Genomic DNA, 461,373 nt, shown 5'->3' with positions numbered 1-461,373 from the left:
GTGCTCGTGTGACCGCCAGTTTAACCCAATCTTGAATCGGCGCATCTTTCACCTGACACATACGGAAAATATCGCCCGCTTCGACCTTTTGAGATAACAAAACATGGCCTTGATCATCGACCACGTTCACCGTGCCATCATCATCAAGGATAAAGGTTTTGTCATGAGAGCCGTATTCTTCCGCTTTTTGTGCCATCAAGCCCACATTCGGTACACTACCCATCGTGGTTGGATCGAAAGCACCATGCTGTTTACAAAAATCCACAACCGTTTGGTAGACGCCGGCATAACAGCGGTCAGGAATCATCGCTTTGGTGTCTTTTTGTCCGCCAGTCTTATCGTACATTTGGCCTGCAGAACGAATCATCGCTGGCATCGACGCATCGACAATGACATCACTCGGCACATGTAAGTTGGTGATACCACGATCCGAATCCACCATCGCTAATTCCGGTTGGGTGGCATAGACCGATTCAATCGCCGCTTCAATCTCGCGACGTTCCTCTTCCGGTAATGTCGCAATTTTTGCGTAGACATCCCCAAGGCCATTGTTCACATCCACGCCCAAACGCTCAAACGTTGTCGCGTATTTTTCAAACACCTCTTTGAAGTAGGCTTTTACTGCGTAGCCAAAAATCACAGGGTCTGAGACTTTCATCATGGTCGCCTTCAAGTGCAAAGACAGCAATACGTCTTGCTCTTTGGCTTGGGCAATCTGTTTATCAAAAAACGCCATCAGCGCTTTCTTATTCATGACGGAAGTATCGATGATCTCTTTTTCAAGTAGCGGGAACGACGGCTTCAACGTGCGCGTCTCCCCCGATTGACTGACAAACTCAATCGACGCATTGGTCGCTTTATCTAACGTCAATGAGGTTTCTGAACCGAAGAAATCATCGGCATCCATGCTGGCAACGTGCGTTTTCGAGTCTGCTGACCATTGCCCCATAGAATGAGGATTTTTACGTGCGTAGTTTTTGACAGAACTTGGCGCTCGGCGATCCGAGTTACCTTCACGTAATACGGGGTTGACCGCGCTCCCTTTGATCTTATCGTAAACCGCTTTCGCCGCTTTTTCTTCCTCGGTTTTCGGCTCTGCTGTGTAGTTTGGAACGGCATAGCCTTTGTCTTGCAATTCTTTAATAGCCGCGCATAACTGAGGAACCGATGCGGAAATGTTGGGCAACTTAATGATGTTCGCTTCCGGTGTTTTCGCTAAATCCCCCAGTTCGGCTAAGGCATCATTCACACGTTGTTCCGGTTTCAAACAGTCTGGGAAATTGGCAAGAATACGGCCTGCTAATGAAATATCACGCGTTTCAATGTCAATGTGAGAAGAAGCAGTAAATGCGCGGATAATCGGTAAAAATGAGTAGGTTGCTAAGGCCGGTGCTTCATCTGTGATCGTATAGATGATGGTTGGATTTTTTGTAGGCATGAACTTTCCCTATATGTTCTAGTTTCCACGATAATAAGATCGTGTGGCTTAAATTCTTATGGCATATCAACCCGCTCATCGGGCTTCTTCACCATGACTTACTCACTATAGTGTCGCACGTTCCGTGACTGACGAGGAGAGTTGAAAATCATGACAACCATGAATATCATCCTTGAGTGAGCTTGGTCACGCGACTTAACGCATTTGTAAGACCTACAAATACGCCGTTCATTGCGCATGTTCAGCGATAAACATCACTAACCATGGTATAATTTAGCCATATTCGTGCGAAAGATCCTCTGAAAAGAAAAGGATACAGCGTACAGCTAATGGATAGTTATGGTGTTATACAACGGCGATATCAATGGTATTGCACATTGTTTTCTTTTCGAAATCATAACGTAAAGCACACTCTCATAAAACGATCGCAGCCATACTTTTACATTTTTGCAAGGTAATTAACATGTCATCTCGCCCTAACGGCCCGCGTTCTGTGCGCGCTTCCCGCGCTGACGCCAAAACCAAAAAACGCCCCTCAGCCAGTCCACGTCGTCCATCACGCTCCATTCAGCGTCAGCGGCGCTCAGTGGCGCCCGAAGAGCGTAAAGTCCTCGTATTTAATAAACCTTACGATGTGCTAAGCCAGTTCACCGATGGACAAGGTCGACAAACCCTCGCCGATTTCATTGACGTTAAAGACGTTTACGCCGCAGGGCGCCTTGATAGAGACAGTGAAGGCTTAATGGTACTGACCAATGATGGCATTCTACAAGCAAAATTGACGCAACCAAAATCGAAAGCGGAAAAGACCTATTGGGTTCAGGTAGACGGTGCACCGAGCGATGAAGAACTTGAGCCACTGCGTCGCGGTGTAACATTGAAAGATGGACCGACATTACCCGCAAAAGTGCGCATCATGGAAGAGCCAAGTCATCTCTGGCCGAGGACTCCCCCGGTACGCTTTCGTGCTAACATCCCGACAACCTGGCTCGCCATTACTATTATGGAGGGACGCAACCGCCAAGTTCGACGGATGACCGCCCATATTGGCTACCCGACTTTACGTCTTATCCGCTACTCGATGGGCGATATTACCCTAGGTGATTTACAGCCAGGGCAATGGCAAGACCTCCAGCGCTAACTTCCTGAAGGTCAGCCTATCGACAAGAGCGTTATTGGTGACGCTCTTTCAACTTATTGATGACATCGCTCATCGATAATCCTTGATCATTGAGTAACACGAGCAAGTGATACATCAGATCGGCAGATTCACAGACTAACTCTGCTTTGTCACCAGAAGTCGCCGCTAAGGCGACTTCCACCCCTTCTTCGCCGACCTTTTGTGAAATACGTTTGGTGCCTCGTGCGTACAAACTTGCTGTGTATGACGTTGAAGGACCGGCATTTTTACGCTCACCTAAGAGCGTTTCAAGATGCTGTAACCACACCATTTGCGACGCTTCTTGCCCGTCACCATCAAAACAGCTGGTTGTTCCTAGGTGGCAGGTCGGTCCAACAGGCTCTACCGTTGCCAGCAGCGTATCTTGGTCACAGTCTAAGGCAAGATTTTTGAGTTGTAACACGTGCCCAGACGTTTCGCCTTTGGTCCATAAACGCTGCTTAGTACGCGAGTAAAACGTCACTTTTTGGGTGCTGAGTGTTGTGTCCAACGCTTCGCGGTTCATATACCCAAGCATCAACACCTCACTGGATGTAAAGTCCTGTACAATAACCGGGATTAACCCATCGACTTTTTCCCAATCGATGCGTTGTGATAACGATTGATCTAACGAATCTTGACTCATAGTCGTACCTCGATTCCTTCCTGTTGGAGATAGTGTTTTAATTCACCAATATTGATAATTTGTTTGTGAAAGACAGAGGCGGCAAGTGCCCCATCCACGTTTGCTTTTTGATAAGCATCGCGAAAATGAACCATTTCCCCCGCGCCCCCTGATGCGATGAGAGGCACGTGACACGCTTCACGAACTAAGTTTAACTGGGTTAAATCATAGCCATTACGTACGCCGTCTTGATTCATCATATTCAACACGATTTCCCCCGCACCACGCTGCTGGACTTCTTTCACCCAACTGATCGTATCCCATTTGGTGGCCGCGGTACGTTTTTCATCGCCAGTAAACTGGTACACTTTATAAGTTCCAGCCTCTTCATCAAAATACGAATCAATGCCTACCACGATACACTGCACGCCAAAACGATCGGCCAATTCCGTAATCAGTTCTGGATTCGCGAGAGCGGGTGAGTTAATTGAGACCTTATCCGCACCAAACTCTAATAACTGAGCACAATCTTGTGCAGAGCGGATTCCACCAGCGACACAAAAAGGAATATCAATCACTTCAGCAACACGTGAGATCCAGCTTTTATCCACAACTCGACCATCGCTCGACGCGGTAATGTCATAAAAGACCAATTCATCGGCCCCTTCTTGCGCATAGCGTTGCGCCAACGGCACAATATCACCAATAATTTCATGATTGCGAAATTGCACGCCTTTCACGACTTGTCCATCGCGAACATCCAAACATGGAATTATGCGTTTTGCCAACATGCGAACGCCTCCTCTGCGGTAAATTTTCCATCCAATAATGCGCGGCCAACGATCACGCCAGCAACGCCTGTACCGTATAACGCCTGAATGTCCTCAAGGCTACCAATGCCTCCTGATGATTGAAATTTCACTTGCGGATAACGTGTACATAAATCTTGATATAACGACACATTCGAGCCAGCTAAGGTGCCATCACGGGAAATGTCCGTACACAATACATGTTTAAGGCCGACAGTGAGGTAGTCATCGAGCAACGCCTCAATCGTGACGCCAGAGTCCTCCTGCCAACCAGAAATGGCAACATGTCGCTTTCCATCGGCAGTAATATTGATATCCAGCGCTAACACAATATGTTCAGCGCCATAACGTTCAATCCAAGATTTCACTCGCTCAGGGTGTTTCACGGCTGTTGAGCCGACAACCACACGTTCCGCCCCTGCGTCGAGTAAATTTTTAACATCGTCTTCACTCCGAACCCCGCCGCCAATTTGCACATGAGCGGGAGTACTGTCAATTAAGCGGCCTATCAGCTCTAATTGACGCGCTTGGGTATCTTTTGCACCAGTCAGGTCAACCAAATGTAACCACTGTGCACCGGCGTGATGATACACCGCGAACTGTTCGGCAGGGTTGACTTTGTACTCGGTGACTTGTCCATAGTCGCCTTGATATAAACGAACGACTTGGCCATCAATAAGATCCAATGCTGGGATAATCATCTCTTCATCCTTAAAGCGTTAAAAAGTTTTTAATTAGCGTGGCGCCCGCTTTTGATGAACGCTCAGGGTGAAACTGCACACCATAATAATTACCACTTTGAATCGCGGCGCTAAACGGCTGACCGTATTGACAGGTCGCAATGGTGTAGTCGCCAACTGGCATGGCGAAGCTATGAACAAAATAAAAATACTCATCGGCTTCAATCCCCGCAAACAGAGGATGACCAGATACCGCCTTCAAGGTATTCCATCCCATGTGAGGCAGTGGGTGCTCTTGAGTATCCATAAGGCGTGCTTCACCCTCACACAGTCCCAAACATTCAATATCTTGGGTCGTGTTGGAGGGTTTCTCTTGCGAACGCAACCCAAGTAACTGCATGCCCAAACAAATCCCGAGTAATGGCTGGGTGACTTGCTTGACCAAGTCAATCAACTGGCGTTCTTGCAAATTCTTCATGGCTTCTATCGCAGTCCCGACACCAGGAAGAAACAGTTTGTCTGCCGCTAAAACGACGGCAGGATCTTTAGAAATGGTGACCTCATAGCCTAAACGCTCAATCGAAAAACGCAGCGATGAAATATTGGCACAACCGGTATCAATAATGACGATGCTTGGCGACATTACAACACTCCTTTACTGCTCGGTAAGTCATTTCCTTCCACTTTAATGGCTTGACGCAAAGTTCGTCCAAAGGCCTTAAAGAGGCTCTCGATAATATGGTGGTCATTGTCACCACTGGAGGATAAATGCAGTGTGCAGGCCAGCGTATCAGTCAATGAACGGAAAAAGTGATAAACCATTTCTGTCGATAGATCCCCGACCTGTTCACGACTGAACTGAGCATCGAACTTCAAATAAGGGCGTCCTGACAAATCCAAAGCACATTGGGCTAAACATTCATCCATAGGCAAACTAAAACCAAAACGCCCCACGCCACGTTTATCTCCCAAGGCTTCCTTCAGCGCTTGTCCAAGAGCCAACGCTGTATCTTCAATGGTGTGGTGATCATCAATGTGCAAATCGCCCTTGACCTGACAGTCTAAGGAGAAACCGCCATGCGTCGCGATTTGATCGAGCATGTGGTCGAAAAACCCTAATCCGGTTGCGATGTGATTCTGCCCCGCCACATCCAAGTTAACACTGACTTGAATATCGGTTTCTTTAGTTTTACGAATCACTTTTGCTTGGCGCGGTTGCTGAGTAAGCAGTGCGACAATCGCTGGCCAATTCATGTTCGCCGGATCGTACTGGATCCCCTTAATCGCCATATTTTCGGCTAACTGCAAATCCGTTGGACGATCGCCAATCACAGCCGATTGGGTAAAGTCCACCAGACCTTGCTGGAGGTAAGATTTGACTAAGCCTAATTTGGGTTTGCGACAGGTACAGTTGTCTTCTGCAAAATGCGGACAAATGAGCACCTCATCAAATACGACCCCTTGTGATGATAATACCTCCATCATCATGTTATGCGGCGCGTCAAAATCGGCTTGCGGGTAGCTTTTGGTGCCCAATCCATCTTGGTTAGTCACCATGACAAGACGGTAGCCCGCATCTTGTAATGCCAATAAACTTGGGATCACTAAAGGCTCAAATTTTAGCTTATCCAAGCGGTCAACTTGAAAGTCTACCGGCGGCTCGACAATGAGCGTCCCGTCGCGGTCAATAAAAAGAATTTTTTGTTGGCTCACAGAAGTTTCCTTTTCTGAGTATGGCACTGATCGAGACCGGTCAGTGCTGAGTAATATTAAGAAATCAGTGACTGATAGAAATTACGAATAAACGTCAGCGTTTTTTCACACTCCGCTCGGCTTCCCGCACTGATGCGCACGGCATTTTCTATCGGGGAATTACGCAAAATAATGCCAGCATCCCACGCAGCCTTAAATAGTGCATCGCCATCAGGAAATCTGACGAGTAAGTAATTTCCCCACCCATCGTAAACCGTTACCCCAGGAATCTGACTGAGTCCCGCCTGTAAATAGGCTCGATTGACGGTGATCTCAAGCACTTGATATTTTTGACGCGCTCGCCCTGCTTCAGACAGCGCTTGAACCGCAATATCAGCAACAGGCACTGGCACGGGATAAGGCGCGATCACTTTGAGCAATACTTGAATCAGTTCTGGGTTTGCCAGTGTGAAACCGCAGCGCAAGCCCGCTAAAGCAAAGGCTTTTGATAACGTACGTAAGATAGCCAAATTAGGGTATTGTGCGAGCAAATCGACACAGCTCTCTTCTAAGCAAAAGTCGATATAAGCCTCATCCATAACAACAATCGCGCGATCTTTGGTCATCTCCAATAACTCAACAATATCACTGCGCTTCATGACATTGCCGGTCGGATTATTCGGGCTACACACAAAGACCAGTTTCACTCGGTCCAAATTCTCGGCAATTGCAGGCAGATCCAATTGCCAATCCGCGGTGAGTGGCACCGTTTTTCTTTCGACACCAAAGGTTTCCGCACTAATGGCATACATTCCATAAGTAGGCGGACAATAGAGGATCGCATCTTCTCCTGCTTCACAAAACGCGCGAATTAAGAGCTCTATCCCCTCATCGGCGCCGCGAGACGTCAACACATGATCCGCATTCACTCCTGCATAATTGGCATAAGCATTGATCAGTGAATCAGGCTGACAATCACTGTAGCGATTTAACTGACTGAGAGTTAATTGGTATTCATTGTCAAAAGGCGATTCATTCGCATTAAGCCAGACATCACCTTCTCCACCAATACGTCGCGCCGACAGATAAGGGGTTAATGCTTGAATTTGTTTGCGAGCCAACTTTTCCATAACGACGATTCCTATTTCTGTAATTTATTCACTCGGATGGTCACGGCGCGGCGGTGGGCATCAAGCCCCTCAGCATTGGCCATTTCAACCACAGTCGGTGCGAGTGCTTGCAGCCCTTGAGGGGATAATTCTTGCACAGTCATGCGCTTACTAAAATCCGCGAGACCTAAACTCGAATAAGTTCGCGTATACCCATAGGTTGGTAACACATGATTGGTACCCGAGGCATAATCGCCCACAGATTCCGGTGACCAGCTTCCAAGAAAAATGGAGCCAGCATTATCAAACAATGGCACCAACTCTCGTGGATTTTTGGTTTGAACAATCAGGTGTTCCGGCCCGTAGAAATTGGAAATGGACACACATTGTGTCAGAGATTCCGCGATAATCACTAAGCTAGAGGCTAACGCCTGACGAGCAATGTCTGCACGGGATAAATCTTGCAGTTGCGCTTGAACCGCATCAATCACTTGATCGGCCAAAATAGGTGACGGTGTCACAAGAACCACTTGTGAATCCGGCCCATGCTCAGCCTGACTCAATAAATCCGCCGCGATAAACTCAGGGTCGGCATGCTCATCAGCAATCACTAGGACTTCTGAAGGACCGGCTGGCATATCAATCGCCGCACCACGGTAGTCATTGCTGACTTGACGTTTCGCTTCAGTGACATACGCATTACCTGGACCAAAAATTTTATCGACCTTAGTCACTGACTCAGAACCGTACGCCATCGCCGCTATCGCTTGAGCTCCGCCCAGGTTGTAGACCTCGTCGATTTGACACAGTTTGGCCACGTACAAAATTTCATCTGCGATCGGAGGTGGCGAGCACAGAATGACTTTACGACATCCAGCAATTTGAGCGGGAACACCAAGCATGAGGACCGTTGACGGTAACGGCGCACTCCCACCGGGAATATATAGACCGACTTGGCTAATCGGACGGGTGATTTGCTCGCAGACAACACCCGGCATAGTTTCAACTCGCAATGGTTGAACTTTTTGCGCTTTATGAAAGCAACTGATATTCGCATGGGCTTGCTCTAACGCCTGTTTCATTGCCGGCGTTAAACGCTCTGAGGCAGCGGCGATCTCTGCCTGACTGACTCGTAATGTTGCAGGTTTTACGCGATCAAACTTTTCGGTCAATTCCCACAACGCGGCGTCACCGCCCTCTCGGACCTGACCGATGACATCACTCACCACCGAACTGATGTTCGCTCCTTCAGAAATGGCGGGACGTTCTAAAATCGAATTATGCTGCTCTTCACTCAAAGATTGCCAAACAACGGTTCTCATCACGTTTACTCCATCATTTTTTCAATCGGTAGAACAAGGATAGAACTCGCCCCTAGGGCTTTAAGTTGTTCCATCGTTTCCCAGAATAAATTCTCTGCACTCACTAAGTGCAAGGCCATACGGGATTTATCTGCAGATAACGGTAATACCGTGGGATCTTCGGCGCCAGGTAACAATGCCGTAATTTCTTCCAGTTTTTCGACCGGTGCATGCAGCATAATGTATTTCGACTCTTTTGCTTGTTGAACGCCTTGCATGCGAGTCAATAAACGGTTGATCAAATTCACTTTATCTGGTGCAAACTCACCTGTGCGTTGAATCAATGTCGCTTTAGACTCAAAGATGACTTCCACTTCCTTAAGACCATTGGCTTCTAATGTTGCACCTGTCGAAACTAAATCGGCAATCGCATCGGCCAATCCAGCGCGCGGCGCCACTTCGACGGAACCAGTGAGCATGCAAGTACTAAAATCGATGCCTTCGCGATCCATATAGGCTTTCAGAAGTTGTGGGTAGGTGGTGGCAATGCGCTTACCTTGTAAATCTTGCGGGCCGTTATAGGTTTGGTCTGCGTCGATCGCAATTGACAGTCGACAACCCCCAAAGTCCATACGACGTAGCGTTTCAAACTCACTCGGCTTCTGTAACGCCACTCGGTCTAAACGCACTTCCTCAAGCTCATTTTCGCCAATAAAGCCAAGGTCAACGACTCCATCCATGATTAAACCAGGGATATCATCATCCCGGACCAGTAGTAGATCGATTGGCATATTTATTGAGTGAACCACTAAACGTTCACCCATAACATTAAATTGTACGCCACACTGTTTGAGTAAACTTTGGCACTCTTTAGCAAGGCGACCTTTTTTTTGAATTGCGATTCTTAGACGTTGCGATTGCATAAACACTTCCCTTTGCAAATTTTTGAAATTAAAAGATTTTTTCAAAACAGAATAAAAAAACCCTCGGGAGCTTGGTTCCCGAGGGTTGATAATCTGTGTCACGACTCAATTAACCACCGGGAGATTTCCTGTCTCCCGGGTATGCGCTCATCTCCCGACAGACTGACTAAGGATGATGATGGTGATGATGAATATTCATATTAGTTGAGCGCATATTTATAACCGTTTTTCGTTGGACTGAATTTACATTATCGAAGCTGCCGCGATATTTCAAGCGCTTTTTTGGTATTTTTTCTCCTTTATGGCTTAAAAGATTTTTCCCATAAAAAAAGGAAGTCCGAAGACTTCCTTTTAACGCTCTTTTTTAACCCAATCGTTACGCCATACTACGCGGCTGGGTTTTTATTTAGGATTCGTCGCTGAGACACCCATTTGAGCGCGGCACAGACCACAACAAACGCTAAGATCGTCGCGGCAAAGGCAATCAACGTCGAATCACTCATGCCTAAGACAATATAGCCAATCAGCGCAACGAAAGCGGTAGATAATGCATAAGGCAATTGGGTCGCCACATGATCAATGTGATTACAGCGCGCTCCGGTCGAGGATAAAATCGTGGTATCGGAAATCGGAGAACAATGGTCTCCAAATACTGAACCCGCCAATACCGCACTGAGCATCGGTAACATAAGCGCTAAATCAGTCGCCGCAGACATGTCTCCTGCGATAGGTAACATGATACCGAACGTCCCCCACGATGTGCCCGTTGCAAATGCCATGATACCCGACAAAATAAATAACAACACGGGTAGCCATTGCGGACTAATGCTGTCTTGCACAAGGGATGACAAGTAAGCCCCGGTTTTCACATCACCGATGACAGAACCAATGGTCCATGCAAACACCAAAATAATCACAGCACCAAACATGGATTTGGCGCCAATCCATAATGTGCGACCAATATCCCCTGCTGGGAGTTTTTGTTTCATCACTGTCACAATGGCCACCAAGAGCCCAACTAGACCTCCGCTAATCAACGAAGTATCCACTGCCGTATTTTCAAAGGCTCCCAACACAGAGAATCCATCACCATTCTCTGCTAATGTTTGAGCGCCAGTAAAAATCATCGTACCAATCGTCGCAATCACTAGCATTACGATCGGCAAAACCAGATCGGACACCTTACCATGTTGACTGGCAGGAATTTCAAGCTCTTCATCATCACTGGCTTGGGCAGAGCTGGTATCACAGCCACGTCCCTGCGATGCTTGCATTTCATGTTTACGCATTGGGCCAATGTCAATACGGAACCAAATCACCGCAAATACCATTAATAAGGCAAAAATGGCATAAAAGTTCATTGGAACCAATCGCATGTATGCCCCAAGAGGTGTGTAATCGGTAATGCCATGGCTCACGAGAATACCACTGACCAGAGTCATGATATAAGCCCCCCAGCTTGATGCGGGCATAACGACACACATCGGTGCTGCGGTCGAATCCAAGACATACGCTAGTTTTGCGCGTGATACATAAAAGCGGTCCGTCACCGGACGAGAAATAGACCCGACGGCAAGACTGTTAAAATAATCATCGACAAAGATAAAGACGCCTAAAAAAGCAGCAAGCAGCTGGGAACCCCGTTTACTTTTCACACGGACTTGTGCCCATTCAGCGAACGCATGAGTTCCGCCAGATAGGGATAATAGCGCGGTCATCATTCCCAATAAAATAAGGAAACCTAAAATACTCATGTTCCAAGTATTAATGCTACCGTCACTGACAAATACCGCGAGCACTTTCTGCCAAATATATACCACGGTGTTGGTGACCGAATAGTCAGCAAGAAGCAACGCGCCTAATACAATACCAACACCAAGGGACACTAACACTCGACGAGTAATAATGGCTAGACTGAGGGCCACTACTGGTGGAAGTAGTGATAACGGTGAGGTAGAAAAATCGATTAAATTCATGATCTTCAAAAACCAATTTTGTTGGTTAGAGATCTACTGCAGACAATTGTTATTCGCAAATAACAATTATGTTGAAGCAAGCGAAAGGGAAGCGAACACTCCACCCAACCCTACAGTAGCGCTCCATAGTTTAAAAACACAATAGACTATGGCAGTGTTGTACTTATTCAATACAACCCCAGCAGGCATATTCGATGGATACACAAGCTTCGGCGATCGTCCCTTTTTTTATGGTTCATTGACATCACTCCAACCATAAATACTGATGACTACCGCGCCTCTACGTCGAGAATCCAACAGTAAACAAACCTACGTTATAATTACTGTTTATCCTCGCTTAGGTGGCGGTTATTGTACGTATTCAAAACCTCAATGCAACCGGAATATTACTCAAGGTGTTGAATGTTCAATTTGTAACCAAATGAAAAATAATTTACTGAAAATTAACTTTGTTATGCACCAATATTCACTTAACCATCAATATTTACATTTATTGACAATTATTTTTCTCTAATTCATCACCATATATGTTTTAAAGCTGAACTTTTTATTGGAAAATACGTCGTATAGGATATATCATCGCCGCGTCATTATTATTATTTCATTTCGGATGTTGTAAGAATAAAAAGCTCGGTTTAAAATTACTTAAATTATTTTGATTTTATTTAATGGGAAACGGTCATGTCTGATTTAACAAAAACTCTACTCAATATTCGTAGCTTACGTGCTTTCGCTCGCGACTTAACTTTAGAACAACTTGAAGACGCGTTGGATAAATTAAACACCGTCGTTGAAGAACGTCGTCAAGCTGAAGAAGAAGAACGCGCAGCACTTGCTGAGCAAGAAGCGAAACTTTCTGCTATTGCTGAAAAGATCGCCGCTGACGGTATCGATGTTAACGCACTAATTACGGCGCTTTCTGGTGAAACAAAAACCAAAAGTAAAGCCAAAGGTAAACGTGCGCCACGTCCAGCGAAATATAAATATGTAGATACTAACGGCCAAGAAAAAACATGGACTGGCCAAGGTCGTACCCCTTCTGCTATCCAAAAAGCATTAGATGAAGGTAAATCTCTAGAAGATTTCGCCATTTAATCGGCGACCTGATTGCATTAAAAAGGCTCCGAATTCGGAGCCTTTTTTATTTTCACCACAGGTAAAAGAGGGATCAGTGAATCTACTGTTCTTATCGCCCTATCGTTCCCAATACGCTTCTTCTAGGCTGTCTTCACGCTCCGGTAAACCTTTCGATAAACGCGGCGAATGTTGAGCTAATACCTCATAACTTGCGCGATTAGAATATTTACAAACTTGTGAGAAAGAAGAGTATGTCAAAAACTCATGTTGATGCTTACTCGAATTAGGCACAATATCTCTATGGTATTTATTCGCAGACATGTCATGTAACAAAGCAGATAATGCCGCATCCCCTGCGCCATTAGTATTTTTAATTTTCTCTGGGCCACCCATATAAGGCGCAATATGTGAATACACTTTCATGGGGTTAACACAGCTTGCTTTCATCGCTGGGCGACTAAACTCGTAACGATTAAATTCTGGAATGGCACCGGGCAATAATGGCAACGTTGTTTCACGTTTACTGTCTTCTTCACAATATCCCGCCATAAATAATCCAACTGGGCCTGCTGTACATAATACAAGATCAACCCACTCCAGCGCTTTATCAGATGCCAATAATGGGTCGTCTTCACCAGTCAGAGCCGCTGCCTCATCTTCATTCATCGCCACCACAGAGATGTGCTCTTTTAAAAATTCACGCCAAAATTGTGGATCATCTTGAATAACAAATTTGGTTCCTAACGTTAGTACAACAGGAACATTATGCTTTTTAGCATATTCAATAGCTTGCATGGTTGCTTTCGGCATCGGATCATCTTCATTGCAACGAATTAAATAGGCGGTTAACACTAATGCAGACGCATTAGGGAAAATAGACTCAGGGATACTTTCTGGTTGCAGTTGGTTCATTAATCCTGTGCTGATAGCAAAGGTTCTTTCGCCATCTTCAGTAATTAATGCAAAACACCGCCCAATGGCCCCATTAACACCTTGTAGATAATTTAAGTCCATACGACTTGAGGTATTGCACAAATAGCGGTAGCCATAACTGCCAATTTTAATGTCACTGCTCATGACACCAAGCAGCGTTGAGCGATCATCGGCAAGTACAGAGTAATTGTGCAGGGTATTGCCTATCGTGCCGCCCGCATGTTCATTGGTGATTAAGTGATTATCTTTTAACTCACGATATAAGGCTTCTGCTTGGGTATCATCAATCAGCAACGAATGTCCTTTACTCAATCCATAGCGTTCAATAAGCTCCGTGCCCACGGTTGCTTCAATATCAACCAATGTTTGGTCAATACCAATAATGTGTGTTTTTGAGAGTTTTTCAGCCTCTTGAGATTGAATAACTAACGGATCACGAGCGTGAACCGGAAAATAGTGTTTAGACTTACGGCGTCCCGGAAATTTCATAATACCCAACAAATTCGAATAGAGATAAACGGGCGAGGATTCTACCTCGTGCAAACACGTTCGACAACGTCTTTAGAAACCGCAAACGCCGACTCAGCAATGTTATAGTTGATATACAGTATAGCAACCGATTGCAATCATCACCACGCGATAAATAAATCATCAACAAGTCATCGCGTTATTTAAAAATAATAAGAAATAAATATCTTCTATCAATTGATCGTTTTTACAATCGCCTTGTTTCGATATGAATTCAGTTGAATTTGATACGCACGATTATAGGATTAACGAATAACAAATAGTGCATCTTTTATCTACTTTACCTTCCCTCTACTACCGCTCACTCTGCTGCGCAGTATTCACTATGATTGGCGAATTTTTCTTCACTAACATTGGCTTTTATAACGATCACGAGTAATGAACTGTCCTAGCAAAAATCTTTCTGTTAGAATCTGACTCCAAGTTAATTGAGTGGTATTAAGTTATGTCAGAAAACCTTAACGCAAACAGTCAGAAGAAAGTGATTGTCGGCATGTCTGGTGGTGTAGATTCATCGGTTTCGGCCTATCTTCTTCAACAACAAGGCTATCATGTTGAAGGCTTGTTCATGAAGAACTGGGAAGAAGATGACGGTGAAGAATACTGTACGGCGGCTGAAGATCTTGCCGACGCTCAAGCAGTGTGTGACAAACTTGGTATCCATTTGCATAAAATTAATTTCGCAGCGGAGTATTGGGACAATGTCTTTGAGTATTTTCTTGAAGAATACAAAGCCGGTCGTACGCCCAACCCAGATATTCTCTGTAATAAAGAAATTAAGTTTAAAGCCTTCCTAGAGTTTGCAGATGAAGTACTGGATGCAGACTATATCGCCATGGGTCATTATGTGCGCCGTACCTTCCCGGAAAATGGCGAGAAAGCCGCCATGCTTCGCGGCCTCGATAGCAATAAAGACCAAAGTTACTTTTTACATGCACTCACTCATCAACAAGTTGCCCGTAGCTTGTTCCCTGTGGGTGAATTAGAAAAACCGGAAGTGCGTCGTATTGCCGAAGAGCAAGGTCTGATTACTGCGAAGAAGAAAGACTCTACTGGTATTTGTTTCATTGGTGAACGTAAATTTACGGAGTTTCTTTCACGTTACCTTCCTGCGCAACCTGGCAACATTGAGACTCCAGAAGGCGAGGTTATTGGACAACATCAAGGCTTGATGTACCATACCTTAGGTCAGCGTAAAGGTTTGCATATCGGTGGATTAAAAAATGGTAGCGAATTGCCATGGTATGTAGCGGAAAAAGATTTAGAACGCAATGTATTGATTGCCGTACAAGGTGGTGACCACCCATTATTGAAATCAAATGGCTTAGTGGCATCGCAACTGAATTGGATCAATCAAGAACCTTTAACAGACACATTGCGTTGCACGGTGAAAACTCGCTATCGTCAGACTGACATCGCTTGTGTTGTGACGTCTCTTGATGATCATCGCGTGAATGTGGTGTTTGATGAGCCGCAAGTAGCGGTCACACCCGGCCAATCGGCCGTCTTCTATCAAGGTGATGTGTGTCTCGGTGGCGGAATCATTGAGTCTCGCGTTTAATTTGTTAATAAAGGAGCTATGACGTGGCTAATACACTATACGACCGTACTATTGCTTTTGCTGGTTTATGCCAAGCCGCCGCACTTGTTCAACAAGTTGCCCGCAATGGTCAATGTGATACAGACGCGTTTGAAACCTCCATCCGTGCGATTTTATGCACGGACCCCAAAGACACCGTGAGTGTCTTTGGGCATGAACGCAATCTTAAGCTCGGGCTAGAAACCATGGTTAATGGTATTGATAATTCGACAACGGGGAGTGAACTTACCCGATATATTATCAGCTTACTCGCCCTACAAAAGAAATTGTCTGCTCGTAATGATGCGATGTCTCAACTTGGCGATCGCATCGACATGCTCGCCCGTCAAACAGAGCACTTCGATTTATTCGAAGATCAAATGATCAGCAACCTTGCCAGTGTTTATCTCGATGTTATCAGTCCAATCGGGCCTCGCATCCAAATCACTGGCACTCCCGCAGTATTACAACAAACTATCAGCCAAAATAAAGTTCGCGCCCTACTACTCAGCGGCATCCGATGTGCCGTATTATGGAATCAGGTTGGTGGTAAACGTCGTCATCTCATCTTCGGCCGTAAAAAAATGGTCGAGCAAGCAAAGCAACTGTTGCAACATACTTAACAGATGATGATTCCTCGTTCCCTTTTTACTTAAACCTTTAAACTCAATATTCAGGAGAAGAATATGGAACTGTCAGCATTGACTGCTGTTTCACCGGTAGATGGTCGCTATGGAAGTAAAACGATTGCGTTGCGTAGTATCTTCAGTGAATTTGGTCTCCTAAAGTATCGTACTATCGTTGAAATACGTTGGTTACAGAAGCTTGCAGCCACATCAGAGATCAAAGAAGTCCCATCACTGAGTCAGGAAGCGACTCAATATCTCGACGACATCGCAACCCAATTCAATGAAACGGATGCGGCTCGAATTAAAGAGATTGAACGTACCACCAACCACGACGTTAAAGCCGTTGAATACTTTCTAAAAGAAAAAGTGGCTGACCTTCCAGAACTGCACGCCATTAACGAATTTATTCACTTCGCTTGTACCTCTGAAGACATCAACAACACCTCTCACGCATTGATGCTGAAAGAAGCACGCGATACCGTTATTCTCCCTGAAATCCGTAATATCATTGATGGCATTCGCAAATTAGCCAACGACTATCGTGATATTCCGCTCTTGTCTCGTACCCACGGTCAACCTGCGTCACCGTCGACAATGGGTAAAGAAATGGCCAATGTCGCTTACCGTATGGAGCGTCAATACAAGCACATTTCCAACACTGAGATTTTAGCCAAAATCAATGGTGCGGTCGGTAACTATAACGCTCACCTTTCAGCTTATCCTGATGTTGATTGGCACCAATTCAGTCAAGAGTTCATTACACAGTCCCTTGGCGTCGATTGGAACCCGTACACCACTCAAATTGAGCCGCACGATTATATTGCTGAGCTCTTTGATGCGGTTGCACGTTTCAATACCATTTTGATCGACTTTGACCGTGATATCTGGGGCTATATTGCACTCGGTCACTTTAAGCAAAAAACCATTGCAGGTGAAATCGGCTCATCAACCATGCCACACAAAGTCAACCCTATCGACTTTGAAAACTCGGAAGGGAATTTAGGTCTAGCGAATGCGATGTTGAATCATCTCGGTCAAAAACTGCCCATTTCTCGTTGGCAACGTGACCTAACCGATTCAACGGTTTTACGTAACTTGGGTGTCGGCGTCGGCTATGCCATCATTGCTTATACATCGACGCTGAAAGGTCTAAGTAAACTAGAAATCAATGCGGATGCATTGGTTAGCGAATTAGATCGCAACTGGGAAGTGCTGGCTGAGCCCATTCAAACGGTGATGCGCCGTTACGGTATTGAAAAACCGTATGAGAAGTTGAAAGAGCTGACGCGCGGTAAACGGGTTAATGAAGCCGCCATGCACGAGTTTATCAATGGGTTAGACATTCCTGCGGATGAAAAAGCACGTTTGCAAACCATGACGCCAGCGAACTACATCGGTCAGGCTATCGAGTTAACTGATAAGCTGTAATTGCGGTAGCTTAACTGTGATTCAAACGAATAAGGGAGCCTAACGCTCCCTTATTTTTCATCATTAGACAGACGATGTGTCTATTGCTTAGCAAAAAATAGAGTCACTTCCCCCACCTGAATCCCCCATTTAGTAATACGAGTCGTATTAAATAAATGACGTTCGTCCTGGCGGTACATCCAATCGTCAAAATGCACATCAATTTCGCGTTCATCGGTTTTCAAACGGAAATCGTACTGCCACTGCAATGCATTTCCAACCACTTGTCCTGTCGCATCACCAATGATATCGCCAGCTTTACCAATGTAGCGGCCATCTCCCTCTCGAGTGATAGTCCAAACACGCGTATCCGTTTCACCATCATGGTAAACAAAGTCCTCGTGCAGGGTCAGCGTATCACCGTCAACATCGCCATGGACCTTCACGTGAAAGCGCCGTGTCTGTTGGTTGGTGTAGTCTTTGACCATGCCCCATGCTTCAATATCCCCTTGAAAATATTCAAATAAATCAAAACTTGGTGAGGTACCTTTATAGTCATTAATGTCCGCACTGCAGCTACTTAACAGGCACGCGGTCGCGAATAATAGACAGAGTTTTTTTAAATACGTCATACACTTAACCATGGTGCTCAACTCCTATAAGCTGCTTTCTTAGATCCGGGTATTGGCTTTGGGGCGACAACCAAATCGACAAAAATGCCGTATTGAATGTCGGACTCTCGATATCGCCAACGACATGAAAATCGGACTGATTGACCGGTTTGAAATAAAACGTTCCCGTTTTACCATTTGATTGATAGACCAATTGATCCCCCTCTTCAACAGAAGGGAAAATCGTTTTAAGCTTGCTCAGCCATTGATCGATGTCGTCTTGCTTGAATGTGAGCTTTTTCCATTGCTTTTCTGTTGCGGTTAACAAATCCTGCGCAGAAATAGTGCGTCGGTATTCAATGTGTAATGCTAAAGGTGAATGCAAATCCACATAACGGCCATTCGGGGTATACAGTGTCGAGTCATAGACATCAAACCACAACCAAGTAAAATGCGCCTGCCCCACGCGTTGCCATTGTGCCAAGCTTGGCTCTTTCGCCAATACACTGGCACTCCATGCCATACTCAGCAACGCTAACAATACATAATGCTTAATCATTCTTTGCCTGCCTTCTCCATAGTAAATACTGAATGAAGAGCGCCCATTCCACCATAAGAATGCCCATGCTCGGCATCGTTCCTAGCGGGAGCACTACCGCATCCCATTGCGCCCCTGCAAGATAACTTAACCCGCCACTCACTCCGCTCAAAAGCCACTGTAAAGGGCGAGGTCAACTAGCCAGAATAGGAATAAGGTACCAACTGTACCAAGCAAATGCTCCCCATAAGAAGGCAAGCCATAAGGGAATCAGCCAGCCATCGATCTGAAAAACACCGACAAGCGTATTCACACTATCCAATAAAAGGCCAGCCGCTGCTACTTGCCACCACCAATGCCAGCGCGCCACTTGACGTTTTTGCGTCAACACCAGCGTAGTGGCGAGCAATCCCGCACTCCACCATTGCCATTGTGTTTGTCCAAGCACGGTGCAAAACCACAACACTTGAAACCACAGGGAGATAATCAGCAGGGTCCACATCGCTTTAGGTTCGCGTCAAGGTCATGTGAATGACCGAAATGCTGCGTGCTTTGAACCCACCTTCACAGTAGCAAAAATAAAATCGCCACAGCCGAATGAAACGCTCATCATAACCGAGCTGTGTGACACGAGGCAGCTCAGTTTCGAATCGCTTACGCCATTCACGGAGTGTTTTTCCATAGTCGTAGCCAAAATCAAAGACATCACGAATGACTAAGTCCGTATTGTGTGTCGCTGCGGTGGCAAGCGCAGTGACTGACGGCAGGAAACCACCAGGGAAAATATATTTCTGAATAAAATCGACGTTACGTCCGTAATATTCATACCGTTGATCGGCGATCGTAATCGCTTGTATCGCCATAATACCATTAGGTTTTAGCCGCTGTTGGCATTGAGTAATGTAGGATGATAAATACTGTTTCCCTACCGCTTCGATCATTTCAATCGAAACCAGCTTATCGTATTGCCCTTCAAGTAATCGATAGTCCTTCTTTAAGAGCGTGATGCGATCGGTCAGCCCTTCAGCTTCGATACGTGATTGCGCATAATGATATTGTTCATCAGAAATGGTGGTGGTGGTCACACGGCACCCATAATGCGAAGCCATATAGATCGCCATGCCTCCCCACCCTGTGCCGATTTCGAGGACATGATCATCGGGGGTGAGCGCCAGCTGTTGACACAAGCGTTCCATCTTGTGACGCTGCGCCTGCTCTAATGTATCATCCTCATTGACGTACACCGCACTTGAGTACAGCATTTCTGTGTCTAAGAACGTCTCATACAACGCATTTCCTAAATCATAATGCGCCAGAATATTACTCTTTGCTTGGTCAATCGTATTACGTTTCAGCCAATGTCCCATTTTCGTCACTTGGCGCGTCAACCACCCCGATTTCGCTTCAATGGTATCAAGCATCGCTTGGTTCTTCGCCATGATCTCCACCAACGTTGTCAGATCAGCGGTATCCCATAATTTATCAATATACGCTTCAGCACCACCAATGCTGCCCCCTTTCAATAACCGTACATAAAAATCCGGATGGTGAATGTCAATCGATACATGAGGTTGACCTAGGTTACCTTGGCCGAATTCCAGTACGGCCGATGCGTTCTCTTGATGGTAGAGCTCCCGGAGAGACAATTGCCCATAATGCATAATCGATAGGGCTTTTAAAATCGTGGCTCGTGCGCCTTTTTGCCAGATCGTCAATTTCTGATTGATACCCATGGTAGACGTGTCTAACATCGAGCTTCTCCTTAATTTCTAATTCTTATTCTAGCGTTCTGGGTGGTCATAAATGGGAACTTTTTTGCGCCATAATTTGAATGCTTCCCAATAAATCCCTGCGACCACTTTAATGGTCATGACGGGGGTTTTCATTAACAGCATAAGTAACTGTCGAGTCGTGAACGGCCGCCCTTTCATTAATAGCGTGGCATCAAATTCCTTATCTTCACGGTGGCATTCTAAATGGACAAACAGCTTCTCAGTCAACGGTTTGATGTTCCACTGGTAACCTTGATCGATGGGATTGAAGGGCGAAACATGGAATGTCTTAGGTTGTTGCCATCCATTGACGGGCTCATGTTCATCCGCCGATACCGCATAATAATGCCGCTCATTCCACGGCGTATTACTGACTTCGGCTAATAGATAACGAAACTGCTCCGCCTCATCGTATAAGTAGTAAAAGTTAACTGGGCTAAAATACAAACCGATATAACGTAAGTGAATGACTGCGATGACCTTGCCTGTCACACGCTGCCCAGTTAGCTCATGCACTTTGTCCTGCACGGCAGATTTTAAGTCGCCTTCGTGACCGACATAATCTGAGCGCTTGAAACGCGCCCAATGCCACCATGACTCACCCAAGCCCCATACTGAGGTTTTAAGCTCGCTCCATTCATCCAAATCAATGCAAGGCATAAACAGTCCATAATTCAAATCATGGCGGCGCGGGATGAAACGTCGATGGCGCACTTCCCCTACCATGAGCCGGCTAACCAACGCCATCACGCGGCCCCTTGCTCTGGCGAGGCATGTTCAACATACGCACTCATCGCCGTGACCACATCGAGCGCACTGCGAACCCCATCTTCATGAAAACCGTTATACCAGTACGCCCCACAAAACCAGACATGGTTATGCCCATTGATGTCACTGCGCCGCTGCTGAGCCTGTAAACCTTCGACCGTAAAGACGGGGTGATGATAAGTAAACTGCCGCAATATTTTTTTCTGATCGATGGCATCGTCTCGGTTTAACGTGACACAGAACGTTTGAGGTGACTCGATTTGTTGCAAGATGTTCATGTTATAGGTTACCGCAGGCAAGCGTTGCTCTTCATGCTGTTCGCCTTGCAGCCAATAATTCCAAGACGCCCATGCCGCTTGCCGCTTGGGTAAAATAGCCGTGTCAGTGTGCAACGTGACTTGGTTGGCTTGATAAGGAATCGCTCCTAATATTTCTTGCTCAAGCTCGGAGGCATCGGATAACAACCGCTTGGCTTGATCGCTGTGGCATGCAAATACCACTTCATCATAGGTGTCTGTGACGCCGTTACTGGTCACCAAAACACCGGAAGCGCTACGCTCAACACGACTCACAGGGGAATTTAAACGAATACGCTCGGCAAAATTTTTCGTCAACGGAGGGATATAACTGCGCGAGCCCCCTTCAATGACATACCACTGCGGTCGATTGGTAACATCGAGTAATCCATGATTCAAAAAGAAACGCAAAAAGAAATCGAGGGGGAACTGGCGCATATCCGCCAAACTTGACGACCAAATTGCCGCGCCCATCGGCAAAATGTAATTTTCGCAAAAATAGGCATTAAAACCATGCTCACTCAAAAAGGCGTCCAGCGTTTGTGAACGCGATACATCATTGATAGCGGCTTTAGCTAACTTATTAAAACGCAGTATGTCGGCGATGAATCGATAGAACTGAGGATTCAACACATTGCGTTTTTGAGCGAACAACGTACTCACCGTGTGACCGTTATACTCCAACCCATTACGATCATTTTTGACGCTAAAGCTCATTTCAGTCGCTTTACCTTTCACGCCAATTTCTTTCATCAAATGCATAAAATTAGGATAGGTACGATCGTTATAGACGATAAATCCAGTATCCACGGCATAGCTTTTTTCGGCGACGGTCACATCCACCGTTGCAGTATGTCCACCAATATAATCATTAGCTTCATACACCGTAATATCATGCTGTGAATGCAAATAGTACGCAGTCGTTAATCCTGAAATTCCGGACCCAATAATGGCCACTTTCATGACTGCTCTCCTTATTATTTAATTAATTTCTCAACGAGTTTTTGCTGCCAAGCATACGGCAACAACGCAATCAATCTCACGATAGCGGTAAATATCCAAGGCACATAAATATGAGAGTGTCGTTTCGCTAATTGCTTGCGAATTTTACGTGACGCTTCTTCCACCGGAATCATCATCGGCATATCAAAGGTATTTTTATCGGTTAGTGGTGTTTTGACAAAGCCCGGATAAATAATCGAAGTGGTGATGCCTTGCTTCGCCCATTCGGCCGCTTGTACGTTCAGTACATAACTCACAGCCGCTTTCGAGGCGCCATAGGCTTGTGACTGCGGTAACACCATCTCTCCGGCGATGGAACTGACAACGGCGACATGATCGCCATGGCGTAATAACGATTGCAACGCTTCAATACAATGCACCATGCCGTAAAAGTTCACATCCATCACACGCTTAACCAGAGCCGTATCCATATTGCCATTTTCGATATACTCACAAGTCCCCGCATTTAAGATCCATAAATCGGGAAATTGTGGCAAATCGCGAAATGCGATTTGGACTTGCTCCAAATCCGTGACGTCAAACGCAACAGGAGTAATGTTGGGATAGGTTTGAGCCAGCTCATTCAGTTGCGTTTGATTGCGTCCACAAGCGAGCACTGACCAATCCTCTTTGGCATAATCTTGCGCGAGCTGTAACCCAATCCCCGAGGTGGCGCCAGTAATCAATACACACGTCATTGTCCGAGCTTCCTTTTAATGGCTTTAATCACATGACCCAGTATCGGCAATTGCTCATACAGCATCTGCCCCAAATCAAAATAATCACGATGAAATATCACTTTATCATCTTGAAAATTAAGATGGGTTGTACCAGGAACCACAACAGGCCTTCCCCCATTTAACTTAGGATGAATCAGCGTCATTTGCCACACCAAAAAACCGACGTTGCCAAATTGATGATGTTGGTCAATGTCAAAGTCACATCGTTCCACGTTTTGATACAGCTCTGAGAAATAGGCACATAAGGAATCGATGCCTTCAATACGATGGGCCGCATCCTCGAACACAATATTATCGTGGTAAATGGTCGGTAATTGGTCGATATTGTCTTTGCTCAACGCTTGATAAAACTGCGCAACCGTTTCTGAATCCATAACTCACCCTAAGGTTATACAAAATAAAAATCCGTATAACATATAAGTTAGCTGAGTTTTGGTTTGTTGACAACTTAAATTAGTGAAGAATGATAAGCCCCCCTTGACGAGAGGGAGCGAGAGGAAAATCTGTTAACAAGAACATAAAACAAATAAAAAGCCAGCACGAATGCTGGCTTGACGACACTATTGCTGTTTTAGCGCATCAATACGCTTATCCAGTGGCGGATGGCTCATGAGAAGCTCAGTCATGGTGCGCTTACCCGTAATCCCAAAGGCCATCATCGACCCTTCAAGCTGGGATTCTTGGCTCATTTTTAAACGTTCGAGTGCGGCAATCATTTTATGCTTGCCCACCAAACGGGCAGACCCCGCATCAGCATGGAATTCACGATGACGGCTGTACCACATCGTAATAAAGCTCGCTAAGAAACCAAACACCAGCTCAAGTACCATAGACACCGCGAAATAGACAAGCACGTTGCTGCCCTCACCTTCATCGGAATCACGACTCGACACCATGTTCGCCACCACGCGAGATAAGAAGATGACAAAGGTATTCACGACCCCTTGCATCAGTGTCATGGTGACCATATCACCATTGGCAATATGGCTGATTTCATGCGCTAACACGGCTTCCGCTTCATCACGTGTCATATGATGTAACAAGCCCGTTGATACCGCGACTAAGGAATCATCGCGCTTTGCACCTGTGGCAAAAGCGTTCATATCTGGTGAGTCATAAATGGCAACACTCGGCATACCGATCCCAGCTTGCTGTGCCTGACGCTGTACCGTCTGTAATACCCAGTGTTCAGTTTCATTACGTGGGTTATCAATCACCGATCCCCCTACCGACATTAGCGCCATTTTCTTCGACATTAACAACGAAATAAATGAACCACCAAAACCAAATACCGCAGCCAATACTAACAATCCAGATAAGCTTCCTGGCTGCATTCCTGTCACTGCATAGACAATGTTCAGAACAATACTGAGCACCATCACGACCGCTAAGTTGGTCGCTAAGAATAACATGACTCGCTTCATCAACAATTCTCCAGACTGAAACGTAATAATCAAAATAGTTCACTGCATCATACGTGACAATGCACTAATTACCTATATATGGTCATAAAATTTAAAACCAACATCAGCAACTAAATTGCAACATTTCTTTACCAGAAATGAGCTTATATCCAACCGCCATAAAAACCAGACTCTACGACTATAGTCGCATTGAGTCTTGTGCTATTTGCCTATACGCTAACAGAGCATATGCAACTAAATCGATTTATCTTAACGTCAAAAGGAATGAACATGGCAGAAGCGAACTATCAGATGGCGATCGACCTTTTATGCTGTCACCTTGGTATTTCTGAAAAGGAAGCCAGAACGGAACTCGGGTTGCAAGAGCCAGTAACACAAGGGCCGTGCGATGATCAGCATTTTGCGATTAATTGGTCCGAGCTATTGCAAGACGATTAGCCCAATGTAGTGACCCGTCAAAGTCCATTACTCATGAGCTTATTCTGTCGATAACGTCGTTGTTTCCATAAAAAATTGACGTAAAAAAGCCCCGATGCGCAGCATCGGGGCTTTTTCGTTTCGCTCTTAGTATTGCGCCTGTAACGTCACGCCTGAATACGTTTTGTATCCTTTGAGTGAAATATAGTAGGTGCCTGCTTGAGGAGCAGAAAATGAGCATTGCTCAGTATTACCGCTTTTATATGGACGACAATCGAAATTATTGGTCGTTGGTTGGCGACCATATTTCACATACAAATCCACATCGCCTTGGCCACCGTACGTACGCACAATGAACTGAGATTTACCCGCTGGGACTTGAATACTAAAATCTTTCTCAGAGCCTGAACGACCTGATAAACCGGATACTGGCTTGCCATTGACTAAAACGGATGACGAAGGTTGATCAGAGCCTGTACCACAAGATGCATCAACATCCACTTTGCTAAACGCAGACGTCACATCTGCAGTACTGTAGCCCAAATCGTTGGCCGCTTTCACCGCCCCACACGCAGCGTCATCGTAATCAGAGTTGGCGTTCCAATACAACTGGTTTGCTTTAACAAAAACGGTAAAGGCTTTCTTGGTATTCCAACCTTGCGTTGTCGCTAATAGATAGTAGGCACGGTTAAACACCCCTGAACTGTAATGCACATCCAGTCCATTATAATAGTCATTCGCGCTATCAATCGACGCACCATCACGACTTGGGCGATCCATATAGCGCAACGCGCCACTGGCTTTGAAGATCTCTGCACCAATCTTCCAATCATTCGTGCCTTTCATGTAGTATTCGACCGCTTCGCCTGCCATATCAGAGAACGCTTCGTTAATACCGCCGCTTTGACCATCATACGTCAGTCCTGAGTTTTGCTCAGTAAAACCGTGTGACACTTCGTGGCCAGACACATCCAAACTCACCAACGGATAAAAACGCGAACCGCCATCACCAAATGTCATTCCCGTTCCGTCCCAGAATGCATTTTGATAATTTTGCCCATAGTGAACACGCATTTGCAGTTTGAATGTCAAAGGTGCGGTGTTAAACCAATCCTGGTACATATCAAAAATGACGTTACCAAAATAGTGCGCGTCATTCGCCGGAGAATACGCACCATTGACATAGTCTTCTGGGCTATTCGGGCAACTAAATTGAACGATCTTACCGCCGGACTCACGCCCCTGCATATCAATCGTTTCAACTTTATCATTGGTCATCGCGCAATTATCACTGACGATGAGGTAGCCATAATCGGTGCCGTAAAAATACTCGCCCGTTTTTTCATTACCACCGGGTCCTGTGGCTTGGCGATCGTGCGCTAATTGTTCCCATTGTTTTAAAATCTGGCCGTTTACGGCATCCACAATCGTAAATGGACGAGACGGTTTCGGAGACATTAATAACACATCGACTAAGTAAACCAAGTGAGCTTTATTGCTGTCATCCAACCAAATATAAAGTTTGGCACTGCTACGTTTTGATGTTTCTAACCCTTTGTCTTGCAACACCGTTTGAATGGCTTGCTTATCATTTAGCTTGGGGGTAACAGAAAATACGTCATCGTTGATACCTTGAACGTATTTACCATTTAAATTGGCGTACAGACCTTGCTGGTTCACATCTGCCACTAAAGAATGACCATACACTTCAACGCCTTTATAATATTGCTTCACTCGGGCTTTGGTTTTATTGCCAACACTGACCGTTTTCGTACTTTTCAGTGTTTGATTCGCTAAACCCAATTGTGCCGCTGGATTTGCGCTAGGTGCCATATTTTTCGCCTGCGCACTATTGGGCGATAAGTTCACGATCGTGGCAGCAGATACCGCCGAAGAGAATAAGCCAGCAGAGATCAATGCTGACGCTAATAACGTCAATTTCATGTATTGGTTCCTTCCAAAAGTTAAACAAACAATTACCCCAAACAATTTAGAGTAATTACGTTAACTATTAGACGTTATTAAAAAATATTCAATCGCTGCACAATTTAAGCATTTCCGTATAAAAGACCATATTTTTGGCAAATAAATCAATTAATACAATAAAATCAAATAATTAATAAAATATAAAAATATAAATAAGATCAAAATTTAATCTCTAAAAATATTATTATAAATAGCTATGTTTTATCGTTGCTCCCAAAAATTAAAATTCAGAGATTTATCCTATAAAAAATCATTGAAATCAAATAAATAAAAAGTTAGCCACGATAAATATCACACTCGGAATTCCACAATAACCAAGCGGGTATCACCGCATCATTCTATCGCACGTTCTAACGTCAGATACTTGCCAAGATCACGCCGCAGTGCACTCGGCACATAAGGTATTTCACCTAATTTAGGGCTATCTAAACACGATTCTAACGTGTGAATAATTTCAGCATAATGTTCCGTCCCCGGATTGATACGATTCGCCACCCAGCCGACCAACTGTAATCCATCAGAGCGAATCGCTTCTGCTGTCAATAAGGCGTGATTAATACAACCGACTTGTATGCCGACCACCAGCACAACCGGAATATTCGCTCGTGCCACCCAGGTCGATAAACACGTGGTTTTCGCGAGAGGAACACGCCACCCACCGATGCCTTCAACGACCACCACGTCAGCATGGTCACGGTGCTTTGCTAGTGCATTATCTAATACATCATAGGTGACATCGACACCTTCATGTTCCGCCGCGATATGCGGTGATGTGCGTAGCGGCAACATATAAGGATTGACATCGTGGTAGTCAGCAGGCTCCGTTGCCGCTTGCATCAAATACGCCGCATCTTGGTTCACATAGCCAAGCTCTGTGTTATCACAGCCGGTCGATACAGGCTTATAGCCAATGGTGGTGAGATGTTGCTCAGCCAATACTTGCAACATCGCTTTTGCGACCACTGTTTTACCTACCCCGGCATCCGTGCCTGCAATAAAAAATACCTGCCCCATAATATCCATCCTTTTCAGTACATGATTATCGTCAGCGAGACTCACGCTATAACCATCAGTGTATGCCACTCAAAACGACTCTCGATTGCGCTAACGCAATTTTTTATATCCTGATATGACAAACTCAAATAACTGTTGATGCATATCAAATATTGTCAGTAAGAATGAAAAAGAGGACAAAAAAAATCCCGCCATAAAGGCGGGAAAAGAACGGGAGCATTTTCTACTATCAATTTATATAAAGCAAACTTCATACCAGCATCACAGCGCCCGTCCATCAAGGTTTATCATCATACTCATCTCGTGAACGCGTCATAGGCGCGCCATCTTGGTGCGCTGTGCTTCACGTTCGAGCACGCCCAGCATCGCACTCAAGATGTTTTGTGGTTAGCGCGTACCATTTCCCTCAGCAAAAAAAACCAGCCGTTAGGCTGGTTTTTATCACAATAACACGCAACGTTACCCAATATGAGTCAATCCATTCATGTATTTTTGCAATACTTGTGGAATCTCGATACGGCCATCCGCTTGCTGGTTATTTTCCAAAATGGCCACCATAGTACGACCAACCGCTAAACCGGAACCATTAAGCGTATGAACAAGCTCAGGCTTCTTCTGACCTTGACGGCGGAAGCGTGCTTGCATGCGACGAGCTTGGAAATCACCGGTATTTGAGCAAGAAGAAATCTCACGATAGGTATTTTGCGCCGGAACCCATACTTCCAGATCGTAAGTTTTCAGTGCACCAAAGCCCATATCACCCGTACATAGGATCACTTTACGATAAGGGAGTTCCAGTAACTGCAACACTTTCTCAGCATGGCCAGTTAATTGCTCTAGCGCTTCCATCGAGTCTTCTGGTTTGGTGATTTGCACTAATTCCACTTTATCGAATTGGTGCATACGAATCAGACCTCGTGTATCTCGGCCGTAAGAGCCTGCTTCCGAACGGAAACACGGCGTATGTGCGGTCATTTTCAGTGGCAATTGATCTTCATCGACAATCTCGTCACGAACAAGGTTCGTCACTGGGACTTCTGCGGTAGGGATCAATGATAAGCGACGCAACTCTTCGTCATCCACTTTTTCTGTGAGTGGCTCAGTATGATAAAGATCAGCACCAAATTTTGGCAACTGACCCGTACCATACAAACTATCGGCATTCACAAGATAAGGTACGTACAATTCAGTGTAACCATGTTGTTCCGTATGCAAGTCCAGCATAAACTGGGCAATGGCACGGTGCAGGCGAGCAAATTGCCCTTTCATGACGACAAAACGCGCCCCAGTGAGTTTCGTTGCGCTCGCAAAATCAAGACCGTCGCCCATTTCACCAAGATCAACATGGTCTTTGACTTCAAAGTCGTAAGTCTTTGGCGTGCCCCAACGCGATACTTCGACATTATCGTCTTCATCTTTACCCTCTGGGACTTCATCCGCAGGGATATTCGGAATGCCCATCGCAATCGCATCCAGTTCGTCTTGAATGCCAGTCAGCTCAACTTTTTTGGCATCGAGATCGTCGCCTAAAGATCCAATCTGCTGTTTGATCGCTTCAGCGCCTTCTTTATCGCCTTTCGACATCAACTGACCAATTTGCTTGGAGATGGAGTTACGCTTGGATTGTAAATTTTCAACTTCGACTTGAATGGACTTGCGTTTTTCTTCAAGTGAACGAATGGTATCTACGTCGAGTTGGTAACCGCGACGCGCGAGTTTTGCTGCTGTTTCATCCAGCTCAGCACGAAGTAATTTAGAATCCAGCATTGCTAATCCTATGCTTTTATTGATTAACGAAAAGAGACACTTGCACATTATTTAATCAGCACAAATGCTTATGATAGTTTACTCTGACAAAGATAACGAAAAGACGCTATTTTTCATAGCGCTTTTGTGGGCTTTTTGTGTCTAAATCGGCCAAATACTCTAACTTCTGACCAATTTTTATTTCTAAACCGCGATTTGTTGGCTCGTAATAGCGAGTGCCTTGCATTTCCGGAGGTAAATAGCGTTCACCCGCGGCGTAGGCACCGGGCTCATTGTGTGCATAACGATATTCCTCGCCATACCCCATCTCTTTCATCAGACGTGTGGGGGCATTACGTAAATGAACCGGAACTTCATATTCTGGTAATTGCTGAGCATCACTGAGCGCTTGTTTCCAAGCCGTGTAAACAGCATTACTCTTCGGTGCACACGCGAGATAGACAATCGCTTGGGCGATGGCACGCTCCCCTTCTGCTGGCCCTACTCGTGTAAAACAATCCCATGCGGCTAACGCCACTTGCATGGCTTTGGGATCGGCATTACCAATATCTTCGGATGCGATAGCGAGTAAACGTCGGGCAATATACAAAGGATCACCACCAGCCGAAATAATCCGCGCCGCCCAATACAAAGCACCGTCAGGATTAGACCCACGGATGGATTTGTGCACAGCCGAAATTAAGTCGTACCAGATATCCCCCTTATTATCAAAACGCGCCACTTTCTCTCCAGCGACCTCGGCGAGTAAAGGCAGGGTCACTTGCTTAACGCCTTGATCCTCCTCCGCCATGTCATACAGTAGCTCAAGATAATTCAGCGACATACGCGCATCACCGTTCACCAGTTCCGCTAACTGCTGCAAAGTATTCTCATGGAAGTGTGCACGTTGATGACCAAGCCCACGTGCGTCATCATTGATGGCTTGCTGTAAGGCTTGTAAGATTTCATCCGTCGTTAATGAGGTAAGTTTGTAAACCCGCGCCCGCGAGAGCAACGCGTTATTTAACTCAAAAGAAGGGTTCTCTGTGGTTGCCCCAATAAAGGTGACCGTGCCGTCCTCGATGTGCGGCAAAAAGGCATCCTGCTGGGACTTATTAAAACGATGCACCTCATCAACAAACAAAATGGTCCGCCGACCAGCGAGCTTGTTCTCGCGCGCTTTTTCAATCGCAATGCGAATGTCTTTCACACCGGAGGTCACCGCAGATACCCTTTCAACTTCCGCATTGGCATAATTGGCCGCCACTTCTGCTAGGGTTGTTTTCCCAGTACCGGGAGGACCCCATAGAATCATCGAGTGTAATTGGCCCGCTTCCAGGGCTCGGCGTAAAGGTTTTCCCGGGCCGAGAATGTGCTGCTGACCAATGTATTGCTCGACCGTTTGCGGGCGCATACGCGCAGCTAGGGGACGAAAATCTTCGTCCCCTGAGAAATCGAGAGTTAAGCTATAGTTGTCCACCTAATGTTCCCTAGATACTGTGGGAGATTAGCTCAGATTACTGGCGCTGATCATCGACTTCAACCCCTTTAGGCAGTTGAAAGATAAATAAGCTTTTGGCAGGTTTACCTGATTTTACATCAGAAAAAGTAAAGAGACTTTTTTGGCCATCTTTTTCGATGACGTTAAATCCTTCAACCACGCCTTTATCATTGATGGTAATTTGGAATTTACCTTGGGTGCTATCCGTTTTATTCGGTACCAACGTAAACACATCCCCTTTTTCCGTGACTTGATAAGCATTCCAGTCACTCTTACGGTTACGAGTCAACAGCACAAAAGGCGTTTGCTCTGAGGCTTGCTCGGGATCGTAAATCGTCACTTGTTCAACAAACGGATTGTAATACCACAATGTTTTTCCATCAGAAACCAGCAAGTTTTGATCGGGTTTTTGTGTTTCCCAACGAAATAAATTAGGGCGCGCGATATTCACAAACCCATTCCCATTGACCACGACTTCTCCGTCTGGGCTAACCACTTTCTGTTCGAATTTAGCGCTAAAGCCATCGGTCATCGCCAAACGTTCACTCAATACATCTTTTGGCGCCGCTAACACAGAAAAACTGCAAAGCGCTAGCGCTGCACACCATAATTTCATTTGATTCTCCAGTTCTGATTGGTCTTATTCACTTATAAAGGTTTTCATAAACACTGTGTCAGCATCAGGTGGGAATTGACCCGTTCCGGCCGCAACATTGTTTGAACTTTTTCTCACTGCCACACGGACATGGATCATTTCGCCCCACGTCTTTATAGGGGTTGATACTTTGTGCTTGCGCGCCCAGTAATTGCTCATCGGCGGCCAACGCCACTTCCTGAACCATGATATCCAATTGAGGTTGCAGGTCTTGCAAACAAGGTGGCGCTTCAATCCCAGCGGCTTTCATGCTGGCTTGTGTCTCTGCTTCATCAATCGCAAGCATCATCGTTGTCAGTAGCGCTTGCAACATGCGCACCGCACCATCACTCATCGTATGTAAATGCCATTTAGGCTCAATGTAGGGCCATACTGACATAAACCCTTCGGCTAATTCCGCTAAAGCATCATCATGTTCATCGCTCAATAAATCAAGTAATGAATAAGCATTTTGCTTCAGTGCTAAATATTGCTGTTGTAAATGCGCTTCAATCACGCGTGTGGCTGTTACGTCCGCTTCAGGAATCACGTGTTGTAACCAAGTCTCAGGTGGTAACGGATCCGTCGTAAAATTTGCGGCTAATACCGCCCCTTCAATAAATAGAGGCGTCTCTTCTATTTCAATAGCGTCCTTCGAAATTAACGCGTAAGTCATATCAGTCTCAACAATTAGGTTTTGGCATAGTATAACGAGATTTATTAAGAATTAATTACTACAAGAACGAAAATACTGTGATCTTACTCGCGCTTGATTAGTGCATGAACAACCCGTGACATTTCCAGTGGACCACACTACAATTCGTCCTCCTCAAATCAATGTGAAGATCTATGCGAGTCATCTTAGGCCCTATGGAAGGTGTGTTAGACCACCTCATGCGCGAACTACTAACAGAAATTAACGATTACGACCTGTGTGTCACTGAGTTTGTGCGTGTGGTCAGCCAACCGATCCCAAACCATGTGTTCTATCGTTTGTGTCCGGAGTTAAAAACCGCATCAAGAACACGCTCGCACGTACCTGTTCGCGTCCAGTTACTCGGGCAAGATCCCGAATGGATGGCATTTAATGCAGTCAGAGCGGCAGAGTTGGGCGCGGATGGTATTGATCTCAATTTTGGTTGCCCCGCAAAAACGGTCAATAAAAGCCGTGGCGGCGCCGCCTTGTTGCAGACACCAGAGCTGATCTATCAAGTCGTAAAGGCATGCCGGCAAGCCGTCTCCAATGAGATTCCGGTTACTGCAAAAATTCGACTCGGCTGGGATGACCCCGAAGATTGCTATGAGATTGTCGATGCCGTAGAGCAAGCCAACGCCGATGAATTAACGATCCACGCACGAACCAAAACCGGGGGGTATAAAGCCAGTGAAATTAAATGGGACTATTTAAAAAAGCTGCGTGAAAAAACACCCATGTCATTGGTGGCCAATGGGGAAATTTGGAATCATGAGGATGCTCAGCGTTGTATGGCACTTTCAGGCATTCACGATCTCATGATCTGCCGTGGAGCCTTAACCACCCCCAATTTGGGCAATGTAGTCAAACATAACCACGCCGCTATGGCATGGTCAGAGGTCGTAGAACTGTTAATCCGTTATTCACAGTATGAAATGAGCGGCGATAAGAACAAATATTACCCTAATCGAGTGAAGCAATGGTTTACCTTTTTACGTCAAGGGTACCCAGAGGCCAAAGACTTATTTCGTGACATTCGTACCTTCAACGCCGCCGATCCTATTGTTGACCACCTGCAGCGCTATCGAGATACTTTGTCTGCCTAAGTCACCACTGTGATAAATCACCCTGTAGTAAAGAAAAGCGCGAGCGTCTCGAGACGCTCGCGCTTTGCTTAGCAGAGTGATGACTCATCGCGCTTTATGACAACCGAACGTTATGACAACAGTAAGGCATCATCCGTTACACTCTCGCCTCGTACTGTTGAGAACATCTCTAATAGCTCGGGTAGCCCCATCGCAGCACGTTGCTCCCCTTGCACATCTAACACAACATTGCCTTGATGTAGCATGACCGTACGGTCACCACAATCAAGCGCATCACGCATTGAGTGAGTCACCATCATCACGGTCAACTTAAATTCAGCCACAATACGCTTCGTTAACTCATTAATAAACGATGCCATGCGGGGATCAAGCGCCGCGGTATGCTCGTCTAGTAACAATAATTGACTCTCTGCAAGGGTTGCCATCACTAAGCTTACTGCTTGGCGCTGTCCGCCGGATAACAAGCCAATACTGTCGCTCAAACGATCTTCCAAGCCCAACCCTAAAATGCTAATACGCTCTTGGAATAACCGTCGGCGTTTCGCTCCTAACGCCAACGTCCATCCTCGTGTTTTACCACGCTGATAAGCCAGAGCCATATTTTCTTCAATCGTGAGCGAACTGCACGTGCCAGCCAATGGATCTTGAAAGACACGCGCGCACAGCTTGGCTCTTTGATGAACGGACTGACGCGTGACATCTGTACCACCAATGATAACTTGACCGTGGTTAATCGCGGTCTCACCTGTCACCGCGCCAAGCAGCGTTGACTTACCGGCGCCATTTGAGCCGATGACTGTGAGAAATTCGCCTTGCTCTACGGTTAAATTCACGCCGCGCAGCGCGGGGTTTTCCAAGACGGTCCCTGGATTAAACGTCACCTGAATATCATTTAATTGAATCATCGTGACTCTCCTGTCGACGGATTAGCGTGGGAAGGTGTCGTCGCCGCTTTCATGGCAGAACGTCGCGTTCGCGCGCGTTTCATTTTGGGTAGTACCAAGGCTAAGGCCACCAGCACCGCGGTCACTAAGTTTAAATCCGACGCTTCCAAACCGAACATGCCCGAACTGAGAGCAAAGGCAACCGCAAGACGATAAACAATCGAGCCAACCACAACGGCGAGAATCGCCACCCAAATTTTCTTACCGGGGATGAGCGTTTGCCCAAGAATCACGGCTGCAAGCCCAACAACAATCGTTCCGACACCTGAGGTAACGTCCGCAAAACTGTTGGTTTGCGCAAATAACGCCCCCGCAAACCCCACAAAACCGTTGGAGATGGCCAAACAAAAATAGGTATAAAACCCCGTATTCGCCCCTTGTGCGGCGACCATACGCGCATTCACTCCGGTCGCACGCATCCCTAAGCCAAAATCGCTATTCAATAACCGCACGACGAACCAAGCCGATAGCAACACCAATAGACCGACCACGAGCGGGCGCACGTACATGGCCTCCCCCCATGATTCAAAGGGTGTCAAAATGGTATCTTGCCCTAGCAGGGCCATATTAGGGCGCCCCATGATACGAATATTGATAGAAAAAGCCGCGATCATGGTAAGAATGGAAGCCAATAAATTGAGTATTCCACAGCGTACCGTCAAGAAGGCCGTTACCCATCCCATTGCCGCACTGACAATGATCGCCATCCCCGTCGCCAGCCACGGATTGATCCCCGCGGTAATCGCCGTCGCCGCAACCGCCACCCCCATCGGGAAGGTGCCATCGACACTGAGGTCGGGAAAATCTAACACTCGAAAGGTTAAGTACACTCCCAATGCAACCAATCCATAGATAAGCCCAATTTCGAGTGCGCCAAAAAATGCAAAAGCAGACATCGTCATTTCCTTATTACTGCTTTAAATTCTCTCCAAAATTTGGAGTGAACTTAGTATTATTCAACTTTCGTCGCACGAGCCAACACCGATTGCGGGATGGTAATGCCTAATTTTTTGGCAGCGGTTTGATTTAAAATAAGATCCGAGCCCTTTGCCACTCGCACAGCCATATCACCGGGTTGTTTACCGTTCAATATATCCACGACATACTCGGCGGTTTGCTGTCCAATTTGATAATAATCGAATCCCAAGCTCGCAATGGCTCCGCGTTTGACATACGACGTCGCCGCGCCAAACACGGGCGTTTTCGCTTGGTTCGCAGCAACGACCATGCCTTCAATTGCGCTGGCTACGGTATTATCAATCAAGGCATAAATAATGTCCGATTTAGCTGCGATTGCTCGTGTAGCCGATTGCACATCAGCACTTTTTAAGGCTGTCGCTTCTACGACTTTGATGCCCGCTTTGGCGGCAGATACTTTCAATAACTGCATCAGACTGACCGAGTTCGCTTCGCCTGGGTTATATACTACACCGATAGACTTCACTGCAGGCATGATTTCTTGAATTAATGCCACGTGTTGAGCAACCGGAGATAAATCAGACAATCCCGTAATATTGGCACCAGGATGTTGCAAGTTTTTCACTAATTTGGCGCCGACTGGGTCAGTCACGGCAGTAAATACGACTGGAATAGTGCGCGTCATTGCGGCTAACGCTTGCGCTGTGGGCGTGGCAATACCGACTAAGACATCCGGTTTTTCTCCAACAAATTGACGCGCAATCTGCACGGCAATCGCAGGGTTGCCTTGCGCGGTTTTATAATCGAAATTGAGATTTTTGCCGGGCTCATAACCGCGGGCTTTTAAACCATCAAGTAAGCCGTTACGCGTTGCATCAAGCGCTGGGTGTTCGACAATTTGTGACACTGCAACAGTCACCGTTTTCGCCAAAGTGGCTGGGGATATAGCTAGGCAGGCACCTGCAACGATAGCAGTGCTGATCCATTGACGTGCTTTCATCATTCTCTCCTTGAATTAAAGCCAATCTAAAACGTCGTCTAATGTGACATCGCATCCTCTGCGATACCTCATTATTAACAGTATCGATTAAGAAAGAAAAGCATCAACAGAGAAAATAGCCAGAAATCCGTGAAGTAAGGAATGAAAACAATAAAAAACCTCTGAACGCCTTCACGCCAGAGGTCATGTATTAACCGAATTGATTGTCCGATATCCTAGAACCAGCGTTCAAACACCGAGTCATCGAGCTGACGGAATGCACGGTTTAACACTTGTGCCAGCTCTTTATACCGTGGTTTGGATTTAGCCGGTTCAAGGGCAAACCCAGAATCCAGAATTTTCTGATGAATTTCTCGATACCAAGAAGCTAAACTGGGGGGAAGTGCCGTATTCGCTCTTTGCCCTAACCACCAAATACCTTGAATCGGCAAGCTCATCGCAAACAACGCTACGATGATAGCTTGTGGCATCGCCGCTTGATTGTGAAACACCATTTGCGTCAATACACTGATCGCCGCCACAGCAGGCATCACTTTGACCGCGAACTTGGTCGCTTTTATAATGCGCTGCTCTGGAAACATGGGATTGAGCTCTTTACGAACCGGCCAAGCGTCCATATATTTCTGGCCATCTTTTAAACAATACATGATGCCGACTTTATTATTCATACGTACTTCTCACTCTTCTGGCCGCTATTTCCTAAAAAATAGTTGAATGATTCAACAAACGACATAAAAAATTGACCAAAGCTAATAACGTTTCAAATAATTTTTTGTTATATTAGCGCACTGTCACTATCCTTTGCGGACTTGTATGCTTCATCGAACTCATCATACAGACAGTATGGCAGTGTAGAAGCAGATTAGCACGGAACTTGGTGACATTTTTTGAGCCTTTGTCACTTATCGAGGACAAGGACTGATTTATTGACCAAGACTAGTACGAATCTAACGAGATTTCTATGGTTTTGGAAAAATTTTGCCCCCTAATTAATGTATAGGTAGTTACTCATGTCTAAGCTGGTTTTAGTTTTAAACTGTGGTAGTTCATCGCTTAAGTTTGCGATCGTTGACGCTACGAATGGCGAAGAACATCTCACAGGTCTTGCCGAGTGCTTGCACCTTTCTGATGCTCGTATCAAGTGGAAACTTGACGGTAAGCACGAAGCTCAACTTGGCAGTGGTGCCGCTCATGATGAAGCATTAAACTTTATCGAAGAAACGATTCTTGCTTCTAAACCAGAATTGGCAGAACAGCTTAAAGCCATTGGTCACCGTATCGTACATGGTGGCGAGAAGTTCACTAAATCAGCATTGATCGATGATAGTGTCATCGCCGGCATTGAAGACAGCGCTACATTTGCACCGCTTCATAACCCAGCCCATATCATTGGGATTAAAGCGGCAATGAAAGCATTCCCTGGACTTAAAAACGTGGCCGTATTTGATACCGCGTTCCACCAAACCATGCCAGAGGAAGCGTACCTATACGCATTGCCATACAGTCTATATAGAGACCATGCCATTCGTCGTTACGGCATGCACGGTACCTCTCACCTGTTTATTACTCGTGTTGCGGCTGAGCGTCTCGGTAAGCCTGCAGACGAGTTGAACATCATCAACTGTCACTTAGGTAACGGCGCCTCTGTATGTGCGATTAAAAACGGTAAATCAGTCGACACATCCATGGGTCTAACTCCGCTAGAAGGCCTAGTGATGGGCACTCGTTGTGGTGATATCGACCCTGCAATCATTTTTCATCTATATAACGCTCTTGGCTATTCAATGGAAGAAATTGGTACCATGCTGACCAAAGAATCCGGTCTACAAGGGTTAACTGAAGTGTCTTCAGATTGTCGTTTCGTTGAAGACAACTACGGTAAAAAAGAAGAAGCAACACGCGCTATGGACGTGTTCTGTCATCGCCTAGCAAAATACGTGGCGGGTTTCACGGCCACTCTAGACGGCCGTCTTGATGCGATCGTGTTCACGGGTGGTATTGGTGAAAACTCAGCGCCAATCCGTGAAATGGTCCTCAACCGTCTGGCTATTTTGGGTGTTGATGTAGACAGTGACGCCAACCTTAAAGCCCGCTTCGGTGGCGAAGGCGTCATCACGACAGAAGCGAGTCGTGTACCAGCGATGGTGATTTCAACTAACGAAGAAATGGTCATTGCAGAAGATACTGCGCGTCTAGCAGGTATCTAAACAACTCCACTGGCTAACATCATGTTAGCCAGTGCTTTATTGGGGCTTAACTCCTATTCCTAAGGAATAAGAAGTTAGGCTTTACTCATTCAGTCTAATCATGGGTTAGATTGTTATCGACAGCTAGAGGTATTGAATCAATGTCCCGCACTATTATGCTAATCCCTATTAGCTCAGGCGTCGGCCTTACCAGCATCAGCATGGGTACTCTCCGTGCCGCTGAACGTAAAGGCGTGAGCGTTTCTTTCTACAAGCCAATTTCTCAACCTCGTCAAGGCGGCGATGGCCCAGATTTGACATCGACTATCGTTGGTCAAGAGATCAAGACCGCCGAGCCTATCGCGATGTCTGTTGCGGAAAACTGGCTAGGTAACGAACAATCCGATGTACTACTAGAAACGATTGTCGAGCGTTACAACCAAGTCAACACAACAGAAGTGACCTTGATTGAAGGTTTGGTACCAACACGTAAGCATCCATTCGCCAACCAAGTCAACGCCGATATCGCCGCGACACTTGGCGCGGAAATTGTGTTTGTTGCAAGCCCTGGGCTGGATAACCCAACACAATTAAAAGAGCGCATTGAAGTAGCATGCTCTCACTTTGGTGGTACAAAAAATAAAAACATCAAAGGCGTCATCATCAATAAACTGAATGCGCCAGTGGATGAAGCGGGCCGTACTCGCCCTGACCTATCTGAAATGTTTGACGGTAGCGATGCTGCTAAGCAAGCCAATTTAGAAGTCATGGAAATTTTCAACACCAGCCCTATCCGCGTATTGGGCTGTGTGCCTTGGAACATCGACTTAATTGCCACCCGCGCAATCGATATGGCGAAGCACTTGAACGCAGACATCATCAACCAAGGTGATATCAACACGCGCCGCATCAAGAGCATCACATTCTGTGCTCGTTCAATCCCCAATATGATTGAACACTTCAAGCCAGGTTCATTGCTCGTCACCTCTGCGGACCGTCCTGATGTCATCGTTGCTGCAGCCCTTGCTGCAATGAACGGCGTGGAAATCGGTGCGATCCTATTAACCGGTGGTTACGACATTCCAACTGAGATTGTCGATCTATGTAAGCCCGCCTTTGATTCCGGTTTACCGGTTTTCAAAGCACAAGGCAACACATGGCAGACTTCTCTGAACTTACAAAGCTTCAGCTTAGAAGTCCCAGCCGATGATAAAGAGCGTGCCGAGCACGTCAGCGATCACGTTGCAGGACACATTGATGGCCCATGGATTGATTCGCTCGCCGAAGGCACTCAAGGTATCCGTCGTCTAAGCCCACCAGCATTCCGTTACCAGTTAACAGAATTCGCTCGTAAAGCAGGTAAGCGTATTGTCTTGCCTGAAGGTGATGAACCTCGTACCGTTAAAGCGGCAGCGCTGTGTGCTGAACGTGGCATCGCCAACTGTGTTCTGTTGGGCAACCCTGAAGAAATCAAACGTGTTGCCGCTCAGCAAGGCGTTCAGTTAGGTGCCGGCGTTGATATCATCGATTCAGACTCTGTCCGTGAAAAATACGTGGCGCGTCTTGTCGAATTACGTGCCAAAAAAGGCATGACGGAAGTGGTTGCACGTGAAAAACTCGAAGACTCGGTTTTCCTTGGTACGATGATGCTAGAAGCTGGCGAAGTCGACGGTTTGGTTTCTGGTGCCGTTCATACCACAGCCAACACGATTGTGCCTCCATTCCAAATCATCAAGACAGCACCGAACGCGTCAATCGTATCCTCTATCTTCTTCATGCTACTGCCTGATCAAGTATTGGTATACGGCGACTGTGCGATCAACCCAGATCCAACCGCTGAACAGCTCGCAGAAATCGCGATTCAATCGGCTGACTCTGCCGCCGCTTTCGGTATTGATCCACGCGTCGCAATGATTTCCTACTCAACCGGGACATCAGGTAAAGGCGCGGATGTCGATAAAGTGCGTGAAGCAACGAAATTGGCACAAGAAAAACGTCCTGATCTCGTTATCGATGGTCCACTTCAATACGACGCAGCTATCATGGAAAACGTGGCGGCCTCAAAAGCACCAAATTCTCCAGTAGCAGGTAAAGCAACTGTCTTTGTATTCCCAGATCTCAACACAGGTAATACAACGTATAAAGCTGTGCAACGTTCAGCCGATCTCGTTTCAATCGGTCCAATGCTGCAAGGTATGCGTAAACCAGTGAACGACCTTTCTCGTGGCGCATTGGTTGACGACATTGTTTACACCATCGCGCTTACCGCGATTCAAGCCACTCAGCAGCAATAATTGCCAGTTGGCCTGACATAATAAAAGCCCTCGTTAAGAGGGCTTTTTTATTGGTCTTCACACACTAACCGTCGCGTTAATTGTGAGCCTTGAGATTGGCAACAGTCGTCGAAACCTTCTCTGCGCCCGCATAAATCTCATCCATTACCTGTGATACCTGCGTGATTTTGTCTCGGCCCTGTTGAGCGATCTCACACACTTGGTTCATGGTGCCGGTCACATCGTTAAGCTGCGTACGGTTACTCGCCACCACACTTTCAATCTGCGAGGTCGAACTTTGTGTGCGTGAGGCCAGTTGCCGCACTTCATCGGCCACCACCGCAAAACCGCGTCCATATTCACCAGCGCGAGCCGCTTCAATCGCGGCATTCAATGCCAATAGATTGGTTTGCTCTGCAATACTTCGGATGGTCAACACCATATTTTCAATATTGCTTGAACTTTCATTCAACACATTCATCTTATCCATCGTTTTTTCAACATGCTGGGAGGTTTCTTCAGAGATATTGACCGCATCAGTCAACAAACGTATGCCCTCTTGGTTCACCTTTGCCGTATCCAACGATGTCTGATAAGCCAAATCCGAGGCACGTGCAATCGCTAAGTTCTCTTCAACACGCTCACTGATGTCGGTCGCGAATTTCACCACCTTGACGACCTCTCCTGTCGCTCCGAAGATCGGGTTGTAACTCGCCTCGATCCATACATCATGTCCAGTTTTACTTTTACGTAAAAATTGCCCTGTCCGAAATTGTCCTTTCGCCAACGACGACCAGAAATCGGGATTGTCGGCATAAAAGGTCTCGTCACAAAAGATACGGTGATTTTTCCCGATCAACTCTCTGGCTTGATAGCCCAGCACTCGCAAGAAATTGTCGTTGGCTGTTAAGATATTGCCCTGTAAATCAAATTCTATACACGCCATAGAACGATCTAGCGCATGCAGCACCGATTCTTTTTGCTGTTGTTCGTTGTACAGTGTGGAGATATCCGTTGCGAGTTTGCCGATGGCCACCACCTCACCTTGATGATTTAAGATTGGAAAGTAAGTGGCATCCAAAATCACTAGATCACCGGATTTGTTGACCCGAGTAAACACATCTTTTTGAGGTTTTCCTGCTCTTAAATTTTCCCAAAAAGTTTGATAACTAGGCGAGCTGGTTTCACTTGCTAAACATAACAGGCGATGGTGTTGACCAATGATTTCATTCCGCTGATAGCCAATAATCCCTAAGAATAGATCGTTCACCTCTCTGACGGTGCCATCGAGATTAAATTCAATCCAAGCGACATAATCTTTTAAAGACGAATAAATATAATCAGGATACAAATCCTTAAGGGAAGCGTGACTATCTTGAGAACGTTTAAAAAACATAAATTACCTATCAGTAGCGGAACTAACCCCAAATCAAGGAGATTAGCGATCGATCATTAAGTCCATACCCCGTTGAGAGACCCCAGTGTTATGGACCGTTAATGTACACTCTAATTGACTCATAGGTAGGACATGGATTCATGTCACCACATGAAAAAGTTAGCTTTGCACTATGCACATGTTTTTATTATCACACAGAGATTATAGATATGCTTTAGAGAATGACAGATTCTTATCGAACTGCCATACCTCTAAAGCATATGAATACTATTATAGTGATGTTTGGACTTGTTGCTCGCGCTGATGAGGTGAGGATAAATCCAATTGTGGTCCTTTAGGAACCACTTGCGTTGGATTAATCATAGTGTGGCTAAAGTAATAGTGACGTTTGATATGATAAAAATCTGTTGTCTGCGCAACCTTGCCATACTGATACAGCTCTTTGGTGTATTCACGTAAGTTTGGATAGTCTTGGATGCGACGAGCATTGCATTTAAAATGCCCAAAATACACGGCGTCAAAACGAATGAGAGTCGTAAATAAACGCCAGTCGGCTTCGGTTATCTGTCCGCCCACTAAGTAGCGATGCGTCGCAAGATGTCGCTCAATTTTATCAAGCGCCGCGAATAAATCGTCATACGCATCTTCATAGGCTTCTTGAGTCGTTGCAAAACCGCAGCGATAAACGCCATTATTCACATTAGGGTAAATAAACGCATTCCATTCATCAATTTGCTCACGCAAATGTTGCGGATAAAAGTCATCGTGATTACCGGTGATCTCATTAAACGCACTATTAAACATACGAATAATATCTGCAGACTCATTGCTGACGATGGTTTCTGTCTGTTTATCCCAAAGCACCGGTACTGTTACCCTGCCAGAATAATCCGGTTTCGCTTTCGTATACAGTTGGTGTAATTTGGTCAAGCCATATAATGGCTCTGGCATACCAAATACCCAACCGTGTTGTAACATGTCTGGACAGACGACCGTGATATCAATGTGATCGGTTAACCCTTTTAATTCTCGAAAAATCAGGGCTCGATGCGCCCAAGGGCACGCCAGAGAGACATACAAATGATAACGACCTGACTCAGCGGGAAATGGGGCGTTTGCATCATCACTAATGTGATCACGGAAACCTGCATCTTCACGTTGAAAGCGTCCCTTACTCTGTTTTGTGTCGTACCATTGGTCGTACCAAACACCTTCAATTAGTTTACCCATATACACCTCATGCTGTGTTTACCGTATTCAATTACCGACAGTATAAAGAAGTGGTGAGTAGGCTTAACCGTTACAAATTGGCTTAGTCATTCAAATATTTCGAACATAAAAAAAGCGTGACCCCGAAGAGCCACGCTTAAAGCCCGTCACAGGCTGAACTTACGCTTCCACATGTAAACAGGAGACACTATGTGCATCGCTGCCTTTGAGAGTGGGTTTTGTTTGGGCACACTCTGGCGTTGCAATTGGGCAACGTGTTCGGAAAACACAGCCAGAGGGAGGATTGATTGGTGAAGGTAAATCGCCTTCAAGCATCTCAATTTTCTTTTCTCGCTCTTTTTGAGGATCCGGAATAGGTACCGCAGACATCAACGCCTTGGTGTAAGGGTGCAATGGGTTTGTGAATAACTGATCCGATGTCCCAACCTCAACCGCGTGGCCAAGATACATCACCATGACGCGATCAGAGATGTGTTTTACTACTGATAAATCATGCGCGATAAACACCAAGCTCAAGCCAAGCTCTTTCTGGATTTCTTTCAGTAAGTTGACAACTTGCGCTTGAATCGACACATCCAGAGCTGAGACTGGCTCATCACAGATGATCATTTTAGGGCGTAAAATTAGGGCTCGCGCAATACCAATACGTTGGCATTGTCCACCTGAAAATTCATGTGGATAACGGTTAATCACGTTAGGCAACAGACCCACACGGTCCATCATTTCTTTAACTTTTTGCTTCACTTCTTGTTTAGACAGTTCTGGATAGAACGTCTTCAGCGGCTCAGCAATGATATCGCCAATCGTCATCCGTGGGTTAAGAGACGCCAACGGATCTTGAAAGATCATTTGAATGTCTTTACGTGTTTCACGGCGCTGAACTTCTTTCATGCGAGTCAAATCTTGCCCAAGCCACACAACTTCACCGTGGGAGGCTTCAACCAGACCAATAATGGCGCGTGCAAACGTAGATTTACCACAACCGGATTCACCAACAACGCCTAAGGTCTCTCCCTCATAAAGACGCGCATTGACACCATCAACCGCTTTCAGCTGTGATGGCTTGCTCCAAGGCCAAGCGGATTTCGCTGCGATACTAAAGTGAACTTTTAAATCTTTAATATCTAGAATGGGGGTTTGATCGCTCATAGGTTCCACGTCTCCATATCAGAAAAACACGCACGCTGACGGCCATCACCAAATGGCGTTAAAATCGGTGCTTCACGCTTACAACGGTCCATTACACGATGACAACGGTCTTGGTAAGGACAACCTTGAGGTAAATTCAGCAAGTTCGGCGGATTACCCGGAATCGTTGGCAAAATCTCCCCTTCGGTGTCAAGGCGTGGAATCGCTTTGAGCAGACCTTCGGTATACGGGTGAGCAGGCTTATAGAAGATCTCATCCACTTTGCCATACTCCATCGTACGGCCAGCATACATCACAAGCACTTTGTCACACGACCCAGCGACAACGCCTAAATCATGGGTAATCATAATGATGGCGGTATTGAATTCACTTTTCAGCTCATTCAATAAGTCCATGATTTGAGCTTGTACCGTTACATCCAGTGCGGTTGTCGGTTCATCGGCGATTAATAGCTTAGGATTGCACAATAATGCCATGGCAATCATTACGCGCTGACGCATACCGCCAGAGAACTCATGCGGATACATATTAATACGCTTGCGCGCTTCTGGGATTTTCACCGCTTCCAACATGCGCACCGATTCTTCAAACGCTGCGCTTTTTCCCATGCCTTTATGCAGCATGAGAACTTCCATCAACTGGGTGCTGACTTTCATATAAGGATTCAATGACGTCATTGGATCTTGGAAAATCATCGAAATTTGCTGTGAACGAATCTTATTAATTTTCGATTCTGGCAAATTTAAAATTTCTTGGCCTTCAAATTGAGCACTGCCCGAGATGATGCCGTTTTTCGCCAATAAGCCCATGAGAGCAAATACAGTCTGAGATTTCCCTGACCCTGATTCGCCTACGATGCCTAAGGTTTCCCCTCTCTCTAGAGAGAAGTTCAAATCATTAACTGCGGTCACCATACCATCTTGAGTGGTAAATTCGACACGCAGATCTTGTACGTTTAATAAACTCATAATCGTTTCCTTAATCGTTGCTTGTGTCGTTAGCGATCTTTTGGATCGAGTGCATCACGCAGACCATCGCCGACATAGTTAAAGCAGAACAGAGTGGCTACCATAAAGATCGCTGGGAAAATCAATTGCCAAATGGCAACTTCCATAGTCCCCGCACCTTCTTGCAGTAGAGCCCCCCAACTGGTCATTGGCTCTTGCACACCTAGACCTAGGAACGATAAAAAGGATTCGGTTAAAATCATGCTTGGAATCAGCAAGGTGGAATACACCGCCACAATACCCAAAACGTTTGGAACGATATGACGAGTAATGATGTTCCAGCGACTGACGCCGCACACATGCGCCGCTTCAATAAACTCTTTGCTTCGTAGGCTTAACGTTTGGCCTCGGACAATTCGTGCCATATCCAACCAAGCAATCGCACCAATCGCAACGAAAATCAGATAGATTTCACGTCCAAAGAAGGTCACCAATACAATGACAAGGAACATGAACGGGATCGAGTTCAAAATTTCTAGGACACGCATCATGACACGGTCAACGCGGCCACCAATAAAGCCGGACGCCGCACCATACAGTGTGCCAATCGTCACCGCTACCGACGCGCCGAGTATCCCGACCATCAGAGAAATACGACCGCCGACTAGGGTACGTACAAATAAATCACGACCCAATGCATCGGTACCAAATAGATGCGCCATAGACGGAGCCGCATGCATTGCATACCAATCCGTATCATCAAATGTATATTGAGATACCATCGGAATAAAAATGACCGATAAGGTGATCAAAGCAAGAATGAATAAGCTGACCATCGCCGCTTTGTTTCGCATGAAACGCGTACGAGCATCTTGCCATAAACTGCGACCTTCGATTTCCAAGTTCTCAGAGAATTTTTCGATCGCGTCCAAGTTTTCTTTTTTAGTTAACATAGCTCTCGACTCTCTTAGTAACGAATTTTCGGATCAATGTAAGCCAACACAATATCTACGATGGCGTTAAACAGAATGAATAGGAAACCAATTAAGATGGTCACACCCATTACTAACGAGTAGTCACGGTTAAATGCCGCATTCACGAACAATTTACCAATACCCGGTAGACCGAAAATGGTTTCAACAACCACAGAGCCAGTGATAATCCCAACAAAGGCAGGACCCATGTAAGAGACAACCGGTAACATTGCTGGGCGTAGAGCATGCTTAACCACAATATAACCGTAGTTCAAACCTTTTGAGCGTGCGGTACGGATAAAGTTACTGTTGAGCGTCTCAATCATTGAGCCACGAGTCACACGCGCAAAAGTCGCAATGTACATCATCGACATGGCTAATACTGGCAACGCCATATATTTTAACTGGCCGCCAAACCAACCACCGGCCGGTGCCCAGTGCAACGTAATTGAGAAAATGTAGATCAAGATAGGAGCAAGGACGAACGACGGTAATACCACACCTATCATTGCCAGTGACATAATCGAATAATCTATCCATGTGTTTTGTCGCAATGCCGCAATCGTGCCGATCCCTACCCCAAAAATGACGGTAAAGATAAACGCAACAAAACCGACTTTAGCAGAAACAGGTAAGGCGCTGCTCATCAGTTCATTCACTGAATAGTTTTTGTATTTAAATGAAGGGCCGAAATCGCCTTTCGTAATAACATTACTTAGGTAGGTAAAATACTGCTCAGATACCGGCTTATCTAGCCCGTACTTGGCGTTGATGTTTGCCATTACCTGCGGCGGTAGTGCACGTTCCGTTGAGAACGGGTTACCTGGCGCGAAGCGCATTAGAAAAAAGGAGATCGTGATCAACACCAACATGGTTGGAATCGCTTCCAAAATCCTTTTGATAATGAATTTAAGCATAAACTCACTCTTACAGTCTGTGACATTAAAAATGGAAAAGACCTGCATGCCAACACGCATGCAGAGTCATATCATTACTTGGCTAACGAAGTATTATTTTGCTTTGATGTACATATCTTTAGAGTACAAGTTATCGCCAGCGTTGTGCATTGGGTAACCACCGACTTGGGTCGATACCAAACGCGTTTTCACGTACTGATAGATAGGCGCAATCGGCATATCGCGAGCCAGAATTTTTTCTGCTTGCGAATATAGCTTGGTACGCTCAGCTTCAGACGTAGACTTCATCGCTTTCGCCATAACACCATCGTACTCTTTGCTGTTGTAGCCTTGGTCGTTTGATGCGTTATTTGATTGCATCAAAGATAGGAAAGTCGACGCTTCGTTATAGTCACCGTTCCAACCCGCGCGAGTCACATCATAGTTGCGATCACGACGTGTATCGAGGAAGGTTTTCCACTCTTGGTTTTCAAGCTCAACATTCACGCCCAACTCTTTTTTCCACATCGATTGAATGGCTGTAGCAATCTTCTTGTGGTTTTCGTTGGTGTTGTATAGCAGAGTGAAATTCAATGGGTGAGATTTATCATAACCCGCTTCTTTCAATAGCTCTTTCGCTTTCGCAACACGCTCTTTTTGCGTCCATTTTGCATAAGCAGGTATAGGCGCATCGAATCCAGCGGTGATTTCAGGCGTCATTGTGTAAGCGGGTTTTTGGCCTTGGCCTAGAATCGCTTTCGCAATAATGTCACGGTTGATTGCATACGATAACGCACGACGGACACGAGCATCATTAAATGGTTTGCGTGTTGTATTGAAACCATAGTAGTAAGTCGCTAAGTTACCGACAGTTCTCAACTCTTTTGGATGCTGTTTTTTCAAACGACGGTACTGTTCTAGTGGCACGTCATCAGTAAAGTCTAATTCACCCGACAAGAAACGGTTCATTTCAGCGTTCTGGTTTTCAATCGGTAGGTACGTCACTTTATTCAGTACCGTATGGGCATTGTCCCAGTACTCTTTGTTACGAACCAATACCATGCGTTCGTTGATAATCCATTTCTCAAGTTTAAACGCACCATTACCCACAAAGTGTTCAGGCTTAGTCCAATCGTTACCCCACTTTTCCACGACTTTTTTGTTGACTGGCATCATAGTAGTATGCGCCATCATTTTCACAAAGTATGGAACTGGCGTGTCAAGCTGAACTTGTAGCGTGTAATCATCCAACGCTTTCACACCCAGTGTCGACTTATCTTTTTTACCATCAATGATTGCCGCTGCGTTCTGCATCGTGGTCATTTCTAGGTACCAAGAATAAGGAGAGGCCGTCGCTGGATCGACCGCACGTTGCCATGAATAGACAAAATCATGCGCCGTTACCGGGTCGCCATTTGACCATTTTGCATCGTGACGGAGGTGGAACGTAAAGGTTTTGTTGTCTTTGGTTTCCCAGGTTTTGGCAACACCAGGGATGATTTTACCGTAGTCATCTTCTGAGACGAGACCTTCGTAAAGATCGCGAGCGACAGCCGAGCCAGGCGTACCTTCAATTTTTGCGGGATCGATAGTGGCAACTTCAGAACCATTACCACGAACAAGCTCTTGTTTTTTCGCAAGTTTAGTTCCATCAGGAACATGGGCTGCGAAAGAAGAGAAAGAAGACGTAGCCATCGCTAGTCCAGCACTCAAGATAAGCGCTTGAGTAATTTTATTTTTATACATGCATAAACTCCAAGTTTTTATTCTGCATCCATGACGTCCCCGTAAAGTTTGTTGAACGGCACATGTAAAAGGTTGATTCTACAGATCATCAACACTTTTACCCTTACGGAGAAGAAGCACACATTACCAATCATTGAAGAAATTTACTATCTAAAAATGGCCTGTCATATCCAAGACATGTCCATCTGATATGTGATTTAAAAGCTAAGCTTTTGAATCACAAATAAGTGTTTAAGTAAACCCACAAAAAACTCACATAATGTGTTTTGTTATTAAACTGACCAAACGCTGGGAGGCAGCTTAAGAAAACGGCAAAGAATCTATCACTTGGTTGCATCAAGGTCTAATGAATTGTCGGAATTATTGCTCTGAACGTCATTTTTTTGTGAATTCTGTATAAGATTCAGGCAAAACGTATAAAAACACGACGCAAAATCTGACCAGACCTTGGTCAAATCTGCTATGAGTCTCTCTTCAATCACCTCATTATTCATAGATGTTGCATAATAAGCAGTAATACTCGCGTTTATACCCTGAATATATGCATATGCAATAACGTTTAAATAACCATCAGCGCCGCGATGGCCGTGCCTAACGGCGAGTTCCCTCTTGAATTTGATGTGAAGCGCTTCAAGGTTTATGGTTAGATTCTGACTTATCGATCCGGTTATCGTTATAATCATCACAAATTGGGAACGTGACCAATTTAGTATTCCCAGTTTATTTTCCCAGTCCATTTTTAGCGTTTCAGACACACGATCATGAGGTATAACATATGAACCGAGTATGGGTAACGGGTGATGCCGTTGTTGACCTAATTCCTGACGATACACAGCGCTACTTAAAATGCCCAGGTGGCGCCCCCGCGAATGTCGCCGTCGGTATTGCTCGATTAGGTGGAGATGCGGCCTTCTTCGGTCGCGTCGGCGACGATCCTTTTGGCCACTTTTTACGCAATACCTTAATTGAAGAAAACGTCAACTGCCAACAATTGAACACGGACCCAGTGCAACGCACCTCAACGGTTGTAGTGGATTTAGACAATGACGGAGAACGCAGTTTCACCTTTATGGTCAAGCCCAGCGCCGATCAGTTTATGACTTCGACAGACGTTCCAGCGTTTCAACCGAAACAATGGTTACATGCCTGCTCAATTGCCCTTGCCAATGAGCCAAGCCGCAGCGCGACATTACAAGCCATGTCGGCCATGAAAGAAGCCCAAGGATACATTAGCTTCGACCCAAATTTACGAGAAGAAGTGTGGGCGGACCGCTCAGAGCTTATCCCTACCGTCATGCAGGCGATTGCCATGGCTGACATGGTGAAATTTTCAGAAGAAGAGCTCACCTACTTAACTCAAACCGACACGCTTGAGCAAGGCTTAGCCCAATTAGAACAATATCGTATTCCACTGGTAGTGGTCACCCAAGGTGCGAAAGGCGCATTGGTCATCTACGATAATCAACAACAATTGATTGAAGGACGCGCAGCCTCTCCTATCGATACGACCGGTGCTGGGGATGCGTTTGTTGGCGGGTTATTAAGCCAACTGTCAGCACAAGGTGACTGGAATCAGCAACACATCATTGAACAAGCAGTCCGTGTGGCAAATGCATGTGGCGCCCTAGCCACAACCGCTAAAGGCGCAATGACCGCCCTTCCAAATCAAACCCAATTACATCAATACCTCGCCTAACGGCTTGCTTCCTACCCCAAGAGATCAGCCCCTCGATCTCTTGGGCAAGTTGTGACTTCACAAAATCTTCAATCCAACGCCATTAAAACGTCAGTTTATGAATCACTTCACAAAGCACGATCGAGAGCGTGATGTACGTAGAACTTTCGCTTAAAAAAGGGAACGTTCCCACCTAATTATCGTTATAGTCTTGCCATACCAAAGCATGGCTTAGAAAGCTATGTGTGCGAACAAATAGAACAACGTGTCCTCTTAAAGTGAAGGACTTCCGACATTGTTGCATAACTAATTGGGAACGTTTGCAGACTATCCAATTACGATTCAACCCTACCGGAGTTTTAATAATGAAAATAAAAGCACTTACATTAGCGATCGCTACCCTACTACCGATGTCCTCAGCTTGGGCTGCCCCTACCATGGCAGAGCTCGAACAAAGGATTGATGAATTACAAGCACGTTTAGAGCAAAATGAAGATGCCCAACGTATGCAAACCAAAGAGCAGCAAGGGATTCAAACCGCTCAGCAACGTGCAACACAAGAACCAACCAATCCTGTCTTTGAATTTAAAGGGTATGCGCGTTCTGGTTTATTAGTGAATGAAGACCATCAAGGGGCGACGGGAACGGGTCCTTATATGACGGCAGCTGGCGCTCTCGGCGCTCCGGTCGGTCGTTTAGGATTAGAAGACGACAATTACCTCGAAGCAAACTTCATCCATAATCGTCAATTAGATAATGGCTCCAATGCGCGCTTTCATCTTATGTTAGCAGATGGCGTAGAAACCAGTAACGATTGGACAGCCGACGAGAGTGACTTGAATGTACGCCAAGTCTATTCAGAGCTCACTGGATTGCCAACATTCACCGGCGCATTTTCCAATGCAACGGTTTGGGCAGGGAAACGTTTTGACCGTGACAACTTTGATATTCACTTTATGGATTCAGACGTTATCTTCCTAGCCGGTACGGGTGCGGGTGTTTACGATGTTCAGTTAGGCGACGATTGGAAAGCGAACTTTTCCATTTATGGCCGTGATTTTGGTTCGGTTGAAAGTGCGGGCACCGACATTGAAAACTACATTGCAACGATGAACAACCGAATTGGCCCATGGCAAGTGATGCTAAGTGCCATGGACTCAAAAGATAATGACCGCGTCACCGCTGATGCGCCGGCATCAAAACGCGCGAACCATGGTTTCCATGCCCTATTTGCTTACCATGCGGACAGTTTCTACGGAATCAATCCTGGTATGTCGAAAACGGGGATGTTAATTGGTTCCGGTTTGGGTGCCCAACTCAAAGCCGTCGGTTCTGATGGAAACCTAAACGATGATGCCAAAGCGGTACGTATTTTCTCATTTGGTACCACCGCCATCAATGACACCTGGAGTGTGGCACCGGCATTTATGGCCGAGTACAGCGAAGACCGCATCCTCGATCACGACAAATACACGTGGGCAACAATGAACGTTCGAGTTTCACAAGCGTTCAATGAAAACTTTGAGATGGTCTATGAAGGTTCATACCAATACATGGACTTAGACAATTCGAACAAGTCAGCACAAGGAGGTTATTACAAAGCGACCATCGCACCAACGTTGAAGTTGGCGACCGCTGCAGGCTTCTTTGACCGTCCAGAATTGCGTTTTGCCGTCAGTTATGTTGATTGGAGCAGCGATTTAGACAATTACGCTGTTAGCATGAAAAGCGATACCCCGACAATGGGCAATGGTGGCGAGACCTTGTTTGCTCTGCAAATGGAAACTTGGTTCTAGTTTTCATCACACCAGTGACTATGTATCAATGTCAAAGCCTGGATATATCCAGGCTTTTTTATTGCACGCATTTCCTCTCGCGTGGTGGCCATGGAGAAGCGGTCTTACTTCCCCCCACACAATCCTTGCTGATTGCACTCTTCCACTGACCTTTTCGACCCTTGTCATATCTATGGCGATAAAAAACGCAGCTCAATGGCTGCGTTTTTTGACTGAAGACTTGCGGTAAAGAGCTAAGCTCTAAATGGGGCCTTCGCGGCCTGTAAAGGATACAAGGTCGCTTGCACCTCACCGCCCAACAACACAATGCCGCTCGCATCAGGCGAGGTAAACACACGCGCGGTCATCACCTTATCCCCATCGTTAATAAAAATCTCGAGTGAGGATTGGTCTGCAAAGAGGGTTAATGCAATGCATCTGCTCGTTAATGGCAACTCACGAATCACATCCCCTTCACGCAGGTCCGTGTGTTGCCTATCTAGGCGTAACACCCCTTTAGCTCGGTCGGCAACGAGACTGACATACTGGTCACCCTTGACCATTAAACGCAGCTCTTGGCCCCATTGCAGGTCTAATGTCAGCTCATACGACTTACACATCGCATCCTGAACGGTCGCATTTAATAACAGTGAACGAGGTGCTTGGCGTAATTGGAGCAGTTCTTGTGCGGGACGCTGCTTCAATCGTCCTTGCTCCCAATGAATTTCTCTCAACATCGTCAATTGATGTAACCATTGGTCATCACAGCTAGGTTGATCCACTTCGTCGGGCAGCCCCATCCATCCAATCATGACCCGACGACCGTCGATTGTCTGGGCGGTTTGCGGCGCATAGAAGTCGAAACCCGCATCTAATTGCCAGCCTTCATGGAGCTGAGGGTGATTATGTTCATCCAAAGACATACGATAAATGCGATTCTGGTGACCAATCGTATGATGAGGGTTCGCATCCTTGATTCCCTGAGGACCGAATACAAAAAACCGTTGTCCGCTCAGTTCAAACGTATCAGGACACTCCCACATATAGCCTTGCGCTATTTCATCACCATATAAACCATCAAACTGCCATTCGGTTAAATTGTGGGACCGATAGACGGCTAAACGACCTTCGAGCTCTGTGGTTTGCGCCCCAAGCAACATTACCCATTCATTGTTGGCATAAAAAACTTTCGGATCGCGAATATGTTCAGTGACGCCCGGCGGTAATTGACGAATGACCGGACCACACTTAGTAAACTGACGGCCATCGCGAGACACGGCTAAACACTGGGTTGTTTGTCTATCTCGATTCTCCCCAAGGCGGATATTTCCTGTATAAAATACGTATAAGCCGTCCTCTTGAGAAACCGCATGCCCGGAAAACGCCCCATGACTATCGAACCAGTCTGAGGGAGTTAAAGCCACAGAACGGTAGTCCCAATTGACTAAATCGGAACTGGTCAAGTGAACCCAGTACTTGTCTTTATGCTCACACGCATACGGATACCACTGATAAAACAAATGATACTCGCCTTGATGATAGACAAAACCATTGGGATCATTAAGCAGACCTTGTGGAGGCGAAATGTGCCACAGTGGACGATATGCTGACGCGGTTGGGGTCAGGTAAGCTTGAGCTCGGCGCACTTGCTGCTCAGCAATAATTTGCCCGACCTGACGAAGCTCTTCATCACAGATTGACCCTCGCGCCATACTCAGTTGCCATTCCCCTAATACCGATGTCATGGTGACATCTTGAGGTAATGTATGGATACGATGCTTATCAAGTACTGCGACAGTAACAAGATTTGAAGGGGTTAAAATCCGGCAGATATTATCCATACCACCAGCTAATTCAATCAGTAAATCAAGAGACATAGTCTTACCTAATATTTTGGGAACGTTCTCAAAATATAAAACACTGAGTTTGATAGCAAGTTTTTATAGTTAATCTTTAAGAATTGATGAACCGTCTGTGAGTCAGTGCGCATAATTATCCCTACACGCCATAACCCTAGTCACACGTTTGACGAGTTACTGATTCAAAAGTTAATACCACCTTGCTCATTTCTTGTCCCTGCCCTTCAATTAAAGACAGTAACATTTTTGCTGAGTTTTCCCCTGCTTTTTCAAAAGGATAGTGAAACGTCGACAAACTTGGGGTGCTCACATAGCCTAATTCGTCGTTTCCCACACCCAGTACTTTCACGGCTTCCCCCACCGCGATGCCCATTTCTTGCAAGCCTTTAATTGCCCCCACTGCCAAACGGTCAGTGGCACAGAACAAACCATCCAAATGAGGATAGGCCTGAGCGACCTTTTTAGCGACGCGATAGCCCGACTCCAGAGAGAAGTCGCCACGTTCATGAAACTCCAACGCTTGGTTGTGCATAGAAAGGGCTTGGCTTAAGCCGTCAGAGCGCAGTGCATCTACCGCCGTATCATCACTTTGTACGCCGATAAAACCAATATGCCGACACCCAGCTTTAATGAAACGATTGCCCGCTTCAAAACCAACACGGACATCATCATGGACCACACTGGGAATATTATACATCGACCCATCCTGCCCAACCAGCACCACAGGAACCGCAGACGCTTGAATGGCTTTCACTAACTGCTGATCTAAGTGAGTGGCATAAAAAATAATGCCCTCAACCCGTTTCTGATTAAAAATCTGGATATACTCAAGCTCTTTGGCATGCAGTTGATGGGTGTTGGCTAAAAGGACGTGCTTGCCTGCCTGTTCAATAATGCGGGTTAATCCGTCCACACCTTGGGCAGTCGCGTGGGATGAGACCCGAGGGACAACCACTCCAATTAGGTTGGTTTTCTGTGACTTCAAGTCTTTCGCGACCTGATTGACCACATAGTCACACGCTTTGACGGCCTCTAAGACTTTGGCTTTGGTGGATGGCTTAACACCATACTCATTATTCATCACACGAGACACCGTAGATTTAGAGACCCCAGCAATACGGGCTACATCATGTAAACTCGTCATTAAAATTCCTTATCCTTGCCTCAAACGCTATGAATACATTGAATCATACATGATTCAAAAAATAGAACGTGATTTTACCCTTGTTTTGCTCATCATAGTGACACTATATATCGATCTCTTTCACATAAATCGGATGATCATTTTGACCCCGATGACAACTTCAACAAGAATACCATCTTGCAAACGTTCCCAAAAAATAACAACAATGATATCCGTACCAATGAATAACATGAACTGGGGTGTGTTATGAACTATCCTGCCATAGCAAAACAACTTCTAGAACAACTTGGAGGACAAGAAAACCTTCAAGCCTTAGCACACTGTGCTACCCGTTTACGCCTAGCGTTGAACGACGATACCATTATTGATGAAGCTGCGATTGAAAATATCGAAGGCGTCAAAGGTCAATTTAAAGTGGCTGGCCAATACCAGATCATTTTTGGTTCCGGTACGGTAAATAAAGTGTATGCCGAGATGGCCAAACTGACCGGTATGTCTGATATGTCAACCAAAGATGTCGCGTCAGCAGGGGCGAAAAAACAAAATATCGCTCAGCGTGCCGTGAAAGGACTGGCGGATATTTTCATGCCGATCATTCCAGCCATCGTCGCTGGTGGTCTGTTGATGGGGATATACAATGTCTTTACTGCCAAGGGATTATTCATCGATAATGCCTCTATTATCGATATTTATCCTGGACTCGCCGATTTAGCGAGTATGCTCAACACCTTCGCGAATGCACCATTTGTTTTCTTGCCAGTGCTGCTCGCCTTTTCTGCTTCCAAAAAGTTTGGAGGTAACCCATTCTTAGGTGCAGCCCTAGGTATGTTGATGGTTCACCCGGATCTATTAAGTGGTTGGGGCTTCGGTAGTGCCGCCGTGCATGGCAACATTCCGACTTGGAACATCATGGGCTTTGAAATTCAAAAAGTCGGCTACCAAGGTTCAGTACTACCGGTTCTTGTCAGTTGCTTCATTCTAGCCAAAGTCGAAAACCTTCTGCGTAGCTTTGTTCCATCCATGCTTGATAACCTAGTGACGCCGTTATTTTCTATTTTATTCACTGGCTTCATTACCTTTACTCTGGTTGGCCCAATCACCCGCGATGCTGGCTTTTTATTAGGTGATGGTCTCACTTGGATGTACGACCATGCAGGCTTTGTCGGTGGCGGTATCATGGGCTTCTTGTATGCGCCCTTTGTTATCACGGGGATGCACAACAGCTTCATTGCCATCGAAACCCAGCTATTGGCGGATGTGGCAAAAACTGGCGGAACCTTTATCTTCCCGATCGCCGCCATGTCAAACGTGGCACAAGGTGCCGCCGCTCTTGCCGTTGCCTTTACAACGAAAGATAAAAAAATGAAAGGGATTGCCTTACCTTCCGGTATCACCGCGCTACTCGGTATTACCGAACCCGCGATGTTTGGTGTCAACTTGAAATTACGTTACCCATTCTTTGCCGCCATTATCGGGGCAGGTATTGCCAGTGCATTTATCACGCTTTACAAAGTCAAAGCCTTGGCGTTAGGTACTGCGGGGATTCCGGGCATCATCTCTATCGTGCCAGATAAAATCAGCTATTACGTGATTGGTATGATTATCTCGATCATCATTTCCTTCGTTATCACCATTTTGCTGGGCATGCGTCAATCCATCGTCTTGTCAAAGAAAGCAGCCGCATAATATAAAATCTCTACTGCTGTCTGTGTTGCCCACCAATTCTATTGGTGGGCTTTTTTGTCCCGCTGGCTAAAATCAATCGTCACCTCACGTCCACTCTCATTATCGTGGACTTCATAATACCAATCATACTGCTGGATGATGCGATTCGTTAATTCCAGTCCCAATCCAAATCCCAATTCTTCCGTCTGTTCCCCAGTAGCAAAATTGTGATTCATGATGGTTACGGTTGTGCCGGATTGAAAGATCGCGACCTTCCCCGCCAGAGTATGCTGATAAGCATTACGAATTAAATTACTGATCACAATACGACACAGCGTAGAAGGCAATGGAAACGTCGCTTCTTGTACCTGAATTTCCACCTCCACCGACTTATCACGCAATAGATAGTTCAAATCACGGCTAATGCTGTCGATCATTAAGGCCAAATTCACAGGCGTCAGTGGCAATTCACGCTGCTCACGACGGTTGAGCCATAATAGCGTGGAACACAAATCCGTCATGGTGACGCCAGCACGCAAAATGCGCTGCATCACCTCGGCCTGCTTATCATACAAGGCGGCATTGTCTGTTTTTTCAATCAATTTATCCATCAGCTCAGCATTACTGCGCACCACCGCAATCGGTGTTCGTAATTCATGGCTGGCACTTGCTAAAAATTGCTGCTCGCGTTCTAACATGTCTTGCGCGGATGAAACACTGTCTTTAATGATGGCCGCCACACGATTGAGTTCATGAAAATGAAAGTCGGGAATCGGTCGGCTGAGTTGCTCCGTAGTTAATGTTTCTGCCCACTGAAACAACTGCTCTTGTGGCCGAGCGGTGCAACGAAATAAAAAGAACAACCCCAATCCAAACACAGATAAGGCCACCAACGCATACACGAGCAAACTGAGTCCATAACGATTGCCCTCTTGATGAAATTCTTTAGCAGTTTGTTGCATAGTAAGATTGCTGAACACCCTAGAAATGTAGACCGTCTGCCCTGAGGGGCGATCATAGCGCATAACAAAGTACGCTTTGACAGGCGGTGTTAGCCATCCATGTTGCAACATGGCTTTCTCAAATTGGAGGTGTTTCGTCAGAGGGGAGAACTGCTGCTGAATGGGCGCTTGCACATCTTGCCAACGCGTCGCAATTTGATAACCCAAGAGTTCTTTGGGCTGACCATCACGGGTATCTATGTGTTTTACAACGCTTAACATGGAATAGCGTAAGCTAACATCCATACCCGAGACAAAATAATTCGCGGCTAACGTCACGAAACTGATCACCGTCACCGTCGCAATCGTCATGATCGCACAAAAGAAATAAAACTTGTAACTGCGGCGAAATTTCATCATCAGTCAGGTATCACTTTATACAAAAACCATACCCAGGTACGGTGTGAATGAGAGGTGTCCAATCTGGTTTGTCGATTTGTTTACGGATGTTAAAAATGTGCACTTTCAAGCTATTGCTATCTGGCTGCTCATCACCCCATACCGCCTGTGCGATTTTTTCTCGCGATACCGCTTGCGGGTATTCTCGCATCAACACTTCTAATATTTGCAGCGCAATGGGAGAGAGCTTAATCAACTGACCATGGCGAGTGACTTCGCGATTGGTCAAATCAAGCACCAAATCCGCCACAACTAACTTCGAGATTTGCCCACTTCTGCGCAGCGACAACGCCTTCAAACGAACGATCAACTCTTCTGTCGCAAAAGGTTTGACCAAGTAATCATCCGCGCCATGACTGAAGCCTTGCAGTTTGTCATCCAGGGTATCACATGCGGTGAGCATCAAGACTGGCGTGGCAATGCCTTGTTCACGAATGCGCTGGCATACGGCAAGTCCTTTAATTTTCGGTAAATTCAAATCTAGAACAATAACATCATAGTGATTTTGCGTGATCAAATTATAGCCAACCTGACCATCGGACGCGTAATCACATTCAATGCCATCTAACGACATATAGTCAATCAGCGCCGTCGCTAAATCTAAATCATCTTCAACTAATAGAGCTTTAAACATGAAGAATTACCAGTGAGATTAAAGGAAGAATAGACAAATTTGCCGATGGTTATCATACCATCACACGAGACAAAACCGCGCTTTCTCGCCAGCGAATGCTCGCATTAGTAAGGTATATTATACTCGGTTAATATTAGGTTAATAATGGAGAAAGGAGGCGTCACGGTGAGCACCGAATTCTTGTACTAGGTCACAAAGATCCACACCCCCGTACCACCAAGCCCAACAACCAGCGTACCGAATAGCATCCACCAGCGGATTGAATGAGGCGGTTTTAACTGACGTTCACGTTCTGACTGTTCTGTTGAAAATACATCATCAAACTCACCAAGAAACTGGCTTTTTTTCTCTTCTAATTGCTCATTGGCGAGATTCGCCTGCTCAGGACTCCCGCAAGGTACTTGCTTCGTCACAACAGAGAGTTGACCACTATAAGAGTGCATCTCATATTTGTATTTGTGTTTGGAGAAAGAGGTAATATGATGCTTCATCTGTAACACCGCATTGGCATTACAGTCATCAGCCAGCATCAGCAAATGCTCTTTCGCATCATATTCTTCTTCAAAGAACCGGGTTTCGATAAAGGCCTTAGCTTCAATACGTCCTAATTTCGGTTGATCTCGCTTGCTCATGAAGAAATCTGTCAACTGACGCTTGAAAAACACCTCGGAGATAGACACTTTCGTCGCATAATCCCCTTTTGGGGTCCGAATAGGATCAAATTCAACGGGAATCCCTTTGACAAGCCGCTTTTCGTCCATCACATCGACAAGGTGACGGCTATTCAAAAAATAGCGGATACCATTATCGCCCATGATGAAACCATAGCGCTTACCAACCCAATACGAAACTACTTGACCTTTCAATCTATTCGCCTGCTTCTATCTCTATAAAGTACATGATGACACATGAGGATGTGATGGGCGTTAATTATGCCTATCTAATGGTCGATAAAAAAGGAAAAAAAGCGACAATGAGGGATTGTGCAGATAAATCGGTGTATTCGACCTCACCCCTTCTTCTGATTCTCTGCAAGCCAGTTCAACGGCCAACCAATGCCCAGTGAACAATTGTTAATTGAAACCGGTTCCATTTTTCAATTTATCCGCTAAAATGACCTTATATCAACGTTTTTATCGACTCAGTAATAAAGAGGTATCGCATGTCACAAGGGTTTCCAAATGATTTTTTATGGGGCGGCGCAGTCGCGGCGCACCAAGTGGAAGGCGGCTGGGATCAAGCGGGTAAAGGTCCGAGTATTGTCGATGTGTTAACCAAAGGTGCACACGGTGTGCCACGCGTTATCACTCAAGGTGTTGACGAACACGCATTCTATCCAAACCATGAGGCGGTCGACTTTTATCATCATTTCCGTGACGATATTGCGATGTTTGCTGAGATGGGATTTAAGTGTTTTCGTACATCGATCGCTTGGACGCGTATTTTCCCTAAAGGAGACGAAAAAACGCCGAACGAAGCCGGCCTGCAATTCTATGATGACTTATTTGACGAGTTACTCAAGCATGATATCGAACCGGTGATCACTCTCTCCCACTTTGAAATGCCTCATCACTTAGTGAGCGAATATGGCGGGTGGTTACATCGCGACGTATTAGACTACTTTGTCCACTTCGCCCAAACCGTATTAGAGCGTTACAAGCATAAAGTAAAATACTGGATCACGTTCAACGAAATTAACAACCAAGCGAATTGGCAAGCGCCATTATTTGGGTATTGCAATTCCGGTGTCATCTATAACGATCATCCGCACCCCGAGCAGGCACTCTTTCAAGTGGCTCATCACCAGTTTGTGGCTCACGCCAAAGTCGTACAACTGGGACATGCGATCAATCCAAACATGCAAATTGGTAGCATGATACATATGATGCCGCTATATCCCGCTTCATGTCGGCCAGAGGATGTTCTCAAGGCACAACACATGATGCATAGCAAATATCTTTTCAGTGATGTGCAAATGCGTGGCTACTACCCTAGCTACCTAATCAAAGAATGGCAACGCAAGGGGATTGAGGTTGAGATGGAACCCGGTGATGATGACATATTACGCCAAGGCTGCTCCGACTACTTGGCGATCAGCTATTATATGAGCAACATTGTCTCTGAGCAGCCACTGGACTCGGCCAGTGAAAACTTGTTTGGAGATAGCTATCTCAATCCACACTTGCCAGCATCGGACTGGGGCTGGCAAGTTGACCCGCAAGGTTTGCGTATCGCACTATCAGAACTCTATGAACGCTATCAAAAGCCACTGTTCATTGTGGAAAACGGTTTGGGCGCTTACGACACGGTAGAAGAAGATGGGCAAATCAATGATGATTACCGCATTGATTATCTCGCTGCCCATATCAAAGAGATGAGAAAGGCCATCGAATTTGATGGCGTTCCTGTCATGGGTTACACACCTTGGGGTTGCATCGATTGCGTCTCCTTTACAACCGGTGAATATCGCAAGCGTTACGGTTTTATTTACGTGGATAAGCATGATGATGGCAGCGGCACAATGGCACGCGCTCGTAAGAAAAGTTTTTATTGGTATCAAAATGTGATTCGTTCAAATGGCGATAAGGTGTAATTACCCAATCAAATGCACATGAAATTTAAGCCGTTTCTGATATGATAAGCCGTCCCTAAGAGGACGGCTTTTCCGTATAAGAGGCAACGCAATGGCAACCATTAACGATGTATGCAAGACCACTGGCTTATCAAAAGCGACAGTGTCACGAGTGATCAACGGCAGTAGTCAAGTCAAACCAGCCACTCGAGAACTGGTCATGTCGGCAATGAAACAGCTCAATTATCATCCCAGTGGAGTGGCACAAGCGTTAGCGACGAAAATATCCAATACCATTGGATTGATATTACCCGAATTTCAAAGTAACTATTTCGGCAATATCCTCTTTCAAGCGGAGCAATGCGTTCAAAAAGCGAATAAAAAGCTCGTGGTGGTGAACAGTAAAAAACAGGCCGCGGGTGAAAAAGAGTCGGTGCGGGCGCTGGCCTTTCAACGTTGTGACGCCATTTTACTCTACAGTCGCCACTTAACCAGTGAACAGTTAGTCGAATTGCAGGCCGAAGTGAATATTCCACTGATTGCGCTGAATCGCCAATTATCGACCGATAAACTGGTCAGTTTTGGGCTTGAACAAACTCAGTTGGCACGAATCGCGATGCAACATCTATTAGAGCTAGGTCATCGTGATATCGCCTGCATCACCTCCCCGCTCGATAGCGAAACTGGTCGCCGCCGTTATGAAGTCTATCAAGAACTGTTAACCCCACTGCACCCTGAGCTGCCCGAAAGTTGGACGGCTGAGGGAGAAAATACCATGCAAACGGGTTATGACTGCACCGTTAAACTCTTACAGTCGCCCTCTCCCTTTACTGCCATTTTCGCCTGTAATGATGACATGGCTTTAGGTGCGTTAAGAGCGCTGCATGATGCAGGATTACACGTCCCAAATGATATTGCCGTCATCGGTATTGATAATGAACCCGCGGCAGGCTTCTCTATTCCTAGCCTATCGACCGTCTCGCTACCTATCTTAGAACTGACCGATGCCGCCATGCAGCTCGCCATTCGTTATAGCAATAAAGAAACCGTCACTATGACCCACCAAATCTATTCGGGTGAACTGATTGTCAGAGAGTCCACACGCTGAGCGAGACAAGATACTTATTTTTAAAAGAAAAATATAATTTTAAACAACAAGTTAATAAGACACTAATTGCTTATTCAACCGTGTTTATTTCGCATTTTTTCATGATACCGATTGATACTCATGACGATACTGCTTAACCTTATAGTACGCCCATGTATTATGGCCTTGCCTCCCCCTAAATGAGACCATTTTATATGGGCGTTGCAAAAAAAAAGCGCCTTTCATAGGCGCTTTTTTATAGATAATTTATGATAAAAATTAACGTAACTCTGGGTACTTACGTAACATCAATACCATCAGTAATAATGCACATCCAGCAAACGCCATTCCAGCAAAACCAATGTTGCTTAATGATGACATCTGTATGACTTGAGAGCCAATTAACGCTCCCGAACCAATACCAAGATTAATGATGCCAGAATACATCGATTGGATCATATCAGACGCGTTAGGGTCAATGCTCAGCACTTTAACTTGAATGGCCAGCGTCGCGACCATCAAGGCCGTTCCCCAGAACATCACCGTAACCATCAATGACCAAGTATGATTAACCGCAAGCAGCAAGCCTCCTGTACACGCTATCATCAGTACTAATTGGCTAATCAGTAATGGCGTATTGTGACTTTCCCCATAACGGCTGAACAGCATACTGCCGGCAATACCAGCCCCACCAAATAGCAAGAGCAATACGGTGGTCACACTCTTACTCACCATACCAATATCTTGTACGAAAGGTTCGATATAACTGTAAGCGGTATAATGCGCGGTAAATAGTAAGAAGATAAAGAGGTACAATCCCATTAACTTGCGATTACGCAATAAACGCGGCAACGTCTTTCCTGAATCTTGCAGTAAACTCGGTAACGCTGGCAACAATCGCCATAACAGCACCATAATGACGAAGGCTAAAAGGCCGATACCCGCAAAGGTGACTCTCCACCCTGCCAACTGACCAATCATCCGTCCAATCGGCACGCCAAGGATCATAGCGAGCGATGTCCCTGTTGCCAATGAACTCAGCGCAAGCGTCTTCTTGCCCGGAGGAGCAACCCGAATCGCAATAGAAGCCGTAATCGACCAAAAGATGGCATGCGCGAACGCCACACCAGCGCGACTCACGATTAAAGCCGTAAATGTAGTGGCAAACGCGGAAGCGATATGACTGAGGATAAAGAGCCCAAAGACACCCAAAAGTAGCGTCTTACGCTCAATACGCCCGGTTGCCATCATTAAAGGCAACGACAGTGTTGCCACAATCCACGCATAAATCGTCAGCATCCAACCGGTATCGGCGGTACTCATACTAAAGTCTCGGGCGATATCCGATAACAGCCCAACAGGAACAAATTCAGTGGTATTAAAAATAAACGCACTAAATCCAATCATAAACACGCGCAAATACTGCGTTTGTCGTGATGTTGGTGATGCGGTTGTCATGGTATCTGTCATTCTGCCTCTTACATCCAAGTCCAATAGTTATTGATAAAAACGTGACAATTGTGGCTTCTTTTCCTTAAAAAAGATAGGTAGATCACAAAAATATTTTTTATCGACTCGATTAATAGAGCATAAAAAATCCCAATGCCAAACGACATTGGGATACTCTGAACAGGCTTATGAATCCATACGCCTACTATTTGGCAAGGGCACTGTCTAATGCTTGTGTCAAGATAGCATGATCCGGTGTCATATCTGGGGCAAAGTGACCAATAACCTGACCCTCTTTACTGACAAGGAATTTTTCAAAGTTCCACAGAATGTCACCTTCCGATGTCGAGATACCTAGGCTTTGCAGTTTTTCAACAAAACCGCTATCTGGCGCCGTTGTGCGTTCAGGCTGCGCTTGAAGCAGAGCTTGGTACAGCGGGTGACGATTTTCACCATTCACTTCAATTTTACTGAACATAGGGAAAGTCACACCAAACCGGCTGGTACAAAATGATTGAATCTCTTTTTCTTCACCCGGTTCTTGTGCACCAAACTGGTTACAAGGGAAACCAAGAATCGTTAGACCATCGTCTTTACGTGCTTGGTACAACGCTTCCAACGCCTCATATTGAGGTGTCAGACCACACTCTGAAGCCACATTAACGATGAGCAATGCCTTTCCCGCGTAATCACCCACTGTTTGTTTTTGACCATCAATGGTGACGATTTCAATATCGTAAATAGAACTCATGCGATTTTCCTTTTTATGCTGGCAGCGCTAAGGCTACCAATATGCTTGAATGATTCTTCATAACCTAGCGTACAATATAATTGCGCACAATTATAGACATTTAGCCGAAGCGTTCAGTGAGTGTAGTCCATGAGTCCTTATGGTGGCTATCGTCTTATACGGCGCAAGCTGAGGCTCGCTGTGTGCGTACAAAAGGCACCCCTTGCGTATCATATGACACTTCCGCGGAAACACCATACACATCACTGATCAACTCAGGCGTCAGGATATGCTCAGGTCTTCCCATTGCCACGATTTGACCGCCTTTGACCACCAATAACTTATCGGCATACTGAGACGCCAAATTGAGATCGTGCAATACCATGACCGAGGTCCACTGGGTTTCACGTGTTTTTCGCACAAGGTGTTCCAGCATGACCTGCTGAAAATGCAAATCCAATGCACTAACTGGTTCATCCAACATCAAAAACTCAGGGCGTCGTAACACAGCTTGCGCGAACAGTACCATTTGACATTGACCACCGCTCAATGTTCTCACATCCCTATTCGCCAAATGTGCCAAGCCTATCTCATCCAATACTTGAATGGCTTCGGCCAACATGTGGTCTTCAATACGCCAACTTAGCGCATCCAAACGCCCCAACAACACAACCTCTACCACCGTGAGACTGACATCTAAGCAGATATCTTGAGGCATATAACCAATCCGTTCACGCCAATCCGCCAAGCTGCCATGATCCAGGCGATGCTGGTTAAACGTGATCTCACCACTTTGGGATTTGATATCCCCAAACAAGGTTTTCAGTAGCGTACTTTTCCCGGTGCCATTTGGACCGATCAGTACGTTGATATCCCCTGGGTTTAAAGAAAAGTTCATATTTTCTGCAAGGGTAAGATCGCCAAGTTTGACGTTTAAGTCCTGTACATGCAGCATTTATCGTCTCCCTGCAATAATCAGCCAGAAAAAGAACGGCACACCAATAATGGCCGTGACGATACCAATTGGGAAAAGCGCTCCCGGTACAATCATTTTTGATAGGACAGACGCACTCGACAGTAAAAAGCTACCAACCAAAAAGGAGAGCGGCAAGAAAAAGCGCTGATCTTCACCGACGATCATGCGCGCAATGTTAGGCGCGACAATCCCAATAAAGCCAATGATTCCCACAAAGCTGGTTACCGTCGCCGTCATCAATGCGACTAAAAATAAGGTTTTCAGACGTAACTTGGTCACATCAACGCCGAGACTCTTCGCTCGCTCCTCACCTAAACGTAACGCGGTTAACTTCCAAGCATCACGCATCAAAAAGGCGAAACACCCTAGCACCACAACAGACACTAAGGCGACATTACTCCAAGAGGCTTTCGACAAACTACCAAATAACCAGAAGAGAATCTGTTGGCTTAATTCCGGAGACGCCACAAACTGGACCAAAGACAACAAAGACTGAAAAAGAAACAGCAGTGAGATGCCTGCGAGGATCAGTTGCCCAGAGCTAATATGGCGCATACGAGCCAGAGTAAAGAGAAAACAAGCCGAGAGCATACAGCAGATAAACGCACCAAGCGGAATCGCATATTGGCTCTCCAAACCGAGCGAACCCACATACAGCATCAACGCGGCACCAAAGCCAGCAGCGGCAGCCATACCAAGTGTATAAGGGCTGGCCATTGGGTTATTCAGTAACGTCTGCATTTCAGCACCACCCACACCCAAGCTTCCTCCAACCACGACCGCCATAATCGCAATGGGCATACGTAGGTTAGAGACTATAATATAAGTGGTGGAATCAACATTGGTGGAAAAGCCTAAAGTGTTAGCGACGGCATAAAGCACTTGGCTCACGTTTAACATAGACGGGCCAGAGGCAATGTCACCAATGAATGAGATGCACAGTAGTGCACCAATCAGGATAATGGCGTGCTGACGTTTCTTCTCGCTCGCACGTTGTGCTTCTATCGCAGCACACATCGCAGATGATTGCATAAGTTACCTTAACGACTCAATGCCAAAAATTTTACACTGTGTATCAAATTAACAGCGAAATCCTAATTAATAAGTTGCGACATTATACACAAATAAATATGATAATCATTACTATTAATACAAACAAAAAGACGGTTCGATGAAAAAACTATTCTTTCTTTTATGTCTCTTTCTATCCTTGCCAAGTATGGCGAAAACGGAAACTATCACCGATGTTTTAGGACGTCAAATCACTCTGGATTTACCGGCCAAGCGTGTTGTGGTTGGGTTTTACGGTGAAGATTACATGGCAATCGGCGGTGAAAAATCGTTCGATCACGTGGTCGGAATGTCGAAAGATATTTGGCAAAAATGGCGCCCTAAAAACTGGGCAATGTATGTCAAACATCGTCCATCGTTAGCCACATTGCCTGAAGTCGGCAACGTGAATACACAGACATTCTCAATGGAAAAAGTCATCAGTTTAAAACCTGATGTCCTGTTACTGGCGACGTGGCAATATCAGACCTTGCAAGGCCAGTTGTATCGCTTAGAAGACGCAGGCATTCATGTTGTCGTGGTGGATTACAATGCTCAAACCATCAAGACCCATGTTAAAAGCACACAAATCATTGGTCAGTTGACAGGCCAAGTTGAACGTGCCAATACCATTGCTGCAGACTACAAAAAAGATGTTGAGCAAGTTCTTAATCGCATCAAGTCGGCTAATCTACCGAAACCCAAAGTGTACATTGAATTCGGCTTCCCAGGCCCACAAGAGTATGGCTTTACCTTCGGCGAAAATATGTGGGGTAAGATTGCTATGATGGTGGGCGGTGAGAATATTTCTGCACCGTTTATCAAAAACTGGGGCCACCTCAACCCTGAGCAGGTTCTCTCTTCCAAACCGGATATCATTATTTTGAGTGGTACTGAGTTTGGTAAAAATGATCAATCCATCTTGATGGGGCAAGGTATCTCTCACAAAGTTGCTCGTGAGCGCCTTGAAGGCTATAAACAACGCATGGGTTGGTCAAGCTTACCGGCAGTGAAAAACGACCGTATCTATGGGATTTACCACTACATTTCTCGTTCAATCATGGATGCGAGCGCCTTCCAATTCTTTGCTAAAGCGATGTATCCATCACTATTTAAAGATCTTAACCCTGAGCAAAATTACCTCAATTTCTATAAGAAATATTTGCCTATTACACCCAAAGGCACCTTTGAGATATCACTCAAAGAGTAATCCTCAGTGAAAAAAGGCCTCATGATGAGTAATGCCAGTCAGTTAAGCTGATTGGCATTTTTCTTTTTATACGGATATTTCCGAGGTTTTGGTTTTACCCACCTTGGGTAAGTTCGGTCTTCTCGCCTTGGTGGAAATTTAAAATAGCCCATTTGTTCCAATAAGGACTCATAATGTTTTGGGATATTTCCCGGACTTGTCAGCGGTAAAGTTGCAAAAAACTGAGTGATAGCCATTGAACAACTGGTAAAACTGAGTTGATTTGGCCAAACACTATCCAGTTTTTTAGCGGCCGCTGTCATCCCTAATCGTATGAGGTTGTAACAGAGCAACACTCCCCATAGCTCTTGCTCTATCATGTCCGGTCTTTTACTTCTCAGTGTATATTGGCTGTTTAACAGAGACTGCTTCATTTCTCTATACCCCAGTTCTATTTCCCACCGGTAACGATATAACTCAACCATTTCGTCGCTCGGGAAACGTAATTCATCGACCATAGAGGTGAGGATTCGATACTCTTTTCCCTTAATGGTTTTACTCACTAAACGAGCCTCGATAAATTCCGGTAACTCATCGAACTTTTTGCGAGACTGAGGCGTCGTTTTCAGGCGAACACGATAGTCATTTTTTCCCGACCGATGCAGCACTTCATAGTTTAAGTCCTTTCGCGCGGGGATTAGCCAATGCCGCTCTGTCCCTGTTTGAGACCATCGGTTAAGTAACCCCAATGAGTAATAGCCTTTATCGAACAAGGTTAATGAATGATCTGGCGTACTATCAATGAGCTGTTCTGCGAGCACCATTTCACTCGTTCGATAACCAGAAAAAGCACTGTTAATGAGCTGATGGCTTGTCAACTCCATATGACAGACCATTCTAATTTGAGGGTAAGTATTTTCACGATGTTGATTACTTTGAGTTTCAAAGACTTGATGATTTTCTAACGTGTCTGCAGTTCGCCATACAACGCCATCAACGGCGAATAAATTCAGCCCTCCCCATTGCTCAAACGAATTCGTTTCATAGCCGTGTTGAGCGACGGCTTTAAATACCTCTTTTACGGCATCAGCCCCCAAACGTTGCCTTGCTTGAACCAAAGCACTTGGGGCAACCAAAGGCTTTTTATCTGGCAGCATAATATCCATCTGAGTTGCAATATCCCAGACAGACTTCTGACGATATAGTGCCATGCCGATGATGGACCATAGAACCGTTTCGAGTGGTAGTCGGCGCTTTCTCAACGTGGCGACTCCAGCTTGTTTAAAGCCTTGCTGAATAAGCTCTGGCGATAGTAACTCAGCATACTTTTCAAAAGTATGGAAGGTATTACAGGACTTAAAGGCTGTGGCTAATTCACTTTCAAAACGCATAAAAAAAATCCGATATTAAATCACTAATATCGGATTTTGAAGCCTTTTAAAGATCGGTCAAATGATCTCAAAAATTTCTTAACTGATCGGCATTACTCATGATGAGGCCTTTTTTACACACCTAACAGAGAAAGAGTGTTCCCAGTCAAACCCAGCCCTGCTTCCATACCTGAGTATCTTTAAGATCTTGCCAATCAATGGCGTATTGCTGTTTTGTCATAATGGCTTCTAATACACAATCGATGACATTGCCTTCATCATCATAGTCAACCTCAGTCACCAAAAAGTGCTTTTCCTTGTTTTTAGGCGTTACCGCTGTCCACTTGCTATGCCGCAGTTTCGATGGATGAATTCGATTCATTTGTTTCTCCCTCTATCTTTAGCACTAAGGTGCGTTACGGCCAGTATGACTTCGCCACAGTGTCGTGAGTTCTTTGGCCGCGGTACTTGGATTCGCAGCAGCGGCCACGGCAGAGACGACAAAAAAACCATCGACCCCAGTTTGCGCTAATGCCGGAATATCGGCACTTTTCACGCCGCCACCAACGACAACCGGAATAGGACTGGATGCTGCCAGAGTGGCAAGGTCGTCAAGGCTATGGGTGACAACTCGCCCACTACTATCTAAGCCACAATCGGGTTTTGTGTCCGTTTCATGCAATGGGCCTGCACCAAAATAATCAATGTCACTGACATCGGTTTCTTGGACATACTCCACCAGCGCTTGAGTGCGTGCCGATAACCCCACAACGGCATCCGGTCCCAGATAATGACGGCACACTTCAACAGGGATATCCGATTGTCCGACATGAATCCCATCCACTTTAATGCCTTGGTGACGAGCTGCGAGCACCACATCGAGACGATCATCAACCAATAAGGCAACCGAGTGAGATTTCTCTGCGATGGCAATCACCTCTGCCACTTGCCTCGTCAATTCGATCAGCTCGCGCGCCGAAGCGGTTTTCGAACGAATTTGCACACACGTAAATCCTTGGTTAATGGCTTGCGAGACAATATCGGCAACAGAGCGACCCACCGTATTTTCAGGACCGATCACCAAATACGCCGAAATATCCAATTTACTTCGCATCTTCTGCCCCTTGCTCATTTAAAATTCGATTAACGCTCGCGACTTTTTTGCTCATGGTATTCGTGCGCCCAGGACGAATATCCGCTTTGAGTACCACTTCCGTACGGATACCTTGCTCAGCCAAGACAAATGTCGCGTCTTTTACCGTTTGCATCACCTCATCCCAAGGCCCTTCAATTTCCGTAAACATAGAATTCATTTGATAAGGCAAGCCAGATTCGCGGATAACTTCGATAACTTGCGCGACATACTCAGCCAGTTCGTCTCCTTGACCAAACGGCGCGATCGCCACTGAGATTAATGTGTTCACTATACTAACTCCTCTATGTCTAATGGCTGCGCAGCAATATCCTGCGCGGTTGCTTGATACAAATGGTCGAGAAAACGCTCTTGAAAGCTTGCCGGACCTGATGCCTCTCTCCCGGCGCGCTCTCCAGCAAGATTATACACCGCCGCTCCAGTTACCGCGGCAACAAACGGTGTCGATGCTGTCGCATACACCGCCATCACGCCGCCTAATGAACATCCGGCACCAGTAATTTTACTCATAAAATGCGATCCGCCCGTCGAACGGACTAGATAGTGGCCATCGGTGATCAGATCCCGCTCCCCCGATACGGCGACCGCGCCCCCCGTCCATCGTGCCAATGAAATCGCAGCCAAACGGGCCTCCTCAACCGTATCCTGAGCATCCACCCCACGTACATTGGCTTTGGCAAGCCCAGCATCTAGCTCCCATAATGCGGCCAACGCAATCATTTCGGAAGCATTACCCCGAATAATACTCGGTTTATATGCCTTAAACTCAGCCAGTATTTGCGTGCGTAAACCACCAATACCAATCCCAACAGGATCGATGACCCAAGGTTTTTGCGCATCACACAACGCTTGCGCCATTTGTGGAAACGTTTGTGCATAAAAAGGCTCGAAGGTACCAAAGTTAAGATAGGAGGCCCCCCCTGCTTGAGCGATCGCGACCGCTTCATCGGCTAAATAGACCATGGCCGCGGATCCTCCTATGGCTAATTGCGCATTCGCGACAAAATTCATCGTAACCGAATTGGTGACAGAGCCAGCCATGGGATTGGTGTGCTTAACCGTTTCGACAGCGTCTATCATGCGCATTTGTAGCGCAACGTTTATGTCCATTGAACTCTCCGTGTAGTCTATTTTCGCCCTAATGCCGCTGGGCTGACCGTTATTCGATACATGGTAGCAATAACGCTCATTTCGTCTGGATGTGGCCCGTATAGCGCGACCTCACTATAGCTTAACCCCGCTTATATGCAACGCGTACAACATTACCACTGTTCGTTATTTTTTTGCAAAAACGTGTGAAAAACAAACGATTAAGCACAGTATTCCTGTGCTTAGCTGATAGACTGAAAACTGGTCCATCTTCTTAAAGGAGACTACAACATGAGCTATCAACACATCCTTGTGGCCGTAGACTTATCCGATGCCAGCAAAAAACTGGTCGATAAAGCCATAGCCCAAGCAAGACCAACGAACAGTCAACTCTCGATCGTTTTCGTCGATGAAAACCACGTTGTTAAGGAAAAAGAAGAAGAAAAACGTTTGACCCAAAAATTGCAAGATTTGGCTGAATCTTGTGATTATCCTATCACTGAGACCTTAGTGGTATTGGGCGATTTACATATGAAAATCGAGGGGTTAGTGGAACATCAAGACTTTGATCTCGTCGTCTGTGGTCACCATCATTCTTTGATGAGCCGTATGTTCAGTTCCGCGCCAAAACTGGTCAATAACGTCAAGGCTGATTTACTGGTGGTTTATCTTGATGATTAAGCACTGCCATTGGAGCACTGCGTGTCTCTAGTGGACATACAACGCCAGCTGATGGCGTTGTATTCCTTCTCATATGACTTACTGAGTACGCTCAGCTAAGAAATCAATAAAGCGGTGCCAAGATTGTTCATCCGCATCTGGATGGTAGTTTTCTGTATCAAAGACAGTAAACGCATGAGGCGCGCCCCCGTAGGTAATGATTTCATGAGGGACGTGGTGAGACTCAAGTTGCTGAGTCAACTGTTCTACATCACTCATTGGCACGATCGTATCTTCACAACCATGGAAAATAAGGATCGGTGCGGTGGTTAGCGAGTAATCTTGGTCGTCCGGTGTCGCAAGCGCACCATGGAAAGAAGCAAAGCCTCGCGCTTGCATCCCTGCTCTTGCTGACTCTAAAACGGCCGCACCACCAAAGCAGTACCCCATCAAGACCATATTATCTAGATGACCGCCAAGTTCTCCGGCGGTCTTTTTACCCGCTTCCATGAGTAAACGAAGCTTATCGCGATTGCGGTATAAAACCTGCATATGCTGACGTTTGTCTTCCAGCTCCGTAGGGCGAACACCTTGCCCGAATAAATCAAGCGCAAACACATTGTAACCCAGTTCACTGAGCATAGACGCTCGTGTCTTTTCATACTCAGTTAAACCGCCCCAAGCATGGACCAGCAAAATAAGCGGAGCATCATCATCCACCTGACTCCAAAAACCTTCATAGAGAATTCCCTCTACTTCGTATACCACATTTTGACTCTTTTGCTGCACGTCATTGTTCATTGGCATGTCGGTTTCCTATTCATCGGTTTATGTATGTAAGATTACCCTACCGTATCTCTTGTGTACTTTTCAAATGCCGAGTCCTCTAAGCAACACGCTAACCACACTCCTGAATAGGATGGCAGCGTCTAATGATCCAGACCGAGGCAAAAATTAACACTGCATATAACGGCCAGCCGGACAGCAAGGTATAAGTCACTAACTGCTGCTGTGATAGCTGTGTATGGGTTAAAAAAAGCACACTCTTTAATAAATAGCCCACTAACCAAACACTATTGACCTGTTGCCATCTATTCAAGCTCGGAGACCCAGTGAGTAATCGTTTTCTCTGAAGCTCGGGACACGATATTTCCGCAATGAGCATCGGAATCGGCTTTCTCGCTAAGGCAAAAAAGAAAAACACGCCTGCCGTACTGACTGCACTGAGTGCCACCTTATATTGGATAGCCTCGACCACCGCATTGGGTGGGAGCAACGCAATAATCATAAGCTCAATGATCCCTGAGAGCGCGAATGCCAAAGAAATCATACCTAACTGACGGTGCACCAGTGTCACGGCAATGCCATAAATTGCACACCCAACGATAGCATAGATAAGCCCAACTTCATGATACACAAGCAAATACAAGATTGAAGGAATGAGGATCGTCAAGATCGATTCTTTGCTCCTCACCAAACGATAGGCAATATCAAACACGCAAATTTCCTCACAAGTCACTATAAACCAATAAGTGGTATATGTAGCGGCCGTGTTTTCAACGTGCCGTTATAGACTCACCATACAGGAAATAGGGCGAAAAAGTGTGCACAAAGGCGGAATCTCTGATTGCTGGGATGAGGGTAAAAAGCTGAGCCGTTTGCACGCTCGTCGCCATCGTATGCTCACGACTATCAATTAAGAACAAAAAAAATCCTCTTGTATGATAACAAGAGGATTCTCGCTGAGCGCCCGTTAAGCTAGGCTTTACTGGGTCGCTTTACGCTGCTGCTCTTTAAACTTCAGTTTATCGAGACGGCGCTGCTCAATGATTTTATCTGCATCACCACCGATATGATCTTCGCCACGCTGACGGGCCAGCTGCACTTGTTTCTCACGCTCGCGAAAACGGCTCTTCTGCTCTTCTGTATGCTTATCGATACATTTCGGACAGCTAACACCTTGCTCAAATGCCTCTGAAGCTCGATCTTGAGCTGTAATTGGCATCCGACATGCGTTACACATATCGTAATCACTTTTTTCTAAAGCGTGATTAACGGCAACACGTCCATCAAAGACATAGCAATCACCTTCCCATAGGCTTTCTTCTTGTGGCACTTCTTCTAAGTATTTTAAGATGCCCCCTTCAAGGTGGTACACCTCATCAAAGCCTTGCTCTTTTAAATACGCCGTTGATTTTTCGCAGCGGATCCCCCCGGTACAGAACATCGCGACTTTTTTATGCTTGGCGGGATCCAAGTTTTGTGCAACGTATTCGGGCAATTCACGGAACGTTTCCGTTTTTGGATTCACGGCGTTTTTAAACGTGCCAATTTCAATTTCGTAATCATTACGCGTATCAATCACCAGCACGTCAGGATCAGAAATCACCTCGTTCCATTCTGTCGGTTTGACGTAAGTCCCGACGACGTGACGAGGATCGATACCCTCAACGCCAAGCGTCACAATTTCTTTTTTCAATTTTACTTTAGTGCGCTGGAAAGGCTGCTCGGTGTCGAACGATTCCTTGTACACAATATCCGCTAAACGCGCATCTTGTTTAAACCAAGCGAGCAGTGCGTCAATGCTCTCGCGAGGCGCAGCAACCGTACCATTAATGCCTTCATTCGCCAGTAGCAAGGTACCACGAATCTCATGCTGCTCCATTACGGCCATTAATGGCTCACGCAACTCGACATAGTCTTCAAGGCGTACAAATTTGTACAAAGCGCATACAACGTATTTTGTCATGTTATTTCCTATTTAGCGGGCTGGAGCGTAAATCCAGAGCTCAATGTTAATTTCGCGGCGCAGCATAGCGCAAGTTAGCGCAATAGAACACAGACAAAAACTAGGGTTAATCGTGTAACGCGCGCTCGCATGCTGAGCAAGCATAAAAAAGGCTCCTAAACAGGAGCCTTTGTCATCGCGATAATTCGTCTCACATGGTGATCGACCACATATTATAAAACGCAATCCGCCCTGCAAGCTCAGCAATGATAAACACGCAACTGGCACCAATAGCAACCGGTAAGCGTTGGGTCTTATAACCAATGACCGCAGTCACCAGTGCAATGCCATAAAGTGCGAATTTCACATCAAAAAACATGACACTTTGCTGCAAGATCTCAGGAACCGTGGTACTGAGGTACACGAGATAGCTAGGGGTACTTAACAGCCCCGCAATCACCGCCACACTTGTAATAATAATGTTCATGCGATTAGGCAACCAAATAAGCGCCAGCGCCCCACCGATGGTCAACGCCGCTAATACCATTTGTAGCGCGGTAAATGAGGTGTCCCATGGAGCGATAGTCTCAAGGGTATACACTTTCGGGATCAAAATGACCAGTGCAATCCCCGCGATCACGGCTGCGATACGTGAGACAGTAATCCACAACGTGAGTTTCGCCCGCCATTGTAGTAATGCTAAATTCAGCGCCAGTAATCCACCATAAATGCCACAGACAAAAATCTCGTTACTCATCGGAGAACGCCCCACACCAAATAACGCATTAATGGCTCGGAACGGTTTGCCTAAGTGGAAAATCGCACAAACACCGGCGAGACAAACCAAGAGCAATGCCACCAAGGTCAATTGTAAGGACACGTTAACTGACTTAACTGGCTTATTCACCCATTGATTGATTGCGCCAATCAATAGCAAACCGACCGACGCTTGCGCGAGTACAGTGAAAAAGACGAGAGGTAATTCATGCATGCTTCACTTCCTTAGGGTTTTGTAAACTCCCAGACTGTTGATCTTGGTTAGAAAGCGAATTGGGATGCGGCTTGATAACCAAATTAGGTTCTGTAAACGCAGCGCTAGGAAGCGGTGCGATGTCGGCACATGTGCCGTATTTGGCACGTAATTCATCAATAGGGCCATACTCAATCGCCCGTTGCGGGCATGAATCGACACAGGCAGGATTCAATCCAGCTTGCAAGCGCGACAAACAAAAATCGCACTTCGACATGACCCCTTTCTCTTCATCGAATTGTGGGGCGCCATACGGGCAGCGCATCTCACAATAGCGACATCCGATGCATAAATCTTGGTCAACCAACACGATGCCATCTTCTTCTCGCTTATGCATCGCCCTCGTTGGACAGCCTTCGACACACGTCGGTTTATCACAATGGTTACAAGCAACAGACGCATAGTAAGAGAACGTATTGTGTTGCCATGCATTGCCGTCTTTTTGCCATGACCCACCACCGAATTCATACACACGGCGGAATTTGCGACCGACATCGAGGTCGTTTCTGTCTTTGCAACTCACCTGACAGGTTTTACAGCCCGAGCAACGTGAGGTGTCGATATAAAATCCTAATTGCTTCATATTCCTACGCCTTCTCAATCTCTACCATATTTGTGTGTTGTGGGTTGCCTTTTGCCAACGGTGACAAACGATGGCTGGTAATCGAATTAATACAGCCGCCAATGTCGATCCCATTTTTGACCACAGACCAAGCACCTTCCGGCATGGCAGCCACGCCAGGCAAGATACGGTGGGTGACTTTGGCTTCTATCATGACGGTTCCTCGATCGTTATAAATTTTGACTAAATCATTATTGCCAATACCGCGCTCCTGAGCATCCAAAGGATTGAGCCACACTTGATTCGGGACCGCCTCTTTGAGTATGGCCACACTGGCATACGTGGAATGGGTATGGCCTTTAGTATGAAATCCAGTCAGTTGTAACGGGTATTTTTTGGCTAAGGATTTATCCCAAGGCGTATCCGGTACCATCAAAAATTCTGGGATGGCGGGAATACGGTCCCCTTTTGGTAGAATCCATGTATCTTGCAGGTTTTGTAACGCGGCTGAATAGATTTCCACTTTTCCTGAAGGCGTGGTAAGAGGGTGTGCCGCGGGATCGCGGTAGAAATCCGCCATCACAGGTTTATCGGCCTCTGGTGAGCGAAATTGATCAATGATGCCCGTCCCACGGACTTCTTTGAATGGCGGTAAATGTGGGCGCTCTTTACGAACGATATTGTAATTATATTCCATCCAATCCGCTTGAGTGCGCCCTTCGGTAAACGCCTGTTTGACGCCCAAGTGCTCAGCGATGTCCGCACAAATATCATAGGTGCTGCGGCATTCCCATAACGGTGTGATGGTGTTCTCCATCGAAATCATGTATTGATTCGACCCAGAAGCGTAGCTATTGCCCACGAGATCGCTGGCCTCTAAATACGTGGTTTCTGGCAGCAAAATATCGGCAAACTTCGCTGTCGCCGTCATATGATTATCAATCACTACGATGGTTTCACACTGGGTATCATCTTCTAGAATACGTCGCGTCCGTATCAAATCACCGTGCTGATTCGCTAAAACATTCCCAGCTTGGTTAATGATCATTTTTATGCCGACATTGAGCTTTTCGGCCCCCTGTAAATCGTGGGTTTTATCAGTGATCGACTCGGGATGAGCAATCGCATCGGTCCACGAATAGAGTGGGATTTTGATATCCACCGCATTGTCACCGGTCGGTAAATAAGGCACGTTATAGGCAACGGCTTCCGGCCAGTTGCCATTATTGGTGCCTAGTCGGCCAAATTGGTTGGCAATAATCGGTAAGATCTGGATCGCACGAGCCGTTTGTTCGCCATTACCATGACGTTGTGGCCCCCAGCCTTGGCAAATAAAGGCCGCTTTCGCGCTGCAAATCTCACGCGCCAATTGTTGAATGCGAACAGTAGGAATGCCAGTAATATCCGAGGCCCAGCTTGCGGTCTTTTCGATACCATCATCACCATTACCCAGCACATAATCTTGATAACTGCCATTCTTAGCCGCAGACGCGGGTAAGGTACGCTGAGTAAACCCAACGGCATACTTATCGACCTCTTCTTCTTTAATGAGGTTCTCAACCAGCATGGTATGTACTAATCCGGCGACAAGAGCGGCGTCAGCAGACGGACGAATTGGAAGCCATTCAGCATGTTCTGCCACAACAGAATCGGTGTAACGAGGGTCAATAATAATGACTCGTGCATGGGATTTTTCGAGCGCTCGGCGCATTTCTTCAACTTGGCCACCACCGGACATACGAGTTTCTGAAACATTGAGTCCAAATAACACGACCAAATCTGAATGGGCGACTTGCCAAAACATTGAACCTTCGTACTTGCCATACGTATACGGGGTTGCTTTAACAATCTGCGCGTTCGAATAAGTATTGAAGTATTGCAGATAGCCACCGGTAAGATTGAGCAATCGCTTCCAAGCCGAGCTGCCTTGCGTGTGATAGTAAGCACCCGTTGCATATTGGTAATAAATGGCTTCATTACCATACTTGGTCCCAATTCTATCCAATTCAGAAGCAATCATTTTGGTCGCTTCATCCCAAGAAATGCGCTTAAATTTACCTTCACCGCGCTTACCAATACGTTTCATGGGATACTTCAAACGGTCCGGATTATAAACCCGATACTTATTGGAACGACCACGCAAACATGGACGTATTTGATGCTCACCAAAGACGTCATCATTAATCGGTTCTTCCGGCTCCACCTGCACAATGCGGCCATTGTCAACTCTGACTCTCAGAGCACAACGGCTGCCGCAGTTCACCAGACAGGCACTGTGTTTATACTCAGAATGATTGAGGGCATTCACTTCTTTGGCTAACGCCTTTTTAGTAAAAGGTAATGCACTCAACGTCGAAAAAAGGGCCGCCCCAATGGCGGACTTACCAGAATACTCTAGCAATTGTCGCCGAGTCGTTTGGGTCGTTAAGAATGACAGTTTGCTCATATAAAGATCCACTTATGCAGGTCGAGCACGGGCTCTTATTCTGTTATTAATGCTCGAGGAGAAGACCGTTTAATCACACTAATAGAAACACGCGGGCGGCCATTAATGGAATAAACTTATAATTAACAAGGTTAATCTGTTAAAGGTGTCTTATGAATGACCCAAATCATTCTATGTGCTGATCGCACATAGAATCTGAAAAAATGAGGGGTACCGCAAATGGCGTGGTCAACGACTCGTTATACGAGATCATTAAGCGCTGAGTGTTATCGCATCAAAATCGCAATGTGTCATACAGAGCCCACAGCCATTGCATAGCGTTCTTTCAATATGTGGCTGCTGGCCAGAAACAATCTCAATGGCATCTTGCGGACAGGATTCCGCACAACTCTGACAATACACCGCTAGCGCGGGCAAACAGCCACTGGTGATCGTGGCTCGCCGCTCACCGACACTGAGTGCCTCCGTCGGACAAGCGAGTACACAAGCAACGCAGCCATCACAGTATTGACTAGAGGTTAAAACGGGGTAACCCTCGGTCAATTCAATCACATTCGCAGGACAGGCCTCTAGGCATTGTTGGCACTGGGTGCACGACTGCAAAAATGCACTCTCCTCAACGCTATAAATCGGACGCTGAGGTGTCTTGGCCAATGAGGCTGTCTGCAATGGCGAAGCAATGCGTTGAAACAATGCTCGACGGTTTGGATTAAAGTCCATAACATGCACCTTAAAGCCATGAGGCTATTGTCATTCTTGATTATTTATATAACGGCGTAACGCGCGCAGTGAGCTGCATGGAGCGTTGTAAATCTAAAAGAAAATACCGATTCAGTCGCGCCACTTCGGCATAAAATGGTGACGTTTGATTGCCTGCCAATAACTCCAGATACCGATAAGCCCAAGGCAGTAGGTGCTGCTCAAGCAACGTCACGACAGCCTCATCTTGTCCATCTTCAAGCAGCGCCGACATCGCCCATAACATGAGGCCATAGTGGTCGTTTGGCTCAGACTTGGTGCTGACTTCAATCGCGTACTGAGATAAAAACTGGTTAAATTCGGCGGTCGACTCCCCCATCACGCTATTGTCTTTTTCTTGATATACAGAGCCCCACGGCGGTGCAACCATCTCCCCTTGCCCTTCACACAACACTGAGTATGTGTATTCAGAAAACGACGATTGATTGGCCTGCAGGGCCGATGCGACCTCGGTCACTGCATCAAGATCTTGCCACGGGAACATCTCTGGTAACAAAGTGAGGTGAGCTAGGATCGCTTGGTTGGTTTCATGGTTTGGTGGCAGATAAACAAGACTGCCCAGTAAGCGCGGTACGATCGCAATATGATTCATAAATACCCTGTCGTCGGTGTGCGTCTATTCATTATTACCAGACTAGCGCGTCATGTAGATTGACAGAATGATATGGATCATCTTGAGCCGAATAAACTGGGCTTAATTACCCAAAGTATCGGGAACGGAGGAACAAGCTTAACAATAAAGGAAGGAATGCAATGAACTGAAAAATCACGAGAGATACAGGGCGGATCATCCAACGGCAAGAGTCGCGCAATAGACAAGGAGGCCACCGATATTCACACTCTAGTGTTTTTCAGTTCATCTTAGGCATTATTGCACAATGTCTTTATGTATTTTCACAATGACTTTTTTGATCGGTCCCGGCATATCATGAGGGGCAACCAATGGACGATGCGGTTGGCCAGGATAGAATATGATGAAATCTCCGCGGCTTAGTGTCACATAGCGCTCGTCTTTCACTTGGCGGCTGAATGCAATGTCTCTTTCTTCAAACTGGTCATCATCAATGTTTTGAAAGGTCTCTAGACCGACACCATAGCTTTCATCACCTTCGAGTAACCATTGAATATCAATATATTGACGGTGGCATTCGGGAATACGCTCATCACCAGGATGGGTATGATCATTGACCACCATAAAAAAGGCGTTGTCGCCTTCTAAGTCATAACGACCTTCTGCCGAAGATTGCTCCAGACAAGCTTGTACGGTTGAAAAAATCTCTCGAATTTTTGGGTGTAACACTTGAGTAAATGACAGTTCATTTACATTGCCAATATACATAAAGGCTCCTTTATTGAATAGATGCCAACATTCTAGCGGTTCCCATGTATACGGTAAACTGATTTTAGACGAGCCATTGCGCTTGTCTCATGGAACGCCGCAATCTTGCCTAAAAAGCAAACAAAAGGCGAGAACACCGTCTCGCCTTGCAACTTACTTCATCCGAGTCAGTCTAATTTAGCTGACCGCTGCGAAGGCGTCTGCGACCTTCTCGATGTTTTTCTCATTTAAGCCGGCCACACACATTCGTCCACTGGCAATCAGGTAAATCGCATGCTCTTCACGCAATAAATCGACCTGCGTTGGTGTAAAGCCCGTGTAGCTAAACATCCCTTTTTGTTTGATGAGATAACTAAAATCTTTTTCTGGGCAGAGTTCTAACAACCGATCATGCAAAGCACGACGCATGTTCGCCATACGGGTTTTCATGCTGTCAACTTCGTCTAACCACTGTTCTTTCAACCCCGTATTCAGAACGCCTGACACCAGTTTTGAGCCATACTTAGCTGGGCTGGAATAGTTGCGACGAACGGTGGCTTTCAATTGACCCAAGACATTCTCTGCTATCTTCGCATTGCCACACACGACCGACAGACCACCGACACGTTCTGCATACAACGACAGTGTTTTTGAGAACGAATTGCCGACCAGGAATGTCATATCAGTGCGTTTGGCCATCGCTCGAATGGCATACGCATCGTCTTCCATGCCATTACTGAACCCTTGGTAAGCCATATCAAAAAAAGGAATCAGTTGACGTGTCTCAAGCACATCAATCACTTGGTCCCATTGACTCGGAGTGAGATCGACACCCGTCGGGTTGTGACAGCACGGATGGAGCAACACAATACTCTGCGCAGGCAATTGTGATAACGTCGACAGCATGCCGTCGAAATTCAGCGATTTGGTCGTTGAATCGAAGTAAGGATAGGTGTCGACTTCAAAGCCAGCGCCTTTAAAAATCGCATGATGATTTTCCCATGTTGGATTACTCACCCAGACTTTTGATTCTGGGTAAAAGCTTTTAAGAAAATCACTACCAATCATCAACGCGCCCGAACCGCCTAAGGTGTGAATAGTGGCAACGCGATTCTCTCGCAGCGCCTGACTGTCATCACCGAAAACCAAAGATTGGACGGCGGTTTTATACTCTGCTGTGCCATCCATCGGCAAATACACACAGGGTTCTTCCGGTTCATGTTGGTAGTTATGCGTCGCTTCTCGCACAGAGTCTAGCGTCGGAATATTGCCTTCATCATCATAGTATAAGCCAATGCTTAAATTCACTTTATCTGCCGTTTCATCGGCAAAGAAAGCTTCCATTAATGATAAAATAGGGTCTCCCGCATAGGGGGGTACATGATTAAACACAGTCTTACTCCTTGTCGACTAGACAGTATATCGGTCTTGGCGATGATTTAACGCAATAATAAGATTGAGTATCAGCGCACATATAATAGATAGTATCAACGCATAAGTATTAATAACAGAAAGCGAAACTAACATAATTACGACGTCGCACGCCATAAGTAACCAGCCGGCTCGTATACCTGTGCGGCTTTGAATAAACAACGCGAGAATGTTGAATCCACCCAAACTGGCTTGGTGGCGAAATAAAACAATAAACCCAGTGCCAAACAAACATCCGCCAAATAAAGCTGCATACACAGGTTGCAAGTGATCAATATGAATGAAGTAAGGTTGTATATTAGAAAGCAGCGACACTAGGGCTATTGCGGCGAAGGTTTTTATCGTGAACTCCCATCCCATGCGACGGATGGCGAGATAATAGAAAGGCAAATTAATCAGAAAGAAAATCGTACCAAACTTCATGCCAAACGTGTAATGAAGGAACAGTGATAGCCCTGCCGTCCCCCCAGTAATCATTCCCGTTTGATTCAAAAATAAAATGCCAAAAGCAACGAGATTCGATCCTATCAGTATCGCTATCACATCCTCAAACCAACGATGATGGATGAGAGAGCGAGCAGCAGCCACCGAGGATTGCTCGGCATTGATAATATCAGACATAGTACTTTCCTTGTGACAGTCTTTAATAATTGATTGCAATCACTATTAAACCGCACTGCCTCGCGAAATCAAGCAAAAACGCATGAATAACGCAAAGAGTAACGCTGACACACGCAAAAAATGCACATGCTATCCATTTAGAGCACTGATTGCCTATCAAATAACAATGCCATTTTCTTTGACGCGGTCTAACACGACAGAGGTTTTAATATGAGCAATGAGTCTCGTCGTAAAAATACGATTAATGAGCTCATTTAAGCTGGGCAGATCGGCGACCACACAACGTAGTGAATAATCGCCATCACCCGTCGTTTTATAGGCATCAAAAATGGCTGGCTCTTGGCAGACATACTCTAAAAATTGATGCGCTTTGTCTTCTTCATGACTGAGCAGTTTCACTTCTATCATAGAGACGACTTCTTGCTTTAGTGCCGCTGGAGATAAGCGAGCTTGATACCCTAAAATAAATTGGTGCTGCTCTAAATGAATACGCCGACGAGAGCATTGCGAAGGGGAAAGGCCGACCAAATCACTCAATTCTTGACTGGTGAGTCGCCCATTTTCCTGAAGTAGCGTAAGAATTTTTATATCGTGATGATCCAATTGGTCATTATTCATAATCTATCCTTGCTTAAAGCCACATAATACGAGTACTGCCGACCACAATGCGTTTTCCCTGCAAAATGGGCCCATTAAAATACAATATTATCGATAATTTGCATGAATAATTGGGAAACGATCTATATATACAGAGCAGCATACTATATTGGGTAGCCATTACTCCAACATAACTCTATAATTATTATAAAATACAGAGCCTTATATAGTTAGACTCTTTCTTTTAACATAACATTGACAATACTGTTCAATTTTTATTTCACACTAGTGCACATGTATCATGAACAGTGTACAATTAATAAAAGCGAATCAGAAGTACACCTGAGGATCCCATGAGCAACAAGCACAGTGATGTTTTCGTACACATGATCGAACAATCCAATACCATTTATTGGCTTAAGCGATGTGGCGAAGACAAGCGCAATGTTATCAATAAAACGATTAATTTTTATCTGAAACGTCAGAAAAATTTGTCGCATTTAACGTTAACGAGCGGATTATCCCCTAAAGAGCGCTTCCAACAAGAAGTGTCCGTTTTGGAATACGCACACCAACACCATCTCCCCACTCCGGAAGTGGTTTTCAAAGGGCGTTCTTTCTTTGTCACAAAAAACGCAGGCGAACCAATTCATCGTGCTAACCCCTCACTGCATGCGGAGTTATTTCACAAAGCCGTGGCGACGTTATGCCAATTTCATCGCAAAAATATCATTCATGGGCGCCCTGCCATGCGTGATATCGTGGCCGATGAACAAGGTGATATCACGTTCTTAGATTTTGAAGAAGCCAGACTGTCTAACAGCCCCACTCTGCGTACTCGCGATTTCTTGTTATTTTTGTTGGACTCTTATCGCTTAAAATCGGTCACCCAAGAGCAACGACTTGCCGCATTGCTCAATTGGTATCATGAGTTTGGTGAAGGAACCGACTCCGCATTCCGTTTTGTTGAATCGACACTCAGTCGCTTTGGCTGGATTGGTAAAGTTATCCTCAAATTTCGTCGCAACCGACTCTCCAAACAATTACTCGCTCTGCAAGTCCTACTCACCGAGTTTGAAGCAGAGAAACACGCGCAACGTCAAACGTTATCGTCCGTCCAGTAATCGTCGCATCGTTCTATAAAACGCAGGCTGTATCTTAGCCCCAGTACGACACCGAACGGTTTGATAACACAATCTATCCCAATGGCATTACTCAACCACATAATCTCATTGGGATAGAACCCTACCGGCCTCTGTGGCTTCACCTCTTAAAGCATAAGCTGCTAAAAGGTAGCCGCCTCGTCCTCACCAATGACATACCTCCCCGCTTATTGTAGCTTCATAAACTGCCCGCTCAGCGCCGAGATCTCCCTCTCTTGACACGCCAATCGACGACCAAAAACGCGTTTTGCAGTGAAGCCGCACATCTCAGAAACGAAGCAGCAAAAAACAGGCAAAAAGAATAAGAATCTTATGTGTCACGATTATGACAAACTGGTGACACAAAATAGCCAAAACCTATCAGTAACAGAAAAATTGCCATTCTCACCTATCAAAACATCTTTTTAAATACACTATAAATATGACATTTATATTTCATTTTTAGAAAATTAGACCTCCATATTTGGAAAGTTATATTGAAAAATGATGCTTTAAATACCCTTGTCATGCTCTTAACATCCTACCTCGAAACAACAAGTCATCTTTTCTTTTAGGGATTCAAAAATGAAAAAACTCGCTGTCTTAGCTGCTGCTTCATTATCTGTGTTATCGGCTAGCGCATTTGCCGATACAACAATCAACGGCGCAGGTGCGACTTTCCCATATCCTGTTTATATGAAATGGGCAAAGAATTACAAATCAGAAACTGGCGTTAAACTCAACTACCAAGCCATCGGCTCAGGTGGTGGTATTAAGCAAATTTCTGCGAAAACAGTCGATTTCGGCGCATCGGATGCACCTCTAAGTGAAAAACAATTAAAGAAAATCGGTCTTACTCAATTTCCAGCTGTGATGGGTTCGATTGTTCCTGTTGTTAACGTAAAAGGCATCAAGCCGGGTGAATTACGTATTTCAGGCAAACTGCTCGGTGATATTTACCTAGGTAAAGTCAAATATTGGGATGATGAAGAAGTCAAAGCGGACAACAGTTCGATTTCTTTACCACACCAACCGATCGTAACCGTTCACCGTTCTGACGCGTCTGGCACCTCTTACAACTACACCGGTTATCTTTCTAAAGTCAATGCAGATTGGAAAACTCAAGTTGGTCAAGGGAAAGAAGTTGTCTGGCCAAAAGCGGCAACCAACCTAGGTGGTAAAGGCAATGCGGGCGTTGCAAACTTAGTCAAACGTACACCAGGCGCGATTGGTTACGTTGAGTATGCCTATGCTGAGCAAAATAACCTGACTTATACGTCAATGAAAAATAAATCAGGTCACTATGTCAAACCAACCTTAAAATCTTTCCAAGCAGCGGCAGCCAATGCTGACTGGAAATCTGCACCTGGTTTTGCCATCGACTTGAATAACCAGCCTGGCGCGGATTCTTGGCCAATGACGGCAGCGACTTTTATCCTTATGTATAAAGATCAAGCCAACGCAGATAATGCCAAAGAAGTCTTGAAATTCTTTAACTGGGGTTATAAACACGGCGACCTAGCGTCATCTCTCGGTTATGTTCCAATGCCAAAATCTGTTGTTTCAATGGTCGAAGACATGTGGTCAAAAGACATCAAAGCAAACGGTAAAGCGGTTTACTAACACACTGTTGCTACGACAAGTTGACCTCTGACAATTGTCAGAGGTCTTATTCCATATTCAACCAATGGTAATATATTGTGATTGCTACTCACGCGACTTATGACCGATGCTTTAAACAAGGAAGCTTTTTTAGCGCTTTCTTGGTTACCATCACAATGGCAGCTATTTTTGCGACCCTTGTTGGGGGCGCTATGCCAGCCATTAAAGAATTCGGTTTTAACTTTATTTTTAGTACCCAATGGGATCCGATCAACTTTGTTTTTGGTGCTGGCAATGCATTGTATGGCACCTTAGTTTCTTCTCTTATTGCTGTCGTACTTGCCACACCAGTCGGTATTGCGATCGCGATTACGCTTTCTGAACTCATGCCAAAATGGATTTCTTATCCGGTTGGTATTGCGATAGAACTACTGTCCGCAGTACCCAGCATTATCTATGGCATGTGGGGATTATTCGTGTTTGCGCCTTGGTTTGCCAACGGCCCACAACTGTGGATGCTTGAGCACCTCAGTGGTATTCCTGTGATTGGTACCTTATTTGGCGGTGCACCGCTAGGCCAAGGCTTGTTAACCGCAGGGATCATTCTTGCGTTCATGATTTTGCCTATCCTAACGGCCCTCATCAAAGACGCACTCAAAACCGTGCCTGACGTTCTGCGTGAATCTTCTTATGGGATTGGCGCCAACACGTTTGAAGTGATCACAAAAATCTTGCTGCCTTCAATTAAAAGCTCCATTTTTGGTGCGTTTATCCTTGCTCTTGGGCGAGCACTTGGTGAAACCATGGCTGTCACCTTTGTCATCGGCAACTCACAAAATGTGAGTGCGTCACTCTTCATGCCAGCAACGTCGATCTCATCAACGATTGCTAACCAATTTAACGAAGCTGACGGGTTAAAAATGTCCTCACTCTTAGCGCTTGGCTTAGTCCTGTTTATTGTCACATTCTTTGTGATGGGTTATGCCCGCATCCAATTACGTAAAGGCGGGGTTTCATAATGAAAAAAAGCCGACAAATAAAAAACTGGCTCTTCAAAACAGCCTGCTATATCGCTACGGGAGTTGGACTCTTTATCTTAGCGGCCATCATGTACAGTTTGATTGAGAAAGGCACCACTGCACTGTCGCTCGATGTGTTTTTTGAATCCGTTCCCGCACCTGGAGACTCAGGCGGCGGTCTGGCTAATGCGATTGTAGGCTCATTAATGATCAGTTTAATGGGGATTTTAATTGCCATCCCTATTGGGGTCTTAGCGGGTACTTGGCTGGCAGAATTTGGTCGCGATTCAAAAGTTGCAGACACTATTCGCTTTATGAATGGCATGTTGATGTCTTCACCATCCATTTTGATTGGCTTATTTGTCTACTTACTGTTTGTGGCCCCCTTCCATCACTTTTCTGGTTGGGCAGGGGCTATCTCTTTGGCGATCATCGCCCTACCTATGATCATTTCGACTACAGAAGAAATGCTCAAACTGGTACCACCAAGCTTACGTGAAGCAGGTGCGGGAATTGGCGCGCCTCTTTGGAAAGTGACAACAGCATTGAGCTATCGCAGTGTTGGAGCCGGCATCATCACGGGTATTTTACTGTCATTTGCTCGTATTGCCGGTGAAACCGCGCCATTGCTGTTCACAGCCTTGAGCAACTCTTTTATGTCTTGGGATATGTCTGGCCCTATGGCCAACCTCCCAGTAACCATTTATAACTTGGCCATGAGCCCTTATGAAACCTGGAACAATCTAGCCTGGACTGGTGCCCTGATCATCACCACAAGTATCCTTGCTTTGAATATCATTTCTCGTTCCATTCCATCTTTACTAAATAGGCGGAAACTATGATGTCCTCGTTTGTTGAACCAAATACTATGATTCCTACGATGGAATCGGAAACTCATCACGTTGACTCTGAAAGGCGCATGAGCGTTGAAGGTCTAAACTTTTTCTATGGAGACAATAAACAGGCATTATTTGACGTTAATATGCCTATTTATAAGAACCGTGTAACAGCCATCATTGGTCCGTCAGGCTGCGGCAAATCCACCCTGCTGCGTACCATGAACCGTATTTACAAGTTGTACCCGAAACAATCGGCCAAAGGTGTTATTAAACTCGATGGCAAGAATATTCTTGACCGTCAAACGGACTTGAATTCACTGCGTGGTGATGTCGGTATGATTTTCCAAAAACCGACCCCGTTCCCAATGAGCATTTATGAAAATATTGCCTTTGGTATACGCTTGAAAGAAACCTTGTCTAAAAAAGAAATGGATGAACGGGTACAACAAGCACTAGAACAGGCTCGTTTGTGGAAGGAAGTGTCAGACAAACTGCATACCGATGCCTCGGGCTTATCCGGTGGTCAGCAGCAACGTCTGTGTATTGCTCGCTCCATCGCGCTGCAACCAGAAGTCTTACTGATGGACGAACCGACGTCGGCACTCGATCCTATCGCCACCCAAGGTATTGAAGAGTTGATCACGAAATTACGTCGTGACTACACGATTGTGATTGTGACTCATAATATGCAGCAAGCAAAACGGATTTCCGACTACACTGCGTTTATGCACTTGGGCAAACTGATTGAATTTAATCCGACACAAAAGGTGTTCGAAAATCCAGATCAAACCATGACTGCCGAATACGTTGGCGGAGAATTTGGTTAACGGACATCTCCACTCTGACTTGTTGAAAAAGCACCAACCACGTTGGTGCTTTTTTATTGGTCTGATATTTCCCTAATCCCTTTCAAAGGAAACTAACGTCGCGAAGAGTGACTTAACCGCACAACATTAGACGTCGATAAACGACTGGCACAGCGGTTGCGTCCTTGGCGTTTCGCCTCATATAAATACGCATCGGCTTCAGCAATAACCTGTTTTAAATCGTCGTGACTGGTAAACATTGCAATACCTAGGCTAACAGTGATACGTCCCACATCAGGAAAATCAAATTGCTCGACTGTCTGACGCACTTTCTCTGCGACATACTCCGCTTCTTTTAGCTGGGTTTCAGGACAAACAATCATGAATTCTTCTCCGCCCCAGCGGCCAACTTCATCGACAGAGCGCGTATTTTCATTCAACATGATGGCAAGCTGATATAACACTTTATCCCCCACCAGATGACCATAGGTGTCATTCACCGACTTGAAATGATCAACATCGAGCATGATGACCGAAAATTTCAACCCATAACGCCGCGCACGCTCTTGCTCTTGCGCTAAACATTTATCAATTTTGGCGCGATTATTGATTTTCGTTAATGAATCCATTTCGGCCATGAGTTCAAGCTGTTTCTTCTCAGTTTTATCCGAAGACACCGACATGTACCCGACTAAGATGTCTTCTTCGTACAAAGGCAATATGGTACTAAACAGCCAAAATTCATGGCCCGATTTGGTCAGATTATGAAACTCGCCTTGCCAAGATAAGCCGGCATCTAAGACTTGCCACATTTCGGTGTTATCACATTCTTCACGATTAAAACACAACACATCCGCAGGCTGGCCAATCAGTTCACGGTCAGAGTAACCACTCAATAAACTGAACGCATTATTCACTTCAGTAATGTTCCCGCTGAGGTCGGTTTTTAATACTGGGACCGATTGGTTCATAATGTTTAGATATTGATCGCGCTCTTTGGAAACCCGCTTTAAATGAGAAATGAGGCGCGAAGGTTTTAGGGCAAGTAAGCAGCCAAATAGAACAGAACAGGTCAGCACCAGCAAAATCATTTTCAATAAATAACTACTATGTTCTGCGGCTTTGGCCCGATTTCAGATAATAAGTGCGACATTCATGGAAATATGTAGAAGAGGAAGCCAACTGCTGAAAGTGGTACGCTCTTCTCGCCAAAGAAACAAGCAGTACTACCATGAATTATCAACAGTTGACCGAAGGCAGAAGATACCAGATTTCTGCTCTTTTGGAACGGGGAATTTCGGTTCCTGAAATAGCTAAAACAGTTCAGTGCCACCGCTCGACGGTATACCGTGAGCTTAAACGCGGTCGGAAGGGAGAGCATTATTGCCCTAACGAAGCCCAGATGTCGTCTACCAAAAAGCGCAAAACAGCACGTAAATACCGAATACCAAAGGAACGTGTCGATTTTATCCGCCTTCTTTTAGAAACAGATTGGAGTCCAGAGCAGATTTCTAATGTATTAACGAAAATTGGTGCATCTGTCAGTCATGAGTGGATCTATCGCTTTGTTGCTCAAGATAAACGCTTGGGCGGTAAGTTATATCGTCACTTGAGACAAGGTCATAAGCGGTATCGCCGAGGTAAACAAGAGAAAGCTCCAGCGATAAAAAATACCGTTTCGATTGATGATAGACCAAGCATCGTTGACAGTAAGGAGCGGTTTGGTGACTGGGAAATCGACACTGTGCTAGGTAAGCATGGTACAGGTGCAATGGTGACTATTTTAGAGCGTAAGACTCGATTTTACGTGGTAAAGAAAGTGCCATCTAAGTCAGCGGATGATGTCACCAAAGCGACAATAGAGCTACTGAAGCCCTATAAGAAACATGTCCATACCATTACGGCAGATAACGGGCGAGAGTTTGCAGGTCATGAAACCATCGCAAAAGAATTAAAGGCTGATGTGTACTTTGCTCATCCGTACAGTTCTTGGGAGCGTGGTGCTAATGAGAATGCGAACGGTCTTTTAAGGCAATATGTGAAGAAAGGAACCGATCTAACGACAGTGACGGACATCGATATAGAGTTCGCTTTATCGCGGATAAATTACCGTCCGAGAAAGTGTTTAGGCTTCAAGCAGGCAGCCATTATATTTGAGGAGATGGCTTTAGCTTCTTGATATTGGAGAGTGTCGCACTTCGCAGTTGAATTCGGGAGCATCTAAAAAATGGCTGCTTGCTCGACTGTATAGGTAAATACTGGCTTGGCCAGGCATATGGTCGAGCTTATAGCGAGTAAGGTGGTGTTCTCGTAGCTCGGATGGCGAATGGATATCCACCATATGAAAGGCCTTTTGCAGCGTATAAGGGTATGACTGATTATCGATGTCAGACGCGGGGGTGTGTGAGGACGCAATGATGTCACCGTTATGAGCAACCAAAAAGAGTTCAAGCTGTGCGTTGGTCGTTAATATTTTAAGCGGGAGTGTCATGTTAACAAACAGCCCCATGTAGCCTGAGATCGGTTTATCAGACGAACGATGAATCGGGACGATCGCTAACAACACCGGAATATCTGGCTGGTCATTAAATCGATAATCGCTCGCGTGTTGGATGCGTGAAAAATGGACTTCGCTTTCTCTGCCCGAGGCATTCGCGCTGACCCACTGACTTGGGACAATACGTTTTATGCCTTGTGCCGCCTTATCAACCACCAATCGGTTATTTTTATCAATGTACATGGCCTCCTGTACACGCCCAGCCGAATCATAATACTCAATCCGATAGTTGGCTTTAGACGCACTGATAATCCCAAACATCCAGCGCTCTATTGTGGGAGTAAGTGGTTGGTTACTGGATGGAACATCGTTCAATAACCATTGGTTGTCGTTGATATTATCAATGGAACGCAGAGCAGACTGAACAAAGTAATCTAACGTTGAGTCGGCTCGTTGCTGTTGAAAATGCGTGCTTTCAATAATCGATTTTTCTTCAAGATCATCAAAAAAATTGTCAAAAATGAACAAGGAAACCGACAGTACAAAAACACCAAACACTATGAAATACGTAATAAACGTCCAATACACCCGTTCCCTGAACACATAACCTCCAATCATCGCTGAAACAGTATCGCGTGATGCTGCCCGTTAACTTTAGCAGAAAAGCAACCATATGCATAAAACTACATAACTGAGAGTCGCTATAACCGTCTTTTATATCATGGAGTTAATGAGCAAACCGCTCAGAACGCGAGGTCCCTAGCCATTGTCCTCTCACTTTTCTTCCCAGCTTAAACTTGCTATCGTCTCATTACACCCATCAACCTAATTCGTGCTCATGAAAATATTCAGCAATTTTGATAGTGGTAACATTCACGTAATCCAAGCAGAATCTCGCGACGACATTCAATTGTCCATTCCAAAAGATAATCAATCCGAGTTTGCACAATGGTTTCACTTTCGCTTAGAAAGCGAGCCTCAACAGCCTCATGCATTTAAGATTAAACACCTGAAAGACTCGGCCTATCCAGAAGGTTGGCAAGGATACGATGTTGTGGCTTCTTACGATCGACAAGAATGGTTTCGTATTCCCTCAGAATTTGACGGGGATACCTTAAGTTTCACGGCCATTCCTGAATGCGATTCCATGTATTTCGCGTACTTTGCCCCTTATTCCTATCAACGCCATCTCGACTTGCTCCACCAAGCACAAACCCATTATCTATGCCGCCTTGAAACGCTAGGGCACACATTAGACGGCAATGATATGAGTTTATTAACGATTGGCGAACCAAGCGACGATAAAAAACGCATTTGGATTACCGCTCGCCAGCATCCTGGTGAGAGCATGGCAGAATGGTTTATGGAAGGCTTCATTGAACGGTTACTGGATGATACCGATACAGTAGCTCGCGCCTTATTAAATAAAGCGACCTTCTATCTAGTCCCCAACATGAACCCCGATGGCAGTATTCGCGGACACCTGCGCACGAATGCGATTGGAGTGAATTTAAATCGAGAATGGCAGACACCGACGCCAGAACGCAGCCCAGAAGTGTTTTACGTTCGTGAACGTATGGAACAAACGGGTTTGGATATGTTTCTTGATATTCATGGAGACGAAGCCTTGCCGTATAATTTTGTCGCCGGCGGAGAAGGTATCCCGAGTTACAATGAGCATATTGCCAAGCTTGAGGACCAGTTTAAGCAAGCCTTAATGACGATCACCCCCGAGTTTCAAGATCAACATGGCTATGATAAAAACGCACTGGGTACTGCCAATCTGACCGTGGGGTCTAAATGGGTGGGCGAACGCTTTAAAACCCTTGCCTATACCATCGAAATGCCATTCAAAGACAACGCACAACACCCTGATGAGCTATATGGATGGAGCCCGGAGCGCAGTGTGGCGTTCGGGGAAGATACTCTGGCCGCCATTTTACACGTTGTGGATCAATTATAATCCCCCAAACGTCCTTGCATCACATCAATAAAAAGGCGGAGCCATCTGGCCCCGCCTTTCTCTCACATTGACTTTCACTCTGCGCAAATACCAAGACGATTAATGGCACTCCGCTTGCCGAATCTCAATCAATATGGCCGTTTCAGGATCGAGCAATGGCATCGCGATTCCCGCTTTCGCAAGCCACTCACCACTTAACGTCAGCGGTTCACGAGTCCAACTTGGTTGGCGATTAACGATCTCATGAAGCTCTGGAGGCGCATCAATCAATTCAATATGATAGTCACGCGCCGGATCCAAACCAGGAATACGCAGCCGCCCAGCCAAGGAATAGGTACTCATCCCCAATTGGGCAACCATCACCAGTGCTTGGCTTTGGTCATCGGATAACACCGCGAGCCCCTGCTGTTGATGATCATCCAGTGTCAGGCGACAGGTTATTCCGTTGTGTAATAACGAACGCCATTGTTTATGCAACGTCACATACTGACGAAACGCGGCTTTCTCTTCACTCGAGGCTTGAACCGGGTCCAACTCCAACCCCATATGGCCAAAAATGGCTGAAATACCACGTAATGACATACTGTGGGTACGTCGTGTCGAGTGGCTGCGCGTGGCCCCAATATGTGACCCCATCACTTCTGGTGGGAAAAAGTAACTAAACCCTTTTTGAATTTGTTGTCGCTCTAGCGCATCATTATTATCCGATGTCCAAAAACGATGCGTTCGTTTTAACACTTCATAATCAATACGACCGCCACCAGCCGCACAAGATTCAATCTCAACCTGTGGATGCGCCAAGACCAGCTTGTCAAGCAAGGCATAATACGCACGTACTTGCTCCACCCCAGATGCCATTCCATCATGCCCTGGTTGCACGATCTCTCGGTTCATATCCCACTTAATATAATCAATGGGATAGGTTGATAAAAAATGGTCAAGACGTTCGTATAAATAATCAAATACTGCAGGGTTTTGTAAATCCAACGTATATTGATGACGACCCGTGGGCGGCTGATAACCGTCCACTCCTAATACCCAATCAGGACAACGGCGGTATAGATCAGAATGAGGATTCACCATTTCTGGCTCAAACCACAACCCAAACTCCATGCCTAACCCATGAACATGGTCGATCACCGGACGCAAGCCTTGCGGATATTTGCCTTCATCGATGAACCAATCCCCAAGCGATGAGGTATCATCATCGCGGCCACGAAACCAACCGTCATCGATAATAAAGCGTTCAACCCCAATGTCTGCGGCTTCGGTAGCCATCGCCATAATATAGTTTGGATCATGGCCAAAGTAGATCCCTTCCCAAGTATTCAAATGCACCGGACGCGGTTTACTGACTCGTTGCTGTAAGATGTCTTGTCTCACATGGCGATGAAATTGCTGACTCATACCATTGAGCCCCGCAGCGCTATAACCCATATAAAGCGTTGGCGTCGTTAGACTGGCATGAGCGGCTAGGTATGTTTCTCCGGGCAAGTATAAGGCTTCCGCTTGCAGAACTCGCCGACCATCGGCTTTGACATCGACTCGCATACGATGGTTACCACTCCAGGCAAGATGGGCCCCCCACACCTCACCCGTCTCTTCAGCAAAGCCGCAAGGCCCGACCATTAAGGCAGGATAATGTTCGTGCGAAGTACGCCCGCGGCGATTCTCTTGAATAAATCCACCCGCCGACAATGTGGTGCGTGTTTGCTGAAACTCTTTGACCCAACGTCCATAATAAGACAGCACTTCACCTGCCCGTTCCGGTAATGTCATGGTATTCGCCAACCGTGTGACGCTATAACCCGACTCCCCTATGTTGGTTAATGTCTGATGCATTTGCAGTACGTCATGCGCGTCGATCTGCACAGTCACCGATAAGCGAAGTTGAGCTCGGTCATCTTGACTTTCAATGCACAATTGTTGTTCCGAATGATGCACGGCTTGAATGATGAATTCCGGCGCCCAATGTCGACCATTTCGATGCCCTTCAACGCCAGGAGAGCCAAAATTACCTCGGGCAAGCTGCGGATTAAGAGACACGGGGATATCATCATCCAAGCGGCCATACGGAATAGGACGCAGCAACGCGGCAAGCGCATCAGCATCTTGCACGTCATTGCTCAGTGCTTGCCCGTAATAGACAATTTCCGCCACGTCACCCACGTGTATCAATAACTGAGAATGCGTGCCTTTCAGTTGGTAAAACTTGGTGTCCATTTACGTGTCCTTGTGTTGGTGAGAGATCGGAGCAAACGTCAATTGATATCGATACTGAGTCTCGCGGAGTAAGTAGGCTTGATGAACACTCGGAGTCCATGAATCATCGCCCCCAATCCCCATATGATGAGCATCAAGGTGCAAGTGTAAATAGTCATCGGCCACCAGCTCATTGGTATGCTTGGCCTGTTCAAGCGTTGCTTGGCTGTAGGGGCTAACGGAAAATTGAAACTGTCCCGTCACCTGTAAATTCCCTAGTCTCAAGGTTTCGGTATCACAACGCAACCCGTTATCCGTTGGAAAAATATAAGGCGTATGCATGTCTGCCATCGGCTGCTGATACCAACCCACCCGAGCCGACGCTTTGCGATCGGGGTAGTTTTCGTGGGGGCCTCGACCTAACCAACCGACCGAATGACAGCTTGGAACCGCGGCATGCATGCCCACTCGAGCCAACGAGGGAAGCGATGCTTGACGTTGCACATCAACGTCAATCGTCATGCGCTCATCCGCTGTAAACGAATAAGTCCAACTCGTCGTCAATACAGTGTTGCCATGCGCTGAGTGAGCAAACTTCACCGAGACACCCACGCGCCCATCACTGTGCTGAGCCTTAATCTGTGTACATGTCGATGATAACGCATCTAACCCGGCCTGCTTCCACTGCGCCATCCAGCTATTAGGATCAGGGCGGTCGACCTCACTGGTGCCAATATCGTTATCTAACGGCGCTCGGTAGAAACAATCTTGCAATGGCGCAAGCCACTGCTCGCGGCCATCTACTCGCCAATGAACCAAATACCCACTGGTACGCTCAAATTGCCACTCACTGTTGCCAGCCACTATGGTAAAATAGAGATCATCTTCACTGAGAGTCACACCATTATCCTGTTTCTCTTCGATAGGCGCGTGATAGGCCGATTTTAAGGGAAACTGTGCCTGTGCCACGCAATGATTTTTGTCAGCCCAAGGTGTCGCCTGAGCGAGCGTAATATCCACATTTAAATCATAACGCGCTTCACTCTGCCAATGTTGCTGATCCAACTCGATAGCTAGACAATGCGTGTCTTGCGGGGCAATGCTGATCGCGCTTTCATTCTGCTCAATGGCAACGCCATCTTTGAGTAACGTCCAGCGACAAAGTAGCGCTTCTTCACTGAAAAGATGTTCACTCGTGATCAGCAATTGTGATTGGCGGTAGTCAATCGCATAAAATTGCTGCGCAAATTTCGCTTCAATGAGCGTTGGGTGTGGGGTTCTATCTGGCCAAATCAATCCATTAATACAAAATTGTCGATCATTAATTTCATCGCCAAAATCGCCACCGTAGGCCCAATAGGAAGTACCATTAGCCGCTATTTTTTCTAAGCCTTGATCCACCCAGTCCCAAATGAATCCACCTTGCAACCTTGGGTACTGACGAAATGCTTGCCAGTATTCATGATAACTGCCTAAGCTGTTCCCCATCGCATGGGCATATTCACATAAGATTAAAGGCCGAGTCTCACCCGGTTGACTGATCCAATCTTTGATCGCGTATTTAGGATTCGCTCCACCCTGATGCTCGTCAACACGTGCATACATCGGGCAAATAATATCGGTGGCAGCGGTGTTGGCGCCTCCGCCTTCGTATTGTACCGGACGTGAGGGATCGCGCTGCTTAGTCCACTGGTACATGGCATGATGGTTCAGTCCTATCCCCGATTCATTACCTAGCGACCAAATAATGACGGATGGATGGTTTTTATCCCGTTCCACCAGACCTATCATGCGCTGCATGTAGGCTAAGTTCCACTGGCTGTCATCCGAAAGTCGACACATCGGAAACTGCCCATGGGTTTCAATATTGGCTTCATCAACCACATACAAACCATATTGATCACAGAGCTCATACCAACGAGGATGATTCGGATAATGAGCCGTACGGACTGCATTGAAGTTATGCTGTTTCATCAACCGAATATCGTCAATCATGCTTTGCTCGTCAATGGCATGTCCAGTTTTGGCATCATGCTCATGGCGGTTGACGCCACGAATCAATAAAGGTTGACCGTTCACTTTTAATAAGCCGTCTTCGATAACGACATTGCGAAAACCGATATTATACGCCTCGCAGTCGACCACTTGCTGGGTGTGATCAAGCAAGCTAATCACGCAACGATACAAATTCGGCGTTTCTGCCGTCCAATGTTTGGGGTGTGTTAACCGCAAACAATGCACCGTACGGTCGCCCCATCCTCCTTTTTCATCGACATCCACCGCTGCGGTACCTTGAACTCGCTCGCCGTGTAATTCAACCTCAGTGCCAGTATCATCAAACACCGTGACTTCGACGGTATACTCCGATGAGACTTGACTCAAGGTCGTGACGACCTCTAAATGACCATGAACAAACGCTTGATCTAAGGTTGGTTTAATGTAGACATCATCAATACCCACGCGCGGTTTACGATACCAATACACATCGCGAAAAATACCACTCAGCCACCACATGTCCTGATCTTCTAGATACGAGCCATCACTCCACCGCATCACCATGACCGTTAATCGGTTGACGCCCACTTGAGCGATATTCGTCAGATCAAATTCTGCAGGTAAGCGACTGTCTTGCGAGTATCCCACCCAAATACCATTGCACCATAGATGAAAGGCAGAATTGACCCCCTCAAATACGATACGTAACGACTCATCCTCTAGATCTTCCAGCCAAAAATCCCGTGCATAGCATCCGGTGGGATTCTCTTCAGGAACATAAGGCGCATTGTCGACAAATGGATACTTTACATTGGTATAAATCGGCTTATCAAAGCCTTGTAACTGCCAGTTACTGGGTACCGTAATCGTCTGCCAATGGGATAGATCAGCTTCTTGCTTGACGAGCGCTTCGGGCACATCTTGTGGCTTAGCAAAAAGTTGGAAAGCCCATTGGCCATTCAAAGAATGTCGATGGCTTGTGCCGTTCAGCGCTTCAGAGACGGTCGTGTAATGATGCAAAGGAGCATGAGCAGGACGAGTCCCCGACTTGACAACCCATTGGTTTTGCCAATCTTGGCTGGTAATAATATCGTGAAATGTGCGCATAAAGACCTCTTTGTAACGCTAAAAGGGGGACTACGCCCCCTTAAAAATTCATTCGTAATTAATGATAAAACGCGTGTTCATTAGGGTGGCAACTAGTCCGTCACTGAGCGTAACGACGATGAAGAAGCCTCCGTATTCTCTGGCGGGGTAAACCCTTCATGAAGGAAATAGTAGCGTTTATAAATGATGGCACTGAGTAACATCAGTAGAATCGGCAGCCCTACCATCATCATGTTTAATCCGAAAATAGTGCTGTCTGTCTGCTGCACATTCGGAACATAGCCAATGGCGGATAAGCCAATACCAACGATAAACGCTCCCGCGGCTCCCGCAAATTTCACTAACATGGTTTGTACAGAAAAAATGACGCTTTCAGTACGTCGACCAATTTTATGCTCACCGTAATCCACCACATCGGCTAACATCACGGTTTGCAACGCATTAGCAATCCCTACGCCAAATTTAATTGCAGCACCAGATAAACCAATCAAGAGGGTATTCCCTGGGGCAAGAACCCCCATGATAACCAGCACAATACAAGAGAAGATCGGTAAGCCACACGCAATCACCCACAGATTTTTACGAGGAAGGATAGAAGCCAGTTTAGGGAATAAAAAGACCCCTGCGACTTCCGCACCACCCGCAATCATCATGTATTTCGGGAATAGGCTTTCATCCCCCATCGCGTACGTAAAATAATAAATGGCAAAACCGCCGACCAATAAGTTGGCAATCTGAAAACACAGCACGGTACCAATCAAGGCCTTTAACTGATCGTTTTTCCCAATAATGGTAAACGTTTCTTTCAACGAGAATTTTTCTTCAAAGACAGAGACTTGCACTTTTTCTTTGACATTTTTGAAGGTAATAAATGCACTTAAAATGAAAAAGATAGTGATAATACAAGCGGCATAGAAAAAGCCTTGTCCTTGGTCGCCATCGCCCAAATCTTTCACGATCGCTAAGCCGTAACTCCCAGTGATAAACCAAGCGAAGCTGGCAAATAAACGCGGCCACACCACCAGTTTTTCGCGCTCAGAACGCGAATCTGAAATCGCAGGGACCATTGACCAAAAGGGAATATCCATAATGGTATAGGTTAATCCCCAAATAATATAAATAGCGGCAGCGTAAACATACGCATTCGTTCCTGAAAAGTGATGAGAACTGAATAAAGCAATGAGAACGACCGCGTTGATCAATGTGCCGATGACGATCCATGGACGAAACTTACCAAAACGTGAACGGGTGTTATCCACGACAACGCCCATCATAGGATCGGTAATCGCATCAAAGATGCGTGCAGCCAAAAAGATACTGCCCACATAAGCGGCAGGTAAACCAACCACATCGGTGAAATAGAACATTAAAAAGATATAGATAGGTGCACACGCTAAATCTTTACCGAATGCGCCCAATCCGTAGGACAGCTTGGTCTTTAGGGGAACTTTAATTGTAGGGTTCATGGCTTTTGGACCTTATGAGATTTGTTATATTTACGCGTATTATAAAAATCTCATAACAGAAATCTGTGATCATGCCATTAACATTGGAAACGTTTACACTCGATATCCATAAATCCGTATTGGCTCACAATTTTTCAATAAAGCCTATTTTTACAGGAGATTAAAGCGGTTTTCCTATACTGAACTAGCGTTCATAATCTCACACATCGACTCAGCATTCAGATATGTGTAATCGTTAACACCTCACCATCAGGCTATTAGGCGGAACAAGTATGCGAGGATAAGGGAAAAAAATAGCCCCCATGGATTGTGGCCAGAGACACAATCCATAGGGGCTTACGTGACTAGCCTTTAACCAATTACAGGCTCAGTGTTTCTTTGGGATTAGGACCGAATTCGTTCGTACCAGGAACGCTATCTTTCACCATAAAATACAACAAAATAAGCGAGCCGATAAACGGAATAAAACTGACTAAAAACCACCAACCCGAACGGCCAGTATCATGCAAGCGACGCACCGTTAACGCCAAAGATGGAATAAATATAAATAACGAATAGATGGAAGTGAACATTTCTGTTCTAGCCATTTGATTTAACGAGTACAGTGCAATCAAAATAATGCAGTTGATCAACATAAACATCCAGTACTGTTTGCGTCGCGCTCGTCCGTCGAAGACAAAGTACTGCCTGATGACTGATAAATACCACTCCATTTAACCCTCTCTTATGTTCGTTTTTGTTCTCGATATCAATCTAACACCTCACCACGCTGCGGCTAGGCAAGTATTCATCATTGTATAATACCTCAATTTCGCGGTGAGCACGTAAGCGATGGAAGCGTGATGCAGATACAAAAAATCAAAAACATCTCCAATCAGACATAAAAAATGCCAGCATTGCATGCGCTGGCATTGTTTCATTCGCTTGTCCGAAGCTGGCTCGTTAACTGAGTGGAAAAACGGCGCAAATTTTATTATTGGCCGGATCACGTAAGTACGCGATGTAGAGTTGACGCGTGCCATTATCACGAATACCTGGAGGCGCTTCACACGCAGTACCGCCACTCTTAAGACCCGCGGCATGCCATGCATCGACTTCGTCTTGAATGCTGGCTTGGAAGCCGATTGTCATACCATTACCATGGGTGGCCGGTTCCCCATTGATAGGCACAGAAAGAGCAAATACGCCAGTATCTGTTTTATAAAAACAACGACCACGTGCATCAATTTGCCCCTGAGCATGACCCAGTTCCGCCATCGTTGCATCGTAGAAAGCTTTTGATTCATTGATGTCATTCGCACCAAGCATTACATGAGTAAACACTCTTTGTCTCATCCTTGTCTGATTGTGATTTCAGTTTGCTACAAAACCTCAAGCCTGTCTAGATACAACTGGCGCGACGATTATATTCATCATTACGCGGTCATTGTTCTGAAGTTTTCTCTAAAAAAGCACACATCGCTTGCACGGTTTCTTCACTGCAATGATGTTCAATGCCCTCGGTATCCGCTTGGGCTATCGCTTCTGGAACGCCAAGCTTGCGCAAAGTTTTCAACACCACTTGATGGCGATAAGCGACCTTTTCGGCAAGCTCTTGACCCGCTTCAGTGAGAAAGATGCCTCGGTATGGCAATGAGGTGACTAAGCCTTGCTCATTCAGCCGCCGCACCATTTTCGAAACCGCAGCGGCACTGACACCAAAGCGCTGTGCAAGATCGGTACTGCGTACTTCCTTATTTTGAGTAAACAGCGCCGCGATCTCTTCTACATAATCTTCAACAAGTTCACTTTGATGATCCATTTTGACTTTATTGAAATACTCACTCTGTCTTGTTTTATTCATCGCTTACTCACACCAGAGAATAGTAGATAACATAAATATTTAAGCCAATAATCAGGCTACAAATCAAGCCACCTACCACGGTGACCCAGCCTCGATTGACCATGGTTCCCATGATGCGCTTATTGGCGGTAAACATGATTAATGGAAATAGAGCAAATGGAATACCAAAACTCAACACCACTTGGCTGGCCACTAACGCTTTTTGCTCCGAGACGCCCCAAACAATCACAGCGAGTGCGGGTATCATCGTAATTAAACGACGTAACCCAATAGGGATAGTAAAACGAACAAAGCCTTGCATGAGAACCTGCCCAGACATCGTCCCCACAACAGAGGAAGAAAGCCCAGCCAATAACAAACCAACGCCAAATATAATGCTGGCCATTTCACTGCCCATCAATGGACTCAGAAGCTTATAGCTTTCCGAGATCGTCGCGACATCATGATGTCCACTGGCATGGAAGGTGGAAGCCGCCAAAGCCAATAATGCAATATTCACCAAGCCAGCCAACGCCATTCCAAATATGACATCCCAGCGGTAGAAAGCGGCGATACGATCCCGCTCTGCATCATTTTTCGCCTTAAGACGATTTTGCGCTAACGCGGAATGGAGGTAAATCACATGTGGCATGATGGTCGCCCCTAAAATACCAGACGCGAGATATACCGCGTAAGTGTCTGGAAAAGTGGGAATTAATAGCCCTTTACTGAACTCAGCCACATCCGGTTGACTCATTAATAACTCAACGCCAAAGCCCCCTGCAATCGCCATAATCATGGCACCAATCAGGATTTCCATAAGGCGAAAACCAAATTGCTGCAGCAACAAAGCGGCGTACGTAATCAGGCCAGTGAGCAATGCGCCGTATATCATTGGGATATCAAACAGTAGATTGAAAGCCAGCGCGGCCCCTAGAAACTCGGCTAAATCCGTGGCAATCGCAACCAGTTCCGCTTGCACCCAGTAAAACCAGACTACGGGTTTAGGGTATCGATCTCGAATCACTTCCGCTAAGTTTTTACCGGTGGCCAACCCTAAACGCGCAGATAGGCCTTGAATGAACATGGCCATGATATTGGCAGCAAATACGACCCATAACAGCGCATACCCATAACGAGCGCCGGCTTCTATATTGGTCGCAAAGTTACCCGGGTCAACATAAGCGACAGCAGCAATCAGCGCAGGACCGAACATCACAATCCAACCTAACCCACGCCCTTTACCATTTATTACATTTTCAGCGTCTTGCTGAACGGATGAATCCGAAATAGAACGAAACATACCACCTCCAATCGATAAGTTAACCTTGGTTAACTTTCTTATAATGGGTTAAGAAGCGGTCGCTGGCTAATCGTTTTCACCAATTAAACTCATAAGTTTTACCTTTGATCAAAAAATGCGACCAAGCGATAGACCATCACCTTGATCTATCGCTCGAGCATTGTCTGCAACAAACGAACAAACGTGTCTTGTTCCTCTACAGATAACTTATCAAGAAACTGTTGATCCACCTTATTCGCCTTTGGATTCTCATCATCAAGTAAGTGCTCACCTCGCTCGGTTAAATACACATAACGACGCCGTTTATCTGAATCACTGGCCTGCCGATACAATAAGCCACGCTTTTCCAGACGGCCCAACATTTCCGCTAATGTCGCCTTGCTAGACACACTGGCCGCCATTAATTCAATTTGTTCAATTCCAGGGTGATCTGAGACGGCACGCATGACCGCAAACTGAGGTTTAGTGAGACTATTCATTTGCTGTTGCCAGCAGGCGGTATGCTGCTGCATCAACTTTCTTACTAGGTGAAAAGCAATATGATCTAACTTCGACTGCATGATAATCCCCATTCATTCAATGAATCATTCATAACGATTTAATCGACAATATTATCATAATAGGTGGGTGACGTTGAGAGTGCACCCATGTCTGTTCTCATGGGTTGCAACCGGCAATCTATGAATATGCATAATTATTTATATAAAGCGTGTATGAAAAAATTCAGTACAGTTTCATAGAACTTATATTAAGAGCACAATTTTATACATTGGAGAGAAAAGGAAGAATAACTAGTTTCCGCTTTTCAGAGAGTTATTTTTTTGCCGCAAAACGCAGGTATCAAAACCTCTCATGCTTATCTACACTGTTATGGCTATCGTCATTCACAATACAAAAGGAAATCGCCATGATATCGACCTGTAAAGAATGTGTGTTAGAAGATAAACATCACCATCATGCACGTATCCAGCTTACGCGATGTGGTACCGTTGCAATCGACATACCCGAAACCAACGAGCACATTGATACTGAACTGGATAGTGTTGAGATACGTTCGCACTCCGGCAAGCTGTGTTTAGTCTGCCAAGCAAAACTTAAAAGCCGGGAAAATATTCAGAGGAAAGCCCTACCGTTGCAACAACAAGATGCCTTGGAGTTGAATCAATTGATTAGAGAAGCCTCCGAAGAATATGAAACATTAATGAATGATTTATTATGAAACTCAAAGAATAGGCAATATATGTATCAATTAAAATAAAAAAGCACAGCCATTTTGCTGTGCTTTTTTTGCAATATCTCATCGAATTAAAAGTCGTAAGTAATGCTTACTGTACTGTATATTTCATCATGATCACTGTCTTCGGCGACATCAGTATTATAAATGTACTGAGTATCAAGAACTAACGCGACATTCTTCACTAACGTATTTTTTAAGTTCGCGTCCAATGTATAGGTCGTGTTTGACTCACCATAATCCATGTTCGCACCGCCGCCAACGGACAAGGTATCCGATAATTGGCTGTTCCCATTGATAAAGGCGTTAGCAATGATATCTTCTTCCACTTGACCTGGGTGTTTGCTATCCGTTTCTTGTCGCTTTGTGTAACGATAACCTGGACCGCCACCCACGGTTAACTGCGTCTTCTTCGTATCAATCAGATCTCGCTGAATACCGATCGTGGAGTCGAAGGAATGACGATACGTTTCATATTGATCATGCTTATACTCATTATCAATAAAGGCACTGTAATTTTCACTCACCGAATAGGCATACTTATAGTTTAATAAATATTTATTAACGCCATCGTCATCATCTTGTGAATTGGTGTAATAGTTACTCGCTTTAAAGGAGTGTTGAGAAGGCTTATCATCGTATTTCAGCCACACCCCAGAGTTAAGAGAAGTCGAAGAAGAGTTTGTTTTTGAATAAATAAAACCTAGCTTTGCACCACCGCTTAGTTTTTTATCTTTCGATGGCTCACTGGCCATAGCTGCAGTCGAAACCAATACTGCACCTAATGCACACAGTGTAATATAACGTTGCATACAATCCGCCCTACAATAATATTTAGAGCAAAATTACCGTAGAGCGTGTTTCACTATGTCATATCACTGTAAATCAGTGGCTTTGATGCCCCATCAGACTTTTTTGCGGACGCTTGCTCGGCCAACAACGCCATCATCGCCTCAAATTCGACGGGTCGACTGCATAAATAGCCTTGATAATAATCAATCTCACTCTCGACCAGTAGATTCAATTGCTCAATGTACTCCACACCCTCGGCAATCACTTGACTATTAATCGCATGACTCATTTTTGTCACAGCCGAGACAATACTTTGATCTTTACTATCGGTCACAATGTGATCAATATAAGATTTATCGATTTTAATAAAATCAACGCTTAAATTTTTGAGCACTGAAATCGACGAAAATCCTGTCCCAAAATCATCAACCGAGATCATCACGCCTAGCGATTTCGCCTCAGTAATCACGTCCGAGATCTTATCGAGGTTCGTTATCATCGCAGTTTCAGTGATCTCTAAATGAATATTGCGCGTCGTAACACCAAACTGCTCAACCAAAAACTGTAGATAACTAATAAAGTTATCATCTTCTAACTGGATAACCGAGACATTAATCGACATCGACACCGTGGGATAATGTTCATTAATGACACTCAACGCCTTAATCGATGTTTTGAGAATAAATCGCCCTAAGTCGATAATCAAACCATGCTCTTCGGCAATACCGACAAACTCTTGCGGAGACACAAATTCGCCATCAAGTTTCCAGCGCACTAAGGCTTCAAAACCATGAATTTTTTTTGTATTAATATCAGTAATAGGTTGATACTGCATGAAAAAATCATTATTTATCAACGCTGTTTTCATAGTTTTCTGTAAAAAATGCTTGCGCCGACTTTGTTGGCTGATGGTGTCATCGTAACGCTTGATACGAATGCTTTTCTTCTTGCCTTCAAGCATGGCCAACTGGCTATGCTTGATTGCACTCTCGACTGGGGTGTGCGAACAGCACAGCGTATAGCCTAAGTGAAACGTCGGATTGAGACGCATATTTTGATATCGGATGGGAACAGATAGTTTTTCAATCAACTGATAAATAAACGCTTCTACCGCTCGTTTCGATTGGCACTGGATAAAGATATTAAATTCATCATTACTCCACCGACCAGACACCGTATCATAATATTTATCAATAGAGGCTAAACGCTGTCCAATTTCAATGAGAACATGATCGCCACATTCATAGCCGTACAGATTATTCACCAGATGAAATTTATCCAAATTAATATGAATAAACGCATGAATTAATTCGTCCGTATGCGAATTACTTTCACGAGCTAACTTTAATTGAGAAATAAAGCTGTACCGGTTAGATAACCCCGTCACCGCGTCTTTTTCCTCTAGCGTACTGATTTTTTCCGTACGCTTTTTCACTTCTCGTTCTAAATTCTCGACCAAAATGTCACGCTGATGCTGGCTATCAATCGACGACAAAATAAACGCCGCAGCACGTCGAGAACTAAAGCATAAGGCGCAACCATAGAGCAGCCCCATCCAGCCAATGTAAGCTAAATGTCCGCCATCTTTGATCATCATCATACTATAAGGGAAAACGGTAATGGCAGAGAAAGCAATGGCTGAACGTAAATCAGAAGACAGTAACGTCGCACTCCCCCCTGACATACCACAAAATACAATCAGCGTAATCATTTCCTGAAACATAGTGAAGGAGCCACGAAATAGATAAGGATAGATTGCCCAGGAAATACCCGCTAACACGACACCAGTAAAATGATAATCGAGTTTTTTAACCTGACTATTAGGGATAAAATAATGAACTGACAACCTGATTGTAGAAACTAAATAAATCAGCGCTAACCAAACGAGTTGGGATTTTTCTAATCCTTGATAAATACCACTCGAGACTATCAAAGTTGAAATAGCAATATTAACGAAGACAAGAAAAGGTAAAGTTGAGGAAAATACCCGCAGTCTTTCAGATTTATACATTGATCAATCCATATTTCCTATAACGTCGACGCGACAGCATTGATGAGTTAATCAACAAAACATCCATCTACGTGTGATAACGCTCATTATTATACATTACAATCCAGGAAACTGTGCCACAGACTCTCATCAATGAGAGTTCATAATGATATTTTCCGCACCAATGTATCATTTTTAAGACGAACGACATGGCAAAGGTTTGACCTTCATAGTGAAGAAATGAGGGTTCCTTCAGTACCGGTCAACAAACCATAAGTAATATTAAAGTTATCAAAAGAGGGTTGGTCTTAGCAGAACAAACCCGTACAATTCACCTCTTTTGAATGTTAAGAATACTATGTCTGTGCTCAGTCCCCTTACCGATAATCCTTTACTAATAAGTACCCTCTTGATTAGCGCTCTACTGGGCTGTTACGGCTTAAAACAAGCCATCATGCAACACGGATATCTCAAAAAAATCGTGTACTCTTGCGTGTTTTTCCTCTCTCTTATGAGCATCGGTATCGCGACAGATGCATGGCACGACAAAACGCTGCCCGTCACACAAAAAAAAATCGTCATGACCAACACCCAAGGCCAACAGGTGGACATTAAAGCACTCAGCCAACATCAACCAGTGACCTTATATTTTTGGGGATCATGGTGTAACAGCTGCCGGTTAGTGACTCCAAGTGTTCGTTGGTTAAGTCATCAATACCCCACCATCGGGATTGCGGTCATGTCAGGTGACAATGAGCACATGCGTCAATACCTTGATTCGCACCGTCCTGACTATTGGATTGTCAACGACCCGAACAAACGAATTAGTCATCAATGGCAAGTGTCAAAAGCCCCCACCATCCTCATTATTTATAAAAACAAAGTCCGCTTTGTGACTCAAGGACTGGTCAGCCCGATCGGACTTTGGCTCAGAGATTGGTTAGCCAAACATTCGTAAGCAACCTGATTTATTCGCTGGTGTGCTGTAATCGTCTCAATACAATATAGAAACACCCTTCTTGGCGGTGAGCGACAGGCGTTACAGTAAATTCACATGCAATGCTGTCACCAGTACACGCTTTGACCGAGGTCTGCTGGCTCAACCCGTTGTCCGCTGCCGTTTGTGTAGGGTAAAGTGTTCGATTCAATTGAAAATCCGGCATCAATTCATTAATTGACAGTGGTAGAGTGTCGGTTTCACCATAAGCAAATAACGTTTTCGCGGCCTCATTCATATGGGAGATGCCCCCTTCTGGGTCGACAATCACCACACCATCAGAAAAGCCATCGATGATATTTTTTTCCTTCTTCCAACGCACATCTTCATCGTCCTCAACGGTTATCGGGGTCACACTACCCACACGATAAAACAATTTATGCCCGACAATTAACGTAGCAAGAATAGATAAAATCAGCAGCGCCATCACTGTCATGGCGTATAGGGGAACATGAGGCATCCCATTGACTTCCTCGCGATGATACACATCGATCGATTGCAATACCGTATAAGGAAAGCTGAAAATCGCGAGACCGAATAAGCTTGAGATAACAACGCGTCTCACTCGGTCGATGCTTTTCGTTCTGTGGTGCAATTTCACTAAAAAGAGCGAAATACCACAGAGCAAGAATGTGGGCACGAATGACCAAAACAATAATTTAGGATAGAACACCACCTGACCCTCGATATCCAAAGCCCAATGAGCCACCAGCATCATCGCCGCTAAGCCACAAGTAAACGAGAAGGCACTTAATACGACTTCCGATAACGTAAAGCTGAGAGACTTAAGAATACCAAACCCTATCCACCCTCCCACTAACGCAGGAACTAAAGAAAGTAAGATATATTCAATATGAAATTCACTATCAATGGGCAGCTGCAGTGCCAGTATGCCTAAATAGAAACACCCCCAACCGCCAATACTAAACAGCGTACTGCTGTAGGCTTGCCAGCGCCTAAGAGAGCGTGATTGTTTGTCATGCCAACTGTTTTCAACCACCGACATGCATAGATAGGTAGTAAGAAGTGCAATAACGAAAGCCAGCACAATCATAGTCTGAGAATAACTTTTCTCTATTAACTCATAATGTGCCACATCAAACGACGAGCTATGCCAAGCGGTCATAACCATTTCTCCATGAAAAGCTCAACCGAATCATCGAGCACTTGTTAATCTTATTTAACTATAACACATTCTTCATTGTTAACTTTGAAGAGGTTACTGAAGCAGATCAGTGACGTAGCGTACGGATGGACGCCCAAGGATACCCGCCTACCCCGTAGACCATTCATACTCACTTTATGTAAACTTTATACTGAGATACAGTATTTTCGTGAGCTAATCGGCGGTTTTATGTAAAAACAAGTCAACAATTGATAAAAACTTGTTACACAAACCAGTGATGGTATATTGAGTTTGTCTTGTTATTTTACGACGTAATTTTAGATAATTCGACGACGTCACTTCATCGACATACGCTGCTACCTGCTATCTACCCTGAAGACGTCACTGCGCGAGTTATGTGCGCCTTAGTGAGGTTTTGCTGTGAGTGTGATGAAGTGCATTGAGAACGAGTTAACTACTCACAAGTTAGGATGTTACTTCTCATGAAAAAAGAATCTGGTCACAACGGAATGAACCAGCGTAACTCTGAGATCCTTGAGCAACCAATTGATGTCGTTCTTATCGGGGGCGGTATAATGAGTGCGACTCTCGGTACCTTTCTGCACCAATTGGAACCCAATTGGAATATACAATTGTTTGAACGCATGAGTGACATTGCTGAAGAAAGTTCAAATGGTTGGAATAACGCTGGAACTGGGCACTCTGCTTTAGCGGAAATGAATTACACGCCAGAGCAAAGTAATGGTGAAATTAATACAGATAAAGCCACCAACATTTACGAGCAATTTCAATTGTCGCGTCAATTTTGGGCGTATTTAGTCAATCAAGGTATTATTCAATCGCCGCAATCCTTCATTAATAGCGTTCCTCATATGAGTTTCGTTTGGGGAGAAGAGAACGTACGCTTCTTACGTAAACGGTATCAAGCACTGCAACGCAATCCATTGTTTGATGGTATGGCGTACTCGGAAGATTATGATCAAATCAAATCTTGGGTACCGATTATCATGAAGGATCGTGATCCCTCTCAACCGATTGCGGCAACACGGATGCGCATCGGTACCGATGTCAACTTTGGTGCCTTAACTCACTCAATGCTCGACTATCTGCAACAGTCTGAGCACTTTCAATGCACGACCAATCACGAAGTCAAAGCGCTCTCACAAAATGCGCAAGGCCATTGGGCGATTACTGTCTATGACCGAGACAAACAGACCACCAAGACGGTGACGGCAAAGTTCGTCTTCATAGGTGCTGGCGGGGCTTCATTAACCTTGTTGCAAAAATCCGGTATTCCGGAAGCGAAGCAATATGGTGGCTTCCCTGTCGGAGGGCAATTCCTCGTCACTGATAACCCAGAACTGGTCAGCCAACACGCCGCCAAGGTGTATGGTAAAGCCTCGGTGGGAGCCCCACCCATGTCCGTCCCGCATTTAGACACACGGGTCATTGATGGTAAACGGTATTTACTCTTCGGGCCTTTTGCGAGTTTTTCCAGTAAGTTCTTGAAAAACAGTTCGCTTTGGGACTTATTTTCATCAGTAAACCCTTCGAATGTCTTACCGATGGCGCAAGTCGGATTCAAGAACTTCGATTTGGTGAAATATTTAATGTCACAACTGCGACAAAGTAATAGCGACAGGTTAAATGCCCTAAAAGATTTCTTCCCGAACGCCAAACCGGAAGATTGGTCATTATGGCAAGCGGGACAACGTGTCCAAATTATTAAAAAAGAAGCCGATTCGGGTGGGCAGCTGCGCCTAGGAACCGAACTTGTCACCTCGCAGGATCGTAGTATTACGGCATTGTTAGGAGCCTCTCCAGGCGCTTCAACCTCTGCTTCGATCATGCTGAACTTATTACAAACGTGTTTTGCAGATAAAATGGCGACGCCTGAGTGGCAAGAGAAGGTGAGACAAATGATCCCATCTCACGGACAAAGCCTGAAAGACAATCCAAGCTTGCATCACGAAATATTACTGAGTACCAGCAAAACTCTGCAACTTGAGCATCACCTACTCGATAAAGAGAGTGAACCGGTTGACATTCTTAATGAAGAATCGCACTTCGCCTAATCTCTTGCTCCAACACAATACAGCCCAGCTTCTGGGCTGTATTTTTGTCTTATCCACTTTGAGCAAGCATTCATCACCCGCACGTTAAACCTCTTGCATTGACCCCACATGCTAGGTGTAAAATGGATGTTACATATTATTTGTGATGTTAATCACATTTTATTTTCAAGGAGACTCTCATGGCAACGTTATTTAGCCCACTCAACGTAGGCTCCATCACGCTCAACAATCGCATCATTATTGCGCCTATGTGCATGTATTCGGCCCAACAAGGCGTTGTGCAACCATGGCATCATCAGCATTATGGTATGCTCGCCCAATCCGGTGCCGGTCTGTTGATTGTCGAGGCAAGTGCCATTTCTTCTGAGGGACGAATTTCCTATGCCGACTCTGGCATTTATAACTCGAAGTGTGAACAAGCATGGCGAGACGTCGTCGATGACGTTCATCGCTATTCTGACATCCCAATGGTGATGCAAATCGGCCATGCTGGACGCAAAGCTTCCACCGATTTACCATGGAATGGTGGCGCGCCAATTGCTCCTGTACAGGAAAACGGTTGGCAAACGATCGCGCCTAGTGCCTTGCCCTATGCAGAGCAAGACCCTCTTCCGCGAGCTATGACAGAACAAGACATTGAACAGCTGATTTCCCAGTTTGTTCAGGCGGCCCAGCGTGCTTATCAAGCCGGTTTTGCTGGCGTAGAAATTCATGCGGCTCACGGCTACTTGCTCCATCAATTTCTGTCACCGCTCAGCAACCAACGTACCGACATCTATGGCGGTTCACTTGATAACCGCATGCGCCTAACGTTAGCGGTTTATGATGCGATTAAAGCTGCCCTACCGGCTGATTTCGTGATTGGGATCCGTATTAGTGCCAGTGATTGGGCCGAAGGTGGCTGGGATATTGAGCAAAGCATCGCTTTATCCAAAGCGTTAGATGCTCGTGGATGTGATTACATGCACGTCTCAAGTGCTGGATTAACCTCACAACAACGCATTGACGTCGGCCCTAACTATCAAGTGGGCTTCGCAGAAGACATCAAACAACATGTCGATATGCCGGTGATTGCTGTTGGCTTGATTACTGAACCGCAACAGGCCGAAGACATCGTATCCGGAGGCCAAGCCGATGCGATTGCCCTCGCGCGTGGCATTCTATATGACCCACGCTGGCCGTGGCATGCTGCTGCTGAACTCGGAGCAACAGTGCAAGCCGCGCCTCAATATTTACGCTGTCAACCACATGGACTGACTTCATTACTCACTCAGTAATGTGGCCCCATCATGCTGGACTCCTGTCCAGCATGATGTTGCGTTTACCCACGCATCATATCAACCACTCATTCAAAAAATCATTGACCGGTATGGGTTTACTAAAGAGATACCCTTGGTAGTAATCCACGCCCGACTCTTGCAGATAGGTAAACTGCTGATGATTTTCCACGCCCACCGCGACACTCGGTATTTTCAAACGCTTCGCTAAATCCAACACATGACGAATCGCCTCCTGGTAGACACTGTGACTCCCAATTAACTCGATAAATTTTTGGTCAAGCTTTATATAATCGACTGCAAACATTTGCATGTAAAATAAGCTAGCATTGCCAACGCCAAAATTATCAATCGCAAACCGTACCCCTAATTGGTAAAGCTCCTGATAGACGGTATACACACTTTCGCTGTTAATCACGGGCTCTCTTTCGGTTAATTCAAGAATAAGATGAATGCGTTTATTATTCATTGCCTGAATAAAACGCTGACAGTCAGTAATAATGTGCCGATTCAAGAGCTGCTGTGCGGATAAATTAAACGATAAATGAAAATCATGCGTTTGTGTTCTCATGTGCGGCGTGAGTTTGGCAATCACTTGAGTAAATAACGTCGAAGACAACAGTGAGGCAAGATTGGCTTTTTCAAGCAACTCGATAAATTCAACGGGAGGAATCACCCCATACTGGCGGTGATGCCAACGAACAAGGACTTCACCGTAAATGACACGATGCTGGCTATCCATTATCGGCTGTACATACGCTTTAAACTCTCCCTGCTCAATCCCGAGTTTTATCTCTTTTGCTAACCAATCAGAGTTTAATAACATGCGATAATAGCAACGAGCAATCAGCCAAGGGAGCGTAATGAGACACAATAAGGCGACCATCAGCTCAACATAGTTATGCTCAAACATGTCCAGGTATTGAAATGTCGCAATGAACACGTAAGGATAACGTGGCGACGCGACCACTAAGCGCTCCAATGACGAACCTGTTTCATTGGCCATATGATTGATGGACTGATTCCGAGTAAAAGACATCTCAAGATGAACATACGTCGGCGCCACGGCCAAACGTTCTAAAAAATACCGTAAATTCAATTCAACGACGGTATCTGCATCAGGACGATAATAGAGCACGTTTGGTAGTGAATAGCCGTTCGAAAAACCCAACACTTGAGAATCCGCTAGCATTAAGACAGGTTGGGAGTCATTGCCATTAAGCGAACTGCAGTAACCAGAGGGCGTTTTCACTTCGATAGCCAGACTGCTAGGGATGTGTAAGGCTTGCGACGCCATCATCTGACGCAGTTGTCGACAAGGTAATGAACGATATCGCTTGAGCTGCACTGCCATATCATCAATGGAAGTAAAGATGCCATCAAAATGATGAATCGTTGTCACTGCTTTCTGGTGTGCTTGAGCTGTTATCTCACTGCGTAACCAAAAAAACAGACCACTCATTGTAATCAATACGCCAATAACAAAGACAACCACTACTCGCCACTGAGCTTGCTTATAACGGATAGCCTGATATGTTTGACCTGCCACTGCTCACTCCCTGATTGCCATAAAGGCCCTGTTATTCCAGTTATCACCTAAAGAGTGTAGAGGTAACTCTGCGCATTCTCCTGAAAATTTGTCTATTTACGTGACTCAGCACTTCAATCGATAGGAGCATGTGACACAACGTTTAAGGGCTGCATTTATTGGCAGCCCTTGAGTCGGTATGAGTTTGGAACAAAGTGGGATCACTTCATCTGATGAGCGATGATTTATTTCGGCTCTATAGAAATTTCAACACGGCGGTTACACTGACGACCTTGCGCGGTGCTGTTATCACAGATAGGTTGTGTTTCACCACGACCTTGTACCGTCATTCGAGATGAAGACACGTTTTGACCTGATAAGTACGCTTTTACAGAGCTGGCACGTTTTAAAGACAAGTTCTGGTTATAAGCGGCACTTCCCGTGCTGTCCGTATGGCCAACAATCGATAAACGCGTTTTAGGGTATTCCACTAGAATTTTAGCGACACCATTGAGCGTATTGTAGATACTTGGTGCCAGATTCGAGGAATCGGAGGCAAAGCCAATGCCGTTTTGCATCACAAGAACCAGTTTATTTTCATTCACCCGTTTCACCTGAACACCCGAGTTCATCAGCTCTTTACGCAGCGCCGATTCTTGACGATCCAAGTAGTATCCAGTACCAGCGCCGACAGCAGCACCACCCGCTAGACCCACAAGAGCATGTTGACGACGTTCTGTCGCATCGCTGCCTGTAGCCAAGCCTGTCAGCGCCCCTGCGAATGCGCCAATTAAAGCGCCTTTTGTGGTGGAGTTAGTTTCTTGCTCTCCCGTTGTCGCGTTCTGGCGTTGTGTCGCTTCACAACCAGAGAGCCCCACGACAATCATCATTAACAACACACATTTTTTCATAACTATTCCTATTCACTGCCTCGGGTTCGAATTCATAATACCATAAGTAAAAATAGCCATTATCATAATGGCCATTCACTTCTATTATGTAAACACCGCTTCTCAATTAAGTGAGTTTTTTGTCAAGCCTGTATCAATATCCGCACACATTAAATAGTAAATCAACAGGTTAGAACGCTAGGTTAAGCCTCAATGGCACTGTCGTATTTACATACAGGTACCGATCTCCATTGTTTACTCTCTCGATATCCCATGCGATTTGCGTCCTATGGCAACTGCATTGTGAGCATGCAAACTTTCTTGGTGTTCGATTTTAAACCAATAGTCACTAAGATCAGCCATCGCCGATAAAGCGTGCTTAACTTTGCGAGCCGCATCTTCACAAAACATGAGATTCTGCCCATTTAAACGTGCAAATTCTTGTTCATCTTCGCGCTTCACCATGGTTTGTACCGGTGTACCAAGCGCTTGCTCAACCTCACCAATAAGGCTCGCAAAATCAGGGCAGCATAACCGGTCCCAGTAGAGGTGAATGTAGGCAAATGAGCGTTGACTGTGCGGCGTCGCAATACTGCCTTGCGGTGAAGTGACCCAAGCAAGCAGCGCCTCTTTATTAATCGCCGCGGTGGCAAATTGATCATCAATTGCCTCAGCAAGTAATTGACGGGATAAAGAGGCGGAGCACGGACACGTGCTCGAATAGGGAATATGCAAGATGGCTTCCGTCTGCCATTGACCATGATGGAAGCTCACATTGAATGCAAGAGAATAGGTTTGATACCCCACTTGTCCGCTCAGTAGTGCTGCCTTTTGCATGGGAAAATCGAATGTCAACTCCAAGCGGGCATCATCACTGACCCCCTCTTGAGAAGACACCATGTGTCGTAGAAACGCCTCAATCCGTTCGACGGTCAGCGTTTGCTGAGTCAGTTGCTGGTGTAACAAACGATACAAACGTGACATATGAATGCCCTTTTCATCCGGTGAATCCAAACTGACATACACGTTAGCACTCGAGGTCACGGGCGTAATGATGGATTCTGAATGCCTTACAAAACAGGGAAGAGATACCGCCGACATCCCGACCCATTGTAGGTTCGCGGGAATCGCGGCTTTTTCGGTGTGAATGACATCGGGAAGAGCGAGATGATGGTTCATAGTGTGTCCACAAGAAAAGATAAAATATTGTTATGTTATAACATAACTAAAAACCAGTTCCAATCACTCCAGACGTCCCCGTTTGTTGATCATAAAAAAAAGCCCAAACCGAGGTTTGAGCTTTTTCGCCTGTTGAGTCACGCACAATAAACGTGCAAATTGGTCATACTAGCCGGCTTGTGACAACGGGAAACCGGAATGCTCTGGTTGACTATTGGCAATCACCTGCTTGATATAGGCATCGACTTCCGCTTGTTGCGAGTCATCCAAATACAAGCCCAGCTTACTGCGGCGCCATAATGCATCTGTCCCGGTTTTTACAAATTCTTTGGCAATCATATAATCAATTTCACTTTGATAAACGCCTTCTGCAAATACACGGCCCATGTCGGCTTCGCTTGATTTTCCATCTAATATCGCCCAGCTATACGTGCCATATTGATTGACATAGCGAAATGCCGTTTCTTCAGAGAGCCATGGATACTGACTGCAAATCGATTGGGTCAACTGATCCCGTGAACAACTAAATTCACCACCAGGCAGAGCTTGAGTGGCTGTCCAAGGTTGTCCCATCTGTGGGAAAAATGTCGCTAGTTTTTTCATAGCCGACTCCGCAAGTTTACGATAAGTCGTCAATTTTCCACCAAAAATGGTTAACGCTGGCGCCTGATTGTGGGTTTGTTCAAGCTCCAAGGTGTAATCGCGCGTAATGGCTTGAGGGGAATCGGATTCATCATCACACAGCGGGCGAACCCCACTGTATGACCACACAATGTCACTCCGCTCTAATCGTTTAACAAAGTGTTGATTCACCACATCCAATAAATAGTCGATCTCTGTTTCCGTAATGGTCACTTCACGCGGGTCGCCTTTATATTCTTGGTCAGTCGTCCCAACGATGGAGAACTTATCCAAGTATGGAATGACAAAAACGATACGGTTATCTTTATTCTGTAAAATATAGGCTTGCGGATCATCATGTAAACGCGGCACCACTAAATGAGAGCCTTGGATCAGACGAACGCCACGCGGAGCCGGTGTGTGAATGGCGGTATCGTAGAATTGTTTTACCCATGGACCCGCGGCATTGACTAACGCGTGCGCTTGGCGAGTAAAGCGCTCGCCCGTATTCTGATCTAATACCGTAACTTCCCATAATTCACCGACTCGCTCGGCTTTTTCGACCAAACAATAGTTACGAGTCTCGGCGCCATTCTCATTGGCTTGCATCACATTTAACAGTGTCATACGAGCATCGTCGACCCAACAGTCTGAGTATTCAAAACCGATTTTCATTTCTGGTTTCATATAGCCGGTTTTACTCAAATCAACCTTATGGCTAGAAGGCAGGGTGGAACGCTTACCGAGATGATCATATAAGAACAGTCCGCAACGAATCATCCATGCAGGACGTAAAAAAGGACGATGAGGCAAACGAAAGCGCATAGGAAATGCAATATGAGGCGCTTTTTTCAATAAGACTTCCCGCTCCGCTAACGCCTCAGACACTAAACGAAACTCATAGTGCTCGAGGTAGCGTAACCCCCCATGGATCAATTTTGAACTGGCTGATGAGGTCGCCGAAGCAAAGTCATTCGCTTCATATAATCCCACGGTTAGCCCACGACCTGAGGCATCAGCAGCGATTCCGGCACCGTTAATTCCACCGCCGACGATGATGATATCGAGCACATTATTTGCTGATTCTGATGTGTAATTCTTCATAACCAAACCTTGAAAATAGGTGAGAAAATATTCATTAACGTGTTAATAAACACCTTAACTCAACTTTCGTTTATGATCATTAATTATTTTCGTTTATGTTCGTTTGTGTGATTTGAGCACAAAAAAAGCACCATTCCAACATTAGGAACCGTGCTTGTTATAAAAATGAAACAGTTTTGTAGTGTTTATAGCGATGACGCAACCTGAAGTGGGATGTCATGTTCTTTCAGAATCGAGACGATGCCTTCTGGCGGGGTTTGGTTGGTAATCAACATATCAATCTGCGCTATATTTCCCAATTTGACCATGGCGTTTCGACCAAATTTGCTATGGTCAACGGCTAAGTAGACACGACGGCTATTTTCAATAATCGCCTGCTTAACGCGCACTTCATGGTAATCAAAATCCAATAGTGAACCATCAAAATCAATGCCGCTGATCCCTAAGATGCCGAAATCTAAACGAAATTGTTGAATAAAATCTAAGGTTGCTTCTCCGACAATGCCACCGTCTCTGTCACGCACTTCACCCCCCGCCAAAATCACCGTCATTTCTGGATTGCTCAGTAAAATGCTTGCCACATTTAAGTTGTTGGTCACAATGCGTAATCTTTTATGTTGTTTATTTAACTCATGGGCAACGGCTTCTGGAGTGGTACCGATGTCAATAAACAATGTCGCCCCATCAGGGATATGCTGAGCAACTTCTGCAGCGATAAGGTCTTTCTCATCGAGATTCTGCGATTTACGCGTTAAATACGAGGTGTTTTCAGAGCTCAGTGGTGTGGTTGCTCCACCGTGATAGCGACGAATCAGATTTTCATTTGCCAGTTCATTCAAATCTCGTCGGATGGTCTGAGGGCTGACGTTAAACCGTTCCACCAATTCTTCAGTACTGATATAACCTTGGTTTTTCACCAGTTCAATAATCTTTTGATGCCGAGGTAGTTGCTTCACTATGACTCCCTACTTGATTGTATCCCGATACCGCCACTGGCGTATTAAGCGGATATTTTGCGTCAATTTTCACCATTATAGAAGTAAAACTGACATTCAATAGCCGAACCAATAAAAAGAGTGCTCATTCGAGCACTCTTAAATCGGTCATGGTGTTAGCGTATCAACTATTCATCGTCTTCTGCATGCAGTTCTGCCCATACCTGTGCACATTTCACTGCTCGCTTCCAACCTTTGTAACGACGGTTACGTTTTTCTTCGTCATGATGTGGCGTAAATTGGCGCTCAATCGTCGCTTTATTACGTACTTCTTCAATGCTATCCCAAAAACCAACCGCCAAGCCAGCTAAGTAAGCGGAGCCCAAGGCCGTCACTTCCGTGACCTCTGGACGTAATACTTCCGTATCTAACACGTCAGATTGGAATTGCATCAAGAAATCGTTCGCCACAGCGCCACCGTCGACTTTCAGCGCTGCCAAACGAATCCCTGAATCGGCTTGCATTGCATCCAGTACATCGCGTGTTTGATACGCAATACTTTCCAATGTTGCACGAACAATGTGCGATGAATTGACACCCCGCGTTAATCCCACAATCGTACCGCGTGCGTAAGCGTCCCAGTAGGGAGCCCCTAATCCAGTAAACGCCGGCACCACATAAACACCATTCGAGGTGTCAACTTTGGTCGCAAAGTATTCTGAGTCCATCGCGTCATCAATCAGTTTCATTTCATCGCGCAGCCACTGAATCGCAGCCCCACCCATGAAGACCGCCCCTTCTAAGGCGTAAACGGGCTCACCTTTAGGGCCACATGCTAACGTAGTAAGCAATCCATGCGATGACGACACCTTCTCTTGCCCTGTGTTCATTAATAAGAAACACCCTGTACCGTAGGTATTTTTAGCTTCCCCAGGTTCCACACACATTTGACCAAATAAGGCCGCTTGCTGGTCACCTGCTATCCCAGCAATTGGAATCCGCGTTCCGCCTTTACCACCAATGTTGGTTTGGCCGTACACTTCTGACGAGGTGCGAACTTCTGGCATCATACAAGCGGGGACACCCAGTTCATCCAACAGTTTTTGATCCCAGCATTTGTCATTAATATTAAATAACATGGTACGTGATGCATTGGTATAGTCAGTAACATGCACACGGCCCTGAGTCATTTTCCAGACAAGCCATGTATCGACAGTACCAAATAGCAGCTTACCTGCTTCCGCGTCTTCACGGGCACCCTCAACATTATCAAGAATCCATTTGATTTTAGTACCTGAGAAATAAGGGTCGATCAACAAACCTGTCGCTTCACGAACATACTCATCTAAGCCTCGCTCTTTGAGCTCTTCACAAATTTCTGCCGTGCGGCGACATTGCCAAACAATGGCGTTATAAACAGGCTTACCCGTTTCTTTATTCCAAACAATGGTGGTTTCACGTTGGTTAGTGATCCCAACCCCAGCAATTTGATCACTGCGAATCCCCGATTGACCCAGTACTTCCACCAATACAGAACTTTGTGTTGCATAGATTTCTAATGCGTCATGCTCAACCCACCCTGCCTGAGGATAAATTTGAGTAAATTCTCGCTGCGCAGTGCTAACGATATTGGAATCATGATCCAGAATAACTGCACGAGAGCTGGTTGTGCCTTGGTCAAGAGCAACAATGTATTTTTGATCAGTCATGTTAAAATCCTTGTTATATTCTTTTATCTCAAGCATGCGCTTGTTCATTTTCTTCTACTGTTTCACATTGGTTTGGAATGGTGCAACCATGGCCTTGTTGTGGCAAATAGGTTGCGATCACTTTCGGGTATAACCAGCCGCCGAAGCATGCCCCAGCAATCGGTCCTAAAATCGGTACAATGAAATAAGGGATATCTTTTGCGCCTGTTAAGGCGTAATCCCAGCCGGCCAAGTAAGCAAACAACTTAGGACCAAAGTCACGCGCAGGGTTCATTGCAAATCCTGTCAATGGACCTAACGAGCCACCGATAACAGCAATAACGATACCAATCAGCAAAGGCGCAACAGGTCCGCGCGGCGCGCCATTGTGCTCATCACCTAACGCCAGTATCGCAAACATCAATACCGCCGTAATCGTAAACTCAACAAAGAATGCCCCACCAAAAGATAAGAGAGGATTAGGGTAGGTAGAAAATATTCCCGCCGTTGCTAAAGCCGCCTCACTACTGCGAGCAATATTATGGGTCACTTCATATTGCGTAAACAGCGGAGAGTAAAGCGCATAAACTAATGCCGCTGAGCAAAATGCACCAGCCAGCTGAGAGAGGATATAGGGAATGACTTTCGCCTTATTGAAACCGTGAAAGGCCGTTAACGCAATGGTCACTGCTGGATTGAGGTGTGCACCAGACACCCCAGCCGTACAATAGATCGCCACAGCCACACCGAAGCCCCAGATAATACTGATCTCCCACTGACCAAACTGCGCGCCGGTCAACACGGCTGCCGCCACGCAACCGACACCGAAAAAGATCAGTAATCCCGTACCAATAAATTCGGCAATGCATTGCCCTATCAAAGTATGTCGTTTGTTCGTATCCATGTTCAGTCCTTATTGTTATCATCGCTATTCACTACAATGTTGTCGCTATTTTGCATGAATAAACGTTTACGAAAACAAACAATCATAATAAATGAGCGTTCGAACATAAAAATATAAACAAAACGTAGCAAAAATGTTAAATACCACACATCTCGCTCATTTCCTAGTCGACGTTTTCCTATTGGTCAAAAGAAACATCACCAAAGAAAGACGTTCATCCAATGATTCCTCATATAAATCTCGCGGATGTCAAAAAAGTTTCAAATAGACTGGTGTATAATCCCCAGCTTGGACTTTGCGAGCAGGCTCAAGGTTCTCTTGGCGGTGTGTTCGTAGATGAAGGTATTGTTTGATTGAAAAGGATGACATTTTGCGTCACATAGCATTGACAAGCGCAGCACTACTCAGTTGTGCTCTAATACATACAGCGGCCCACGCCGATCCAAAAACACCTGGTACACACACAGGCTATTCCACCGTAGAACTGCTTAACGATGGCATTCCGAACGATCTCAACATGGTATCAGTGGCCGATCTGAAAAAAGAGTTGGCCGGTAAGCCGCCGATGGCGGTAGGATTTGATATTGATGACACGACCCTGTTTAGCTCACCGGTGTTCTATCGTGGCCAGCAAGAGTTTTCACCCAATGGGTACAGTTATCTAACCAATCAAAAATTCTGGGACAAAGCGAATTGTGGTTGGGATAAATTCAGTATGCCAAAGCACATTGCCCAACAGCTTATCGCTATGCATCAGAAACGTGGCGATGACATTTACTTTATAACAGGGCGAACTGGCTCAAAATGTCATTTCACAACGACATACATCCAGAAAACTTTCCATATTACGCATATGCATGATGTGATTTTTGCTGGCTCAAGCCACGATGTATACACTAAAACACCATACATCAAAAAACACCATATCAAGATTTACTATGGCGATGCGGATGGCGATATCATCTCTGCGCGCAATGCCGGAGCCGAAGGGATTCGTGTGATGCGTGCGGCCAACTCAAGCTACAAACCCGTCCCCAAAAATGGTATTTACGGTGAACGCGTACTAAAAAATTCTCAGTTCTAAAACGAACAAAACACAGACCTGAGCAATGTGAGCAGGTCTGTGTTTGTTAATGTGTTGGTTATCTCTATTGTGCGATGAAAGCGCGAACAGTTATGCATAACCCGCAACAGTAAATGCAACCATGGCAACCAGTAAGAAAATCAGTTTCATTGTTCCTCTCCTCTTGTTACATCAATGTCATTCATGACGCCCGTATTCATCCGTTGAGCGTAATATAGTCAAAGCAATCACCGATTTTCGTGATCATCGAAACATATCTCATGGCAAACGCAACTATCGAACGTTCTATTGATCTAGGCTAAAAAATCTCGCCCTTTTCTTCCCACAAAAACCTTGTCACCGAACAACTTCGTCCTATGGTGTGGCGTCCACTGCGTCATTGCGTTGCCATACGCTTGTGGCTTCAATCTCCATGACAACCCCCTCTAACGCGTTGAATCGCAATATATGAAAATAATTGTTTATTTATCTGTATATTTATTGACCTCAAAAGAACGATGCCATTAGTATTTTGATACTGGATAACAATCATAAAATGGAACTGAATGGGGTATTACATGAAAGCGAGCATCACCGCACACAAAGACTTTACCGTTGCCAACATTGATCCACGCTTATATGGATCGTTTATCGAACATCTTGGTCGTGCGATTTACACGGGGATCTATGAGCCGGACCACCCCAGCGCAGATGAGCAAGGCTTTCGGCAAGATGTCATTGAATTAATCAAGGAAATCGATGTGCCGGTGACGCGATACCCCGGGGGTAATTTCGTCTCGTCATACAATTGGGAAGACGGCATTGGCCCTAAGGAAAATCGCCCAACACGTTTGGATCTTGCATGGCATACCTCTGAAAATAACGCTGTCGGGATTCATGAGTTTGCCAACTGGGCTGAAAAAGTCGGGACCGAAATGATGCTCGCGGTCAACTTGGGCTCTCGTGGTCTAGATGAAGCTCGATCATTTTTAGAGTACGTCAATCACCCCGGTGGATCGTATTGGTCCGATTTACGCAAACACAATGGCCGAGAAGACCCTTGGAACGTGAAGCTATGGTGCCTAGGTAATGAAATGGATGGGCCATGGCAGATTGGTCAGAAAACGGCGGACGAATACGGTCGCCTCGCCTTTGAAACAGCCAAAGCAATGCGTGCCTTTGATAAGAACATCGAACTGGTGGTATGTGGATCATCCAGTCCAATGATGGACAGCTACCCCGACTGGGAAAGCACCGTGCTCGATTATACTTATGACACCGTCGACTACATTTCTCTGCACATGTATTTTGAGAATAACTCTCTGCACATGTATTTTGAGAATAACGATAGCAACGCGACACACTATTTAGCCAAAGCGGAACAACTTGAGCACTACATTGAAACCGTAGCAGCCGTGATCAAAACCACCAAAGCCAAAAAACGCTCCGATCATGATGTTTTTATTTCCTTTGATGAGTGGAATGTCTGGTATCACTCACGAGAGCAAGACAAAGCGATACTCGAAGGCGCCGATGGCTGGCCGCAGGCACCGGCGCTATTAGAAGACATTTACGATTTTGCCGATACGTTACAAGTCGCGTGTATTTTGAATACCTTTATTCGCCACTCTGACGTCGTCAAAATCGGTTGTATGGCGCAGCTTGTCAATGTCATTGCCCCGATCATGACTGTCGAAGGTGGCCCAGCTTGGCGTCAAACGATTTTCTATCCGTATATGTATGCGTCACGCTACGGCCGAGGTACAGCGCTCAACCTCGCAGTCAACTGTGAACGCTACGATACGGATTTTGCAACTCAAGTACCTTATCTCGATGTGTCATGTGTGCAGTCTGATGATGATGGTTCACTGGCTTTCTTTATCGTCAATCGTCATGCCAGCGAAGAGATAGAGTTTGATATTGCGCTGGAAGGCTTTGAACATCATACCGTGATAGAAGATAAAGTGATCAGCGGCTACGACCTCTCGCAAACCAATAGTCCACAGGCAGAAACTGTCATACCTCAAGAGGGGACACGTATTTCCCTTGTTGATCAGCGACTGAATGCCACAATCGAACCATTAAGTTACCGAATGATACGCCTCTCTCTATAACCCTCATCGATACTGGCCTAGCAACTGGGCCAGTATGACTCTTTGTGCACATCCTTCTCCAGCGGTTAGGTTAGGCTATGCTGCGCTTTGTGCCGTACGGTGAATTTATGACATAAATTGGAATGTCAGCGCTACCAAGGAAGTCGGCTCTCGTCCTCTAAATCAATAAAATCACGTGTGCAAAATGCATTGTCTTCTACCAAGTTCACCAGTTTTTGCGCTGAAGCTTCAGGCGATAGACAAGCATCACTCGCGGCCATTTTCGTCAGTAAGCGCCCAGGATGCACACTGACAACCTTTATACGGGATTCTTCGAGTTCGTCCGCCAAACACAAAGTCAGCATATTTTGCGCAGCTTTACTGATCCTGTAGGCATAAGAACATCCTGAGCCTTTCGCGGCTAGCTGGGACTGCATGGTCAAAGAACCACGCCGAGAGCTGATATTAATAATCATGGCGGATTGATTGCGCAGCAGTGCTGCCAAACTGCCTTTTACCGTTGATAGTACTCCGACGCAATTGGTATCAAACGTGCGGCGTAAATCCCCCGTGGTTGTCGATGTTAACGTCGGCGCTTTGGCGCCTACCCCTGCATTATTGATGACAACATCCAACGTCACCGACCGTAACCAATCATTCAACCGAGCTTCATACCCGTCGCTGACAACATCCTCGACCAAAATACATGCATTAGGAAAGCACAACAGCAAAACCTCTCTGGATGCCTCAGAACGAACCACCAAATACAGTGCATATCCAGAGTGGGAAAACGCGTGTGCTAAAGCAAGACCGTAACCACGATTCGCCCCCGTGATTAAAATCCTTTTCATCGGTGAGTCTCCAAATCAATCCAATATGTCAATGTCACTATGACCGCAAAAGGTCATTGTCTTGGCCAGTATTTCTACCAGCTTGATAGCCAATCGCCGATATTTTTTGCACCCAATAATAGGCTAGTCACGATACTATCTAAATTAACGGTTAAATCAGTAACCACCAATTTCGCCTGAAATAACGAGGTTACCGCAAATATAATCGTGAGCCACATAGTAATGCTAGAGCGTTTTCGTTCCGTCGCATCGCGTTGTAGATTTTCCAGTGTCGTCAGCGCATTCCCTCGGATTCTACACTCAGATTCACTAACTAAATCAATATCTTCTGATTCATCTAATGAGTGCATCACCAAGATCGTTGCCTGCTTTATTCTGGGGTACTGAGGATGCAGTATGGCGTACATTCCATAAATTTGATTTAAAATTCTAGAGACATCGATGGTTTGCGTGTGATTGCTTTCAGAGAGATCCACCACCGCTTTCAATACGCGGCTGCGATCAGGTCGGTCATACTTGGTTCTAAGGTGCAAGAATTTTGGCAGTGCAAACTTACACCGCGAATATTTCGACTGTAGCTTGTAGAAGTGGGTCGCCTCATGGATAAGAAAATCAAACGCGGACTGATAAGTATGCGTCACCAAGCCATGATAATGATGAATAGTAAAGTTCATGCTTTTCAGCTTTGTTAAATCTAATCGCCGGCGGCCTTCATGAATTCTCTTTTCTTCATTCCAGACAAGTACTTTTAACTTTTTGCCATTATCCACCACACTTTCAGCGAGATACGTTCCATCATTATCCGTTACGTACACATGGTAGCAATTAACGTGTTGGCCTTCTTCTCCAGAACGAGGCACGGAATCCGGAGCGGGGAGCGCTAATGCCTTTGCCAGTTCATGAATAAAAATCCTATCTAGCACCATGTTTTCTGCTCCCTATGTGTATGGTTTCATTTCTCTATGTCCTTGAAAATACCTTATTTCACTCATACTGCCAATGGATAATAACCAGTATTCCCCCGTCACAAAATCCATAGCAGAGTCTCTGGCAAGGATAACAGTGCTCAGTGTGAGAACATCATCGCGCGTGCTAAATACGTTGATAGAATAACCAATAATCAGAAGCGCATACGTCAGACACGAGGAGGGCAATCCCCTCCTCGCCGATTAAGGCTTAGCTCGATTGACCTTGCATGCTTGCCGATAAAGACTTTGATAGACCCCTTCGATGAAGCCAAGCCAATAGCTTGAGAGCAATTGCACCCACTTCCCATCATTTATGGATTTTTTGCGTCGGTAGCATGCTACGAAGATACGACCGCCCGGTTAAACGACTCATGCCCCACACAGCAAGAATATGAATGCAAACACAGGTGAAGGTGACATTGACGGTAATAACATGCACCGAGTGAAGCCAGTCCATCTCAGAAAAGTGCGGATTTTCCATCAAATAACCGGAAAGGCCCGTTACCAATAACCCACTCCACATACACCAAATCATGATGGCCCCTGCTGGATTATGCCCTTGATGTTCATCTCGCCGCGTCGTGACGACCTCATTAAGATGAGCGACCGCTTTCGAAAACGAAGGTAAAAATTGGCTCAGTCGTGCTGGAGAGCGAGTCACCCCCCCCCACAGCAATCGCACGACCACCAGCCCAACAATGGTGTAGCCAACCCACTGATGAAGCGAACTGCCCGCTTTGGTAACAAAATAATTAATCAAAAACAGTATCGCGACGCTCCAGTGCGTCAACTTTACGATGCGATCCCATTGCGTAGTGTTCGTCATACTCAGCCTCTCAGGTTAGTCTTGATATACATCATTTATCCTTATCCAGCCCATCCTTCTAATACTGGAAAGGTGAGAAATAGTGATGCTCAAGACCAATCTAATGACCTTAACTTAAGATTAACTTAACGACGTTTGTCTCGCATGCGGGAATGAGTACCCACGCCTATCTCATGCGATAACGTTGCGGGGGCTGCTCAGGCAGCACGGTAAGAGAGGTCGTTGCCTGCGTTACCTCACACGGCATGACGATAAGCTTCATCGTCATCATACGAGACAATGACAACAACAAAAAAACAGCGGTCAAGACACAAGAGTGCTTGACCACTGAATAGAGCGATAGATGAGCGAAATGGGGATTCACTCATCTATCATTGCGTACTCACGGCTTAGGAGTACTTACCACCACGCTTCAAACATAGCCCCGACAGTGACTGTGTCTAAACGGCTGGATTGCATATCCCCTGTGGTCGAGTCAAAACCGATATACTCGTTATCTGCACGACCGACAGTGGTGTAAAAACGTAACATTGGACGAGCCCATGTCTGGGATCCGATGGCGATATTCTGTGAAAACGTGACTTTCCAAGACGAGTTTTTCGCGTCGATATGTCGATAGTCGACCACGTTGTAACCCCCTTCAATCCATGTAGAATTCATCGAATCCCAAGCATAAGTGGAACGAAGAATGACGTTATAGTTGGAACGGTCGTTATCGTCTGCCACGTCTAAATATTGATAGGCGGCTAAATATTGTAAGCCAAGTCTTTCAGAAAAATTCACCACCCCGTTATAACTGACCAACCACGCCTCTTCATCTTCTACAAGATCAAAGACACTGTCTTTGGCATTATTAGAGTAGCGGAATAACAACTGCTGTCCGTTCATGTAGAGATCCGCGGCAAGCTGATAAGCCTTGGTGTCATAAAAAGCTTCATCTTCGACCTTTTTGGACGCAAAACCGTAGTTGGCATAAAAAGAGAGGGCGGCCGAATCAAATAAGCTTATTCCATGAAGTTTAGAGGTAATCCCATATCGACCATTGTCGCCAACCATATCTCCCTGAACTTGCGCAATGCCGCCCATATCGAGCTTAACGCCACCTAAGTCCAAGTTATAGAAACCACCACCTTGGCCATCGTGTGTCATCCAAAAATAGTCATTGAGATCAGTTTGTGGTCGTTGATGGAAATCACGCCCTGCCCATACTCGTAACTCGGGCTGTGATGCGATGAAATTCGTTACACTGGCATACGCCTTTTTCAATTTTACTCCACCGGTCTCAGCCCATGATTCGTCAGAATAATGATCAAACATGACAACCACATCCCAGTTCGCTCCTTGCTCATTGGTAAAGGTTCTCGATAGACTGAATTCGCCACCATTATTTTCATTACCAAGGCGTCCAGTTGCATTTCCGTTGAGAGCCCCTGCCGTGGTGACTAATTTTTCATCATCCCCTTGGAATGCACCGCCGTAACGAGCGTACCCCGTAAAATTAAAACCTTCGACGTTCGCAGCCAGTGTCGCGGTGGATATAAATGGTGTGCTCATAGCAATACAAGCAGTAATTAAATTTAACGTTTTCATCTTTCATACCTATTATTGGGAATTAATTATTCCCGAATTCAACTGCGAAGTGCGACACTCTCCAATATCAAGAAGCTAAAGCCATCTCCTCAAATATAATGGCTGCCTGCTTGAAGCCTAAACACTTTCTCGGACGGTAATTTATCCGCGATAAAGCGAACTCTATATCGATGTCCGTCACTGTCGTTAGATCGGTTCCTTTCTTCACATATTGCCTTAAAAGACCGTTCGCATTCTCATTAGCACCACGCTCCCAAGAACTGTACGGATGAGCAAAGTACACATCAGCCTTTAATTCTTTTGCGATGGTTTCATGACCTGCAAACTCTCGCCCGTTATCTGCCGTAATGGTATGGACATGTTTCTTATAGGGCTTCAGTAGCTCTATTGTCGCTTTGGTGACATCATCCGCTGACTTAGATGGCACTTTCTTTACCATGTAAAATCGAGTCTTACGCTCTAAAATAGTCACCATTGCACCTGTACCATGCTTACCTAGCACAGTGTCGATTTCCCAGTCACCAAACCGCTCCTTACTGTCAACGATGCTTGGTCTATCATCAATCGAAACGGCATTTTTTATCGCTGGAGCTTTCTCTTGTTTACCTCGGCGATACCGCTTATGACCTTGTCTCAAGTGACGATATAACTTACCGCCCAAGCGTTTATCTTGAGCAACAAAGCGATAGATCCACTCATGACTGACAGATGCACCAATTTTCGTTAATACATTAGAAATCTGCTCTGGACTCCAATCTGTTTCTAAAAGAAGGCGGATAAAATCGACACGTTCCTTTGGTATTCGGTATTTACGTGCTGTTTTGCGCTTTTTGGTAGACGACATCTGGGCTTCGTTAGGGCAATAATGCTCTCCCTTCCGACCGCGTTTAAGCTCACGGTATACCGTCGAGCGGTGGCACTGAACTGTTTTAGCTATTTCAGGAACCGAAATTCCCCGTTCCAAAAGAGCAGAAATCTGGTATCTTCTGCCTTCGGTCAACTGTTGATAATTCATGGTAGTACTGCTTGTTTCTTTGGCGAGAAGAGCGTACCACTTTCAGCAGTTGGCTTCCTCTTCTACATATTTCCATGAATGTCGCACTTATTATCTGAAATCGGGAGCATTAATGGAGCTCGTTTCTGGAGGTATTGATTTCACCACTTCTTCTCCGGGAGAAGCAAAAAGTATGGTGGATGCAGGAATGGTCAAAAACCTCGCGACCATGGCGAAAACCAACACAGGACTTTATAAAGACATTCCGGTCTTCCAACAAGCCACTCAATATAAATACACTTTTTCCACGTGGAATGCGTTAGTTGCACCAACAGGGATTTCGCCAGACATACAAAATAAACTGATTAAAGCCATGAAAGCAGTATTTGCAGAATGCAAGCTTCAGCAGTTTGCGACCAAGCAAGGCTTTGAGGTATACCCACTGTATGGCGATAAGCTAGCCGCGTTCATGAAAAATGAAGATGAAAAGTACGGAAAATTGATCAATAAGCTCAAAAAATAAAGTGGTGGGTGGAGCACTTAACTCCGCCCCTTCCCCCAATACTATTGTGATGCCTTGTCACATAGATTCATTCTGTGGAACTTGTAGGTACTTTATGCGTTCATTACCCCTTTCCCAATTCCTGATAGCCGTATTTGCCTTATTAACGCTGGTCACAAGCGTCAGTCAATATGGCGGCATCAGTGAATATGGCGCTGGATTTATGCCCACAATACTGAGTGCATTATTACTTGCATTTACAGTGTTGGATGGCGTGATCCATCTTCGCCAACAACCGCAAAAACACACATTCAGTGCCAAGGAGATACAGGCTTTAATATTAGTCATCGTATCGATCGGACTGTTCACCTATCTCATTTCTTATTTGGGCTTTTTAATCTGTGCATCCGTACTGTTATTTGCATTGATGAGCCTACGTAATCCTAAAAAACTCATCATGAATGCCACATTCGCGCTCGTCGCTTCCGGTATCATTTATTACGTCTTTGGTCATCTGCTCATGGTAGCGTTACCAGATGGCATCTGGGTATAGGAGTTTGCAATATGTCAGTATTAGTCGACGCTTTTCAATATATCAACCTTAGTGCCATTCTTGCCGTTATCGCAGCCGGACTGTTTGGATTAGTGGTCGGGTCTATTCCCGGATTGACTGCTACGATGGCCATCGCACTGATGGTTCCATTCACCTTTTTCATGGATCCTATCCCAGCATTAGCCCTGATGATCTCCATCGGCGCATCGTCAATTTATGCTGGTGATATTCCAGGGGCTTTACTTAGAATTCCTGGCACACCAGCCTCAGCCGCTTATGTGGCAGACTCTCACGAATTGGTCAAACAAGGAAAATTGAACCGAGTATTAGGTATCGGGCTGACCAGCTCTGTGATTGGTGGTCTCTTTGGTGCCATTATCTTAATGCTAGCTGCCCCGATGTTGGCAAAATTTGCTTTAAAATTCAGCTCTTATGAATATACGTGGTTATCTTTACTCGGGTTAACTTGTGCGACACTCGTCGTTGGTAATCAGCCGTTAAAGGGCATAGTGACACTGTGTTTTGGTTTACTTCTCTCTTGTGTCGGCTACGACCAAATGACAGGCGTACCAAGATTTACCTTTGGTGAAGTCAGCATGTTACAAGGCATCAGTTTTATTCCTGCCATGATCGGCTTGTTTGCCATTTCCGGAGCCATCGAATATTACGCTGGGAAAATAAACACACACAAGCAAGACGTGATTCCAACCCAGTCTAGCTTCAACCTGTTTAAAGGTGTTCCTCGTACAATGTGGCGCTACAAATTGAACATCTGCCGTAGCAGTATTCTAGGAACCCTAATCGGTGCGCTACCGGGCGCCGGGGCGGATATCGCCGCATGGATATCTTACGCACTCTCTCGCAAATTTTCCAAAACGCCGGAACGCTATGGTAAGGGATCAGAAGAAGCGATTGTCGACGCCTCATCCAGTAACAATGCAAGCTTGGCTGGCAGTTGGATTCCATCTTTGGTCTTCGGTATACCGGGCGATTCCGCGGCCGCCATTATTATCGGTGTGCTCTACATGAAAGATATGAACCCAGGCCCCACGCTATTCTTATTTCAACCCGATAAGCTCTATGCCGTGTTCATTTTGTTCTTTATCGCCAACTTAGCGCTTATTCCATTGGCATTATTAGTGGTTAACTTTATTAAGCGGGTCATCTTTATCGATAAAGCCATTCTTTATCCGATTATTATTATTTTTAGTAGCGTCGGATCGTTTGCTATAAACAACTCACTCTCATCAATTGTTGTGATGTTAGGCATGGGTGTTATGGGCTACCTGTTACAGCGTGCTCAATATCCTATTTCACCGATCATTCTCGGCATGATTTTGGGGCCGATGCTAGAAAAAAACTTACTGTCATCGATGATAAAATCCAATGGCCACCTCCTCCCATTTGTTGAAAGACCTGTGTCTATGGTGCTCGCGGCCTTTTTTGCGTTGGTTGTCGTATTACAGGTTTTATCAATAATTAAATCACTGTCTCCCCAAAAACAATCCCCCTCTTTAAAATGATATTAAGCGCCCTCTTCAGGGCGCTTAATTGTCTGTGTTAACCGTGTGTATTGCTCTACCAATATCCAAGGGCTTTCCACCATAAGCCCCCGACAATTCCCCAAACTGAGAGATTGACCAAACTCATAATAAAGCCCATGACCCACCAGTTTTCCATGGATACGTACCCAGAGCCAAAAATAATCGGCGAGGTTCCTGTCGCATAGTGAGTGAGAGACATCATCAAAGAAGACGCCCCCGCTAGCAATAAACCAAGATACAAAGGCGGCGCGCCGAGTAATAACCCTGCGGAGTAAAAGGCAGCAAACATCGCGGTAATATGTGCGGTAGTACTGGCAAAAAAGTAATGCACATAAAAATACACCACTACGAGAATCAGCGCTGATACCTCCCAACCAAACCCCAATTGAGCAATACTGCCTTGGACCACGTTCGAGAACCAGCCCACAAGCCCCAGTTTATTCAGAAATGTCGCCATCATCACCAATGCTGAAAACCACACAACCGTATCCCAAGCGGATTTTTCTTTAAGCACGTCGTCCCAATTCAACACGCCAGTCACTAAAAGCACGCTCAATCCTAAGAAGGCCACAGCCGTAGTATTTACCACAAAGTCAGGACCCAATAGCATTGCAGGCACGCCGGCCCACAGTATGAGTAACAGCGCAAAGACAAACACCATGACTTTTTCGCCGTATGATAAGGCGCCCATTTCATTAAGCTTATTTTGAGCAAACACAGTGGCATCTGGCGTACTTTTTACTTCAGGTGGGTATATGGCATACACCACCAATGGCACTAACGCTATACACACTAACCCTGGAAGTAGCGCGGCAAGTGCCCAAGTGCCCCAAGTAATACTAATGTCTGCGCCAGTGGCATCGGCGATCAGTTTCACGATTAACGGGTTAGGCGCCGTCGCGGTAATAAACATCGCGGAAGTGATAGGATTAATATGGTAATTCACCAACGCAAGGTAATGACCTATTTTACGCGAGGTGCCTTCCTCTGGAGATGAGCCAAAACTCGTGGCAATAGATTTCATGATTGGGTGCATAATCCCCCCGCCACGAGCCGTATTACTGGGAGTGACCGGAGCAATAATCAATTCAGAAATGGCCAGCGCATAACCCACGCCAATGGATTTTTTACCGAACAAAGAAATAAAATAATAGCCAATGCGATTACCCAAGCCGGTTTTCGCCAAACCGCGCGAGATCATAATCGCAATACCAATTAACCAAATGAGTGAGTTGGAAAAGCCGCTTAACGCATCTTTAATCGCTCCCGATGGAGAGTCATTCGTGACCCCTGTTAAGGCCACTAATGTGATGGCTAATACCGCGATGGCACCGATTGGCATCACCTTGCCGATGATCGCCACAATGGTACCCACAAACAAAGCGAGTAAATGCCACGCATTACTACTCACACCATCCGGAACCGGAATCACAAACCAAATAGCGAGTGTCACGACGACAGCTACGACCCCAGGGAAAACATTGATCCCCCCCACCTTCATAAGCGCTCCTTGTGTGCTTAATATGAATAATATTAATAATTTATAAAAATATAATAACGAAACATGGTCATAATCGGGGTGACTTGAATCAGAGAAATCAGGATCACTGACAACCGAGTTCGCAATAACCAATGACAAAATACGTCAGGCGGGTGTTTATAGATGCATATTAAGTCTAGCGCTACAAGAAAAGCCTAAACCAACTTCATTTAAATAAAGCGGGGGCTTCAACATTGTCTGTGAGAAAATAACAAGAGGGTGTGGCTGATGGATCTGACACTTGAGTTCAAGCCAATCGGTTGATACCACGACGAGGACTCTATGGCTTTCGAATGTTGAGACTGGATGACTTGGTGATTTTAAAATAGAAAGGGCTAGATGGGTGGAAGCCCCAGCCACATCCCGGCACACACGTCGTTCGCTGTGGCTGCTTCCTTCCGGACCTGACCAGATTCACGAATTAGTGTTGCGGGAGGACCAGGGCCTCCATAGATTACTTCAACAATGTTGCGTCGCTGAAGATTGATGAGGATTATCAAGCATTCCCTTAGCTATTGCAACCCCCTACTCTCATTGATTATCACTTTCGTCGGCTAAGCGCTGAGTATTTAAACAAACCGTTGATTTTATCACCGTCAGCGCGGAATGCGTGCGTATCAGCGCATCTTGCGCTGTTGATTCATGAGCTTTAATACCTCATACAAAGCCATATCACGCTCCCGATGTGTGGAGGTGGTAATATCCAACGAGTAAGTGACATTGACGCCACGCTTTAGGTCGATGTACACCAAGCCTTTCATCTTTTCAAATCGAGCACTCACCGATTCATCAGCGCGCCTTCCAACACAAATAAACGAGGTCGAGTTGAGCCGGTACACTTTGCCACGCCATTGCCTTTTCACGTGTTTCGCCAGTTCTTTTAACGCCTTATCACCAATCTCAATGCCATACTTTTGGTTAATCGCTTTCATGTTACCAATATACACCTTCGCAAAGCATAGCCGAGCGGGTACACCATTCTTAAAGCGGTGAAACAAAGAACGACGGCCGTATAAGCCGGTTAAGGTATCGGTCATTGCAGACCAGCGAATGTACAAGAAAAAGGCAATAAGTATGATAATGATAATGCCAGTCATGATCTTGATACGCTGCTGATAGTGATTACGAATCACAAAGATGGAGCGCCAGCCAGGCTGAATATCGTATTGACGCACGATTTCATTAGTATCAATAATATTAAGGGCATCCGAAAATAAATTCGCGAGAACGGCGCCCTTTGGTGTTTTCGGAAAACCAAACGCGATATCATTTTGATAGATACTACCAATCACTTTATCAATAGTGAGTGGCATCATCTTTGGGGTCTGCCCTAACGCATAACTGTAATTAATCTTATTCATTACGATATAATCGACTTCATGACGTAATAATCCGTTGATCATATCCTTCTGTGAATCAAATTCTATCAATGTTTTATTGGGTAATTTTTCATGGAGTAATTCTTGGAAAAAATCATCCTTAATGACCCCAATTCTCTCCGCCACTAATTGAGAAATATCTTGATACGCCCCATCTTTATAGCCAAAGCGTTTAATCATATACGCATGAGGATGGTAGTAACTCTCGCTAAAATACACCGATTTTTTACGTCGTTCCGACACGACAATAGGGCCGATAATATCAATGTTATCGGACATGACATCGCTAAACATGTTGGACCATGTTTCATCTTTATTGCTGATAATTTCGCAAGGTAATAATAATGCGTCGCACACCTTGCTTAGGATATCGGCACTCATCCCTGACACTTGTCCGGTGGAATGATAGATGACATAACGAGGCTGGCTTTCTAGCTTGACCTTCAACTTATGTTGCGGGTTAAAACCACTACTAATGACACGGCGCCGTAAGGCTTGTCGCCGTAACTGAAACTCATAGCGCTTGACCGCATCACGCAATTGACGTTGCATATCATCGGTCAAGGCAAAGGCTTCGATTTTGTTTAGAATCGCTTGGTTGCGCCCTTTACCTGTAATAATAGAGCCGGGAGCAATCAACAATTGGTGGTTTAAAGACGTGGCATGGAGTCCATCATTTAATAGCGGTTTGAGTTTACTGAAGACATCAATCACCGCGTCCACTTTGCCTTGCGCAAGGAGTTGGCGCGCACCCGATATACCTTCATAACTACGAAGCTCAATATTCGGATAATGATGTTTTATTTTATCGATAAATGCCGCATTTTCTGGAACGCCAACCACTTGTATATCTTCAAGGTGAGCCTGACTGTGCGGACTAAATAAATACGTGGGTTCGACATTGATCGGCACAGAAAAATCGAATTGCTTTGCCCGTTCAGCACTATAACCGAGATTCCGCAGCCAATTTAGGAATAAACTGCTTCATACAGTACACCAAGAAGCTTAAGCAGCCGAGTCTGATGCTCTTGAACACCCGTTATGAAGCTTTGGCCGCCAAATTCGAGTGTGTCGATACCTTCGAATTTTAAGAATACCCAACGTGCCGTCGGTTTAGTTGTCGTCTTGTTCTTTACCATGCTAGGAAAGAATTCCTCGGTCTTAGTGAGACTCTCTCGGATTTTGTGCTCTAAGCTCGCGTAAACGAGTAGGCTCAGCGTCATGATCATCAGTAGTGCCTCGATTCGCTGAGGTTTCTTCAGGAAAATTGATGATGTTAAGAACTCAGGGCTTTTCAAAAAGCGAAAGCCGCGCTCGACCTTTTGCTGAGACTTGTAATGTTCAAGCAATGCAGCCATTGTTAGGTCGGTGTTGTCAGTATCGTTGGTGGCGAGAATAAACATACCTACTTTAAGCTTGGCCAGTTTCACCTTTTCTAGATCGGTATAAGGCGTAGCATCTATCAAATAGTGGTATCCCGTTGGCTTTTCATCTTTCTTCGGCCGACCACGACCTGAATAAATTGGCTCTTTAACGATGGTTGATTGCGCGAAGCCAAGCAAATGACACTGGCTGGCGAAGTCGCTCATTGCTTGCTCGGCATCCACTGCGCAAGCAAACTGCTTTTTCTTTAGTTGTCCCAGCGCTTTCAGCTCTTTGGTGATATTTTTGTCTAAGTTCTTATAAAACGTTACCTGTTCTCGCTTGGTTGCTTGTTCACTATGAATCAACAGCCACTTCTGAGATACCGAGCCATAATCAGCGTCAACCCAACAACCCGAGTAGCCATTGCCGATATGGCTCAGCTGCTCGGGCTCAAGGTTCATTAAGGCCTCTTTGGCTGATTTAATGGTCATTGGAACACGCGTAATAAACTTCTGTTGTTGCTCATCCAGTGAACGAATGCTCTCTTCGGTGTACAAAGCGGCATCGGCGATGAAGTAGCGACTGTTTTGAGCTGCCTTCAGGCAATGAATATGCCGTTTAGTGACCTCTGAGAATGCCTTAGCATCGTTGGTGTTGCCACTAAGCGCTTGCATGTAAACAGGCAGGCCAGCTTGGTTTTCGCAAATCAACTCAAGGACCACTTGATTTAGCTCTGGACGGTGGTCTCGGCTGTAGCCTTTTACCAGCTTGATGGCATTAAGATCTTCGTCCTGGGCGTATTCACCATCGACATGGAAGCTAGTGATATCAAGGTGGACAGAGTCTGTTTTAAGTCCTAGCTTATCAACGACATGCTCTGCTATCGCTTGATAAAGTGCGGAGACATCTGCTTCATATAAAGCATCTAACGTGCGTCCGAGTACATCGTCCGTTAAATGGTGAGCTTCAATATCTTTAGCAAGCAACTTGGCAACAGGCTTCGTCTCGAAGAAGTCAGAAAACATATGCAGCGTTCTGCTGTGAAAGCCAAGACCATTGAGAATCATCGCCAAGACCGCATCGCCATGTGAAACGTTGTGATCCGAGTACTTGGGAATGATGCGATCAATAATACCAGGTAAACCGATTTCATGGCAGAAAGCAGCGATCAGCCCTAAGTGATCTAGGCGTTTAATGACAGGTTGAGCAGCAGACATAATAAAGTGACCGTTAAATAACAGTAATAGATCAAAACTGGGGATCGCGGTCAAGAGGTCTGTCGCACTAACATTTGTAAACGATCACTGGATCACATTGTTTTAATTCTGAAATTGGCTGCGGAATGACGGCTATAAGTAATATTGACGGCAAAATCACTTTCGCCTGTTTTTACCGACTGTAGTATCGCTTTATGACTGGGTAACCGATTAAATCGAACATCAAAATGATATTCATGAGCAAAAGCATCAAATAATACTCTTGCGATAAAATCATCTTCTTCTGTTGCAACAGAGTAGGTTTGGGCGTGTACTTGGGATGTAAACAAAAGCACGATCAACCAATCCCAAAGGATTAGTTTATTATACATTGACGTTGTTAAATATATTTATGTTTTTGTGCCGCCCATTGTATCCGAAATTATTACATATTCCTAAATTTTATATCATTTATAGTCGGGTATCACGTTTCGGTCTTACGGATCCCATTGCTGCTCATCTTCATTGCTTCGCAAAATATAGTCGGTCATCCATGCGGTAACCAGTAAGCAGATCCAGACCACAAACACGGCGTTTGGCATTTCCAGATCCGGCGAAAGAACAAAGGCAATAAAACCAACGGAAGGCAACGTCCAGCACAGTAAGGAATGCCAGCAAAATTCCTCTTCATCCATCGCGACGTGCATCGTTTCTAACGATGCCATAATGCCCACAAAGGTAAGCGATAACAACGCGGCATACTCTAGGCCGGATAAATACATTGGAACAACCCATAGCAATGTCCACCAGTGATGATTTTTTTGAGGCTTCCAGCTTTTTGCCGCCCACCACATCAATATCACAGCGATAACTTGGATGAAAGTTAACCAAGGTGTGCCACCGAGCTTACCTGCCGATTGCGTCACCATCACCCCCGCTTCCAGCGCTAATACGATTAAGCCACAACAGGTGATTACCGCTAAATTACTGCGCGAGGAAAAGGCCACCATTAACATGGGAAATAAAATCCAAACACTGATTGAAATATAGGCGGGCTGCTCAGACAATGTCGCACCATAGGCGGCCATTGATAACAGCAGTATCATGCCAGAGGCTCCTCTACGAGGTAGGATCCACAAAGCAGGAATGATCATCGCAATCAGTGGGATCTCTTGCTGACTGAGCCCCATTGTTCTTGCACACACAATGGCTAAAATGATGGTCATTAAAAATTGTAATATCGAAAATATCATGACTAAAATCCTCTCAACCGTTCCGTGGCAATGACATTTAAGGACATGACTCTATGAATAGTATGGATCAGTTTCGGGCACAGATCTTCCTCGTCATCGCAAGAATCCCCCAAAGTAGTATTGCAACTTATGGCGACATCGCCCGTATGGCAGGCTATCCGGGCTACGCTCGCCATGTCGGAACCGCACTAAAAAAATTACCACAAGGGTCTCAATTGCCTTGGCATCGCGTGATAAATAGTCAAGGGCAGATATCGCTTAAAGGCGCTGATTTGGTTCGGCAACGCGAGCAATTACTCGCAGAAGGCATTGAGGTGACAGAAGCGGGTCGCGTCTCTCTGGCGAGATATCGTTGGGACCCTACCCTAAGCGCAGAGTCATACTCGTTCCCAAACAACAGCGATATCATTGACTAACGCACACAGACTGGTCGCTTTGGCTCTTTATCATTCGTTTAAAATCCCTACCTCTTGCGTCTTTGGCGCAATGTGACGTAATGTTGAAGTATTAAAGGTAACAAGGAACCAATATTCATGAGCCAAGCATTGACGGAATTACTCAACTTACTTCAGTTGGAGCCTCAGGACGATGGGCTGTATTTAGGGCATAGCCAAAATTTAGGGCTGCCACAAGTGTATGGTGGGCAAGTAATAGGACAAGCGTTATCCGCCGCGCGCTATACGGTAGAAGCGGATCGTAATGTCCATTCATTCCACAGCTACTTCTTATACCCAGGTGATCCAGAGCAGCCGATCTATTACGATGTTGAAGTTCTCCGAGATGGCCGCAGTTTTAGTACGCGCCGCGTCAAAGCGATGCAAGGCGGTCGTCCCATCTTCTACCTTACGGCGTCTTATCAAGAAGCCGCTGACGGGTTTGAACATCAATGCACCATGCCAGCAATCCCAGGGCCAGACGAGTTTGTCTCAGAACGCCAGATCGCGGCGCAGGTCGCTCACCTACTTCCAGAACCTTTAAAAACGACCTTTTGTGGTGACCGACCGATCGAAGTGCGCCCTGTGAATGTCGTCAATCCACTGCAACCGGAAAAAACGGATCCAATTCAGTATTTATGGATACGCGCCAATGGGGAGCTACCTGACAATCAGTTGCTGCACCAATACTTGTTAGGTTACGCCTCGGATTGGGGATTTTTGGTCACCGCCTTACATCCGCATGGTGTTTCACTGTTAACGCCAAAACTGCAAGTCGCCACCATCGATCACTCGATTTGGTATCACCGTCCCGTGAAAATGGACGAATGGTTACTGTTTGCCATCGAGAGTCCCATCGCGTCAAGTGGGCGTGGCTTGGTACAAGGAAAAATCTATTCGCGAGATGGTCGCTTAGTCGCAACAGCTGTGCAGGAAGGCGTGATTCGTTATAAACAGTAAAAACAGATTGGCGCCTTCCCTCTCTAGGATATGCTTGTGGAAAAGGAAAGCGCCAGCCAATATTCCTTATCGGAGACGAACCCCAACCCACTAAATCAAAGGCAACTTGGTGGTGTACTTCAATGATTCCATCGCAAACGTTGACGTCACATTATTGATGCCCGCCACACGATTGACGAGCTTTTTATAAAACTCATCAAAATGACGCATGTCGCGCGCAACCACTTTCATCATATAGTCGTACTCACCAGCCATACGATAAAACTCCATCACTTCTGGAAACTCTTGCACTGATTGAACAAATTGCTCATACCACTCATGGGAGTGGTCGTTGGTTTGTACCATGACAAAAGCCACAAAAGACAAACCTAATTTATCAGCATCCAATAAGGCAACACGATGCGCGATCACACCTGATTGTTCCAGCTTCTTTAATCGCTTCCAACAGGGTGTGGTAGTCAGGTTAACCATGTCAGCTAAGGTGGTTAATGAAACATTGCTGTCTTCCTGCAGTTTTTCCAGCAAGATTCGGTCGATATGATCTAATTCCATCAGCGTTCTCTATACAGCGATATCCTATGGTGAGAACAACCTTAGCAAATAATGAACAACTTGGTGAGTCTTGTTTTATTTCTATAACGCTGTGTCTTTCCTGACATTATTGAATATTCCCTGACGAACTAACCACTTATTAACACATCTATTACAAGCTGCGTGCAAAAGATAACGATGCGCTGACTCGCATTGTCAGTCCTTGCTCAATAATAACCTCACTCAATAACGAAGTCCGTTTATCTATAAAACAAAGGATGAATATGATGAAAAAGTCCATTATTGCATTAAGTGTCCTCACTGTTGTCTTAGCGGGTTGTGACGGTAACACTGATCAAGCAAAACAAGCCAATAACGATCAGCAGCAAGCAGTAAGCTCAATTCAACAAAATGCAGAACCTGCGGCTAATGGCGACATGTCATCAGACATCAGCGAACCAACCGGTTCTGCTCCATCAGAATCTGCTCCACTACCAAAAAATGGTGATCAATTAGATTGGCAAGGTACATATCAAGGTGCGTTACCCGGTGCCGACGGCAATCAAGTCAACACTGATATCACCCTAAACAAAGATCAGTCATTTGTCATGAAGCAAACTGTTGATGGCAAAGAAGTCACTACGAAAGGTAACTTTACTTGGAATGACGATTCATCGAAATTGAGCCTCGACAGCGGCAAAGGTAAGCCAATGGAATTCGGTATAGAAAAAGGTGCCATTTTCAAATTGGATGCAGTTGGCAACCGCGTACAAGGTGAAATGGCTGACCAGTATGAGTTAGAGAAAAAGTAACTCATTTTCGATAAAGGTTTCTCATAAGTAAGTGTCCACTGCATTATGAGTGATAAAAACGCCGGCAGGAAGCTTAATGCTTGTAAGTTAAGAGGCATTTAACATCTTTTAGAAGGCCTGGTCGCATAGCGACTGGGCCTTCTTTTTACTGCTCTTGGATAGCTTCGTTCTCTCCTTTCTGGCAGCGTAAAACTCTCAGCCATATCTAAGATGTAATTCATCACCTCCGGGACCCTTCCCGGTGCCACTGACGGCAGTTGCTGTAATTGCCCTATTAAGAACAACGAAGCTTGTTTGAACCCTATCTGGTAAGGCATGACCTTGTTTTGATCGTAAGCCATTTGGCACATCAAGAACCTAAGTAAGTTGTAAGCCAGCAGCATGCCCCATAATTCTTGTTCTACTAGCTCAGGCTTTTTACTTCTTAGGGTTAGGGTGTTTTGCAGCATATATTGCTTCATTTCTCGATAACCAAGTTCGATTTCCCACCGATGGCTATATAGCTCGGCTATGTCTTGCCCTGGGTAACGCAAGGGATCTGTCATTGAGGTTAATAACCGAACTTCCTTCCCCTTTATCGTCTTGGTGATTAATCGAGCCTCGAGTGTTTCTGGTGCATCGTGCCACTTCTTCTTCGCTTGTGGGGATAGCGTTAACTCAACCAGCTCTTGACCACGTCCTAATTGGCGAAGTGTCGTGTATTGCGCCCCTTTACGCATGGGAATTAGCCAATGTCTTTCTGTCCCTGTTGTCTGCCAACGGTGTAAAAGCCCTAGCGCATAAAAACCTCTATCGAAGATAGTCAGGCTATTATCTGGTGATTGCTCTATGAGCTCCGTTGTTAGGTCCACTTCACTTGTTGATGTGGAATCGAACGAAGCGCTATTTAGAAGATGACTAGTCAGTTCCATGTGGCAGACCATGCGCACTTGAGGATATTCGGACGAGCACTTTTGATTCCGAGTCCGACTGAATGTCTCACCGTTTTCTTTCGTATCTGGCGTTCGCCAGACGACGCCGTCGACAGCATGAAGCGTGAGTCCATGCCAGTCTGGATGAGGCGTTTTATCATGCCAAACCTTCTGTGTTTGAGTAAAAACGGATTTCATGACATCGGAGCCCAACCGTTGTCTGGCTTGGATGACGGCACTTGGAGCAACAAATGGCTTCTTACCTGGAAGGAGGATATCCAGTTTCGACACAACTTTCTCCATAGACAAGTGACGATATAAAGACATCCCAACGACACTCCATACCATCATCTCCATAGGCAATCTTCGTCTACGAACTGTGGTAATTCCGGTATCTTCTAAACATTGCGAAATGAGTTCAGGGGAAAGTAGGTCAGATAACCCCGAAAGTTGTTCAGCAGAAAATTTGTGTACTTGGTTAAGTGCTTGTCTTAAAAACATAAAAAAATCCGAGTGCATGAATACACTCGGATTTTGACACGTTAGATGGATCCTTCAACCGATCATTTTAGTCTTAACTGATCGGCATTACGGCAGGAAGCTGGCGTTTTTATCGTCTGGACGTTATCAAAAAAAAACACCATGCTCAGCACGGTGTTTTTTTTATTGAGTCAATCAGGCGTTTTGAATACCAACAATCAGCCATGGCGCATCGGACACCGTCAGATCGCGTTCCAAATGCCAGATGTCTTCGATGTTTTCTTCAATCCCCTCAACCGTATCTCGGTAACGGCCAGAGAATTGCAAACTCAACTGAGCGGTCGTCGCATCGTAGTCGCAACGCACAATTTCCGCATCCACATACATCACATCTGTATGTTGCTCTCCGTCCAGCTTCGCCCGCTCTGCTTTCAAATCGTCAAACAGACTTTGCGACACATATTCACGAATTTTATCTAATTGATTGTAGTTCCATGCTCCTTGGATAATTCGATAATGTTCACGAGCCCCGTTAACAAAAGCCGCTTGATCAAAGCCTGGTGGATAATTGTGCGGCACCTCACTTTGTGCACTTGTGCCAAAACCACCAGTGTGTTGAGGTTGTTCAAAGTGGTGCGTATTGTCCGCAGACGAATCGCGGAAATTGCCCTCGTAGGCGTGCCTATGCTGATTCATACTGGCTTGCTTTGCCGCAAGCGACCCTCGCATTAGACGGAAAATCACAAACGCGATGGCGCCCAGGATCAAAATATCCATAAACTGGATACCGTGGAATCCGCCGCCACCGAGGAGCGCCGCAAACAATCCTCCCGCTAATAAGCCTCCTAATAAGCCCCCCATAAGGCCACGACGATTAGAATTAGTATTCGTGGTCCCTTTTTTATTTAAGGTGCTCGTGTTGCTGTTGTATTTATGCGATGGAGCGGTTTTAAAACTCTTACCGAACGACTTGCCGCCACCAAACTTACGAGCATCCGCGTGTGGTACCACCATCACTGAGACCATAAGTAATGCGACAAATGAAAATAGACGCTTCATAGTAATCCTTTGGTTTATCTACCTGCCTAACAATAGCAAGTAAAGTATGACTCTCCGGATAATAGCCGCTTCATTGCCAGAATCAAACCTTTTCACCAGATACATCTGTATCAGGATATTGCAATCAGAGAAGTCAGTTGACGCTATCGCTGTCGGTCATTATGATAATGAACAATGTACATAATTTTTAGAACGCTATGGCAAGAAGAAACGACCACTCGAGAGAAGAATTGGTTCAAATTACGCTTGAGTCTGTGAAAAACTTCCTTGAGGAGCACTCATATCACGAACTCAGCTTACGAAAAATAGCCGGAATGATAGGTTATGTTCCTAGCACATTAGTCAATGTGTTTGGTAACTATAACCTTCTTTTGTTGCACGTGGTCGCCAATACTTTGGATGAACTTGCCGAGCGCGCTCATGAAGCCGTGGATCATTGCGATGATCCGCAAGAAGCGCTGTACTTACTGGCCTACTGCTATCATGATTTTGCACTCGAAAATCCCTATCGCTGGCAATTGATTTTTGAACATAATATGAATGGCGAGACCTTGCCAGAGTGGCAAAAAGAGCGCATCGATAACATGACGGGCATGCTTGAAGCGCTACTGAACGTTCTTGCACCGCAAAGAACGTCAGACGAAGTGCTGCAAGCCAGTCGGGTATTGTGGTCTGGTGTACATGGCATTACCTTACTGAGCGTCGATGATAAGTTTTTTGCTTCCGCCCCGATTGATGGCAAGGAGCTCATTCAGAATTTGCTCTCCCAATATCTGATGAACTGGTAGTCTTATGCCCAGCTCATCGTTACTCGTAAACCGACGTTTTCTTCCTTACTTCATCACTCAGTTTTGCGGCGCCTTCAACGACAATGTGTTTAAGAACGTTCTTTTACTGCTTGTCGCTTTCACCAGCCAAGATATGCTACCGATATCCAGCAATCTATTTATTAATATCGCTGCGGGCTTATTTATTTTGCCCTACTTTCTCTTTTCAGCCTCGGCGGGCATCCTCGCGGATCATTATGAAAAATCGCAATTTATTCGCTGGGTGAAACTCAGTGAAATTCTCATCATGGCATTAGGTGCGGTGGCTTTTATCACGCACAGCTTTGGAACACTGCTCGGCGTGCTATTTTTGATGGGGACCCAGTCGGCATTTTTCGGACCGGTCAAGTATGCATTATTACCTCAACACTTAACCAAACCGGAAATCGTGCCGGGTAATGCTTTAGTCGAAACGGGCACTTTTCTTGCTATTTTCCTTGGCACTATCGGTGCGGGCATGATTGCGCCCTTGCCTTCAGCGGAATGGATAGCGGCAGGCTGCGTCGTGTTCATCGCGCTTTTGGGATATTTATCGAGCCGTTGGATTCCAGACGCTCCAGCGAACCATTCTCACTATGTGTTTCAATGGCAACCGATCACTCACACCAAACAAACGCTGCAAGTGGTCAAACGCGATCCCTTAATAAAACGCACTATCCTCACAATCAGTTGGTTTTGGTTTTTAGGCGCGGCGTATCTTACACAGTTTCCTAATTTTACTCGTCAATACTTACTCGGGAACGAAACCGCGGTGTCGTTTTTACTCGCGTTATTCTCCGTGGGGATTGCCCTTGGCTCGTTAGCGTATGATAAGTTATCCCACCATCGAGTCGAACTCGGTTCGGTGCCGATTTCAGCGGCCTTGATTTCGCTGTGGGGGTATTTATTTGCGACCCAAATTCCGTCACAGTTACCCGTATTATATGAGTTCAGCGATTTTGTCATCTATCGCCCGTTGTGGCCGACCTTTGCCTATCTATTTTTACTGGGCATCAGCGGAGGTCTCTTCATTGTGCCGCTGTACGCGCTGTTACAACAACGTTCACGTGTCAATGAACGCGCACAAGTCATTGCCGCTTTGAATATTTACAACGCACTATTCATGGTCGGGAGCGCGATACTTGGCATTGTGACACTCAGTGTCATCGGATTAAGCATTCCGCAGCTTTTTGCAATATTGGCCATCATCAACGCTCTCATTACCTTGTGGTTATTGTATCAATATCCCGTCCATGTAGTGCGCCTCGCCATATGGCTCCTATGCCGTCTGCTCTATCGCGTACGCACTCACAATGTCGCCAATATTCCTGAAAGCGGCGGGGCCTTAATTGTGTGCAATCACGTCAGCTATATGGATGCTTTACTGTTAAGCGCCGCCTCTCCGCGACTGATTCGCTTTGTCATGGAGGAAGACTATGCCAACTTCCCGATCATTCGGCACTTCCTACGTCGAGCCGGTGTTATCCCTATCAATGCCACGCGTAGTCAATCGATTCGCCAAGCTTTTCAAGCCGTAGAACAGGCATTGGACGAAGGAGAATTGGTGTGTATTTTTCCGGAAGGACGCTTAACCAGTGACGGAGAAATCCATTCTTTCATGCGAGGCACCGACATTATCTTGCAGCGCAGCACCGCACCGGTCATTCCTGTCGCCATCCGTGGGTTATGGGGGACATACTTTAGTCGTCACCTAGGGCGCGCCTGCAAAGGCATTCCTAAACGATGGTGGTCCAAAGTCGACGTGGTAGTCGGTACGCCCATTGCGGCGGGCCAAGCGAACAATACCATACTGCGTGAGCAGGTACGCCAGCTACGCGGTTCCAAACGCTAACCCTATCTCTTTTCACCATTGATCGGCCAAGCTGAGCGCACGCGCTGGGCTTGGCTTTTTCATCCCTATTCACTAAACGAGCCTGTCCCCGCCTCACGACGGAGCACATATGCGTTCAATAAAACTGAACAGGTGTTAAAGACTTTAAGACTTTAAGACTTTCTGATAGAGCAAGTTAGGCTACAATAACGCTCATTCCAACTCACCAGCACCACGAATGATAAACTTATGATGAAAATAAAAAACCTCTTCTTTTGGTTAGGGCTAATTCTATGCGTCACGCCTGCGATCAACTCCCCCATGGCCTTGATTCTCGGTTTTCTCATCACTTCCTTTGGTCTGGTTCCCCAAGGCATTGCCGTCACAAAAATCACTAAAAAGTTATTAGCCTATTCCATTGTTGGCTTAGGGTTTGGCATCCCATTACAACAAGCGCTCTCAGTGACCGCCCATGGTATCGGGTTAGTAATGACAACCATCATTGGGACATTGCTGATCGGAACAGTCATCGCCTCTTGGATTGGCTTAGATAAGAAAACAGGCCACCTGATTGCCTCCGGCACTGCCATTTGTGGAGGCAGTGCCATTGCTGCGGTCGCGCCCGCTATTGACGCAAAAGATGAGCAAATTGGCGTCGCGCTGGGTACGGTGTTCGTTTTAAACTCTGTCGCGCTGTTTCTCTTTCCGATGATTGGCCATGCTTTGCAGTTAGATCAGCAAACCTTTGGGACATGGGCTGCCATTGCGATTCATGACACCTCGTCAGTCGTCGGCGCTGCCTCTGCCTATGGCGCCGACGCATTGAAAACGGCGACCACTCTCAAATTAGCACGAGCGTTATGGATTGTTCCTGTCGCCTTTGTCAGTGCGTGGCTGTTTCGTAGTCACACAAAGAAAGTCACCATTCCTTACTTCATCCTGTTTTATTGCGTTGCTATCGCGATTACCGCGCTATTCCCGCAAGGACACCGCATCTATCACCTTGTATTTATTCTCTCGAAACAAGCCTTGGTTGTCTGTCTTTACCTCATCGGCTGTGGCATTTCCATTCAGCGCTTAAAGCAGTCGGGTCCAAGACCCTTTCTTTTCGGTGTCACTCTATGGATACTGATTTCCTGTACATCGTTAAGTTGGCTACTTACTCATCCGCTGTAGTACGAGTTGGCTCTGATAACGCTAATGCAATACAAGAGAGAAAGGCACTAAGCTGCGCAGCGTAGCATAACCAACCTTGCTCAGTGAGGGCGATGCCAATTTGCATCAGAATTGAGAGGAGTAAGATGAAACGGATCATCGTTCGCCATCCTTATGCGGTTCATCATAATGGCGTTAGTATGAGAAACTCTCGATGAAAGCGGAAATACGCTTTTCATCTATCTCATAACTTTTCTTTTGGTAAGGGGAGTGAGGATGGAAAGTGACACTGCAACAACCAGTCGTGTAACGCTCGTCTTGGCGGTTTAATGCCGCCATTGGCCAAATGACTGGGCATGGCATAATACGCGATAGGCCATTTAAATTTTTCCAATTTATCTTGGCACCAATGGTGCCAATCTATTGTGTCCAACGCCACATTGGCTTGCACAATCGCGACGGGCCTAGCCCCATAAGTAACATCATTGACTGGTACAACAATCGCACTGCGTACCTCATCATGTTGGTTCAGTACCGCTTCGATTTCTTCACAGTGAATATTTTCACCACCCGAGATAAACTGATTATCCGCTCGTCCCAAAATGATCAACTGTCCGCTCTCTTGCCAGAACCCGAGATCCTGGGTATCAAACCATCCATCGTCGTTCAGCAATGAGGTCAATACGCCTTGATGATAGTAACCACTTGCTAAGGTTGCGCCGCGTAGAAAAATACGCTGCCCGCGGACCATCAGCTCTCGATTGGGGAGTACAGCGCCGACTCCGTCCCCTTGCTGCACTCGGCGCGCGGTCACGGTCGATGCCGCTTCTGTCATTCCATATCCCAACCACGTTTCGATGCCTAAAGCAGCCGCGCGTAGCCCAAGCGCTTGCGGTATATGACTCCCCCCAAGCAACACACGAGATAAACATAGTGACTGCTCACTTTCGAGTAACCTTTGTAATTGCAGCGGAACCAAAGAGGCATGCGTTACTCCGGTCATATCTTCCAGTAAATGTCCGGTCCCCACTTTGAGACTGCCCCCCGCGGCCAGCCAGCGGTAGACAATCGACAAACCAGAGACGTGATATAAAGGCAAGCTTAATAACCAGCACTCATCACATGTGAAACGTAACCACTGCAAAAGCCCGGTGGCCGAAGCAAAATGCTGCTGATGGGTATGCGCCACAGCTTTCGGTGTCCCAGTCGATCCGGAGGTAAAAATTAGGCTCGCAAGGGATTGCGCATCATAATGACAAAGATAAGGGGCAGACTTCGCCCGCGGTTGGGGGCCACGAGCATGCAAAGACGTCATCACGATATGATGTATCTGGCGAGGCATCTGTTGACGATCAAGCGAAAACGCCAAATCAGGAGAAAACCAAACAAAGGCCGTACTGTGAGGCGGATACAGTGTCGTGAGTTTACGCGCCAATAGCGCTTCTGGTTGCGGCATGGTCAGCGCACAAGTCGCACCGATCTGATGTGCTGCCAACATCAGCAGCAGCATATCAGGGTGATTTTTGCCGACCATCGTCACTACATCTTGAGCTCTCACACCTTGTTGATAAAGCTGATCACTCACGCTGTCCACCTCATCACACAGTGCTTGCCATGTATATACCGCATTCTCTGTGTATAACGCGACCGCCATTGGCGCAATCGTGCGCCAATGTTGCCACATCGGTATTGTCGGTAATTCGGTTATTGCCTTGCGGTTTGATCCCATATCAATTCCAATTCCTCAAAACCTTTGACCGGTAACGAACAGCCCGGCCATGGTGTTATCAATTGTTCTTGGAACAAGTCAACCGTATCGAGTCCAGGGATCGAGTTAGGGGCGACTAACGTGGCCCATCGTGCTAATTGGGTTAATCCTAAGCTCGATTCAATGCTAGAGCTCACCACAACCTGCATATTCATCGCATTGGCTTGCTCAATCAAACTTTGACAATACGCTAGCGACCCCAGCACCATAGGTTTGATAATAAGTGCACGCCCACCGGTTAAATCCGCGACGCTAAAACCGGGCTGTTGCGCCCCATCTTGCAGGGTTTCATCCCACGCAATGAACACTCCAGAATCCAAAGAAAACGACAAGCTATCGGACGGTTTATGACAAGGCTCTTCAATAAACACAATTCGGTGGCGTAATGATTGCGGCAAATAGCTAATAAACTTATCGGCTTGCTCACGAGTCCAAGCCCGGTTCGCGTCCAATCGTAATTGCAAGTCAGGCATCGATTCTAAAAGCAGAGACACCATCATGCCATCACGAATTGGTTCGTAGCGCCCCACTTTGACTTTGGCGATTTTATCGCCGGGCATATTACTTAAAGCTGGCCACAAATCTTCCGCGTCACCTTTGCATAATGGCGCGGTATTGTAGTTCCCCTCTAAAGGGAGTTGTTGATTCAATTCCATCTCCGCCATGGATAAACCACAAGCGACCGAAGGAAACGCATCTTGATAATGAAACTGTCTAGACTCCAGCCAAGCACTCATCATTTCTTTGGCGAGGGCCCCCGCTTCTTCAACACTTTCGGGACTAAACCCGGGTAAAGGAGCAATTTCCCCATAACCGGTTTTGTCTTGCTCACTGAGCGCGACAACATAGCCGATGCGATGAGTTAATTTATTGTTTCGAAGTACGACACCACTGTCCATAGGCAAAGTGTAGCGGTAGAGTTTTGCGCTGCGCATAACGCGTCTAACCTTTTTAAAAATAGAGTGATACGTAATGATACTGAGCGAGCCAATACCACTACGTATCAATATAGCTTTCCCTAGGCCGCCAGAAAGCTACGCTCTCTGACGACCTAGATGGAGGCTATGGATTACGTGGGAATTTATCGAAGTCTGGATGACGCTTTTCATTGAAAGCGTTACGACCTTCTTGGCCTTCCTCGGTCATGTAGAACAACATTGTAGCATTCCCTGCAAGTTCTTGCAGTCCTGCTTGTCCATCACAGTCTGCGTTTAAGGCCGCTTTTAAGCAACGCAATGCCATAGGACTATGTTGTAACACTTCCCGACACCAGCGAACCGTTTCTTTTTCAATATGTTCGAGCGGCACAACCGTATTGACTAATCCCATATCTAGCGCTTCTTGGGCATCATAGAAACGACATAAAAACCAAATTTCACGCGCTTTCTTTTGTCCGACAATACGCGCCATATAAGATGCGCCCCATCCTCCGTCGAACGACCCCACTTTGGGTCCGGTTTGACCAAATTGCGCGTTCTCCGCAGCGATGGTTAAATCACACATCATATGCAGCACATGACCTCCGCCGACGGCCCAACCAGACACTTGAGCGATCACCGGTTTTGGACACGTCCGAATCTGACGTTGAAAATCCAACACATTCAAATGGTGGGTGCCTTCATCGTCTTGATAACCGCCGTAATCCCCACGGATTTTCTGATCACCACCAGAGCAAAAGGCTTTTTCGCCAATCCCCGTTAAAATGATCACACCAACGCGTTCGTCATAACGTGCATCGGCCAGAGCATGAATCATTTCTTTCACCGTTTTAGGTCGAAATGCATTATGAACTTGTGGACGAGCAATGGTAATTTTTGCAATACCATCGACCGATTTGTGAAAGTGAATATCTTCATAGTCTGCGCTGCAATCACGCCACTCTACTGGTGCATAAAGTGCTTCTTCTGAAATACCGACCGTTTTTGCCATGGAAAACCCCAATTATTATGCTAATCCACCTAACGCTGTGGTGGTTATGAAATGATGAATAAGAGCCGCGAATGTCTGTGGCTGCTCTTTGTGAACATTATGCCCCGCACCGTGAACAACCTGCGTTGGCAGACCATACCCTTGAGCTAGATGCAGGAATTTTTCGTCTTTATCGCCGCAAATGTACAACTTAGGCAGCGACACCCCTTGCAATGCAGAAACCAAATCACACTGAGTTCCAAGTGAGGTCGCCGCGAGCATATGGGCGATCGCCTCTCCCGAGTTATGCGCTCTCGCCTGAATCAACATGTGTCGTTGTTGGGAGGTTAGAGAGCGAAAAACAGGTTGTTGATACCAAGCGTTTAATACACTTTCTATCGGTTCGTACGCAAAGCGTTGTGCCCATTGCCTATCATGCGCTAAGCGTGTCAATCGCTCCGCCTCGCCCGCCAAGCCGGCATTACCGCTTTCCAAGACCAGCCCACGCAAATTAACACTCTTCAGCATGCCACTCGTCGCAGCCACCATGGCCACTCGTGCTCCTAAAGAGTACCCCATCAATATCACGGGCTGCTGCGCCCCCAACTGCTGAATAATGGTATCGACGACCTGTTGGGCACACGCTTGCAGATCCTCACAGCGCTGCGCTTGGCTCCCTCCATGCCCGGGTAAATCCACCAACAGGTGGTCATAGCTTTTTAGCGCATGCACGGTGTCTAACCAATCGTCACCGCTGCCCAATAAGCCATGTAACCAAACCAAAACCGGTTGCTGAGAAGACGGTGCCGTGGAGACTCTCTGGCTATAAAGCATGGACGTGCTCCACCAGCTGCTGAATATGCTGCGCGGCCTCTTGTGGCGGCGTGGACACTTCCACCAGTAAGGTGCCAGTACCGGTTTCCCAGTGCTGTTGAATAACACGTTGGTAGTCATGGAGCGAACTTGGATTGGCATAGCTTAAACCAAATTGCGCCGCCGCGTGGGCGAAGTCGTAGCCGTGGGGCATACGGTATAACGCGTCTCGTTTAGCGGCATCCACGGGAAGCAAATCAAAAATCGCACCGCCATCATTATTGGTCACCACCACTACCATCGGTTGTGTGACCGAGCGCAACAACGCCAGAGAATTCAGATCATGCAACAAGGCGGTATCACCAATCACCACCAGCAATCCATCTTGTAACCCTCGCTGCACGCCCGCTGCAGTCGCAATTAATCCATCAATCCCAGAGGCCCCGCGATTACTATAAACAGGCACATCGGTGAGCGTGCTCAACATATCAATCATCCGGATCATTAAGCTATTCCCCAAAAAGAGCGGGTGTTGCTCAGCGACCTGATTCAACGTGAGGGCAACCGCAACTTCGGATAAGCGATCTTGATTCAAGTGCAAGGTGGCGAACAACGCACACTCATCAGCCAAAGGCCATAACGCCTCTCCCCAGCCTTGGTATAAGGATCTGAGCGGCTCATCAACACTCTCATCAGAGGTTAAATAGGGCGCGGTCCAGACTTGTGGCATCATCATCCAGCGTTGCTGTGGTAAGTGGCTTTGGTTGTGCTGTGCTTCGTCAGGGGTGACCACCTCATAAAGTGCACCACGCACCTGAACTTGCTCGGCAATCCACTGATTCAATCGCTTAGAGACAATACGCCCACCAAACTGCACAATATGCTCACATTGGGAAAGCAGCTCAACCGCATTAGGATTGGTTAACCACAGGTCATAATGCTCCCACGGGCTGGTGATCCCAGACTGCGGGTCACATAAATAAGGCCACCCCATTTTTTCAGCAAAGGCCGCCGCCGATTGTGCTTGGCGCAAAGCCACTGCCCCAATCACCACTAAGCCTTTGGTTTGATGCAAAGGCATCGCAGGCGCATCTAAATGTTGCATGCTCGAGCGCTGAGAATAAGGATGACGAGAAGCCTGCCAAGTGGCGATTGGCGCGCAATAGTCCGCGTACACTGATTCACATTGCGCCGTGTATAGAGGCTCAGGATACGGGCAGTTAATATGCACACTACCGCCATGCTGGCGCTGTTGATGCATGGCTTCATCCACACAACTGAGTAACCACGTTAATGGCGTCTGTGTCGACGGCGAAGGCAAGTTGACACTGTGCGTGACATGCTCAGAAAAAATACCCGGTTGATAAATGGCTTGATTTGCACCGCAACCAACAAGATCCACCGGCCGATCCGATGAAAGCACGATCAATGATTCCCCAGTCAGTTTCGACTCAACAATCGCCGGCAATAAATTGGCTACCGCGGTGCCTGACGTGACAATAATCACGACCGGTTGCTGAGTCGCTTTCGCTAAGCCTAGCGCCATGAACCCTAAGCCGCGTTCATCAAAATGGGTGTGCAAGTGCAACGTCTCATGGGCATCCGCCTCTAGAATCAAAGGGGTCGAGCGTGAGCCCGGCGCGGCGCACACATGCTCCACGCCCCAACGTGTCAACTCCTCTAGCAGCGTTCGACTCCAAATACGGTTCAATAAAGCTTGATCGTGCGTCATACGAGAATGTCCTCTTGCTGCATATCCGTCACTAGACTCTTTAACGTCGCCATTTTTTTGTCCAGCTCTTGCCATTCCATCGCCGCATCAGATCCGGGCACAATGCCGGCTCCGGCAAACAAACGGACTTCCCGCTCTAACACCAATGCACTGCGAATGGCGACACAAAACTCAGCATGCTCTCGGCTGACATACCCCATTGAGCCGGCATACCAACCTCGAACAAAGGGCTCATTATTGAGAATAAATTCGTAAGCGGATTGCCGAGGTAAGCCAGACACTGCAGCCGTCGGTTGCATTGCCGTCAGCAGCTCGGCGCCATCAATCCCCTCTTGCAAAGTGGCGGTGATCCGGCGACGTAAATGTTGCACCTGACGCAGTTTGACTAAACCGACATGCGGCTCGACAGCCAAGTCATCAGACAGCGGATCCAAACGGCTGACAATATCATCCACAACATACTGATTTTCGTTAACGTTTTTCTTATCGTGTAACAGCCATTCCGCGTTTTGTTGGTCTAAGTCGGGGGTCGCTCCGCGCCCAATCGTTCCGGCTAATGCTTCGGTAAAAACCAAGGCTCCTTGTCGCTGATATAAGCGTTCCGGCGTCGAGCCGACAAAGGCGTAATGCGGAGTGAGCGCCAACATAAAATGAAAGCTGTCTTTGTTGTAACGACGACTTTCTTTAAGCAAACGGGCCGCACTGACATGCTCAGAGAGACCAAGACGAGTTTCGCGTGCCAATACCACTTTTTTAAAGCAATGTTGCTCAATGCCATGCAGCACTTGCCCAACTAACTGTGACCATTGTCTCTGATTCGGAGTATGACTCTGCGTCATAATCGACACGTTCTTATGGTTGGCGGGAGAACTGACCGCCACAAATTGCCGCAAGGTGGAGAGCACGGTATCGCGATCATCGTTAATATTGGCCGCGAGATACCAAGCATTCCCACGACGAATCACTTCAATCTGTGGTAAGAAAAAGTATTCAGGCAAGCAATGCGGATTTTTCGAGGTCTTGCCATCGAATGAGCGGCCGCCCCACACACGCTGATTGTCACCGAGTCCTTGATACACCGCCTGCGATTGTACTGACGTAAACGTCGTCAGCGCGCCTAACGCCATCACTTCCTCATCACCACTACGAGGTTGCCAATAAAACTTGGGATACACGGGTTGTGCATCAAGCCAATCAAGTGTGAAGACTGAGTTCGAGGCAGTGAGCGGCAATTCGACACGCACGGCATCGCTTGGAGCGTGATGAATTCGTTCGGTCAACTGAGTTATGGTCTGCTGGAAGTAAGTCAAAGTGACCTCGGCAATACAGGGCTGCGGGAATGGCTTCCACTGTATGGAGAGCCCTAGGTGAAATCAAGCCTGTAGTACGCCTTTCCTGCGTTTCATTGAGGTAGCTCAATTTTGGTGAGAAAACTACCGCCGAGATTCCACAGTGAAGAGCAAGAATTTCCAGTTTTTTATTCTAAATAAATAGCAATTAGTGTACTTTAATAAAGCAAAGCAACTAAATACAGGAACCAAATAATGCAAAATATCGGGATGTCGTCAAAACTCGATAATGTCTGCTATGACATTAGGGGACCAGTGCTCAAACATGCTAAGAGAATGGAAGAAGAAGGGAATAAAATACTGAAACTTAATATCGGTAATCCCGCCCCTTTTGGTTTTGATGCCCCGGATGAAATCCTCGTGGATGTCATTCGTAACCTACCTACATCGCAAGGTTACGCCGATTCGAAAGGGATTTATTCCGCGCGTAAAGCCGTGGTCCAACACTATCAAAAGAAAGGCATTCGCACGCTAGACGTGGAAGATGTCTACATCGGTAACGGCGTTTCAGAGCTGATCGTAATGGCGATGCAGGCGCTATTAAATAACGGCGACGAAATGCTCGTGCCCGCGCCGGATTATCCACTGTGGACGGCCGCCACCTCATTATCGGGCGGAAATGCGGTCCACTATATTTGTGATGAACAAGCCGATTGGCTGCCCGATCTTGATGATATTAAAAAGAAAATTAACAAGAAAACGCGCGGCATTGTGTTGATCAACCCGAATAACCCAACGGGTGCGGTCTATTCACGCGACTTTTTACTCGAAGTCATCGAGTTAGCTCGTCAGCATAACCTGATTATCTTTGCCGATGAAATCTACGACAAAGTCCTCTACGACGGCGCGACCCACACCTCGATTGCCACGCTGACAGAAGATGTCTTAGTAATGACATTTAACGGTTTATCAAAAGCCTATCGCGTTTGCGGCTTCCGTGGCGGTTGGATGTTTTTGACCGGCCCCAAACACCTTGCGCAAGGTTATATTGCCGGGTTGGATATTTTGTCTTCTATGCGCCTGTGTGCCAATGTACCGATGCAGCATGCCATTCAAACCGCACTGGGTGGATACCAGAGTTTGAACGAACTGTTATTGCCTGGTGGCCGTTTACTAGAGCAACGCGATCGCGCTTATGAATTGCTCAACCAAATTCCGGGTGTATCATGCGTGAAACCCAAAGGTGCCATGTATCTGTTCCCGAAATTGGACAAGAAAAAATTCAACTTGAAAGACGATCAGAAACTGGTGCAAGACTTTTTAATCCAAGAAAAAGTGCTACTAGTGCAAGGCACTGGATTCAATTGGCCTGAGCCGGATCATGTGCGCATTGTGACACTTCCCCATGTGGAAACCTTAGAAATCGCACTGGGCCGTTTTGAACGTTTCCTCAGCACGTATCGCCAATAAATCGCTCAAATCCATTAACTTAGGTTGGTGAAAGCGGCTCTCTTTTGTACACTGGTTTTTCTTGACGATAAAAAGGATTACCCCACCATGAAAGAGAGCCATTTTTTTGCTCATCTCGATCGTATGAAACTCATTCAGCGCTGGCCGCTGATGCGTTCCGTATCGAAAGAGAATGTCTCTGAGCACAGCCTGCAAGTGGCTTTTGTTGCACATGCCCTTGCGGTGATTAAGAACAAAAAATTTGGTGGTCAACTCAACCCTGAGCGTATTGCCCTCAAAGCCATGTACCACGACAGCAGTGAAGTACTGACCGGCGATCTGCCAACGCCCATCAAATATTCCAATCCGCATATTGCGAAAGAATATAAAAAAATTGAATCGGCAGCGGAACACCGTTTACTGTCCATGTTGCCTGACGATTTACAAGACGACTTTGCCCCTTTCATTCTCAGCGAGCACGCCGATCCCATCGATGAAGCCATCGTCAAACAAGCCGATTGTCTCTGCGCGTATTTAAAATGCTTAGAAGAGCTCAGCGCCGGTAACCAAGAGTTTGCTCTGGCTAAAAAACGCTTAGAAGTCACACTCGATGAACGTCAGAGTCCAGAAATGAACTATTTTTTACAAACATTTGCGCCCAGTTTTGAACTGAGCTTAGATGAAATCAGCTAAACGTAATCATAGGTTTTATCGGCCACCTTGGAGGTGACATGTCTTTTTTAATCAGTGACCAATGGAATGAACGCAAAGACGATGAGCATAAAATTCGTCGTCATGATCACCGCAGCCCCTTTCAGCGCGACCGTGCGCGCGTGTTGCACTCGGCCGCCTTCCGACGCTTACAATCCAAAACACAAGTCCATGGCAGCAGTACTAATGACTTTCACCGCACTCGCTTAACCCATTCCTTAGAAGTGGCACAAATTGGCACGGGCATCGTGGCACAAATTAAAAACAAGCAACCCGATTTTCGCCCACTGATGCCCTCGGACAGCCTCATTGATTCATTATGCTTAGCTCATGATATTGGTCATCCACCCTATGGTCATGGCGGCGAGATCGCCCTCAACTATATGATGCGTGAACATGGGGGCTTCGAAGGTAACGCGCAAACCTTTCGCATTGTGACCAGTTTAGAGCCGTACACCGAACACCACGGCATGAATTTATCGCGGCGAACCTTACTTGGGTTATTAAAGTACCCAGCGCTATTAAGCCATACTCGAGCGAGCAAACAGCCTGAGCCAGTGTTGCATCAGCGGCAACTCAAAGCGCGCGACTGGCTCCCAGCCAAAGGCATTTATGATTGTGATGTCAGTTTGCTCAATTGGGTACTCGCGCCACTTTCAGAGAACGACCGTACCTTGCTCAATACATTGCGAGAGCCGCACACCAATGCGTATGAGCATCAGAAAACACGCTTTAAATCCTTAGATTGCTCCATCATGGAACTGGCCGATGACATTGCTTATGGCGTACACGATTTGGAAGATGCCATCGTGATGGGGCTGGTCACCCAACACCAATGGGACGCCCATGCTAAACCCGATTTGCAAGCACAACAAGGTTGGTTTGCAGAGCAAATCGAAACGTTGACCGAGATGTTATTTTCCGACAAGCACTATATTCGTAAAGACGCGATTGGTGGCATCGTCAATTCTCTTTTAACCAGCATTCGAGTCGACAAAGTACCCGCTTCTTTTGACAGCGATCTCTTAGCGTATAACGCGTACTTGGAGCCAAATATGGCACACGCGTTGGAAATTTTAAAAGGGTTTGTGAGCAACGATGTCATTCACGTTCCCCAAGTTCAACGTTTTGAATACAAAGGCCAACAAATCATCATGGATTTATTTGAAGCGCTCAGCGCGGATCCAGAACGTTTGCTGCCCGCCGCCACCAGTGAAAAATGGTGCCATGCCGAAGCCTCTCGCGGCGATGGGATGCGCGTACTGTGCGATTACATTGCCGCCATGACCGATGGTTACGCGCAGAAAATTCATCATGAGATGTTTGGTTGATCGTTGGCCGATACGTTTACAGCATGAAGCTTTTATATGGCTTGGTTTTTAAATGTGAGGCTTGCCATACAAATAACTGCATTACTTGTTTTTGTAGATCATTTTTAATATAACCACGATAAACAACGTCAGTTGAGGTTATAAATGAAAGGCGATTATTGTGGGTTAAATGAATTTAAACCCAATCAAAGAACACTAGATGCGATAAATGACATGAATGACATAACTGATATGTCTCGAGTATTGAGAGGTGTTTTATCTGCTGTTCCTGCATTTCAAATTTTTGTCGGTAAAAAGAGCTATTCTTGGTTTTCAACAGCGAGTTCAGCAAAAGATATTTACTCCTATGATTGGGAACAGTTTCACCAAGCAATGAAATCGGTAGATAAAGTGGAGCGTGAACAATTGAATCGTATTGCTACTACTACCGCTATGTATTCAAAAGGCGACGACTATAGATTTTGGAAGTGTGTACAAAATGCATTATAAAAAATTATTTATTATCAGCATTTGCTTAATTAGCGTAAATGTTAGTGCAAATACATGGAAGCAGGAGTTAAAACATCGAGTTCAAACAACACATCAACAGTTTACGAGTGCAATAGAACGATGTGACAACCAGAGGTTATCTTCACCGAAGAAAATACAATCATCATGGTTTGATAAGCTTTCTAAAGAAAAAAAGTTTGCTGCAATTACTTATCTTTCTTTCATGGCTGATGAACACTGTTATGAGAAAGAACTAAATGCTTACAGTGGCGCATTAGTGAATTACGTTTCTGAAACAGGTGATCGAAAGCAGTTAAATACACTCATAAAAACGAGACGTGTTTATCAGCCAACGGGAACAGAGCAGTATTTTAATTCAATTGATATTTCAAAACTAAAATCTATAGCCGAAAAATCAGAGCTTCAAACACCATTTGATTCACTAGCATTAGCCGATCTATATCGTTAAAATTATAAACAAGATGCCCATATTTTTTATCGTTCTATGGGGTTCTTGTTTTTATGATGGACAAAACTCTGATTAAGGCCATTTATCAAGCATTGTCTACATCATTCTCCCAATCTCATCGACATAATATGCTCACTATTTGCCGATTTTTCGCGGATTTTTCAGGTTTTCGCTTCAATAAAAGTCTTTAATCGTCAAGGTCACAATTTTTCGTTGTACGTGAGGAAAAAAAAGATCGATATTCGCCCCGATCATAATCATTTCCCTGTATCAAAACGAATTCAGAGGTAAGCACACTGGCTTAACTCTCGAGGTCGTTTGACATTATTTTGAGGCCAAGTCGTTGAACAATTCCGATGTCATTACCGCATCACCTCGGATCGCTATCCCAGTGATCGCACTCACTTTATTTGCCGTTGCGTCAGGCTATTTGATGAGCCTAATCCCAATGATTCTGCCTGTTTATGGTTTGAATGAACACATCGCCAATTGGTTAGCCAGCGCCTTTTTTATCGGTAATTTTGTTGGAACGTTCTACACACAAAAAAACGTCAAACGCTATGGATATCGTAATGCATTCATCGCGTGCCTCATCACATTAATGGTCACCACACTCGCGTTACCTGTCTTTATCCATGCGTGGACTTGGATGATGCTGCGCTTTGTTGGTGGTATCGCCGTCGCGGGCATTTTTGTGATTGTCGAATCGTGGTTGTTACACGGTAATGAGTCCGGCCGCGCTAAACGGCTTGGTATCTATATGATCGCGCTTTACCTAGGGACCACCGTGGGTCAATTAGGCATCTCTACCATTGGTATTACCGGCTATGCGCCCTTTGTATTCATCGCTATTGTGCTTTCAATGTCAGCCATGACCTTGGTAAAAGCAAAAGGCGAGCAGCCAGACGCAAGTGAAAGCGCCAAAATGTCATTGAAGCAGATGTCACGTCTCAGCCATTCGGCTTTAATCGGTGGCGTGGTGTCTGGATTAACCACGGCGGCAATATACGGCTTAATGCCATTAGAATTAATGAAGCGCGGACTTAACAGCCAAGAAGCTGGGAGTTTAATGGCCGTTGTGATTGTCGGCGCAATGGTTGTGCAAGTCCTCATTCCCAAGCTGACTCAATATTTAGGCCGCAACCTATTAATGGCACTGCTGTGTTTCATCGGATCGGCCGCGGCAGCCATTGTGATGTTGGATGGTGGCGTGGTAACGCTCGCTATATGCTTATTTTTAATCGGTGCCGCCTCCTTTGCCTTATACCCGATTGCGATCAACCATGCCTGCTTGAATTTAAACGCGAGTTACATCGTGTCGGCCACCCAAGCCATGCTATTTTGTTATAGCATCGGTTCTATTATTGGGCCTTTGGCAGCAGATTGGTTTATGCAAAATCATCAAGGGGTGATGGCCTACCTGTTTGTCACGTTACTGGCAACGTGCTTGTACATGCTGGTTGCTAGCGTAAAAACCAAACATCAATGGGTCGCTGGCAAGTAATCACTGACTCATTCAATACACCACGTCACAAGCCGTATGATTTGTATCATGCGGCTTTTTCCTTTTTCAGAGAACCTCGCCCTCGCCAAGTTACACCACACAAACCGCCCTATTCGCTGCACCTAATCTGAATAGCCACGATGCGCCCCAGTGTATGCGGCCACTCAGCTAGGTAGAACACAGTGTTTTTGTGGTTTTTTTGCATCAACGTCCATGATAGGTTTCTGTGGGTCATCGATGGTCAAACACAGAGGAACCAACTCAATGAAAAAGTCAGACAAAAAAATGGACAATGCCTTGCGTTTAGCGTTGACGGAGGTGTGTGAGCAAGCCAAGGAGAATCACACTGGATTTGAGTGGTTAACCCATCAAGTGAATTACGCCGATTTTCCGCGCTCATTAGCCATTATTTGTGTGTTTGATACCCGTCATCATGTAGAACAGGCCGACAAAGCCTCCATCATCACGCAGATCAAACACGCCCTACGACCTTTGAATGTCTCGCTCAATAACGCAGACAAACAGATACGATTTGATTCGGAAGAAAGCTGCGCGTTAGAACATCAAGGACGCTGGAACAAACGCTTATCGTAACCAGCCGTTTGACGGTTTGACCAAAATCTCTACTGCGCTCTCTTCTGAAAGTGATACACTCTTCGCATCAAAACGACCAAGGAACGCTATGTTTATCCATCATGTTAACGGCATTGACTGGCTGGTGATTACCGCCTTTGAAGAGCTCAAACCACTGTTTATCGACGATGCCGGTGCGATCCCCTCTTACTTCTCTAGCACTAGCGAATTGAGCCTGATAGAGCAAGCCAAGCGCGCTTATGGATATTTGCCGACACTCAGCGGCGTCATCACCGATACGGGCACCTTTCAACGCCCAGGCAATGAGGAAGATTTAGAGCCACAGCTTGCCTGCTTAGTCGAGGGGCGTGGCCGAGTGTTTATCTACCACGGCGGCTTTGTGGCGTTTGTCGATGACGAACAAACCTTTATTACCCGCATGGACTAAACAGCGCTCGGTCAGTGGCAAGAATGAGGCAAAACCGTTGTGACACTTTGCCTCTTTAATAAAGCAAATCTGAATAAAAATATTTCAGGGCTGTTGTGTAAATCTCCCCCTAATTAGTTACACCCGTAATTCGAGCTTTCAGCCTGTTCATACCTCATTAAATATTCCCATGGGGTCAGATCATTCAGTGAGCTATAAGGGCGCTCTTCGTTATATTCTCTGATCCAATTGTCCGTTAATTCTCGAACTTTCTTCAGTGTTTTGAAGACGTACATATCGAGAATTTCAGTGCGGTATGTGCGATTAAATCGTTCAATGTACGAGTTCTGAGCCGGTTTTCTTGGTTGGATAAATTCCAACTCAATATCGTATGCTTCTGCCCACATCGCTAATGTCGTGGGGATAAATTCAGGGCCATTATCCATTCGTAGTTTCTCAGGATAGCCTCGCCATGCAATGACCCGTTCAAACACCTATTTATAAAATATGGGTGTCTTTTTTGTTTTAATTTTTTTGTTTTACTAGGACCATAGCGCTTAATCTAGGCGTAAAGACTGTGTGTGGTAGTACCTAAACCCTGAGCAACGTCAGCAACAGAATGGCCGGCAATAGTGACTTGTTTTACGGCTTTAATTTCTGTAGATCATCTTCAGCTAGAAAATCATGCGTTGCCCTGACCGACGCTTCCCAGATTTCTATCAGCTTAAGGTGATCTGCTTTTTCTACGATCTCAATATTCATCACTAAACCCGATTGAAAATTTAACGCTGCAAACAGTGACGCTTTCACCAATGCCACAGCACATTTAAAACATTAAACCACAAATAACCAAGCGTTAAGCGTCCATTGATTTGCTTTGTTAGTTGCCCTCCGCCCACACCAGTGCTAACATTTGTATACACAACAAATTCAGGAGTTACCCATGGACACTAGAATTCAATTTCGTGTTGATGAAGAAACAAAACGTTTAGCCCAACAAATGGCTGAAAGCCAAGGTCGAACGCTTAGTGATGCTTGCCGTGACCTCACCGAACAACTCGCTGAACAACAACGTAAAGCATTATCCCATGATGCTTGGCTAACTGAACAAGTTAATCTCGCATTTGATAAATTTGACTCTGGGCGAGCTGTATTCGTTGACCATGAATCAGCCAAAAATCGTATGGCTTCTCGCAAAGCAAAAATCCGTAACCGGGGTCAATAATGATTTACTGGGAAGAAGAGTCTTTAAACGACCGAGAAAAAATCTTTGAGTTTCTGTACGATTTTAACCCTGATGTAGCTGAAAGAACCGACGACATTATTGAAGCCAAAGTTGAAAACCTAAATGAACAACCGTTAATGGGAGTTCAACGTGATGGCATTCGAGGTCGATTACTCATTATTCCTGAAGTATCAATGATCGTTTCGTATTTTGTCGATGGTTCTAATATTCGAATTATGCGTGTTCTTCATCAAAAGCAAAAATTCCCAATTGAGTAACAGAAGCTGATTAAGCAACTAACGCCCGCATCTTACGAATCCCCTCATAATTTCTATATAAAACAATGAGTAGACGCGCATCGCTCATTCTGATCTAATGAATTTCGCCAAAAACACACTTGATTCAATGAATTTAATAGGGAGCCCTAATGATGTGCGATGTTCATAATACTAATAGTAAAATACTGTAAGCGCACCACAAACCCCACATTCTAATCACGCATTGCCCACTTCCCCTTTAATGAGACAGTGCTGAACTAGAGTTTTCCAGTTTTGCTCGGTAAGCTGCCGGAGGCAGGTTACCCAAACTTTCATGGGTTCGTTCTTCGTTGTAATCCAGTCGCCAGAGCCAAGCCATGTCTCTCACCTGACTGAGATTTTCAAACAAGTAAGCATCCAGAAACTCTCTACGGAATGAACCATTAAAGCGTTCAACAAAGCCATTTTGCTGTGGCTTTCCTGGCTGGATAAATACCAATTCAATATTATTGCTTTCACACCAATCTGTCAGCGTTGCCGAAATGAGCTCCGGGCCATTATCCATACGCAACTGAGTTGGTAAACCACGCTCAGCCTTAAGCTGCTCTAGCACTCGTACCACGCGGCCAGCGGGCAAAGACGTATCAACTTCAATCGCAAGACACTCCCGCGTGGCTTCATCCACCACATTCAGTGTTCTGAACCGTTTGCCGCAATATAAAGTGTCATGCATAAAGTCCAACGCCCATTGATGGTTTGCCTGATCCCGCACTTCTAAGGGCTTTGCTATTCTCTTCGGCCGTACTCGTTTTGTTCTGCGTCTTAGATTTAACCCCATCTGGCAGTAAACGCGATAGACACGTTTATGGTTAAACGTGAAGCCCTTGAAACGTATTCGACCAAAACACTTCCAGAAGCCTGCTCGTGGCGACTTCTCCAACACCGCATTGATCGCATCAATGACAGCAGCATCCATTTTGCGCCAGTCGCGTTCTGGGCGATAAAAGGTCGCTCGGCCAATACCAACAAACGAACAGGCCCTGACGATACTTAGCCCCGCCTCAACCAAGAGGCTGGCACACTCGCGTTTGTCTGCTGTCACCAACCCTTTTTTGCGACAAGCTCCTTAATGGCATTATTTTCCAGACTGACATCCGCAAACATCTTTTTGAGCTTGGCATTTTCTTCTTCAAGCTCTTTCAATCGTTTTACGTCAGACGCTTCCATACCACCGTACTTGGACTTCCAATTGTAAAACGTCGCACTGCTGATACCGTGCTGGCGGCATACTTCCTCAACCTTCATACCAGTGTAAACCTCCCCTAATTAGTTACACTCATAATTAGAGTTTTCAACCCGTTCATATTTCATTAAATATTCCCATGGGGTCAGATCATTCAGTGCACCATGAGGACGCTCTTCGTTGTATTCTCTGATCCAGTCTTCCGTTAATTCTCGAACTTCCGTTAGTGTTTTGAAGACGTACATATCCAGAATTTCAGTGCGGTATGTGCGATTAAATCGTTCAATGTACGAGTTTTGAGTGGGTTTTCCTGGTTGGATAAATTCCAACTGAACATCGTGCTTTTCTGCCCACGTTGCTAATGTTGTGGAGATAAACTCAGGGCCGTTGTCCATTCGTAGTTTCTCAGGGTAGCCTCGCCAAGCAATGACTCGTTCAAGCACTCGAACTACTCGCTGAGTGGGTAAACTCAGATCAACGTCGATGGCCAACGCTTCTCGATTAAAATCATCCACCACATTGAAGGTTCGGAATCGACGTCCACATTGTAAGCTGTCACTCATAAAATCGATTGACCAGCACCGGTTCTCTGACAACGGTACACTCAGTGGCTCTGGGTGACGATTTGGCAGACGCTTTTTCCCTTTACGGCGTTTATTGAGTTTCAACTCGCAGTAAATCCGATAAATCCTCTTATGATTCCATGTCTTACCCCAGCGACGAAGGATCTTGAGTAATAAACCAAAGCCGTATGCTGGATAGCGCTCAACGGCTTGTTGTAATGCACTTATCACTTCTTGGTCATCGCTCGCTTTAGGCTGATATCGATAAACCGAATCACTGATGCCAACTGCGCGACATGCTAGACGCAAACTGACTTTGTGTACCTGGCGTACATAGTCAACCAGTTCACGTCTTATCGCTGGCTTTACAGCTTTTTTTCGATGATATCTTTGAGAATTCGGTGCTCTAAGCTCAGCTCGGCAAACATCGATTTAAGACGACGATTTTCGTCTTCCAGCTCTTTTAACCGTTTAACGTCCGATGCTTCCATACCACCATATTTAGATTTCCAGTTGTAATAAGTGGCATCAGATATTCCGTATTCTCGGCAGACTTCCTTGATAAGGCGACCACCTTCGACTTCTTTCAAAATTTTCACGATCTGTGTTTCGGTATAGCGTGATTTTTTCATAGCGAGTTCTCCCTGATTCATTCAGTGTATGCTGAAGAACTCCAAAATGGTATGCCACTATTTTAGGGGATGATTACACCAGCATCCACTTCCTTTAAAACCCCGATAATCTGAGATTCTGTATAGCGTGATTTTTTCATTGTCGTCTCCTAAATTAATCATTGTAGAAAACTCTAATTAAGTCTGTCTCAGTTTAGGGGAAGTGGACAACTGGGCGAATACTTCGCGATGATAAACGCGGCCATATTGATGTATCACTTACCCCAATTCTGCAAAGGCTCAATATCCCATCCGATAGCTGGCTCATCATTACAAACGAATTTGAGCAGCACACGCATATCGCGGTAGGCAAAGAAGCGAATCTAACCCGCTACTATCAACACTGTGATTACCAACGCCGACCGAAAATCACTCAAACCAAAAAGCTACTGGCTTAATCACTTTACTCATTCCGATAGACTCCAATAATCACTGTATTGGCACGCCCTCTTTATGCTCAAAAGACGAAAGCGTCGAGTTAAAGCGTGAATTCTACTTACAAACTCTATAATAATCGTCAAACCCAACTATCGCATCGTAAAAATGGGAGGATGACAATCAAGGTAATGCTCATTTATAAACTATGGGTGTCTGGTTTACTTTAACTCTAAATGTTGCTGAGATTGAATCGTCACCCCGTTCATTGAAGTGACGTATTGAGAGGGGCTCGTTATTTGCACATTCCAACCAGCGCCTTTCATTCGATTCAAAATGCCCGCCGCTATAAATGAATCCAGTTCATTAAATCCGTCAAAAGTTAGTACAGCAATGTCCATATTTGCTCCTATTTTCCTAATACTGAGTTAATCAGTGCTGTACTTAACCCTCGAAAACTCATTACCTTATACCATAAACACCGGACATAAATGCACGAATTGTCATGCATTACTTCCCTCTGATAGCACAGAAATTCTTTCTAAATCTCGACTCGGAAAATCAGGATCCACATACACGTACATGCGACTTATTAAGTTTCCGCTAAATTCAAATACACTACAAAAACGGCCAATGGACACATTGTTATCCGGCCAAGAAGTACCGTCACTCATGACGCCGCCTTCCTGTCCTTCAACGATTACTTTGTTTCCAGCCGTTGTTATTTGAAAACCGTCTATATCGTGCCAGATACTGCTCAACGAGCTACCAATTCTATTACCAAACTCTACTAAGGCATCCTTTCCTTTCACCTGTCCAAATTTAGGAAAGAAAAAATCAATATCCTCGGAGAATAGGTCTAAATAGCTAGGGTCACCCGCATCTATTTTTTCGAAATACTTAACTGCTAAATCAACTAAATTGTCTTTTTCCATAACTATTCATCAATCCATATTATTTTTATAAATAACACCGCATTAAGGTGTGAGCGACGCTGGGCTATACTTGAACGAAGCGAAAGCGCCAAGCGTTGCGAATCACTCTTAAATACTTTGTTATATTTCTAGTCCTTACACCATACACTTCGCACACCAACACTACAGAAACCAACTGATTTGCAATTCTTGCTGCTGGTACTGTTTGGCATAACATCAGTTAAAAATACCTGTACACCTAAAGACATTGCATCCGAAATTCGAGCCTGCAGTAAAGCCGTTTGACACCCTTTAGAGCGATAGTCTTCTTGTGTATACGCATTGGCTAATATTGCATATTCATTTTCGATAAAGCTCGTTGCCCAAGCACAGGGTTCACCATTTATTTTTGCGACATAACAGCGAAATGTGTCTGTACAATAAAATGAGCGCTTCTTATCTCAGATTTCATCCGAACACTCTAAACCTGACGTTTTGAGTAAGGCTAGAAACGCATCGACATTATCGTGTGTCCATCGTTCAACTGTAATTTCATCAGGAACGTCTTCGAGCGCTACGTAGTTTATCGCCTTTAGTTCGAGAAACTCATGCTCATAAGCTGGGACAAACTCGCGACTTGATAACCATGCCTTCAACTCATTAGTTATTGCCTGTGGCTCGATAGAAATTTCAGGAGAAAAGCCATGTTTATACACACTCAAATAGCTCTCTAAGTCTCCTGTATTACAAGCACCATGGATGATTATCTGGTTGTCATACTTACGTGTTTTGTCGATAAAAACTGAACACCCTTCAAACTCAGATTTAAAAAGTTCACTTTTTAAATCTGTGGAAAGAGTTCGCTCATTATTAAATTGAAAGTAAGAGCTATATGCGTCTTTGACTCTTTTATCTTGCATCGTTCCCTCGATATTGAATGAAATATAACGCTGAGCACAGTTGCAAAAATACATGGCGCTACATTTTGGGAACCAAAATTCGTGACAGGTATTCTTGTCAATTGATACGATTTGTTAGGTTTTTTCACTGTGGCTGATGAAATTATAAAAATATTCATCCTCTGAACTCACTGAATAACCCAACTTATAATACATTGATAATGCGGGTTTATTGTTTTTAAAACAACTCAACGTGACATTTAAGTTATGGTTATTCGCTTCAAATTCTAGAAGGTTAAGTACTTTGAATGCAATCCCTTTTCGTTGAGCTTCGGTGAAAATGATAAGTAAATGAACATGTAGGCTATTATCAGTAAGGTGACTACAAACCAGCCCTACTTTTTCGTTATTACAATATACCCAACGAAACCATTCTGGATGCAGCCGAGATTCAAAACCATTACGTTGAAATTTTTCATCCCAACCCAATGCTACTGTGATTACAGACTGCATATACTTTTTGAACAATGAGAATAAACATCCTGATTCATTGTTTTTTAATTTGTATAACTCGATTTCCATTTTGAACCTAACATTTTATTATGCCTACCTTTTCGCCATTGGGTGCTCTGGATTCAACTGAAGTAAATCCCAAAGATTGCCATATAAATCTTTGAATACAGCTACTGTGCCGTAATCCTGCTCTTTAGGCGAACGCACAAATTCGATACCTATCGACTTCATACGCTCGTAATCGCGCCAGAAATCATCCGTGTTCAAGAAGAGAAACACTCTACCACCTGCTTGATTACCAATGAAATCCAATTGCTCTGATTTCGAAGCTCTTGCGAGCAACAATGTAACCCCATGTGAATTTGGTGGAGCAACCACAACCCAACGCTTATCTTGTTCAGATTGGTAAGTGTCTTCGATAAGCTCAAATTGAAGTTTATTTACGTAAAAATCTATCGCTTCATCGTAGTCTCTTACGACTAACGCAATATGGACAATATTTTGCTTCATATACCTACCTTCTACTGAACTCACTCGGTTGACATACGCCGCGTTAAGGGGCGACAACGCATTCCATCCAACTTAAGCCATTGTGCCGTAAACACATAAACCAAGCTTTGAACCAAAACCGCCGAGCGTTGTGAATCCCTCTTAAATTGCTTGTTATAAGCGTGTTTCGTTTTACCACGTTCTATCTAAATCTTCTGCGTATAAAGAAATAGCTCGCTGATACTCTTTAATTGCATCACTGTTCGTGGTTGATACTAAAAGATCGAGTAATAATGATGTTGCTTCTTTATGGCGTCCCAAGTTGTAAAGGCACATGGCATAGAAAGGCTGAACTTCAATAGAACTAGGATACTCTATTAGAGTTTGCTCAAAATAGCTTAACGCCTCCGAATACATGCCCAGACTTCGATAGGTACTCGCTAGCCCGAACAAAGCATCAAACCTTTCTACCGATGATAAGAGACCTGAAAGAGATGACTGATAATGAGTAATCGCTTCTTGCTCTTTACCTTCATTGTCGTATGACCAAGCAATTTGCAAGTTAGCTTTAGCAGAATAAACTTCATCGTTTAGCAGCGTTTTTAGCAAAGATCTCGACTCTTGATACTTATCCTGTTTCCGCAATTCAATTGCTTGTTTGATGATGCTTTCCATAATTTTCCTCGAAGCTTATAACGCTTTTGTTCAGCGGCGACCTTTTTGCAGCGAAGCGGAGAAAAGGGAGTCCGGTGGAGGGCCTTTCGGCCCGGAACGAACTGGAACTATTTGTTAGGCTTTGATGGCTCTGGAACTGTGTTGTTGCTTTAGGCTAGGAGCGTCCGTCATGAACCATTCGACCATTTCCCAGCGATCCAAAGCACTCGATTCATTGCCCATACTTTTACGGATCTCAAGCAAAAGATCCCCCATTAAAGCGATCCAATCGCATACTTTTTCTTCAATCGGCCTCGGATCTTTTTCAGTGTGATAGAAATACTGCATCAGTTTATTGTAAGCGCGAACTACTGAGTCATTAGCTACCAGAGATAGCTTGAAGCCGACTTCACGATATTCAACAGACAACATTCTTGCCATAGCGAGGTCATTTTTATTCTTATTTTTGAACTTGGGATCTTTTGCAAATGCTTCTTCGCTGGTGAAAAGCAAAAAGAACGGCTCAAGAATGGCGTTGTATGTTTTGATCCGATCTTCACGCAGCTTATCCTCAAGCTCACGAATTCTTGCGTCTCTTGACTCCACTTTCGCTTGTGATACCTGAATCTTACTTTTAATTAGCCATCCAAGTCCGCCTAGGCCAAGCAGCAAGAACGGCGTAATCAGCGTAGCTATTGCGCTGATCGTATCTAGCAGGTCCTTCTCGACAGGTGATGCCATTTTTTCCTCATTTCTCGATCTGCCTAACGCCGCAAGCAGCGGTTTATCCGCTGCCTTGCTTTGTTAGTTGCGGAACGGGTTGGAATATTGGTTAAGGTATTCATTTGTTAGGCAGTCCTTAATATCATTCCATTTTTCACATGTACTTAACCATTGCTTAGCTCGAAAATCCATGCTGTTGGCAGATCTTTGAAATGTTTCTGAATCGTGTTTATCTGCTAGTTCTTGCATCATGGCTTTGCTTTCTTTCCATCCACTTTGGTCATCTCGTTTACTTATGAAATAGAAAGGTATTGCCTCTCTTAGAAGTAACACCATCCCAACTTCAGTAGCCGGATGAGAAAGAGCCTCATCGATTGGGGCAATAAATTTTTCTGGGATTAAATCAGTTTCAGTAGATATACCTAAATCGCCAAAACCAGGGCAAGACATTCCGATTATCGCCCCAATATCTATTCTATGATCAATTGGTAGAGACAAGTACCAATCTTTAATTTTTTGAAGTGGTGATTTCATGTTTTTCCTTGTCAACTAACGCTTTAATAACTGGCGTGTAGGTTGGTGTTATTTTTGCGATTTTTTCTTTTGCAAAAATGATGACAACCGTAATACGTCCAGTTGATTAACTTGTTATACGTTCAACCAGTTAAAATTGAGTAAATGTTTTTTCGCATAGTTTCTGCTTTACAACGTGGTAGCACAATAGATTTTACCAACGAAACTTGTATAAAAGTTAAAACCGTAGCAGATAGGCCCGATTTCAGATAATAAGTGCGACATTCATGGAAATATGTAGAAGAGGAAGCCAACTGCTGAAAGTGGTACGCTCTTCTCGCCAAAGAAACAAGCAGTACTACCATGAATTATCAACAGTTGACCGAAGGCAGAAGATACCAGATTTCTGCTCTTTTGGAACGGGGAATTTCGGTTCCTGAAATAGCTAAAACAGTTCAGTGCCACCGCTCGACGGTATACCGTGAGCTTAAACGCGGTCGGAAGGGAGAGCATTATTGCCCTAACGAAGCCCAGATGTCGTCTACCAAAAAGCGCAAAACAGCACGTAAATACCGAATACCAAAGGAACGTGTCGATTTTATCCGCCTTCTTTTAGAAACAGATTGGAGTCCAGAGCAGATTTCTAATGTATTAACGAAAATTGGTGCATCTGTCAGTCATGAGTGGATCTATCGCTTTGTTGCTCAAGATAAACGCTTGGGCGGTAAGTTATATCGTCACTTGAGACAAGGTCATAAGCGGTATCGCCGAGGTAAACAAGAGAAAGCTCCAGCGATAAAAAATACCGTTTCGATTGATGATAGACCAAGCATCGTTGACAGTAAGGAGCGGTTTGGTGACTGGGAAATCGACACTGTGCTAGGTAAGCATGGTACAGGTGCAATGGTGACTATTTTAGAGCGTAAGACTCGATTTTACGTGGTAAAGAAAGTGCCATCTAAGTCAGCGGATGATGTCACCAAAGCGACAATAGAGCTACTGAAGCCCTATAAGAAACATGTCCATACCATTACGGCAGATAACGGGCGAGAGTTTGCAGGTCATGAAACCATCGCAAAAGAATTAAAGGCTGATGTGTACTTTGCTCATCCGTACAGTTCTTGGGAGCGTGGTGCTAATGAGAATGCGAACGGTCTTTTAAGGCAATATGTGAAGAAAGGAACCGATCTAACGACAGTGACGGACATCGATATAGAGTTCGCTTTATCGCGGATAAATTACCGTCCGAGAAAGTGTTTAGGCTTCAAGCAGGCAGCCATTATATTTGAGGAGATGGCTTTAGCTTCTTGATATTGGAGAGTGTCGCACTTCGCAGTTGAATTCGGGGGTAAACTAAAACGTATTTAATCAAAAAATTATCTACAGAAAGGAACTTAACAAAAGGAATATGCCATAAATATACCCAAATTGAATTTTTAGCAATAAAATAAACTAAGTAATTTAATTTAAAGTGAGTCACTAACGTGTTAATTTTAGATGCTAGCAAACACAATACTGATGCAACAAAAATCGCATATGAAAAATAGTAGTATGAAGGTGGATACTTGTATTGTTGAGTTGGAATTATTTCACCATTAATAACGTAAAGAGCTATTGCTATAAATGTAAATATTGTTAAATTCACTAGAGCTAAGACCTGAAGGTTCTTAGATTGAAGATTAAGCATTCTCAAACCAAGTGCAAATATTAACGAATAAGGAATTATATAATGTGACACTAAAAAAATTAGCTTAAAAACTATTTGATCTGCATAAGGGATAGTAATATAACGAATTATTTCAAATACAATAAAAAGCAAACCAATGTAAGAAAAGTATGCCGCGTCTGACTTAACCTTTTTATGGATTTGGTAAATAAAAGGAGAAACTAGTGCGACCATAACAAAAACTCTAATTATCCAAACATATCCGATACCACTAACCAAACCATAAGACGTCAATAGTTTACTGGCGCTTAAGTCTGGATGACTAGGATTGTATAAAAAAGTAGCAATAAAATATACAGTAAGAAACAACCACACTGGGGCTACAAGCCGTTTGAATCTTTTAATGCAATAGGAAGTGTAACTTTCCCTAATTTTGTAACTAATTCCAAAAGACATTCCTGCAACCAAAACCATTAATGGAACGTCAAAATTTCTTAATTGAAATAGAATTCCTGGTGGATTGACGTGAGCAAAAATGATCATTGACAATCCAATGAATCTTAATGTGTCTATTCGAATATCTCTCATTGTTAATTCCTTTACTTTCGTACGTATAACGTCTAATTCAATGGTGCATAAACACTTTTATTACAACAAATCAGTAACTCCAAGCAAAGGATGCCTGACGTTATATGCATCCATTGCAATTTCTTGTTAAATTACTTTACGGCAACTACCTCTTTTTTTGACTCATTCCATGCTCTCTGAAGTCCATCAAGAGTTGTATTTTCATAATCCAATACAAAGCCATCGCTCTTTTTGGCCTGTTGATGCTGAGCTAAAAGCTTTTCACCCTCCTTTTTGTCTAGAGGAACTGAGGTGCCGGAACTCTCGAAGCGCATATACTTTTCATGTGTTTCACCAAACTGATCAACGTAAGAAACAAACAAATATCTCTGTATTGCACCACCAATACTCTTACTATCCTCGTTATATTCCTGACTAAATTGACTAAGGATAGGATCTAATTTTTTCGTATCACTTATATACTGCTTTGAGAAAATACCCTTGTTTACATCATTAATATATGAGCTTAAAGGGAAATAATTCACAATAGGAACAATAACACTTTGTAAGAACAGTGGCTTTCTACTATTTTCAGCAGTGACAAGCTTCAACTCATTCAACCTTAAGAAAGCAAAAGGATATGAATGAAAATCGTACATGACATCCCCTGAATTACTAATAACTAAGGTTTCACTTCTTTTTCCATTTTCCGCATCATCAAAACTAAATCCTGCAGAAATTTTAGGCAATAATGGTAACCGACTGATATTCAGGGAGCTTTCAGCAATTTGATTAGCTTTTGATGATATATTCAACGCTACAATTGAGACAATTACAGCCATAATAGCAATCGTACTTGATGCGATAGTTTCGAAATAAATCTTGTACTCTGTTAAAAAATCTTTCATGTTACCTCATGTAATCTAACATTTTAATAGTGCGCATGCGCGTTTGCGCTGTACATAAGAGTTCAAAAAATTACCTATAACAGGCTGTTTTAAAAACACTTTTAAGACTTACCCCAAAGCCAATCAAAATACAAATTCGAGCATGCGCGTTATATCATTTTATCCACAGCGCGTTATTCTGGCTGATAAATTGGTTACTGATTGATCTTAATACACTTTTGCTGACACTACTATGACAAAACAAGCAAAAAAACACTTTTCGAGTCATAAAAACAGGCATCCAACTGGCAAACATAAAAATAAACTGTATATTTATACAGTAAAGGAAATGTATCCACAAGGAGCACTCGATGTCTTCCAGTCCATTTATCAATCATCTCAGAAGAGAGTTGCGTGTACGCGGCTACAGCATGAAAACGGAAAAATCCTACTTGTACTGGATCCGTTATTTCATCAGGTTCAATAACCTAAAGCATCCTAATCAGATGGGAGAAAACGAGGTGAGAGCGTTTCTTTCGTTTCTAGCAACCGAACAACATGTAGCGATCAACACTCAGAAATCGGCTCTGAATGCGCTCGCATTTTTGTATAATAAAGTGCTTGAACAGCCACTTGGAGATCTTGGTTTTCAGCATGCTAAGCAAGGTCGGCGTTTACCGTCGGTACTATCTGCTACTGAGGTTAAATCGATTATTGACCAAATTGAGAGCGAGCGAGATAGGCTTATTTTTGCATTGCTTTATGGTAGCGGCCTTAGAATCAGTGAGTGTCTAAGAATTAGAATTCAAGACTTAAACATGGAACAAGGCAGCCTAGTTGTTCGGTGTGGTAAGGGCAATAAAGATCGGACTACTATTCTTAGCCAAAAGCTGGAGGGCCTTATTGCCAAGCAAATTGAGACCGTTAAATTCATTCAACAGCAAGATAATGATAAAGGCTGCGGCCCATCACTCCCTTTCGCTTTAATCAAAAAATACCCCTATGCATTTCGGCAACTGAGTTGGATGTATTTATTTCCTTCAACCAATTTAAGCTTTCACCCTTTAACAGGTGTACTTTGTCGCCATCATCTACATGACTCAGTGCCTCGAAAAATACTCAAAAAAGCAGTTCAATTAGCTAACATCCCAACCAAACGCGTCAATTGCCATACTTTCAGGCATTCGTTTGCAACCCATCTGCTAATGGCAGGCAGAGATATTCGAACCGTCCAAGAACTATTGGGGCACAGTGATGTTTCAACCACACAGATCTACACACACGTGATTGGACAACATTTTGCAGGAACCAATAGTCCTCTTGATGACATTATTTGAATAGGAACACGTGATATTAAGTGGTATCTCATCGATGCCATGGCAAATCATTTAGTATGCGCATTGTCATATCTTTTGCATGGCAGGCAAACGTAATTGCGCCGCTTGTTCTAGTAAATCAAGGACATAATCAATACTAGCAGAGCACCCATCGTATTCGCGTGAGTGCAATAACTGCATTGCCACGCTCTTATTCTGCTTGAACAACGAAACAGCGAGCAAATTGTGTATTCACCGCAACCTTTGATAGATGACGGCGTTGTGTTTACTGGCGATAATTACGTTCAAAGGTGCCCGGCGGCATATGCTGAATTTGCGTATCAATCATATGATCAAACGCGGTGAGTAAGGGGGTGAAATGTTGCTGAGGGCGTAATAGCCGCAAGACATGAAAGCCGGCTTCGACTGTCGATAAAGCGTTATTATCTGGCGCTTTGCGGATGCGGTAATTACCGGATAAATCTTTGGGTAAATGCAGGCTAGCAAGCTCATGCAATTGCGTATTCACCTGCCACATTTTGAACGCTTTTTTCCACGTACCATCTAATAAAATAATGCGTAGTGTTTGTGTGGTGGGCGGCTCAATCTGTGTAACTTCTATCGAGGCGTCGCTAGGGTATAAAACATAATGGCTGACGTTAGGCTCAGCCAATAACGTATTCAACTCAGGGTGGTCGCGAAAATCTTCGCCCACAAAGCACCGCGTTGTCTCTGGCATGCATAAAGAGAGAATACGCGCGGTGCCCATCGGACGAGAGGCTTCAGTCGGATGTTGAAGAATGATAAGCTCGATGTCCGTATGAAGCGGCTCTATCGCGTCACAAATACAGACTTTGCGCGCTTTACCACATTGAGAACAATAACGGGACATAACGTGAACCTTTATCTAACAGTATTGATTATTACAGGCGTATGTCTCGGGCTGCAATTTGAACCCGCCGCCTCTTGGGCTGCCTGGGATAACACCGCGATTATGCACGGTGAATGGTGGCGCATAGTAACAGGAAACTTTACCCACACCAACTTTTATCACTTGGGGATGAATATCGCCGCACTTTGGCTCATTATTTGGATATTTAAACCGACATCACGACAGTTCGTTGGATTATTAGCACTCAATAGCGTGGTCATCGGCGCTGCGCTTTTCACTTCATCGTTGACTCACTACGTGGGGCTTTCTGGCGTGTTACATGGATTGTTTGCCTTCTGGGCGTTGCAAGAGGCCTTAAATGGCCGCCGCACCAGTTGGATACTGTGTGGCGCTGTCGTGGCCAAAATTGTCTGGGAGCAAACCGTCGGCCCTGCTCATGAAACTCAAGTGCTCATTGGGGCACGCGTTGCCACGCAAGCCCATCTCACCGGCATGTTGACAGGCTTTATTGCCGCCGGCTGGCAACATTGGCGCTCTCTTCTCGCGAAAAAGCACACGACGCACAACTCATTGCTGTAGTCTTGGGGAAGGTTGCTCTTTATTTTGACGGCAGTGGACTGCCAGAAGTGCCGCCTTGCAAAGCCTTCATGAGCGGCAATAAGCTTCCATTAAAGACTTGCGTTGCCTGATCTTGCATGTGCTGCACATTGAGTTCTTCCCCTTGCAGCAAGCGATCACGTAGGCCCGAGGCTTGCTCAGCACATAACTGACTGACGGTGGCATCACTACTCGGTGAGCAAAGCGAGTTCAGTTGGTTCGCGGGTAACTGCTCAAGTAGCTGAGAAATGGCGGCGCCATCCAAATCGGCGGCATGCACGCTTGCACCGCTGAGCAGCACAACGCACGAAAGCATCAATTTCATGATCGAAAGTCCTTACGATAAATGTGACATGATATTTTTGATCCCATCAGGCAACCTATTCATTGCCCGATGGTCACAGAACCAAGCACAATACATGCCACACTCTCGATCTTGACTCATTGCGCCTCAGATAAGGAAGCGACTCCGGCCACTTCCATCACACTCACCGCCTGTGTACGTTCTAAAATTTTCACAATCACCGTTTGAATCGTCTCATCATTGCGTACATCGGTAGAAGACGACAATTTTTGCTCTTGAGGTTCGCCCCCTTCTTCTGCAATGAACTGAACCCTCACTTGCGTCGCAAAATCTGGTTTGAGGCCAAAATACGCAATCGACACCATGGGGTATCCTTTGAACCCTTTTGCGACTTGCTTGGCAATACGTTTTTTCGCTTTATCAATATTCATTCATTGTCCTTGTGAACGGGCGAGAGGCCGACCTCAACGCGATGATGCTCTAAGTTTAGAGACTGTCTCTTTGCGCGTGTACGGCTAATAAGAAATCACGCAATACCTCATCTGGACACGCGCGATAATGCTTATTACTCGGTTTACGGAAAAACGCGCCTAATTCGTGCTTATTAAACTCAACCCCAACGAACTCAAACGTATTTAGCATGTCTTCTGCTTTCAAGTTCAAAGCAATCCGCAGTTTCTGTAAAATCATATTAGTATTTAATTGAGTCTCAGGCTTGGGTTGCTCGCCATCACGTTTGCCGCGTTGGGTGTTAATCAGACCGTTCAAAAAGCGGGCTAGCTGCTCATCGGTGAGTTGATTCGCGGCGCTGTCCGTCTCTTCATTTAACCAAGTTGCTATTTCAACCGTGGTCACGTTCATCTCAGCAGAGGCAAAGGCTTTCGCAATTCCCGTGTCTTTCAAATTCAAAGCCGACGTGATAAGACGAAAAATCTCATTATTATTCAAGGTGAATCCTAATCTTAGTAATTCCAGCTCAATCCACACGATTACTGGAGCGCCGTTATGGTAACAAACTTATGGCTTTCTACCTAAGACTGTCGCTCAGAGCGCGCTCTTGGCAATGACCTTGCCTAAGAGCGTAAACCGATAGTTGGCTCGCAATAAAAAAGCCGCCCAAAAAAGGCGGCTATCACTCTGTAACATCAACGCGCTGGTGACGTTAATGGCACTTCAGGATCTGGCTCGTGAGTTATACGATTACGTAAGTCACGGCGAATAATTTCAATCGACCAAAACCAAATTAAATGACCGACAATTTCAGAGACATGTTCATACCAAGGTAAATCCCATAGTGGTGGGGTTAAGCCCATGAGCGGGAAACTGATCATATGAACAAATAATTGGGCTAAAGCCCCAGCTAATAAACCTTGCCATAATTTAATTTTCGGAAATTGTTCCGCAACCACACAATAACCAACGGCAAAGACAATTGAAAACGTAATATGTGTAACACCCACCCAATTAAATACATGGCCAGCAAAATGATAGACCGCCGCATTAGGATCAACCACACCTAACCAATCACGTAAAAATACATAAGGAGGGTTCAAAAAATTGCGTGAACAATCGATGTGTTCCGCCGCACGAATTAACGATTCGGGGGCACATGCTCCAGTAAAAATATCGGTTGGACTGCGTGGCGGCAGAGGATGTTCACCGCCCCACTTTACGAATGCGGAGACAATACCGGCAATGATACCGATGAAAGCCGCTAGCCCATAACGACGGCGAGACGGGTCAGAGTGCTCAAAAATGTTCATATATTCACCATTAATACTTGTATCAATCAACTGGCGACAAAATACCAAGTTGAAGCACGTCAAATACTAATCCAGATCAATAAAGCAGTAACTCTTAAAAATAAAACGTCGTACCCTATAATATAAGCATTCTTACACGATAAGAACGCCATAAAAATAAAAACGGCCTTATAACAATAAGGCCGAATAATAAACAATCAAAAGATGGCGATTAATTAAACGATAGGGCGTTGTCCACGATTCATTAATTTCATAAATACGTTATCTGCCGCTTCACCCGCCATGCCAGATACTTTTTCCGTCAACTTTTTCTTTTGTACGTAGCGAATATTCAGCACGGTTTTCTCTTTACAAGCATCAATCACTAAATCATCGGATGTTTTAATCGCATCGACCAAACCAAGCTTATGCGCTTGTGTTCCAAACCAGTGCTCGCCAGTGGCGACAGTATCGAGATCCAAACTTGGTCGATGATCACGAATAAAGTCTTTAAATAAGCCGTGCGTTTCTTCTAACTCTTGCTTGAACTTTTCGCGCGCTTTATCGGTGTTTTCACCAAACATCGTGATGGTCCGTTTGTACTCACCGGCCGTCATTTGTTCATAATCGATATCGTGCTTTTTCAATAACTTATTGAAGTTAGGGATTTGTGCAACCACACCAATCGAGCCAACAATCGCAAACGGTGCAGAGACAATTTTATCGCCAATACACGCCATCATGTAGCCACCGCTTGCCGCCACTTTATCAATGGCGATCGTTAAGCCCAGTCCCGCATGTTTCAAGCGATCAAGCTGCGAAGAGGCTAACCCATAACCATGCACCATTCCACCGCCAGACTCGAGGCGAAGAATCACTTCGTCCCCATCTTGAGCGACAGCCAGAACCGCGGTGACTTCTTCTCGTAATGCCGCGACTTCTTTAGCATCAATACTGCCATTAAAATCTAAGACAAACACATGTGGGTCACGTTCCGCCTTGACTTCGCCTGCTTTCGCGGACTTTTTCACGGCTTTCGCTTGCGCTTTATCTTTTTGTTTTTGACTTTTCTTCTCAGATTTATCCCGCGCCTTAAGCACGGATTCATCCAATAAGTGATGTTCCATTTTTTCAATGGTTTCTTTATGCTTTTCAGTCAAGTTAGTCACTTCTAACTCACCTTTAGCACTCGATTGTTTACCGTTACCCGATTTAATCAATGCTAAAAGCACAACAACCGCGACAACGAATGTCACTATCTTGGCTAAAAACAAGCCGTATTCCATCAAAAATTCCAATGGTCATATCCTCTATAATGCGAAGTAGTGTATTGTAACCATGTTGTTACCCAGACTGAAACCCTCATTCTTTAGAAGGAGCCTATTATGGACTATTCTGTCTCTCCAGATACCTTGAAAAACAAAGTCATTCTCGTGACTGGTGCAGGATCAGGCATCGGTGAGCAAGCCGCTAGCAGCTACGCCCAGCATGGTGCGACTGTTATTTTACTGGGCAGAACTGAAAGTAAACTCAAATCCACGTTTACTGACATTGAATCCGCTGGCTATCCAAGACCTGTTATCATGCCAATGGATCTGAAAAATGCAACAGAACACGATTATAAGGCCATGGCCGACACCATTCGTAAGCAATTTGGCCGTTTAGATGGTGTACTACACAATGCGGGTCTACTCGGAGCGCTCTCCCCACTCGAAGACATTGATTTAGCAACGTTTGATGATGTTATGCAAGTCAATGTACGCGCACAATTTATGCTCACTCAAGCGCTATTACCGCTCCTGAAAGCGTCAACAGATGCTCGCGTTGTCTTCACAAGCTCGACGGTTGGCCATATTGGACGCGCGCTATGGGGAACCTATTCCATTTCTAAGTTTGCCACTGAAGGGATGATGCAAGTTTTAGCGGACGAGCTAAAAGACACGCCTATCCGCGTGAATGCGATTAACCCCGGCGGTACTCGTACCGATATGCGTGCGTCAGCGTTCCCAGAAGAAGATCCTGACACACTCAAAACGCCACTCGATATCATGCCTTTGTATCTGTATCTCATGGCCCCAGAAAGCCATGATGTACACGGCCAATGTATAGACGCGCAGCCAAAACGCTAGTACAAAAAACCAACAGGCAAGGACTTGTTTATCGATTCATTAGGCGTAGACTGAAATCACACATTGAGAGCATTCTCTAACGTTAATAGCGAAAGGAAATCCGTGATTATGAAATTATATTTTACTCCAGGGGCCTGTTCTGTTTCGCCACACATTGTTTTAGAAGAACTCGGTTTCGCTCACCAATTAGAGCAAGTCGATCTGAAAACAAAACGCACGGTCAGTGGTGACGACTATTTGGCTGTCACACAAAAAGGGTATGTGCCGGCTTTAGAGCTCGATAACGGCCATATTCTGACGGAAGGTCTTGTCATTGCGCAATTCCTGGCCGATTTAAAACCAGAAGCGAATCTGATTCCAGCCTCTGGCGAAGAGCGTTATCAACTGCAAAGCTTAATGGTGTACATTTCAACAGAATTACACAAAGGTCTGGGGGCGCTATTTAACCCTAATATCACCCCTCAGCAGCGTGAGAACGTGCTTTCTGGTCTTGCCAAGCGTTTTCAATGGATCGAAGCGCAAATTGGCGACAATGGCTTTGTCTTTGGGGAGCACTTCACCATCGCTGACGCGTATTTATTTACCGTGCTTAACTGGACTCGCTTCCTCGAAGTGGATATGAGCGATTATCCTGGTTTGCAAGCGTATCTACAGCGCCATGATGAGCGCCCGTCGGTACAAGCGGCCTTAAAAGCGGAAGGTCTCATTTAACACTTATCCGTTCATCTTATCGAGAAAACCGAGCCGCGCTCGGTTTTTTTCGTTCTGTATGTCTCACAACTAACCTCATCTATCTACTGATCTTTTTCTCTGCTTCACGACGCGAGCAACGTGACAACACCGCTTCGCCCCTGAGTTTTCTCTTGATTGTTGCTTAACGCGCAATATACTGTATATATATACAGGTGGTGAGCGATGAATGAATTAATAACGGAACTCAAAAATAAACACTGGTTATGGCAAGGCACTCTAGCCTCTTGTCATGGCGTCTCTGAGACGACAAAACACACAACCGGATACCCTGTACTCGATCAGAAACTGATGGGCGGGTTTCCACACAGCGGGGTTGTCGAGCTTCAAAGTCCAGTCGGCATTGGTGAGTTGCGCCTTTTGTTGCCGTATTTGGCTCAAAAGCAGCAACGGTTAACCGTATTCATCAATCCGCCGAGTCCTATCCATAGCGAAGCTCTGATATACGCTGGTTTAACCTTGGATAAAGTGCGGGTCCTTACCCCAAAAACACCAAAAGACGCGTTATGGGCGGCTGAGCAGTGCCTCAAAAGCGGGGCCTGTGAACAAGTATTGTTGTGGCAAAACAACTTGGAAGTCCATCACGCTCGCCGTTTACAAGTGGCCAGTACCACGGGTCAATGCGTGCAATTTTTATTACGCCGTCCGCAGCAGCAAATCTTTTCTTTGCCCGTCACATTGAGCCTGCAATTGCAGCCAGCCGCTCATGGCATCACGGTCACCATCAAAAAGTATAAGGGGGCGTGGCCGAGTGAGCCGTTTACGGTTCCCTATCAAGAGCATTGGCCTGATCTTATTCAGCCTGACACAGACTCCGTGGTTGTGCCTTTTCAGCGCCAAAAACAAGGGTAAGCAGATGAAACATTGGCTATATTTGCACTTTCCTCAGTTGCAATTAGACACCTTATTCGCCGAATCAGCCCAACCGACCGCCTTGGTGCACGGCCACCAGCATAAAATCGTACAACTCAACGCGCTGGCGCGCGCTCAAGGCATTCAAGAAGGAATGGGACTCGCCAGCGCCGCAACGCTGTGCCATGAGCTCAATGTGGTCGCTTATGACCCCAAGATGGAAATCAAAGCATTAGAAGGCATTGCCCAGTGGTTGTATCTTGTCACTTCCGACATTGTTCTCTTTCCTCCACAAGGATTACTGCTGTCTATCACGCCGATGCTGACGCTGTATTCTGGGCTTGAGAATTATTGGCAAGCCATTAGTCAGCACCTTCAAAAACACGCGGTGCATTATCACTACTCAACGGGCTTTTCCCCTTTGTGTGCTCAGTTATTGGCTCATCAACATCAGCAACACTGTCTCACGCTGGATAATGCTCAATTGAAGCGCGCTCTTCTGCCCATTGATTTAACGATGACGGACTTACCCGCTCAACACATCGAATCATTACGTCGTGTAGGAACACAGACCATTGAAGCATTGATAGCCATTCCCTTGGCCGACCTTGCTCGGCGGTTTGACATTGATGTGGTCAATTATGTCGGACGTTTACTGGGTCAATTTCATCATCCATTATCCGAGTATCGCCCCTCCGAGCAATTTGCCGCGCACCTGCCATTACTGTATGAGTTAAGCCATACCCAATGGTTGGAAACGCCGTTACAACGCTTACTGATCCAATTAGAAGCGTTCTTACGCTTACGCAATCAAGTGGCGTATGAGTTAACCCTAACGCTGGTGCAACGTGATCGTCAGACCGCTCAAGTGACCTTTACCGCCGCTCAAGGTGAATACCGCCATGAGGCATGGATCATATTATGCCGCTTACACTTAGAATCCATAACGCTTGAGCACCCCGTGATCGAAATGACCCTCTCGGTTGCTCGCAGCGGCGAGATGGATTCTCAATCTGATGACTTATTTCAAGGACGAACGGGCCAACAATCCGAGTCAGAGTTACTCAGTCTATTGCAAGCGAAACTCGGTCATGAGCACGTGCATCAGCCTTACTTCACAGATGACCCTAGACCAGAGTCAGCCACTCACTATGGCCGGCCACACACCTCGGTCAAGCAGGCGGAACGTCGTGCCCAATTGCGCCCAACCTTATTGTATACGCCACCCCGCGCCTTAACCGATAAGGTCACGATCGTGCAGGGGCCAGAGCGCATCGCGACGGGATGGTGGGACAACAACATCTTGATCAGAGATTACTTCATTGCTCGCAGTCGCGAAGGCCGCTGGTTGTGGATCTACCGAACGCCAGAGAAAAAGTGGTGGGTACATGGTGTTTTTAGTTAGGGGGATGAATGGCTTACGCTGAATTATTTTGTCAAAGCAATTACTCGTTTTTAACGGGGGCTTCTCATCCTGAAGAACTGGTGATTCAAGCGGATTTTTTACGCTACCAAGCCTTAGCGATTACCGATGAATGCTCTGTTGCGGGCGTCGTTCGTGCTCACACAGCGGTTCGTGAGCACCAGTTAGCGCTTCGTTTCATTGTTGGCAGCGTGTTTACTTTGTCCAAGACGTGTCGCTTTGTATTACTGTGTCCCAATCGTGCCGCTTATGCTGAGTTATGCCGGGTTATCTCTAATGCTCGGCGGCGCAGCGAAAAAGGCCATTACCAATTATCTGAGTGGGATATTTTATCACTCAAAGAGTGTTTTATTCTCTGGCTGCCCCAGCACACGGAGCATGATGAAACTTGGGCAACATGGCTAAGCCACACACATCGCGCGCGTTTATGGATCGGCATACAACGCCACCTGACTGCAAATGAATCCTGTTATGTAAGTCATTGCCAATCACTCGCGGCACGTCATCAGCTACCGATTACGGCTTGTGGCGGCGTACTCATGCACAACGCCACTCGCTTACCGCTGCATCATGTATTAACCGCCATCAAGCTCGGCCAACCCGTTACCGACATACAGGCGCATTTACTCACCAACACAGAGCGTGCCCTGCGCAGCCAAAGTAAACTTGCCACGCTTTTTGACCCCGAATGGTGTGAGGAAAGTGTGCGTATTGCCAAGCGCTGTCAATTTCAGCTCGACAGCTTACGCTACGAATACCCCAGTGAACTCGTCCCCAAAGGCCTAACCGCCATGACCCATTTGCGCGCGCTGGTCGAGCAAGGTCAGCAATGGCGCTTTCCCGATGGCGTGCCACCGGACATTGCCCATACTATTGACAAAGAACTGAGCTTAATCGAGGAAATGGACTATGCCTTTTATTTTTTAACCATTCACGACATGGTGCAATTTGCCAAGCAGCGCGGCATTTTATATCAAGGCAGAGGCTCTGCAGCAAACTCGGTGGTGTGCTATTGCCTTGCCATCACCTCAGTGGATCCTCGCCAGATTTCGGTTTTATTTGAACGTTTCATTAGTAAAGAGCGCAATGAGCCACCGGATATCGATGTCGATTTTGAACATGAGCGACGCGAAGAAGTCATTCAATACCTCTATAAAAAATACGGTCGCCAACGCGCAGCCCTTGCGGCGACGGTGATCAGTTATCGCTTTAAAAGTGCGGTCCGTGATGTCGGTAAAGCGCTGGGTATTGACCGTGCACAATTGGATTTTTTTATTCAAAACGTCAATCGCCGTGATCGAGAGAAAGACTGGCAAGCACAGATTCTGGAATTAGGATTGGCGCCCAACTCCGCTCAAGGGCAACAGTTTATTCAACTGATACAGGAAGTCTTAGGATTTCCTCGGCACTTATCTCAGCACGTTGGGGGCTTTGTTATCTCTGCTGGCCCTTTGTATGAACTGGTGCCTATAGAAAATGCCGCAATGGCAGATCGCACGATTATTCAATGGGATAAAAATGATATAGAAAGCTTAGGGCTGCTGAAAGTCGATGTATTGGCCTTAGGCATGCTTACCGCCATTCGCAAATGTTTTGATATTATTCAACACCAGACTGGCGCAAGATTAACCCTTGCTGACATCACCGCTCGGCAAGACGACCCCAATGTCTACGCGATGATTCAGCGCGCCGATACCATCGGGGTTTTTCAAATCGAATCACGCGCCCAAATGAGTATGCTGCCGCGCTTAAAACCACGCTGCTATTATGACTTGGTGGTACAAATCGCCATTGTCAGACCCGGCCCGATTCAAGGCGACATGGTACATCCTTACCTCAAACGCCGTGACGGCATTGAAGCCATTAGCTACCCCTCAGAGGAAGTCCGTACCGTATTAGAGCGCACCATGGGCGTCCCTATTTTTCAAGAACAGGTAATTAAACTCGCCATGGTTGCGGCGGGGTTTAGCGGCGGTGAAGCCGATCAATTACGCCGGGCGATGGCGTCTTGGAAAAAAACCGGACAATTAGCCCAATTTAAACACAAGCTCATTCAAGGCATGCAATCGCGTGGTTACCGTACTGAGTTTGCCGAAACTCTCTTTCAACAAATTTGTGGTTTTGGCGAGTACGGTTTCCCAGAAAGTCATTCGGCTTCTTTTGCAGTACTCGCCTATTGCTCTGCATGGCTCAAATACTACTACCCTGAAGCTTTCTACACCGCCCTCTTAAACAGTCTACCCATGGGGTTTTATAGCGCCTCACAGCTGATTCAAGATGCACAGCGTCATCATATCCATATAGATCCGGTCTGCATCAATCATTCGCACTACGACCATACGGTGGTTGCCTACCGCACCACCTCAACCACGTGCTATTCCATTCGCTTAGGCTTACGACAAGTTAAAGGGTTGAGCCAGCAAGGAGCCAAACAATTAGTTGCCAGCCGTCCCACCAACGGTTATCACACCATGAGCGAACTCAAACGCATATCACTTTCCCGCAAAGATATGGAAGCCTTGGCGTCCGCCAATGCCATGTCGATGCTGGCCGAGCATCGCTATGCCACTCGTTGGACAATGATGGACACCCTCAGTGATTTACCATTATTTCAACACGTCATCGAGGAGAGTGCGCCATTACAGCGAGCCCCTAGCGCGGCAGAGGATCTCATTGAAGATTATGCCGCGACGGGGCTTTCGCTTTCGCATCATCCCATTACTCTATTAGAGCAATCGGGGATGTTACCACGCTTTGTACGCCATCAAGATTTACGCCACCAGCCGAATGGGGGCATGGTGACAGTGGTTGGCGTAGTGACAGGCAGACAAGCCCCTGGCACAGCGACCAGCATTACGTTTGTGACGTTAGAAGATGACACGGGCAACACCAATGTCGTGGTCTGGCAAGCGACAGCACGCGCGCAAAAGCAAACTTTTCTCAATGCTAAGCTTATGCTAGTGAAAGGGATTTTAGAAAAAGAAGGCGATGTCACTCATGTCATCGCAGGTAAGCTGATTGATTTAACCGAGCATTTAGCCACATTAACGGCTCCCTCACGAGATTTTCATTAATAGGATAAATCGATAACTGTCATACAAGGTAGTTCCCTTGCAACTGAACCCCCTCACTCAAGGCTAAAAATGGGTGTGCTCGACCAGATAATCGATTAAGGCTCGGCAATGGCGTCGAACACGGTGATCACCGGTAAACACGACGTTGATGTCTTGCTTGGGTAAACGCCAATCTTGGAATACCTCAACAAACTCTCCGCTTTGTAACTGCTCTTTGATAAGCCACTCAGGCAGAATGGCCATTCCTAACCCCGCTTGAACCATGGAGCGGATGGCCGTGGAGGAGTTAGCACGAAACTTAGGCGAAAACTTGAATGGAAAGGTCTGCCCATCACTATGATGTAACGTCCAGTGGTTGGCGTTTTTAAGGTTACTGTTCGCAATCCAAGGCGCGGTTTGTATCTCCTCTAATGAGGATAACGGGTTTTGTGCTAACCACTTGGCAGAGCACACCAGCATAATAGAGAAGCAGCCAAGCTTACGGCTTTTTAGCGTAGAGTCTTCCAGCGTGCCTAACCTTACAGCCAGATCAATGTTCTCATTCACCAATTTATTGAGCGATGAGTCCGCATGAAAGCTGATATTGAGCTCCGGATGAATATGGCAAAACTCCCCAATCAGTGGAATCAGGCAGGCTTCGCCAAACTCGACGGTGGATGACACTCTTAAATGGCCGCTTAAAGAGTGATGTTTGGCAAACACATTACCTAAGGAAGCGTGAATATCAGAAAAGATGCTTTGAAAATCATTATAAAGTAGCTCTCCTGCCTCGGTCATAATAAATCCGCGTGAGTTACGAATCAGCAATGGCACATTGAGTGAGTCTTCTAACGATTTGATATGAATACTGACCATGGCTTTACTCATAAATAACTGGTCCGCAGCTTTAGTAAAGGAGCCACTATTCACTACCGTGATAAACGTATGAATACGTTTAATGTTATTAAACATTATTGTTAACCCTAATTGAACTCAGCGTTTACTTTAAACAGCTCACAGCAGTGAGTCAAATCGGATAAAATCCTGCGTCATTCGACTTTAAACTAGATTTCCTATGGCTTACCGTTATCGTATCGCGCTGATTTTCTTACTCGGCTTTTTCATTGATTGCATTAATATCTTTATGTCGGCCATTGCTCTTCCCGATATCGCGCAAGAGTTGTCCATGTCAGAATCAAGCGTGGCTTGGGTGGCCAATAGTTACATTCTGGGCTTAACGCTGATTATTCCGATCAGTCAATGGTTAGCGAGTAAGTTTGGCGCAAGGCATACCATGACCGCCTCCATGCTTATTTTTTCACTCGGCGCACTGTGTTCTGGTCTGGCCCATGACTTTTACTCGCTCGTCTTGTTTCGCTTCCTTCAAGGCGTCGGTGGCGGGTTACTGATCCCTGTAGGCCAAGCGCTAACGTTTAATTTATTTAAAAACAAAGAAAGAACCCACATATCCACCTTCATCATGAGTGTGGCCTTAATTGCGCCGACGCTTTCACCGAGCATCGGTGGCATTATTGTTGATCATGCCTCGTGGCGCTGGGTCTTTCTCAGTAATATTCCTTTTAGCTTGCTAACCGCAGTACTCGCGGCCTGTTGGATCCACTCCGAAACCAAAAAAGCGATGACACCGGATATCAGAGGGCTTCTTTATATCAGTGCTTCCCTCGCAGCGCTGCTCATTGGTCTTTCTATTTATGCGAATGCCAGTTCAAAACTCCTCCCCCTACTGTTTGTGATTACTGGCTTAGGATTTACCGCTATTTATTTACGTCATTATCGTAAAACGGCGCATGCCATTGTGGATTTGAGCGTACTGAAAAATACCCATATGCGCTTTTCTGTCTTGGTCTATTTAGCGGTGCCGGGCGTGTTCACAGGGGTAAATTTGCTCAATATCTTCTTCTTGCAAGAGGTGTTGGGTTGGTCTGCCCAAAAAACCGGAATGTTGATGGTACTGTATGGCGCCGGCTCTTTTGTTGCGATTATCGTCGGTGGGCGGCTCTATAATCGCATTGGCGCTCGAACCCTATTTTTATTTGGTGTGTTGGTGCATTCGGCTGGTATTGCCGTGTTATTTTGTGTGGGTCAAGGTTCCAATATACCGCTGCTTATTATGGCGTATATCTTGATGGGCCTCGGCGGCGGTGTCAGTGCAAATACGGCACAAACCACCGCAATGATGGACTTTGACGACGCCACCTTAACGAAGGCCAGCGCGGTTTGGAACCTCAACCGTCAGATGTCATTTAGCCTTGGCGCGGCTTTTTTCACGCTTTTGTTCAACGTATTGCAACACTACACCAATGACATGTCGGCATATCAACTGACATTCCTACTTGCGGCCTTTATTGGTCTCACGCCTTTATTGGTCTCACGCCTTTATTGGTCATCAAACAACTTAACCGAATTAACCGAAAATAAAACAAGGATTTATCATCATGTTACCCGAGAAAGAATTAATCGCCATTGCCAAGCAAAGTGTGCTCGATCTGCATGTGTGGATTCAAGACGTCTTTACCGGCAGCGACGCGCAAGATGCCTCGCTAGAGACACTGATTAATAGCTTTTGCCCCTCTTTTACCATGATAACGACCACGGGAAGCATCGTCGGTCAATCTCAAGTAGAAGCCTTGTTTCGCCAAAACACAGGGACACGCCCATCACTTTCTATCATTATTGAACAGTGTGAGCCATTACTCGTGAATGCAGACAGCGTGGTTCTGCGCTATCGTGAAATTCACCAAGAAGCTCAGGCACACTCGTCGCGCTATTCCGTGGTGATCATTGATATCAAAGATGGCAAGCCACTATGGCGCTACCTGCAGGAAACCGCCAGCGCACAGGCATGATTCACCTGTCAGGAGGCTTTCATAGTAGCGGTTCTATCAACCCTGAACTTTGACCATCGGTCAGCTTGCGTGGAATACGAAGCTGACCTTGTTGTCATAGAGAACCAATGCCAAGCAAATTAATCGGTTAGGCAAATCTACTACGGAACATAAAATACACCGCTCCTACAAGGCAGAGTCCGGCCCAAAGATAATCGAGCTTCAGCGGCTCTTTTAAGTACATCACTGAAAACGGAACGAACACAGTCAGCGTAATGACTTCTTGTATGATCTTGAGCTGACCAACCGACAGCACACTGTAACCGATCCGGTTTGCAGGGACTTGAAAGAGATATTCAAGTAACGCAATCCCCCAACTGATCAAAGCAGCGATAACCCAAGGTTTATTCCCGAGTTCTTTAAGATGCGCATACCAAGCAAATGTCATGAAAATATTACTGCAGAGCAGCAATGAGATTGATACGATGATTGGATTCATAAGGGTTATCTTCTTACATAATAGTGAGTAAACAGCAGCGCTCTGCCGTATAACATCTTTTCTTAGTGCTTTATCAGTTACTGAAAGCCCTAAAAGATATATCACATACCTGTATGAGGATAAAAGTGAAAATTAATCCATGACGATGCGTACACTGGCCGGCTACGTTCGATGTAATACACCGACCAAGAGCAACATTCGCGTGACGCTGTCGGGAGCGCCTCACTCGGAAGCCCTCCCTTTAGCCGCTCAACAATATAAGCTTATTGGTTACTCTGTTCCACCGCCCTTTTCTGGTCTGAAAGCAGAGTCTCAGCTAAAGTCAGCGCCTCATCTTTGCTTGCGACCATCAGCATCGGATAGCCCCAAAATTTTTCATAAACCAACGCGAAGGCTTTCGTCGCGACCCGTTTGGCGAGATTCGGTTCGATATAGATAGCCGCTTTAACAAAGGCGGTTAATTCGCTTTTGTGCTGTTTCATCCAACGCGATGTTTGCTTCATATCTTCTGACGAATGTTCGTGATCGCCTTTATCCAACCCCTCATCATTCAGTAACACGAAGACGGTCTTACGGGCTAACAATGCCTCAAAGTCAGCAAATGGCGATGCATTAGCGTCGGCACTCGGTGTATTAAAGCACATCCAGACAAGGGGAAACTGCGACGTATCAATCTGCATAGCAAAACTCCTTCAAAACATCTCAAAACATACAACAAGACCGCAGCGAATAGACGAGGCTCTCTCTAAGACAACCTCTTTTCTCAATCCAGTCACGCTGGCCGACTGCGTTTCTATTAAGATACTGACAGAGTTGCTGGACGTCATTGCATGATTTAGCCATACTATTTTTCAATTCGGCCATTTTTATCGTGCATCATCTTCGCTTTGAGGTTCAAAACTGACTATGTCTCGCATTGCCATCACCGATCTGATCACCACCCAAGATGTGGATAATGTCCCTCGCCCGACGGTGGCGCTGAGTGCGACCTCAGTCACTCAGGACTGGGAACATGCCCAACACCAGCATAATAAGGCACAACTGCTTTACTCGGTTCGCGGCATCCTCAACTGCGAAGTCGAAGACGGAGTCTGGATTGTCCCACCGCAGTGCGCGGTATGGATACCTGGAAACTTACCGCATTCGGCACGGGGATCTGGCGAAACCGAGTGTTACTGCCTATTCGTCGATGCCGATGCTGCCCCAGATCTTCCTAAGACCTGCTGTACCCTTTCCGTATCACCGCTCATGCGTGAGTTACTGGTTAAAGTGGTCAGTTTTCCTGCGTTGTATGAACTAGGCAGTCGAGAAGAACGCCTGATCGCCACTTTATTGGATGAGTTGGCCGTGGCTCCCGTTGAAAACTTGCACCTGCCCATGCCAAGGGATCCAAGATTGCGCCAACTGGCTGAAATGCTATTGGCGGATCCGACAGACAAAGCATTGAAAAAGGAGTGGGCGGCTCGTATTGGCATGAGTGAACGCAATATGAGTCGGCTTCTGCTACACGAAATCGGTATGAACTTTGGACGTTGGCGCCGGCAACTGCATGTGATCCTGGCACTCCAGCGCCTGACCAAAGGTGAAAGCGTGCAGACCGTAGCGTTAGGATTGGGCTACGAAAATGCCAGCGGCTTCGTCACCATGTTCCGCAAGGCCGTCGGCCAGCCCCCCGCTCAATATCTCTCCGATCGTATGGCAGATAACGCGCCGGCCTCGCCACGCGGCATTATTCTCCCCGAGCATATTTAACACCGATTAAAATAGCGGGGCATCGCTGAGCTCGCCTCTTCCCATCCGACTCTCGCCTTCCATGCTTGAGGCACGTGTATTTGGCCGTATTGCATAATAATATGGCCAATTATCGCAATGACTCCTGCCTGTATTCATTGTTAAATAGGGTGTATAAATATAAATGAGTATTATTTATGCCTAAAGCCACCACAAATGAACCACCTCGTTGGTCAGTCAACAAAGGCACGCAACCCACTACTTGCAGCGTCACAAGAGAAATGACGATGGCATTGCACTCTCATCCACGTTACGTCTCGACCCTTTCCCAACAGGATAGAATCGCTCTGTTCTGGCTCACCACTGGGATCGCCGCCGTGATGTTTGTTACGTTCCAGTTGTTCTTCTACATTAACGACTTCGTCAGAGCGCAGGAAGCGACTCCCGTGCTAATGTTTAAACCGAGTGTCCTGTGGGTGTTTCCGGTATTCTATGGCGGCTGGATCGTCACAGTTCTGCTCGCACTGATCGGAACCCGCAGCACTCAGTGGGGGGCGCTGCTGCTCGGTAGCCTGATGGTCGTGATCAATACCGCCGGGGGGATCTCCGACGGATTACGTGATGGCTGGTCCGTGGCTGTTTGCGCCATTTTCTTCATCACTTTACCGGGGGGATTGACCATCATCGCGACTTGGCGCTACCTCAAAGGTCAAGGCGTACAACAAGCCGAGGAAGACCGTGCGCGATGAGGCTGAACGCTTTTCTTCATGCTCATATAAGCTCGCAACGACGTGAGCTTATAGAGAATATAACAGCGCGTTAGCTCTTTTTCTTTTGGCGAGCCTCGAATGCCGCCAGTTGTTCTGGCGTGGCTTGAGGCTGGTGGTTGGCCTTCCACTCTTCATACGTCATACCATAAACGCGTTCGCGTGCATCGTCCAAATCAAGATCGACGCCCAATTGCTCCGCTTCTGCCGCATACCATTTACTAAAACAGTTCCTGCAAAAGCCAGCCAAGGCCATCAAATCGATATTTTGCACGTCTTTATTGTCATCTAAATGTGCCAATAAGCGGCGAAATGCGGCAGCATCAAGCTTATCTTGTTGCTCTTGGGTCAGTTGCTTGTATTTAAATTGTGCCACAATGTGTTCCTTATCCAATTCACAGTTATCTTATAATCGCAAGTCTACACATCGATAGCGCCGAAGCAAGAGGTCGATGCATGGGGTCACCTCCGTTGTACGTGATAGTGCTGCCAGCTTCTTGCCACCACCACAAGAGTATGGGGGCGAAATCGATCTAAGTCTGGAAAAAGTGATGGCGTTCTCTAGTTACTGCCCCCTATTTGGGGTGGGGTGAATAACTCATGCCATATTTATCAATAAGCCTATGGTACACTAGCTTTTTTTGGTTTTGCTGTGTTTATTTAGGGATAATTTATATGCAATCCGTATTACATTTTTGCCTCGCTATTGTGGTGATTTTTGCCCTAGCTCTCTTGGTCAGTTACGACCGTAAACAGATTAAAATTCGTTATATCATTCAGTTAATCGTTATCGAGATACTGCTAGCTTGGTTCTTATTGAATTCAAAGGCGGGCATTGTCGCGGTATCTTCTTTTGCAGGCTTATTCGATGAGTTGATGAAGTTTGCAGGACAAGGCACTGATTTCGTGTTTGGTAACATGAGTAAGCAAGGTCTGGCTTATGTGTTCTTAAACGTCTTATGTCCTATCATTTTTGTTTCCGCTTTGATTGGTATTTTGCAACATTTCCGCATCCTACCTTGGATCATTCGTATTGTTGGTACCGTGCTTTCAAAAGTCAATGGAATGGGAAAACTCGAATCGTTTAACGCGGTCAGTTCCTTGATGCTGGGGCAATCGGAAAACTTCATCGCCTATAAGGGGATTTTGGGTCAGCAATCCCCTCGCCGCATGTACACCATGGCCGCCACCGCGATGTCAACAGTATCCATGTCCATCGTCGGTGCTTACATGTCAATGATTGAAGCGCGTTATGTGGTGGTTGCGCTTATTTTGAATATGTTCAGCACATTCATTTTGTTGTTGATCATCAACCCATACGATGCCAGCGAAGAGCCGGAGCCCGAGCTCCATGAGCTACACGAAAAACAAAGTTTCTTCGAAATGCTGGGGGATTATATTCTGGCCGGTTTCCGTGTCGCGATGATCGTTGCCGCCATGTTAATTGGGTTTATCGCCTTAATTGCTGCCCTCAACGCCCTATTCTCTGCGGTTCTTGGCATCAGTTTCCAAGACTTGATGGGCTATGTCTTCTATCCATTGGCTTGGGTCATCGGCATTGCTAACCAAGATGCCTTGCACGCTGGCAGTATAATGGCGACCAAACTCGTCTCCAACGAATTTGTCGCTATGTTGCAACTGAAAGATATTGCCGATCAATTCACTCCACGCAGTTTGGGGATTTTATCGGTATTTTTGGTCTCATTTGCTAACTTTGCTTCCATTGGCATCGTCGCGGGTGCGATTAAAGGCGTGAATGAAAAACAAGGCAATATCGTGTCTCGTTTTGGTTTCCGCCTTGTCTATGGCTCGACATTAGTCAGCTTACTTTCTGCCGCGGTTGCAGGCCTAGTTCTCTAATAGACAAATACTCTAATAGAACAGTGCTCTAACGGCTCAGCCTCATGCCCAGCAAAAAGCCAACACTCTCGTGTTGGCTTTTTTATTTGGCATATCGCTAAGTATCACCTAACGACACGAGTGCATAGTATGGCCCGTTAGAATGAAACACATTTTATCGCATCAACCCGCATCACAGATTCTTGATCAAACGTCTTTTTATAAAGTGTGCGCAACGTTTCAATGTTCTTCTCACTTTCCGCGGCCTTAATTGGATGAATCAACATCAAGGCATGGCTTCCCTCTTTGGCCACACGGCCATCAGCTCCCAACCACTGACCTTGACCTGTGAACACGGTTAATCCATCACGAAAACGCGGTGTCACTTGTTGATCAATGAAGGCTTGCCACTCTTGGTTCGTAATATCAGGACCCTGTGGACGGCTCATACCAAAATACAGCGTTGTTTCTGCCATTAAGTCCCCCACAGCACATGTCGACGATAAGGTTTCTGCTGGGTTTTGGGTCGATGGGTTACTGCATCCAAAAAGCAGTACACTCGCAGCGAGTACGCTCAGTTTCATCCATTTAGAACGTACAAAATTAGGTGGGGTCATGTATAACTCCATTTATTAGTAGTGAAATGTGTAAAGTCTATCAAAGGCCAATGGTTCGCCGTCTAGCCAAATTCACTATACGACCGCCATCAAAGGCGACTAAGAGTAGCATAATCCTGTATGCGTGGCACCACGAACACCGCTCACTCAAGCGCGGCTATTGATGGCAGGTGATGGCTGCCCCATCATCAAAATGAATGCGCATTCGCATTTATGATGAGCCCTTGCTCGGCACCTTACTGGGTACGATTAAGACTGATGGCCGGTTTTTTGTGCAAGCTTTTGCATCGCCTCAGCAAAAGTGGTGGTTCCCCCCTTAGCTTGAACTTGTACAACCTTATGACCCATCTTTTCTAACTCTCGGCGCTCAACTAACACCGCCTTATCGTTCGGCTCACTGCCGGGTACGGGCTGATGAATATAACATCCCTCAAGCTGACCATCTTCGACGAGCTGGTGGTGTTTTAGTGCGTTAATATCAAAATTCATCGTTCGCCTTTTCGTTTTTTCACTGGGCTAGCCATCGTATGAGCCACAGAGTTCATGATCTTATGCTTTGCACCATAAAACATTTCAAGCCTAAAAAGCTAGTGTTAACCGCCGGATTTATAGGGACACATCTTGACTACTTTGCCTCATCTCAATATTGATGCTTGAGGATTTTTACATTGTTTTGTCGCAGTTAGAGTGGCTTTTGTCGCTTTGCGAATACTTCGTTATAGAAAAGCACATACAGTAAAAACTCCTCTCGACTTCAAGGATGAAGCTACTATGAAACGATATGGACTTTTTGCCCTTTCCGCCATGCTTTGCCATTCTCCAGCCGTCTCTGCTACGACTAAACTGGATTTTTCTAATGAATACAACGCATCCTCTATTCATGCTCAAGGGGATCAGTACTTTATTGATCAAGTTTCTAAGCTCAGTAACGGTGATGTGGATATCACCTTACACACTGGGGGGTCGCTCGGGTTTAAATCGGCCGATAACTTTTATGCGGTCGCGGATGATGCCGTACAAATTGCGGATACATTAGCCGGAAGTATGTCAGGCATTGATCCGCTCTTTCTGGTTTCTTCGTTGCCTTTTTTGGTAGAAAACGACGAGCAGGCGAAGCGTCTTTACGATATCGCCAAACCCTACTATCAAAAAGTCTTTGCCGACAATAATCAGATCTTGTTGTACGCCTCGCCTTGGCCGGCAAGTGGTATTTGGTCCAAACAACCAGTAACAAATCAACAAGAATTAGCGAACTTAAAAATCCGCACCTATGACAAAAATGGCACCCTAACCTTACGCGAAGCAGGAGCAGAACCGGTCAAACTCTCTTGGGCCGATGTAGTGCCACAACTGTCTACCGGTGGTATTAAAGCGGTGTTAACCTCAGCAGATGCAGGAGCAAGTGGTAAGTTTTGGGAGCACCTTCATCACTACAGCGCCATCCAATATGCGATTCCTCTCAATATGGTTCACATGAACAAAGACGAATTTGATGACTTATCCAAAGCCAATCAAAAAGCGATTTTACAAGCCGCCGTCTTGACCGATAAACACAACTGGGAAACCGTTAAAAAGCGTGTCACGCAGAACTACCAAGCGCTGGCCGAACACAACATCACCATTCACAAAGACCTACCTAAACCCTTTATTCACTGGCTACAAACCTCAGCCAAACCCTCGCTCAAAGAGTGGCTGAGCGATACCGGGAAAACTGGGCAAGAGATCATGAACCAATTCGAGAACAGCCAATGATGCTCATTCGATTGATCACCGGCCTTTCCAGACAACTGAATAGGTTGTCTGGCGCACTCGCAATGCTATTAATTGTCTATGTGCTGTGCCATATTTTGCTGGAGATCGGGCTACGTTTGTTTGGCGAATCCACCTATGTATTAGATGAATTCGTCGGTTATACGGTCGCGACACTCACCTTTTTAGGGCTCGGTTACAGCTTGGAGCGTAACAGCCTCATTAAGGTCAATATTCTCAGTGACCAACTGCCTGAACGTTACCACTGGCTACTGGATCTAATCGCCTCTGCCCTATCTTTTGCGGTTTTTACTTGGATAACCTACTACTGGTACATCAATACACTAAGAAGCTTAAAACGTGGTACCACCAGCTCATCGATTGCTGAAACCCCGCTCTGGATACCTGAAACCATGGTGCTCATTGGCCTTGGTTTACTGTGTTTGACGCTGTTTGTACGGATGCTACAGCTACTCTCCACCCGACAAGTCCCACATGTCGAGCCGACTTAATCGCACAAATAGGAATCAATATGGACATTGTATTCACCGCGGCCGCCGTTATTGCACTTATTTTTCTAGTCCTCGGCATGGGAGTTTGGGTCTTTTCTGGGCTAGCTATGGTCGCTCTGCTCTCTTTGGTGATGATTGGTGATGTCAGTTTTCATCGCGCGGGCGCCATTCTCAGCCGGATTGTTTTTCGAGCAGGTAATTCATGGGAGCTATCCGCAATTCCCTTATTCATTTTAATGGGAGAACTCATTTTTCGCTCCGATATTTCAGATCGACTCTTTAAAGGGCTAGAGCCGTGGACGAAAAAACTGCCCGGCGGGATACTGCATACCAACGTATTTGGCTGCGCTCTGTTTGCCGCCGTGAGTGGCTCGAGCGCGGCCACAACCGCAACAGTCGGCAAAATCACCACCACCGAGCTCAAAAAGCGCGGTTACGATCGCCGTTTATCGATTGGCTCATTAGCAGGCGCTGGTAGTTTAGGTCTACTCATTCCCCCTTCCTTGGTAATGATTGTGTATGGCATTCAGTCTGAAGTGTCGATCAGCAAACTCTTCATGGCTGGCATCTTACCGGGGATATTAATTGCGGCGCTGTATTCTGGTTATCTGATTGCACGAGCGTTAATGAACCCATCATTGTGTCCTCCGGAACGTGCTCAGTCGTTCGGCAAGCTCAAAAGTATTGCGCTGCTATTACCGGTGATTTCCTTGATTGTCATTGTAATGGGCGCCATCTACACAGGTATTGCGACCCCATCAGAAGCCGCAGCCGTGGGTGTTTTCGCGACGTTGCTGATCTTATTAAAAGAGCGCCAGCTGACTTTTTTAATGATCAAAGACGCCCTTAGCGCGACATTATTAAGCTCAACCATGGTGTGTAGTATATTGGTGTCAGCGGCATTACTCTCGACCGCAATGGGCTTTTTACATCTGCCATCCGACCTCGCCCAATATATTGCGAGCTTAAACTTATCCCCCGCTTGGCTACTGTTCGCCCTTGCCATTTTCTACGTCATATTAGGCCTCTTTCTGGATGGCATTTCGATTACCGTGATGAGTTTGCCGATTACCCTCCCCATCGTAGTACAAGCGGGCTTTGATCCGATCTGGTTTGGTGTATTCCTCGTCATCTTGATTGAACTCGGACAAATCACCCCACCGGTTGGCTTTAACCTTTTTGTACTGCAAGGGCTCACCGGAGAGAAAATTGGCCAAGTCGCCAAGGCAGCATTTCCGTTCTTTGTCCTGATGTGTACAGCCGCGTTTATTTTATGCCTAATCCCTGATATTGCTTTGTGGTTACCAAGGGTTTTGTCGCCACCAAACTAGCAAGCCCTGAATTATCATTAACAGCGAGTGCACCAGTAATAACATTCATTAGCCGGTTAAGTCCTACCGGTAACGGTCAATAACACTTTACCATTTTGCGATCACGCGTATACTCCCTGCTCCTTTTCGCTGTGCTCCATCACTCAAGAGTCCCTGAATGTCGAAACTATTTTTCAAAGGCCGTATTGAAACCAGAAAGAATCACGTGAAATCTGGTTATAACGTCAACCGTTATATCAAAGCGGGGAGTGCCGACGCCCCGATCACCGTCACCGTGGCTTGTGAAGCACGTAAAACTGAGATCGAGGCCATCACACAAGAACAGGCAATCATCGCCAATATTGTGGTTGATGCCACTCGAGAAGAGAATACCGTAGAACTCGACACGTTATTAAACAGACCGACCACCGCCACGGCTGAAAAGACGCCAAGCCGAAACGAGCCCTGTCTGTGTGGTAGCGGTCAAAAATACAAGAAATGCTGTGCATAAACACCACTGATGCCGCCCTGACCCGGCGGCATACATCACCATCGACACAAACCGTCATCACAACGGTTCTGACAGTGCTAGATTAAAAAGTGACGCTCCTAGAGCGTTTCCAGATGCTTTAAGCACCATTCAGCTCTTTGTAAAATGGCCTGCTTTTGTGTTTCGTCTTGCTTATCCCAACTCCCATAAATCATGCCGATACGATGATTTTTTGCTAGGTACTCTCGATGCTTAACCATAAAGCGCCAGTATAAGCTATTCAAAGGACAGGCTACTTCGCTGGTTTTCTCTTTTACCTTGTAATGGCAATCACCGCAGTAGTCGCTCATCTTCTGTATATAATTTCCACTCGCCGCGTAAGGTTTAGAGGCTATCCAGCCGCCATCTGCGAATTGGCTCATACCACGGGTATTCGGCAGTTCTACCCACTCCAAAGCGTCGATATAAATCCCTAAATACCATTTATCGACTTGCTGCGGCTCAATTTCAGTCAACATACAGAAGTTGCCTGTCACCATTAAGCGTTGAATATGGTGCGCATACGCATAATCGAGCGATTGTCCTATCGCGCTGGCAAGACATTGCATTTTCGTTTGCCCATTCCAGAAGTAGTTCGGCAAATCTCGTTGGGCGTTTAAGGCATTTTGCTGCCCATAATCGGGCATGTTAATCCAGTACATACCACGTACATACTCACGCCAGCCGAGGATTTGCCGTACAAACCCTTCGACTTGGGCAATATCGATATGCTCGCTTTGGCGATAAGCCGAAACCGCAGCGTTGATAACCTGCATTGGACTCATAAATTTCGCATTCAGTGCAAAAGACAAACGCGAATGATACAAACTCCAACGATGAGGCGTTTTGTGCGTCATTGCGTCTTGAAAACGACCAAAGTTTGGCAATAAATGCTGGCAGAAAAAAGTCAATAAATGGCGCGCATCTTGCCGGGTTACTGGCCACAATAAGCTCGATTGGTTTTTCCCAAGAGAGGCAATCCCATGACGCTGAATTCGCTCAAGTATGTGGGTAACATCATGCGCAAAACACAGTGGCTCTGGGATTTCACTTAAATCTTTTGCTTTGAGTTTATTGCGATTCGCGGTGTCGTAGTTCCACTGCCCACCTTCGGGCTGCTTGTCATTCTCCATTAAAATGTGAAAACGCTGACGCATTTTTCGATAGAAGGTTTCCATACGAACCGGCCGTTTGGCTTGAAAAAGATCGGGAATTTCCTCGAAAGGCAGCAAAAAATGTTCGCTATCCACCATAGTAAAACTCGGTGATGAGTGGTTATCCATTAACTGATGATAGTGCTGTAATACTCGATATTCATCGGGCCGCTGTAGTTCGACATGTTCTACACCGTATTGATTGGCGACGCTTAAGATCACCTCTTGTAAACTTTGTTGCTCAGTCTCATCTAGTGTGAGATAACACACATCACGGCCATTGTCTTTTAAGGTATCGGCAAAGCGTTCCATCGCCAGAAAAAACGCGCAGAGCTTTTGAATATGATGTTTGACATAGGTCGCCTCTGGATGGAGCTCCGCAATTAAATACAGCACACCTTGATCTTGCTGTTTAAACCATGAGTGCGCGGCATTAAGCTGATCGCCAAGAATGACACGAAGTGTGTGATAGTGTGGTTGATGATTGCTCATAGTTGATGATTTGATGCTCGTTCAGTGGGTGGCTTTTTAATAGTAAAACATGGCTTGTGGTTCGCAAACAAATCTGGTGCCTTGCCTTTATCGTCTGAGCTGCCACGCATGACAATATCTTGGTGACACGGCATAGGATGACTCTCAATGCACCTTCAAGGCCGCGTCGAATTGCTAAATAAATTGTGCACAATCTAATTGCTTGCAATTTATTTAGCAGCCTGCTAGTTTAATAGTCAGCAGGTGACGAAAAGCACCTTGAGAGATATTCGCATCTTGATCTTGTGTCGCAATACATCATGTTTAGCACATAAGATCGTAAGTTGTCGGTACGAATCGTCAAATTTTTGAAAACAAAGGAGTATTACGATGTCTTTAGATAAAGTTCTCTATACAGCTCAAGCAAAAGTTAACGGTGGTCGTGATGGCCGCGCTACAGCAGATGACGAAGCCATTGATCTTAAACTCACCACTCCGAAAGGACTGGGAGGTCCTGGTGGTGATGGTACTAACCCAGAACAGCTCTTCGCCGCAGGTTATGCAGCATGCTTTACTGGCGCACTGAAATTGGTCGCATCAAAACAAAAAGTGACCATCCCTGAAGCATCAACCATTGAAGGGCTTGTTGGTATCGGTCCTGTTGGACAAGGATTTGGTATTCAAGTGGAGCTGCGCATTGATGTGCCTGAACTTGACAAAGAGCTAGTACAAAAATTGGTTGATCAAGCACATGAAGTTTGCCCATATTCGAATGCAACTCGTGGCAACATCGACGTGACACTAACTGTATTATAATTTGCACAGTGAGGGGCTTTTTGCGCCCCTCTTACTGTCTTGCCAGTCAAGCCGCTTGGTTAATCCACGCGGCTTTTTTAACGCTGCACGAAACCGTCATCCTCGGATTGTCTCCCTTATTAATGACAAAAAAAAGCTAAAGCTGCAGGTATCACAGCTTTAGCTTGCTTTATCGCCTCATCGTTAAACGATGGTCAGGCTTACCACGTCACACAAATCTTACCGAAATGCTGACCGGATTTTTGATAAGAAAATGCCTCACTCAATTGCTCAAACGGCATCGTTTTATCAATCACAGGGCGAATGTTATTGGCTTCAAGCGCCGCCACAAATTCTTGCTGATCACGACGGCTTGCCACAATCAACCCTTGTAAGCGCGCTTGTTTTGCCATCAGCATCGCGGTAGGTACATCACCTTGAACACCAGTCAGCACACCAATCAACGCAATATGCCCGCCAACTTTAATCGATTGAATCGACTGAGCGAGAGTGCCGGGTCCCCCTACTTCAACAACGTGGTCAACCCCCTCACCTTGGGTGAGCGATAACACTTCTTGAGCCCATTCCGGATGGGTTTTGTAGTTAATCACCTCATCGGCACCGAGCGCTTTAAGCTTTTCAAGCTTCTCATCAGACGAAGACGTCGAAATCACACGCGCGCCCATCGCTTTCGCCAATTGCACCGCTGCAATTGATACACCACCAGTTCCCAAGGTTAATACGGTGTCTCCCGCTTTTAACGAGCCATCCACCACCAACGCGCGCCATGCAGTGAGTGCCGCTGTCGTGATGGTCGCGCTTTCTTCATGGCTCCAACCATTCGGCGCTTTAGTAAAGGCCGAAACAGGTCTCACAACGACTTGCGCCGCCATACCTTGTGCGCCATCCCCTGGGGTTTCTTCAAAATGCCCCACACCGGCAAATGGCTGACCCGCAGGCCAGTTTGGGAAAAACGTCGAAACAACAGAATCCCCGACTGCAAATTCGTGGACACCGTCACCCACGGCTTCAACGACACCAGCGCCATCCGACATTAAAATGCGATCAGCTTCTGTCGGCGCATCACCTTGTGCCACGAGGAGATCATGGAAGTTTAGTGAGCTTGCTTTGATAGCAACACGAATTTCACCGGGACCAGGCTGACCGGGATCGGGTAATTCCGTTTGAGTAATTTGGTCAAGACCGCCCGGCTGCTTTAAGATCATGGCTTTCATATAAGCTTCCTCTGTTGATTGAATGTACTCGATGATGTCATATTGAGAAAAACAAAATGCGCAGTTGCGAACATTTAACCTAAAACGATGACACCTTCGCAGCAAATAATGTCTCTCAGCAACAACCACGTTATTGACTGAGTTAATAGTAGATATTGGGCTGATATTCGCAAACACAAGGGCCAGCACCGATTAAAAACGCCGCAAGTTCTACCCAGAGTGAAGCCCCCTGTCTCGGAGACTAAGCGTCACACGCTTTGAGCATTATGACAAATTATCACTAGCAGAATCATACTCAGAGCGTTATGCTAACCGACTGATAAATTGACAATTATCGACAGTAAATACAGATTTCAGAGCCACCTCTGTGTCAAGGTATTCAAACATCGCACCGCTCATACTCAACGCTCCTTATTCTGGTGCTGTGAGTTTTGCTGTTACACACGGTGGCTCGCACTTGGCCGAGCACCGCAAACTTTTTATGGAAGACATAATGGACTATAAACAACGTCTCCTTGCAGGAGCATTCTCGATCGTCGCGCTGGCGACATCCGTGTTATCTCACGTCAGTGTGGCCGCCACACTTCCCGCGGTAGAAGCGAAAAATGGCATGGTGGTATCATCACAGCGTTTTGCTTCACAAGCTGGCGTCGATATTTTAAAAATGGGCGGCAATGCGGTGGACGCAGCCGTTGCCGTCGGCTATGCCCAAGCCGTCGTTAACCCTTGCTGTGGGAACATTGGTGGGGGCGGCTTCATGACCCTACATCTCGCGGATGGGTCTGACCATTTTATTGATTTCCGAGAAATGGCGCCTGCGGCTGCCAGTGCCAAAATGTACCAAGATGACGATGGGAATCTGATTCCGCATGCGAGTTTACTAGGTTGGGGAGCAGTGGGTGTTCCAGGAACTGTACGTGGCATGGAAAAAGCGCTACAACAGTATGGTTCAGGCAAACTCACTCGCGCTCAAATCATGGCTCCAGCGATCAAACTGGCGCGCGATGGATTTATCCTGACACGTGGCGATACGGATGTTATCGACACCAGCTTAAAAAAAATACGCAGCGACAAGCAAGCCGCAAAAATTTTCCTAAGACCTGATGGCAGTCCTCTACAACCGGGTGATCGTTTGGTACAAACCGCGCTAGCCAATACGCTAGAACGTATTGCCAAACAAGGTCCTGATGCCTTTTATAAAGGCGATATTCCTAAAGCCATTGAAAAAGCCTCAAAAGCCAATGGCGGTTATCTGACCGCACAAGACTTTGCAAACTATCAAGCGAAAAATCGCACACCCGTGACCTGTTCTTATCGTGGCTATGAATTTATTTCTGCGCCACCACCCAGTTCCGGTGGCACAACCATGTGTGAGATTCTAAATATCTTAGAAGGCTACGACCTTTCTTCGATGGGCTATGGCTCAGCAGACGCCATTCACTACACCGTAGAAGCGATGCGTCACGCCTATGTTGACCGCAACAGCCTCTTAGGTGACCCCGACTTCGTGGATATCCCGATGAAAAAACTGCTCAGCAAAGACTATGCAGCGCAGATTCGTCAGACTATTGATCCGGTCAAGGCCACCCCATCAAAAGAACTCGCGGCAGGCATCCCACCCCATGAGAAACCACAAACCACTCATTATTCTGTGATCGATAAAGCTGGCAATGCGGTATCAACCACTTACACCATTAATGGCCGCTTTGGCGCTGGTGTCATGGCGCCTGGCTACGGTTTTTGGATGAATGATGAGATGGATGACTTTACATCGAAAGTCGGCGCCACCAACATGTTTGGCTTAGTGCAAGGTAAGGCCAATGCCATTGCACCAGGCAAGCGACCATTGTCGTCTATGTCACCGACGATCGTAACCAAAAATGGCAAAACGTTTATGGTGGTTGGCTCTCCCGGCGGCTCGCTGATTATCACCATTACACTCAATACTGTGATGAACGTGATTGATTACGGTATGACATTGCAAGAAGCGGTGAATGCTCCACGTATCCACCAGCAATGGCTACCTGACGTGGTGCTGTATGAAACGCGAGGTATTTCACCAGACACGCTAAAAATCCTGAAAGATCGCGGTTATAAAATGGTTGAGAAAAAACCTTGGGGAGCAGCAGAAGCCATTATGGTTGGCTTACCAAGCGTGATCAAAGACGAAAAAGCCTCCAATGTCAGTGACTCTGCCGTTTCAGGTAAAGTCCGTGAAGGCTTCCTTTATGGCGCGAATGACGCTCGCCGCCCGCAAGGCGCAGCTGGCGGTTATTAATGTTTGTCATGAGAGACACATCAACAAAAAGCCCAGCTTGCGCTGGGCTTTTTTTCGGCTATCAGAGTGAGAAACGGTTAGCTCACCAACGTTTATCGTCGAGCAATAACCCAAACCGCGTGAATGATCCCAGGGATATACCCTAATAGCGTAAGTAATATATTGAGCCAGAAAGCGCCCCCAATACCAACTTGTAGAAAAACACCTAATGGTGGCAATAGCACAGAACATAAAATTCGAATTAAATCCATATCCTCGCTCCTTATTTATTTTTTTGGTAGCGCCTTGTTTAGACTCTCTAATCTAAACCCTCTTACCGATATTAATAACAGCAATTAAAATGAATATCGCTTAATTTTCATGACTCATTGTATTAATGAATGTTTACTTTGTCTTGTAATAAAACGATTCATGTCTAAAAGTTGACATGTTTGACAAGGAAGTAACATCACCAAGCGCTACGCTAAACAATATGATACACCACACCATCCAATGGAATGCCACATTGGGTATCAAGAGGCTTGCGCATAATAATTTGGCCACCTAATGCTTCTGGAATTTTTCGGCTAGCAATATTGGCACGATCTACTGGATAAATGAGAAATTGATAACACAAGTTTGCTCTTGCCCATTCCACTAATGTGCTGATATTTTCTAATCCGAGTTTTTTTCCATGGGCGGATTTCTTTATCCAAATACCCAATTCTGGCGTATCAGGATTCCCCTTGGCAGAGCAGGTACAAATACCGAGAAACTCTTCACTAAAAGCATCGACGATAACGGATACAAATTCGTTTCCCGCTTGCATTTCTTCAATGGATTGGTCAATAAATGAAGTGACCTCAGATCCCGAATTCAACTGCGAAGTGCGACACTCTCCAATATCAAGAAGCTAAAGCCATCTCCTCAAATATAATGGCTGCCTGCTTGAAGCCTAAACACTTTCTCGGACGGTAATTTATCCGCGATAAAGCGAACTCTATATCGATGTCCGTCACTGTCGTTAGATCGGTTCCTTTCTTCACATATTGCCTTAAAAGACCGTTCGCATTCTCATTAGCACCACGCTCCCAAGAACTGTACGGATGAGCAAAGTACACATCAGCCTTTAATTCTTTTGCGATGGTTTCATGACCTGCAAACTCTCGCCCGTTATCTGCCGTAATGGTATGGACATGTTTCTTATAGGGCTTCAGTAGCTCTATTGTCGCTTTGGTGACATCATCCGCTGACTTAGATGGCACTTTCTTTACCACGTAAAATCGAGTCTTACGCTCTAAAATAGTCACCATTGCACCTGTACCATGCTTACCTAGCACAGTGTCGATTTCCCAGTCACCAAACCGCTCCTTACTGTCAACGATGCTTGGTCTATCATCAATCGAAACGGTATTTTTTATCGCTGGAGCTTTCTCTTGTTTACCTCGGCGATACCGCTTATGACCTTGTCTCAAGTGACGATATAACTTACCGCCCAAGCGTTTATCTTGAGCAACAAAGCGATAGATCCACTCATGACTGACAGATGCACCAATTTTCGTTAATACATTAGAAATCTGCTCTGGACTCCAATCTGTTTCTAAAAGAAGGCGGATAAAATCGACACGTTCCTTTGGTATTCGGTATTTACGTGCTGTTTTGCGCTTTTTGGTAGACGACATCTGGGCTTCGTTAGGGCAATAATGCTCTCCCTTCCGACCGCGTTTAAGCTCACGGTATACCGTCGAGCGGTGGCACTGAACTGTTTTAGCTATTTCAGGAACCGAAATTCCCCGTTCCAAAAGAGCAGAAATCTGGTATCTTCTGCCTTCGGTCAACTGTTGATAATTCATGGTAGTACTGCTTGTTTCTTTGGCGAGAAGAGCGTACCACTTTCAGCAGTTGGCTTCCTCTTCTACATATTTCCATGAATGTCGCACTTATTATCTGAAATCGGGGATAAAGCCTGAGGCGCATTCGGCGTCATATAACGAGTAATATCTGGGTTTAGCTCTCGTAAAATATCATCAGCAAAACGATACGATATTGGAATTAAACGAATGCGCTCCGAATGAATGTCCAAATCCATAAAATGAGGTGTTTCATTGCTCTGTAATTGCAATTGAGTCATGCCATTGTCCTTAATATCTGCGCCCAACAATAGAGCTAACTATTGTTATTTATTATTTAAGTATCATAGGACATCCCATAATACCAGTTCAGCTGTCGATTAAGAGCATGAAGTTGCCAAAAGAATTCAGTCAGGAATAAACCGAGGGGGGGTTAACACATAAAAAAAGCGCGATAATCGCGCTTTTCATGTCTTCAATATTATAACACTTCTCGTAAACGCTCTTGAGCGACTTCCACTAATAAATCAGGCTGGAATTTAGAAATGAAGCGATTACATCCGACTTTTTGAACCATCGCTTCATTGAAGCTGCCGCTCAAAGACGTATTCAGCGTAATATGCAAATCTTTCATACGCTTGTCTTGACGAATTTCACGAGTCAGACGATAACCATCCATTTCCGGCATTTCCGCATCGGTAATCAACATTAACAATTCATCATCGATATTCTTACCCGCATCACACCATGATTGTAACAAGGTTAACGCTTCTAACCCATCTCGACACTCGATAATTTCCAGGCCAAGCTGAGACAGGGTTCCTTTTACTTGATTACGCGCCGTAGAGGAGTCATCAACAATTAAAACCCGACGACCGCTCATGTAATCGAGCAACTCTCGGTCTAATACATCTTCTGAAATGGAGACGTCGTAATCGATGATCTCAGCTAACACTTTTTCGACGTCGATAATCTCAACGATATGGGAGCGATCTTTTTCTTTAAGATGAGTAATAGCGGTTAAATATGTTGAACGCCCCGTCGTTTTTGGCGGTGGTTGGATGTCACTCCACGTCGTATTAATAATATGACGAACTTGCCCCACCAAGAAACCTTGCACAGAACGATTATACTCAGTAATGATCAGATTTTGCTCAACATTCTCTTGTCGACAGGGGGGAAATCCAATCGCACTTCGCAGATCAATAACAGGGACTGATTCTCCTCGCAGAGAAGCAACGCCTGTAATGTGCATATGCGAGCCTGGTAACTTAGTTAACACCGGTACTTTGATCACTTCTTTTACTTTAAAAACGTTAATCGCAAAGTATTGGCTACTGTGTAAACTAAACAACAAGAGCTCTAAGCGGTTTTCACCAACTAAATTGGTGCGCGCATCGACCGTGTTTAAAACGCCTGACATAGGGATTCCTAACTATGGATGACCATCAATAACATTATAGCCAGATATGTAAAATGTAAAACTGACTCATCATTAATTTCATTATAATGACGAATCAACCTTCCACAACTTTCATTAATAAAACGCCATCATAAAGCGCTTGTTTAATCAAAGCGGCGCCTGGCATAGTGGCTTGTCTATAGAAACGGGACTCGGCAAGCTCTAAACCGTCTTGGTATCGAGGATAGGTTTGTTGCTCTATGCATTGCATTAATACAGGATAGAGGACATCTTTTGCCTGATTGATCACACCACCAATCAAAATCCGTTCAGGATTAAAAATATTAATAATGATGGAAAGAGCGGCGCCAAGATAGCGGCCTAAGTGTTCAATGGCATCAACCGCTACGTCATCACCTTGTGCAGCGGCATGGCAGACAGCTTCTATCGTGAGTTCATCTTGTTCGGAAAGAATCGACGTATCGCCTTGATGTAAACGCTTTTCTACATAACTTTGAATGGCTTGAGACGTTGCTACCGTTTCTAAGCAGCCGATATTACCACACTCACAACGTTTTCCATATGGGTCTATCTGAATATGACTCAAATCACCAATATGCCCCTTGCGTCCTTGTACAATGTGTCCATCGACAATGATGCCCGCTTCCACCCCATGATGGATCGACACCAACACCGAGTTATCAACATCTTGAGCGTGACCGAATAAACGCTCCGCTAGCGCCCAAGCCCGTGTATCATTGGCAACAAAAACGGGCAATCCAGTGGCATTATGAATCGCTTCGCCGATTGGCAAATCACAAATATCCGTATGCGGAATTCTGAGGATGATGCCCTCAGCAGAATTGACCAATCCTGGTACGGTAACCGCTACACTGGTCACCCGGCCAAGCAGTCCAGCATACGTATCAAAAAAATACTTAATTTCATACAGCAGGCGAGCCAGTAGATCCTCGTTATCGGTTTCATGAATATCGATTTTATTATCGACTAATACGTCGCCACCGAGCTCATGCAAGGCCAAAACCAGATAATCTTTACCAAGGCGAACCGATAAAAACTGCCATCCTTCATTCAGGGTTTGCAAGCCAATTGCCGGTCGACCTCGAGAAATGGCTTCTTGAACCGTTGTTTCATGGACTAAATGGGCATCAATGAGTTCACGGGTAATTTTAGTGATACTCGCGGGTGCGAGAGCGCTCTCTTTCGATAAGTCGATACGAGAGATGGGACCGTTTTGATCGATCAACTTATACACACGGCCAGCATTCACCTGCTTGATATGGTCAATGTGTCCGGGTTGGGCCATGTACATTATTTACTCCAAGAACGAAAAACTGTGTAATTTTTTTACTTTGCGAAGTAATTGTGAAGTCACTTGATGACTAGCCGTGACTCGTATCACGCAACAATATGGAAGTTTGCGCGCTATGTCATAGTGTAAGTACATCATCATACCCAGTTTTTTCGCCTAATCTTTAGATTCAACCAGCAAATTCTGTAAATGCCACTGGTAAATTCCCGATTCACTTCCAAACTTAAATGGCATTACTTCTCTATTCTTTTGACAACCCGCATCGTCATCCATCATCAGGAGCAGGTTATGACAACGGCACAAAGAAGAACAAAAATTGTGACAACATTAGGCCCATCCACTGACAAAGAGGACATATTAGAAGCCATTATTAACGCTGGAGCCAATGTTGTACGCATGAACTTTTCCCACGGCAGTGCAGATGATCATAAACGCCGTGCAGAGCAAGTACGACGTATTGCGAAAAAGCTCGGCCGAACCGTCGCCATATTAGGTGATCTGCAAGGCCCGAAAATTCGTGTATCGACTTTTGAACACAATCGAATAGAACTGAATGAAGGCGACCACTTTATTCTTGATGCCGATATGGCGCCTGGGCAAGGTAATCAGTCGGCGGTAGGCATCGACTACAAACGCTTACCACAAGATGTACAGCGTGATGATTTATTGATGTTGGATGATGGCCGAGTGCAACTCAAAGTGCTCAAGGTGGAAGGACCTAAAATCTATACAGAAGTCATCATTGGCGGGATACTCTCCAACAATAAAGGCATCAACAAGAAAGGGGGCGGCCTGTCTGCCGATGCACTGACCGAGAAAGATAAACGGGATATCGTGCTAGCCGCTGAAATCGATGTCGATTACCTCGCAATTTCCTTCCCTCGTAATGGTGAAGACATGAAATATGCGCGCCGTTTAGCCAAAGAAGCGGGACTCAACACGCGTATGGTCGCGAAAGTCGAACGTGCAGAGACGGTGTCTAGTGATGAGAATATCGATGACATTGTGATGGAATCGGATGTCATCATGGTGGCTCGTGGGGATTTGGGGGTGGAAATTGGCGATCCTGAGTTGATCGGCGTACAAAAAAAATTAATTACACGTGCGAAGAATTTAAATCGTGTCGTCATCACGGCCACACAAATGATGGAATCAATGATCGCCAACCCAATGCCTACTCGAGCCGAGGTGATGGACGTTGCCAACGCCGTATTAGATGGTACCGATGCAGTCATGCTTTCCGGTGAAACGGCGGCTGGCCTTTACCCTGTTGAGACGGTGGAAGCGATGGCGGCTGTCTGTATTGGCGCTGAAAAAATGATTGAGTCTAACAATCAGAGTTATCGTATATCCGGTTCATTCGCCACCGAACAAGAAGCCATTGCCATGTCGACCATTTACGCCGCCAATCATTTGGATGGCGTTCAAGCGATGGTCACGTTCACAGAATCCGGTCGCACCGCGTTAATGACCTCTCGTCTCAATACGACGTTTCCTATCTTTGCACTCTCACGCAATCACGCCGCGCTCAATCGCTGTGCGTTGTATCGTGGTGTCACACCTTTTCATTTTGACGGGGCAGAACAAGTGGGCCATGAACTGGCACAAAATGCGCTAGAGGCGTTAAAAGAGGCAGGATTACTGGAGTTTGGTGATTTGGTGATCATCACCCAAGGGGACATTACCAATGTCGAAGGCACCACGAACTGCATGCGTATATTACCCGTGTTGTAATAGACACAGCCTTGTTCACGCGTTTACGCGACAATGTCAAAGAGCCTCCATCTCGGCAGGCTCTTTATGTGCTGGACTGTGACTGCCCTGTCACACAATTACAGATTCATCGGATCGACATCGTTGATGTCGAGATGATCCAATATGGTACGAGCTGACCACTTAGATACGGCTGTTTGATATTGAGCGATAAAACGCTTTCCTGCTTCCATCCCCAACTCATAGTCATTAATTAAATCTTCACGGCGACTCAGCAAAGAGCTCGACTTAAGTGGCTCGCTGGGCGCGATTTGAATAATAAACGTATCGTCTGGAGGCGACGTTAAAAATTCTTGCGTTAACCCATACGTTTGATAGTGCACCATCAACATATCTGCTAACCCCGAATCAAACTTGTCTCCTAACAAATAACTCAGACGATAGATATCATCCGCACCAAACATCCAACGTCCACCATTCATCACATTCAGGCCTTGCGCTCTCGCTTTGCCTTTATGTTGCTGCACAAACGACTGCCAGTCTCGCTTCCATTCTTGCAACTTGGTTTGCCACTGGAGTTGAATGCTATTGAGTGAATCTTTAAACCAAGCCACTTTGCGACTTTCTATGTCATTTTCTAACTGTGTTTGCAACGTGTCTTCAACACACTCGGTGCGTACCACCGTAATAAAACGTGCATCACGTCGCCACGCTTCTTGAACGGGAATTGCCGCCGACACCCCACCATCAACGTAATCGTATCCTTTAATGGGTACCACGCCTTGATAAAGTCTGGGGATAGCACACGTTGCTGCCAGCACCGCACGCCAGTCTTCTCCCATCATCGGTAAATAATGATCTTCTAGGTCTGAAGTATTCGTAGCCGCAGCAAACGCCCGTCGATTCTTACTGCGTAACATCTCGCGCCCAGTCGAAATATCCAACCGATAAGGGTCGATTTGAATTTGGTCAAACGCCCAATCCAAATTCATATACTGTTTGCGTCGGATATAACTGAAGAGGTGAAAAAACTCGGGATTGGTCGTCAGTTCTGTAATAAAGGATTTACCTAACCCTTCTTGACGACAAATAAATGGACATAAATTCAATGCACCCGCTGACGTACCAAAATACTCATCAAAGGGATCAAACTTAGCCTGTAAAAATGCATCAAATACGCCGGCGGTAAAGATGCCACGTTGGCCCCCGCCTTGAGCAACCAACGCACTTTTTCCACTGATAAATCTGGATAACTGATCGTTATCAATACTTTCACTAGCGGGACAAATGGTTCCACTATTACGCCCCATCTGCGCACTCCTGATATTGGCTTACATAATCGCTATTAAACCAGCTCCTATGAAGACAATAAAGGAAATGGCGGTAATAACGAGAGACATTTTTAGATTAAAGTTCATTGTACACTCCTATTGATACATTCAAACGATAAAATTGACGCAGTTATCGCTCAATAATAGCGGATACTATGCAACGAAAAGCTTAATCATAGTCACAGTTATAACAGTGCTCATAAACAGATTCCACTCCGTTTGATCTACATCAAAAAATAAACTGTTGTAAAAATCGTCACAAAAGCCGCTTGTCACACCAGAGTTTTACATCACCAATCACTACTATTTAAGTGATGTTCACCAGAATTATCAATTAATGTCCCATTTATTGCTAATAAACACACAAAAGAACGAGATAAAACACCAAAATTAGACTAAGAATGGACGCTATCATTTAGTTGCCAGCCTAAAAATAAAATTGTAGGCTTAGTGGTAATGCACAGCTGAATATTTCAGATTTTGCAAACACACATCATTAATATTGAAATAATATTCTGATTTATCGATTAGCTAAAAACAAATAACTAATAATTTGTAAAATCATAGATGATTTGTATTCGTTACATCAAACCTACCGAATAAATGTCGTCCATGACTTCACATAAAACCATAAAGCAATTGAATGACTCAGAGTAGGAAGGAGTACATTATGAAGCGAGAACAATGGGGCTCACGCACTGGATTTATTCTAGCTGCAGTTGGGTCTGCCGTCGGATTAGGGAATATCTGGCGCTTCCCCTATATGGCGTATGAAAACGGCGGTGGTGCGTTTTTTATTCCTTACCTATTTGCCATGCTAACCGCAGGCATTCCATTTATGATCCTTGAATTTAGTATGGGTCAACGCCATCGTGGCAGCGCTCCGAAGACACTATCCATTATTCATAAAAAATTTGAGTGGCTCGGTTGGTTCCAAGTAGGCGTCGCCGCTGTTATTGCGATCTATTACGTTGCTGTTATTGGCTGGGCCATCTCCTACTTCGGATTATCTTTTACGCAAGGTTGGGGAGCCGATACCAATACGTACTTTTTCTCGGATTATCTCAAGTTAGGAGATAACTCACCAACGAATCTAGGCAGTATTCAGTGGGGTATTGCCCTTGCGATGACCATTGCTTGGGGCATCACTTACGCAGCCGTTGCCGGAGGGGTTAAATCGGGAATTGAGCGTGCATCCAAGATCATGATGCCAATTCTCTTTTTGATGGTCATTGGCTTGATTGCTCGTATGATTACGTTACCTGGCGCTCTAGAAGGTGTGACTTACCTGTTCAAACCTGACTTCAGCAAGATCTGGGATTTACAAGTATGGGCGGCCGCTTATGGTCAGATTTTCTTCACACTGAGTATTGGCTTTGCCATCATGCTGGCTTATTCAAGTTACTTACCAGAGAAATCCGATATCAGTAACAATGCCTTTATTACGGTATTACTGAACTGTGGCTTCTCAATTCTAGCGGGTATCATGATCTTCTCTGTATTGGGCTACATGGCGAGCGCACAGGGCAAAGGCATCACAGATGTGGTCAGCTCGGGTGTCGGTTTGGCCTTTGTCACTATCCCTGAGGCAATCAATTTATTACCTATTCCCTATATCTTGGGTCCATTGTTCTTCTTCGCGTTAGTCATTGCTGGTCTAAGCTCTCACATTTCCTTGGTGGAAGCGGTAACGTCTTCGATCATCGATAAACTGGGTTGTAGTCGTCGTAAAGCGGCCAACTGTGTCGTCGGTATCGGTTTTGTTATCTCAATGGCCTATGCAACAAACGGTGGCTTACTACTGCTCGACTTAGTCGATCACTTTGCCAACAATATCGGTATTCTTGCGAGCTGTTTAGTAGAGCTTGTGCTGATGGCATGGTTAATGAAAATCTCTCATTCTCGTGATTACGCGAATAAACAATCGGATTTCCATATTGCGGTCTGGTTTGATATCTGTCTTAAATTTATCTCTCCAGCAATGCTTATTATCATCTTAACGGACAAAGTCGACACTCTCGTGACTGATGGATACGGTGGCTACAATCTCACATTAGGTTGGGTAATGATCGGCCTACTGCTTGTCGCCGGTATTATCATTAACCTCAACAGCAAGCAATCTGCACAAGGAGTAAACGCATGACAACAGGTGCCATTATCATGATGATCATCGGGCTTGGTATTACTTGGGGTGGTGCAGGATTCTGTATCCGCCAAGCAATGAAAAACTAAGACCGTCGGTCAGTGTTCAATAAAAAAACGCCAGAGCTTACTCTGGCGTTTTTTATGATGGAAGATCCCATGACCAATTAAAAGTGGTATTTCACTCCTAAGGCTCCACCGAGCTGTAAATCAGCATCGTCGTGTAAGTCGAGTTCGGGATGGACTTGTGCGTACATTTCTAAACGCTTTGTCACTGGGTAGCTAACGCCAACGGGTAAACGAGCACCAAATTCATCATGATCCCATTGCGACCATGCACCGGCACCTACGTACCAGCTCAACGGCGCACGTAAGTTTTCAAATTGGCCACGTTTGAAAATGTAATCGACGGCGCCCCCTTGGTTACCAATCGTAAAACGATACGTATTGTCCACGCTCAGCACCGCACTTAATTGCTGATCAATGGCAATACCAGCGGAAAGACTGTGTGGATTATCCTTTACCGATTGACTCTCTTGATAAGCGGGGGCCGCGAAAGCTTGAGTCGCAAAACACATTACCCCTACAAAACAAATCCCTAGTGTTTTTTTCATGTCGTTGACCTATAAATCATAACGGTAAATGCATAATGTACTGAGTCAACCTGACTCGGGTGTCATTAGTGTGTAATAGCTATGTCAATCAGTTTGCCTTCCTCCACACCGCGATTGTGCCTATATCACAAACAAAAAAAACCAACGCATTGCGTTGGTTTTCCGTTAATTCTCTTAACTGTGGGTCACTAAGCGACCTCAACTCGTGCAGAGCAACGATTATCGTGGTAAGGCGCATGGCCTGCCGAATAATATTGCGCGCCACTGTACAGAGCATAAAGTCCGACAGTGCCGATGCACAAACTGATTTTATAAAACTCACGCTCAAAATACGTGCGTTTATCTAAGGGTTTACCATCCACTCTTGATACCACTGTGACATGCATAAAGAAGCGAGCCAACGAGTTACCAAGAAAACGATAACACACCCAATGATAGCCAAGATAAATACCAATAAAGAGGATTAATATAAGCACACTTAAGGCCAATAGTATTGGCAATGCTGCATCGCTGTTTAATGAAATCAATCCCGTTGTCGGATGTCTTAAACTGATTCCCATGATGGCGTAGTACACGCCACCGATGAGAACTTGAGCAAACATTTTAGCAATTGAAAAATCAATCACGAATGCTCCAGTGCGCTTAAATTTTTCCTTAACGCTCATTAGCGACCTAATTTAGCGTTAATTTGCGCTTTATACGTCGCCGCTTGAGCACCGTAAATCGCTTGGATACCGGTATCACCCACTTTGACTAACCCACGAGCACCAAGCTGAGTGGTCCAGTAATCGTTTTCTTTAACTAGGTTTGCATCTTTCACTGTGATACGTAGACGAGTAATACACGCGTCGACATCAACAATGTTGTCTTGACCACCTAGTGCTTCGATCATTTGATCCGCTTTGCCGTCTCCGCCATTCGCGCCACTTGCTTTCGCGTCACGGTATTCTTGTTTAGAAACCACCGCTACTGCGCTGCCTTTACGACCTGGTGTTTTCACATCAAACTTCACAATGTACCAACGGAACAAGAAGAAGTAGATGAATGCGTAAGCCACACCCACGATTGGGATGTAGTACCAGTGGTTATCAACACCAGTTAGACCTGGAAGCACACCGAAGAGTGAGAAGTCAATGAAGCCACCAGAGAATGTCATACCGACTTTAACACCGAGAACGTCCATCAGTAGGAAAGAAATACCTGCCAATGGCACGTGGATGAAGTAGTAAAGTGCTGGAGATAGGAACAAGAACGTAAATTCAATCGGTTCTGTAATACCTGTCAAGAACGCAGTTAGAGCAACAGAGAATAGCAAACCACCTGCCGCTTTACGATTTTCTGGGTCAACCAATGTGTACATAGCGTACGCGGCGGCTGGCAGACCAAACATCATGAATGGGAATTTACCTGTCATGAAGTTAGTTGATGAGAATTGCGAGAAGTCACCACTTGCTAGAGAAGCAAAGAAGATGTTCTGTGTACCCTTCACCACTTCACCTGCGATATTAGCTGTACCGCCGATTTCAGTTTGCCATAGTGGCAAATAGAATACATGGTGAAGACCAACAGGAATCAATGAACGTTCAACGATACCGAAGATAAACGATGCGATGTAACCCATACCAGACGCGCGAAGTTCACCCAGCGCCATACCGATTGCACCAAAGGCAGCACCAAAAAATGGCCAAATAAACGTAAGAACGATGCCGTAGAACAAAGCTGCAAAAGCACTGATAATAGGAACGTAACGTGCGCCACCAAAGAAGCCCAGGTAATCTGGAAGTTTGGCGTCGTGGTAACGGTTATGCAAAACAACCGTAATGGCACCAGAAATCAGACCGCCGAATACCCCCATGCTCAGAGTATTGTTAATACCTAAAATATTAGCAAGGATACCTGAGTAGTGATCGCCCATTAACACAACCGTATTGGTGCTAGCATCTAACATGCCGCCCACGATCAATGTTTTGGCAATCGCAACGTTCATAACCAAGTAAGAAATCAGCGCGGCTAATGCTGCAGCCCCTTTTTCTGTCTTGGCAAAACCAATCGCGATAGCCAGTGCAAACATGACAGGCAAGTTCGCGAATACGATATCACCCGCGGCTGTCATAACTTGTAGGAAGCTATTCAGAACCGTTCCCGGTTGTAGAATTTCGATGTTGTAGGCGTCTACCATTTGTGCGTTGGTAAAACTACCACCAATCCCTAGCATGATACCGGCAGCTGGAAGCAAAGCTATCGGTAGCATAATAGATTGAGAAAGTTTGCTAAAGAAACCTTTCATGTGTAAATGCTCCTGAGTGAGTTATTAGAATATATTGAGTACTAGCGGCACACCCCCGCAGCCTTAAGATGCTAGTCTCAAAGGAAATGTAGCATGTATGTGCATTATATTTTCCGGCTCTAAATATATCTTGATGAGCCTCAAAGTTTCTAGTAACGAATTAAATTAAGTTCCAAAGTAATAAACAGATCACACTAAGAACCGAACAAAAATCACACAAATCATTGCTAACTGTTTATTTTATCAAGCATTTAATTCGCTAAACAAAATAAACATAAAACGTGTACAAATAGTATACATTTCTCGAATTCACCATCTTCCTAGGAAGAAATACTGAAAAACCACCCTATTTCAGGTGGTTTACTTCGAGCGATGGCAGCAAACCGCAGCTTATACTCGCATAGCTCTTCCTTAGCGAAGGAAGAGATCTCTAAAGTTTTGCGTCGTTTGTTGTGCGACTTGCGCGACCGTCACGCCTTTTAACTGAGCAATATAAGCAGCCACTTCGATAACATACGCTGGCTGATTTTCTTTGCCTCGATAAGGCACTGGCGCTAAATATGGCGAATCGGTTTCAATCAATAACCGTTCTAGAGGCAATACTTTGACCACCTCTTGCAGATCTTTCGCACCTTTGAATGTCACGATTCCAGAGATAGAAATATAGAATCCCAATTCCATGGCCGCTTGAGCAAAGGCCAAATCTTCGGTAAAACAATGAATCACACCACCACAACGTTCAGCGCCACCTTCACGTAAAATGTCGAGTGTATCCTGTCGGGCATTACGAGTGTGAATGATTAATGGCTTGTTAAGCTCAACGGCTAATGCCACTTGCTGTTTGAAGCGCTGTTTTTGTAATTCAGCCGTTTCGGGCTGGTAATGATAATCCAACCCCGTTTCACCAATCGCAACGACTTTTTCATGAGCCGCATACTCACGAAACGTCTCCATGACGAAATCGCTGGTCACATCCAAAGGATGCACACCGCAAGAAGCATGGACATTGTCATGATCGTTGATCATTGCCAACATGCTAGGAAACGAGTCCATGGTGCAGTTAACGGAAAGAAACTCTGTTACATTAACCTGCTGCGCATTAGCCAACACTTCCTCTAACCCGCTATGCAGATCATCATAATTCAATCTGTCTAAATGACAGTGGGAATCTACAAACATGTATCCTCATTAATATTCATTAACCAATCCATGATAAGAAGCTCTGAGTTTAATCCAGTAAACTCGCGCAGTTGCTCATTCAGTTTGATGATGTCTTGCCCACAACGATACAACCGCTCGTATGACAAAACCTCGGCAAGCTGAGTCGCGCCTGGTACGCATTCCCGTTGCTTGATACCAAAATGGACTTTCTGAGCATCGCTGATTAAAAACCACAACCACTGTAACCGTTCGCGGGGCGAAGCCGTTAACAAGCGTGTGCACTCCGTCGCCGCAGAGATATCTCCGTTTGCAGCACGTAAAAATGCCGCTTCAATATTAGCGTACTCTTCTATACCTTTAGACTCAATAAACGATTGTGTCTGTAGTGGCGAATTTCCGTTCAAATGAGCGGCATAATCAGGAATGGGCTGCTGTATTTGCTGCTCAAGCCACTGACTAATCACCTGTGCTGTGGGCTCGGCGATCGCAAGCACCTGACAACGACTGATGATGGTCGGTAATAAATGATTGATATGTTGAGTCAATAACACAAAAACACAATGCGATGATGGTTCCTCTAGCGTTTTTAGTAATGCGTTCGCCGCAGATTCATTCATCGCATCCGCAGGTTCAATAATGATGAGGCGATAGCCAGACATCTGAGATGACGCTTGTGCCCAACGATTACAGGCACGAATCTGCTCAACCGTGATCGACTTCCCTTCTTTTTCCGGCCTAACAACGTGGTAATCAGGATGATTCCCCGACTGCATTAAGCTACAACCATGACAAAACCCACAAGGCTCGCTATCCGAAGTGGTACACATCAACGCTTGCCCAAACTGCTCGGCCAGAGAATAAATGCCAAGATCTTGTTGGCTATGAACCAATGTTGCATGTGAAAATGTGTTGTTTTTTAAACGTGTTTGCCAATCGTGCCAAGCGGCATCTAACCACGGAGCGTGCATTGCCATACCTCTCACCTTTTACTGCTTTGATAACCAAGTATTCAAGGCCACTTTAATATCGTGAGCGACCGCTGCGATATCTTGATCAGCATTGATGGTGACGATTGACGAGTCTTGCTGCGCCAATTCTTGATACCGCTGACGAGTACGTTCGAAAAAACTGATATCCATTTTTTCAATACGGTCCAACTCTCCACGGCCACGAGCGCGCTCAAGCCCAACTCGCGGGTCAATATCTAAATACAAGGTCAAGTCGGGTTTAAAATCGCCCAGTGTTGTGTGCTTCAGATTCATTAAGGTTTCAGCCGCAATTTGTCGACCTCCGCCTTGATATGCCTGAGAAGAGAGATCATGGCGATCACCGACCACCCATAAGCCGGCTGCTAGCGCTGGCTTAATCACCGTTTCTACCAATTGCACACGAGCGGCGTACATCAGTAGTAACTCGGTCATGTCTTGCAATTTTTCGCCAGCGTGCTCCTCTTTAACAAGCGCGCGCATTTTTTCTGCTAATACCGTGCCACCGGGCTCACGAGTTCGTGTAATATCATCGATATGATGCGCTCTCAAGGCTTCCACCACCGCATTCATAGCCGTGCTTTTACCCGCACCTTCTAGCCCCTCGATAACGATAAATTTACCATTCATTTTCTATTTCTCAATTGTCTTAAATATGCACGCACAGCGCGGTTATGCTCGGTTAAGGTTTTCGAGAAGACATGTCCTCCATCACCACTTGCGACAAAGTACAAATATTGGCTCTTCTCTGGATGTAGGGCTGCTTCAATGGCATTTTTTCCTACCATGGCGATCGGAGTTGGCGGCAACCCGCGGATCACATAGGTGTTATACGGTGTAGCCTGATGCAAATCACGCTTGCGAATATTGCCATGATAGTTGTCCCCCATCCCATAAATCACCGTAGGATCGGTCTGTAAACGCATGTGTTTATTTAGGCGATTAACAAAAACTGATGCCACGCGGTGACGTTCACTATCCAGTGCGGTTTCTTTCTCAATAATCGAAGCAAGTGTTAATGCCTGATAGGGAGAGTCGATCGGGAGAGGTTGGTCACGCTCAGGCCACTGCGCATTCAAATACGCCATCAACTTGTCATGGGCACGACGTAAAATATCGAGATCACTCTGACCGGCGGTGAAATGGTAGGTCTCGGCTAAAAACAATCCTTCCAGTTTCTTATGCTCAATACCTAATTGCTTGGCTATCGCCTCTTCACTTTCCCCGTCGATGGTGTGCTCTAAATACTCGGTGTTCTCGAGGATGGCTCGCCAATCACTGAAACGGCTGCCTTCGACAAAGGTAACAGCAAATTGATGCTCTTTACCTGAGATAAAGCGCTCAAGGGCGGCACGTAGTGTCATTGATGGCGTTACTTGGTAGGTACCCGCTTTGATTGACACGAGTTCTGGGTGCAAGCGACGAACAAACCGCTCAACCACACTTTTCTCGATCCACTGGTTTTTCTCTAAAATATCCATCGAACGATTAATATTAGCGCCAAATGGTATGGTCACGAGTTGGTTTTCTGTCACTTGTAGAGGCTGAGCTAAATAGCGATCGACCTGATAACTCACATAGCCAAATCCGGCTCCCACAACCACGACCAGTATCGCCAGAACGACAATCAGTTTTTTTAACACAAATGGAACCTCTTTTGAAAACGGCGAGTATACTTGCCAATTGAATAGCAATGCTGCTGAATTTGACGCACGGGTGCAACACCTAATATTGCATTCGTAATGAAAACTTCGTCGGCATCCCACAGCTCCGCTAAAGAATACTGCCCGACCGCAAGCGTCATCCCACTCTCTTGAGCCGCATCCATCACACACCGCCGCGCAACACCGGCCACACCAGCAAGAGAGAGATCCGGCGTACAAAGTATATCGTCTTTAACCCAGAAAATATTGGCCATTGTGGTTTCAATAATGTGATCATTGAGATCGCAGCACAAACCATCTTGCCAACCAGCTCTATCCATCTCGGCTTTCATCAAGATTTGCTCCAACCGATTGGTATGCTTATGTCCGGCTAATAACGGATTTAAACCTAAGCGTTGTTGGCAAAGACCCAACTCAATACCGTCTGTTTGCCATTTGGCATAATGCGCGGGGAAAGTAAACGACTGAATAGTGACGGTGGGATCGGATACTTTGGCAGGACTATACCCCCTGCCTCCCTGGCCCCGACTGATGTGCAGCTTTAATCCAGCTTGCTCATCAGGCAATGCGGCATTGGCCAACCAAACCAGTATATCGGGCCAGTTTGACAATGGGATCCCCAATGCGTCTAAACAGGCTTGCACTCGTTCTTGATGAAAGGGCCACTGCTGAATATGACCGCCGCACGTTAACATGGTGGTAAAACAACCATCACCATATTGAAATGCCCGATCGCTCACGGATATCTGTTCGGCAAGGACGCCATTAACCAAAATCATCGTCTCTCCCTATAAACACAAACGGCTCAATGCAAAGCATCAAGCCGTTAGAACTCAAATCACGTAGCAAATAACGTGTTAGATGCGTTTGAAGATCAGTGAGCCGTTCGTACCACCGAATCCAAATGAGTTACACATCGCGTACTCCATTCCTTCGACTTTACGCGCCTTGTTCGGCACGAGATCGATATCCAAATCGTCTTCTGGATCATCGAGGTTAATCGTTGGAGGCACAATTTGATCAACCAGTGAAAGCACTGTCACAATCGCTTCTACAGAACCAGCGGCACCAAGAAGGTGGCCAGTCATCGATTTAGTTGAAGAAACGAGCACTTGTTTAGAGCCTTCTTCGCCTAAAGCAAGTTTGATACCGCGAATTTCTGCGACATCACCTGCGGGCGTTGAGGTACCGTGTGCATTGACATAACCGATTTGTGTACCATCGATATTGGCATCACGCATGGCAGCCGACATCGCTAATGCACCGCCGGAACCGTCTTCGGTCGGTTTGGTCATGTGATACGCATCACCTGACATACCAAAACCGACAATTTCAGCGTAAATCTTCGCACCACGTGCTTTTGCATGTTCGTACTCTTCAAGTACCATCATGCCAGCACCGTCACCAAGAACAAAACCATCACGGCCTTTATCCCATGGACGAGACGCTTTCTGAGGATCGTCATTACGTGTAGACAGCGCTTTTGCTGCACCGAAACCAGCCATACCTAGCTCTGTTGATGCTTTTTCCGCACCACCAGCAACCATAGCATCGACATCGCCATAAGCGATCATACGAGCCGCGTGGCCAATGTTATGCAAACCCGTCGTACATGCGGTTGAAATCGCAATATTAGGACCACGTAAACCGCGCATGATAGAGAGGTTACCCGCAACCATATTGACAATAGTTGAAGGAACAAAGAAGGGACTGACTTTACGAGGGCCTTTTTCAATAAGAGCATCATGGCCTTTTTCGATAAGTTCTAATCCGCCAATCCCTGAACCGATAGCGACACCCACACGAGCAGCATTATCGTCAGTAATTTCTAGATTAGAATCATCCAATGCCTGGATACCAGCAGCGATACCGTATTGGATAAATAAATCCATTTTACGTGCATCTTTTTTGGACATGTACTCTTCGCAATTGAAGTCTTTAACGAGACCCGCGAATTGAGTAGAAAAATTAGTAGTATCAAAGTGTTCGATATTAACAATACCACTTTGACCAGCTAGCAGGGCTTTCCAAGATGATTCTACAGTGTTGCCAACAGGTGACAACATACCCATGCCAGTGACAACGACACGACGCTTGGACACGATCATATTCTCCGGAATCAAGAAATTCTATGAGAGGTAATAGATGAGTTATAAAAAACTCAGGCGGCCAGAGGGCCGCCTGGGGAGAGAAATTACTGAGCGTTGCTGGTCACGTAGTCGATTGCAGCTTGAACAGTAGTGATTTTCTCTGCTTCTTCATCAGGAATCTCAGTGTCGAATTCTTCTTCAAGAGCCATTACTAGCTCTACAGTGTCTAGAGAATCAGCACCTAGATCTTCAACGAAAGAAGCTTCGTTTTTCACTTCTGCTTCGTCTACACCTAGCTGTTCAACAATGATTTTCTTTACGCGTTCTTCGAAGTTGCTCATTTTTTCTTTTCCTTTACAGATTTCGCCTAATGCGATGTTCCCGTAGTGTATTAGAACTAGGGAAAGTTGCAAGGGGGACCTTGCTGGTCAAACCACAATTTTGACGATTTTAACCGAAATTCATACCAATATTGATATAAGTCATGCATAAATAATATACAAACTTATTTCAACGCTAAATTGAATCCGAAGTCTATCATATATTTTCTCCGAACTCAGTATAGAAATGGTCTTAAACCATATACATGCCGCCATTAACGTGCAATGTTTCGCCAGTCATGTATCCTGCTTCCTCAGAGGCTAAAAATACCACTGCTGAAGCAATCTCACGAGGGTCGCCTAAACGACCAGCAGGAACTTGTGCCAGTGTTGCGGCGCGCTGGTCATCATTGAGTGCTTTAGTCATATCTGTTTCGATAAAACCAGGAGCAACCGTATTCACAGTTACGCCACGAGAAGCCACTTCACGCGCCATTGATTTAGTAAAACCAATCACACCCGCCTTCGCTGCTGCATAGTTTGCTTGGCCAGCGTTACCCATAGTACCAACAACGGAACCGATGTTAATAATACGACCATGGCGCTTTTTCATCATGCCACGTAGTACCGCTTTTGACATACGGAAGATAGACGTTAGATTTGTGTCCAAAATATCTGTCCACTCATCATCTTTCATCCGCATCAACAGATTATCACGAGTGATGCCAGCATTGTTAACTAAAATGTCCACGCTACCAAATTCATCACCAATATTTTTTAATACCGCTTCAATAGATGCTGGATCAGTCACATTTAGTGCTAACCCTTTACCCTTGTCACCAAGATAAGCATCAATCGATTGGGCACCATTTTCACTGGTTGCCGTACCGATCACGGTTGCACCGCGTTCAACCAATAACTCAGCAATCGCTTTACCAATACCACGACTTGCGCCTGTCACCAAGGCTACTTTGCCTTCGAGGCTCATGAAAGTACTCATGTTTCGCTTCCTATTCTTTACTTAACCGCATCGAGTGTTGCCACATTATTTACTGCGGCTGCATCAAGCGCTTTAACAATACGTTTGGTTAATCCAGTTAACACCTTACCAGGTCCCATCTCGATCAACTTTTCGACGCCTTGCTCATGCATGGCTTGTACGCCTTCAGTCCAACGAACTGGACTGTAGAGTTGACGGACTAATGCGTCTTTAATTTTTTCCGGTGATGTTTCTGCTGCAACATCCACGTTATTAATTACAGGTAACGTCGGTTCATGAAACTCAATCGCATTCAACGCTTCAGCCAATTTATCCGCTGCAGGCTTCATCAACGCACAGTGAGAAGGTACCGAGACAGGTAAAGGCAACGCACGCTTAGCGCCCGCTTCTTTACATAACGCGCCCGCACGCTCAACGGCTTCTTTTTCACCAGCAATCACAACTTGACCTGGTGAGTTAAAGTTCACCGGAGAAACCACCGCACCTTGTGCTGCGTCTTCACAGGCTTTTGCAACGGCATCATCGGCTAAACCAATAATGGCATACATTGCGCCGACGCCTGCAGGAACTGCTTGTTGCATCAATTGACCGCGCAACTGAACTAAACGAATCGCTTCTTTGAAATCGATCACGCCAGCACACACTAACGCTGAATATTCCCCTAGACTATGTCCAGCAAGAAGTTCAGGTTGCTCAAGCCCCTGCTCTTGCCATACACGCCAGATAGCAACAGACGATGCTAATAAAGCAGGCTGTGTACGGAAGGTTTCATTGAGATCTTCTGCAGGGCCATTTTGAACCAATGACCATAAATCATAGCCCAAGGCATCAGACGCTTCAGCGAAGGTCTGTTTTACCACCTCATATTGGTCACCCAGTTCTGCCAGCATACCGACGGCTTGTGAACCTTGACCGGGAAAGACGATAGCAAATTTGCTCATTCTATATTTCCTTTCGCAAAATAAAAGCATAAGCAGTGAATCAGACACGGCTTATGCTATCGAATAGAGTACTTAAAATTTCACTAGGGCTGAGCCCCAAGTAAATCCACCACCAAACGCTTCAAGTAACAAAGTTTGGCCGCGTTTAATACGGTTATCACGTACCGCTTCATCCAGTGCCGTCGGCACCGTCGCAGCTGACGTGTTACCATGGCGGTCAAGTGTCACGACGACTTGATCCATCGGTAGGGATAATTTTTTCGCAGTGGCAGAAATAATACGCAAGTTCGCTTGGTGTGGCACCAGCCAATCCAATTCGCTTTTATCCATATTATTCGCTGCTAGCGTTGTTTTAACCAGTTTAGACAACTGATTAACCGCCACTTTAAAGACTTCATTCCCAACCATGTGTAACCATTTGTCTGAATCTCCCCCATTTTCTGGGTTTTCAAGACTCAGTAGTTCACCGAACTGGCCATCAGCATAGATATGTGTCGACAAAATGCCGGGTTCTTCGCTAGCCCCGAGCACAACAGCACCGGCAGCGTCACCAAACAAAATGATGGTAGAACGATCCGTTGGATCACACGTTTTAGACAGCGCATCCGCACCAATCACTAAAACCTTCTTACACATACCCGATTTTATATGTTGATCCGCGATCGATAGCCCATAAACAAACCCAGAACATGCGGCCGCTATATCAAATGCGGGACAGCCTTTAATACCAAGGTTGCCTTGCACCTGACACGCAGACGATGGAAAAGCATGACTGCCACTCGTCGTGGCGACAATGATCATATCAATGTCGTTCTTATCGATGCCAGCCATATCAATGGCGTTTTTAGCTGCAATCGTTGCCATATCAGCAACAGACTCGTTCTGCTGGGCAATGCGTCGCTCGCGAATACCAGTGCGAGTCACAATCCACTCATCACTTGTGTCTACCATTTTCTCTAAGTCCGCGTTTGAGCGAATCTGAGATGGCAGGTAGCTGCCTGTACCTAAAATTTTGCTATACATGAAGACTAATGATGCCTCTCGAGTAAAATCGCTTCCAAACGATCGCTTATCCGGCTGGGTACTTGTCGTTTGATTTCGTGTACCGCTTCAGAAATTGCATTTACAACAGCGTGTACGTCAGCGCTTCCGTGACTTTTTATGACAATGCCGCGCAATCCTAGCAAACTTGCACCGTTATACTGGTCGGGGTTCAGTGTTTTTAGCTCAATAAATAAATCTGCAAACAATTTCCGAGCCACCCAACCCTTTATGGATGAAACTGAAAATTTCGCTTTCAGCTTATCAATAAAAAGTTGTGCCGTCCCTTCACACGCTTTTAAACAAATATTACCAACAAATCCATCACTGACAATAACATCAGCTTTATCTAAAAGTATCTGATTACTCTCAATATAGCCAACATAGTTTATCGATTGTGTCTGACTTAACATTTCAGAACAACGTTTGACCAAATCATTGCCTTTAATTTCTTCGGCACCAATATTCAATATCGCCACACGCGCAGGACGTCCTAAATGTTCTTCGGCTAAAGCGGCTCCCATAACAGCATACTGAAATAAAGAGTCGGCGTCGCTGGAGACATTCGCACCCAGATCTAACATCCAGGTTTTATTGCCTGTTGCCGTTGGCAGTGCTGAGACTAAGGCAGGCCTATCAACCCCAGGTAATACTTTAAGACGAAATCGTGACAATGCCATCAGTGCACCGGTATTACCACCACTGACACAGGCATCCACTTCACCATTTGCTACACAATCTATGGCCATATTCATTGAAGTATTGGCACTATGGCGTAACGCAAATGAGGGTTTGATAGAATCAGAAATGACGTGATCGCTATGCATAATACTCAAACGAGTACTCGGCTGGCAATCGAGCAGGGACAGTTGATGGGCGATTTGTGCTTGATCGCCTATTAGAAACACTTTTAGCTCTGGGAAAAGCGACAGTGCCTGCACGGCGGCAGGCACTGTTACACGGGGACCGAAGTCACCGCCCATTGCATCAAGTGCAACGGTTAAATTACGCAAAGGTCAACCTTACTTGTTGATAACCTTTTTGCCACGGTAGTAACCGTCAGCAGTCACGTTGTGACGTAGGTGAGTTTCACCTGATGTCGCATCTACAGATAGGGCAGCTGTAGTAAGCGCATCGTGTGAACGACGCATGCCACGTTTAGAACGTGTTTTACGGTTTTTTTGTACGGCCATTGACCCTACTCCTATGTTAAGTAATGTTTGAAATTATTTCTTCAAACTTTTTAAAACATCGAATGGATTCGGTTTGTCTTCGGCAACATCTGTTGGAAGCTCACCAAATACCAAATTGTTTGAATCAACGCTACATTCAGACTCATCGTGCATGGCAATATGAGGCAAACCGAGGATGAGTTCATCTTCGATTAACTGGATAAGGTCTACTTCACCGTATTCGTTTAGATCTACCAAATCATACTCTTCCGGTGCGTCTTCTTCGCTTTTCGCACTAAAATAAGGCGTATAAGTGAATTCGACATCGCATTCGTATGCGAAAACCTGATTACAGCGTTGACATTCTAAGTCTACATCGATGTTAGCTTTACCAGAGATAACAACGAGTCGCTGCTCATCCAACCCAAATGACAATGTAACTTGAGCATCGCGTTTAACGCTGGCGACTGATTCTGCGAGGCGCTTTAAAAGACTGACTTGGATGATGCCATCGTAGTCTAGACGTTTCTGAGCGGCTTTGCCGGGATCAACCGTCCGCGGTATTTTTACCTTTTGCATAGGGCGAGAATATTATCTTCCAAAACATATTTAGTCAAAGAAAAAGGCAAAAAACTTCGTTTTTTTTCCCTTTTCGCGTCAGTAGTTATTCGAGCTCGAATCCATTAAGATATCCGTCTCGTCACTTTTCATCATTGTAAATTAAAATGCCAAATTACCAACTCGTTTTATCGTCCACATCCCCATTCCGCCAAGAGTTACTCAAAAAATTGGGATTACCGTTTATTACAGCAAGTCCTGAGTGTGATGAAAGCCCACTCGACCATGAGCAAGCGGCCGATCTCGTTCAACGGTTAGCGCAAAACAAAGCGCAATCTTGTCAACTCAGCGAGCCCAGCCTCATCATTGGCAGCGATCAAGTTTGTGTGGTCAATAATACCATTATAGGCAAACCCCATACTGCAGAAAAAGCCATCGAGCAATTGATGAACCAAAGTGGCCAGTGCATCACTTTTTACACGGGCTTAGCCGTTTACAACAATCACACCCATGAGTGTGATGTGGTGTTAGATACCTTCAATGTTCACTTTCGTCAGCTCACCCGAGATATGGCTGAGAACTACGTCCGTAAAGAGCAACCGTTATATTGCGCTGGAAGCTTCAAATGCGAAGGTCTTGGTATCACGTTATTTGAACGCTTAGAAGGTGATGACCCTAACAGTTTGATCGGCTTACCACTGATTCAGCTGACGAAACTGTTAGAAAAACACGGTATACGAGCGATATAAGCGTATAAAAAAATCTAAAAAACCATAATAAGTCAGGTTTTAGTGGTCATTTCTCAAACGAGCGAGCGCTTTTTCTAAGCGCTCTTCTAATGGCGCACTGATGTCCATTTTTTCATTCGACCCTGGATGAACAAATTGAATATTCGCCGCATGTAAAAAGAGCCGTTGAATACCAAATTGCGCGGTGTACGCATCAAAACGAGGATCACCATAGCGGTCGTCCCAAGCGATCGGATGGCCTGTATATTGAGTATGTACCCGAATCTGATGCGTACGACCGGTAACCGGGCTCGCTTGTATCAGTGTCGCATCTTTAAATTTCTCGAGTATTTTAAACCGTGTTTCAGACGCTTTACCGTTTGGATTGACGCGAACAATACTGTTAACATCATTTTTCAGCAACGGGGCTTTTACGACTTTACAGCTGTTTTTCCATTGCCCCATCACCAGTGCGAAATAGTATTTACGCACGGTTTTTTCGCGAAATTGAGCTTGTAAATGACGCAGTGCTGAGCGCTTCTTTGCGACCAACAAAATGCCCGAAGTATCTCGGTCAATACGATGCACTAATTCTAAAAATCGCGCTTGAGGGCGTAAAGCGCGTAACGCTTCAATCGCACCAAACTTCAGACCGCTGCCACAATGAACGGCCGTACCCGATGGCTTATTCAAAATCAGCATATGCTCATCTTCGAAAATGATGCGCTGCTCGAGCTCTGCCACTTTATTGAGCTTGGTGCTGACTGGTGCATCCTGCTTAGACTCATCCGTTTGAATGGTCACCGGCGGGACACGTACCGTGTCTCCAGCCATCAATTTGTATTCGGCTTTGACACGCTTTTTATTTACGCGCACCTCTCCCTTACGCACGATCCGATAAATCATACTCTTAGGAACAGTTTTTAATTGGTTACGCAAAAAATTATCGATGCGTTGACCAGCCATATCGTCGTCAATATCGACAAGTTGGACTTGGGTTCTTATCTCACTCATGTCGCGTATTCTAACTGCAAACCGTGTAAATGCATATTTCGGATTTAGATAAATTTCACTTTTTCACTAAAATCACGTCGAACACCTAGAAAATGAGAAATTAAGTTTCCAAATTCAGCAAAAAATCAGTAAAACTAACGAACGGACTGAGTCGGTTTCTACCGTGATTTTTATTGCTGAAAGAGGAAGTTGTCAATTTTTGCGCAATGAAACAAAATTTTTCTCGCTTTCTTATAAAGCAGATTGCTGAGTTACGCAGTCACTGCTATAGTTCACACCTGTCTATGAGGATTGTTCGGTTCTATTTTTTCCGTGCCTCTCTCATACACAATGAAATGAGTAACAGGCCGAAAACTAATGTGCAGCAAGTGGCGTAAGACACGGTTAGTTAACGCCCTCTTGCTGCTCTACTCATCGCTTTTTCATGCTGAGTATCTACCGCATAAATCCGCGGATCACAGGCGTTTTATTTGTCTGTGGTAACTGAAGTGCCCACGAGCATCCCTCCAGCCGGGAGGCTGTACCGATAAGCCATGGGATCAGGCACCTTGAAAACGGCTCAAAGCAGCAAGAACAAAAATCAAAACAAAAGATAAAGATAATGAGATTTTTTCAATGAAAAGAATGCTAATTAACGCAACTCAGAAAGAAGAGATGCGTGTCGCGTTGGTTGATGGCCAACGTTTGTTCGACTTGGACATCGAAAGTCCAGGACATGAATCTAAGAAATCAAACATATACAAAGGACGTATTACCCGCATTGAACCAAGCTTGGAAGCAGCGTTCGTCGACTATGGCGCAGAACGACACGGTTTCCTTCCTCTTAAAGAAATAGCACGCGAATACTTTCCCTCTGGATACACTTTTAAAGGCCGACCAAGCATCAAAGAAGTGCTTAAAGAAGGCCAAGAAGTTATTGTTCAAGTAGAGAAAGAAGAACGTGGTAGTAAAGGCGCGGCCCTAACAACGATGATTTCGTTAGCGGGAAGCTACTTGGTTCTTATGCCAAATAACCCGAAAGCGGGCGGCATTTCACGTCGTATCGAAGGTGAAGAGCGCACAGCATTGAAAGCGGCCATCGACACTTTGCCTAAAGATAAAGGCATTATTGTACGTACGGCTGGCGTGGGCAAAAGTGCGGAAGATCTCGCCAGTGACTTTGGTTATCTCACCAACCTTTGGGAACGTATTCAAGTTGCGGCTAAATCTCAACCAGCACCGTTTCTGATCCATCAGGAAAGTAACGTGGTTGTACGTGCGATTCGTGATTATTTACGTCGTGATATCGGCGAAATCATGATCGATAGCCAAACCATTTACGACCGTGTCATGGAGCACATCAACGATGTTCGTCCTGACTTTGTCAGTCGCGTGAAGAAATACGACGGCGATGTTCCTCTGTTTAGTCACTTCCAAATCGAAAGCCAGATCGAATCGGCGTTCCAACGAGAAGTCCGTTTGCCGTCAGGTGGTTCGATTGTTATCGATCCGACAGAAGCCCTCACCTCGATCGATATTAACTCCTCTCGTTCAACGAAAGGCGGTGATATTGAAGAAACGGCCCTCAATACCAACTTAGAAGCGGCCGATGAAATCGCCCGTCAATTGCGATTGCGTGATTTAGGCGGTTTGGTCGTGATCGACTTTATCGATATGACGCCCGTTCGCCATCAACGCGAAGTCGAAAGTCGTATCCGTGAAGCGGTTCATATGGACCGAGCGCGCGTACAAATCGGCCGTATTTCCCGTTTTGGTTTATTGGAAATGTCTCGCCAGCGCTTAAGCCCTTCTCTGGCTGAAGCCAGTCACCATATTTGTCCACGTTGTTCGGGGACAGGTGTGGTTCGTGATAACGAATCTTTAGCGCTATCGGTATTACGTTTGGTGGAAGAAGAAGCCTTAAAAGACAACACAGCACAAGTATTGGCTGTCGTTCCTGTCTCCATTGCGTCTTACCTACTCAATGAGAAGCGTCGTTCTGTCAACCACATTGAACGTAACCAAGAAGTCAAAATCACCATCATCCCTAACTCGGATATGGAAACGCCGCATTTCGAAGTACTGCGTATTCGTGAAGGTGAAGAGCACGACTTACTTTCTTATCTAGTGCCGAAAAAACTCGAGCAAATGAAAGAAGCGGAAAGTAAAGAGAATGGCGAAGCCGCTCTGAAACCAAAACGCATTGAAGAGCCTGTGTTGAAAAGCTTCACTTCGCACTCGGCCAACACTGCTGCGAAACAAGCGAAGCCAGAGACTGCGAAAGCGGACACTGCGCAACACGCATCGCAACCCGGTCTGTTCTCGCGCATTGTCACAGGGCTTAAAAAACTGTTAAACCCAGAGCCTCAAACCGCAACACCTGCGAAAGAGACCAGCGTTGAAACCGCTCAAGCGCAAACTGACACCAAACAAGACACTCAAAACGACAAGAGCAAATCGCACCAGTCGCGTCGTGACAATAATAATGATCGCCGTCGTCCACAGCGCGACCGTAATCAAAATCGTCGCAACGGTAATAAGTCAGCCAACGCAAATAGCCAAGGCAATAACACTGAAACGACTGCGCAAGATAAATCGGCGAACGACAACAAGGATAACGGCAATCAAAACCGTAAACCTAAGCAAGAGCGTAAGCCACGTCAAGATCGTAAGCCTAAGCAAGATCGTCGTAATAACAACGATAATGACGAGGCGAAGCCAACGAAAGTCCAAGAGCAGGGCCGTCAAATTGCTGAAGAAGCACACACGCCTCAGCAAGATAACAAGCCACAGCAAAAGGACAATCAAGCAGACGCTAAAAATGTCAAAGTGAAAGAGCGTCGTCAGCGTCGTAAACTCACTAAGCAGGTTCGTGTCAACTCGAAAGTGACCGAAAAAATCACCGACGAAGCGGACGTGTCTGCACAAGCGCCAGTACAAGCGACACTTGATGAGCAAACCGCTGCTCCAATCGCACCACAAGCCGAGGCCTCAGTCACCACCGATGAGACCACCGCTGATAAGCCGAAAGAACAGAAGCAACGTCGTAATCGCCGTTCTCCTCGTCATCTTCGAGCCAGTGGCCAACGTCGTCGTCGCGGTCGTGATCGTCGCCCTAACCCATTCCGCCTACGTAAAGGTGGAGTTGCCTCTCCAGAGATGGCCATGGGTAAAGTGATGCCAAGTTACGGCATAACCAAACAAACGCCGAAGGCAGAAAAGCCAGCTCAAGAACAGAAGAGCGAGCAAAATGTCACACCAATAGGCGGGTTTGCATTCCCTGAGATGGCAATGGGTAAAGTGATTATTCGTCGCGAAGAGAGCCAAACCACAGAACCATTAGTCAAATCGCAACCAGCCCAAGAAGTGACGGTGGAAACAACCGTAGCCAGTCATGTTGAAGAGCACACCATTGAATCTAGTGTTGCTCAACAGCAGGTTGCAGAAAGCACGGTTGAGACAACCGATAACGTTGCAAAATCAGTCACAGAAACACCGGCTGAGTCAACAGAGCAAGGGGTTGTCGATACAGCCGTAGATGACAGTGCGACGCCAGTGGCACCCGTATCTGCTGACGCTACGCCAGATGCACAACCTGCAACGCCAGAAGTTAAAGTGACGGACAACAAAGCGAGCGATATGAAACACTATAAATTGCATGCTTCATCCGAGATGACCAAAGCACCGGGTACTCATGAGATGGCAGAGATAACGATCAATGCAGCACCATTCCGCACGGAACGTTATCAGTCAAAAGGCGCAGGTAGCCAAGCTGCTCGCAGCCAGGCTAGTGCCGAGATGGCGAACACGGCGAAATAACCGCCATTAGAGAGAATAAAAAGGCTGCTATTAGGCATAATGCCGATCAGTTAAGACTAAAATGATCGGTTGAAGGATCCATCTAACGTGTCAAAATCCGAGTGTATTCATGCACTCGGATTTTTTTATGTTTTTAAGACAAGCACTTAACCAAGTACACAAATTTTCTGCTGAACAACTTTCGGGGTTATCTGACCTACTTTCCCCTGAACTCATTTCGCAATGTTTAGAAGATACCGGAATTACCACAGTTCGTAGACGAAGATTGCCTATGGAGATGATGGTATGGAGTGTCGTTGGGATGTCTTTATATCGTCACTTGTCTATGGAGAAAGTTGTGTCGAAACTGGATATCCTCCTTCCAGGTAAGAAGCCATTTGTTGCTCCAAGTGCCGTCATCCAAGCCAGACAACGGTTGGGCTCCGATGTCATGAAATCCGTTTTTACTCAAACACAGAAGATTTGGCATGATAAAACGCCTCATCCAGACTGGCATGGACTCACGCTTCATGCTGTCGACGGCGTCGTCTGGCGAACGCCAGATACGAAAGAAAACGGTGAGACATTCAGTCGGACTCGGAATCAAAAGTGCTCGTCCGAATATCCTCAAGTGCGCATGGTCTGCCACATGGAGCTGACTAGTCATCTTCTAAATAGCGCTTCGTTCGATTCCACATCAACAAGTGAAGTGGACCTAACAACGGAGCTCATAGAGCAATCACCAGATAATAGCCTGACTATCTTCGATAGAGGTTTTTATGCGCTAGGGCTTTTACACCGTTGGCAGACAACAGGGACAGAAAGACATTGGCTAATTCCCATGCGTAAAGGGGCGCAATACACGACACTTCGCCAATTAGGACGTGGTCAAGAGCTGGTTGAGTTAACGCTATCCCCACAAGCGAAGAAGAAGTGGCACGATGCACCAGAAACACTCGAGGCTCGATTAATCACCAAGACGATAAAGGGGAAGGAAGTTCGGTTATTAACCTCAATGACAGATCCCTTGCGTTACCCAGGGCAAGACATAGCCGAGCTATATAGCCATCGGTGGGAAATCGAACTTGGTTATCGAGAAATGAAGCAATATATGCTGCAAAACACCCTAACCCTAAGAAGTAAAAAGCCTGAGCTAGTAGAACAAGAATTATGGGGCATGCTGCTGGCTTACAACTTACTTAGGTTCTTGATGTGCCAAATGGCTTACGATCAAAACAAGGTCATGCCTTACCAGATAGGGTTCAAACAAGCTTCGTTGTTCTTAATAGGGCAATTACAGCAACTGCCGTCAGTGGCACCGGGAAGGGTCCCGGAGGTGATGAATTACATCTTAGATATGGCTGAGAGTTTTACGCTGCCAGAAAGGAGAGAACGAAGCTATCCAAGAGCAGTAAAAAGAAGGCCCAGTCGCTATGCGACCAGGCCTTCTAAAAGATGTTAAATGCCTCTTAACTTACAAGCATTATGCTATTAGGCAGCCTTTTTTTATGAACTCTTTGTATACAATATCTCAATAATTGAACTGCACGCGACATTTCTGTAGCATGCGCCCTCTATTGCAAGTTGTTATCTTGTTACTGACATGTGTACTTCACAGTTATCCACTACACTGTAACGGTATATAGCCAGCTAGCAAAATCCCCTTTTACTATATGAGAAACAATCAACATGTTTGAATTTCCGCAGTTTACTAAGCACTCGGTGAAAAACGATGTGCTGTCTGGTTTAACGGTCGCACTTGCACTGGTGCCTGAAGCGGTCGCGTTTGCTTTCGTGGCGGGCGTAGAACCTATGGTCGGCTTATATGCCGCTTTTCTTGTCGGTTTGATGACGTCGATTTTTGGCGGTCGTCCAGGAATGATTTCTGGCGCAACCGGCTCAATGGCGGTCGTGATGGTGAGCTTAGTCGCGGTTCACGGTGTCCAATATCTGTTTGCCGCCGTGCTCCTTGCCGGTATCCTACAAATTCTAGCCGGGGTCTTTAAGCTCGGTAAATTTATCCGTATTGTCCCGACTCCGGTGATGATTGGCTTCGTCAACGGCCTGGCTATCGTGATCTTTCTCGCTCAATTGGGACAATTTAAAGTCCCAGGCGCTGACGGCGCAATGCATTGGCTTGGCCAAGAGAAATTGCTTATCATGCTGGGCTTAGTCTTATTGACCATGGCCATTATTCACTTTTTGCCTAAACTGACCTCTGCAGTGCCAGCCTCTTTAGCGGCGATTGTTGTGATTACTCTGATCGTACATTTCTTCCATTTGGATACGCGCACCGTTGTCGATTTCCTACGATCAATGACTGGCAACGACAATGCCACGATGGCTGGTAATTTGCCGTCTTTCTCGATTCCCGATGTCCCTCTTACTTGGGAAACGTTACAAATTATCGCACCTTACTCAGTGATCCTTGCTGGCGTTGGTTTGATTGAATCCTTACTGACCCTTACCGTCATTGATGAAATGACTAACACTCGCGGAAAATCAAATCGCGAATGTATCGGACAAGGCATTGCAAACGTCAGTTGTTCATTCTTTGGTGCTATGGGTGGCTGTGCCATGATTGGCCAGTCAATGATCAACATTAATTCTGGCGGTCGTGGTCGTTTATCGGGTATTACCGCTGCCATTGCTCTATTAATGTTCATTCTATTCACCTCGTCACTGATCGAGATGATTCCTTTAGCCGCCTTGGTCGGTGTGATGTTCATGGTGGTGATTGGAACATTTGAATGGGCGACTTTCTCACTCGCACGCCGTGTGCCTAAGCAAGACTTTTTCTTGATTGTACTCGTTACTGTCATCACGGTGTTTACCGACCTTGCCATGGCGGTGGGTATTGGCGTCATCGCTTCAGCGTTAATGTTTGCATGGCAACACGCCAAGCATATCTACGCCAAACAAGAAACGGATGAAGCTGGCGTGAAAACCTACAAAATTGACGGACCAATCTTCTTCAGTTCAGCGGCGAATTTCACCGAAATTTTTGATGCTGATAACGACCCGAAAGAAGTGGTCATCGATTTTGCGCGCTCTCGTGTGGTGGACCATTCCGCCATTGAAGCGATTGAGACCGTGGCAGAACGCTACTCTTCACAATGGAAAGTCATTCATTTACGTCACCTAAGTAAAGATTGCCGTGCCCTATTGAAAAAAGCGGGCAGCTTAGTCGAAGTCAACAATGAAGAAGACCCTATCTATAAAGTGGTGACCAACTCGTTAGCTGGTTAACCTAGCGGCACCTTCTGTGGGGTTGATGGGTAGGAGCAGCGCAAGCGCATTCCTCTTATCAATCGTCGCTATCGTAGAATGGGTAGATCAACGCCTTGTTGAACTACCCATTGCAAACATACTTTCACAACGGTGGCAAAGACGACGTCAACACCATCCAATAAAAAAGCCCCGCTGCTCGGCAGCGGGGCTTTTTGCATCATAAACCTAAGTGCGCTTAGGCTTCGCTTTTATTTTTCTTAGCAGCAGGTTGTTGTTTCTCTGCTTTCTGCGCTTTCGCTTCTTCATGAGCGCGTTTTACCGCGGCAACTTGGTCGGCTTTTTTCTTAATAACCGTTGTGCCTTCAAAGGTTTCGCCTTCGACATAAGCATTACCGTAGTAAGACGCAATCAAGACCTCTTTCAACTCACTAATTAATGGGTAACGTGGGTTCGCACCGGTACATTGGTCATCAAACGCTTCCACCGCTAACTCATCAAGTTTGGCAAAGAAGTCGGCTTCATTCACGCCAACCGCTTGAATTGACATTGGAATGTCTAATGCAGCTTTCAATTCATGCAACCAAGATAGTAGAGCTTGAATTTTCTCAGCAGTATGTGCGCCTTCTTTTACAAGGCCAAGATGCTCAGCGACTTCGGCATAACGACGACGCGCTTGTGGGCGGTCATATTGAGAGAACGCTGCTTGTTTTGTTGGGTTATCGTTCGCGTTGTAACGTACGACGTTTTCCATCAATAGCGCGTTCGCTAAACCATGCGGAATGTGGAACTCAGCACCCAGTTTATGGGCCATTGAGTGACAGACACCTAAGAACGCGTTGGCAAAGGCAATACCGGCGATCGTCGCGGCATTGTGTACACGTTCACGAGCAATAGGGTCATTCGCGCCATTGGCATAGCTTGATGGCAGATACTCTTTTAACAGTTTCAAAGCTTGTAATGCTTGACCATCAGAGTATTCACTCGACATCACAGAAACGTACGCTTCTAATGAGTGAACCACTGCATCATAACCACCAAACGCTGTTAACGATTTTGGCATGTTCATGACTAAGTTCGCATCCACAATAGCCATGTTTGGCGTGATTTCGTAATCAGCTAGCGGGTATTTCGCGCCAGTTTCATCATCGGTTACCACAGCAAATGGGGTCACTTCTGAACCTGTGCCTGACGTCGTAGTAATACACACCAGTTCCGCTTTTTTACCCATTTTAGGGAATTTGTAAATACGTTTACGGATATCCATAAAGCGCATTGCCAATTCTTCAAACTCGGTTTCTGGGTGTTCGTACATTACCCACATAATTTTCGCAGCATCCATCGGTGACCCACCGCCCAGCGCTAGAATCACGTCAGGCTTGAAGCTGTTCATTTGCTCCGCACCTTTACGTACGATGGATAAGGTTGGATCCGCTTCGACTTCGTAGAAGGTTTGCACTTCCATGCCTTGTGCTTTCAATAAAGCAACAATTTCATCAGCATAGCCATTGTTGAACAAGTAACGGTCGGTCACTAAGAACGCACGTTTTTTGTCTTCTAAATCAGACAAAGCTACAGGCAGTGCACCGCGGCGAAAGTAGATAGATTTTGGAAGTTTGTGCCACAACATATTTTCTGCTCGTTTTGCAACAATCTTTTTGTTGATGAGGTGTTTAGGACCCACGTTTTCAGAAATAGAGTTCCCACCCCAAGAGCCACAACCGAGCGTCAGTGATGGTGCAATATTGAAGTTATATAAATCACCAATACCGCCATGAGTCGTTGGGATATTGATCAAAATACGAGCGGTTTTTAATTTGTCACCAAAATACAAAATACGGTCTTGGTTTCTGTCTTGGTTGGTGTAGAGACCCGATGTATGACCGATGCCACCAATCTCAACCATGTGCACCGCTTGAGCTACCGCATCTTCAAAATCAACCGCACGGAACATACCCAATGTTGGCGACAGTTTTTCATGCGCAAAAGCATCTTCCGTTGTCACTTTACCGTGTAAACCTTCACCAATCAGGACTTTGGTATCAGAAGGTACGGTAATGTTTGCCATTTCAGCAATTTTCGTAGCTGGCTGACCAACAATCTTCGCGTTAAGAGCGCCATCGATAAGCAGTACATCACGTACTTTCGCTGCTTCATCTTTGCTAAGCACATAGCCTTTATGAGAAGCAAAACGCTCTTTCACTTGCTCGTAAACTTCATCAACAACAATGACTGCTTGCTCAGAGGCACACACGACACCGTTATCAAATGTTTTAGACATCAATACAGAGGCAACCGCACGTTTGATATCCGCCGTTTCATCAATCACGACAGGCACATTACCAGCACCCACACCAATGGCAGGTTTACCTGAAGAGTAAGCCGCTTTCACCATACCTGGGCCACCAGTGGCGAGAATCAATGCGAGGTCTTCATGACGCATCAATGCATTAGACAGCTCAACCGAAGGTTCATCAATCCAACCGATGATGTCTTTGGGTGCCCCTGCGGCAACCGCAGCATCTAGCACAAGTTTCGCTGCATCATTGGTGGAGTGTTTCGCTCGTGGGTGTGGAGAAAAGATAATACCGTTACGAGTTTTCAAAGAAATGAGTGACTTAAAAATCGCAGTTGAGGTTGGGTTAGTGGTTGGAACAATACCGCAAATAATGCCAACAGGCTCAGCGATGGTCATGGTGCCCATGCTGTCGTCTTCTTCTAACACACCACAGGTTTGTTCATCTTTGTATTTGTTGTAAATATATTCTGAGGCGAAGTGGTTTTTAATCACTTTGTCTTCCACAATCCCCATGCCAGACTCAGCAACAGCTTGCTGAGCGAGCGGGATACGCGCTTGGTTTGCCGCAAGTGAAGCCGCACGGAATATTTTATCGACTTGTTCTTGCGAATAAGTGGCGAATTCTGCTTGAGCTTTTTTCACACGTGCCACAAGAGCATCGAGTTCAGCTAAGTTAGTTACAGCCATATTAGATCTCCTAAATCAAAAATAGTTAAAAACTTTTTAGTAAGTCTTTTACGTTCACATCCCGATTTCTGGATGTTTTACGCCTTCGAACACTTAATAAACGGCTTTCATGTGGTGAGTATAGACGTGAATACACGCAATAAAATTGATTTGGATCAGTTTGACTGATTAAAAAGTGACATTATTTTCACCCTGCAAAAAAACCCACTAACCACATGTTTTTTAAGGTTATTTATCTCTATGAAATTCATTAATTTTTGTTAAAAATCCTCAATTAAGTTAGAGAATTACGAGCAGTTGTAAAAAAATTTCAAACTCTCGCTTCTCTCCATTCGCACTACATTGTGTATGTGCCACTGGATGATTATAACAACACTGATCGCGGCTTTTGGTCAAAAAAAATTCTCGTTTATCCTGCCTTACGCACAAAATGACAATTGTCTCTCTCTTTCAAATCTCGCATTACTTTTTTTAATGCTTTATTGATAATTTACTACAATTTTTTTCATTCGTTATCATGCGCTATTTCGCTTACATTACCCGCACATTTTCGTGTTTACTTCCTTCATTAGAGTAGGATCATGGCATATAACGACTTCTCCATCTTTTTACATTTTTTTCTGGGCTTGTTGGCGACCGTCAATCCCATTGGAATCATGCCTATTTTTGTGTCTTTAACCAGCCACATGGAACACGATGAGCGGAGCAAAACTGCACGCACAGCCAACCTCTCTGTTGCCATTATTCTTATCTGTTCGCTATTAGGCGGGCAATTTTTATTAGATATGTTCAGTATCTCTCTCGATGCCTTTCGTGTCGCCGGTGGCCTGCTGTTAATCAGTATCGCGTTTTCTATGATGAGTGGGAAATTGGGAGAAGATAAACAAAATAAACAAGAAAAAAATGAGTCCATCAGTCGTGAGCAGGTGGGTGTGGTACCCCTCGCGATGCCACTCATGGCCGGACCTGGTGCCATTAGCTCTACGATTGTGTACGGATCGCGCTATCCTACAACCTTAGATTTGTTCGGGATCGTCATAACAATCAGTGTGTTTTGTTTTGGGTGTTGGGCGTTATTTCGTTCTGCGCCATTTATTGTCCGCTTTCTCGGCCAAACAGGCATCAACGTCATCACTCGGATCATGGGGTTAATCCTCGCCGCACTCGGGGTTGAATTTATTACCAATGGATTAAATAATTTGTTGCCCGGCCTGTCTGGATAATCCCTTACTATGATCCACCATCCTAAGAAAAAAGCGCCGACCAAGGTCGACGCTTTTGCTATCAAAACGGCATTATTACATTACGACTTCTCTGCCAAGATAATACGCAATGTCCGGCGTAATGGCTCCGCAGCGCCCCATAATAATTGGTCGCCAACGGTGAAGGCATTCAAAAAGTCATCCCCCATTTTCATTTTGCGCAGGCGCCCAACAGGAACTGACAAAGTCCCGGTTACTTTTGCAGGCGATAGATGCTGCTCTGTGATACTGCGCTCATTTGGCACCACCGTCGCCCACTCATTATGAGATGCGATAATATCTTCGATCTCATCCATAGGGACATTTTGCTTAAGCTTAATCGTCAATGCTTGCGAATGACAGCGCATCGCTCCCACACGGACACAAGTTCCATCGATTGGCACTGGTGAGTCTTGCAATCCAAGGATCTTATTGGCTTCGACGCCGCCTTTCCATTCTTCTTTGCTTTGACCATCATCACGCTTGACATCGATCCAAGGGATTAGCGAGCCTGCAAGTGGTACGCCAAACTCTTGGGTTGGAAAAGAAGAGGAGCGCATGGTTTCCGCGACTTTGCGATCAATGGTGAGAATGGAACTGGCTGGGTTGGCGAGCTCAGAGCTGACAGAATCCGCAATCACCCCCATTTGAGTGATCAATTCACGCATATTCTTGGCACCCGATCCCGATGCTGCCTGATACGTCATCGCACTGGTCCACTCCACCAGCCCTTTATCAAACAAGCCACCTAACCCCATTAGCATTAGGCTGACGGTGCAGTTACCGCCGACAAATGTTTTCTTGCCATGATGAATGCCTTGTTGAATTTGCGTTAAGTTTACCGGATCCAACGTGATAATCGACTCATCCACCATACGCAATGTCGATGCGGCATCAATCCAATAGCCTTTCCAGCCCGCCTGACGAAGTTGCGGATACACTTTTTCAGTATAGCTGCCGCCTTGGCAAGTAATGATAGCATCAAGATGTTTTAAGCTATCAATATCAAACGCGTCTTGCAGCGTTCCGGCTTCTTTGCCGTAATTCGGTGCCACTCCCCCCACTTGTGAGGTACTAAAGAAAGTCGGTTCAATATGTTGGAAATCCCCTTCTTCTACCATACGCTGCATTAATACCGACCCGACCATGCCGCGCCAACCTACAAGACCTACTTTCATTCTCGACTTCTCCATGTTCTTTGTTATTGGTTTACCCATCTATAAGGGATTCTCAACAAAATCTCAACCACGAATATCTCATGACCAAACAGAAGATGAAAGGAAACACGCCATACAATGCAGCGATTTTTCCCAGTCAAGAGCACAGTTACCAATGAATGAGATTGACATAAACCCCTTATAAATTTAGATAATTATGCCATTTAGTGCAAAACAATCGGAATAGTAACTTCTATTATAGATACAAGAATTTTTAATATTTAACGCTATAAAAACCGGTTTAATGTCGATTTTTACGCAAAGAATTACTTTCCAAACTCGATAAATCACTATGTTTAAGGTAGAGTGCTTACCATATTTTTCTATCCTTACACCAATTCATTAGCATAACCATTCGAAAGAGTTTTTTTATGGTATCTGCGGGCAAGCGCTTACCAAGCATGCTACAAGTTATTGTGTCACTCGGATTATTTCTACTGATCGCATTTTCTTTTACAGCAAAACTCGACTTACCCATTCAACTCGCGTTGTATATTGGCTGGTTCATTATTATTGGCTTGGGATTACGCTTGGGCCACAAATATCATGATTTAGAAAAAGCCGCCCTAAGTGGGATATCGAATGGGCTTGGAGCGGTGCTTATCTTACTCGCGGTCGGCGCACTGGTCGGCACATGGATTGCTGGCGGCATCGTCCCAACCATCATCTATTACGGCCTCAAAGCGATTCACCCTTCCATATTTTTACTCGCAACCATGATCATTTGTTCTCTTACCGCTCTCGCGACAGGAACCTCATGGGGCGCGGCTGGTACCGCAGGCATTGCTATGATGGGCATTGGACAAGGACTTGGTGTTCCGGCCCCTGTCACCGCTGGCGCGGTGCTCTCAGGGTGCTATTTCGGCGATAAAATGTCCCCCCTGTCAGATTCTGTTATTTTAGCCTCAAGTATGTCGAACGTTGAAGTAGTAGAACACATTAAAGGTATGTTGCCGATTGCCGCGATCAGCTATGTCATCACCGCAATTATGTTTACCGCATTTGGCATTCATTATTCGGGACAAGTCGACATGTCAAAAGTGCAATCGGTCATGCTGTCCATGCAAAATCAATTTGATATTACGCCTTATTCCTTTGTTCCAGTCATTATTGTATTGGGATTATTGGCATTACGTTTACCTTCTTTCCCGGTGATCAGCTTTGGCTCATTACTTGGCGTGGTTTGGGCTGTGATGGTGCAAAATATGGATCCGCTCATTGCGTTCAAAACAGCGTGGGCACCTTACTCGATTGATTCCGGAGTCGAGTTTATTGACTCCATCCTTAACCGGGGTGGCATGTCCTCGATGCTCGGCTCGGTCGCGGTGATTATCTTCGGGTTGGGTTTCGGCGGCTTATTAGATAAAGTCGGTGTGTTAGAAACCATTGCAAAACTCTTTACTCATCGCATCACGAATGCGGGCTCTTTAGCGACGAGCACGATTGGAACGGCGTTTCTTGGTAATGTATTTGGCTCCGCCATGTATGTATCATTAATTCTGACGCCCAAAATTTGCGCGAAAAACTATGATCGTCTCGGTTATCAACGTAAAAACCTATCACGTAATGCGGAATTTGGGGGCACGCTGACCTCAGGCATGGTGCCATGGAGTGATAACGGTATTTATATGGCAGGTATTTTAGGAGTCGCAACGCTCTCTTACGCCCCCTTCATGTGGTTAAGTTTCGTGTGTATCATCATTACCATTGCGTGTTCATACATGGGCTGGTTCATTGACCCATGCGAACCTGTCGATGAAAGTATGGCGCCATCACAACCCCCTCAGCCTAGCGCTACCGTGACGGACAATGCTTAGTGAAAAAAGCCCAAGTCACAATGAGTGACTTGGGCTTTAATAGAAAGAATCCGAGAAATGCGTTTAATGTTTATTGCGGGTCAGCTGGTCTTTGAGATTAGGTGGCGTTCCCTTAATGGTCAACGTGTCGGTCTCTGGATCATAAAACACACGCTCTCCCATCAGTAGGCTATCAAAACTGATATTTAGACCGCCCCCCGCACCGACATACTTAGTCAGCTTACGCACCGCGGTGCGGTCACCGGGAAAGCTTTCTTCAAGTTCATAACCATGTTGCTGGGTGTACTCTAAGAAGCTCGTACCGTCACTGCTCGGTGATAATTCACCAGACAATTCTTGCACTTCGATTTCATCACCGGATTTAATCTGTTCATTACAATACTCAGCGACTTGTTTTTTGTAACTGATGGCTTCTTCTTTTTCGAGCTTAGCGTCAGAACAAAAATCTTGCACCGCCTGCATTAATACTTGGTTTTGCTGCTTGGTATCCAGTCCCACGTTTGCCTGAAGAAAGTCTAAAAAGAAATCGGCGACTTTGCGCCCTACTCGCCCTTTGATATATGTCAGGTAGCGATTAGACGCGTTATCGGTTTCATAACTGGAAATATCAATGCGCGCAGCAATATCCATTTTATTCAGGTCCAGATAGTCAGTCGCACTAATGTCTAGTCCTTCTGTCACTTTCAAACTCTGATTCGTTGGCAGTAAACCAATAAATAAGTAATCGGTCGCCAGCGACTGATATTCAGCAAATACCAAAATCCCCGCTTCCGCGAAAGGGTACTTTGCTAATTCGTCGCACAAACGTTGCCCACTTACTTGAGAAAAATCGTAAAAATCACGCTTTCCTTGACGTAATTCCTGCAGCCAAGTTTGAAATTGACTATCTTCTTGAAAGGAACCAAAACCTTTACTGGCTTTTGCATTGAATACACGATGCAATTCGGCCACAAGATTTTCTGTGGAGGTATCATTATCGAGCGCTTGTGCTCTAAAGTTTACGACAAGCTCGTCGCTATCATTTTTACGCAATTGGTGCAAAATAACGTTAGAAAGGTGCAGACTCATAGTGAAATTATCATCGTTGGGTTTCAGTTGTAGGGTATAGTAGGTTATCATAAGCCGCTTTTACTATCATCTATAGAGTCCTTATGCCAATTACATCAAAATATAGTGACGAACAAGTTGAAACAATTCTGACGGAAATTGCTGCTGTTCTTGATAAACATCAATCATCATCTGAGTTAACATTGATGATTGCAGGGAATATTGCCACGAATGTCATCAACACCAATGTGGCCGCGAAACAACGCAAATCGATTGCGGAGAAATTCTCACAAGCGTTAATCTCGTCAATCGAAGACTGAGTTCATCATCAACGGATAAATAACAGAACATCACATGGTAGATAGCGGAAATACATACGGCGAACGCGTATCGCGCTTAGTCGGTTGGGGGCATTGGTTTGCCTTCTTTAATATCATTGCTGCAATGTTGATCGGTACGCGGTACATCGCTCAATCACCATGGCCAGAAACCTTCCTAGGACAACTGTATCTGTCTGTTTCTTGGGTGGGGCATTTTGGCTTTTTGGTTTTCGCGCTTTATCTCCTCATTCTGTTCCCACTGACCTTTGTGATTCCATCGAGGTCAGTGTTTCGATTCTTTGCGGTGTGTTTTTCCACCACCGGGCTCACCGTACTACTGATTGATACCCAAGCCTATCAAATCATAAATTTACATTTAACGCCTGTGGTTTGGGAATTATTATTTAGCGATAAAACCAACCGTCTGAGTACCGACCTCCAACATCTGTTTGTGGTTCTCCCCTTGATTTTCTTGCTGGAGTTGGGCCTGTCTGAATGGGTGTGGCGTAAGCAACGTAAACTGTCACATAAGCGCATTGGTCGCCCCATGGCGGCGGTCTTTTTTGTGTGCTTTATTACCAGTCATTTGATCTACGTATGGTCTGATGCGTATTTCTATGCACCAGTCACCAGTCAAAAGTCGAATTTCCCACTGTCGTACCCAATGACCGCGAAATCCTTTATGGAAAAACATGGCTTGCTGGATCGCGAGGAATACCGTAAGCGGTTAAAAGAAAACCAGAAACATAATGTGGATCTTGTCGATTATCCACGAGAAAAGATTCAATTTGGCCGCCGAGCAAACCAACTCAATGTGTTGCTGGTCAGCGTCAATAATTTGCGTGCAGATGCCTTAAACACAAAACTGATGCCGAATACCGCGGCCTACGCCCAACAAAATCTGCAGTTCCTGAACCATTACAGTTCAAGTAACGATATGTACGGTATTTTTGGTTTGTTCTATGGGCTGCCGAGCAGTTATGCCAGCAGTATCATTGCCCAAGGTGTCGCGCCTGTGATGTTAGATGTGTTTAAATCCCATCAATATCAGTTCGGACTGTTTAGTGGTGATAACTTTGCCGATGACTTGTACCACGAAACCATGTTCCGCAAAGTGGCGATGCAAAAGCAAACGTTCATTAAAATGTTGCCCCACGACGTACAAACCATCGATCATTGGGCGCAATGGGTACAACAACACCAAAACACACACTGGTTTAGCTATCTTGAGCTAACGTCAGTGTCTGATTTCGATAATTTCCATAATTCGAGCTCAAAAGGGTCACCAGCGAAACGTCTGATGAGTGACTACCACTACTCAGTTCGTCAGGCCGATCATGAGCTCGCGACTTTATTCGCTAAAATCGATGAATTGAAATTAAATAATAATACTGTGGTGATTATTACGTCTAACCACGGCATGGAATTCAACGAAACGAAAACCAACAGCTGGGGTTCAAACAGTAATTACAGTCAATACCAGATTAAAGTACCCATGGTGATTCACTGGCCTGGTAAGCTACCAGCACAATTTGTTCACCCATCGAGCCATCTCGATCTTTCCGTGACCTTGATGCAAGATTTAATGGGTGTCTCTTCGAATCCGAGTGATTTCAGTAGTGGTCGGAACCTGTTCGATGAAACCAAGCGTAAGTGGATTCTCGCTGGTGATCAAAAAGAATTAGCGCTAGTCACTGGCGATAAAACCACCGTGATTGATAAGTTTGGTAACTTTAAGCTCTACGATAAAAATTATCATCGTATTAAACATCAAAGCCCAACGTTGCCTGTATTATTGCAAGGGTTAACCGAGCTGCAAAGATTTTACTCAAAAGATAATTAAATCAAGCACCTCAATAAAAATTAACGGTGTTTTTCATCTTGACGAGGCCAAGAAAACTGGTATGCTTTGTTGCATCGGACTGTAGCGCAGCTTGGTAGCGCACCGTCATGGGGTGTCGGGGGTCGGAGGTTCAAATCCTCTCAGTCCGACCATACACCTAAAAAAGAGAGAGCTTAGGCTCTCTCTTTTTTTATCTCCAATATACAGTGCTTGGACACAACAAGGCTACGCTCCCTGTCAGTAATTGCTAACCACCGATTCTCTATTGCTTATCCAATATCGTTCGATAAGCACTCGCGTTGAAACGCAGACTCACCTATCATTGACGCTCGACTGTTACTTATTTATTGCGCTTAAAGAGGTTTTTATGGAAGCCGTCAAACGTCCCGTCAATAAGCATCCTGCCTATCATGCTCATGTGTATTTTGATGAAGTGACGCTCGCATTTGCCCGTCAATTATGTCACCAGGCTGGTGACACATTTCCTGTAAGCATTGGCCGAATACATGAAAAGCGGGTTGGCCCACATACGATGTGGAGCTGTCAAATTGCATTTTCTAGTGAGGTGTTTGATGCCATTATTCCATGGTTAGAGGTGCACCGTGCAGGCCTGACTGTCTTTGTGCACGGATTGACTGGCAATGCTCTCGCCGATCATACGATACATGCATACTGGTTAGGCGATCCCGTTGCCCTAGATCTCTCCAAATTGGCGTAAGGCTCCGACCGTAAAGCATAAAAACTTAAAGCGCGTTCGACAGGATAAAAAAACGCCCCAAACTCAGTTTGAGGCGTTTGACAATTTTCCCACGATAAGACGCTATCGTAGGACTATCGAACCATTAGGCGTTAAGCTTTTTAATCAAAGCTGTCGCCGTTTCAGCAGAGGATTGAGGGTTTTGTCCTGTAATTAACAAACCATCAGTCAACACATACGATGTCCAGTCATCAGACTTCGAATACTCACCACCATTTTCTTGCAGCATATCTTCCACAAGGAAAGGCACAACATCCGTCAATTGTACCGCAGCTTCTTCAGAGTTGGAGAAACCAGTGACCTTTTTACCTTTGACCAATGGCTCGCCTTGCGCATTTTTCACATGGCGAAGTGCGCCAGGTGCGTGACATACCAAGGCGACAGGTTTGTGTGCCTTGATGGTGTCTTCAATAATCGCAATAGAGGTTTTGTCTTCCGCAAGATCCCACAATGGACCGTGGCCACCCGGATAGAAAACCCCATCGTATTCATTGATGTCGACTTCAGAAAGCGTCATCGTATTGGCTAGACGCTCTTGTGCGATAGGATCTTTTTCAAAACGACGAGTGTCCTCTGTTTGAAATTCTTCTCCCGCACTACCCGGATCAAGTGGTGGTTGACCACCCGCTGGAGATGCAAGTGTCATTTCAACGCCGGCATCTTGCATTGCATAATAAGGCGCCGCTAGCTCTTCTAGCCAGAAACCGGTTTTATGGCCCGTATCACCTAACTGGTCATGCGAGGTAAGAACAACAAGTACTTTCATGTCATCTCCTTAAAGATTGATTGGCTCTCGCCCTGTACGTTTCAGCGAATTTGTCGATATCACGATATCAAACTCATTAACCAACACCTTCTAAAAACATAGGTAGAACGATGTCTATATACAATGATTGGGGGGAGGATGATAAATATCAACCCCTCGTCATTCACATTATTGAGCGATTGATGAATAACCTTAACGTGATGATTGGTACTTAACCTCAAAATACGTCATCATAACGACTGATTTTGAATCACTTTTTTCATTTGGGGGAATCATGAACCTGCTCTACTTATTGCTCGCTTTCGTCAGTGGTATGGGGTTATCCATTCAGGCCGCGGTGAACAGTCGGCTCAGCTCTGGAGTCAATGACCAGCCGCTCATGGCCGCCTTCATTTCCTTTACTGTGGGAGCCATTTGTCTGGGCATATTGGCGCTAGTCCAAGTACAGTGGTCGGGAATGAGTCAACAGCTCGCAGCTCAACCTTGGTGGCGCTGGGTTGGTGGAGCGATTGGCGCCATGGTGGTATTTACTAGTATCTTTTTGGCCCCTCGTATTGGAATTACTAACACGATGTTTTTATTCATTATAGGTCAGTTAATCACGGGGATGCTGATTGATAGTTTTGGATGGATACAAATGCCAATACGACCGATTTTTTGGTGGAAGTATGCTGGATTAGCTCTCATGCTAATTGGACTGTCGTTATTTATGTTTGGTGAGCGTTTATTCGGGTCCTCTTAGTCAGACCAAAACAACGCTATAGCCCCATAAAGTGCGTATTTCGGTGATTGCGATCGCTTGTTTCGGTTTATTCCGATCACCTGATCCTGTCATTTTTCTCTCTTCCTATTTTTACTCTAAGTGATCGGATTGCGCCAGTTTTCTCATTGATTCACCTCCCAGTTCTATTCGATGACTATTGTGTACCAGCCGATCCATGAGAGCATCTGCGACGGTGGCGTTGCCGATCATGTTGTACCACTCTTTTACAGGTAATTGGCTGATGACGATTGTGCTGCTGTTTTGGTAACGATCTTCAAGCACTTCTAATAAGTGGCCCGCGTGTTCCTGAGTCAGTTTTTCCATCCCCCAGTCGTCGAGGATCAGTAAGCCTTTCTTAGCCAACGATTGAAGTTGTTTTTGATAGCTGCCATCCAGACGTCCTGCGGTCAGGTCATCAAGCAAGCGAGTTAATCGGTAGTATCTGACCGTTTGTTGTTGGTCGCAGGCACTGGTTGCCAGTGCACAACCAAGATACGTTTTACCTGCTCCTGTTGGGCCTGTGATCAAGATGTTTTGGTGCTTGTGTAGATAACTGCCCGTTAGTAGTTCGCTCATTTGTTTACGGTTGAGGTTTCGTCCCTCCTTGTAGACGAGTTGGCTCGGCTGTGCATCCACTCTTAATTTGGCTTGTCGTTTTAAGCGTTGGATTTTGGTCTGATTGCGATTCAAGATTTCGCTTTCCAGAAGCAGGCTTAGTCTCTCCTCGAAGTCCAGCTCTGCGTAGGTCGTCAGTTGCTCTTGTTGCTGCTCTAACGCTTTCGCCGCATGGCTCAACCGCAGGGTTTTTAGTTGGTTATTGAGTGTGTTCATATCCTTTCTCCTAGTGATAACAGTTCGGGCCACGGACATTGCTATGAACAAGGTTCGGCGTGCTCGTGTTGTCTTTGCTCAGTTGTCCTTCTCGATTGTTTTTCAGTAGATTGTTTATGAAGGTGTAGTTCGGTTTTGTCAGCATCAGCGCATCTTTACAGGCTTGCTCTAAGCGTGATTCACCATGCGCTTTACTCAGATTGAGCAGCCCAAGGCAGGAGCGATACGACTGCTCTGGATGAGGTTTGGAGTTGAGCATCTTATTGATGACTTCTCGTGTAGCCGGGCCGATATTGGCTCCCCAGTTGAGCAAGCGTCCAGGGGACCACTTTTGATGTTGATGGTTACTTGGCATATGCTCTGCGTTGGTGCTATTTCCTCGCTCTCGTTGGCTGCGTGGATGTTGAGCGACCAAGTTACCTTGGTGGTAGATCTGCACCAGACGATTGGTGGCTTCTAGCTCAACATAGTGGCCAACAAGTTGATGGGGAACCGAGTAGTAATGACGGTGATATTCAATGTGATAATCAGGCCCAACTTTGGCTCGCTTGGTTTCGGTATACAGATAACGCTGTTTGGGGAGAGGCTTTAACGCTGGCTTGTCGAGTTTATCGAACAATGATTGACGACTCGCGCCATACTGTTTCATCTCACGTTGGTTTAACTCATTCATGAGTTCTCGGATAGCGAGATTCAGCGCCTTGAAGGTATAGAAGGTTTGGTGTCGCAGCCGCATCATGATCCAGCGTTCCACTAGAAGCACGGCATTCTCTGCTTTGGCTTTGTCTTTTGGTTTGTAGGGACGAGCTGGCATTACGGCGGTTTGATAGTGATTAGCTAGTTTTTGATAGCTGTCGTTAAGTCTCGGCTCATAACGATTGGCTTTGGTGACCGCGCTACGTAGATTATCGGGAACCAAGAGCTGTGGTACACCACCGAAGTGTTCGAACGCATTAGCATGCGCCTCTAACCAGTAGGACTTACCTTGGCTCGGGAAGGCTTCAACATAGGTGTAATTGGATGCGCCTAAGGTCGCGACGAACACTTCCGCTTCACGCACTTCTCCTGTGTCAGGGTTGACCACCTGAAGCCTTGGCCCACAGTAATCGATAAACAGTTTATCACCCGCGACATGAAGCTGGCGCATGCTGCGCTTTTGCGTTTTGAACCAGCGCGTGAAGTGCTCACAGAACTGGGTGTAAGCGTAAGCTTGTTCTTGATATTGCTCATGATATTCCTGCCAGAGCAACATTTTCGTCATACCTTTACGTCTGAGTTCAACAGCGTATTGAGTGAAGTCTGGCATGACTTTATCGCGACTGGTTTTCTTATCGTGATACAGCGCTTGCGTGAGATCAGCATCACTGCAACTTTCGGGTAGAGGCCAGCCAAGCTGGCTTTGTTTAAAGCGAGTAAGGAGTTCTGATATGGTGGACGGGCCGAGTTTAAGGCAAGAAGCGATGCTGCGATTTGAGAGACCGCAGTCGTACTTAAGGCGTAATACCTCTTTGATTTTGTTCATTGGAGTTCTCTTTTTGGCCATTGTCGCTTCCTTACGTTCTTGATTAAGAAGTAAAGAATAACGAGCTATTGATTTAAAAGAGAAAAAATAAGGATTTCGGGCATTCCGATCGCGGTTTTCGCTATTCCGATCACCGATTTCGGAGTTAGGCTAAAAGTGATCGGATAATCGCGGAATCAGTGATCGGTTTAAACCGAAATGGGTGATCGGATAATCCCGAAATGACTGATCGGAATGCTCCGAAATATGCACATAAAGCAACCTGTGCGCCAACTTCCAGCGTTGAGGAGAACATCGCCGGGTTGTTATGCGGTGCGGTCTTTAGTGTGATGAATGGACTCATAGCACGCGATTATCGCATCCGACTAAGCCATGCTACTGCTATTGACCTACCAAGCTTATTAATGTGTCAGACGATTGACTGATAGTATGAGATTCGTGATTCAAAAAGTGGGAGAGAGATGAAAATGGGTATCGAGGAGAAAAGATAAAGAAGCAAAGATCATGTTGGGAGCATGGCTTTGTCACTGGATTTTTCACTGAGCTGTTGTGAATTCCTCAGGCTGAAAAATAAAATGTTTCTTTATCTCTTTTTTCTTATGTCTTTGCACGCATGCATCAAGACATTCACTTGGCAGCAAACACTGCATCTAGCACATCATTGGATTGCAACCTATCCAATGGTTAATCTGTTAATTAATTTTCGTTAGTCGATGAATTTTCAGTAATTTTTTGTGTTTCTTTTTTGATTTTTTGCTCTTGAGAGTGTTGAAACCAAATACGCTTACGTCCAGTTGAACGGCTCATAATATTTCCTTACAGGTACGATGATTTATTCCCACAATAACAGAGCAATATGACAAACATATGTCGCTGTTACTATAGTTATTCGACGCTAATAAAAAGGAGAAGAATACGGGATATAAAACAGAGGTGTTAATGAGAAATGACACGCTTAATACGTGTATTGATATGCAGACAGTTGTGGTGAAAGATTAACGCAGATAACCGACGTTATCTGCGTTATTCAAAATCTTATAGCGCTACAACGTTAGCAGCTTGAAGACCTTTTTGACCTTGTTCTACGTCAAATTCTACTTTTTGACCGTCAGTCAAAGTTTTGAAGCCTTCAGAAGCGATAGCACGGAAGTGAACGAATACGTCAGCACCGCCATTGCTTTGAGTAATAAAGCCAAAGCCTTTCTCTTCGTTGAACCATTTAACTAGACCTGTTGATTTTGCGTTAGACATTTTGTGTCCCTTATATATAAAAATTAAAAGTAATTGCCGCAAAAAATTTTGCGATACACTGTAGGCATGAATTATTTAATGGTTAGATGAAGCTAAGGAAACACTAAGAACGACAACAGTTACGATGGGCTACTGAGAATTTAACTTTGACTCGATTTTACATTTAATAACTCTGAACTCCAGAGCAAGGCTAGTATCTGCTTATTCCTATGCTTTGTAAAGCGCTAATTTCCGTTAATTGAAATTAATTTTTGCAAAGCAGCTGATTGGCAGTAACCAACCTACCGCTGGCATTCTAAAGATGTCGGCGGTGCTGTCAACCATACAAGAGAGAGATAGCTCAAAGGCTATCCAACTCTCTGCGCATCTACAAGGAGCGCGCCTCGACGCAAGGCGCATTAGTCTTGCCATACTCGCTTCGCGATCGCTTGTACTAGCTCGATTTTAGCCCATTGCTGTGCTTCGGTGAGTTCATTCCCTTCTTCCGTAGACGCAAAACCACATTGTGTACTGAGGTACAAATTCTTCAACGGCACATACTCACTCGCTTCTTGAATACGGGCAATGACCACCTCGGCCGATTCAAGCTCAGGTACTTTCGATGAAATTAAACCCAACACCACTTTTTTATCTGCGGCTAAATGGCGCAAAGGCGTAAAATCCCCTGCACGCTCGGTATCAAACTCTAAATAAAAAGCATCAACATTCAATTGACCCAACAAGACTTCAGCAACGGATTCGTACCCCCCACTTGCCGCCCACGTCGAGCGAAAGTTCCCACGACACACATGTGTCGTCAGCACTAAATCATCTGGCGCGCCCGCTAATGCCGCATTATTAATGCGTAGGTGCGTATTCAAAATCTCGTTAAGAGCGGTGGGCGTATCGAAGTGGTGATCATCACCGCATCCACAAGCCTCCACTAATTGACCTGCCGTTTGCTGGAATTTAGGGTCGGTCAGCATTCCCCAAGTACAATCATCCAACTGCAGATTTCGACAGCCAGCAGCGTACACATCTTGGATGATGGTTTGATATGCCTTCACGATATCTGCAAAGAGTTCTTCCTTATTAGGATACACTGCTCGCGTCTGAGCGCGATTAGGCTCTCGCTCCAATTCTTTGAGAAATTGAGCCGGAGCGGGAATGGTTAACCGAGGGACCACACCTTCTTCAGAAAACTGTTTCAGATAATTAAAATGGTCAATAAAAGGATGGTTCTCACCCGTAATCTTTCCGGTCAGAGCCGCACTTTCCGCCCGCGATTTTACAGTCGCAAACGTATAGCCCTCACCAATGCGCACTTTTTCAACCCCACCCAGCCCCCACATAAAATCGAGATGCCACCAGCTGCGTCGAAACTCTCCATCAGTAATCACTGATAAACCTAATGCTTTTTGCTGAGCCACTAATTCTTTAATCGCTTTATTTTCAACGTCCGTCAGCTCGGCTTGAATCAGTTTTCCTTCAGCAAATTCTTGGCGCGCTTGGTGAAGGTACTTAGGACGTAAAAAGCTACCAACAACGTCGGCGCGAAATGGCGCTTGACCAGACATACAGAAATCCTCATAAACACAGTAATTGATATCAATACGTTACTGTTGATACGCGAGAAAAACGAGTGATGGTTCTGCATACTGATTATGAGCGCTTTTCATGATGTGGCAGGGCACGGTTGAATAAAGCAGGTCTTCCCTGCTCTATCCACGCATAGCATGACGAGATTCAGCGATGTACATTTAATCTGGCTGAAAACGCTCGATGGAAAATAGCGACAGATCAAAATCAGGAGATTTATCGAGCACCATGTCCGTTAATACTTCACCGATGACACTCGCAAATTTAAAACCATGACCTGAAAAGCCAGAGGCAATCATGACATGCGAATACTTGGGGTGATGATCAATAATAAAATGTTCATCGGGAGTTCGTGTGTACATACACGTTTTACCGACATGGAACGGCCCAACTTGCGGCATATATCGACTCAACAACTGATTGAGATCGGAAGTATCTTGCGCTTGAGAAAACGGCACGAGCGGAGTGTTGGGTTCATGGGGTTCCCCTTGATCGTGACGCCCTATTTTCAATCCAGCACCATCAATACTTGGAAAGCCATAATACATACCCTCAGGAATGTCCCAAGAGAATGCAGGAAAATGCCCCTCTCCGTAGAGCTCATCAGGCGCATCATACCAAGCAAATGTTTTCCGTACAGGAGAAAGAGGAAGATCAAGGTCTAGCATCTTCAATAAATCGTTAGACCATGCTCCAACTGAGACCACCAATTTTTTTGCGCTAAATTCTTTCCCTTTGGCTGTCACGATGACCGAATTTTGTAAGACGTTAATATCGCTAACCCGAGAATAAGTGTTTAGCTCTGCGCCTTGCTCCTGAGCTAACTGACGATACGCTTCAATGGCCTTTTCACACCGTAAGACCCCTGACGTCGATTCTAGAACGGCGACAAACTCTGACGGAAGCGCTAAACCTGGATATCGCGCATTCGCTTGTTCGGCACTCAATACTTCAATAGGTAATTGATACTCTTCGGCGCTGGCAATGAGCGTTGAAATGAACGGCCGTGTTCGCTCACCGATGTTAAGCACACCGGTTTTCAAAAAAATTGACTGCTGAGACTGGTGTTCTAACTCTTCCCATAATGTTTGTGCTCGCAACGCTAACGGCACATAATCCTTTCCCTCTCCGTAAGCATGACGAATGATGCGGGTTTCTCCATGGTGGCTAGCATGAGAATGAGGGGGATCAAAGGCATCCAATAACAACACACGCTGACCGTGTTTCGCTAAGAAATAGCCGGCGGCCATTCCCATCGACCCTGCTCCAACTACAATCACATCGTATTGCATGATGACTCCTTGTTCGTAGTTCCTGTTGCTTCGAGACTATCACTCCCCTTACAGTTTGCAACCCAACCACAGTTTTAAATACTTGCACAACAACGAAGTTGACCAGATAAGCGTGATGACAGACATAAAGGGAGGAAGAACGCTGACAGAAAAGAGAGCAAGGAAATACACACGCGCAACTTTCATCGTAAAGCGGCGCGCATGAAAATAACAAAAGATGCCATGCTTACTTAGATGCGGCACCTTCGGTGGTGATGCGAATCTCTACGTCATCACTGACATTCGGTACGTATTTATCAATGCCGAACTTCGAGCGTTGAATCGTCGTTGTGGCATCAAAGCCAATCGCGGGCACTTTCGCCATTGGGTGCTCGCCTTGACCATTCATGGTGACTTTCAATGTCACAGGCTCGGTATGCCCTTTCATCGTCAGTTTGCCATGCACATCGTAGGTTTTATCTCCCGTTGCTACTACCTTATCGCTAACAAATGTCGCGTCAGGATAATGGCCAACATCAAAATACGTTTTGTTTTGAAATTCTTTATTAAGCGCTGGGACTCCACTATCGATCGTTTTTATCGGGATCGAGACCTTTACTGAAGCCTCTTCAGGTTCGTCCTTATCAAACACCAAGGTACCAGTGACACCATCAAAAGTCGCGACCGGATGAGAGTAACCAAAGTGACTCCAAGATGCGACAACACTCGTATGCCCAGGATCCAGTTGATACGTCTCTGCACTAGCGACACCGCTCATACTCGCTAACCCAAACAGAGCCGCCCCACATGTGAATGTCTTTAACGAATTTATCATTGCCTTATTATCCTTTCTTGGCTGTATTGATTGCTCTCACTCTATCGCTACCATTAAGAGTTTGTACAAGAGCAATGAGCTATGTGAAAAACTAGCTTAGTTTTCCTTACGAAGACTTTCGTTAAGGATTCTTGATTTGGTTGTTCTAATTTTTCGAAGGCATTCATAACGTAGAAACTATGTGAAGAGAGGACAATGGTGCCTTTAAAATGCTTAACGCACTAGTTCCTAATATTAATCTATCGACAATGAGGGGAATGAGGTGAGTGATCGTTGTTTTTTATTCGTACAGCGCCAATCACCTGCTATATAACACACGAAAAAGTCACTCAATCATATGAGTGACTTTGATTATAATTCAGTCGTTTGATGGCTATCGATATACCGCTAACCGATTATCCTATTCCTGCCATTATGGACTCATGACTAAGTTTGGTAGCCAAGTGACTAATTGGGGGAAACACATCACAATCATTAAGACCAACACTTGAATGGAAATAAATGGCAGTACGGCTTTATATAAATCCATCATGGTCACACCTTTAGGTGCAATACCTTTAAGATAAAAAAGAGCGAACCCATACGGCGGAGTTTGTACCGCAATGACAATATTTAATATCATGAGCACGCCAAACCATATCGGATCATAGCCTAAGGATACGGCTACTGGTGTAAAAATAGGCGCGCACATCAGCACAATAATGTACTCATCGATAATGAACCCAAGCAATATCATGATCACTTGAAACATCATAATAATCACAATGGGAGGCATGTCTAAGCCCGCAGCAAATTGCGACACCATGCCTTGTACGCCCATCAGTAAATGGAAATTGCTGAATACAGAAGCGCCAACCATAATCCACATCGCGACACTGACTAACACAGCCGTTTGTTTACTGGCTCGAGCAACCATCTCCGGTTTAAAGCGTTTAAATAAAATGGCTAAGAGAAGTGCCCCCATGACGCCAAGCGCTCCGGACTCTGTTGGGGTGGCGACTCCCATGATGATACTGCCAAGCACTACGACGATTAGTGCCAACGATGAGGCCCCATCGCGGATGGTGCGCATCACCTCGACTCCTTTTGGCATCTCGAAATCATTATCTTGATCTAAGGGCGCGCGCTCCGGACGCAAACGGCAGGAAATGATCACATAACTGATCAGAAGAACAATGGTTATCAGCGCTGGAACCATCGCCCCTAAGAACATTTTTCCGACAGAACTTTGCGTAGCAGAGGCAAACATAATCATAGGAATGCTTGGCGGGATCAAAATCCCCAACGATCCCCCCGCCATGATCACACCTAAGGCCAGTTTTTTATCGTAGCCACGATCCATCATCGGTTTGAGTGCAATACTGCTTGAGGTCATGATCCCTGCCCCAATGATCCCCACCATAGCGCCAATCATTGAACAGACGCCAATAACGCTGATCGCCAGTGAGCCACGCAGTTTACCTATTGCTAATTGACTGGCATTAAACATGGCATCACCAATACCAGAACGCGTTAACAGTTGTCCCATGTAGATATACAGGGGAATCGCCAATAGTGTGAAATTGAAAAACGTGCTTTCTACCGTCGAAGGCACAATATTAAATACGGCATCGCCCCAAGAAAGATAACCCACGCCCATCGCAATGCCGCCCAATGCCATACCAACCTGAGCGCCTAAAATAAAGGCGACCATGATACAAGCCAGTAATACTAAAGTGAGTGTCTCAATGCCCATGGGCGCTCTCCTTATCCTTCAGGGGTTGCATTACCGCACTTTCAACGGCAATCTGCTCTGGTCGTTCATCATCCCATGACGTTGCCAGTAATTCTTTACCGCACACTAATGCGTAGAGATGCCCGATTAACTCAGTAGAATATTGAGCAAGAAAAAGGCCAGCGGATACGGTTACCATGAGCCAAAAATGATGCATGGGTGGCGCCCATTCACTTTGAGTTCGATAGTTTAAGTTCACCGCTTCGATAAATTTATCCAAGCACGTACTCATCATGATCCACAAAAAACCCATCGCCAGAATAACGTTTACTAAATCGAAGACATGACGTCCTCGGCGAGACAGTTTTCCATACACGATATCAACATTGATATGCCCCCCTAACCGTTGGGCATTCGCGCCTCCTAAAGCGCCAATATATCCAAATAAGAAAAGTGAGGTATCATAGCCCCAAATGGTCGGCTGATTGAGAATATAGCGAGCAAAAACACCATAAGCGACAATCGCGGCCAATAGTGGCAGTAAATACGCAACGGATCGTCCAACCAACCCAACGACATATCGAACACAGCGGCAGTATGTTCTTAAAATACATTCCATAGTGAACACTCCCGAACATGGAAAAACAGGCGCAGAGGCCTGATTAACGCTTCCCTGTTACTGTTGTTTTTGTAAAATAGTGATCAGCTCTTTTGAGTAAGGGTTCTCTTTCGCGTACTCTTTAGCGAGCGACGAACCAGCGGCTTTCCATGCTTTTTTATCCGCATCAGAAGGTTCTGGACTCCATTTAAGCCCCTGTGCTTCCATTTCTTGCAGCGCTTGCGATTCCCATAATGTCGATTTGGTGATTTGTTCAATCGCATGCTCAGCCGTTGCCCCTTTGACAATCGCTTTTAAATCATCGGGTAATTTATTCCAAGCTTTGGTATTGACGAGAATAGGAAGAACTTGTGCGCCAGCCACAGGCAATCGATACATATATTTAGCTACTTCGACGTGATTGCCATCACGATGGTCAATCATATTGGACCCGATAGAGCCATCAATCACGCCCGTCGCCAAAGAGGTGTAAATTTCACTCCATGATAAAGACACCGGTGAGGCGCCAAGATTGCGCAAGAATTTACCATACGCCCCAGGCGCACGAATCTTCATCCCCTTGAAGTCTTTAATGGATTTAATCGGCTTTTTAGTAATGACATAAACCGCGGGTTGGATGTAGGGTTCTAGCCAAGTAATACCTTGCTCACCATAGGCTTTTTTAAGAATCTGCCCCCATCCACGTTCATGAAATAACGTCATTAATTTTGCGGTATTTTGAGTGCCACCAGGAAGACCGATTTCAACCACACCCGCAGGGAACTCTCCCGCATTCATCGATTGGAAAGGCGCTCCCATCGTGATCAAACCGCTCTTTAACGCGCCAAATATGCCAGAAGTTCCAATGCCTTCACCTGAATACAGTACTTGAACATGAATACGACCATTTGACATGGTTTCAATATTTTTCGCTAAATCTTCATAGACCTCGCCAAACGCAGTGCCCCGTCCATATAAGTTCGCAAAACGCCAATTATATTCTGCAGAAAACACCGAGAACGATGCCGATAATGCACTCACACTCAGTGAGGCGGTTAACAATACTTTAGCCAGTTTCTTTCCTTTTAAACCGAACATAAAAATACCCCTATTTAAGATTGTCATTCATATATCCATCCGTCATCAATATGAAGAATCACTCAAAAATACGATAGAACCAGATCCATTATTCATATGGTACCAGTTTGCCCCTTTCTTGCTGGTACCATGTAAATCAGTATCTGGTACTTATTTATCGACCTCGTTTGCCCTTAACATTTCTGGCATTGGAAAAATAATGAGTAATCAAGATGAATAACATTAAGAACACCTCACTCTTAAGGGCAACTTGTTCTGCAAACGATGATGCCATTGCGATATTGAATCCGGCAAATGGTGATGTCTTAACACATATCCCCTTAATCTCAGTGAGTGACATTCATAAATACATTGAACGCTCCGTCCTTGCTCAAAAGCAATGGCAGTCGACGACCGCGGCAGAGCGAAGCGTTATTTTGCAACGTTGGTATGAATTAATGCTCGAGAATAGTGACGACTTAGCGCGTATCATGACGCTCGAGCAAGGAAAGCCGCTCGCGGAAGCGAAAGGGGAAGTGATGTATGGTGCCTCTTTTGTACAATGGTTTGCAGAAGAAGGTAAACGTACCTACGGTGATACCATTCCAAGCCCCTCCTCCAGCAAACGACTTGCGACGATTAAACAACCTGTCGGGGTTGCCGCAGCGATTACCCCTTGGAACTTTCCTATCGCAATGATCACACGTAAAGCGGCTCCAGCGCTGGCAGCAGGATGCAGCTTTATTGTCAAACCGGCCAATCAAACCCCGCTGTCTGCCTATGCAACCGCAGAGTTAGCCTATCAAGCAGGATTACCTCGAGACCTGCTTATCGTGATCAACCATCATTCTTCAGTCGTTATCGGCGATGTCCTGTGTGAACATCCTGATATCAAAAAATTATCGTTCACAGGCTCAACCGGTGTGGGTAGCCAGCTTCTTAAACAATGTGCTTCTACGCTCAAACGCACCTCGATGGAATTAGGGGGGAACGCCCCATTCATCGTATTTGATGATGCCAATATCGACGACGCAGTCAAAGGCGCCATTGCTTCAAAGTTTCGCAATGCTGGTCAAACTTGCGTCTGTGCTAACCGTTTTTATATCCATGACGCTATTTATGACACCTTTGTCGAAAAATTCACCCAAGCCGTTTCTGAATTACGTATCGGCAACGGGCTAGAGCCTGGGGTGAGTATCGGCCCATTAATCGATGAACGCGCCAAACACGATGTCCTGAGTTATATCGATAACGCCGTCTCACAAGGGGCGACCATTCATTATGGCGGCGACTCGCTAGATGGGCTTTTCGTGACACCAACGGTCCTCACTCAGGTCAGTCAAGAGATGGATATTGTACAAACAGAACTCTTTGGGCCGATTGCTCCTCTGATCCGGTTTTATGACGATGAAGAACTGCTCACCCATGCCAATGACACGATTTATGGGCTCGCTAGCTATTTTTATACTCAATCGATTCACCGAGCTTTGCAGATAGCCGAGAAACTTGAGTTCGGTATGGTCGGGATTAATGAGGGGCTGATTTCGAATGAAGTCGCGCCATTTGGTGGCGTCAAACATTCAGGGTTTGGTCGTGAAGGCGCGAAGCAAGGCATTGATGAATATATGAACATCAAATACCTCTGCTTCGGTGGTTACTAAACAAGGAGGATACCGCTATGCACTCAATCAATAAGGAACTCATCATGACAAATGCACAATGGCAATCGCGCAAAGACAAAGTCATCGCAAAAGGGATGGCCAACCTCGCACCGATCTACGCAGCCAAAGCAGACAATGCCACCATTACTGATATCGAAGGGAATGACTACATTGACTTTGCGGCAGGCATCGCGGTAGTCAATACGGGACATTCTCACCCTCAGATCGTCGCCGCCGTTCAGAAGCAATTAGAAAATTTTAGCCATACATGCTCAACAGTGACGCCCTACACTAGCTTTGTAGAATTGGCAGAAAAAGTCGTCGAGATTACCCCATGGCAATATGATAAAAAAGTCGCCTTTTTATCCACAGGCTCTGAAGCCGTGGAAAATGCCGTAAAAATAGCTCGAGCTTATACGGGCCGCTCAGGGACTATTGCCTTCAAAGGGGGCTTTCACGGTCGCACCAATTTATGTATGGGACTGACTGGCAAAATGAAACCTTACAAAGTCGGTTTTGGTCCGTTTCCCAATGAAATCTATCATCTTCCCTACCCGAATGCTTACCACGGTGTGAGCGAAGCGGACAGCTTAGCCGCATTAGACGATTTGTTTAAATACGACATTGAACCCACACGCGTAGCGGCTCTGATATTCGAACCCATACAAGGCGAAGGTGGCTTTTATCAAGCCCCCGCATCATGGGCGCAAAAAATTCGTCAGCTCTGTGATAAACATGGGATTGTTTTAATCTGTGACGAAATTCAAAGTGGTTTTGCCCGTACAGGGAAAATGTTCGCGACGGAACATATCGGGATTGAGCCGGATTTAATGACCATCGCTAAAGGTCTTGGTGGTGGGTTTCCAATTTCAGGAGTCGTAGGCAAAGCAGAGATCATGGACTCGGCTCATCCTGGCGGAATCGGTGGTACTTACGCTGGCTCCGCTTTGGGTTGTACCGCGGCACTTGAGGTCATTGATATCATTCACAAAGAAAAGCTGTGCGAGAAAGCACAACACGTCGGTCTATTATTCAGAGAACAATTGGTCGCCATGCAGAATAGTCTCCCTCACATTGGCGATATTCGCCAAGTCGGAGCCATGATTGCTATCGAACTGAATGATCCTCAAACCGGGGAGGCGTTACCCGAGCTCACTCAAGCTTTGGTGAAAAACTGTCATGCTGCCGGAGTCATTTTGTTGTCCTGTGGCATAAAAGGCAATGTCATTCGCTTCCTGCCCCCTCTGACTATCGACTCAGAGCTTGTTGTGAAAGGCTTGAGTATCATCCACAAACAATTGCAGATTCTACTCAAATAACACCGGTTTTGTGGGATTGGCACACTACGTAATAGTAGACATCTCCTGTGGTGTGCCAGCATTATTTCCATATGATTTTCTCACTCATTACAGCAACAGGGAATGTATGCTAAACCGATATATACACCTTGACCCGTCTCATTCCACGACGCTACAAGATCAGATAAAAAGTGGTATCACTCAAGCCATTTTTGAAGGATTTGTTTCCAAAAATACACCGCTCAGTTCTTCCCGTCGCTTAGCGCAACAATTGAATGTGTCACGTAATACGATTTTGCGCGTTTACGAACAGTTAAATGAAGAAAATATTTTAATTTCCGTTGAGCGCAAAGGGTATTTCGTCAATCCTAATTTAGAAATCTCGCCCTCAACAACGCACTCAATACCACCATCACCAACGTCCATCGTTTGGTCCGATTTTTTCAATACCGAGACGACCCTCAGCCTACCAGCCACCAAAAACTTGAAGCACTACCGCTATAAATTTATTAGCGGTATGGTCAATACTGAATTGTTTCCTGTCGCAGAATGGCGCAAATGCAGTTTGCAATCGCTCAATCGCATCAACCATCAATTATGGACCTCCAAACCCAATGATAACTCCGAACTGATAGAACAAATTCGAACGCGGGTACTCACACGCCGAGGAATATTTGTCGATGCCTCCCATATTGCGGTAACACTAGGCTGTCAAAATAGTCTCTATTATTTATCCAAGCTATTGATCTCAAAAAACACAACGGTCGCAATAGAAAATCCAGGCTACCCAGAAGCCTGCCATCAATTCCAAGCCCAGCAAGCCAAACTATTACCTATTGATGTCGACGAGCATGGTTTGCAAGTGGATGAGCGACTCAATCAATGTCATATTGTCTACACGACACCGAGTAACCAAATGCCGACAACCGTGCGCCTCGCACCAGAGCGACGTCAGCGTCTGATACAACAAGCGGAACACTCAAATTTTTTAATCATCGAAGATGATTTTGAGCACGATATCAGTTTCTTAGAACACTCGAGCCCAGCATTAAAAAGTGACTACCCCAGTGATCGCATCATTTATATTTCGAGTTTTACGTCGACCATCGCTCCGGGGTTACGCATTGGTTATATTGTCGCAGCGCCGCCGCTAATCGCACAAATAAGAGCATTACAACTACGTACGCACAGTTGCCCGCCCAAAAATAATTGTCAGACTCTGGCGTTATTCATTAGCTTTGGATATTACGATGCACTATTACAAAAAGTGAGAAAACACTATCGAGAAAAATTATTAACCATAGAAAAAGCGATGAATTACTACTTTCCTCAATCAGGCGTGACGCCCTCTCTTGCAGGAACGGCTTTCTGGGTCAATTACAAAGCTGAATTCAATGCCAAACAATTGGAAAAACTGGCAGAGCAACAAGGTATCTTGATGGAGAATGGCAGTCGCTATTTCTTTCATAACACAAAGAACAACTGCTTTAGGCTCAGTTTTCAATCGATTGAAACTCAACATATTCGAGAAGGAATTCGTCAGCTATCGGCATTAGCCAAGCAGGTAATGCCTATTGCGCGTCTTGAAGAGTGCCACGCACCACGTTTAACAGGGTCACAAATTAAAGCCCTGTTATTAAATCGCACTCTACTCAGTAAAGATTGTTTTAACATTCCCTACCGAATTTCCTTTTTAGGCGGCAGTAAAATGACGGGCGTCTCGGAACGGCCCAACGATATCGACGAAGGATATTGGTGGGTAGAACACGATAAGTTCGTCTATCAGTGGCGTAATTGGCAGTTTTCAGATATCCGCTACATTACCATTGTCGTCGAACAGGGCGAAATTAAGCGATTTGATGAAGATGGATATTTCATTGGTGAAGCGAAGTTTGTCGAAGATGCAAACAGTGCGTAGTCCATCGTAAGGACTCACCATAAGGTCCGGTCTCTGGTCATGGCTTCGACTTGTCGGTCAACATTGAAACGGTCTAATACCTTAAACGCAATGAAAAAAACCGCTCACAACGTGAGCGGCTTTTTGACTGGAAGACTGTCAACACGATCGATTATTGCAGATTGTTGGCCAATTGCTCGTTCGATGGCGTTCCCCAGTTCAATACTAACTCATTCGTCCCGTAGTAGTTAGACACCGTTTGGTTCAACCAACCACGGACTTGATTTAAAGAGACAAACAAACTTAATCGATCGTAAGGCAGTTTCTCACCATTCGCTAACCGCGTGTTACTGCTCGCCATGGCGGAAATGATACCGACCAATTCTCCACGACTATTAAAAGCACCACCGCCACTCATCCCTTCACGAATAGGAGCATCAGTGACACTGGCTTGGCAATGTTTGAAATAACTATGATTCGCAAAGTTCAAATCTAAGCGATATTTTCCTTCGCCTTTAAGTAAATTTCCTGTGCCATCTTTACCATAAGTGGTGATGTTTTCATTCGTGTACACCAATCCTAAATCTGGCAACAAAGCGCCGCTGTTATTGCTTTTCACGATCGCAATATCACATTGAGGGTGATACGCGATAACGTTATCCCAGTTGAGTTTCGCCACATGAGCAGCCGTTAAGCTCAAATCACGAGTCAACGGAACACTGGACCCGAAGCCTTGATAAAGTAATGGGATACCGACCATCTCATAATCAATGGCGGGAGTGGCTTCGTGACTCTCAACTTTCGTTAAAGGGCCATTGCTGCTCGCACATCCAACCGTAAGTAAAACGAGAAGGCTCAATACAGTAGAGCGATAAATTTTAGATGCAGAAACCCGAGAGCAAAACATAGACACCTCATGTACTCAAAATAATGGCGAACCTAATAAATTTGGGAGATGCGCATCTCGGAGAGGTCAAGAAGTAAAACCAGTGATGTTCTCGACTTGATTGAATTGTATAGGCGGGAAGCGAGATTACAATCGGCTAGCCAACGAACAGCCATAAAGGAGTAGTCCGCAAAAAATGGCACTTTCTCAATTCTGAGACACCAATAATAAACGGTTTCCATTTAACTCTTTGATTACATTTATGCAAACTCCGGTAGAGCTCGTGTTCATCATGATAAAGAGGTATAGGTACTCCATAAGAGTAAAAGAATAAAATTATCAATTAGAGGTAACCATAAATCAGACATTCCTTCCTCTAGTTAACCATTTCTCGTGATGAACACAATCGTAAAATCATGTCACAGATAGCAGTGAGTCTCGGGTAGGCCATCAAACAACCCAGTATGCATTTTTCTATACCCAATAAAAAATCCCCTCGAAGAATACTCCGAGGGGATCAAAGGATTGTTGCTTATTACTCGCTGCTGAAAAGCAGAACAACTAACGTAACAATTATCGGCCTAAATAGTTCATGAGCCATTGCATCGCTGGACGTGGTGATCCATTTTCATAAATCAAACCACTACCATCAACCCAAGTCCGCCCGACAACATATCCCCAAATCGTAATGCCAGCTACCGCATCAGAATTGTAGAACAATGGGAACTGCTGTCTCATCACGTTCAACTGTTCTTGATCATTGGACTTGGCCACATCATATTCAGAAATATAAATCGGCCCGAATTCAACTGCGAAGTGCGACACTCTCCAATATCAAGAAGCTAAAGCCATCTCCTCAAATATAATGGCTGCCTGCTTGAAGCCTAAACACTTTCTCGGACGGTAATTTATCCGCGATAAAGCGAACTCTATATCGATGTCCGTCACTGTCGTTAGATCGGTTCCTTTCTTCACATATTGCCTTAAAAGACCGTTCGCATTCTCATTAGCACCACGCTCCCAAGAACTGTACGGATGAGCAAAGTACACATCAGCCTTTAATTCTTTTGCGATGGTTTCATGACCTGCAAACTCTCGCCCGTTATCTGCCGTAATGGTATGGACATGTTTCTTATAGGGCTTCAGTAGCTCTATTGTCGCTTTGGTGACATCATCCGCTGACTTAGATGGCACTTTCTTTACCACGTAAAATCGAGTCTTACGCTCTAAAATAGTCACCATTGCACCTGTACCATGCTTACCTAGCACAGTGTCGATTTCCCAGTCACCAAACCGCTCCTTACTGTCAACGATGCTTGGTCTATCATCAATCGAAACGGCATTTTTTATCGCTGGAGCTTTCTCTTGTTTACCTCGGCGATACCGCTTATGACCTTGTCTCAAGTGACGATATAACTTACCGCCCAAGCGTTTATCTTGAGCAACAAAGCGATAGATCCACTCATGACTGACAGATGCACCAATTTTCGTTAATACATTAGAAATCTGCTCTGGACTCCAATCTGTTTCTAAAAGAAGGCGGATAAAATCGACACGTTCCTTTGGTATTCGGTATTTACGTGCTGTTTTGCGCTTTTTGGTAGACGACATCTGGGCTTCGTTAGGGCAATAATGCTCTCCCTTCCGACCGCGTTTAAGCTCACGGTATACCGTCGAGCGGTGGCACTGAACTGTTTTAGCTATTTCAGGAACCGAAATTCCCCGTTCCAAAAGAGCAGAAATCTGGTATCTTCTGCCTTCGGTCAACTGTTGATAATTCATGGTAGTACTGCTTGTTTCTTTGGCGAGAAGAGCGTACCACTTTCAGCAGTTGGCTTCCTCTTCTACATATTTCCATGAATGTCGCACTTATTATCTGAAATCGGGCCCATTTAATCCGTTTTCAACGCCACCATTATTTGCCATGCCTGCATAAGCTGCAGAAGCATAGTACGCCTCAAATCCTGAGTGTTCTGTCTCGGTGTCTGCAGCCATCGTCATAAATGGCATTGTCATTGCCGCTAAAGCAGTCAGAATGGGCGCCGAGCGGAAATGAGGTTTTCCAAAACCCAACCATTGCCGCTGTTTTATTTCCTTCATTTTTTCTCTCCTACGCGTTAAACGCTTATGTCGCAATTTACCATTGACCGGCCAACATCTCCGTATAAGAAGAACACCGTGATAAATTACTCCGTTATTGACTTAAATATATAAATCAAGTCGCATATAAGATAGCACCGAATAAAAAAACCCTGATATGGATTTTATTTTTTTGTTAGTTCGGTTCATATTTTTTAAAAATGAAAGATGAGTTTGTGATCTTATCTCTGAACTGGGCGTTTAAATTAATGCACTCTAAATATCATGTACTAAAATTGCTCGATTTATTTCATTTTTATTTAATAAAAATGAACCACTCACTATTATTTTTGTAATTTTTAAATATTTAATTGAAGAAAACAGAACAGTGAAAACCCTAAAAATAAAAACCAAGCAACTGATTATTAAGGTAAAATTATATTTTAGATTGATTTTTTAAAACTGTAAGATTATTACTTTTTTTGATTGATTAGTTACAAGATTAGCGTACGCCTTATCTTATTTTAAATAAAAACAAGATTCATACTGATAAAGCAGATAAGGAGCACTGGGTTGATCTCTATTTATAAAAAATGTTCTCTTCGTAAAGGAAAATATTCCGCTCATCATACGGTAAAAAGCTAACTACGATGAATTTTTCTTAAACAAAGTCTCCTCAAAAGTTATGCGGCTTTCTTCTGACAAGCCCCACTTTTAAGACAACCACAATTGTTAAAATATGGATGAGTTTATAAGTCCTAACCGTGAACAATGTCCACTCAGAAAATCAGGCGCTACCTCTTGGGTCAACACACTATCATTGACCGAAGTGTTAACGCCCACCAGCTTATTCGGTTACTGATTCACAGCAGACGATTGTTTCTCGACTAAAGGCTCCACACTGTCCGCCGGTGCCGATATCTGCTCCTGATGCTTAGGTTGGTCATCAGCCGAAGAAAAAAGGTAAGTCAGAAAACCAACACTCACCATATAAAGACTCGCGATTATAATGGTCGTAATCAGTAGGATTTTTTTTAACCACTGCATGATTGTTCTCGTAAAAGTAAATCGATGGCAAACCATATCAAACTGAAGAAAAATTGAAAGTATTTCGTTACCAGAAAATCCATATAAGTTAAGTCTTAGTATTATTTCCTGACGGTTATATATCCTTCTCTTAACTAGATGACGGAAAAGGAAACCAATCCCCCTTAATCTCTAACATAGATTGCAATAATGTCTTTTAAGTAGTGGGTCAAAGTAGAGATATCACCTCCAGTACCTGCCAATGTGCCAAAACATGGTGCCATTAACGTTCAATTATTCTTTCCATCTAAAACCCAAAAAACCGAAAATACACACCCAATGCAACATTAAAAATAACCCATGTGAAAGGGGATTCGTTTACTTACGTTCAATGCGATAGAACAGGAATATATATTTTTCCTTGAATAACGGTGACAGCACAGACAATGAGCGTGATCCGTCATTGGCTCATCGCTTTGTGGTTATATAGCTCCCTCCAAGTCGATAATTGAAAACCGTTTCACTGCAACTTATCCAATTTCTCGAACCACTAAACCACAATGTGTAGATCCATCGTCAGCACTTAAATCCAAGTCTTGTCGCTTCACTGTCAAAGCTGGGTGGTCTTTAATCACCTTCTGACGATCCCACTGAGTACTGGTCTTTAAGTCGTATTGGTCATAGATCAGTTCAGTCCCTCCGTATCCTCACTGTTGTGTACCCTCTATACGCATTTAGTTTGTTTAATTCAAAGCAGCACCAAAGTTCAGACGTCTTGCAAGAAGGCAAGCAAATGCTTCAAGTTCCAACTGAAGCCTAGTCATTATTATTTTCTCTATGTAATCAATAACTCTTAATCAAACCAAATAAAAAAACACACTTTGTGCATCTTTTTGCTACATATATGCAACCTTTTGCTATAGTTGTTCTAGCTATTGTACATTTTTTAACCACATGTATTTTCATGCCTGTATCAATAGCGTGGAGAACGACCTTTTAAAAAGTCGTCCACAGAAACATTCGCAAACGACAGCAAATTTTTATCGCCTTTGCATAACATTTTGTATGGTTTGAGCATTCGAAACGAAGCTGTGAACCAGACAGATACGATAGAAAACAGCGTGTTAGCTAATGAACTGTTTGTAGTACGTGGAAGAGCGGCCGGTTAAAAAGTCAAAATCCAAACGTCAGTTGGTTTACCAAAAAATTGTTTAATTGGAATACAAAACAATAAGGAGACACCACCATGAAAGACAATCATAAAATCAAAGTCACCTCAATCATGTATATGATAGTACTGATGCTGATGGCAGCCGGAATCAAAGGAGCCTTTGCTGAAAATGCGATTATCAATGGCACGTATTCTTTGATCGTTACCCAAAGTGGCAAAGCGCTAGACACCTCTCAGTGGGGCACTATAGACGGTACCGACATTACTCTGAATGACTATTAGGGCGGTGAATCCCAGAAATTCATCATTACTCCCGTCGACGGAATCTGGCACCGGATTACACCAGTTATCGCACCAGACCAAGCGTTCGACGTATCCAAATGTAGCCCGAGTGTCGGTGCCAATATCCAGACATGGAGCTATGAGGGTGGCGCCTGCCAACAGTTCCGATTTGCTGAAACCGGAAACGGCAATTATCAGATTATTACCCGCGGTACAGACATGAGCCTGAGGGTGAATAATTTATCCGAGGAAAACGATACCAACGTCATGCAGTCGACCACCACTGGCAAGGAAGATCAGATATTTACACTGCGCCGTCACGCCGAGAACCACATTAGTGGTAATTGCCCAGATGGCGCGATCTGTCGTGATGAAGAAGCCCCCGGCTTATACGACGGAAAAGGCCCCTATACTGTCAGATCATACGAGCTTCCCGGTTCCTATGTCACCTTACCGGCCACCGCCAAGGTATATTATCCCGCCGATGCAGAACCCCCCTATTCAGGCATCGTATTCTGCCCACCGTTTATGACCAAACAGACCGCTTTTGCGGCTTGGGGCCCTTGGTTTGCCTCTCACGGTATGGTTCTTGTCACCATGGATACCACCACCATTTTTGACCAAGTCACGGCTCGTGACAATCAGCAATGGCGAGTCGTTAAGGCCCTGAGAAAAGAAAACACCCGTTTGGGCAGCCCTCTTAGAGGTAAGCTGGATACAGACAAAATCGGAATCATGGGATGGTCCATGGGTGGAGGAGCCTCTTGGATTAATGCGGGTAAACACAGAGACGAACTCGCAACAGTGATAAGCCTTGCTGGCCACAACATGACCGCCTGGTATAACACTGATATCTATTCTTTTTATTCGGCAGAAGAGCTTCTTGATGCCGCTTATGCCAGTGGCCGATTGATTAAAATCCCAGCCTTGTTACTTAATGGTGCCCTAGATACCAGTATTCTCGGCGGTCTGGGTCAATCAGATGGTGTATACCGATCAATTTCTTCAAACACCCCCAAAATTCTAGGCGTATTAGGTCTTCGTGGCCATTTTGCCTGGGGTTATCCTACTCAGGCAGGTCGAGGTGTCGCTGCGCTCGTGCTCGCGTTTGAAAAAACCTTTTTGGACGGCGATACACGGTGGGCTCCTTATATACAAAAACCCTCAGCCCTCATGACAAAATGGAGAACATCGGATCTGCCATAATATATACGGTAAAACCCAAGCATAACAATCAAGGCTATCGGCCCATCATGCCGGCAGCCTTTTTTGTTGGCCCCCTATCTAGGACACACGCCCAACCGAAAGCGAAAGCCTATAGAAAAATCAAACCAACCCTCGTCACATTCCTCTACACACCATTAAAATAACACGTACGAATGGGGACTCGCTTAATGACGTTCACTGCGATAGAACAGGAATATGCATTGTTCCTTGAATAACAGTGACAGCAGAACCAATGAGTGTGATCCGTCCATTTGATGACCGCTTTGTGGTTATATGGCCACCCCGACTGGATGCTTGAAAACCGTTTAATTGCAGTTTCCCCAACTTCTCCGACCAATAAACCGCTAAAGCACAATGTGCAGAACCGGTGACTGGGTCTTCATTGACACCAACCCAAGGCGCAAAATATCTCGATATAAAGTCGACGCCCTCATGGTTTGAACGGGCCGTCACCAATACACCGCGTCCTTTTATTTGCTTCAAGGCAGCGAAATTTGGCTGTAGATTCTGGACGGTTTCTTCGCTCGTCACCTCAATAAATGTTTTCGAGTCAAATTCACCAAAGGAACGGACATTCTCTTGTATTAAACCTAAACAGTTTAGTAAGTGATCTGACTCAATAACGTCAAAATTCAGTATCGGTTCTGGAAAATCGAGTTCAATCGTCGCTTCATCAATCCGTGCTGTTAAGGTTCCAGATGCGGTATTGAAGTCGACATGCTCTCCAATTTTTAGTTGGCCTCTTTGTTTAAGTACATGCGCGACCGCAAGCGTACCATGCCCGCACAATGTCACTTCTGATATCGGCGTAAACCATCTCAAACTCATATCTGACAGCACTAAAAACGCCGTTTCAGACACAGCCATCTCCTCCGCTATTGACATCATCGTGCGCTCACTCAGCGCATGGGTAGTGATACACACACCTGCGGGGTTCCCTTTAAAAACGTCATTGGTAAACGCGTCGACCTGATAGATGTCTACATTCATTTGAGCTTCTCATTTGTTGATTTGTGAACAAGCGTACCGTTTATATGCTTGATGATGATGGTAGCGAGTATTTCCAACGCCTCGATTCTTTCTGGAAGTAATTCAAAAGAAGCATTGAGACGGATGCAATGTCGATACTGCTCAGTTAAATCGAACATTTTCCCAGGAGCAATACTGACATTCTTTTGCAACATCTCTCGATATATCAACATGGCATCGCTACCTTGAGGTAATTCTAACCACAGAAAATAGCCGCCTTTCTGATTAACAACGTTGACATTATCAGGTAACAGAGAACCGAGAAAACTCGCCATCTTATTTTTACGTTCATGCAGTTTTTTACGCAACTGCTTGAGGTGAGATTCATAATTACGATGGGTTAAATATTGCACCAAGGCCATCTGCACTGGGGCACTGGTCGCTAAGGTACTCATTAGTTGGAGTTTCTGAATATCAAATGATCGCTTACCTGCCACCACCCAACCAATACGCAAACCAGCAACCAGCGATTTTGAAAAAGACGAGCACAGCATGACACTCCCTGTTTGATCGTACATTTTCATCGAACTAACGGGTTCCTCGCCCTCATAGAGTTCGCTATATACATCGTCTTCAATTAACGATACTTCGTAGCGCTGCAACAGTTCGACAATCTGTTTTTTCTTTTCATCCGATAATGTAAAACCCAAAGGATTTTGATGATTGGACATCAACCAACACGCTTTTACATCATGAGTCTGCAAAGCACGTTCCAACGAGTCCAAATCAATGCCTGAAATGGGGTCAGTGCGCACAGACAGAGCTTTCAATCCGAGTCTCTGTAAGGATTGTAATGCCCCGTAAAAGGTGGGCGATTCAACGACAACACAATCACCAGGCTGCGTGCATGCTTGTAGACTGAGGTTTAATGCTTCCAACGCTCCTGCCGTAATCACAATTTCATCTAGGGATATCTCAATGCCTCTTGCCGCATAACGTTTAGCTATGATTGAACGTAACTGTTCATTCCCCGGCGGGAGGTTATTAAATGCATTGGAAGTCTGCATATTGAGGGCGGCCGTCGATAAAGCTCGATTAATATGATAACGCGGATACAAATCGGGACAAGGATAGGCAAAGCCAAAGTTGACTAATGAATTGTTCGTCCCAGCCTGAAGCACATCAAAGATAAATTCATTAATATCGACACTTTCAGTGCGAGCAACCGCAACCTGAGTCTGCTCTTGCTTTTTCAAGCCAGGAGCAACTTTGTAGCCAGAACGTGCCTGAGAAATAATCCAACCTTGTGACTCTAACAATTGGTATGCATGTAGCACCGTCATCAAACTCATGCCAGAGTGCTTCGCTTGCTTTCTCAGTGAAGGCAACTTATCACCCGAGTTCCAAATGCCCGACTGGATCTGTCGTTTCAATTGATCTACTAAATTCTGATACTTAGCCATATTTACCCTCGAATAACACCACCACTCCGACCAAACAATAACACTTTATATATTCATCTGTTATACAATAGTCGTCCTTTTTTGTATCTACTTTCCTATTGATTAGAGCTTTATTATGGCGCCAATCACTATTTTAAAGCTCAAAGGAAGTTTATGTTCGGTCTCGATGCCTATATGCTGGCGAGGATACAGTTTGCTTTTACTGTATCTTTTCACATTATTTTTCCTGCAATCACCATTGGTTTAGCAACCTACCTAGCCGTATTGGAAGGGTTATGGCTCAAAACACGCAACTCCGATTACAAGGTGCTGTACCATTTCTGGTCTAAGATTTTTGCCGTGAATTTTGGTATGGGCGTGGTGTCTGGTTTAGTCATGGCTTACCAATTTGGCACCAACTGGAGTGGCTTCTCTGATTTCGCGGGAAGTATCACCGGTCCACTGCTGACGTATGAAGTGTTGACCGCATTTTTCCTTGAAGCCGGGTTTCTTGGCGTCATGCTTTTTGGCTGGAATCGTGTGGGGGAAAAATTGCATTTCTTTGCCACCTCCATGGTTGCCCTAGGCACCATTATTTCCACTTTTTGGATCCTCGCGTCAAACAGTTGGATGCAAACCCCACAAGGCTATGACATCGTCGATGGGCGCGTCGTCCCTGTTGATTGGTTCGCGATTGTCTTTAACCCTTCTTTTCCTTATCGCCTTGCGCATATGGGAGTGGCTGCCTTTTTGAGTACCGCCCTTTTTGTCGGCGCATCCGCCGCGTGGCATCTGCTTAAGGGCAATCGTAGCTCATCGGTCAAAAAAATGTTTTCCATGTCACTCTGGATGTTACTCATCGTGGCTCCCATTCAAGCCCTTGTGGGGGATATGCACGGCTTAAATACCTTAGAATATCAACCAGCTAAAATTGCTGCCATCGAAGGTCACTGGTCGAATAAGAATGGTGAACCGACACCGCTCATTCTGTTCGGTATGCCAAATATGGAGACAGAAACCACCGACTATGCTGTCGAAATCCCCGTATTAGGAAGTCTCATTCTGCGCCATAGCTTGACCGAGCCAATCCCGGCACTAAAAGATTTTCCCAAAGATGAACGCCCCAACTCTTCTATCATTTTTTGGTCGTTCCGAGTCATGGTCGGTCTTGGGTTGCTGATGATTTTCCAAGGTGTATACAGCGTATGGTTACGCCGTCAACACGCACTTTATAGCCAACGTTGGTATCTGAGGTTTTCACTTCTCATGGGGCCTGCGGGACTTATTGCCATTCTCGCCGGATGGTTTACAACTGAAATTGGTCGCCAACCATGGGTGGTCTATGGATTAAAACGGACTCGTGATGCCGTCTCCGCACATGGTGATCTGCAAATGAGTATCAGCTTAATTGGCTTCTTTGTGGTGTATAGCATGGTCTTTGGTTTTGGCTACTACTACATGATCAGAAAAATTAAACAAGGCCCGCAAACAATTGATCATGAAGAGCACGACATGAATACGATTTCTGGTCGTATCTAACATCCCGCTATGACACAACGAAGGTAAAAGATATGAGTTTTGACTTATCCGTAATATGGTTCTCAATCATCGTCTTCGCCACACTCATGTATATCGTGATGGATGGCTTTGATCTGGGAATTGGTATACTGATGCCATTTACAAAAAACGACAAACATCGAGATGTCATGGTGAATACCGTGGCACCGGTATGGGATGGTAATGAAACCTGGCTGGTACTTGGCGGAGCGGCGCTTTTTGGGGCTTTTCCCCTTGCCTACTCGGTGATTATCGAAGCATTAACGATCCCTTTATCATTGATGTTGATTGCCTTGATTTTCCGTGGTGTGGCCTTTGAGTTCCGTTTTAAATCTGTCGACCATCACCTCAAATTTTGGAACCGGTCTTTTATGATAGGCTCTATCTGTGCCACGTTTTTCCAAGGCGTGGTGGTTGGCTCTGTCATTCAAGGGTTTGAAGTAAACCATCGAATATTTGTTGGTGGACAATTGGATTGGATCGCCCCTTTTCCACTGTTTTGTGGACTCGCATTGATCGCGACCTATGCGCTACTAGGCAGCACTTGGTTAGTGATGAAAACCGAGGGACACCTGCAAAAAAGTATGTTTCTTGCGTCCAAAAAAACGTTACTGATCATGCTCTCTGCAATGGCTATCATCAGTATCTGGACTCCTCTGACGTTCCAATCGATCGCTGACCGGTGGTTCTCACTGCCTAATTTGTATTATCTCTTGCCAATCCCTGTGATTACCGGGCTCGTCTGTTTCAACCTCATGCATTCTTTGAAGAAGCAGAGAGAACACAGCCCATTCATCATGGCATTAGTCATTGTTATACTCGGGTTTATCGGCCTTGGTATCAGTATTTGGCCTAACATTATTCCTCCTAATATTTCCATCTGGGAAGCCGCGGCCCCCGCAAGCAGTCAACAATTTATGTTATTCGGTGCCGTGCTGATTATCCCGTTAATACTGGCCTATACCTTCTGGAGCTACTACGTATTTTCAGGAAAGGTCAAAGAAGACGAAGCCTATCACTAAACCCGTATTTAGGAGCTATAGATGAAAGTAAAACGCACTATGAAACAATGGGTCTGGCTGGTGGGGATCTGGGCGGCGAGTGTTCTTGCCCTTGGTATTGTCTCGATGGGATTTCGCTTGCTCATGACAATGGCAGGATTTAAATCCTAGGGCGATGATAAGATTCCGTGAGCGGATGTCTCGTGATACTGAGGTTCACGCCACCACTTATCCGCCAAACAGCCATCAAAAAGGCGGCCTCTCGGTCGCCTTTATCATTTCGCCCATTCGCACGGGTTAAACGGTATTTTATGCATTTGACACGAAAAAGCCCGCTGATAAATCAGCGGGCTTTTCAAATATGGCGGAGAGATAGGGATTTGAACCCTAGAACCGCTATTAACGGTTGCCGGTTTTCAAGACCGGTGCTTTCGACCACTCAGCCATCTCTCCTTTGTTGAGGAGAATAATAGCCAGACTCGATTCGCCTGTAAACCCCTTTCATGTCTGTTTGCGGGTTTTATAATCATTTCTTGTCTTTTTGTATAAAAACAAGACGATAAAAGGTTTTTATCCCCCTTCCCTTACTGAAAAACCAAGGAGAGCAGATATATAAAACTCACCACTTCAAAAGAAATAGTGCGAAATGACTACGTCATTCTCATTATTTGTGTCTATACTTTGTTTATCCAGCCGCCTAAGGCTTTTTACAGCAGACCGTGTGTTCTATTTACTCATGACAAGGAGTCTCGGGTTATAACAACACACTTTATTCTACAAACCAAATACCACGCTCTATTTACCCTATGTACAACTCGGCGTCTATTCTATCACCATCAAAAAGATGGTTATCCAACAGCGGCGTGACAAATCAAATGAACTGCAAGTAATGACAGATTATATTCCCAAAACGACCACAATTAGCCAATCAGAGCTGATCCTTTCATTAACCACGGCATTAGATATGACGGAAGGCCAACCGGTCGAGCATTGTATGCGTTGTTGTTGGGTGGGTATGCATATTGGTCAAGCGTTGCAACTTAACGATCAGCAGTTATATGATTTGTTTTTTACGATTCTATTAAAAGATACGGGATGCAGCAGCAATGCCGCGCGTATTTGCCAGCTGTATGGTAGCGATGAAAGGCAATTAAAACATCGATTTAAAACGCTCGACCCCAGTTTTTCTGGTGCCTTGCATTTTATTCTGAAAAACGCAGGGAACAATCAAAACTGGCATCAACGATTGCGCACCACCTTAGATATTCTCAAAAATGGCTCCCAATATACCAACGAAGTCATTCATACACGATGTACTCGCGGAGCCGATATCGCTCGTCAGTTAGAATTTAACGAAGATGTCGCCATGAGTATTTATAATCTCGATGAGCACTGGGATGGCGGCGGCAATCCACACGGCACAGCTGGCGCGGAGATCCCTCTTTATGCGCGTATTGCATTGATCTCACAAATTATTGATGTATTCCACCACTCACAAGGTAGGAACGCGACGCTTAAGGAACTGCGTAAGCGTTCAGGAACTTGGCTCGATCCCGAGTTAGTAACGATTGCAATAACGCTATTAAAACAAGAAAGCGTGTACCAGCCGCTACTCGCAGACAGTATTAATCAAGAGGTGTTAGCCATAGCACCAGTACAAGCGGCTTACCCCATCAGTGATGATTATTTTGACCGCATTGTCGCGGCATTTGGTTCGATTATCGATGCGAAAAGCCCTTTTACGGCAGGACACAGTGAACGAGTGTCCATGGTCAGTGATATGATTGCACAAGAACTGAATCTCTCAGAGAGCGATCGCGTATGGATTCGTCGTGCGGCTCGCCTACATGATTTAGGAAAATTAGGCGTCAGTAATACGATTTTGGATAAACCGGGTAAACTCACGGCAGACGAGTGGCAACAAATGAAGGAACACGCTCGTTACACCTATGACATTCTTAAATTGATCACGCCTCTAGAGCGCTTTGCTTATGTGGCTGCCGCGCATCACGAAAAACTGGATGGCACTGGCTATCCAAACGGGGTCAAAGCGGATGAAATTTCCCTGATCACCAAGATCATTACAACCGCAGATATTTTTGATGCGATAACAGCGGAGCGACCTTATCGCCCTGCCGTTCCGGTCGCCAAAACATTAGAAAGGTTCAGCGATAGACAAACAATGCTTTGAGGCATTAAAGCGCACTATTGCCAGCCTCGCAGACGATGATGAGCTGTTTGCCATCTCATCCATTACCTCCTCGCCTCTGCTCTAATTGGAATGCGCCAATAAGAATAAGAGCGGCCTATGGTCAATGATCACGCTAGATAGACAGCATACGAAACCACAACTCAGTAAACACCGCGTTGATTTAAAACAAGGATATTGGTCGAGGAATTCGATGGTGATAGTACAAAAGCGCCCCTTATCTCACGATACGGCTTACTTTACTGTAAGTATCAGTAGAGCATAACGCTTGTCCCAATTGCGGATATCGAGAGGAGTCCCACCATGTTTGCATCAATACAAAAAGTAAATCAATGGCTACATCATCCAGATATAGCTAAGCTCATTTTACGAGTCGGATTCGGCGTCCTTTTTCTTTTGCACGGCATTCATAAAGTCGAAGACGGTACCGCGTTCATTCAAGGCTTGTTTGTCGATTTAGGTTTACCCGCCTGGTTTGCCTATGCCGTATACTTAGGCGAAGTGGTCGCACCAATCATGCTCATTGTTGGGGTATTCTCGCGTTTTGCTGGATTGATCATTTTTGGTACTGGTATTGTGGTAATGGGCCTGATGCACCGCGACAACTTTTTCGCCCTCACTGACGTGGGCAGTTGGATTGCAGAAGACATTGCCGTCTATATGATTGCCGCGCTCACCGTGACCTTCTTAGGCTCTGGTAAATATGCGCTCATGCGCGATTAACCAGAGATGCTCCGCAAGCACACCTGACATTAAACCTCGTTTCAAGCCATTGTGCCTTGAGACGAGGTCTTTATTTACCCGGCGACTGACGCCCTCGAGTTGGGCTACGCTTCGCCGTGGTGGCTGATTTGCTACCGCTTGATTTGCCTGAGCGACGCCGTTTAAATGCGGGGCGTTCAACTTTGGGCAGTGACCGCAGCGAGTCGGGAACAGGACTGGTTTTTACCTGTTGCATCAGTTGGCAAATACGCTGTTGCAGCGTATGCATAAACGGCTGATAAGCCTGCTCTCGTTCCACCATCGCCTGAAGCTGATGCTCCCAGTGTGCGGTCATATCGGGATACGTGGATTCACTGGGCAACGCATGCACCAACCCCCGCCCTGCTGGCGTACTCGCAATGACTTTCCCCTGCCGAGATAATAATTGACGTTTGAACAACGTATCTAAGATTCCCGCGCGCGTCGCCTCGGTACCAAGACCATCGGTATCTTTGAGTATTTTCTTTAAATTCTTATCCTCAACAAAACGCGCAATGCCTGTCATGGCTTGTAAGAGTGTGGCTTCGGTGAATGGGCGTGGCGGCTCGGTTTTACGGGCTGCGAGCTCTCCTTCTCGGCAGGTTAATATCGTCCCTTTATCGAGCGCTGGCACCGTATCAATATCACCACTGTCTTCCTCTTGCTTCCCCATCAAGGCTTTCCAGCCTGCACTGACCAGTTGTCTTCCTTTAGCAATAAACACACCACCAGCAATATCAAAAACAAGTTTGGACTCTGCGTACGTCGCAGCGGGATAAAATTGCAGTAAATATTGGCGGGCAATCAGTTGGTACACTTTCATCTCATCCCCCGATAAACCGTTGCCCGTTGTTTGTTTCGGCGTCGGAATTATGGCATGGTGCGCATCCACTTTTTTGTCATTCCATGCTTTAGATTGCAGCGTTAAATCCGCGTCATTCACGGCAGATTGCAATTCACTTGCATTGTTCGCAATGGCTTGCGTCACCTTAGAAACATCGCTTAAGTGCCCTTTAGGTAAGTAGCGGCTATCTGAGCGCGGATAAGTGATCATTTTGTGTTTTTCATACAAACTCTGACACACATCGAGAACTTGCTGGGCACTCAAATGGTAGCGCTTCGCAGCATCAATCTGTAATGAAGAGAGAGAGTAAGGCAAAGGCGGGGCTTGACGAGTTTGCTTTTGCTCCGATTCCGTCACCGTGGCCGGCTGACCTTGGATACGCTTGACCACATTGTCTGCTAACTGACGATTCAATACTCGCCCATCGTCATCTTGCCATGGTCGGCAGGCTTCACTCGGTTTCCAGCGAGCACGGATATCAAAAACCTCTTGCTGCCCTTGGTAAGGGATCAGCGCATCAACCGTAAAGTAGTCTTTAGGAACAAAGTGTTCGATTTCTTCATCGCGACGTACGACAAGCCCTAATACTGGCGTTTGTACTCGTCCAACAGAGAGCACCCCTTGATAGCCAGCTTTTTGCCCAAGTAAGGTATAAGCTCGCGACATATTCATGCCATATAACCAATCAGCACGTGAACGAGCAAGAGCCGAAACAGACAACGGAATAAACTCTCGATTAGAGCGCAATTGACCTAATGCTTTTTTCACCGCGGGTAAATTTAAATCATTGATGAGTAATCGTTCAACGGCCGCTTTCTTGCCCTTTGGTAGCTTGCAATAATCAATCACCTCATCAACGAGCAGCTGCCCTTCACGATCGGGATCGCCTGCATGCACAATTTCATCGGCTTGCTTAACCAGTTTTTTGATCACGGTGAGTTGTTTGCTGGCGGCTTTTCGTGGCCGTAACTGCCACTTTTCAGGAATGATCGGCAAATCATCTAAGTGCCATTTTTTGTAACGTTCGTCATAGCCATCCGGTTCGATTTGCTCTAACAAATGTCCGATACACCACGTCACAATGTCACCGTTTGCACAGGTAATCCAACCTTGGTTCTTTTTCTGCGGTTTCGGTAAGGCATCGGCAATTGCCCGCCCTAAGCTTGGTTTCTCAGCAATAAACAAACGCGACATGTGACTTGGCACTCTTCATAAAAAACTAAGGCCACATTATCGAATGTGGCCTTATAAAATCAAGAAAAACTGTTTTTTTGTACAGTATTAGTCTTCATTTTCGCTTGCGTTACGGGCTGCGGCTTCTTCGATCAAGGTTTTTAGTTCACCTTTCTGGAACATTTCCAAAATGATGTCACAACCACCAATCAACTCACCTTCAACCCACAGCTGTGGAAAGGTTGGCCACTGTGCATAAACTGGTAACTCAGCACGGATGTCCGGATTTTGCAGGATGTCTACGTAAGCAAATTTCTCACCACACGCCATCAGAGCTTGGCTAGCTTGCGATGAAAAACCACAGCTTGGTAGTTTTGGTGAGCCTTTCATATACAAAAGGATGGCATTCTCAGAGATCTGCTGTTTAATTTTGTCGATGGTTTCCATTGCTTCCTCGATAGATAGGTTTTGTTTATCGCTATATTCTAAATCATTACCACAGAATAAAAAGCCCTCTTTACGTAAGGGCTTTACTTGAACAGGCGGGGTGAGCCCCATGTTGACAATATTTCTGCCAACTTTTCATCAAAGTGACACAATAAGCGCGAATGCTAACATAGTGTGATTTCACAGATTTTATACAGATCAGGCTTTTAATAAAGTAAAAAGTTGCTAAAATGATCTCAGTCAGTCGAAAGACGATTAACCCTAAAGTATGAGCTATACTGTTCGTGCCTAAGGGTAAAACAATAATACTGGAAGCAATCATTGAAAGAGTTCGCTCTTTCCAACATAACTAAATGGAGAAATGAGCAATGGCATTTGAACTACCTGCACTTCCTTTCGCTAAAGATGCGCTAGAACCACATATCTCAAAAGAAACACTTGAGTACCACTACGATAAGCACCACAACACATACGTTGTGAAACTTAACGGTCTAATTCCTGGTACTGAATTTGAAGATAAATCTCTAGAAGAGATCATCAAAACTTCTACTGGTGGCGTATTCAACAATGCAGCTCAAGTATGGAACCACACGTTCTACTGGAACTGTCTTGCACCACAAGCGGGTGGCGAACCAACGGGCGATGTTGCTGACGCTATTAACGCAGCATTCGGTTCTTTCGAAGAATTCAAAACTCAATTTACAAACAATGCAGTAGCGAACTTCGGTTCTGGCTGGACTTGGCTTGTGAAAAAAGCTGACGGTTCTGTTGAAATTGTTAACACATCAAACGCGGCGACCCCTCTCACTGACGACGGTGTTACCCCGCTACTGACTGTTGATGTTTGGGAACACGCTTACTACATCGATTACCGTAATGCACGTCCTAACTACATGGAAGCATTCTGGAACCTAGTTAACTGGGACTTTGTTGCTAAAAACCTAGCAAAATAAGTTTGTTACGTTAACGTCTCGATGATAAAAGCCTGCGTATGCAGGCTTTTTTATGTTCAGCTCCATCCCCTCACTCCCTCTTTTGTGATTAATTAAGGCTTCTCCACTAAAGTTTCTGATAATCAAGCCGTTACTATCGGTAAGCAACGGAGAACCTCATGCAAGTACACACTATAGACAAAGCGGCTTTAATCAACGAGTTGACCGTCGGTAATGGGATAAACCATGCTGTACATCAACGGCGTCGTGCCGATTTTGCGTTGATGCTTGCGATGTTTTCCGGTGATGTCCGAGACAATACCCCGGTCGAAAAAGTTGACGATATCGTGACCACGGACGACTTACTCCGTCAACGTTTTCAATTGCAACCACCACAAGCATTGCGCAATGATCAAAGCTCTTATGCCATTGCGGAAGCGCAAGCGACTCTCTTTCACGGCAGTGGATTAGCCAGTGCCAAGCTGAGCCATTATTTGCGACCCGATGCACTCACCTATTTACCGGAAGACACCCACAATCTTCCTGAAGAGGTGTATCATAATTTATCCGGTCATGATCGGCGCCACCTCGCTGAACGCGAACCCACTAAAAGCCTTCCTGCCGATTTATATCAACAGTTGAATACTGCGATGCGCTGTGACCAACTGCGCGCTCAAGTGTAAGACCCTAATTTCATTAATGTTATAAATAGCTGTGCCACCCCTCACTTTGACACCTTAAAATATGAACGAATGAATTTATTTGACCAATTTCACACCGCTGAAGTCGGTAATTGCGCATGCTACATCTATCAACAAACGCAGGTATGCGTTCAAGTGACTGACAAGGATGCCATTTATGAAAATACAAGGGGCTGTGGTACTGATAACCTCAGCAGGTTCGGCGATGGGACGAATGTTAAGTCAGCATTACGCGGAGCTAGGAGCAAAGTTGGTGCTTTGTGATCACCAACCTCATTTACTTGAAGAGACGCATACCCTATGCAATGCTCTCAAAGCATCGACAATCTCATATACGCTTTCGACCACCCCAACCGATGATGTCGATGCCTTATTAGAATATATCGAGCAGACCTATCAACAAGCTCCGGATATCCTAATCAATCACTGGCCCAACAGCGCGCCGCCTTCTCTGCTGCTCGCTTCAGAGCACATTAATGCCTGCTTGACCCAGTGGGGGCGAATGACAAACAACTTTTTTGTTTTTGGACAGCGCTGTGCGCAGCGAATGCGCCAATCCAGTCACCCAGGCGTGATTATTAATACGGTATCATTTAATCGAGTGAATGATGAGCATGCCATGGAAAGTACCAATGCCATGTTGATGGGCTTTACTCAAAGCTGGGCAAAAGAGTTACTGCCCTATCAAATTCGGGTTGGCGGGGTAATTCCGCACAGTCAAAGCAAACACGGTCAACACCATGACTATGCAGAACTCACTCGCCACACCGAATACATTGTGGCGAATGATTATTTTAGCGGGCGAGTCGTGACGACTTAAACCACTACGCGCTTAGTATCGTTCAAGATAATCGTCCATTTTGGCTTCTTCAGCCGCATTGTAGTCATCCTTGGTCACTTGCGCTTTGAAATCCAAGTGCTGCATATAAGCATCACGAGTAAATAAGTAAGGATCAGGTGAGTCTTCCAGCATAGGCTCTTGCGAAATCAATGACGCGCGACTTTCCAGCCCTTGAAAGACAAACTTCCCTAATGAGGTCCAGATGTTGATGTAGGACAGCGGAAAATAAGAGGAATCGACGACATCGGTAGAATCTCTTAACGCATAAGGCCCTGCCCCTGGCAGCATCACATAAGGGCCTTTACCCACACCGTAATGACCAATCGCGTCGCCAAATTGGCGGTCACTTTCTTTTTCAATCCCCGCAGCAGACGCCACATCAAATAAGCCTAACACACCAAAAGTCGTATTGATCCAAAAACGGTTAAAGTGATTGAGTGCCTGCTTACCATTTCCCATGATGATGTTATTGATCATACTCGATGGTTCATCGAGGTTACCAAAGAAATTCGAAATATTACTGCGAATAGGCTTAGGCACATAATCAACATAGGCAACCGACGTTGGGCGCAAAACGTAGGGATCCAAATAGTTGTAATTAAAATCCCACATCGTTCGGTTAAAGCCTTCCAAAGGATCACTGATGTTACTGTGAGAATCGGCGCTCTCATTATTCGGTGTCGAACTGCATCCGGCTAACGCCAATAACACGCCGAAGAAAGCGATATGAATGAAGCGATTAATCATAATTTTTCCGTTTTTATAGGCTTATTTTGCCTATTAAGTTAAGACAACTGACGATGACTATTATTTCTGTTTTGTTAACGCAATATCGACGGCATCTCCCATTGATAATGGCTGGCTTTGTCCAATCCAGTTCCCCGAATTGGTTGACACATCCCCATCCAAATCAATGCGCACTTTAACAATGACATGTTTCTGCTGAGATAAACGACGTTGCGGTACCAAATTATTATTATCCGTTAAGACCACATGGTGTGGGAACGGTTGTTTCGTATATTTTGCAGCCGCAACAGGCATTGGATTTCCATCATCAGACAGCACCGAAACAATCAGCGCTGCGCCTTCAGGAAAAGACAAGGACGAAGGAAAATCAATGTTAACAGGAACACTGACCGATAAGTCGTTATCCATGCGGACAGTCGCATTGTCGATATTCTGTGCAATACTAGCATAACGAGGATCATCTGAGGCAAGAGATTGTTGCATCTGCTTCCAGTACTTAATGGCCGTCGTATAATGCTGGTGTTGATAGGCATCGTACGCTAATAAAGAATACATCCTTAGATCACCTTTATCTTGCTCAATGCTCTGCTGTAACAAGAGACGACCTTTAGCTTGTGCAGCCTTATCGGAGCTTAAAATTAATACTTGAGCGTAATCAAGCTCATAGCGGATATTATCGGGCTGTAATTGATACGCTTTTTCTAACGCCCCTAGCGCGGTACGACTATCTTGACCGGAAACCGCCACATGCCCGAGTAAATTCCATCCCTGAGCTTGCTCGGGGTGATGGTAAAGCTTGGTACGTAACCCTAAAATCAAATCTTGCATCTTTTCTTGACTAACCTGACCTTGCGCGGCTCTCAGTTGTGCAGGGATTTGTTCTATATTGGCGTTTATTGACTGCCAATGGGCGAGTTGGGGGTAACTCCCTACATACGCATAAATACTATAACTAGCGCCAACCATTACGATAAGCACAGCGAACAATAGGCGCTTAACTGGCCAAGAACGGGCTGTGCCGTCTCGGTGTGTGGCATCAAGCGGCGTCACATCATGGGCCAAGCTGCTTTTTAATTCTTCTACCAACACATCACGGTCATCAATGACGCCTTCGTCTTCTTCGGCTGCGATTTCATGTAAGCGATGGTGATAAAATTCCGCATTTAATTTAGCGCGCTGCTCAGGATCATCGTTGCGTGTTTTTCGAAAAAATGGGTAAGCGACGCAAGCAAATGCTATCGCGATCATCAATATACTAAAGAGCCAAAAGCCAATCATTTATTAAGCTCCTTGTCATTTTCTGCATTACGGATCAATGTATCCACGTAGGCTTGATGAGCCTCATCATTGAACTCCGGTGAATCTGCTTGCGGACTACGACGAGCCCGCACCACTAAAAATATCACGCCACAAAACACGACGAGAATCGGCCCACCCCACAACATGATCGTGCCTGTTGTCACTGGCGGATTATAGGTAATAAACTCACCATAACGTGCGACCATGTAATTGACGATCTCTTGCTTCGATTTGCCCGCTTTCGTCATTGCATAAACTTTATACCGCAAGTCCTTGGCAAGTGCTGCATTGGAATCGGCAATGGAGTTATTTTGGCATTTAGGACAACGTAAGGTATGACTCAATTCTTGAAATTGTTTTTCATGGGCTGGAGAGTCAAATTGATACACATCGATCGCAGCACTCGCTGATAAACTGAACAAAGTCAGTAGCCATGCTAAGAGAAAATACGCTTTCATTGCTCCTCCTGCATTGCGACTAACTTATCATAGACAGGTTTCAATTCCGCTTGCCAGTTCTGCGCATTCACTTCCCCAACATGACGATGACGAATGACACCATGGCGGTCAAGAATAAAGGTTTCTGGGGCGCCATAAACGCCTAAATCCAACCCCAAAGACCCATGCTTATCCAAGATAGACAACAGATAAGGGTCACCGTGTTCCCCAAGCCAAGTAACAGCGGTTTGGCGATCGTCCTTATAATTTAATCCAATGATGGTCACACCTTGGTTGGCAAGCGTATTCAAAAATTGATGCTCGGCTTTACACGTTGGACACCAAGTCGCCCATACATTGAGTAATACGGGAGCGTGCTGTTGTGTAAACAAACGCTGGTCATAGTGTTTTTGCGGATCAAACAGATCGGGCAATGTAAACTCAGGCACCGATTTCCCCACTAATACAGACTCCAATTTGGTCGGTTCATCACCATTAGCGTTATCAAAAAGCTGACCGGCGAAAATACCCACTAGCACCAAGAAAATGATTAACGGTAAGAAAATAATCGCTTTTTTCATGATGTCACTCCTTGACGCTGAAAACGATAACGGCGGTCTGTCACAACAAGCAATCCTCCCAACGCCATCAGCAGTCCACCACTCCATATCCAACGAATAAATGGTTTGTAGTAAATTCGTACCGCCCAGGCTTGGGTATTCTCAATGGGTTCCCCTAAAGCGATATATAAATCACGGGTAAACCCTGTATCCAGCGCCGCCTCAGTCATCATAGAGTTGGAGACGGTATAGCGACGTTTCTGAGCAAAAAGTGTATTGATGACTTTGCCCTCATGACTGATGCTAAATTGCCCTTCGTAACCCTCATAATTTGGCCCTCGTAACCCTTTTAGACCATCAAAACGGAACTGATACCCCAGTAATTGGAAGGTTTGTCCGGGCTCTAAACGTACGTCTTTTTCAACGCTGTAATTCTGCGCCATGGCAATACCAATAATTGAGACAGCCAAACCAAAGTGCGCGATCAACATCGACCAATGACTGCGTTGCACTTTGCTAAGCCCGGTCCAAAAACGGTGACGATGAGTCGCTCTTAAGAAAACTTCGTAACCGTGCAAGACAATAATCCACACCGCCAGTAACCAACCAATGTAGGCCATCGTGCTGAAATGTTGGCCAAGCATCGCTACCGCGCCATACGCCCCAATCACCGCAATCACCGCACTGATAAGGACCGGCTTTATCAATGCTTGCCAACGCCCACGCTTCCAACGCAGTAATGGGCTGACACCAAGCAATAGAGCAAAAGGAATGGCCAGCCATGCAAACATTGAGTTAAAGAAAGGCGCACCAATGGAGACCGAGCCTAATCCAAGTTGTTTATGAACTAGGGGCAAGAGCGTGCCCAGTAGTACGGTACTTAACCCCGCCATCAACAAGATATTATTGGTTAACAACGCACTTTCACGTGAAATCAGATTAAACTGCCCAGCAGAACGAATCTTATGCCCTTTGAACGCAAACAACGTCAACGAGCCACCAATGGCAATCACTAATAAGCTTAAAATGAAGGTACCGCGACTCGGATCCGAGGCAAAAGAATGCACGGACACTAAAATACCCGATCGCACAAGAAAGGTACCCAAAAGGCTAAGTGAGAAAGCAATGATGGCTAACAACACCGTCCAAGCTTTAAACGTGCCACGCTTTTCGCTCACGGCCAATGAATGCAAGAGTGCGGTACCGGCTATCCACGGCATCAGTGATGCATTTTCAACGGGATCCCAAAACCACCAGCCTCCCCAGCCGAGTTCGTAATAGGCCCACCAGGATCCGAGAACAATACCGACCGTAAGAAACATCCATGCTGCGGTCGTCCAAGGACGAGACCAACGAGCCCACACGGTATCGAGTTTGCCTGTCATCAATGCGGCAATGGCGAATGCAAAGGCCACAGAGAATCCCACATAACCGGTATAAAGCATTGGTGGATGAATAATCAGTCCGGGATCTTGCAATAACGGATTGAGATCATGTCCATCCACGGGGAAATACGGCAAAGTCCGCGTAAACGGATCTGAGGTAAAAATAATGAAGGCGAGAAATCCGCTGCAGATCATCCCCATGACCGATAGCACACGTGCTACCGCGTCTTGCGGCAACGCTCGGCTGCCCATGGCAACGGCAATCGTCCATAGGCTTTGAATCCATATCCACAACAATAGTGACCCTTCGTGTGCGCCCCACACCGCAGTGAGACGATAGTACCAAGGTAGCTGGCTATTGGAGTTTTGCGCCACATACGCAAGCGTAAAATCATTCACGTAAAATGCCCATGCTAAGGCAAAAAACGAAAAGGAAATCAACGCGGCCATGCCTAAGGCTAATGGACGAGCGGTATTAATGAGTGCCGCCGATTGGTTTTTAGTCCCCACTAGAGGTAAGACACTCAATAGCACAGCCATGACGGCGGCTAAGATTAATGCAAAATGGCCTAACTCTGAGATCATGGTTGAGATTCCTTACGCTTCTCGGCTTGTGCTTTATTAAAAGCGTCATTCCCTTTCATGGCATCTTCTACGTCAGGGGGCATGTATTTTTCATCATGCTTAGCAAGCACTTCCGCCGCTTTGACTGTATGCGCGTCAACAAGAACACCTTGAGCCACTATGCCCTGCCCTTCACGAAATAAATCCGGCAAGATACCGCGATACTCAACCGTGATATCTGGGCCAATGTCTTTGAGTTTAAAGCGAACGTACAAATTATCAGCATTGCGTTTCACACTACCAGCGACAACAACTCCGCCGACACGTAAACGATCCCCCACTTTGGGAATATGACCATCTCGACCATAAATGATTTGGCTGGGCGTATAAAATAGATTCATATTTTGATTCAGCGCGTAAATCATCAAACTAATGGCAAGCGCAACTGCCACCACAATAACACTGACCACCGCTAAGCGCTTTTTTCGACGAGGGGTCACAATGTATTCTCCATCGCTTTGGCACGTTCAATGCGAGCTTCACGAGCTTGCTGTTGACGCACATCATTTAAGATACGAGTGTGACGAGTCACACTAAGTAGGATTAATATGGCTAAACTCACGAAAGTAATGCCAAACGCACTCCAGACATAGGCGGCGTATCCCCCCATCATGAAAAAATCATGCAAAGAATTAAAAAACACACTTATGCTCCTTTTGATGAGGCGATGGATTTCACCCATTTCCGGTGTCGCTCAATAAACAGCAACTCATTACGAAAACGTATCAACGCTAACGCAGAAAACAATAATGCAAAGGCCAATATATTGATCAGCAGAGGCCAGAGCATATCGGGGGCAATAGAAGGCTTACCGAATTTACTGATCGTTTGTCCCTGATGCAGGGTATTCCACCAGTTAACCGAATAATGAATGATTGGGATATTCACCACGCCGACTAGGGCTAATATGCCTGCGGCATCAACCCCCGACTTATGATCATCAAAAGATTGATATAAGGCAATCACACCAAGATAGAGAAACAACAAAATAAGCTCAGACGTTAAGCGGGCATCCCAAACCCACCACGTGCCCCACATGGGTTTCCCCCAAATAGAGCCTGTAACCAAGGCAATAAAAGTATATACCGCACCAATTGGAGCCATCGCGCGCATCATCACGCTGGCGAGACGTTGCTGCCATACAATACTCACTAATGCACATACCGCCATCGCGACATAAATGCCCATCGACCAAATCGCTGCGGGAACGTGGATATAGATGATCCGAAAACTGTTGCCTTGCTGATAATCCGCTGGTGCGAACGCCAGCCCCCACACAATACCGACCACGAGACTCAGCATCGCTGCTAACATCATCCAAGGAATGAATTTACCAGACAGTTCGTAGGCCCGCTCTGGTTTGGCATACGGATGAAGCCATTTCCACATTGCTGTTCTCCCTGCTCCAAAATTTAACAATTATTATTATTGATGCGATGTGATTGGTGAAACAATCAACGCACACTGACTCGTAACGCGGCACTGATCGCCAGTGGCGCAAACACCATGGTTAAGATGGCCATTGCCGCTAAGATGGCCAATTGCCCCGAATATTGACCGCCCATGGCGGCCACGTCCATTGCCGAGGTGGCGAAAATTAAAACAGGGATATACAAAGGCAAAACTAACAAGCTCAATAGTACTCCCCCTTTGTTAAGCCCAACGGTCAATGCGACCCCGATGGCGCCAATAAAACTCAGAACAGGAGTTCCCAGACACAACGTTGCAGCCATCGCCAACCAAGTATTAAAATCCAACGACAATAAAATCGCCAATACAGGGCTTATCACCAATAAAGGCACCCCCGTCAGTAACCAATGCGCAACAATCTTAGCAAATACACTCACGGGCAATGGTAATGGCATGAGCATCAGTTGTTCTAAAGCGCCATCTTGTAAGTCATCTTTATACATCCGCTCTAAAGACAACAATGCTGACAACAATGCCGCTACCCAAATGATGCCGGGGGCGATTCGGGACAGTAAATGATGATCTGGCCCAACACTTAATGGAAATAACGTGATGACCAAGATAAAAAACCACAGTGGATTAAAAATGTCCGTTTTGCGACGAAAAGCCACCATCAATTCGCGGCGAATCACCGCGATGCACATCGCCATCATGATACGTCACCTAAACGAATGTGCTTGAGCTGGGTATGAGCCAATAATGCATCTTGATGACTGGTTAATACGATCATGCCACCTTGCTTAGCATGATGTTCAAATAATGCTTCAAGCACACGAATGCCTTGTTTATCAATAGAAGTAAAGGGTTCATCAAGAACCCACAGCGTTTGTTGACTCAGCCAGAGACGAGCCAGCGCCACTCGGCGCTGCTGCCCCGCAGATAACTGTCCAATCGGTAAATCTTCGCGTCCAGCTAAACCGACTTTCGCCAGCGCTGCAAAAACCGCCTCGATATCCGTGCCCATGTTTTGCATCGTCTGATAAAACGTCAAGTTCTCAATCGCACTCAACTCACGCTTTAGCCCTATCACATGGCCTAAAAATATCATATCTCGATAATAGCTATCACGGCAGTGATTTAACGACTGACCTTGCCAAGACACATAACCACTGTCGGCCGGATTTAATCCAGCAATCGTTCTGAGTAACGTGGTTTTCCCTGCGCCATTACGGCCAGAGATTTGTACAATGTCACCGGGACGCAACTCGAAGGTAAGCTGATTGAATAATTGTTTATCAGAACGATAAACCGTAAGGTCTTGGACAGTTAGCATGGTCATATTTAAAGGGAATTTTCTACATACTAACATAAACAGTGGATGTCTATATAGCTTTGAAGGGAGCGACATGTCCTTAATAACTTAACGTATCAGCAGGCTGAATACATTATTATGACGGTATTGCCTTAACTTTTATGTCAGACAAAAAACCATGCCAAAAACAAGGCATTAGCATGGTTTTAACGATATTTGCGAGAAGGGCGACGCGACGCAGTACGACTGCCTAAATCTTCGTCAGGATCGCTGGTTAGCGGTGGAATCGTCTCTTTACCCGCTAACTTGTTTTGTAACGACATCATCAATTCCGCTTCTGCTTTGGGTAATTCACACTCGGATATTAACTCGTCCAAATCAGCGCCCAGCTTAACCATTTTACTGGCACGGCTATACAAACGACCATCTGTATCTTCATGTTCTAATTCAGTAAGCCGTTCATTTAAGTGCGCAATAATGTCTTTTTGTTCAGACACTCGCTGACCAAGTCCAACGACCACAGAACGAACCTCAAGCAACTGTTTATTGGCTTTATTGAGTTCCTTATCCAGTGCGCGTATTTGCTGACGAGCACTGTCTTGACTACGATACAAAGCTCGTCGCAACTGCACCAAACCAGCCACCAATAAAAGCGTCAATACGACAAAACCTCCTGCAATAACAGGAGGTGTAAACCAAGCCCAAGTCATCATTATAGGTGATTCATCTCATCCCATTCTTCGTCGGTCAGTAACTTATTCAAATCGACAAGAATCAACAGCTTACCGTCACGGTTGCTCACACCTTGAATGAATTTAGCACTTTCATCTGTACCCACACTTGGCGTGGTATCGATCTCAGAAGAGCGTAAGTAAACCACTTCAGCGACACTATCCACCAAAATGCCGATCACTTGCTGCTCAGACTCGATAACGATAATACGGGTATTATCCGTCACTTCGCCGGTCATTAATCCAAAACGTGCACGTGTATCGATGACCGTCACAACGTTACCGCGTAGGTTAATAATACCAATAACGTAATCAGGCGCACCGGGAACTGGAGCGATTTCTGTGTAACGTAGCACCTCGCGAACTTGCATTACGTTAATGCCGTAAGTCTCTTCTTCGAGCTGAAACGTTACCCACTGAAGTATTTCATCATTTGATTTTTCTTTTTTTACTTCTATCACTTGGTTTTGAGACATACCTTTTTCCTCTCTATGCCGTCTCCGACAAAAACTACTTATTTATCGAGCGCTTTAACATCAAGGCCAGCATTGAGCATAGCGATTAATGCATCAACATGGATCAACGCACACATTTTATCTTTAACCATACCCGCGAGCCAAGGACGCTTTCCAACTTGTTCTCGCCAGCGTATTCTTTCCGAATCAAGCCATTCTGTACCCATTAGTTTAGTACATGCTAGGCCCCACATACTTTCACCAAGCATAACAATATACTGATAGGCCTTTTGATGACTGTCATCTTTTAACTTTTCAGACATCACCCATTTTGCCGTATCAACAACATCAAGTTGTTGATCACGCTGGGTCTGTAAACCTAAATACCAACGTGGCCGGCCAATTAAATGACTCGGTTCACCTAACTTATTGATGCCACCGAGCTGATCGAGAGGAACCGCAAACGTTACGTCATTCACATCAAAATATAAAACCTGAAAGGCTTCTTGTCTTATTGGGTTTGTCCAAGAACGACTGTCTAACCCCTGTTTTGATGCAGTGTCTAACTCTGTTTCATTCTCAGTATTACTATCAACAATAGCAGTATTTTTCTCGCTTTCAACAGTGCTTGTCGCGGGCTCATCTGAAGCTGTTAGCGAACTCTCATCTTCAATCGCCACGGTATCGACCCGCTCAGTGTTCAGGGCAGCCTCACTTACAGGCTCTGTTACAGATTCAAGCTTCTCGTGGTGATGCGGCTCACCTTCTTGATCTTCAGTGAGCATTGCCGTATCCCACTCTTGAATCTCATCCTCAACAGAGGGCTCCTTAAACGTCTCAGTGATGGCTTCTTTTGCACTGGGCTCGACGGTCTCTTGAGCTATATTGATCGTATTTTGTTCGAGCACCTCATCGAGGTCTAATTCTTCAACCGGGTTAGAACCTTCAAGCTGACTGAGAAGGCGCTGTACTTCTTCCAGATTGGCACCAGGAAGTTCTTCAATATCATCATCTAAAAAAGGAGAATACGCCGGTTCTAAAGCGGGCATTCTTTGTAGTAAGGGTTGTGGTTCCTCCCCAACCGCCAAGTCTTCAAGACCCTCTTCATCGGCTTCATCCATGCTACTTTCTTCCGCAAGTAGCGAAGAAAAATACTCATCCAGAGCTTGCTCGCTTGATAATGCAGACTGATTACTCATCGATCGCCAGCCTCTCTAAGTGAACAAGTAACTGCTTGTAAGCAAACACGCCACGACTGCTCTCTGCAAAATGAGAGGCCGGTAAACGCTTTAAACTGGCATCACGAAACTTGGTATCAATCGGAACGGCTGAAGTCCACACTTTATCCGGATAATCTCGTTTTAATTGCGTGAGCGTTTGCAACGATGCTTTGGTACGTTTGTCATACATGGTGGGTACAATGGTCACTTTAAACTCACGCGTCCGAGACTTTTGCATGATTGCCAGTGTACGAATCATACGCTCCAAGCCTTTCATCGCTAAAAATTCCGTTTGTACTGGAATTAAGATACGATCACTGGCCGCAAGCGCATTGACCATCATGACCCCAAGAATGGGAGGACAATCAATAAGTACATGATCGTATTGATCACGTAAAGTTGCCAGAGCACGTTTTAGAATCAACCCCATGCCACTGCGGTTACCCATAACACGATCTAATGTTGCCAATGACATATGCGCAGGAATGATATCTATTCCTTCAACATCCGTTTCAAGAATCAGCGGATTGATCGCTTGAGCAGAAATTTCTCTCAACTGGAAAAGGTCGAACAAACTCGATGCAATACCATCAGCGTCATACCCTAAATACGTCGTTAAAGACGCATGCGGATCCGTATCAACAAGCAATACTCGTTTGCCTTGCTTACTGAGTAATCCAGCTAAGGTAATTGTTGTCGTTGTTTTACCAACGCCACCTTTTTGGTTTGCAACACTCCAAACAATCATTCCATCACCCTATGCAAGACCGACTTCGATTAAGATTCGTTCAGCAATTCGGTCCAACGGTAAGTCTTCAGAAGAAATGCCCGCTTTAGCGACCGCTTGTGGCATGCCATAAACGACGCAGCTCTCTTCATCTTGGGCCCAAATTGTTGATCCGGCTTCTTTTAACATACGGGCGCCATCACGGCCATCAGCCCCCATACCCGTCAAAATCATCGACAACACTTTATTACCATAAATCTTGGCAGCAGAACCGAAAGTCACATCCACACAAGGCTTGTAGTTCATGCGTTCGCCACCGTCAATAATTCGTAATCGAGCCGCTCCCGCACGCCCATCCAGCATCATTTGTTTACCACCAGGCGCTAAGTACGCCACTCCAGGACGCAAAACATCCCCATCCGCGGCTTCCTTCACTTCAATTTGACACAACGAGTTTAAACGGCTGGCAAATGCCGAGGTAAACGTTGCTGGCATATGCTGTACGAGCACTATCGGGTGCGGATAATTCCTTGGTAGATTCACTAAGATTTTCTGTAAAGCTACCGGCCCCCCTGTTGAGGTGCCAATCGCCGTCAACTGATAGCGCTTACCCGATGCCTTAAATCGCGCAGGTGCCGACGTCGAATGTCGAGACGCTGCACTTGGTGTGTCAGACCGTGCGGGCGCCCGAGGACGCTCGCTTGGACGAGCTGTGATGCTGCTTAACGTTGACGTACGCGGCGTCATCGTATTACGACGAATCATCCCTCGCTTAGAGGCGATAGACAGTACCCGCTGCTGCAATAACATGACCGCATCATCACGATTACGGGCGATATCTTCAAATTTCTTCGGTAAGAAATCTAACGCGCCAGCATCTAATGCGTCTAATGTCGCTTTCGCGCCATCATGAGTCAGCGATGAAAACATCAAAATAGGTATAGGATTTTTCGCCATAATTTCACGAACAGCGGTGATCCCATCCATGACGGGCATCTCGATATCCATTGTTATGACATCCGGCTTCAAACTTTGCGCTTTCTCCACCGCTTCTTTGCCATTTACGGCTACATCAATTACTTCTAAGCGTGGTTCGGAATTGATAATTTCACTAACACGACGTCTAAAGAAGCTAGAATCATCAACTACGAGTACTCGAATCGCCATAGTTTTCCTTATATCTCAATGGTCACTTAAATTCGAGATGCAGATGCATAACGTTTAAGTAGATCTGGCACATCCAGAATTAATGCTATATGACCATCACTAGTAATGGTTGCTCCAGCCATACCCGGTGTCCCTTGCAGTAATGCATCCAAAGGCTTGATCACAACTTCTTCTTGACCAATCAGAGTATCCACCACAAAGCCAACTCGCTGACTACCGAGTTGTACAATCACCACATGACCATGGCCTTTACGTGCGTCCACTTTGCCAGACTGAGGCGATAACCAATTTTGTAGATAGAACAAAGGAATCGATTTATCACGAACAATAATGGTTAACTGCCCATCAACAACATTGGTGCGACTCAAATCTAAGTGGAAAATCTCACTCACACTGGCCAAAGGCAAGGCGAAGGGATGATTAGCGACACCGACCATTAACGTTGGCAAAATCGCTAATGTTAGCGGCACCTTGATAATAATCTTAGTTCCTTTCCCCATTTCTGAGTCAATATCAATAGAACCATTCAACGTGTTAATGGCCGTTTTTACGACGTCCATTCCGACACCACGGCCTGAAATATCAGAAATCTGCTCTTTACTTGAGAAGCCCGGCATAAAGATAAGATTAAAACACTCTTTATTGGTGAGGCGCTCTGCCGCATCTTCGTCCATCAAGCCTCGTTTTACGGCGATACTACGAAGTTTATCCGGATCCATACCCGCGCCATCATCGATGATCGCTAATTGGATGTGGTCACCTTCTTGAGAGGCAGATAATAACACTTTACCTTGTCGAGGCTTACCGCTCTTCTCACGGACATCCGGCATTTCCACACCATGGTCAACAGAGTTTCTCACCAAGTGAATCAAAGGATCGGCTAACGCTTCCACGAGATTCTTATCCAGATCGGTATCTTCCCCTTTCATCTCCAAAGTAATATCTTTTTGTAGACTACGGGCCAAGTCACGAACCACGCGAGGGAAACGACCAAACACTTTTTTGATTGGCTGCATCCGAGTTTTCATTACCGCGCTTTGTAAGTCAGCCGTGACAACATCAAGATTCGACACCGCTTTCGTGATTTGCTCATCACTGCTGTTCATACCCAAGCTCAGTAAACGGTTACGCACTAAGACAAGTTCACCCACCATGTTCATGATGGTATCAAGTGTCGATGTATCGACACGAACACTGGCTTCAGCCTGAGGTTTTTTCGCGATAGGTTGCGCCGCTTCTTCTGCTCGTTTGGCAGGCGCTGCCGCAGGTTTCTCTGCTGGCTTAGCCGCGGGTTTAGGTGTCGGTTTGGCTGCAGCGGGCTTAGGAGCGGGTTCTGCTGGCTTAACCGCAGCGGCAAGTTCCTCTTCAGAAGGTCCTTTGCCAGAACCATGCAGTTCATCCAACAGCTTCTCAAATTCGTCATCCGTCATCAAATCATCGCCGCTGAACGACGATTGCGATGCGGCTTTCGGGGCCTCATCTTTTTTGGTGTCTTTTACATCAGACTGTGCCGGACCTTTGCCTGAGCCATGCAGCTCATCCAATAACTTCTCGAATTCATCATCGGTAATGTCATCATCGCTTGAGGCAAAACTATTGGTCGCAGGTTTGTCTGCCGCCGCCGTTTGCGCTGGCTCAGATTTACCCGGTGCTGCGCCCTTGCCATGCAAGTTATCGAGTAGCTTTTCAAATTCATCATCGGTGATTTCATCAATCGATGCCGCATCTACCGCGGTGACTTCTGGAGCGACAACGTCAGGTTCGTCTGCCACTTCCTCACTCACTGCCTCATCGTCCAGCACTTCATCAACGGGTTGTTCAGCTTCTGGATCTGGCTGTTCGTCTTCGGATTCAGGTTTGCAAAGTTGATGCAATTCTTCAAGTAAAGCGGGATCGGCGGCCTCTAAAGGCTCACGATTCTGAACCGCACTAAACTGCTCATTGACAGTATCCAGCGCGCGCAGCATCGTATCCATTAAACTTGAGGTGACGGTCCGCTGCCCATTACGCAAGATATCGAAGACATTCTCTGCGCCATGACAGGTTTCCACTAGTTCAGTTAATGTCAAAAATCCGGCGCCACCTTTCACGGTATGGAAACCGCGGAAGATCGCGTTAAGAAGATCTTTATCTTTAGGATTATTTTCAAGTTCGACCAACTGCTCAGAAAGCAACTCTAGGATCTCACCAGCTTCCACCAGAAAGTCTTGAAGAATATCTTCGTCTAAATCGTAGCTCATACTTTACCCCTAAAAACCAAGACTCGACAATAAGTCGTCGACTTCATCTTGAGATGACACAGCATCTTCACGTTCATGAGGGTTCATAATGGGTCCCTCAGGCGACGTGGCTGAATTATCTTTGTTATGCGTATCTGATTGCTGTTCTTGCTCGGCTGCCTGCACTTGGTTTAGACCAAAGACCGTCAAAATTTCCACCAAGCGATTCTCTACTTCACCGACCAACTTAATCACGCGACTAATAATCTGCCCAGTCAGATCTTGGAAATCTTGGGCCATCAAAATCTCAGTGAGATGCCCGCGTAGTTCGCTGCTATCGCCCTCAACTAACGACAGTAAATCATCAATGCCATGACATAAGACTTTAAATTCTGTTATTTCTATTTTGCCATTCATTAACTGATTCCACTGAGGGCGTACCTTGAGCAAGCTCTCGTGCATGCGGTCGGCAATAGGCATACAGAAATCAACAGCATCCATCGTTTTGTTTGCCGCCACTTCCGTTTTTTCGATGACATAATTGAGGCGGTCACGGGCGTCAGGAATTTCATCTTGAGCGATTTCAGTCATACGCTCATCAATATGAAAATTTTTCAAAGAGTCATGCAACTCACGCGTTAAGGTGCCGATTTCCTGTAACATAGGATTATCTTCAACCGCTTGTTTTAAATCCGCATCACCTTTCGCGTTATCGTTTTGGGGCTGCATTTGTGCAACGAGAGCACTGGCTTCATCCTGCAACCCGTTTTCGACCAGTTTGACGAGCTCTTGGGCTTGTTCTAGTGAAATCATAATGAATCGCCTTTACGAGTAATTGAATAGATTACCTTTTGTCCTAACTCTAATTGCTATGTCTAGGAATTAAAGACGCTCGAAGATTTTGTCGAGTTTTTCTTTTAGTGTTGCAGCGGTGAACGGCTTAACAATATATCCGTTAACGCCAGCTTGAGCCGCTTCAATAATTTGCTCGCGCTTCGCTTCTGCAGTGATCATCAATACAGGAAGATGTTTCAATTGATCATCAGAACGAATATTTTTTAATAAATCGATGCCTTGCATACCCGGCATGTTCCAGTCAGTTACGACAAAGTCAAACTCACCCTTCTTAAGCATCGGCAAAGCCGTTAGTCCATCGTCAGCTTCTTGGGTATTATTAAAACCCAAGTCACGAAGAAGGTTCTTCACAATACGTCGCATTGTTGAGAAATCATCAACAATAAGGATCTTCATGTTTTTATTCAAAATAGCCTCCACTGAGTTACAATCAGTGATAGTTAGTCGTTTTCAGTCCAAGAACTCAATTTGGTTCGTAGACGCTGCATTGATTGGCTGAGTATCTGGCTAACGCGAGATTCACTGACACCGATGACTTCACCAATTTCTTTCAAATTTAGTTCCTCATCATAATAGAGCGAAAGTACCAAAGCTTCACGCTCTGGAAGCGATTTAATTGATTCAACCAGCGCTTTTCTAAATGATTCATCCGCTACTCCTTTAAATGGTGTATCGTCATGTTCGTCATTCACCGGTGAAATCGCATCATCCGACACACCAAGATCTTCCATCCCCACAATCCGTGAGCAGTTAATATCTTTGAGTGCGGTATGATATTGATCAAGCGATATTCCCAAATACTTCGCCACCTCGATATCGGAAGGGTCACGTCTAAGCTCTCCTTCTAGTATAGAGATAGCCTGGCTAATTTCTCGGTTTATCTTATGAACCGAGCGCGGCACCCAGTCACCACGTCGAATATCGTCGAGCATCGCCCCACGAATTCGAATTCCTGCGTAAGTCTCAAAGCTGGCGCCTTTACTTCCGTCATAATTTTTTTGAGCTTCAAGTAAACCTAACATGCCTGCTTGAATTAAATCTTCAACCAGAACACTGGGGGGCAAGCGCCCCATCAAATGATGAGCAATACGCTTAACCAAAACGGCGTACTTCTCTAAGAATAGCTGTTGGCTATTCAGATTGCCGTATTGATCATAAGTTAGCGCTTTATTCACCGAAAGATTCCCCTGCTATTTCTTTGCGATTAAGTAGTCGTTCGACAAAAAATTCTAGATGACCGCTTGGCGAACGTGGTATTGGCCAAGTCAGTGCTTTATTTGCCAATGAGCTAATTGCCAATGATGCCGCTGAACGCGGGTAAGCATCAACCACAATCTTTTGTTTTTTCACAGCTAGACGTACATTATCGTCCAAAGGAATGCATGCGACGAGTTCCAAGCTTACATTTAAGAACCGCTCTGTGACCAAGGTCAACTTTGCGAACAATTCTCTGCCTTCACGATAGCTTCTAACCATGTTTGCCACGACTTTAAATCTCTGAACTTGATGTTCACGACTCAGCAGCTTAATCAATGCGTACGCATCAGTGATCGATGTAGGCTCATCACAAACAACAATTACGACATCCTGAGCGGCACGCGAAAAGCTAACAACCATGTCAGAAATCCCCGCAGCCGTATCAACAAGCAGCACATCCATTTCATCTTCCAATGAACCAAATGCGCGAATCAAGCCGATATGTTGGGCATGGGATAGCTCTGTCATCGATTGCGTACCAGAGGTCGCCGGAATAATTTTAATACCAAAAGGCCCTTCAACGATGGCGTCTTTCAGCTCACACTCACCAGCCAATACGTGACCTAAGTTACGCTTTGGACGAATGCCGAGCATCACGTCAATATTCGCAAGGCCTAAATCGGCATCGAGAACCATCACCTTTTTGCCTTGGCGAGCCATGCAAATAGCCATTCCGAGCGTCACATTGGTTTTACCCACACCACCTTTCCCGCCAGTCACCGCAATGACCTTAGTTAAAGAAGGTTGTGTTAAGCGGCGTAAACCGCTTGCTTGGTCATATATCATTTTATTTGTCATCTTCATCGCCGCCTAGAATTTATCCACATCACTCGCCCAGTAATGAGGCTCGTTCTCTGTCGACTTTTCAAGTAACTCGTTAGCTTTAGATATCATATACTTAGGTTGGGCTATTACAATATCTTCGGGCACTCGTTGTCCATTCGCGATATACGCTACTGGTAACGCATTTTGTACCACTACACTGACAAACTCACCGAGACTCAAACACTCATCAAGCTTGGTCATAATGCAACCCGATAAAGGGATGCGTCTAAAGTGATCAATGGTTTCTTGCAATACTTTACGTTGTGCTGTCGCGGGCAGTACCAAGTAGCTATGTATCACTTCCCCACTTTCTTGCATTAAGGTGTCCAACTGCTCTGTAAGCCGAACATCACGTTGCCCCATGCCTGCGGTATCAACCAAAACCAGGCGACGATTCCGTAGCTGATATATTACATCGGCTAACTCTTTGGAATCTTTAGCAACTTTTACAGGACATCCCATAATACGTCCATAAATCGACAATTGCTCATGTGCCCCGATACGATATGTATCCGTGGTCACCAACGCGACATTGTCAGACCCATATTCCATCGCAGCACGGGCTGCTAATTTTGCCACGGACGTGGTTTTACCCACACCTGTAGGACCTAACAGCGCGACGACGCCGCCCCGTTTCAAAATATCTTGTTTACAGACTGGGATTTGATCGGCCACCAATCGCAACAGTGCTTTCCACGCTTTCGGAGGCTGAGTATCTTCAGGAATGTAACAGGCCAATTGATCAGCAAGGTCCAATGACAAGCCCATACGCTCTAAGCGACGGATGAGCATAGCTCGTAATGGTTCGCGTCGTTCCACCTCTTGCCACATCAAACCGGATACTTGATGCTCAAGCAGCCGACGAATAGAAATCATTTCTTCGCGCATGTTTTCCAGTTCTTCACTGGTTGGGGCAATGTCTTCTTGGCGCTGACGCTCATACCGACTGGGATCCAAGCGTGAGCGAGATTGCTTGGCTGGCGATTGCGTGGCGTGATCATCTTCTAATGCTCTTGCTAATGAAGGCACCCCTTTGTCCCGCGACTCACCACCTCTCTGACGTTGTAATAACGCCGTCAATGAATCTGCTTCTTCTGATCGTTCCGTTTCATCACCCACTTGAGTGTTGCTGTATTGTTGCAACATATTCGCAAAACGCTGGGTGACCGAGCGACTTGGTGACGCGCTGTTCTTTAAGCTCACGCGATCATCTTGCACTTCACGTCGGTAAGCCGATTGGGATGGTTCTGGCTGACGCGACGCTGGTGCCTTGTAGGCAGACGCCGAATAGGATGACTGCGCAGCCTGAGCACGTTTAGGACTTTTGGTAGGAGAAGAGTTATCACCATCGACAGCGGCGACAATCTCAACACCTCCCGCTACCTTTTTATTCGACATGATCACAGCATCTACCCCAAGTTCTTCTTTTACTTGGAGTAATGCGGTTTTCATATCTCTGGCAAAAAATCGTTTTATCTTCACAGCAATAACCCATATTTAATATGAGGCGAATTAATTACCCACTGCCTGCACGATGCGAATTTGCTTCTCATCCGGTATTTCCTGATAAGAAAGGACACGTAAGTTAGGAATGGTATTTTTCACAAACTTCGCTAACGTTGATCTTAGTACGCCCGATGTCAATAATACGGCGGGTTCGCCTTTTAATTCTTGTTCTTGCGTTGCTTGGCTTAAAGACTCTTGCAAACGCTCGGCCAATCCTGGTTCAATACCTGCCGATTCTCCGCCGGAGGCCTGCATGGTCTGATGCAATATTTGTTCCAGCTCAGGAACTAAGGTGATAACCGGTAGCTCAAGCTCTATGCCATTGATTTCTTGGACAATTAAACGTCTCAAGGAAATTCGTACCGCTGCAGTCAATATGTCAGGTTCTTGACTCTTACTCGAATATTCGGCCAATGTCTGTACGATGGTACGAATATCTCGGATCGGGATGGCTTCATTTAAAAGATTCTGTAGCACTTTCACCACCACACCGAGAGGCAATGCATCGGGCACGAATCCTTCGACCAGTTTCGGAGTATTGCGGCCAAGCATCTCTAATAAGTTTTGTACTTCCTCGTGACCAATCAATTGCGATGCATTATTGGTCAATAACTGGCTTAAATGTGTCGCCAACACTGTGGCCGAATCCACAACGGTATACCCCAAAGCCTGTGCATGCTCGCGTTGCTCACCTCGAATCCACACAGCTTCTAATCCAAAGGCAGGGTCAAACGTCGGTTCGCCATCCATCATGCCATACACTTGACCTGGATTAATGGCCAACTCTTGGTCTGGGTGAATACTCGCTTCACCGACCGCCACGCCCATCAAGGTGATGCGGTAACTATTCGGCGCCAATTCTAAGTTATCGCGAATATGAACGGGAGGAATTAAAAAACCAAAATCTTGCGAGAGTTTCTTACGCACACCTTTCACACGCTCTAAAAGCTCGCCACCTTGATCTTTATCGACTAAGGGGATAAGACGATAGCCAACTTCAAGCCCAATCATGTCGACCGGTTGCACGTCATCCCATGACAACTCTTTTGGCCCACCACTTCCATCCTCTAAAGGCGCCGGAGGGTTGGCATTGATGTCATTGGCTTTCGCTTGCTTACGTTGGATTAAATATGCAGAACCGCCCGCTATCGCCGCAAGTAATAAGAAGGCAAAATGAGGCATACCTGGTACGATGCCCATCGTGCCAAGAATCGCCGCGGTGATCATTAGTGCTTTCGGGTTATCAAACAGTTGGAAAACTAACTGTTGTCCCATGTCTTCATCGGTATTTTGACGCGTGACCATAATCGCCGCGCCAATGGATAACAGCAAAGAAGGAATCTGTGCGACCAAACCATCACCAATGGTGAGTAAGGTATAGATTTGTATGGCTTCACCGAAGCTTAAGTCATACTGGACCATCCCGATGGTCAAACCCCCGAGAATGTTGATAAAGAGAATCAAGATCCCCGCAATGGCATCGCCCTTTACAAATTTAGACGCACCATCCATCGAGCCATAGAAATCCGCTTCTTTGGTCACTTCACTACGACGCACACGCGCCTGCTCTTGATCAATCAGGCCAGCGTTCAAATCGGCGTCAATCGCCATTTGTTTACCAGGCAAGGCATCAAGCGTAAAACGGGCACTCACCTCGGAAATACGCCCGGCACCTTTGGTCACCACAACAAAGTTAATGATCATCAAGATACAGAACACCACCAAACCGACGGCATAGTTACCGCCAATCACAACGTTACCAAAGGCTTCAATGACGTTACCGGCAGCGCCTCCCCCTTCGTGCCCTTTAAGTAGCACGACACGGGTTGATGCGACGTTTAACGCTAAACGTAAGAGAGTGGCAATCAGCAATACGGTCGGAAAGGCCGCGAAATCTAAGGGGCGCCGAGTGTAAACGGTCACCAATAGGACCACCAAGGACAACGCGATATTGAAAGTAAAAAATAAATCCAATAAAAACGCCGGCATTGGCAACACAATCATACCCAGTGTTGCCAAAACCATGATCGGCGCACCGATCGCAGGCATGGCGCGTTTCGGTATCGGTGGTAATTTGTCCGCAAAGGGCAAAGTAAACTTCATAGGCTAATCAAGCATCAAAGAAAAAACGAATGGGCGCTAGACGCGCAATCTTGGAGTGGATGCAAAAATTAGTCCATCTTTAAAGTCAATTTTTCGACACTTCATCAGTTCCGCCTTCAAAGGCTTGTCTCTAAAGGCAGAGAACGCCGTAATTATGACATTAATGCGAAAAATCTTAGTTTTTCAATGGATTGCTATGGTCTTACTGACCATAATACCTCTCCACGACGTGCGACAACATCGTACTCAATACAGTAGAGTGTAGACGGCGTGAACATCGGTGCAGGAATATCGACGACAAATTCAGCGACTAAATACCCCACGAGCGGTAAGTGTGAGACCAACATAACCGATTCAAGGGATTCATGCTCGGCGAGAGCCAAAACATACTCCACCACATCCTCTGCTTGGCCATAAGGCGTAATATCATCACAACTTTGCACATCATGCGCTGAGCAGTAATTTTCTATTTCTTGCCACGTTTGCTGCGCTCGTAAGTAAGGACTCACTAATACTTTATCAATGGTCAAGGCACCATATTGCGCCTGACACGTTTTCGCAACCGCCACACTGTCACTTTGACCTCGCGCGGTGAGCGGGCGCTCAGCATCACTGGCTGCGCAGACATCGGCTTCACCATGACGCATAATAAATATTTTCATTATCTCTACCTACTTTCCGGTCTGACATCGTTGAGATACAGAGAGTCGTACTCTCGAATTCGATAAAAAGCGCCGCATAGTACCTGCTTTACAGCCTGATTAGCAAACTTCCCGGACAAGATTGACCCAGAAGCGAGGCCACCATCAACTATTGAAGGCGATTTATCTTGATTGACTCGTTGATAAGCGACGACATAGCCTGATGTGTGATGTGAATAGGTTCTACGTCATCAATAAGGCGAGAGTATAGCAAGCTCGTCGCTAAAGTATTCGACACCGTTAACACTCTATCAAATACGCCGTTAACCCGCTAAAATGAATGCCCAGTCCGCAAAATGATGTTTCTCTCTTTGCGCGCCATGATTTCAACGCCATACTTAATCTCAAACCCATACCTCGGAGAGTTCGCGTGCACCTAAGCCCAAATGATAATAATCTCTATCAACACCTCACTCTCTCAAATGGATTGAGAGTACTCTTGATTCAGAGTGAACAGACGCAAAAGTCCGCGGCCTCTCTTGCGGTCAATGTCGGTCATTTTGATGATCCTGCTGAACGCGAGGGCTTAGCACATTATCTCGAGCATATGTTGTTTTTAGGGACAGAAAAATATCCTCAATCTGGTGAATTCCAACGCTACATTAGCCAGCATGGTGGGAGTAATAATGCCTGGACGGGAACGGAGCACACCTGCTTTTTCTTTGATGTTTATCCCAACGCGTTTGAAAGTGCCTTGAGTCGATTCAGTCAATTTTTCATAGCCCCACTGTTTAATGCCGATTCACTGGAAAAAGAACGCCAAGCGGTCGATTCCGAATATAAAATGAAGCTCAATGATGATGCGCGGCGTTTGTATCAAGTCCAAAAAGAAACCATTAATCCGCAACATCCGTTTGCCAAATTTTCCGTTGGAAATCATGAAACCTTGGCGGATCGAGAAAACGCCAATATTCGTGATGAAATCATCTCATTTCATCACACACACTATTCAGCAGATTTGATGACACTGACATTAATCAGTCCCGATCCTATAGACACACTCGCACAATGGGCGGAAACCTATTTTGCTGACATAGCAAACCAACATCTCGCGCCTAAAACCATTACGTCTCCATTCGTGACACCAGAACACACCGCGCAGATGATTTACGTCGAACCTATTAAAGACATTCGTAAGTTAATCTTGAGCTTTCCAATCCTCGGAGAGGATGCGCATTATCAAAGTAAACCCCTCTCTTATTTTGCCCACTTGCTGGGTTATGAGGGGCAAGGCAGCCTCATGCAATGCCTGCGCGATAAAAACTGGATCACCTCGCTGTCCGCAGGTGGAGGCAACAGTGGCAGTAACTATCGCGAGTTTTCGGTCAGTTGCTTATTAACCGAGACAGGGATTTTGCACACCGATGAAATCATAGAAATGGTTTTTTATGCCATTCAAACCATTGCTAAGTATGGGTTAAATCATTGGCGATATGCGGAAAAACAAGCAGTATTAGAAGCGGCATTTCGCTTTCAAGAAATGGCTCGTCCTATCGATATGGCCAGCCACCTGAGTATGAATCTACAGCGTTATCATACAGAAGACACCATATATGGGGATTATATGATGCGTGAGTATGATGAAGCTTTGCTACAAGAGCAGTTGGCACATTTCATCCCCGCTAACCTCAGGGCCACAATCGTCGCCAAACATCTCGACTATACCCAAGAGGCTAAGTGGTACTTTACGCCATACTCAATGACTCCGTTCAGTAACGAGCAACTGGAGCGCTGGACAACACCCCGTGAGTTCTCCGATTTTGCATTGCCAACCAAAAACCCTTTCATTTGTTATGATTTACAAGCCAAGCCGCTATTAAGTCATCAAAAAGAACCTCAAATCATCGAGGAATCACCGGGATTTCGTTTATGGCATATGCAAGATCAAACCTTCCCAGTTCCCAAAGGGGTGTTATACATTGCGATTGATAGCCCTCATGCGGTGGCTAGTGCTCGAAACATTGTCATGACACGTCTGTGTGTTGAGATGTTCCTCGACTCACTCGCCGAAGAAACCTATCAAGCAGAAATCGCTGGAATGGGCTATAACCTGTACGCACATCAAGGGGGCGTCACCCTCTCTATTTCTGGTTTTAGCGAGAAGCAACCCCAACTGCTCAGCATGATCATCAGTAAATTTGCTCAACGCCATTTTAGTGACGCCCGTTTCGCAAACATCAAAACTCAATTGAGCCGCAGTTGGAGCAATGCCTCACAAGATCGTCCTATCGCCCAGCTGTTCAATGCCATGACAGGGTTATTACAACCCAACAACCCGTCTTACCAACATTTGCTTGAAGCCCTAGAAACCATCGAAATCACGGAACTGAGTGATTTTGTGGAAAAAGTTTTAGCCCAGTTGCACGTCGAAATGTTTGTGTATGGTGATTGGCAACGTGATGAAGCCTTACAGTTAGGAGAAGAGTTGAAAAATGCGTTACGCGTACAGGATCAAGAATACGAAGAATCCTTGCGTCCTCTCGTCATGCTCGGAGATAACGGTTCTTTTCATTATGAAGTCTCTTGCGATCAAGATGACTCCGCCATTTTAGTGTACTACCAATCAGAAAAAATGGATGCCAGGCACATTGCCCTATACTCGTTAGCCAATCATTTGATGTCAGCTGCGTTTTTCAATGAAATTCGCACAAAACAACAGCTTGGATATATGGTCGGTACGGGTAATATGCCATTAAATCGTCATCCGGGTATCGTATTGTACGTCCAGTCGCCAAACGCCGCTCCCGTCGATTTAATGGATGCAGTCGACGAGTTCCTCAATGCGTTGTATATGGTGCTATTAGAGCTCAACGATTATCAATGGCATAGTAGCAAGCGAGGATTGTGGAACCAAATTGCAACGCCCGATCAAACCTTGCGGTCACGCGCGCAGCGTTTTTGGGTCGCCATCGGCAATAAAGATTGGTCATTCCACCAGCGTGAGGCGGTATTACAAGAACTCAAACAATTAAGCCGCAGTGACATGATCCGCTTTGTCGTGAATGAGCTCAAGCCTCGTACCTCGAATCGCTTAGTCATGCATACCAAAGGCAATGTTCACCAAGATGCACCAGAGCTTGATGATGGCCATGAAATTGGCTCTATTGAATCGTTTCAACTGCGTCCCAAAGCCTACGATATCGGGTAATGACCGCTACTGCCCGCCACGCTCAGACTCAATGACCTGTTTGAGCGAGTGCGGGTGAATTTTTAGGGTGACGCCTTGCCATTTTAACGCAATGGTAGGATTGGCAAGACGCTCCCCCGCCCCTTGTGGACTCGACAACTTAACATTGACACCCAAGGCATCAAATTGAGACCACGCCTTCGCCATGTTTGGGTATCGCTTCATAAGTGAGTCTAAATACGCGGGTGCCGTGTCTCCTGAGGCGGGGATCACCACCTCAATATGTTCCCAATTTTGCTCTGGATATCGCTTACCCTGCACTGGGTAAGGCAATTCTAAACATTCAATTTCCCACGTTTCGATAACAAGAGGGGGATGGAACTGAAACACAATAATAGGTCGTCCATTGATCTGAGCTGAAGAGATTTCCTCACCATACTCACCCCAAGCCGCACGAGCCAGCTCGGCAAGCGCCTCATCATTAATCCGTAGCGCAATATGATCAATCTGAAAATCCTGTAACTCGATATGCGCCAACTGAGCCAATTGCTTCATTTTTTCCATGAAAGGGGCGATATTGGTGAGCATCTGCTGAGGGTGCAAAGTCGCTTGATATAAGAGATCTGACATGATGAGTAATCCAAGAGTCTGTTTTTCCATGGATACTAACAATAATCGACGTAAAAGTGGATGTTTAGAGAAATTACGTACTATAAGACCGCAAATAAAATTGCTATTATGTGCTCCAATTTATGAACAAAATTGAGATATGCATCCACTTTTAAGAGTGTCGAGTAAGCATACCCAGCCAATTCCGAGAATTGAAGGAAAAATAAGTGAATATCCAAGCACTGATTAATGAAAAAGTTTCTCTGGCTCTTGAAGCCGCTGGCGCACCTGCGGGAACTCCTGCCGCAGTCCGTCAATCCGCTAAACCACAGTTTGGTGACTATCAAGCCAACGGCGTGATGGGTGCTGCGAAAAAATTGGGCACAAATCCCCGTGAATTCGCACAAAAAGTCTTGGATGTATTGGATCTTGATGGCATCGCAAGTAAAACAGAAATCGCTGGCCCTGGCTTCATCAACATCTTTTTGAGCAATGAATTCTTAGCGCAATCGGTCGAAGATGCGCTGGCTGACGAGCGCCTCGGTGTGGCCAAAGAAGCCACGCAAACCATTGTTGCCGATTACTCTGCGCCAAACGTCGCAAAAGAAATGCATGTGGGTCACTTACGTTCAACCATTATTGGTGACGCCGTTGTTCGTACCTTGGAGTTTCTAGGCCACAATGTGATTCGCGCGAACCACATCGGTGACTGGGGAACACAGTTCGGTATGCTGATTGCTAACCTTGAGCGTGTGCAACAAGAGTCGGATAAAGAAGTGTCTATGGAATTGGCTGACCTAGAAAACTTCTACCGTGAATCAAAAAAACTCTACGACGAAGATGAAAAATTCGCATTAAAAGCCCGCGCTTATGTCGTGAAGTTGCAAGGCGGCGACCAGTACTGCCTCGACATGTGGAAAAAGTTGGTGGATATCACCATGATTCAAAACCAACGCAACTATGACCGCCTTAATGTTTCGTTGAGCCGTGACAATGTCATGGGTGAGAGCATGTACAACAATATGCTCCCGGGAATTGTCGCCGATTTGAAAGCGCAAGGACTGGCACAAGAAAGTGATGGTGCCCAAGTGGTGTACTTGGACGAGTACCAGAATAAAGATGGTGACCCTATGGGGGTTATTATCCAAAAACGTGATGGTGGCTTCTTATATACCACGACGGATATCGCTTGTGCTAAATATCGTTACGAAACGCTGCACGCCGATCGTGTCTTGTACTTTATCGATTCGCGCCAACATCAACATTTGCAACAAGCCTGGACCATTGTGCGTAAAGCGGGTTACGTGCCAGACTCTGTCAGCCTAGAGCACCACGCTTTTGGTATGATGCTGGGTAAAGATGGCCGTCCATTTAAGACTCGTGCCGGTGGTACTGTGCGCCTAGCTGAATTGCTTGATGAAGCCGAACAACGTGCTAAAAAACTGATTGCTTCTAAAAATTCAGGTTGGAGCGAAGCTGAGCAAAGCAATATTGCAGAAACCGTTGCAATGGCCGCTGTGAAATACGCCGATCTCTCTAAGCACCGTACGACTGACTATGTCTTCGATTGGGACAATATGCTGGCATTTGAAGGCAATACAGCGCCTTACATGCAGTATGCTTATACGCGTGTTGCGTCGATATTCTCTAAAGCTGGCGTGTCGATGGATAACCTAAGCGGTCACATCCAGTTAACCGAAGACAAAGAAAAAGCATTAGCGGCTAAGCTGCTTCAATTCGAAGAAGCCGTGCAATCTGTGGCTCGTGAAGGCCAACCGCACATTTTATGCAGTTACTTATTCGAGCTTGCCGGGCTATTCTCAGGCTTCTATGAAGCCTGTAATATCTTAAGTGCCGAAGAAGACGTTAAACAAAGTCGCTTACGTTTAGCCGCGCTCACTGCAAAAACCATTAAACAAGGTTTAGGCTTGATGGGCATTAATACCTTAGAGCGCATGTAAGCTAGACCACACACTGAGCCGCTTAACAAGGTAGAACAGACTAAAAAGGTTGGCGAGAGCCAACCTTTTTTATTCAGTCTAACGGTATGATGGTATTGATTAAGGAAATGAGTATGAGCTTTACCCTACACCCTCAACTTGCGAATGATACGGATATTATTGGTCACTTCCCTTTATGTCTCGCCCTTCTACATAAAGATCGTGCGGTTCCATGGGTTATTTTAGTGCCCAAAAAACCGGAACTGCGCGAACTACATCACTTGCCCATGGAAGAACAACAGGCTTTCTTGTTGGAATCACAATGGGTAAGCCAAGTACTGGAATCGGAATTCCATCCGGCGAAACTCAACTTAGGCGCGCTCGGAAATATGGTTCCTCAGCTGCATATTCACCACATCGCTCGTTTCGAAAACGATGTAGCTCGGCCAGGCCCCGTGTGGGGAAACACCTCAGGTGAATGGCGCACAGCGCAGCAACAAGCGGCGATGCTTAGTCAACTCCGCCAAGCCTTGAGTCACTCTGATTTATTCCGCCCACTCTGAGTGTCAGCCATAGAGACTGCGCCCAGTGAAAACTGGGCGCAGGCTTTTTGATAAATACCTTTATTTTGCTTACATCGTCACATGCACAGACAAGCTGTCGGCCTGATTAATACCGTAACGTACCCGTACAACATGATCGGCCACGTTAGTGTCTTCATAACGCGAGATAGCACCTTTTTTTATCCATACCGCTAGCATGGCATCCACGCCATCCTCACTCATGGCAAACTCTTTCGCTAAATCACGTCTTGAACACCCTCGGTGCGATTCGATGTAGTGTTTTAATTCAAACAGAATCATGCCACGCTCACTTTTATCGATTGCAACGTCTGCTTTTTACGGCGCAAATACAGAAACAAACCACCCAAAATCATGAACACACTGACAGTCCATATCCCCGCTTCCACAGGTTGCTTGCCGACTTGCGACCATTGATAAAACAACGTGGCTCCGCCATAACCTAACCCTAGCGTCCAGATGGCAATCAACCCAGCAAATCGCCCGCCAAATTCACGCACATAAGCGCCCATGGCTGCCACACAAGGGGTATATAATAAAATCATAATAAGATAAGCGAAAGCCGCGTATCCACTGCTAAAGTTAAGGTTTAAGTTGGTAAAAATACTGCCATCTACGTCTTGATCTTTTGCAACCTCTTGGGTGTTCGTCAAATCGCCAACTTCAATGCCCATCGGATCGCTGAAATTAATGCCAGCAAGATTGTTAGGGATGGATAACACCGACTCTTTCAAGCTGCCCCACAAATCATAATCACTTGCCTTGGCAACTTGCGAGGTATACAAGTTATTTAAAGTCCCGACTACGGCTTCCTTAGCAAAAATTCCGGTAATAATACCAACGGTTGCCGCCCAGTTATCCGACTCGATGCCCATCGGTTCAAATACGGGTGTCACAACTTGTGCCGCCTTAGATAGCACAGAATCTGCGGTATCTTGATGGCCGAAAGAACCATCGACTCCCACGGAATTGAGAAAACTCAAAATAGTGACCACCAAAACGATGGTTTTCCCTGCCCCTAACACGAAACGTTTTAATTTCTGCCACGTTTTTATCACCACATTTCGTAATGTTGGCACCTCGTAATCCGGCATTTCCATAATCAACGATTCGCTAGAACCTGGATATAACGTATGTTTAAAAAATAACCCGGTAAATACCGCCGCAGCAATCCCTAGCAGGTACAAAGCAAAAACAATGTTTTGTCCATTCTCAGGGAAAAATGCCGCAGCAAACAGAGCGTAGACAGGTAAACGCGCCCCACAGGACATGAATGGAACCATCGTTGCCGACAATTTCCGTTCACGCTCTTGATCTAACGTTCGTGTTGCCATAATCGCAGGCACATTACAGCCAAAACCCAACACCAGCGGGACGAAAGCTTTACCAGGCAAACCAATTTTTTGCATGATTTTATCTAATACAAAGGCGGCGCGTGACATATATCCAGAGCTTTCTAAAACGGCAAGAAACAAGTACAAGCAAGCAATGACCGGAATAAAGGTCGCCACCGTTTGAATCCCTCCGCCCAGCCCATCAGCAATAAGCGTCACCAGCCACGAGGGTAAATGTGAATCAAGCAGGTAATGCCCGCCATCCACCAAGACAGCACCAAAACTAATGTCAAAAAAATCGATGAACGCACTACCGATATTGATGGAAAACATAAACATGGTGTACATGACAAGGAAGAAGAAAGGGATACCAACCCACTGATTCAATATGACTCGATCCAGCTGTTTCGTCATCGTATGACTTAACTTCCCTTCACTGCGACGGACACTTTGGCAATACTCATGCAATAATGTGTACTTGGTATCGGCAATATGTAAATCAATATCAAGCGAACACTGTTGCCGGGCCTCGGCAATCCGTCTTTGCATATGATCAGGCAGTGCGTCTATCAACAAACGGTCGTCTTCCAACGCACGAATCGCCATGGCTCGTGGTGCAATACGCGAGTTAGGTTCTATTGCGCAGACAATATGGTTAATCGCCGCTTCAAACTCATCATTATATTGAATATGCAATGGCGCTAACGTTAAACCTTGCTCTAGTACGGCATTCAAAGTCGCTTTTAGCTGACGAACCTCGCTGGTGTTATTCGCGCTTAATGATAAAACAGGACAGCCAAGAAGTTTGGCTAACGCCGCTTCATCGATGGTTTGTCGTACCCGCTTCAAGGCATCCATTTTATTGAGGATAACCACCATTGGGCGCCCTAGTTCACGCAGTTGCGCTGTCATGTACAGGCTACGCTCTAAGCACGTCGCATCAACCACATTGATGATGAGATCCGCTGAGTGGGTGAGCACCGCTTGAGAGGCGATCGCTTCATCAAGACTATTCGCATCGTTGCCACTGTCTAGTGCATAAATGCCCGGCAAATCCGTTAAATGAATCGTGTGTTGTTCGAATTGGTAGTGTCCGGTTTTCTTTTCAACGGTGACCCCCGCCCAGTTACCCACTTGCTGGCGAGCTCCGGTTAATCCATTGAATAACGTCGTTTTACCACTATTGGGGTTGCCAACAGTTAAGAGTTGATATTGCATTTACCGTGTCTCCACTTGAATAGAGCAAGCGATGCTCGAACGCAACGCGATGGAAACTCCGCGTACATCCACCTGTAGAGGATCCCCTAGAGGGGCGCGACGCACTAAAGTAATCGCCGTATTCGGTAAAATCCCCATGATCATCAACTTTTTCCGAGTTTCACTCGATAGGTCATCAAAGCCAGAAATCACCGCGGCCTGCCCGATTTCAAGTTCACTTAATTTCATTGCCATTGTCTGCCACTTAATCAGAGTCTAAATGAGAAATATTTGCATTCAGTATAGTCACTGTAACAAGTTATTTCACCGACCTCTTGAGTTACATCAAAAAAACTCGAGTTTTATGCGCCATGCTCCCTTTTAAACTCACTCAGTGGAGGTCAATACAAATGTCAGAGGATAAGTGCGGCGCTTATAGAATAGAGCCGCACAGACAAGAAAGAGCAAATGATAAGAACGAATTGACGACGTAAGAATCCCCGTAATATCTAAAATCCAGCAGCCAGCGGTTACCTTTCAAGAAATCGCAATGGCTGCTGAGGTTATGGCACGTCGCATACCAGTCTTCATGTAAAATCACACTTTAAAAATTGATATACTCGTATTCAAGGATTTCGCTTGGTCGGCAATCGCCTCGCTGGCTTTCGTGTTCAACACCACCGACTCGGATGTATCTTCTGTTATCTCACGGATCGTTTCGACACTCTTGCTAATTTCATTGGCGGCAATCGTCTGCTGCTCAATGGCGGTTGATACGGATCCCGCCATACCAGCAATTTCTTCTACATCAAGAATAATCTGTTCCAGTACTGCCCCTGTAGTCGATGCCTCATCGCGGCTTAATACCCCATCCTCCCGGCACTTTTCCATCAAACCGACAATCCCCTGAGTGCGCTGTTGTAACGTGACGATAATACCGGAAATCTCTTCCGTCGCAGTCTGAGTTCGGCTGGCTAAGGCTCGCACTTCATCCGCTACCACGGCAAAGCCGCGGCCTTGCTCGCCGGCTCGCGCTGCTTCAATGGCCGCATTCAGCGCCAATAAGTTGGTTTGTTCCGCAATCCCTTGTATGACGCTCAGAACGGTACCAATACTTTCACTTTCTTTGACCAATGAGCCCACGGTCTCAACAGACCCTTCAAGCCGGTCGGAAAGCTGGCGGATACGTTCAATGGCAGAATGAACTTGCTGTTGTCCTTGTTGTGCACTGGTTTGCGTGGCATAAGCCTTGGTCGCTGCCATTTCCATGCTACGCGAAATATCCTCCACCGTTCCCACCATTTCGGTGATTGATGTCGCGACCATATCCGTTTCAACCCTTTGCTTATGGGCATCATCTGAGGTTCTTGCGGCGTTTTTGGACAACTCCGAGGTGGTCGTATGCATCTCTTGCACCGTAACACTGACTTGAGTGATTACACGACTGAACTCGGCCAACATATCGTTGATGCTAGAAGCGACATAACCAATTTCATCTTTAGCGGACAAATTGACTCGCAAGCTGATATTTTTAGTCGTTTGGATATCTTTCATCGTTGTTTGAATCGAACGCAATGAAGTGTTAATTGTGCGATTAATCATCCATGCAACCGACACACCTATCACGATAATGACGCTACAGACGAGAGTCATGATATGCATCGCAAGGGAGGTCTTTTCTTCGATTGCTGACGTTAATTGCGCTTCCAGTGAATCAAGCGCGGTCTCTGTTTTGTGGATAGACTGACGCATTGCCAAGAGTTTTCCTTCTTTACTCGTCAGGCCCAAGCTTTTTTTACTTTCTGCGTATTGATTAAACCCTTGTCGGTATTGCTCAGCCAGAGACAGTAGCAACTCAACCTTATCTGCAGGTAAGGAAGAAGTTTGTACACTCTTTTCTAATTGGTCTAATCTTTGATTAAACGCCTTGATATATTTAGGATTGTTACGCAACATGAAATCTTTTTCATGTCGACGTAGTTGTAGCATGATCACCAATAATGCATCTTGGTTTAACGCAGACAATTCATCCTCGATATCATGCACGGCACCACGTAACTTGCCCTGTAATCCCGTTTGTGGTGTGAGTCCCAATTCTTTTGATGCATTCACCACCGCGATAAAGTGTTCCTGATACTGTTTAAAATATTCAGTCAGTTCGTTCAATGTCCCGGTATCAATAGCAAATTCATTCATGATGTTGGCAAGTAATATTTGGTCTTTATACAAAGACTCCATTTCATCTTGGTATTTTTTTTCATAAGAAAGGTCGAGACGCGCGAGAAAATCTTTTTCACTACGCCTTAGTGAAAGCATGCTAACTTGCTGATGCAAAACCAAGTTTTTGGCATGATTCAGTTTTTCTAGATTGCGTTGCGTGTGATTAGAAAAAACTAACATCGCAACTAATGCAACAACAAGCAGTGTCGTGTTTAAGATTAACTTCTGTTTAATCAGCATATTTTTTCCTATTATCAGGCTAGAAAAAATCAATCACTCGATACTTTACGCAGGGCAACTCAATATATTTCAATGTTAGTACGTTTTTATCAAAACACATCGTCGTCCCCCATTATTCATGCCCTATCCGCAAATCATCAGTCAATGTCGACTTATCATGAAAAATTTGCATAAAAAAAGAGAGCCATACGGCTCTCTTCATTAAAAGACCATTCGTTTAAATTACACATCATCAAGGGGTTCAACCCACAAAACGCTAACGTCAGTTTTGACCACTTTCACCCATTGGCCTTTTGATAAGGGTTCTTTGCTGCGCACATACCAGCGGATACCGGAGTATTGATGAAAAACATCATCACTATGCGGTGTGGTATCTCCAGTCAACTGGAACGAGACCTGAGCAAAATCAGACGGTCCCGCTGGGGTTTCTGTCCGATTCTGTATTTGGCGCAAAGGCTTCCACAACAGTACCGCTGCGGCAATCGTCAATAACGTTACGGACCAAACAGCGTGTGTTACATCCACTACTTGCCACCCAAATTGCATGCTAAGCCCGGTAATAAAAAACCCTATACCAAGGAAAAACAATAATAGCGTAGAAAATCCAAATACCGTGATCTCTAAGATTAAGGCCAAGATGCCTGCGGCTATCAATATTTGAGGTAAATAAGCAAGTAACACGGCTGTATTATCCTTTGGTATTTAATTTATTAATTATAGACATACCTTGAGCGACCAGAGAACTTGCATCCATATTACTTTCCGGCAACATCACAATAGACGACTCTTTTGCAATGGCATGTTTCGCTTCAATGGCTTTCGTTGCAAGATCCAACTGTATGGCCTTTTGACCTTTTTCAGTATCGGCGGCTTCCCCAACAGTACGGATCGCTTCCGCTTGTGCTTGGGCAACCGCTAAAATCGCCGTTGCTTCCCCTTCTGCTTTCAGAATTTGTTCGGCTTTATCCGCTTCAGCGGAGAGAACTTGGGCACGCTGTTTACCTTCAGCGACATTAATAGCCGCTTGACGATCGCCTTCAGACTCCAGGATTTGAGCACGCTTAACTCGCTCAGCTTTCATCTGTGCTTCCATCGATTCCATAATCGAATTAGGCGGCACAATGTCTTTAATTTCATAACGGAGAACCTGAATACCCCAAGGTTCAGCCGCCTCATTAATCGAGGCAACGATATTGGTATTCAATGCATCGCGTTCCTCAAACGTTTTATCTAATTCAATTTTGCCTAGCTCCGAACGCATTGTGGTTTGCGCAAGCTGAGTGACCGCAAATGCATAATCATCAACACCGTAGGTCGCTTTATAAGCATCTAATACTCGATAGTATAAAACGCCATCAACCACTAACGAAATATTATCACGCGTGATCGCTGACTGTGATGGCACATCTTGCGCTTGTTCTTTTAAACTGCGTACCGCTGCAATATGATCAATGAACGGAATAATAAAGTTTAAGCCTGCAATTTTCGTGGATTGATACTTGCCGAAGCGCTCTACAATCCATGCTTGATTCTGTGGTACAAATTTAATCCCGCTTTTCAATAATGCGATGATCAAAATGAACGCCACAATCGGCACAATATTATTAAAAATGATAGGAATGAGTGTTTCCATTAGTTAGCCTTGTACGTATTAGTCACAATAAAATTGGATTTGTCCACTCTGCTTGTTGTTATCTAAAATCAGAGCAGCGTTAGTCTACACCATGGTGATTCATTACTTGCAAGTATTCAGTAGGTTTTATGATATCGCTCTAAGATATAAAAAAACCCGAGACTCAGCTCGGGTTTATGACAAGGCATTGAGCGCGAAGTTTACCAGCCCGTTACCGCGCGTAGTGCCGAACCAATGTCCGCCAAACTTTTCACGGTTTTCACGCCCGCAGATTCCAGTGCCGCAAATTTTTCATCCGCGGTCCCTTTTCCGCCAGAGATGATCGCACCAGCGTGGCCCATGCGTTTACCTGGAGGCGCAGTAACACCCGCGATGTAAGAAACGACTGGTTTAGACACATGCTCTTTAATAAAAGCGGCCGCTTCTTCTTCGGCCGTTCCGCCAATTTCACCAATCATGACGATGGCTTCAGTTTCTGGATCTTCTTCAAACAGACGCAATATATCAATGAAGTTCGACCCTGGAATTGGATCACCACCAATACCAACACACGTTGATTGTCCGAATCCCTCGTCTGTTGTTTGCTTAACCGCTTCATAGGTTAATGTACCGGAGCGCGATACAATACCAACTTTACCCTTACGATGAATATGACCAGGCATGATCCCGATTTTACATTCGTCCGGGGTAATAACGCCTGGACAGTTTGGACCAATCATACGTACGCCCGCCGCATCAAGGCGAACTTTTACTTCAAGCATGTCCAGAGTTGGAATGCCTTCTGTAATGGTGACGATTAACTCAATGCCTGCATCAATCGCTTCAAGAATGGCGTCTTTACAGAACGGAGCTGGTACATAAATCACTGAGGCAGTTGCGCCGGTTGCTTCAACCGCATCTCTTACGGTATTGAACACGGGCAAACCAAGGTGCGTGCTCCCCCCCTTACCAGGCGAAACGCCACCGACGAGCTGTGTTCCATAATCGAGTGCTTGCTCTGAGTGGAATGTACCTTGTCCACCAGTGAAACCCTGACAGATGACTTTGGTATTTTTATTGATGAGAATGGACATTATTTACCCTCCGCTGCTGCAACGACTTTTTGGGCAGCTTCAGCTAATGACGTCGCCGCAATGATATTTAGACCGCTTTCTGCTAATTTTTGAGCACCTAGCTCAGCGTTGTTTCCTTCAAGACGAACCACAACGGGGACTTTAACGCCGACTTCTTCAACGGCACCAATGACACCATCAGCGATAAGGTCACAGCGAACAATACCACCAAAAATATTAACAAATACCGCTTTCACATTGCTGTCTGACAAAATGATTTTGAACGCTTCCGTGACGCGTTCTTTCGTTGCACCGCCGCCGACATCCAAGAAGTTAGCAGGCTTGCCACCGTGGAGGTTAACAATATCCATGGTTCCCATCGCTAAACCAGCGCCGTTAACCATACAACCGATATTACCGTCTAAAGCAACGTAGTTTAATTCCCATTTCGCCGCATGAGCTTCACGTTCATCTTCTTGAGAACCGTCGTGCATATCACGCAGCTTAGGTTGACGATATAACGCGTTCGAGTCGATATTGATCTTACCATCGAGACAAACGAGATTGCCTTCACCGGTGACAATCAATGGGTTGATTTCAAGCAAGGCAAGATCGTATTGCGTGAACATAGTACCAAGGCCCATGAAAATCTTAGTGAACTGTTTGATTTGCTCACCTTTAAGACCCAGTTTAAAGGCCAGTTCTCGACCTTGATAAGGCTGAGGCCCAACTAGGGGATCGATCGCCGCCTTATGAATGAGTTCTGGGGTTTCTTCTGCCACTTTCTCGATTTCTACGCCGCCTTCTGTTGATGCCATGAAGACAACACGTTGTGTAGCACGATCGACGACGGCGCCGAGGTATAATTCGTTTTCAATATTAGAGGCTGCTTCGACAAGAATTTTCGAGACAGGTTGACCCTTAGCATCAGTTTGATAGGTTACCAGATTTTTGCCCAGCCACTTTTGTGCAAATTCGCGAATACCTTCTTTCGTTTCGTGTAATTCAACACCGCCAGCCTTACCACGGCCACCCGCGTGTACCTGACATTTCACGACCCACTTATCGCCGCCAATTTTGCTTGGTGCTTCTGCTGCTTCTTGAGGAGTATCACACGCATACCCATCAGGTACAGGCAATCCGAATTCTGCAAACAGCTGTTTGGCTTGATATTCATGCAAATTCATTATGTTGTTCCGTCTTTTTGATTTTTATCCATAGAGCCTGAGTTTCACGACTTCACGTCTTGTAGGGAGACTCAACTAATCGCCATCATAACGTGGCGGAGCCGAGTCAAGTAGAGCATTACCTGACTCGGCAGCGCTATCGCCGATAATTCATGCGATAGCACAGTTACTACACATCCAATAGTAGTCGCGCTGGATCTTCAAGTAGTTCTTTAATGGTTACCAAGAATCCAACGGACTCACGACCATCAATCAAGCGGTGGTCATAAGATAGCGCGAGATACATCATTGGTAATATTTCAATTTGCCCATCAACCACCATAGTACGCTCTTGAATTTTATGCATACCCAAAATAGCGGCTTGTGGTGGGTTGATAATTGGCGTTGACATTAGCGAGCCGAACACGCCACCGTTGGTAATGGTAAAGTTGCCACCGGTCAGTTCCTCAACGGTCAATTTACCGTCACGACCTTTGATGGCTAAGTCTTTCACGCCTTTTTCGATGTTCGCTAGGCTTAACGTATCGGTGTCTTTTAGTACTGGCGTGACCAGACCACGCGGTGTGGATACAGCAATACTAATGTCGAAGAAGTTGTGATACACAATATCATCGCCATCCAAGGATGCATTCACCTGTGGATAACGTTTTAAGGCTTCCGTCACAGCTTTAATATAGAAAGACATAAATCCTAGACGGACATCATGTTTTTTCTCAAAAATGTCTTTGTATTGTTTACGTAAGTCCATGATTGGCTTCATGTTAACTTCGTTAAACGTTGTCAGCATAGCCGTGTTGTTTTTAGCATCAAGTAAACGCTCTGCAACACGTTTGCGTAAACGTGTCATAGGAACACGTTTTTCACTGCGGCCCGGTTTTACTTCCGATATTTCAGGCTGCTCAGATTTCGCCGCTGACGCATTATCTTTGGCTGACGATCCTTTCGCCAAGTGCGCTTCCACATCTTCACGAGTAATGCGGCCACCGACACCAGTGCCTTTCACATCACTCGCTTCTAGGTTATGTTCGCCTAATAAACGACGGACTGCAGGGCTTAACCAATCATTAGACTCATCAGAAAGCGACGCTTTATGGCGACGATCAGGCGACGGTTCGCTGTTGTCCGCTTTGTCTTTAGTTGGCTCTCCAGCGACAGCGCCCACCTTGAGTTTAGCAATCACTTGCTTTGCTAAAACGGTGTTACCTTCTTCTTCAACAATCGATTCAAGTACTCCATCGTCAGGCGCGGGAACTTCTAACACAACTTTATCAGTTTCAATATCCACTAATACTTCATCGCGAGTTACCGTATCACCTGGCTGTTTGTGCCATGTTGCCACCACCGCATCAGCGACGGATTCAGGTAAGTCTGGAACCAGAATTTCAATGGTCATAATTTCATTTCCTTTTTACTTAATTTTTTAGTTCTAGTTCTAATCAATCGTAAGCACATCAGCGACGAGCGCTTTCTGTTGTTTTTGGTGTACTGACATATAACCGACCGCAGGTGAGGCAGACGCAGGACGTCCGGCATAGCGGATTTGTGCCCCTTCTGGAATTGCTGCACGGAAATTGTGTTGACTGCAATACCAAGCCCCTTGGTTTTGTGGTTCTTCTTGACACCATACGTAATCCGTCACTTGCGGATACTGAGAAACCAACTGACGAACGTCATCCATTGGGAACGGATAAAGCTGCTCGATGCGGATAATGACAACATCTTGCTGATCATTCTGACGACGTTGATCCAACAAGTCGTAGTACACTTTGCCTGCACAGAAGACGATACGCTTAACTTGCTCTGGCGCAATATCATCGACTTCGCCAATCGCCGCTTGGAACGTACCATCGGCCAATTCTTCTAGTGAAGAAGTGCATAAAGGATGACGCAGTAACGACTTCGGTGACATAACAATCAGTGGCCGACGCATCGGACGCACCACTTGACGGCGCAACATGTGATAAACCTGTGCGGGTGTTGACGGCACAACAACCTGCATATTTTGTTCAGCACACAATTGCAAATACCGTTCAAGACGGGCGGACGAGTGCTCAGGGCCTTGACCTTCATAACCGTGTGGTAACAGCATGGTCAGTCCACATAAGCGACCCCATTTTTGTTCACCCGATGAGATAAATTGGTCAATCACCACTTGTGCACCATTGGCGAAATCACCAAATTGGGCTTCCCAAATCGTTAAACCACTTGGCTCTGCTGTCGCGTAACCATATTCGAATGCCAGTACCGCTTCTTCCGATAATACCGAGTCAAACACTTGGTAAGGCCCTTGTTTATCGTGAATGTGGCGCAGCGGAATATACGTACTCGCATCTTCTTGATTATGAAGAACCGCATGACGATGGAAGAAGGTACCACGGCCAGAATCTTGCCCTGAAATACGAATCCGATACCCATCGTCGACTAAGGTTGCATAGGCCAAGAGTTCAGCCATCCCCCAATCGAGTGCTTTTTCACCCGCCACCATACTCAATCGGTCACGGTAGACTTTCTCAACACGGCTTTGCAGTTTGTGACTTTCTGGGTGTTGACATAAACGTCGGCCTAACTCAACCAAACGTTCCTGACTCACTTTGTCATCCCAAGGCATATTCCATTCATGACCAAGGTATGGAGACCAATCGACAGAATGCATCGTCATAGAACGCCATTCTTTCACAACGACTTCCCCTTGATCGAGCGCATCACGATATTCATTGATCAACTGAGTCACATTTTCTGTTTCAGTTTCACCACGCTCTATCAACACATCCGCGTACAATTTACGGGGAGTTGGGTGTTTTTTGATTTTCTGATACATCAAAGGTTGAGTGGCATTCGGCTCATCCGCTTCATTATGTCCATGACGGCGATAACAAACCAAATCGATAACCACATCACTTTTAAATGTATTCCGATAATCAAGCGCAATACGAGTAACAAACGCCACCGCTTCTGGATTATCTGCATTAACGTGGAAAATCGGCGCCTGTACCATTTTCGCGATATCAGTACAGTACATGGTGGAGCGTGCATCGCGAGGATTAGAGGTGGTGAAGCCCACTTGGTTATTGATCACCACGCGCACCGTACCGCCCACGCAGAAGCCACGTGCCTGAGACATATTGAAGGTTTCTGCCACCACGCCTTGCCCAGCGATTGCCGAGTCGCCATGAATGGTAATCGGTAATACCTTGGTTCCATCCGTATCACCCAAGCGATCTTGGCGAGCACGAACAGAGCCGATAACGACCGGATTAACAATTTCTAAGTGAGAGGGGTTAAACGCTAATGCTAAATGAACATTACCGCCTGGCGTCGAGAAATCCGCTGAGAAACCTTGGTGATATTTAACGTCGCCCGTTCCCCATGTATCATCATGTATACCGGCAAATTCATCAAACAACCCTTGTGGTTTCTTGCCGAGAACATTCACTAACATGTTTAAACGGCCACGGTGCGCCATACCAATCACAACTTCACGCATGCCTTGAGAGCCCGCGTAGCGAATCAGCTCTTTGGTCATTGGAATCATGGCATCGCCACCTTCCAAAGAAAATCGTTTCGCACCAGGGAATTTTGCACCTAAATAGCGCTCAAGCCCTTCGGCCGCGGTCAACTCTTCAAGAAACGTTTGTTTTTCATCGGCAGTAAATTGTGGATGACCATTAACTGGCTCTAAACGTTGCTGAATCCAACGCTTTTGCTCGGTATCGGTCATGTGCATGTATTCAGCACCAATCGGTCCGCAATAGATATTTTTTAATGATTGATGAATATCTTTCAGTTTCATGGTGTCATTGCCGATGGCAAAGGAACCAACATTGAAAGATTCTTCAAGATCGTCATCAGATAGATTGTGAAAAGAGGGGTCTAATTCAGCCACAGGCGCTCGTTTCCATAAACCTAACGGATCGAGTTCTGCTGCTTCATGGCCTCGGAATCGATAAGCATTTATCAATTGGAGGACTTTTACTTGTTTCGCATCGACTTCAGGGTCACTTACCTGGACACTATAATGCTTTGTCTCTTGTGCCAGTCTCCGGAAGTAATCTCGGACACGTGAATGTGGTTGATCCACCACGTTATCAGGTTGCTGTGGCAACTCATCAAAAACACGTTTCCATTCATCACTCACCAGGTCGGGGTCGCTTAGATACAATTCGTAGAGATCTTCTACATAAGTTGCATTGGCGCCAGCCAAGTGTGAAGACTCGAGCCATGCCTTCATCACGCCGTTGTGCATTGTTTTCCCTTTACCAGTAGTTTCGATAATACGCTGCGGTCTGATTGAACGGAGCGAGTAAAGAGCAGGCCCAAAGGCCTGCTCATAGTTTGTTTACACTGAGCGACTCAATAACATCGACTTGATGCTACCAATTGCCTTCGTTGGGTTCAGTCCTTTTGGACACACACTGACACAGTTCATAATACCGTGGCAGCGGAACACACTAAACGCGTCATCTAATTCAGATAAACGTTCTTCGGTTGCGGTATCGCGACTGTCCGTTAACCAACGGTAAGCCGCTAATAACCCAGCGGGGCCGATAAACTTATCTGGATTCCACCAGAACGACGGGCAAGATGTTGAACAACATGCACACATAATGCATTCGTACAAACCATCAATTTGCTCGCGATCTTCTGGAGATTGTAAATGCTCTCTTGACGGTGGTAATTCGCCATCGTTAATTAAGAACGGTTTCACTTTCGCATAGTTATCATAGAACTGCGTTAGATCGACAATTAAATCACGAATCACTGGTAAGCCAGGCAGTGGCCGAATTACGATGGTTTTATCCTGGCCAAGAGACGACAAAGGAGTGATGCACGCCAAGCCGTTTTTGCCATTCATGTTTACCCCATCGGAACCGCATACCCCTTCACGACAAGAGCGACGGAACGCAATACTAGGATCTTGCTCTTTCAACAGTATCAAAGCATCCAAAACCATCATGTCAGACCCTTCTTTCACGTCGAGCGTGTAGTCCTTCATATACGGTTTTTTATCTTCGTCCGGATTATATCGATACAAAGAGAAGTTAACTTTCATGGTGTGGCCTCCCTAGTATGAACGTACTTTTGGTGGGAACGGTTCGCGATATTGCGGTAGCATATTGACATGACGTTTCGTCATTTTTTCTGTTTCCGGATTATAAATCGAATGACATAGCCACTCATTATCATCACGGTCAGGATAGTCAAAGCGTGCATGCGCTCCTCGGCTTTCGGTCCGGTAGTTTGCCGCCACTGCCGTAGAAAGCGCCGTTTCCATTAAGTTATCTAATTCCAAACATTCGATACGTTGAGTATTGAACTCTTTTGACTTATCCGCAAGGTGGGCATTGTTCAAGCGCTCGCGAATCTCTTGCAGCTCAGTTAACCCTTCCGCCATGGCATCACCTTCACGGAATACTGAGAAGTTCGTTTGCATACAATGCTGGAGGTCTTTACGAATTTGGAATGGGTCTTCACCACTAGTGCTGTTTTCCCAGCGCATTGAACGAGAAAGAGAGGCTTCAATGTCTGACTCTGACACATCACGAGATTCAGCGTAAGACGCTAACGTCTCACCAAGGTGTAAGCCAGTTGAACGTCCAAATACCACCAAATCAAGCAACGAGTTACCACCAAGACGGTTCGCACCATGCACTGACACTGAGGCGATTTCACCACAGGCAAAAAGTCCAGGAACTTCTTCATCCTGACCAGCGGCATTCTGCTTCAGAGCTTGGCCTGATACTTGGGTAGGAATACCGCCCATCATATAGTGGCACGTAGGGATAACCGGAATCGGCTCTTTCACCGGATCAACGTGAGCAAAGGTACGCGATAGCTCACAAATACCCGGCAAACGGGACTCTAGAACGTCTTTACCCAAGTGATCCAATTTCAATTTCAAGTGAGTACCCCAAGGGCCATCACAGCCTCGCCCTTCACGAATCTCAATCATCATTGAACGAGCAACCACATCACGACCCGCCAAATCTTTGACATTCGGAGCGTAACGTTCCATGAAGCGCTCACCATCTTTATTTAAGAGGTAACCACCTTCTCCTCGGCAGCCTTCGGTCACGAGTACACCTGCGCCCGCTATGCCCGTTGGGTGGAACTGCCACATTTCCATATCTTGCACAGGAACACCAGCACGCAGCGCCATACCAACACCGTCACCCGTATTGATGTGCGCATTGGTTGTCGACGCATAAATACGTCCAGCACCGCCGGTTGCCAATACGGTCGCTTTGGCTTTGAAATAGCACATTTCCCCGGTTTCGATGCAGATCGCCGTACAGCCCATCACCACACCGTCTTGGTTTTTCACTAAATCCAGTGCGTACCATTCAGAGAAGATGGTCGTTTTGTGTTTGATATTTTGCTGATAGAGGGTGTGCAACAACGCATGCCCCGTACGGTCTGCCGCCGCAGCAGTACGCGCTGCTTGTTCACCACCATACTCTTTAGATTGACCACCAAATGGACGTTGGTAGATTTTTCCGTTATCGAAACGAGAAAAAGGAAGTCCCATTTTTTCTAGTTCAATAACCGATTGGGGGCCTTGCTTACACATGTATTCGATCGCGTCTTGGTCACCGATATAATCGGATCCTTTGACCGTGTCATACATATGCCATTGCCAGTCATCTTCGTGTGAATTACCGAGAGCAACAGTAATACCACCTTGGGCTGATACTGTGTGTGAACGCGTTGGGAAGACTTTAGATAACAAAGCACAGCTCAAGCCTTGCTCAGAGATTTGTAGTGCAGCTCGCATTCCTGCACCACCAGCGCCGATTACAACGGCGTCAAATTGACGAACGGGAATAGTCACTTACACACCCCACAAAATAAATAGGCCGGAGAAAAAATAGCCAAGTAATACGGCGATAACCACAAATTGCAGCCCCACTCGTAATTTTGAACACTTAACGTAGTCAGTCAGTACTTGCCAAAGCCCTATCCAACCATGCATAAGTACAGAGACCAATGCTAACATTGTGAAAACTTTGGTGAACGTTCCAGAGAAAAAGGCGGACCATGATTCATAAGTGATGTCATTAAACGCGCAGAAGCCGACAATATAGATGACATACAAGGTCATCAGAATGGCCGATGCACGGACAAGAAGGTAATCATGAACGCCGTTACGTCCAAGGGAAGAGACATTATTTACCATATTAACCCCCAAGATAGGATTGAGAGTACTACTGTGATACCAAATGCGATTTTCGCACTTTTCGCTCCACTTTCCAGCTCTTCACAATATCCCAAATCCATGATGAGATGACGAATACCACCAGCAATATGGTAAGACAAGGCAGTCAATATGCCCCATAGCACCAATTTCACTACAATATTGTCGACCCATGCACTCGCTTCATTAAAGCCTTCAGCGGAGGATAGGGATAGGGAGAGTAAACACATCAGAATTCCGACCGCCACAAACATAATCACGCCTGTAACACGGTGTAGTATTGATGCGATAGCGGTTATCGGAAAGCGAATGGTCTGTAGATCTAAATTTACAGGTCGTTTTTTTCTTTCTTTCACGGGCTTGCTCACTCAGCTCCATTGAGCTTTTATTGTTGTTGAAGAAAATTTCGACTAAACCAAATGATTTAACATTTAATACACAAGTCTGATTAAATAAACAGCAATATTCATTCAGTTAATAGATGTGAACACATCGTACCACTCAAAAGAAGACCGTCTTGCAGACCTGAATACACAAGGCTTTAGCCTTAATTATCTTAGCCAATATAGGACTGCGATCAGTTTAATACAATTGATGTAACAATTTTTGCTACATAGAACAGGTTTTTAACTTTCCATTGATTAAAAATCAAAGTGAGAGCACACATCAGGCGACAAAGATTGACTTTATAGTAGATCGGTCGTAAATATTCATGGTCCCCGGCATAATGTATAATGAACGGGGACACCATTTTTTAACAAAGGAGATTGTTATGGCAGATAAAAAAGCTACCCTTCATATTGAAGGTCAAGCGCCGATCGAACTGCCAATTATGGATGGGACTATGGGACCCCAAGTAATTGACGTTCGAGGTTTGGGCTCAAATGGCTACTTTACCTTTGATCCCGGTTTTCTTGCCACTGCATCTTGTGAATCTCAAATCACGTACATTGATGGTGACAAAGGGGTGTTATTACACCGCGGTTTCCCCATTGATCAATTGGCAAATCATGCCGACTATCTCGAAGTCTGTTATATTCTGTTATATGGTGAAGCGCCTTCTCGTGAACAATATGAGGAGTTTCAGCAAACCGTCACTCGTCATACCATGGTCCATGAACAAATTGCCAGTTTTTTCCATGGCTTCCGTCGTGATGCCCACCCAATGGCCATTATGTGTGGCGTGGTCGGTGCGCTGGCGGCGTTTTATCATGACTCTTTAGATATTAATAACGATTCACATCGTCAGATTGCAGCCTATCGCTTGTTGTCAAAAATGCCGACTTTGGCATCTATGTGTTACAAATACTCAACAGGCCAACCGTTTATTTATCCTCGCAATGATTTAACCTATGCAGAAAACTTCTTGCATATGATGTTCGCGACGCCCTGCGAAGAATACGAAGTCAACCCTGTTGTGGCTCGTGCTATGGATAAGATTTTTACACTTCATGCGGATCACGAACAAAATGCGTCCACTTCTACCGTACGCTTAGCAGGCTCATCAGGTGCTAACCCATTTGCCTGTATCGCAGCAGGTATCGCCTCACTCTGGGGACCCGCCCATGGTGGCGCAAACGAAGCGTGTCTGCATATGTTTGAAGAAATCGGTAGCGTTGAGAAGATCCCTGAATTTATTAGTCGCGCGAAAGACAAGGACGACCCATTCCGTTTAATGGGCTTTGGTCATCGCGTTTATAAAAACTATGATCCACGAGCAACGGTGATGCGAGAAGCGTGTCATGAGGTGTTAACCGAGTTAAAAGTACAAGACCCGCTCCTTGATGTCGCGATGGAACTGGAAAAAATTGCACTGTCGGATAGCTATTTCATCGATAAGAAACTCTATCCAAACGTCGATTTTTATTCGGGAATCATTTTAAAAGCGATTGGTATTCCGGTCTCAATGTTTACGGTAATTTTTGCAATGTCGCGCACAATCGGTTGGATTGCACATTGGAATGAAATGCATAGCGATCCGGGTAAGCGTATCGGCCGACCTCGCCAACTGTATACTGGTGAACAAAAACGGGATTTCGTTTCTATTGGCGAACGTTCTTAATACACCTCTCCATGACATTATGGTTGGGTATCAAACCGAAAAAAATAAAAAAGGGCGAAAATATTTCGCCCTTTTTTTTGTGATATTTCCCAAATAGTTAGACGGGATTATCAATGTCAATGAACTCAACATCGAAACCATGCTCTTGTGCTAGCCACTCCCCCAACGCTTTCACACCATAACGCTCGGTGGCATGATGACCTGCGGCGAAATAATGAATAGACTGCTCTCGAGCAGAATACGTGGTGCGTTCTGATACCTCACCAGACACATACGCATCTAAGTGGTGTTCCGCCGCCAAATCAATAAAATCTTGTCCACCGCCAGTACAAAACCCGACCGTTTTAATCAATCTGTCTGAATGCTCTGGAGCGATATGCAAAGGTGCTCGGTTGAGCGCTGTGCTAATGCGCTTAGCAAATTCTTCACCGGTTATAGGCTCACTCAGTTCGCCTTTCATGGCAATCGACTGCGGATGATCTTCTAACCCAGTGACGGCGTTGATGCCTAATAATTGCGCTAATTGTGCATTATTGCCTAACGTTGGATGGATATCCAAAGGTAAATGGTAACCGTATAAGTTAATGTCGTTCTTCATTAAGGCACGGATCCGTCGACCTTTCATGCCTCTTAACTGTTGCGGTTCGTTTTTCCAAAAATACCCATGATGCACGATAATGGCATCCGCCTTCTTGGCAATCGCTCGCTCGATTAACGCTTGTGAAGCCGTCACACCGGTAATAATGGTTTTAACGTCTTCTTTTCCTTCCACTTGTAAACCATTGGGTGAATAGTCTTTGATTAACTGTGGCGATAATTCGCTATTGAGTAACGCTTCTAATTCTAAATGATTCATACTCTCTCCCATTGCATCTCACTCATAACAGGGTTATAACAATTTCATACTTGAATGTCGAAATAACACAGGTTTTTCCATACTATGGATTTTTCTCGTCTGCTTCATTGGGTGATTGATTCTCCCGCTATCATTGCTGGTGCTCCACCCATTGAATCTCATTCACCATTTTTATCCTCTCAACCCTCGCTACCCAGTTCTCCCTATACCGGAAACCATCGTCTCGGCTTCGTATATCAGTATTTATGTGGGCATTTGTTCCAACAACATCCAGAGTACAAGAATGTGCATGAAGAATTGCAAATCAATTCACAAGGTCGCACATTAGGCGCCATTGATTTTATTACTGAGCACCGCAATGGCACATGGCAGCATTGGGAAGTCGCCATTAAGTTCTATTTATTAAAAGACGGCTTTTGGTATGGGCCGCATGCCCATGACCGTTTAGATTTAAAAGTGCAGCATATGCTAGAAAAGCAATTGCCGTTCTCGCAGAGCGACGCGTTCCGGCAAGCCTATCCCGATTGGCCAGCGCTTTCGCAGCACCTTTTAATGCAGGGACGCCTGTATACCAATCCTTTTCGTGACGAAGCGCCACCACACACTTTAACCTTCGCCCAGTATCAATCGAAAAACCCGATTACCATCAATCCGCAACGAATCACGGGTTACTGGTGTTATCAACACGAAGCATCACGTATTGAGGAGCCATTATACCTGCTCAATAAACCACAATGGATCACCGGACGCGGTGACTGCACACCAAAATATCAGCATGATGCGAGTGGATTTGTCCATTGCCAAAGTGAATCTGGACACTTTTGGTTTATCGTGCCGGATACTTGGCCCAATAATTCATAACCAATAAAAAAGAGCGCATCTGCGCTCTTTTTTATCTAAGACTTAGCAAAATTATAAACCGGCGTCTTTAAACACTTGGTTTACAATAGCTTGCGCTTCTTTTTCAATCAGTTTTAGGTGTTCTGCACCTTTAAAACTCTCACAGTAAATTTTATAGATATCTTCTGTGCCAGAAGGACGGGCAGCGAACCAACCATGATCACTCGTGACTTTTAAGCCACCAATCGCGGCACCATTACCTGGCGCATGCGTTAAACGTGCGGTAATCTCATCTCCTGCCAGTGTTTTAGCCGTCACCATTTCTGGTGATAACTTTTTCAAAATGTCTTTCTGTGGGCCATTTGCGACAGCTTGCAAACGATTATAATGAGAGTTGCCGTGCTTCTCGGCGAGTTCATTATAATACTGTTGCGGGTTTTTCCCGGTCACAGCGGTAATTTCTGCCGCCAACAAACAAAGGATAATGCCATCCTTGTCCGTCGACCAAACTCGACCGTTATGACGTAAGAAAGAAGCGCCCGCACTCTCCTCGCCACCAAACCCAAAGCGCCCCGTGAATAACCCATCAACAAACCACTTAAAGCCGACCGGAACTTCACACAACTCACGACCTAAATCCTTCACCACTTTATCGATCATCGCACTGGAAACCAGCGTTTTCCCCACAGCCACGTCTTTACCCCAACCTTCACGATGGCGATACAGATAATCAATACAGACGGCAAGGAAATGGTTAGGGTTCATCAATCCTTGGGGAGTGACAATGCCATGACGGTCATAATCAGGATCATTAGCAAAAGCAAGGTCATACTGATCTTTCATGGCCAGTAAACCCGCCATCGCATAAGGGGAGGAGCAATCCATCCGGATCACGCCATCTTTATCCAATGACATAAATTGGAAGCTTGGATCGACGGTGTCATTCACTAAGGTAAGATCAAGATTATATTGTTGGCCAATACGGCGCCAATACTCAATCCCACTGCCGCCTAACGGGTCAACCCCCATCGAAAGTTTGGCGTTTTGAATAGCCGTCATATCAATGACATTGACGAGATCGTCGAGGTAAGGCTGAACAAGGTCAACCTGATGGAATAATGGCGACTGCTTTGCGTCAGTCAAAGCGATATGTTTTACACCTTGCAAATTCTTCGCAATGTACTGATTGGCGCGATCTTGAATCGCTTCGGTTAATGATGCCTCAGCTGGGCCACCATGCACCGCGTTGTATTTGATACCACCATCTTGCGGGGGATTGTGTGATGGCGTAATGACGATGCCATCCGCCTGTCCTTGGTGCGTCTGATTGTAGGTCAAAATAGCATGAGAAATGCCCGGGGTTGGTGTATACCCATTGTTCTCTTGTACAATCACTTCAATGCCATTAGCAATGAGCACTTCCACTACGCTACTAAACGCAGGTTCCGATAAAGCATGCGTGTCTTTACCGACAAACATCGGCCCAGACGTAGCATTTTCTTCACGAACATCGACAATCGCTTGGGCAATCGCGAGAATATGATTCTGGTTAAATGTTGTTTTATCTGCACTACCACGGTGGCCAGACGTCCCAAACTCAACCTTATGTGCTGGATTGGTCGCATCTGGTTTCAATAAGTAATAGTTTGCTACCAAAGCTGGAATATTCGTTAAATCTTCTTGAAGCGCTTTCTGTCCTGCGCGAGGGTGCATAGCCATATGACGTCCTTTCTATCAAAATCAAAACGTAAATAAAAACCTCATAAATGATGGAGACAGTTATGAGGTTTTACGCAGATTGTCGATGAGTACCACACAACCAAATTAGATGGCGTGTACAACTTTCTCGATAATATCAGCAGGAAAACTCATAAGCTCCATCACTTGCTGAACCATCTGTTGTTTACGACTCGTATTATTATTGGTAATGACCCAAAATGGTGTATTGGGAATCGATTTCGGTTTGGTCGTTTGTCCATGAGACAAAAGTGTTTGCTCATTGTCGGCAAAATAGACGCGTTTACGGCCTTTTACCTCCATCGCTTCGTAAAAACGCTCTGGATCGATTTGGTAAAGTGTTGAAAGCACCAAAATAAAACGATCCACTGCTTTTTTCAACGCGGCAAATTCGTCAGAAATCAATAGCTCGCGCATCGCTTTAACACTATCAACTTTCTTTTCTTGAGCGGCATCTTTACTGACTACTATACCCTGTGCAACCTGAGGTTCAGGCTTATGCACTACCGCAGGCTGTGCCGCCGCATCAACCTGTCCTTCAACATTCAGTAATCGGCGTAAAATGTCTGATGCACTTTCACCGATGTGTAATGTTTGACTGGCAATGTAACGGTATAGATCCTCATCAACCTCAATTGTTTTCATTCGCTTTTCACAATCTCAATGTTTAAACTCTAGGGGATTATAGCGAGATCTTCGCTGAGACTCTACGTTAAACCAATCACTAATAAGATAAAATGTCATCATTACTGAATTATAAACTCGAAGGTGAGGGTCACACCATTGTATTGATCCACGGTTTATTCGGAAGTTTGGATAATTTAGGCCTCCTTGCTCGGGATCTCAAGACCGATCATCAGGTACTCAGTATTGACTTACGAAATCATGGTTTATCACTGCACAGTGATGAGCATAACTACACAACGATTGCTCACGATATTAAAGACTTACTCACCTATCTTGAGATTGACAATGCCGTCATTATTGGTCACTCAATGGGCGGAAAAGCGGCAATGAAACTGGCGGATATCGCCCCACAACTCATCACGCAGCTGATAGTGTTAGACATGGCTCCTGTCGCGTACCCAGAAGCTCGGCACGATGCGGTTTTTGCTGGTTTGAATGTGGTGCTTAAACAGCAGCCGACATCACGCCGTGACGCAATGGAGATTCTTGCCCAACACATCAATATGGAAGGTGTCCGTCAATTTGTGGGAAAATCACTGTATAACAATGGTGACCACATGGCATGGCGCTTTAATGTCCCAGCTTTAGAAGCCAATTATGGCAATATTCTGGGGTGGGAAGACATATCGCCCTGCGATCTCCCGACCTTATTCATTAAAGGCGGCAACTCAGACTATCTGATGCCTGAACATCAAAGTGCGATTCAACAACAGTTTCCCCACTCCAAAGCCCATGTCATTGCCAATGTCGGGCACTGGTTACATGCGGAAAAACCGAGCGAAGTCCTTCGAGTGATACGCCGATTTTTACAAGACAAATAAACTGGTCACCAAAACACGGACGTCTTTGTATAAATGGCAGTGGCGGCCGATTAACTTTACGGTTTAACAATGGTATAGTGCGCCCATGTAACGGGATATGGAATGACCATACAGTTTGCGTCGTTTTTCACTTTTAGTCAGTGAACCTTGCGTTCATTCACTTGCCCAAGGCAAGTGCTTAAGCAAACATCGTTAAACGCAGTGGAGCCGTTCTTACTATAGGTCCCGATCCCTATAAACGGTGTGGTCAACTCATCCTCGACGAGTGACGCGAACACATCGAATGAATGGTCAACCCATAACTATTTTAAAGGTAATGATTTTATGGCAAGTGTAGGTATCTTCTTTGGGAGTGATACAGGCAACACTGAAGCAGTTGCAAAAATGATCCAAAAACAGCTTGGTGAAAAACTGGTTCATGTTCAGGATATTGCAAAAAGCAGTAAGGAAGACATTGATAACTTTGATCTTCTACTGTTAGGCATTCCGACTTGGTATTATGGTGAAGCACAATGTGACTGGGATGACTTTTTCCCAGAACTGGAAGCGATTGACTTCTCTGGTAAGTTAGTCGCTATCTTTGGCTGCGGAGATCAAGAAGATTATGCAGAATACTTTTGTGACGCAATGGGTACCGTACGTGACATTGTTGAAGCCAAAGGCGGCATGATTTTGGGTGAGTGGCCAACGGAAGGTTACGAATTTGAAGCGTCAAAAGCCTTAACCGATGACAGCCATTTTGTTGGTTTGTGTATCGATGAAGACCGCCAGCCTGAATTGACCGATGAGCGAGTGAAAACTTGGGTCAACCAGATCTACACTGAAATGTGTTTATCTGAATTAGAAGACTGATGGTATTGGCACTGCCCCAAGTGCGATTGGGGCAGTGCATCAATCACTCTCGTTGACTTCCCCATCGATAATGGCGTTTGCGTTACTGAACGTCAGGAAAGTCGAAGTCTTTGACTCCATCTGTGCCGTTATCAATAGAGAATCTTCTGGGCCTCTATCACGGTGATTGACCTATTTTTTCCTTTCTTGACCTTTATCCGCTTTTCTTTACTGAAATCCACCTAAAAATAATTCACTCAATCATTCCATTTTTGATATGGTCATTGGTGGATACCGTACGAATTGTAATATTATTATTGACGACACTATGTTATAGAGTATCTCAGTATTCACTGAGCGATGGTTCTGAAGATACGGTAGGTGTGCAGTTTCATTTTGATTACCCCTTTTAACTTCGTGGTTTAATGTTTAACACGACTCCACTATAATAGGTGTCACACTGACTTCTGTTATTAGTGCAGAGCATCAACGGGAAACTATATGTCGGATAACAACCAAGCGCTAAAGGATGCTGGCCTCAAAGTCACACTTCCACGGCTAAAAATTTTAGAAGTACTACAGCAACCTGAGTGCCAACATATTAGTGCTGAGGATCTGTATAAAAAACTGATCGATCTTGGCGAAGAAATTGGCCTTGCAACGGTTTATCGTGTACTAAACCAATTTGATGATGCAGGTATTGTGACCAGACACCACTTTGAAGGTGGTAAATCGGTGTTTGAATTATCAACGCAAGAGCATCATGATCATCTTGTTTGCTTAGATTGTGGTATGGTTATCGAATTTAATGATGAAATGATTGAACGTAGACAGCATGAAATTGCGGAACGTTTTAACATCAATCTCACCAACCACAGCCTGTATTTATACGGTAAGTGTGCAGAAGGATCTTGTAAAAACGATCCCAAAGCTCACGATGCAAAAGTATAAAAAAAACCACCGTTACGGTGGTTTTTTCATTCTGTCCCATGAAAGACTCAATCTTATAAATAATCTCTCATTAAGATTTCAGCAATCTGAACGGCATTGGTTGCCGCACCTTTTCGAACGTTATCAGCCACAACCCATAAATTCACACCACATGGGTTACCGATTTCATTACGGATGCGTCCCACCATAACGGTGTCTTTACCGCCAGAGTCGCGTACTTGAGTTGGATAATCGTGCTCGTCAAAGACCTCAATACCTTCCGCTGCTTTGAGCAATTCAGTCACTTGCTCAGCATCTATGGGCATACGCGCTTCCACGTGAACCGCTTCTGCATGGCCGTAGAACACGGGCACACGGACGCAAGTTGGGTTAACGCGGATGGAAGGGTCATTAAAAATCTTCTCTGTTTCCCACACCATTTTCATTTCTTCTTTGGTGTAGCCATTTTCCAATAAGTCATCAATTTGTGGAATACAGTTAAACGCGATCTGCTGACTGAATGTTTCCGCTTCCGGTGGCAAACCGTTCAATAATTTCGCAGTTTGGCCTGCCAACTCATCGATACCCGATTTGCCAGCCCCAGAGACCGACTGATATGTCGAGACATTAATGCGATCAATCCCTACTTCATCATGAATCGGTTTCAGCGCAACCAGCATTTGAATGGTGGAACAGTTTGGGTTGGCGATGATGTTGCGGTTACGAAACTCAGCGATGGCTGACGCATTCACTTCTGGGACCACAAGCGGTACATCAAACTCATAACGGAACTGTGACGTATTGTCGATAACCACCACACCTTCGTCTGCCGCAATAGGAGCCCACTCAGCAGAAAGTTCGCTTCCCGCGGAGAAGAACGCAACTTGAACTTGTGTCCAGTCAAATTCGTTCACATTTTCAACTTGAAGTGATTTACCATTGAAGCGATAGATTTTACCTTCGCTGCGCTCACTGGCTAATAGAAACACATCACCGATGGGTAAATCGCGTTCCTTTAATACGTCAAGAATCGCTTCACCGACAGCACCTGTCGCACCTAGGATGGCGATATTAAATTTTTGGCTCATTGTTTAACCTCAATATTGAAACCTAACTTCGCAAGCGGTGCTAAATTGCACGTGGCATCGCCTACGAGGGTTAACGCGCTATATTCGCGTCTATCCCAATACTGCTTACGCATGGCATCAAATGCGCCCTCTTTAGGCATTACTCGTCTAAATAAAGCGTCATCTTTACGAACATCGTAAATCAGTTGGGTCAGTGAAAACAGAGTTGCTTCATCCCACGAGCGTGCTAAGTGCACCTGTGGTAATGGGGCAACCGGCAACAACTCATTCGCCTGAGCCTGTTGGTTCACACCAAGAAATTCGCAGTAACTATTATAAATCATTGTAGTGCCACGTGCTTTGCCCTCTAGGCCATAGCCAGCAATGTGTGGCGTGGCAAAAGCAAGTAGCGGTAAGAGAGTCATATCCACTTGTGGTTCATACTCAAAGACATCCAGTACGGCAGTAAAGCCGTCGCCTTTTTGCAAGCGTACTTTTAACGCAGCATTATCGACAACAGGACCACGAGCGGCATTAATTAAAATCTGATCCGGCCTTAACTGAGCCAGTATACGCTCGTTAATCAAATGATACGTGGGATACTCGCCATCCACCGTCAGTGGCGTGTGAAGCGTGATCACGTCGGCTTTTTCTAGTAACGTGTCCAGAGGGGTAAACTCACGGTTATCACCTAACGCTTGTTTGGGTGGATCATTAATTAGCGTGTTGATACCCACGCCAGATAACGATTCATGCAAGTAACTCCCCACTTGCCCAGCCCCAATGATCCCGACCGTCTTATCAAAAACAGAAAAGCCTTGCTGCTGTGATAAGACCTGCAATGCACTAAATACATATTCTGCTACACCGACTTTATTACACCCAGGCGCCGCAGTAAAATGAATGCCTTTTTCTTCAAGCAGCGCTTGATTCACATGGTCTTTCCCCGCCGTCGCGGTTCCCACGAATTTCAATTTATTCGCTTTGGCCAGTAGGTCAGCATTCACTTTAGTCACAGAGCGAATCATTAACGCATCCACATCCACCAAATCTTCAGCGGTTAGGCTGCGGCCTGGTTTTAAAATCACCTCGCCTAGCTGACTAAACAGTTGTTCAGCATAGGGCATATTTTCATCGATTAGAATTTTCATCATGACTCATACTCTTTAACAATGAAATCATTGTGCAAAAAAGCCGGCACAGTGTCGAGAATAAAAACGCCCGGCTCCTCTCGGTAGCCGGGCATAATGAGCTGTGTCGTGTGTAAAATAGCGTCATCACCTAAGTAACGTATTTCACTCGCGCCACATGCGACTCATCGGCGCAGACGTTTAGCCTTGGTATTTTTTCATCACCAAAGTGGCATTCGTGCCACCGAAGCCAAAGCTATTCGACATAACCGTGTTTAGCTCTTGTTCACGGGTTTCTGTCACGATGTCTAGACCGTGCGCCGCTTCATCTAGCTCTTCAATGTTGATACTTGGAGTCACAAAGTTGTGATTTAGCATCAGCATTGAATAAATCGCTTCGTGAACCCCCGCAGCACCAAGTGCATGACCGGTCATCGCTTTTGTTGCAGAAATCGCAGGACTGTTTTGACCAAAGATTTCTTGAATCGCGCCAAGCTCTTTCACATCACCAACAGGAGTTGATGTGCCGTGCGTGTTGACGTAGTCGACAGAGTCAATGCCTTGCATCGCCATCTTCATACAACGTACGGCGCCTTCGCCTGATGGCGCAACCATATCGTAACCATCCGATGTCGCACCGTAACCGACGACTTCGCCATAGATGGTCGCACCACGCGCAAGCGCATGCTCAAGTTCTTCAAGTACGACCATACCGCCGCCACCAGAAATAACAAAACCATCACGATTCGCATCGTAAGTACGTGACGCTTTCTCTGGAGTATCATTATACTTCGTTGAGAGAGCCCCCATACCGTCAAACATAATAGACGACGTCCAGTTCAACTCTTCACCACCACCAGCAAACACAACATCCTGCTTGCCTAACTGGATAAGCTCCATGGCGTTACCGATACAGTGTGCTGACGTCGCACACGCTGAACTGATTGAGTAGTTAATGCCGCGAATTTTAAACGGTGTCGCAAGACACGCTGATACCGTTGACGCCATTGTACGCGTTACCATGTATGGTCCAACACGCTTTACGCCTTTTTCACGCGCCGTATCCACTGCAACCGCTTGGTTAAAGCCTGATGCACCACCAGAGCCGGCAATGATACCAGTGCGATCGTTCGACACTTGTTCAGGAGAAAGACCCGAGTTCTCAATCGCTTGCTCTAATGCTAGGTATGCATATGAAGCCGCATCCCCCATGAAACGCATCCGCTTGCGGTCAATATGCTCAGCTGGGTTGATCTTCAGGTCACCCCAAACTTGAGAACGTAAACCATGTTCTTTAAATTCCTCAGAAGCGGTGATACCTGATTTGCCTGCTTTTAGAGACGCTAACACTTCTTCGACGTTGTTACCGATACTTGAAATAATCCCCATACCGGTGATTACGACTCGTTTCATGTGACATTCCTATAATTCAAAATTCTTTCTAATGATAACAGATTTCTAGTAACAGAAGTGGTCAGCTTTCCTATAAATCCGTACAATCACCTATATTCTTACCGCAGCGTTAGCCAAAATGACCATGACTACTTCTATTACCCATGCACATCTTGACTGGAATGAATCAGGGACCCCTGTTTCGGACCAATTCGATGATGTCTACTTTTCCAATGTCAATGGACTCGATGAAACCCGTTATGTTTTTCTTACTCAAAACCAACTGCCAACACGCTGGGAGCATTACCAGCATCCTCGCTTTGTCGTTGCGGAAACGGGATTCGGCACGGGGTTAAATTTCTTAGCGCTTTGGCAATGGTTTGAGGCTTTTCGCCAAAACAATCCAGAAGCCCCACTCCAATCTCTGCATTTTATCAGTTTTGAGAAATACCCACTAACAAAAGACGATTTAATTAAGGCTCATCAAGCATGGCCAGAATTAGCCGAATATGCCACTCAACTACAAGACCAATATCCGCTCGCCATTCCTGAATGCCATCGCATGATTTTCGCCGACGGCCTGATCACTGTAGACCTCTGGTTTGGCGATATCAAAACCTGTTTGCCCTCAGTACCCACACCAGAACACGGCTTGGTTGATGCTTGGTTTCTCGATGGTTTTGCACCGAGTAAAAACCCAGATATGTGGAGCCAAGACCTCTTCAATGGCATGGTGCAACTTGCGAAGCAAGACTGCAGCGTCGCCACCTTCACCGCCGCTGGTTTTGTGAGGCGCGGCTTGATTGAAGCGGGCTTTGACATGAAAAAAGTCAAAGGTTTCGGCACCAAACGCGACATGATTGTTGGTCATTTAGCCCATAAAAAACCCTATACCAATATCCACCCATGGTTCGCGCATCAAGGTACAGACAACCTGCACGATGTGGCGATCATTGGCGGTGGTATTGCCAGTGCCTGTCTTGCCAATGCACTCATTCATCGCGGTATAAGCGTCACGCTCTATTGCCAAGATGAAAAGCCAGCGTGTGGGGCGTCCGGTAACCGCCAAGGCGCACTTTATCCCTTACTCAATGGCAACCATGATGATGTCTCTCGAGTATTTGCTCCGGCGTTTGTCTTTGCTCGTCAATTCCTTAATCAAGCAGCGCAGCATTTTGATTTTGCACATAGTTGGTGTGGTGTAACACAATTAATGTGGGACGAAAAATCGGCGAAAAAGCTACATCGCTTACTGCAAGATCAGTTCGACCCTAATCTCGTGCATGGTTTAAATGCTCAGGAAACCGATGCGATAACCAAACAACATATTGGCTTGCCCTCGGTACATTACCCACTCGGTGGCTGGCTTAGCCCAGAGCAGTTGACCACGGGCTTATTACAGCATTTACAACAACGCGGCCTCGTCGTTCATTATCAATGCCCGATACAGTCACTCGATTGGCAAGAAGACTCTCAGCACTGGCATCTCGATGATGGGAGCACCACAAGACCACACCAAGCGGTGGTCATCGCGACAGGCCATCAATTTGATCATTTCACACAAACACAAGATCTGCCGCTCGGTAAAGTAAAAGGTCAAGTCAGTCATGTACCGACCAATGACACGCTAACGGAACTGCAAACGGTATTGTGCTACGACGGATATATGACTCCCGCGGATCCCGTTACCCAAACGCATTGCATTGGAGCCAGCTATCACCGCAATCAAACGGATACGACGTTCGAGCCTCAAGCACAAATTGATAATGTGAAGCGCTTGCGTCACTGCGTACCACAACCTTGGACGGAGACGGTGGACTCCAGTGATAACTGGTCACGTCAGGGAGTGCGCTGTGTCAGTCGCGATCACTTACCGTTTGTCGGAAATATCGGTCGTTTTTCTCACATTATGGCTGACTATGCCGATCTTCATACCATGGCGCCGCAGGATGTAAAGCCCGTTGCCAGCTACCCTAACCTCTATGCCTTTTTAGGCCTTGGCGCACGCGGGTTAACATCGGCTCCGTTACTCGGTGAAGCCTTAGCCTCGCAGATGTGCCAGCAACCGATGCCTTTTCCCGTCGACGTACTGGAAACATTACACCCCAGCCGAATGTGGGTGCGAAAATTGAAGAAAGGCAAAGCGATCGTACGTCGTTCAAGATCGAGCCATAAGTAACAACCTCACCAACGGCAAAAAATAGCCCCGACCTCATTCGGTCGGGGCTATTTTGTCTCAGACAAACCACGTTTGGTGCGCTTACTATGCTTTGAGTTTGTTCACCACCGCTTTCACTTCTTTGTCCAGTTCAGGGTTAATCATTTGCCCTTTCTCCAGATCAAAGTTGTCATAAAAACTCGGGACGGATAATGACCCCACTACGTTACCGGCAAAAAACGGCGCAGACGTGACCGCGGCCGATAATGATGACTGAGCCCCACCCTGACCAGGAGAGGTCGCCAAGTAGATGGCAGGAATATTACGAAACACCTGATTATCAATCCGTGTCGCCCAATCAAATAAATTCTTATACGCTGCGGGATAATGCCCATTATGCTCCGCAAAAGAAATCACTAACGCCTCTGCACTGGCAATGTCATCCAGAAATGCCTGAGCCCCCTCTGCATGACCGATTTCCCGTTCTTTGTCCTCACTGAACATGGGCACAGGATAATCATTGAGATCGAGCACGGTTACATCAGCCCCTTCAATCTGATTGGCCGCATATGTCGCCAGTGCTTTATTAATTGATCGTGAGCTCGTACTTGCTCCATAAGCAATCACTTTCATTTTCTACCCTCATGTCGGTGAACTCGTCCTTATACTGTAGCACTCTCCCTGTCACCCACAAGGAACCGCCACAAATAGCACGAAGGAAAGACTTTACTTATGCGGTACGCGCTAATAAGTTGTGCCAAACGCGTTCAACGATAGCCTGATCTTTCGGGGTTAGCTCAGAACGTGTGTCATGCAGACTCGCTTCAATGCGACGTTTAAGTACCTCAACATCCGTGATACCTTGTTCTTCGCAATCGGCCGCAGACAAAGATATATGGCCACGCAAGTACCCTCCAGCAAACAGTTCATCCTCGGTTGCCGTAGCGTAAAGCTCGTCGATCATATTCAACATTTTTTCTTCAAATTCAATAATCATCTCGTTCTCATTATTTCACTATAAATTGCTCAGCGTGCAGTGGTGGCGTTTGATAAAATACCCGTAAAGCATGTGATAACGCGGCTACGCGAGGTGGCAAACCAACCTCAAGAATATTCAAGACTTCACGATGCACACGCTGCATAAATTGCACTCTGTCAGGCTCACACTCACCATTTAAGTTGTCACAACTGACGGAGAAAGCAAAGCCAGCACTCATCGAGAGAATCCACTCATAGGCTTGAGGACGCACCTCGACGGCTTCAAATTTCGCTTGAACGTCTGCGGTTCGCCCGTCCGGCTCATACCAATAACCAAAGTCCTCTAACAAGCGTCGTTCAGGTCCAGCGACAAGCCAGTGAGAAATTTCATGTAATGCAGAGGCATAAAAACCATGAGCAAAGATAATACGATGATACGGCTCGTTCTCATCCGCAGGGAGATAAATCGGTTCATCTTCTCCTTTGACTAACTGCGTCTGATATTCAGCCATAAACGTCTCATTAAAAAGACGAATTAAGTCTGTGATTTGATGGGTCATAGGTTTACGGTTGAGGTTATATCTCGATTAGACACGTGCATTGTCCAGATTTTTACGCAGAGGTAAAGGGAAAACAAAAAGACGCCGCAATGCGACGCCTCTCGATTGATTCCGAGCAGTTATATCTGTGGTGTGGCAGACTGGACGCCACTATTTTGACCACGATGGCGCAATAGATGATCCATTAATACGATGGCTAACATCGCCTCCGCAATGGGAACCGCACGAATACCGACACACGGATCATGACGACCTTTAGTGATAAGCTCGGTCGACTCGCCCTCTTTGTTAATCGTTTCACCCGGAATGGTGATACTCGATGTGGGTTTCAGCGCAATATTTGCCACGATGTCTTGGCCACTAGAAATGCCACCTAGGACACCTCCCGCATGATTGCTGTTGAACCCTTCAGGGGTCAAAATATCACGGTGCTCACTGCCTTTTTGAGAGACCACCGCAAAACCGTCACCAATTTCCACACCTTTCACCGCATTAATACTCATTAATGCATGCGCAATATCGGCATCCAGACGATCAAAGACAGGTTCGCCAAGGCCTACAGGCACTTGAGTCGCAACCACTTGAATCTTCGCACCAATCGAGTCACCTTGCTTTTTAAGATCTCGGATTAATGCATCAAACTCTGGTACTTTATCAACGTCAGGGCAGAAGAACGCATTATTTTCAATTTCGCTCCAATCCACCTTATCGATCGACACATCGCCCATTTGGGAAAGGTAAGCGCGGACTTCAATACCAAACTCTTGCTGCAAATATTTCTTGGCAACCGCGCCAGCAGCGACTCGCATTGCGGTTTCTCGGGCTGAAGAACGGCCACCCCCACGATAATCACGGACACCATATTTTTGGTGATAGGTATAGTCAGCATGCCCCGGACGGAATTTATCTTTGATATCAGAATAATCTTTAGAGCGCTGATCCGTATTTTCGATCAGCAAACCAATGGATGTGCCCGTCGTTTGTCCTTCAAACACCCCTGATAAGATTTTTACTTCATCCGGTTCTCGGCGCTGGGTCGTATAACGTGATGTTCCTGGACGACGGCGATCCAAATCTCGTTGTAAATCCGCTTCACTTAATGCCAAACCTGGAGGACACCCATCTACGATACATCCTAGTGCGATACCGTGACTTTCTCCGAATGTCGTCACTCGAAAATGTTGTCCGATACTGTTTCCTGCCATGCGTTCCTCGATCATTAGCACTTATCAGTCAAAACCAATAAGCCGCATTACTCTATTATTCGTAAATCAATAGTGGCGTTATTACGATTTGATGTAAAGCCCTAATTCACGTGAGCCCCTGACGGCAGAAACAAAAAACGCCAGTCATTGACTGGCGTTGTCGCAAAGCTCATCGGGCTTTAGTCAAGGTATAATGAAAACTCATCAGCACACTCAACCAGTTGCTCTCGTGTCAACATAAAGACACCATGCCCACCATTTTCAAACTCGATCCAAGTAAAAGGAATATGCGGATATTGATCCATCAGGTGAACCATAGAGTTTCCGACTTCACAAATCAAAATCCCTTTTTCTGTCAGGTATTTCGGCGCATTCGCTAAAATTCGGCGTACCAGCTTCAAACCATCCGTCCCCGCGGCTAACCCCAGTTCCGGTTCATGACGGAATTCATCGGGCAAGCTGTCCATATCTTCCGCATCAACATACGGCGGATTAGATACGATCAAGTCATATTGAACTTCTGGTACATCGCGTAATAAATCCGAACGAACCGGAATGACTTGCTGCTCTAGACCGTGTTCCTGAATGTTTTGCTCTGCCACTTGCAGCGCATCAACCGAAATATCGACAGCATCAACTTCCGCATCTGGGAATGCATAGGCACAGGCAATCGCAATACATCCACTGCCCGTACACAAATCCAGTACGCGCTCAGGCGTTTCCACTAGCCAAGGCTGAAATTGGTTTTGAATCAACTCACCAATGGGAGAGCGCGGTACAAGAACACGTTCATCCACAAAGAATTCTAAACCACAGAACCACGCTTTGTTGGTCAAATACGCAACGGGCGTATGTTCATTAATGCGCCGAATGACCCGGTCTACCACGCGAAGACGCTCACTACTGGTCAAACGTGAATTCAATACATGCGGAGGCACATCAATCGGCAAGTACAGTGTCGGTAAAATCAGTTGAACCGCTTCATCCCACGCATTATCTGTACCGTGACCATAAAATAAGTGAGCTGCATTAAAGCGGCTGACCGTCCAGCGAATCATATCCTGAAGCGTATACAGTTCAGAAACCGCCTCATCAACGAAAATCTTATCCAAATTTGCCTCCAAAAAGCGCTACAATACTGCCAGTTATGATTAATATAAGTTTAACTTCCCTTATGAACAAAAAAGACACCGACGGAAAGGATCCAAATGAGGTTTTTGCCGATGACGATTTCGCTCTCTTTCGGGACGCAGTAAAAGGCGTAAAAAAGTTTCATCAGGATACCATAATCCAGCAACCAATAAGAAACCAAAAACAGAAAGAAATTCGTCGGCAAGCTCGTGAAGCCACAGATAACGACTTCTACTTTTCCGATGAGTTCACGCCCATGCTCAATACGGACGGTCCCATGCGTTATGCACGAGCGGATGTGTCGAAATACGAAGTGAAAAAGTTACGCCGCGGGGTGTATGCACCGGATGTTTTTCTGGACTTACATGGCGTGACCCAAGATCAAGCTAAGCGTGAATTAGGTGCCATGATTGCCTATTGTATTAAACAAGGGGAAATTTGCGCGTGTGTGCAGCATGGTATCGGTAAGCACATTCTCAAACAAAAAGTACCACTATGGCTCGCACAACACCCCGACGTAATGGCTTTTCACCAAGCGCCGCTTGAATTTGGTGGGCATGGTGCGTTATTGGTCCTGCTGAACGTGCCGGATAAATAGATCACTTAGTAACGCATGTCTGGTGGAATCGGCATATTGTCTTCGTTGAGCTTAGGGCGCTGGCCACCGCGGCGCCGATATTGCTTAAGCTGAAAGACATAGGCCAATACCTGAGCGACTGCAATAAACAAATCATCAGGAATTTCTTGCTCCAGCTCGGTCGTATGATACAGCGCCCGCGCTAACGGTGGCGCCGCCACGATGGTAATGTCATGCTCGCGAGCCACTTCTCGAATTTTCATGGCCATATGATCGACCCCTTTCGCTACGACTATCGGCGCTTTATCCGAGTCTTGCTTATACCGCAACGCGATAGAAAAATGCTCAGGGTTGGTGACAATCACATCGGCTTGAGGCACATCCGACATCATTCTTCGCTGCGCCGCCTCACGTTGCAACATACGAATACGACCTTTTACCTCCGGCTTACCTTCGGTATCTTTATGCTCATCTTTGACTTCTTGCTTGGTCATTTTCAACTGATTGGCATGCTGCCAAATCTGAAATGGAATATCGATCGCCACCACCACGAGCAACGAACAACTGATCAGCAACACAAAATTCATCAATATATCGAGAGCATGAAAGATATTTTGCGGGAAGACATCAAACGGTAATTGGAATAAATCGTCTTTGGAACGCACGATAAGAAAAAAAGCCATCCCAGCGACTAACGAGACTTTGAGAATGGATTTAACGAGCTCGACTAAGCTTTGTACGCCGAACATACGCTTAATCCCAGCCAGTGGGCTCATTTTGGACAACTTAGGTCGCGCTGCTTCGGCAGAAAAGCTGATCCCTCCTAAAGCGGAAGCACCAATGAGTGCAGCAATGAATAGGGTCAACAGTACTAGGAATACGGGGAAAAACAGATGGGTGATCGTCCCTTCCGCGATTTGAAATAATTTATCAAGATCGAAGATTTCATTACGACTTAACGAAAACATTCGTTTCATCGTATTAAATAACCCTTGCGCTAATGTCTGTCCAAACCACATTAGCGATACGGCTCCCACCACCAACACCGATACTGAGGCAAGCTCTTTAGAACGGGCAACCTGGCCCTTTTCTTTGGCTTGCTCCTGCCTTCGGGGGGTGGCGTCTTCGGTTCTTTCTTGACCGTCGGATTCTGCCAACTCCGCCTCCTAGATTAGCAACTCGCGCGTATTAAACGGCACAATTGTGCTTCGCCCTGTTGCCAGTATACTTCATATTGATGATATAGCCCGCCAACTAAATACCAGCACAGTAATAGACCGACTAATAGCGCAAAAGAAAAGCCTAAAGAGAAAATATTTAACTGCGGAGCCGCGCGTGTCATGACACCAAACGATAAATTGATCGTCAGCAGTGCAACGACCGCCGCCAACGACATACGTAAGCCAACTTGGAAAATATAACCAAGCCACTGAGCCATTTCACGAAAATCAACCACACTCAATGAGCCATCGCCGATCGGTAACGTTTTAAAGCTGATGACCACCAGATGAATCATTTCAAGATGACCATCACTGACCAAGAAAAATAGCGTCGACAGAAACATGAACAACTGACCGAGCAAAGGCGTGCTTTGACCATTGGCGGGGTCAACCATCGAGGCAAACCCCAAACTCGATTGCATCCCAATAATTTGCCCAAGTAGAACAAAGGTTTGTATCACAAACTGAGTGACCATGCCCATGCTCACACCAATCACTATCTGCTGAAACGTGATCATGAAACCGCGTAATGATACCACTTCAATCGACTGAGGCACTTGTGGGATCGCTGGCATCACCGCTAAGGTGATAGCCAAAGATAAGTAAAGGCGGATGCGCGGTGAGACAAAACGAGCCCCAGTGACCGTCATGACCATTAACATGGCCGATATGCGCGTAAACGGCCAAAAATAGTTCGCGATAACATTAATGATGGTATTTTCATCAAAAACCATGGGGCATCCTAATGTAAGACATCCGGTAACCGGTCAATCATGGCATAGAAAAATTCCATCATGGTTTGGGTCATCCAGTGTCCAAAAAACATCAATGCCAGCAGCGTCACAATCAAGCGGGGGAGAAAGCTTAAGGTTTGTTCATTGATGGAGGTCGCCGCTTGGAAGACCGCAACCACTAAGCCGATTAATAGGCTGGGTACGACGATCGCACACACCATCATCAGCACCATCCATAAGGCCTGACGAAAGAGTTCAACGAACATTTCAGGTGTCATTGCGTCTCCTTAAATCACATCACAAAGCTGCCAGCTAAGGTCGAGAGAATTAAATTCCATCCATCCACAAGCACAAACAACATAAGTTTAAACGGTAACGAGACAATCATGGGGGATAACATCATCATACCCATTGCCATCAAGACCGATGCGACCACTAAATCGATGATCAAAAAAGGTAAAAACAACATGAAACCAATTTGGAACGCTGTTTTTAGCTCAGACGTAATAAAGGCTGGAATTAAAATCGCCATCGAGACATCTTGTGGGTCATCGACTTTTGCCCCAGCAATATTCACGAACGTTTCTAAATCTTTTATGCGCGTTTGCTTTAGCATAAACGATTTCATCGGCTGCTCTGCCAAATCAAACGCCTGACGCGCATTAATTTTTTCATTTAAATAGGGCTGCAAAGCGGTGTCGTTAATCTTATTAAACACGGGGGACATAATAAAAAACGTCAGAAACAAAGAGATGCCGATGATCACTTGGTTCGATGGTGTTTGTTGCAGCCCCATCGCTTGTCGTAATATCGACATCACCACGACGATACGAGTAAATGACGTCATCAAAATGACAATGGCCGGCAAAAAGCCGAGCAACGTCATCAGCGCTAATACTTGCAACTTAATCGAGTAATCTTGGCTACCATCAGGATTGGTATGCATAGTCACCGCAGGAATACCACCACTGCCATTGGTGATCGACATAGACCGAGAGCTGCCGCCAGATGAGGTATCGACACTGTAGGTTTGACGGCTCGATGCTCCATCTTCTTGCTGGGCATGCGATAATACTGGCATCATCGCCAACATCATGCCTAACAGCAGACTCATAAGCATCGTCATCGGCCAACGTCCGTGTTTATTTTGAAGTCGTATTGTCATGCTTTTTCAGTAACCGAGTGAATTGTTGGGCAAAAGGGGTCATCACCGCCTCTTCTTCCGTTAGTGGCTGTTCCAATTTAGAGATCAATTGAATGGATTGGGTCGTCGACCCCACAAGAAACTGTTCGCCTCCCGCTTCAATGATCATAATGCGCTCTTTTGTCCCCACCGGAATCTGACGCACAATACGTAGACCTTTCTGCTGTCCCATGGTTGGAATACGCATACGCTTAAGAAGCCACCCCAAAAAAACGATCAACGCTAAGACAAACAGAAGTGAGCCAATCCCTGTCGCCATATCGAATTGACCGGCTTGAGCCGTGTCTGCCCAAGCCGGTACTGGAATAAGCAACAAGCTTATGCGTTTTTTCATCACTATCTCAATTTCTTAATACGTTCAGTTTGACTGATAACATCGGTTAAACGAATACCAAACTTATCGTTGACCACCACCACTTCACCGTGCGCGATCAACGTACCATTTACCATGACATCTAAGGCCTCACCGGCAATACGGTCAAGCTCGACCACCGAACCTTGGTTTAATTGTAATAAGTTACGGATACTGATCTTCGAACGCCCAACTTCCATCGAAATGGTCACCGGAATGTCCATAATCGAGTCTAACTTACGGCGCTCATCATCACTGATCGGCGATGAGGTATCTTTTAAATCGTCTAACGGCGCTGCTAGCACCTCGTCTACGTCGATTTCAGGCGCACTGGGATCTTCACCGAGAGCCGCTGCCCACTCATCCGCCAGCTTTTCGTCTTCGCTCTTTGCCATCTCTTGCTACCTTTGTCTTAATCTAAACCAGAAAAGTGTTGTTGTTCATTGCCACTTTCATTGTCGTGCTCTTCATCCTCAAGTTCAGCCATAATGTCTTTACTTAAAAATGCCAGATCCGTTTTAACCACATCCGGGCGACGAATCTTCTCAGAAATCTGTACGGCTAATTTGTCATTGGATCGCCCCATCTTCACTCGATAGGTCGGCAATTCTTCTACAAACATGGTCGCATGTTCTGGCATGTCGATGGGGATCACATCGCCCGGCTGCAGTTCCATGAGATCGCGTAAGGCAATGTCTTTTTCTAATAAGTTCACTCGAAAGTTCACCGGAACATCCATAATCTCATCACGTAATGCCGAGCTCCAGCGTACATCGGTTTCCATTTTATCGGACTGCACACCAGCATCAAGCAATTCACGGATAGGCTCAACCATGGAATACGGCATCACGACATGGAAGTCGCCACCGCCGCCATCCACTTCAATATGAAAGGAACTCACCACGATCATTTCCGTTGGGCTGACAATATTCGCCATACTTGGGTTCACTTCCGAATCCAAATATTCGAACTCAACCCCCATCACGGGTGACCATGCCTCTTTATAATCACCAAAGACAATTTTCAGCAATAATTGGATCACGCGCCGCTCTGTCGGAGTAAACTCACGCCCCTCAATCCGGGCATGGTAGCGTCCATCACCGCCAAAAAAGTTTTCTACCAAAATGAAGACGAGACGAGCTTCCATCGTGACCAACGCCGTCCCTTTTAACGGTCGAAAACGCACCATATTCAAACTGGTCGGGACATATAGCGTGTTTTGATATTCGCCAAACTTCATCATTTGCACGCCGTTGATCGACACCTCTGCGGTTTTGCGCAGCATATTAAATAAGCTGATGCGTAAATGACGCGCAAACCGTTCATTAATAAGTTCGAGAGTCGGCATTCGCCCACGAACAATGCGGTCTTGTGACGAGAAATCAAAGGACATCGACTCCGCTTGCGACTGCGAGTCGTGATCATCCTCTTCATCATCTACGCCATCAACACCGTGTAATAGCGCATCAATTTCGTCTTGGCTTAATAGATCCGTCACATCTCACCTATTGCATTACAAAATCGGTAAATAACACACGTTCAATCACCGGAGACCCTACGGCCTTACCAAGTGCCGTTTTGATGTCATCGGTCGCCCGTTTCCGTAATTCAACGCGTCCAGTCGGGCTGCGCAGTTGTTCTAACTTGGCGGCAGCAAACGTCGACAATAATGTGCTTTCAATGAGAGGCGAATGATAGCGCGCTAAATTTTCATTTTCCGCGCCCCTCACCATCAATTGCACTTTAATTTGCACCATACGGCTACGTGAATCACCACTGACATTAAAGACGAAAGGCTCCGCTAAATTAACATAAGAAACCGGCATCTGCGGTTTTTGGGCGGCTTGCTGCTCACTCTTTTCAGCCTGAGCATCAGAATCATCGCCGCCCATGAGGAAAAATGCAGCACCACCGCCCCCTAAGAGCAACACCACAACGGCAATAATGATAATCAGTAGTTTGCTTTTGCCTTTTTTCGGCGCGTCTTCGTCTGCCATATCTATCCTAAGTATTTATATCATCAGTCATTAATGCATTTTACGCATAATATGAAATTCCATCACGCTTTGATGCGACATTCAAATCAAGTTTGATGTCTCCATCAAAGTTTTCTTGCGTTCCCCCAGCAACCCCACGACCAGCTTGGCGTTGAGATTGAGATTGAGATTGGCCACCATTTGCCGATGCAAAACTTTGCTGCTGGCTGCCACCGTCTTGTTGAACAGAAGTGCCGCCTAATTGAACCCCTTGCTGAGACAGCATCTCCCGCAAACGAGGCATCGATTGCTCAAGCGCATCCCGTGCATGATGGCTAGCCACGGTGAAGTGTACGGTAGCCCCACCGTCATTATTCATCTGCATTTTTATATGCATTTTACCCATTTCAGGAGGGTCAAGGCGAATATCGATACTTTTTAAGTTCTTAGACATCATCATATGAACTTTTTCCGCCACCTGATCAGCCCCATCTTTTGATAATTGTAGCTGAGGTGACGCCGCTTGCTGGGTACCATCGACTTTTTGTGTTGCCGATAGCGATTGTCCGGATGCCGACGAAAGTTGGGCAGCAAGTGAACTTTCTGGCGAAGATGTCCCGCGCTTAGCCCCTTTCATTTCAGTCATGGCGTTCAGCGCTTTTTCGCTCAACCCTTTTTCTATCACATTGCTCGGAGCCCCTTTCGCCGCATTCGTCGCCATCAAAGAAGCCGCCACCAGTGGGTTCGCTCCTTGTCCTAATGGCGAGGCCGTGGTCTGCTGTTGGCTTTGAGATGGAAGACCTGTTGCCCCCCCGTCCTGTGGTGTGACCATATTACCTTGGGGCGAAAGTTTATGTTCGCTCATGCCCGTTTGAACGGTCACAGATGCTGACTGCGTCTGAATCGGACTAGGCTGGGCGCCTTTGTGCAGCGCATAACTAACCCCGCCCCCTTTCTCAGCACTCGCTGTAGCCGCATTGGTCATAACAACAGGCTGATTAGGCGAAGCATGATGACTCACTCCCAGAGAGGCCGTTTCACTCTCTGTCATTTCGTCTTGCTTAATACGCTGTGCGACAAGTTGTTTCTTCAAGTCGCTTTCCGACAACTCAGGGTGCTGCTTTTTCAGTGCGACTAACTGAGCCAATTCTTTTTGACTGATAGGACGTTCTGCGAATGTCGTTGATTCGTCCTCTTTGCCCGTGTGAACCAGCTTGTTTTTCTGCAAAGCAGGCGCAACAGGTTCAGCCGCGGTCACGCCGACCTTTTGTGGCAAGTCTTTGCCATGGGCTACCTGTGACGCGGGTTTGGTTAACGTCTGATTCGCTTGCTGTAACTTGCCAAGCAACTGCTTACCTTCATCCATCGCAGCTGGAATATCCGTTTTATCCGCATCGCTAGACTGCGCATTCTTTGCAGATGCAAGCGCAGGCTTCGCGGTCATAACATCCGGCATTTGCTGAATAATGCTTTTCAGTTCGGCAACCTCAATCCCTTGTTGATTTGCGACTTTACTTAATTCTTTTTCAGTGAGATGTTCTAGCTGGTGCTTGGTCCAACCTAGCTTCTTTAAGGCGGCCATCGGATCATTCCCACCGTCGCTCGCCTTCGCTTGCAGCAATTTGCCTGCGATCTTACCTTTAGTTTGCTCGGAAGAACCGAACATTAAGGCCGTTAATTTATCAAAAAAACCACTCGCTTCACTGGTCTCTTTTTTATCACCCTTAGAAGCGCCGCTTCCAGTAATCTCGGTGCCTTTAAGACTGTCAGTTGACTGAGATGTGTTAATATTCATATCGTTTTACTCACGCTAATCAAGTCGTCATGAAGTCCCATAGACATGCCGTGCATTGGAACTCGATAAGAAACCACTGTGTCTGTACTTCAACAACGGTATTGCAAGATTTACGCCAGTGTCGCAAACGGCCCTATCACGATTTATCATTAAGGCGACGACGATTGAAGCTCAGCGTTGAAAACTCGTCCATCATACGCTGTTCACGTTTTTCTTCTGCGCGCTGCTTTTCTGTTTGTTTTTTTTCAATCAACCACTCATAAGAGCGTCTTTGCTTACGAATCTCTAGCCAATGTTGCTCGCTATTTTCCACTTGCTGGGTAAAGTGCGCTTCCGCTTCCCGTTGCTTTGATAAGGTCTCATCTAACTGACTTAAAAAACGTTGTAAATGACCATATTGACTCGCAGTGAGTCCTGCTTGCCCTCGATCAACGAGTTGCTGGCAGTAATCCAATCGATACTGCTCTATTTGCTCTAGCTGCTGATAATAGTTATCCAACTCACTCCTCGCTTGATTGAGCGCCATGACCGCTTTATCTTCGTTGTCTTTGGCTTGGCTAAGCAAAAAAGTCAGTGCGTTGTCCATCGATTACTCCTCAACACCTAAGACGTTCTTGAGCATATTGACACACATATCATAAGGGACGGTTTCTTTCATCTCTTGTTGTAAATACTGATCCAGCTTCGGTTTCAATGTAAATGCGCTATCAATGGCCTGATCGGTCCCTGGCTTATACGCCCCAATAGAGACCAAATCCTGATTTTTACGGCATATTGATAGGATTTGTCGAACCGCTTTTGACATCAGAACGTGCTGATCGGTCGTCACTTGCGGCATCACCCGGCTGACGGATTTTTCCACATCAATCGCGGGATAATGCCCGGCATCCGCCATTTCACGCGACAGCACGATGTGTCCATCCAAAATCGCACGGGAGGCGTCCGCGATCGGGTCTTGTAAATCATCGCCTTCGGTTAATACAGTGAAAAAGGCGGTGATGGAGCCCTGCTCCGGCCCACCATTACCTGCACGCTCGACCAATGCGGGAAGCTTAGCAAACACAGAAGGTGGATAACCTTTTGTCGCAGGTGGCTCACCTACCGAGAGCGCGATTTCGCGCTGCGCTTGAGCAAAACGCGTCAGAGAATCCATGAGCAGCAAAACATCTAAACCCTGATCGCGAAAATATTCGGCAATCGTTAACGCTGTTTGGCAGCCTTTCAAGCGCATCAGTGGAGAGGAATCCGCTGGCGCTGCCACTACGACAGCGCGCTGGCGTCCTTCGTGCCCGAGAATTTCTTCAATAAATTCTTTTACTTCTCGCCCACGCTCACCGATTAACCCCACGACGACAACCTGTGCTGTGGTTCCGCGAGTCATCATCCCCAATGTGACAGACTTACCCACACCCGATCCTGCAAATAAGCCAATACGCTGACCTTTACCGACCGTCAGTAACCCATTGATCGCTTTAATTCCAACATCCAATGGCGCATCAATGGGTTTACGCGCTAGCGGGTTAATGGGCTCTACGTTTAACGACGCGGTTTGTTCCGTATAAATCGGCCCTAAACCATCCAGAGGGTTGCCAACACCATCGACCACGCGGCCGAGTAATTCCATACCAACAGGCATGCCCGCCTCTTGAGTAAGAGGCGTCACTTTCGCGCCTGGTAAAATCCCCGTGATTTGTTCGCTCGGCATGAGAAATAGATTATCACCAGAAAAACCGACGACTTCCGCTTCCATGTTACCTGACATAGTTTCAATCAAACATAAGCTGCCAATCGGGGCTTTGCACCCTGTCGCTTCTAATGTTAACCCGACCACACGCACCAACTTTCCCGACGCGATGGGTTTGCGCGTCAAGCCTTCGATTTTATATTGCGTTAGGCGATCCGCTAATGACAACATTACTCCGTACCCACTTGGTGACGATTGGCACCACAAAAATTGTGTAATACTGCACGAATCCGCTCTTCCATACGATAGTTGACACTCGAGTCGCTTGCTTCAATTTGCACATCACCACGATCTAAGGCAGGCTCACTCACCAAGGTCCAATTACGGCTATCCACTTCTTGCTCGCCGTAAGCCTGCTTAACGATATCAACATCGTCAGGATGTAACTTCAAGGTAATGGCATGACCGGCGATAGGCAGGGACTCCACCGACGCCTTAACTGTATCTAAAATGATCTGTGGATTGGTTTTCACTTCGACGTGCACCACTTCTTTCACCATCGTCAGCACCATATCGACCAGTTGTTTTTCAACCTGTGCATTCATCAGTTCCAACGGTTGAGAAAACTGGTTGGCCATTTCAACAAACTGCTTTACCTGTTGATCCATATGTTCTTGGCCAGCCTGCAAGCCTTCTTGATGACCTGCCGTCACGCCTTCTTCATGACCGACACGATAGCCTTCTTCTTTTCCCTGCTCGACGCCCGATTGAAAACCTTCTGCATAACCTTGTTCTTGTCCTTCTTGATACGCTGCTTGGCGAATCGACTCGAGGTCTTCTACAGAGAAAGGTTGAGGTTCGCTTTCGTCTTCAGCGACCTCATCACGAGGTGTCCAACTGGGATCATAATTCAGCGCCGTTTCGCGCGCACTGTTGCCTGAATCCAAGTCGTAGTCAGGTAGCCCCCACGTTTGTGGTTGCTCATCAGCGGGTGTATTGGAGTCGGGACGGATAAAACCGCGTTTTCTTTCAACTGGCATATGCTTTCCTATGCGTAGTTCAAATCACTGAGACAAGCAGAGGCCGGAGAGCCGACCTCTGTGAAGAAGATACCTTACAAGAATTCGTCCGCACCACCAGACAACATAAGCTCACCTTGGTCCGCCATTTTACGGGCAATCGCCAAAATTTCTTTTTGCGCCGCTTCCACATCCGATACTTTGATCGGTGGCATCGCTTCTAAATCATCACGCATAAGCTCGGCTGCTCGTTTGGACATGTTCTTAAAGATTTTATCACGCAGATCATCATCTGCCCCTTTAAGCGCACGCTGCAAGACATCTTGCGGCACATCGCGAAGTAGTTTTTGAATGCCTTGATCGTCGACTTCGACTAAATTCTCGAACACAAACATCAAATCCTGAATTTGGGTTGCCAAATCTTCGTCTTGATCGCGCATCTGATCCATCAAGAGACCTTCGACGTTGTTGTCGAGGTAGTTCATGATATCCGCCGCCGCTTTCAAGCCACCAATTTTGGCCGCTTGTGCACCGGCTTGTCCTGCGAATTGTTTTTCCATGATCTCATTCAACTCAGCCAATGCTGATGGCTGTACCTCTTCGAGGTTAGCGATACGCATCATCAAATCAAGACGATCACGCTCAGCAAACTGCGCGAGAATTTCGGCTGATTGGTCTGGATCCAAGTATGACAATACAATGGTCTGAATCTGTGGGTGTTCATTGACGATGATGCTAGCCACTTGCCTTGGATCCATCCATTTCAATGAATCCAAACCTTTTGAGCCAGTCCCCAATAAGATTTGGTCGACCAAGTTATTGGCTTTATCGGCTCCGAGCGCAGCGACCAATGCATTTCGCATAAAGTCTTCGCTCCCCATACCGATATTGGTGTATTTCTGAATATCTTCTAAGAAAGCGCGATGCACCAAACCGACTCGATCTTGGCTCAAATCTTTGGCTTTGGCCATCGCACTCCCCACCCGTTGCACCTGTTTCGGCTCTAGGTGGCGAATAATACCAGCGGCATCGTCTTCATTGAGACTCAGTAATAAAATGGCGGCACGCTCTTCACCAGGAATATCGGCAATATCTTCAGTGCTGACCACTTCTTTTCCTTTTTCATCATTCTCAGGCATTTTGCATCCAATTTTTCACTACTTGAGCCGCAAGTTCTGGCTCGTTGGCCACAAGAGCACGTACCGCTTTCAATACGTCCTCATCTTTATGCAAGTTCGGTAGATCAATACCGGTACCAAACTCAAAGAGCTCGCCCCCATCGATGTCACCACCAATCAGACTGGTTTCACCATCCGCTCCAATTGGCATACCATCTGGACCATACATCGAATCTTCGTCGAGACCCGCGGCTGGATTGAGCAGTTTCTTCAATGCTGGACGCACCAACACTAAAATCACGACAACAATCACGAGCGCACTGGCTAACCAACGAACCCAATCCCCAAAGTTTGGGTTCTCCCAAATTGGCACATCTTGGGCTTCGGCAACCTCTGGTTGGACAAACTGCATGCTCAATACATTCAGTACATCCCCTCGACTTTGATTATAGCCTACCGTTCCTTCTAAGACCTGACGGATCGATTGTAATTCAGCATCACTCACCGGGGTGTATGTCACATCCCCCGTTTGCGGATCCACTTTAGCGCGATTTTTTATTGCGACAGCAACGGTTTGCCGTGCAATAGCGCCCGTTTGTTTCCGTTCATGACTGATCGTCGTATCCAATTCATAGTTACGGGTCGCTTCTTTATGCACCGAGCCTTGTCCCATGGTCGAACCGTCTTTCATTTGCGCCACGTCTTCGGGGATAGAGGCATCTGCTGGCGGTTGATTACTTAATGCGCCAGGAACACCAGCAACTGTATTACTGTTGTTGTAGTCTTCACGCGTATATTCGCTGCGTGTCGATGGCGTTTTAGGATCAAAGCGCTTACGTGTTTGCTCAACCGCATTAAAGTCCAAGTCAATGTCCACTTGCGCGGTATAATTTCCCAGCCCAAGAATGGGGATTAACACAGAGTCGATTTTTTGACGAACATCCGCTTCTTGTTTACGTTCAAGCTCTTGCTCTTTACGGCGCGCTGTAGAAGCGGGATCTTGTGAGCCGGAGTTCAGTAATCGACCGTGCTGATCGGTGACCGTCACTTTGGTCGGTGACATGCCAGGCACCGCGCTCGATACCATATCAATGATAGAGTCGACTTCTTCCTGTTTCAGGCTGGCGCCAGTACGCAAGGTTAAAAAGACAGAAGCAGAGGCTGGCTGATTTTGACGAACAAACACACTGTGTTTGGGCAAAGCCAACAGCACTCGTGCTTTTGTTACTTGACGCATTTCTTCAATCGCAGCGGCTAATTGTCGCTCACGACTTAATTTCAAGCGCTCTTTTTCCAAACGCTGAGAAACACCAAACCCCATATCTTTCAATAAAATATCATCGCCCGCGCCATCTGTATTGGTATTAAGATCGGCACGTACCATGTTCAATTTGAGGTTATTGTAATCAGACACTGGCACTAAGATGGTGTTCCCATCCAGCTTATAGTCTTGCTTTTGCTCATCAAGATAATCAAGAACTGGGATGAGTTCTTGTGTGTCATACACGCCTAATGGGCGCATTTCGGGTTGGCGAACCCAAAAAAACAACATCACGATCAGAGCAACACAAATGGAAATCGACAGCACCAAAACCACTTGGCGTAATAAATCTAAATCGCCCATCGCGAAATCGATTTTATTCGTGCTTTTTTCCTCGATATCCGGGTTTTGTGTGTCCGAACTAAGGCTCGTACCTGCGCTTGAGGTCATCGCCTGATCGCCACTGCCGCTGACAGCAAGATCGGTTTTTTGGTTGTCTTCAGCCACTATCGGTTACCTTTCTTTAAACCGGCATATTCATTAATTCTTTGTACGCATCAACGAGCTTGTTACGCACTTGAATCGTCGCTTCAAAAGAAACACTCGCTTTATTACGAGCGATCATGACATCCGCAAGAGAGACACTCTCATCTCCACGATCAAAGCGGGTTTGCAGCGCGCTCGAAGTTTCCTGAAGACCATTCACATTATTGATGGCTTTAGTCAGCATATCACCAAAATCAGCGCCAACTTTTTGTCCAGTTGGAGCTGCAGTTGTATTACTTGCTTCCAAGCGCATTGCTTGCATTTCACTTTGTAAGCCATCTAATCTCATAGAAACCTCGGGTGCCAAAAGTTTGACAAAAAACAATCGTTATCTACTAATGAGCAAGTTGCATGCCATAAGCGGTTATCATTCATCAATTGGGAATATCGATTCCGGCATCACGCATTTTGGCGAGTTTATATCGTAGCGTTCGTGGACTGATTCCAAGCTTTTCCGCCATGTCTTTACGACGTCCATTACACTCCACCAGCGTTTCCATAATAATGGTGTACTCTTGATCACGCAGCTCATCACCTAAGCCTATCGACCCATTAGACTCTGTTTTCCTTTCCGGCTCTGAATAGGTTTTCGATAATTCAGGATCGGCAACGGGCTTGATCGAAGGCGAGGTATCTTGTTGATGCTCGACAGCGTGTTGCAACCCAGACGCATCTTGCCAATCGAGTCCCTCAAGTAGAATATGTGACGCTTCGATGGTTGCTTGATCACTTAAAATCAGCGCGCGTTGGACCACGTTATCCAGCTCGCGGACATTCCCTGGCCATGGATATTGCAACAGCTTTTCTGTCGCACCGAGTGATAAGCTTGGCACAGGCAGTCCTAGCTTTTTACAGTGACGTTCAATCAGGTGCGCGGCGAGTGGTTCAATATCGCCTTTTCGCTCACACAATGCGGGCCAAGTAATTGGGAATACATTTAAACGATAGTACAAATCTTCACGAAAGTTGCCTTCTTGGGCATATTGCTTGAGGTCGCGGTTACTGGTGGCTAATACTCGCACATCCAGTTTGACACTTTTTCGACTTCCCAAACGCTCGACTTCACGTTCTTGCAAGACACGGAGTAGCTTGGCTTGTAAGTTCAGTTCCATCTCACTGATCTCATCCAGTAAGATGGTTCCCCCTTGTGCTTGTTCAAATTTACCGGGGCACGCTTGTACCGCTCCGGTGAAAGCGCCTTTCTCATAACCAAATAAAGTGGCTTCCAACATGTTGTCCGGAATGGCCGCACAATTGATCGCGATAAAGGGGCCATCTTTACGCAGAGACACATTATGAATATAACGTGACATGACTTCTTTACCGGATCCACTGGGTCCTAATACCATGACATTCGCGTCAGTTTTCGCCACTTTGTCCGCTAAAGATAACAATTTGAGACTTTTGGGATCGGCAACAACCGCATCGCCATTATCATCGGATTTAACTGGCGCATAACGGCTCACCATATTCAATAAGACTTCCGGGGCAAATGGCTTAGCCATGTAATCAATCGCCCCTTCTTTCATCGCAGAAACCGCATCTTCAATGTTTGCATATGCGGTCATCAACAACACAGGGACGTTCGGCCAGTGAACTTTAATGTTGCGTAACAGCGCTAATCCACCCATACCCGCCATCTGTACATCAGACACCACAATGTCAACCGAATCATTTTTCAGTTTCACTAAAGCATCTTCCGCGCAATCTGCTTCCAACCATTCATAGCCAGCAAGTGCTAACGTATCTACTAAGGCTTCACGCAAACCTTCATCATCTTCTACAATTAAGACTTTACTTTGAGCCATTATGATTCTCCAGTTTCGAATGTGGTTTGATTAACCTGACGATCTAATGGAATACACATGGTGAAACATGCCCCATCCCCTTCACGTGACAGTAACTCCAAACGACCGTCGTGAGCACGACAGACCATTTGTACAACGGCCAACCCTAAGCCAGTACCTTGCGAGCGGGTGGTAAAGAAAGGTTCCATCACTTTTTCTTGCAATGCTTCTGGTATACCTGGGCCATTATCTTGTACGGAAATTTTGACTTCGCCATTGACCGCTCGGAAAAACACATCAATCTGCGCGTCTTTTCCAGCGATCTGGATAGCATTCATCACCAAGTTACTTAATGCAGAAGCGAGTGCATTCGCGTTACCGAGCAGTTGCGTGTCAGGCTGCTCAACTTCTTGAGCATAATCAATGTGATTGGTACGCACTGCCGCTTCAACCATCGGATGAAACTCATCCACTAAGTCCTGCAAAGAAAAAGCGTCGACAACCTTATTATCGCCCCCCTTTGCAAACAATAGCATATCATTCACCTGCTTTTCTAAATCGTGCAGGCGATCCACCAGTTTGGTTTGAAAACGCTCACGCGTTGCATTAGGCAGGTTGGGCGAACCAAGATTAGAGGCATACAACATGGCACTCGATAAAGGCGTGCGCACCTGATGCGCGAGAGAAGCCACCATATGCCCCAATGAAGACAGGCGTTGCAAATCACTGACGCGCGATTGCAACAATCGCGTTTCAGTTAAATCGGTAATGAGGATAAGTTGACCGGTTGTTGAAGCCGAAATCGCCAAGCGGACTTTGCGCCCATTGCGTAATGAAATTTCATGGCCATCATCATCACGAGGAGCAAACGCCTCTTGAATGATAGTGAACCATTTCTCATCGACCAAAGGCATCTCAAGCAGTCGATGAGCTTCAGGATTTGCCTCACGTACGATGCCTTGGGTATCGAGTAAAATCACCCCTGCAGGCATCACGTCTAACACTTGTCGATAACGAGCAACTTGCTCATCCAAAGAATCTAAGTGGGAATGTTGCTCTCGCTCATTGCTCATTGTCGAAAAACCGTCAATAAAAGTTACTACTCATGACATACGCAAGATATATGCCATAAAATAAGTCTTATATTTCATAGCATTAACGCGACGTCATATTATTGACGACAATGAAAAAGTGATATCAATCACATTTTCTAGCGCTGCATATTATACTTACGCATCTTTTCAACCAGCGTGGTACGGCGCATCCCAAGCATATCGGCAGCGCGAGCAACCACACCATCCTGGGCTTCTAATGCTTGATTGATCATATTGATTTCGAAATCTGAAATCATTTGCTTGAGGTTAACTCCCTCTGGAGGCAGAGCTTGGGATCGTTCCGTTTCAGCAATCAACTCTTGCGACTCTTCGAAACTGAAATCTTCCGCAAAGATATTCGCTAAGACATCTCGCTCATCTTCTTCAACCGTACTCATTTGATCCGGCTCTGGCTGAAATTCTGGGATATCACTGTAGCGATACTTGGTCGGTAAATGATTAACATCCACCAAGCTATTCGGATAAAGAATGACCATTCGCTCGACCAAATTAGCCAGTTCCCTCACATTGCCTGGCCACTCATGTTCAACCAAGGAATTGATCGCTCGCGGCGTAAAACAAATCGGCTGAGCACCTTCCGATTCTAGACGCGAAAGCAGCTCATGCAGCAATAATACGATGTCTTCTTTTCTTTCGCGTAATGCTGGCATCTCGATTGGAAATACGTTCAGGCGATAGTACAAATCTTCTCGGAAGGATTCATCAAAAATCATCTTATCAAGATTACGGTGAGTCGCCGCGATAATACGTACATTCGCTTTAATGGTGGTATTGCCACCCACACGCTCAAAACAGCGCTCTTGCAACACTCTAAGTAACTTAACTTGCATGCTCATTGGCATATCGCCAATCTCATCCAAGAATAATGTGCCACCCTCTGCAAGCTCAAAGCGGCCCTTACGAGCGGTTATCGCTCCGGTAAACGCGCCCTTTTCATGACCGAATAATTCACTTTCTAGCAGATCTCCTGGTATCGCTCCACAGTTAATAGGAACAAAAGGGCCATCTTTGCGCACCGAGTGATAGTGAATATTACGTGCCACAACTTCCTTGCCCGTTCCGGATTCACCGAGGATTAATACATTCGCTTCGGTCTGCGCGACTTGCTCAATCATGTGACGAACATGCTGGATACTATTGCTTTGTCCGACCAAGCTGCGAAATAACATGGTATTCCTCAACGCAGAGTTCGCTTGAATACCACGTCGGCCTAAGAAGACTTTACAATGACGTAACGCATCACTTAACTGAGGGTAGTTAAGTGGGAACGTCAATTCGCCAATAAAATTAGGACATTCTTCAAGAGAATAAGGCTGTGTATTAGCCACTAATAATGGCACATGATAAGCATTACGTACGATTTCCACGATACGTGGGCGTTGTGACTGCTCATGCAGTGAGCCAAGGATGCAGCCTCCCCAAGTTAACGACCAATCAACTTGATCCACTTGTGATGAGGAAATCGCTACACACTGTTCTCCGACAAATTCTAAAATTGTATTGAGATTCAAACGCACATTTTCGTCGTCTTCAATCACAATGAGTTTCGCTAAACCTTGCATAGGTGAGAATAATGCCTTAAATCCGGGAAGTTGCTTATCGTTAGATGAGTCCATATCGTCAAGATATGACAAATTTTTGTCAGTCTTGAAGTAAACGATAGTCAAAAATATAAAAACAGCAACAAAAAAAGCCACGTGGCTACTACGTGGCTTTTATTGTATTTGATAAAAAAATAAAGGCAACCAAGCAATTAGAGGACATCGTTTGGTTTAGCTGTCAAAAATGAGTTATGCACCCACTTGATGCGCGGTCAAATTGTGATATTCCGCTGGAATTTGATCCCAAGCCGATTTGATCTCACGGATAATTTCAATCGCGTCATCCAATAACTCTGGTTGATTGAGCTGATTTGAGGTGGTGATTTGCGTGATCAAAAACTCATATAATTGATCAAGGTTTTGAGCAATCTCGCCACCATCATCCATCGACAAGCAGCCACGTAAACTGATGATGATATCCAGCGCTTTACCCAAACGTTCGCCTTTCACCGCGATATTATGCTGCTGCATCGCCGCTTTGCCTTGGATAAGACGCTCAATTGCTCCAGCCATTAACATTTGCACGACTTTGTGCGGTGAGGCCGCGCTGAGCTGGCTATCCACTGATACTTTTTTGTACGCCTGTAAAGAACCACGCATAGTCTTCCTCTTTATAAAAACTTTTTGTATTGCTGAACGGATTGACTGCCGTGACGATATTTTTTCAACTGCTTGCCTATCGCTGACGTCTCTGATTGCATTTGTTCAACAAGATGTCGTGTATTAATCACTGCTTGCTGCCACTGTGAAGATTGGGCCAGCTCAATGTGCTCGGTCACATAAGGTAATAAATCCTGTAATAACCGTTCTCTTGTATCGACGAGTTGCAAAACTTCTAAAGCGTTAATTTCATCCTGCTTTAAGCTTTGCTCTAATAAGTGATCTAGATCACAAAGCTCTTGTATGCGACTGTCCATCAACTTATCCTAATGCATTCATCATGCCAGTTAGCTGCGATTGCATTTTACTGGTCGCATCTTGCATGGCTTCAAATTTGGCATGCGTACGAGTTTTGAGCTGGTCCATGCGTCGATCGAGTGTCGCTTGATCATCTTGTAGCCGACGGTTTTCTTCCGTTAAACTTTTCTCACGCGTACGAATGGCTCCGGTCACACCGGTCACACTTTGTATGGCATCTTGAATCCGGTCAGCAAACCCATTTCTTCCGCCAAAAAAACCTTTCAATTTATCGAAATTATTCACCAACTGGCGGTTCAAAACCTCACGGTTGAGTTCTAATCCACCTTGACGCGTCGTCGTAATGCCTAACGAAGACAGCGAATTCATTTCTTTAGGTGCTCCCTCAATCGGCGTTGAGAAAACCGATTTTAGCCGAGATTCGGCACTGCGAGTGATGCTTTCCCCTGCCAGTGGCCCTGCTCTGCCCGTTTGAGGATCGACACTACCAAGCTCTTTATTGACTTGATGAAATTGATTATAGGCATTCACGAACTTTTCTAAGTACTGACTCACCGTCTCTCTGTCGTATTCCACATCAATTTCTGGTGGACGAGCATTCGGATCGGTTTTGGCTTTTAACGTTAGATCCACACCTTCAATCGCATCTTCTATCACGTTGTTGTGGCTACTCAGCTCTGCCACACCATCTAAAATCACTTTTGAATCTTGTGCCGATTGTACCTGAGTCAATCCATTGTAATTATTGAATTCGGCTTGCGCTGCTTGCAGGTTCTTTTGCGCTTGCTCGATTTTATCTGCCTGCTGCTGCTCTTCAGGTGACAGAGTGGCACGAACCGCCGCCTTTGCCTCATCCGGTGTCATATTGCCGCTCTTGACAGCTTGAGCAATACTGCGTTCTTCCTCTTTGCGCAGCGCGGTCAGTTTCTTTTCCGCTTCTTCAGGAGTCACATACGAATCATACAAAGTGCCAGAAGCGGTGTTCGACCAGCCTGGTACCTGTGAAGACTTCGCTTGTGCTTGACCATCTAACTCTGGTTGCGGCTCCTCGTAAGAGTCCAGTAACGTGCCAGATGCGGTTTCAGTCCAGCCAGGAATGCGATCTTGTGGTTTGACGTAAGGTGTTTTGCCTGAACTATTTAAAGCAGAATTCGGCGCGCTTTCACTGGCATTCGCCGTCTCTTGATCCACTTTGCGAGCCGCATTTTCAATTTTTTGCGCCACTTTACTGGCAATTTCTTGTTGTTTCGGCGTCAATGGCTGCAAAATTTCTTGAGCCTCGGCACGAGCAGATTCTAAGTCTTTGACACGATCTTCTAAGGTTTTAAACGCCAACTGATTCAGCGCATCACCGGGTTTTGCATCCACACTAATACGTAGCGCCGAGTCTTTCCCAGTTTGGTTTGCAGCGATGACAATACGGGGGCCATTGCTGTCTTTAATGACAGCCGCGCGAACGCCTGGATTGGACTTCGCCCCATTAATCCCACGCACTACATCATTTAATTTGGAATAGGAAGAAACGTTCACATCAAAAGAACGACTCCCCATTGAAATATGCAACTTGCCCGGACCAAATTTTTGTCGATCATCAAACGGTGTTGATGCCAACTTATGGCTTTGGGCAAGTTGCAATACATCGACGGAATACTTGCCTGCAATGGCATTCGTTGATGCTTTTGCGATTACAGCTGAATCATCAGTCACGTCAACTTTCCGAGCAGCAAAAACTTTGTTGAAACGGAAATCTGACATCAGATTTTTCATCGAATCCAATGATTCTTTGAGGCGGCCATAAGCACTAATGCTGGCATTTACATCGGCACGTTCGTTATCGATGCGCTTTTGTTTCGGCACACGTTCAGAACTGACAATTTTTTGGACCATGGAATTAATGTCCATGCCACCATTCATACCCAGCGGGCCGACACTCATTGAATCACCTCAAAAACTATCAAACTTTAGCATTCACCAGACCTGACTTATGGTCTTGCTCTTTGGCTAAGCGGCGTAACACAACTAGCATTTCTTCTTCCGGTATCTGACGAATAATGTCGCCCGTAGAGGCTTCATAAATCGTCACGACTTCTCGCCCAGATTCCTTATCCATTTTGAAAGAAAGATCTTTATTCATCGACTTCACAAAATCATTGATTTGCTCTGCCATAACAGCGCGCTGTTCATCTGTGATCCGTGCCTGTGTATTGGACATCTCAGAGATGGCTTGCGCAGTACGCTGTTGCCTTTCTCTCATTTGGTCAGAAAGTTGTTCAGTTAAATGAATACCTGAACTTCCGGCCGACGAACTCTCCCCCTTCAGTGTAGAAACACGCTTTACGCTATCATTATCTGAAGCAAGTTTAATGCCATTATTTGAGCCGTAAGGCTGGATGTTCGATGCATTGGATGATACTTCCATAACATTCTCCCTTCCACCTTATAGGTAACACTCAAAACCGTCACCTACGAAGCTCGTTTACTAGTTTAGCCTAGTAAACTAAGAGCTGCAGATGGTGACTGCTTCGCTTGTGCTAACACCGAGGTACTAGCTTTTTGCAAGATTTGTGCCTTAGTCAACGCAGTGGTTTCTTTAGCATAATCGGTATCTTTAATACGGCTACGTGACGCATTAACGTTTTCGTTAATGTTCTCTAGGTTGCTGATCGCATGACCAAAACGGTTTTGGAAAGCACCTAATGAAGCACGATGACTGTCGACCGCTTTTAAAGCACTATCAATCACCGCTACCGCTTCTTGAGAACCGCCGACGGTTGAAACATCGACATCGTTAATGGTACGCGCTTGACCTGCGCCAAACCCAAGTTGAGTTCCTAAATTACCACCAACCGTGACATCTCCTTGAACTTTCTGCGCAGAAGCGAACAACTGCATCTTGCCGTCTTCATCGACTGACGCATTAAGATCGTCGGTTTGACCGTTAATAAATGTGGCAAGCTCTTGAATATCATCACCGGCTTTCGCTTGAATATTCACCTCTTTCGCTTCACCGCCTTTGGTAGTGTAGCTAAAAGAAATATCTCGCGTATCGCCAGCGACCGTCCAATCATCCGCAACCCCGGTTTGCGCACGATAAGCGACACCGCCCATTTCTTTGCTATCAGAACGTAGATCCCCAATACTGAGCTTTACCGCTTCGCCAGAATCGGCACCGATCTGAAAAGATTGGCTACCAAATTTCCCATTCAGTAAGCGATTGCCACCAAATGAAGTGGTTTCAGCGATACGATTAAATTCGTCATTTAAGGCTGAGACTTCTTCTTGGATCGCACCGCGTTCCGCACTGGAGTTAGAACCATTGGATGATTGTAATGCGAGGTCTCGCATACGTTGCAAAATGTTGGTACTTTCACTCATTGCACCTTCGGCGGTTTGAGCGATAGAAATGCCATCATTTGCGTTGCGAACAGCCATATCCAAACCACGACTTTGTGAAGTTAAGCGGTTTGAAATTTGCAAACCGGCCGCATCGTCTTTCGCACTGTTAATGCGATACCCTGATGACAACCGCTCCATCGACTTCTGAGCACTGTCAGCGGAATTGTTTAAATAACGCTGAGCAGTCATTGCAGCCACGTTTGAATTAACGTTTATAGCCATATTGTGATCTCCTGTATCGGACAGTTGATGCGCCTTTGAGTCTCTCACCTCTCTCCGGCACATCTCATTTCTCTCGTCACTTATAACGGCCTATCCATAAAAAACTTTAAATAAATTATATGAAGTCTCTTAAAACTCATTCAAAACGTGAATACGATCAAAATATTATGCAAAAAAAATCCAGCCGAAGCTGGATTTTGTAGAACATCATGAGGCTTATTAACCAAGCAAGCTGAGTGCCGCTTGTGGCGCCTGTTTGGCTTGAGCCAAGATAGAGCTTGAAGCTTTGGACAAAATTTGCGCTTTTGTCAATGCTGTTGTCTCTTTCGCAAAGTCAGTATCTTCGATGCGGCTACGAGATGCATTCACATTTTCGTTAATGTTATCCAAGTTATTAATCGCGTGACCAAAGCGGTTTTGGAAAGCACCCAAGTCAGCACGTTGTGAATCGACATATTTCAACGCCGAGTCAATGATACCCACTGCTTCTTGTGAACCACCAACAGAAGTCACATCGATGTCGTCGACAGTCACTTTTTTACCGGGTTGGAAGCCCAACTCATCGGCTAGTCCACCAGCAAATGTCACATCACCGTTAACTTTGTTTTCACCAGCAAAAATTTGTAACTTACCTTCATCATCAACAGAGGCTTGAACTGCATCAGTTTGACCATTGATGTAAGTCGCTAACTCTTCAATATCATCACCAGATTTCGCATTGATATTGATGGTTTGAGCTTCACCTTTTTTATCGGTGTAATTAATCGCCAAGTCGTTTGCTGTGCTCTGTACTTGCCAGTTTTTATCTTTAGGGTTAGCCGCTTGGAAAGACGTGCCACCCATTGCGCTATTATCGCTACGCATATCTTTTAGGTTCAGCATAACCGCTTCACCACTGCCAGAACCAATTTGGAAAGATTTGGTTCCGTACGTACCGTTCAACAGTTTGTTACCACCAAATGATGTGGTTTCTGCCACTCGGTTTAGTTCATCATTCAGAGCAGTCACTTCTTCTTGAATAGCCACTCGGTCGTCTTTTGAGTTCGAACCGTTCGCTGATTGCAAAGACAGATCACGCATACGTTGTAGAATGTTAGTGGTCTCGTTCATTGCCCCTTCAGCGGTTTGAGCAATAGAAATGCCATCGTTAGCGTTACGAACCGCAACATCTAAGCCACGGCTTTGCGATGTCAAACGGTTAGAGATTTGAAGACCAGCCGCATCATCTTTAGCGCTGTTGATTCTAGAACCTGAAGACAAACGCTCCATAGAAGTTTGTTGTGAGCTGTTTGCTTGGTTTAAGTAACGTTGTGCAGTCATTGCTGACACATTAGTATTTACATTTACTGCCATGGTGGTATCTCCAATTGATTTTCCGGTAGTGCAGGTTTCCGACGTCTCGGAAAACCAAGTAGTTCTCTCAAAGTTACTGTTTATAACGGCATGAAATTTTAAACCTTTAATTTTTTTCTGTGATTTATAGAAAAATGTTTAAGATTAAGAGTAAACGTGCGTGTTATTACAAAATTCGAGGTTCAGTGCGCTATTTAATTAAAGCGGTCTCATCGATTGTCGATATAGACAGGTTTGCCGTTAATTCGACAGCAAAGAAAGGATAAGATTGGGTTGACGTTTCGCCTGAGCAAGCACACTGGTCCCCACTTGCTGTAATATTTGTTGTTTAATGAGACGGGTGGTTTCTTTGGCATAATCCGTATCTCGGATCCGACTATTTGATACCGCTAGATTCTCATGAATATTTTCTAAGTTATTAATTGCATGACCAAATCGGTTCTGCAATGCGCCCAAGTGAGCACGATGACTATCCACAAACTCTAATGCCGTATCAACAACAGACACCGCCATCTGAGCCCCTCCGACAGAAGAAATATCCAATCCATCAACGGCTTGATAGCCTACCGTGTTCATTTGCAGCTGCTCAGCCAATGAACCACTGAAAGATACCGTGCCTGATGTCCTCTTCCCTGCCATAAAAATCTGTAACTGCCCCTTTTCATTGACGGAAGCGGAAACCTCATTCGTTTGTCCATTGATATAAGAGGCAAGCTCTTCAATATCATCGCCAACTTTTGCAGTGATACCAATCGTTGTCGCCTTGCCGTCTGCATCGGTATATTCAATATTGAGCTGATTGCTTTGAGAGCCAACGCTCCAGTTTTGATCCGCTCGATATTGCGAACGGTACTCAAATCCGCCCATATCTATCGAATCCGTTCGCAAATTCGCCAGACTCAGTTGCACCGCCTCCCCACTGCTGGCTCCAATCTGAAAAGCCGCCTGACCAAATCGACCATTGAGCAGTTTTCTTCCACCAAACGTGGTGGTTTCCGCAATGCGATTCATTTCATCATTTAGGGCACGCATTTCTTCTTGTAAGGCATCGCGGTCATCTTGACTATTCGCACCATTGGCAGCCTGCAACGACAAATCGCGCATACGCTGCAAAATATTGGTCGACTCACTCATCGCCCCTTCAGCGGTTTGCATGATAGAAATTCCATCATTGGCATTACGCACAGCCACATCCATCCCATTCATCTGTGTTTCTAAACGATTGGATATTTGTAACCCAGCAGCAGCATCTTTTGCGTGATTAATACGACTGCCCGACGACAACCGCTCTAATGATTGATTGAGCAAATTCGTAGCAGAGCTAAGATGGCGCTGCGCAACCAGCGCTGACACATTGGTATTTACTGTTATAGCCATTTAGCAACGCCACCTTATCCACTCCCGATTTCAGATAATAAGTGCGACATTCATGGAAATATGTAGAAGAGGAAGCCAACTGCTGAAAGTGGTACGCTCTTCTCGCCAAAGAAACAAGCAGTACTACCATGAATTATCAGCAGTTGACCGAAGGCAGAAGATACCAGATTTCTGCTCTTTTGGAACGGGGAATTTCGGTTCCTGAAATAGCTAAAACAGTTCAGTGCCACCGCTCGACGGTATACCGTGAGCTTAAACGCGGTCGGAAGGGAGAGCATTATTGCCCTAACGAAGCCCAGATGTCGTCTACCAAAAAGCGCAAAACAGCACGTAAATACCGAATACCAAAGGAACGTGTCGATTTTATCCGCCTTCTTTTAGAAACAGATTGGAGTCCAGAGCAGATTTCTAATGTATTAACGAAAATTGGTGCATCTGTCAGTCATGAGTGGATCTATCGCTTTGTTGCTCAAGATAAACGCTTGGGCGGTAAGTTATATCGTCACTTGAGACAAGGTCATAAGCGGTATCGCCGAGGTAAACAAGAGAAAGCTCCAGCGATAAAAAATGCCGTTTCGATTGATGATAGACCAAGCATCGTTGACAGTAAGGAGCGGTTTGGTGACTGGGAAATCGACACTGTGCTAGGTAAGCATGGTACAGGTGCAATGGTGACTATTTTAGAGCGTAAGACTCGATTTTACGTGGTAAAGAAAGTGCCATCTAAGTCAGCGGATGATGTCACCAAAGCGACAATAGAGCTACTGAAGCCCTATAAGAAACATGTCCATACCATTACGGCAGATAACGGGCGAGAGTTTGCAGGTCATGAAACCATCGCAAAAGAATTAAAGGCTGATGTGTACTTTGCTCATCCGTACAGTTCTTGGGAGCGTGGTGCTAATGAGAATGCGAACGGTCTTTTAAGGCAATATGTGAAGAAAGGAACCGATCTAACGACAGTGACGGACATCGATATAGAGTTCGCTTTATCGCGGATAAATTACCGTCCGAGAAAGTGTTTAGGCTTCAAGCAGGCAGCCATTATATTTGAGGAGATGGCTTTAGCTTCTTGATATTGGAGAGTGTCGCACTTCGCAGTTGAATTCGGGCTTTACATACTGTCTATATCGTATTGTTATCGCATTTCTTTAGCACAATCGTCATCGTTACTCCGCACACGCCCACCTTCATCACTTAACTTTAAAAAAATGAAACATAAGACATTGCATATCATAAAGATAAAAACACAATGCAAAACAAAATGCATATAAACAGTAAGTCAATAAAAAAACACCCATTTAAATAATCAAAAAATACAATTAACCCTGCATTAATATCAATATTGATTAATATATTTAATTAACCACTCTTTTATAAACAATGGTTTGCATATAAATAACTAAAAAAATCTCATTTTTAATACAAAACGATTTAAATATTAATTTCTATCACTTTTTCATTAAAGAAAACTCGCTTAACTCCGTTATCACTACCACATTACGTACGCTATCAATTCGCGTCGTCTCTTTTTATACGCATTGGAGTTCATTGTGACCATTAGTATTCGCACTAATGTTGCTGCATTAAATGCTAGACATCAGTTAGGTAAAACAACAAAGAATCAAGAATCAGCGATGACCCACCTCGCTTCAGGCTCTCGCCTCTCCAGTGCGAAAGACGATGGGGCCGCCTTGCAACTGTCGAATCGTCTGTCATCACAAAGTCGTGGACTTGATCGGGCCATACACAATGCCAATAATGGAATATCGGTGATTCAAACGGCAGATGGCGCCATGTCAGAAACCAATGATTTACTACAAAAAATGCGCACATTAGCACTGCAATCTGCCAACGGTGTGAATTCAGATGATGATCGAGCGACTCTGCAACATGAAGTGTTATCTCTGAACAAAGAGGTCAATAGCATCGCTGAATCTACAGCGTTTGCAGGAGATAAGTTATTAAATGGTCTTTATGGTACTAAGTCGTTTCAAATCGGAACCGATAGTGGTTCAGCCGTCCATTTAACATTGCATAATATGTGCAGTGACGATGAGATGATGGGAGGTACTACCCTACAAGCACAAACGACAGTCACCGATAACTGGCACGTTGCCCAAGATGCGAATGCACTGACAATACACTTTTCCGGTCAAAATACCCCTGCCATCAATATCGCGGCAAAAGTAGGAGATAATATTGAAGAGCTTGCCACCTATATCAACGGACAAACCGACGATAAAGTAGCGGCATCGGTCAATGAACACGGTCAACTTCAGCTATTCACAGGTAAAAGCCAGCATGTGGAGAGTATTTCGGTAAGCGGCTCTCTCGCGCAAGCTTTAGACTTTCAAGCACAAGAAAACGTTACCGTTGATACCCTAGATATATCAACGGTTGGCGGAGCCCAACAAGCCATAGGCGTTATTGATTCCGCGTTAAAATATGTCGGTGATACTCGTTCTAGTTTAGGAGCACTTCACAATCGCCTGACGCATGCGATTGACAACCTCAATAATGTGAATCAAAACATTACGGTTTCTAACAGCCGATTGAAGGATACCGACTTTGCGAAAGAAGCAACGTCATTAACGCAGTCGCAAATTCGCTCAAAAGCGACAAGTGCCATTTTAGCTCAAGCGAAACAAATGCCACAAACTACACTTAACTTATTGAGTCAATAAAAAAGGGCTTGCGCCCTTTTTTATTGCCCATGTTACTGTGCGGATTTGACCACTAATTGCTGCAATGTCTGCAAAGAAGGCGCAAATAAATACGCTCCAGTTTTGGCGTTCGTAAATCGTAAAAGCTGATCCGTTTTATTATCACTATGGCCATACATACTCTCTAACAGGACTTGGAAGTTATGTAAGGTGTGACAATACGCAACAAACAACAGTCCATGCACGCCCGTGGCGGTTCCATAGGGCAAGCTGTGGCGAACAATTTTAAGTCCTTGACCATTTTCTTTGATATCCACTCGCCCAACATGAGAGGCGGCAGGTACGTTATCTAATTCAACGGAATCAGCTTTGGTACGGCCTATCACTTTTTCTTGCGCCGAAATGTTCAGACGAGACCAGGCTGGCAGCTCATGCTCATAACGCTGAAGCATCACATAACTTCCGCCAGCGAGTGGACCATCCGCTATCACAGCCACCTTATGGCGTTCGTTACCCTCTGGATTTTCAGTCCCATCAATAAACCCCGTCATATCGCGAGAATCTAGGTAGCGAAACCCATAGACTTCATCGACAACGGTGATGTGCTCGGCCATTGACTCCATGCATTTACGCAAAAGATAAAACAGCAGATCATGACGCTGAGCGTGTGCGTGGATCAGAAAATCCATTGCCGTACTCGGAGCAATAACCTTCCCTTTTCCTAACTCTGGAAAATCAATCAATTCATCGGGCATAGGCGCATCGAGGTGTTGCCAGAATTGGCGTGAAAACGACACGCTGACGACCAATTGAGCGCCCGGTTGCTGCTGATTAATTTCATCAACTAACGTAGGGATGGACTGTAATGTTTGCAGTACCTTTTGATGATTATTGACCACATTAAACATGGCATACAAAGCAAAGGGGCCCGCTTCAGGCACGATTGCAGATTGAGGTTGTGACATAATATATCGCCCTTAATTCCTTAGTTTTTTACAAACCGTCACCTTTCGGTGAGATTGCTTTATTCTTATCTTTCGGTTCAAAACAAGCCTTGAGCCGACGACTATTACAGACGTATAGCATCATCCATAATAACAAAAGTAATGACATCGCATTAAACCATTCAAACCGACCATGCTGCTGCAGGACATAATATACACTTAAGCTCACTTGTGCGATGACATCCAGCAGCGTGACATGCCGTGTCACCCGATGAATCCACTTGGTCATCACCGTTCGCTCCGGATGACGAAAATGAACCCACCACATCATGATCACGACGGGCACACCCAAGGCCAACTCGTAATAGAAGTGAGCACGAATCGGATAACAAAACGCCAAAATATCAGCGCCATTCTGACGGGTAGCTCCTGCCATGACGAGCACGCCCCAAGCTTTTGCTAACCAAAACCAAGTCAGCCATAGCCATATCGGCGTCTTTAAAAATCCGTGTTTATCATAATGCTCTAGCGGATAGTAACGCACAATGCCTCTTCTTATCTCTGCGTAGAAAAAAGAGTCCTACTTTATCGCTATTGTTGACGAAGGTCATGTCTTGATTATCCATTTCTACCATCATCGCTCGCAGTATGACTGGTTATTCCCGATTTCAGATAATAAGTGCGACATTCATGGAAAGCGTAGAAGAAGAAGCCAACTGCTGAAAGTGGTACGCTCTTCTCGCCAAAGAAACAAGCAGTACTACCATGAATTATCAGCAGTTGACCGAAGGCAGAAGATACCAGATTTCTGCTCTTTTGGAACGGGGAATTTCGGTTCCTGAAATAGCTAAAACAGTTCAGTGCCACCGCTCGACGGTATACCGTGAGCTTAAACGCGGTCGGAAGGGAGAGCATTATTGCCCTAACGAAGCCCAGATGTCGTCTACCAAAAAGCGCAAAACAGCACGTAAATACCGAATACCAAAGGAACGTGTCGATTTTATCCGCCTTCTTTTAGAAACAGATTGGAGTCCAGAGCAGATTTCTAATGTATTAACGAAAATTGGTGCATCTGTCAGTCATGAGTGGATCTATCGCTTTGTTGCTCAAGATAAACGCTTGGGCGGTAAGTTATATCGTCACTTGAGACAAGGTCATAAGCGGTATCGCCGAGGTAAACAAGAGAAAGCTCCAGCGATAAAAAATGCCGTTTCGATTGATGATAGACCAAGCATCGTTGACAGTAAGGAGCGGTTTGGTGACTGGGAAATCGACACTGTGCTAGGTAAGCATGGTACAGGTGCAATGGTGACTATTTTAGAGCGTAAGACTCGATTTTACGTGGTAAAGAAAGTGCCATCTAAGTCAGCGGATGATGTCACCAAAGCGACAATAGAGCTACTGAAGCCCTATAAGAAACATGTCCATACCATTACGGCAGATAACGGGCGAGAGTTTGCAGGTCATGAAACCATCGCAAAAGAATTAAAGGCTGATGTGTACTTTGCTCATCCGTACAGTTCTTGGGAGCGTGGTGCTAATGAGAATGCGAACGGTCTTTTAAGGCAATATGTGAAGAAAGGAACCGATCTAACGACAGTGACGGACATCGATATAGAGTTCGCTTTATCGCGGATAAATTACCGTCCGAGAAAGTGTTTAGGCTTCAAGCAGGCAGCCATTATATTTGAGGAGATGGCTTTAGCTTCTTGATATTGGAGAGTGTCGCACTTCGCAGTTGAATTCGGGTTTATTACTATGTTCATCTCAACAAAAAAGGAATTCTTGATGAAAAACAATTCGTCATCACGCCCGTCGCCAGAAACTCAGCAAGAGGCGATGCGTATGGCAAAAGCCACGCAAAAACCTGGACAGACCAAAGAACAAACTAAGTTGATTGCGCAAGGTATCGAGCATGGCATTGCTCTCTACAAGAAACAGCAAAAAGAGAAGAAGCGTCAAGCTGATAAAGCGAAGAAAAAACAAATCGTCACTGAAACATCGCCAATGACTCCAGAGATAAACTTGGACAAAGATATCCCCAAAAGCCAAATCCGTTGGCTACCTTGGATGCTATTACTCGTCAGTTGGTTAGGATTTATCACCTACCTCAATCTCACTTAGGGCTCTTGATTAATAGCCAAAGCCAGCATCTCTGCTGGCTTTGGCTTAATCATATCCTAATGTCTTAGCGATATCACTTTCACGCTCTAATACCCACTGGTAATCAAAGGGCCCCCAATCTGACAATTGGTAATAACCATCATTGTGACGACGCCCGTCTTGCACAAACATCAGCTCAATACCAATGCCTGGTAACGCACGAATCACATCTTGGATAGTGCGCCGGGGCCACCCCGTTTTTTCAATTAATTTAGGAACATTTGGCCTATCCAAACATTCCACCAATAACGCGAGATACAACCGCCTCGCAAACACAGGACTCAATTCCATTCATACCTCCTCAGCCTTAATGCGTCCATTATTTCTGTTTTGTGAGTTGCTGTGTTGAGTTTGATCAATAACTGTTCAATCCTTCGTTTTTTTGGCAACATTTCTGTGCTTCAAAGCAAAATACGAATACCTTTTGTCACCACTGACGCTTCCTGCTAGGATCCATTCAGTTTGTATAAAAATTCAGTTTTAGAGAGATAGTTATGAACATCATTATGTATGGTATTCCCAACTGCGATACCATCAAAAAAGCGCGAAAATGGTTAGAACAGGCTGGTATTGACTACCAATTTCACGACTATCGTAAGCACGGAGTTGATCAAGCGCTCATCGAAACATTTTTTGCCCAACTCGATTGGCAACAGGTAGTGAACAAGCGCGGCACGACATATCGCCAATTGACTCAAGAGCAAAAAGACGGATTAACAGAAACCGCAGCGATCCCGCTACTGGTCGAGCATCCCGCCATGATTAAACGTCCTATCTTAAGTGTGGATGGACAACTGCATCTCGGGTTTAAAGCCGAGCAATACGCGGATATTTTCTCTTAATATAGGAATGCAACAATGACAACAGATAGCCCCGTACTTGCGCTTGCTACCGATCTACTGCGTCGCCAGTCAGTCACCCCCGAAGATGCTGGGTGTCAGCAGGTAATGATCGAACGCCTTAAAGCCCTCGGATTTGAAATCGAAACGATGGTTTTCGAAGATACCACCAACTTATGGGCTCGCCGTGGGCACTCAGCACCGCTGTTTGTCTTTGCGGGACACACCGACGTAGTGCCCGCCGGAAACTTAGCCCACTGGCATACTCCGCCTTTTGAACCAACCATCAAAGATGGCATGCTTTATGGCCGTGGTGCTGCGGATATGAAAGGCTCTTTGGCCTGTATGGTGGTCGCTGTCGAGCGATTTATCGCCGAATATCCCGATCACACTGGCTCTATCGCTTTTCTCATCACATCCGATGAAGAAGGGCCGTTCATCAATGGGACAACGCGCGTTGTTGAGACGCTCAAAGCGCGTGGAGAAAACATCGATATCTGTATTGTTGGCGAACCTTCAAGTACCGAGTATGTCGGTGACGTCGTTAAAAACGGCCGACGCGGTTCGTTGACTGGCGATTTAACCATCAAAGGAATTCAAGGACACGTTGCTTATCCCCATATTGCTCGGAATCCAGTCCACCAAGCCCTGCCTGCGCTTGCTGAGCTTACAGCAACACAATGGGATGAAGGTAATGACTACTTTCCACCGACCAGCTTTCAAACCCCTAACTTGCACAGTGGAACGGGCGCCGCGAACGTTATTCCCGGCGAATTCAATGTGCAATTCAATTTCCGTTTTAGTACCGAGTCGACCGATATCTCACTCAAACAGCGAGTGATCGATATTCTTGATAAGCACGATTTAGACTACGACTTAGACTGGACCTTAAGTGGTCAGCCTTTTCTAACCGATGAAGGAGCGTTACTTGATGCGGTTGTTAAAGGCGTCCAAAAAGTGAATAAAAATGCACCAGCGCTACTGACCACTGGCGGAACCTCCGATGGCCGTTTTATTGCAGCAATGGGCGCGCAAGTGGTCGAGCTTGGGCCTGTCAATGCGACAATCCATAAAGTCAATGAGTGCGTCCGTATCGAAGACCTTGAGAAACTGACTGATATGTATCAACATATCCTCAAACACTTATTCGCTGAGTAATACGCCATGACGCCGCAACAACTGACCGGACAAACTGACGAGCATTTGACTTGCTTGATGATGGGACAGAAATCGTTTCTGGTGCACCCAGATGTTCAAAACGATTTAATGGGTTTATCTCAAGCAGCGGTTGCGGCGGGATTTGATTTTCATATTGCGAGTGGTTTCCGGCCGTTTGACCGTCAATGCTGGATTTGGAATCGCAAAATGTCGGGAGAGGCCTCCATTAAAGATGCAGACAACCGTCCGATTGATGTTTCTAAGCTATCTGAGCATGAGAAAGTCATGGCCATTCTGCGCTGGTCTGCGCTCCCTGGAGCCAGTCGACATCATTGGGGAACAGACTTCGATGTTTATGCCCATAATGCTCTCCCCGACGCCACTTCACTGCAACTCGAACCATGGGAGTACCTATCAGGGCATCAGTCGGGTTTCTATCAATGGTTATCGGAACACCTTGAATCTTTTGGTTTCTATTTCCCTTACCAGCAGGGAGGCAGTGGCGTGGCTTTTGAACCTTGGCATATTAGCCATCGAGCCACTGCACGCCGCTACCTTGCTCAGCTCACTGTGCCTGTTTTGGCTAATCAACTGAAACAAAGTAACATTTTGGGACAAAAGAGCATCCTAGCATCGCTACCTAGCATCTATAATGAGTATGTCATTAACGTCAGTGATTAGGAGGCAATATGGAATTACTGTTCAACCCTTGGGTCATTATCATTGGGGTGCTGTGTATCATCATCGGTAATATTGCCGCACTCAAATACACCTCAAAAATGAAATTTGATCAATGGCAAAAAAAGCCCCCAACCAAGGAAAACGCCACGCCCCCTACATCCTCACCGGACTCAGACTCTTCCTCCGCGTCCTCTTCCGATTCATCCATAAAAAAAGAGCGTTAATACGCTCTTTTTATTGGTTCACTGTTCGATGATATCGCTACTGTGAGTTTTTAGAATCAGGTTTATCAATCAGTGCTTTCCAAGCTGCCACAATCTGCTTCATTTGCTTTTCAGGAATCGGCTTGTCTTTATCGTTCGTCACATTAATCGATGTCCGGTTACTCAGATCACCCAATAACAAAGTATAGCTTCCTGTTTGTAAATCTAACGGCTTCAAGCCATGCTGCGCTAAGGTATCATCATCGATACCGACATAACGCACTTTCACCGTACCTTGCGAATGATTACGATCTTTAATATTAAAGCCTAATGTCGGCAATAAGGTCGTGACACGCTGCCAGAAAATATCATAAGGAGCACGAGCAATGATGACAGGCAAACCACTACGGTCAGTCCCCATCGCGACAGGAATATTGTTTACCATCGCTTTCGCTTTACGGCGCTCTTCTGCACGGCGCTCAGCATCATAATGGGTCGTCACTAAGTTCGTCATATAAGCCGTATAACGCTGGCGTTGAGGGATTGTGGCCTCTTTCTGACTCTCTTTTTGACGCCATTGGACTAACGAGATTTGAATGCCATAACGATGATTCGCCTGTACACGTTCAATGTCATAGCGTGTGTCGATCTCACTGTCTTCATCTTTCGATGTCCAACGAACCCAGCCCGTCTCTAGTGCATTGTGACTCTTTTTAGCAACAGGGAGTTTGCCACTATCAACCATATCGTTGATTGCTCGCCAAACGCTGTCAGCATCGGACTTTTTCACGACCCATAGTGTCACCTTACCATTTTGAACCTGAGAGCGGGCGCCCGGAACCAAATTCAGAATTTGCTGAGGCGGACGGATATCGACGTTCTGCCCGACTTGCCCTTGATAATCCCCTTTAGGGATTTGGTAATTGGGATAATAATGTGACTGAGCGTCTTTTGGCATTGTCCAATCATGAAAATCTTTGGCATCTAAGTAAGCAAAGCTATCCTTTGCTTGACGTCGTTCTGCCGGGCTGCTTGAACAAGCACTCAAAACTAACACAGCCAGTGAACTAAGCACTAGCTGACGAGAACACTTCATTGAAACTCCTAAAAAATTGCCGAGGCCAATGGCTCGGAATGGTAATCGAAAGCAACCAATCTTTAAATCTTGGCGTGAGCAATAGCTTCGGCAACAATGGGTTGAGCTTGTTCAGTCAATTCTGTTAAAGGTAGACGAAGATCACCATTTTCAATCAAACCAAGCTGCTGTGCTGCCCACTTCACGGGGATTGGACTGGATTCGATGAATAAATGCTTATGCAATGGCATTAATCTTTCATTAATCGCATACGCTTCATCAAACTGATTATTGAGCGCTAAACGCATCATATCTGCCATATCTTTGGCGGCGATATTGTTGGTAACCGAAATCACCCCCTGACCACCCGCTTTAATAAAATCTAAGCCGGTTGCATCATCACCACTGAGTAAGACGAAATCATCGCTGCATAACGCACGATGCTGCGCAACGCGTTCAATATCGCCCGTGGCATCTTTCAAAGCCACGATATTTTTAAGCTTCGACAAGCGAGCCACCGTTTCAGGCTTCATATCCACCCCAGTACGACCCGGCACGTTGTATAAAATCACCGGAACATCCGTCGCTTCAGCAATCGCTTTAAAGTGTAAGTACATCCCTTCTTGGGTGGGCTTATTGTAATACGGTGTCACACTTAAGTAACCGGCAAGGCCTTTGTGGTTAAGCGCACGTGAAAACTCAATCGCTTCGTGTGTCGCATTCGCCCCCGTACCGGCAATCACAGGGATGCGTCCGGCAGCAAACTCGACTGTCTTTTCGACAACTTTGATGTGTTCCTGCACAGTTAACGTGGCTGACTCGCCCGTTGTGCCCACAGACACAATCGCGTCAGTACCGGCTTCAACGTGAAAATCCACCAATTTTTTAAGCCCGGCATAATCCACTTCACCATTGGTCTCAAAAGGTGTAATTAACGCCACGATACTTCCTGAAAACATGTCTATCTCCCTAGATGAATACTTATTGCATGGTACTGCAACGTTGTTGTGCAACACAAGGGATTAAACACGCATAAATCGTCGATATCGTGAATATTCATCGATAACATCGACGACGGTTAACCCTCGTGTTGGAAGAGTATGTCAGAATCCGCGGAGGAATGGCGTTAGCCTTTTGCTATTTCTCGGTTAATCTATTCGCTAAACTCGACAAATGCCCTGATGAGCCCTCTTTTCATCCCCAAGTTATGTGATACCATTTAATAAAATCGACCATGCGAAAACAGAATGATGAAACAACATCTTGTGATTACCGCCATTGGCACAGACCGCCCAGGTATATGCAATCAAATTGTAAAACTGGTCACCCAGTCTGAACTCAACATTGTCGACAGCCGCATCGCTCTATTAGGGGAAGAGTTCTCTCTATTGATGATGGTGTCTGGTTCACCAAGCGCCCTCTCCCGCCTTGAAACATTGTTACCTGCCTTTGGTATGCAACACGATTTAATCACCATGGTGAAACGGACCACACTCAAGGTAACGCCCAGCCATACCTATGTGGTTGAAGTCTTTGTCGAGTCTGATGATCGCCCTGGTATTGCAGAAAAAATCACCACGTTTTTTGCACAGCGTCAGATTGGTATCGAGTCTTTGAGCGCGCAAACGGCTCCCCCTCTCACTTCGCATGCTAGTAGCCGTGAGCGTTTTCTTATGACGCTCAGTGCGAAGGTCAATGTCGATTACAACTTAATGCAGCTACAAGAAGAATTCGAACAACTCTGCGCAGCGTTGCAAGTCTCTGGTACACTCAATTTTATTAAAAGTAGCGCTTAAAAAAGGATCAATGATGACAACATTACAAGCTGGCGTAAAAGCCCCTGACTTTACCTTGCTCAACCAAGATGGAGAACCCGTTTCGCTTAGCGATTTCACTGGTAAAAAAGTGTTAGTTTATTTTTACCCAAAAGCAATGACACCAGGTTGCACGGTACAAGCGCAAGGCTTACGAGATATCAAAAGTGAACTCGACAGTCACAATGTGGTGGTACTCGGAATCAGTATTGATGCCGTAAAACGTCTGCCTAAGTTCATTGAACGTGATAACTTAAACTTCACTCTGCTGTCTGACGAAGATCATGCAGTCTGTGAAAAATACGGCGTGTGGCAACTCAAAAAATTTACCCTTAGTTAATTTTTATGACAAATAACCTTGATTGGTTTTTATGACAAAACTATCTTTAATATGTGAGTAAACATATTGAGGGTTGTTTTTTGATAGAAACTAATAATACATACTTAGACATTTATGATGACTGTTGGTTATTACCAATAAAGGTTGATACGTTAGCCAAGCTCAAAATAAGAAGCAGCACTGATACTGAATCAGGAGAAGTTGCTTTTTCAGCCTTATTAGAACCATCCTCATTAGATCCATCCACCTTAAAGCAGTTCATCAAAGAAACCAATATCATCATTGGTCGTAATGGGTTGGTTGTCTATCCTCAATCCCTATACCTAGTGTCTAAGTTACGTGGTGAAGCAAAAGTAAAAGACACTAGTTCAATTGCAAAGGGTCTACTCGCCTTTACTCGATTCTTAGATTCAACCTGCCTAGAGCAAGAAGACGAAGATGGGAATATCATTCCTCCTGAATATTTGAGCTATAAATCTTTAACCAAATATGAGGAAGAAGGAGCACCTTGGCGATTTGCTGAGTTTCTGCTTGCGAACTGCAATAATATTGAAGGTGCTAATGGCGATGAAGCTTTTAGTTTATCTACCGCTAGAAGTTACATGAGTGCCGTGATTGGATTCTATAAATGGATGCAAAAATACGGCTACATCAAAAATAACGATCGGAATGTTGTTACCCACTACACAACTGGAACTGTGCATCAAGAGTTAAACCAACACGATATGTTGGCTCACACAAAATCAGGCTCTGAACGTACTTATGAAACCTCCAATATCATGAGAATGTTTCCTAAAAAAGAGAACACACCCGCCCATAAAAAGCTCAAGCCCATGCACCCTGAGCACAAGGCTTTATTTAATGAACATGTAACGTCACTCCCAAAGTCGACAGAATTAATTTATCGGCTATGCGCCGACGCGGGGCTTAGAATTGACGAAGCCATTCACTTCCCCGCTTACGACATAGGAAAGGCTGACTACAGTGATTTGGACTCAGTACCAATCAAAATTACTCGCACAAAAGGCAGTAAGCCTCGTACCGTAGAAATTCCCATTGAGCTATACGAAGAGCTAGAGATATATAAAGAAAGTCATGCACGACTAAAAAACCTAAACAGACGCAATGAGCTTGTTCAGTCAGGTGTGATTTTAGATGCCATAGATTACCTGTTTACTTCAAATAAAGGGACGCCTTACTCGGTCAATACGTTAGAAACGCACTTTTCAAACCTTCGAAAACAGATACGCGAAGTGGATTCTTCTTGGTATTACCGTATTCATGATTTACGTTCTACCTTTGCCACTCATTGGCTTTGGAAGGAGTCAAAAGAGCGTGATGTTGGCTATGACTATCTTATGGATGAATTGGCTCTATTAATGGGGCATGAAAACACGTCAACCACTGAGAAATACATTAAGTTCATGAATAAACTGGACGACCAAATCAACATGGCTAAAGCGAAAAACCGCAAAATAAACGGAGGCTGGGCGTAATGGCGAAAAGTAAAATTACCAGACAAACCAATTCCGTTAAGCATGTACGCAATAGCCAAAATGTCGTGCCTTTGAATCTGACAATTCCTTATAAATATACGATATCAAATAAACCAAAGCATTTCGATGTTTCTCACTTATTGCACTTAGGGTGTAACAAAGAAAATGAGAAAATAGACAGCCGAGCAATATTTATTAGGCGGTTTTGCGAGAAAGCCAACCAATACGTCAGTAATGGTAACTCAGCGACCACCACCACAGGACACTACGAATATTTACGCGCCTATCTTGCTTTTTGTGATGCGGTAAATGTTGACCCATTTACGGAAAATGGGTACTTAAAGTTTGCTGGCAACGATGGCGAATTAAGACACCGTATCAAGGTGTATAGCCCTTCCAAACGCCTATGGGAATACAATCATGGTGATGAGTTAGGCATTAAAGAATCGTCGGCTCCACAAAAGCTGACATCTCTTCGTACTACGCTCGATTGGTGTGGCTTGCCTGTTTCCGGTTGGGCATTGCTTCACCGAGGGTTTACAGGAGAAAATACGCCATATAAGGGGTACTCAGATGAGGAAGAAGAGCTTCTTGTGACACGGTTAGAGGCGTTATTCTTCACTCTTGCGCCACAGCTTATTGCTGCCAAAGAAAACAGCATACCCTTACCAGAAACGCTTCCTCTTATAATTACCCTTGATTCACATGAGGAAGTGATTCAAATTCCGACATCATTGGAAGCGCGAAATACACATGTAAGTAAAAGTGGCACCGCTGTTAATAGTGGCGCAGCCTTTAACCTCACAATGGGTGCTGCCTATCATCTGTTGTGCTTTTTCACTTCACTCAATGACAGCAACATTCGAGATATTGCCCACCCAATTGAGGTTCATACAGAAGAGCGAGATAAGAGCCTACAAGTGGTAAAGGTCTCAAGCCATAAGCCTAGAGCGAACAAAGCAGTCGATGCCCTATTGGTGGGTGAGCAGTTTGACGTGGATAAGCGTGACGGGGTGAAGTTTATACAGTTACTAGAGCGACTATCCAAGCTGTACGGCAACAGTGAAGATGACTCTGTATTAATTTTTACCCTCAATAATCACGCTGAGGTGAGTGATACCTTTAATTTGGGTGATCTAAATAAAAAGCTAGTTAACCAACTACACCTGTTATCTCCGTATCGTGCTGGCAACCTACCTTGGTTTAAAGAGCTGTTTTATGCCTATCGAAACCAACAAACCATCACGTTAAAGAAAGTCGTTAATCACTTGGGTCGCACTGTTGTTCATAAAGAACTAAAGCCAATAAGCAAAACCAAAGCAGGGCAAGGGGCGACCAATAGCGCCTATTGTATTTTATCTTGCTACACCGACTTACCGCTTAAAGGGATTTTACTTCCGCTCACATACTCCGAAAAAGACAGCAATGGCAATGTTACCGTTTCTTTTAACTATAGAAATGGCATCGGTAGCTTCTTTAAAGTCCCCGCTTCTGATTTAGCTTTAATCAAAGATATTGAGCAATACGCGAATGAAAAAGCAGACAAGCAGCCCAAGAAATATGAGCGACTGCTTTTAGCAAAAAATAGAAATGACACCCCTAAAGATTGGGAGGGCATCAGCCCCATTTCAGCACAGCTAATGCGGACTTGGTCTGTTGAACCAAACCATTACTACCTCTCTCTTCAATCGAGTCGCTGGCGAGAAATGACCAGTAACCAAGCCTATGCTGAGGGTGGGATTCAAGCGGCTCAAAGCTTACTCCAAAACGCGAAGGAAACGTTAGACAGAAGTTATCTGAACGGGCTTTCATCACTGAATAAGGTCATCATCTCTCAGGGTGTGGAGGTTATAGAAAACCTCGATGATGATACGAGCTTAGAGCAAGCAAAAGACATAGTAGCGAAAAGGCGTGGTATTCCGATGTTGTCACACGATGAGGCGAAGAAAAAGCGCGAAGAAGGCAATATTAAAACTAACCCCAACGGGCTAACTTGTAATGGGCAGCAAGTCATTAGTGATGGTAAAAACACACAACGTGAAACGAACTATGCGCTAGGCATCAACTTACCTTGTGCCGAATTTGATATGTGTCACAAGTGCCAATCGGCCAAAGCGGTAGATGACGTTGAGGCTATTTATAAGCTCATTTCATACATCGATGTTCTTAAGGAAATCCTTGATATGTACCCTGATTCGAAAGGGGATATTCATGAAAAAATTGAACAGTATGAGTATACGCTAGATGGGGCGAGTTATGATGTATTCGATGAGGCTATGAAGCGATTTAATACCCAAAGTCGTCACCCAAGAGTTTCCATCGACCACGCGCTTTTATCCCTATAGTTACGGAGGCTCACATGATAAAACTCTCTGACCTAGAACATCAAAACAAGCTTCTTAAAGCACAAGAACATGTTGGCGCCCATGCAAATTACCTAATGGATGTATTAAAGCCAGCTATTGAGCGTGGCGATTGGGATGAACTCGAAAACCTTGATATAGGCTTTACTGTTACGGGAGAATCATTAGGCAAAATTGGCGATGATGACGCTTGGAGGAAGCTACAGCCTTATTTTGAGCCAAAAACAAAGAGATCTTTTACCATTGATTTTACAGTCGATGGTAAAGTCATTGAGCGCAACCTAAAAAATCAGCTTAAAACCCTCTTGCTTAAAATGATGTGGCTATCGCCTCAAAGCCACTCGTTTGGCACTCTTTGGGATGCATTAAATGTAACCGTTCACCAGCCCCCCATTGACATATCAAATGTGATCAACAGCACTGGATCCACATTTTACTGTTGAGTGATCATTTCTAAGCGTCATCCTGTTTGCATGAAAATGAAAAAATCCAAATTCACAGAAGCGCCACCTGTGGCTTCTGATATCAAAGAAGCTAACGCACTCATTCAAGAGCTGTGGGAACAACTGCGTTTTTATGAAGATAAACTCAAGACCAATTGCTCCAACTCTTCAAAACCTCCTTCAACCGATGGGCCAAAAGAGCGAGCTGAAAGAAAAAAGCTCAAAGCTCTGGTGGTCGCCATTCGCGCGGAGCTAAACCGGGTCACTCAGGGCATCAACGACAACTCTCAGAACTAAAAGACAGTGATGTCGTGGTTGATTGCTTTCCTGACTCAACTTGTCCATGTTGCGGTAACACTGACGTCACGGTTCATGACACGCCTTTTTATCGTCACCAGGTCCATGAAATTTCTAAACCAACGATAGATATTACTGAGTACCGACTGTATTCAGGACAATGCCAGCACTGCAATGAACTGCTCAGAGCAAAGAAACCTGACCATGTTTCTCAAGGGATCATGGGGCCGAATCTTCTCAGCTATATTGCGGTATTAGCCGGTCAGTACCATTTAAGTATCCGTAAAACCCGCTCACTTCTGAAAGAGCAATTTGGAACCACATTCTCTATTGGAGCCATTAGCGAAGCGCAAACGAAAGTCGCTTCGATGTTAACGCCACTCCACCAAGCCATTCGAGATAGTATCCAAACCGCACCACTGGTACATGTTGATGAAACCTCTCATCCTCGTAATGACGAAGAAGGGCTTCGATGGTGCTGGCTTGTGGCCAGTGAAAACCTTGTTTATGAGAAAATCTTATTCTCTCGTTCCATGCATTCTGCGAAAACGGTGCTTGGTGAACATTACTCAGGCTTCGTTGTGAGTGACCAATGCCCAAGCTACAACTGGATAAACCCAGAAAAACATCAACTCTGCTGGTCGCATGTCACACGTAACCTTCAACAAATAGCGGACTATAGTGGCGGAGGATATACCGCTTACGTCGGCCGTCGTTTAACTCTGATTGCCAATATGATTTTCCGTATTCGTCATCGTCTTGAAAGAAAGGAAATCACGCACGGTCAATATCTTCGGCGAATGCAACGACTGCAAAAATCCCTCGATGACTGGCTTGAAAAAGGCAGTACACTGATAGTCCAAAGATATAAAGGACGATGCGAAAAATTGCAGCAGCATAGGCAAAGCTTATGGTTGTTCCTGAACGATACCTCAATACCGCTGACAAATAATGAAGCGGAGAGGCGCATACGTGGTTGCGTCATTCAGAGAAAAATCAGCTATGGAACGACATCCGATGCGGGTGATAAATTTAGAGGTCGCATCCACTCGCTTGTTGAGACGTGTAAAAAACGCGGACTATCAACGTATGCAGTACTCTCTGAGATAGTACAAGCGGTCACCGCACGCCAACCCTATCCCAACGTGTTCAACCTATAGCGAGCAAATCAAGTACCTACTGGTGAACGGTTACCATTAAATGACCTGAAAAAAATCATCGTTCCACTCTTAAATGAAGGGTTTAATATGCTGTCTGCTTTGGACTTTGACCGACTCGAAACGTGGGCATTAACAGGCTTTACTGACATAGACTTTGAAAGGATGGCAATTTACAACGGGTTAAATCGACTTTACAAAGAAGCGAGCAGTTTACCATTTGAAGTTAACTTAACCAAAAAGCTTAACGCTTCTGATTTTGGTATAACAATCAAAGAAGCTAAGCAGTATACCGTCATCCCTCAAAGGCTCTACTATCTGGGTCTTCAAAAGTCGGAAGCACTGATTGGTGAAGCTTATGCTATTCGTGATGAACTAGAGCAACTGGCAGAATACATCGCCACCTACTTTGATAAGGCGTATGAAGGATATGCGAAGTATCTGGTCAGTAATGAAGCCCAATCTAAAAGCGGTAACATTCAATGGTATTTAGCCCAACAGAAATCAAGTAAAAAGCGCACCCTTGCTTTTCAAGACGCCTTTACAGCCCTTCATTCTCAAAATGAAAAAGAGGCACTGGCTCTCATACGCCTTCATAAACCAGAAATAAGGAGCGACTACATTGATAAGTTCCACACCGAGCGTAACCTAACGATTGGCCAATGGACAATCACCAATCTAATAGAGGCTCAATCGCTTTTTAAAACGCTTAATGGTGGTTGCCTATGGGGGTTAATGGCTCGAACAGGAATGAGAGCCGATGAGATGTATGCCCTAAACACCACTCAGGGCTGCACAACTGAAACAATAGACCGCCAGAAGATACACGTTATCCACGCCAACCTATCCAAGACAGCCAAAGGCTCTCAATCGAAACAAGATGAGTTTGTCACAACCGAAATCGGCATGAAAGCGTACGAGGTGCTTCAAGCACTGCACACGCCACTCAGAAAGCGACACCCTAGCTCACAATCGTTTTTTCATAAAATAAAAGAGGATTTTAGTGAAATAACCAAAAATCAAATAGGGAAACATTCTCAAGCTTGGTTTGAACATGCAATGGGCGAAGAGCTTGCGCTTACCAATGAAGACATTATTGACCTAAAAACATCGGATCCCAACTTATCGTTTGAAGTGGATGACGATTATGCATTTACAGGCCATCAACTTCGCCGCTCATTTGCTTACTACTTGATTGGGTATGAGCTTTGCAGTTTTCCGCAACTCAAACAGCAGTTTAGTCATGTCTCTATGGCAATGACTAGGCACTATGCAAAAAATGCCAGCAAGTTTCAAAAGCTCAGGAAAAAGAAACAAAACCTTGCCAATGCCATTGATGAAGAAAGAATCGACCAGAAAGCCCACATCTACTTGAATATCTATCAGAAACTGGCAAACAAGGAGCGAGTTGCCGGAGGAAAAGGCAAAGAGTTTGCTAAGAACATGATGAAAACAGACCGAAATTTATTCAAGGATAAAGTAGATAATGAGATGTTATCTCTAAACTATTGGAAAAAGCAAATTCGAACTCAAAACCGACACATTCATGCTGTTGCGCCAGGGATATACTGTACTTCGACCACCTGTGGTTTAAGAACGCTCGTTAACCTAATGGAATGTGTAGACTGCAAGAATGATTACATCGTTGATGCCGTATTTGCTGAAGCAAAGCGTAAAGAAGCCGAAATTCACATGCTTTATGATATTGAAAACAACGAACTCACTCCTCAAACCGCCTCTGAATCTTACATAAAAGTTCAAGCTGCTGAACGCATTATGGATGATTTAGGTATCGACTTTGAGCCTGTCATTTTCCCTAATGAAGTTAAGAACTTACTCATCCCATACGGAGTGATTTCATAATGTCACAGATAACCAAAAATAAGCTAATCAAAGCATTGGAAAGACTGTTGGATGGTGATGTAGCGAAGTTGACATCGAAAGAGCTGCGTAATAAAGCACGAAAGGGCAAGCTCAAAATCAACAATAGCAATGTTGAAAAAGAAGCGGGCCTTTCCGCTGGCGCACTCAGAAGGCATAACGACGTCGTTTTAATGATAAAAAATAAATCATTAGAAGTACAAGTTGCTCAGGATGAAACCTCTGACTCCCCTATTGAAGTGCTTCAAAAAGAAATAAAGGCACTCAAAGGTGAGCGAGCACAGGCAAATAAGAAGAAAAAAGAATATTACGACGAAGCTCAAAGCCATAAGGAAGCGCTAGCCGCTCAAGCTGCCACTCATATTAAGGTCGTTCAAGAACTAATGGAGATGTTACATGAAAGTCAGCGAGAAAAAGCGATGGATAAAATCGTATCGTCTCGTTCAGACAATGTTATTGCACCCCAATTTAGAAAACCAAAGTAGCGTTTAGCGCTGCAACTAAAAAAACGTCCTGTTTAGTGTAATCACTAGACAGGACACTAAATTAACGATAAAAACGTACACTCTAACGTAATAAAAATGCACTAAAAAGGACGTAGCGAATAACGCTACGCCACATACCATTAATTGAGAAAGTAAGGACAAAACCAATGGCAATCGAAGCTGGACAAATCGCACCAGATTTTACCCTAAATGACCAAGACAATAACCCAGTGACGCTATCTGATTTTCAGGGAAAAAAGGTACTGCTCTATTTCTACCCACGCGCTTCAACACCCGGCTGCACAGTTCAGGCTAAAGGGTTACGAGATACTAAAGCTGAGTTAGATGCCCACAATGTAGTTGTTCTTGGTGTCAGCCCAGACACACCGCAAAAATTAACTAACTTTATCAACAAGCAAGAGCTTAACTTCACTTTGCTAGCCGATGAAGAGCACACTGTTTGTGAAAAGTACAATGTTTGGCAACTCAAGAAATTTATGGGCCGCGAAAATATGGGGGTAGTACGAACAAGCTTCCTGATTGATGAGTCTGGTAACCTTGAGCATGTATTTAACAAGTTCAAGACCAAAGATCACCATGAAGTCGTATTAGACTACCTAAACAGCAAATAAGCTTCCATGAGTAATTAACTCTTAACTTGGGGACAGGCATGATTGGCTACATTCGAGTATCAGATTCACAAAGAGCCGATGGCGAATCACAAAGAGAAGCTATCAAGGCGTACGCTGCTAAACGTGGCATACAAATAACGGATTGGATAGAAGAGCACGTGTCTGCCACCAAGATAGAGTTGAGTGAGCGGAAGTTATTTTCTCTCATCACCTCTCAACAAAGTATCATTGTATCGGATATCACTCGGTTGGGTCGCCATAAAGTTATGGAGCTAGTAGGTGCCATTGGTCAAATAGCCTCATACGGTGAACTACATTTAGCATACAACGACACTATCATAAGCTCAGAGAACGTTGATAATGCTGAAATCATTTTTACAGTTATTGGGCAGTCTTTTGCCAGCGCTGTAGAAGCCCAGAAGCGCTCTGAGCGAGCTAAAGCTGGTCATGCTAAACGTAAGGCCAAAGGTCTATCATCTGGCCGTCAGAGGGGACAGAAGGTGAAATCGAGGCTTGATGAGCATACAGCGTTTATATTGAACCTTCTCGACACCAAGACCACCAAAGCTGAAATTCTTAAGCAACTAAACGAACGTGGTGTATCGATTTCTAGAAGTAGATTTTACTCTTGGTTGGAAGCTAGGGGGTTGCATAACAAGAAAGCTGAGTTTCAGGTGGACATGTTCTCATAGCAAGCCTAGTTTGTCTGACGTCCCTTAATTTTCACTAAACACGTTTTTGCCCATCTTTGATTCAGGCTGGTTCGGCCCAACCGATGATGGTATATACATAAGCTGCTAGACACCGCATGAATTAACTCGAACCCTAAGATAACGTTATATCCCCACGGCGAACTAGCATGCAAAAACGCGAGTAGTCATGGCTATAAACGAATACCCTATGAGGGACGCTAGATCCGCTCATAAATGAATCGAATGCCGAAAGAGTAGCTTTCGGTAACGATGATGGGTCAACAACTTTCCAGGGAACGTCTGGCAGTTCGAATTCTTCTAATGTCGGCAATAAGTTTAAGTATGGGTCAGTCATGCATTTTATCCCTGCTTATAGTGTAAGATTAATCAGTAGCGCTTAAATTTATTTGGTTTAGGTTCTAGATGATTTCAATTCAATGGATTCTCGCCACTGCCGTGATTCCTTAACACTACGCTCAAGGTGCTCATCACTTTTAAGATGCAAACCGTTTCGTCGGTTACGAGCGGCACGGTACAAGATAGCTCTGCGTTGTTTCTCGGTCATAAAACCTCCCATCCACCAATTTGCCAGTATGATTCTATTTTTGCTATTCCTATGTTTATGAAAGTCAGTTTTGAACTTCCTAACATAACAAAGTTCATAAAGGTAATGTGTTGAATTCTCCGTATTTATCATTGATAAGATAAGCCACTTCTCTATTGCGCGCATCCTTAGATAGTAGCAACTCAGCAATAGTTAGTAATGCCAACGCAGGTTGACCAATTTTTAAAGACTCGCCCCAAAATGGCTTTATTACTTTAAGAGGTGGTAACTCTTTATGTCCGATAGAGTACTTGACCGGTTGATGTCGGCTAAACAATAGTATCTCGTGAGGGTGGTTATATTTTGTAAGCTGAGTCGCGGCCACTTCTCCACCCCAAACATCTCCTGGCTGCAATAAGATATCTTTGTAGTGGCATAGTGAATTTGGTCACTTAGTTAGAGGTGATATCATCACCTCATAAGTTAACAGGTGACACTATGACAAAACGCACAAGACGACTATTTAGCGCAGAATTTAAGTTAGAAGCAGCGCAGTTAGTCCTAGACCAGAACTACTCAGTGACTGAAGCAGCCCAAGCCATGAATGTGGGTAAATCCACGATGGATAAATGGGTTCGCCAACTTAGAGGAGAGCGCCAAGGGAAAACACCGAAAGCTTCTCCTATGACCCCTGAGCAAATAGAAATTCGGGAATTGAAAAAGAAGTTGGCTCGCCTTGAAGAGCATAATGAAATACTAAAAAAAGCCACAGCTCTGTTGATGTCGGACTCACTGAACAATTCTTGATCATCAAGAAACTCAAGCAGAGCTACAGCGTAAAAACATTATGCGAAGTCTTCAATGTTCATCGAAGCAGTTATAACTATTGGCTTAAACGCCCAACGGTAATTAATGCTGAAATAGTAAAACTTCGCAGCTTGGTTAGTGAGGCACACACTGCAAGCAATGGCTCTGCGGGAGCAAGAACCATTGCAGATATAGTTACAACCCAGGGCGTAAAGCTGAGTCGTTACCGAGCGACAAAACTGATGAGAACTCTTGGTTTAGTGAGTTGCCAAGAGCCAAAGCATCGTTACAGAAAGGCTTCACAAGAGCATATTGAAGTTCCAAATCACTTAGGTCGTCAGTTTGCTGTTACCGCCCCAAATGAAGTCTGGGTTGGCGATGTTACGTATATTTGGACGGGTAATCGGTGGATGTATTTAGCGGTCGTTATCGATCTTTTTGCTCGTAAAGTGATCGGTTGGTCGATGTCTTTATCACCTGATACTCGGTTAACAGGTAAAGCTCTTTCGATGGCTTATGAGTCACGTGGTAAGCCTAAAGGTGTCATGTTCCATAGCGATCAAGGTAGTCACTATACCAGTCGTAAATACCGCCAATTACTGTGGCGTTTTCAAATAAAACAGAGTTTATCTCGCAGAGGAAATTGCTGGGATAATGCGCCAATGGAGCGCTTCTTTAGAAGTCTGAAGACTGAATGGGTGCCAACTGTGGGTTATCGTAGCTTCGCTGAGGCTCAACAAGAGATCATCCGCTATATTATCGGATATTACTGCCAACTCAGGCCGCATCAGTATAACGGTGGCCTAACGCCCAATGAATCAGAACGATTATATTGGGAAAACTCTGAAACCGTGGCCAATTTTAGTTGACCACTACACTTCCCAATTGTCAACAGGAGGATAAGTCGTCACCTTGTAGTGGCATAGTGAATTTGGTCACTTAGTTAGAGGTGATATCATCACCTCATAAGTTAACAGGTGACACTATGACAAAACGCACAAGACGACTATTTAGCGCAGAATTTAAGTTAGAAGCAGCGCAGTTAGTCCTAGACCAGAACTACTCAGTGACTGAAGCAGCCCAAGCCATGAATGTGGGTAAATCCACGATGGATAAATGGGTTCGCCAACTTAGAGGAGAGCGCCAAGGGAAAACACCGAAAGCTTCTCCTATGACCCCTGAGCAAATAGAAATTCGGGAATTGAAAAAGAAGTTGGCTCGCCTTGAAGAGCATAATGAAATACTAAAAAAAGCCACAGCTCTGTTGATGTCGGACTCACTGAACAATTCTTGATCATCAAGAAACTCAAGCAGAGCTACAGCGTAAAAACATTATGCGAAGTCTTCAATGTTCATCGAAGCAGTTATAACTATTGGCTTAAACGCCCAACGGTAATTAATGCTGAAATAGTAAAACTTCGCAGCTTGGTTAGTGAGGCACACACTGCAAGCAATGGCTCTGCGGGAGCAAGAACCATTGCAGATATAGTTACAACCCAGGGCGTAAAGCTGAGTCGTTACCGAGCGACAAAACTGATGAGAACTCTTGGTTTAGTGAGTTGCCAAGAGCCAAAGCATCGTTACAGAAAGGCTTCACAAGAGCATATTGAAGTTCCAAATCACTTAGGTCGTCAGTTTGCTGTTACCGCCCCAAATGAAGTCTGGGTTGGCGATGTTACGTATATTTGGACGGGTAATCGGTGGATGTATTTAGCGGTCGTTATCGATCTTTTTGCTCGTAAAGTGATCGGTTGGTCGATGTCTTTATCACCTGATACTCGGTTAACAGGTAAAGCTCTTTCGATGGCTTATGAGTCACGTGGTAAGCCTAAAGGTGTCATGTTCCATAGCGATCAAGGTAGTCACTATACCAGTCGTAAATACCGCCAATTACTGTGGCGTTTTCAAATAAAACAGAGTTTATCTCGCAAAGGAAATTACTGGGATAATGCGCCAATGGAGCGCTTCTTTAGAAGTCTGAAGACTGAATGGGTGCCAACTGTGGGTTATCGTAGCTTCGCTGAGGCTCAACAAGAGATCATCCGCTATATTATCGGATATTACTGCCAACTCAGGCCGCATCAGTATAACGGTGGCCTAACGCCCAATGAATCAGAACGATTATATTGGGAAAACTCTGAAACCGTGGCCAATTTTAGTTGACCACTACACCTGATGATAGCGAGCTAAAATGTGACCATAATTTTTCAACCATTCATAACGCAACTCAGGCTCATGTAAAAACCTTCTTTGGCGTTTATTCTTTACTATATGGTTGTTTTCAATAAGGTACTTCATTGCCTTTGTAACCATACCAACCGAAATGTCAGCTTTAGATGCAATATTCGCGTAGGTCTCATTGATAAGGTCCTTTTCAGCGAAAAGAGCAAATAAGCACTTCATGATACCGATAGTCATAAACTGGTGAGATTTATTTTGTTTTATCGGAGGTCTATTACCAATGAATATGCATAAGTCACCAGTCATCACTCTGACGTTTCCAGAGTCATCGGCATAGTTGATGTTTGAGTCATGGCATAACTGCCTAAGATAATCGCTGAGGTGATTACAGAAAAGTATGTCGTTTGCTTTTGGTCGTCGTTTCAAATAGCTTTCAATACTTTCTTTACGATGTATATGAGCATGGAAAATATTAAACCTTATCGGCTGACCATTAACTGTCATTTTTAGCTGCGGCCTACCACCCATTTTTCCATCCGTATAGACAGCGTCGAATTCTGACGGTAAGCCAATAAGATTGGGTTCGTTATAGAGTTGTTTCATCGTAAATACACGCCTCACGCATTTTTCATGATTCATGAAAAAAGTTAAACTATAGAGTTTTATAGCTTAAAAACTTAAAACTTTCGAGAAAAATGAAAAAAGCAGTAAGTTTTATTGAGGAAATTTCATTAAAATCAATATGTAGGATTAAAAAAACACATTCACTACGCATTTCTTGAAAGTATGAATACAACAATAGAAGGAATGATATTTTTATTATAATAATCAATACATTGGCTCTATTTTTGGGGTCATTTTTTGTCATACTAAACCCACTTTATTTGAGAACCATCAATGTTTACATTTATTATTTAAAATCAATTATTTATGAAAATCATGAGTACTTGAAAAAAGGGTTAATTCATACTTTCAGTACGTACTTTCAAACTTTCAGTACGCCTATTTTTATGATGTTGAGCAATAAACTACCGCAGAAAAAGAAGGCTAAAATGCTTCATAATCCAAAGAGCTCAGACAGAGACTTTAATGGTTGCCCATGTACTCAATACTATCTATCATTACTCTAGACCAAGCATACGCCCCTTGGTCTTTAAATATGAGGCATACTTTGTATGTGGGTCCGCGCAGCACTTGGTCACAGTCAGTTCGTAGGGAACAAAGGTGACATTGAGATGGCAGCGGCATCTCTAACTTACCATTGAAAACTCTCAATAGAGCTGTTCTGGGCCCCATCTTCTAATTTATCCATTTCTCTGTATCTAAACGACCTTACCGGTTGTTGGTAATCTTTCTAATTCATATCGTCTCCAAAATGTAATGCTCCCTCGCAAACACACTTTCGCCCTATAGCCTAGCATTCATTTGTTCATTTGGGAGTTTACGAACGAGTTGCCTTACAAAACCTCATATATGTAGTCCCCCCTCCCCCCTCTTTTAGTGCTTCGTCTTGTTAGTCCGAATCTGGATAGGTATGCAGTCATATCTTAAAACGCTAGATTTTGATGACGTTGAGAGCAATATCCGTGCGTGATATCCCAATATGCATAGCTTAAAGTCATTTAGAATCAGCAAGGTATATGCCGCAACGATTAGATAATAGGTTTGGAAAATACTCATATGCGTTTTCCTAGATAGTGTATTTGGCAGAATACCGATAAGTTCTTTATATACAGATGGTTAAACGTGCGTTCACTGGTCCAATAAAATGAATGCAAATGCATAAAATGTTCGATGATCGAGATAAAAAAACGTACCTAAAGGAAAGGGCTGTCATATGTCAAAGATAATTGATCAATTGTCAAAATGGTTTTCAGAACGGCCTCAGAGGCTCCAGGTTGCCGCTACTCGGCTACTCCAGCAGTCTGAACTTACCGACAAAGACGTTTCTGAGCTCGTAACCCTATGTCAGCAGGAAGCTGACGGTAAGCTGCCCCAAACGATCTGTTCCTTTCCTGCTACCGCGTTCTCGCAGGGCGTAACAGGCTCTCTGCGTTTATGTTCAATCAGTGAGGTCGAAGGAGTAAACGCCCTTGCTCCGAAAAAGCCACTTGAGTTTGGTAAGGGCAATATCACGGTTGTTTATGGCAACAACGGGTCGGGCAAGTCCGGTTACGTTAGACTTCTCAAACATGTATGCGGAGCCCGCGAGACGGGTATCCTCCACCGTAATGTCTATAAGCCCGGTGCTATCGAACAAAAAGCCTGTATTTCGTTTGAGCAGGATAGCGTACTGAAAACTCATACATGGTCTGGTCAAGGTACCTGCGATGACCTAAATAGCGTTGATATTTTTGATACCTCATTTGGTAAAGTCTTTGTCAGCAGCGAAGATGAGGTAAGCTATGAGCCGCCGGTTCTATCGTTTTTCAGTTCGCTCATCCTCACGTGTGAAAAGGTCGCATCTGTCTTAGACTCCGAGGCCAACAGACACCAGTCCAAAAAGCCGAACATTCCGACTGACAATAAGGTAACCACAGGCGGTATCTGGTACGGTGCCATTAACGCTAAGACCTCCATCCAGGATATCGACAGGCACTGCGTATTTGGCAGCGCCGACGAAACCGAGATGCAAACACTGCAGCAGCGCCTTGCTGAACAGGATCCAGCCGAAAAGGCGAAGCAGTTGCGAAAGCAGAAACAGCATATTGACACTCTGGTCCAGGATGCCCAAAAGTATCTGAAGCAATTATCGGGAGAGAATTGCCAGTTGATCATTGCAGCCAAGAAGAAGTCTATTCTCAAAAAGGCAGCAGCAGATACGGCGGCGGAAAAGGTGTTCTCCGGCAGTGAGCTGGAAGGTATCGGGTCTGATATATGGAAAGAACTTTGGGAAGCTGCCCGGAACTATTCCGTATCGGCTGCCTACAAAGAAGCCGAATATCCGAATATTACTGATGGTTCTCGTTGTGTCCTGTGTCATCAGACCTTGACCCAGGAGGCCAAGGATCGGTTGGTCTCCTTTGAAAATTTCGTGAAGGGCGAAATACAGAAAGCCGCATTCGATGCGGCCAAGGAATACGAGACCGCTAGCCAAACTATCGAAGCGCTACCGACATCGGAAGCGCTGAAAACACGTATCGATGCGGCTGGCATCCCACAAGATGAAGTTGCTATCCAAGTGACGGATTTCTTTGCTCAATTGCAGGCCAGAAAAGACCTGCTCCTTGAGATCGGTACCGAAGAAGCCATTCCCTACCCACTACTCTCACCTAAATGGCTCGAAGAAGCCAACGCCCAGTCGAAAAGCATAGGTGAACTCGCAGCAAAATATGACGAAGATGCGAAAAGCGACAATCGTGAGGATATCAAGAAGAAGCTAAACAACTTACAAGCCAGAAAGTGGTTGTCGGAACACCGCACCGCCATTGATGAAGAAGTCTCTCGATTGAAGCTCCTGAATCAGATTCAGGAGGCCAAGAAGTCAACCAACACCAAAGCCCTATCCCAAAAGAAAGGAGATCTGGCAGAAGCCTTGATCACGGATGCGTTCTTGCAAAGGTTCAATGCGGAGCTCAAGGCCCTAGGAGCATCTCAGGTGAAAGTCGAACTGGTGAAATCAAAAGTTTCCAAAGGCCGCGTCCTTCATAAGCTCCAACTTCGAGGGGCCTCTCAGAATGGGCTCGCCGATGTGCTTAGCGAGGGAGAAAATAGGATCGTTTCGATTGCAGCATTTTTGGCCGACGTAACAAGTAAGAGTAACCAAGCCCCGTTTATCTTCGACGATCCAATATCCTCGCTAGACCAAAGCTATGAAGAGGCTGTGGTTCAAAGATTGATCGAGTTGTCTCAGGACAAGCAGGTCATTGTCTTTACTCACCGTCTGTCCTTGTTGGGAACGGTCCGGCATTTTGCCGAAAAAAAGATCATCAAGTACGATGTGGTGAGTATACGCTCTGCGGACTGGGGAACAGGAGAGCCAGCTCCCATTCCGCTTTCACAGAGCGACATCAAAACCACTCTGAACACACTCATGAATCAACGGTATCAGGATGCAAAGAAGGCAAGCGAAAACGGTGAGTTTGAGTATGCCGAAATCTTGCTGAAATCAATTTGCAGCGACTTCAGGACATTAGTGGAGCGCTCCATTGAAAATGATCTGATGTGCGGAGTCGTTCAAAGATTTCAACGACCGGTCCATACCTTGAAGCTCAAGGAGCTGGCTAAATTGAAGGATGCGGATTGCAATTTCCTTGATTCTCTCATGACTAAATACTCGGGGTTTGAACACTCGCAGCCGACAGAATCACCAGTAGAACTGCCGAAGCCAGACGATCTGTTGGCCGACATGACTTCATTGAAAAACTGGCGTGAGGAATACGTTAAACGCTCCGCATAATATTCAAAACTATCGAATGATCACATCACCAGTGTAACAGAGTAATACAGGTCCATACTGTATTAGAGTTTCATACTAAAATGGCAGTGCTCCGATGGGACACTGCCATTTCTAAATCGAAAATGCCCCATTCCAATTTAGTCTCAATATTAAGACGCCAATTTCTTATAGATATCGACTTACTTTTCCTAATCTAACTGATCTCTCAGAAGCACTGTTTAATTGGAAAATTGACATATATGAAAAACAAGATATATGATATTTCATATGTTTTATAATATTGAATAGTTCCTATGTTTGATCCAATCCTTCTTTACAAAGCACTTTCTGAAGAAACTCGGCTTAAGTCTCTGCTTTTAATGCAGAAACAGGGAGAGTTGTGTGTCTGTGATCTCATGGAAGCTCTGAATCTCAGTCAACCCAAAGTCTCTCGGCATCTTGCCGAACTACGAAAGCACGGGCTTGTTCTGGATGAGCGACGTGGTAAATGGGTTTACTACCGTATCAACCCCGCGCTAGCTCCTTGGGTCAAGCAAGTGCTGGAGATCACCCTTAAGCATAATTTGACATTTATCGAGTCAGAGTTGCAGTTCATCAAAGGAAAATCATGTTCGAATATTGTGAACGAATAATGCTCTATTCCGTTGGTTTATCAATTTTAAATGAAAGAGGTTTGTATGAGTAATGTCTCAAGCTGTGTCGAAACCAGCGCATCTGAAAAAATGAGTTTTCTTGATCGATACTTAACCGTATGGATTTTTCTCGCAATGGCAGTTGGTGTCGGGATTGGCGTGTTATTTCCTCAAGTCGCCCAGTGGAACGAAAGCTTATCTGTTGGTTCAACCAATATTCCACTTGCTATTGGCCTCATCTTAATGATGTACCCGCCATTGGCGAAAGTGAACTATAGCCTTTTAGGCGAGGTAACTCGTGATAAACGCGCGATAACGCTTTCTTTAGTGATGAACTGGCTCGTGGGACCGATTTTGATGTTCATCTTGGCTATCATTTTCTTGCGCGATCAACCTGGCTATATGGTGGGACTCATTCTAATCGGCCTTGCTCGATGCATCGCAATGGTGTTGGTTTGGAATGATATCAGCGGCGGAAACAAAGAGTACGGAGCAACCTTAGTTGCTTTAAATAGTGCGTTTCAAATTGTCACGTACAGTTTTATGGCATGGCTGTTTATTACTGTGTTACCCCCTTACTTTGGTCTTGAAAGTTTCGTTGTTGACATCACTATCTGGGATATTGCACAAAGCGTCTTAATTTACTTAGGTATCCCTTTCTTAGCGGGTTTCCTAAGCCGTAAGCTATTGGTCTCGGCAAAAGGTGAACAGTGGTATAACGAAGTCTTCATCCCTCGTATTTCGCCAATCACCCTGATTGCGCTTTTGGCAACCATCGTTTTGATGTTTAGCCTGAAAGGTGAAATGATCATTGAGTTACCGATGGATGTGCTCCGTATTGCAGTACCACTGATCATCTATTTTATGGTGATGTTTTTTGCGAGCTTCTACATCGGGAAACGTATGGGGATCCCTTACGACCAAAATGCTTCTATCGCCTTTACTTCATCAGGTAACAACTTCGAACTGGCTATCGCCGTATCAATCGCTGTATTTGGATTAAACTCTGACCAAGCGTTTGCTGGTGTGATTGGACCTTTAGTAGAAGTGCCTGTCTTAATAGCTTTGGTTAACGTCGCCTTGAGAATGAAGCGTAAATATTATGCCTAAGAGCCGTATTTCGAAACAAACTTCAGCAGTGCCATGCCTCATTGAGACATGGCATATTTCCGAGTCCGAGCTTTACTACTGGCTGCTTAAGCAAACAGGTGATCCTGAGCTGAGCTTTGATTTACTACAAGATACCTTCTTGAGGGCGTTACAGCAGAAGCAAGCGTTTTGCGATATTCAAAACCAAAGAGCATGGCTATACCGAATCAACTTGAAGATGCAGGCTTGAGAACCTGAAAATTATCATTAATTCGAGATGCCAAAGAGCCTGCGATCTCTGGAAGAGTCACAGTAAAAAATTGGTCTATTGCCGCCTTGAAGTCCCGTTTACTTTTGAAGTAAACGTTGTTCCTCGACTTCTCATTCATTACTTTCCAAAGCCGCTCTATTGGATTGAGGTTTGGGCTGTAAGGTGGAAGATAATGCAGCTCGATATTAAGGACAAATGCCGCATCTCTGACCAAGTCACTACGGTGATATCCCGCACCATCTAAAATGATATGAAGCTTATGAGCTAACGGATAACTCTCTCTTAACTTACAGAAAAAGCGAACTATCGTTTCACTGTTAATGCTCATCAATAACATACCTCTTAAATTTTTTCTCAATATGCTTGACCTATGTCTAACACATAGGTTTTAAGCTACAACTAATACACATTGGTAACGAATTGGAGATAGTTATGAGTTGTTGTAACAAAGCCCCAAACAGTGGGAGCAGTGACCCTAAGTTGTTACTTAAACTGTTTATTGGGTTGTTTGTGATTATATTTTTAGTCGCATTTATTTTTGGCTAGCAACATAAAACGAATAAAGTTTCATGTGCGTTAAACCTTCAGAGGCATGGATTATGTTGACAACTGAAATTGCGAGAGCAGCAGGTGTGACTGCTGAAACAGTCAGGTTTTACACTAGAAAAGGCCTTCTTTATGCAGAGCGAGACCCCAACAATGGCTACAAGATGTACCAGCAAAGTGCGGTTAATCGCCTGAAGTTCATTTCTCATGCGCGATCTATTGGTTTTAGCCTTAGCCAGATTCAAGAAATCATTGATTACTCCGAGCAAGGGCTGACTCCTTGCCCAGCTGTGAGGCAAATGCTGACTGATAAAATCGTAGAAACCAAGCAAAAGATCGAAGAGCAACAACGCCATTTGGCCATGATGGAAGCAACTTACGCAGAGTGGAATGAAAAACCGGATATGGAGCCCAACGGCAACGCATTATGTTGCTTAATCGAGGACTGGTCTGAGAAGCACCATCAAGTATTACCCGAGGAAAACTAACATGAACACAACACAGTATTCTCTAGCACTTTCCGGCATTAACTGTGGCCGATGTGTCGCTAAAATTGTAGATGGGTTACGTGAAAGAGACCCTGATGTATCTTTCACTATTAATGATACGAAAAACAGAGCAGAGCTCATAACCACGTTGCTGCCAGAAAGCGCGATAGAAGTCCTTGCAAAGTTAGGTTATGCGGCTTCAATACCTACGCAACAAGAGTACCGTACATCAGTATCTAATGTTACTTGCCAACACTGTGTGGGTAAAATCACTCAAGCGATAGGTGCATTGGATGGTGCTGCTCAAGTGGTTGTTGATTTAGAAAATCAAACATTGGTTGTGAATAGCAGTTTGAACGGCAATGACATTGAAAGCGTATTAGTCGAACTGGGTTATAGCGGTATGACTGATGACACGCAACCACAAACTACGGATGTAATTAAATCGAACAAAGTGAAAACAACACAGGCGTTGGATGTCAGTATCGAGCTGTCATTAATCGGTGTCACTTGCGCAAGTTGTGTTAACACGATTGAAGGTGCTCTTATATCGGTGTCAGGTGTCGACTCTGTTGACGTGAACTTTGCGAATCGAACGGCGACCGTGGTTTCAAGTCAGCCTGCCAGCGTACTAATTGAGGCGATACAAGGCGCAGGATATGACGCAGAAGAAATTGTCGATCAGGCGTTAGCAAATGACCTCAAAGAAGAGCGTGAATCTGAGGAGTATCGCTTTAAAGTAAAACAAAGCGTTATTGGTCTTGGTCTCGGAGTACCGTTGATGGTGTACGGTCTGTTCGGCGGACCAATGAATGTCAATACGCAATCTGAGCAGTTACTATGGTTGGCCTTAGGTTTAGTGACATTTTTCATTTTAGTCCGTGCGGGCAAGCACTTTTTTACTGGAGCTTGGAAGGCCTTTCTGAACCGTAATGCGAACATGGACACATTAATAGCGCTGGGAACGGGTACCGCTTGGCTCTATTCAATGGTGGTCGTTGTCGGGCCGCAGTGGCTTCCGGAAAGTGCAAGGCACCTCTACTTTGAAGCTACAGCCATGATCATTGGTTTAATCAATTTAGGACAGGCGCTTGAGTTAAAGGCTCGAGGCAGAACTTCGCAGGCTATCAAGCGTTTGCTTGATTTGAGAGTCAAAACTGCCATGGTGATTCGTGACGGCAAGGAGATGTCTTTATCGATTGAACAAGTTATCACAGGCGACTTGATTCGGGTTAGAGCCGGTGAAAAAGTCCCGGTTGATGGTGTGATTACAGAGGGCGAGACAACGATTGATGAGTCTATGCTCACTGGAGAGCCAATTCCTGTTGTTAAACAAGTGGGCAGCTCAGTGTCTGCCGGGACGATTAATGACCACGGAAGTTTCGTTTTTGAGGCGCAGAAAGTGGGCAGTGATACCGTTCTTGCTCAGATCATCAGCATGGTGTCGAACGCGCAAAACTCAAAGCCACCAATCAGCCATCTAGCCGATAAAGTGTCTTCAGTGTTTGTACCAACCGTGATGATTCTATCGATTCTGACAGCGCTGGTTTGGTATAACTTTGGCCCTCAACCTTCCTTAGTCTATATGATAGTGGCAGCTACCTCGGTGTTGATCATCGCATGCCCTTGTGCACTTGGTCTAGCAACGCCGATTTCTACTATGATCGGTGTCGGTAAGACAGCCGAGTTTGGCGGGCTAATCCGAAATGGAGAAGCGTTACAAAGAGCCAGTGAGTTGGATGTCGTCGTACTGGATAAAACCGGTACGATTACTCAAGGTAAACCTGAAGTAACAAATTTTGTCTCGTTGTCAGATGATTCAGAGTTTCTGCCTCTGGTCAATGCTTTGGAGAAAGGATCTAACCATCCGCTAGCTAAAGCGTTAATCGCATTTACTCAAAGTGAGGTGCGTGATGAAGCGCGCTTACCAGAAGTGTCAGATTTCGAGTCATTAACCGGACTTGGTGTTCAGGCTCAGTATGCGGGTCAACGCGTGTTGCTTGGCAATCGCAAGCTGATGAAACAGTTTAACGTCAATGTTGAATTGGTTACAGAGCATGCATTGCAGTGGGAGCAAGAAGCCACCACAGTGGTGTATTTTGCGATAGGCGCTCAAGTGCAAGCGCTGTTCGGTATCAGTGACCCGATTCGAGATGATGCTCGAAGTGCGATAAATCGTTTTCATCAGCAAGGCATTCATGTCGTGATGCTAACGGGGGATAACCACAATACAGCGAAGGCGGTGGCATCACTCGCGAATGTTGATGAATATCATGCGGAATTGATGCCTGAGGATAAGCTTGACTGGATTAAACAGTTGCAAGCGAAAGCGCATGTTGTCGGCATGGTCGGTGATGGTATCAATGATGCGCCAGCACTTGCTCAATCAGACGTTGGTTTTGCTATTGGCAGTGGTACGGATGTCGCGATTGAAAGTGCCGATATTACCTTGATGCGCAGCTCACTCCACGGTATCTCAGATGTGATTGGGATCAGTACTGCCACAATGAAAAACATTAAGCAGAACTTGTGGGGGGCGTTTATCTATAACAGCTTGGGTATTCCTGTGGCAGCAGGGCTTCTGTTTCCGTTCACGGGTTGGCTATTAAGTCCGATCATCGCTGGGGCTGCGATGTCACTGTCCTCTGTTACTGTTGTAACCAATGCTAATCGCTTGCGCTTTTATACACCAGCTTCAGCCTCTACAACCAATGAGGAGTAATACTATGTTAGTCAATATATTAGGTCTTACAGCAATCGTGTTTATAGTCTGGTGGTTTTGGGGTAAGAAAAACGGCTAAGGTGACAAAATTGTCATGAACCCCTCCCCACTCCTGATCTAAGCGTTGCGATAAACTGAGTCTCAGTTAAACGAGTTAAAGTTATTTTGGAGAGCAAGAGAATGAAAAGCAAAAAATCAGATTGTCACAAGAATGGTCATCATAAAGGTCATGGATGGATGATGGTTCTATGCGCGTTATTAATGGTGGGTATTCCATTATTTATTCTCTCTTCTAGCCAAGAGATATTTAGTTGGGCATACCTTAGTAGTGCGATTGTTCCATTAATCATCTGTTTAGCTATGCATGGTTTAATGATGAAGATGATGATGCCAAGTGAAAAGAAAGACTCCGAAGCCAACGAGCAATCGGTGGAAAAAATTGAAAACAATCAACAGTTCAAAGCATAAGTAAGGGTTAGGTGATGTTATGAAAAAGTTATATGTATCAGTGTTATTTAGTGGTCTAGTTGCGATGCCGGTGTTAGCAACAAGTTCCATCGATGATCAGCATCGACATCACAATGTCGCGCAAAATGAGAAAGTGCATGTTAAGCAATCTCACGCGGATAAGATGAAGGATCACGATAGGATGATAGAACACATGCAAATGATGCAAAGCATGAACATGGAAGACATGCCAGAAGAGTGCAAAAAAATGATGAGTAGCTGAACCAATGAAATACTCGTAATCAGAAAAAGAGCTCCCCTTTACTTTTTCTAGTAAAAAAGAGCCGCCTCAGCTAACTGGGCGGCTCTTTATCGTTTATTGCCACAGGATTCATCGCAATTACAACAAGGCTGCTTATAGGGTTGCTTGATTTTGTTGTGGTGAAAAGTTTTTTGATTACCTACCACCTAAATCTCAATATGACAAAAATGTCATATTTGAGTGCCGGAAATCGTCACAACAATTTAGCTAAACTGAGTTCATCAAAACAGAAAAGGAAAAGTAAATGAACTTATTAAACAAAATGCTATTAACTAGCTCTATTTTGCTGACTAGCGCCGCTGCAATTGCTCAGCCGTTGTATTCCGGTGGCAATTACATTAGTCGAGTAGATCATAAAACGGTATCTACTGATGCAGTGGGCTCTAAACAAGAAGCATACACGTTAGGGGCAGAAAAACTGTTAGAGTTTGAGGGTATGAGTGGGCGAGACTTAAATGCAGCTCTAGTCCTTATAAATGGTATTGTTCGAGATAAGACTCACCTAGAAGATGGAGGGTATGTAACTGTTCAAGAAAGATTGAATAGTCAAGGTCAGCTAGAATATGTAGCGAAAGTACATCTTAATGTCCATTATAAAGAACGAGATGCCAACAACTAAACTCAGCAGAGCCCTTAGAACCTTAACTTGTTCTAAGGGCTAAGGAGCAGCTATGATTGATAAAATTTCGATAATATTTCAGGAGCAAAAGCTTGACGATATAGAATCGATCCTCGCAGAGGAAGGTGTGCTAAACTTCACGATTAGTCAAGTGCAAGGGCGTGGAAGGCATACGAACGTAATTGATACCCATGCTTTAAACACACATTACCAACTAGATGTTTTCATTGGTCATAGCCATACTCAGAGCTTGGTTGGGGCACTACTGGATACCCTATGTGTGTCACAAGAAGGCAATGGTGTTACGTCTGTTATAGAGAACGTTTTGTTGTTTGATAATAATATGAAAAAACAGATTTCTAACCCATCATATAATCACAAGCTTGATGTATAACACCGAAGGAAACCAAGGTATTTTTCTTATATGAAGTTACTCGTTGTAGAAGATGAAGAGAAAGCAGGATCCTATCTTAAAAAAGGTTTAATGGAGTCAGGGTACAATGTAGATCTATCTACCGACGGTGTAGATGCTTTGTACTTAGCTACGACCAATGAATATGATCTTATAGTCTTAGACATTATGCTACCAAAGCTGAATGGGTGGCAGCTATTACAGACGCTTCGCAGCAGTGAACTTACTACACCTGTCATTATTCTATCCGCTAAAGATCAGGTTGAAGATAGAGTTAAGGGGCTTGAGCTAGGAGCGAATGATTACCTTGTCAAACCTTTTGCCTTTGTTGAGTTGCTAGCAAGAGTCAAAAACGCATTACGTCATCAAGCCGCAACAGTCAAGACAGAGTCTGTTCTATGTGTTGCTGATTTGAGCCTCGACTTGCTTAAACGAAAGGCGACTCGTAACAATGACACGATCCCTCTGACAGCAAAAGAGTTTTCTTTGTTGGAATATCTATTTGCGAAAAGAGGTCAAGTCGTCACTCGCACTCAGATAGCGTCCGCTGTTTGGGATATGAACTTTGATAGTGATACGAATGTTATTGATGCAGCAGTGAAAAGATTGAGGTCGAAAATCGACAAGCCTTATCAAAACAAACTCATCCAGACCGTGCGAGGTATGGGGTACAAGCTTGATGACGGCGTAGAATGAAAAAATTACTAAATCAATCAATCGCACGCAAACTGGTGTTTATGTTTGTCACAGCCTCTTTTGTGGTTTTAGTCGTGTTTGCTTTAACGATCCAACACGCTATCAAGAACCACTTTAATGAACAGGACTATAGGCACCTAGAAACAAAACTCCGCCCTTTGATAGGCACTGTTGAGCGTGATTTAGACTTGTTCTATTCTTGGGATATTTCCGCTTGGGTCTTAAACAACAAACAGGTGGTGAAAACAAATAATGAAACTATTGACTTTCCATCTGAGCTGATAGGCAGCTCCTCATATGAATGGAGTGTAGGCAATAACCGTTTTCATGCTTTTAAGTTTGATTACCCAGAGATAGAAGGTGGTGCGGTTGTTCTTGCAATTGATGTGACTCACCATAAGGTGTTTTTCGACAAACTAAATACTATTCTATTTTGGACATTAGTTTTGACACTGAGTTTGTCGGGTACTTACGCATTAATTATTGTTAGAAATGGATTACAGCCACTGAAACAATTAAAAGAGTATATCGCGCAAGTGAACACGAGCAACCTCAGTATGCGTATACCAAGTGACTCACTTCCAAAGGAGTTAAGCAGCTTAGTTATTTCTCAAAATGAAATGTTAGAGAGGCTGCAAGAAGGCTACCTCAGGTTGAGTGAGTTTTCATCTGATATTGCTCATGAGCTAAGAACACCTTTGAACAATATCATGACCCAGACTCAAGTAACGCTTGGTTTAGAGCGTTCAATTGAAGAGTATCAAGATATTTTAGTGTCTAATCTTGAAGAGTTAGGGCGATTCAATAAGACCATTTCGGATACACTTTACCTAGCTAAATCAGAGAATAAACTTTTACATAAGATCGAAGAAAAGCTTGATTTAAAAGAGGTGATCACACCCTTACTTGAGTACTATCAAGTGTTGGCAGAAGAGAAAAACGTTCGATTTACCTTCGATGGCTCATCGACTTTACTCGGTGACAAAGATATGCTTCAACGAGCATTTGGTAATGTGTTGTCTAATGCGTTGAGGCACTGCTTTCATAATACGGAGGTATCGGTTGTAATCACAGAGTCAGAGACGACCACCACGGTGACAATCAGCAACATTGGTGAGCCTATCTCTACGGGCTCTTTGCCCTATATATTTAAACGGTTCTATCGTTCCGATAAATCTCGTGTCCATAATGGAAGTGTTGGTGCCGGGTTAGGGCTTCCTATAGCTAAGGCCATTATGAAAGCACACAATGGGGATATTTTAGTTAATTCGAAGGATGAGCGAAGTGAGTTCGTCTTTATTTTCAATAACCTTTAGTTCTAACAAGTTTTAAATATCACTATTGCCCATCAGTTCTGATACTGTATTATGAATGCAAAGTGAAAAGGTACCACATGACAAACTCTTTGAGACAAACAAGTATTTTGATTATCAGCATCTTAGCGATGTTGATGTCGAGCTACGTCTCAAGTATGCCAATGATGGATATGAGTCCAATATCGACCTCTTCAGTTCAACCTTCTAATCATGACTCGATGGAAATGTCTGAGACTACAGCAAGCCATTATGCGATGATAGGCTGCCCATCGATGGAGGTGACAAAGAGCGATAGTTCTATTCATTGCGATAGCTCATCTACCTCTGGTGGTGACTGCTGTAAAAGCGTGTGTACTAGCGTATTTTTCCCACTCTCATCTTCTCGCTTAATCAGTACATCTGAATCTGATTTAGCCCTGCGTCACCCAATCAAAATAGGCGTTACAGTAACTCGTATTCAGAGCTTACTGCGTCCACCCTCTGTTTAATTCAACTATCATAGCTATTTAGCTCTCAATTCTTTCTGCTGGAAGGCAGAGGTTGAGGTATGTCCATATCATTTTATCGTGGATAAACAACAATGAGTATTGAATTAAACGGCTTCAGGGCATTTAAATCCCTGAGTCTTGGGGTTGCAATTGCACTTTATGCAATGCCTGCCCTGTCACATTCGGGGTCGAACGCGACTCCACAAACTATCGCGGCTTCGACGCAGCAGTTGAATGCCCTAATTGAAGCGGCTCTAGCAAATGATACGAGTCGCTCTCAATATGCTGCGCAGTCACAGGCGATGCGTGAAACGGGCGTTGCAAGCTCGACTCTCATGGATCCAAAACTTAAGGTGGGCTTTGGCGGTTTACCTGTGGATTCATTTAAGTTTGACGAAGATCCTATGACGAACATTTCTGTTGGATTAATGCAACAGTTTGAACGGGGTGCAACGTTAGATCTTAACCAACGTAAAGCGAATCAACAGGCCGATGGTATGGCGTATCAGGTTCAAGTTCGTGAACGTGAAGTGGCGAATAGTATTACTCAACTATGGTTGGAGCTGGGCTACCTTCAATACGCAGAAACGTTGATTGAATCTAATCAACGTCTCATGGTAGAGATGGAGCAGTATATTCAAACCAATTACTCAATTGGTAAGAGCGAAGCGCAAGACCTGCTTAACACCCAACTTCAAGTCAATAAGCTCGACGAAAAACTGCAATCGAATCAACAAATGCAAAATCGAGTCGTTGCCCAGTTATCGGAATGGCTAGGTTCAGAGTGGTTGAATCGTCGTTCTATTGACTCGAATCAGGCTGGCTATCAATTAGACTGGTCGCATTTGAATGCGCTTTTAGATCAGCAAACGAGTGACACCCAGTACTACATGCTGCTTAATCAACATCCTATGGCGCAAATGGCTGACGCCAACATTTCTGCTAATCGCACCCAAGTTGAGGTTGCTGAACAATCTTATACACCACAATTTGGTGTCGAAGTGATGTATGCCTACCGTCAATCTGACAACATGAAAGGTGAACCAGCTTCAGATTTGCTGAGTGCCTATCTTACTATGGATATCCCTTTGTTCACTGATAACCGCCAAGATAAAAATGTAGCGGCCGCTCAATACCAAGTGGGCGCAGCGCAATATCAAAAAGATACGCTGCTCGCTCAAATGAACGCCCAAGTAAACGCATTAATGACGGACAGAATGAATCTCATTGAACGCATTCAGCGCTACCAAGAGCGCTTATTACCTCAGTCCAAAGCCCGCATTGAAGCGATAGAGCGCGGTTATCAGAACAATACTGCTCAGTTTGGTGATGTCATTACTGCATCAACCGATGAATTGGCTCTTCAAATGGAGCTTGCTCGCCTAATAACCGATATGAACCAGGTCAATAGCAAGTTATCCATGTTACTTGGTGGTTTCGAATATCAAGTTTCTGCGCCAAACACTCAGTACAATGAACAATAATAAAGGAATCAAGATGAGTACATTTAAAGTTGCAAGCCTAGCGTTACTGATCGGCAGCGCATTGGGTTATGGAGCGAATATTTACCTTTCAGGCATGAACTATAACATGGTTGGAATGACAGCTTCTGAGTCTAAATCAAGTGATGAACCACTGTATTGGGTCGCACCGATGGACCCAAACTATCAGCGAGATAAACCGGGAAAGTCGCCTATGGGGATGGATCTTATTCCTGTGTATGCTGATGACCTCAATGGTAGTAACGACAAGCCAGGAACAGTAAAAATCGATCCTGCGGTTGAAAATAACCTCGGTGTAAAAACAGATACCGTAAAGCAAGAGGTCCTTGCACCACGCATCGAAACTGTCGGCTATGTCGCCTTTGATGAGAGTCAACTTTGGCAGACCAATGTTCGAGTATCGGGTTGGGTTGAAAAGCTTTATATCAATGCCGTTGGTGAAAAAGTGAATCAAGGTGACACGCTGTTCACTCTGTATTCCCCAGAGCTTGTAAAAGCACAAGAAGAACTGATCAGTGCCTATAAGACCCAACGTAAAGGAATGATACAAGGTGCTACCGATCGTTTGATCACTTTGGGGGTTGACCGCAATCAAATTAAATCCATCGCCCGTCGAGGTAAAGCGTCACAATCCATTGAAATTAAAGCACCGGCAGACGGCGTTATTGCAAGCCTCAATATTCGTGAAGGTGGCTACCTTTCTCCAGCTCAAGCGGTGATCAGCGCAGGTCCTTTGAATCAAGTATGGGTAGATGCAGAAGTCTTTGAACGTCAATCACATTGGATTAAACAAGGCAGTCAAGCATCTATGACATTGGATGCCTTACCAGGTGGAGAATGGAATGGTGAAGTGGATTATGTTTATCCCATTCTTGACCCTAGTACGCGTACATTGCGTGTCCGCCTTCGATTCGATAACCCACAAGGTGAACTTAAGCCGAATATGTTCGCTAACGTCGCGCTAAAACCGGTATCAAGTGATGAAGTGTTAACCATTCCACGTTCCTCAGTCATCCGCTCTGGCGGTATGACTCGCGTGGTTCTGGCTGAGGGAGATGGAAAATATCGCTCTGCCAGAATTGAAGTTGGTCGTGAGTCCGCTGACAAGATTGAGGTCATAAAGGGAATGCAACGAGGAGATCGTGTTGTTACGTCCGCGCACTTCATGTTGGACTCTGAATCAAGTCAGTCTGCCGATCTATCCAGAATCAATGGTGTTGAGCCAACTGCTGAAACGGCGTGGGCAACCGGCGAAATTACAGACGTAATGGCTGGGCATAGAATGCTAACTATTAATCATAAACCTGTTCCTGAGTGGGACTGGCCAAGAATGACCATGAATTTTATGGTATCAGAGAACGTTGAAATGGACCAACTTTCAAAAGGTCAAACGATTGATTTTGAAATGCAAAAATCTGAATCGGGTCAATATGAAATCGTTGATTACAAAGTAAGTGAGCTGAGCATAAATACAGAAGTATGGATAGACGGTGATGTCTCTATGTTAATGGCGGACTTTGGTATGGTGACACTAAATCATGCCCCTGTGGCTGATTGGTCCTGGGATGCAGGTGAGCTCAACTTTTCAGTCGGTGGTGACTTTGAACTCTCAGGTTTTCAGGAGGGTGACAAAGTTCGGTTTCTAGTTGAGAAACAAGGATCCGATTATCTTCTCAAAGAGTTAGTTAAAAGTGAGGATAAGTAATGATAGGTGCCATTATTCGCTGGTCTATCAACAATCGCTTCTTAGTGTTGGTAGCCACTTTTGCCCTCGTATTTGGTGGGCTTTATAGCGTAAAAAACACTCCTGTAGATGCCTTACCTGATTTATCAGACGTACAAGTTATCATAAAAACAAGTTACCCGGGTCAGGCACCCCAAGTGGTGGAAGATCAAGTCACGTATCCGCTTACAACGGCTATGCTTGCCGTTCCTGGTGCAGAAACTGTTCGTGGATATTCGTTCTTCGGTGATTCCTACGTGTATATCATTTTTAATGATGATACTGACATGTATTGGGCTCGCTCTCGAGTGCTCGAATATTTAAGTCAAGTAGCTCCAAACCTTCCCCCAAGCGCTAAGCCAACCCTTGGTCCGGATGCGACAGGTGTGGGCTGGATTTATAGTTATGTATTGCAAGACAAAACCGGACAGCATGATTTAGCCGAATTGCGTAGCTTACAAGATTGGTTCTTGAAATATGAGTTACAAACAGTTGATGGGGTGTCTGAGATTGCGACTGTTGGCGGTATGGTTAAACAATATCAAGTGCAAATTGATCCGGCTAAATTGCGTGCATACGACCTCACGTTACAACAAGTTAATATGGCTATTCAAGATGGTAACCAAGAGAGTGGTGCGTCCGTAGTAGAAGTTGCAGAAGCTGAGCACATGGTTCGAACCACTGGTTACTTGTCTAGTATTGATGACATTAAAGCGCTTCCACTCAAGGTAAGCAAAAAAGGAACCCCCCTATTATTAGGTGACGTTGCTGATATTGACCTCGGACCACAGATGAGACGAGGAATCTCTGAATTAAATGGAGAGGGCGAAGCCGTAGGTGGCGTAATTGTCATGCGTTTTGGAGAAAACGCGAGCGAAGTGATCAATAATGTTAAGGATAAGCTAAACGAGCTTCAGGGTAGCTTGCCTGATGGTGTTGAGATAGTGGCTACTTACGATCGTTCTACGTTAATCAATGCAGCGGTTGAGAACCTTTGGAAAAAGCTTGCAGAAGAGTTCATTGTTGTCGCTATTGTATGTGCGTTGTTCCTATTCCATATTCGGTCTTCGCTCGTTATCGCATTGAGTCTCCCTGTCGGTATTTTAGGAGCCTTTATTGTCATGCATTGGCAAGGTATCAACGCCAATATCATGTCGCTAGGAGGGATTGCAATCGCGATAGGTGCAATGGTAGACGGTGCTATCGTTATGATAGAAAACGTACATAAGCACATTGAACGGACTCCATTGACTGACAAAAACCGATGGCAAGTGATTGGTGATGCGGCGCAAGAGGTTGGTGCACCGCTGTTCTTCTCGCTACTGATCATCACGCTAAGTTTTGTTCCTGTATTCGCATTGGAAGGTCAAGAAGGCAAGATGTTCTCGCCACTCGCCTTTACTAAAACTTATGCAATGGCGGCAGCAGCCGGCCTTGCTATTACGTTAGTGCCGGTGCTCATGGGATATCTTGTTCGCGGTAAAATATTACCAGAGAACAAGAACCCTATTAATAAAGGTCTAATTGCCCTTTACAAGCCCTTACTGAATATTAGTCTCAAGCACCCGAAAAACATGATTGTATTGGCTATTGCTCTTATGGGGTCTGCTTATTATCCAACAATGAAGCTCGGTAGTGAGTTCATTCCTCCTCTTGATGAGGGTGACTTGATGTATATGCCAACCACCTATCCAGGTATTTCTATTGGTAAAGCGCGAGAGTTGCTTCAGCAGACAAACAAGCTAATTAAGACGGTACCCGAAGTACAGACAACATGGGGTAAAGTCGGTCGTGCTGACACTGCGACAGACCCTGCTCCCTTAACTATGATTGAAACCGTTATTCAGCTTAAACCGCGTGATCAGTGGCGTGAGGGCGTGACAACTGAGTCGCTACGAAAAGAGTTTGATGACTTGATTCAATTTCCTGGTTTAACTAACGCATGGGTGATGCCTATAAAGACGCGCATCGATATGTTGGCAACCGGTATCAAAACTCCAATTGGAATAAAAATAGCTGGAAGTGATTTAGCTGAAATTGAGAAAATAGGTGCTCAACTTGAATCTATCCTAAACAACATTACAGGCACTGCATCTGTATATGCAGAGCGTGTTGCTGGTGGTCGCTATGTGACTATTGATATCAATCGCAAAGCTGCAGCTCGCTACGCTCTTAGCATTAAGGAGATCCAACAAGTTGTTTCTACCGCAGTAGGTGGCATGAACATTGGTGAAACGATTGAAGGCCTCGAGCGTTACCCAATTAATGTTCGCTACCCTCAAGGCTATCGTGATTCAGTCGTTAAGCTACAGCAATTACCATTGGTTACCCCAAGTGGCGCTAGAATTGCTTTAGTTGATGTTGCCGATATTCGCTATGAAGATGGTCCACCAATGATTAAAACAGAGAATGCTCGTCCAAATGGTTGGGTGTTTGTTGATATTGATGGCAGAGACTTAGGCTCTTACGTTGAAGAGGCAAAGCAGGCGGTTGCAAAACAACTTGATATGCCAGCTGGCTATTCACTTGCTTGGTCAGGCCAATATGAGTACATGGAGCGAGCGAAAGAGCGCTTAGTTGTCGTGGTGCCTATTACGATTGCCATCATTATGCTTTTGCTTTACTTGAGTTTCCGCCGTATTGGTGAAGTGATGATCATCATGCTAACTCTACCGTTAGCCATGGTTGGGGGGCTGTGGTTGATGTATTACCTTGGCTACAATTTCTCTATCGCGGTGGGCGTTGGCTTTATTGCTTTGGCTGGGGTTGCCGTCGAGATCGGGGTCATCATGTTGGTGTATCTCAACCAAGCATGGCACTACACCAAACTGGATGCCCAAGAACAGAGCAAATCACTGAATGTAGATGATTTGAGTAGCTCGATTCGAGAGGGAGCTGGATTACGTGTTCGTCCGGTAATGATGACGGTTCTTACGGTGATCATCGGTCTTATCCCAATCATGTACGGTGAGGGCACTGGCTCTGAGGTAATGCAGCGTATCGCAGCACCGATGATTGGTGGCATGGCCTCAGCTCTGTTACTAACACTTCTCGTTATTCCTGCGATTTTCAAGGTTTGGAAAATACGCGAACTCAAACACCACTAAACACACATACGGGCTAAGAACGAACTTAGCCCGTAAACTTATTAATGAAATAGTAAGGAATATAACCATGAAAAAGACACTACTAGCCGTATTACTTTCAATGACAGCAGCGTCAGCTATGGCAGAGATAGATCATTCAAAGATGGACCACGGTTCTATGAACCGTGAGAGCATGGACCACAGTAATATGAATAATGGAGATATGGACCATTCAAAAATGGATCACTCTATGATGAATATGGAGGGAATGTTGGATGTTGGTATGCCAGCAACAGGTGCAAAGCCAGATAAAGTGGTCCATGTTGTGTTGGCAGATGACATGACAATCAAGTTCAAAAAAGAAGTACAAATTGAACCGAATGATGTAGTTCAATTTGTGGTTATGAATGCTGGCAAGATTGATCACGAGTTCACTATTGGTTCAGCGAAAGAGCAACTTGAACATCGAGAAATGATGAAGAAAATGCCTCATCATATGCATGATTCTGGGAATGCAGTTACAGTAAAACCGGGTAAAGCTAAGCAGTTGTTTTGGCACTTCCACGGGGATAGCAAGGTTGAATTTGCATGCAATATTCCAGGGCATGCAGAAGCAGGCATGATTAAAAAAGTGAGTTTATAGGCGCTATAAAGGAATCTGATGATGTTAAAGCGTTCATTCATGCTAGTGGGGATGTTTAGTGTGAGCTTATTCTCCTATGCGTCGGAAGGCTCAATTTCAGCCGGTGAGTCGACTTTTCGTACTGTAGGGGGATATGGATGTATTGCGTGTCATGGGCTTTATGGTCAAGGGGGAGGTAACGTTGGTGGGAATATCAGAGGTAACTCCTTAAATGACCTGAAATACAGCCTAGAGCATGAACAAACAATGAAGCTTTTAGGCGACGCACTAAGTGAACAAGATAAGATAAATCTAGCAGAATACATGGAGTATCTTGGAACGTTTCAATTAGTGGATTGGATGTATGTAGTGGCATAGTGAATTTGGTCACTTAGTTAGAGGTGATATCATCACCTCATAAGTTAACAGGTGACACTATGACAAAACGCACAAGACGACTATTTAGCGCAGAATTTAAGTTAGAAGCAGCGCAGTTAGTCCTAGACCAGAACTACTCAGTGACTGAAGCAGCCCAAGCCATGAATGTGGGTAAATCCACGATGGATAAATGGGTTCGCCAACTTAGAGGAGAGCGCCAAGGGAAAACACCGAAAGCTTCTCCTATGACCCCTGAGCAAATAGAAATTCGGGAATTGAAAAAGAAGTTGGCTCGCCTTGAAGAGCATAATGAAATACTAAAAAAAGCCACAGCTCTGTTGATGTCGGACTCACTGAACAATTCTTGATCATCAAGAAACTCAAGCAGAGCTACAGCGTAAAAACATTATGCGAAGTCTTCAATGTTCATCGAAGCAGTTATAACTATTGGCTTAAACGCCGTAAGCGCCCCATGAACACACGGGGCGTTTTAGTGTGAGAAGTTCCACGGAAGAAGTGAGTCAATGTCGGGCTCTGCTTTCGCCAGCTCTTTCATGCACTTGACCATGTAATCGTAGAGAATGAGTCCATTGGCTTTAGCCGTCTCGATGATGCTATAGAGTAATGCGCTAGCATCGGCGCCTCTTGATGTGTTGGCGAAGAGCCAATTTTTTCGGCCAATGACCATCGATTTTATCGCACGCTCTGCTCGATTGTTGTCGATGGATACGTGCCCATCATCCACATAACGCACCAACTTTGGCCATTGACCCAAGGTGTATTTAATCGCTTTACCCAGTGGGCTGGATTCGAACACTTTCTGTGTCGTGAGCCATTGATACAGGTCGTCCAATATCGGTTTGGCGTGTGATTGTCTCTCTGACCAACGCTCTTCGGCTGACGACGGTTTTAAGTGAGCTTCAAGCGCATAAAGTTTTTGGATTTTCGCCAGCGCGATATCCACTTTTCCAGTCTTGCCTTTTCCCTGGAGCTTTTTTGCCTCCATGAACTTACGGCGAGCATGAGCGAAGCAACCGACGTTTGTCACTTGAGTGAGACCATCGTACGCCACATAACCATCGGTTTGCAGGTAACCCGAGTAATCGCCCAAGAAGTCCATTGGGCACGCTCTCGCGCGACTGTTTTGATAGTCGTACAAGACGATGTTTTTCATCTCCGGTAAACAAGCTTGCGGAGAGTCAGCTCCTGAGCAGTAAAGCCACATGTAACTGCGCTTCTCTTCTTGCAGCACATTCAATGGGGTTTCATCAGCATGCACCACCACTTGCTCAAGTAAGTGCGTTTTTAAGGCTTGGTACAAGGGTTGGAACTTCTCGCTCACTTGGATAACCCAGCGAGCCATAGTGGTTCTTGATAAGTCGATGCCCGATTGCGTGAACAAGGTTTCTTGTCGATACAGCGGCAAGGCGTACTGGTATTTACCTAAGATGATATGGGCCAGCAAGCTTTCTGTGGCGAAGCTTTTGGGGATGATGCTTTCGGGTACTGGCTGTTGGTGAACTGGGTTAGTCTCACTGTGTTGCTCACAATGACGGCACGCGTATTTAGGACGAACGTAGTCGATAACGTTGAGTATCGCAGGCGTGAACTCCAGTTTCTCGCTACGGTCTTCCCCGATTTGATGCAGAGAATGTTGGCAGCAAGGACACTGTTTATCGTGCTCGTCCAGGTCAAGAACCACGGTTTCGCGAGGTAAGTCTTTCGGTAATGGCTTGCGTTTACCACGGCGCTTTGTTGTGGTCGTCGTGGTCACCACGTCTTCGTCGACGTTCTCCGCTTCGCATTCCACTTCATTAAAGAAGTCGCCCTGAGCTTCGTTATACGGTTTTAACGCTTCAGAGCGCTTGGCGAACTGACGGTCAAGTGCCAGTTTGAACTGCTCAATCAAGGATTGGCGTTCTTGTTGCCATTGTGATTCTTTTTGCTGCCAAGCTTCTTGCTCAGACATCAACGCCTTCACCATCGCTTGAAGTTCCGCGATGTTTTGGCTGTCTGGATTGATGTCGGGGGTCGTCTTTTTCATGGTATTCATTGTACTGAATACCGATAAAAAAGGCTTGGTTTATCTGACTTTTATTGCCATTAACCCATTGTAAAACTGTCGATTTTTACCGATTTATGGCCGATTATTGTGAAGCCAGAAAGCAGTCTGTCGAGGTCAAATTGCGTTAAGGTCAACACCGTATTTTTCTCTTGCGTGGGCCACTTAAACTTGGCTTTTTCGAGGCGTTTATACCAGAGCGCATAACCCGTTTGGTCCCAATACAACACTTTTATTTTATCGCGTTGTTTATTGGTGAAGAGGAACAATGCCCCTGAGCCTAGCTCAAGGTCGGTGTCGGATTCAATCAACAGCGCCAGACCATTGATAGATTTTCTGAAATCGACAAACTCGCGGTATAAATACACCACTGGCGCGGTCATCATGCGCTTCATGACAAGGCTCCAATCAACTCAGCAAGATAGTGTGGTGGCGTGCCTTGAGGAATACTCAATTCGATGTTATTTACTATCAAAGTCATGTTGGCTACCGACGTCTGGGTCACCTTGCGACAGGTGGTTTTTTCAATAATTTCGGCCTTAACGAAGCCGCTCTGAGTTGGAGATGGGTTAACACTCAACTGCTGCCGCTTAGCGTAAAACGTCGATACGCTAATGTCGTGTTTTTGGCAAAAATCTTGTTGTGTAAGCGAACTGGCTTGGCATTGCTCAATCAGAGAAAGCCATTCTTGATCGGTGCGTCGTTTATTCATGTCACATCTCCTTTGGATTGGAGATGTGATCATAGAGTGGGCAAAGCCTGATTAGAATGTGGGGTTTGTGGTGCGCTTACTAAACGCCCAACGGTAATTAATGCTGAAATAGTAAAACTTCGCAGCTTGGTTAGTGAGGCACACACTGCAAGCAATGGCTCTGCGGGAGCAAGAACCATTGCAGATATAGTTACAACCCAGGGCGTAAAGCTGAGTCGTTACCGAGCGACAAAACTGATGAGAACTCTTGGTTTAGTGAGTTGCCAAGAGCCAAAGCATCGTTACAGAAAGGCTTCACAAGAGCATATTGAAGTTCCAAATCACTTAGGTCGTCAGTTTGCTGTTACCGCCCCAAATGAAGTCTGGGTTGGCGATGTTACGTATATTTGGACGGGTAATCGGTGGATGTATTTAGCGGTCGTTATCGATCTTTTTGCTCGTAAAGTGATCGGTTGGTCGATGTCTTTATCACCTGATACTCGGTTAACAGGTAAAGCTCTTTCGATGGCTTATGAGTCACGTGGTAAGCCTAAAGGTGTCATGTTCCATAGCGATCAAGGTAGTCACTATACCAGTCGTAAATACCGCCAATTACTGTGGCGTTTTCAAATAAAACAGAGTTTATCTCGCAGAGGAAATTGCTGGGATAATGCGCCAATGGAGCGCTTCTTTAGAAGTCTGAAGACTGAATGGGTGCCAACTGTGGGTTATCGTAGCTTCGCTGAGGCTCAACAAGAGATCATCCGCTATATTATCGGATATTACTGCCAACTCAGGCCGCATCAGTATAACGGTGGCCTAACGCCCAATGAATCAGAACGATTATATTGGGAAAACTCTGAAACCGTGGCCAATTTTAGTTGACCACTACAGTATGAAGGTACCAAGGGGGCGCTACTCTCAGTTTCTATAGATAGCGGCAAGAAGAGTCAGTTGGTGGTACTAAATAAAATGTTTGAGTCGATGTCAATTGATCTCTCCCCTTTGGCTGGTAAACATTTAACACTGCGTGTAGAGCCGTATGAAACTCAGTACTTTGAGTGGCTTCCTGAAAAGGGAGTATATGAGCTGAGTTATGGCGATGAAGCCGTCAGTATTAACGTAAAATAGATTTTGGTTAGGTAACTTTATGAGTAAAAATTTGAGACTTATTGCACTTTCATCTTTGATTTTGAGTTTTAACGTCTTTGCTAAGCCTGTTATTGAGCTTTATAAATCGCCTACTTGTGGTTGCTGCAAGGAATGGGCTGCAATTATGGAGAAGAAAGGCTATGAAGTGAATGTTAACCATGCTCGTGATTGGAGTGATGTCAAACAAGAGTTTGGTATGCCTAATCAACTGATGTCCTGCCATACAGCTGTCATTGGTGGCTATATGATTGAAGGGCATGTTCCTGAGTCTGATATCAAACGTTTGCTTGAGGAGAGACTTGAAAATATTTCAGGAATTGCGGCTCCTAGTATGCCGCAGCATTCGCCGGGAATGGCACGACCAGGGCAAGAGTACAAAGGCTTTAATGTGGTGTCTTTTGACAAGACAGGTCACATGAAGCTGTACAATAAGTACTAAAAGTCGATTAAGCATTTTGGGCTCTTGAGGTAAGAGAGGAGCTCTTTTATTTAATTAAAAGCAGCACTTACACTAACTGAAACGAGCCCCCATCATTCTGATCCGCCCCAGCAGTTTTGGACACTGAGTTAAGTGAGTACAATCACTAACGAGGTGAACAATGACAACTAAGAAAACTAGAATTAAACATTCCCCTGAATTTAAAGCAGAAGCCTTGAAGTTAGCAGATAAAGTGGGAGTAGCTGCGACAGCAAGATAGCTTTCTTTACATGAATCTCAAATCTACGGGTGGCGGAAGAACTCGAAGAAAGACACCAGTACTAGTCAGCGAGAGCAAGAGCTAGCCGCAGAGGTTGCCAAGCTCAAAAGGCAGTTGGCTGAGCAAGCAGAAGAGCTAGAAATTGTAAAAAAGGCCGCCACCTACTTCGCGAAGAATCTAAAGTAGATTGCTACGAGTTTATGCTCGAACACCTGCTGTGCTTCAGTATAGTGATCTGCACCAGCGAAACTAGACACTTCACTAAGCGACTTTTCCATATCTAAAGTTATCCGCATTTTCCTAATTTAAGTGATTACTCTAAGTAACTTTTGTCCAAAAATGATTTACAAAGCTAAATCCGTGTGTGTGATCACCGAGCGACTTTGTCGCAATGACAATAAGCCCCATTTTATAACTTCACCTAAACTTTTTATGACAAGTTTTCGCTTGGAAAAGCGTCAAAAATAGCCCAATTTACAAAAAAATATGACAACTGCTATAATTAGGGTTTAAACAAGAAATTTATTAACTTAACTCATTGTTAAAGATAGACTTTATTAAGAATCGTCAAAATTTATGTCTTAGCATATTTCCAAGGGTGTACTAACATGGGTAGAGAAAATATGGGCATCGTGAGAACCAGTTTTCTTATTGATGAACATCGCAATATTGAACATGTGTTTAATAAATTCAAGACCAAAGACCATCACGACGTCGTGTTAAATTATTTGAACGAAAACGCGTAAGTCCTATCCCTTCCTCAGTAAGGCATAAGGCAACAGACACGCCCTGAACCATTAAAAAAGCGCCTATCATCAGGTAATGCCGATCAGTTAAGACTAAAATGATCGGTTGAAGGATCCATCTAACGTGTCAAAATCCGAGTGTATTCATGCACTCGGATTTTTTTATGTTTTTAAGACAAGCACTTAACCAAGTACACAAATTTTCTGCTGAACAACTTTCGGGGTTATCTGACCTACTTTCCCCTGAACTCATTTCGCAATGTTTAGAAGATACCGGAATTACCACAGTTCGTAGACGAAGATTGCCTATGGAGATGATGGTATGGAGTGTCGTTGGGATGTCTTTATATCGTCACTTGTCTATGGAGAAAGTTGTGTCGAAACTGGATATCCTCCTTCCAGGTAAGAAGCCATTTGTTGCTCCAAGTGCCGTCATCCAAGCCAGACAACGGTTGGGCTCCGATGTCATGAAATCCGTTTTTACTCAAACACAGAAGATTTGGCATGATAAAACGCCTCATCCAGACTGGCATGGACTCACGCTTCATGCTGTCGACGGCGTCGTCTGGCGAACGCCAGATACGAAAGAAAACGGTGAGACATTCAGTCGGACTCGGAATCAAAAGTGCTCGTCCGAATATCCTCAAGTGCGCATGGTCTGCCACATGGAACTGACTAGTCATCTTCTAAATAGCGCTTCGTTCGATTCCACATCAACAAGTGAAGTGGACCTAACAACGGAGCTCATAGAGCAATCACCAGATAATAGCCTGACTATCTTCGATAGAGGTTTTTATGCGCTAGGGCTTTTACACCGTTGGCAGACAACAGGGACAGAAAGACATTGGCTAATTCCCATGCGTAAAGGGGCGCAATACACGACACTTCGCCAATTAGGACGTGGTCAAGAGCTGGTTGAGTTAACGCTATCCCCACAAGCGAAGAAGAAGTGGCACGATGCACCAGAAACACTCGAGGCTCGATTAATCACCAAGACGATAAAGGGGAAGGAAGTTCGGTTATTAACCTCAATGACAGATCCCTTGCGTTACCCAGGGCAAGACATAGCCGAGCTATATAGCCATCGGTGGGAAATCGAACTTGGTTATCGAGAAATGAAGCAATATATGCTGCAAAACACCCTAACCCTAAGAAGTAAAAAGCCTGAGCTAGTAGAACAAGAATTATGGGGCATGCTGCTGGCTTACAACTTACTTAGGTTCTTGATGTGCCAAATGGCTTACGATCAAAACAAGGTCATGCCTTACCAGATAGGGTTCAAACAAGCTTCGTTGTTCTTAATAGGGCAATTACAGCAACTGCCGTCAGTGGCACCGGGAAGGGTCCCGGAGGTGATGAATTACATCTTAGATATGGCTGAGAGTTTTACGCTGCCAGAAAGGAGAGAACGAAGCTATCCAAGAGCAGTAAAAAGAAGGCCCAGTCGCTATGCGACCAGGCCTTCTAAAAGATGTTAAATGCCTCTTAACTTACAAGCATTACCTATCATCAGGCGCTTTTTTTTGTTTGGTTATCTCAATAAATCTCAATTATTCTTCTGTCGGTGAATGATACCCAGAGTCCTCGAACGCTGGCAAAGCATGCCATACCGCTTTGACCAACGTAGCCAATGGGATGGCAAAAAAGACCCCCCAGAACCCCCATAGCCCGCCAAAAATTAAGACCGCAGCAATGATGGCGACCGGATGCAGATTGACCGCTTCCGAAAATAAAATGGGTACGATCACATTACCATCAATGATTTGCACAATCCCATATACGATCATCATCGTATAAAACTCGGGGGTTAGCCCCCATTGAAATAACCCTACAATCGCCACTGGCACGGTGACCACAGCGGCGCCAATATACGGGATCAGGACCGATGCCCCAACCGCTACCGCTAACAATACCGCGTAGCGAAGGTCTAATACCGCAAAGGTAATGTAAGTGGCGACACCAACAATGACAATTTCCAGCGCTTTACCACGTATGTAATTGGAGATTTGCTCATTCATCTCACTCCATACCTGCGCGGCAAGCACTCGGTTACGAGGCATAATACGACCAAAGCCTCGTAACATTTGCTGTTTATCTTTGAGAATAAAGAACACCAATAACGGTACCAAAATCAAATACACCGCCAACGTAGCGATACTGATAAGCGATGACAGTGAACCTTTTAGTGCGGATTCACCAAACATCAGCGCTTTATTTTTGGCGTTATCCATTAAAGGCTCGACAATATCCAAGTTGGCCAACTCCGGATAACGTTTGGGGATGGACATGACAGAACGCTGCAAATCTGTGTACATGCTCGGAATATCGTTCACCAAATTAGCAACCTGCTTCCAAATCGTCGGAACTAAACCAAACAAAGCAAATAACATCAAGCCAATAAAAGCGAGTAAGACTAAAATCACTGCGGGAGTGCGCGGCAGGCGCCAACGTTGTAGATGCATCACTGGCCATTCCAACAAATAAGCTAAAACAACCGCAACCAATAATGGCGCAATTAAATGACCAAAAAAGTAAATCGTGACGAAACCAACAATTAATACCGCCAATAGACTGACCGCGTTTGGATCAGAAAAGCGCCTTCTGTACCAATTTTGGACCAATTCTAGCATGCCATGATACTCCTGTACTCGCTGCTATATGCTTTAATAAACGTCGCTTTCTATTGTTTCGAGACAACAAAGAATTGTGATGCTCGGCGAAAGAAAGGCATCAATATGCGCCCGCTATCCAATAAAAAGTGTTATAAAATCAACCTCTCATGGTTTCATTTATTCGTTGAATGATTATGATAGTTATAGTCACACCAACTGAATGAGCGCTATGCGCATGACTTCATGTGACGAGATGGCAGTATTGTATCGCTTTTATCACAAGGGAAACACTCAATCTCTCCCTTATTTAACTCAAGTTCGTTCATGAGCTCATAAGAGAAACCTTTTGTCGAGCTCATGGTCATAAAGTCAGTTGCCTTAGGAGCTCAATTTCGCATGATGTTTCAGAAAAAAAAGCGTTCATTGCTGGGCTTATGTTTGGTCTCTGCCTTATCATTGAGTATTGCAGTGCCCAGTGTAGCCGAGCCCAATAGTGCCGATTTACCAGACATTGGCACAGTGGCGGGCTCTACGTTATCCATCAACAAAGAACTCCAATACGGGGATGCTTATATGCGCATCCTCAGAGCGACTCAGCCGATCATTAACGACCCAGTATTAAATCAATATATTGATGATTTAGGGCATCGTTTAGTCTCCCACGCCGATAATGTCAAAACGCCCTTTCAATTTATTTTGATTCATAATCCGGTGCTCAATGCGTTCGCCTTTTTTGGAGGACACGTAGCCCTGCACTCTGGGCTTTTTTTACATACGCAAACAGAAAGCGAATTGGCGTCTGTCATGGCGCATGAGATCTCCCATATTACTCAGCGACATTTAGCGCGGCGCATGGAAGAAGAAGCTCGTAATACGCCAGCCACCATTGCTGCGATGGCAGGCTCCCTACTTCTGGCGATAGCCTCTCCTCAAGCAGGAATCGCGGCACTTAACGCAACCATGGCGGGTCATATTCAAGGCCAGCTCAACTACTCGCGCAGCAACGAACAAGAAGCGGATCGATTTGGCATGAGAACACTGGAAAATGCGGGGTTTAATGTCATGGCGATGCCGCGCTTTTTCAGTCGATTGGCGGCAGAATATCGCTACTCATCCAAACCACCACAAATGTTACTCACGCACCCACTGCCACAATCGAGAATTACCGATACACGGCAGCGTGCGCAGCAATATAAAGCGCATCATCCTAAGCCATCATTATCTTTCTACTTAGCTCGCTCTCGGGTCGTAGCGCGCTATAGCGACTTAAAGCCGGCCTCCGCGCTAGACTGGCTATCACGCCATAAGGCGCAGGCACCCGCCGCGATGAAGGAGGCCTTTGATTATGGCCAAGCCTTGGTGTACTTGGACAGCGATAAACTGTCTCAAGCTAAAGCCACATTATTTCCTCTATGGAAAAAATCGCCTGATAACCCGTTTTATCTCGATGCCATGAGTGATTTATATTTAGCGTTGAAGCAAGCTTCTAAAGCACAAGCTATGCTTAATCATGCACGCAAAAATAACCCTGATAGCGCGGTCATTTTGATTAACTACGCCAATGTGTTGTATGACGAGGGGAAATTTAAAGCGGCGATTCATGTCCTACAGCGTTACACTCATGCTCATCCAGATGATGTTAACGGCTGGGATTTACTATCCAAAGCGAACAACCGCCTAGGGAATGAACAAGAAGAATTAGCTGCGCGCGCCGAAATTTTGGCATTAAAAGCACAGTGGACAAAAGCGATTCAATACTATACTCAAGCGAGTCAACTCGCTAAGCTGGGCAGCCTCGAACAAGCGCGTTACGATGCCCGAATTGACCAACTGCTCGTTCAACGTGATCGTTTTACAGCGTTACAGAAAAACTAAGAGATAGGAAGAGACTATGTCAGTCGTGATTTATCATAACCCAAGATGCTCAAAAAGTCGTGAGACCTTAGTACTGCTAGAAGCCAATAATGTCCAGCCTGAAGTGGTGAAATACTTAGAAACGCCGCCGTCACTCGAAGAGCTTAAAACATTGTTTGCCAAACTCGGTTTAGATAGTGTTCGTAAAATGATGAGAACCAAGGAAGAGGCTTATAAAAGCCAAAATCTTGATGACCAATCCTTGAGCGATGATGCGCTGTTTCAAGCGATGGTAGACACGCCAAAATTGATCGAACGTCCGATCGTTGTCAATGGGGAACATGCCCGTATTGGCCGTCCACCCGAAAGCGTGCTTGAGATTTTATGAGTACTCAAGTTGTCGTGCTCTATCACAGCCGACACGGCAGTACGCGCACACTTGCTCGCCACATTGCGCGCGGGGTGGAATCCGTAGCGGGATGTGAAGCGTTATTACGTACCGTGTCGGAGTTTACTGACTCGCCACATGACCCCGTCGATCCCATCCTCAGCCTTGAGGAACTCAAACATTGTGATGGTTTGGCCATGGGCAGTCCGGTGTGGTTTGGTAACATGTCTGCGCCCATGAAGCACTTTTGGGATCAAACCACAGCCCTATGGGTCGGAGGCGATCTCATTGACAAACCTGCGTGTGTGTTTACCTCATCGTCCAGCCTTCATGGCGGCCAGGAAACCACCCAAAATACCATGATGCTGCCACTGCTCCATCATGGCATGATGATCTTGGGCATTCCTTATTCACAACCTGCGCTGCACACCACCAAACATGGTGGAACCCCTTATGGGGCGAGCCATGTGAGCGGACATAGTGACTCATTATCTCCCGATGAAATCACTCTAACGCAACATCTAGGAAAACGCCTAGCTTTGGTGGCCACTCAAATGAAAGGTCTGAGCACAAGTTAACCGCCGATGTACTAGGCGGCAGCACTAAGCGAAAGCTCTTTTGCTCCAAACAGTGGGCAACAAAAAAGCGCAGCCGATAGCTGCGCTTTTCTTCTCTTAAACTCTGTTTATCCGTTTTCGTGATTCCAAATAAAATGCAGAGTCGGTCTATGTGGCTGCGGTGAATCCGCAGAAGTTCCATCATTCGCAGACGGTGATGGACCATCCAGCGACTGTGAATCACCAGAATCCATCGCCATGGATGTCTCACTGTCACCAGAAGATGGGGCCAGCCCGGTGGAATCCACTTGGCTGTTGGAGTGGGAAAATTGCGGCATTTTTTCCACATTCATCCAATCATTCTGACGGTCAGAGCTTTGTACCGCATCGTTTCTCAATACTTCGTCTTTGAAGACATCCGCCGAGGTGAGTAGGTGAATACGATATTGTACGTCATCACCTTTAATATGCTGCACATTCACGGATGCAACCGAACTTAATGATGTCAGCATTTTCTCTATATTAAAGAAATCTTGCGCATCCGTCACATGAGTAAAGTCCGCATTTAATGACTGAGAGGATTGGTCGGAAACGATAACGCCACCACGCTGAGCATAATATTCACTGATCGTGTCAATCATGGTCTTCATTGCATCATCACCACTCGCTTGGCCGGTGACCGGTTCTTTAAAATCGTCTTGCATCGCATGTGCCGGTTGATCATACAGCGTCCAATGCAGCTCATCTCCTTGCGCTTGTACCACCATGATGGCATCGGTCGGGTAACGCGCACTCGCCTCACCTATCGCATCGCTAAAGCCTCCCCAAAGATCCGTGGTGGATAAGCCTGTCACGTCAGAAAAATCGCCAACGGGCAAGGTTAACGGCAATCCGCGGACTCTGGCTTCTTGACGCATTTCTTTAAGCAAGGGGGAGCGGCTGCTTTCCCAGATAATCTGACGGTCATAATCGGTATCTTTTACTAACCAAACCAGAATATTGGTGCGTTGTGCCGGCCAGAAGGGCAATTGAGCTTGAGTGAGCAACTCGCGAATATGGACGCCATTGAATCCCAGTTTCACCACCCCTTGACCTTGGTCGTTCTCTGTACGACTGATCTGTGTGAGGTACTGGTCGTTATTATTGAGTGCTTTTTTTACAACACTATTTTGCAATGCCGATGTGGAACCTGTGGCACGAACTAAAACTTGCTCCATACCTTGGATTCTAATCTGATCATCCGATTGTGCATTTTGTGGATCAACCGTTACCTGTGTTTGATACAAGTTCACTTTAGTCACCGCTGCCGCTGGCAGTGATATGACCCCGATTAACAATAAAGCTAAATAGCGCATAACATTCTATCGTTCCCTATTCATGAAGCTTGATGATAAGCAAGTATCGAACCCCGGGCAAGAGATGGGATTCAGGATAGCGTCAAAATTCCAGTTTTCAGACCATTTTCTCTCCGTTACAGACAAAAAGTCGACGATTTTCTATTGAATACATATGGTAATCGATTACAAAAGTGATAAAATTCCCCCAATTTTTATAGCATCAGGGAAAATACGATGAAAAATGCCATTATTGGCGCACAAATGTTATTTGTAGCATTTGGTGCACTGGTTCTTGTTCCGTTGTTAACGGGATTAGATCCTAACGTTGCACTGTTTGGGGCCGGCGCTGGTACCCTCTTATTCCAACTCATTACTCGCCGCTCCGTTCCTATTTTCCTCGCCTCTTCTTTTGCCTTTATTGCTCCCATTATGTATGGCACACAAGCCTTCGGTATTGCCGCGACCATGGGTGGCCTAGTCGCAGCGGGTATGGTGTATGTGTTGCTTGGTGCCGCGATTAAAGTTCGTGGGGTTGGCTTTATCCATAAATTACTGCCTCCTGTGGTTGTCGGTCCGGTCATCATGGTGATTGGGCTTGGCCTTGCCCCTACCGCCGTGAATATGGCGATGGGAAAATCCGGCGATGGGAGTGCCCAGTTAGTCAATGGTGACTATGCCCTGTGGATAGCCCTAGCCTCTTTGCTCACCACCATTGCGATTAGTGTTTATGTCAAAGGGTTTTTCCGCTTAATTCCTATCTGTGGTGGTATTTTCGTTGGCTACATGCTGTCCTTATTTTTTGGTGTTGTCGACTTTTCCGCCATTCACCAAGCGGCTTGGTTCGCACTGCCAAACTTCACCATGCCTGAATTCAATATCAACGCCATTTTATTCATGATTCCCGTGGCGATTGCTCCAGCGGTCGAGCATGTTGGCGACATGATTGCGATTTCTAACGTCACCGGTAAAGACTATTTAAAAAAACCCGGTTTGCATCGCACCATTACTGGTGACGGTGTCGCCACAATTTTGGCGGCTTTTTTAGGAGCGCCGCCGAACACGACATACAGCGAAGTCACAGGAGCGGTGACATTAACTCGAGCATTTAATCCGGTGATCATGACTTGGGCTGCCGTTACCGCGATTGCATTAGCGTTAATTGGCAAGCTCGGCGCGTTCTTACAAACCATTCCTGTGCCTGTCATGGGTGGAATCATGATCTTATTATTTGGCTCCATTGCCACCGTAGGTCTGAATTCACTCATTAAGCATAACGTTGATTTACACAAATCCCGTAATCTAGTCATTGTTGGGGTTGTCTTGGTGTTTGGCATTGGTGGGATGGCATTTGGAATTGGTAACTTCAACCTACAGGGTGTTAGCTTATGTGGTATCGTCGGGATTGTACTGAATCTTATTTTGCCACAAGATCTTGGCGAAAATCATATCGTAGATAGTACTCAGCTCGACGACGAGTAAACTCTCCTCTTCCTTTAAAATGCATAAAAAAAGGTCCTTTATGGACCTTTTTTTATGCGCGTTCGACACTGAGAAACGAGGTTATTCCCCGCACAAATCAACGAAGGTTCCGCGAGTTAACATCGCTAGATCTTGTGGCGACAATTCTATTTCTAACCCTCGCTTACCCGCGCTAACACATATCGTATCCTGTAATTCGGCACTATGATGAATAAAGGTGGGTAAGGCTTTCTTCTGCCCTAGAGGGCTGATACCACCGACGACATAACCTGTCGTTTTCTCGGCGATGTCGGGCTTGGCCATTTCGGCTTTTTTGGCTTTCGCAGCTTTCGCAGCCAATTTGAGATTGAGGCGCAAACTGACCGGAATCACCGCGACGGCTAATTGCTTCTCTTCCCCGTTTAACGCAAACAGTAACGTTTTAAACACCGTACTAGGATCTTGACCCAACACGCGAGCCGCTTCTTCGCCGTAACTTTCACTATTTGGATCATGCTGGTACTGATGGATAGTATGAGGCGTTTTCTTTTTTTTGGCTAAATTAATGGCTGGCGTCATGGTTGTTATCCTTGTTCAAACACGTTATCTCATTACGATATCAATTCAAGCGGCATTATAGCTCGAATCCATCGGGCGTGAAGGGTGTCATGAGCAACATCGCAAGAAGAAAATTAACCGGAGGGAGTGGAACACATCACATCACAACACGCCTAACAATTCAGGCGCGTTATGATGTTATCGCTAAACGTAACGTTTAGCGTGTTATTTAATATCGATATGCTCAAAGCCTTTGATCATATCATCCAAGGCTTTCATTTGTTGTAAAAACGGTTCTAGCTTATCGAGTGGCAGAGCCGATGGACCATCACATTTCGCATTATCTGGATCTGGGTGAGCTTCAATGAATAAGCCCGCAATGCCTGTTGCCAAGCCGGCTTTAGCAAGCTCAACCGTTTGTTCACGGCGACCACCAGAAGCGGCCCCAGAAGGATCACGGTTTTGTAGTGAGTGCGTCACATCAAAGATAATTGGACTACCTTGAGACGCCTTTTTCATCACGCCAAACCCTAAAATATCCACCACTAGGTTATCGTAACCATGGCATGAGCCACGTTCACACAAAATGATATTCTCATTGCCGCATTCAGCAAATTTCTCAACGATATTTCCGACTTGGCCCGGGCTCATAAACTGAGGTTTTTTCACGTTAATCACCGCGCCAGTTTTCGCCATCGCTTCAACTAAGTCTGTTTGACGAGCTAAAAATGCGGGAAGCTGGATAACATCCACCACTTCAGAAACGGGTTGAGCTTGAGCTTCGTTATGCACATCGGTAATGATTTTGACCCCAAACGTCTCTTTGATTTCTTGAAAGATTTTCAATCCTTCGTCTAAACCTGGCCCACGATAAGAGTGGATAGAGCTGCGGTTTGCTTTATCAAACGACGCTTTGAATACATAAGGAATATTGAGTTTATTCGTCACATTGACGTAATGCTCACAAATGCGCATCGCCATATCGCGAGACTCTAAAACATTCATTCCCGCAAATAGCGTGAAGGGTTTATCGTTAGCTACCGGGATGTCACCAACATGAACGATCTTTTGTTCCATTGTGTTCTCTCTTATTATGATTAGTGCACGGTCACATCATCGCGACTTAATGCATTCACTTGAGTTTTTAATAATTCAGCCGCCGGATCATCCGGGCATTGGTCGATAAAATACTGATAATCAGAGGCCGCCACGTGATGGCAATCCAATTGCTGATAGATAAAGCCTCGATCACGAATCTCATAAGGATCATCGGGAACAAAGGTCAGTGCAAGATCTGTACAGCGTAATGCTAAGGTATAGCGCTCTTCACGCAATAACGCATTTTTGATTAACGCTAACCAGCGACCAATGATCGTGGCGTGGTCAGTCGTTTTCAGATGCTCAGGTTTTAACTGGCTCAATGGACCTTTATGCCCCACCAGCCAAGCTTGCAAGGTATGCTGAGACACCTCTTCGCCAGAAAACGGATTCAGATAATAGGCCGTGGATTCAGGCCATACCACTTTAATTAAAAATTGAGTCGGAAAGTTAACGGCCTCAAACGGGAAATCGAGCTTATCAGCAAAATACAATAGCAAAGCGCCTAAGCTAACTGGGATCCCCTTACGGCGCTCAAGCACTTTATCAATGAAGGCATTACTGGCATCAAAATAGGCCTCTTGATCGCCTTTAAAGCCCCATTCTTGATAAAACAATTGCAAGAAAGCCTCGAGACGAGCGGGACCGTGAGTATGCGTTGTTAAGGCCTGCTTCGCCTCCGCGACTAAACGTTCCAACTCTTCTTTCGCCCACGCCACTCTCGTTTCCGAATCAATGGCTTCGTTTAGGACCAAAGCCCCTTCCGCGAGAGGCATTTCATCAAAATCATCATCCGATAAATTTAACAGCATTACTTCGCTACTCTATTGCTTATTGAAAAAACATGGGAACTTTCGTTACGGCAATATTCCCAGCCATGGCTAACCACCCCAGCGCCCCGAGAAAACCAAACGTTCTGAGTAATTTGTTACGCCCCAGTTTCAACGCAAACACGCCTAACGCGATATACGCAACCACACACATCAACTTGCTTGCCATCCACGGTGCTGCTGCGGTAAACGGCACAAAACCAGTGATATAAATTAATACCACGCCAGAAACCAACAACACAGTATCGTTGATATGAGGGAAAATCTTTAAAAACTTATTATTCAGTTTCGGAGAATCCATCATCATCAAAATGTATCTCACGGTTAACAACGTGACACTAATAGCGATGGTCGATAAATGCAATTGCTTGAAAAATTCGTACATGACTTTGTCCTATTAACTCAAAAAACGGCCTAATGTTACACGTTCTTGGCCGCCATAATCTCGCTCCGTGCGCACATCTTGATACCCCAATGTGACTAATTGTTCACGAACCGCTGTTCCTTGATCATACCCATGCTCAAAAATCAGCCACCCACCGTCCAGTAAGTACTCTCTGGCATGGTCGCTGATGTAAGTAATGTCCGCCAACCCGTTTTGCGAAGCCACTAACGCACTTCTCGGCTCAAATCGAACATCCCCTTGCTCTAGATGCGGATCGTTTTCTTCAATGTAAGGGGGATTGGAAACAATCAAAGCAAACTTTGTACCAGCCTTAAGCGGTGTAAACCAACTGCCCTGTTTCACCGTCACATTGTCGAAGCCAAGCCGAGCCGCATTACGCTGTGCTAATTGCTGGGCTTCAATCCGCAAATCAATCCCGACAATAGAACGCTGTGGCCACTCTGATGCCAAAGCCAGAGCGATTGCCCCTGTTCCCGTTCCCAAATCCAACACCTGTCCTGCAGGAATATCAGATAACGCCAAGGCCACTTCGACTAAGCGTTCGGTATCAGGTCGTGGAATCAACGTGGTGGGAGAAACTTGCAAAGGCAAAGACCAAAACTCGCGCTCTCCCGTAATGTGGGCAACAGGTCGGCCTTCAAGACGTAGGGCGAGGAATGACTCAAACTGCGCGGATTCAGCGTCATTCAACGTTTTATCCGGCCAAGTAAATAAATACGAGCGGGGTTTATTGAGTGCATGACAGAGCAACACCGCCGCATCGAGCGACGGTGATTCACTGCCGCTGGCAGCGAGTTGCTGTGTGGCTTGTTTAAGCCGCTCATCAATAGTTGGCATGATGAGATTACTGCTGCTCAGCTAAGGCCGCTAATTGGTCAGCCTGATGCTCTTGGATAACAGGATCGATCAAGGTTTGTAAATCGCCGCCCATCACTTCGTTCAAGCGATATACCGTCAAGTTAATACGATGATCAGACACGCGACCTTGTGGGTAGTTATAGGTACGAATGCGATCACTACGATCCCCCGACCCTAACAAGTCACGGCGCGTATCAGAAATTTCGGCGGCGCGCTTTTCTTCTTCCGCTTTGGCAATACGTGCTGCCAGTACGGCCATCGCTTTCGCTTTGTTTTTATGTTGGGAGCGCTCATCCTGACACTCCACGACAATCCCCGTTGGTAAGTGGGTAATACGAATCGCTGAATCGGTCGTGTTGACGTGCTGACCACCTGCGCCTGATGAGCGGAAGGTATCAATGCGTAAGTCTCCTGTACGCAATTCAGGCACTTCTGCTTCCGGTATTTCAGGCATCACAGCAACGGTACACGCCGAGGTATGCACGCGGCCTTGTGATTCAGTTTCAGGTACTCGTTGGACTCGATGTCCTCCCGATTCGAATTTCAACACGCCATAGACACCTTCTCCGGCGACTTTCGCGATCATTTCCTTGTACCCGCCATGTTCAGACTCACTCGCTGACATGACTTCCACTTTCCAGCCTTTTTTCTCAGCAAAACGGCTGTACATACGGAACAAATCTCCGGCAAAAATCCCCGCTTCATCACCGCCGGCTCCAGCACGGATTTCAAGGAAACAGTTGCGGTCATCATTGGGATCTTTAGGGAGCAATAAGACTTCAAGATCCGACGCTAATTTCGCAATCAGTTGCTCGGCGTCTTTGGCTTCTTCTTCTGCCATTTCGCGCATCTCAGCATCGTCTTCGTTAGCCATTTCTTGAGCGGCTTCTAAATCCTGTTGCGCTTGTTGGTATGCTTGAAAGCATTTGGTGACTTCTTCTAACTGAGAATACTCTTTCGACAGAGTTCGGAATTTATTTTGATCCCCAATGACCTCTGGATCACCTAGCAGATACTGAACTTCTTCATATCGTTCTACTAGGGTTTCAAGCTTTACTAAAATCGACGCTTTCATAGTCTCTTCTTAACTTTACAATTGATATCTTATTGAGGGTCATCAAGACCCAAACTTTGTCGTATGACCGCTAATTTTTCTGGCTCACCATGCTGGGCAGCCGCCTGTAAAGCGCGCGTTGGAGCATGAATCAATTTATTCGTCAATTTATTGCTGAGCTCAATTAACAATTTTTCTGGATCGGCGCCAGACGCTAAGGCTTGCATGCTTTTTGCCAACAATTCTTCGCGAGTATCGTTCGCCTTGGTACGGTAATCGCGGATACTGTCGACTGCCTGCAAGGATCGCATCCAGCCCATAAATTCGGCGCTTTCTTCGCTGACGATGCTTTCAGCTTGTACCGCTTCGACTTTTCTTTGCGCCATATTACTATCAATAATGGACTGCAAATCATCCACGGTATACAAGTATACATCATCGATATCCCCCACCTGAGATTCCACATCACGAGGAACCGCAATATCAATAAGCAACATGGGCTTGTGGCGCCGCGCTTTAACTGCGGCTTCAACCATCCCCTTACCGATGATCGGCAAGGGACTGGCCGTTGAACTGATCACAATATCCGCGCTGGCAAGGTGGTCAGGAATTTCATTGAGGGCAATGACTTCTCCGTTGACACTTTCTGCCAGAGCCATCCCCCGCTCACGAGTCCGGTTGGCCACAATGATGCGCTTACACTGATGACTGACTAGATGAGTCGCCACCAACTCTATCGTGTCTCCCGCCCCGACCAACAATACGGTTGCATCTTTCAACGAGTCAAAAATGTGCTTGGCCAAGGTACACGTAGCATAAGCCACCGATACCGCGTTACCACCAATGTCGGTTTCCGTTCGGACCCGTTTCGCCACCGAAAAGGCTTTTTGGAACCATTTTTCTATCGCTGGATCGACCGCATTTTGCTCTCTTGCATCGGCATACGCTTGTTTTACCTGACCCAAAATTTGCGGCTCACCCAACACCAATGAATCTAAACCACAAGAGACGCGCATCAAATGACGAATCGCCGCTTGCTCTTCATGCACGTATAGGCTGGGTTTGATTTCTTCCGGAGGAACATCATGGAAGCTGGATAACCAATCAATGAGCTTATTCTTACTGGCATTCTTGACATCACAGTAGAGCTCAGTGCGATTGCAGGTCGATACGATAACGCCTCCATTCACATAGGCACTATCCGACAACTGCGTCAAAGCATCTTTCAGTTTTTCTGGACCGAAAGCGACTTTTTCACGCAGTTCAACAGGCGCCGTGTTGTGATTGATACCAATAGAAAGTAAAGACATTTGATAGAGAATTCTCAGGTAAGAACATTGATCAAGAGCAGAATTTTACTTGATGACCTCTGGGAATGAAAGCCTAATCAAATTTGTTTTTCACCACGGCCTGACATCAATGCTATAGTTTACCCTCAAAATTACGGTGTAAAAGAACAATCCAACAGTCAAAACGTCTATTCATCGCCATGCTATCGAGAGGTTTGAACCGTCGTTTTTCTGCTCATAATTTGCCAAAACACCGTTATAGGCTTAATAATAAAGACACACCAAAAGGACGAAATGCACAAATGAGATTTGTCACCCAACGTATTACGCTACTTTTCTCGCTAGTTGTACTGTTTTTAGCAGGATGCAGTTCCGTCACACACTCCCCCGATTACCAAGTTGATTGGTCCGAGCATCAAGCTCGTTTAACACAGATCGATCAATATACACTGTCGGGCAAGATGGGATATATTTCGCCGCAACAACGGCAATCCATGAACTTTCAATGGCGTAAACGTGGTGAGAATACCGATTTGCGTTTAACCAACTTCCTTGGTCAAACCGTCTTGCACCTGACCATGACTCACGATGGCGCAACGATTCACACCTATGATGATAAAACCTTCCGTGACAAAGATGCGCAAGCTTTAGTGGCACGTTTAACTGGGCTACGCTTACCCATCATCCCATTACAAAAATGGATATTAGGTTTACCAAGTGACTCCGATGACCATATTCTCAATCAAAACAATACGCTGAGTTCGCTCATTACGACAATCGATCACAAGCGCTGGCTGGTTAACTATACGGATTATAGTGCTTACCCTTATCAAGGCACCCCGTTGTACCTTCCAACGCGTTTATCCTTGTCTCAAGGGCAGATTAAGCTACGTATTGTGATTAGCAAATGGGCCGTCCAATAATGAAAACAGTGACCACTCAGTGGCCCTCTCCGGCAAAATTGAACTTATTCCTCTACATCAATGGTCAGAGGGAGGATGGGTATCATGAATTACAGACCCTTTTCCAATTTTTAGACTATGGCGATGAGTTGGCCATCACGGTTACCTCGGATTCCGCCATTACACTCAGTCCAGACTTACCTGAGGTCCCAGTAGAAGAGAACCTTATCTACCGGGCGGCCGTTGCCCTGCAAACCTATACCCAATGTCGCAGCGGCGCGCATATTGAGCTGACAAAAGTTCTGCCCATGGGCGGCGGAATCGGTGGGGGATCTTCGAATGCCGCGACCACATTAGTGGCACTCAATCATCTCTGGAATACTGGCTGTAGTGACGACGAGTTAGCACAGTTGGGGCTCAAACTTGGCGCCGATGTCCCCGTATTCATTCGAGGATTTGCAGCGTTTGCTGAAGGTGTCGGCGAACAATTGATGCCAGTCCAACCCAATGAATCTTGGTATCTGGTCGTACGACCCAATGTCTCGATTTCGACCAAAGAGGTATTTACCCATCCCGATTTACCTCGCCATACGCCTAAGCGCCCGCTGCCTGAACTTTTAGCACAACCTTACGAAAACGATTGCGAAAAAATTGTCCGATTACTGTATCCAGAGGTTGATAATAAACTTTCATCGCTGCTACAATATGCGCCGTCGAGGTTAACTGGTACTGGATCTTGCATTTTTGCGGAATTTCCTAACGCGGAACAAGCCAATACTGCTCTTGCTAAACTTGATACTAATAGTGTTTCAGCGTTTGTCGCGCAAGGGCGAAATACATCGCCGTTGAAAGAAGCACTGGTTGTTTATGAAACAACCAAGACCCTTTCTATTTAAAACTGGACGCAACCCTGAGGTTTCCACCGTGCCTGATATGAAGCTATTTGCTGGTAATGCCACACCTGAACTAGCCCAACGTATTGCTGATCGTCTCTATATTTCCCTTGGTGATGCTACCGTTTCCCGTTTTTCCGATGGTGAAGTCGCGGTACAAATCAATGAAAATGTTCGTGGTAGCGATGTTTTTCTTATTCAATCAACCTGTGCTCCAACCAATGATAACCTCATGGAGTTGGTCGTAATGATTGACGCAATGCGCCGTGCTTCAGCTGGACGTATTACGGCTGTAATCCCATACTTCGGCTATGCACGCCAAGACCGTCGCGTCCGTTCTGCTCGTGTGCCAATTACCGCCAAAGTTGTTGCAGACTTCCTTTCTAACGTGGGTGTTGACCGCGTCTTAACCATCGACCTTCATGCAGAACAAATTCAAGGATTCTTCGACGTCCCTGTCGATAATATCTTCGGTACTCCGGTACTTCTTGAAGATATGCAAGTTCGCGGACTTGTCGATCCTGTTGTTGTATCTCCAGACTTAGGCGGTGTCGTCCGTGCTCGTGCAACGGCAAAAGCGATGGGTGATATTGATATTGCGATTATCGATAAACGCCGCCCACGCGCCAATGTGTCTGAAGTAATGAACCTAATTGGTGACGTAGAAGGCCGTGACTGCATTATTGTTGATGACATGATCGACACTGGTGGCACGTTATGCAAAGCGGCTGAAGCACTGAAAAATCGCGGCGCTAAGCGCGTATTTGCCTATGCAACTCACGCCATTTTCTCAGGCGATGCGGCGAAAAACATCAAAAATTCAGTATTAGACCAAGTGATCGTCACTGACTCAATCACCTTGAGTAAAGAGATGGCAGCAACAGGTAAAGTGTGTCAATTGACCTTATCGACCATGCTTGCTGAAGCCATTCGTCGCATCAGTAACGAAGAATCCATTTCGGCAATGTTTAACGCATAATCATTCCTTAATGACGATTTTAAGCGCCTTATCATTGGATAAGGCGCTTTTTTTATATCACGATGAATAAACAAACATCACGTAATCTCGCACCGTGAAGTCGTTCTGTGCTATCATACGGCGCTTTTTCGTTTACGAAGGGACCAACACCTTGAGTCAACCAATAAAATTATTAGTCGGATTAGCGAATCCAGGACCAGAGTACACTCGCACTCGTCACAATGCTGGCGCATGGGTGGTCGAGGAACTTGCTCGAATGCATAACGTGACGCTCAAGAGTGAACCTAAATTTTTTGGTTTAACCGCACGCATTCAGCTAAATGGGGTCGATCTACGCTTACTGATTCCGACCACTTATATGAATTTATCTGGTAAGGCCGTTGCCGCTATGGCGAAGTTTTACCAGATTGCACCAGAAGAAATCATGATCGCGCACGACGAGCTCGATTTACCACCTGGTGTGGCGAAATTCAAGCAAGGTGGCGGTCATGGCGGCCATAATGGCTTAAAAGATACGATCGCTAAATTGGGTAACAATAAAGAGTTTTACCGTCTCAGGATAGGCATTGGCCATCCTGGGCATAAAGATAGAGTAGCAGGCTATGTGTTAGGCAAAGCACCTTCTAAAGAACAGGAGTGCTTAGATGCCGTGGTAGATGAGTCCGTTCGCAGCCTCGACATTTTGTTAAAAGATGGTCTAACAAAAGCACAAAACCGCTTACACACGTTCAAAGCTGAATAAGGTTATAGTCATGGGTTTTAAATGTGGCATTGTAGGTTTGCCAAACGTAGGTAAATCAACACTTTTTAATGCGCTTACTAAAGCGGGTATCGAAGCAGCAAACTTTCCATTTTGTACTATCGAACCCAATACAGGCGTTGTCCCTGTTCCAGATTTACGTTTAACTGCATTAGCAGACATCGTCAATCCAGAACGTGTTCTACCAACGACAATGGAATTCGTGGATATCGCGGGCTTAGTGGCTGGCGCATCAAAAGGTGAAGGGCTCGGGAATAAATTCTTAGCGAATATCCGTGAAACAGACGCGATCGGTCATGTTGTTCGTTGTTTTGAAAATGAAAACATCGTTCACGTAGCAGGCAAAGTGTCCCCACTGGAAGATATTGAAGTCATCAACCTTGAGCTCGCTATGGCGGATCTTGACAGCTGTGAACGCGCGATGCAGCGTCAAGCGAAGAAAGCGAAAGGCGGAGATAAAGACGCGAAATTTGAAATGTCCGTCTTAGAAAAACTCTTGCCTGTGCTGACTGAAGGGGGCTCGGCTCGCACGGTTGATTTGAGCAAAGAAGAGCTTGCTGCCGTCGGTTATTTAAACTTCTTAACTCTCAAACCAACGATGTACATTGCCAATGTGAATGAAGATGGTTTCGAGAACAATCCGTATCTTGACGCTGTGCGCGAACACGCTAAAAATGAAAACGCCGTGGTGGTACCTGTTTGTGCTGCGATCGAATCGGAAATGGCAGAGCTGGATGACGAAGAACGTGATGAATTCCTCGCGGATCTTGGTATTGAAGAACCAGGCTTACACCGTGTGATTCGTTCTGGTTATGAACTGCTTGATCTCCAAACGTACTTCACCGCAGGTGTCAAAGAAGTTCGCGCTTGGACCGTTCCTGTCGGTGCAACAGCCCCACAAGCTGCGGGCAAAATCCATACGGATTTTGAACGTGGTTTCATTCGAGCGGAAGTCGTCGGTTACGATGATTTTATTCAGTTCCAAGGCGAAAGTGGTGCGAAAGAAGCCGGTAAATGGCGTTTAGAAGGAAAGGACTACATTGTGAAAGATGGGGATGTTGTGCATTTCCGTTTCAATGTGTAATTGCCGTTCTACACCAGAAAAAAGTCAGCCTGTGTGCTGGCTTTTTTTCTTTTATGACGCATAAAAAAAGTGAATTATAATAAAGCCTAATGTGTAAAATTGTTGTTTTAGAGACGGTTTTTGATGATAAACACGGCTCTTTGCTTAAAAAAACTCCGAACGGCCATTTTAAAGGGATTTATTCAAAAAAAACTATTGACGGTACACAGTCATATCCGCATAATGCGCACCGTTCTCAGCAATAAGGCAACATGTCGCTGATAGCAAAAATTAGAAATGGCTACGTAGCTCAGTTGGTTAGAGCACATCACTCATAATGATGGGGTCACAGGTTCGAATCCCGTCGTAGCCACCATTTCCTAAGCGCTTTTTTATAGAGCTTTTAGGAAAGAATGCGGAAGTGGCGAAATTGGTAGACGCACCAGATTTAGGTTCTGGCGCCGCAAGGTGTGGGAGTTCAAGTCTCCCCTTCCGCACCATTATTTAGATAGTAAACGCTATCTCTGTAGGTCTATCGCCAAGTGGTAAGGCAACGGCTTTTGATGCCGTCATTCCCTGGTTCGAATCCAGGTAGACCTGCCAATATTTAAAGCTTTCATGCTAAAGCATTGGAACTCAAGTCGAGATTATATTATAGTATCTCGCTCAAAAAGATGGCTACGTAGCTCAGTTGGTTAGAGCACATCACTCATAATGATGGGGTCACAGGTTCGAATCCCGTCGTAGCCACCATTTATACAACGATAATTTGATATGTCTATCCTCGTCAGGTTATCTATAAAATTCGTGCGGAAGTGGCGAAATTGGTAGACGCACCAGATTTAGGTTCTGGCGCCGCAAGGTGTGGGAGTTCAAGTCTCCCCTTCCGCACCATTATTTAGATAGTAAACGCTATCTCTGTAGGTCTATCGCCAAGTGGTAAGGCAACGGCTTTTGATGCCGTCATTCCCTGGTTCGAATCCAGGTAGACCTGCCATCATTACAACGATGATTTGATATTGTCTATCCTAGTCAGATTATCTATAAAAATTCGTGCGGAAGTGGCGAAATTGGTAGACGCACCAGATTTAGGTTCTGGCGCCGCAAGGTGTGGGAGTTCAAGTCTCCCCTTCCGCACCATTATTTAGATAGCAAATGCTATCTCTGTAGGTCTATCGCCAAGTGGTAAGGCAACGGCTTTTGATGCCGTCATTCCCTGGTTCGAATCCAGGTAGACCTACCATCATTACAACGATGATTTGATATTGTCTATCCTAGTCAGATTATCTATAAAAATTCGTGCGGAAGTGGCGAAATTGGTAGACGCACCAGATTTAGGTTCTGGCGCCGCAAGGTGTGGGAGTTCAAGTCTCCCCTTCCGCACCATTATTTAGATAGCAAATGCTATCTCTGTAGGTCTATCGCCAAGTGGTAAGGCAACGGCTTTTGATGCCGTCATTCCCTGGTTCGAATCCAGGTAGACCTGCCATCATTACAACGATGATCTGATATTGTCTATCCTAGTCAGATTATCTATAAAAATTCGTGTGGAAGTGGCGAAATTGGTAGACGCACCAGATTTAGGTTCTGGCGCCGCAAGGTGTGGGAGTTCAAGTCTCCCCTTCCGCACCATTATTTAGATAGTAAATACTATCCCTGTAGGTCTATCGCCAAGTGGTAAGGCAACGGCTTTTGATGCCGTCATTCCCTGGTTCGAATCCAGGTAGACCTGCCATCATTACAACGATGATTTGATATTGTCTATCCTAGTCAAATTATCTATAAAAATTCGTGCGGAAGTGGCGAAATTGGTAGACGCACCAGATTTAGGTTCTGGCGCCGCAAGGTGTGGGAGTTCAAGTCTCCCCTTCCGCACCATCTATTTAGGTTTGGCTACGTAGCTCAGTTGGTTAGAGCACATCACTCATAATGATGGGGTCACAGGTTCGAATCCCGTCGTAGCCACCATTCTTACAATGATCATTTGATACCGTCTATCCAATTCAAATCATCTATATAAGTTTCATGCGGAAGTGGCGAAATTGATAGACGCACCAGATTTAGGTTCTGGCGCCGCAAGGTGTGGGAGTTCAAGTCTCCCCTTCCGCACCATATAAAAAACCCAGCCTTTGGCTGGGTTTTTTTGTTATTCATCGAGAATGATAACCGATGATATTATCCTAATAGAGATAACGCCGCTTGTGGAGCTTGCTTCGCTTGCGCTAATACAGACGAAGAAGCTTGTCCCAAGATTTGCGCTTTGGTAAGCGCCGTAGTTTCTTTCGCAAAATCGGTATCTTTAATACGACTCTTAGAAGCATTCACGTTTTCATTAATGTTCTCTAAGTTACTAATCGCATGATCAAAACGGTTTTGGAAAGCACCCAGTTGTGCCCGTTCACTATCAACAAACTTTAATGCGGAATCCACAATCGCAACCGCTTGTTGAGCGCCACCCACAGTACCAACATTAATGTCACTGACCGTTTTTTGAGCTTCCGCTCCCATATTGAGCTCACCTGCAAGTCCACCACTGAAGGTCAAAGGCCCCTCAACTTTGTTACTGCCGGCGAACATTTGCAATCGGCCTTCATCATCGACAGACGCTTTAACTAGGTCTGTTTGTCCGTTGATGTAGGTCGCCAGCTCTTCAATATCATCCCCTTGCTTAGCTTGAATGGTGATGGTTTGCGCCTGGCCATTGGTATCCGTAAGATCAATCGTTAGATCATTGCCTGTCGCGGGCACTCCCCAATCTTTATCTTTGGCATTTTGGGCAACGTAAGCACCTCCCCCCATTTTCTCATTGTCGCTACGCATGTCAGCAAGGCTGAGCATGACGGCTTCACCACTACCAGAACCAATTTGGAACGACTTGGTGTTGTATGAGCCGTTCAGCAGCCTATTACCACCAAATGAGGTAGTTTCAGCAACACGGTTCAGTTCGTCATTCAAGGCCGTGACTTCTTCTTGAATCGCTTTACGGTCAGCAGAAGAGTTAGAACCATTCGCCGATTGCAGCGAAAGATCTCGGATACGCTGCAAAATATTGGTGGTTTCGTTCATTGCTCCTTCTGCGGTCTGCGCAATGGAAATACCATCATTGGCATTCCGTACGGCAACATCTAGGCCACGACTTTGCGAGTTAAGACGGTTGGAGATCTGTAAACCTGCCGCATCATCTTTCGCACTATTAATTCTATAACCGGATGACAAACGTTCCATTGAATTTTGCTGAGCGCTGTTCGCACTGTTCAAATAACGCTGTGCTGTCATTGCTGCTACGTTTGTATTTACATTAACCGCCATGTGGTTTTCTCCTAATAATTGTCTGGAGTATGTGTTACTCCCAATGGGAATTCGACGTCTCGAAAACCAGTAGTTCTCTCAAAGGTACTTTTTATAACGACTGTGAATGCATTACCTTGAACAAAAATTAGGCTTTCTTCCCTTAATACTGGTAAGTCATCCAACAAATGCAGACAAGCGCACAAAGTGAACACAAAACCAACAATAAGATTAAAGAAACATCACTTTTGGCCGAAGTTGTACGTTTTTGAGGAGAAAACACAGGTAACATTAAAAACCCCTAATATTTCCTAACCTTATAGTTATAAAAATATAAGCAATAAATCAAGGGGGAGATAGGCCGTGGTCAGCCACTCACTCGCCTTGTATCGGTGTTCACGATGCTAAGCTAGGTGTCTTTATTCACCATAAGCGTAAACAACACTTACAAAGCAGTGGTCAATCAGATATATGGAGAAAAAGAGAAGGCACAGCCGCGCAACAGACAGACATTTCAGCACTAAAGAATTGATAGAGTGGGGGGGGGAGATTAACATGCTTAGAAAAAAGAAAAGCCCCATTCCTTTGAGAGAACCGGGGCTATGGGTGGTAGCCATTGCCAATGTGGAGATCAGAGAAATGAATCACATTTAGGCATACCATTAGCGTACTGTTATAACCATTAAGAAACAGGGTGTAGATTTGAGAGAGTTTCTACCTGATCAAACAGCACGTTGCCAAGATTGTACCATTACATACCTACGTCTAAGCGTCATAATGGCACTTCCTTTATTACTGCAATAGTTGCATTGCAGCGTTTGGCAACTGTTTCGCTTGAGCAAGGATCGTCGTCCCTGCTTTTTGCAGAATTTGTGCTTTTGTTAATGCCGTCGTTTCTTTGGCAAAATCCGTATCTTTAATACGACTTTTCGATGCTTCAACATTTTCTTGGATATTAGATAAGTTACTAATACTATGGCCCAAACGGTTTTGTTTAGCCCCTAAATCCGCACGCTGTGAATCAACATATTTCAACGCCGCATCAAGAACACCGACCGCATTTTGTGACCCACCTACAGTGGTCAAATCTACATCTTGCACCGTGGTCGCAATCCCAGGGCCACCGGCTAAACCGAGCTCTGTTGCTAATCCACCCGAGATACTAAGATTGCCGTTCACCGTACCATTGGCGGCAAAAAGCTGCAGTTTGCCATCTTGGTCTACCGAGGCTTTAAACGCATCAGTCTGACCATTGATGTAAGTGGCCACTTCCTCGATATCATCACCAGGTTTCGCGTTAATATCGATCGTTTGTGGTTCACCTAGCGCGTTATTAAATTCCAGCTTCAAGTCACGAGATTGAGCAGGAACGCCCCAATCTTTTGTTTTACCTTGATCGCCTTGGAAGGTCACCCCGCCCATTCGGGCATCATCCGCTCGCACACTGGTTAAACCAATGATGACCGCTTCACCAGGCCCAGAGCCAATTTGGAAAGCGGATTCGCCAAAGGTACCGTTTAAGAGCTTACGTCCACCAAATGAGGTGGTTTCAGCGATTCGGTTCAGTTCATCTTGCAGTGCGGATGATTCTTCATTCAATGCACGACGTTCTGAACTAGAGTTGGTACCGTTGGCAGACTGAAGTGCTAGATCTCGCATACGTTGCAGAATGTTGGTCGACTCATTCATCGCCCCTTCTGCCGTCTGAGAAATAGAAATACCGTCATTGGCATTGCGCATCGCAACGTCAAGGCCACGGGCTTGCGAATTCAAACGGTTTGAAATTTGTAAGCCAGCCGCATCGTCTTTAGCGCTATTAATACGGTTACCTGAGGATAAACGCTCCATCGAGGTATTCAGTTCATTGGTCGCTTTATTCAAGTAACGCTGTGCCGTCATTGCCGACACGTTCGTATTTACGTTAATGGTCATTGTTTGCTCTCCTATCGAGTTCGCAAGCCCTTGCGAAGCGGTCAGCTTAGCTCTTTGGAAGCATGACCGTGTATCACTAGGTTAAGTATGCTTAAATGGCAACTTAAATTGGGTTTTCACCCTGTCTATGATTATTAATACAAATAATGTGCCAGCTTTATTGCATCCATAAAATAGGTGTCCAATAAACATCTGAAACACTTACATACCGTGTTAAACCTTAGGCATTAGCACTAAGCGTTAACTCACGACAATGATGAAAACCCTATTTGCCGCGCTTGTTTTCTATACTGCAAATTCCAGACCAAAAATTAACCATATCATTTCGCACTTACGGCATTGCTCGTAAGGCATTGAAAGTTATATATAATTAAATAAGGTTAAATCTTTAGTTTTACCAAAAGCTTTCTGCGACGCCTCAAGCGCACGAGAATTTTCATTAAACTCAATCACCGCGTCTGAGTAATCGAGGTCCTCAAATTCACTTTTTGACTTCGCCAAACTGATTTTAAAATCTCGATGCTGATCTTCTTGTGTATCCAGCGTATTCAAACGAGCACCAATATCCGTTCGAGCTTTAGTCAGGTGTAAAAATCCTTCATGCAGCTCTTCTGATACCCGTTGTAACTCTGCCGTTGCAGAGGCATCAGAAACGGGCTTTTTCGAATACTCGATCGCATCCTGAAAACTATTAAACAGACTGAATGACGTCCGTGGCTTTAACGTGACCTGATCACCGGCTTTAATTTGCCCCTTAAACTTCACATCTAACGAATTATCACCATCGGTATAATTGATGCCTTCTTTAGGGTTAAACTCGCCCGTTTTCACCACACTGCCATCTTGCTCTAATTGATAACCAAACTTGCCGCTCGGCAAACCGACAAAACTGACTTTATATGTTGAGTTATCGCTATTGTTGCTGCGAGCCGAATCCAGCAGTAATTCAGAGCCTTTTTGTAATTGATACTTAGGTTCAAAATCGCCGAACGGGTTATCAATCTTCATTAATAGCTGATCACCAGGCGTGTTAAATGGCATTTCTAATGAATTAGAAATCCGCATTTTGCGTTGATATTGGTCTCCGGAATACGTCACTTTGTCATTATTGTCACGGAAAAAAGGCTGCACTTTTGGCTTCGTACCAGCAAAGATATAATTACCAGACTCATCCTGTGAATTCGCTAAGTGCAGCAAGTTACTTTCCATTTCCTGCAACTCACGCGCATGAGCATCACGATCTTCCGGAGACAAGGCACCGTTAATCATTTCCATCACATTGCGTGTTGCATCATCAGCAAACTCTTCGGCGTTTGAGACCAAAACTTCTTGGTGTGACAACCGATTACGCACCAACGTAATTGCATCAAGGTACTGATTGAGCTGCTCTTCTTGCTGCGATACATTTTGAATATAGTGAGTCGCGAGCGGATTGTCGGCAGGCGTTAATAACTTCTTACCTGATGCCAACTGCGCTTGATTGTGATGCACTTTGGTCTCTTGACGGCGTAAGTCATTTTGAACCGCTTGATAGTTATGGAAGCTCGCTATTCGATTAATCATTCACGTCCTCCTCTTATCTCAAACGTAATATCGCATCAAAAGTTTCATTGGCCGCCTGCATGATCCGTGAAGAGGCCATGTAGGCTTGTTGAAACTTCATCATATTTGCCGCTTCTTCATCCAAGTTGACGCCTGAAATAGAAGCGACCCGTTCTTGTGCCCCTTCTTTTTCTAAACGAGCAACGTCCGTTAAACGCGAAGCAGTCGATAACTTCATCCCAAAATCGGTGTTTAAGTTGTGATAAACATCAATCAGAGTAGATTCATCATCATTCATATTTTTGGCATTTTGAATCACCAACATTTTACGTAAGTTGCCATTATCCCCTTCCGATGGGACAAGGTTTGCCGTAAATTTGTCTTTTGGCAATGCGCCCTTGGTTAATTCAAATGTGGTCCCTTGAAACGTCACCGGTCCATCCGGCGGATACGCTTGTCCATCAAGCAAAACCTTGCCGTTTTTGTCCTGCAATGAGAAGGTATTACCTTGATCGCCAATCACAACTTGAAACTCTTTTAACGCGCCGGTCGCTTGGATATCAAACTTGGCCGATCCCTGAGCGAAGGTGGTCGATGCTTCATAACTTTGTGCGGCCAGTCTATCTGGATCTTGCAGTTGCACATGAATATCCGATGCGCCACTACGGGTCGGGCGAAGCAAAATTCGCTCCCCTTCTTCAGGGGCATTATTGACCTTAATTCGCATACCATCTAATGGCGTTAAGTCACCATTGTCACCACGTACATACAAGTAATCACCGCTTTCAATCATCGCTTTCTGCTGACCGTTCGGGGTAGTGACGGTGTAGTCACTGCCATCGTAATGAAGGGCATACTCCCCGCCCTTCAAATGACTGACATCATCAATATAAACCGCCATATCCGCGGTAGATTGGCTATTCGTTATGACGCGTAATTTGGCAATACGCTCAGAGTTCACATCGGTAAATAGGTCGTTACCAACGTTGCCATTTAAATCCAAACCTTGATGTTGTAGCTTATTCACTTGATAAGAAAAAGCGGTGGATAAGCGGCCAATTTCATCCATCATGCTGGGGATGTTTTTGTCGCGTTGTTCAAACAAAGCGCCCATTTTGCCGCCAATATCGCTATGAGTGATCGGTTTTACGCCTTTGCCTTCGACCATAGCTAAACGTCGCTGATGCACATCTGGGTATCCATCGACCATGGTTAATTGACTGGCTTCGGTTCCCGAGACTAACGTATTCCCGTTGCCAATATGCACGTTAAACCCTTCGCCATTCTTACGCTCTGTTACCGTGACTTTGGTGTATTCGGATAATTCACGTACCAATTTTTCATGTCGGTCCATCAGGTCGTTATGTGGACCTGGAGAACGCATCATTAAACGCTGGACATCACGAATCTCTATTGCCAATTGGTTGATGCGCTGCACACCAAGATCAAGGCCTTTATTGGTTTCTTTAAATTGACGACGCACGGTGTCATCAAAATCATTGAGGTTTTGGGCAATAATGTTGGCTTTTTCCAACACCACTTTGCGCGCCCCCACATCATTCGGGGTATCGGCCGCTGTTTTCACCGCATCGAACCACTCATTGATGTTTTCTGGGATTTTTTTCGAGGCAACCGAAGACAACAGCCCAGACAGCATATCTAAGTTCTGTTCATGATCTTTATTGTGAGCATAATGCGTTGTGGCAACATTCAACTCTTTGACGGCAAATTGATCCCAAGAGCGGCGAACATTTTCCACATGTACACCCATGCCGTAGGTCTGACCACCAAATTGACGAGGCGCATTCGTGCCTTGGATTACAGACTGCCGACTGTAACCATCGGTATTAACATTAGAAATGTTATGACCTGTGGTGTTGAGTTGTCTCTGAGCAGTAAGTACGCTTTGCCTACCAACATTCAGAAGATCAGACGCCATATTGCCCCCAAAAACCCATATCTACGCCAGTAAAACTGGCCACTTATAAGATATAAAGCAATATGTATGCCACTGTTATTTTTTACTGGATAAGCGTCGGAAAGGAATAGAAAAAAAGCCAAATGAACATTTGGCTTAAAGAAAGATTAAATTTGCTTCATGGCGTCAATTTTCGATTTAACGCGCAACACTTTATCAGCGTAATTAGGGTCCGTTGCGTACCCCGCTTTATGGATACTTTGGATAAAATCGCGATCGCCTTTATGGGCTAGAGCCTCACTATAACGCGGGTTATTCTCCAAAAACTGGACATAATCATCAAAGCTCTCTTGATAGCTGGGATAAGCACGAAACGCCGCTTTTTCCATCACAGGAATCGCATTTTGGTATTCCAAGGTCTGTGTGGCAACACGGTCACCTCGCCAAGCAGAATTCGCTTTAATGTTAAATAAGTTATGACTGCTATGGTGAGCATTTTTCACGACTTTTTGCCCCCAGCCTGTTTCTAGGGCTGCTTGTGCGAGAAGCAATGAAGAATCGACCCCCAACACCTGAGCCGCTTTTTCAGCATAAGGCTTAAGTGACTGAACAAATGCATAAGGTGATTCAAACGACATCGGTTGTGCATCGGTCGAGGTGACAACCTGCTGAGCGCTATGGGCGACGCCATCGGTTTGGTCCGCAGCGCTGACCGAGTCATGCTGGTTAGCGGCTTGGCGAACCCGACGCACACGATCCACTGCGTCTTGGAATGATTGTTCACCTTCTGCATTCACCGTTTCACCAACCGATAGCTGCTTGACGATCATATCGGCAAGCCCTAGTGAGCCTTTTTCACTGAGTTGGCTGACCATCTGCTCATCACGCATTTGTCGATACAAGTCTTCCGTGTGGCTGTCAAACATACCGGATTTAAACGCTTTATTCGCATCACGCATGGACTTTAACATCATGTTGGTAAAGATGGCTTCAAATTGGCTTGCGGCGGATTTTAACGCCTCTTTACCCGCACCTTTATCACCATGTATGGCTTTTTTACGTAATGAGTCTAAACCTGCTATATCTTGGATAAACCCAATGTCATTTGGACTATCAGCCATCGTGAAGACTCCTTAAATAATGATCAACTGACCTTCAATTGCGCCAGCTTGCTTTAATGCTTGTAAAATCGCCATTAAATCCGATGGCGCAGCGCCAACCCCATTCACAGCGCGGACTAAATCATCCAATGTCACCCCCGGCTCGAACTTGAACATTTTGCCTTTTTTCTCTGAGACATCAATGTCAGTATCGGGGGTGATCGCGGTGTCTCCGCCACCCAACGCATTCGGTTGGGTGACATTGATATTCTCTTTTATAGCAACAGTCATGCCACCATGCGTCACTGCCGCTGGCTTTAACTTCACATGTTGCCCAACCACGATAGTCCCCGTTCTTGAGTTCACAATGATTTTTGCCGCCCCATCCGCAGGATTAAACGTCAGGTTTTCTACCGTCGACAAGAAAGCAACACGTTGACTCACACCTCGTGGAGCACGCACTCTCACGGAAGTTGCATCCACAGGAGAGGCCATTTTCGGTCCTAAAAATTTATTGATCGAATCCGCCATGCGTTGTGCGGTAGTAAAATCCGAATCAAACAAATTAAAAGTGATGTAATCACCACGAGAAAAAGGAGTGGGGATTTCACGTTCTACTGTGGCCCCTCCGGAAATCACCCCGACCGTTGGGATGTTACCTACCAACTTAGAACCGTCAGCACCGTCAGCACTGAATCCGTTCACGACTAAATTACCTTGTGAGACGGCATACACATTGCCATCGAGACCTTTCATCATGGTTTGCATCAACGTCCCGCCACGCAGACTTTTCGCTGAACCAATTGAAGAGACTGTCACGTCAATTCTCTGACCCGATTTAGCGAACGCCGGTAACTCAGCGGTCACCATCACTGCGGCAATATTCTTAGTCTTTGGGTTGGTTCCTTCCGGCAATTGAATGCCGAATTTTTTCAGCATGGTATTAAAGCTTTGATTACTAAACGGTGTTGACTCGCCCGTTCCCGGCAGCCCAGTCACTAACCCATAACCAACCAATTGGTTACTACGCACCCCAGCCACCTGTGCGACATCTTTAATTCGCGCAGCTTGAGTACTGGTCGTAATGAGCATAAACATAAAGAATATGAACGTTTTCATTGGGTAACCCTTAGTAAAAAAAATGAGGTCCGAAGACCTCATTTTTACTGATAACCGTCAAATATTCGACGACGAGATCTTGTCTATAGAGAGACATTAAAAAATCGTGCCAAGAATCCAGGTTGCTGCATATCTTGGTTGGTCCCTGTACCAGAATACTGAATACGAGCATTCGCAATACGTGTCGATTCAACCGTATTATCATTTTCAATATCGTCTGGACGAACGGTACCACTGACACGTACATACTCATCGCCGGTGTTCAGCGTTAACCATTTTTCGCCGCGTACCACTAAGTTACCGTTCGCTAACACATCGATCACTTGTACTGAAATTGAGCCTGAAATACTGTTACTTTGGTTCGCCGCTGCGCTGCCTGAAAACTTATTATCGTTTTTTAACGCATAGGAGAAATTGTAATCTCCCATCTTCAACTCTTGCCCACCGACACTCAACGGATCCATAGATGCATCATTTTTTTTCGACAAATCGGCATCGGCACTTTTAGCGGCTTTCGTGTTTTCATTCAATTTCACGGTGATGATATCACCTAACCCATGCGGTTTGGTGTCATCGTATAAGCCGCGATGAGCGTTAGGATCAAACAGTGATCCGGTTTCTGCGGCATAATGCTTGGCTTGTTCTTTCGCACGTACTGGAGCCCAAGCTGGATCATCGGCCATCGGGTCTTGACGTGAACGTAAGGAATCAACTAGCCCACTTAACCCAGAAGGTCCTTGCGCTTCGGGAGATTTATCCCCTTCTACCGCATCCACAACCTTAGGCGGTTGATCAGAGCGTCCACCATTTTGCAAAAAGTCACTGATGGCACTACAGCCAGAAAGTAACAATACCAGCATGGATACACAGACTAGTCGTTTCATAACATCACACTCTCATTATCACGTTACAATTGCTGATTCGCGTAACTCATCATCTTATCAACAGCAGAAATCACTTTTGAGTTCATTTCGTAAACCCGTTGTGCTTCAATCATATTCACCAATTCTTCGGTGACATTGACGTTCGAGCTTTCCAACATATTTTGACGAATGTTACCTAGGCCATTTAATCCAGGAACCCCTTCTTGTGGGTCACCACTGGCTCCCGTCGGTAAGTACAGGTTCTGACCAATCGGTTCTAAACCACCAGGGTTAATAAAATCGACCGTTGTGATCTGCCCCAGAACTTGGTTATTTTGCTGACCACGAACCCGAGCTGACACTTCACCGTCATTGCCTACCGTAATAGAAATCGCATTATCCGGCACCACGATTTGAGGTTGCAGTGGGTAGCCGCCCCCAGAGGTCACAATGGTGCCTTCGTCGTTTAAGGTGAACTGACCATTGCGGCTATAACCAATGTTGCCATCGGGCATTAAAATTTGGAAAAAGCCATCACCTTCTACCATCATATCTAACGCATTCGACGTCGTTTGAGCGTTACCATTGGTATGCACTTTCTGTGTAGCGACGACTTTCGAGCCCGCCCCTAACATTAAGCCGCTAGGCAGCTCGGTATTTTGCGATGACTGACCACCGGGTTGATTAATATTTTGGTAGAACAAATCTTCAAAGACTGCACGGCTTTTCTTAAAACCAACAGTTGATGCGTTAGCAAGGTTGTTGGAAATCGTCGCGATATTGGTTTGCTGCGCGTCTAAGCCTGTTTTACTGACCCACAATGCTGGTTGCATAATTAACTCCTGTGACTCTTATTAACTCATACGAAGCAGCGAATCCGACGATTTGTCGTTATCTTCTGCTGTACGCATCATTTTGACTTGCATTTCAAAACGACGCTGTAGATCGATCAAGCTGGTCATTTCACCGACCGCATTGACATTGCTGCCTTCTAGCGCACCCGTTAACACTTTGACGCCGGCATCTGCTTGAAACTCAGTATTCGGTGTTTTGGAACGAAATAACCCGTTGGTATCTTTAAACAAAGTACGGTCGTCTGGGCGAACTAACTTAATGCGGTCAACCGCTTCCATTGCCTCTGCAGGAGCGCCTTGCGGCTGAACGGAAATCGTACCGTCTTTGCCAATTTCAACCTTGCTCAACGGCACAGGTAACGTAATTGGCGCGCCATTTTGGCCCAGTACAGGATGACCGTTGCCATTCAGTAATAAGCCCGTATCATCAATTTTCAAATTGCCGTTACGGGTTAACCCTTCTTTCCCAGTCTTATCCATCACCGATATCCAACCGCGGCCTTCTATCGACACATCCAGATCTCGGCCCGTCGTAATAACACTGCCTTGTTGAAAGTTATTCCCAGGACGCTCATTCATGCTGAACACACGGCTTGGTAAACCTTCGCCATAAGCTTGCATTGCTCGTGCTTGTTGCAAATCAGCACGAAACCCTGTCGTACTCACATTTGCAAGGTTGTTTGCACGTAGCTGCATGGCTTGCATATTTTGTTTTGCCCCGCTCATCGCAAGGTAAAGTGCGTGGTCCATAATGTGCTCCAAAAACGTTGGTTACACACTACAAAGCAAGTGACGTGCCATGTTTTAAAGTACTTAAATATCAAATAAATAGGAAAGAAAAATAAAAAAACACATCAAGGAGGCAAACAGAGAGGAGGAGGAAGAGGCAAGGGATAACCACGAATGAGCTGGCGATTGCCGCCAGCTCATCGTCATCGTTATCTTACCGAATTTGTAAGATATTTTGTTGTAACTTGTTGTGCACTTCCAAAGCACGAGAGTTGGCTTGGAAATTACGCTGCGCAGAAATCAGATCCACCAGCTCCTGAGTCATATCAATATTCGACTGCTCTAATGTGCCATTTTTAATAGAACCGAACGAACCTTGACCGGATTCACCCCAGATTTTATCGCCAGAATCTTGCGTTGAATCCCATTGGGTTCCGCTCTTCTTATCTAGGCCTTGCTCGTTAGGGACTCGAACCAGCGCAACACGACCCAATGTGATGTTTTCACCATTCGAATACGTGCCCTGCACATTGCCTTTTTCATCAAAATCAATCTTGGTTAAGAAGCCGGTTGTCGCGCCATCTTCATCAAACTTGGTCAATTCAAACGGAGCGGCAAACTGAGTCGCTGAGTTCAATTTGAAATTAATTTGTTGAGTGGGATCGGCACCATTCATGTCAATCGGATTATCACCGCTTCCTAGTGGTTGAGAGATAACCGGTTGCCCACTGTTAATGCTGGCTAAAGTACCATCATTATTGAATTTCAATGTATGACCCGCTTGACCGCTTCCAGCAATCGCATCGCCATTTTGCACGTTAAGCGGCTTCTCACCAGTTTTATCGGTGACCGTGTAATACACTTGCCATGTATTCGGCTGAGTTTGATCTTTTAGGTAATAACTCGTCATCTTATACGCTTGACCCATCGAGTCATACACAGTCGATGAAGTCGAACGGTTATACGTGTCGGGATCTTCAAAGTCGAATGTTTGTGGATTTTTTAAATCCCCATTCGCAGGTAAGTTCACCCCAACTTCCACATTCGACGTCTGCTTTGGTTTACCAAACTCAGAAGGAATATTAATCGGTTGTGGTTCAAAAGAGGCGACGTCGCCCGTATCAGGGTTAACATCGTAACCGAGTAGATACTCATCGTTTGATGACACCATATAATTGTCTTTATTAATATGGAACGCACCATTACGGGTTAATTCGTTTTGCTGAGGTATCAAACGGTTTTTCGCTACAGAGAAGAACCCCGTTCCAGAGACACGCAAGTCCATCGGGTTATTGGTATAAATACTCGACCCTTCATGGAATTGTTGCGATACCTTTTGTGCCTGAACGCCACCACCTGGTGTTGTTTTAGCGTTTGTAAACAACGAGTTAGAATAGACATCACCAAACTCAGCACGAGACTCTTTAAAGCCGTAAGTGTTTGCGTTCGCAATGTTATTACTGGTCGTGTTCAAATCTAACTGTGCTGCGGAAAGACCGCTAAGAGATGTATATGACATTCCAAATTCTCCTATCTAGCTAGGCGTTGATTACGCTTTGCCAACTTCCAGTACTTCTGCAAGTCGAACTGGTGAATCATGACCAGCGAGATTGAGCAGTACGTTACCTTTATCTTTCCCGAGCAAAACGCTGTTTACGTTTGCGTAGGTAGACACGCTAAAATCTTTACTCTGTCCATCCATGAGACCTGCCGCTCTGACTTTGTATTTGCCAGCCGGCAATGGATGACCGTTTTGATCTTTGCCATCCCATTCAATACGAGAATCTCCGCTTGGTTTTGCTCCCGCATCAAATGTTCGGACTAATTGGCCGTGTTCATCCTCGATTCGAACCATCAGGTTATCAACAGATTGAGGCAATTTAACCATTGCCGCCATGCCTTTCCCTTCGGCTTTAGTGCCTGCCGCCCCTGGTACTAATACATCACGTCCAACCAAGGAAGAAGCCTGC

General features: G+C 45.4%; 427 protein-coding genes, 17 tRNA genes, 1 other RNA gene, 14 pseudogenes, 1 riboswitch and 1 other annotated feature (2 of these 461 only partly in view). Of the genes and pseudogenes, 173 read left to right on the top strand and 286 right to left on the bottom strand.

The genetic code is table 11. From position 1 onward, the window contains the following. Window positions 1-1,438: the 5' portion of an NADP-dependent isocitrate dehydrogenase gene (locus EAE30_RS10935; RefSeq protein WP_123015946.1), read on the bottom strand. 794 nt of this gene lie to the left of the window's left edge; only the first 1,438 of its 2,232 coding nucleotides appear in the window; it begins with the start codon at window positions 1,436-1,438; its stop codon lies off the left edge, out of view. A gap of 463 nt (window positions 1,439-1,901) precedes the next feature. On the opposite strand from EAE30_RS10935, the gene EAE30_RS10930 reads away from it, so the two are divergent. Further along, a complete protein-coding gene (locus tag EAE30_RS10930; RefSeq protein ID WP_123015945.1) occupies window positions 1,902-2,579 on the top strand; it encodes a pseudouridine synthase in 678 nt (225 codons plus the stop codon). Window positions 2,580-2,610: 31 nt separating this feature from the next. Here the strand turns inward: EAE30_RS10930 and hisIE are convergent, their stop codons facing one another. From hisIE to EAE30_RS10885, 9 genes are all read right to left on the bottom strand, one after another. Beyond that, window positions 2,611-3,243 (bottom strand): bifunctional phosphoribosyl-AMP cyclohydrolase/phosphoribosyl-ATP diphosphatase HisIE, encoded by a 633-nt coding sequence (hisIE, locus tag EAE30_RS10925; RefSeq protein WP_123015944.1) that lies wholly within the window; start codon window positions 3,241-3,243, stop codon window positions 2,611-2,613. Beyond that, window positions 3,240-4,013, bottom strand: a complete 774-nt coding sequence (gene hisF / locus EAE30_RS10920) for an imidazole glycerol phosphate synthase subunit HisF (protein WP_123015943.1) — start codon at window positions 4,011-4,013, stop codon at window positions 3,240-3,242. Before hisF ends, hisIE begins: the two co-directional genes overlap by 4 nt. Continuing rightward, on the bottom strand, window positions 3,995-4,732 hold the full coding sequence (gene hisA / locus EAE30_RS10915) for a 1-(5-phosphoribosyl)-5-[(5-phosphoribosylamino)methylideneamino]imidazole-4-carboxamide isomerase (protein WP_123015942.1): 738 nt from the start codon (window positions 4,730-4,732) through the stop codon (window positions 3,995-3,997). The genes hisF and hisA overlap by 19 nt, the downstream gene beginning before the upstream one ends. Before the next feature lie 10 nt (window positions 4,733-4,742). Next, the gene (gene hisH, locus EAE30_RS10910) at window positions 4,743-5,354 is read right to left on the bottom strand and encodes an imidazole glycerol phosphate synthase subunit HisH (protein ID WP_123015941.1); all 612 of its coding nucleotides are present in this window, start codon (window positions 5,352-5,354) and stop codon (window positions 4,743-4,745) included. Beyond that, window positions 5,354-6,424, bottom strand: a complete 1,071-nt coding sequence (gene hisB / locus EAE30_RS10905; protein ID WP_123015940.1) for a bifunctional histidinol-phosphatase/imidazoleglycerol-phosphate dehydratase HisB — start codon at window positions 6,422-6,424, stop codon at window positions 5,354-5,356. Before hisB ends, hisH begins: the two co-directional genes overlap by 1 nt. A 56-nt stretch (window positions 6,425-6,480) precedes the next feature. Continuing rightward, window positions 6,481-7,533 carry a histidinol-phosphate transaminase gene (hisC, locus tag EAE30_RS10900; protein WP_123015939.1) on the bottom strand — a complete coding sequence of 351 codons (1,053 nt, stop codon included), beginning with the start codon at window positions 7,531-7,533 and terminating at the stop codon, window positions 6,481-6,483. Window positions 7,534-7,544: 11 nt separating this feature from the next. After that, a complete protein-coding gene (gene hisD, locus EAE30_RS10895; RefSeq protein ID WP_123015938.1) occupies window positions 7,545-8,834 on the bottom strand; it encodes a histidinol dehydrogenase in 1,290 nt (429 codons plus the stop codon). Between the two features lie 5 nt (window positions 8,835-8,839). Beyond that, window positions 8,840-9,736: an ATP phosphoribosyltransferase gene (hisG, locus tag EAE30_RS10890; protein WP_123015937.1), complete on the bottom strand. Its 897-nt coding sequence runs from the start codon at window positions 9,734-9,736 to the stop codon at window positions 8,840-8,842. Between the two features lie 51 nt (window positions 9,737-9,787). Next, window positions 9,788-9,924, bottom strand: a sequence feature (His leader region). A gap of 198 nt (window positions 9,925-10,122) precedes the next feature. Next, window positions 10,123-11,712 carry a Na+/H+ antiporter NhaC family protein gene (locus EAE30_RS10885; RefSeq protein WP_123015936.1) on the bottom strand — a complete coding sequence of 530 codons (1,590 nt, stop codon included), beginning with the start codon at window positions 11,710-11,712 and terminating at the stop codon, window positions 10,123-10,125. A 108-nt stretch (window positions 11,713-11,820) separates the two neighbouring features. Continuing rightward, a riboswitch (Lysine riboswitch) is annotated at window positions 11,821-12,003 on the bottom strand. A gap of 390 nt (window positions 12,004-12,393) precedes the next feature. On the opposite strand from EAE30_RS10885, the gene EAE30_RS10880 reads away from it, so the two are divergent. Next, window positions 12,394-12,807 carry an H-NS family histone-like protein gene (locus EAE30_RS10880; RefSeq protein WP_123015935.1) on the top strand — a complete coding sequence of 138 codons (414 nt, stop codon included), beginning with the start codon at window positions 12,394-12,396 and terminating at the stop codon, window positions 12,805-12,807. 99 nt (window positions 12,808-12,906) lie between these two features. Here EAE30_RS10880 and EAE30_RS10875 read toward each other — a convergent pair whose 3' ends face one another. Next, entirely contained in the window at window positions 12,907-14,211 is a 1,305-nt protein-coding gene (locus tag EAE30_RS10875) for an inosine/guanosine kinase (RefSeq protein ID WP_123015934.1), read from the bottom strand. Between the two features lie 484 nt (window positions 14,212-14,695). Here EAE30_RS10875 and mnmA point away from each other — a divergent pair, with 484 nt between their 5' ends. The 3 genes from mnmA (at window position 14,696) to purB (ending at window position 17,886) form a co-directional block, all read left to right on the top strand. Further along, window positions 14,696-15,811, top strand: a complete 1,116-nt coding sequence (gene mnmA / locus EAE30_RS10870) for a tRNA 2-thiouridine(34) synthase MnmA (RefSeq protein WP_123015933.1) — start codon at window positions 14,696-14,698, stop codon at window positions 15,809-15,811. 23 nt (window positions 15,812-15,834) lie between these two features. Beyond that, window positions 15,835-16,452 carry a high frequency lysogenization protein HflD gene (gene hflD, locus EAE30_RS10865; RefSeq protein WP_123015932.1) on the top strand — a complete coding sequence of 206 codons (618 nt, stop codon included), beginning with the start codon at window positions 15,835-15,837 and terminating at the stop codon, window positions 16,450-16,452. 63 nt (window positions 16,453-16,515) lie between these two features. Then, complete coding sequence (gene purB / locus EAE30_RS10860) at window positions 16,516-17,886, top strand: adenylosuccinate lyase (RefSeq protein ID WP_123015931.1); 1,371 nt, start codon at window positions 16,516-16,518, stop codon at window positions 17,884-17,886. 80 nt (window positions 17,887-17,966) lie between these two features. Here the strand turns inward: purB and EAE30_RS10855 are convergent, their stop codons facing one another. The 9 genes and pseudogenes from EAE30_RS10855 to htpX form a co-directional block, all read right to left on the bottom strand. Next, complete coding sequence (locus EAE30_RS10855) at window positions 17,967-18,497, bottom strand: DUF3833 domain-containing protein (protein WP_123017339.1); 531 nt, start codon at window positions 18,495-18,497, stop codon at window positions 17,967-17,969. A 4-nt stretch (window positions 18,498-18,501) separates the two neighbouring features. Beyond that, a complete protein-coding gene (locus EAE30_RS10850) occupies window positions 18,502-19,035 on the bottom strand; it encodes a chalcone isomerase family protein (protein ID WP_123015930.1) in 534 nt (177 codons plus the stop codon). Further along, a pseudogene (locus EAE30_RS19055) lies at window positions 19,028-19,516 on the bottom strand (DUF2878 domain-containing protein). The gene EAE30_RS10850 and the pseudogene EAE30_RS19055 overlap by 8 nt, the downstream one beginning before the upstream one ends. Window positions 19,517-19,520: 4 nt before the next feature. Continuing rightward, a complete protein-coding gene (locus EAE30_RS10835; RefSeq protein ID WP_123015927.1) occupies window positions 19,521-20,765 on the bottom strand; it encodes an SAM-dependent methyltransferase in 1,245 nt (414 codons plus the stop codon). A gap of 30 nt (window positions 20,766-20,795) precedes the next feature. Further along, window positions 20,796-21,533, bottom strand: coding sequence for a DUF1365 domain-containing protein (locus EAE30_RS10830; RefSeq protein ID WP_123015926.1), 738 nt, complete (start codon window positions 21,531-21,533; stop codon window positions 20,796-20,798). After that, window positions 21,533-22,813 (bottom strand): NAD(P)/FAD-dependent oxidoreductase, encoded by a 1,281-nt coding sequence (locus EAE30_RS10825; RefSeq protein WP_123015925.1) that lies wholly within the window; start codon window positions 22,811-22,813, stop codon window positions 21,533-21,535. Before EAE30_RS10825 ends, EAE30_RS10830 begins: the two co-directional genes overlap by 1 nt. Before the next feature lie 14 nt (window positions 22,814-22,827). Continuing rightward, complete coding sequence (locus EAE30_RS10820; protein ID WP_123015924.1) at window positions 22,828-23,550, bottom strand: SDR family NAD(P)-dependent oxidoreductase; 723 nt, start codon at window positions 23,548-23,550, stop codon at window positions 22,828-22,830. Further along, a complete protein-coding gene (locus tag EAE30_RS10815; protein ID WP_123015923.1) occupies window positions 23,547-23,966 on the bottom strand; it encodes a nuclear transport factor 2 family protein in 420 nt (139 codons plus the stop codon). The genes EAE30_RS10820 and EAE30_RS10815 overlap by 4 nt, the downstream gene beginning before the upstream one ends. Window positions 23,967-24,152: 186 nt before the next feature. Next, entirely contained in the window at window positions 24,153-25,016 is an 864-nt protein-coding gene (gene htpX / locus EAE30_RS10810) for a protease HtpX (RefSeq protein WP_123015922.1), read from the bottom strand. A gap of 270 nt (window positions 25,017-25,286) precedes the next feature. Here htpX and EAE30_RS18765 point away from each other — a divergent pair, with 270 nt between their 5' ends. Then, window positions 25,287-25,454, top strand: coding sequence for a hypothetical protein (locus EAE30_RS18765; protein WP_164711831.1), 168 nt, complete (start codon window positions 25,287-25,289; stop codon window positions 25,452-25,454). A gap of 126 nt (window positions 25,455-25,580) precedes the next feature. Here EAE30_RS18765 and EAE30_RS10805 read toward each other — a convergent pair whose 3' ends face one another. From EAE30_RS10805 to EAE30_RS10780, 6 genes are all read right to left on the bottom strand, one after another. Continuing rightward, entirely contained in the window at window positions 25,581-27,377 is a 1,797-nt protein-coding gene (locus tag EAE30_RS10805) for a M4 family metallopeptidase (protein WP_123015921.1), read from the bottom strand. Window positions 27,378-27,752: 375 nt separating this feature from the next. Further along, window positions 27,753-28,433, bottom strand: coding sequence for a dethiobiotin synthase (bioD, locus tag EAE30_RS10800; protein ID WP_123015920.1), 681 nt, complete (start codon window positions 28,431-28,433; stop codon window positions 27,753-27,755). Window positions 28,434-28,892: 459 nt separating this feature from the next. Then, the gene (gene serS / locus EAE30_RS10795; RefSeq protein ID WP_123015919.1) at window positions 28,893-30,200 is read right to left on the bottom strand and encodes a serine--tRNA ligase; all 1,308 of its coding nucleotides are present in this window, start codon (window positions 30,198-30,200) and stop codon (window positions 28,893-28,895) included. Window positions 30,201-30,306: 106 nt separating this feature from the next. Further along, on the bottom strand, window positions 30,307-31,659 hold the full coding sequence (locus EAE30_RS10790; RefSeq protein WP_123015918.1) for a replication-associated recombination protein A: 1,353 nt from the start codon (window positions 31,657-31,659) through the stop codon (window positions 30,307-30,309). 37 nt (window positions 31,660-31,696) lie between these two features. Next, the gene (gene lolA, locus EAE30_RS10785; protein WP_123015917.1) at window positions 31,697-32,296 is read right to left on the bottom strand and encodes an outer membrane lipoprotein periplasmic chaperone LolA; all 600 of its coding nucleotides are present in this window, start codon (window positions 32,294-32,296) and stop codon (window positions 31,697-31,699) included. Window positions 32,297-32,360: 64 nt separating this feature from the next. Next, window positions 32,361-32,990, bottom strand: coding sequence for a YecA family protein (locus tag EAE30_RS10780; RefSeq protein ID WP_123015916.1), 630 nt, complete (start codon window positions 32,988-32,990; stop codon window positions 32,361-32,363). A 173-nt stretch (window positions 32,991-33,163) separates the two neighbouring features. On the opposite strand from EAE30_RS10780, the gene dusC reads away from it, so the two are divergent. After that, a complete protein-coding gene (gene dusC / locus EAE30_RS10775; RefSeq protein WP_123015915.1) occupies window positions 33,164-34,114 on the top strand; it encodes a tRNA dihydrouridine(16) synthase DusC in 951 nt (316 codons plus the stop codon). Window positions 34,115-34,224: 110 nt separating this feature from the next. On the opposite strand, the gene EAE30_RS10770 is transcribed toward dusC, so the two are convergent. The 4 genes from EAE30_RS10770 to yfbV all read right to left on the bottom strand — a co-directional run bounded on the left by EAE30_RS10770 (window position 34,225) and on the right by yfbV (window position 37,644). Further along, window positions 34,225-35,019: an ABC transporter ATP-binding protein gene (locus EAE30_RS10770; RefSeq protein ID WP_123015914.1), complete on the bottom strand. Its 795-nt coding sequence runs from the start codon at window positions 35,017-35,019 to the stop codon at window positions 34,225-34,227. Beyond that, window positions 35,016-35,954: an ABC transporter permease gene (locus EAE30_RS10765; RefSeq protein WP_123015913.1), complete on the bottom strand. Its 939-nt coding sequence runs from the start codon at window positions 35,952-35,954 to the stop codon at window positions 35,016-35,018. Before EAE30_RS10765 ends, EAE30_RS10770 begins: the two co-directional genes overlap by 4 nt. Window positions 35,955-36,010: 56 nt before the next feature. Then, the gene (locus EAE30_RS10760; RefSeq protein ID WP_123015912.1) at window positions 36,011-36,976 is read right to left on the bottom strand and encodes an ABC transporter substrate-binding protein; all 966 of its coding nucleotides are present in this window, start codon (window positions 36,974-36,976) and stop codon (window positions 36,011-36,013) included. Window positions 36,977-37,191: 215 nt separating this feature from the next. Then, window positions 37,192-37,644, bottom strand: a complete 453-nt coding sequence (yfbV, locus tag EAE30_RS10755; RefSeq protein WP_123015911.1) for a terminus macrodomain insulation protein YfbV — start codon at window positions 37,642-37,644, stop codon at window positions 37,192-37,194. Between the two features lie 342 nt (window positions 37,645-37,986). Here yfbV and EAE30_RS10750 point away from each other — a divergent pair, with 342 nt between their 5' ends. Both EAE30_RS10750 and pta read left to right on the top strand, forming a co-directional pair. Further along, entirely contained in the window at window positions 37,987-39,183 is a 1,197-nt protein-coding gene (locus EAE30_RS10750; protein WP_123015910.1) for an acetate kinase, read from the top strand. A gap of 140 nt (window positions 39,184-39,323) precedes the next feature. Next, a complete protein-coding gene (gene pta, locus EAE30_RS10745) occupies window positions 39,324-41,456 on the top strand; it encodes a phosphate acetyltransferase (protein WP_123015909.1) in 2,133 nt (710 codons plus the stop codon). A 76-nt stretch (window positions 41,457-41,532) separates the two neighbouring features. Here pta and EAE30_RS19145 read toward each other — a convergent pair whose 3' ends face one another. The 7 genes from EAE30_RS19145 to EAE30_RS10710 all read right to left on the bottom strand — a co-directional run bounded on the left by EAE30_RS19145 (window position 41,533) and on the right by EAE30_RS10710 (window position 49,773). Further along, window positions 41,533-42,831 carry a methyl-accepting chemotaxis protein gene (locus EAE30_RS19145; RefSeq protein ID WP_123015908.1) on the bottom strand — a complete coding sequence of 433 codons (1,299 nt, stop codon included), beginning with the start codon at window positions 42,829-42,831 and terminating at the stop codon, window positions 41,533-41,535. A gap of 270 nt (window positions 42,832-43,101) precedes the next feature. Beyond that, window positions 43,102-44,061, bottom strand: coding sequence for a glutathione S-transferase family protein (locus EAE30_RS10735; RefSeq protein ID WP_123015907.1), 960 nt, complete (start codon window positions 44,059-44,061; stop codon window positions 43,102-43,104). Window positions 44,062-44,220: 159 nt separating this feature from the next. Next, window positions 44,221-45,210, bottom strand: a complete 990-nt coding sequence (gene oppF / locus EAE30_RS10730; protein ID WP_123015906.1) for a murein tripeptide/oligopeptide ABC transporter ATP binding protein OppF — start codon at window positions 45,208-45,210, stop codon at window positions 44,221-44,223. Continuing rightward, window positions 45,207-46,178 (bottom strand): ABC transporter ATP-binding protein, encoded by a 972-nt coding sequence (gene oppD / locus EAE30_RS10725; RefSeq protein ID WP_241967759.1) that lies wholly within the window; start codon window positions 46,176-46,178, stop codon window positions 45,207-45,209. Before oppD ends, oppF begins: the two co-directional genes overlap by 4 nt. Window positions 46,179-46,207: 29 nt before the next feature. Next, the gene (oppC, locus tag EAE30_RS10720) at window positions 46,208-47,110 is read right to left on the bottom strand and encodes an oligopeptide ABC transporter permease OppC (RefSeq protein WP_123015904.1); all 903 of its coding nucleotides are present in this window, start codon (window positions 47,108-47,110) and stop codon (window positions 46,208-46,210) included. 14 nt (window positions 47,111-47,124) lie between these two features. Continuing rightward, complete coding sequence (gene oppB, locus EAE30_RS10715; protein ID WP_123017338.1) at window positions 47,125-48,048, bottom strand: oligopeptide ABC transporter permease OppB; 924 nt, start codon at window positions 48,046-48,048, stop codon at window positions 47,125-47,127. A 93-nt stretch (window positions 48,049-48,141) separates the two neighbouring features. Next, entirely contained in the window at window positions 48,142-49,773 is a 1,632-nt protein-coding gene (locus tag EAE30_RS10710) for a peptide ABC transporter substrate-binding protein (RefSeq protein WP_123015903.1), read from the bottom strand. A 775-nt stretch (window positions 49,774-50,548) separates the two neighbouring features. Between EAE30_RS10710 and EAE30_RS10700 the strand changes: the two genes are divergently transcribed. Together EAE30_RS10700 and EAE30_RS10695 are read left to right on the top strand one after the other, a co-directional pair. After that, a complete protein-coding gene (locus tag EAE30_RS10700; protein WP_123015901.1) occupies window positions 50,549-51,469 on the top strand; it encodes an aminoimidazole riboside kinase in 921 nt (306 codons plus the stop codon). A gap of 344 nt (window positions 51,470-51,813) precedes the next feature. After that, window positions 51,814-53,244 (top strand): carbohydrate porin, encoded by a 1,431-nt coding sequence (locus tag EAE30_RS10695; RefSeq protein WP_123015900.1) that lies wholly within the window; start codon window positions 51,814-51,816, stop codon window positions 53,242-53,244. Window positions 53,245-53,477: 233 nt separating this feature from the next. Here EAE30_RS10695 and EAE30_RS10690 read toward each other — a convergent pair whose 3' ends face one another. Continuing rightward, entirely contained in the window at window positions 53,478-55,100 is a 1,623-nt protein-coding gene (locus EAE30_RS10690) for a glycoside hydrolase family 32 protein (RefSeq protein ID WP_123015899.1), read from the bottom strand. Window positions 55,101-55,236: 136 nt separating this feature from the next. Next, window positions 55,237-56,226 carry a LacI family DNA-binding transcriptional regulator gene (locus EAE30_RS10685; protein ID WP_123015898.1) on the bottom strand — a complete coding sequence of 330 codons (990 nt, stop codon included), beginning with the start codon at window positions 56,224-56,226 and terminating at the stop codon, window positions 55,237-55,239. Between the two features lie 246 nt (window positions 56,227-56,472). Between EAE30_RS10685 and EAE30_RS10680 the strand changes: the two genes are divergently transcribed. Beyond that, a complete protein-coding gene (locus tag EAE30_RS10680; protein ID WP_123015897.1) occupies window positions 56,473-57,912 on the top strand; it encodes a sucrose-specific PTS transporter subunit IIBC in 1,440 nt (479 codons plus the stop codon). A gap of 38 nt (window positions 57,913-57,950) precedes the next feature. Here EAE30_RS10680 and EAE30_RS10675 read toward each other — a convergent pair whose 3' ends face one another. The 3 genes from EAE30_RS10675 to EAE30_RS10665 form a co-directional block, all read right to left on the bottom strand. Then, entirely contained in the window at window positions 57,951-59,252 is a 1,302-nt protein-coding gene (locus EAE30_RS10675; RefSeq protein WP_241967758.1) for a sensor histidine kinase, read from the bottom strand. Window positions 59,253-59,262: 10 nt separating this feature from the next. Continuing rightward, entirely contained in the window at window positions 59,263-59,925 is a 663-nt protein-coding gene (locus EAE30_RS10670) for a response regulator transcription factor (RefSeq protein ID WP_123015896.1), read from the bottom strand. Window positions 59,926-60,110: 185 nt separating this feature from the next. Then, window positions 60,111-60,791: a cold-shock protein gene (locus EAE30_RS10665; protein ID WP_123015895.1), complete on the bottom strand. Its 681-nt coding sequence runs from the start codon at window positions 60,789-60,791 to the stop codon at window positions 60,111-60,113. Between the two features lie 296 nt (window positions 60,792-61,087). Here EAE30_RS10665 and EAE30_RS10660 point away from each other — a divergent pair, with 296 nt between their 5' ends. Both EAE30_RS10660 and EAE30_RS10655 read left to right on the top strand, forming a co-directional pair. Further along, window positions 61,088-62,518, top strand: coding sequence for a 6-phospho-beta-glucosidase (locus tag EAE30_RS10660; RefSeq protein ID WP_123015894.1), 1,431 nt, complete (start codon window positions 61,088-61,090; stop codon window positions 62,516-62,518). 91 nt (window positions 62,519-62,609) lie between these two features. After that, window positions 62,610-63,605 carry a LacI family DNA-binding transcriptional regulator gene (locus EAE30_RS10655; RefSeq protein WP_123015893.1) on the top strand — a complete coding sequence of 332 codons (996 nt, stop codon included), beginning with the start codon at window positions 62,610-62,612 and terminating at the stop codon, window positions 63,603-63,605. Window positions 63,606-63,863: 258 nt separating this feature from the next. Here the strand turns inward: EAE30_RS10655 and EAE30_RS10650 are convergent, their stop codons facing one another. The 4 genes from EAE30_RS10650 to EAE30_RS10635 form a co-directional block, all read right to left on the bottom strand. Then, window positions 63,864-65,054, bottom strand: a complete 1,191-nt coding sequence (locus tag EAE30_RS10650) for a sugar transporter (protein WP_123015892.1) — start codon at window positions 65,052-65,054, stop codon at window positions 63,864-63,866. Between the two features lie 184 nt (window positions 65,055-65,238). Next, window positions 65,239-65,784: a glutathione peroxidase gene (locus EAE30_RS10645; protein ID WP_123015891.1), complete on the bottom strand. Its 546-nt coding sequence runs from the start codon at window positions 65,782-65,784 to the stop codon at window positions 65,239-65,241. A 154-nt stretch (window positions 65,785-65,938) separates the two neighbouring features. After that, window positions 65,939-66,718, bottom strand: a complete 780-nt coding sequence (locus EAE30_RS10640; protein WP_123015890.1) for an ABC transporter ATP-binding protein — start codon at window positions 66,716-66,718, stop codon at window positions 65,939-65,941. Beyond that, the gene (locus EAE30_RS10635; RefSeq protein WP_123015889.1) at window positions 66,719-67,771 is read right to left on the bottom strand and encodes a FecCD family ABC transporter permease; all 1,053 of its coding nucleotides are present in this window, start codon (window positions 67,769-67,771) and stop codon (window positions 66,719-66,721) included. A gap of 139 nt (window positions 67,772-67,910) precedes the next feature. Here EAE30_RS10635 and EAE30_RS10630 point away from each other — a divergent pair, with 139 nt between their 5' ends. Beyond that, window positions 67,911-68,999 (top strand): ABC transporter substrate-binding protein, encoded by a 1,089-nt coding sequence (locus EAE30_RS10630; protein ID WP_123015888.1) that lies wholly within the window; start codon window positions 67,911-67,913, stop codon window positions 68,997-68,999. A gap of 38 nt (window positions 69,000-69,037) precedes the next feature. On the opposite strand, the gene EAE30_RS10625 is transcribed toward EAE30_RS10630, so the two are convergent. From EAE30_RS10625 to thiM, 5 genes are all read right to left on the bottom strand, one after another. Further along, window positions 69,038-70,369, bottom strand: coding sequence for an IS4 family transposase (locus tag EAE30_RS10625; protein ID WP_123015887.1), 1,332 nt, complete (start codon window positions 70,367-70,369; stop codon window positions 69,038-69,040). A gap of 145 nt (window positions 70,370-70,514) precedes the next feature. Next, complete coding sequence (locus EAE30_RS10620) at window positions 70,515-70,730, bottom strand: TIGR02450 family Trp-rich protein (RefSeq protein ID WP_123015886.1); 216 nt, start codon at window positions 70,728-70,730, stop codon at window positions 70,515-70,517. A gap of 24 nt (window positions 70,731-70,754) precedes the next feature. Next, on the bottom strand, window positions 70,755-71,462 hold the full coding sequence (locus EAE30_RS10615) for a thiamine phosphate synthase (RefSeq protein ID WP_123015885.1): 708 nt from the start codon (window positions 71,460-71,462) through the stop codon (window positions 70,755-70,757). Next, window positions 71,452-71,772, bottom strand: coding sequence for an MTH1187 family thiamine-binding protein (locus tag EAE30_RS10610; RefSeq protein ID WP_123015884.1), 321 nt, complete (start codon window positions 71,770-71,772; stop codon window positions 71,452-71,454). The genes EAE30_RS10615 and EAE30_RS10610 overlap by 11 nt, the downstream gene beginning before the upstream one ends. Further along, window positions 71,772-72,611, bottom strand: coding sequence for a hydroxyethylthiazole kinase (gene thiM / locus EAE30_RS10605; protein WP_199287090.1), 840 nt, complete (start codon window positions 72,609-72,611; stop codon window positions 71,772-71,774). Before thiM ends, EAE30_RS10610 begins: the two co-directional genes overlap by 1 nt. Window positions 72,612-72,881: 270 nt before the next feature. On the opposite strand from thiM, the gene EAE30_RS10600 reads away from it, so the two are divergent. Continuing rightward, window positions 72,882-73,271, top strand: a complete 390-nt coding sequence (locus EAE30_RS10600; protein WP_123015883.1) for a universal stress protein — start codon at window positions 72,882-72,884, stop codon at window positions 73,269-73,271. Between the two features lie 78 nt (window positions 73,272-73,349). Here EAE30_RS10600 and EAE30_RS10595 read toward each other — a convergent pair whose 3' ends face one another. From EAE30_RS10595 to EAE30_RS10540, 12 genes are all read right to left on the bottom strand, one after another. Further along, on the bottom strand, window positions 73,350-74,057 hold the full coding sequence (locus EAE30_RS10595; protein WP_123015882.1) for a dienelactone hydrolase family protein: 708 nt from the start codon (window positions 74,055-74,057) through the stop codon (window positions 73,350-73,352). Between the two features lie 91 nt (window positions 74,058-74,148). Continuing rightward, window positions 74,149-74,748: a hypothetical protein gene (locus EAE30_RS10590; RefSeq protein WP_123015881.1), complete on the bottom strand. Its 600-nt coding sequence runs from the start codon at window positions 74,746-74,748 to the stop codon at window positions 74,149-74,151. Window positions 74,749-75,015: 267 nt separating this feature from the next. Beyond that, complete coding sequence (gene trhO / locus EAE30_RS10585) at window positions 75,016-75,999, bottom strand: oxygen-dependent tRNA uridine(34) hydroxylase TrhO (RefSeq protein WP_123015880.1); 984 nt, start codon at window positions 75,997-75,999, stop codon at window positions 75,016-75,018. Window positions 76,000-76,189: 190 nt separating this feature from the next. Further along, on the bottom strand, window positions 76,190-76,969 hold the full coding sequence (locus EAE30_RS10580) for a dimethyl sulfoxide reductase anchor subunit family protein (protein WP_123015879.1): 780 nt from the start codon (window positions 76,967-76,969) through the stop codon (window positions 76,190-76,192). Next, window positions 76,962-77,591: a DMSO/selenate family reductase complex B subunit gene (locus EAE30_RS10575; protein ID WP_123015878.1), complete on the bottom strand. Its 630-nt coding sequence runs from the start codon at window positions 77,589-77,591 to the stop codon at window positions 76,962-76,964. The genes EAE30_RS10580 and EAE30_RS10575 overlap by 8 nt, the downstream gene beginning before the upstream one ends. A 4-nt stretch (window positions 77,592-77,595) precedes the next feature. Beyond that, the gene (locus EAE30_RS10570; protein ID WP_123015877.1) at window positions 77,596-80,016 is read right to left on the bottom strand and encodes a DMSO/selenate family reductase complex A subunit; all 2,421 of its coding nucleotides are present in this window, start codon (window positions 80,014-80,016) and stop codon (window positions 77,596-77,598) included. Window positions 80,017-80,268: 252 nt separating this feature from the next. Beyond that, a complete protein-coding gene (locus EAE30_RS10565; RefSeq protein WP_123015876.1) occupies window positions 80,269-80,736 on the bottom strand; it encodes a 4Fe-4S binding protein in 468 nt (155 codons plus the stop codon). 40 nt (window positions 80,737-80,776) lie between these two features. Further along, window positions 80,777-81,367 carry a molecular chaperone TorD family protein gene (locus EAE30_RS10560; protein ID WP_123015875.1) on the bottom strand — a complete coding sequence of 197 codons (591 nt, stop codon included), beginning with the start codon at window positions 81,365-81,367 and terminating at the stop codon, window positions 80,777-80,779. Between the two features lie 276 nt (window positions 81,368-81,643). Further along, entirely contained in the window at window positions 81,644-82,114 is a 471-nt protein-coding gene (locus tag EAE30_RS10555) for a NanQ anomerase/TabA/YiaL family protein (RefSeq protein ID WP_123015874.1), read from the bottom strand. 177 nt (window positions 82,115-82,291) lie between these two features. Continuing rightward, window positions 82,292-83,485 (bottom strand): amino acid aminotransferase, encoded by a 1,194-nt coding sequence (locus EAE30_RS10550; protein WP_123015873.1) that lies wholly within the window; start codon window positions 83,483-83,485, stop codon window positions 82,292-82,294. An 18-nt stretch (window positions 83,486-83,503) separates the two neighbouring features. Then, window positions 83,504-84,145, bottom strand: a complete 642-nt coding sequence (locus EAE30_RS10545) for a YitT family protein (RefSeq protein WP_123015872.1) — start codon at window positions 84,143-84,145, stop codon at window positions 83,504-83,506. Between the two features lie 156 nt (window positions 84,146-84,301). Continuing rightward, window positions 84,302-84,763, bottom strand: a complete 462-nt coding sequence (locus EAE30_RS10540; RefSeq protein WP_123015871.1) for an Lrp/AsnC family transcriptional regulator — start codon at window positions 84,761-84,763, stop codon at window positions 84,302-84,304. A 332-nt stretch (window positions 84,764-85,095) separates the two neighbouring features. Here EAE30_RS10540 and EAE30_RS10535 point away from each other — a divergent pair, with 332 nt between their 5' ends. From EAE30_RS10535 to pstB, 5 genes are all read left to right on the top strand, one after another. Further along, window positions 85,096-85,866 carry a BUD32 family EKC/KEOPS complex subunit gene (locus tag EAE30_RS10535; RefSeq protein ID WP_123015870.1) on the top strand — a complete coding sequence of 257 codons (771 nt, stop codon included), beginning with the start codon at window positions 85,096-85,098 and terminating at the stop codon, window positions 85,864-85,866. 603 nt (window positions 85,867-86,469) lie between these two features. Continuing rightward, window positions 86,470-87,507 carry a phosphate ABC transporter substrate-binding protein PstS gene (gene pstS / locus EAE30_RS10530; protein WP_123015869.1) on the top strand — a complete coding sequence of 346 codons (1,038 nt, stop codon included), beginning with the start codon at window positions 86,470-86,472 and terminating at the stop codon, window positions 87,505-87,507. Between the two features lie 74 nt (window positions 87,508-87,581). Then, window positions 87,582-88,505 carry a phosphate ABC transporter permease subunit PstC gene (gene pstC / locus EAE30_RS10525; protein WP_123015868.1) on the top strand — a complete coding sequence of 308 codons (924 nt, stop codon included), beginning with the start codon at window positions 87,582-87,584 and terminating at the stop codon, window positions 88,503-88,505. Next, a complete protein-coding gene (gene pstA, locus EAE30_RS10520) occupies window positions 88,505-89,347 on the top strand; it encodes a phosphate ABC transporter permease PstA (protein WP_123015867.1) in 843 nt (280 codons plus the stop codon). The genes pstC and pstA overlap by 1 nt, the downstream gene beginning before the upstream one ends. Before the next feature lie 38 nt (window positions 89,348-89,385). Continuing rightward, a complete protein-coding gene (gene pstB / locus EAE30_RS10515; RefSeq protein WP_123017335.1) occupies window positions 89,386-90,171 on the top strand; it encodes a phosphate ABC transporter ATP-binding protein PstB in 786 nt (261 codons plus the stop codon). A gap of 92 nt (window positions 90,172-90,263) precedes the next feature. On the opposite strand, the gene EAE30_RS10510 is transcribed toward pstB, so the two are convergent. Further along, on the bottom strand, window positions 90,264-91,241 hold the full coding sequence (locus EAE30_RS10510; protein WP_123015866.1) for a sensor domain-containing diguanylate cyclase: 978 nt from the start codon (window positions 91,239-91,241) through the stop codon (window positions 90,264-90,266). A 140-nt stretch (window positions 91,242-91,381) separates the two neighbouring features. Between EAE30_RS10510 and EAE30_RS10505 the strand changes: the two genes are divergently transcribed. Then, window positions 91,382-92,329, top strand: a complete 948-nt coding sequence (locus tag EAE30_RS10505) for an IS30 family transposase (RefSeq protein ID WP_123014179.1) — start codon at window positions 91,382-91,384, stop codon at window positions 92,327-92,329. On the opposite strand, the gene EAE30_RS10500 is transcribed toward EAE30_RS10505, so the two are convergent. Beyond that, window positions 92,318-93,250 carry a hypothetical protein gene (locus EAE30_RS10500; protein WP_164711829.1) on the bottom strand — a complete coding sequence of 311 codons (933 nt, stop codon included), beginning with the start codon at window positions 93,248-93,250 and terminating at the stop codon, window positions 92,318-92,320. The two genes, EAE30_RS10505 and EAE30_RS10500, sit on opposite strands and share 12 nt — an antisense overlap. Window positions 93,251-93,485: 235 nt before the next feature. On the opposite strand from EAE30_RS10500, the gene EAE30_RS10495 reads away from it, so the two are divergent. Beyond that, entirely contained in the window at window positions 93,486-94,610 is a 1,125-nt protein-coding gene (locus EAE30_RS10495; protein WP_123015864.1) for a M14 family metallopeptidase, read from the top strand. 99 nt (window positions 94,611-94,709) lie between these two features. Here the strand turns inward: EAE30_RS10495 and EAE30_RS10490 are convergent, their stop codons facing one another. From EAE30_RS10490 to EAE30_RS10455, 8 genes are all read right to left on the bottom strand, one after another. Continuing rightward, window positions 94,710-96,833 (bottom strand): alpha-galactosidase, encoded by a 2,124-nt coding sequence (locus EAE30_RS10490; protein WP_123015863.1) that lies wholly within the window; start codon window positions 96,831-96,833, stop codon window positions 94,710-94,712. Then, window positions 96,834-99,914, bottom strand: a complete 3,081-nt coding sequence (locus tag EAE30_RS10485; protein WP_123015862.1) for a beta-galactosidase — start codon at window positions 99,912-99,914, stop codon at window positions 96,834-96,836. A 92-nt stretch (window positions 99,915-100,006) separates the two neighbouring features. Next, complete coding sequence (melB, locus tag EAE30_RS10480; protein ID WP_123015861.1) at window positions 100,007-101,380, bottom strand: melibiose:sodium transporter MelB; 1,374 nt, start codon at window positions 101,378-101,380, stop codon at window positions 100,007-100,009. Between the two features lie 359 nt (window positions 101,381-101,739). Further along, window positions 101,740-102,093, bottom strand: a complete 354-nt coding sequence (locus EAE30_RS10475; protein ID WP_123015860.1) for a DUF805 domain-containing protein — start codon at window positions 102,091-102,093, stop codon at window positions 101,740-101,742. 229 nt (window positions 102,094-102,322) lie between these two features. Continuing rightward, the gene (locus EAE30_RS10470; protein ID WP_123015859.1) at window positions 102,323-102,703 is read right to left on the bottom strand and encodes a VOC family protein; all 381 of its coding nucleotides are present in this window, start codon (window positions 102,701-102,703) and stop codon (window positions 102,323-102,325) included. 100 nt (window positions 102,704-102,803) lie between these two features. After that, a complete protein-coding gene (mntR, locus tag EAE30_RS10465; protein WP_123015858.1) occupies window positions 102,804-103,223 on the bottom strand; it encodes a manganese-binding transcriptional regulator MntR in 420 nt (139 codons plus the stop codon). Between the two features lie 7 nt (window positions 103,224-103,230). Beyond that, window positions 103,231-104,505 (bottom strand): Nramp family divalent metal transporter, encoded by a 1,275-nt coding sequence (locus EAE30_RS10460; RefSeq protein WP_123015857.1) that lies wholly within the window; start codon window positions 104,503-104,505, stop codon window positions 103,231-103,233. 146 nt (window positions 104,506-104,651) lie between these two features. After that, window positions 104,652-105,065: a MarR family winged helix-turn-helix transcriptional regulator gene (locus tag EAE30_RS10455; RefSeq protein ID WP_123017334.1), complete on the bottom strand. Its 414-nt coding sequence runs from the start codon at window positions 105,063-105,065 to the stop codon at window positions 104,652-104,654. Window positions 105,066-105,412: 347 nt separating this feature from the next. On the opposite strand from EAE30_RS10455, the gene EAE30_RS10450 reads away from it, so the two are divergent. Beyond that, a complete protein-coding gene (locus EAE30_RS10450; protein ID WP_123015856.1) occupies window positions 105,413-105,724 on the top strand; it encodes a hypothetical protein in 312 nt (103 codons plus the stop codon). Between the two features lie 86 nt (window positions 105,725-105,810). On the opposite strand, the gene EAE30_RS10445 is transcribed toward EAE30_RS10450, so the two are convergent. Both EAE30_RS10445 and EAE30_RS10440 read right to left on the bottom strand, forming a co-directional pair. Then, window positions 105,811-106,551, bottom strand: coding sequence for a DUF481 domain-containing protein (locus tag EAE30_RS10445; protein WP_123015855.1), 741 nt, complete (start codon window positions 106,549-106,551; stop codon window positions 105,811-105,813). 53 nt (window positions 106,552-106,604) lie between these two features. Further along, a complete protein-coding gene (locus EAE30_RS10440) occupies window positions 106,605-108,542 on the bottom strand; it encodes a putative bifunctional diguanylate cyclase/phosphodiesterase (protein WP_123015854.1) in 1,938 nt (645 codons plus the stop codon). Window positions 108,543-108,975: 433 nt separating this feature from the next. Here EAE30_RS10440 and EAE30_RS10435 point away from each other — a divergent pair, with 433 nt between their 5' ends. Beyond that, complete coding sequence (locus tag EAE30_RS10435) at window positions 108,976-109,479, top strand: protein disulfide oxidoreductase (protein WP_164711827.1); 504 nt, start codon at window positions 108,976-108,978, stop codon at window positions 109,477-109,479. Between the two features lie 10 nt (window positions 109,480-109,489). Here the strand turns inward: EAE30_RS10435 and EAE30_RS10430 are convergent, their stop codons facing one another. Continuing rightward, window positions 109,490-110,644 (bottom strand): MHYT domain-containing protein, encoded by a 1,155-nt coding sequence (locus tag EAE30_RS10430; RefSeq protein WP_164711826.1) that lies wholly within the window; start codon window positions 110,642-110,644, stop codon window positions 109,490-109,492. Window positions 110,645-111,126: 482 nt separating this feature from the next. On the opposite strand from EAE30_RS10430, the gene mqo reads away from it, so the two are divergent. Both mqo and EAE30_RS10420 read left to right on the top strand, forming a co-directional pair. Next, window positions 111,127-112,719 (top strand): malate dehydrogenase (quinone), encoded by a 1,593-nt coding sequence (mqo, locus tag EAE30_RS10425; protein ID WP_123015851.1) that lies wholly within the window; start codon window positions 111,127-111,129, stop codon window positions 112,717-112,719. A gap of 179 nt (window positions 112,720-112,898) precedes the next feature. Further along, the gene (locus EAE30_RS10420; protein WP_123015850.1) at window positions 112,899-113,996 is read left to right on the top strand and encodes an NADH:flavin oxidoreductase/NADH oxidase; all 1,098 of its coding nucleotides are present in this window, start codon (window positions 112,899-112,901) and stop codon (window positions 113,994-113,996) included. Between the two features lie 55 nt (window positions 113,997-114,051). On the opposite strand, the gene EAE30_RS10415 is transcribed toward EAE30_RS10420, so the two are convergent. The 7 genes from EAE30_RS10415 to EAE30_RS10385 form a co-directional block, all read right to left on the bottom strand. Further along, window positions 114,052-115,545, bottom strand: a complete 1,494-nt coding sequence (locus EAE30_RS10415; RefSeq protein WP_123015849.1) for an EAL domain-containing protein — start codon at window positions 115,543-115,545, stop codon at window positions 114,052-114,054. Window positions 115,546-115,769: 224 nt separating this feature from the next. Beyond that, a complete protein-coding gene (locus EAE30_RS10410) occupies window positions 115,770-116,435 on the bottom strand; it encodes a YiaD family glycine zipper/OmpA-like lipoprotein (protein WP_123015848.1) in 666 nt (221 codons plus the stop codon). A gap of 234 nt (window positions 116,436-116,669) precedes the next feature. Beyond that, window positions 116,670-117,593: a GTP cyclohydrolase FolE2 gene (gene folE2, locus EAE30_RS10405; RefSeq protein WP_123015847.1), complete on the bottom strand. Its 924-nt coding sequence runs from the start codon at window positions 117,591-117,593 to the stop codon at window positions 116,670-116,672. Window positions 117,594-117,761: 168 nt separating this feature from the next. Then, entirely contained in the window at window positions 117,762-119,318 is a 1,557-nt protein-coding gene (glpD, locus tag EAE30_RS10400) for a glycerol-3-phosphate dehydrogenase (RefSeq protein WP_123015846.1), read from the bottom strand. A gap of 185 nt (window positions 119,319-119,503) precedes the next feature. Beyond that, the gene (locus tag EAE30_RS10395; RefSeq protein ID WP_123015845.1) at window positions 119,504-120,274 is read right to left on the bottom strand and encodes a DeoR/GlpR family transcriptional regulator; all 771 of its coding nucleotides are present in this window, start codon (window positions 120,272-120,274) and stop codon (window positions 119,504-119,506) included. A 167-nt stretch (window positions 120,275-120,441) separates the two neighbouring features. Further along, a complete protein-coding gene (glpK, locus tag EAE30_RS10390; RefSeq protein ID WP_123017333.1) occupies window positions 120,442-121,962 on the bottom strand; it encodes a glycerol kinase GlpK in 1,521 nt (506 codons plus the stop codon). 28 nt (window positions 121,963-121,990) lie between these two features. Beyond that, the gene (locus EAE30_RS10385) at window positions 121,991-122,845 is read right to left on the bottom strand and encodes an MIP/aquaporin family protein (protein ID WP_123015844.1); all 855 of its coding nucleotides are present in this window, start codon (window positions 122,843-122,845) and stop codon (window positions 121,991-121,993) included. Window positions 122,846-123,215: 370 nt separating this feature from the next. Between EAE30_RS10385 and aphA the strand changes: the two genes are divergently transcribed. Both aphA and EAE30_RS10375 read left to right on the top strand, forming a co-directional pair. Further along, window positions 123,216-123,929 (top strand): acid phosphatase AphA, encoded by a 714-nt coding sequence (gene aphA, locus EAE30_RS10380; protein WP_241967756.1) that lies wholly within the window; start codon window positions 123,216-123,218, stop codon window positions 123,927-123,929. Between the two features lie 545 nt (window positions 123,930-124,474). Further along, a complete protein-coding gene (locus EAE30_RS10375; protein WP_199287089.1) occupies window positions 124,475-126,022 on the top strand; it encodes an alpha-N-arabinofuranosidase in 1,548 nt (515 codons plus the stop codon). A 131-nt stretch (window positions 126,023-126,153) separates the two neighbouring features. Here the strand turns inward: EAE30_RS10375 and EAE30_RS10370 are convergent, their stop codons facing one another. The 5 genes from EAE30_RS10370 to EAE30_RS10350 all read right to left on the bottom strand — a co-directional run bounded on the left by EAE30_RS10370 (window position 126,154) and on the right by EAE30_RS10350 (window position 131,251). Continuing rightward, the gene (locus EAE30_RS10370) at window positions 126,154-126,852 is read right to left on the bottom strand and encodes an SDR family NAD(P)-dependent oxidoreductase (RefSeq protein WP_123015843.1); all 699 of its coding nucleotides are present in this window, start codon (window positions 126,850-126,852) and stop codon (window positions 126,154-126,156) included. 74 nt (window positions 126,853-126,926) lie between these two features. Next, a complete protein-coding gene (locus tag EAE30_RS10365; protein ID WP_123015842.1) occupies window positions 126,927-127,778 on the bottom strand; it encodes a hypothetical protein in 852 nt (283 codons plus the stop codon). Between the two features lie 349 nt (window positions 127,779-128,127). After that, the gene (locus EAE30_RS10360; RefSeq protein ID WP_123015841.1) at window positions 128,128-128,646 is read right to left on the bottom strand and encodes a cytochrome b/b6 domain-containing protein; all 519 of its coding nucleotides are present in this window, start codon (window positions 128,644-128,646) and stop codon (window positions 128,128-128,130) included. A gap of 399 nt (window positions 128,647-129,045) precedes the next feature. Then, window positions 129,046-130,236, bottom strand: coding sequence for a carbohydrate porin (locus EAE30_RS10355; protein ID WP_123015840.1), 1,191 nt, complete (start codon window positions 130,234-130,236; stop codon window positions 129,046-129,048). A 67-nt stretch (window positions 130,237-130,303) separates the two neighbouring features. Continuing rightward, entirely contained in the window at window positions 130,304-131,251 is a 948-nt protein-coding gene (locus EAE30_RS10350) for an IS30 family transposase (protein ID WP_123014473.1), read from the bottom strand. On the opposite strand from EAE30_RS10350, the gene EAE30_RS10345 reads away from it, so the two are divergent. From EAE30_RS10345 to EAE30_RS10335, 3 genes are all read left to right on the top strand, one after another. Then, complete coding sequence (locus EAE30_RS10345; protein ID WP_123015839.1) at window positions 131,250-131,753, top strand: tripartite tricarboxylate transporter substrate-binding protein; 504 nt, start codon at window positions 131,250-131,252, stop codon at window positions 131,751-131,753. The two genes, EAE30_RS10350 and EAE30_RS10345, sit on opposite strands and share 2 nt — an antisense overlap. 94 nt (window positions 131,754-131,847) lie before the next feature. Then, window positions 131,848-132,285 (top strand): tripartite tricarboxylate transporter TctB family protein, encoded by a 438-nt coding sequence (locus tag EAE30_RS10340; RefSeq protein ID WP_164711825.1) that lies wholly within the window; start codon window positions 131,848-131,850, stop codon window positions 132,283-132,285. An 11-nt stretch (window positions 132,286-132,296) separates the two neighbouring features. Further along, the gene (locus EAE30_RS10335) at window positions 132,297-133,808 is read left to right on the top strand and encodes a tripartite tricarboxylate transporter permease (protein WP_123015837.1); all 1,512 of its coding nucleotides are present in this window, start codon (window positions 132,297-132,299) and stop codon (window positions 133,806-133,808) included. Between the two features lie 55 nt (window positions 133,809-133,863). Here EAE30_RS10335 and EAE30_RS10330 read toward each other — a convergent pair whose 3' ends face one another. The 6 genes from EAE30_RS10330 to EAE30_RS10305 form a co-directional block, all read right to left on the bottom strand. Further along, window positions 133,864-135,330: a DASS family sodium-coupled anion symporter gene (locus EAE30_RS10330; RefSeq protein WP_123015836.1), complete on the bottom strand. Its 1,467-nt coding sequence runs from the start codon at window positions 135,328-135,330 to the stop codon at window positions 133,864-133,866. Window positions 135,331-135,716: 386 nt separating this feature from the next. Further along, an RNA gene (ffs, locus tag EAE30_RS10325) (signal recognition particle sRNA small type) lies at window positions 135,717-135,813 on the bottom strand. Window positions 135,814-135,986: 173 nt separating this feature from the next. After that, entirely contained in the window at window positions 135,987-137,660 is a 1,674-nt protein-coding gene (locus tag EAE30_RS10320) for a transporter substrate-binding domain-containing diguanylate cyclase (RefSeq protein ID WP_123015835.1), read from the bottom strand. A 56-nt stretch (window positions 137,661-137,716) separates the two neighbouring features. Beyond that, a complete protein-coding gene (locus EAE30_RS10315; protein WP_123014954.1) occupies window positions 137,717-139,330 on the bottom strand; it encodes an IS1634 family transposase in 1,614 nt (537 codons plus the stop codon). Between the two features lie 92 nt (window positions 139,331-139,422). Continuing rightward, on the bottom strand, window positions 139,423-139,701 hold the full coding sequence (locus EAE30_RS10310; protein WP_123015834.1) for a hypothetical protein: 279 nt from the start codon (window positions 139,699-139,701) through the stop codon (window positions 139,423-139,425). A 105-nt stretch (window positions 139,702-139,806) separates the two neighbouring features. Beyond that, on the bottom strand, window positions 139,807-140,562 hold the full coding sequence (locus tag EAE30_RS10305; RefSeq protein ID WP_123015833.1) for a VP0952 family biofilm-associated protein: 756 nt from the start codon (window positions 140,560-140,562) through the stop codon (window positions 139,807-139,809). A gap of 62 nt (window positions 140,563-140,624) precedes the next feature. Here EAE30_RS10305 and EAE30_RS10300 point away from each other — a divergent pair, with 62 nt between their 5' ends. Further along, window positions 140,625-140,978, top strand: coding sequence for an MGMT family protein (locus EAE30_RS10300; protein ID WP_123017330.1), 354 nt, complete (start codon window positions 140,625-140,627; stop codon window positions 140,976-140,978). A 117-nt stretch (window positions 140,979-141,095) separates the two neighbouring features. After that, complete coding sequence (tesB, locus tag EAE30_RS10295) at window positions 141,096-141,956, top strand: acyl-CoA thioesterase II (RefSeq protein ID WP_123015832.1); 861 nt, start codon at window positions 141,096-141,098, stop codon at window positions 141,954-141,956. A 90-nt stretch (window positions 141,957-142,046) separates the two neighbouring features. Here the strand turns inward: tesB and EAE30_RS10290 are convergent, their stop codons facing one another. Next, window positions 142,047-142,508, bottom strand: coding sequence for an Lrp/AsnC family transcriptional regulator (locus tag EAE30_RS10290; RefSeq protein ID WP_123015831.1), 462 nt, complete (start codon window positions 142,506-142,508; stop codon window positions 142,047-142,049). 263 nt (window positions 142,509-142,771) lie between these two features. On the opposite strand from EAE30_RS10290, the gene EAE30_RS10285 reads away from it, so the two are divergent. After that, window positions 142,772-143,299, top strand: a complete 528-nt coding sequence (locus tag EAE30_RS10285; protein ID WP_164711824.1) for a copper resistance protein NlpE — start codon at window positions 142,772-142,774, stop codon at window positions 143,297-143,299. Between the two features lie 98 nt (window positions 143,300-143,397). On the opposite strand, the gene EAE30_RS10280 is transcribed toward EAE30_RS10285, so the two are convergent. Next, window positions 143,398-144,711 (bottom strand): IS4 family transposase, encoded by a 1,314-nt coding sequence (locus EAE30_RS10280; RefSeq protein ID WP_123017329.1) that lies wholly within the window; start codon window positions 144,709-144,711, stop codon window positions 143,398-143,400. 174 nt (window positions 144,712-144,885) lie between these two features. After that, a complete protein-coding gene (locus EAE30_RS10275; protein WP_123015829.1) occupies window positions 144,886-145,749 on the bottom strand; it encodes a Tim44 domain-containing protein in 864 nt (287 codons plus the stop codon). A gap of 197 nt (window positions 145,750-145,946) precedes the next feature. Between EAE30_RS10275 and EAE30_RS10270 the strand changes: the two genes are divergently transcribed. From EAE30_RS10270 to EAE30_RS10260, 3 genes are all read left to right on the top strand, one after another. Then, window positions 145,947-146,537 (top strand): TetR/AcrR family transcriptional regulator, encoded by a 591-nt coding sequence (locus EAE30_RS10270; RefSeq protein ID WP_123015828.1) that lies wholly within the window; start codon window positions 145,947-145,949, stop codon window positions 146,535-146,537. Between the two features lie 4 nt (window positions 146,538-146,541). Then, on the top strand, window positions 146,542-148,407 hold the full coding sequence (locus tag EAE30_RS10265; RefSeq protein WP_123015827.1) for an MFS transporter: 1,866 nt from the start codon (window positions 146,542-146,544) through the stop codon (window positions 148,405-148,407). Window positions 148,408-148,635: 228 nt separating this feature from the next. Further along, window positions 148,636-149,562, top strand: coding sequence for a YeiH family protein (locus tag EAE30_RS10260; protein WP_123015826.1), 927 nt, complete (start codon window positions 148,636-148,638; stop codon window positions 149,560-149,562). On the opposite strand, the gene EAE30_RS18760 is transcribed toward EAE30_RS10260, so the two are convergent. From EAE30_RS18760 to EAE30_RS10230, 7 genes are all read right to left on the bottom strand, one after another. Further along, on the bottom strand, window positions 149,546-149,701 hold the full coding sequence (locus EAE30_RS18760; RefSeq protein ID WP_164711823.1) for a hypothetical protein: 156 nt from the start codon (window positions 149,699-149,701) through the stop codon (window positions 149,546-149,548). The genes EAE30_RS10260 and EAE30_RS18760 overlap by 17 nt on opposite strands. An 84-nt stretch (window positions 149,702-149,785) precedes the next feature. After that, entirely contained in the window at window positions 149,786-151,270 is a 1,485-nt protein-coding gene (gene menE / locus EAE30_RS10255; RefSeq protein WP_123015825.1) for an o-succinylbenzoate--CoA ligase, read from the bottom strand. Beyond that, window positions 151,246-152,244, bottom strand: coding sequence for an o-succinylbenzoate synthase (gene menC / locus EAE30_RS10250; protein ID WP_123015824.1), 999 nt, complete (start codon window positions 152,242-152,244; stop codon window positions 151,246-151,248). The genes menE and menC overlap by 25 nt, the downstream gene beginning before the upstream one ends. 127 nt (window positions 152,245-152,371) lie before the next feature. Then, on the bottom strand, window positions 152,372-153,238 hold the full coding sequence (gene menB, locus EAE30_RS10245) for a 1,4-dihydroxy-2-naphthoyl-CoA synthase (protein ID WP_123015823.1): 867 nt from the start codon (window positions 153,236-153,238) through the stop codon (window positions 152,372-152,374). Window positions 153,239-153,253: 15 nt separating this feature from the next. Beyond that, window positions 153,254-154,051 carry a 2-succinyl-6-hydroxy-2,4-cyclohexadiene-1-carboxylate synthase gene (menH, locus tag EAE30_RS10240; RefSeq protein ID WP_123015822.1) on the bottom strand — a complete coding sequence of 266 codons (798 nt, stop codon included), beginning with the start codon at window positions 154,049-154,051 and terminating at the stop codon, window positions 153,254-153,256. Continuing rightward, window positions 154,041-155,762, bottom strand: coding sequence for a 2-succinyl-5-enolpyruvyl-6-hydroxy-3-cyclohexene-1-carboxylic-acid synthase (gene menD / locus EAE30_RS10235; protein WP_123015821.1), 1,722 nt, complete (start codon window positions 155,760-155,762; stop codon window positions 154,041-154,043). The genes menH and menD overlap by 11 nt, the downstream gene beginning before the upstream one ends. Beyond that, entirely contained in the window at window positions 155,759-157,072 is a 1,314-nt protein-coding gene (locus EAE30_RS10230) for an isochorismate synthase (RefSeq protein ID WP_123015820.1), read from the bottom strand. Before EAE30_RS10230 ends, menD begins: the two co-directional genes overlap by 4 nt. A gap of 234 nt (window positions 157,073-157,306) precedes the next feature. Between EAE30_RS10230 and EAE30_RS10225 the strand changes: the two genes are divergently transcribed. The 8 genes from EAE30_RS10225 to EAE30_RS10190 all read left to right on the top strand — a co-directional run bounded on the left by EAE30_RS10225 (window position 157,307) and on the right by EAE30_RS10190 (window position 164,025). Beyond that, window positions 157,307-158,521: a pyridoxal phosphate-dependent aminotransferase gene (locus tag EAE30_RS10225; RefSeq protein ID WP_123015819.1), complete on the top strand. Its 1,215-nt coding sequence runs from the start codon at window positions 157,307-157,309 to the stop codon at window positions 158,519-158,521. Window positions 158,522-158,608: 87 nt separating this feature from the next. Then, window positions 158,609-159,193, top strand: a complete 585-nt coding sequence (gene yfbR / locus EAE30_RS10220) for a 5'-deoxynucleotidase (RefSeq protein WP_123015818.1) — start codon at window positions 158,609-158,611, stop codon at window positions 159,191-159,193. Window positions 159,194-159,231: 38 nt separating this feature from the next. After that, window positions 159,232-160,542, top strand: coding sequence for an anti-phage deoxyguanosine triphosphatase (locus EAE30_RS10215; RefSeq protein ID WP_123015817.1), 1,311 nt, complete (start codon window positions 159,232-159,234; stop codon window positions 160,540-160,542). 144 nt (window positions 160,543-160,686) lie between these two features. Then, window positions 160,687-161,031, top strand: a complete 345-nt coding sequence (locus tag EAE30_RS10210) for a hypothetical protein (protein WP_123015816.1) — start codon at window positions 160,687-160,689, stop codon at window positions 161,029-161,031. Further along, window positions 161,021-161,500 (top strand): hypothetical protein, encoded by a 480-nt coding sequence (locus EAE30_RS10205; protein WP_123015815.1) that lies wholly within the window; start codon window positions 161,021-161,023, stop codon window positions 161,498-161,500. The genes EAE30_RS10210 and EAE30_RS10205 overlap by 11 nt, the downstream gene beginning before the upstream one ends. A 343-nt stretch (window positions 161,501-161,843) precedes the next feature. Beyond that, window positions 161,844-163,004 carry an MFS transporter gene (locus tag EAE30_RS10200; protein WP_123015814.1) on the top strand — a complete coding sequence of 387 codons (1,161 nt, stop codon included), beginning with the start codon at window positions 161,844-161,846 and terminating at the stop codon, window positions 163,002-163,004. Between the two features lie 264 nt (window positions 163,005-163,268). After that, a complete protein-coding gene (locus EAE30_RS10195; RefSeq protein WP_123015813.1) occupies window positions 163,269-163,598 on the top strand; it encodes a hypothetical protein in 330 nt (109 codons plus the stop codon). A gap of 88 nt (window positions 163,599-163,686) precedes the next feature. Then, on the top strand, window positions 163,687-164,025 hold the full coding sequence (locus tag EAE30_RS10190) for a cytosolic protein (RefSeq protein WP_123015812.1): 339 nt from the start codon (window positions 163,687-163,689) through the stop codon (window positions 164,023-164,025). Window positions 164,026-164,138: 113 nt separating this feature from the next. Here EAE30_RS10190 and EAE30_RS10185 read toward each other — a convergent pair. Both EAE30_RS10185 and EAE30_RS19260 read right to left on the bottom strand, forming a co-directional pair. Continuing rightward, window positions 164,139-164,498 (bottom strand): annotated as a pseudogene (locus EAE30_RS10185) (integrase core domain-containing protein); the annotation flags it as partial. Further along, window positions 164,498-164,659: pseudogene (locus tag EAE30_RS19260) on the bottom strand (IS3 family transposase); the annotation flags it as partial. The pseudogenes EAE30_RS10185 and EAE30_RS19260, both read right to left, overlap by 1 nt. 288 nt (window positions 164,660-164,947) lie before the next feature. On the opposite strand from EAE30_RS19260, the gene EAE30_RS10180 reads away from it, so the two are divergent. Further along, complete coding sequence (locus EAE30_RS10180) at window positions 164,948-165,229, top strand: type II toxin-antitoxin system RelB/DinJ family antitoxin (protein ID WP_123015811.1); 282 nt, start codon at window positions 164,948-164,950, stop codon at window positions 165,227-165,229. Then, entirely contained in the window at window positions 165,229-165,507 is a 279-nt protein-coding gene (locus EAE30_RS10175; protein WP_123015810.1) for a type II toxin-antitoxin system RelE/ParE family toxin, read from the top strand. The genes EAE30_RS10180 and EAE30_RS10175 overlap by 1 nt, the downstream gene beginning before the upstream one ends. Before the next feature lie 238 nt (window positions 165,508-165,745). Here EAE30_RS10175 and EAE30_RS10170 read toward each other — a convergent pair. The 10 genes and pseudogenes from EAE30_RS10170 to EAE30_RS10125 form a co-directional block, all read right to left on the bottom strand. After that, window positions 165,746-166,812, bottom strand: a pseudogene (locus EAE30_RS10170) (IS3 family transposase); the annotation flags it as partial. Then, a protein-coding gene (locus EAE30_RS10165) for an IS3 family transposase (RefSeq protein ID WP_241967546.1) occupies window positions 166,813-167,924 on the bottom strand; the annotation gives its coding sequence in 2 pieces (ribosomal slippage) (window positions 166,813-167,663 and window positions 167,663-167,924; 1,113 coding nt in all). 644 nt (window positions 167,925-168,568) lie between these two features. Continuing rightward, a pseudogene (locus EAE30_RS10160) lies at window positions 168,569-168,739 on the bottom strand (AraC family transcriptional regulator); the annotation flags it as partial. Between the two features lie 102 nt (window positions 168,740-168,841). After that, the gene (locus tag EAE30_RS10155) at window positions 168,842-169,273 is read right to left on the bottom strand and encodes a nuclear transport factor 2 family protein (RefSeq protein ID WP_123015809.1); all 432 of its coding nucleotides are present in this window, start codon (window positions 169,271-169,273) and stop codon (window positions 168,842-168,844) included. A gap of 128 nt (window positions 169,274-169,401) precedes the next feature. Further along, window positions 169,402-170,172: pseudogene (locus EAE30_RS10150) on the bottom strand (GNAT family N-acetyltransferase). A gap of 114 nt (window positions 170,173-170,286) precedes the next feature. Further along, the gene (locus EAE30_RS10145) at window positions 170,287-170,733 is read right to left on the bottom strand and encodes a GNAT family N-acetyltransferase (RefSeq protein ID WP_123015808.1); all 447 of its coding nucleotides are present in this window, start codon (window positions 170,731-170,733) and stop codon (window positions 170,287-170,289) included. Window positions 170,734-170,757: 24 nt separating this feature from the next. After that, on the bottom strand, window positions 170,758-171,174 hold the full coding sequence (locus tag EAE30_RS10140) for a VOC family protein (protein ID WP_123015807.1): 417 nt from the start codon (window positions 171,172-171,174) through the stop codon (window positions 170,758-170,760). Window positions 171,175-171,345: 171 nt separating this feature from the next. Continuing rightward, window positions 171,346-171,828 (bottom strand): tetratricopeptide repeat protein, encoded by a 483-nt coding sequence (locus EAE30_RS10135; RefSeq protein WP_123015806.1) that lies wholly within the window; start codon window positions 171,826-171,828, stop codon window positions 171,346-171,348. A 114-nt stretch (window positions 171,829-171,942) separates the two neighbouring features. Beyond that, on the bottom strand, window positions 171,943-172,548 hold the full coding sequence (locus EAE30_RS10130; RefSeq protein WP_123015805.1) for a hypothetical protein: 606 nt from the start codon (window positions 172,546-172,548) through the stop codon (window positions 171,943-171,945). Window positions 172,549-172,611: 63 nt separating this feature from the next. After that, a complete protein-coding gene (locus EAE30_RS10125) occupies window positions 172,612-173,064 on the bottom strand; it encodes a hypothetical protein (RefSeq protein WP_123015804.1) in 453 nt (150 codons plus the stop codon). Between the two features lie 342 nt (window positions 173,065-173,406). Here EAE30_RS10125 and EAE30_RS10120 point away from each other — a divergent pair, with 342 nt between their 5' ends. Beyond that, on the top strand, window positions 173,407-174,354 hold the full coding sequence (locus tag EAE30_RS10120) for an IS30 family transposase (protein WP_123014179.1): 948 nt from the start codon (window positions 173,407-173,409) through the stop codon (window positions 174,352-174,354). On the opposite strand, the gene EAE30_RS10115 is transcribed toward EAE30_RS10120, so the two are convergent. Both EAE30_RS10115 and EAE30_RS10110 read right to left on the bottom strand, forming a co-directional pair. After that, window positions 174,323-175,297, bottom strand: coding sequence for an acyltransferase family protein (locus tag EAE30_RS10115; protein ID WP_123015803.1), 975 nt, complete (start codon window positions 175,295-175,297; stop codon window positions 174,323-174,325). The two genes, EAE30_RS10120 and EAE30_RS10115, sit on opposite strands and share 32 nt — an antisense overlap. Window positions 175,298-175,428: 131 nt before the next feature. Next, window positions 175,429-176,184, bottom strand: a complete 756-nt coding sequence (locus EAE30_RS10110) for a hypothetical protein (RefSeq protein ID WP_123015802.1) — start codon at window positions 176,182-176,184, stop codon at window positions 175,429-175,431. Between the two features lie 350 nt (window positions 176,185-176,534). Between EAE30_RS10110 and EAE30_RS10105 the strand changes: the two genes are divergently transcribed. Next, complete coding sequence (locus EAE30_RS10105; RefSeq protein WP_123015801.1) at window positions 176,535-177,500, top strand: integron integrase; 966 nt, start codon at window positions 176,535-176,537, stop codon at window positions 177,498-177,500. 265 nt (window positions 177,501-177,765) lie between these two features. Here the strand turns inward: EAE30_RS10105 and EAE30_RS10100 are convergent, their stop codons facing one another. Continuing rightward, window positions 177,766-178,371, bottom strand: coding sequence for a tRNA-uridine aminocarboxypropyltransferase (locus EAE30_RS10100; protein ID WP_123015800.1), 606 nt, complete (start codon window positions 178,369-178,371; stop codon window positions 177,766-177,768). On the opposite strand from EAE30_RS10100, the gene rrtA reads away from it, so the two are divergent. Beyond that, the gene (gene rrtA / locus EAE30_RS10095) at window positions 178,270-178,950 is read left to right on the top strand and encodes a rhombosortase (protein ID WP_123015799.1); all 681 of its coding nucleotides are present in this window, start codon (window positions 178,270-178,272) and stop codon (window positions 178,948-178,950) included. The genes EAE30_RS10100 and rrtA overlap by 102 nt on opposite strands. 19 nt (window positions 178,951-178,969) lie before the next feature. On the opposite strand, the gene EAE30_RS10090 is transcribed toward rrtA, so the two are convergent. From EAE30_RS10090 to sohB, 5 genes are all read right to left on the bottom strand, one after another. Beyond that, window positions 178,970-179,293: a hypothetical protein gene (locus EAE30_RS10090; protein WP_123015798.1), complete on the bottom strand. Its 324-nt coding sequence runs from the start codon at window positions 179,291-179,293 to the stop codon at window positions 178,970-178,972. Between the two features lie 116 nt (window positions 179,294-179,409). Continuing rightward, the gene (locus tag EAE30_RS10085; RefSeq protein WP_123015797.1) at window positions 179,410-179,703 is read right to left on the bottom strand and encodes a hypothetical protein; all 294 of its coding nucleotides are present in this window, start codon (window positions 179,701-179,703) and stop codon (window positions 179,410-179,412) included. 55 nt (window positions 179,704-179,758) lie between these two features. Continuing rightward, the gene (locus EAE30_RS10080) at window positions 179,759-180,220 is read right to left on the bottom strand and encodes a YehS family protein (RefSeq protein ID WP_123015796.1); all 462 of its coding nucleotides are present in this window, start codon (window positions 180,218-180,220) and stop codon (window positions 179,759-179,761) included. Between the two features lie 197 nt (window positions 180,221-180,417). Continuing rightward, window positions 180,418-181,035, bottom strand: coding sequence for a YagU family protein (locus tag EAE30_RS10075; protein WP_123015795.1), 618 nt, complete (start codon window positions 181,033-181,035; stop codon window positions 180,418-180,420). Between the two features lie 215 nt (window positions 181,036-181,250). After that, the gene (gene sohB / locus EAE30_RS10070) at window positions 181,251-182,312 is read right to left on the bottom strand and encodes a protease SohB (RefSeq protein WP_199287087.1); all 1,062 of its coding nucleotides are present in this window, start codon (window positions 182,310-182,312) and stop codon (window positions 181,251-181,253) included. A gap of 87 nt (window positions 182,313-182,399) precedes the next feature. Between sohB and EAE30_RS10065 the strand changes: the two genes are divergently transcribed. From EAE30_RS10065 to EAE30_RS10045, 5 genes are all read left to right on the top strand, one after another. Further along, window positions 182,400-183,143: a YciK family oxidoreductase gene (locus EAE30_RS10065; RefSeq protein ID WP_123015793.1), complete on the top strand. Its 744-nt coding sequence runs from the start codon at window positions 182,400-182,402 to the stop codon at window positions 183,141-183,143. 108 nt (window positions 183,144-183,251) lie between these two features. Beyond that, complete coding sequence (gene gstA, locus EAE30_RS10060; protein WP_123015792.1) at window positions 183,252-183,854, top strand: glutathione transferase GstA; 603 nt, start codon at window positions 183,252-183,254, stop codon at window positions 183,852-183,854. A 204-nt stretch (window positions 183,855-184,058) separates the two neighbouring features. Further along, window positions 184,059-184,745: a translesion DNA synthesis-associated protein ImuA gene (gene imuA, locus EAE30_RS10055; protein ID WP_123015791.1), complete on the top strand. Its 687-nt coding sequence runs from the start codon at window positions 184,059-184,061 to the stop codon at window positions 184,743-184,745. 4 nt (window positions 184,746-184,749) lie between these two features. After that, complete coding sequence (locus EAE30_RS10050; RefSeq protein ID WP_123015790.1) at window positions 184,750-186,150, top strand: Y-family DNA polymerase; 1,401 nt, start codon at window positions 184,750-184,752, stop codon at window positions 186,148-186,150. Window positions 186,151-186,158: 8 nt separating this feature from the next. After that, window positions 186,159-189,242, top strand: coding sequence for an error-prone DNA polymerase (locus tag EAE30_RS10045; protein WP_123015789.1), 3,084 nt, complete (start codon window positions 186,159-186,161; stop codon window positions 189,240-189,242). Window positions 189,243-189,305: 63 nt separating this feature from the next. Here the strand turns inward: EAE30_RS10045 and EAE30_RS10040 are convergent, their stop codons facing one another. Next, on the bottom strand, window positions 189,306-190,193 hold the full coding sequence (locus EAE30_RS10040) for a LysR family transcriptional regulator (RefSeq protein ID WP_199287086.1): 888 nt from the start codon (window positions 190,191-190,193) through the stop codon (window positions 189,306-189,308). A 103-nt stretch (window positions 190,194-190,296) separates the two neighbouring features. On the opposite strand from EAE30_RS10040, the gene EAE30_RS10035 reads away from it, so the two are divergent. Beyond that, window positions 190,297-191,799 (top strand): MFS transporter, encoded by a 1,503-nt coding sequence (locus EAE30_RS10035; protein ID WP_123015787.1) that lies wholly within the window; start codon window positions 190,297-190,299, stop codon window positions 191,797-191,799. A 22-nt stretch (window positions 191,800-191,821) separates the two neighbouring features. Further along, a complete protein-coding gene (locus tag EAE30_RS10030) occupies window positions 191,822-192,088 on the top strand; it encodes a hypothetical protein (RefSeq protein WP_123015786.1) in 267 nt (88 codons plus the stop codon). A 127-nt stretch (window positions 192,089-192,215) separates the two neighbouring features. On the opposite strand, the gene EAE30_RS10025 is transcribed toward EAE30_RS10030, so the two are convergent. Both EAE30_RS10025 and EAE30_RS10020 read right to left on the bottom strand, forming a co-directional pair. Continuing rightward, window positions 192,216-192,566: a DMT family protein gene (locus tag EAE30_RS10025; RefSeq protein ID WP_123017328.1), complete on the bottom strand. Its 351-nt coding sequence runs from the start codon at window positions 192,564-192,566 to the stop codon at window positions 192,216-192,218. A 263-nt stretch (window positions 192,567-192,829) separates the two neighbouring features. Next, window positions 192,830-193,246: a hypothetical protein gene (locus EAE30_RS10020; protein WP_123015785.1), complete on the bottom strand. Its 417-nt coding sequence runs from the start codon at window positions 193,244-193,246 to the stop codon at window positions 192,830-192,832. Between the two features lie 226 nt (window positions 193,247-193,472). Here EAE30_RS10020 and EAE30_RS10015 point away from each other — a divergent pair, with 226 nt between their 5' ends. After that, window positions 193,473-194,318, top strand: a complete 846-nt coding sequence (locus tag EAE30_RS10015; protein ID WP_123015784.1) for an AraC family transcriptional regulator — start codon at window positions 193,473-193,475, stop codon at window positions 194,316-194,318. Between the two features lie 176 nt (window positions 194,319-194,494). Further along, the gene (locus EAE30_RS10010; protein WP_199287085.1) at window positions 194,495-195,046 is read left to right on the top strand and encodes a hypothetical protein; all 552 of its coding nucleotides are present in this window, start codon (window positions 194,495-194,497) and stop codon (window positions 195,044-195,046) included. Window positions 195,047-195,116: 70 nt separating this feature from the next. On the opposite strand, the gene EAE30_RS10005 is transcribed toward EAE30_RS10010, so the two are convergent. Next, window positions 195,117-195,440, bottom strand: a complete 324-nt coding sequence (locus tag EAE30_RS10005) for a DUF1244 domain-containing protein (protein ID WP_123015783.1) — start codon at window positions 195,438-195,440, stop codon at window positions 195,117-195,119. A 299-nt stretch (window positions 195,441-195,739) separates the two neighbouring features. Between EAE30_RS10005 and EAE30_RS10000 the strand changes: the two genes are divergently transcribed. Continuing rightward, the gene (locus EAE30_RS10000; RefSeq protein WP_123015782.1) at window positions 195,740-196,924 is read left to right on the top strand and encodes a NupC/NupG family nucleoside CNT transporter; all 1,185 of its coding nucleotides are present in this window, start codon (window positions 195,740-195,742) and stop codon (window positions 196,922-196,924) included. 137 nt (window positions 196,925-197,061) lie between these two features. Here EAE30_RS10000 and EAE30_RS09995 read toward each other — a convergent pair whose 3' ends face one another. Beyond that, a complete protein-coding gene (locus tag EAE30_RS09995; RefSeq protein WP_241967755.1) occupies window positions 197,062-197,520 on the bottom strand; it encodes a DUF3574 domain-containing protein in 459 nt (152 codons plus the stop codon). 249 nt (window positions 197,521-197,769) lie between these two features. Next, window positions 197,770-198,009: a hypothetical protein gene (locus EAE30_RS09990; protein ID WP_123015781.1), complete on the bottom strand. Its 240-nt coding sequence runs from the start codon at window positions 198,007-198,009 to the stop codon at window positions 197,770-197,772. A 282-nt stretch (window positions 198,010-198,291) separates the two neighbouring features. Between EAE30_RS09990 and EAE30_RS09985 the strand changes: the two genes are divergently transcribed. From EAE30_RS09985 to EAE30_RS09970, 4 genes are all read left to right on the top strand, one after another. Beyond that, window positions 198,292-199,272 carry a TRAP transporter substrate-binding protein gene (locus EAE30_RS09985; RefSeq protein WP_123015780.1) on the top strand — a complete coding sequence of 327 codons (981 nt, stop codon included), beginning with the start codon at window positions 198,292-198,294 and terminating at the stop codon, window positions 199,270-199,272. Continuing rightward, window positions 199,269-199,781, top strand: coding sequence for a TRAP transporter small permease subunit (locus tag EAE30_RS09980; protein ID WP_241967754.1), 513 nt, complete (start codon window positions 199,269-199,271; stop codon window positions 199,779-199,781). The genes EAE30_RS09985 and EAE30_RS09980 overlap by 4 nt, the downstream gene beginning before the upstream one ends. Window positions 199,782-199,801: 20 nt before the next feature. Continuing rightward, complete coding sequence (locus tag EAE30_RS09975; RefSeq protein WP_123015779.1) at window positions 199,802-201,112, top strand: TRAP transporter large permease; 1,311 nt, start codon at window positions 199,802-199,804, stop codon at window positions 201,110-201,112. Between the two features lie 157 nt (window positions 201,113-201,269). After that, on the top strand, window positions 201,270-201,602 hold the full coding sequence (locus EAE30_RS09970; protein WP_123015778.1) for a PBPRA1643 family SWIM/SEC-C metal-binding motif protein: 333 nt from the start codon (window positions 201,270-201,272) through the stop codon (window positions 201,600-201,602). Window positions 201,603-201,700: 98 nt separating this feature from the next. Here the strand turns inward: EAE30_RS09970 and EAE30_RS09965 are convergent, their stop codons facing one another. Then, a complete protein-coding gene (locus tag EAE30_RS09965; protein ID WP_123015777.1) occupies window positions 201,701-203,266 on the bottom strand; it encodes a cryptochrome/photolyase family protein in 1,566 nt (521 codons plus the stop codon). A 369-nt stretch (window positions 203,267-203,635) separates the two neighbouring features. Here EAE30_RS09965 and EAE30_RS09960 point away from each other — a divergent pair, with 369 nt between their 5' ends. After that, entirely contained in the window at window positions 203,636-204,061 is a 426-nt protein-coding gene (locus tag EAE30_RS09960) for an organic hydroperoxide resistance protein (RefSeq protein WP_123015776.1), read from the top strand. A 200-nt stretch (window positions 204,062-204,261) separates the two neighbouring features. Here the strand turns inward: EAE30_RS09960 and EAE30_RS09955 are convergent, their stop codons facing one another. After that, a complete protein-coding gene (locus EAE30_RS09955; RefSeq protein ID WP_123015775.1) occupies window positions 204,262-205,275 on the bottom strand; it encodes a zinc-dependent alcohol dehydrogenase family protein in 1,014 nt (337 codons plus the stop codon). Window positions 205,276-205,768: 493 nt separating this feature from the next. Between EAE30_RS09955 and ggt the strand changes: the two genes are divergently transcribed. After that, complete coding sequence (gene ggt / locus EAE30_RS09950) at window positions 205,769-207,553, top strand: gamma-glutamyltransferase (RefSeq protein WP_123015774.1); 1,785 nt, start codon at window positions 205,769-205,771, stop codon at window positions 207,551-207,553. 92 nt (window positions 207,554-207,645) lie between these two features. On the opposite strand, the gene EAE30_RS09945 is transcribed toward ggt, so the two are convergent. From EAE30_RS09945 to mlc, 6 genes are all read right to left on the bottom strand, one after another. Then, a complete protein-coding gene (locus tag EAE30_RS09945; RefSeq protein ID WP_123015773.1) occupies window positions 207,646-207,804 on the bottom strand; it encodes a YqaE/Pmp3 family membrane protein in 159 nt (52 codons plus the stop codon). Window positions 207,805-208,016: 212 nt separating this feature from the next. Then, on the bottom strand, window positions 208,017-208,412 hold the full coding sequence (locus tag EAE30_RS09940) for a GNAT family N-acetyltransferase (protein ID WP_123015772.1): 396 nt from the start codon (window positions 208,410-208,412) through the stop codon (window positions 208,017-208,019). A 25-nt stretch (window positions 208,413-208,437) separates the two neighbouring features. Further along, window positions 208,438-209,385 carry an IS30 family transposase gene (locus EAE30_RS09935; RefSeq protein ID WP_123014179.1) on the bottom strand — a complete coding sequence of 316 codons (948 nt, stop codon included), beginning with the start codon at window positions 209,383-209,385 and terminating at the stop codon, window positions 208,438-208,440. A 62-nt stretch (window positions 209,386-209,447) separates the two neighbouring features. Continuing rightward, window positions 209,448-209,663 carry a hypothetical protein gene (locus EAE30_RS09930; RefSeq protein ID WP_123015771.1) on the bottom strand — a complete coding sequence of 72 codons (216 nt, stop codon included), beginning with the start codon at window positions 209,661-209,663 and terminating at the stop codon, window positions 209,448-209,450. A gap of 200 nt (window positions 209,664-209,863) precedes the next feature. Next, complete coding sequence (locus EAE30_RS09925; protein ID WP_123015770.1) at window positions 209,864-210,805, bottom strand: chemotaxis protein CheV; 942 nt, start codon at window positions 210,803-210,805, stop codon at window positions 209,864-209,866. Between the two features lie 94 nt (window positions 210,806-210,899). Further along, entirely contained in the window at window positions 210,900-212,117 is a 1,218-nt protein-coding gene (gene mlc, locus EAE30_RS09920; protein ID WP_123015769.1) for a sugar metabolism global transcriptional regulator Mlc, read from the bottom strand. 288 nt (window positions 212,118-212,405) lie between these two features. Here mlc and pyk point away from each other — a divergent pair, with 288 nt between their 5' ends. Then, window positions 212,406-213,851: a pyruvate kinase gene (gene pyk / locus EAE30_RS09915; protein WP_123015768.1), complete on the top strand. Its 1,446-nt coding sequence runs from the start codon at window positions 212,406-212,408 to the stop codon at window positions 213,849-213,851. Between the two features lie 98 nt (window positions 213,852-213,949). Here the strand turns inward: pyk and EAE30_RS09910 are convergent, their stop codons facing one another. Then, window positions 213,950-215,140: a patatin-like phospholipase family protein gene (locus tag EAE30_RS09910; protein ID WP_123015767.1), complete on the bottom strand. Its 1,191-nt coding sequence runs from the start codon at window positions 215,138-215,140 to the stop codon at window positions 213,950-213,952. Between the two features lie 21 nt (window positions 215,141-215,161). Further along, entirely contained in the window at window positions 215,162-215,248 is an 87-nt protein-coding gene (gene cydH, locus EAE30_RS19255) for a cytochrome bd-I oxidase subunit CydH (RefSeq protein WP_123015766.1), read from the bottom strand. 583 nt (window positions 215,249-215,831) lie between these two features. On the opposite strand from cydH, the gene EAE30_RS09900 reads away from it, so the two are divergent. Both EAE30_RS09900 and EAE30_RS09895 read left to right on the top strand, forming a co-directional pair. Next, window positions 215,832-217,304, top strand: coding sequence for a sodium-dependent transporter (locus tag EAE30_RS09900; RefSeq protein WP_123015765.1), 1,473 nt, complete (start codon window positions 215,832-215,834; stop codon window positions 217,302-217,304). Next, entirely contained in the window at window positions 217,301-217,393 is a 93-nt protein-coding gene (locus EAE30_RS09895) for a MetS family NSS transporter small subunit (protein ID WP_123015764.1), read from the top strand. The genes EAE30_RS09900 and EAE30_RS09895 overlap by 4 nt, the downstream gene beginning before the upstream one ends. 77 nt (window positions 217,394-217,470) lie before the next feature. Here EAE30_RS09895 and EAE30_RS09890 read toward each other — a convergent pair whose 3' ends face one another. The 16 genes from EAE30_RS09890 to yceD form a co-directional block, all read right to left on the bottom strand. Beyond that, a complete protein-coding gene (locus EAE30_RS09890; protein ID WP_123015763.1) occupies window positions 217,471-217,917 on the bottom strand; it encodes a hypothetical protein in 447 nt (148 codons plus the stop codon). A 188-nt stretch (window positions 217,918-218,105) separates the two neighbouring features. After that, entirely contained in the window at window positions 218,106-218,582 is a 477-nt protein-coding gene (locus tag EAE30_RS09885) for an RDD family protein (protein WP_123015762.1), read from the bottom strand. Next, window positions 218,582-220,204 (bottom strand): PTS transporter subunit EIIC, encoded by a 1,623-nt coding sequence (locus EAE30_RS09880; RefSeq protein ID WP_123015761.1) that lies wholly within the window; start codon window positions 220,202-220,204, stop codon window positions 218,582-218,584. Before EAE30_RS09880 ends, EAE30_RS09885 begins: the two co-directional genes overlap by 1 nt. A gap of 411 nt (window positions 220,205-220,615) precedes the next feature. Then, window positions 220,616-221,383 (bottom strand): TatD family hydrolase, encoded by a 768-nt coding sequence (locus EAE30_RS09875; protein WP_123015760.1) that lies wholly within the window; start codon window positions 221,381-221,383, stop codon window positions 220,616-220,618. Continuing rightward, window positions 221,374-222,339, bottom strand: coding sequence for a DNA polymerase III subunit delta' (gene holB / locus EAE30_RS09870; RefSeq protein WP_241967751.1), 966 nt, complete (start codon window positions 222,337-222,339; stop codon window positions 221,374-221,376). Before holB ends, EAE30_RS09875 begins: the two co-directional genes overlap by 10 nt. 12 nt (window positions 222,340-222,351) lie before the next feature. Continuing rightward, window positions 222,352-222,981 carry a dTMP kinase gene (tmk, locus tag EAE30_RS09865; protein ID WP_123015759.1) on the bottom strand — a complete coding sequence of 210 codons (630 nt, stop codon included), beginning with the start codon at window positions 222,979-222,981 and terminating at the stop codon, window positions 222,352-222,354. Then, window positions 222,978-223,994 carry an endolytic transglycosylase MltG gene (gene mltG, locus EAE30_RS09860; protein WP_123015758.1) on the bottom strand — a complete coding sequence of 339 codons (1,017 nt, stop codon included), beginning with the start codon at window positions 223,992-223,994 and terminating at the stop codon, window positions 222,978-222,980. Before mltG ends, tmk begins: the two co-directional genes overlap by 4 nt. After that, window positions 223,988-224,794, bottom strand: a complete 807-nt coding sequence (gene pabC / locus EAE30_RS09855; protein ID WP_123015757.1) for an aminodeoxychorismate lyase — start codon at window positions 224,792-224,794, stop codon at window positions 223,988-223,990. The genes mltG and pabC overlap by 7 nt, the downstream gene beginning before the upstream one ends. 78 nt (window positions 224,795-224,872) lie before the next feature. Further along, window positions 224,873-226,117 (bottom strand): beta-ketoacyl-ACP synthase II, encoded by a 1,245-nt coding sequence (gene fabF, locus EAE30_RS09850; protein ID WP_123017323.1) that lies wholly within the window; start codon window positions 226,115-226,117, stop codon window positions 224,873-224,875. Between the two features lie 92 nt (window positions 226,118-226,209). After that, window positions 226,210-226,446, bottom strand: coding sequence for an acyl carrier protein (gene acpP, locus EAE30_RS09845; protein WP_077311774.1), 237 nt, complete (start codon window positions 226,444-226,446; stop codon window positions 226,210-226,212). 232 nt (window positions 226,447-226,678) lie between these two features. Further along, on the bottom strand, window positions 226,679-227,413 hold the full coding sequence (gene fabG / locus EAE30_RS09840; RefSeq protein WP_123017322.1) for a 3-oxoacyl-ACP reductase FabG: 735 nt from the start codon (window positions 227,411-227,413) through the stop codon (window positions 226,679-226,681). A 29-nt stretch (window positions 227,414-227,442) separates the two neighbouring features. Further along, window positions 227,443-228,366 carry an ACP S-malonyltransferase gene (gene fabD / locus EAE30_RS09835; protein ID WP_123015756.1) on the bottom strand — a complete coding sequence of 308 codons (924 nt, stop codon included), beginning with the start codon at window positions 228,364-228,366 and terminating at the stop codon, window positions 227,443-227,445. Between the two features lie 72 nt (window positions 228,367-228,438). Next, window positions 228,439-229,389, bottom strand: coding sequence for a beta-ketoacyl-ACP synthase III (locus tag EAE30_RS09830; protein ID WP_123015755.1), 951 nt, complete (start codon window positions 229,387-229,389; stop codon window positions 228,439-228,441). Between the two features lie 5 nt (window positions 229,390-229,394). Beyond that, the gene (gene plsX, locus EAE30_RS09825) at window positions 229,395-230,420 is read right to left on the bottom strand and encodes a phosphate acyltransferase PlsX (protein ID WP_123015754.1); all 1,026 of its coding nucleotides are present in this window, start codon (window positions 230,418-230,420) and stop codon (window positions 229,395-229,397) included. A gap of 9 nt (window positions 230,421-230,429) precedes the next feature. Beyond that, on the bottom strand, window positions 230,430-230,600 hold the full coding sequence (rpmF, locus tag EAE30_RS09820; protein WP_074373232.1) for a 50S ribosomal protein L32: 171 nt from the start codon (window positions 230,598-230,600) through the stop codon (window positions 230,430-230,432). A 33-nt stretch (window positions 230,601-230,633) separates the two neighbouring features. Next, the gene (gene yceD, locus EAE30_RS09815; RefSeq protein WP_123015753.1) at window positions 230,634-231,158 is read right to left on the bottom strand and encodes a 23S rRNA accumulation protein YceD; all 525 of its coding nucleotides are present in this window, start codon (window positions 231,156-231,158) and stop codon (window positions 230,634-230,636) included. Between the two features lie 146 nt (window positions 231,159-231,304). Here yceD and EAE30_RS09810 point away from each other — a divergent pair, with 146 nt between their 5' ends. Further along, the gene (locus tag EAE30_RS09810; protein ID WP_123015752.1) at window positions 231,305-231,886 is read left to right on the top strand and encodes a Maf family protein; all 582 of its coding nucleotides are present in this window, start codon (window positions 231,305-231,307) and stop codon (window positions 231,884-231,886) included. A gap of 39 nt (window positions 231,887-231,925) precedes the next feature. Here EAE30_RS09810 and rluC read toward each other — a convergent pair whose 3' ends face one another. Continuing rightward, window positions 231,926-232,879, bottom strand: coding sequence for a 23S rRNA pseudouridine(955/2504/2580) synthase RluC (gene rluC, locus EAE30_RS09805; protein WP_123015751.1), 954 nt, complete (start codon window positions 232,877-232,879; stop codon window positions 231,926-231,928). 615 nt (window positions 232,880-233,494) lie between these two features. Between rluC and rne the strand changes: the two genes are divergently transcribed. From rne to EAE30_RS09790, 3 genes are all read left to right on the top strand, one after another. Next, entirely contained in the window at window positions 233,495-236,677 is a 3,183-nt protein-coding gene (gene rne / locus EAE30_RS09800; protein ID WP_123015750.1) for a ribonuclease E, read from the top strand. Between the two features lie 127 nt (window positions 236,678-236,804). Next, window positions 236,805-238,118: an IS4 family transposase gene (locus EAE30_RS09795; protein ID WP_123017299.1), complete on the top strand. Its 1,314-nt coding sequence runs from the start codon at window positions 236,805-236,807 to the stop codon at window positions 238,116-238,118. 227 nt (window positions 238,119-238,345) lie between these two features. After that, the gene (locus EAE30_RS09790; protein ID WP_123015749.1) at window positions 238,346-239,905 is read left to right on the top strand and encodes a SulP family inorganic anion transporter; all 1,560 of its coding nucleotides are present in this window, start codon (window positions 238,346-238,348) and stop codon (window positions 239,903-239,905) included. Between the two features lie 217 nt (window positions 239,906-240,122). Here EAE30_RS09790 and adhE read toward each other — a convergent pair whose 3' ends face one another. Beyond that, window positions 240,123-242,870 (bottom strand): bifunctional acetaldehyde-CoA/alcohol dehydrogenase, encoded by a 2,748-nt coding sequence (gene adhE / locus EAE30_RS09785; RefSeq protein ID WP_123015748.1) that lies wholly within the window; start codon window positions 242,868-242,870, stop codon window positions 240,123-240,125. Window positions 242,871-243,451: 581 nt separating this feature from the next. Between adhE and EAE30_RS09780 the strand changes: the two genes are divergently transcribed. Further along, entirely contained in the window at window positions 243,452-244,093 is a 642-nt protein-coding gene (locus tag EAE30_RS09780) for a YchE family NAAT transporter (protein WP_123015747.1), read from the top strand. Between the two features lie 80 nt (window positions 244,094-244,173). Here the strand turns inward: EAE30_RS09780 and asd are convergent, their stop codons facing one another. After that, on the bottom strand, window positions 244,174-245,289 hold the full coding sequence (asd, locus tag EAE30_RS09775) for an aspartate-semialdehyde dehydrogenase (RefSeq protein ID WP_123015746.1): 1,116 nt from the start codon (window positions 245,287-245,289) through the stop codon (window positions 244,174-244,176). 410 nt (window positions 245,290-245,699) lie between these two features. On the opposite strand from asd, the gene nhaC reads away from it, so the two are divergent. Continuing rightward, on the top strand, window positions 245,700-247,145 hold the full coding sequence (gene nhaC, locus EAE30_RS09770) for a Na+/H+ antiporter NhaC (RefSeq protein ID WP_123015745.1): 1,446 nt from the start codon (window positions 245,700-245,702) through the stop codon (window positions 247,143-247,145). A 63-nt stretch (window positions 247,146-247,208) separates the two neighbouring features. On the opposite strand, the gene yejK is transcribed toward nhaC, so the two are convergent. Continuing rightward, the gene (gene yejK / locus EAE30_RS09765) at window positions 247,209-248,213 is read right to left on the bottom strand and encodes a nucleoid-associated protein YejK (RefSeq protein ID WP_123017321.1); all 1,005 of its coding nucleotides are present in this window, start codon (window positions 248,211-248,213) and stop codon (window positions 247,209-247,211) included. A gap of 83 nt (window positions 248,214-248,296) precedes the next feature. Between yejK and EAE30_RS09760 the strand changes: the two genes are divergently transcribed. From EAE30_RS09760 to EAE30_RS09745, 4 genes are all read left to right on the top strand, one after another. Further along, window positions 248,297-248,512, top strand: coding sequence for a YejL family protein (locus tag EAE30_RS09760; protein ID WP_123015744.1), 216 nt, complete (start codon window positions 248,297-248,299; stop codon window positions 248,510-248,512). Between the two features lie 34 nt (window positions 248,513-248,546). After that, complete coding sequence (locus tag EAE30_RS09755) at window positions 248,547-250,355, top strand: DUF3413 domain-containing protein (protein ID WP_123015743.1); 1,809 nt, start codon at window positions 248,547-248,549, stop codon at window positions 250,353-250,355. Window positions 250,356-250,430: 75 nt separating this feature from the next. Next, window positions 250,431-250,507: transfer RNA gene (locus EAE30_RS09750), tRNA-Pro, on the top strand. A gap of 215 nt (window positions 250,508-250,722) precedes the next feature. Further along, complete coding sequence (locus EAE30_RS09745; RefSeq protein ID WP_123015742.1) at window positions 250,723-251,073, top strand: DOPA 4,5-dioxygenase family protein; 351 nt, start codon at window positions 250,723-250,725, stop codon at window positions 251,071-251,073. A gap of 124 nt (window positions 251,074-251,197) precedes the next feature. On the opposite strand, the gene EAE30_RS09740 is transcribed toward EAE30_RS09745, so the two are convergent. Next, window positions 251,198-251,878: a type 1 glutamine amidotransferase domain-containing protein gene (locus EAE30_RS09740; RefSeq protein WP_123015741.1), complete on the bottom strand. Its 681-nt coding sequence runs from the start codon at window positions 251,876-251,878 to the stop codon at window positions 251,198-251,200. 274 nt (window positions 251,879-252,152) lie between these two features. Between EAE30_RS09740 and EAE30_RS09735 the strand changes: the two genes are divergently transcribed. Continuing rightward, complete coding sequence (locus tag EAE30_RS09735; protein WP_123015740.1) at window positions 252,153-252,620, top strand: DMT family transporter; 468 nt, start codon at window positions 252,153-252,155, stop codon at window positions 252,618-252,620. Window positions 252,621-252,731: 111 nt separating this feature from the next. Here the strand turns inward: EAE30_RS09735 and istB are convergent, their stop codons facing one another. The 9 genes from istB to EAE30_RS09690 all read right to left on the bottom strand — a co-directional run bounded on the left by istB (window position 252,732) and on the right by EAE30_RS09690 (window position 263,339). Then, on the bottom strand, window positions 252,732-253,472 hold the full coding sequence (gene istB, locus EAE30_RS09730) for an IS21-like element ISVch3 family helper ATPase IstB (protein ID WP_123014102.1): 741 nt from the start codon (window positions 253,470-253,472) through the stop codon (window positions 252,732-252,734). A gap of 10 nt (window positions 253,473-253,482) precedes the next feature. Then, window positions 253,483-255,015, bottom strand: a complete 1,533-nt coding sequence (istA, locus tag EAE30_RS09725; protein WP_123015249.1) for an IS21 family transposase — start codon at window positions 255,013-255,015, stop codon at window positions 253,483-253,485. A 1,014-nt stretch (window positions 255,016-256,029) separates the two neighbouring features. Continuing rightward, entirely contained in the window at window positions 256,030-256,245 is a 216-nt protein-coding gene (cspE, locus tag EAE30_RS09720; protein WP_077311733.1) for a transcription antiterminator/RNA stability regulator CspE, read from the bottom strand. A 398-nt stretch (window positions 256,246-256,643) separates the two neighbouring features. Continuing rightward, complete coding sequence (locus EAE30_RS09715; RefSeq protein WP_123015739.1) at window positions 256,644-257,801, bottom strand: 5-methyltetrahydropteroyltriglutamate--homocysteine S-methyltransferase; 1,158 nt, start codon at window positions 257,799-257,801, stop codon at window positions 256,644-256,646. A 183-nt stretch (window positions 257,802-257,984) separates the two neighbouring features. Further along, window positions 257,985-259,115, bottom strand: coding sequence for an N-methyl-L-tryptophan oxidase (gene solA, locus EAE30_RS09710; protein ID WP_123015738.1), 1,131 nt, complete (start codon window positions 259,113-259,115; stop codon window positions 257,985-257,987). 226 nt (window positions 259,116-259,341) lie between these two features. Continuing rightward, window positions 259,342-259,929, bottom strand: coding sequence for a YceI family protein (locus EAE30_RS09705; protein WP_123015737.1), 588 nt, complete (start codon window positions 259,927-259,929; stop codon window positions 259,342-259,344). Window positions 259,930-260,341: 412 nt separating this feature from the next. Then, complete coding sequence (locus EAE30_RS09700) at window positions 260,342-261,664, bottom strand: TRAP transporter large permease (protein WP_123015736.1); 1,323 nt, start codon at window positions 261,662-261,664, stop codon at window positions 260,342-260,344. Then, window positions 261,654-262,262, bottom strand: coding sequence for a TRAP transporter small permease subunit (locus tag EAE30_RS09695; protein WP_123015735.1), 609 nt, complete (start codon window positions 262,260-262,262; stop codon window positions 261,654-261,656). The genes EAE30_RS09700 and EAE30_RS09695 overlap by 11 nt, the downstream gene beginning before the upstream one ends. Before the next feature lie 57 nt (window positions 262,263-262,319). After that, window positions 262,320-263,339, bottom strand: coding sequence for a TRAP transporter substrate-binding protein (locus EAE30_RS09690; RefSeq protein WP_123015734.1), 1,020 nt, complete (start codon window positions 263,337-263,339; stop codon window positions 262,320-262,322). 212 nt (window positions 263,340-263,551) lie between these two features. On the opposite strand from EAE30_RS09690, the gene EAE30_RS09685 reads away from it, so the two are divergent. The 3 genes from EAE30_RS09685 (at window position 263,552) to pdxR (ending at window position 268,195) form a co-directional block, all read left to right on the top strand. Next, window positions 263,552-264,979 carry an NAD-dependent succinate-semialdehyde dehydrogenase gene (locus EAE30_RS09685; protein ID WP_123015733.1) on the top strand — a complete coding sequence of 476 codons (1,428 nt, stop codon included), beginning with the start codon at window positions 263,552-263,554 and terminating at the stop codon, window positions 264,977-264,979. A gap of 44 nt (window positions 264,980-265,023) precedes the next feature. Continuing rightward, window positions 265,024-266,298, top strand: coding sequence for a 4-aminobutyrate--2-oxoglutarate transaminase (gene gabT / locus EAE30_RS09680; RefSeq protein ID WP_123017320.1), 1,275 nt, complete (start codon window positions 265,024-265,026; stop codon window positions 266,296-266,298). Window positions 266,299-266,404: 106 nt separating this feature from the next. Further along, window positions 266,405-268,195 carry a MocR-like pyridoxine biosynthesis transcription factor PdxR gene (pdxR, locus tag EAE30_RS09675; RefSeq protein WP_123015732.1) on the top strand — a complete coding sequence of 597 codons (1,791 nt, stop codon included), beginning with the start codon at window positions 266,405-266,407 and terminating at the stop codon, window positions 268,193-268,195. A 151-nt stretch (window positions 268,196-268,346) separates the two neighbouring features. Here the strand turns inward: pdxR and EAE30_RS09670 are convergent, their stop codons facing one another. The 5 genes from EAE30_RS09670 to EAE30_RS09650 form a co-directional block, all read right to left on the bottom strand. Next, window positions 268,347-269,081, bottom strand: a complete 735-nt coding sequence (locus EAE30_RS09670) for a S1 family peptidase (RefSeq protein WP_123015731.1) — start codon at window positions 269,079-269,081, stop codon at window positions 268,347-268,349. Window positions 269,082-269,633: 552 nt separating this feature from the next. After that, a complete protein-coding gene (locus tag EAE30_RS09665; RefSeq protein ID WP_123015730.1) occupies window positions 269,634-269,885 on the bottom strand; it encodes an endo-1,4-beta-xylanase in 252 nt (83 codons plus the stop codon). Between the two features lie 9 nt (window positions 269,886-269,894). After that, on the bottom strand, window positions 269,895-270,842 hold the full coding sequence (locus EAE30_RS09660; RefSeq protein ID WP_123014135.1) for an IS30 family transposase: 948 nt from the start codon (window positions 270,840-270,842) through the stop codon (window positions 269,895-269,897). Between the two features lie 90 nt (window positions 270,843-270,932). Continuing rightward, complete coding sequence (locus EAE30_RS09655; RefSeq protein ID WP_123015729.1) at window positions 270,933-271,160, bottom strand: hypothetical protein; 228 nt, start codon at window positions 271,158-271,160, stop codon at window positions 270,933-270,935. Window positions 271,161-271,994: 834 nt separating this feature from the next. After that, window positions 271,995-272,186 (bottom strand): hypothetical protein, encoded by a 192-nt coding sequence (locus EAE30_RS09650; RefSeq protein WP_123015728.1) that lies wholly within the window; start codon window positions 272,184-272,186, stop codon window positions 271,995-271,997. A gap of 1,225 nt (window positions 272,187-273,411) precedes the next feature. On the opposite strand from EAE30_RS09650, the gene EAE30_RS09645 reads away from it, so the two are divergent. Both EAE30_RS09645 and EAE30_RS09640 read left to right on the top strand, forming a co-directional pair. After that, the gene (locus EAE30_RS09645) at window positions 273,412-273,618 is read left to right on the top strand and encodes an RICIN domain-containing protein (protein WP_123015727.1); all 207 of its coding nucleotides are present in this window, start codon (window positions 273,412-273,414) and stop codon (window positions 273,616-273,618) included. 21 nt (window positions 273,619-273,639) lie between these two features. Then, window positions 273,640-274,824 (top strand): poly(ethylene terephthalate) hydrolase family protein, encoded by a 1,185-nt coding sequence (locus EAE30_RS09640; RefSeq protein WP_123015726.1) that lies wholly within the window; start codon window positions 273,640-273,642, stop codon window positions 274,822-274,824. Window positions 274,825-275,019: 195 nt separating this feature from the next. On the opposite strand, the gene EAE30_RS09635 is transcribed toward EAE30_RS09640, so the two are convergent. Together EAE30_RS09635 and EAE30_RS09630 are read right to left on the bottom strand one after the other, a co-directional pair. After that, on the bottom strand, window positions 275,020-275,835 hold the full coding sequence (locus tag EAE30_RS09635) for a PhzF family phenazine biosynthesis protein (RefSeq protein ID WP_123015725.1): 816 nt from the start codon (window positions 275,833-275,835) through the stop codon (window positions 275,020-275,022). Further along, window positions 275,832-277,277 carry an aminotransferase-like domain-containing protein gene (locus tag EAE30_RS09630; protein ID WP_123015724.1) on the bottom strand — a complete coding sequence of 482 codons (1,446 nt, stop codon included), beginning with the start codon at window positions 277,275-277,277 and terminating at the stop codon, window positions 275,832-275,834. Before EAE30_RS09630 ends, EAE30_RS09635 begins: the two co-directional genes overlap by 4 nt. Window positions 277,278-277,430: 153 nt before the next feature. Between EAE30_RS09630 and EAE30_RS09625 the strand changes: the two genes are divergently transcribed. From EAE30_RS09625 to EAE30_RS09615, 3 genes are read left to right on the top strand one after another with little or no spacing between them, the layout of a single operon-like run. Continuing rightward, window positions 277,431-278,795, top strand: coding sequence for a cytochrome ubiquinol oxidase subunit I (locus tag EAE30_RS09625; RefSeq protein ID WP_123015723.1), 1,365 nt, complete (start codon window positions 277,431-277,433; stop codon window positions 278,793-278,795). Window positions 278,796-278,827: 32 nt separating this feature from the next. Then, window positions 278,828-279,835: a cytochrome d ubiquinol oxidase subunit II gene (cydB, locus tag EAE30_RS09620; RefSeq protein ID WP_123015722.1), complete on the top strand. Its 1,008-nt coding sequence runs from the start codon at window positions 278,828-278,830 to the stop codon at window positions 279,833-279,835. Between the two features lie 21 nt (window positions 279,836-279,856). After that, window positions 279,857-279,985: a DUF2474 domain-containing protein gene (locus EAE30_RS09615; protein WP_123015721.1), complete on the top strand. Its 129-nt coding sequence runs from the start codon at window positions 279,857-279,859 to the stop codon at window positions 279,983-279,985. A 191-nt stretch (window positions 279,986-280,176) separates the two neighbouring features. Here EAE30_RS09615 and EAE30_RS09610 read toward each other — a convergent pair. Beyond that, window positions 280,177-280,267, bottom strand: a tRNA-Ser gene (locus EAE30_RS09610). Between the two features lie 436 nt (window positions 280,268-280,703). On the opposite strand from EAE30_RS09610, the pseudogene EAE30_RS09605 reads away from it, so the two are divergent. Next, window positions 280,704-282,090, top strand: a pseudogene (locus EAE30_RS09605) (HD-GYP domain-containing protein). Window positions 282,091-282,326: 236 nt separating this feature from the next. Further along, a complete protein-coding gene (locus EAE30_RS09600) occupies window positions 282,327-282,746 on the top strand; it encodes a DoxX family protein (RefSeq protein ID WP_123015720.1) in 420 nt (139 codons plus the stop codon). A gap of 70 nt (window positions 282,747-282,816) precedes the next feature. Here EAE30_RS09600 and EAE30_RS09595 read toward each other — a convergent pair whose 3' ends face one another. Further along, window positions 282,817-284,802, bottom strand: a complete 1,986-nt coding sequence (locus tag EAE30_RS09595; protein ID WP_123015719.1) for a DNA topoisomerase III — start codon at window positions 284,800-284,802, stop codon at window positions 282,817-282,819. An 87-nt stretch (window positions 284,803-284,889) separates the two neighbouring features. Next, complete coding sequence (locus EAE30_RS09590) at window positions 284,890-285,228, bottom strand: Grx4 family monothiol glutaredoxin (RefSeq protein ID WP_123017319.1); 339 nt, start codon at window positions 285,226-285,228, stop codon at window positions 284,890-284,892. A gap of 368 nt (window positions 285,229-285,596) precedes the next feature. On the opposite strand from EAE30_RS09590, the gene sodB reads away from it, so the two are divergent. The 3 genes from sodB to EAE30_RS09575 all read left to right on the top strand — a co-directional run bounded on the left by sodB (window position 285,597) and on the right by EAE30_RS09575 (window position 287,681). Beyond that, entirely contained in the window at window positions 285,597-286,181 is a 585-nt protein-coding gene (gene sodB / locus EAE30_RS09585; RefSeq protein ID WP_123015718.1) for a superoxide dismutase [Fe], read from the top strand. 158 nt (window positions 286,182-286,339) lie between these two features. Next, the gene (locus tag EAE30_RS09580) at window positions 286,340-286,843 is read left to right on the top strand and encodes a VC2046/SO_2500 family protein (protein ID WP_123015717.1); all 504 of its coding nucleotides are present in this window, start codon (window positions 286,340-286,342) and stop codon (window positions 286,841-286,843) included. Window positions 286,844-287,018: 175 nt separating this feature from the next. Then, window positions 287,019-287,681 carry an SDR family oxidoreductase gene (locus EAE30_RS09575; RefSeq protein ID WP_164711821.1) on the top strand — a complete coding sequence of 221 codons (663 nt, stop codon included), beginning with the start codon at window positions 287,019-287,021 and terminating at the stop codon, window positions 287,679-287,681. A gap of 12 nt (window positions 287,682-287,693) precedes the next feature. Here EAE30_RS09575 and EAE30_RS09570 read toward each other — a convergent pair whose 3' ends face one another. The 23 genes from EAE30_RS09570 to sixA all read right to left on the bottom strand — a co-directional run bounded on the left by EAE30_RS09570 (window position 287,694) and on the right by sixA (window position 309,203). Then, the gene (locus EAE30_RS09570; protein ID WP_123015715.1) at window positions 287,694-288,449 is read right to left on the bottom strand and encodes an MlaA family lipoprotein; all 756 of its coding nucleotides are present in this window, start codon (window positions 288,447-288,449) and stop codon (window positions 287,694-287,696) included. Window positions 288,450-288,509: 60 nt separating this feature from the next. Then, window positions 288,510-289,727 (bottom strand): c-type cytochrome biogenesis protein CcmI, encoded by a 1,218-nt coding sequence (ccmI, locus tag EAE30_RS09565; protein WP_123015714.1) that lies wholly within the window; start codon window positions 289,725-289,727, stop codon window positions 288,510-288,512. Further along, window positions 289,724-290,206, bottom strand: coding sequence for a cytochrome c-type biogenesis protein (locus EAE30_RS09560; protein ID WP_123015713.1), 483 nt, complete (start codon window positions 290,204-290,206; stop codon window positions 289,724-289,726). Before EAE30_RS09560 ends, ccmI begins: the two co-directional genes overlap by 4 nt. After that, window positions 290,203-290,766: a DsbE family thiol:disulfide interchange protein gene (locus EAE30_RS09555; protein ID WP_123015712.1), complete on the bottom strand. Its 564-nt coding sequence runs from the start codon at window positions 290,764-290,766 to the stop codon at window positions 290,203-290,205. Before EAE30_RS09555 ends, EAE30_RS09560 begins: the two co-directional genes overlap by 4 nt. Next, a complete protein-coding gene (locus tag EAE30_RS09550; protein WP_123015711.1) occupies window positions 290,763-292,715 on the bottom strand; it encodes a heme lyase CcmF/NrfE family subunit in 1,953 nt (650 codons plus the stop codon). The genes EAE30_RS09555 and EAE30_RS09550 overlap by 4 nt, the downstream gene beginning before the upstream one ends. Next, window positions 292,712-293,194 carry a cytochrome c maturation protein CcmE gene (ccmE, locus tag EAE30_RS09545; RefSeq protein WP_123015710.1) on the bottom strand — a complete coding sequence of 161 codons (483 nt, stop codon included), beginning with the start codon at window positions 293,192-293,194 and terminating at the stop codon, window positions 292,712-292,714. Before ccmE ends, EAE30_RS09550 begins: the two co-directional genes overlap by 4 nt. Continuing rightward, window positions 293,191-293,397, bottom strand: coding sequence for a heme exporter protein CcmD (gene ccmD / locus EAE30_RS09540; RefSeq protein WP_123015709.1), 207 nt, complete (start codon window positions 293,395-293,397; stop codon window positions 293,191-293,193). The genes ccmE and ccmD overlap by 4 nt, the downstream gene beginning before the upstream one ends. Before the next feature lie 2 nt (window positions 293,398-293,399). Then, window positions 293,400-294,143 (bottom strand): heme ABC transporter permease, encoded by a 744-nt coding sequence (locus EAE30_RS09535; protein WP_123015708.1) that lies wholly within the window; start codon window positions 294,141-294,143, stop codon window positions 293,400-293,402. 65 nt (window positions 294,144-294,208) lie between these two features. Then, entirely contained in the window at window positions 294,209-294,877 is a 669-nt protein-coding gene (ccmB, locus tag EAE30_RS09530; protein ID WP_123015707.1) for a heme exporter protein CcmB, read from the bottom strand. Then, entirely contained in the window at window positions 294,874-295,497 is a 624-nt protein-coding gene (ccmA, locus tag EAE30_RS09525) for a cytochrome c biogenesis heme-transporting ATPase CcmA (RefSeq protein WP_123017318.1), read from the bottom strand. Before ccmA ends, ccmB begins: the two co-directional genes overlap by 4 nt. A gap of 185 nt (window positions 295,498-295,682) precedes the next feature. Next, the gene (locus EAE30_RS09520; RefSeq protein ID WP_123015706.1) at window positions 295,683-296,189 is read right to left on the bottom strand and encodes a DUF2802 domain-containing protein; all 507 of its coding nucleotides are present in this window, start codon (window positions 296,187-296,189) and stop codon (window positions 295,683-295,685) included. Further along, window positions 296,189-296,683 (bottom strand): chemotaxis protein CheW, encoded by a 495-nt coding sequence (locus EAE30_RS09515; RefSeq protein WP_123015705.1) that lies wholly within the window; start codon window positions 296,681-296,683, stop codon window positions 296,189-296,191. Before EAE30_RS09515 ends, EAE30_RS09520 begins: the two co-directional genes overlap by 1 nt. 38 nt (window positions 296,684-296,721) lie before the next feature. After that, window positions 296,722-297,861 carry a chemotaxis protein CheW gene (locus EAE30_RS09510; protein WP_123015704.1) on the bottom strand — a complete coding sequence of 380 codons (1,140 nt, stop codon included), beginning with the start codon at window positions 297,859-297,861 and terminating at the stop codon, window positions 296,722-296,724. Next, entirely contained in the window at window positions 297,854-298,630 is a 777-nt protein-coding gene (locus tag EAE30_RS09505) for a ParA family protein (protein WP_123015703.1), read from the bottom strand. Before EAE30_RS09505 ends, EAE30_RS09510 begins: the two co-directional genes overlap by 8 nt. Before the next feature lie 9 nt (window positions 298,631-298,639). Beyond that, a complete protein-coding gene (locus EAE30_RS09500) occupies window positions 298,640-299,776 on the bottom strand; it encodes a protein-glutamate methylesterase/protein-glutamine glutaminase (protein ID WP_123015702.1) in 1,137 nt (378 codons plus the stop codon). A gap of 26 nt (window positions 299,777-299,802) precedes the next feature. Then, the gene (locus EAE30_RS09495; protein WP_123015701.1) at window positions 299,803-302,016 is read right to left on the bottom strand and encodes a chemotaxis protein CheA; all 2,214 of its coding nucleotides are present in this window, start codon (window positions 302,014-302,016) and stop codon (window positions 299,803-299,805) included. A gap of 9 nt (window positions 302,017-302,025) precedes the next feature. Beyond that, window positions 302,026-302,808, bottom strand: coding sequence for a protein phosphatase CheZ (locus tag EAE30_RS09490; RefSeq protein ID WP_123015698.1), 783 nt, complete (start codon window positions 302,806-302,808; stop codon window positions 302,026-302,028). 69 nt (window positions 302,809-302,877) lie between these two features. Further along, on the bottom strand, window positions 302,878-303,246 hold the full coding sequence (gene cheY / locus EAE30_RS09485; protein ID WP_123015696.1) for a chemotaxis response regulator CheY: 369 nt from the start codon (window positions 303,244-303,246) through the stop codon (window positions 302,878-302,880). A 44-nt stretch (window positions 303,247-303,290) separates the two neighbouring features. Beyond that, on the bottom strand, window positions 303,291-304,025 hold the full coding sequence (locus EAE30_RS09480) for an RNA polymerase sigma factor FliA (RefSeq protein ID WP_123015694.1): 735 nt from the start codon (window positions 304,023-304,025) through the stop codon (window positions 303,291-303,293). Then, window positions 304,018-304,905, bottom strand: a complete 888-nt coding sequence (locus tag EAE30_RS09475) for a MinD/ParA family protein (protein WP_123015693.1) — start codon at window positions 304,903-304,905, stop codon at window positions 304,018-304,020. Before EAE30_RS09475 ends, EAE30_RS09480 begins: the two co-directional genes overlap by 8 nt. Before the next feature lie 12 nt (window positions 304,906-304,917). Continuing rightward, window positions 304,918-306,414: a flagellar biosynthesis GTPase FlhF gene (gene flhF, locus EAE30_RS09470; protein ID WP_123015691.1), complete on the bottom strand. Its 1,497-nt coding sequence runs from the start codon at window positions 306,412-306,414 to the stop codon at window positions 304,918-304,920. 30 nt (window positions 306,415-306,444) lie between these two features. Beyond that, window positions 306,445-308,541: a flagellar biosynthesis protein FlhA gene (gene flhA, locus EAE30_RS09465; RefSeq protein WP_123015689.1), complete on the bottom strand. Its 2,097-nt coding sequence runs from the start codon at window positions 308,539-308,541 to the stop codon at window positions 306,445-306,447. Window positions 308,542-308,735: 194 nt separating this feature from the next. Beyond that, entirely contained in the window at window positions 308,736-309,203 is a 468-nt protein-coding gene (gene sixA / locus EAE30_RS09460; RefSeq protein ID WP_123015687.1) for a phosphohistidine phosphatase SixA, read from the bottom strand. Window positions 309,204-309,612: 409 nt separating this feature from the next. Between sixA and EAE30_RS09455 the strand changes: the two genes are divergently transcribed. After that, complete coding sequence (locus tag EAE30_RS09455) at window positions 309,613-312,390, top strand: insulinase family protein (protein WP_123015685.1); 2,778 nt, start codon at window positions 309,613-309,615, stop codon at window positions 312,388-312,390. A gap of 6 nt (window positions 312,391-312,396) precedes the next feature. Here the strand turns inward: EAE30_RS09455 and EAE30_RS09450 are convergent, their stop codons facing one another. Then, complete coding sequence (locus EAE30_RS09450; RefSeq protein WP_123015683.1) at window positions 312,397-312,999, bottom strand: VOC family protein; 603 nt, start codon at window positions 312,997-312,999, stop codon at window positions 312,397-312,399. A 206-nt stretch (window positions 313,000-313,205) separates the two neighbouring features. Here EAE30_RS09450 and argS point away from each other — a divergent pair, with 206 nt between their 5' ends. Both argS and EAE30_RS09440 read left to right on the top strand, forming a co-directional pair. After that, a complete protein-coding gene (gene argS / locus EAE30_RS09445; protein WP_123015681.1) occupies window positions 313,206-314,939 on the top strand; it encodes an arginine--tRNA ligase in 1,734 nt (577 codons plus the stop codon). Between the two features lie 113 nt (window positions 314,940-315,052). Further along, window positions 315,053-315,481, top strand: a complete 429-nt coding sequence (locus EAE30_RS09440) for an HIT family protein (RefSeq protein ID WP_123015680.1) — start codon at window positions 315,053-315,055, stop codon at window positions 315,479-315,481. A gap of 69 nt (window positions 315,482-315,550) precedes the next feature. Here the strand turns inward: EAE30_RS09440 and EAE30_RS09435 are convergent, their stop codons facing one another. The 14 genes from EAE30_RS09435 to sdhC form a co-directional block, all read right to left on the bottom strand. Then, entirely contained in the window at window positions 315,551-315,781 is a 231-nt protein-coding gene (locus tag EAE30_RS09435) for a FeoC-like transcriptional regulator (RefSeq protein WP_123015679.1), read from the bottom strand. After that, window positions 315,778-318,051 (bottom strand): Fe(2+) transporter permease subunit FeoB, encoded by a 2,274-nt coding sequence (feoB, locus tag EAE30_RS09430; RefSeq protein ID WP_123015677.1) that lies wholly within the window; start codon window positions 318,049-318,051, stop codon window positions 315,778-315,780. The genes EAE30_RS09435 and feoB overlap by 4 nt, the downstream gene beginning before the upstream one ends. After that, complete coding sequence (locus EAE30_RS09425) at window positions 318,052-318,279, bottom strand: FeoA family protein (protein WP_123017317.1); 228 nt, start codon at window positions 318,277-318,279, stop codon at window positions 318,052-318,054. Between the two features lie 348 nt (window positions 318,280-318,627). After that, entirely contained in the window at window positions 318,628-320,490 is a 1,863-nt protein-coding gene (locus EAE30_RS09420) for a methyl-accepting chemotaxis protein (protein ID WP_123015675.1), read from the bottom strand. A gap of 222 nt (window positions 320,491-320,712) precedes the next feature. Then, on the bottom strand, window positions 320,713-321,171 hold the full coding sequence (locus EAE30_RS09415) for an NfeD family protein (RefSeq protein WP_123015674.1): 459 nt from the start codon (window positions 321,169-321,171) through the stop codon (window positions 320,713-320,715). 7 nt (window positions 321,172-321,178) lie between these two features. Continuing rightward, a complete protein-coding gene (locus EAE30_RS09410; protein ID WP_123015672.1) occupies window positions 321,179-322,123 on the bottom strand; it encodes an SPFH domain-containing protein in 945 nt (314 codons plus the stop codon). A 200-nt stretch (window positions 322,124-322,323) separates the two neighbouring features. Then, on the bottom strand, window positions 322,324-323,196 hold the full coding sequence (gene sucD, locus EAE30_RS09405) for a succinate--CoA ligase subunit alpha (RefSeq protein WP_123015671.1): 873 nt from the start codon (window positions 323,194-323,196) through the stop codon (window positions 322,324-322,326). Further along, the gene (sucC, locus tag EAE30_RS09400) at window positions 323,196-324,362 is read right to left on the bottom strand and encodes an ADP-forming succinate--CoA ligase subunit beta (protein ID WP_123015670.1); all 1,167 of its coding nucleotides are present in this window, start codon (window positions 324,360-324,362) and stop codon (window positions 323,196-323,198) included. The genes sucD and sucC overlap by 1 nt, the downstream gene beginning before the upstream one ends. A 169-nt stretch (window positions 324,363-324,531) precedes the next feature. Next, window positions 324,532-325,755 (bottom strand): 2-oxoglutarate dehydrogenase complex dihydrolipoyllysine-residue succinyltransferase, encoded by a 1,224-nt coding sequence (odhB, locus tag EAE30_RS09395; protein WP_123015669.1) that lies wholly within the window; start codon window positions 325,753-325,755, stop codon window positions 324,532-324,534. Window positions 325,756-325,794: 39 nt separating this feature from the next. Next, complete coding sequence (gene sucA, locus EAE30_RS09390) at window positions 325,795-328,605, bottom strand: 2-oxoglutarate dehydrogenase E1 component (protein WP_123015668.1); 2,811 nt, start codon at window positions 328,603-328,605, stop codon at window positions 325,795-325,797. Window positions 328,606-328,698: 93 nt separating this feature from the next. Then, window positions 328,699-329,412: a succinate dehydrogenase iron-sulfur subunit gene (locus EAE30_RS09385; RefSeq protein WP_123015667.1), complete on the bottom strand. Its 714-nt coding sequence runs from the start codon at window positions 329,410-329,412 to the stop codon at window positions 328,699-328,701. 12 nt (window positions 329,413-329,424) lie between these two features. Further along, the gene (gene sdhA, locus EAE30_RS09380) at window positions 329,425-331,191 is read right to left on the bottom strand and encodes a succinate dehydrogenase flavoprotein subunit (RefSeq protein ID WP_123015666.1); all 1,767 of its coding nucleotides are present in this window, start codon (window positions 331,189-331,191) and stop codon (window positions 329,425-329,427) included. Beyond that, window positions 331,192-331,536, bottom strand: coding sequence for a succinate dehydrogenase, hydrophobic membrane anchor protein (sdhD, locus tag EAE30_RS09375; RefSeq protein ID WP_123015665.1), 345 nt, complete (start codon window positions 331,534-331,536; stop codon window positions 331,192-331,194). It lies immediately after the preceding gene. Then, window positions 331,530-331,922 carry a succinate dehydrogenase cytochrome b556 subunit gene (sdhC, locus tag EAE30_RS09370; protein ID WP_123015664.1) on the bottom strand — a complete coding sequence of 131 codons (393 nt, stop codon included), beginning with the start codon at window positions 331,920-331,922 and terminating at the stop codon, window positions 331,530-331,532. Before sdhC ends, sdhD begins: the two co-directional genes overlap by 7 nt. 404 nt (window positions 331,923-332,326) lie before the next feature. Between sdhC and EAE30_RS09365 the strand changes: the two genes are divergently transcribed. Beyond that, entirely contained in the window at window positions 332,327-333,616 is a 1,290-nt protein-coding gene (locus tag EAE30_RS09365) for a citrate synthase (RefSeq protein ID WP_123015663.1), read from the top strand. Window positions 333,617-333,713: 97 nt separating this feature from the next. Here EAE30_RS09365 and EAE30_RS09360 read toward each other — a convergent pair whose 3' ends face one another. After that, complete coding sequence (locus EAE30_RS09360) at window positions 333,714-334,472, bottom strand: Nif3-like dinuclear metal center hexameric protein (RefSeq protein ID WP_123015662.1); 759 nt, start codon at window positions 334,470-334,472, stop codon at window positions 333,714-333,716. Window positions 334,473-334,556: 84 nt separating this feature from the next. On the opposite strand from EAE30_RS09360, the gene EAE30_RS09355 reads away from it, so the two are divergent. Continuing rightward, entirely contained in the window at window positions 334,557-335,333 is a 777-nt protein-coding gene (locus tag EAE30_RS09355; RefSeq protein ID WP_123015661.1) for a DUF1853 family protein, read from the top strand. Between the two features lie 51 nt (window positions 335,334-335,384). On the opposite strand, the gene pgm is transcribed toward EAE30_RS09355, so the two are convergent. Continuing rightward, window positions 335,385-337,031 (bottom strand): phosphoglucomutase (alpha-D-glucose-1,6-bisphosphate-dependent), encoded by a 1,647-nt coding sequence (gene pgm, locus EAE30_RS09350; RefSeq protein ID WP_123015660.1) that lies wholly within the window; start codon window positions 337,029-337,031, stop codon window positions 335,385-335,387. A 105-nt stretch (window positions 337,032-337,136) separates the two neighbouring features. Further along, window positions 337,137-337,694 carry a replication initiation negative regulator SeqA gene (seqA, locus tag EAE30_RS09345; protein ID WP_123015659.1) on the bottom strand — a complete coding sequence of 186 codons (558 nt, stop codon included), beginning with the start codon at window positions 337,692-337,694 and terminating at the stop codon, window positions 337,137-337,139. A gap of 92 nt (window positions 337,695-337,786) precedes the next feature. On the opposite strand from seqA, the gene EAE30_RS09340 reads away from it, so the two are divergent. The 3 genes from EAE30_RS09340 (at window position 337,787) to fur (ending at window position 340,339) form a co-directional block, all read left to right on the top strand. Continuing rightward, window positions 337,787-338,557, top strand: a complete 771-nt coding sequence (locus EAE30_RS09340) for an alpha/beta fold hydrolase (RefSeq protein WP_123015658.1) — start codon at window positions 337,787-337,789, stop codon at window positions 338,555-338,557. Window positions 338,558-338,881: 324 nt separating this feature from the next. Next, entirely contained in the window at window positions 338,882-339,409 is a 528-nt protein-coding gene (gene fldA / locus EAE30_RS09335; RefSeq protein ID WP_123015657.1) for a flavodoxin FldA, read from the top strand. 480 nt (window positions 339,410-339,889) lie between these two features. Continuing rightward, window positions 339,890-340,339: a ferric iron uptake transcriptional regulator gene (gene fur, locus EAE30_RS09330; RefSeq protein WP_123015656.1), complete on the top strand. Its 450-nt coding sequence runs from the start codon at window positions 339,890-339,892 to the stop codon at window positions 340,337-340,339. Between the two features lie 53 nt (window positions 340,340-340,392). Here the strand turns inward: fur and EAE30_RS09325 are convergent, their stop codons facing one another. The 3 genes from EAE30_RS09325 to fabB form a co-directional block, all read right to left on the bottom strand. Next, window positions 340,393-341,406, bottom strand: a complete 1,014-nt coding sequence (locus tag EAE30_RS09325) for an aspartate-semialdehyde dehydrogenase (protein WP_123015655.1) — start codon at window positions 341,404-341,406, stop codon at window positions 340,393-340,395. Further along, window positions 341,403-342,536 carry a 4-phosphoerythronate dehydrogenase gene (locus tag EAE30_RS09320; RefSeq protein ID WP_123017316.1) on the bottom strand — a complete coding sequence of 378 codons (1,134 nt, stop codon included), beginning with the start codon at window positions 342,534-342,536 and terminating at the stop codon, window positions 341,403-341,405. Before EAE30_RS09320 ends, EAE30_RS09325 begins: the two co-directional genes overlap by 4 nt. 180 nt (window positions 342,537-342,716) lie before the next feature. Beyond that, window positions 342,717-343,928, bottom strand: coding sequence for a beta-ketoacyl-ACP synthase I (gene fabB / locus EAE30_RS09315; protein ID WP_123015654.1), 1,212 nt, complete (start codon window positions 343,926-343,928; stop codon window positions 342,717-342,719). A gap of 118 nt (window positions 343,929-344,046) precedes the next feature. On the opposite strand from fabB, the gene mnmC reads away from it, so the two are divergent. Beyond that, complete coding sequence (gene mnmC, locus EAE30_RS09310) at window positions 344,047-346,086, top strand: bifunctional tRNA (5-methylaminomethyl-2-thiouridine)(34)-methyltransferase MnmC2/FAD-dependent 5-carboxymethylaminomethyl-2-thiouridine(34) oxidoreductase MnmC1 (RefSeq protein ID WP_123015653.1); 2,040 nt, start codon at window positions 344,047-344,049, stop codon at window positions 346,084-346,086. A gap of 84 nt (window positions 346,087-346,170) precedes the next feature. On the opposite strand, the gene EAE30_RS09305 is transcribed toward mnmC, so the two are convergent. The 5 genes from EAE30_RS09305 to prmB all read right to left on the bottom strand — a co-directional run bounded on the left by EAE30_RS09305 (window position 346,171) and on the right by prmB (window position 349,920). Further along, the gene (locus tag EAE30_RS09305; protein WP_123015652.1) at window positions 346,171-346,698 is read right to left on the bottom strand and encodes an NADPH-dependent FMN reductase; all 528 of its coding nucleotides are present in this window, start codon (window positions 346,696-346,698) and stop codon (window positions 346,171-346,173) included. 97 nt (window positions 346,699-346,795) lie between these two features. Further along, complete coding sequence (locus EAE30_RS09300) at window positions 346,796-347,062, bottom strand: YfcL family protein (protein ID WP_123015651.1); 267 nt, start codon at window positions 347,060-347,062, stop codon at window positions 346,796-346,798. Window positions 347,063-347,072: 10 nt separating this feature from the next. Next, the gene (locus EAE30_RS09295; RefSeq protein WP_123015650.1) at window positions 347,073-347,603 is read right to left on the bottom strand and encodes an elongation factor P hydroxylase; all 531 of its coding nucleotides are present in this window, start codon (window positions 347,601-347,603) and stop codon (window positions 347,073-347,075) included. 119 nt (window positions 347,604-347,722) lie between these two features. Further along, complete coding sequence (gene aroC / locus EAE30_RS09290; protein ID WP_123017315.1) at window positions 347,723-348,808, bottom strand: chorismate synthase; 1,086 nt, start codon at window positions 348,806-348,808, stop codon at window positions 347,723-347,725. A gap of 179 nt (window positions 348,809-348,987) precedes the next feature. Next, the gene (gene prmB, locus EAE30_RS09285; RefSeq protein WP_123015649.1) at window positions 348,988-349,920 is read right to left on the bottom strand and encodes a 50S ribosomal protein L3 N(5)-glutamine methyltransferase; all 933 of its coding nucleotides are present in this window, start codon (window positions 349,918-349,920) and stop codon (window positions 348,988-348,990) included. 62 nt (window positions 349,921-349,982) lie between these two features. Between prmB and smrB the strand changes: the two genes are divergently transcribed. After that, on the top strand, window positions 349,983-350,537 hold the full coding sequence (smrB, locus tag EAE30_RS09280) for an endonuclease SmrB (RefSeq protein WP_123015648.1): 555 nt from the start codon (window positions 349,983-349,985) through the stop codon (window positions 350,535-350,537). Between the two features lie 5 nt (window positions 350,538-350,542). On the opposite strand, the gene flhB is transcribed toward smrB, so the two are convergent. From flhB to EAE30_RS09155, 25 genes are all read right to left on the bottom strand, one after another. Then, window positions 350,543-351,673 (bottom strand): flagellar biosynthesis protein FlhB, encoded by a 1,131-nt coding sequence (flhB, locus tag EAE30_RS09275; RefSeq protein WP_123015647.1) that lies wholly within the window; start codon window positions 351,671-351,673, stop codon window positions 350,543-350,545. Between the two features lie 14 nt (window positions 351,674-351,687). After that, on the bottom strand, window positions 351,688-352,470 hold the full coding sequence (gene fliR, locus EAE30_RS09270) for a flagellar biosynthetic protein FliR (protein ID WP_123015646.1): 783 nt from the start codon (window positions 352,468-352,470) through the stop codon (window positions 351,688-351,690). A gap of 8 nt (window positions 352,471-352,478) precedes the next feature. Continuing rightward, entirely contained in the window at window positions 352,479-352,748 is a 270-nt protein-coding gene (gene fliQ, locus EAE30_RS09265) for a flagellar biosynthesis protein FliQ (protein WP_077311567.1), read from the bottom strand. A gap of 14 nt (window positions 352,749-352,762) precedes the next feature. After that, window positions 352,763-353,584, bottom strand: coding sequence for a flagellar type III secretion system pore protein FliP (gene fliP / locus EAE30_RS09260; RefSeq protein WP_390259267.1), 822 nt, complete (start codon window positions 353,582-353,584; stop codon window positions 352,763-352,765). 28 nt (window positions 353,585-353,612) lie between these two features. Continuing rightward, complete coding sequence (gene fliO / locus EAE30_RS09255; protein WP_123015644.1) at window positions 353,613-354,008, bottom strand: flagellar biosynthetic protein FliO; 396 nt, start codon at window positions 354,006-354,008, stop codon at window positions 353,613-353,615. 2 nt (window positions 354,009-354,010) lie between these two features. Continuing rightward, window positions 354,011-354,421 carry a flagellar motor switch protein FliN gene (gene fliN / locus EAE30_RS09250; protein ID WP_123015643.1) on the bottom strand — a complete coding sequence of 137 codons (411 nt, stop codon included), beginning with the start codon at window positions 354,419-354,421 and terminating at the stop codon, window positions 354,011-354,013. 17 nt (window positions 354,422-354,438) lie between these two features. Further along, complete coding sequence (fliM, locus tag EAE30_RS09245; RefSeq protein ID WP_123015642.1) at window positions 354,439-355,524, bottom strand: flagellar motor switch protein FliM; 1,086 nt, start codon at window positions 355,522-355,524, stop codon at window positions 354,439-354,441. 7 nt (window positions 355,525-355,531) lie between these two features. Then, window positions 355,532-356,023: a flagellar basal body-associated protein FliL gene (gene fliL, locus EAE30_RS09240; RefSeq protein WP_123015641.1), complete on the bottom strand. Its 492-nt coding sequence runs from the start codon at window positions 356,021-356,023 to the stop codon at window positions 355,532-355,534. Between the two features lie 40 nt (window positions 356,024-356,063). Next, window positions 356,064-357,797 (bottom strand): flagellar hook-length control protein FliK, encoded by a 1,734-nt coding sequence (locus tag EAE30_RS09235; protein WP_123015640.1) that lies wholly within the window; start codon window positions 357,795-357,797, stop codon window positions 356,064-356,066. 136 nt (window positions 357,798-357,933) lie between these two features. Beyond that, entirely contained in the window at window positions 357,934-358,383 is a 450-nt protein-coding gene (gene fliJ / locus EAE30_RS09230) for a flagellar export protein FliJ (protein ID WP_123015639.1), read from the bottom strand. Between the two features lie 3 nt (window positions 358,384-358,386). Then, window positions 358,387-359,712 carry a flagellar protein export ATPase FliI gene (fliI, locus tag EAE30_RS09225; protein WP_123015638.1) on the bottom strand — a complete coding sequence of 442 codons (1,326 nt, stop codon included), beginning with the start codon at window positions 359,710-359,712 and terminating at the stop codon, window positions 358,387-358,389. After that, the gene (gene fliH, locus EAE30_RS09220) at window positions 359,712-360,521 is read right to left on the bottom strand and encodes a flagellar assembly protein FliH (protein ID WP_123015637.1); all 810 of its coding nucleotides are present in this window, start codon (window positions 360,519-360,521) and stop codon (window positions 359,712-359,714) included. Before fliH ends, fliI begins: the two co-directional genes overlap by 1 nt. A gap of 74 nt (window positions 360,522-360,595) precedes the next feature. Further along, entirely contained in the window at window positions 360,596-361,639 is a 1,044-nt protein-coding gene (fliG, locus tag EAE30_RS09215) for a flagellar motor switch protein FliG (RefSeq protein WP_123015636.1), read from the bottom strand. Next, window positions 361,632-363,386, bottom strand: a complete 1,755-nt coding sequence (fliF, locus tag EAE30_RS09210; protein ID WP_123015635.1) for a flagellar basal-body MS-ring/collar protein FliF — start codon at window positions 363,384-363,386, stop codon at window positions 361,632-361,634. Before fliF ends, fliG begins: the two co-directional genes overlap by 8 nt. Before the next feature lie 16 nt (window positions 363,387-363,402). Continuing rightward, a complete protein-coding gene (fliE, locus tag EAE30_RS09205) occupies window positions 363,403-363,714 on the bottom strand; it encodes a flagellar hook-basal body complex protein FliE (RefSeq protein ID WP_123015634.1) in 312 nt (103 codons plus the stop codon). A gap of 85 nt (window positions 363,715-363,799) precedes the next feature. Then, window positions 363,800-365,233: a sigma-54-dependent transcriptional regulator gene (locus EAE30_RS09200; protein ID WP_123015633.1), complete on the bottom strand. Its 1,434-nt coding sequence runs from the start codon at window positions 365,231-365,233 to the stop codon at window positions 363,800-363,802. Then, window positions 365,233-366,285 carry a sensor histidine kinase gene (locus EAE30_RS09195; RefSeq protein ID WP_123015632.1) on the bottom strand — a complete coding sequence of 351 codons (1,053 nt, stop codon included), beginning with the start codon at window positions 366,283-366,285 and terminating at the stop codon, window positions 365,233-365,235. Before EAE30_RS09195 ends, EAE30_RS09200 begins: the two co-directional genes overlap by 1 nt. Before the next feature lie 137 nt (window positions 366,286-366,422). Next, a complete protein-coding gene (locus EAE30_RS09190) occupies window positions 366,423-367,889 on the bottom strand; it encodes a sigma-54 dependent transcriptional regulator (RefSeq protein WP_123015631.1) in 1,467 nt (488 codons plus the stop codon). Window positions 367,890-368,117: 228 nt separating this feature from the next. Continuing rightward, on the bottom strand, window positions 368,118-368,528 hold the full coding sequence (gene fliS / locus EAE30_RS09185) for a flagellar export chaperone FliS (RefSeq protein ID WP_123015630.1): 411 nt from the start codon (window positions 368,526-368,528) through the stop codon (window positions 368,118-368,120). Window positions 368,529-368,539: 11 nt separating this feature from the next. Further along, window positions 368,540-368,845, bottom strand: a complete 306-nt coding sequence (locus tag EAE30_RS09180; protein WP_123015629.1) for a flagellar protein FliT — start codon at window positions 368,843-368,845, stop codon at window positions 368,540-368,542. A 4-nt stretch (window positions 368,846-368,849) separates the two neighbouring features. Next, the gene (fliD, locus tag EAE30_RS09175) at window positions 368,850-370,781 is read right to left on the bottom strand and encodes a flagellar filament capping protein FliD (protein ID WP_123015628.1); all 1,932 of its coding nucleotides are present in this window, start codon (window positions 370,779-370,781) and stop codon (window positions 368,850-368,852) included. Window positions 370,782-370,800: 19 nt separating this feature from the next. Further along, on the bottom strand, window positions 370,801-371,265 hold the full coding sequence (flaG, locus tag EAE30_RS09170) for a flagellar protein FlaG (protein WP_123015627.1): 465 nt from the start codon (window positions 371,263-371,265) through the stop codon (window positions 370,801-370,803). Window positions 371,266-371,330: 65 nt separating this feature from the next. Next, window positions 371,331-372,464: a flagellin gene (locus tag EAE30_RS09165; protein ID WP_123015626.1), complete on the bottom strand. Its 1,134-nt coding sequence runs from the start codon at window positions 372,462-372,464 to the stop codon at window positions 371,331-371,333. A 219-nt stretch (window positions 372,465-372,683) separates the two neighbouring features. Continuing rightward, entirely contained in the window at window positions 372,684-373,817 is a 1,134-nt protein-coding gene (locus EAE30_RS09160; protein ID WP_123015625.1) for a flagellin, read from the bottom strand. A gap of 240 nt (window positions 373,818-374,057) precedes the next feature. After that, window positions 374,058-375,194 (bottom strand): flagellin, encoded by a 1,137-nt coding sequence (locus EAE30_RS09155; protein WP_123015624.1) that lies wholly within the window; start codon window positions 375,192-375,194, stop codon window positions 374,058-374,060. Window positions 375,195-375,322: 128 nt separating this feature from the next. On the opposite strand from EAE30_RS09155, the gene EAE30_RS09150 reads away from it, so the two are divergent. Together EAE30_RS09150 and EAE30_RS09145 are read left to right on the top strand one after the other, a co-directional pair. Beyond that, entirely contained in the window at window positions 375,323-376,270 is a 948-nt protein-coding gene (locus tag EAE30_RS09150; protein WP_123014135.1) for an IS30 family transposase, read from the top strand. A gap of 477 nt (window positions 376,271-376,747) precedes the next feature. Further along, on the top strand, window positions 376,748-377,881 hold the full coding sequence (locus EAE30_RS09145) for a flagellin (RefSeq protein WP_123015623.1): 1,134 nt from the start codon (window positions 376,748-376,750) through the stop codon (window positions 377,879-377,881). Window positions 377,882-377,913: 32 nt separating this feature from the next. Here EAE30_RS09145 and EAE30_RS09140 read toward each other — a convergent pair whose 3' ends face one another. Together EAE30_RS09140 and EAE30_RS09135 are read right to left on the bottom strand one after the other, a co-directional pair. Next, a complete protein-coding gene (locus tag EAE30_RS09140) occupies window positions 377,914-378,825 on the bottom strand; it encodes a Dyp-type peroxidase (protein ID WP_123015622.1) in 912 nt (303 codons plus the stop codon). Window positions 378,826-378,853: 28 nt separating this feature from the next. Continuing rightward, window positions 378,854-379,348, bottom strand: coding sequence for a DUF2919 domain-containing protein (locus tag EAE30_RS09135; RefSeq protein ID WP_123015621.1), 495 nt, complete (start codon window positions 379,346-379,348; stop codon window positions 378,854-378,856). Between the two features lie 221 nt (window positions 379,349-379,569). Here EAE30_RS09135 and EAE30_RS09130 point away from each other — a divergent pair, with 221 nt between their 5' ends. After that, a complete protein-coding gene (locus EAE30_RS09130; RefSeq protein WP_123014135.1) occupies window positions 379,570-380,517 on the top strand; it encodes an IS30 family transposase in 948 nt (315 codons plus the stop codon). A gap of 75 nt (window positions 380,518-380,592) precedes the next feature. Further along, complete coding sequence (locus tag EAE30_RS09125; RefSeq protein ID WP_123015620.1) at window positions 380,593-380,928, top strand: DUF2956 domain-containing protein; 336 nt, start codon at window positions 380,593-380,595, stop codon at window positions 380,926-380,928. Between the two features lie 45 nt (window positions 380,929-380,973). On the opposite strand, the gene EAE30_RS09120 is transcribed toward EAE30_RS09125, so the two are convergent. Further along, entirely contained in the window at window positions 380,974-381,258 is a 285-nt protein-coding gene (locus tag EAE30_RS09120; protein ID WP_123015619.1) for a winged helix-turn-helix domain-containing protein, read from the bottom strand. 203 nt (window positions 381,259-381,461) lie between these two features. On the opposite strand from EAE30_RS09120, the gene EAE30_RS09115 reads away from it, so the two are divergent. Genes EAE30_RS09115 through EAE30_RS09100 form a run of 4 tightly spaced genes read left to right on the top strand, consistent with a single transcriptional unit; the run spans window position 381,462 to window position 383,869 of the window. Further along, the gene (locus tag EAE30_RS09115; protein ID WP_123015618.1) at window positions 381,462-381,809 is read left to right on the top strand and encodes an ArsC family reductase; all 348 of its coding nucleotides are present in this window, start codon (window positions 381,462-381,464) and stop codon (window positions 381,807-381,809) included. Window positions 381,810-381,824: 15 nt separating this feature from the next. Next, window positions 381,825-382,964 (top strand): succinyl-diaminopimelate desuccinylase, encoded by a 1,140-nt coding sequence (gene dapE, locus EAE30_RS09110; protein ID WP_123015617.1) that lies wholly within the window; start codon window positions 381,825-381,827, stop codon window positions 382,962-382,964. Window positions 382,965-382,970: 6 nt separating this feature from the next. Then, complete coding sequence (locus EAE30_RS09105; RefSeq protein ID WP_123015616.1) at window positions 382,971-383,645, top strand: M15 family metallopeptidase; 675 nt, start codon at window positions 382,971-382,973, stop codon at window positions 383,643-383,645. 8 nt (window positions 383,646-383,653) lie between these two features. Next, the gene (locus EAE30_RS09100; RefSeq protein ID WP_123015615.1) at window positions 383,654-383,869 is read left to right on the top strand and encodes a DUF2897 family protein; all 216 of its coding nucleotides are present in this window, start codon (window positions 383,654-383,656) and stop codon (window positions 383,867-383,869) included. 37 nt (window positions 383,870-383,906) lie between these two features. Here the strand turns inward: EAE30_RS09100 and bamC are convergent, their stop codons facing one another. Beyond that, window positions 383,907-384,944, bottom strand: coding sequence for an outer membrane protein assembly factor BamC (gene bamC, locus EAE30_RS09095; protein ID WP_123015614.1), 1,038 nt, complete (start codon window positions 384,942-384,944; stop codon window positions 383,907-383,909). 62 nt (window positions 384,945-385,006) lie between these two features. Further along, a complete protein-coding gene (gene dapA, locus EAE30_RS09090; protein WP_123015613.1) occupies window positions 385,007-385,882 on the bottom strand; it encodes a 4-hydroxy-tetrahydrodipicolinate synthase in 876 nt (291 codons plus the stop codon). Between the two features lie 291 nt (window positions 385,883-386,173). On the opposite strand from dapA, the gene EAE30_RS09085 reads away from it, so the two are divergent. The 11 genes and pseudogenes from EAE30_RS09085 (at window position 386,174) to EAE30_RS09040 (ending at window position 396,523) form a co-directional block, all read left to right on the top strand. Next, on the top strand, window positions 386,174-386,719 hold the full coding sequence (locus tag EAE30_RS09085; RefSeq protein WP_123015612.1) for a glycine cleavage system transcriptional repressor: 546 nt from the start codon (window positions 386,174-386,176) through the stop codon (window positions 386,717-386,719). A 13-nt stretch (window positions 386,720-386,732) separates the two neighbouring features. Continuing rightward, window positions 386,733-387,065 (top strand): annotated as a pseudogene (gene bcp, locus EAE30_RS09080) (thioredoxin-dependent thiol peroxidase); the annotation flags it as partial. A 92-nt stretch (window positions 387,066-387,157) separates the two neighbouring features. Continuing rightward, window positions 387,158-388,573 carry a tyrosine-type recombinase/integrase gene (locus EAE30_RS09075; protein WP_123015610.1) on the top strand — a complete coding sequence of 472 codons (1,416 nt, stop codon included), beginning with the start codon at window positions 387,158-387,160 and terminating at the stop codon, window positions 388,571-388,573. Then, entirely contained in the window at window positions 388,573-390,918 is a 2,346-nt protein-coding gene (locus EAE30_RS09070) for a hypothetical protein (protein WP_123015609.1), read from the top strand. The genes EAE30_RS09075 and EAE30_RS09070 overlap by 1 nt, the downstream gene beginning before the upstream one ends. A 14-nt stretch (window positions 390,919-390,932) precedes the next feature. Then, window positions 390,933-391,307: pseudogene (locus EAE30_RS09065) on the top strand (site-specific integrase); the annotation flags it as partial. A gap of 108 nt (window positions 391,308-391,415) precedes the next feature. Continuing rightward, complete coding sequence (locus EAE30_RS19185) at window positions 391,416-391,676, top strand: DUF6444 domain-containing protein (protein ID WP_315972110.1); 261 nt, start codon at window positions 391,416-391,418, stop codon at window positions 391,674-391,676. A gap of 14 nt (window positions 391,677-391,690) precedes the next feature. After that, window positions 391,691-392,836, top strand: a complete 1,146-nt coding sequence (gene tnpC / locus EAE30_RS09060; protein ID WP_338419013.1) for an IS66 family transposase — start codon at window positions 391,691-391,693, stop codon at window positions 392,834-392,836. 87 nt (window positions 392,837-392,923) lie between these two features. Then, on the top strand, window positions 392,924-394,696 hold the full coding sequence (locus EAE30_RS09055; RefSeq protein WP_241967750.1) for a site-specific integrase: 1,773 nt from the start codon (window positions 392,924-392,926) through the stop codon (window positions 394,694-394,696). Beyond that, on the top strand, window positions 394,696-395,199 hold the full coding sequence (locus EAE30_RS09050; protein WP_100267551.1) for a bacterioferritin comigratory protein: 504 nt from the start codon (window positions 394,696-394,698) through the stop codon (window positions 395,197-395,199). Before EAE30_RS09055 ends, EAE30_RS09050 begins: the two co-directional genes overlap by 1 nt. Before the next feature lie 167 nt (window positions 395,200-395,366). After that, window positions 395,367-395,831 (top strand): thioredoxin-dependent thiol peroxidase, encoded by a 465-nt coding sequence (bcp, locus tag EAE30_RS09045; protein ID WP_047886770.1) that lies wholly within the window; start codon window positions 395,367-395,369, stop codon window positions 395,829-395,831. Between the two features lie 38 nt (window positions 395,832-395,869). Further along, window positions 395,870-396,523, top strand: coding sequence for a recombinase family protein (locus tag EAE30_RS09040; protein ID WP_123015607.1), 654 nt, complete (start codon window positions 395,870-395,872; stop codon window positions 396,521-396,523). Between the two features lie 133 nt (window positions 396,524-396,656). On the opposite strand, the gene EAE30_RS19040 is transcribed toward EAE30_RS09040, so the two are convergent. Together EAE30_RS19040 and EAE30_RS09030 are read right to left on the bottom strand one after the other, a co-directional pair. Further along, window positions 396,657-396,878: a hypothetical protein gene (locus tag EAE30_RS19040; RefSeq protein ID WP_013868469.1), complete on the bottom strand. Its 222-nt coding sequence runs from the start codon at window positions 396,876-396,878 to the stop codon at window positions 396,657-396,659. A 304-nt stretch (window positions 396,879-397,182) separates the two neighbouring features. Continuing rightward, complete coding sequence (locus EAE30_RS09030; RefSeq protein WP_241967749.1) at window positions 397,183-397,482, bottom strand: type IV toxin-antitoxin system AbiEi family antitoxin; 300 nt, start codon at window positions 397,480-397,482, stop codon at window positions 397,183-397,185. Window positions 397,483-397,565: 83 nt separating this feature from the next. On the opposite strand from EAE30_RS09030, the gene EAE30_RS09025 reads away from it, so the two are divergent. Together EAE30_RS09025 and EAE30_RS09020 are read left to right on the top strand one after the other, a co-directional pair. Beyond that, window positions 397,566-398,743, top strand: a protein-coding gene (locus tag EAE30_RS09025; RefSeq protein WP_123015606.1) for an IS3 family transposase whose coding sequence is annotated in 2 segments (ribosomal slippage) — window positions 397,566-397,824 and window positions 397,824-398,743 — 1,179 coding nt in all. Because the reading frame shifts where the segments join, the coding sequence is not laid out codon by codon here. Window positions 398,744-398,859: 116 nt separating this feature from the next. Next, a protein-coding gene (locus EAE30_RS09020) for an IS3 family transposase (RefSeq protein ID WP_123015605.1) occupies window positions 398,860-400,037 on the top strand; the annotation gives its coding sequence in 2 pieces (ribosomal slippage) (window positions 398,860-399,118 and window positions 399,118-400,037; 1,179 coding nt in all). A gap of 3 nt (window positions 400,038-400,040) precedes the next feature. On the opposite strand, the gene EAE30_RS09015 is transcribed toward EAE30_RS09020, so the two are convergent. Next, window positions 400,041-400,658 (bottom strand): hypothetical protein, encoded by a 618-nt coding sequence (locus EAE30_RS09015; RefSeq protein WP_241967748.1) that lies wholly within the window; start codon window positions 400,656-400,658, stop codon window positions 400,041-400,043. Between the two features lie 1,234 nt (window positions 400,659-401,892). On the opposite strand from EAE30_RS09015, the gene EAE30_RS09005 reads away from it, so the two are divergent. The 4 genes from EAE30_RS09005 (at window position 401,893) to EAE30_RS19250 (ending at window position 406,425) form a co-directional block, all read left to right on the top strand. Then, complete coding sequence (locus EAE30_RS09005; protein WP_123015603.1) at window positions 401,893-404,454, top strand: AAA family ATPase; 2,562 nt, start codon at window positions 401,893-401,895, stop codon at window positions 404,452-404,454. A 293-nt stretch (window positions 404,455-404,747) separates the two neighbouring features. Further along, entirely contained in the window at window positions 404,748-405,086 is a 339-nt protein-coding gene (locus tag EAE30_RS09000; protein ID WP_123015602.1) for a metalloregulator ArsR/SmtB family transcription factor, read from the top strand. 45 nt (window positions 405,087-405,131) lie between these two features. Then, window positions 405,132-406,196 carry an ACR3 family arsenite efflux transporter gene (gene arsB, locus EAE30_RS08995; RefSeq protein ID WP_123015601.1) on the top strand — a complete coding sequence of 355 codons (1,065 nt, stop codon included), beginning with the start codon at window positions 405,132-405,134 and terminating at the stop codon, window positions 406,194-406,196. Further along, window positions 406,189-406,425 carry an RNA polymerase sigma factor gene (locus EAE30_RS19250; protein WP_123015600.1) on the top strand — a complete coding sequence of 79 codons (237 nt, stop codon included), beginning with the start codon at window positions 406,189-406,191 and terminating at the stop codon, window positions 406,423-406,425. Before arsB ends, EAE30_RS19250 begins: the two co-directional genes overlap by 8 nt. Here EAE30_RS19250 and EAE30_RS08985 read toward each other — a convergent pair. Further along, window positions 406,403-406,771 (bottom strand): annotated as a pseudogene (locus tag EAE30_RS08985) (IS630 family transposase); the annotation flags it as partial. The gene EAE30_RS19250 and the pseudogene EAE30_RS08985 overlap by 23 nt on opposite strands. 274 nt (window positions 406,772-407,045) lie before the next feature. On the opposite strand from EAE30_RS08985, the gene EAE30_RS08980 reads away from it, so the two are divergent. From EAE30_RS08980 to EAE30_RS08915, 14 genes and pseudogenes are all read left to right on the top strand, one after another. Next, a complete protein-coding gene (locus tag EAE30_RS08980) occupies window positions 407,046-407,480 on the top strand; it encodes a MerR family transcriptional regulator (RefSeq protein WP_074373100.1) in 435 nt (144 codons plus the stop codon). A 1-nt stretch (window position 407,481) separates the two neighbouring features. Beyond that, complete coding sequence (locus tag EAE30_RS08975; RefSeq protein WP_123015599.1) at window positions 407,482-410,202, top strand: heavy metal translocating P-type ATPase; 2,721 nt, start codon at window positions 407,482-407,484, stop codon at window positions 410,200-410,202. A gap of 180 nt (window positions 410,203-410,382) precedes the next feature. Beyond that, window positions 410,383-410,670: a hypothetical protein gene (locus EAE30_RS08970; protein ID WP_074373098.1), complete on the top strand. Its 288-nt coding sequence runs from the start codon at window positions 410,383-410,385 to the stop codon at window positions 410,668-410,670. A gap of 19 nt (window positions 410,671-410,689) precedes the next feature. Then, window positions 410,690-410,932: a hypothetical protein gene (locus tag EAE30_RS08965; RefSeq protein ID WP_074373097.1), complete on the top strand. Its 243-nt coding sequence runs from the start codon at window positions 410,690-410,692 to the stop codon at window positions 410,930-410,932. A gap of 283 nt (window positions 410,933-411,215) precedes the next feature. Beyond that, the gene (locus EAE30_RS08960; RefSeq protein ID WP_123015598.1) at window positions 411,216-411,590 is read left to right on the top strand and encodes a DUF3316 domain-containing protein; all 375 of its coding nucleotides are present in this window, start codon (window positions 411,216-411,218) and stop codon (window positions 411,588-411,590) included. A gap of 52 nt (window positions 411,591-411,642) precedes the next feature. Further along, window positions 411,643-411,984: a P-II family nitrogen regulator gene (locus EAE30_RS08955; RefSeq protein WP_123015597.1), complete on the top strand. Its 342-nt coding sequence runs from the start codon at window positions 411,643-411,645 to the stop codon at window positions 411,982-411,984. A gap of 30 nt (window positions 411,985-412,014) precedes the next feature. Then, on the top strand, window positions 412,015-412,698 hold the full coding sequence (locus EAE30_RS08950) for a heavy metal response regulator transcription factor (protein ID WP_089138919.1): 684 nt from the start codon (window positions 412,015-412,017) through the stop codon (window positions 412,696-412,698). Further along, entirely contained in the window at window positions 412,695-414,014 is a 1,320-nt protein-coding gene (locus EAE30_RS08945) for a heavy metal sensor histidine kinase (RefSeq protein ID WP_123015596.1), read from the top strand. The genes EAE30_RS08950 and EAE30_RS08945 overlap by 4 nt, the downstream gene beginning before the upstream one ends. 652 nt (window positions 414,015-414,666) lie before the next feature. Further along, a complete protein-coding gene (locus tag EAE30_RS08940) occupies window positions 414,667-415,986 on the top strand; it encodes a TolC family protein (RefSeq protein WP_370738707.1) in 1,320 nt (439 codons plus the stop codon). Between the two features lie 13 nt (window positions 415,987-415,999). Then, window positions 416,000-417,709 (top strand): efflux RND transporter periplasmic adaptor subunit, encoded by a 1,710-nt coding sequence (locus EAE30_RS08935; protein ID WP_123015595.1) that lies wholly within the window; start codon window positions 416,000-416,002, stop codon window positions 417,707-417,709. Then, window positions 417,709-420,834, top strand: a complete 3,126-nt coding sequence (locus EAE30_RS08930) for an efflux RND transporter permease subunit (RefSeq protein WP_123015594.1) — start codon at window positions 417,709-417,711, stop codon at window positions 420,832-420,834. Before EAE30_RS08935 ends, EAE30_RS08930 begins: the two co-directional genes overlap by 1 nt. Before the next feature lie 67 nt (window positions 420,835-420,901). Then, window positions 420,902-421,456, top strand: coding sequence for a copper-resistant cuproprotein CopI (gene copI / locus EAE30_RS08925; RefSeq protein WP_123015593.1), 555 nt, complete (start codon window positions 420,902-420,904; stop codon window positions 421,454-421,456). Window positions 421,457-421,474: 18 nt separating this feature from the next. Next, the gene (locus tag EAE30_RS08920) at window positions 421,475-421,813 is read left to right on the top strand and encodes a hypothetical protein (protein ID WP_164711820.1); all 339 of its coding nucleotides are present in this window, start codon (window positions 421,475-421,477) and stop codon (window positions 421,811-421,813) included. 59 nt (window positions 421,814-421,872) lie between these two features. Continuing rightward, window positions 421,873-422,279: pseudogene (locus tag EAE30_RS08915) on the top strand (transposase); the annotation flags it as partial. A gap of 24 nt (window positions 422,280-422,303) precedes the next feature. Here the strand turns inward: EAE30_RS08915 and tnpC (EAE30_RS08910) are convergent. The 3 genes from tnpC (EAE30_RS08910) to tnpA are packed head-to-tail and all read right to left on the bottom strand — an operon-like array spanning window position 422,304 to window position 424,587. Continuing rightward, complete coding sequence (gene tnpC / locus EAE30_RS08910; protein WP_123014139.1) at window positions 422,304-423,857, bottom strand: IS66 family transposase; 1,554 nt, start codon at window positions 423,855-423,857, stop codon at window positions 422,304-422,306. A 59-nt stretch (window positions 423,858-423,916) separates the two neighbouring features. Continuing rightward, window positions 423,917-424,270 carry an IS66 family insertion sequence element accessory protein TnpB gene (gene tnpB, locus EAE30_RS08905; protein WP_164711751.1) on the bottom strand — a complete coding sequence of 118 codons (354 nt, stop codon included), beginning with the start codon at window positions 424,268-424,270 and terminating at the stop codon, window positions 423,917-423,919. Then, a complete protein-coding gene (gene tnpA, locus EAE30_RS08900; protein ID WP_123014138.1) occupies window positions 424,267-424,587 on the bottom strand; it encodes an IS66 family insertion sequence element accessory protein TnpA in 321 nt (106 codons plus the stop codon). The genes tnpB and tnpA overlap by 4 nt, the downstream gene beginning before the upstream one ends. An 81-nt stretch (window positions 424,588-424,668) precedes the next feature. On the opposite strand from tnpA, the pseudogene EAE30_RS08895 reads away from it, so the two are divergent. From EAE30_RS08895 to EAE30_RS08875, 6 genes and pseudogenes are all read left to right on the top strand, one after another. Beyond that, window positions 424,669-425,451, top strand: a pseudogene (locus EAE30_RS08895) (IS3 family transposase); the annotation flags it as partial. A 99-nt stretch (window positions 425,452-425,550) separates the two neighbouring features. Next, complete coding sequence (locus EAE30_RS18755; RefSeq protein ID WP_164711819.1) at window positions 425,551-425,697, top strand: hypothetical protein; 147 nt, start codon at window positions 425,551-425,553, stop codon at window positions 425,695-425,697. Window positions 425,698-425,716: 19 nt separating this feature from the next. Further along, window positions 425,717-426,157, top strand: coding sequence for a DUF411 domain-containing protein (locus tag EAE30_RS08890; protein ID WP_123015591.1), 441 nt, complete (start codon window positions 425,717-425,719; stop codon window positions 426,155-426,157). Window positions 426,158-426,317: 160 nt separating this feature from the next. After that, window positions 426,318-426,649, top strand: a pseudogene (locus EAE30_RS08885) (transposase); the annotation flags it as partial. Between the two features lie 375 nt (window positions 426,650-427,024). Continuing rightward, window positions 427,025-427,162: pseudogene (locus EAE30_RS08880) on the top strand (thioredoxin-dependent thiol peroxidase); the annotation flags it as partial. Window positions 427,163-427,326: 164 nt separating this feature from the next. Further along, window positions 427,327-428,640: an IS4 family transposase gene (locus EAE30_RS08875; protein ID WP_123017299.1), complete on the top strand. Its 1,314-nt coding sequence runs from the start codon at window positions 427,327-427,329 to the stop codon at window positions 428,638-428,640. A 72-nt stretch (window positions 428,641-428,712) separates the two neighbouring features. Here EAE30_RS08875 and EAE30_RS08870 read toward each other — a convergent pair whose 3' ends face one another. Then, on the bottom strand, window positions 428,713-429,792 hold the full coding sequence (locus tag EAE30_RS08870; protein WP_123015589.1) for an AI-2E family transporter: 1,080 nt from the start codon (window positions 429,790-429,792) through the stop codon (window positions 428,713-428,715). A gap of 381 nt (window positions 429,793-430,173) precedes the next feature. On the opposite strand from EAE30_RS08870, the gene bepA reads away from it, so the two are divergent. From bepA to wrbA, 3 genes are read left to right on the top strand one after another with little or no spacing between them, the layout of a single operon-like run. Next, window positions 430,174-431,649: a beta-barrel assembly-enhancing protease gene (bepA, locus tag EAE30_RS08865; protein WP_123017314.1), complete on the top strand. Its 1,476-nt coding sequence runs from the start codon at window positions 430,174-430,176 to the stop codon at window positions 431,647-431,649. A 16-nt stretch (window positions 431,650-431,665) separates the two neighbouring features. Beyond that, on the top strand, window positions 431,666-432,016 hold the full coding sequence (arsC, locus tag EAE30_RS08860) for an arsenate reductase (glutaredoxin) (RefSeq protein ID WP_123015588.1): 351 nt from the start codon (window positions 431,666-431,668) through the stop codon (window positions 432,014-432,016). After that, window positions 432,013-432,594: an NAD(P)H:quinone oxidoreductase gene (gene wrbA / locus EAE30_RS08855; protein ID WP_123015587.1), complete on the top strand. Its 582-nt coding sequence runs from the start codon at window positions 432,013-432,015 to the stop codon at window positions 432,592-432,594. Before arsC ends, wrbA begins: the two co-directional genes overlap by 4 nt. A gap of 107 nt (window positions 432,595-432,701) precedes the next feature. Here wrbA and EAE30_RS08850 read toward each other — a convergent pair whose 3' ends face one another. Then, window positions 432,702-433,928, bottom strand: a complete 1,227-nt coding sequence (locus EAE30_RS08850; RefSeq protein ID WP_123015586.1) for a DUF2066 domain-containing protein — start codon at window positions 433,926-433,928, stop codon at window positions 432,702-432,704. A gap of 216 nt (window positions 433,929-434,144) precedes the next feature. Here EAE30_RS08850 and EAE30_RS08845 point away from each other — a divergent pair, with 216 nt between their 5' ends. After that, the gene (locus EAE30_RS08845) at window positions 434,145-435,389 is read left to right on the top strand and encodes a uracil-xanthine permease family protein (RefSeq protein WP_123015585.1); all 1,245 of its coding nucleotides are present in this window, start codon (window positions 434,145-434,147) and stop codon (window positions 435,387-435,389) included. A gap of 81 nt (window positions 435,390-435,470) precedes the next feature. Here EAE30_RS08845 and ybaK read toward each other — a convergent pair whose 3' ends face one another. The 7 genes from ybaK to hemA form a co-directional block, all read right to left on the bottom strand. Then, the gene (ybaK, locus tag EAE30_RS08840; protein ID WP_123015584.1) at window positions 435,471-435,947 is read right to left on the bottom strand and encodes a Cys-tRNA(Pro) deacylase; all 477 of its coding nucleotides are present in this window, start codon (window positions 435,945-435,947) and stop codon (window positions 435,471-435,473) included. Window positions 435,948-436,151: 204 nt separating this feature from the next. Next, window positions 436,152-437,003, bottom strand: coding sequence for a 3-deoxy-8-phosphooctulonate synthase (kdsA, locus tag EAE30_RS08835; protein ID WP_123015583.1), 852 nt, complete (start codon window positions 437,001-437,003; stop codon window positions 436,152-436,154). 20 nt (window positions 437,004-437,023) lie between these two features. Continuing rightward, the gene (locus EAE30_RS08830) at window positions 437,024-437,833 is read right to left on the bottom strand and encodes a SirB1 family protein (protein WP_123017313.1); all 810 of its coding nucleotides are present in this window, start codon (window positions 437,831-437,833) and stop codon (window positions 437,024-437,026) included. 22 nt (window positions 437,834-437,855) lie between these two features. Then, window positions 437,856-438,239: a SirB2 family protein gene (locus EAE30_RS08825; RefSeq protein WP_123015582.1), complete on the bottom strand. Its 384-nt coding sequence runs from the start codon at window positions 438,237-438,239 to the stop codon at window positions 437,856-437,858. Window positions 438,240-438,251: 12 nt separating this feature from the next. Beyond that, a complete protein-coding gene (gene prmC / locus EAE30_RS08820) occupies window positions 438,252-439,100 on the bottom strand; it encodes a peptide chain release factor N(5)-glutamine methyltransferase (RefSeq protein ID WP_241967771.1) in 849 nt (282 codons plus the stop codon). Between the two features lie 4 nt (window positions 439,101-439,104). Next, window positions 439,105-440,193, bottom strand: coding sequence for a peptide chain release factor 1 (prfA, locus tag EAE30_RS08815; RefSeq protein ID WP_123015580.1), 1,089 nt, complete (start codon window positions 440,191-440,193; stop codon window positions 439,105-439,107). A gap of 29 nt (window positions 440,194-440,222) precedes the next feature. Further along, the gene (gene hemA, locus EAE30_RS08810) at window positions 440,223-441,482 is read right to left on the bottom strand and encodes a glutamyl-tRNA reductase (RefSeq protein WP_123015579.1); all 1,260 of its coding nucleotides are present in this window, start codon (window positions 441,480-441,482) and stop codon (window positions 440,223-440,225) included. Between the two features lie 281 nt (window positions 441,483-441,763). On the opposite strand from hemA, the gene lolB reads away from it, so the two are divergent. From lolB to EAE30_RS08710, 20 genes are all read left to right on the top strand, one after another. Beyond that, a complete protein-coding gene (gene lolB / locus EAE30_RS08805) occupies window positions 441,764-442,384 on the top strand; it encodes a lipoprotein insertase outer membrane protein LolB (RefSeq protein ID WP_123015578.1) in 621 nt (206 codons plus the stop codon). Then, on the top strand, window positions 442,384-443,259 hold the full coding sequence (gene ispE / locus EAE30_RS08800) for a 4-(cytidine 5'-diphospho)-2-C-methyl-D-erythritol kinase (protein WP_123015577.1): 876 nt from the start codon (window positions 442,384-442,386) through the stop codon (window positions 443,257-443,259). Before lolB ends, ispE begins: the two co-directional genes overlap by 1 nt. A 28-nt stretch (window positions 443,260-443,287) precedes the next feature. Next, entirely contained in the window at window positions 443,288-444,235 is a 948-nt protein-coding gene (locus EAE30_RS08795; RefSeq protein ID WP_123017312.1) for a ribose-phosphate pyrophosphokinase, read from the top strand. 151 nt (window positions 444,236-444,386) lie between these two features. After that, entirely contained in the window at window positions 444,387-444,977 is a 591-nt protein-coding gene (pth, locus tag EAE30_RS08790; RefSeq protein WP_123015576.1) for an aminoacyl-tRNA hydrolase, read from the top strand. Between the two features lie 10 nt (window positions 444,978-444,987). Continuing rightward, a complete protein-coding gene (ychF, locus tag EAE30_RS08785) occupies window positions 444,988-446,079 on the top strand; it encodes a redox-regulated ATPase YchF (protein ID WP_123015575.1) in 1,092 nt (363 codons plus the stop codon). Window positions 446,080-446,357: 278 nt separating this feature from the next. After that, window positions 446,358-446,434, top strand: a tRNA-Met gene (locus EAE30_RS08780). Window positions 446,435-446,473: 39 nt separating this feature from the next. After that, a tRNA-Leu gene (locus EAE30_RS08775) sits at window positions 446,474-446,558 on the top strand. A gap of 28 nt (window positions 446,559-446,586) precedes the next feature. Further along, window positions 446,587-446,661, top strand: a tRNA-Gln gene (locus EAE30_RS08770). Window positions 446,662-446,734: 73 nt separating this feature from the next. Further along, window positions 446,735-446,811: transfer RNA gene (locus EAE30_RS08765), tRNA-Met, on the top strand. 56 nt (window positions 446,812-446,867) lie between these two features. Continuing rightward, window positions 446,868-446,952, top strand: a tRNA-Leu gene (locus EAE30_RS08760). Window positions 446,953-446,980: 28 nt separating this feature from the next. Next, window positions 446,981-447,055, top strand: a tRNA-Gln gene (locus EAE30_RS08755). A gap of 58 nt (window positions 447,056-447,113) precedes the next feature. Continuing rightward, window positions 447,114-447,198, top strand: a tRNA-Leu gene (locus EAE30_RS08750). Between the two features lie 28 nt (window positions 447,199-447,226). After that, window positions 447,227-447,301: transfer RNA gene (locus EAE30_RS08745), tRNA-Gln, on the top strand. Between the two features lie 58 nt (window positions 447,302-447,359). Continuing rightward, window positions 447,360-447,444: transfer RNA gene (locus tag EAE30_RS08740), tRNA-Leu, on the top strand. 28 nt (window positions 447,445-447,472) lie between these two features. Continuing rightward, a tRNA-Gln gene (locus EAE30_RS08735) sits at window positions 447,473-447,547 on the top strand. Between the two features lie 58 nt (window positions 447,548-447,605). Continuing rightward, window positions 447,606-447,690, top strand: a tRNA-Leu gene (locus EAE30_RS08730). Window positions 447,691-447,718: 28 nt separating this feature from the next. Then, window positions 447,719-447,793 (top strand) — tRNA-Gln (locus EAE30_RS08725). A gap of 58 nt (window positions 447,794-447,851) precedes the next feature. After that, a tRNA-Leu gene (locus tag EAE30_RS08720) sits at window positions 447,852-447,936 on the top strand. Window positions 447,937-447,949: 13 nt separating this feature from the next. Further along, a tRNA-Met gene (locus EAE30_RS08715) sits at window positions 447,950-448,026 on the top strand. A gap of 59 nt (window positions 448,027-448,085) precedes the next feature. Beyond that, window positions 448,086-448,170: transfer RNA gene (locus tag EAE30_RS08710), tRNA-Leu, on the top strand. Window positions 448,171-448,233: 63 nt separating this feature from the next. Here the strand turns inward: EAE30_RS08710 and EAE30_RS08705 are convergent. The 11 genes from EAE30_RS08705 to EAE30_RS08650 form a co-directional block, all read right to left on the bottom strand. Beyond that, window positions 448,234-449,367, bottom strand: coding sequence for a flagellin (locus tag EAE30_RS08705; protein ID WP_123015574.1), 1,134 nt, complete (start codon window positions 449,365-449,367; stop codon window positions 448,234-448,236). A 771-nt stretch (window positions 449,368-450,138) separates the two neighbouring features. Next, entirely contained in the window at window positions 450,139-451,278 is a 1,140-nt protein-coding gene (locus tag EAE30_RS08695) for a flagellin (protein ID WP_123015572.1), read from the bottom strand. A gap of 360 nt (window positions 451,279-451,638) precedes the next feature. Next, window positions 451,639-452,841 carry a flagellar hook-associated protein FlgL gene (gene flgL / locus EAE30_RS08690; RefSeq protein WP_123015571.1) on the bottom strand — a complete coding sequence of 401 codons (1,203 nt, stop codon included), beginning with the start codon at window positions 452,839-452,841 and terminating at the stop codon, window positions 451,639-451,641. Between the two features lie 13 nt (window positions 452,842-452,854). After that, the gene (flgK, locus tag EAE30_RS08685) at window positions 452,855-454,759 is read right to left on the bottom strand and encodes a flagellar hook-associated protein FlgK (RefSeq protein ID WP_123015570.1); all 1,905 of its coding nucleotides are present in this window, start codon (window positions 454,757-454,759) and stop codon (window positions 452,855-452,857) included. Between the two features lie 146 nt (window positions 454,760-454,905). Continuing rightward, the gene (gene flgJ / locus EAE30_RS08680; RefSeq protein WP_123015569.1) at window positions 454,906-455,859 is read right to left on the bottom strand and encodes a flagellar assembly peptidoglycan hydrolase FlgJ; all 954 of its coding nucleotides are present in this window, start codon (window positions 455,857-455,859) and stop codon (window positions 454,906-454,908) included. A gap of 12 nt (window positions 455,860-455,871) precedes the next feature. Continuing rightward, entirely contained in the window at window positions 455,872-456,957 is a 1,086-nt protein-coding gene (locus EAE30_RS08675; protein WP_123015568.1) for a flagellar basal body P-ring protein FlgI, read from the bottom strand. An 83-nt stretch (window positions 456,958-457,040) separates the two neighbouring features. Next, entirely contained in the window at window positions 457,041-457,841 is an 801-nt protein-coding gene (gene flgH, locus EAE30_RS08670) for a flagellar basal body L-ring protein FlgH (RefSeq protein WP_123015567.1), read from the bottom strand. Window positions 457,842-457,864: 23 nt separating this feature from the next. After that, window positions 457,865-458,653: a flagellar basal-body rod protein FlgG gene (flgG, locus tag EAE30_RS08665; protein WP_123015566.1), complete on the bottom strand. Its 789-nt coding sequence runs from the start codon at window positions 458,651-458,653 to the stop codon at window positions 457,865-457,867. Between the two features lie 21 nt (window positions 458,654-458,674). Further along, a complete protein-coding gene (flgF, locus tag EAE30_RS08660) occupies window positions 458,675-459,424 on the bottom strand; it encodes a flagellar basal-body rod protein FlgF (protein ID WP_123015565.1) in 750 nt (249 codons plus the stop codon). Between the two features lie 193 nt (window positions 459,425-459,617). Beyond that, the gene (gene flgE / locus EAE30_RS08655; protein WP_123015564.1) at window positions 459,618-460,922 is read right to left on the bottom strand and encodes a flagellar hook protein FlgE; all 1,305 of its coding nucleotides are present in this window, start codon (window positions 460,920-460,922) and stop codon (window positions 459,618-459,620) included. Between the two features lie 30 nt (window positions 460,923-460,952). Then, a protein-coding gene (locus EAE30_RS08650; RefSeq protein WP_123015563.1) for a flagellar hook assembly protein FlgD crosses the window boundary here: on the bottom strand, window positions 460,953-461,373 show its 3' portion. Its footprint extends 290 nt past the window's final position; the window shows 421 of its 711 coding nt (coding positions 291-711); the start codon falls outside the window, past its right edge; its stop codon occupies window positions 460,953-460,955.

Source organism: Vibrio zhugei (assembly GCF_003716875.1).
GTDB lineage: Bacteria > Pseudomonadota > Gammaproteobacteria > Enterobacterales > Vibrionaceae > Vibrio > Vibrio zhugei.
Note: the sequence above shows the minus strand (reverse complement) of the source record. Positions and strands in the feature narration are given on the sequence as shown.

What these genes read in the sequence shown, in the direction of transcription:
- EAE30_RS10930 (WP_123015945.1), top strand. Translation starts at nt 1,902, where the DNA reads ATGTCATCTCGCCCTAACGGCCCGCGTTCTGTGCGCGCTTCCCGCGCT.
- hisIE (WP_123015944.1), bottom strand. Translation starts at nt 3,243, where the DNA reads ATGAGTCAAGATTCGTTAGATCAATCGTTATCACAACGCATCGATTGG.
- hisF (WP_123015943.1), bottom strand. Translation starts at nt 4,013, where the DNA reads ATGTTGGCAAAACGCATAATTCCATGTTTGGATGTTCGCGATGGACAA.
- hisA (WP_123015942.1), bottom strand. Translation starts at nt 4,732, where the DNA reads ATGATTATCCCAGCATTGGATCTTATTGATGGCCAAGTCGTTCGTTTA.
- hisH (WP_123015941.1), bottom strand. Translation starts at nt 5,354, where the DNA reads ATGTCGCCAAGCATCGTCATTATTGATACCGGTTGTGCCAATATTTCA.
- hisC (WP_123015939.1), bottom strand. Translation starts at nt 7,533, where the DNA reads ATGGAAAAGTTGGCTCGCAAACAAATTCAAGCATTAACCCCTTATCTG.
- hisD (WP_123015938.1), bottom strand. Translation starts at nt 8,834, where the DNA reads ATGAGAACCGTTGTTTGGCAATCTTTGAGTGAAGAGCAGCATAATTCG.
- hisG (WP_123015937.1), bottom strand. Translation starts at nt 9,736, where the DNA reads ATGCAATCGCAACGTCTAAGAATCGCAATTCAAAAAAAAGGTCGCCTT.
- EAE30_RS10885 (WP_123015936.1), bottom strand. Translation starts at nt 11,712, where the DNA reads ATGAATTTAATCGATTTTTCTACCTCACCGTTATCACTACTTCCACCA.
- EAE30_RS10880 (WP_123015935.1), top strand. Translation starts at nt 12,394, where the DNA reads ATGTCTGATTTAACAAAAACTCTACTCAATATTCGTAGCTTACGTGCT.
- EAE30_RS10875 (WP_123015934.1), bottom strand. Translation starts at nt 14,211, where the DNA reads ATGAAATTTCCGGGACGCCGTAAGTCTAAACACTATTTTCCGGTTCAC.
- mnmA (WP_123015933.1), top strand. Translation starts at nt 14,696, where the DNA reads ATGTCAGAAAACCTTAACGCAAACAGTCAGAAGAAAGTGATTGTCGGC.
- purB (WP_123015931.1), top strand. Translation starts at nt 16,516, where the DNA reads ATGGAACTGTCAGCATTGACTGCTGTTTCACCGGTAGATGGTCGCTAT.
- EAE30_RS10855 (WP_123017339.1), bottom strand. Translation starts at nt 18,497, where the DNA reads ATGACGTATTTAAAAAAACTCTGTCTATTATTCGCGACCGCGTGCCTG.
- EAE30_RS10850 (WP_123015930.1), bottom strand. Translation starts at nt 19,035, where the DNA reads ATGATTAAGCATTATGTATTGTTAGCGTTGCTGAGTATGGCATGGAGT.
- EAE30_RS10835 (WP_123015927.1), bottom strand. Translation starts at nt 20,765, where the DNA reads ATGTTAGACACGTCTACCATGGGTATCAATCAGAAATTGACGATCTGG.
- EAE30_RS10830 (WP_123015926.1), bottom strand. Translation starts at nt 21,533, where the DNA reads ATGGCGTTGGTTAGCCGGCTCATGGTAGGGGAAGTGCGCCATCGACGT.
- EAE30_RS10825 (WP_123015925.1), bottom strand. Translation starts at nt 22,813, where the DNA reads ATGAAAGTGGCCATTATTGGGTCCGGAATTTCAGGATTAACGACTGCG.
- EAE30_RS10820 (WP_123015924.1), bottom strand. Translation starts at nt 23,550, where the DNA reads ATGACGTGTGTATTGATTACTGGCGCCACCTCGGGGATTGGGTTACAG.
- EAE30_RS10815 (WP_123015923.1), bottom strand. Translation starts at nt 23,966, where the DNA reads ATGGATTCAGAAACGGTTGCGCAGTTTTATCAAGCGTTGAGCAAAGAC.
- htpX (WP_123015922.1), bottom strand. Translation starts at nt 25,016, where the DNA reads ATGAAGCGAGTCATGTTATTCTTAGCGACCAACTTAGCGGTCGTGATG.
- EAE30_RS18765 (WP_164711831.1), top strand. Translation starts at nt 25,287, where the DNA reads ATGGCAGAAGCGAACTATCAGATGGCGATCGACCTTTTATGCTGTCAC.
- EAE30_RS10805 (WP_123015921.1), bottom strand. Translation starts at nt 27,377, where the DNA reads ATGAAATTGACGTTATTAGCGTCAGCATTGATCTCTGCTGGCTTATTC.
- bioD (WP_123015920.1), bottom strand. Translation starts at nt 28,433, where the DNA reads ATGGGGCAGGTATTTTTTATTGCAGGCACGGATGCCGGGGTAGGTAAA.
- serS (WP_123015919.1), bottom strand. Translation starts at nt 30,200, where the DNA reads ATGCTGGATTCTAAATTACTTCGTGCTGAGCTGGATGAAACAGCAGCA.
- lolA (WP_123015917.1), bottom strand. Translation starts at nt 32,296, where the DNA reads ATGAAATTATGGTGTGCAGCGCTAGCGCTTTGCAGTTTTTCTGTGTTA.
- EAE30_RS10780 (WP_123015916.1), bottom strand. Translation starts at nt 32,990, where the DNA reads ATGACTTACGCGTTAATTTCGAAGGACGCTATTGAAATAGAAGAGACG.
- dusC (WP_123015915.1), top strand. Translation starts at nt 33,164, where the DNA reads ATGCGAGTCATCTTAGGCCCTATGGAAGGTGTGTTAGACCACCTCATG.
- EAE30_RS10770 (WP_123015914.1), bottom strand. Translation starts at nt 35,019, where the DNA reads ATGATTCAATTAAATGATATTCAGGTGACGTTTAATCCAGGGACCGTC.
- EAE30_RS10765 (WP_123015913.1), bottom strand. Translation starts at nt 35,954, where the DNA reads ATGTCTGCTTTTGCATTTTTTGGCGCACTCGAAATTGGGCTTATCTAT.
- EAE30_RS10760 (WP_123015912.1), bottom strand. Translation starts at nt 36,976, where the DNA reads ATGAAAGCACGTCAATGGATCAGCACTGCTATCGTTGCAGGTGCCTGC.
- yfbV (WP_123015911.1), bottom strand. Translation starts at nt 37,644, where the DNA reads ATGAATAATAAAGTCGGCATCATGTATTGTTTAAAAGATGGCCAGAAA.
- EAE30_RS10750 (WP_123015910.1), top strand. Translation starts at nt 37,987, where the DNA reads ATGTCTAAGCTGGTTTTAGTTTTAAACTGTGGTAGTTCATCGCTTAAG.
- pta (WP_123015909.1), top strand. Translation starts at nt 39,324, where the DNA reads ATGTCCCGCACTATTATGCTAATCCCTATTAGCTCAGGCGTCGGCCTT.
- EAE30_RS19145 (WP_123015908.1), bottom strand. Translation starts at nt 42,831, where the DNA reads ATGTTTTTTAAACGTTCTCAAGATAGTCACGCTTCCCTTAAGGATTTG.
- EAE30_RS10735 (WP_123015907.1), bottom strand. Translation starts at nt 44,061, where the DNA reads ATGGGTAAACTAATTGAAGGTGTTTGGTACGACCAATGGTACGACACA.
- oppF (WP_123015906.1), bottom strand. Translation starts at nt 45,210, where the DNA reads ATGAGCGATCAAACCCCCATTCTAGATATTAAAGATTTAAAAGTTCAC.
- oppD (WP_241967759.1), bottom strand. Translation starts at nt 46,178, where the DNA reads ATGAGTTTATTAAACGTACAAGATCTGCGTGTCGAATTTACCACTCAA.
- oppC (WP_123015904.1), bottom strand. Translation starts at nt 47,110, where the DNA reads ATGTTAACTAAAAAAGAAAACTTGGACGCGATCGAAAAATTCTCTGAG.
- oppB (WP_123017338.1), bottom strand. Translation starts at nt 48,048, where the DNA reads ATGCTTAAATTCATTATCAAAAGGATTTTGGAAGCGATTCCAACCATG.
- EAE30_RS10710 (WP_123015903.1), bottom strand. Translation starts at nt 49,773, where the DNA reads ATGTATAAAAATAAAATTACTCAAGCGCTTATCTTGAGTGCTGGACTA.
- EAE30_RS10700 (WP_123015901.1), top strand. Translation starts at nt 50,549, where the DNA reads ATGAACCGAGTATGGGTAACGGGTGATGCCGTTGTTGACCTAATTCCT.
- EAE30_RS10695 (WP_123015900.1), top strand. Translation starts at nt 51,814, where the DNA reads ATGAAAATAAAAGCACTTACATTAGCGATCGCTACCCTACTACCGATG.
- EAE30_RS10690 (WP_123015899.1), bottom strand. Translation starts at nt 55,100, where the DNA reads ATGTCTCTTGATTTACTGATTGAATTAGCTGGTGGTATGGATAATATC.
- EAE30_RS10685 (WP_123015898.1), bottom strand. Translation starts at nt 56,226, where the DNA reads ATGACGAGTTTACATGATGTAGCCCGTATTGCTGGGGTCTCTAAATCT.
- EAE30_RS10680 (WP_123015897.1), top strand. Translation starts at nt 56,473, where the DNA reads ATGAACTATCCTGCCATAGCAAAACAACTTCTAGAACAACTTGGAGGA.
- EAE30_RS10675 (WP_241967758.1), bottom strand. Translation starts at nt 59,252, where the DNA reads ATGATGAAATTTCGCCGCAGTTACAAGTTTTATTTCTTTTGTGCGATC.
- EAE30_RS10670 (WP_123015896.1), bottom strand. Translation starts at nt 59,925, where the DNA reads ATGTTTAAAGCTCTATTAGTTGAAGATGATTTAGATTTAGCGACGGCG.
- EAE30_RS10660 (WP_123015894.1), top strand. Translation starts at nt 61,088, where the DNA reads ATGTCACAAGGGTTTCCAAATGATTTTTTATGGGGCGGCGCAGTCGCG.
- EAE30_RS10655 (WP_123015893.1), top strand. Translation starts at nt 62,610, where the DNA reads ATGGCAACCATTAACGATGTATGCAAGACCACTGGCTTATCAAAAGCG.
- EAE30_RS10650 (WP_123015892.1), bottom strand. Translation starts at nt 65,054, where the DNA reads ATGACAGATACCATGACAACCGCATCACCAACATCACGACAAACGCAG.
- EAE30_RS10645 (WP_123015891.1), bottom strand. Translation starts at nt 65,784, where the DNA reads ATGAGTTCTATTTACGATATTGAAATCGTCACCATTGATGGTCAAAAA.
- EAE30_RS10640 (WP_123015890.1), bottom strand. Translation starts at nt 66,718, where the DNA reads ATGCTGCATGTACAGGACTTAAACGTCAAACTTGGCGATCTTACCCTT.
- EAE30_RS10635 (WP_123015889.1), bottom strand. Translation starts at nt 67,771, where the DNA reads ATGCAATCATCTGCGATGTGTGCTGCGATAGAAGCACAACGTGCGAGC.
- EAE30_RS10630 (WP_123015888.1), top strand. Translation starts at nt 67,911, where the DNA reads ATGAAAAAACTATTCTTTCTTTTATGTCTCTTTCTATCCTTGCCAAGT.
- EAE30_RS10625 (WP_123015887.1), bottom strand. Translation starts at nt 70,369, where the DNA reads ATGCGTTTTGAAAGTGAATTAGCCACAGCCTTTAAGTCCTGTAATACC.
- EAE30_RS10620 (WP_123015886.1), bottom strand. Translation starts at nt 70,730, where the DNA reads ATGAATCGAATTCATCCATCGAAACTGCGGCATAGCAAGTGGACAGCG.
- EAE30_RS10615 (WP_123015885.1), bottom strand. Translation starts at nt 71,462, where the DNA reads ATGCGAAGTAAATTGGATATTTCGGCGTATTTGGTGATCGGTCCTGAA.
- thiM (WP_199287090.1), bottom strand. Translation starts at nt 72,611, where the DNA reads ATGGACATAAACGTTGCGCTACAAATGCGCATGATAGACGCTGTCGAA.
- EAE30_RS10600 (WP_123015883.1), top strand. Translation starts at nt 72,882, where the DNA reads ATGAGCTATCAACACATCCTTGTGGCCGTAGACTTATCCGATGCCAGC.
- EAE30_RS10595 (WP_123015882.1), bottom strand. Translation starts at nt 74,057, where the DNA reads ATGCCAATGAACAATGACGTGCAGCAAAAGAGTCAAAATGTGGTATAC.
- trhO (WP_123015880.1), bottom strand. Translation starts at nt 75,999, where the DNA reads ATGACAAAATACGTTGTATGCGCTTTGTACAAATTTGTACGCCTTGAA.
- EAE30_RS10580 (WP_123015879.1), bottom strand. Translation starts at nt 76,969, where the DNA reads ATGCATGAATTACCTCTCGTCTTTTTCACTGTACTCGCGCAAGCGTCG.
- EAE30_RS10575 (WP_123015878.1), bottom strand. Translation starts at nt 77,591, where the DNA reads ATGAAGCAATTAGGATTTTATATCGACACCTCACGTTGCTCGGGCTGT.
- EAE30_RS10570 (WP_123015877.1), bottom strand. Translation starts at nt 80,016, where the DNA reads ATGAGCAAACTGTCATTCTTAACGACCCAAACGACTCGGCGACAATTG.
- EAE30_RS10565 (WP_123015876.1), bottom strand. Translation starts at nt 80,736, where the DNA reads ATGGACTTTAATCCAAACCGTCGAGCATTGTTTCAACGCATTGCTTCG.
- EAE30_RS10560 (WP_123015875.1), bottom strand. Translation starts at nt 81,367, where the DNA reads ATGAATCATATTGCGATCGTACCGCGCTTACTGGGCAGTCTTGTTTAT.
- EAE30_RS10555 (WP_123015874.1), bottom strand. Translation starts at nt 82,114, where the DNA reads ATGTATATTGGCAATGTAAATGAACTGTCATTTACTCAAGTGTTACAC.
- EAE30_RS10545 (WP_123015872.1), bottom strand. Translation starts at nt 84,145, where the DNA reads ATGTCTGATATTATCAATGCCGAGCAATCCTCGGTGGCTGCTGCTCGC.
- EAE30_RS10540 (WP_123015871.1), bottom strand. Translation starts at nt 84,763, where the DNA reads ATGAATAATGACCAATTGGATCATCACGATATAAAAATTCTTACGCTA.
- EAE30_RS10535 (WP_123015870.1), top strand. Translation starts at nt 85,096, where the DNA reads ATGAGCAACAAGCACAGTGATGTTTTCGTACACATGATCGAACAATCC.
- pstS (WP_123015869.1), top strand. Translation starts at nt 86,470, where the DNA reads ATGAAAAAACTCGCTGTCTTAGCTGCTGCTTCATTATCTGTGTTATCG.
- pstA (WP_123015867.1), top strand. Translation starts at nt 88,505, where the DNA reads ATGAAAAAAAGCCGACAAATAAAAAACTGGCTCTTCAAAACAGCCTGC.
- pstB (WP_123017335.1), top strand. Translation starts at nt 89,386, where the DNA reads ATGGAATCGGAAACTCATCACGTTGACTCTGAAAGGCGCATGAGCGTT.
- EAE30_RS10510 (WP_123015866.1), bottom strand. Translation starts at nt 91,241, where the DNA reads ATGATTTTGCTGGTGCTGACCTGTTCTGTTCTATTTGGCTGCTTACTT.
- EAE30_RS10505 (WP_123014179.1), top strand. Translation starts at nt 91,382, where the DNA reads ATGAATTATCAACAGTTGACCGAAGGCAGAAGATACCAGATTTCTGCT.
- EAE30_RS10495 (WP_123015864.1), top strand. Translation starts at nt 93,486, where the DNA reads ATGAAAATATTCAGCAATTTTGATAGTGGTAACATTCACGTAATCCAA.
- EAE30_RS10490 (WP_123015863.1), bottom strand. Translation starts at nt 96,833, where the DNA reads ATGGACACCAAGTTTTACCAACTGAAAGGCACGCATTCTCAGTTATTG.
- EAE30_RS10485 (WP_123015862.1), bottom strand. Translation starts at nt 99,914, where the DNA reads ATGCGCACATTTCACGATATTATTACCAGCCAAGATTGGCAAAACCAA.
- melB (WP_123015861.1), bottom strand. Translation starts at nt 101,380, where the DNA reads ATGAACCCTACAATTAAAGTTCCCCTAAAGACCAAGCTGTCCTACGGA.
- EAE30_RS10475 (WP_123015860.1), bottom strand. Translation starts at nt 102,093, where the DNA reads ATGGAGTGGTATTTATCAGTCATCAGGCAGTACTTTGTCTTCGACGGA.
- mntR (WP_123015858.1), bottom strand. Translation starts at nt 103,223, where the DNA reads ATGAATAAAACAAGACAGAGTGAGTATTTCAATAAAGTCAAAATGGAT.
- EAE30_RS10460 (WP_123015857.1), bottom strand. Translation starts at nt 104,505, where the DNA reads ATGTTTCGTTCTATTTCGGATTCATCCGTTCAGCAAGACGCTGAAAAT.
- EAE30_RS10455 (WP_123017334.1), bottom strand. Translation starts at nt 105,065, where the DNA reads ATGCAGTCGAAGTTAGATCATATTGCTTTTCACCTAGTAAGAAAGTTG.
- EAE30_RS10450 (WP_123015856.1), top strand. Translation starts at nt 105,413, where the DNA reads ATGATATCGACCTGTAAAGAATGTGTGTTAGAAGATAAACATCACCAT.
- EAE30_RS10445 (WP_123015855.1), bottom strand. Translation starts at nt 106,551, where the DNA reads ATGCAACGTTATATTACACTGTGTGCATTAGGTGCAGTATTGGTTTCG.
- EAE30_RS10440 (WP_123015854.1), bottom strand. Translation starts at nt 108,542, where the DNA reads ATGTATAAATCTGAAAGACTGCGGGTATTTTCCTCAACTTTACCTTTT.
- EAE30_RS10435 (WP_164711827.1), top strand. Translation starts at nt 108,976, where the DNA reads ATGCAACACGGATATCTCAAAAAAATCGTGTACTCTTGCGTGTTTTTC.
- EAE30_RS10430 (WP_164711826.1), bottom strand. Translation starts at nt 110,644, where the DNA reads ATGACCGCTTGGCATAGCTCGTCGTTTGATGTGGCACATTATGAGTTA.
- mqo (WP_123015851.1), top strand. Translation starts at nt 111,127, where the DNA reads ATGAAAAAAGAATCTGGTCACAACGGAATGAACCAGCGTAACTCTGAG.
- EAE30_RS10420 (WP_123015850.1), top strand. Translation starts at nt 112,899, where the DNA reads ATGGCAACGTTATTTAGCCCACTCAACGTAGGCTCCATCACGCTCAAC.
- EAE30_RS10410 (WP_123015848.1), bottom strand. Translation starts at nt 116,435, where the DNA reads ATGAAAAAATGTGTGTTGTTAATGATGATTGTCGTGGGGCTCTCTGGT.
- folE2 (WP_123015847.1), bottom strand. Translation starts at nt 117,593, where the DNA reads ATGAACCATCATCTCGCTCTTCCCGATGTCATTCACACCGAAAAAGCC.
- glpD (WP_123015846.1), bottom strand. Translation starts at nt 119,318, where the DNA reads ATGAAGAATTACACATCAGAATCAGCAAATAATGTGCTCGATATCATC.
- glpK (WP_123017333.1), bottom strand. Translation starts at nt 121,962, where the DNA reads ATGACTGATCAAAAATACATTGTTGCTCTTGACCAAGGCACAACCAGC.
- EAE30_RS10385 (WP_123015844.1), bottom strand. Translation starts at nt 122,845, where the DNA reads ATGGATACGAACAAACGACATACTTTGATAGGGCAATGCATTGCCGAA.
- EAE30_RS10375 (WP_199287089.1), top strand. Translation starts at nt 124,475, where the DNA reads ATGGGGTATTACATGAAAGCGAGCATCACCGCACACAAAGACTTTACC.
- EAE30_RS10370 (WP_123015843.1), bottom strand. Translation starts at nt 126,852, where the DNA reads ATGAAAAGGATTTTAATCACGGGGGCGAATCGTGGTTACGGTCTTGCT.
- EAE30_RS10365 (WP_123015842.1), bottom strand. Translation starts at nt 127,778, where the DNA reads ATGGTGCTAGATAGGATTTTTATTCATGAACTGGCAAAGGCATTAGCG.
- EAE30_RS10360 (WP_123015841.1), bottom strand. Translation starts at nt 128,646, where the DNA reads ATGACGAACACTACGCAATGGGATCGCATCGTAAAGTTGACGCACTGG.
- EAE30_RS10355 (WP_123015840.1), bottom strand. Translation starts at nt 130,236, where the DNA reads ATGAAAACGTTAAATTTAATTACTGCTTGTATTGCTATGAGCACACCA.
- EAE30_RS10345 (WP_123015839.1), top strand. Translation starts at nt 131,250, where the DNA reads ATGGTAGTACTGCTTGTTTCTTTGGCGAGAAGAGCGTACCACTTTCAG.
- EAE30_RS10350 (WP_123014473.1), bottom strand. Translation starts at nt 131,251, where the DNA reads ATGAATTATCAACAGTTGACCGAAGGCAGAAGATACCAGATTTCTGCT.
- EAE30_RS10340 (WP_164711825.1), top strand. Translation starts at nt 131,848, where the DNA reads ATGCGTTCATTACCCCTTTCCCAATTCCTGATAGCCGTATTTGCCTTA.
- EAE30_RS10335 (WP_123015837.1), top strand. Translation starts at nt 132,297, where the DNA reads ATGTCAGTATTAGTCGACGCTTTTCAATATATCAACCTTAGTGCCATT.
- EAE30_RS10330 (WP_123015836.1), bottom strand. Translation starts at nt 135,330, where the DNA reads ATGAAGGTGGGGGGGATCAATGTTTTCCCTGGGGTCGTAGCTGTCGTC.
- EAE30_RS10315 (WP_123014954.1), bottom strand. Translation starts at nt 139,330, where the DNA reads ATGTCTGCTGCTCAACCTGTCATTAAACGCCTAGATCACTTAGGGCTG.
- EAE30_RS10310 (WP_123015834.1), bottom strand. Translation starts at nt 139,701, where the DNA reads ATGTATAATAAACTAATCCTTTGGGATTGGTTGATCGTGCTTTTGTTT.
- EAE30_RS10305 (WP_123015833.1), bottom strand. Translation starts at nt 140,562, where the DNA reads ATGATATTTTCGATATTACAATTTTTAATGACCATCATTTTAGCCATT.
- EAE30_RS10300 (WP_123017330.1), top strand. Translation starts at nt 140,625, where the DNA reads ATGGATCAGTTTCGGGCACAGATCTTCCTCGTCATCGCAAGAATCCCC.
- tesB (WP_123015832.1), top strand. Translation starts at nt 141,096, where the DNA reads ATGAGCCAAGCATTGACGGAATTACTCAACTTACTTCAGTTGGAGCCT.
- EAE30_RS10290 (WP_123015831.1), bottom strand. Translation starts at nt 142,508, where the DNA reads ATGGAATTAGATCATATCGACCGAATCTTGCTGGAAAAACTGCAGGAA.
- EAE30_RS10285 (WP_164711824.1), top strand. Translation starts at nt 142,772, where the DNA reads ATGATGAAAAAGTCCATTATTGCATTAAGTGTCCTCACTGTTGTCTTA.
- EAE30_RS10280 (WP_123017329.1), bottom strand. Translation starts at nt 144,711, where the DNA reads ATGTTTTTAAGACAAGCACTTAACCAAGTACACAAATTTTCTGCTGAA.
- EAE30_RS10275 (WP_123015829.1), bottom strand. Translation starts at nt 145,749, where the DNA reads ATGAAGCGTCTATTTTCATTTGTCGCATTACTTATGGTCTCAGTGATG.
- EAE30_RS10270 (WP_123015828.1), top strand. Translation starts at nt 145,947, where the DNA reads ATGGCAAGAAGAAACGACCACTCGAGAGAAGAATTGGTTCAAATTACG.
- EAE30_RS10265 (WP_123015827.1), top strand. Translation starts at nt 146,542, where the DNA reads ATGCCCAGCTCATCGTTACTCGTAAACCGACGTTTTCTTCCTTACTTC.
- EAE30_RS10260 (WP_123015826.1), top strand. Translation starts at nt 148,636, where the DNA reads ATGATGAAAATAAAAAACCTCTTCTTTTGGTTAGGGCTAATTCTATGC.
- EAE30_RS18760 (WP_164711823.1), bottom strand. Translation starts at nt 149,701, where the DNA reads ATGATCCGTTTCATCTTACTCCTCTCAATTCTGATGCAAATTGGCATC.
- menE (WP_123015825.1), bottom strand. Translation starts at nt 151,270, where the DNA reads ATGGGATCAAACCGCAAGGCAATAACCGAATTACCGACAATACCGATG.
- menC (WP_123015824.1), bottom strand. Translation starts at nt 152,244, where the DNA reads ATGCGCAGCGCAAAACTCTACCGCTACACTTTGCCTATGGACAGTGGT.
- menB (WP_123015823.1), bottom strand. Translation starts at nt 153,238, where the DNA reads ATGGCAAAAACGGTCGGTATTTCAGAAGAAGCACTTTATGCACCAGTA.
- menH (WP_123015822.1), bottom strand. Translation starts at nt 154,051, where the DNA reads ATGCTTTATAGCCAGAGAGTCTCCACGGCACCGTCTTCTCAGCAACCG.
- menD (WP_123015821.1), bottom strand. Translation starts at nt 155,762, where the DNA reads ATGACGCACGATCAAGCTTTATTGAACCGTATTTGGAGTCGAACGCTG.
- EAE30_RS10225 (WP_123015819.1), top strand. Translation starts at nt 157,307, where the DNA reads ATGCAAAATATCGGGATGTCGTCAAAACTCGATAATGTCTGCTATGAC.
- yfbR (WP_123015818.1), top strand. Translation starts at nt 158,609, where the DNA reads ATGAAAGAGAGCCATTTTTTTGCTCATCTCGATCGTATGAAACTCATT.
- EAE30_RS10215 (WP_123015817.1), top strand. Translation starts at nt 159,232, where the DNA reads ATGTCTTTTTTAATCAGTGACCAATGGAATGAACGCAAAGACGATGAG.
- EAE30_RS10210 (WP_123015816.1), top strand. Translation starts at nt 160,687, where the DNA reads ATGAAAGGCGATTATTGTGGGTTAAATGAATTTAAACCCAATCAAAGA.
- EAE30_RS10205 (WP_123015815.1), top strand. Translation starts at nt 161,021, where the DNA reads ATGCATTATAAAAAATTATTTATTATCAGCATTTGCTTAATTAGCGTA.
- EAE30_RS10195 (WP_123015813.1), top strand. Translation starts at nt 163,269, where the DNA reads ATGAAAAAGTCAGACAAAAAAATGGACAATGCCTTGCGTTTAGCGTTG.
- EAE30_RS10190 (WP_123015812.1), top strand. Translation starts at nt 163,687, where the DNA reads ATGTTTATCCATCATGTTAACGGCATTGACTGGCTGGTGATTACCGCC.
- EAE30_RS10180 (WP_123015811.1), top strand. Translation starts at nt 164,948, where the DNA reads ATGGACACTAGAATTCAATTTCGTGTTGATGAAGAAACAAAACGTTTA.
- EAE30_RS10175 (WP_123015810.1), top strand. Translation starts at nt 165,229, where the DNA reads ATGATTTACTGGGAAGAAGAGTCTTTAAACGACCGAGAAAAAATCTTT.
- EAE30_RS10155 (WP_123015809.1), bottom strand. Translation starts at nt 169,273, where the DNA reads ATGGAAAAAGACAATTTAGTTGATTTAGCAGTTAAGTATTTCGAAAAA.
- EAE30_RS10145 (WP_123015808.1), bottom strand. Translation starts at nt 170,733, where the DNA reads ATGGAAATCGAGTTATACAAATTAAAAAACAATGAATCAGGATGTTTA.
- EAE30_RS10140 (WP_123015807.1), bottom strand. Translation starts at nt 171,174, where the DNA reads ATGAAGCAAAATATTGTCCATATTGCGTTAGTCGTAAGAGACTACGAT.
- EAE30_RS10135 (WP_123015806.1), bottom strand. Translation starts at nt 171,828, where the DNA reads ATGGAAAGCATCATCAAACAAGCAATTGAATTGCGGAAACAGGATAAG.
- EAE30_RS10130 (WP_123015805.1), bottom strand. Translation starts at nt 172,548, where the DNA reads ATGGCATCACCTGTCGAGAAGGACCTGCTAGATACGATCAGCGCAATA.
- EAE30_RS10125 (WP_123015804.1), bottom strand. Translation starts at nt 173,064, where the DNA reads ATGAAATCACCACTTCAAAAAATTAAAGATTGGTACTTGTCTCTACCA.
- EAE30_RS10120 (WP_123014179.1), top strand. Translation starts at nt 173,407, where the DNA reads ATGAATTATCAACAGTTGACCGAAGGCAGAAGATACCAGATTTCTGCT.
- EAE30_RS10115 (WP_123015803.1), bottom strand. Translation starts at nt 175,297, where the DNA reads ATGAGAGATATTCGAATAGACACATTAAGATTCATTGGATTGTCAATG.
- EAE30_RS10110 (WP_123015802.1), bottom strand. Translation starts at nt 176,184, where the DNA reads ATGAAAGATTTTTTAACAGAGTACAAGATTTATTTCGAAACTATCGCA.
- EAE30_RS10105 (WP_123015801.1), top strand. Translation starts at nt 176,535, where the DNA reads ATGTCTTCCAGTCCATTTATCAATCATCTCAGAAGAGAGTTGCGTGTA.
- rrtA (WP_123015799.1), top strand. Translation starts at nt 178,270, where the DNA reads ATGTTGAAGAATGATAAGCTCGATGTCCGTATGAAGCGGCTCTATCGC.
- EAE30_RS10100 (WP_123015800.1), bottom strand. Translation starts at nt 178,371, where the DNA reads ATGTCCCGTTATTGTTCTCAATGTGGTAAAGCGCGCAAAGTCTGTATT.
- EAE30_RS10090 (WP_123015798.1), bottom strand. Translation starts at nt 179,293, where the DNA reads ATGAAATTGATGCTTTCGTGCGTTGTGCTGCTCAGCGGTGCAAGCGTG.
- EAE30_RS10085 (WP_123015797.1), bottom strand. Translation starts at nt 179,703, where the DNA reads ATGAATATTGATAAAGCGAAAAAACGTATTGCCAAGCAAGTCGCAAAA.
- EAE30_RS10075 (WP_123015795.1), bottom strand. Translation starts at nt 181,035, where the DNA reads ATGAACATTTTTGAGCACTCTGACCCGTCTCGCCGTCGTTATGGGCTA.
- EAE30_RS10065 (WP_123015793.1), top strand. Translation starts at nt 182,400, where the DNA reads ATGGACTATTCTGTCTCTCCAGATACCTTGAAAAACAAAGTCATTCTC.
- gstA (WP_123015792.1), top strand. Translation starts at nt 183,252, where the DNA reads ATGAAATTATATTTTACTCCAGGGGCCTGTTCTGTTTCGCCACACATT.
- imuA (WP_123015791.1), top strand. Translation starts at nt 184,059, where the DNA reads ATGAATGAATTAATAACGGAACTCAAAAATAAACACTGGTTATGGCAA.
- EAE30_RS10050 (WP_123015790.1), top strand. Translation starts at nt 184,750, where the DNA reads ATGAAACATTGGCTATATTTGCACTTTCCTCAGTTGCAATTAGACACC.
- EAE30_RS10045 (WP_123015789.1), top strand. Translation starts at nt 186,159, where the DNA reads ATGGCTTACGCTGAATTATTTTGTCAAAGCAATTACTCGTTTTTAACG.
- EAE30_RS10040 (WP_199287086.1), bottom strand. Translation starts at nt 190,193, where the DNA reads ATGTTTAATAACATTAAACGTATTCATACGTTTATCACGGTAGTGAAT.
- EAE30_RS10035 (WP_123015787.1), top strand. Translation starts at nt 190,297, where the DNA reads ATGGCTTACCGTTATCGTATCGCGCTGATTTTCTTACTCGGCTTTTTC.
- EAE30_RS10030 (WP_123015786.1), top strand. Translation starts at nt 191,822, where the DNA reads ATGATAACGACCACGGGAAGCATCGTCGGTCAATCTCAAGTAGAAGCC.
- EAE30_RS10025 (WP_123017328.1), bottom strand. Translation starts at nt 192,566, where the DNA reads ATGAATCCAATCATCGTATCAATCTCATTGCTGCTCTGCAGTAATATT.
- EAE30_RS10020 (WP_123015785.1), bottom strand. Translation starts at nt 193,246, where the DNA reads ATGCAGATTGATACGTCGCAGTTTCCCCTTGTCTGGATGTGCTTTAAT.
- EAE30_RS10015 (WP_123015784.1), top strand. Translation starts at nt 193,473, where the DNA reads ATGTCTCGCATTGCCATCACCGATCTGATCACCACCCAAGATGTGGAT.
- EAE30_RS10010 (WP_199287085.1), top strand. Translation starts at nt 194,495, where the DNA reads ATGCCTAAAGCCACCACAAATGAACCACCTCGTTGGTCAGTCAACAAA.
- EAE30_RS10000 (WP_123015782.1), top strand. Translation starts at nt 195,740, where the DNA reads ATGCAATCCGTATTACATTTTTGCCTCGCTATTGTGGTGATTTTTGCC.
- EAE30_RS09995 (WP_241967755.1), bottom strand. Translation starts at nt 197,520, where the DNA reads ATGACCCCACCTAATTTTGTACGTTCTAAATGGATGAAACTGAGCGTA.
- EAE30_RS09990 (WP_123015781.1), bottom strand. Translation starts at nt 198,009, where the DNA reads ATGAATTTTGATATTAACGCACTAAAACACCACCAGCTCGTCGAAGAT.
- EAE30_RS09985 (WP_123015780.1), top strand. Translation starts at nt 198,292, where the DNA reads ATGAAACGATATGGACTTTTTGCCCTTTCCGCCATGCTTTGCCATTCT.
- EAE30_RS09980 (WP_241967754.1), top strand. Translation starts at nt 199,269, where the DNA reads ATGATGCTCATTCGATTGATCACCGGCCTTTCCAGACAACTGAATAGG.
- EAE30_RS09975 (WP_123015779.1), top strand. Translation starts at nt 199,802, where the DNA reads ATGGACATTGTATTCACCGCGGCCGCCGTTATTGCACTTATTTTTCTA.
- EAE30_RS09970 (WP_123015778.1), top strand. Translation starts at nt 201,270, where the DNA reads ATGTCGAAACTATTTTTCAAAGGCCGTATTGAAACCAGAAAGAATCAC.
- EAE30_RS09965 (WP_123015777.1), bottom strand. Translation starts at nt 203,266, where the DNA reads ATGAGCAATCATCAACCACACTATCACACACTTCGTGTCATTCTTGGC.
- EAE30_RS09960 (WP_123015776.1), top strand. Translation starts at nt 203,636, where the DNA reads ATGTCTTTAGATAAAGTTCTCTATACAGCTCAAGCAAAAGTTAACGGT.
- EAE30_RS09955 (WP_123015775.1), bottom strand. Translation starts at nt 205,275, where the DNA reads ATGAAAGCCATGATCTTAAAGCAGCCGGGCGGTCTTGACCAAATTACT.
- ggt (WP_123015774.1), top strand. Translation starts at nt 205,769, where the DNA reads ATGGACTATAAACAACGTCTCCTTGCAGGAGCATTCTCGATCGTCGCG.
- EAE30_RS09945 (WP_123015773.1), bottom strand. Translation starts at nt 207,804, where the DNA reads ATGGATTTAATTCGAATTTTATGTTCTGTGCTATTGCCACCATTAGGT.
- EAE30_RS09935 (WP_123014179.1), bottom strand. Translation starts at nt 209,385, where the DNA reads ATGAATTATCAACAGTTGACCGAAGGCAGAAGATACCAGATTTCTGCT.
- EAE30_RS09930 (WP_123015771.1), bottom strand. Translation starts at nt 209,663, where the DNA reads ATGACTCAATTGCAATTACAGAGCAATGAAACACCTCATTTTATGGAT.
- EAE30_RS09925 (WP_123015770.1), bottom strand. Translation starts at nt 210,805, where the DNA reads ATGTCAGGCGTTTTAAACACGGTCGATGCGCGCACCAATTTAGTTGGT.
- mlc (WP_123015769.1), bottom strand. Translation starts at nt 212,117, where the DNA reads ATGTACATGGCCCAACCCGGACACATTGACCATATCAAGCAGGTGAAT.
- pyk (WP_123015768.1), top strand. Translation starts at nt 212,406, where the DNA reads ATGACAACGGCACAAAGAAGAACAAAAATTGTGACAACATTAGGCCCA.
- EAE30_RS09910 (WP_123015767.1), bottom strand. Translation starts at nt 215,140, where the DNA reads ATGGGGCGTAATAGTGGAACCATTTGTCCCGCTAGTGAAAGTATTGAT.
- cydH (WP_123015766.1), bottom strand. Translation starts at nt 215,248, where the DNA reads ATGAACTTTAATCTAAAAATGTCTCTCGTTATTACCGCCATTTCCTTT.
- EAE30_RS09900 (WP_123015765.1), top strand. Translation starts at nt 215,832, where the DNA reads ATGAAGCGAGAACAATGGGGCTCACGCACTGGATTTATTCTAGCTGCA.
- EAE30_RS09895 (WP_123015764.1), top strand. Translation starts at nt 217,301, where the DNA reads ATGACAACAGGTGCCATTATCATGATGATCATCGGGCTTGGTATTACT.
- EAE30_RS09890 (WP_123015763.1), bottom strand. Translation starts at nt 217,917, where the DNA reads ATGAAAAAAACACTAGGGATTTGTTTTGTAGGGGTAATGTGTTTTGCG.
- EAE30_RS09885 (WP_123015762.1), bottom strand. Translation starts at nt 218,582, where the DNA reads ATGAGCGTTAAGGAAAAATTTAAGCGCACTGGAGCATTCGTGATTGAT.
- EAE30_RS09880 (WP_123015761.1), bottom strand. Translation starts at nt 220,204, where the DNA reads ATGAAAGGTTTCTTTAGCAAACTTTCTCAATCTATTATGCTACCGATA.
- EAE30_RS09875 (WP_123015760.1), bottom strand. Translation starts at nt 221,383, where the DNA reads ATGTTTGTAGATTCCCACTGTCATTTAGACAGATTGAATTATGATGAT.
- holB (WP_241967751.1), bottom strand. Translation starts at nt 222,339, where the DNA reads ATGGCAATGCACGCTCCGTGGTTAGATGCCGCTTGGCACGATTGGCAA.
- tmk (WP_123015759.1), bottom strand. Translation starts at nt 222,981, where the DNA reads ATGAATGGTAAATTTATCGTTATCGAGGGGCTAGAAGGTGCGGGTAAA.
- pabC (WP_123015757.1), bottom strand. Translation starts at nt 224,794, where the DNA reads ATGATTTTGGTTAATGGCGTCCTTGCCGAACAGATATCCGTGAGCGAT.
- acpP (WP_077311774.1), bottom strand. Translation starts at nt 226,446, where the DNA reads ATGAGCAACTTCGAAGAACGCGTAAAGAAAATCATTGTTGAACAGCTA.
- fabG (WP_123017322.1), bottom strand. Translation starts at nt 227,413, where the DNA reads ATGAGCCTCGAAGGCAAAGTAGCCTTGGTGACAGGCGCAAGTCGTGGT.
- fabD (WP_123015756.1), bottom strand. Translation starts at nt 228,366, where the DNA reads ATGAGCAAATTTGCTATCGTCTTTCCCGGTCAAGGTTCACAAGCCGTC.
- EAE30_RS09830 (WP_123015755.1), bottom strand. Translation starts at nt 229,389, where the DNA reads ATGTATAGCAAAATTTTAGGTACAGGCAGCTACCTGCCATCTCAGATT.
- rpmF (WP_074373232.1), bottom strand. Translation starts at nt 230,600, where the DNA reads ATGGCCGTACAAAAAAACCGTAAAACACGTTCTAAACGTGGCATGCGT.
- yceD (WP_123015753.1), bottom strand. Translation starts at nt 231,158, where the DNA reads ATGCAAAAGGTAAAAATACCGCGGACGGTTGATCCCGGCAAAGCCGCT.
- EAE30_RS09810 (WP_123015752.1), top strand. Translation starts at nt 231,305, where the DNA reads ATGCCAAATTACCAACTCGTTTTATCGTCCACATCCCCATTCCGCCAA.
- rluC (WP_123015751.1), bottom strand. Translation starts at nt 232,879, where the DNA reads ATGAGTGAGATAAGAACCCAAGTCCAACTTGTCGATATTGACGACGAT.
- rne (WP_123015750.1), top strand. Translation starts at nt 233,495, where the DNA reads ATGAAAAGAATGCTAATTAACGCAACTCAGAAAGAAGAGATGCGTGTC.
- EAE30_RS09795 (WP_123017299.1), top strand. Translation starts at nt 236,805, where the DNA reads ATGTTTTTAAGACAAGCACTTAACCAAGTACACAAATTTTCTGCTGAA.
- EAE30_RS09790 (WP_123015749.1), top strand. Translation starts at nt 238,346, where the DNA reads ATGTTTGAATTTCCGCAGTTTACTAAGCACTCGGTGAAAAACGATGTG.
- adhE (WP_123015748.1), bottom strand. Translation starts at nt 242,870, where the DNA reads ATGGCTGTAACTAACTTAGCTGAACTCGATGCTCTTGTGGCACGTGTG.
- EAE30_RS09780 (WP_123015747.1), top strand. Translation starts at nt 243,452, where the DNA reads ATGGCATATAACGACTTCTCCATCTTTTTACATTTTTTTCTGGGCTTG.
- asd (WP_123015746.1), bottom strand. Translation starts at nt 245,289, where the DNA reads ATGAAAGTAGGTCTTGTAGGTTGGCGCGGCATGGTCGGGTCGGTATTA.
- nhaC (WP_123015745.1), top strand. Translation starts at nt 245,700, where the DNA reads ATGGTATCTGCGGGCAAGCGCTTACCAAGCATGCTACAAGTTATTGTG.
- yejK (WP_123017321.1), bottom strand. Translation starts at nt 248,213, where the DNA reads ATGAGTCTGCACCTTTCTAACGTTATTTTGCACCAATTGCGTAAAAAT.
- EAE30_RS09760 (WP_123015744.1), top strand. Translation starts at nt 248,297, where the DNA reads ATGCCAATTACATCAAAATATAGTGACGAACAAGTTGAAACAATTCTG.
- EAE30_RS09755 (WP_123015743.1), top strand. Translation starts at nt 248,547, where the DNA reads ATGGTAGATAGCGGAAATACATACGGCGAACGCGTATCGCGCTTAGTC.
- EAE30_RS09745 (WP_123015742.1), top strand. Translation starts at nt 250,723, where the DNA reads ATGGAAGCCGTCAAACGTCCCGTCAATAAGCATCCTGCCTATCATGCT.
- EAE30_RS09740 (WP_123015741.1), bottom strand. Translation starts at nt 251,878, where the DNA reads ATGAAAGTACTTGTTGTTCTTACCTCGCATGACCAGTTAGGTGATACG.
- EAE30_RS09735 (WP_123015740.1), top strand. Translation starts at nt 252,153, where the DNA reads ATGAACCTGCTCTACTTATTGCTCGCTTTCGTCAGTGGTATGGGGTTA.
- istB (WP_123014102.1), bottom strand. Translation starts at nt 253,472, where the DNA reads ATGAACACACTCAATAACCAACTAAAAACCCTGCGGTTGAGCCATGCG.
- istA (WP_123015249.1), bottom strand. Translation starts at nt 255,015, where the DNA reads ATGGCCAAAAAGAGAACTCCAATGAACAAAATCAAAGAGGTATTACGC.
- cspE (WP_077311733.1), bottom strand. Translation starts at nt 256,245, where the DNA reads ATGTCTAACGCAAAATCAACAGGTCTAGTTAAATGGTTCAACGAAGAG.
- EAE30_RS09715 (WP_123015739.1), bottom strand. Translation starts at nt 257,801, where the DNA reads ATGTCTGGTCAAGCGCCATTTCGCGCCGACGTTGTTGGTAGCTTTTTA.
- solA (WP_123015738.1), bottom strand. Translation starts at nt 259,115, where the DNA reads ATGCAATACGATGTGATTGTAGTTGGAGCAGGGTCGATGGGAATGGCC.
- EAE30_RS09705 (WP_123015737.1), bottom strand. Translation starts at nt 259,929, where the DNA reads ATGATAAATTCGTTAAAGACATTCACATGTGGGGCGGCTCTGTTTGGG.
- EAE30_RS09700 (WP_123015736.1), bottom strand. Translation starts at nt 261,664, where the DNA reads ATGGGCATTGAGACACTCACTTTAGTATTACTGGCTTGTATCATGGTC.
- EAE30_RS09695 (WP_123015735.1), bottom strand. Translation starts at nt 262,262, where the DNA reads ATGGAATGTATTTTAAGAACATACTGCCGCTGTGTTCGATATGTCGTT.
- EAE30_RS09690 (WP_123015734.1), bottom strand. Translation starts at nt 263,339, where the DNA reads ATGTTCGGTTTAAAAGGAAAGAAACTGGCTAAAGTATTGTTAACCGCC.
- EAE30_RS09685 (WP_123015733.1), top strand. Translation starts at nt 263,552, where the DNA reads ATGAATAACATTAAGAACACCTCACTCTTAAGGGCAACTTGTTCTGCA.
- gabT (WP_123017320.1), top strand. Translation starts at nt 265,024, where the DNA reads ATGACAAATGCACAATGGCAATCGCGCAAAGACAAAGTCATCGCAAAA.
- pdxR (WP_123015732.1), top strand. Translation starts at nt 266,405, where the DNA reads ATGCTAAACCGATATATACACCTTGACCCGTCTCATTCCACGACGCTA.
- EAE30_RS09670 (WP_123015731.1), bottom strand. Translation starts at nt 269,081, where the DNA reads ATGTTTTGCTCTCGGGTTTCTGCATCTAAAATTTATCGCTCTACTGTA.
- EAE30_RS09660 (WP_123014135.1), bottom strand. Translation starts at nt 270,842, where the DNA reads ATGAATTATCAACAGTTGACCGAAGGCAGAAGATACCAGATTTCTGCT.
- EAE30_RS09655 (WP_123015729.1), bottom strand. Translation starts at nt 271,160, where the DNA reads ATGAAGGAAATAAAACAGCGGCAATGGTTGGGTTTTGGAAAACCTCAT.
- EAE30_RS09650 (WP_123015728.1), bottom strand. Translation starts at nt 272,186, where the DNA reads ATGCAGTGGTTAAAAAAAATCCTACTGATTACGACCATTATAATCGCG.
- EAE30_RS09645 (WP_123015727.1), top strand. Translation starts at nt 273,412, where the DNA reads ATGAAAGACAATCATAAAATCAAAGTCACCTCAATCATGTATATGATA.
- EAE30_RS09635 (WP_123015725.1), bottom strand. Translation starts at nt 275,835, where the DNA reads ATGAATGTAGACATCTATCAGGTCGACGCGTTTACCAATGACGTTTTT.
- EAE30_RS09630 (WP_123015724.1), bottom strand. Translation starts at nt 277,277, where the DNA reads ATGGCTAAGTATCAGAATTTAGTAGATCAATTGAAACGACAGATCCAG.
- EAE30_RS09625 (WP_123015723.1), top strand. Translation starts at nt 277,431, where the DNA reads ATGTTCGGTCTCGATGCCTATATGCTGGCGAGGATACAGTTTGCTTTT.
- cydB (WP_123015722.1), top strand. Translation starts at nt 278,828, where the DNA reads ATGAGTTTTGACTTATCCGTAATATGGTTCTCAATCATCGTCTTCGCC.
- EAE30_RS09615 (WP_123015721.1), top strand. Translation starts at nt 279,857, where the DNA reads ATGAAAGTAAAACGCACTATGAAACAATGGGTCTGGCTGGTGGGGATC.
- EAE30_RS09600 (WP_123015720.1), top strand. Translation starts at nt 282,327, where the DNA reads ATGTTTGCATCAATACAAAAAGTAAATCAATGGCTACATCATCCAGAT.
- EAE30_RS09595 (WP_123015719.1), bottom strand. Translation starts at nt 284,802, where the DNA reads ATGTCGCGTTTGTTTATTGCTGAGAAACCAAGCTTAGGGCGGGCAATT.
- EAE30_RS09590 (WP_123017319.1), bottom strand. Translation starts at nt 285,228, where the DNA reads ATGGAAACCATCGACAAAATTAAACAGCAGATCTCTGAGAATGCCATC.
- sodB (WP_123015718.1), top strand. Translation starts at nt 285,597, where the DNA reads ATGGCATTTGAACTACCTGCACTTCCTTTCGCTAAAGATGCGCTAGAA.
- EAE30_RS09580 (WP_123015717.1), top strand. Translation starts at nt 286,340, where the DNA reads ATGCAAGTACACACTATAGACAAAGCGGCTTTAATCAACGAGTTGACC.
- EAE30_RS09575 (WP_164711821.1), top strand. Translation starts at nt 287,019, where the DNA reads ATGAAAATACAAGGGGCTGTGGTACTGATAACCTCAGCAGGTTCGGCG.
- EAE30_RS09570 (WP_123015715.1), bottom strand. Translation starts at nt 288,449, where the DNA reads ATGATTAATCGCTTCATTCATATCGCTTTCTTCGGCGTGTTATTGGCG.
- ccmI (WP_123015714.1), bottom strand. Translation starts at nt 289,727, where the DNA reads ATGATTGGCTTTTGGCTCTTTAGTATATTGATGATCGCGATAGCATTT.
- EAE30_RS09560 (WP_123015713.1), bottom strand. Translation starts at nt 290,206, where the DNA reads ATGAAAGCGTATTTTCTCTTAGCATGGCTACTGACTTTGTTCAGTTTA.
- EAE30_RS09555 (WP_123015712.1), bottom strand. Translation starts at nt 290,766, where the DNA reads ATGAAAAAAGCGATTATTTTCTTACCGTTAATCATTTTCTTGGTGCTA.
- EAE30_RS09550 (WP_123015711.1), bottom strand. Translation starts at nt 292,715, where the DNA reads ATGATCTCAGAGTTAGGCCATTTTGCATTAATCTTAGCCGCCGTCATG.
- EAE30_RS09535 (WP_123015708.1), bottom strand. Translation starts at nt 294,143, where the DNA reads ATGTGGAAATGGCTTCATCCGTATGCCAAACCAGAGCGGGCCTACGAA.
- ccmB (WP_123015707.1), bottom strand. Translation starts at nt 294,877, where the DNA reads ATGATGGCGATGTGCATCGCGGTGATTCGCCGCGAATTGATGGTGGCT.
- ccmA (WP_123017318.1), bottom strand. Translation starts at nt 295,497, where the DNA reads ATGCTAACTGTCCAAGACCTTACGGTTTATCGTTCTGATAAACAATTA.
- EAE30_RS09520 (WP_123015706.1), bottom strand. Translation starts at nt 296,189, where the DNA reads ATGATGACTTGGGCTTGGTTTACACCTCCTGTTATTGCAGGAGGTTTT.
- EAE30_RS09515 (WP_123015705.1), bottom strand. Translation starts at nt 296,683, where the DNA reads ATGTCTCAAAACCAAGTGATAGAAGTAAAAAAAGAAAAATCAAATGAT.
- EAE30_RS09510 (WP_123015704.1), bottom strand. Translation starts at nt 297,861, where the DNA reads ATGAGTAATCAGTCTGCATTATCAAGCGAGCAAGCTCTGGATGAGTAT.
- EAE30_RS09505 (WP_123015703.1), bottom strand. Translation starts at nt 298,630, where the DNA reads ATGATTGTTTGGAGTGTTGCAAACCAAAAAGGTGGCGTTGGTAAAACA.
- EAE30_RS09500 (WP_123015702.1), bottom strand. Translation starts at nt 299,776, where the DNA reads ATGGCGATTCGAGTACTCGTAGTTGATGATTCTAGCTTCTTTAGACGT.
- EAE30_RS09495 (WP_123015701.1), bottom strand. Translation starts at nt 302,016, where the DNA reads ATGAGCTACGATTTAGACGAAGATATTCTTCAAGACTTTCTGGTGGAA.
- EAE30_RS09490 (WP_123015698.1), bottom strand. Translation starts at nt 302,808, where the DNA reads ATGATTTCACTAGAACAAGCCCAAGAGCTCGTCAAACTGGTCGAAAAC.
- cheY (WP_123015696.1), bottom strand. Translation starts at nt 303,246, where the DNA reads ATGAAGATCCTTATTGTTGATGATTTCTCAACAATGCGACGTATTGTG.
- EAE30_RS09475 (WP_123015693.1), bottom strand. Translation starts at nt 304,905, where the DNA reads ATGACAAATAAAATGATATATGACCAAGCAAGCGGTTTACGCCGCTTA.
- flhA (WP_123015689.1), bottom strand. Translation starts at nt 308,541, where the DNA reads ATGAAGTTTACTTTGCCCTTTGCGGACAAATTACCACCGATACCGAAA.
- sixA (WP_123015687.1), bottom strand. Translation starts at nt 309,203, where the DNA reads ATGAAAATATTTATTATGCGTCATGGTGAAGCCGATGTCTGCGCAGCC.
- EAE30_RS09450 (WP_123015683.1), bottom strand. Translation starts at nt 312,999, where the DNA reads ATGTCAGATCTCTTATATCAAGCGACTTTGCACCCTCAGCAGATGCTC.
- EAE30_RS09440 (WP_123015680.1), top strand. Translation starts at nt 315,053, where the DNA reads ATGAGCTTTACCCTACACCCTCAACTTGCGAATGATACGGATATTATT.
- EAE30_RS09435 (WP_123015679.1), bottom strand. Translation starts at nt 315,781, where the DNA reads ATGATTCTGTTTGAATTAAAACACTACATCGAATCGCACCGAGGGTGT.
- feoB (WP_123015677.1), bottom strand. Translation starts at nt 318,051, where the DNA reads ATGCAATATCAACTCTTAACTGTTGGCAACCCCAATAGTGGTAAAACG.
- EAE30_RS09425 (WP_123017317.1), bottom strand. Translation starts at nt 318,279, where the DNA reads ATGAAATTAAGTGAACTTGAAATCGGGCAGGCCGCGGTGATTTCTGGC.
- EAE30_RS09420 (WP_123015675.1), bottom strand. Translation starts at nt 320,490, where the DNA reads ATGCTGATTAAACAGAAGTTAATCTTAAACACGACACTGCTTGTTGTT.
- EAE30_RS09410 (WP_123015672.1), bottom strand. Translation starts at nt 322,123, where the DNA reads ATGGAAACACTCATTCCTATCATTTTTAATAATATTGTGCCGATTGTG.
- sucD (WP_123015671.1), bottom strand. Translation starts at nt 323,196, where the DNA reads ATGTCCATTCTCATCAATAAAAATACCAAAGTCATCTGTCAGGGTTTC.
- sucC (WP_123015670.1), bottom strand. Translation starts at nt 324,362, where the DNA reads ATGAATTTGCATGAATATCAAGCCAAACAGCTGTTTGCAGAATTCGGA.
- odhB (WP_123015669.1), bottom strand. Translation starts at nt 325,755, where the DNA reads ATGACCATTGAAATTCTGGTTCCAGACTTACCTGAATCCGTCGCTGAT.
- sucA (WP_123015668.1), bottom strand. Translation starts at nt 328,605, where the DNA reads ATGCACAACGGCGTGATGAAGGCATGGCTCGAGTCTTCACACTTGGCT.
- EAE30_RS09385 (WP_123015667.1), bottom strand. Translation starts at nt 329,412, where the DNA reads ATGAAAGTTAACTTCTCTTTGTATCGATATAATCCGGACGAAGATAAA.
- sdhD (WP_123015665.1), bottom strand. Translation starts at nt 331,536, where the DNA reads ATGGTAAATAATGTCTCTTCCCTTGGACGTAACGGCGTTCATGATTAC.
- EAE30_RS09365 (WP_123015663.1), top strand. Translation starts at nt 332,327, where the DNA reads ATGGCAGATAAAAAAGCTACCCTTCATATTGAAGGTCAAGCGCCGATC.
- EAE30_RS09360 (WP_123015662.1), bottom strand. Translation starts at nt 334,472, where the DNA reads ATGAATCATTTAGAATTAGAAGCGTTACTCAATAGCGAATTATCGCCA.
- EAE30_RS09355 (WP_123015661.1), top strand. Translation starts at nt 334,557, where the DNA reads ATGGATTTTTCTCGTCTGCTTCATTGGGTGATTGATTCTCCCGCTATC.
- pgm (WP_123015660.1), bottom strand. Translation starts at nt 337,031, where the DNA reads ATGGCTATGCACCCTCGCGCAGGACAGAAAGCGCTTCAAGAAGATTTA.
- seqA (WP_123015659.1), bottom strand. Translation starts at nt 337,694, where the DNA reads ATGAAAACAATTGAGGTTGATGAGGATCTATACCGTTACATTGCCAGT.
- EAE30_RS09340 (WP_123015658.1), top strand. Translation starts at nt 337,787, where the DNA reads ATGTCATCATTACTGAATTATAAACTCGAAGGTGAGGGTCACACCATT.
- fldA (WP_123015657.1), top strand. Translation starts at nt 338,882, where the DNA reads ATGGCAAGTGTAGGTATCTTCTTTGGGAGTGATACAGGCAACACTGAA.
- fur (WP_123015656.1), top strand. Translation starts at nt 339,890, where the DNA reads ATGTCGGATAACAACCAAGCGCTAAAGGATGCTGGCCTCAAAGTCACA.
- EAE30_RS09325 (WP_123015655.1), bottom strand. Translation starts at nt 341,406, where the DNA reads ATGAGCCAAAAATTTAATATCGCCATCCTAGGTGCGACAGGTGCTGTC.
- EAE30_RS09320 (WP_123017316.1), bottom strand. Translation starts at nt 342,536, where the DNA reads ATGAAAATTCTAATCGATGAAAATATGCCCTATGCTGAACAACTGTTT.
- fabB (WP_123015654.1), bottom strand. Translation starts at nt 343,928, where the DNA reads ATGAAACGAGTCGTAATCACCGGTATGGGGATTATTTCAAGTATCGGT.
- mnmC (WP_123015653.1), top strand. Translation starts at nt 344,047, where the DNA reads ATGACCATGACTACTTCTATTACCCATGCACATCTTGACTGGAATGAA.
- EAE30_RS09305 (WP_123015652.1), bottom strand. Translation starts at nt 346,698, where the DNA reads ATGAAAGTGATTGCTTATGGAGCAAGTACGAGCTCACGATCAATTAAT.
- EAE30_RS09300 (WP_123015651.1), bottom strand. Translation starts at nt 347,062, where the DNA reads ATGATTATTGAATTTGAAGAAAAAATGTTGAATATGATCGACGAGCTT.
- EAE30_RS09295 (WP_123015650.1), bottom strand. Translation starts at nt 347,603, where the DNA reads ATGACCCATCAAATCACAGACTTAATTCGTCTTTTTAATGAGACGTTT.
- aroC (WP_123017315.1), bottom strand. Translation starts at nt 348,808, where the DNA reads ATGGCAGGAAACAGTATCGGACAACATTTTCGAGTGACGACATTCGGA.
- smrB (WP_123015648.1), top strand. Translation starts at nt 349,983, where the DNA reads ATGAACAAAAAAGACACCGACGGAAAGGATCCAAATGAGGTTTTTGCC.
- fliR (WP_123015646.1), bottom strand. Translation starts at nt 352,470, where the DNA reads ATGGTTTTTGATGAAAATACCATCATTAATGTTATCGCGAACTATTTT.
- fliQ (WP_077311567.1), bottom strand. Translation starts at nt 352,748, where the DNA reads ATGACACCTGAAATGTTCGTTGAACTCTTTCGTCAGGCCTTATGGATG.
- fliP (WP_390259267.1), bottom strand. Translation starts at nt 353,584, where the DNA reads ATGAGTCTGCTGTTAGGCATGATGTTGGCGATGATGCCAGTATTATCG.
- fliO (WP_123015644.1), bottom strand. Translation starts at nt 354,008, where the DNA reads ATGAAAAAACGCATAAGCTTGTTGCTTATTCCAGTACCGGCTTGGGCA.
- fliN (WP_123015643.1), bottom strand. Translation starts at nt 354,421, where the DNA reads ATGGCAAAGAGCGAAGACGAAAAGCTGGCGGATGAGTGGGCAGCGGCT.
- fliL (WP_123015641.1), bottom strand. Translation starts at nt 356,023, where the DNA reads ATGGCAGACGAAGACGCGCCGAAAAAAGGCAAAAGCAAACTACTGATT.
- EAE30_RS09235 (WP_123015640.1), bottom strand. Translation starts at nt 357,797, where the DNA reads ATGAATATTAACACATCTCAGTCAACTGACAGTCTTAAAGGCACCGAG.
- fliJ (WP_123015639.1), bottom strand. Translation starts at nt 358,383, where the DNA reads ATGGACAACGCACTGACTTTTTTGCTTAGCCAAGCCAAAGACAACGAA.
- fliI (WP_123015638.1), bottom strand. Translation starts at nt 359,712, where the DNA reads ATGTTGTCATTAGCGGATCGCCTAACGCAATATAAAATCGAAGGCTTG.
- fliH (WP_123015637.1), bottom strand. Translation starts at nt 360,521, where the DNA reads ATGCCAGTTGAAAGAAAACGCGGTTTTATCCGTCCCGACTCCAATACA.
- fliG (WP_123015636.1), bottom strand. Translation starts at nt 361,639, where the DNA reads ATGCCTGAGAATGATGAAAAAGGAAAAGAAGTGGTCAGCACTGAAGAT.
- fliE (WP_123015634.1), bottom strand. Translation starts at nt 363,714, where the DNA reads ATGAGATTAGATGGCTTACAAAGTGAAATGCAAGCAATGCGCTTGGAA.
- EAE30_RS09200 (WP_123015633.1), bottom strand. Translation starts at nt 365,233, where the DNA reads ATGGCTCAAAGTAAAGTCTTAATTGTAGAAGATGATGAAGGTTTGCGT.
- EAE30_RS09195 (WP_123015632.1), bottom strand. Translation starts at nt 366,285, where the DNA reads ATGAGCAATGAGCGAGAGCAACATTCCCACTTAGATTCTTTGGATGAG.
- EAE30_RS09190 (WP_123015631.1), bottom strand. Translation starts at nt 367,889, where the DNA reads ATGCAAGGTTTAGCGAAACTCATTGTGATTGAAGACGACGAAAATGTG.
- fliS (WP_123015630.1), bottom strand. Translation starts at nt 368,528, where the DNA reads ATGCGTGGTTCTTTACAGGCGTACAAAAAAGTATCAGTGGATAGCCAG.
- EAE30_RS09180 (WP_123015629.1), bottom strand. Translation starts at nt 368,845, where the DNA reads ATGGACAGTCGCATACAAGAGCTTTGTGATCTAGATCACTTATTAGAG.
- fliD (WP_123015628.1), bottom strand. Translation starts at nt 370,781, where the DNA reads ATGAGTGTCGGCCCGCTGGGTATGAATGGTGGCATGGACATTAATTCC.
- flaG (WP_123015627.1), bottom strand. Translation starts at nt 371,265, where the DNA reads ATGGAAGTATCATCCAATGCATCGAACATCCAGCCTTACGGCTCAAAT.
- EAE30_RS09165 (WP_123015626.1), bottom strand. Translation starts at nt 372,464, where the DNA reads ATGGCTATAAACGTTAATTCAAACGTGGCTGCAATGACTGCTCAGCGT.
- EAE30_RS09160 (WP_123015625.1), bottom strand. Translation starts at nt 373,817, where the DNA reads ATGGCAGTAAATGTAAATACTAATGTGTCAGCAATGACTGCACAACGT.
- EAE30_RS09155 (WP_123015624.1), bottom strand. Translation starts at nt 375,194, where the DNA reads ATGGCTATAACAGTAAATACCAATGTGTCAGCGCTGGTTGCGCAGCGC.
- EAE30_RS09150 (WP_123014135.1), top strand. Translation starts at nt 375,323, where the DNA reads ATGAATTATCAGCAGTTGACCGAAGGCAGAAGATACCAGATTTCTGCT.
- EAE30_RS09140 (WP_123015622.1), bottom strand. Translation starts at nt 378,825, where the DNA reads ATGTCACAACCTCAATCTGCAATCGTGCCTGAAGCGGGCCCCTTTGCT.
- EAE30_RS09130 (WP_123014135.1), top strand. Translation starts at nt 379,570, where the DNA reads ATGAATTATCAGCAGTTGACCGAAGGCAGAAGATACCAGATTTCTGCT.
- EAE30_RS09125 (WP_123015620.1), top strand. Translation starts at nt 380,593, where the DNA reads ATGAAAAACAATTCGTCATCACGCCCGTCGCCAGAAACTCAGCAAGAG.
- EAE30_RS09120 (WP_123015619.1), bottom strand. Translation starts at nt 381,258, where the DNA reads ATGGAATTGAGTCCTGTGTTTGCGAGGCGGTTGTATCTCGCGTTATTG.
- EAE30_RS09115 (WP_123015618.1), top strand. Translation starts at nt 381,462, where the DNA reads ATGAACATCATTATGTATGGTATTCCCAACTGCGATACCATCAAAAAA.
- dapE (WP_123015617.1), top strand. Translation starts at nt 381,825, where the DNA reads ATGACAACAGATAGCCCCGTACTTGCGCTTGCTACCGATCTACTGCGT.
- EAE30_RS09105 (WP_123015616.1), top strand. Translation starts at nt 382,971, where the DNA reads ATGACGCCGCAACAACTGACCGGACAAACTGACGAGCATTTGACTTGC.
- EAE30_RS09100 (WP_123015615.1), top strand. Translation starts at nt 383,654, where the DNA reads ATGGAATTACTGTTCAACCCTTGGGTCATTATCATTGGGGTGCTGTGT.
- bamC (WP_123015614.1), bottom strand. Translation starts at nt 384,944, where the DNA reads ATGAAGTGTTCTCGTCAGCTAGTGCTTAGTTCACTGGCTGTGTTAGTT.
- dapA (WP_123015613.1), bottom strand. Translation starts at nt 385,882, where the DNA reads ATGTTTTCAGGAAGTATCGTGGCGTTAATTACACCTTTTGAGACCAAT.
- EAE30_RS09085 (WP_123015612.1), top strand. Translation starts at nt 386,174, where the DNA reads ATGAAACAACATCTTGTGATTACCGCCATTGGCACAGACCGCCCAGGT.
- EAE30_RS09070 (WP_123015609.1), top strand. Translation starts at nt 388,573, where the DNA reads ATGGCGAAAAGTAAAATTACCAGACAAACCAATTCCGTTAAGCATGTA.
- EAE30_RS19185 (WP_315972110.1), top strand. Translation starts at nt 391,416, where the DNA reads ATGAAAAAATCCAAATTCACAGAAGCGCCACCTGTGGCTTCTGATATC.
- EAE30_RS09055 (WP_241967750.1), top strand. Translation starts at nt 392,924, where the DNA reads ATGCTGTCTGCTTTGGACTTTGACCGACTCGAAACGTGGGCATTAACA.
- EAE30_RS09050 (WP_100267551.1), top strand. Translation starts at nt 394,696, where the DNA reads ATGTCACAGATAACCAAAAATAAGCTAATCAAAGCATTGGAAAGACTG.
- bcp (WP_047886770.1), top strand. Translation starts at nt 395,367, where the DNA reads ATGGCAATCGAAGCTGGACAAATCGCACCAGATTTTACCCTAAATGAC.
- EAE30_RS09040 (WP_123015607.1), top strand. Translation starts at nt 395,870, where the DNA reads ATGATTGGCTACATTCGAGTATCAGATTCACAAAGAGCCGATGGCGAA.
- EAE30_RS19040 (WP_013868469.1), bottom strand. Translation starts at nt 396,878, where the DNA reads ATGACTGACCCATACTTAAACTTATTGCCGACATTAGAAGAATTCGAA.
- EAE30_RS09015 (WP_241967748.1), bottom strand. Translation starts at nt 400,658, where the DNA reads ATGAAACAACTCTATAACGAACCCAATCTTATTGGCTTACCGTCAGAA.
- EAE30_RS09005 (WP_123015603.1), top strand. Translation starts at nt 401,893, where the DNA reads ATGTCAAAGATAATTGATCAATTGTCAAAATGGTTTTCAGAACGGCCT.
- EAE30_RS09000 (WP_123015602.1), top strand. Translation starts at nt 404,748, where the DNA reads ATGTTTGATCCAATCCTTCTTTACAAAGCACTTTCTGAAGAAACTCGG.
- arsB (WP_123015601.1), top strand. Translation starts at nt 405,132, where the DNA reads ATGAGTAATGTCTCAAGCTGTGTCGAAACCAGCGCATCTGAAAAAATG.
- EAE30_RS19250 (WP_123015600.1), top strand. Translation starts at nt 406,189, where the DNA reads ATGCCTAAGAGCCGTATTTCGAAACAAACTTCAGCAGTGCCATGCCTC.
- EAE30_RS08980 (WP_074373100.1), top strand. Translation starts at nt 407,046, where the DNA reads ATGTTGACAACTGAAATTGCGAGAGCAGCAGGTGTGACTGCTGAAACA.
- EAE30_RS08975 (WP_123015599.1), top strand. Translation starts at nt 407,482, where the DNA reads ATGAACACAACACAGTATTCTCTAGCACTTTCCGGCATTAACTGTGGC.
- EAE30_RS08970 (WP_074373098.1), top strand. Translation starts at nt 410,383, where the DNA reads ATGAAAAGCAAAAAATCAGATTGTCACAAGAATGGTCATCATAAAGGT.
- EAE30_RS08965 (WP_074373097.1), top strand. Translation starts at nt 410,690, where the DNA reads ATGAAAAAGTTATATGTATCAGTGTTATTTAGTGGTCTAGTTGCGATG.
- EAE30_RS08960 (WP_123015598.1), top strand. Translation starts at nt 411,216, where the DNA reads ATGAACTTATTAAACAAAATGCTATTAACTAGCTCTATTTTGCTGACT.
- EAE30_RS08955 (WP_123015597.1), top strand. Translation starts at nt 411,643, where the DNA reads ATGATTGATAAAATTTCGATAATATTTCAGGAGCAAAAGCTTGACGAT.
- EAE30_RS08950 (WP_089138919.1), top strand. Translation starts at nt 412,015, where the DNA reads ATGAAGTTACTCGTTGTAGAAGATGAAGAGAAAGCAGGATCCTATCTT.
- EAE30_RS08945 (WP_123015596.1), top strand. Translation starts at nt 412,695, where the DNA reads ATGAAAAAATTACTAAATCAATCAATCGCACGCAAACTGGTGTTTATG.
- EAE30_RS08940 (WP_370738707.1), top strand. Translation starts at nt 414,667, where the DNA reads ATGCCTGCCCTGTCACATTCGGGGTCGAACGCGACTCCACAAACTATC.
- EAE30_RS08935 (WP_123015595.1), top strand. Translation starts at nt 416,000, where the DNA reads ATGAGTACATTTAAAGTTGCAAGCCTAGCGTTACTGATCGGCAGCGCA.
- EAE30_RS08930 (WP_123015594.1), top strand. Translation starts at nt 417,709, where the DNA reads ATGATAGGTGCCATTATTCGCTGGTCTATCAACAATCGCTTCTTAGTG.
- copI (WP_123015593.1), top strand. Translation starts at nt 420,902, where the DNA reads ATGAAAAAGACACTACTAGCCGTATTACTTTCAATGACAGCAGCGTCA.
- EAE30_RS08920 (WP_164711820.1), top strand. Translation starts at nt 421,475, where the DNA reads ATGATGTTAAAGCGTTCATTCATGCTAGTGGGGATGTTTAGTGTGAGC.
- tnpC (WP_123014139.1), bottom strand. Translation starts at nt 423,857, where the DNA reads ATGAAAAAGACGACCCCCGACATCAATCCAGACAGCCAAAACATCGCG.
- tnpB (WP_164711751.1), bottom strand. Translation starts at nt 424,270, where the DNA reads ATGAAGCGCATGATGACCGCGCCAGTGGTGTATTTATACCGCGAGTTT.
- tnpA (WP_123014138.1), bottom strand. Translation starts at nt 424,587, where the DNA reads ATGAATAAACGACGCACCGATCAAGAATGGCTTTCTCTGATTGAGCAA.
- EAE30_RS18755 (WP_164711819.1), top strand. Translation starts at nt 425,551, where the DNA reads ATGTCAATTGATCTCTCCCCTTTGGCTGGTAAACATTTAACACTGCGT.
- EAE30_RS08890 (WP_123015591.1), top strand. Translation starts at nt 425,717, where the DNA reads ATGAGTAAAAATTTGAGACTTATTGCACTTTCATCTTTGATTTTGAGT.
- EAE30_RS08875 (WP_123017299.1), top strand. Translation starts at nt 427,327, where the DNA reads ATGTTTTTAAGACAAGCACTTAACCAAGTACACAAATTTTCTGCTGAA.
- EAE30_RS08870 (WP_123015589.1), bottom strand. Translation starts at nt 429,792, where the DNA reads ATGCTAGAATTGGTCCAAAATTGGTACAGAAGGCGCTTTTCTGATCCA.
- bepA (WP_123017314.1), top strand. Translation starts at nt 430,174, where the DNA reads ATGTTTCAGAAAAAAAAGCGTTCATTGCTGGGCTTATGTTTGGTCTCT.
- arsC (WP_123015588.1), top strand. Translation starts at nt 431,666, where the DNA reads ATGTCAGTCGTGATTTATCATAACCCAAGATGCTCAAAAAGTCGTGAG.
- wrbA (WP_123015587.1), top strand. Translation starts at nt 432,013, where the DNA reads ATGAGTACTCAAGTTGTCGTGCTCTATCACAGCCGACACGGCAGTACG.
- EAE30_RS08850 (WP_123015586.1), bottom strand. Translation starts at nt 433,928, where the DNA reads ATGCGCTATTTAGCTTTATTGTTAATCGGGGTCATATCACTGCCAGCG.
- EAE30_RS08845 (WP_123015585.1), top strand. Translation starts at nt 434,145, where the DNA reads ATGAAAAATGCCATTATTGGCGCACAAATGTTATTTGTAGCATTTGGT.
- ybaK (WP_123015584.1), bottom strand. Translation starts at nt 435,947, where the DNA reads ATGACGCCAGCCATTAATTTAGCCAAAAAAAAGAAAACGCCTCATACT.
- kdsA (WP_123015583.1), bottom strand. Translation starts at nt 437,003, where the DNA reads ATGGAACAAAAGATCGTTCATGTTGGTGACATCCCGGTAGCTAACGAT.
- EAE30_RS08825 (WP_123015582.1), bottom strand. Translation starts at nt 438,239, where the DNA reads ATGTACGAATTTTTCAAGCAATTGCATTTATCGACCATCGCTATTAGT.
- prfA (WP_123015580.1), bottom strand. Translation starts at nt 440,193, where the DNA reads ATGAAAGCGTCGATTTTAGTAAAGCTTGAAACCCTAGTAGAACGATAT.
- hemA (WP_123015579.1), bottom strand. Translation starts at nt 441,482, where the DNA reads ATGTCTTTACTTTCTATTGGTATCAATCACAACACGGCGCCTGTTGAA.
- lolB (WP_123015578.1), top strand. Translation starts at nt 441,764, where the DNA reads ATGAGATTTGTCACCCAACGTATTACGCTACTTTTCTCGCTAGTTGTA.
- ispE (WP_123015577.1), top strand. Translation starts at nt 442,384, where the DNA reads ATGAAAACAGTGACCACTCAGTGGCCCTCTCCGGCAAAATTGAACTTA.
- ychF (WP_123015575.1), top strand. Translation starts at nt 444,988, where the DNA reads ATGGGTTTTAAATGTGGCATTGTAGGTTTGCCAAACGTAGGTAAATCA.
- EAE30_RS08705 (WP_123015574.1), bottom strand. Translation starts at nt 449,367, where the DNA reads ATGGCGGTTAATGTAAATACAAACGTAGCAGCAATGACAGCACAGCGT.
- EAE30_RS08695 (WP_123015572.1), bottom strand. Translation starts at nt 451,278, where the DNA reads ATGACCATTAACGTAAATACGAACGTGTCGGCAATGACGGCACAGCGT.
- flgL (WP_123015571.1), bottom strand. Translation starts at nt 452,841, where the DNA reads ATGATTAATCGAATAGCGAGCTTCCATAACTATCAAGCGGTTCAAAAT.
- flgK (WP_123015570.1), bottom strand. Translation starts at nt 454,759, where the DNA reads ATGGCGTCTGATCTTCTGAATGTTGGTAGGCAAAGCGTACTTACTGCT.
- flgJ (WP_123015569.1), bottom strand. Translation starts at nt 455,859, where the DNA reads ATGGCTGATAGTCCAAATGACATTGGGTTTATCCAAGATATAGCAGGT.
- EAE30_RS08675 (WP_123015568.1), bottom strand. Translation starts at nt 456,957, where the DNA reads ATGAAAACGTTCATATTCTTTATGTTTATGCTCATTACGACCAGTACT.
- flgH (WP_123015567.1), bottom strand. Translation starts at nt 457,841, where the DNA reads ATGAAACGACTAGTCTGTGTATCCATGCTGGTATTGTTACTTTCTGGC.
- flgG (WP_123015566.1), bottom strand. Translation starts at nt 458,653, where the DNA reads ATGCAACCAGCATTGTGGGTCAGTAAAACAGGCTTAGACGCGCAGCAA.
- flgF (WP_123015565.1), bottom strand. Translation starts at nt 459,424, where the DNA reads ATGGACCACGCACTTTACCTTGCGATGAGCGGGGCAAAACAAAATATG.
- flgE (WP_123015564.1), bottom strand. Translation starts at nt 460,922, where the DNA reads ATGTCATATACATCTCTTAGCGGTCTTTCCGCAGCACAGTTAGATTTG.